This window comes from Flammeovirga yaeyamensis (assembly GCF_018736045.1).
In the GTDB taxonomy this organism is placed as follows: domain Bacteria; phylum Bacteroidota; class Bacteroidia; order Cytophagales; family Flammeovirgaceae; genus Flammeovirga; species Flammeovirga yaeyamensis.
Genome location: NZ_CP076132.1, coordinates 170,001 through 631,373 on the forward strand (window position 1 = coordinate 170,001; position 461,373 = coordinate 631,373).

The 461,373-nt window shown below is 34.7% G+C and carries 371 protein-coding genes, 14 tRNA genes, 2 rRNA genes, 1 other RNA gene, 2 pseudogenes and 1 riboswitch (2 of these 391 running past the window's edge); of the genes and pseudogenes, 218 read left to right on the top strand and 172 right to left on the bottom strand.

Annotated elements, in window-relative coordinates; all coding sequences use genetic code 11:
• From KMW28_RS00610 to KMW28_RS00625, 4 genes are all read left to right on the top strand, one after another.
• Positions 1 to 1,242 (top strand): 23S ribosomal RNA (locus tag KMW28_RS00610); it begins 1,637 nt to the left of the window's first position.
• A 68-nt stretch (positions 1,243 to 1,310) separates the two neighbouring features.
• Positions 1,311 to 1,422, top strand: a 5S ribosomal RNA gene (gene rrf / locus KMW28_RS00615).
• A 575-nt stretch (positions 1,423 to 1,997) separates the two neighbouring features.
• Complete coding sequence (locus KMW28_RS00620; RefSeq protein ID WP_066211040.1) at positions 1,998 to 3,386, top strand: alanine/glycine:cation symporter family protein; 1,389 nt, start codon at positions 1,998 to 2,000, stop codon at positions 3,384 to 3,386.
• A 90-nt stretch (positions 3,387 to 3,476) separates the two neighbouring features.
• Positions 3,477 to 3,917 carry a MarR family winged helix-turn-helix transcriptional regulator gene (locus KMW28_RS00625; RefSeq protein WP_169664908.1) on the top strand — a complete coding sequence of 147 codons (441 nt, stop codon included), beginning with the start codon at positions 3,477 to 3,479 and terminating at the stop codon, positions 3,915 to 3,917.
• Between the two features lie 33 nt (positions 3,918 to 3,950).
• Here KMW28_RS00625 and KMW28_RS00630 read toward each other — a convergent pair whose 3' ends face one another.
• On the bottom strand, positions 3,951 to 4,814 hold the full coding sequence (locus KMW28_RS00630) for a lysophospholipid acyltransferase family protein (RefSeq protein ID WP_169664907.1): 864 nt from the start codon (positions 4,812 to 4,814) through the stop codon (positions 3,951 to 3,953).
• 273 nt (positions 4,815 to 5,087) lie between these two features.
• Between KMW28_RS00630 and KMW28_RS00635 the strand changes: the two genes are divergently transcribed.
• From KMW28_RS00635 to KMW28_RS00660, 6 genes are all read left to right on the top strand, one after another.
• Positions 5,088 to 7,205, top strand: coding sequence for a beta-agarase (locus tag KMW28_RS00635; RefSeq protein WP_169664906.1), 2,118 nt, complete (start codon positions 5,088 to 5,090; stop codon positions 7,203 to 7,205).
• Between the two features lie 72 nt (positions 7,206 to 7,277).
• On the top strand, positions 7,278 to 8,105 hold the full coding sequence (locus KMW28_RS00640; protein WP_169664905.1) for a helix-turn-helix domain-containing protein: 828 nt from the start codon (positions 7,278 to 7,280) through the stop codon (positions 8,103 to 8,105).
• A gap of 30 nt (positions 8,106 to 8,135) precedes the next feature.
• Positions 8,136 to 9,299: an MFS transporter gene (locus tag KMW28_RS00645; RefSeq protein WP_169664904.1), complete on the top strand. Its 1,164-nt coding sequence runs from the start codon at positions 8,136 to 8,138 to the stop codon at positions 9,297 to 9,299.
• A gap of 264 nt (positions 9,300 to 9,563) precedes the next feature.
• Positions 9,564 to 11,975, top strand: a complete 2,412-nt coding sequence (locus KMW28_RS00650) for a TonB-dependent receptor (RefSeq protein WP_169664903.1) — start codon at positions 9,564 to 9,566, stop codon at positions 11,973 to 11,975.
• A 16-nt stretch (positions 11,976 to 11,991) separates the two neighbouring features.
• A complete protein-coding gene (locus KMW28_RS00655; RefSeq protein ID WP_066211027.1) occupies positions 11,992 to 13,218 on the top strand; it encodes a hypothetical protein in 1,227 nt (408 codons plus the stop codon).
• A 72-nt stretch (positions 13,219 to 13,290) separates the two neighbouring features.
• Positions 13,291 to 14,478, top strand: a complete 1,188-nt coding sequence (locus KMW28_RS00660; protein WP_169664902.1) for a PepSY-associated TM helix domain-containing protein — start codon at positions 13,291 to 13,293, stop codon at positions 14,476 to 14,478.
• A 104-nt stretch (positions 14,479 to 14,582) separates the two neighbouring features.
• Here KMW28_RS00660 and KMW28_RS00665 read toward each other — a convergent pair whose 3' ends face one another.
• The 4 genes from KMW28_RS00665 to KMW28_RS00680 are packed head-to-tail and all read right to left on the bottom strand — an operon-like array spanning position 14,583 to position 19,993.
• Positions 14,583 to 14,873, bottom strand: coding sequence for a DUF3817 domain-containing protein (locus KMW28_RS00665; protein WP_066211024.1), 291 nt, complete (start codon positions 14,871 to 14,873; stop codon positions 14,583 to 14,585).
• 17 nt (positions 14,874 to 14,890) lie between these two features.
• Positions 14,891 to 17,041 carry a 7TM diverse intracellular signaling domain-containing protein gene (locus tag KMW28_RS00670; protein WP_169664901.1) on the bottom strand — a complete coding sequence of 717 codons (2,151 nt, stop codon included), beginning with the start codon at positions 17,039 to 17,041 and terminating at the stop codon, positions 14,891 to 14,893.
• Between the two features lie 25 nt (positions 17,042 to 17,066).
• Entirely contained in the window at positions 17,067 to 19,298 is a 2,232-nt protein-coding gene (locus KMW28_RS00675; protein WP_169664900.1) for an NAD(P)-binding protein, read from the bottom strand.
• Positions 19,253 to 19,993, bottom strand: coding sequence for a transmembrane-type terpene cyclase (locus tag KMW28_RS00680; protein ID WP_215585774.1), 741 nt, complete (start codon positions 19,991 to 19,993; stop codon positions 19,253 to 19,255). The genes KMW28_RS00675 and KMW28_RS00680 overlap by 46 nt, the downstream gene beginning before the upstream one ends.
• Positions 19,994 to 20,254: 261 nt before the next feature.
• Between KMW28_RS00680 and KMW28_RS00685 the strand changes: the two genes are divergently transcribed.
• Positions 20,255 to 21,037, top strand: a complete 783-nt coding sequence (locus tag KMW28_RS00685) for a hypothetical protein (protein WP_169664899.1) — start codon at positions 20,255 to 20,257, stop codon at positions 21,035 to 21,037.
• Between the two features lie 119 nt (positions 21,038 to 21,156).
• On the opposite strand, the gene KMW28_RS00690 is transcribed toward KMW28_RS00685, so the two are convergent.
• Positions 21,157 to 23,727, bottom strand: a complete 2,571-nt coding sequence (locus tag KMW28_RS00690; RefSeq protein ID WP_169664898.1) for a M1 family metallopeptidase — start codon at positions 23,725 to 23,727, stop codon at positions 21,157 to 21,159.
• Between the two features lie 458 nt (positions 23,728 to 24,185).
• Here KMW28_RS00690 and hslV point away from each other — a divergent pair, with 458 nt between their 5' ends.
• The 6 genes from hslV to KMW28_RS00720 all read left to right on the top strand — a co-directional run bounded on the left by hslV (position 24,186) and on the right by KMW28_RS00720 (position 29,459).
• The gene (hslV, locus tag KMW28_RS00695; RefSeq protein ID WP_169664897.1) at positions 24,186 to 24,731 is read left to right on the top strand and encodes an ATP-dependent protease subunit HslV; all 546 of its coding nucleotides are present in this window, start codon (positions 24,186 to 24,188) and stop codon (positions 24,729 to 24,731) included.
• 270 nt (positions 24,732 to 25,001) lie between these two features.
• On the top strand, positions 25,002 to 25,883 hold the full coding sequence (locus KMW28_RS00700) for a 1-aminocyclopropane-1-carboxylate deaminase/D-cysteine desulfhydrase (RefSeq protein ID WP_244994477.1): 882 nt from the start codon (positions 25,002 to 25,004) through the stop codon (positions 25,881 to 25,883).
• Between the two features lie 189 nt (positions 25,884 to 26,072).
• The gene (locus tag KMW28_RS00705; RefSeq protein ID WP_066211008.1) at positions 26,073 to 26,459 is read left to right on the top strand and encodes a hypothetical protein; all 387 of its coding nucleotides are present in this window, start codon (positions 26,073 to 26,075) and stop codon (positions 26,457 to 26,459) included.
• 199 nt (positions 26,460 to 26,658) lie between these two features.
• Positions 26,659 to 27,582 carry a ribose-phosphate pyrophosphokinase gene (locus KMW28_RS00710; RefSeq protein WP_066211006.1) on the top strand — a complete coding sequence of 308 codons (924 nt, stop codon included), beginning with the start codon at positions 26,659 to 26,661 and terminating at the stop codon, positions 27,580 to 27,582.
• 300 nt (positions 27,583 to 27,882) lie between these two features.
• The gene (locus KMW28_RS00715; RefSeq protein WP_169664896.1) at positions 27,883 to 28,464 is read left to right on the top strand and encodes a 50S ribosomal protein L25/general stress protein Ctc; all 582 of its coding nucleotides are present in this window, start codon (positions 27,883 to 27,885) and stop codon (positions 28,462 to 28,464) included.
• Between the two features lie 173 nt (positions 28,465 to 28,637).
• A complete protein-coding gene (locus KMW28_RS00720; RefSeq protein WP_169664895.1) occupies positions 28,638 to 29,459 on the top strand; it encodes an alpha/beta fold hydrolase in 822 nt (273 codons plus the stop codon).
• 14 nt (positions 29,460 to 29,473) lie between these two features.
• Here the strand turns inward: KMW28_RS00720 and KMW28_RS00725 are convergent, their stop codons facing one another.
• From KMW28_RS00725 to KMW28_RS00735, 3 genes are all read right to left on the bottom strand, one after another.
• Positions 29,474 to 32,110 (bottom strand): DUF5916 domain-containing protein, encoded by a 2,637-nt coding sequence (locus KMW28_RS00725; RefSeq protein ID WP_169664894.1) that lies wholly within the window; start codon positions 32,108 to 32,110, stop codon positions 29,474 to 29,476.
• A 242-nt stretch (positions 32,111 to 32,352) separates the two neighbouring features.
• The gene (locus KMW28_RS00730) at positions 32,353 to 33,597 is read right to left on the bottom strand and encodes a nucleoside recognition domain-containing protein (RefSeq protein WP_066210999.1); all 1,245 of its coding nucleotides are present in this window, start codon (positions 33,595 to 33,597) and stop codon (positions 32,353 to 32,355) included.
• A gap of 91 nt (positions 33,598 to 33,688) precedes the next feature.
• Positions 33,689 to 34,027, bottom strand: a complete 339-nt coding sequence (locus KMW28_RS00735; protein ID WP_158297725.1) for a hypothetical protein — start codon at positions 34,025 to 34,027, stop codon at positions 33,689 to 33,691.
• A gap of 278 nt (positions 34,028 to 34,305) precedes the next feature.
• On the opposite strand from KMW28_RS00735, the gene KMW28_RS00740 reads away from it, so the two are divergent.
• From KMW28_RS00740 to KMW28_RS00750, 3 genes are all read left to right on the top strand, one after another.
• On the top strand, positions 34,306 to 36,942 hold the full coding sequence (locus tag KMW28_RS00740) for an OmpA family protein (RefSeq protein WP_169664893.1): 2,637 nt from the start codon (positions 34,306 to 34,308) through the stop codon (positions 36,940 to 36,942).
• A 532-nt stretch (positions 36,943 to 37,474) separates the two neighbouring features.
• The gene (locus KMW28_RS00745) at positions 37,475 to 38,131 is read left to right on the top strand and encodes a hypothetical protein (RefSeq protein ID WP_169664892.1); all 657 of its coding nucleotides are present in this window, start codon (positions 37,475 to 37,477) and stop codon (positions 38,129 to 38,131) included.
• 242 nt (positions 38,132 to 38,373) lie between these two features.
• The gene (locus KMW28_RS00750) at positions 38,374 to 38,595 is read left to right on the top strand and encodes a DUF2795 domain-containing protein (protein ID WP_044225643.1); all 222 of its coding nucleotides are present in this window, start codon (positions 38,374 to 38,376) and stop codon (positions 38,593 to 38,595) included.
• Positions 38,596 to 38,692: 97 nt separating this feature from the next.
• Here KMW28_RS00750 and KMW28_RS00755 read toward each other — a convergent pair whose 3' ends face one another.
• A complete protein-coding gene (locus KMW28_RS00755) occupies positions 38,693 to 39,355 on the bottom strand; it encodes a 2-C-methyl-D-erythritol 4-phosphate cytidylyltransferase (protein ID WP_066210991.1) in 663 nt (220 codons plus the stop codon).
• A 307-nt stretch (positions 39,356 to 39,662) separates the two neighbouring features.
• On the opposite strand from KMW28_RS00755, the gene KMW28_RS00760 reads away from it, so the two are divergent.
• A complete protein-coding gene (locus KMW28_RS00760) occupies positions 39,663 to 40,055 on the top strand; it encodes a response regulator transcription factor (RefSeq protein WP_169664891.1) in 393 nt (130 codons plus the stop codon).
• Positions 40,056 to 40,057: 2 nt separating this feature from the next.
• Here KMW28_RS00760 and gldD read toward each other — a convergent pair whose 3' ends face one another.
• The 6 genes from gldD to KMW28_RS00790 all read right to left on the bottom strand — a co-directional run bounded on the left by gldD (position 40,058) and on the right by KMW28_RS00790 (position 44,818).
• Positions 40,058 to 40,663 (bottom strand): gliding motility lipoprotein GldD, encoded by a 606-nt coding sequence (gldD, locus tag KMW28_RS00765; protein WP_169664890.1) that lies wholly within the window; start codon positions 40,661 to 40,663, stop codon positions 40,058 to 40,060.
• Positions 40,660 to 42,042: a gliding motility-associated protein GldE gene (gene gldE / locus KMW28_RS00770; RefSeq protein WP_169664889.1), complete on the bottom strand. Its 1,383-nt coding sequence runs from the start codon at positions 42,040 to 42,042 to the stop codon at positions 40,660 to 40,662. The genes gldD and gldE overlap by 4 nt, the downstream gene beginning before the upstream one ends.
• Before the next feature lie 22 nt (positions 42,043 to 42,064).
• Positions 42,065 to 42,505 (bottom strand): single-stranded DNA-binding protein, encoded by a 441-nt coding sequence (locus KMW28_RS00775; protein ID WP_169664888.1) that lies wholly within the window; start codon positions 42,503 to 42,505, stop codon positions 42,065 to 42,067.
• 88 nt (positions 42,506 to 42,593) lie between these two features.
• Entirely contained in the window at positions 42,594 to 43,649 is a 1,056-nt protein-coding gene (mutY, locus tag KMW28_RS00780) for an A/G-specific adenine glycosylase (RefSeq protein WP_169664887.1), read from the bottom strand.
• A 33-nt stretch (positions 43,650 to 43,682) separates the two neighbouring features.
• Positions 43,683 to 44,207, bottom strand: coding sequence for a DUF2062 domain-containing protein (locus tag KMW28_RS00785; protein ID WP_169664886.1), 525 nt, complete (start codon positions 44,205 to 44,207; stop codon positions 43,683 to 43,685).
• Positions 44,192 to 44,818: a rhomboid family intramembrane serine protease gene (locus tag KMW28_RS00790; RefSeq protein ID WP_066210971.1), complete on the bottom strand. Its 627-nt coding sequence runs from the start codon at positions 44,816 to 44,818 to the stop codon at positions 44,192 to 44,194. The genes KMW28_RS00785 and KMW28_RS00790 overlap by 16 nt, the downstream gene beginning before the upstream one ends.
• Before the next feature lie 733 nt (positions 44,819 to 45,551).
• Between KMW28_RS00790 and KMW28_RS00795 the strand changes: the two genes are divergently transcribed.
• The 6 genes from KMW28_RS00795 (at position 45,552) to KMW28_RS00820 (ending at position 50,484) form a co-directional block, all read left to right on the top strand.
• Positions 45,552 to 46,202 (top strand): hypothetical protein, encoded by a 651-nt coding sequence (locus tag KMW28_RS00795; RefSeq protein ID WP_169664885.1) that lies wholly within the window; start codon positions 45,552 to 45,554, stop codon positions 46,200 to 46,202.
• A gap of 232 nt (positions 46,203 to 46,434) precedes the next feature.
• Positions 46,435 to 47,022, top strand: a complete 588-nt coding sequence (locus tag KMW28_RS00800; protein ID WP_066210967.1) for a 30S ribosomal protein S16 — start codon at positions 46,435 to 46,437, stop codon at positions 47,020 to 47,022.
• Between the two features lie 262 nt (positions 47,023 to 47,284).
• Positions 47,285 to 48,424 (top strand): M48 family metallopeptidase, encoded by a 1,140-nt coding sequence (locus KMW28_RS00805; RefSeq protein WP_169664884.1) that lies wholly within the window; start codon positions 47,285 to 47,287, stop codon positions 48,422 to 48,424.
• 6 nt (positions 48,425 to 48,430) lie between these two features.
• A complete protein-coding gene (locus tag KMW28_RS00810) occupies positions 48,431 to 49,090 on the top strand; it encodes a TIGR00266 family protein (protein WP_066210962.1) in 660 nt (219 codons plus the stop codon).
• 2 nt (positions 49,091 to 49,092) lie between these two features.
• Positions 49,093 to 49,794: a TIGR00266 family protein gene (locus KMW28_RS00815; RefSeq protein WP_066210960.1), complete on the top strand. Its 702-nt coding sequence runs from the start codon at positions 49,093 to 49,095 to the stop codon at positions 49,792 to 49,794.
• Between the two features lie 3 nt (positions 49,795 to 49,797).
• Positions 49,798 to 50,484, top strand: coding sequence for a TIGR00266 family protein (locus KMW28_RS00820; protein WP_169664883.1), 687 nt, complete (start codon positions 49,798 to 49,800; stop codon positions 50,482 to 50,484).
• A gap of 98 nt (positions 50,485 to 50,582) precedes the next feature.
• Here the strand turns inward: KMW28_RS00820 and KMW28_RS00825 are convergent, their stop codons facing one another.
• On the bottom strand, positions 50,583 to 52,640 hold the full coding sequence (locus tag KMW28_RS00825) for a right-handed parallel beta-helix repeat-containing protein (RefSeq protein WP_169664882.1): 2,058 nt from the start codon (positions 52,638 to 52,640) through the stop codon (positions 50,583 to 50,585).
• 178 nt (positions 52,641 to 52,818) lie between these two features.
• Positions 52,819 to 54,024 carry an erythromycin esterase family protein gene (locus tag KMW28_RS00830; protein ID WP_169664881.1) on the bottom strand — a complete coding sequence of 402 codons (1,206 nt, stop codon included), beginning with the start codon at positions 54,022 to 54,024 and terminating at the stop codon, positions 52,819 to 52,821.
• 139 nt (positions 54,025 to 54,163) lie between these two features.
• Between KMW28_RS00830 and KMW28_RS00835 the strand changes: the two genes are divergently transcribed.
• A complete protein-coding gene (locus tag KMW28_RS00835) occupies positions 54,164 to 54,385 on the top strand; it encodes an XRE family transcriptional regulator (protein ID WP_183363944.1) in 222 nt (73 codons plus the stop codon).
• Positions 54,386 to 54,463: 78 nt separating this feature from the next.
• Here the strand turns inward: KMW28_RS00835 and KMW28_RS00840 are convergent, their stop codons facing one another.
• Positions 54,464 to 56,068, bottom strand: coding sequence for a fumarate hydratase (locus tag KMW28_RS00840; protein WP_169664880.1), 1,605 nt, complete (start codon positions 56,066 to 56,068; stop codon positions 54,464 to 54,466).
• Positions 56,069 to 56,560: 492 nt separating this feature from the next.
• On the opposite strand from KMW28_RS00840, the gene KMW28_RS00845 reads away from it, so the two are divergent.
• Both KMW28_RS00845 and KMW28_RS00850 read left to right on the top strand, forming a co-directional pair.
• Positions 56,561 to 58,366, top strand: a complete 1,806-nt coding sequence (locus tag KMW28_RS00845) for an acyl-CoA dehydrogenase family protein (protein ID WP_169664879.1) — start codon at positions 56,561 to 56,563, stop codon at positions 58,364 to 58,366.
• A gap of 213 nt (positions 58,367 to 58,579) precedes the next feature.
• Entirely contained in the window at positions 58,580 to 59,356 is a 777-nt protein-coding gene (locus KMW28_RS00850) for a cyclase family protein (protein ID WP_169664878.1), read from the top strand.
• On the opposite strand, the gene KMW28_RS00855 is transcribed toward KMW28_RS00850, so the two are convergent.
• Together KMW28_RS00855 and KMW28_RS00860 are read right to left on the bottom strand one after the other, a co-directional pair.
• Positions 59,357 to 60,763 (bottom strand): ATP-dependent DNA helicase, encoded by a 1,407-nt coding sequence (locus KMW28_RS00855; protein WP_169664877.1) that lies wholly within the window; start codon positions 60,761 to 60,763, stop codon positions 59,357 to 59,359.
• 19 nt (positions 60,764 to 60,782) lie between these two features.
• Positions 60,783 to 62,033, bottom strand: a complete 1,251-nt coding sequence (locus KMW28_RS00860) for an ABC transporter permease (protein WP_183363945.1) — start codon at positions 62,031 to 62,033, stop codon at positions 60,783 to 60,785.
• A gap of 186 nt (positions 62,034 to 62,219) precedes the next feature.
• Here KMW28_RS00860 and queA point away from each other — a divergent pair, with 186 nt between their 5' ends.
• From queA to KMW28_RS00880, 4 genes are all read left to right on the top strand, one after another.
• Positions 62,220 to 63,266, top strand: a complete 1,047-nt coding sequence (gene queA / locus KMW28_RS00865; protein WP_066210937.1) for a tRNA preQ1(34) S-adenosylmethionine ribosyltransferase-isomerase QueA — start codon at positions 62,220 to 62,222, stop codon at positions 63,264 to 63,266.
• Between the two features lie 229 nt (positions 63,267 to 63,495).
• Positions 63,496 to 63,837, top strand: a complete 342-nt coding sequence (locus tag KMW28_RS00870; RefSeq protein ID WP_066210935.1) for an STAS domain-containing protein — start codon at positions 63,496 to 63,498, stop codon at positions 63,835 to 63,837.
• Positions 63,838 to 63,845: 8 nt separating this feature from the next.
• Positions 63,846 to 64,253 (top strand): ATP-binding protein, encoded by a 408-nt coding sequence (locus KMW28_RS00875; protein ID WP_066210933.1) that lies wholly within the window; start codon positions 63,846 to 63,848, stop codon positions 64,251 to 64,253.
• 178 nt (positions 64,254 to 64,431) lie between these two features.
• Positions 64,432 to 65,682: a dihydroorotase gene (locus tag KMW28_RS00880; protein WP_169664876.1), complete on the top strand. Its 1,251-nt coding sequence runs from the start codon at positions 64,432 to 64,434 to the stop codon at positions 65,680 to 65,682.
• Between the two features lie 83 nt (positions 65,683 to 65,765).
• Here the strand turns inward: KMW28_RS00880 and KMW28_RS00885 are convergent, their stop codons facing one another.
• Both KMW28_RS00885 and KMW28_RS00890 read right to left on the bottom strand, forming a co-directional pair.
• A complete protein-coding gene (locus tag KMW28_RS00885; RefSeq protein ID WP_169664875.1) occupies positions 65,766 to 66,371 on the bottom strand; it encodes a hypothetical protein in 606 nt (201 codons plus the stop codon).
• Between the two features lie 297 nt (positions 66,372 to 66,668).
• Positions 66,669 to 69,467, bottom strand: coding sequence for an outer membrane beta-barrel protein (locus KMW28_RS00890; RefSeq protein ID WP_169664874.1), 2,799 nt, complete (start codon positions 69,465 to 69,467; stop codon positions 66,669 to 66,671).
• A gap of 232 nt (positions 69,468 to 69,699) precedes the next feature.
• Here KMW28_RS00890 and ggt point away from each other — a divergent pair, with 232 nt between their 5' ends.
• Positions 69,700 to 71,409, top strand: coding sequence for a gamma-glutamyltransferase (gene ggt / locus KMW28_RS00895; RefSeq protein ID WP_183363946.1), 1,710 nt, complete (start codon positions 69,700 to 69,702; stop codon positions 71,407 to 71,409).
• Positions 71,410 to 71,455: 46 nt separating this feature from the next.
• Here the strand turns inward: ggt and KMW28_RS00900 are convergent, their stop codons facing one another.
• Entirely contained in the window at positions 71,456 to 71,608 is a 153-nt protein-coding gene (locus KMW28_RS00900) for a hypothetical protein (RefSeq protein ID WP_158297722.1), read from the bottom strand.
• A 169-nt stretch (positions 71,609 to 71,777) separates the two neighbouring features.
• Between KMW28_RS00900 and KMW28_RS00905 the strand changes: the two genes are divergently transcribed.
• The 3 genes from KMW28_RS00905 to KMW28_RS00915 all read left to right on the top strand — a co-directional run bounded on the left by KMW28_RS00905 (position 71,778) and on the right by KMW28_RS00915 (position 74,131).
• Positions 71,778 to 72,641, top strand: a complete 864-nt coding sequence (locus KMW28_RS00905) for a helix-turn-helix domain-containing protein (protein WP_169664873.1) — start codon at positions 71,778 to 71,780, stop codon at positions 72,639 to 72,641.
• 105 nt (positions 72,642 to 72,746) lie between these two features.
• Complete coding sequence (locus KMW28_RS00910) at positions 72,747 to 73,601, top strand: nuclear transport factor 2 family protein (protein ID WP_169664872.1); 855 nt, start codon at positions 72,747 to 72,749, stop codon at positions 73,599 to 73,601.
• 176 nt (positions 73,602 to 73,777) lie between these two features.
• Complete coding sequence (locus tag KMW28_RS00915; protein ID WP_215585777.1) at positions 73,778 to 74,131, top strand: hypothetical protein; 354 nt, start codon at positions 73,778 to 73,780, stop codon at positions 74,129 to 74,131.
• A gap of 57 nt (positions 74,132 to 74,188) precedes the next feature.
• On the opposite strand, the gene KMW28_RS00920 is transcribed toward KMW28_RS00915, so the two are convergent.
• From KMW28_RS00920 to leuC, 4 genes are all read right to left on the bottom strand, one after another.
• On the bottom strand, positions 74,189 to 74,959 hold the full coding sequence (locus KMW28_RS00920; RefSeq protein WP_169664870.1) for a hypothetical protein: 771 nt from the start codon (positions 74,957 to 74,959) through the stop codon (positions 74,189 to 74,191).
• A 243-nt stretch (positions 74,960 to 75,202) separates the two neighbouring features.
• Positions 75,203 to 76,291, bottom strand: coding sequence for a 3-isopropylmalate dehydrogenase (leuB, locus tag KMW28_RS00925; RefSeq protein WP_169664869.1), 1,089 nt, complete (start codon positions 76,289 to 76,291; stop codon positions 75,203 to 75,205).
• 81 nt (positions 76,292 to 76,372) lie between these two features.
• Positions 76,373 to 76,969 (bottom strand): 3-isopropylmalate dehydratase small subunit, encoded by a 597-nt coding sequence (gene leuD / locus KMW28_RS00930; protein ID WP_066210915.1) that lies wholly within the window; start codon positions 76,967 to 76,969, stop codon positions 76,373 to 76,375.
• A 19-nt stretch (positions 76,970 to 76,988) separates the two neighbouring features.
• Entirely contained in the window at positions 76,989 to 78,389 is a 1,401-nt protein-coding gene (gene leuC / locus KMW28_RS00935; RefSeq protein ID WP_169664868.1) for a 3-isopropylmalate dehydratase large subunit, read from the bottom strand.
• Between the two features lie 363 nt (positions 78,390 to 78,752).
• Between leuC and dxs the strand changes: the two genes are divergently transcribed.
• From dxs to nhaC, 3 genes are all read left to right on the top strand, one after another.
• Positions 78,753 to 80,702, top strand: coding sequence for a 1-deoxy-D-xylulose-5-phosphate synthase (gene dxs / locus KMW28_RS00940; protein WP_169664867.1), 1,950 nt, complete (start codon positions 78,753 to 78,755; stop codon positions 80,700 to 80,702).
• A 93-nt stretch (positions 80,703 to 80,795) separates the two neighbouring features.
• Positions 80,796 to 82,592: a GAF domain-containing protein gene (locus KMW28_RS00945; RefSeq protein ID WP_169664866.1), complete on the top strand. Its 1,797-nt coding sequence runs from the start codon at positions 80,796 to 80,798 to the stop codon at positions 82,590 to 82,592.
• Between the two features lie 167 nt (positions 82,593 to 82,759).
• On the top strand, positions 82,760 to 84,226 hold the full coding sequence (gene nhaC / locus KMW28_RS00950) for a Na+/H+ antiporter NhaC (RefSeq protein WP_066210907.1): 1,467 nt from the start codon (positions 82,760 to 82,762) through the stop codon (positions 84,224 to 84,226).
• Positions 84,227 to 84,716: 490 nt separating this feature from the next.
• On the opposite strand, the gene KMW28_RS00955 is transcribed toward nhaC, so the two are convergent.
• Complete coding sequence (locus KMW28_RS00955; RefSeq protein WP_169664865.1) at positions 84,717 to 85,421, bottom strand: LytR/AlgR family response regulator transcription factor; 705 nt, start codon at positions 85,419 to 85,421, stop codon at positions 84,717 to 84,719.
• Entirely contained in the window at positions 85,414 to 86,484 is a 1,071-nt protein-coding gene (locus KMW28_RS00960; protein ID WP_169664864.1) for a sensor histidine kinase, read from the bottom strand. Before KMW28_RS00960 ends, KMW28_RS00955 begins: the two co-directional genes overlap by 8 nt.
• 240 nt (positions 86,485 to 86,724) lie before the next feature.
• On the opposite strand from KMW28_RS00960, the gene KMW28_RS00965 reads away from it, so the two are divergent.
• Positions 86,725 to 87,081, top strand: a complete 357-nt coding sequence (locus KMW28_RS00965) for a MotA/TolQ/ExbB proton channel family protein (protein WP_183363947.1) — start codon at positions 86,725 to 86,727, stop codon at positions 87,079 to 87,081.
• A gap of 387 nt (positions 87,082 to 87,468) precedes the next feature.
• Here KMW28_RS00965 and KMW28_RS00970 read toward each other — a convergent pair whose 3' ends face one another.
• A complete protein-coding gene (locus KMW28_RS00970) occupies positions 87,469 to 88,884 on the bottom strand; it encodes a methyltransferase RsmF C-terminal domain-like protein (protein ID WP_169664862.1) in 1,416 nt (471 codons plus the stop codon).
• 421 nt (positions 88,885 to 89,305) lie between these two features.
• On the opposite strand from KMW28_RS00970, the gene rpsO reads away from it, so the two are divergent.
• From rpsO to KMW28_RS00990, 4 genes are all read left to right on the top strand, one after another.
• Positions 89,306 to 89,578, top strand: a complete 273-nt coding sequence (gene rpsO, locus KMW28_RS00975) for a 30S ribosomal protein S15 (protein WP_169664861.1) — start codon at positions 89,306 to 89,308, stop codon at positions 89,576 to 89,578.
• A gap of 255 nt (positions 89,579 to 89,833) precedes the next feature.
• Positions 89,834 to 92,110: a polyribonucleotide nucleotidyltransferase gene (gene pnp / locus KMW28_RS00980; RefSeq protein WP_169664860.1), complete on the top strand. Its 2,277-nt coding sequence runs from the start codon at positions 89,834 to 89,836 to the stop codon at positions 92,108 to 92,110.
• Between the two features lie 213 nt (positions 92,111 to 92,323).
• Positions 92,324 to 93,187: a sigma-70 family RNA polymerase sigma factor gene (locus tag KMW28_RS00985; protein WP_044207596.1), complete on the top strand. Its 864-nt coding sequence runs from the start codon at positions 92,324 to 92,326 to the stop codon at positions 93,185 to 93,187.
• A gap of 567 nt (positions 93,188 to 93,754) precedes the next feature.
• The gene (locus KMW28_RS00990) at positions 93,755 to 97,141 is read left to right on the top strand and encodes an Ig-like domain-containing protein (protein WP_169664859.1); all 3,387 of its coding nucleotides are present in this window, start codon (positions 93,755 to 93,757) and stop codon (positions 97,139 to 97,141) included.
• 106 nt (positions 97,142 to 97,247) lie between these two features.
• Here KMW28_RS00990 and KMW28_RS00995 read toward each other — a convergent pair whose 3' ends face one another.
• Positions 97,248 to 97,856 carry a hypothetical protein gene (locus KMW28_RS00995; protein WP_169664858.1) on the bottom strand — a complete coding sequence of 203 codons (609 nt, stop codon included), beginning with the start codon at positions 97,854 to 97,856 and terminating at the stop codon, positions 97,248 to 97,250.
• Between the two features lie 247 nt (positions 97,857 to 98,103).
• Here KMW28_RS00995 and KMW28_RS01000 point away from each other — a divergent pair, with 247 nt between their 5' ends.
• Positions 98,104 to 99,141, top strand: coding sequence for a polysaccharide lyase family 7 protein (locus KMW28_RS01000; protein WP_169664857.1), 1,038 nt, complete (start codon positions 98,104 to 98,106; stop codon positions 99,139 to 99,141).
• A gap of 75 nt (positions 99,142 to 99,216) precedes the next feature.
• Here KMW28_RS01000 and KMW28_RS01005 read toward each other — a convergent pair whose 3' ends face one another.
• Positions 99,217 to 100,848 (bottom strand): tetratricopeptide repeat protein, encoded by a 1,632-nt coding sequence (locus tag KMW28_RS01005; RefSeq protein ID WP_169664856.1) that lies wholly within the window; start codon positions 100,846 to 100,848, stop codon positions 99,217 to 99,219.
• A 237-nt stretch (positions 100,849 to 101,085) separates the two neighbouring features.
• Here KMW28_RS01005 and KMW28_RS01010 point away from each other — a divergent pair, with 237 nt between their 5' ends.
• On the top strand, positions 101,086 to 103,299 hold the full coding sequence (locus KMW28_RS01010) for a S46 family peptidase (protein ID WP_169664912.1): 2,214 nt from the start codon (positions 101,086 to 101,088) through the stop codon (positions 103,297 to 103,299).
• A gap of 219 nt (positions 103,300 to 103,518) precedes the next feature.
• Positions 103,519 to 104,067 (top strand): DUF3124 domain-containing protein, encoded by a 549-nt coding sequence (locus KMW28_RS01015; RefSeq protein WP_169664855.1) that lies wholly within the window; start codon positions 103,519 to 103,521, stop codon positions 104,065 to 104,067.
• A gap of 64 nt (positions 104,068 to 104,131) precedes the next feature.
• Here the strand turns inward: KMW28_RS01015 and KMW28_RS01020 are convergent, their stop codons facing one another.
• Positions 104,132 to 104,674, bottom strand: coding sequence for a dihydrofolate reductase family protein (locus KMW28_RS01020; RefSeq protein ID WP_169664854.1), 543 nt, complete (start codon positions 104,672 to 104,674; stop codon positions 104,132 to 104,134).
• 87 nt (positions 104,675 to 104,761) lie between these two features.
• Positions 104,762 to 105,358, bottom strand: a complete 597-nt coding sequence (locus tag KMW28_RS01025) for a NifU family protein (RefSeq protein WP_066210876.1) — start codon at positions 105,356 to 105,358, stop codon at positions 104,762 to 104,764.
• 285 nt (positions 105,359 to 105,643) lie between these two features.
• On the opposite strand from KMW28_RS01025, the gene lipA reads away from it, so the two are divergent.
• The 4 genes from lipA (at position 105,644) to KMW28_RS01045 (ending at position 108,727) form a co-directional block, all read left to right on the top strand.
• The gene (lipA, locus tag KMW28_RS01030; protein ID WP_066210874.1) at positions 105,644 to 106,537 is read left to right on the top strand and encodes a lipoyl synthase; all 894 of its coding nucleotides are present in this window, start codon (positions 105,644 to 105,646) and stop codon (positions 106,535 to 106,537) included.
• Positions 106,538 to 106,614: 77 nt separating this feature from the next.
• Positions 106,615 to 106,845 carry a cytochrome b5 domain-containing protein gene (locus KMW28_RS01035; protein ID WP_169664853.1) on the top strand — a complete coding sequence of 77 codons (231 nt, stop codon included), beginning with the start codon at positions 106,615 to 106,617 and terminating at the stop codon, positions 106,843 to 106,845.
• Positions 106,846 to 106,848: 3 nt separating this feature from the next.
• Complete coding sequence (locus tag KMW28_RS01040; protein WP_169664852.1) at positions 106,849 to 107,754, top strand: DMT family transporter; 906 nt, start codon at positions 106,849 to 106,851, stop codon at positions 107,752 to 107,754.
• Positions 107,755 to 107,824: 70 nt separating this feature from the next.
• The gene (locus KMW28_RS01045) at positions 107,825 to 108,727 is read left to right on the top strand and encodes a DMT family transporter (RefSeq protein WP_169664851.1); all 903 of its coding nucleotides are present in this window, start codon (positions 107,825 to 107,827) and stop codon (positions 108,725 to 108,727) included.
• Between the two features lie 2 nt (positions 108,728 to 108,729).
• Here KMW28_RS01045 and KMW28_RS01050 read toward each other — a convergent pair whose 3' ends face one another.
• From KMW28_RS01050 to KMW28_RS01060, 3 genes are read right to left on the bottom strand one after another with little or no spacing between them, the layout of a single operon-like run.
• Positions 108,730 to 109,392, bottom strand: coding sequence for an ABC transporter ATP-binding protein (locus KMW28_RS01050; protein ID WP_169664850.1), 663 nt, complete (start codon positions 109,390 to 109,392; stop codon positions 108,730 to 108,732).
• 3 nt (positions 109,393 to 109,395) lie between these two features.
• A complete protein-coding gene (locus KMW28_RS01055) occupies positions 109,396 to 110,430 on the bottom strand; it encodes a DUF4465 domain-containing protein (protein ID WP_169664849.1) in 1,035 nt (344 codons plus the stop codon).
• Positions 110,430 to 110,888: a type I restriction enzyme HsdR N-terminal domain-containing protein gene (locus KMW28_RS01060; RefSeq protein WP_169664848.1), complete on the bottom strand. Its 459-nt coding sequence runs from the start codon at positions 110,886 to 110,888 to the stop codon at positions 110,430 to 110,432. The genes KMW28_RS01055 and KMW28_RS01060 overlap by 1 nt, the downstream gene beginning before the upstream one ends.
• A gap of 168 nt (positions 110,889 to 111,056) precedes the next feature.
• Here KMW28_RS01060 and KMW28_RS01065 point away from each other — a divergent pair, with 168 nt between their 5' ends.
• From KMW28_RS01065 to rimK, 13 genes are all read left to right on the top strand, one after another.
• Positions 111,057 to 111,587 carry a hypothetical protein gene (locus tag KMW28_RS01065; RefSeq protein WP_169664847.1) on the top strand — a complete coding sequence of 177 codons (531 nt, stop codon included), beginning with the start codon at positions 111,057 to 111,059 and terminating at the stop codon, positions 111,585 to 111,587.
• A 106-nt stretch (positions 111,588 to 111,693) separates the two neighbouring features.
• Positions 111,694 to 111,766 (top strand) — tRNA-Gln (locus tag KMW28_RS01070).
• Between the two features lie 33 nt (positions 111,767 to 111,799).
• Positions 111,800 to 111,872: transfer RNA gene (locus KMW28_RS01075), tRNA-Gln, on the top strand.
• 91 nt (positions 111,873 to 111,963) lie between these two features.
• Positions 111,964 to 112,683, top strand: coding sequence for a hypothetical protein (locus KMW28_RS01080; RefSeq protein ID WP_169664846.1), 720 nt, complete (start codon positions 111,964 to 111,966; stop codon positions 112,681 to 112,683).
• 293 nt (positions 112,684 to 112,976) lie between these two features.
• Complete coding sequence (locus KMW28_RS01085; protein ID WP_169664845.1) at positions 112,977 to 114,026, top strand: tetratricopeptide repeat protein; 1,050 nt, start codon at positions 112,977 to 112,979, stop codon at positions 114,024 to 114,026.
• 32 nt (positions 114,027 to 114,058) lie between these two features.
• Positions 114,059 to 115,606, top strand: a complete 1,548-nt coding sequence (locus tag KMW28_RS01090) for a YifB family Mg chelatase-like AAA ATPase (protein WP_066210861.1) — start codon at positions 114,059 to 114,061, stop codon at positions 115,604 to 115,606.
• Positions 115,607 to 115,693: 87 nt separating this feature from the next.
• On the top strand, positions 115,694 to 117,037 hold the full coding sequence (trkA, locus tag KMW28_RS01095) for a Trk system potassium transporter TrkA (RefSeq protein ID WP_066210859.1): 1,344 nt from the start codon (positions 115,694 to 115,696) through the stop codon (positions 117,035 to 117,037).
• Positions 117,038 to 117,053: 16 nt separating this feature from the next.
• The gene (locus KMW28_RS01100; protein ID WP_066210857.1) at positions 117,054 to 118,526 is read left to right on the top strand and encodes a TrkH family potassium uptake protein; all 1,473 of its coding nucleotides are present in this window, start codon (positions 117,054 to 117,056) and stop codon (positions 118,524 to 118,526) included.
• A gap of 39 nt (positions 118,527 to 118,565) precedes the next feature.
• Positions 118,566 to 119,201 carry a lipoprotein signal peptidase gene (locus KMW28_RS01105; protein ID WP_066210856.1) on the top strand — a complete coding sequence of 212 codons (636 nt, stop codon included), beginning with the start codon at positions 118,566 to 118,568 and terminating at the stop codon, positions 119,199 to 119,201.
• Positions 119,202 to 119,390: 189 nt separating this feature from the next.
• A complete protein-coding gene (locus KMW28_RS01110; protein ID WP_066210855.1) occupies positions 119,391 to 119,951 on the top strand; it encodes a YceI family protein in 561 nt (186 codons plus the stop codon).
• A gap of 197 nt (positions 119,952 to 120,148) precedes the next feature.
• Complete coding sequence (locus KMW28_RS01115) at positions 120,149 to 121,564, top strand: hypothetical protein (protein ID WP_169664844.1); 1,416 nt, start codon at positions 120,149 to 120,151, stop codon at positions 121,562 to 121,564.
• 516 nt (positions 121,565 to 122,080) lie between these two features.
• Positions 122,081 to 123,634 (top strand): hypothetical protein, encoded by a 1,554-nt coding sequence (locus KMW28_RS01120; RefSeq protein ID WP_169664843.1) that lies wholly within the window; start codon positions 122,081 to 122,083, stop codon positions 123,632 to 123,634.
• 396 nt (positions 123,635 to 124,030) lie between these two features.
• Entirely contained in the window at positions 124,031 to 125,407 is a 1,377-nt protein-coding gene (rimK, locus tag KMW28_RS01125; protein WP_169664842.1) for a 30S ribosomal protein S6--L-glutamate ligase, read from the top strand.
• Positions 125,408 to 125,443: 36 nt separating this feature from the next.
• On the opposite strand, the gene KMW28_RS01130 is transcribed toward rimK, so the two are convergent.
• Together KMW28_RS01130 and KMW28_RS01135 are read right to left on the bottom strand one after the other, a co-directional pair.
• The gene (locus KMW28_RS01130; RefSeq protein ID WP_169664841.1) at positions 125,444 to 126,145 is read right to left on the bottom strand and encodes a LytR/AlgR family response regulator transcription factor; all 702 of its coding nucleotides are present in this window, start codon (positions 126,143 to 126,145) and stop codon (positions 125,444 to 125,446) included.
• Between the two features lies 1 nt (position 126,146).
• The gene (locus KMW28_RS01135) at positions 126,147 to 126,737 is read right to left on the bottom strand and encodes a riboflavin synthase (RefSeq protein WP_066210848.1); all 591 of its coding nucleotides are present in this window, start codon (positions 126,735 to 126,737) and stop codon (positions 126,147 to 126,149) included.
• Positions 126,738 to 126,923: 186 nt separating this feature from the next.
• On the opposite strand from KMW28_RS01135, the gene mgtE reads away from it, so the two are divergent.
• Positions 126,924 to 128,321, top strand: a complete 1,398-nt coding sequence (mgtE, locus tag KMW28_RS01140) for a magnesium transporter (RefSeq protein WP_066210846.1) — start codon at positions 126,924 to 126,926, stop codon at positions 128,319 to 128,321.
• A gap of 2 nt (positions 128,322 to 128,323) precedes the next feature.
• Here the strand turns inward: mgtE and KMW28_RS01145 are convergent, their stop codons facing one another.
• Positions 128,324 to 128,926 (bottom strand): YceI family protein, encoded by a 603-nt coding sequence (locus KMW28_RS01145; RefSeq protein ID WP_066210844.1) that lies wholly within the window; start codon positions 128,924 to 128,926, stop codon positions 128,324 to 128,326.
• 398 nt (positions 128,927 to 129,324) lie between these two features.
• On the opposite strand from KMW28_RS01145, the gene nhaD reads away from it, so the two are divergent.
• The 3 genes from nhaD (at position 129,325) to KMW28_RS01160 (ending at position 132,409) form a co-directional block, all read left to right on the top strand.
• Positions 129,325 to 130,710: a sodium:proton antiporter NhaD gene (gene nhaD / locus KMW28_RS01150; protein ID WP_317171262.1), complete on the top strand. Its 1,386-nt coding sequence runs from the start codon at positions 129,325 to 129,327 to the stop codon at positions 130,708 to 130,710.
• Positions 130,711 to 131,104: 394 nt separating this feature from the next.
• Complete coding sequence (locus KMW28_RS01155) at positions 131,105 to 131,572, top strand: hypothetical protein (protein ID WP_158297719.1); 468 nt, start codon at positions 131,105 to 131,107, stop codon at positions 131,570 to 131,572.
• Between the two features lie 93 nt (positions 131,573 to 131,665).
• Positions 131,666 to 132,409 (top strand): GIN domain-containing protein, encoded by a 744-nt coding sequence (locus KMW28_RS01160; RefSeq protein WP_169664840.1) that lies wholly within the window; start codon positions 131,666 to 131,668, stop codon positions 132,407 to 132,409.
• Between the two features lie 120 nt (positions 132,410 to 132,529).
• Here the strand turns inward: KMW28_RS01160 and KMW28_RS01165 are convergent, their stop codons facing one another.
• From KMW28_RS01165 to KMW28_RS01175, 3 genes are all read right to left on the bottom strand, one after another.
• Positions 132,530 to 132,829 carry a hypothetical protein gene (locus KMW28_RS01165; protein ID WP_169664839.1) on the bottom strand — a complete coding sequence of 100 codons (300 nt, stop codon included), beginning with the start codon at positions 132,827 to 132,829 and terminating at the stop codon, positions 132,530 to 132,532.
• A 178-nt stretch (positions 132,830 to 133,007) separates the two neighbouring features.
• The gene (locus tag KMW28_RS01170) at positions 133,008 to 135,200 is read right to left on the bottom strand and encodes a B12-binding domain-containing radical SAM protein (protein WP_169664838.1); all 2,193 of its coding nucleotides are present in this window, start codon (positions 135,198 to 135,200) and stop codon (positions 133,008 to 133,010) included.
• A 178-nt stretch (positions 135,201 to 135,378) separates the two neighbouring features.
• The gene (locus tag KMW28_RS01175) at positions 135,379 to 135,762 is read right to left on the bottom strand and encodes a DUF4296 domain-containing protein (RefSeq protein ID WP_158297718.1); all 384 of its coding nucleotides are present in this window, start codon (positions 135,760 to 135,762) and stop codon (positions 135,379 to 135,381) included.
• A 154-nt stretch (positions 135,763 to 135,916) separates the two neighbouring features.
• On the opposite strand from KMW28_RS01175, the gene KMW28_RS01180 reads away from it, so the two are divergent.
• From KMW28_RS01180 to mrdA, 4 genes are read left to right on the top strand one after another with little or no spacing between them, the layout of a single operon-like run.
• The gene (locus KMW28_RS01180; protein WP_066210834.1) at positions 135,917 to 136,789 is read left to right on the top strand and encodes a DUF58 domain-containing protein; all 873 of its coding nucleotides are present in this window, start codon (positions 135,917 to 135,919) and stop codon (positions 136,787 to 136,789) included.
• A 26-nt stretch (positions 136,790 to 136,815) separates the two neighbouring features.
• Positions 136,816 to 137,766 (top strand): hypothetical protein, encoded by a 951-nt coding sequence (locus KMW28_RS01185; RefSeq protein WP_169664837.1) that lies wholly within the window; start codon positions 136,816 to 136,818, stop codon positions 137,764 to 137,766.
• A 20-nt stretch (positions 137,767 to 137,786) separates the two neighbouring features.
• Positions 137,787 to 138,821: a vWA domain-containing protein gene (locus KMW28_RS01190; RefSeq protein ID WP_066210830.1), complete on the top strand. Its 1,035-nt coding sequence runs from the start codon at positions 137,787 to 137,789 to the stop codon at positions 138,819 to 138,821.
• Between the two features lie 15 nt (positions 138,822 to 138,836).
• Positions 138,837 to 140,783 (top strand): penicillin-binding protein 2, encoded by a 1,947-nt coding sequence (mrdA, locus tag KMW28_RS01195; RefSeq protein ID WP_169664836.1) that lies wholly within the window; start codon positions 138,837 to 138,839, stop codon positions 140,781 to 140,783.
• Between the two features lie 461 nt (positions 140,784 to 141,244).
• Here mrdA and KMW28_RS01200 read toward each other — a convergent pair whose 3' ends face one another.
• Complete coding sequence (locus KMW28_RS01200) at positions 141,245 to 142,036, bottom strand: LytR/AlgR family response regulator transcription factor (protein WP_169664835.1); 792 nt, start codon at positions 142,034 to 142,036, stop codon at positions 141,245 to 141,247.
• Positions 142,029 to 143,159, bottom strand: a complete 1,131-nt coding sequence (locus tag KMW28_RS01205; RefSeq protein WP_169664834.1) for a sensor histidine kinase — start codon at positions 143,157 to 143,159, stop codon at positions 142,029 to 142,031. The genes KMW28_RS01200 and KMW28_RS01205 overlap by 8 nt, the downstream gene beginning before the upstream one ends.
• 309 nt (positions 143,160 to 143,468) lie before the next feature.
• Here KMW28_RS01205 and KMW28_RS01210 point away from each other — a divergent pair, with 309 nt between their 5' ends.
• The 5 genes from KMW28_RS01210 to KMW28_RS01230 all read left to right on the top strand — a co-directional run bounded on the left by KMW28_RS01210 (position 143,469) and on the right by KMW28_RS01230 (position 159,509).
• The gene (locus KMW28_RS01210) at positions 143,469 to 146,600 is read left to right on the top strand and encodes a SusC/RagA family TonB-linked outer membrane protein (RefSeq protein WP_169664833.1); all 3,132 of its coding nucleotides are present in this window, start codon (positions 143,469 to 143,471) and stop codon (positions 146,598 to 146,600) included.
• 85 nt (positions 146,601 to 146,685) lie between these two features.
• Positions 146,686 to 148,209 carry a SusD/RagB family nutrient-binding outer membrane lipoprotein gene (locus KMW28_RS01215; RefSeq protein ID WP_169664832.1) on the top strand — a complete coding sequence of 508 codons (1,524 nt, stop codon included), beginning with the start codon at positions 146,686 to 146,688 and terminating at the stop codon, positions 148,207 to 148,209.
• Positions 148,210 to 148,580: 371 nt separating this feature from the next.
• Complete coding sequence (locus KMW28_RS01220; RefSeq protein WP_169664831.1) at positions 148,581 to 152,660, top strand: hybrid sensor histidine kinase/response regulator transcription factor; 4,080 nt, start codon at positions 148,581 to 148,583, stop codon at positions 152,658 to 152,660.
• 236 nt (positions 152,661 to 152,896) lie between these two features.
• Complete coding sequence (locus KMW28_RS01225; RefSeq protein WP_169664830.1) at positions 152,897 to 158,539, top strand: Ig-like domain-containing protein; 5,643 nt, start codon at positions 152,897 to 152,899, stop codon at positions 158,537 to 158,539.
• Between the two features lie 397 nt (positions 158,540 to 158,936).
• A complete protein-coding gene (locus KMW28_RS01230; protein ID WP_169664829.1) occupies positions 158,937 to 159,509 on the top strand; it encodes a DUF4136 domain-containing protein in 573 nt (190 codons plus the stop codon).
• An 80-nt stretch (positions 159,510 to 159,589) separates the two neighbouring features.
• Here the strand turns inward: KMW28_RS01230 and KMW28_RS01235 are convergent, their stop codons facing one another.
• From KMW28_RS01235 to mutS, 4 genes are all read right to left on the bottom strand, one after another.
• Positions 159,590 to 161,410 (bottom strand): alkaline phosphatase, encoded by a 1,821-nt coding sequence (locus tag KMW28_RS01235; RefSeq protein ID WP_169664828.1) that lies wholly within the window; start codon positions 161,408 to 161,410, stop codon positions 159,590 to 159,592.
• Positions 161,411 to 161,743: 333 nt separating this feature from the next.
• Positions 161,744 to 162,715, bottom strand: coding sequence for a glycosyltransferase family 2 protein (locus KMW28_RS01240; protein ID WP_169664827.1), 972 nt, complete (start codon positions 162,713 to 162,715; stop codon positions 161,744 to 161,746).
• Positions 162,716 to 162,737: 22 nt separating this feature from the next.
• Positions 162,738 to 163,268, bottom strand: a complete 531-nt coding sequence (locus KMW28_RS01245) for a DUF4199 domain-containing protein (protein WP_066210812.1) — start codon at positions 163,266 to 163,268, stop codon at positions 162,738 to 162,740.
• A 44-nt stretch (positions 163,269 to 163,312) separates the two neighbouring features.
• Positions 163,313 to 165,928 (bottom strand): DNA mismatch repair protein MutS, encoded by a 2,616-nt coding sequence (gene mutS, locus KMW28_RS01250; protein ID WP_169664826.1) that lies wholly within the window; start codon positions 165,926 to 165,928, stop codon positions 163,313 to 163,315.
• Positions 165,929 to 166,471: 543 nt separating this feature from the next.
• Here mutS and KMW28_RS01255 point away from each other — a divergent pair.
• The 7 genes from KMW28_RS01255 (at position 166,472) to KMW28_RS01285 (ending at position 175,647) form a co-directional block, all read left to right on the top strand.
• The gene (locus KMW28_RS01255; protein WP_066210808.1) at positions 166,472 to 167,485 is read left to right on the top strand and encodes a DHH family phosphoesterase; all 1,014 of its coding nucleotides are present in this window, start codon (positions 166,472 to 166,474) and stop codon (positions 167,483 to 167,485) included.
• Between the two features lie 19 nt (positions 167,486 to 167,504).
• Entirely contained in the window at positions 167,505 to 168,416 is a 912-nt protein-coding gene (locus KMW28_RS01260) for an FKBP-type peptidyl-prolyl cis-trans isomerase (protein ID WP_066210806.1), read from the top strand.
• Positions 168,417 to 168,592: 176 nt separating this feature from the next.
• The gene (locus KMW28_RS01265; RefSeq protein WP_066210803.1) at positions 168,593 to 169,717 is read left to right on the top strand and encodes an FKBP-type peptidyl-prolyl cis-trans isomerase; all 1,125 of its coding nucleotides are present in this window, start codon (positions 168,593 to 168,595) and stop codon (positions 169,715 to 169,717) included.
• A gap of 26 nt (positions 169,718 to 169,743) precedes the next feature.
• Positions 169,744 to 170,298: an FKBP-type peptidyl-prolyl cis-trans isomerase gene (locus KMW28_RS01270; protein ID WP_169664825.1), complete on the top strand. Its 555-nt coding sequence runs from the start codon at positions 169,744 to 169,746 to the stop codon at positions 170,296 to 170,298.
• Between the two features lie 206 nt (positions 170,299 to 170,504).
• Entirely contained in the window at positions 170,505 to 173,888 is a 3,384-nt protein-coding gene (secA, locus tag KMW28_RS01275; RefSeq protein WP_169664824.1) for a preprotein translocase subunit SecA, read from the top strand.
• Between the two features lie 99 nt (positions 173,889 to 173,987).
• Complete coding sequence (locus KMW28_RS01280) at positions 173,988 to 174,569, top strand: hypothetical protein (RefSeq protein WP_169664823.1); 582 nt, start codon at positions 173,988 to 173,990, stop codon at positions 174,567 to 174,569.
• A 109-nt stretch (positions 174,570 to 174,678) separates the two neighbouring features.
• Complete coding sequence (locus KMW28_RS01285) at positions 174,679 to 175,647, top strand: quinone oxidoreductase family protein (protein WP_169664822.1); 969 nt, start codon at positions 174,679 to 174,681, stop codon at positions 175,645 to 175,647.
• Between the two features lie 77 nt (positions 175,648 to 175,724).
• Here the strand turns inward: KMW28_RS01285 and KMW28_RS01290 are convergent, their stop codons facing one another.
• The gene (locus tag KMW28_RS01290; RefSeq protein WP_240972856.1) at positions 175,725 to 176,603 is read right to left on the bottom strand and encodes an SDR family oxidoreductase; all 879 of its coding nucleotides are present in this window, start codon (positions 176,601 to 176,603) and stop codon (positions 175,725 to 175,727) included.
• 257 nt (positions 176,604 to 176,860) lie between these two features.
• Between KMW28_RS01290 and KMW28_RS01295 the strand changes: the two genes are divergently transcribed.
• The 6 genes from KMW28_RS01295 to KMW28_RS01320 all read left to right on the top strand — a co-directional run bounded on the left by KMW28_RS01295 (position 176,861) and on the right by KMW28_RS01320 (position 185,571).
• Positions 176,861 to 177,967, top strand: coding sequence for an efflux RND transporter periplasmic adaptor subunit (locus KMW28_RS01295; RefSeq protein WP_169664821.1), 1,107 nt, complete (start codon positions 176,861 to 176,863; stop codon positions 177,965 to 177,967).
• Positions 177,968 to 177,978: 11 nt separating this feature from the next.
• Entirely contained in the window at positions 177,979 to 181,134 is a 3,156-nt protein-coding gene (locus KMW28_RS01300; protein ID WP_169664820.1) for an efflux RND transporter permease subunit, read from the top strand.
• A complete protein-coding gene (locus tag KMW28_RS01305; protein ID WP_169664819.1) occupies positions 181,121 to 182,458 on the top strand; it encodes a TolC family protein in 1,338 nt (445 codons plus the stop codon). The genes KMW28_RS01300 and KMW28_RS01305 overlap by 14 nt, the downstream gene beginning before the upstream one ends.
• Before the next feature lie 101 nt (positions 182,459 to 182,559).
• The gene (locus KMW28_RS01310) at positions 182,560 to 183,612 is read left to right on the top strand and encodes a sensor histidine kinase (RefSeq protein WP_169664818.1); all 1,053 of its coding nucleotides are present in this window, start codon (positions 182,560 to 182,562) and stop codon (positions 183,610 to 183,612) included.
• A 2-nt stretch (positions 183,613 to 183,614) separates the two neighbouring features.
• Positions 183,615 to 184,385 carry a LytR/AlgR family response regulator transcription factor gene (locus tag KMW28_RS01315; RefSeq protein ID WP_169664817.1) on the top strand — a complete coding sequence of 257 codons (771 nt, stop codon included), beginning with the start codon at positions 183,615 to 183,617 and terminating at the stop codon, positions 184,383 to 184,385.
• Between the two features lie 85 nt (positions 184,386 to 184,470).
• Positions 184,471 to 185,571 carry a hypothetical protein gene (locus KMW28_RS01320; RefSeq protein ID WP_169664816.1) on the top strand — a complete coding sequence of 367 codons (1,101 nt, stop codon included), beginning with the start codon at positions 184,471 to 184,473 and terminating at the stop codon, positions 185,569 to 185,571.
• 73 nt (positions 185,572 to 185,644) lie between these two features.
• Here KMW28_RS01320 and KMW28_RS01325 read toward each other — a convergent pair whose 3' ends face one another.
• Positions 185,645 to 186,538: a hypothetical protein gene (locus KMW28_RS01325; RefSeq protein WP_169664815.1), complete on the bottom strand. Its 894-nt coding sequence runs from the start codon at positions 186,536 to 186,538 to the stop codon at positions 185,645 to 185,647.
• Between the two features lie 246 nt (positions 186,539 to 186,784).
• Here KMW28_RS01325 and ytxJ point away from each other — a divergent pair, with 246 nt between their 5' ends.
• On the top strand, positions 186,785 to 187,108 hold the full coding sequence (gene ytxJ, locus KMW28_RS01330) for a bacillithiol system redox-active protein YtxJ (protein ID WP_169664814.1): 324 nt from the start codon (positions 186,785 to 186,787) through the stop codon (positions 187,106 to 187,108).
• A 24-nt stretch (positions 187,109 to 187,132) separates the two neighbouring features.
• Positions 187,133 to 188,275, top strand: coding sequence for an N-acetyl-alpha-D-glucosaminyl L-malate synthase BshA (gene bshA / locus KMW28_RS01335; RefSeq protein WP_169664813.1), 1,143 nt, complete (start codon positions 187,133 to 187,135; stop codon positions 188,273 to 188,275).
• Positions 188,276 to 188,494: 219 nt separating this feature from the next.
• Here bshA and KMW28_RS01340 read toward each other — a convergent pair whose 3' ends face one another.
• The 3 genes from KMW28_RS01340 to KMW28_RS01350 all read right to left on the bottom strand — a co-directional run bounded on the left by KMW28_RS01340 (position 188,495) and on the right by KMW28_RS01350 (position 192,830).
• Positions 188,495 to 189,640, bottom strand: a complete 1,146-nt coding sequence (locus tag KMW28_RS01340) for a cysteine desulfurase family protein (RefSeq protein ID WP_169664812.1) — start codon at positions 189,638 to 189,640, stop codon at positions 188,495 to 188,497.
• A 175-nt stretch (positions 189,641 to 189,815) separates the two neighbouring features.
• Positions 189,816 to 191,231 (bottom strand): phosphoglucosamine mutase, encoded by a 1,416-nt coding sequence (gene glmM / locus KMW28_RS01345; RefSeq protein WP_066210779.1) that lies wholly within the window; start codon positions 191,229 to 191,231, stop codon positions 189,816 to 189,818.
• 138 nt (positions 191,232 to 191,369) lie between these two features.
• Positions 191,370 to 192,830 carry a ComEC/Rec2 family competence protein gene (locus KMW28_RS01350; RefSeq protein WP_169664811.1) on the bottom strand — a complete coding sequence of 487 codons (1,461 nt, stop codon included), beginning with the start codon at positions 192,828 to 192,830 and terminating at the stop codon, positions 191,370 to 191,372.
• A 268-nt stretch (positions 192,831 to 193,098) separates the two neighbouring features.
• Here KMW28_RS01350 and KMW28_RS01355 point away from each other — a divergent pair, with 268 nt between their 5' ends.
• The gene (locus KMW28_RS01355) at positions 193,099 to 193,926 is read left to right on the top strand and encodes a hypothetical protein (RefSeq protein ID WP_169664810.1); all 828 of its coding nucleotides are present in this window, start codon (positions 193,099 to 193,101) and stop codon (positions 193,924 to 193,926) included.
• 18 nt (positions 193,927 to 193,944) lie between these two features.
• On the top strand, positions 193,945 to 194,979 hold the full coding sequence (locus KMW28_RS01360; RefSeq protein WP_169664809.1) for a ferredoxin--NADP reductase: 1,035 nt from the start codon (positions 193,945 to 193,947) through the stop codon (positions 194,977 to 194,979).
• 705 nt (positions 194,980 to 195,684) lie between these two features.
• Here the strand turns inward: KMW28_RS01360 and KMW28_RS01365 are convergent.
• Positions 195,685 to 197,871 carry a bifunctional alpha,alpha-trehalose-phosphate synthase (UDP-forming)/trehalose-phosphatase gene (locus KMW28_RS01365; RefSeq protein ID WP_169664808.1) on the bottom strand — a complete coding sequence of 729 codons (2,187 nt, stop codon included), beginning with the start codon at positions 197,869 to 197,871 and terminating at the stop codon, positions 195,685 to 195,687.
• 27 nt (positions 197,872 to 197,898) lie between these two features.
• Positions 197,899 to 198,354, bottom strand: coding sequence for a hypothetical protein (locus tag KMW28_RS01370; protein ID WP_169664807.1), 456 nt, complete (start codon positions 198,352 to 198,354; stop codon positions 197,899 to 197,901).
• A 291-nt stretch (positions 198,355 to 198,645) separates the two neighbouring features.
• Here KMW28_RS01370 and KMW28_RS01375 point away from each other — a divergent pair, with 291 nt between their 5' ends.
• Positions 198,646 to 199,620, top strand: coding sequence for a FecR family protein (locus KMW28_RS01375; protein ID WP_169664806.1), 975 nt, complete (start codon positions 198,646 to 198,648; stop codon positions 199,618 to 199,620).
• A gap of 116 nt (positions 199,621 to 199,736) precedes the next feature.
• Here KMW28_RS01375 and rpsJ read toward each other — a convergent pair whose 3' ends face one another.
• From rpsJ to fusA (KMW28_RS01400), 5 genes are all read right to left on the bottom strand, one after another.
• Positions 199,737 to 200,042 (bottom strand): 30S ribosomal protein S10, encoded by a 306-nt coding sequence (gene rpsJ / locus KMW28_RS01380; RefSeq protein WP_044227810.1) that lies wholly within the window; start codon positions 200,040 to 200,042, stop codon positions 199,737 to 199,739.
• Positions 200,043 to 200,152: 110 nt separating this feature from the next.
• Positions 200,153 to 202,291: an elongation factor G gene (gene fusA, locus KMW28_RS01385; protein ID WP_169664805.1), complete on the bottom strand. Its 2,139-nt coding sequence runs from the start codon at positions 202,289 to 202,291 to the stop codon at positions 200,153 to 200,155.
• Between the two features lie 6 nt (positions 202,292 to 202,297).
• On the bottom strand, positions 202,298 to 202,780 hold the full coding sequence (gene rpsG / locus KMW28_RS01390; protein WP_169664804.1) for a 30S ribosomal protein S7: 483 nt from the start codon (positions 202,778 to 202,780) through the stop codon (positions 202,298 to 202,300).
• Positions 202,781 to 202,882: 102 nt separating this feature from the next.
• Positions 202,883 to 203,257: a 30S ribosomal protein S12 gene (rpsL, locus tag KMW28_RS01395; protein ID WP_044202330.1), complete on the bottom strand. Its 375-nt coding sequence runs from the start codon at positions 203,255 to 203,257 to the stop codon at positions 202,883 to 202,885.
• Positions 203,258 to 203,895: 638 nt separating this feature from the next.
• A complete protein-coding gene (fusA, locus tag KMW28_RS01400) occupies positions 203,896 to 206,034 on the bottom strand; it encodes an elongation factor G (protein WP_169664803.1) in 2,139 nt (712 codons plus the stop codon).
• Positions 206,035 to 206,336: 302 nt separating this feature from the next.
• Between fusA (KMW28_RS01400) and KMW28_RS01405 the strand changes: the two genes are divergently transcribed.
• Positions 206,337 to 207,095, top strand: coding sequence for a hypothetical protein (locus KMW28_RS01405; protein ID WP_066210760.1), 759 nt, complete (start codon positions 206,337 to 206,339; stop codon positions 207,093 to 207,095).
• Between the two features lie 318 nt (positions 207,096 to 207,413).
• The gene (locus tag KMW28_RS01410) at positions 207,414 to 208,571 is read left to right on the top strand and encodes a hypothetical protein (RefSeq protein WP_169664802.1); all 1,158 of its coding nucleotides are present in this window, start codon (positions 207,414 to 207,416) and stop codon (positions 208,569 to 208,571) included.
• Here the strand turns inward: KMW28_RS01410 and KMW28_RS01415 are convergent.
• The 8 genes from KMW28_RS01415 to KMW28_RS01450 form a co-directional block, all read right to left on the bottom strand.
• Positions 208,560 to 208,700 carry a hypothetical protein gene (locus KMW28_RS01415; protein WP_215585779.1) on the bottom strand — a complete coding sequence of 47 codons (141 nt, stop codon included), beginning with the start codon at positions 208,698 to 208,700 and terminating at the stop codon, positions 208,560 to 208,562. The two genes, KMW28_RS01410 and KMW28_RS01415, sit on opposite strands and share 12 nt — an antisense overlap.
• Before the next feature lie 123 nt (positions 208,701 to 208,823).
• Positions 208,824 to 209,756 carry a hypothetical protein gene (locus KMW28_RS01420; protein ID WP_066210758.1) on the bottom strand — a complete coding sequence of 311 codons (933 nt, stop codon included), beginning with the start codon at positions 209,754 to 209,756 and terminating at the stop codon, positions 208,824 to 208,826.
• 808 nt (positions 209,757 to 210,564) lie between these two features.
• Positions 210,565 to 211,944, bottom strand: coding sequence for a BatD family protein (locus tag KMW28_RS01425; RefSeq protein WP_169664800.1), 1,380 nt, complete (start codon positions 211,942 to 211,944; stop codon positions 210,565 to 210,567).
• Positions 211,938 to 213,695 (bottom strand): VWA domain-containing protein, encoded by a 1,758-nt coding sequence (locus KMW28_RS01430; RefSeq protein WP_169664799.1) that lies wholly within the window; start codon positions 213,693 to 213,695, stop codon positions 211,938 to 211,940. Before KMW28_RS01430 ends, KMW28_RS01425 begins: the two co-directional genes overlap by 7 nt.
• The gene (locus KMW28_RS01435) at positions 213,692 to 214,726 is read right to left on the bottom strand and encodes a VWA domain-containing protein (RefSeq protein ID WP_169664798.1); all 1,035 of its coding nucleotides are present in this window, start codon (positions 214,724 to 214,726) and stop codon (positions 213,692 to 213,694) included. The genes KMW28_RS01430 and KMW28_RS01435 overlap by 4 nt, the downstream gene beginning before the upstream one ends.
• Positions 214,674 to 215,165 (bottom strand): DUF4381 domain-containing protein, encoded by a 492-nt coding sequence (locus KMW28_RS01440; protein ID WP_169664797.1) that lies wholly within the window; start codon positions 215,163 to 215,165, stop codon positions 214,674 to 214,676. The genes KMW28_RS01435 and KMW28_RS01440 overlap by 53 nt, the downstream gene beginning before the upstream one ends.
• Before the next feature lies 1 nt (position 215,166).
• On the bottom strand, positions 215,167 to 216,102 hold the full coding sequence (locus tag KMW28_RS01445; protein WP_169664796.1) for a DUF58 domain-containing protein: 936 nt from the start codon (positions 216,100 to 216,102) through the stop codon (positions 215,167 to 215,169).
• A 12-nt stretch (positions 216,103 to 216,114) separates the two neighbouring features.
• Entirely contained in the window at positions 216,115 to 217,113 is a 999-nt protein-coding gene (locus KMW28_RS01450; RefSeq protein WP_221220789.1) for an AAA family ATPase, read from the bottom strand.
• Positions 217,114 to 217,580: 467 nt separating this feature from the next.
• On the opposite strand from KMW28_RS01450, the gene KMW28_RS01455 reads away from it, so the two are divergent.
• Complete coding sequence (locus KMW28_RS01455) at positions 217,581 to 219,056, top strand: SDR family oxidoreductase (protein WP_169664794.1); 1,476 nt, start codon at positions 217,581 to 217,583, stop codon at positions 219,054 to 219,056.
• 575 nt (positions 219,057 to 219,631) lie between these two features.
• The gene (locus tag KMW28_RS28565) at positions 219,632 to 219,766 is read left to right on the top strand and encodes a hypothetical protein (protein WP_260158740.1); all 135 of its coding nucleotides are present in this window, start codon (positions 219,632 to 219,634) and stop codon (positions 219,764 to 219,766) included.
• A gap of 112 nt (positions 219,767 to 219,878) precedes the next feature.
• On the opposite strand, the gene KMW28_RS01460 is transcribed toward KMW28_RS28565, so the two are convergent.
• Entirely contained in the window at positions 219,879 to 220,670 is a 792-nt protein-coding gene (locus tag KMW28_RS01460; RefSeq protein ID WP_169664793.1) for an ion transporter, read from the bottom strand.
• Between the two features lie 202 nt (positions 220,671 to 220,872).
• Between KMW28_RS01460 and KMW28_RS01465 the strand changes: the two genes are divergently transcribed.
• From KMW28_RS01465 to KMW28_RS01515, 11 genes are all read left to right on the top strand, one after another.
• Positions 220,873 to 221,199, top strand: coding sequence for a nucleotide pyrophosphohydrolase (locus KMW28_RS01465; protein WP_066210741.1), 327 nt, complete (start codon positions 220,873 to 220,875; stop codon positions 221,197 to 221,199).
• Between the two features lie 231 nt (positions 221,200 to 221,430).
• On the top strand, positions 221,431 to 222,927 hold the full coding sequence (locus tag KMW28_RS01470; RefSeq protein ID WP_169664792.1) for an arylsulfatase: 1,497 nt from the start codon (positions 221,431 to 221,433) through the stop codon (positions 222,925 to 222,927).
• Between the two features lie 83 nt (positions 222,928 to 223,010).
• The gene (locus KMW28_RS01475; RefSeq protein WP_169664791.1) at positions 223,011 to 224,465 is read left to right on the top strand and encodes a M48 family metalloprotease; all 1,455 of its coding nucleotides are present in this window, start codon (positions 223,011 to 223,013) and stop codon (positions 224,463 to 224,465) included.
• Between the two features lie 337 nt (positions 224,466 to 224,802).
• Positions 224,803 to 225,282 (top strand): hypothetical protein, encoded by a 480-nt coding sequence (locus tag KMW28_RS01480; protein WP_169664790.1) that lies wholly within the window; start codon positions 224,803 to 224,805, stop codon positions 225,280 to 225,282.
• A gap of 38 nt (positions 225,283 to 225,320) precedes the next feature.
• Entirely contained in the window at positions 225,321 to 225,914 is a 594-nt protein-coding gene (locus KMW28_RS01485; protein WP_183363949.1) for an HdeD family acid-resistance protein, read from the top strand.
• Positions 225,915 to 226,016: 102 nt separating this feature from the next.
• Positions 226,017 to 229,478: a sensor histidine kinase gene (locus KMW28_RS01490; protein ID WP_169664788.1), complete on the top strand. Its 3,462-nt coding sequence runs from the start codon at positions 226,017 to 226,019 to the stop codon at positions 229,476 to 229,478.
• 10 nt (positions 229,479 to 229,488) lie between these two features.
• Positions 229,489 to 232,128, top strand: coding sequence for a tetratricopeptide repeat protein (locus tag KMW28_RS01495; RefSeq protein WP_169664787.1), 2,640 nt, complete (start codon positions 229,489 to 229,491; stop codon positions 232,126 to 232,128).
• 1 nt (position 232,129) lies between these two features.
• Positions 232,130 to 234,778: a tetratricopeptide repeat protein gene (locus tag KMW28_RS01500; RefSeq protein WP_169664786.1), complete on the top strand. Its 2,649-nt coding sequence runs from the start codon at positions 232,130 to 232,132 to the stop codon at positions 234,776 to 234,778.
• Between the two features lie 12 nt (positions 234,779 to 234,790).
• Positions 234,791 to 235,450, top strand: coding sequence for a response regulator transcription factor (locus KMW28_RS01505; RefSeq protein ID WP_169664785.1), 660 nt, complete (start codon positions 234,791 to 234,793; stop codon positions 235,448 to 235,450).
• A gap of 75 nt (positions 235,451 to 235,525) precedes the next feature.
• Positions 235,526 to 235,855 (top strand): hypothetical protein, encoded by a 330-nt coding sequence (locus KMW28_RS01510; RefSeq protein WP_169664784.1) that lies wholly within the window; start codon positions 235,526 to 235,528, stop codon positions 235,853 to 235,855.
• 100 nt (positions 235,856 to 235,955) lie between these two features.
• The gene (locus KMW28_RS01515; protein ID WP_169664783.1) at positions 235,956 to 236,714 is read left to right on the top strand and encodes a hypothetical protein; all 759 of its coding nucleotides are present in this window, start codon (positions 235,956 to 235,958) and stop codon (positions 236,712 to 236,714) included.
• 60 nt (positions 236,715 to 236,774) lie between these two features.
• On the opposite strand, the gene KMW28_RS01520 is transcribed toward KMW28_RS01515, so the two are convergent.
• Positions 236,775 to 237,509, bottom strand: a complete 735-nt coding sequence (locus KMW28_RS01520; RefSeq protein ID WP_169664782.1) for a shikimate dehydrogenase family protein — start codon at positions 237,507 to 237,509, stop codon at positions 236,775 to 236,777.
• Between the two features lie 226 nt (positions 237,510 to 237,735).
• Between KMW28_RS01520 and KMW28_RS01525 the strand changes: the two genes are divergently transcribed.
• The 3 genes from KMW28_RS01525 to KMW28_RS01535 are packed head-to-tail and all read left to right on the top strand — an operon-like array spanning position 237,736 to position 239,275.
• Positions 237,736 to 237,990, top strand: a complete 255-nt coding sequence (locus KMW28_RS01525; protein ID WP_169664781.1) for a hypothetical protein — start codon at positions 237,736 to 237,738, stop codon at positions 237,988 to 237,990.
• Between the two features lie 18 nt (positions 237,991 to 238,008).
• On the top strand, positions 238,009 to 238,854 hold the full coding sequence (locus KMW28_RS01530; protein ID WP_183363952.1) for a sensor histidine kinase: 846 nt from the start codon (positions 238,009 to 238,011) through the stop codon (positions 238,852 to 238,854).
• 10 nt (positions 238,855 to 238,864) lie between these two features.
• Entirely contained in the window at positions 238,865 to 239,275 is a 411-nt protein-coding gene (locus tag KMW28_RS01535; protein WP_066210720.1) for a response regulator, read from the top strand.
• Positions 239,276 to 239,334: 59 nt separating this feature from the next.
• Here KMW28_RS01535 and prfA read toward each other — a convergent pair whose 3' ends face one another.
• From prfA to KMW28_RS01560, 5 genes are all read right to left on the bottom strand, one after another.
• Positions 239,335 to 240,408 carry a peptide chain release factor 1 gene (prfA, locus tag KMW28_RS01540; protein WP_066210718.1) on the bottom strand — a complete coding sequence of 358 codons (1,074 nt, stop codon included), beginning with the start codon at positions 240,406 to 240,408 and terminating at the stop codon, positions 239,335 to 239,337.
• Between the two features lie 119 nt (positions 240,409 to 240,527).
• Positions 240,528 to 241,403 carry a toxin-antitoxin system YwqK family antitoxin gene (locus tag KMW28_RS01545; RefSeq protein ID WP_169664779.1) on the bottom strand — a complete coding sequence of 292 codons (876 nt, stop codon included), beginning with the start codon at positions 241,401 to 241,403 and terminating at the stop codon, positions 240,528 to 240,530.
• A 12-nt stretch (positions 241,404 to 241,415) separates the two neighbouring features.
• Entirely contained in the window at positions 241,416 to 246,806 is a 5,391-nt protein-coding gene (locus KMW28_RS01550; RefSeq protein ID WP_169664778.1) for a hypothetical protein, read from the bottom strand.
• Positions 246,807 to 246,928: 122 nt separating this feature from the next.
• The gene (prmA, locus tag KMW28_RS01555) at positions 246,929 to 247,747 is read right to left on the bottom strand and encodes a 50S ribosomal protein L11 methyltransferase (RefSeq protein WP_169664777.1); all 819 of its coding nucleotides are present in this window, start codon (positions 247,745 to 247,747) and stop codon (positions 246,929 to 246,931) included.
• A 3-nt stretch (positions 247,748 to 247,750) separates the two neighbouring features.
• Positions 247,751 to 248,245 (bottom strand): dihydrofolate reductase, encoded by a 495-nt coding sequence (locus KMW28_RS01560; RefSeq protein WP_066210711.1) that lies wholly within the window; start codon positions 248,243 to 248,245, stop codon positions 247,751 to 247,753.
• A gap of 469 nt (positions 248,246 to 248,714) precedes the next feature.
• On the opposite strand from KMW28_RS01560, the gene KMW28_RS01565 reads away from it, so the two are divergent.
• Together KMW28_RS01565 and KMW28_RS01570 are read left to right on the top strand one after the other, a co-directional pair.
• The gene (locus tag KMW28_RS01565) at positions 248,715 to 249,536 is read left to right on the top strand and encodes a hypothetical protein (RefSeq protein ID WP_158297712.1); all 822 of its coding nucleotides are present in this window, start codon (positions 248,715 to 248,717) and stop codon (positions 249,534 to 249,536) included.
• A 113-nt stretch (positions 249,537 to 249,649) separates the two neighbouring features.
• Complete coding sequence (locus tag KMW28_RS01570; protein ID WP_066210708.1) at positions 249,650 to 250,276, top strand: carbonic anhydrase; 627 nt, start codon at positions 249,650 to 249,652, stop codon at positions 250,274 to 250,276.
• Positions 250,277 to 250,329: 53 nt separating this feature from the next.
• On the opposite strand, the gene KMW28_RS01575 is transcribed toward KMW28_RS01570, so the two are convergent.
• Genes KMW28_RS01575 through KMW28_RS01585 form a run of 3 tightly spaced genes read right to left on the bottom strand, consistent with a single transcriptional unit; the run spans position 250,330 to position 253,023 of the window.
• Positions 250,330 to 250,737, bottom strand: a complete 408-nt coding sequence (locus KMW28_RS01575) for a GNAT family N-acetyltransferase (RefSeq protein WP_169664776.1) — start codon at positions 250,735 to 250,737, stop codon at positions 250,330 to 250,332.
• 6 nt (positions 250,738 to 250,743) lie between these two features.
• Positions 250,744 to 252,528, bottom strand: coding sequence for a L,D-transpeptidase family protein (locus tag KMW28_RS01580; protein WP_169664775.1), 1,785 nt, complete (start codon positions 252,526 to 252,528; stop codon positions 250,744 to 250,746).
• Between the two features lie 18 nt (positions 252,529 to 252,546).
• Entirely contained in the window at positions 252,547 to 253,023 is a 477-nt protein-coding gene (locus tag KMW28_RS01585) for a MarR family winged helix-turn-helix transcriptional regulator (protein WP_169664774.1), read from the bottom strand.
• Positions 253,024 to 253,410: 387 nt separating this feature from the next.
• Here KMW28_RS01585 and KMW28_RS01590 point away from each other — a divergent pair, with 387 nt between their 5' ends.
• From KMW28_RS01590 to fmt, 5 genes are all read left to right on the top strand, one after another.
• Entirely contained in the window at positions 253,411 to 253,809 is a 399-nt protein-coding gene (locus tag KMW28_RS01590; protein ID WP_169664773.1) for an Hsp20/alpha crystallin family protein, read from the top strand.
• Positions 253,810 to 253,817: 8 nt separating this feature from the next.
• Entirely contained in the window at positions 253,818 to 254,222 is a 405-nt protein-coding gene (locus tag KMW28_RS01595) for an Hsp20/alpha crystallin family protein (RefSeq protein WP_169664772.1), read from the top strand.
• A gap of 234 nt (positions 254,223 to 254,456) precedes the next feature.
• Positions 254,457 to 256,235 carry an outer membrane protein assembly factor BamD gene (locus KMW28_RS01600; protein WP_169664771.1) on the top strand — a complete coding sequence of 593 codons (1,779 nt, stop codon included), beginning with the start codon at positions 254,457 to 254,459 and terminating at the stop codon, positions 256,233 to 256,235.
• A 103-nt stretch (positions 256,236 to 256,338) separates the two neighbouring features.
• The gene (locus KMW28_RS01605; RefSeq protein ID WP_169664770.1) at positions 256,339 to 257,055 is read left to right on the top strand and encodes a TrmH family RNA methyltransferase; all 717 of its coding nucleotides are present in this window, start codon (positions 256,339 to 256,341) and stop codon (positions 257,053 to 257,055) included.
• 7 nt (positions 257,056 to 257,062) lie between these two features.
• Positions 257,063 to 257,986 (top strand): methionyl-tRNA formyltransferase, encoded by a 924-nt coding sequence (gene fmt, locus KMW28_RS01610; RefSeq protein WP_169664769.1) that lies wholly within the window; start codon positions 257,063 to 257,065, stop codon positions 257,984 to 257,986.
• A gap of 79 nt (positions 257,987 to 258,065) precedes the next feature.
• Here fmt and KMW28_RS01615 read toward each other — a convergent pair whose 3' ends face one another.
• From KMW28_RS01615 to KMW28_RS01625, 3 genes are all read right to left on the bottom strand, one after another.
• Positions 258,066 to 259,085 (bottom strand): hypothetical protein, encoded by a 1,020-nt coding sequence (locus KMW28_RS01615; RefSeq protein ID WP_169664768.1) that lies wholly within the window; start codon positions 259,083 to 259,085, stop codon positions 258,066 to 258,068.
• 310 nt (positions 259,086 to 259,395) lie between these two features.
• The gene (locus KMW28_RS01620; RefSeq protein ID WP_066210692.1) at positions 259,396 to 259,965 is read right to left on the bottom strand and encodes a Pathogenesis-related transcriptional factor and ERF protein; all 570 of its coding nucleotides are present in this window, start codon (positions 259,963 to 259,965) and stop codon (positions 259,396 to 259,398) included.
• A 193-nt stretch (positions 259,966 to 260,158) separates the two neighbouring features.
• Positions 260,159 to 261,244 carry an Ldh family oxidoreductase gene (locus KMW28_RS01625; RefSeq protein WP_169664767.1) on the bottom strand — a complete coding sequence of 362 codons (1,086 nt, stop codon included), beginning with the start codon at positions 261,242 to 261,244 and terminating at the stop codon, positions 260,159 to 260,161.
• 330 nt (positions 261,245 to 261,574) lie between these two features.
• Between KMW28_RS01625 and KMW28_RS01630 the strand changes: the two genes are divergently transcribed.
• Positions 261,575 to 262,564, top strand: a complete 990-nt coding sequence (locus KMW28_RS01630; RefSeq protein ID WP_169664766.1) for a glycosyltransferase — start codon at positions 261,575 to 261,577, stop codon at positions 262,562 to 262,564.
• 62 nt (positions 262,565 to 262,626) lie between these two features.
• The gene (locus KMW28_RS01635; RefSeq protein WP_066210687.1) at positions 262,627 to 263,157 is read left to right on the top strand and encodes a D-glycero-alpha-D-manno-heptose-1,7-bisphosphate 7-phosphatase; all 531 of its coding nucleotides are present in this window, start codon (positions 262,627 to 262,629) and stop codon (positions 263,155 to 263,157) included.
• A gap of 204 nt (positions 263,158 to 263,361) precedes the next feature.
• Here the strand turns inward: KMW28_RS01635 and KMW28_RS01640 are convergent, their stop codons facing one another.
• Positions 263,362 to 263,844 (bottom strand): GAF domain-containing protein, encoded by a 483-nt coding sequence (locus KMW28_RS01640; RefSeq protein ID WP_169664765.1) that lies wholly within the window; start codon positions 263,842 to 263,844, stop codon positions 263,362 to 263,364.
• A gap of 373 nt (positions 263,845 to 264,217) precedes the next feature.
• Between KMW28_RS01640 and KMW28_RS01645 the strand changes: the two genes are divergently transcribed.
• The 6 genes from KMW28_RS01645 to KMW28_RS01670 all read left to right on the top strand — a co-directional run bounded on the left by KMW28_RS01645 (position 264,218) and on the right by KMW28_RS01670 (position 273,491).
• Positions 264,218 to 265,609 carry an SGNH/GDSL hydrolase family protein gene (locus KMW28_RS01645; protein WP_169664764.1) on the top strand — a complete coding sequence of 464 codons (1,392 nt, stop codon included), beginning with the start codon at positions 264,218 to 264,220 and terminating at the stop codon, positions 265,607 to 265,609.
• Positions 265,593 to 266,855 carry a GDSL-type esterase/lipase family protein gene (locus KMW28_RS01650; RefSeq protein WP_169664763.1) on the top strand — a complete coding sequence of 421 codons (1,263 nt, stop codon included), beginning with the start codon at positions 265,593 to 265,595 and terminating at the stop codon, positions 266,853 to 266,855. The genes KMW28_RS01645 and KMW28_RS01650 overlap by 17 nt, the downstream gene beginning before the upstream one ends.
• A 346-nt stretch (positions 266,856 to 267,201) precedes the next feature.
• Positions 267,202 to 268,464 (top strand): OmpP1/FadL family transporter, encoded by a 1,263-nt coding sequence (locus tag KMW28_RS01655; RefSeq protein ID WP_169664762.1) that lies wholly within the window; start codon positions 267,202 to 267,204, stop codon positions 268,462 to 268,464.
• A 27-nt stretch (positions 268,465 to 268,491) separates the two neighbouring features.
• The gene (locus KMW28_RS01660) at positions 268,492 to 270,294 is read left to right on the top strand and encodes an SGNH/GDSL hydrolase family protein (RefSeq protein WP_169664761.1); all 1,803 of its coding nucleotides are present in this window, start codon (positions 268,492 to 268,494) and stop codon (positions 270,292 to 270,294) included.
• 205 nt (positions 270,295 to 270,499) lie between these two features.
• Positions 270,500 to 272,299, top strand: a complete 1,800-nt coding sequence (locus KMW28_RS01665; protein ID WP_169664760.1) for a chloride channel protein — start codon at positions 270,500 to 270,502, stop codon at positions 272,297 to 272,299.
• Positions 272,300 to 272,360: 61 nt separating this feature from the next.
• Positions 272,361 to 273,491, top strand: coding sequence for a hypothetical protein (locus KMW28_RS01670; protein ID WP_169664719.1), 1,131 nt, complete (start codon positions 272,361 to 272,363; stop codon positions 273,489 to 273,491).
• Here the strand turns inward: KMW28_RS01670 and KMW28_RS01675 are convergent.
• On the bottom strand, positions 273,488 to 274,165 hold the full coding sequence (locus KMW28_RS01675) for an arylesterase (RefSeq protein ID WP_169664759.1): 678 nt from the start codon (positions 274,163 to 274,165) through the stop codon (positions 273,488 to 273,490). The two genes, KMW28_RS01670 and KMW28_RS01675, sit on opposite strands and share 4 nt — an antisense overlap.
• 258 nt (positions 274,166 to 274,423) lie before the next feature.
• Between KMW28_RS01675 and KMW28_RS01680 the strand changes: the two genes are divergently transcribed.
• The 23 genes from KMW28_RS01680 (at position 274,424) to KMW28_RS01790 (ending at position 298,283) form a co-directional block, all read left to right on the top strand.
• The gene (locus KMW28_RS01680) at positions 274,424 to 274,945 is read left to right on the top strand and encodes a DinB family protein (RefSeq protein WP_169664758.1); all 522 of its coding nucleotides are present in this window, start codon (positions 274,424 to 274,426) and stop codon (positions 274,943 to 274,945) included.
• A 15-nt stretch (positions 274,946 to 274,960) separates the two neighbouring features.
• Positions 274,961 to 275,698, top strand: coding sequence for an NRDE family protein (locus KMW28_RS01685; protein WP_260158767.1), 738 nt, complete (start codon positions 274,961 to 274,963; stop codon positions 275,696 to 275,698).
• A 115-nt stretch (positions 275,699 to 275,813) separates the two neighbouring features.
• Positions 275,814 to 276,698, top strand: coding sequence for an ATP-grasp domain-containing protein (locus KMW28_RS01690; protein ID WP_169664756.1), 885 nt, complete (start codon positions 275,814 to 275,816; stop codon positions 276,696 to 276,698).
• A gap of 32 nt (positions 276,699 to 276,730) precedes the next feature.
• Positions 276,731 to 277,822 carry a DNA replication/repair protein RecF gene (recF, locus tag KMW28_RS01695; RefSeq protein WP_169664755.1) on the top strand — a complete coding sequence of 364 codons (1,092 nt, stop codon included), beginning with the start codon at positions 276,731 to 276,733 and terminating at the stop codon, positions 277,820 to 277,822.
• Positions 277,815 to 278,156 carry a DUF721 domain-containing protein gene (locus tag KMW28_RS01700; protein ID WP_169664754.1) on the top strand — a complete coding sequence of 114 codons (342 nt, stop codon included), beginning with the start codon at positions 277,815 to 277,817 and terminating at the stop codon, positions 278,154 to 278,156. The genes recF and KMW28_RS01700 overlap by 8 nt, the downstream gene beginning before the upstream one ends.
• Before the next feature lie 2 nt (positions 278,157 to 278,158).
• Positions 278,159 to 279,244 (top strand): mannose-1-phosphate guanylyltransferase, encoded by a 1,086-nt coding sequence (locus tag KMW28_RS01705; RefSeq protein ID WP_240972854.1) that lies wholly within the window; start codon positions 278,159 to 278,161, stop codon positions 279,242 to 279,244.
• 144 nt (positions 279,245 to 279,388) lie between these two features.
• Positions 279,389 to 280,654 carry a nucleotide sugar dehydrogenase gene (locus KMW28_RS01710; protein WP_169664753.1) on the top strand — a complete coding sequence of 422 codons (1,266 nt, stop codon included), beginning with the start codon at positions 279,389 to 279,391 and terminating at the stop codon, positions 280,652 to 280,654.
• Positions 280,655 to 280,660: 6 nt separating this feature from the next.
• Positions 280,661 to 281,638: an SDR family oxidoreductase gene (locus tag KMW28_RS01715; RefSeq protein ID WP_169664752.1), complete on the top strand. Its 978-nt coding sequence runs from the start codon at positions 280,661 to 280,663 to the stop codon at positions 281,636 to 281,638.
• A 75-nt stretch (positions 281,639 to 281,713) separates the two neighbouring features.
• Positions 281,714 to 282,748 (top strand): hypothetical protein, encoded by a 1,035-nt coding sequence (locus KMW28_RS01720; RefSeq protein ID WP_169664751.1) that lies wholly within the window; start codon positions 281,714 to 281,716, stop codon positions 282,746 to 282,748.
• A gap of 78 nt (positions 282,749 to 282,826) precedes the next feature.
• Entirely contained in the window at positions 282,827 to 283,687 is an 861-nt protein-coding gene (gene rfbA, locus KMW28_RS01725; protein ID WP_169664750.1) for a glucose-1-phosphate thymidylyltransferase RfbA, read from the top strand.
• A 9-nt stretch (positions 283,688 to 283,696) separates the two neighbouring features.
• A complete protein-coding gene (rfbC, locus tag KMW28_RS01730) occupies positions 283,697 to 284,245 on the top strand; it encodes a dTDP-4-dehydrorhamnose 3,5-epimerase (protein ID WP_169664749.1) in 549 nt (182 codons plus the stop codon).
• Positions 284,245 to 285,099: a dTDP-4-dehydrorhamnose reductase gene (gene rfbD, locus KMW28_RS01735; protein WP_169664748.1), complete on the top strand. Its 855-nt coding sequence runs from the start codon at positions 284,245 to 284,247 to the stop codon at positions 285,097 to 285,099. Before rfbC ends, rfbD begins: the two co-directional genes overlap by 1 nt.
• A gap of 53 nt (positions 285,100 to 285,152) precedes the next feature.
• Complete coding sequence (rfbB, locus tag KMW28_RS01740) at positions 285,153 to 286,157, top strand: dTDP-glucose 4,6-dehydratase (protein WP_169664747.1); 1,005 nt, start codon at positions 285,153 to 285,155, stop codon at positions 286,155 to 286,157.
• A gap of 32 nt (positions 286,158 to 286,189) precedes the next feature.
• A complete protein-coding gene (locus tag KMW28_RS01745; protein WP_169664746.1) occupies positions 286,190 to 287,062 on the top strand; it encodes an N-acetylneuraminate synthase family protein in 873 nt (290 codons plus the stop codon).
• Positions 287,063 to 287,136: 74 nt separating this feature from the next.
• Positions 287,137 to 288,306, top strand: a complete 1,170-nt coding sequence (locus KMW28_RS01750; RefSeq protein WP_169664745.1) for an N-acylneuraminate cytidylyltransferase — start codon at positions 287,137 to 287,139, stop codon at positions 288,304 to 288,306.
• Positions 288,303 to 289,514, top strand: coding sequence for a polysaccharide pyruvyl transferase family protein (locus KMW28_RS01755; protein ID WP_169664744.1), 1,212 nt, complete (start codon positions 288,303 to 288,305; stop codon positions 289,512 to 289,514). Before KMW28_RS01750 ends, KMW28_RS01755 begins: the two co-directional genes overlap by 4 nt.
• A gap of 2 nt (positions 289,515 to 289,516) precedes the next feature.
• On the top strand, positions 289,517 to 290,953 hold the full coding sequence (locus tag KMW28_RS01760; protein ID WP_169664743.1) for a lipopolysaccharide biosynthesis protein: 1,437 nt from the start codon (positions 289,517 to 289,519) through the stop codon (positions 290,951 to 290,953).
• Complete coding sequence (locus tag KMW28_RS01765) at positions 290,950 to 292,317, top strand: hypothetical protein (RefSeq protein ID WP_169664742.1); 1,368 nt, start codon at positions 290,950 to 290,952, stop codon at positions 292,315 to 292,317. Before KMW28_RS01760 ends, KMW28_RS01765 begins: the two co-directional genes overlap by 4 nt.
• Positions 292,318 to 292,585: 268 nt before the next feature.
• Positions 292,586 to 293,512: an O-antigen ligase family protein gene (locus tag KMW28_RS01770; RefSeq protein WP_169664741.1), complete on the top strand. Its 927-nt coding sequence runs from the start codon at positions 292,586 to 292,588 to the stop codon at positions 293,510 to 293,512.
• Complete coding sequence (locus KMW28_RS01775) at positions 293,505 to 294,617, top strand: glycosyltransferase family 4 protein (RefSeq protein ID WP_169664740.1); 1,113 nt, start codon at positions 293,505 to 293,507, stop codon at positions 294,615 to 294,617. The genes KMW28_RS01770 and KMW28_RS01775 overlap by 8 nt, the downstream gene beginning before the upstream one ends.
• Entirely contained in the window at positions 294,589 to 295,806 is a 1,218-nt protein-coding gene (locus tag KMW28_RS01780; RefSeq protein ID WP_169664739.1) for an O-antigen ligase family protein, read from the top strand. The genes KMW28_RS01775 and KMW28_RS01780 overlap by 29 nt, the downstream gene beginning before the upstream one ends.
• The gene (locus tag KMW28_RS01785) at positions 295,769 to 296,866 is read left to right on the top strand and encodes a DUF1972 domain-containing protein (protein WP_169664738.1); all 1,098 of its coding nucleotides are present in this window, start codon (positions 295,769 to 295,771) and stop codon (positions 296,864 to 296,866) included. The genes KMW28_RS01780 and KMW28_RS01785 overlap by 38 nt, the downstream gene beginning before the upstream one ends.
• Before the next feature lie 34 nt (positions 296,867 to 296,900).
• Positions 296,901 to 298,283, top strand: a complete 1,383-nt coding sequence (locus KMW28_RS01790) for an undecaprenyl-phosphate glucose phosphotransferase (protein WP_169664737.1) — start codon at positions 296,901 to 296,903, stop codon at positions 298,281 to 298,283.
• Between the two features lie 77 nt (positions 298,284 to 298,360).
• Here the strand turns inward: KMW28_RS01790 and KMW28_RS01795 are convergent, their stop codons facing one another.
• Complete coding sequence (locus KMW28_RS01795; protein WP_169664736.1) at positions 298,361 to 298,606, bottom strand: F0F1 ATP synthase subunit epsilon; 246 nt, start codon at positions 298,604 to 298,606, stop codon at positions 298,361 to 298,363.
• A 101-nt stretch (positions 298,607 to 298,707) separates the two neighbouring features.
• Positions 298,708 to 300,222: a F0F1 ATP synthase subunit beta gene (gene atpD, locus KMW28_RS01800; protein WP_066210608.1), complete on the bottom strand. Its 1,515-nt coding sequence runs from the start codon at positions 300,220 to 300,222 to the stop codon at positions 298,708 to 298,710.
• A 489-nt stretch (positions 300,223 to 300,711) separates the two neighbouring features.
• Here atpD and KMW28_RS01805 point away from each other — a divergent pair, with 489 nt between their 5' ends.
• From KMW28_RS01805 to KMW28_RS01830, 6 genes are all read left to right on the top strand, one after another.
• On the top strand, positions 300,712 to 301,350 hold the full coding sequence (locus KMW28_RS01805) for a hypothetical protein (protein WP_215585781.1): 639 nt from the start codon (positions 300,712 to 300,714) through the stop codon (positions 301,348 to 301,350).
• 176 nt (positions 301,351 to 301,526) lie between these two features.
• Positions 301,527 to 302,189, top strand: a complete 663-nt coding sequence (locus KMW28_RS01810; RefSeq protein WP_084005891.1) for a carboxypeptidase-like regulatory domain-containing protein — start codon at positions 301,527 to 301,529, stop codon at positions 302,187 to 302,189.
• A 340-nt stretch (positions 302,190 to 302,529) separates the two neighbouring features.
• A complete protein-coding gene (locus KMW28_RS01815) occupies positions 302,530 to 303,555 on the top strand; it encodes a rod shape-determining protein (RefSeq protein ID WP_066210604.1) in 1,026 nt (341 codons plus the stop codon).
• Between the two features lie 263 nt (positions 303,556 to 303,818).
• On the top strand, positions 303,819 to 304,676 hold the full coding sequence (mreC, locus tag KMW28_RS01820) for a rod shape-determining protein MreC (RefSeq protein WP_066210602.1): 858 nt from the start codon (positions 303,819 to 303,821) through the stop codon (positions 304,674 to 304,676).
• A gap of 2 nt (positions 304,677 to 304,678) precedes the next feature.
• Positions 304,679 to 305,209, top strand: a complete 531-nt coding sequence (locus KMW28_RS01825; RefSeq protein ID WP_066210600.1) for a hypothetical protein — start codon at positions 304,679 to 304,681, stop codon at positions 305,207 to 305,209.
• Between the two features lie 18 nt (positions 305,210 to 305,227).
• Positions 305,228 to 306,043 (top strand): DUF2059 domain-containing protein, encoded by an 816-nt coding sequence (locus KMW28_RS01830; RefSeq protein ID WP_169664734.1) that lies wholly within the window; start codon positions 305,228 to 305,230, stop codon positions 306,041 to 306,043.
• Positions 306,044 to 306,125: 82 nt separating this feature from the next.
• On the opposite strand, the gene mnmA is transcribed toward KMW28_RS01830, so the two are convergent.
• Positions 306,126 to 307,331 carry a tRNA 2-thiouridine(34) synthase MnmA gene (gene mnmA, locus KMW28_RS01835; protein ID WP_169664733.1) on the bottom strand — a complete coding sequence of 402 codons (1,206 nt, stop codon included), beginning with the start codon at positions 307,329 to 307,331 and terminating at the stop codon, positions 306,126 to 306,128.
• A gap of 285 nt (positions 307,332 to 307,616) precedes the next feature.
• Between mnmA and KMW28_RS01840 the strand changes: the two genes are divergently transcribed.
• Both KMW28_RS01840 and KMW28_RS01845 read left to right on the top strand, forming a co-directional pair.
• Positions 307,617 to 307,698, top strand: a tRNA-Leu gene (locus tag KMW28_RS01840).
• Positions 307,699 to 307,913: 215 nt separating this feature from the next.
• Positions 307,914 to 310,307, top strand: a complete 2,394-nt coding sequence (locus KMW28_RS01845) for a GAF domain-containing protein (RefSeq protein WP_169664732.1) — start codon at positions 307,914 to 307,916, stop codon at positions 310,305 to 310,307.
• A gap of 75 nt (positions 310,308 to 310,382) precedes the next feature.
• On the opposite strand, the gene KMW28_RS01850 is transcribed toward KMW28_RS01845, so the two are convergent.
• Positions 310,383 to 312,434 (bottom strand): BatA domain-containing protein, encoded by a 2,052-nt coding sequence (locus tag KMW28_RS01850; RefSeq protein ID WP_169664731.1) that lies wholly within the window; start codon positions 312,432 to 312,434, stop codon positions 310,383 to 310,385.
• A 232-nt stretch (positions 312,435 to 312,666) separates the two neighbouring features.
• On the opposite strand from KMW28_RS01850, the gene KMW28_RS01855 reads away from it, so the two are divergent.
• Positions 312,667 to 313,272 carry an OmpH family outer membrane protein gene (locus KMW28_RS01855; protein ID WP_066210590.1) on the top strand — a complete coding sequence of 202 codons (606 nt, stop codon included), beginning with the start codon at positions 312,667 to 312,669 and terminating at the stop codon, positions 313,270 to 313,272.
• 156 nt (positions 313,273 to 313,428) lie between these two features.
• The gene (locus KMW28_RS01860; protein WP_169664730.1) at positions 313,429 to 313,968 is read left to right on the top strand and encodes a hypothetical protein; all 540 of its coding nucleotides are present in this window, start codon (positions 313,429 to 313,431) and stop codon (positions 313,966 to 313,968) included.
• 57 nt (positions 313,969 to 314,025) lie between these two features.
• On the opposite strand, the gene KMW28_RS01865 is transcribed toward KMW28_RS01860, so the two are convergent.
• From KMW28_RS01865 to KMW28_RS01880, 4 genes are all read right to left on the bottom strand, one after another.
• On the bottom strand, positions 314,026 to 314,388 hold the full coding sequence (locus KMW28_RS01865) for a DUF5684 domain-containing protein (RefSeq protein ID WP_169664729.1): 363 nt from the start codon (positions 314,386 to 314,388) through the stop codon (positions 314,026 to 314,028).
• A 58-nt stretch (positions 314,389 to 314,446) separates the two neighbouring features.
• On the bottom strand, positions 314,447 to 314,800 hold the full coding sequence (locus KMW28_RS01870; protein WP_066210586.1) for a DUF5684 domain-containing protein: 354 nt from the start codon (positions 314,798 to 314,800) through the stop codon (positions 314,447 to 314,449).
• Positions 314,801 to 315,052: 252 nt separating this feature from the next.
• Positions 315,053 to 317,908, bottom strand: a complete 2,856-nt coding sequence (uvrA, locus tag KMW28_RS01875) for an excinuclease ABC subunit UvrA (protein ID WP_205958199.1) — start codon at positions 317,906 to 317,908, stop codon at positions 315,053 to 315,055.
• A gap of 485 nt (positions 317,909 to 318,393) precedes the next feature.
• Positions 318,394 to 318,855 carry an N-acetyltransferase gene (locus tag KMW28_RS01880; protein ID WP_169664728.1) on the bottom strand — a complete coding sequence of 154 codons (462 nt, stop codon included), beginning with the start codon at positions 318,853 to 318,855 and terminating at the stop codon, positions 318,394 to 318,396.
• Between the two features lie 252 nt (positions 318,856 to 319,107).
• Here KMW28_RS01880 and pruA point away from each other — a divergent pair, with 252 nt between their 5' ends.
• A complete protein-coding gene (gene pruA / locus KMW28_RS01885) occupies positions 319,108 to 320,742 on the top strand; it encodes an L-glutamate gamma-semialdehyde dehydrogenase (RefSeq protein WP_066210580.1) in 1,635 nt (544 codons plus the stop codon).
• A 468-nt stretch (positions 320,743 to 321,210) separates the two neighbouring features.
• Complete coding sequence (locus tag KMW28_RS01890; protein ID WP_183363954.1) at positions 321,211 to 322,449, top strand: T9SS type A sorting domain-containing protein; 1,239 nt, start codon at positions 321,211 to 321,213, stop codon at positions 322,447 to 322,449.
• Between the two features lie 132 nt (positions 322,450 to 322,581).
• Here KMW28_RS01890 and KMW28_RS01895 read toward each other — a convergent pair whose 3' ends face one another.
• Genes KMW28_RS01895 through KMW28_RS01915 form a run of 5 tightly spaced genes read right to left on the bottom strand, consistent with a single transcriptional unit; the run spans position 322,582 to position 326,019 of the window.
• Positions 322,582 to 323,445 carry a 5-oxoprolinase subunit C family protein gene (locus KMW28_RS01895; RefSeq protein WP_169664726.1) on the bottom strand — a complete coding sequence of 288 codons (864 nt, stop codon included), beginning with the start codon at positions 323,443 to 323,445 and terminating at the stop codon, positions 322,582 to 322,584.
• On the bottom strand, positions 323,442 to 324,113 hold the full coding sequence (gene pxpB, locus KMW28_RS01900) for a 5-oxoprolinase subunit PxpB (RefSeq protein ID WP_169664725.1): 672 nt from the start codon (positions 324,111 to 324,113) through the stop codon (positions 323,442 to 323,444). The genes KMW28_RS01895 and pxpB overlap by 4 nt, the downstream gene beginning before the upstream one ends.
• A gap of 1 nt (position 324,114) precedes the next feature.
• A complete protein-coding gene (gene pxpA / locus KMW28_RS01905; RefSeq protein WP_215585783.1) occupies positions 324,115 to 324,906 on the bottom strand; it encodes a 5-oxoprolinase subunit PxpA in 792 nt (263 codons plus the stop codon).
• 36 nt (positions 324,907 to 324,942) lie between these two features.
• On the bottom strand, positions 324,943 to 325,473 hold the full coding sequence (locus KMW28_RS01910) for a DUF5004 domain-containing protein (protein ID WP_169664723.1): 531 nt from the start codon (positions 325,471 to 325,473) through the stop codon (positions 324,943 to 324,945).
• Between the two features lie 48 nt (positions 325,474 to 325,521).
• Complete coding sequence (locus tag KMW28_RS01915; protein ID WP_169664722.1) at positions 325,522 to 326,019, bottom strand: hypothetical protein; 498 nt, start codon at positions 326,017 to 326,019, stop codon at positions 325,522 to 325,524.
• Positions 326,020 to 326,506: 487 nt separating this feature from the next.
• On the opposite strand from KMW28_RS01915, the gene KMW28_RS01920 reads away from it, so the two are divergent.
• The 4 genes and pseudogenes from KMW28_RS01920 to KMW28_RS01935 all read left to right on the top strand — a co-directional run.
• A complete protein-coding gene (locus KMW28_RS01920; RefSeq protein ID WP_169664721.1) occupies positions 326,507 to 326,953 on the top strand; it encodes a hypothetical protein in 447 nt (148 codons plus the stop codon).
• Positions 326,954 to 327,050: 97 nt separating this feature from the next.
• The gene (locus tag KMW28_RS01925) at positions 327,051 to 328,082 is read left to right on the top strand and encodes a hypothetical protein (protein WP_169664720.1); all 1,032 of its coding nucleotides are present in this window, start codon (positions 327,051 to 327,053) and stop codon (positions 328,080 to 328,082) included.
• Between the two features lie 89 nt (positions 328,083 to 328,171).
• Positions 328,172 to 328,567, top strand: coding sequence for a transposase (locus KMW28_RS01930; protein ID WP_205958251.1), 396 nt, complete (start codon positions 328,172 to 328,174; stop codon positions 328,565 to 328,567).
• Between the two features lie 41 nt (positions 328,568 to 328,608).
• Positions 328,609 to 329,454, top strand: a pseudogene (locus KMW28_RS01935) (IS3 family transposase); the annotation flags it as partial.
• Positions 329,455 to 329,593: 139 nt separating this feature from the next.
• Here KMW28_RS01935 and KMW28_RS01940 read toward each other — a convergent pair.
• The 4 genes from KMW28_RS01940 to KMW28_RS01955 all read right to left on the bottom strand — a co-directional run bounded on the left by KMW28_RS01940 (position 329,594) and on the right by KMW28_RS01955 (position 333,735).
• The gene (locus KMW28_RS01940) at positions 329,594 to 330,304 is read right to left on the bottom strand and encodes a Bax inhibitor-1/YccA family protein (RefSeq protein ID WP_169667050.1); all 711 of its coding nucleotides are present in this window, start codon (positions 330,302 to 330,304) and stop codon (positions 329,594 to 329,596) included.
• Positions 330,305 to 330,349: 45 nt separating this feature from the next.
• Positions 330,350 to 331,033, bottom strand: coding sequence for a YggS family pyridoxal phosphate-dependent enzyme (locus tag KMW28_RS01945; RefSeq protein WP_169667048.1), 684 nt, complete (start codon positions 331,031 to 331,033; stop codon positions 330,350 to 330,352).
• Positions 331,034 to 331,036: 3 nt separating this feature from the next.
• Positions 331,037 to 331,597 carry a DUF4199 domain-containing protein gene (locus KMW28_RS01950; protein WP_169667046.1) on the bottom strand — a complete coding sequence of 187 codons (561 nt, stop codon included), beginning with the start codon at positions 331,595 to 331,597 and terminating at the stop codon, positions 331,037 to 331,039.
• A 98-nt stretch (positions 331,598 to 331,695) separates the two neighbouring features.
• The gene (locus KMW28_RS01955; RefSeq protein ID WP_169667044.1) at positions 331,696 to 333,735 is read right to left on the bottom strand and encodes a PP2C family protein-serine/threonine phosphatase; all 2,040 of its coding nucleotides are present in this window, start codon (positions 333,733 to 333,735) and stop codon (positions 331,696 to 331,698) included.
• A gap of 279 nt (positions 333,736 to 334,014) precedes the next feature.
• Here KMW28_RS01955 and KMW28_RS01960 point away from each other — a divergent pair, with 279 nt between their 5' ends.
• Positions 334,015 to 335,448 (top strand): BamA/TamA family outer membrane protein, encoded by a 1,434-nt coding sequence (locus tag KMW28_RS01960; protein ID WP_066210561.1) that lies wholly within the window; start codon positions 334,015 to 334,017, stop codon positions 335,446 to 335,448.
• Between the two features lie 4 nt (positions 335,449 to 335,452).
• Here KMW28_RS01960 and KMW28_RS01965 read toward each other — a convergent pair whose 3' ends face one another.
• The 3 genes from KMW28_RS01965 to KMW28_RS01975 form a co-directional block, all read right to left on the bottom strand.
• Positions 335,453 to 335,743: an ArsR/SmtB family transcription factor gene (locus tag KMW28_RS01965; RefSeq protein ID WP_066210559.1), complete on the bottom strand. Its 291-nt coding sequence runs from the start codon at positions 335,741 to 335,743 to the stop codon at positions 335,453 to 335,455.
• Between the two features lie 71 nt (positions 335,744 to 335,814).
• Positions 335,815 to 337,134, bottom strand: a complete 1,320-nt coding sequence (locus tag KMW28_RS01970; RefSeq protein ID WP_169667042.1) for a DUF2851 family protein — start codon at positions 337,132 to 337,134, stop codon at positions 335,815 to 335,817.
• Positions 337,135 to 337,263: 129 nt separating this feature from the next.
• Positions 337,264 to 337,674, bottom strand: coding sequence for a hypothetical protein (locus tag KMW28_RS01975; protein ID WP_169667040.1), 411 nt, complete (start codon positions 337,672 to 337,674; stop codon positions 337,264 to 337,266).
• A gap of 343 nt (positions 337,675 to 338,017) precedes the next feature.
• Between KMW28_RS01975 and KMW28_RS01980 the strand changes: the two genes are divergently transcribed.
• Both KMW28_RS01980 and KMW28_RS01985 read left to right on the top strand, forming a co-directional pair.
• A complete protein-coding gene (locus tag KMW28_RS01980) occupies positions 338,018 to 340,090 on the top strand; it encodes a S9 family peptidase (RefSeq protein ID WP_169667038.1) in 2,073 nt (690 codons plus the stop codon).
• A 645-nt stretch (positions 340,091 to 340,735) separates the two neighbouring features.
• Complete coding sequence (locus tag KMW28_RS01985) at positions 340,736 to 341,215, top strand: Dps family protein (protein WP_205958239.1); 480 nt, start codon at positions 340,736 to 340,738, stop codon at positions 341,213 to 341,215.
• Between the two features lie 161 nt (positions 341,216 to 341,376).
• Here the strand turns inward: KMW28_RS01985 and obgE are convergent, their stop codons facing one another.
• The 4 genes from obgE to KMW28_RS02005 form a co-directional block, all read right to left on the bottom strand.
• Positions 341,377 to 342,477: a GTPase ObgE gene (gene obgE / locus KMW28_RS01990; RefSeq protein ID WP_169667036.1), complete on the bottom strand. Its 1,101-nt coding sequence runs from the start codon at positions 342,475 to 342,477 to the stop codon at positions 341,377 to 341,379.
• Between the two features lie 202 nt (positions 342,478 to 342,679).
• Entirely contained in the window at positions 342,680 to 343,252 is a 573-nt protein-coding gene (locus KMW28_RS01995) for an adenylate kinase (protein ID WP_066210548.1), read from the bottom strand.
• A 189-nt stretch (positions 343,253 to 343,441) separates the two neighbouring features.
• Positions 343,442 to 343,978, bottom strand: coding sequence for an RNA polymerase sigma factor (locus KMW28_RS02000; protein WP_244994482.1), 537 nt, complete (start codon positions 343,976 to 343,978; stop codon positions 343,442 to 343,444).
• A gap of 111 nt (positions 343,979 to 344,089) precedes the next feature.
• On the bottom strand, positions 344,090 to 345,871 hold the full coding sequence (locus KMW28_RS02005; protein ID WP_066210545.1) for an ABC transporter ATP-binding protein: 1,782 nt from the start codon (positions 345,869 to 345,871) through the stop codon (positions 344,090 to 344,092).
• Between the two features lie 275 nt (positions 345,872 to 346,146).
• Here KMW28_RS02005 and KMW28_RS02010 point away from each other — a divergent pair, with 275 nt between their 5' ends.
• From KMW28_RS02010 to KMW28_RS02045, 8 genes are all read left to right on the top strand, one after another.
• A complete protein-coding gene (locus tag KMW28_RS02010; RefSeq protein WP_169667034.1) occupies positions 346,147 to 346,665 on the top strand; it encodes a MarR family winged helix-turn-helix transcriptional regulator in 519 nt (172 codons plus the stop codon).
• 66 nt (positions 346,666 to 346,731) lie between these two features.
• Positions 346,732 to 349,140 (top strand): 3-hydroxyacyl-CoA dehydrogenase/enoyl-CoA hydratase family protein, encoded by a 2,409-nt coding sequence (locus tag KMW28_RS02015; RefSeq protein ID WP_169667032.1) that lies wholly within the window; start codon positions 346,732 to 346,734, stop codon positions 349,138 to 349,140.
• 46 nt (positions 349,141 to 349,186) lie between these two features.
• Positions 349,187 to 350,365: an acetyl-CoA C-acyltransferase gene (locus tag KMW28_RS02020; RefSeq protein ID WP_169667030.1), complete on the top strand. Its 1,179-nt coding sequence runs from the start codon at positions 349,187 to 349,189 to the stop codon at positions 350,363 to 350,365.
• 86 nt (positions 350,366 to 350,451) lie between these two features.
• Positions 350,452 to 351,099, top strand: coding sequence for a DNA alkylation repair protein (locus tag KMW28_RS02025; RefSeq protein ID WP_169667028.1), 648 nt, complete (start codon positions 350,452 to 350,454; stop codon positions 351,097 to 351,099).
• Positions 351,100 to 351,210: 111 nt separating this feature from the next.
• A complete protein-coding gene (locus KMW28_RS02030) occupies positions 351,211 to 352,179 on the top strand; it encodes a DUF6452 family protein (RefSeq protein WP_066210534.1) in 969 nt (322 codons plus the stop codon).
• Entirely contained in the window at positions 352,160 to 352,984 is an 825-nt protein-coding gene (locus KMW28_RS02035; protein WP_260159618.1) for a DUF6048 family protein, read from the top strand. The genes KMW28_RS02030 and KMW28_RS02035 overlap by 20 nt, the downstream gene beginning before the upstream one ends.
• Positions 352,985 to 353,110: 126 nt before the next feature.
• Positions 353,111 to 353,833, top strand: a complete 723-nt coding sequence (locus KMW28_RS02040; protein ID WP_066210532.1) for an outer membrane beta-barrel protein — start codon at positions 353,111 to 353,113, stop codon at positions 353,831 to 353,833.
• Between the two features lie 4 nt (positions 353,834 to 353,837).
• A complete protein-coding gene (locus tag KMW28_RS02045; RefSeq protein ID WP_169667025.1) occupies positions 353,838 to 354,917 on the top strand; it encodes a PCMD domain-containing protein in 1,080 nt (359 codons plus the stop codon).
• 47 nt (positions 354,918 to 354,964) lie between these two features.
• Here the strand turns inward: KMW28_RS02045 and KMW28_RS02050 are convergent, their stop codons facing one another.
• Both KMW28_RS02050 and KMW28_RS02055 read right to left on the bottom strand, forming a co-directional pair.
• Positions 354,965 to 357,430, bottom strand: coding sequence for a DUF6089 family protein (locus KMW28_RS02050; RefSeq protein ID WP_169667023.1), 2,466 nt, complete (start codon positions 357,428 to 357,430; stop codon positions 354,965 to 354,967).
• Positions 357,431 to 357,496: 66 nt separating this feature from the next.
• Entirely contained in the window at positions 357,497 to 358,150 is a 654-nt protein-coding gene (locus KMW28_RS02055) for a Rossmann-fold NAD(P)-binding domain-containing protein (protein WP_066210526.1), read from the bottom strand.
• Between the two features lie 209 nt (positions 358,151 to 358,359).
• Here KMW28_RS02055 and KMW28_RS02060 point away from each other — a divergent pair, with 209 nt between their 5' ends.
• Genes KMW28_RS02060 through KMW28_RS02070 form a run of 3 tightly spaced genes read left to right on the top strand, consistent with a single transcriptional unit; the run spans position 358,360 to position 363,124 of the window.
• Positions 358,360 to 360,198, top strand: coding sequence for an ABC transporter ATP-binding protein (locus KMW28_RS02060; protein WP_066210524.1), 1,839 nt, complete (start codon positions 358,360 to 358,362; stop codon positions 360,196 to 360,198).
• Entirely contained in the window at positions 360,199 to 362,049 is a 1,851-nt protein-coding gene (locus KMW28_RS02065; protein ID WP_169667021.1) for a glycosyltransferase, read from the top strand.
• A 1-nt stretch (position 362,050) separates the two neighbouring features.
• Positions 362,051 to 363,124, top strand: coding sequence for a glycosyltransferase family 4 protein (locus tag KMW28_RS02070; protein ID WP_169667019.1), 1,074 nt, complete (start codon positions 362,051 to 362,053; stop codon positions 363,122 to 363,124).
• Here KMW28_RS02070 and KMW28_RS02075 read toward each other — a convergent pair.
• From KMW28_RS02075 to thiS, 15 genes are all read right to left on the bottom strand, one after another.
• Entirely contained in the window at positions 363,121 to 363,912 is a 792-nt protein-coding gene (locus tag KMW28_RS02075) for a DUF5672 family protein (RefSeq protein ID WP_169667017.1), read from the bottom strand. The two genes, KMW28_RS02070 and KMW28_RS02075, sit on opposite strands and share 4 nt — an antisense overlap.
• A 37-nt stretch (positions 363,913 to 363,949) precedes the next feature.
• Entirely contained in the window at positions 363,950 to 364,978 is a 1,029-nt protein-coding gene (locus KMW28_RS02080; protein ID WP_169667015.1) for a glycosyltransferase family protein, read from the bottom strand.
• 13 nt (positions 364,979 to 364,991) lie between these two features.
• A complete protein-coding gene (locus KMW28_RS02085; RefSeq protein WP_169667013.1) occupies positions 364,992 to 365,894 on the bottom strand; it encodes a glycosyltransferase family 17 protein in 903 nt (300 codons plus the stop codon).
• Between the two features lie 38 nt (positions 365,895 to 365,932).
• Positions 365,933 to 366,688: a DUF4422 domain-containing protein gene (locus KMW28_RS02090; RefSeq protein ID WP_169667011.1), complete on the bottom strand. Its 756-nt coding sequence runs from the start codon at positions 366,686 to 366,688 to the stop codon at positions 365,933 to 365,935.
• Positions 366,685 to 367,794, bottom strand: coding sequence for a UDP-galactopyranose mutase (gene glf, locus KMW28_RS02095; protein WP_169667009.1), 1,110 nt, complete (start codon positions 367,792 to 367,794; stop codon positions 366,685 to 366,687). Before glf ends, KMW28_RS02090 begins: the two co-directional genes overlap by 4 nt.
• Positions 367,784 to 368,527, bottom strand: a complete 744-nt coding sequence (locus KMW28_RS02100) for a polyprenol monophosphomannose synthase (RefSeq protein ID WP_169667007.1) — start codon at positions 368,525 to 368,527, stop codon at positions 367,784 to 367,786. The genes glf and KMW28_RS02100 overlap by 11 nt, the downstream gene beginning before the upstream one ends.
• A 73-nt stretch (positions 368,528 to 368,600) precedes the next feature.
• Entirely contained in the window at positions 368,601 to 369,461 is an 861-nt protein-coding gene (locus KMW28_RS02105) for a glycosyltransferase family protein (RefSeq protein WP_169667005.1), read from the bottom strand.
• Between the two features lie 42 nt (positions 369,462 to 369,503).
• Positions 369,504 to 370,574 (bottom strand): HesA/MoeB/ThiF family protein, encoded by a 1,071-nt coding sequence (gene moeB, locus KMW28_RS02110; RefSeq protein WP_169667003.1) that lies wholly within the window; start codon positions 370,572 to 370,574, stop codon positions 369,504 to 369,506.
• Positions 370,575 to 370,890: 316 nt separating this feature from the next.
• Positions 370,891 to 371,997 carry a 2-iminoacetate synthase ThiH gene (gene thiH / locus KMW28_RS02115; RefSeq protein ID WP_169667001.1) on the bottom strand — a complete coding sequence of 369 codons (1,107 nt, stop codon included), beginning with the start codon at positions 371,995 to 371,997 and terminating at the stop codon, positions 370,891 to 370,893.
• 204 nt (positions 371,998 to 372,201) lie between these two features.
• Positions 372,202 to 372,975: a thiazole synthase gene (locus tag KMW28_RS02120; protein ID WP_066210502.1), complete on the bottom strand. Its 774-nt coding sequence runs from the start codon at positions 372,973 to 372,975 to the stop codon at positions 372,202 to 372,204.
• A gap of 12 nt (positions 372,976 to 372,987) precedes the next feature.
• Positions 372,988 to 373,614: a thiamine phosphate synthase gene (locus KMW28_RS02125; RefSeq protein WP_169666999.1), complete on the bottom strand. Its 627-nt coding sequence runs from the start codon at positions 373,612 to 373,614 to the stop codon at positions 372,988 to 372,990.
• Complete coding sequence (locus KMW28_RS02130; RefSeq protein ID WP_169666997.1) at positions 373,607 to 374,374, bottom strand: hydroxymethylpyrimidine/phosphomethylpyrimidine kinase; 768 nt, start codon at positions 374,372 to 374,374, stop codon at positions 373,607 to 373,609. The genes KMW28_RS02125 and KMW28_RS02130 overlap by 8 nt, the downstream gene beginning before the upstream one ends.
• Complete coding sequence (locus KMW28_RS02135; protein WP_169666995.1) at positions 374,347 to 374,964, bottom strand: thiamine phosphate synthase; 618 nt, start codon at positions 374,962 to 374,964, stop codon at positions 374,347 to 374,349. The genes KMW28_RS02130 and KMW28_RS02135 overlap by 28 nt, the downstream gene beginning before the upstream one ends.
• An 8-nt stretch (positions 374,965 to 374,972) precedes the next feature.
• A complete protein-coding gene (gene thiC / locus KMW28_RS02140) occupies positions 374,973 to 376,817 on the bottom strand; it encodes a phosphomethylpyrimidine synthase ThiC (protein ID WP_169666993.1) in 1,845 nt (614 codons plus the stop codon).
• Between the two features lie 264 nt (positions 376,818 to 377,081).
• Positions 377,082 to 377,288: a sulfur carrier protein ThiS gene (gene thiS / locus KMW28_RS02145; RefSeq protein ID WP_169666991.1), complete on the bottom strand. Its 207-nt coding sequence runs from the start codon at positions 377,286 to 377,288 to the stop codon at positions 377,082 to 377,084.
• 101 nt (positions 377,289 to 377,389) lie between these two features.
• A riboswitch (TPP riboswitch) is annotated at positions 377,390 to 377,484 on the bottom strand.
• Positions 377,485 to 377,761: 277 nt separating this feature from the next.
• Here thiS and miaE point away from each other — a divergent pair.
• Both miaE and KMW28_RS02155 read left to right on the top strand, forming a co-directional pair.
• Positions 377,762 to 378,376, top strand: coding sequence for a tRNA-(ms[2]io[6]A)-hydroxylase (miaE, locus tag KMW28_RS02150; RefSeq protein ID WP_240973128.1), 615 nt, complete (start codon positions 377,762 to 377,764; stop codon positions 378,374 to 378,376).
• A 382-nt stretch (positions 378,377 to 378,758) separates the two neighbouring features.
• On the top strand, positions 378,759 to 380,180 hold the full coding sequence (locus KMW28_RS02155; protein ID WP_169666989.1) for a T9SS type A sorting domain-containing protein: 1,422 nt from the start codon (positions 378,759 to 378,761) through the stop codon (positions 380,178 to 380,180).
• A gap of 60 nt (positions 380,181 to 380,240) precedes the next feature.
• Here KMW28_RS02155 and KMW28_RS02160 read toward each other — a convergent pair whose 3' ends face one another.
• Complete coding sequence (locus tag KMW28_RS02160) at positions 380,241 to 381,515, bottom strand: MFS transporter (RefSeq protein WP_169666987.1); 1,275 nt, start codon at positions 381,513 to 381,515, stop codon at positions 380,241 to 380,243.
• A gap of 235 nt (positions 381,516 to 381,750) precedes the next feature.
• Here KMW28_RS02160 and KMW28_RS02165 point away from each other — a divergent pair, with 235 nt between their 5' ends.
• Positions 381,751 to 383,028, top strand: a complete 1,278-nt coding sequence (locus tag KMW28_RS02165) for an anthranilate synthase component I family protein (RefSeq protein ID WP_205958238.1) — start codon at positions 381,751 to 381,753, stop codon at positions 383,026 to 383,028.
• A 75-nt stretch (positions 383,029 to 383,103) separates the two neighbouring features.
• Here the strand turns inward: KMW28_RS02165 and KMW28_RS28680 are convergent, their stop codons facing one another.
• Positions 383,104 to 383,235 (bottom strand): hypothetical protein, encoded by a 132-nt coding sequence (locus KMW28_RS28680; protein WP_394369901.1) that lies wholly within the window; start codon positions 383,233 to 383,235, stop codon positions 383,104 to 383,106.
• Between KMW28_RS28680 and KMW28_RS28460 the strand changes: the two genes are divergently transcribed.
• The 4 genes from KMW28_RS28460 to KMW28_RS02185 all read left to right on the top strand — a co-directional run bounded on the left by KMW28_RS28460 (position 383,210) and on the right by KMW28_RS02185 (position 387,303).
• Complete coding sequence (locus KMW28_RS28460; protein ID WP_244994484.1) at positions 383,210 to 383,482, top strand: hypothetical protein; 273 nt, start codon at positions 383,210 to 383,212, stop codon at positions 383,480 to 383,482. The genes KMW28_RS28680 and KMW28_RS28460 overlap by 26 nt on opposite strands.
• 188 nt (positions 383,483 to 383,670) lie before the next feature.
• Positions 383,671 to 385,092: a T9SS type A sorting domain-containing protein gene (locus tag KMW28_RS02175; RefSeq protein WP_169666983.1), complete on the top strand. Its 1,422-nt coding sequence runs from the start codon at positions 383,671 to 383,673 to the stop codon at positions 385,090 to 385,092.
• A 145-nt stretch (positions 385,093 to 385,237) separates the two neighbouring features.
• Entirely contained in the window at positions 385,238 to 386,236 is a 999-nt protein-coding gene (locus tag KMW28_RS02180) for a hypothetical protein (protein ID WP_169666981.1), read from the top strand.
• On the top strand, positions 386,236 to 387,303 hold the full coding sequence (locus KMW28_RS02185; protein WP_169666979.1) for a hypothetical protein: 1,068 nt from the start codon (positions 386,236 to 386,238) through the stop codon (positions 387,301 to 387,303). Before KMW28_RS02180 ends, KMW28_RS02185 begins: the two co-directional genes overlap by 1 nt.
• Here KMW28_RS02185 and KMW28_RS02190 read toward each other — a convergent pair.
• Together KMW28_RS02190 and KMW28_RS02195 are read right to left on the bottom strand one after the other, a co-directional pair.
• A complete protein-coding gene (locus KMW28_RS02190) occupies positions 387,300 to 388,070 on the bottom strand; it encodes a sulfite exporter TauE/SafE family protein (protein ID WP_084005886.1) in 771 nt (256 codons plus the stop codon). The two genes, KMW28_RS02185 and KMW28_RS02190, sit on opposite strands and share 4 nt — an antisense overlap.
• Before the next feature lie 4 nt (positions 388,071 to 388,074).
• Positions 388,075 to 389,880 (bottom strand): SLC13 family permease, encoded by a 1,806-nt coding sequence (locus KMW28_RS02195; protein WP_169666977.1) that lies wholly within the window; start codon positions 389,878 to 389,880, stop codon positions 388,075 to 388,077.
• Between the two features lie 166 nt (positions 389,881 to 390,046).
• Here KMW28_RS02195 and KMW28_RS02200 point away from each other — a divergent pair, with 166 nt between their 5' ends.
• Together KMW28_RS02200 and KMW28_RS02205 are read left to right on the top strand one after the other, a co-directional pair.
• The gene (locus KMW28_RS02200) at positions 390,047 to 393,184 is read left to right on the top strand and encodes a PAS domain S-box protein (RefSeq protein WP_169666975.1); all 3,138 of its coding nucleotides are present in this window, start codon (positions 390,047 to 390,049) and stop codon (positions 393,182 to 393,184) included.
• 169 nt (positions 393,185 to 393,353) lie between these two features.
• Complete coding sequence (locus KMW28_RS02205; protein WP_169666973.1) at positions 393,354 to 394,388, top strand: threonine aldolase family protein; 1,035 nt, start codon at positions 393,354 to 393,356, stop codon at positions 394,386 to 394,388.
• A 139-nt stretch (positions 394,389 to 394,527) separates the two neighbouring features.
• Here the strand turns inward: KMW28_RS02205 and KMW28_RS02210 are convergent.
• Together KMW28_RS02210 and KMW28_RS02215 are read right to left on the bottom strand one after the other, a co-directional pair.
• A pseudogene (locus KMW28_RS02210) lies at positions 394,528 to 395,373 on the bottom strand (IS3 family transposase); the annotation flags it as partial.
• Between the two features lie 41 nt (positions 395,374 to 395,414).
• Entirely contained in the window at positions 395,415 to 395,810 is a 396-nt protein-coding gene (locus tag KMW28_RS02215; protein ID WP_205958251.1) for a transposase, read from the bottom strand.
• A 123-nt stretch (positions 395,811 to 395,933) separates the two neighbouring features.
• Between KMW28_RS02215 and KMW28_RS02220 the strand changes: the two genes are divergently transcribed.
• The 4 genes from KMW28_RS02220 to KMW28_RS02235 all read left to right on the top strand — a co-directional run bounded on the left by KMW28_RS02220 (position 395,934) and on the right by KMW28_RS02235 (position 402,236).
• On the top strand, positions 395,934 to 396,380 hold the full coding sequence (locus KMW28_RS02220) for a DUF4199 family protein (protein WP_066210463.1): 447 nt from the start codon (positions 395,934 to 395,936) through the stop codon (positions 396,378 to 396,380).
• A 184-nt stretch (positions 396,381 to 396,564) separates the two neighbouring features.
• A complete protein-coding gene (locus tag KMW28_RS02225; RefSeq protein ID WP_169665066.1) occupies positions 396,565 to 398,424 on the top strand; it encodes a T9SS type A sorting domain-containing protein in 1,860 nt (619 codons plus the stop codon).
• Between the two features lie 574 nt (positions 398,425 to 398,998).
• Positions 398,999 to 400,813, top strand: coding sequence for a T9SS type A sorting domain-containing protein (locus tag KMW28_RS02230; RefSeq protein WP_169665065.1), 1,815 nt, complete (start codon positions 398,999 to 399,001; stop codon positions 400,811 to 400,813).
• A 253-nt stretch (positions 400,814 to 401,066) separates the two neighbouring features.
• On the top strand, positions 401,067 to 402,236 hold the full coding sequence (locus KMW28_RS02235) for a T9SS type A sorting domain-containing protein (protein WP_169665064.1): 1,170 nt from the start codon (positions 401,067 to 401,069) through the stop codon (positions 402,234 to 402,236).
• Positions 402,237 to 402,328: 92 nt separating this feature from the next.
• Here the strand turns inward: KMW28_RS02235 and KMW28_RS02240 are convergent, their stop codons facing one another.
• Positions 402,329 to 404,644, bottom strand: coding sequence for a hypothetical protein (locus KMW28_RS02240; protein ID WP_169665063.1), 2,316 nt, complete (start codon positions 404,642 to 404,644; stop codon positions 402,329 to 402,331).
• Between the two features lie 528 nt (positions 404,645 to 405,172).
• Between KMW28_RS02240 and KMW28_RS02245 the strand changes: the two genes are divergently transcribed.
• The gene (locus KMW28_RS02245) at positions 405,173 to 407,218 is read left to right on the top strand and encodes an autotransporter outer membrane beta-barrel domain-containing protein (protein WP_169665062.1); all 2,046 of its coding nucleotides are present in this window, start codon (positions 405,173 to 405,175) and stop codon (positions 407,216 to 407,218) included.
• A gap of 82 nt (positions 407,219 to 407,300) precedes the next feature.
• On the opposite strand, the gene KMW28_RS02250 is transcribed toward KMW28_RS02245, so the two are convergent.
• The 6 genes from KMW28_RS02250 to yihA form a co-directional block, all read right to left on the bottom strand.
• Entirely contained in the window at positions 407,301 to 408,164 is an 864-nt protein-coding gene (locus tag KMW28_RS02250; protein ID WP_169665061.1) for a glycerophosphodiester phosphodiesterase family protein, read from the bottom strand.
• A gap of 60 nt (positions 408,165 to 408,224) precedes the next feature.
• Positions 408,225 to 408,618: RNase P RNA component class A (rnpB, locus tag KMW28_RS02255), an RNA gene on the bottom strand.
• A gap of 326 nt (positions 408,619 to 408,944) precedes the next feature.
• Positions 408,945 to 409,018 (bottom strand) — tRNA-Asn (locus KMW28_RS02260).
• A 13-nt stretch (positions 409,019 to 409,031) separates the two neighbouring features.
• Positions 409,032 to 409,105, bottom strand: a tRNA-Asn gene (locus tag KMW28_RS02265).
• A 23-nt stretch (positions 409,106 to 409,128) separates the two neighbouring features.
• A tRNA-Asn gene (locus tag KMW28_RS02270) sits at positions 409,129 to 409,202 on the bottom strand.
• A 149-nt stretch (positions 409,203 to 409,351) separates the two neighbouring features.
• A complete protein-coding gene (gene yihA / locus KMW28_RS02275) occupies positions 409,352 to 409,957 on the bottom strand; it encodes a ribosome biogenesis GTP-binding protein YihA/YsxC (protein WP_169665060.1) in 606 nt (201 codons plus the stop codon).
• A 263-nt stretch (positions 409,958 to 410,220) separates the two neighbouring features.
• On the opposite strand from yihA, the gene fabD reads away from it, so the two are divergent.
• Positions 410,221 to 411,090, top strand: coding sequence for an ACP S-malonyltransferase (gene fabD / locus KMW28_RS02280; protein WP_169665059.1), 870 nt, complete (start codon positions 410,221 to 410,223; stop codon positions 411,088 to 411,090).
• A 59-nt stretch (positions 411,091 to 411,149) separates the two neighbouring features.
• Here the strand turns inward: fabD and KMW28_RS02285 are convergent, their stop codons facing one another.
• The gene (locus KMW28_RS02285; RefSeq protein ID WP_158297703.1) at positions 411,150 to 411,542 is read right to left on the bottom strand and encodes a response regulator; all 393 of its coding nucleotides are present in this window, start codon (positions 411,540 to 411,542) and stop codon (positions 411,150 to 411,152) included.
• A 76-nt stretch (positions 411,543 to 411,618) separates the two neighbouring features.
• Between KMW28_RS02285 and KMW28_RS02290 the strand changes: the two genes are divergently transcribed.
• The 8 genes from KMW28_RS02290 to KMW28_RS02325 all read left to right on the top strand — a co-directional run bounded on the left by KMW28_RS02290 (position 411,619) and on the right by KMW28_RS02325 (position 422,143).
• Positions 411,619 to 412,566 (top strand): peptidylprolyl isomerase, encoded by a 948-nt coding sequence (locus KMW28_RS02290; protein ID WP_169665058.1) that lies wholly within the window; start codon positions 411,619 to 411,621, stop codon positions 412,564 to 412,566.
• Positions 412,567 to 412,853: 287 nt separating this feature from the next.
• Complete coding sequence (locus KMW28_RS02295; protein WP_066210445.1) at positions 412,854 to 413,498, top strand: TetR/AcrR family transcriptional regulator; 645 nt, start codon at positions 412,854 to 412,856, stop codon at positions 413,496 to 413,498.
• Positions 413,495 to 414,913 (top strand): TolC family protein, encoded by a 1,419-nt coding sequence (locus tag KMW28_RS02300; RefSeq protein WP_169665057.1) that lies wholly within the window; start codon positions 413,495 to 413,497, stop codon positions 414,911 to 414,913. The genes KMW28_RS02295 and KMW28_RS02300 overlap by 4 nt, the downstream gene beginning before the upstream one ends.
• A gap of 21 nt (positions 414,914 to 414,934) precedes the next feature.
• Entirely contained in the window at positions 414,935 to 416,095 is a 1,161-nt protein-coding gene (locus tag KMW28_RS02305) for an efflux RND transporter periplasmic adaptor subunit (RefSeq protein ID WP_169665056.1), read from the top strand.
• A gap of 14 nt (positions 416,096 to 416,109) precedes the next feature.
• On the top strand, positions 416,110 to 419,574 hold the full coding sequence (locus KMW28_RS02310) for an efflux RND transporter permease subunit (protein WP_169665055.1): 3,465 nt from the start codon (positions 416,110 to 416,112) through the stop codon (positions 419,572 to 419,574).
• Positions 419,575 to 419,860: 286 nt separating this feature from the next.
• Positions 419,861 to 421,033, top strand: coding sequence for a LamG domain-containing protein (locus tag KMW28_RS02315; protein WP_215585785.1), 1,173 nt, complete (start codon positions 419,861 to 419,863; stop codon positions 421,031 to 421,033).
• Positions 421,034 to 421,213: 180 nt separating this feature from the next.
• A complete protein-coding gene (locus KMW28_RS02320; RefSeq protein ID WP_169665053.1) occupies positions 421,214 to 421,738 on the top strand; it encodes a sigma-70 family RNA polymerase sigma factor in 525 nt (174 codons plus the stop codon).
• A 135-nt stretch (positions 421,739 to 421,873) separates the two neighbouring features.
• The gene (locus KMW28_RS02325) at positions 421,874 to 422,143 is read left to right on the top strand and encodes a hypothetical protein (protein ID WP_169665052.1); all 270 of its coding nucleotides are present in this window, start codon (positions 421,874 to 421,876) and stop codon (positions 422,141 to 422,143) included.
• 75 nt (positions 422,144 to 422,218) lie between these two features.
• On the opposite strand, the gene KMW28_RS02330 is transcribed toward KMW28_RS02325, so the two are convergent.
• The 3 genes from KMW28_RS02330 to udk form a co-directional block, all read right to left on the bottom strand.
• Positions 422,219 to 423,166, bottom strand: coding sequence for an NAD-dependent epimerase/dehydratase family protein (locus KMW28_RS02330; protein ID WP_169665051.1), 948 nt, complete (start codon positions 423,164 to 423,166; stop codon positions 422,219 to 422,221).
• 66 nt (positions 423,167 to 423,232) lie between these two features.
• Complete coding sequence (locus KMW28_RS02335; RefSeq protein ID WP_169665071.1) at positions 423,233 to 423,934, bottom strand: potassium channel family protein; 702 nt, start codon at positions 423,932 to 423,934, stop codon at positions 423,233 to 423,235.
• A gap of 40 nt (positions 423,935 to 423,974) precedes the next feature.
• A complete protein-coding gene (gene udk, locus KMW28_RS02340) occupies positions 423,975 to 424,589 on the bottom strand; it encodes a uridine kinase (RefSeq protein ID WP_169665050.1) in 615 nt (204 codons plus the stop codon).
• A gap of 375 nt (positions 424,590 to 424,964) precedes the next feature.
• On the opposite strand from udk, the gene KMW28_RS02345 reads away from it, so the two are divergent.
• On the top strand, positions 424,965 to 426,278 hold the full coding sequence (locus KMW28_RS02345; RefSeq protein WP_169665049.1) for a PDZ domain-containing protein: 1,314 nt from the start codon (positions 424,965 to 424,967) through the stop codon (positions 426,276 to 426,278).
• On the opposite strand, the gene KMW28_RS02350 is transcribed toward KMW28_RS02345, so the two are convergent.
• Entirely contained in the window at positions 426,275 to 427,057 is a 783-nt protein-coding gene (locus tag KMW28_RS02350) for a biotin--[acetyl-CoA-carboxylase] ligase (protein ID WP_169665048.1), read from the bottom strand. The genes KMW28_RS02345 and KMW28_RS02350 overlap by 4 nt on opposite strands.
• 166 nt (positions 427,058 to 427,223) lie before the next feature.
• Between KMW28_RS02350 and rsfS the strand changes: the two genes are divergently transcribed.
• The 4 genes from rsfS (at position 427,224) to KMW28_RS02370 (ending at position 431,653) form a co-directional block, all read left to right on the top strand.
• Positions 427,224 to 427,592 carry a ribosome silencing factor gene (gene rsfS / locus KMW28_RS02355; protein WP_169665047.1) on the top strand — a complete coding sequence of 123 codons (369 nt, stop codon included), beginning with the start codon at positions 427,224 to 427,226 and terminating at the stop codon, positions 427,590 to 427,592.
• A 33-nt stretch (positions 427,593 to 427,625) separates the two neighbouring features.
• Entirely contained in the window at positions 427,626 to 429,680 is a 2,055-nt protein-coding gene (gene ftsH, locus KMW28_RS02360) for an ATP-dependent zinc metalloprotease FtsH (protein ID WP_169665046.1), read from the top strand.
• A 154-nt stretch (positions 429,681 to 429,834) separates the two neighbouring features.
• Positions 429,835 to 431,052, top strand: a complete 1,218-nt coding sequence (locus KMW28_RS02365) for a DUF418 domain-containing protein (RefSeq protein ID WP_183363980.1) — start codon at positions 429,835 to 429,837, stop codon at positions 431,050 to 431,052.
• Between the two features lie 142 nt (positions 431,053 to 431,194).
• Positions 431,195 to 431,653, top strand: a complete 459-nt coding sequence (locus KMW28_RS02370) for a MarR family winged helix-turn-helix transcriptional regulator (protein WP_169665045.1) — start codon at positions 431,195 to 431,197, stop codon at positions 431,651 to 431,653.
• Between the two features lie 62 nt (positions 431,654 to 431,715).
• Here the strand turns inward: KMW28_RS02370 and KMW28_RS02375 are convergent, their stop codons facing one another.
• The 8 genes from KMW28_RS02375 to KMW28_RS02410 all read right to left on the bottom strand — a co-directional run bounded on the left by KMW28_RS02375 (position 431,716) and on the right by KMW28_RS02410 (position 432,940).
• The gene (locus KMW28_RS02375; protein WP_169665044.1) at positions 431,716 to 432,144 is read right to left on the bottom strand and encodes a T9SS type A sorting domain-containing protein; all 429 of its coding nucleotides are present in this window, start codon (positions 432,142 to 432,144) and stop codon (positions 431,716 to 431,718) included.
• A 116-nt stretch (positions 432,145 to 432,260) separates the two neighbouring features.
• Positions 432,261 to 432,336 (bottom strand) — tRNA-Lys (locus KMW28_RS02380).
• Positions 432,337 to 432,362: 26 nt separating this feature from the next.
• Positions 432,363 to 432,446 (bottom strand) — tRNA-Leu (locus tag KMW28_RS02385).
• A 7-nt stretch (positions 432,447 to 432,453) separates the two neighbouring features.
• Positions 432,454 to 432,526: transfer RNA gene (locus tag KMW28_RS02390), tRNA-Lys, on the bottom strand.
• Between the two features lie 31 nt (positions 432,527 to 432,557).
• Positions 432,558 to 432,630, bottom strand: a tRNA-Lys gene (locus tag KMW28_RS02395).
• Positions 432,631 to 432,661: 31 nt separating this feature from the next.
• Positions 432,662 to 432,734, bottom strand: a tRNA-Lys gene (locus KMW28_RS02400).
• A 29-nt stretch (positions 432,735 to 432,763) separates the two neighbouring features.
• Positions 432,764 to 432,836 (bottom strand) — tRNA-Lys (locus tag KMW28_RS02405).
• 31 nt (positions 432,837 to 432,867) lie between these two features.
• Positions 432,868 to 432,940 (bottom strand) — tRNA-Lys (locus KMW28_RS02410).
• A gap of 126 nt (positions 432,941 to 433,066) precedes the next feature.
• On the opposite strand from KMW28_RS02410, the gene KMW28_RS02415 reads away from it, so the two are divergent.
• The gene (locus KMW28_RS02415) at positions 433,067 to 433,795 is read left to right on the top strand and encodes an SH3 domain-containing protein (RefSeq protein WP_169665043.1); all 729 of its coding nucleotides are present in this window, start codon (positions 433,067 to 433,069) and stop codon (positions 433,793 to 433,795) included.
• A 157-nt stretch (positions 433,796 to 433,952) separates the two neighbouring features.
• Here the strand turns inward: KMW28_RS02415 and KMW28_RS02420 are convergent, their stop codons facing one another.
• The 9 genes from KMW28_RS02420 to KMW28_RS02460 form a co-directional block, all read right to left on the bottom strand.
• The gene (locus tag KMW28_RS02420; protein WP_169665042.1) at positions 433,953 to 435,896 is read right to left on the bottom strand and encodes a GAF domain-containing protein; all 1,944 of its coding nucleotides are present in this window, start codon (positions 435,894 to 435,896) and stop codon (positions 433,953 to 433,955) included.
• 231 nt (positions 435,897 to 436,127) lie between these two features.
• Entirely contained in the window at positions 436,128 to 437,486 is a 1,359-nt protein-coding gene (locus tag KMW28_RS02425; protein WP_169665041.1) for an MFS transporter, read from the bottom strand.
• A 219-nt stretch (positions 437,487 to 437,705) separates the two neighbouring features.
• Positions 437,706 to 437,909, bottom strand: a complete 204-nt coding sequence (locus KMW28_RS02430) for a hypothetical protein (RefSeq protein ID WP_066210406.1) — start codon at positions 437,907 to 437,909, stop codon at positions 437,706 to 437,708.
• A 210-nt stretch (positions 437,910 to 438,119) separates the two neighbouring features.
• Complete coding sequence (locus KMW28_RS02435; RefSeq protein WP_169665040.1) at positions 438,120 to 438,722, bottom strand: trimeric intracellular cation channel family protein; 603 nt, start codon at positions 438,720 to 438,722, stop codon at positions 438,120 to 438,122.
• An 11-nt stretch (positions 438,723 to 438,733) separates the two neighbouring features.
• Positions 438,734 to 439,777 (bottom strand): glycosyltransferase family 9 protein, encoded by a 1,044-nt coding sequence (locus KMW28_RS02440; RefSeq protein WP_169665039.1) that lies wholly within the window; start codon positions 439,775 to 439,777, stop codon positions 438,734 to 438,736.
• A 165-nt stretch (positions 439,778 to 439,942) separates the two neighbouring features.
• The gene (locus tag KMW28_RS02445) at positions 439,943 to 440,551 is read right to left on the bottom strand and encodes a DUF4254 domain-containing protein (RefSeq protein ID WP_169665038.1); all 609 of its coding nucleotides are present in this window, start codon (positions 440,549 to 440,551) and stop codon (positions 439,943 to 439,945) included.
• Positions 440,552 to 440,601: 50 nt separating this feature from the next.
• A complete protein-coding gene (gene rlmB / locus KMW28_RS02450) occupies positions 440,602 to 441,396 on the bottom strand; it encodes a 23S rRNA (guanosine(2251)-2'-O)-methyltransferase RlmB (RefSeq protein ID WP_169665037.1) in 795 nt (264 codons plus the stop codon).
• Between the two features lie 143 nt (positions 441,397 to 441,539).
• Positions 441,540 to 442,142, bottom strand: a complete 603-nt coding sequence (locus tag KMW28_RS02455) for a hypothetical protein (protein ID WP_169665036.1) — start codon at positions 442,140 to 442,142, stop codon at positions 441,540 to 441,542.
• Positions 442,143 to 442,244: 102 nt separating this feature from the next.
• Positions 442,245 to 443,477, bottom strand: a complete 1,233-nt coding sequence (locus KMW28_RS02460) for a M28 family metallopeptidase (protein ID WP_169665035.1) — start codon at positions 443,475 to 443,477, stop codon at positions 442,245 to 442,247.
• A 207-nt stretch (positions 443,478 to 443,684) separates the two neighbouring features.
• On the opposite strand from KMW28_RS02460, the gene KMW28_RS02465 reads away from it, so the two are divergent.
• Complete coding sequence (locus KMW28_RS02465; protein ID WP_169665034.1) at positions 443,685 to 444,824, top strand: acyl-CoA dehydrogenase family protein; 1,140 nt, start codon at positions 443,685 to 443,687, stop codon at positions 444,822 to 444,824.
• 153 nt (positions 444,825 to 444,977) lie between these two features.
• Here the strand turns inward: KMW28_RS02465 and KMW28_RS02470 are convergent, their stop codons facing one another.
• A complete protein-coding gene (locus tag KMW28_RS02470) occupies positions 444,978 to 445,175 on the bottom strand; it encodes a PspC domain-containing protein (protein ID WP_169665033.1) in 198 nt (65 codons plus the stop codon).
• 389 nt (positions 445,176 to 445,564) lie between these two features.
• Between KMW28_RS02470 and KMW28_RS02475 the strand changes: the two genes are divergently transcribed.
• Positions 445,565 to 445,990, top strand: coding sequence for a hypothetical protein (locus KMW28_RS02475; RefSeq protein ID WP_169665032.1), 426 nt, complete (start codon positions 445,565 to 445,567; stop codon positions 445,988 to 445,990).
• Positions 445,991 to 446,038: 48 nt separating this feature from the next.
• Positions 446,039 to 446,458 carry a hypothetical protein gene (locus KMW28_RS02480; protein WP_169665031.1) on the top strand — a complete coding sequence of 140 codons (420 nt, stop codon included), beginning with the start codon at positions 446,039 to 446,041 and terminating at the stop codon, positions 446,456 to 446,458.
• Between the two features lie 188 nt (positions 446,459 to 446,646).
• On the opposite strand, the gene KMW28_RS02485 is transcribed toward KMW28_RS02480, so the two are convergent.
• The 8 genes from KMW28_RS02485 to KMW28_RS02520 form a co-directional block, all read right to left on the bottom strand.
• Positions 446,647 to 447,597 (bottom strand): Rpn family recombination-promoting nuclease/putative transposase, encoded by a 951-nt coding sequence (locus KMW28_RS02485; protein WP_169665030.1) that lies wholly within the window; start codon positions 447,595 to 447,597, stop codon positions 446,647 to 446,649.
• A 193-nt stretch (positions 447,598 to 447,790) separates the two neighbouring features.
• Positions 447,791 to 447,875, bottom strand: a tRNA-Ser gene (locus tag KMW28_RS02490).
• A gap of 88 nt (positions 447,876 to 447,963) precedes the next feature.
• Positions 447,964 to 448,914, bottom strand: a complete 951-nt coding sequence (locus tag KMW28_RS02495) for a YihY/virulence factor BrkB family protein (RefSeq protein WP_169665029.1) — start codon at positions 448,912 to 448,914, stop codon at positions 447,964 to 447,966.
• A complete protein-coding gene (locus KMW28_RS02500) occupies positions 448,915 to 449,337 on the bottom strand; it encodes an acyl-CoA thioesterase (RefSeq protein WP_066210391.1) in 423 nt (140 codons plus the stop codon). It abuts the gene before it with no gap.
• A gap of 257 nt (positions 449,338 to 449,594) precedes the next feature.
• Positions 449,595 to 450,761, bottom strand: coding sequence for a molecular chaperone DnaJ (dnaJ, locus tag KMW28_RS02505; protein WP_169665028.1), 1,167 nt, complete (start codon positions 450,759 to 450,761; stop codon positions 449,595 to 449,597).
• 14 nt (positions 450,762 to 450,775) lie between these two features.
• Positions 450,776 to 451,378: a nucleotide exchange factor GrpE gene (locus KMW28_RS02510; protein WP_066210387.1), complete on the bottom strand. Its 603-nt coding sequence runs from the start codon at positions 451,376 to 451,378 to the stop codon at positions 450,776 to 450,778.
• Between the two features lie 258 nt (positions 451,379 to 451,636).
• Complete coding sequence (locus KMW28_RS02515) at positions 451,637 to 452,827, bottom strand: M20 metallopeptidase family protein (RefSeq protein WP_169665027.1); 1,191 nt, start codon at positions 452,825 to 452,827, stop codon at positions 451,637 to 451,639.
• A 124-nt stretch (positions 452,828 to 452,951) separates the two neighbouring features.
• Positions 452,952 to 454,328, bottom strand: coding sequence for an ABC transporter permease (locus KMW28_RS02520; protein ID WP_169665026.1), 1,377 nt, complete (start codon positions 454,326 to 454,328; stop codon positions 452,952 to 452,954).
• Between the two features lie 348 nt (positions 454,329 to 454,676).
• On the opposite strand from KMW28_RS02520, the gene KMW28_RS02525 reads away from it, so the two are divergent.
• From KMW28_RS02525 to gldB, 3 genes are all read left to right on the top strand, one after another.
• Complete coding sequence (locus tag KMW28_RS02525) at positions 454,677 to 457,307, top strand: WG repeat-containing protein (RefSeq protein WP_169665025.1); 2,631 nt, start codon at positions 454,677 to 454,679, stop codon at positions 457,305 to 457,307.
• Between the two features lie 400 nt (positions 457,308 to 457,707).
• Positions 457,708 to 459,171, top strand: a complete 1,464-nt coding sequence (locus KMW28_RS02530) for a sodium:proton antiporter (RefSeq protein ID WP_394369902.1) — start codon at positions 457,708 to 457,710, stop codon at positions 459,169 to 459,171.
• A 276-nt stretch (positions 459,172 to 459,447) separates the two neighbouring features.
• Positions 459,448 to 460,470, top strand: a complete 1,023-nt coding sequence (gldB, locus tag KMW28_RS02535; protein WP_169665023.1) for a gliding motility lipoprotein GldB — start codon at positions 459,448 to 459,450, stop codon at positions 460,468 to 460,470.
• Positions 460,471 to 460,852: 382 nt separating this feature from the next.
• On the opposite strand, the gene hpf is transcribed toward gldB, so the two are convergent.
• Complete coding sequence (gene hpf, locus KMW28_RS02540; protein ID WP_066210380.1) at positions 460,853 to 461,167, bottom strand: ribosome hibernation-promoting factor, HPF/YfiA family; 315 nt, start codon at positions 461,165 to 461,167, stop codon at positions 460,853 to 460,855.
• A gap of 191 nt (positions 461,168 to 461,358) precedes the next feature.
• Positions 461,359 to 461,373 carry the 3' portion of a tyrosine-type recombinase/integrase gene (locus KMW28_RS02545; RefSeq protein ID WP_169665022.1) on the bottom strand. The gene runs 879 nt beyond the window's last position, so 15 of the gene's 894 nt are visible here — the last part of the coding sequence; its start codon lies off the right edge, out of view; its stop codon occupies positions 461,359 to 461,361.

A 461,373-nucleotide genomic window follows, 5' to 3' on the forward strand; every position in this document is an offset into this window, starting at 1 on the left:
ACAGGTGGTCAGGGTGAGTAACCCGAGGCGCTCGAGTGATTCATGGCTAAGGAACTAGGCAAATTAGCCCCGTAACTTCGGGAGAAGGGGCGCCTACTTACTTTGTAAGAGGCCGCAGCGAAGAAGTCCAGGCGACTGTTTAACAAAAACACATGGCTATGCGAACTCGAAAGATTCAGTATATAGCCTGACACCTGCCCGGTGCTGGAAGGTTAAGAGGGGGAGTTAGAAGTAATTCGAAGCTCTGAATTGAAGCCCCAGTAAACGGCGGCCGTAACTATAACGGTCCTAAGGTAGCGAAATTCCTTGTCGGGTAAGTTCCGACCTGCACGAATGGTGCAACGATCTGGACGCTGTCTCGGCCATGAGCTCGGTGAAATTGAAGTAGCGGTGAAGATGCCGCTTACCCGCAACGGGACGAAAAGACCCCATGAACCTTTACTGCAACTTAACGTTGGCCGTTGGCCAGGAGTGTGTAGGATAGGCGGGAGACTGTGAAGGAGCGTCGCCAGGCGTTTTGGAGTCATTGTTGAAATACCGCCCTCTCCTGTTCGACGGTCTAACGGGTTTTGAACCCGGACATTGTTTGGTGGGTAGTTTGACTGGGGTGGTCGCCTCCAAAAGAGTAACGGAGGCTTTCCAAGGTTCCCTCACGACGGTCGGCAATCGTCGGAAGAGCGCAATGGCATAAGGGAGCCTGACTGCGAGAGAGACATCTCGACCAGGCACGAAAGTGGGACATAGTGATCCGGTGGTACCGCATGGAAGGGCCATCGCTCAAAGGATAAAAGGTACTCTGGGGATAACAGGCTGATCTCCCCCAAGAGCTCATATCGACGGGGAGGTTTGGCACCTCGATGTCGGCTCGTCACGTCCTGGGGCTGGAGAAGGTCCCAAGGGTTGGGCTGTTCGCCCATTAAAGTGGCACGCGAGCTGGGTTCAGAACGTCGTGAGACAGTTCGGTCTCTATCTGTTGCGGGCGTTGGAAATTTGAGAGGCTCTGACTTTAGTACGAGAGGACCGAGTTGGACACACCTCTGGCGTACCGGTTGTTCCGCCAGGAGCATCGCCGGGTACCTATGTGTGGAGCGGATAAGCGCTGAAAGCATCTAAGCGCGAAACCCACCTCGAGATGAGATTTCCTTATGAGGGTTGTTATAGATGATGACGTTGATAGGCTTCAAGTGTAAGTTCAGAGATGGATTAAGCTGAGAAGTACTAATCGCCCGAAAGCTTTTCTTCGGTTGGTGTCCCCTGATGGGGGCACTGACAAAGTTTTTACTGTTCACAGTCAATGATATCAAGACATTGATGGTGCCAATGACGTAGGTGTTCACCTCTTCCCATTCCGAACAGAGCAGTTAAGCCCTACAGTGCTGATGGTACTGGGTTAACCCCCGGGAGAGTAAGTCGGCGCCACATTCATTAAATATAGAAGGTTAGTTAACACGAGATGTTAGCTAACCTTTTTTTGTTTGTCCATATTTTGGCGTAAATCCCACCGCCACCCGCTTGAAATATCAGGATATTCCTGCGGGGTGTTGTTGTGATTTACACTCAAAATCTGAACAAACGGTTATGGATGGCCATATATTGAATAAGCAAGGAATTCTATCCAATGTAGATATATCTGCGAAAACCGATAGTTCCCGAGGGGCCAAGGCCGCCTCGCTGGAGACGGGGATGTAGATGGTATATCAAATATTACTAGGATTGACAATGCCCAAATAGTATAGGCCAATAGTTTGTGTAACGAGGGGCCAAGGCCACCTCTGGGAAGACAGAGAAATAAATATTGTTTCTACGAAAAACATCCCCAAAATCTTGGGTTATGTTATTGTAGTTGGGATCTTCCCTCTTCCCTCATAGCAACTACCTATTTTCTAATATCTTATAACATCATTAGCCTACATGATTGAATTTGATTAATTTAGATTTTTCAAATTAAAACAAGCTATATATTCAATAGCGATTATAATAATTGACTTTATCTTTTTATGGATTTATTTCAGCGTTTTTGTGCTGGTTTTAGTGCATTAGCATGGGGAACACCATTACTAGTGTTGCTACTTGGAGGAGGATTATTCTTCACTATTTATTCAAGGTTTTTACCATTTCGATATTTTAAACATGCTATTGATGTATTAAGAGGAAAATATGATGATCCCGATGCTGAAGGTGATATCGACCATTATGAAGCATTATCTGGAGCAATTGCAGCTACAGTAGGTATGGGGAATATAAGTGGAGTAGCAGTAGCTCTTGTAGCTGGAGGTCCAGGAGCATTATTCTGGATGTGGATAAGTGCATTATTAGGAATGGCAACAAAGTTTTTCACATGTACTCTTTCAGTAATGTACAGAGGTCATGATTCTCATGGGCATGCTGAGGGAGGACCAATGTATTTTATAGAAGAAGGACTTGGTAAGAAGTGGAAACCTCTTGCTGTATTTTTTGCCTTAGCTGGTTTATTTGGAGTAACACCAATGTTCCAAGCAAATCAATTGACAGAGGTTTTAAGAACAGTTGTTTTTGTAGAAGTAATTCCAGCGGAAGCTAATATACACTTGGTTAATTTCATTATTGGAATGGTCATTTTAGTATTGGTATCTATTGTAATTTTTGGAGGGATTGAAAGAATCGGTACTGTAGCGGGTAAATTAGTTCCTGTAATGGTTGTTATCTATGTAGTTGCAGTATTAACTATGATAGTGATGAATGTTGAAAAGTTACCAGGAATTATTGATGATATTTTTGAAGGAGCTTTCAATTTTCGATCTGTTGGTGGAGGTGCTTTAGGAGCTGTAATTATGATTGGAGCCAAAAGAGCAGCTTTTTCTAATGAGGCGGGTATTGGTACTGCCCCAATGATGCATGGAGCAGCAAAAACAGATGAGCCAGTTAGAGAAGGACTTGTTGCTATGATAGGACCATTCATTGATACGATAGTAGTTTGTACAATGACTGCTTTAGCTATTATGTCATCTGGAGTTTATGATCAAACAGCAAAGAAAGTAGATGGCGTTTTACTTACAACAGAAGCCTTTAAAGCTGCATTTCCAGTTGGTGGTGCTGGGGTTCTTTCAGTATGTGTATTATTTTTCGCACTAACTACATTGTTCTCATTTTCATATTATGGTACAAAATGTTTAGGGTATTTAATAGGAGCAGATAAAAAGCATTATTTTAATTATTTCTATGTGTGTATGATTGTAGTGGGAGCTATGATTAAATTAGAAGCAATCATTAATTTAATTGATGGAGTATATGCGACTATGGCGATACCTACAATGGTAGGTGCTTTATTACTTTCCCCTAAGGTAAGGCAAGCATCTATAGATTACTTCGAAAGAATGGATAAAATTGATTATAAAAGAAGATATTAATTCTCCAATCAAGATATATAATGAGACCATCCGAAACATTTGGATGGTCTTTTTTGTAAATTTGTTATCCGATTTAATTAAAGGTAAACCATGAATAAAGACGATCTTCTTAAATTGGAAAATCAATTGTGTTTTCCATTGTATGTTGCCTCGAGGTTAGTGACTAAAATATATCAACCATTTTTATCAGAATTGGAGATTACATATCCTCAATATTTGGTATTAATGACTTTATGGGAACAAGATCATTTAACCGTCAATCAGATCACACATAAATTATATCTTCAAACGAACACGGTGACTCCTTTGCTTCAAAGAATGGAAAAGCAAGGGTTAATATCAAAATCTAAATCGAAAGAAGATACAAGAAGTTATATAGTGAGTTTATCCGATAAAGGAAAAGAATTAAAAGAGCAAGCACATTGTATTCCAGAATCTTTGCTGAAGGAAAATACAATGGATCAGGAAGAATTACAGTTATTAAAGACTACTTTGGATAAACTGATCCATCACTTGGATGAAAAAAAATAGGTAATGTTTTCACACCACCTATTTGATATACATTTATGCTGAAAGCTTCCAACGATTATGACTCCATAACCATAAAGCAGGCTGCTTATTTATATTTTCTTCCAATGCTTTAGAGTACTTTTCAATTAATGAGAATTTCTCCGAGGATTTTGGTGACTCATCCAGAAGAACGAACTTAGTTTCATAAACACCTCTCTTAATTTTAGTACACTGAGGATAAACGACAGCATAATCACTCTTATGTGAAATCACATCTGCACCCGTTAAAAATGCTGTTTTCTTATGCATAAATTCAGTCCAATATTTAGATGCTTTTGGGTGAGCACTTGGACTCTGATCCCCAATAATTAAATTAAGCGTTAACTTATTTTCCTGCTGAAGTTTCATCAATGTCTTATATCCTTTTTGGGAAGGAACACACAAAACACCCATTCTACTGCGAATAAGCTGCATTAATTCATCAAAATATTTATTTGAAAGCGGTTGATAAAATGCAGTCACCTTATGTTGAAAGAAATTAGGGAAGAAAGCATTCCATTCCCAGTTTCCCATATGAGCAGAATACATCACAATACTTTTATTATTTTGATATAGCTGAGTAATCAGCTCTTCGTTTTCAATTTTAATACGTTTATTTACCGCTCTTTTTCCCATTGTTAACGTTTTGATACTCTCCACCATCATGTCGCAAAAGTGACGGTAAAAGCTTCTTTCAATACGTTTTATCTCTTTATCTGATTTCTCTGGAAAAGCAATCTTTAAATTGTTATTTACTACCCCTTTTCTATATCCAATTATATAATATACCAATACAAACATAACATCCGATAATAAATAAAGAATCGGAAGTGGTATTACAGATAATGTATAAAACGGAAAAAATTTTAAGTTTTTCATGTTGATTGAACAGTTTAGAATACTTCTTTTTAGGCTATAAAGCCGTTGAAGTAGTATTTGATTTAGATGAATGATTGATAGTTTTTCATGTTCATGACAATTAAGAACATAGATACCCCTATTCCGTTTACTATTTTTTACAAAAATTCACAATTGTATTTTATCTATGTACATTGTTAAGTGATGTAATAGATTAACTTATGGTTAAAATACATCCTACTTTACCTCCATTTTTTCTATTTATTACAGTGATCAAAACAACTAATATTAGCAATGAGAAAAAAAGCAAACAAACTTACTTGGCTTATAGGAGTGATATCTATTGGAACCCTATTTTTTTTAGCATTCAATCCGCCAAAATCAATTGATGAACACAGTTTGATAGACTTTTCATCTAACGAAATATCCAATCAAATTAAAGCAAAAGACGCCACATTCGAATTGAAGAATAATACTTTGATTGTAAGGAATGGGTTCTCTAAACAAGAATCAGGTGTAGTGATTTATGAATCAAATAATCACCCATGGAACTTGGAGGGAATGTACACTATTGAAGCCGAAGTGGAAAACTTGGGAGAAGAGTACATTCAAGTAGAAATGTTTGTAGGTGATAATGTAGATGAAAAAGGATTAATACGATGGTACTGTTCAGATTATGTTGATTTAGAACCAGGGGAATCAGGAAAAATTACTGTACCTCTTGCATGGTCTCCTTGGGTATTTGATCCTCAACCCCAACAATATCCTGGTATGAGAGGGATGTTTGGGATGTTAAAACGAGATGTGACCACCATCAAAGAAATAACATTTAACTCAAGATACTCTTATAAAGAAAATACCTTCGCAGTAAAAAAGTTGAGTGCTAAACAGCTATTAAAGAAACAAAAACCTGATAATGTTATTCCATTTGTAGATCAATACGGACAAAGTAAATACACCGATTGGAAAGGAAAAATACATTCAGATGGGGAGTTAAATCAAAGTATTACTAACGAAGAGAAAGATTATTTAGCACATAAAGAAGCTCCAAGTAGATCGAAGTTTGGTGGTCATATTGGAGATGAAAAATTTGAGGTAAAAGGTCATTTTTATACTAAAAAGCATAAAGGAAAGTGGTGGTTAGTCGATCCTGAAGGACATTTATTCTGGTCAAGTGGCTTAAACTGTGTAAATAATCATAGTATGTCTACAGGTATTACTGGGCGTGAAGAATTATTTTCTTACTTACCTAAAGGTGATGATCCATTGAAAAAGTTTTATAGTACATCAAAATGGAAGCCATTAGGATTCTATCAACAATTTGATGAGTATGAGACCTTCAATTTCTATCAAGCCAACTTATATCGAAAATACGGCGATCAATGGAAAAATAAGTTTGCAGAGTTGGCCAACAAAAGAATTAAATCATGGGGGATGAATACTATCGGTTTTGTATCAGATAAACAAACTATAGAGTCGCATAAAAACCCATATGTGGGTTCAGTTTGGATTAGAGATACACAAAAGATCGAAGGGTCGAATGGTTATTGGGGCAAATTTCACGATGTTTTTGCCAAAGATTTTAAATCAAAAGTAAAGGAATCTGTCGCCGATCAAAGTTTAGGAGCAAACGATCCTTGGTGTATTGGGTATTTTGTAGATAACGAAATGTCGTGGGGAAATATCGGATCCTTATCAATTGCTACTTTGAAGAGTCCGGAAAGTCAACCAGCGAAAAAAGAATTTATATCAGACTTAAAGCAGAAGTATAAAAAAATTGAGAAACTCAATAAGCAATGGGCAACAAACTATGCTTCTTGGAAAACACTTTCAAAAGATACCCATCCAAAGTTAGGAGATGGTGCCAATGAAGATGTATATGCTTTTTATCAAAAAATAGCGATTACTTATTTTAAAACAATTCATGATGAATTGGCTATTGTCGCTCCTAATCAATTGTATTTAGGTTGTCGATTTGCCTGGGGGAATAATGCGATTGTCATGAAATCGGCTGCTCAATATTGCGATATTCTAAGTTTCAATAAATACGAGTACAGTGTAAAGCATGTAAGTCTACCTGAAGATGTGGATATGCCAATTCTTATTGGTGAATTTCATTTTGGAGCAATCGATAGAGGAAGTTTCCACCCAGGGGTAAAAGTAGCAAAAGACCAAAATGATAGAGGAGAGAAATATATAAGTTACATTCAGTCTGCATTAAATCACCCGAATATTATTGGGGCCCATTGGTTTCAATATACCGATCAGCCATTAACAGGGAGAGGAGATGGAGAAAACTACAATGTAGGTTTGGTAGATGTCACCGACCAACCTTACCAAGAAGTTGTTGATAAGTTTCGGGAAATCAACTACCAACTGTATGATTACCGTTTGGGTAATGTGAATAACTAATATTTAGAATCAAATATTTATGGCAATCGATAAGTTTTCTATCTTGAGAAAGAATACTTATTGATTGCTTCAATGAAAAAATTTCATCTTAAAAATTTCTTAGATAAGCCTTCCGATACATTTCATATTGCTCGAACTACAATTGATAGTTCAGAGGATTTGAACTTACACTCTCATGATTATTACGAGTTTTTTTATATCTCAAATGGTCGGGGAGTGCATTTATTAAATGGAGAGGAAGAAAAACTGGAAACCGGAAGTTTTTGTTTTATTCGTGATCATGATACCCATACTTTTAAAAAAGTATCTAAAGAGGGATTAGTGATTACGAATATCGCCATACCGAAAGATATTATTCATCAGTATTCGGAAAGATATTTTGATGGAAAACTGGTGTATTGGACCACTAATGATATTCCATTTAAAGGAACATTTAACAAGGAAGCTTTAAAAGAATTGATTAACCGAGTAAATATTTTACTCGATAATCCTCGAACATCACTTTACCTAGATCTTTTTATGTTGCATCTTTTTGATATCCTTCAACAGAAGAATACGATCAATGATGAAATTCCGAATTGGCTGATTCAGGCCATAGAAAAGTTTAGAATGCCACATCAATTAAATAAAGGACAGGCAGCATTTTTAGATTTATGTCAGCGTTCTGCAGATCATGTGAACAGGGTGGTGAAAAAAAGCTATGGGATGACGTTATCAGAATTGATCAATAAAGAAAGAGTGCATTACTGTGCCAAGCAGTTATCGATGACTAACGCTTCTTTGAAAAATATTTATACTGCAGCGGGTTATCAAAATCATAGTTATTTCTTTAGAGTATTTAAAAGAGAATTTGGAGTGACACCTTTAAAGTATAGAGGTAATCAGCATAAAATTTTCTAAACAGAAGTATCCAATATTAAACTGATATAAATGAATAAGAAACTTCATGCATTCATCATGTATCTCACTGTTCCACTTGCAGCTGTTACAGTAGATATAGTAGTTACTTCACTTCCATCTATAAAAGAGGTATTAGGTGTTGATACGCATCTAGCACAGTATGTATTTACATTTGGCGTATTAGGCTTTGGTATTGGACAAATCTTCTCTGGTTTTGTAACTGATGCTTATAATCGGAAAACAGTGTTGATAAGTTCAATCTCTATGTTGATAACTTTATTAATTGGAGCTGTTTTAACGAACAATATTCATGTTTTAATCTTTTTGAGGTTTTTACAAGGTTTAGCTATATCATTTATTGCTGTTGCTTCACGGGCAGTGGTGAGAGATATTCACACCGATGAAGAATATAAAAACGCCGTTAATTATATCACCATAGGTTTTGCTTTAGCACTTACAGTTTCTCCAATGGTAGGTAGTTTAATTCTGACCATGTTTAGTTATAAAGCCGTTTTTGTTTTTCTGATCATCTATTCTACATTAATGCTAGTAATGATATTCTTTTCTAAAGAGACGAATAACAATAAGAAACCTTTAAATAAGAAGAATGCATTTCATGATTTAAAAATCTTGTTTCAAGATACGGTCTTTGTCAGAAGCTTAATTATGTGTGGTTGTTTTTATACCATTGTTCCCATATTTGATACTTTGGGGAGTTTTTATGTGACCGATATTTTTGATTATACACCTATCGAGTTTGGTTGGGCGGAAATTATATTAGCAGTAGCCTGGTTATTTGGGAATATTTTTAATCGATTTTTGTCAAAAATTGACCTACATAAGAAAACGATGACCTCTTTTATTATTGGCTTTACAGGATGTATCATCGGGTTTCTTTTCTTTCAATCTCAAGGAGAATCTGATATAGCCGTTATTGGTGTTATGTGCATCATCGTTTTTGTAGCTGCTATATTATTCCCTTTACATTTAGGTACAGCTTTAGTAAAGCATGGTCAAAGAGCAGGAATAGCCAATGCGATTATTTTTTCTGGCTGTTGGATGATCACCTCATTTATTTCAAACACTGCTACATTTTTAGATCCTCATACAGCATTATCAATATATTTCTTGATTGTATTTGTATTAGCTTTAGCTTTATCAAGTTATTTATTAGGAAAAAGAAAGCTTGGATAGGGCATCAAATAAATCAAGACTATACCTCTATACTAGAAAATAATGCTAGTGTAGAGGTATTTTTTTTATCAGTTTAGATACATCAAAAGGAGTTTTTTACACCTGATATTTTATTGTTAATTTTTTCATGTGAATAAATGTAAAGTCTTATTTATAATCCGTCTAAATTAATTACTTTTGATTGTTATTTATATTAAGTCTAAATAAACAATTTTGAGAATTAAACCTTACTACCAACTTACTTTATCCTTTCTATTATTATTAATGACAACAACTTTCAATTCTACTTATGCACAAGAAGGTAGATTTATTGAGGGGCAAGTCATGAATAAAGTATCGAAAGAAGAAGTTCCTTTTGCACTGATCCAATTGATTGGTGAAACAAAAGGTGTAGTAACTGATATTCAAGGAAAATTTAAACTAACAAATGTCCCTTCCAATGCTCAAGTAAAAATCTCTTGTACGGGCTATTTAGAACAAATAATTGATGTTCCCTCTAATCAAACGACTCCAATTAAAGTATTCTTGGAAGAAGATTTAGTGAGTTTAGATGAGGTTGTAGTAAAAGGAGAGACGAAAGCACAAGAAATAGAAAAATCTGGTTTTGCTGTGGCCTCTATCGATACAAAAGATTTGCAGATGCAGTCTTTGGAAATCAATGAGATTTTAGATCAAACAGCCGGTTTGAGAGTAAGAAGAGATGGTGGTTTAGGCTCGAGTACTCAAATCAATATCAATGGACTTTCTGGGAATGCGGTAAGAATATTTATCGATGGAATGCCAATGGAATCGTATGGTTCTTCTTATTCTATTAACAGTATTCCTGTTTCACTTATCGAGAGAATCGATGTATATAAAGGTGTTGTCCCTATCGAATTAGGCAATGATGCTTTAGGGGGTGCAATTAATATTATTACAAAAGATGCTACGAAACAAGGTCTTGAAGGATCATCATTAAATGTGGCATATTCTTATGGTTCATTCAATACACATAGAGCAGATATTAATGGATCTTTTAGAGATAAATCGGGAAAAACAGTAAGACTTTCTGCTTTCTATAATCACTCAGACAATGATTATGAAGTATGGTCTGACGATATCAAAATTAAAGATTATAGAGAGTTTTTACCGGATGGATCAAGAAATCCTGATTTCCTTTCAGTCATTAAAACAGGAGAAAGAGTAAAGCGTTTTAACGATGCTTACAGTTCTTATGGAGCAAAAATAGATGTAGGAGTAACCAATAAGAAATGGGCAGATCAACTGTTCTTTTCTGTCAATGCTTCAGAAGATTATAAAGAGAGTCAGCATGGTGCTAGAATGTTAACTCCTTATGGTGAACGTTACTCAAGAGGTTGGACAATTGCACCAAGTGTGAATTATCAGAAAAGAGATTTCTTGGTGAAAGGCTTAGACATTAACTCCAATGTTCAATATGCCATTTCTCAAAGAGCGACAGTCGATACCACTACGAATAGATACGATTGGTACGGCAATTTGATACCGCCAGTTGGTGGAGTAACGCCACTTCCAGGTGAAGGAAATAATTCTACATTAAATCAAGATCACAATAAGAATTTAATCGTTCGTCTATCGGGTGTCTATAGTTTTAACGATCAACATCAAATAGGATTTAACTACTCTTTCAATCAATATAATCGATCATCTGATGATCCAATGGCAGAAAGAGAGCGCCGTGATTTTAATACTGCTAACATTGTGAACAAACAGATCACAGGCTTCACTTATCAAAACTCACTATTTGATGATAAACTGAAAAGTTCAGTCTTTGTAAAACATTATTACAATCGATTAGAGCAAGAAAAAATTGAGTACACCAATAATGTTTTAGACACTGTTTATAATGTTCGTCCTGATGACAATTGGGGATATGGTGCAACAATGTCTTATGAAGTTTCTCCAAGAGTCAGAATTAACGCATCAGCAGAACAAGCAGTACGATTGGTAAATACCAATGAGGTTTTTGGTAATGCTTCTAGAGAGATTTACGAATCGACAGACCTTCAACCAGAAAAGAGTTTCAATGTAAACTTAGGTAGTCAGATAAAATTAGTTGACAACTCAACTCATGAATTGAGTATGAATACCAACTTCTTTTTCAGAGATACTTACGATAGAATTAGAAGTACAATTATCGAACAAAATGATCAAAGCTATACAATGTTCGAAAACATTGGGCATGTAGTTTCAAAAGGAGTGGAATTACAATTTGATTATAACCTTGGTGGAAAGTGGAATTTCATGGTCCAAGGATACTATCTCGATTCAAGATTTATGGAGGAATTCAACTCTGAGGGAGTTAGAAATATACATTATATGGCAAGAGAACCGAACATGCCTTATCTCACTTTTAATGCGGGTGCAGGTAGAAGTTTCAATTCTCTTTTTAATACAGGTGACAGACTTCAGGTGAACTGGAACTTTGCCTACATTCACGAATTTCATTTTGATTGGGACGTTATCGGAGATCAAAACAAACCTATCATTCCCACTCAAGCTTTACACGATATCAATGTATCGTATACTTTCTCCAATAAGAGAGCGACAGTTAGTTTAGACTGTAAAAATATCTTTGACCAAATGGCCTTTGATAATTTTGGAGTGCAAAAACCCGGTCGATCAATTTTTGGAAAACTGACTTACAGAATTAATTAAACCTATTGAGTTTCAAATGAACAAAATTAAGTACTTTTTATTAGGTGCAATTGCATCTACAATGATTGCTTGTAGTACTGAAGATACTACTCCTGAAAACAATGATAAAGAAACAATTAAAGCAGATCACGTAGTGGCTCGTTTTAATGATTCGGATACTGAAGTGTATATCTCATCACCAGAAAGTTTAGAGGAAGGAAGCCTTACTTTCTTAAATAACGGATATCACTTAAATCCTGTTCGTTCTGCACGTGTATTTACAGATGATTTGGGTTGGGTATATATGTTCGATTATGGTGGAGGCTACTTGAAAAAATTAGCTTATAAAAACGGTACATATAATCTAGTCAGAGAATTGGATATTGCTCCAGTAATGGGTGGTAATCCTCACGTTCGTCCTTGGAAAATTAATGAGCAAACAATATTGATCCACAATATTAATACTGCCGATATCGAAGATGAAGGAAACGGTATCACTAAAAAGGGTACTATGTATGTTACTCGTGTTCAAATTCCAGAGGTGGTGATTTCTGAAATTATGGAAACTTGGGATGTTCCTGTTACTGATTGGGATTTAAATGAAAAAGCATATGCATTTAGAGTGGATGCTCCAACAGTAATGAACGACAAGATCTACTATGGTGTAGGTCGTAGAGATATCGAGAATAATAGCTCTGAAGGTTTAACAGGTATGCATACTATTGTTTTGGATTACCCTTCTTTGGAGAATCCAAAATACATTAGATCTGAATTAGGTAATGGTAATACAAATGGTTACAGAGGTTTAAATATGGCTGAAATTGATGGCTATGTTTATCAAGCAAATGCGGTAACTAATGACTCTGATCATACTGTTTTAGTAAGATTGAAAGATGGGGCGTACGATACAGAATGGGTATTTGATGTATCAGCAGCTTATGGTCAACCGATCAGTACTAACAAATGGTATCACGTAGGAAATGGTATTATTTACATGTCAGTTGAGTTTGGTGTAGATTCAGATCAGTGGGGACTACTTCGTTTAGATATTAATGCTAAATCTGTAGAGAAATTAGATGTACCTAACGGTGATATGTTCGCTTACCAAACGGCAATTGTTAGAGATGGGAAGTTCTACATGGCAATTACTCCAACAGATACGAACATCACTCCTAAAGTATATATTATTGATGTTGCTTCTTCTGAGGTTTCAGAAGGTCTTTTATTGGATGAAGGTAATATTAGAATCGAAGGATTATTCTAATATAACAATATATGATATAGATAAAGGAACTACATTTGTGATGTAGTTCCTTTATTGTAAACTAAAATCGAAATGAAAAAAGGGTATTCTTTCAAACAACTTTGTGCAGACCTTCACCTTTGGTTAGGGGTAGCTACTAGTATTGTATTAGTGATCGTATGTTTTACTGGTACAGTATATACTTATGAGGCAGAAATTAAAGCTTACTATGACAGACATGTATCTTCTGTAGAAAACACAGAAGGTGATAAACAATCAGTAGATGAATTAATTCAAACACTTTCTTCGGAAAAGAAGGTATTTTCAATCAACATTCCTGCTGATGAAGAAAAAGCCTATGTGATAAACATGGCGACACCTGAACAAATTAAAGAAGCCCAAAACAGCAAAAAGAAAAGAAGAGGTATTGGTAAATACTATTATGTTGACCAATACAATGCGGATGTTTTAGGAACTCCCAACGAGAAAGTAAAAAAGGTAATGATGGGCTTTATGATGGTTCACCGTCATCTTGGCCTTGGTTGGGATATCGGTAGACCTATTGTAGGTTGGTCCACAATCATTTTTATCATTATTTCCTTAACGGGACTTGTATTATGGTTACCTAAAAAGGTAAAGCAATTGAAAGCAGGACTTACTTTCAAGAAGAATGCCGGTTGGAAAAGAATCAATTATGATTTACATAATGTTTTGGGTTTCTATAGCTTGATCATTCTTTTATTGATGGGGATTACTGGCCCCTTTTGGTCTTTTGATTGGTATAGAACAGGATTGAATAAAGCATTAACAGGAGAGGAAAAATTCTCTAGAGGTGAAAGACCAAAAGTAGATCCTGCGAGTGCGAAACAAACAAAATCGGTGACTTATCAAGAAATACTTGATAACGCGAATGCTTATTTAGACTACAAAGGAGATGTGAGTATGACTTTACCATCAAAAAAATCACCTTATGTAGCGATTAGAAAAACGAATAAAGCATCCTTCTTTAGTTTACAATACACTGATCAGGTGTATTACAATGCTCAAAATGGTGAATTGATCAAGGCGGAGTTATTTAAAGACAAGCCTCTAGGTAAACAACTGATGAGTTTGGTAAAGGCAATACACTTGGGATATGTATTCAATGGTTTTTCTAAACTATTGTACTTTATCTCATGTTTGATAGCTACGACACTACCTGTAACAGGCTTGATCATTTGGATCAATAAACTGAAGAAAAAGAAACAAAGGAAGAAGAAAAAAGCAGCTTTAGCTGTATAAGATATTGTTTTAGAATTATCCCAAACTTAAATCCTTTTAAAGGTGTAAAGGGCGATACCTCTCAAAGAAGTACCGCCCTTTATTTTTATCAATTAAACTATTGTTTAGTCGATATATTTTACGAAGATCTTTTTATCCGCCACAAAAGTTCCAAAAGGAAGGAGTGAAGCGATAAACGACCATATACTATTTTTAAAACCCCATTTTTTATCAAAATGAACTTGAAGCACCAAATAGATGTAGGCAATAAATAAAACGCCATGTGCCATGCCTACAATTTTATTCGGCATCCCCATGTCTGCCATATATTTAAGAGGCATACAAATAAATACGAGTAGTAGAAAAGAGATTCCTTCTAGGAAACCTACAATTCTTAAACCTTTGATTGATGTCATTCTGATATTTGTTTAGTTTAAATCTCAAACCCTACCACAGTAATATCGTCTACTTGACCATATCTAAAGTATGAAATCCATTCTTCTAAAACTTGCTCGATCTTCTTTCCTTGATCTTGCATAGACAAGTAACTTGTATCTCTAAGTAACTCTCTAAATCGTTTTGTCATGAATTTACGTTCTTCGACACCACCAATTTGATCTGCATAGCCATCGGAGAACATGTAGAATTTATCCCCAATATTAACATCAATTACTGTAGTTTCATAAGAGAAAAGATCTTTTCTTACCAAACCACCAATCGAAAGTTTACAGCCTTTAATAATTTCTATTTCTCCATTATGGCGGACGATAACCAATGGCCTTTTGGCACCAGAATAATAAATCTTTCTTTCACGAAGGTTTACTCTACATAACGACATGTCCATACCGTCTTTGTTCTGAGAATCGTTTTGCTTTAAAGCATTCTCAATACCTTCGTTCATGAATTTCAATACTTCAGCAGGATCAACTACTTTTCTGTGTTCGATGACATCACGAAGTAGTTCACTACCTAACATTGACATAAAACCTCCTGGAACACCATGACCGGTACAATCCACAGTAGCTAAAAAGAAGTCTTCTTTATTTTCTAAATGATATGCCCAATAGAAATCTCCACTAACAATATCCTTAGGTCTAAATAATACAAAATGATTTCTTAGAAACTTACTCAAATATTGGTCTGTAGGCATCATTGCTTCTTGAATACGCTGAGCATAATTAATACTCTGAGTGATGTTAGTATTCTTTAATTCAATGATTTTATTTTGTTCAAATACCGTTTCCATAGTAGAATGAAGTTCCTCGTTAGTGGTTGCTAATTCAGAGTTCATTTCCTCAAGTTCTATAGTTCTATCTTTTACCTTTTGCTCTAGTTCACGGTTCTTTTGTTCAATTAGTGCCTTCTTCTCCAATTCTTTTTTCGCAACGGCTCTTCTTGCTTCATTTATTCTTTCTCCTAAACCTAAAGAGAAAAGAGATAATTCAAGAACAACACCAATTTCTGTAATATTAGCAGAGCTAAATATCCATAGATGCGTAGGTAGAATTTCTAACATCTGAAGAATAGAAACTCCCATACTCGAGATATAAAAAATGCCGGCAATGAAAAAGTATTTTCCTGCAACTGATTTTTTAGATACTCGATATGCTAAAACAATAATTGTAGTATAAGCTAAACTAGCTGCAATAAAGTTATAGACAATAGATATTGTAGTGAAGTCCAATACATACAATACAAAAGAAAGTGTAGATCCTGCCTTTTGTATGTTTAATAGGGTATTTAACTTAGGATAATACTTATGAAGCTTAAGATAGGATTGTGCAAAAAAGACATAAAATATTAAAGCAAAAATGCCTGGAATATTTACTAATTGTTCTTGATAAGAAGCCGTAGGGAATACATTTTCTGATAAGAAACCTGATAATCCTAAACAGTAGATGGTAATAAAAATATTGTACCCTACATAAAATGCATATGTTTTATCCTTTACAATGATTAGTAAGAACAAATTGTAAAAAGTCATGATCAACATTGCCCCTAAAAATAGGTAATGCAACATCTCTTGTGGTGCATTTATTTTTTCAAAAGATTCACTTTTATACACCGTAAATGGAAGTGCAGTAAACTGAAAATATGCTCCATTAACGTAAGTACCTTTTATAAAGACTTGTTTTTTAGAGTTAGCAGGTAGGGAAAACTTACCAAAAGAAAAACAGCCTTCCTTATACTTTTTATCAGCATTATTTTCTAATATTCCACCTTTGTAAACATCATGATCTTCCGAATTTGGTATGTAGAATTCCAAATAATCAAATTCAGAACTACCCACATACACTTCCTGAGGGTAATCCAATTCGTTTTTTATAACGAATGAAAGCCATACAGAAAAATGATCATTAGGAATTTCTAATGAGGATATACTTAAAAATTGATCGTCCAATTGATGTCCTAAAACATCATCCATATCATATTCCTTATCAAAAGGAAGATAGGTCATTTGCTCCTCAATATTAATTGATGTAAAACTATCATCAATAATAATTTCAGGAGGTCCTGACTTTGCAAGTGAGAGATTGATAGAAATGCCTATCAATAAAAGATGAAATAAAAACAATAGCTTCATAGTTGGTCGTGCTGTAGTCTAAAAATTAATCTATTTCTAATTCCTTTTCCAAGGATCGAATAGTCCAATTGTCTGTAATGATTTCGATGTTGTCAGGTTGATCAGAAAGTGCCTTGGCCGTTAATAAGCCCGAAATCACAGCTCCTTCTACAAATCCGGCGTTCATGCCGTTCTGTATCCAATCTCCGGTAACATATAAGTTACTGAACCCTGTTTGGTTGGTCTTTAATCTGTATTTAGAACTATCTACTACAGATAAGACATATCTTTCGGAAGGATCAATATTCACTCTAGTGTAAATTGAGCTAATACGTTCTTCACCTTTTCCATTTTGAAGATCCACTAAAGCGTCCCAATCAAATTCTCCTTTTTCATTGTAGAGGTTAGGAATTAAGTGCTGTAGGTATTTATCAATATATTCCTTCAGGTTCTCCTTCACTCTTTCTTGCTCTTTTTCTGGAAAATCATGAACATTAAAAGGGGGGATATATTCAGCATCTTGGAAAACACCACAAGAATAAGCCACATATTTAGGATCGTACTCTTTTGGCCAATCTTCTTTATCAAGAACTTGATTCATGGCACAGAATGTATCTACAGGTTCTACATAAGTTGATTGTAACTTGTCCTCTTCAATACCCAATCCTTTGGCGTCCTTATTGAACCAATATTGATACGCCTGCGTTTGAACAGTTCTCATTTTCTGAAGCATAGTATACCAATCATCATTGGCATCAATTAATTCAGAAGCAACATGTGGAATAGTAGCTAACGAGAATCCAAAAATTACTTCATCAAAATCTTCGTCTTTATTTAAGATGATCGTATCTCGATCTTCCCAATCCGTCCAACTCGATTCTAAATTGATATTTCTATCCTGTAATTCTTTTGCTTCCTTATCATCAATTTGATCATACATTGGACGAGAAGGCCAACAATCCAATCCTTTTACATTTACTAAAGGATTATAGTTATCTTCTTTTAACGTGACTTGTTTACCGATAACCACCTTATCAATTGCCGAATTGTCTTCTGTTAATGTAATGTCTCTTACCGCATGGAAGAACTTAAACATATCGGGTTTCTTACGCACTAGGTCTTCGTAAATTGGACCAAATATCGTGTCTCCCATACCAGCATCCATTCTCCAAACAATATTTTCTTTACATGTAAAACCAAGTCTTAAGAAAATATTTAGAATGGTACCTGCTTCTACATTTGGTGTATGAGGATTGCCTTTTAAGAAAGCGAAAGGGCCATCGTACATCGCTCGAACGATTGGAGAACCCACAGTGTGTTCTTCCGATGCTCCATGTTTCTGTAACCAATCGCCATAATCAATATCGTTGATTACTTCAAAATCAAAATGAAGTTTACCATCTTGAACTGTCAGCACTTTATCTTTTAGCATACCAGTGAAAAGGGTAGTACCAAAATCAACAGCGAGCCAAGCTCTTCTAGCAGTATCATTTTCCTCAACTAGATCACCCAAAAGGTCCCAAATCCAGTTTTTAATTTTTCTCCAACTTTCTAGAACATCACTAACATCCTCATCGTTTTTCAGCTTCTCGGTCATTCTTTTAACGACTTTACTGAAAAGCGGCTGAATCCTAGCAATGATCTCATCGTCTAGAGCGTCCAATTCTTCTTCTAAGTGATGGAAGAAACGGTCTTTGATTTTTTGAACCTCAGCATCTGATTTTCCACCAAATAATTTGATAAAGAAATCAACAATCTTCTGAAGCCAACTTTTATTTTTGATGTGCGATAAATGATCTTCCAACCAACCCACAATGTGGTGAATGATAAAATCAGAAACCGCTTCTAAAATTTCTTCTACTGATGGAAGTTGCCCATCGCCCACTTTACCCGGTAAGGCAGGGAAGGGTACTTTCCAGTCTACCCATTTATTATTTACATTCTCTGTGAAAATGAAATAGTCTTGTTTTGAAAAAGCTTTTTCGAAAGTAGACATTGGAGCATCTTTCGGACGATCAAGATTTTTATAAACATCTTTGATCATTTTGAAAGCATTCTCATAGAATCCCATCCATAGATGTAGACCGTGTTCTTCGATTCTGTAACCAATTTCAGGATTTACACCACTTGCTCCTTTACCTCCAATTCTCCATCCTAATTGATAAACAGTAATGTCGTATTTTTCTTCCCAGTTCGGTTCTTGCATCAGTGTGTACACTGATGTCATAGCACTTAAGCCTCCACCGAGTACTGCAATTCTTCTTGGTTTGCTTCCCATGATTCTTCTTCTTTAACTGGTTTATATTGTTTGAATAGCACGATGTAGATCACATCGATTACGAAAGAAATAACTCCTAAATTGATTAAGAAAAGAGATTCTGGCCATTTAAATATCGACCCTAAAGTGATCACACCCGTACCGATACATTTTAGAATAGCCACTTTAAAGGATAAACCTTTACCTCTCATATTAGCATTAAAAACTAATTGATAGATATAGAGACCTGACATGATTACATTAATCATTAAAGCAGATGTTACTCCTAAAGGATTGTCATCACCTACTTTTCCAAAAGTGTAAACTGTAAAGAACCAGAAAATAAGTGCAATGATATACGTATATCTAAACCTCTTCTTTAAAACAGGAAGTGGCAATTGTTTATATCCATAAACAAGAATAGTAACGTTGATGAACACATCAAGAAAGAACCAAAAACGAACACCAATAATAAATGGCATACCTAATTCGGGTTCAAACATGAATCCCCAAATAAATTCCCAGACCCAATTGCCAGGACCAACCATTAATGGCATTTCATTGATTTTATACTTTCTTACACCTTTTATAATCAAGATGTATGCTGCAAACCAGCTAAGAAAACCAATAAAAAATAAAATGAGTTCGAATTGTGTGTACCCCAAAACGTTTACAGCATGGTGGTACCAGTCCGACATATAGTTAAAAAAATTCATAGCAACGAGAGCCCTAATTCTTGTAGTAAGTTAATAGTTGAGAAAATGTTCATTAAAAAATGAGTGTTCCGAAATATAAAGAATAAATCGTATTGAAATTATAATTTTCGCATTTAATATGTATTCCATTATAAAATAAGTAGTGTTTTAAGGTGGATATCAAACCATTATCAGAATAATCGTTTATTATTGTAACTACATATATTTTTTATTTTTAGTGATAACTATTTTTCATCATTTTCTCAACAGTCTACTAATACTATGAAAAGAGCCAGTTTATGGGGAGAGTGCGATGCTATACTTGCCGCTACTTCTTACCCTAAATCCGAAGTGACTAAACTTATTCCAAAAGAAATAGGTTTAAGCGAACAAACACTTACTCCAGAAGGAGAACACCCTATAGTTTTTATGTTCAATACTCAGAAGATCCATATTTTCTTCTCCTTCTTTACCATGAGGTATTACGAAATGATTCCTCTTGTACCCTATGTACATTTTAAGAACAACCCAACGGTCAATTATCAAATGTCGCCAATCTTATATGTGAACAGCTTTTTAATTGTTTTGGGTGGACAACTGATGTGGCATATCAACAAAGTGTTAGGGAAGTTTAAAGTTCCATTACCGATATCAGATTTTCCTAAAGTAAAACACTATAGCGAAAAGGTATTTAGAAAACATATTGAGGCAATAGAGATGAATGCTGAAGCGGATGGAGATACAGGAGTGATATCAGATTTTCCAAACGCAGAAAAGTTAAGCGAATTATGGCATACCAATGCTATTGTAAATAATGATACTACTTTTTGGACTGCTCAATATCAAGTGACAGATAAAGAGGTACAGCCTGCTAAAGTAGCTATAGATTTAAAAGATATCGATGGATTACCTTCAGAAAAGATGGAAATACCGTCTATAAAGAATACTATTTTAGGAGGATTAAGGTTAAAATTCGATTGGAAATTATGGTGGCCTAAAAAATACAATGCTACTTATTCAGCACCGAAAGAAGAAATTGTATCCGAAGAAGTACTAGTAGATTAATATCAAGAATATCCTCACTTTTGAAAAGTGAACATCTTCATTTAATCAAAAAAAAGAGTGAAAAGCAGGCCTAACCTCGCTTTTCACTCTTCCCTATTCACTCTTCACTCTTCACTTATTTAGTATCCTTGTTGAGAAAGCTCTTCAATCACTTCTTTATTGGTTTCGTTTTCCAACGCTTTACCCACTTTCTGACTGATTCCTTCTACTTCCATTAAAGGACTGACTGCTTGATAAGCGGCAATCTTAGTGCTTTTACTACTTCCTTTATTCGTAGCATATTTAAGGATAATATCAGCAGCTTTCATTTTCTCTTCATCTGTCTTGAGTTTGATCACATAGCCGGTCATCGAACGGAACATATACTGTCTGTATTGATCGTTCATTTCAGCTAATTTTTTATCAAACCAATCAAGCTTTTCAGGTACTTCCAAATCAGTATAAATGATGGAAAGAACGAAAACTAGGTTAGGGTTCTTCGCATCTTCATACTCTTTAGCTTTGGCTAAAATGCTAGGGCCTTCAATGCTTGCCGAGTGATAAAGTGATGTCGCAATTACTTCATAAGAACTATCGTTAAGGGCAATTTTTGCCGTTTTGATAAACTCATTATCCACCGTACTTAATGTATTAATAGCATTGGCTCTAACTGACGATTTTTTGTCTTTAATCGCCATCGTTCTAATCTCTTTTACAACTTCTGTAAGATCGCCTGTACCTTGGTAGTCATTAAATACATCAACGGCATGTTCTCTTATTCCCCAGAAGTCATCAGATAAATAAGGTTTGATATCTGCAATGATCGAAGGATCAGCAGTGATCGACTCACCTAATTTATCAATTGCTTCCACTCTATGCATTACTTGTTCAGCATATTTAGCTTGAACTTTATAAGCATTGGCTGTTTTTGAATGGTTGAACACACCTGGAATAATATGGTCAGGATCGAAAATAACAACTGCAGGGGCAGTATCGAAAGAGAATTGGAAAGTCTCTACATCTTTACTAACAGTGATGTTTCTGATTTCCTTTTTACCATCTTCCCAAATGAAGCTGACTTTCGTTGGAATCGTATAGATTGGAGTATATTTTGGATCTTGTTCCTGTCTAACAATCAGTTTTACAGTTCCGTTAGCAAAAGAGTCTTTGATAAAGAACGTTGGGTGACCAGCATTCATAAACCATTGGTTGAAGAACCAATTCAAATCTTGACCCGTTACTTCTTCGAATGCTAATCTAAGGTGTGCGAATTCAGCAGGTTTAAAAGCGTTATTTTTAAGATATAATGAAGCACCTTCAAAGAATGCATCATCACCAATAGTATGTCTTAGTAAATTAAGAATGTAACCACCTTTGGCGTAAGAGTGACTATCGAACATGTCTTCTTTGTTCTGATAGTAGTATCTAATTAACGGTTCTTGTTTAGATTCTGATTCATATAAATAGCTTTCTAATTCAGATTGAATGTTGTAGTCAGCCTCGTCTTTTCCTTGTTTGTACTCTCTCCAAAGGTACTCACTGTAATTGGCCCATGATTCGTTTAGTGGCAGGTTAGCCCATGATTCTGTAGTGACAAGATCACCAAACCAATGGTGGAAAAGTTCGTGAGCAATAATAAAGTCCCAATCCTGATCTAGTTTTTCTCTATCAGTTACCTGAACCGATTCCATAAAAGTAGAAGCAGATGTATTTTCCATTGCACCACTTACGAAATCTCGGATAATAATTTGAGAGTATTTATCCCATGGGAAAGGATAATCGAAACGTTTAGAAAAATATTCCATCATCTCAGGAGTGTTACCAAAGATGGTACGTGCATATTTTTCATATTCCGGTTCAACATAATAGCTCACTTCTTTACCTCTCCATTCGTCTTTAACAATGGCAAAATCACCCACGGCCATCATCGTTAAATAAACAGAGTGAGGTAATTCTTGTCTCCAATGATCTGTTCTAGTTCCATCAGCATTTTTTTGCTGACTAACCAGTTTACCATTTGAAAGCGATACATACTTGTCTTGAACAGTCATGTAAATATCCTGTTTCATCTTTACATTTGGATGATCGAACATTGGGAACCAACAAGAGTTCGCAGAAGTTTCTCCTTGCGTCCAAATTTGTTGAGGCTTACCAATTTCATCACCATGTGGGTTGATGAAGTATAGACCTTTGTCTTCTGTTATGGCCTCCGAACCAGAAGTCTCTCTTTCGTTAGGCTTTGCAGTATATTTGATATGGATATAGAAGATATCGTCTTTAGTATATTCTTTATCCAAAGCGATATGAATTTGAAGACTATCATATGAATAGTCTAAATCACCTAAACTTTTAGATTTTTGATCTACCAACTCCACCTTATGTAGGTCGAAGTTTTTAGCATCAAGAATTACATCTTTTTGAGAATAAAAATAAGGTTGTAAAGTAAGTACTGCATCTCCGTTAAGTCGTTGTTTTTCCCAATCGAAACTTACTTTTAATTGAGTGTGTAATAACCTAAAATCTTGATTGTACGCAGCATTATAAAGTCCTTTTTTAGCTACCCAAACTGGTTCTGTTGGTGTTTCCTCCACTTCCTCTATAGCTTCAGGAGGAGTGTCCACTAAATTAGGGTTTACTTCTGTTTGGTCTTGTTGGGCAACACTTTGTGTAGTTTTACACGATTGCATGAGGGCAGCTGAACTAAATAGCATTAGGATGGCCCTTTTTATATTTATTATCATCGAATTATGTAATAGAATTAATTCTAGGTATTTTTTTTCGTAATCAAATTTGAAAATACTCTAAATTATTGAGACTATTTAAAGTGAACATTGATTATCCTTGTTTTTTATAAAAGTATAATGAAAAATACACGGTTTTTATTGTTGAAAATGGAATTATCTGACAAATCGGGTCATTACTAATAAGGATAAAGTGATAAATGAGGGGCAATATCAAATAATCTGACAATTTGTCGATGTCTACCTTGGTGGGTCATTTATTGATAATACATAAAATCAAAATCTGGTTTGTAGTTTGAGAAAGGAAGCATTAAATTCAATAAGATAAATAGATACTTCAACTCAAAAACACCAATGATGAAAAGGATACATCGTTCTTTCTATCATTCAAATCATTTGAAAGAAATTAATAACATAAAAATATAAACATGGAAAAATTTAGATCAACCACCGTCCTTGCGATCAAAAAAGATGGTAAAGTGGCATTGGGTGCAGATGGACAAGCAACTTTCGGAAATACTGTAGCAAAAAGTAATGTTAAGAAAGTAAGAACGCTAATGGGCGGTAAAATCCTTTGTGGTTTTGCGGGTTCAACAGCAGACGCTTTTACTTTAATGGAGCGTTTCCAAGAGAAATTAAGTGCATACGGAGAAACGAATATGAAACGTGCTGCTATCGAATTAGCAAAAGATTGGAGAACGGACCGTTACCTTAGAAAATTAGAAGCAATGATGATCGTAGCAGACATCAACGATGTGTTGATTATCTCAGGTACAGGTGATGTTATCGAGCCTGACCACGATATCGCTGCAATTGGTTCTGGTAGTATGTATGCACAGTCAGCTGCTCTAGCACTTAAAAAACATGCTCCAGATTTATCTGCTGAAGAAATGGTAAGAGAAGGGTTGAGTATTGCTGCAGATATCTGTATTTATACGAACCACAATTTTGTGATTGAGTCGGTGAAGGAATAGTTTTAGTTAGGAATTGACGCTCGTTTTTAACTAATAGGTAATAACTAATAACTAAGGGGCAAAGGTATGCTATGTAGATAGCGTATCATAAGCACAGGAATATAGTTATTTAGGTAAGAGGTAAGAGGTAAATTCATAATTAAGGGGATTCCGTGCAAATTTTGAGTTTGTTTCTTCAAGGATGTTTTTACCACACACTACATGAAACACCTGCGTTAGAATTAGTAACTACGTTTTTCACTTTTCATTTTTAATTTTTCATTTAAAAAAGTGATAAAAGAAAACACTCCGATACAAGAAATTCAGAACCCCATTCTAGACCAGAATGGGGTTCGCCTTTTTATAAAGAGAGACGATTTAACTCATCCAGATGTATCGGGTAATAAGTGGAGGAAGTTAAAGTATAATCTGCTTCAGGCAAAAGAGGAGGGGTATTCTACTATACTTACTTTTGGTGGAGCCTATTCGAATCATATTCATGCCTTTGCGGCGGCAGGGAAATTATATGGATTGAAGATTATTGGGATGATAAGAGGAGAGGAGCATTTGCCTTTAAATCCAACATTAAGTTTTGCTGAAAGTCAGGGGATGAAGTTAGTGTATATGGATCGCACTTCATTTAAAAATTACAGAGATCATATACCAAGGTTGAAGGAAGAGTTGGGTGATTTTTATGTGGCACCTATGGGAGGATCAAATGCTTTAGCGTTAAAAGGTGTAGCAGAATTGGGTGAAGAGATCAATAATTCTAATCAACAATTTGATGTTGTATGTGCGGCAGGTGGAACAGGAGGTACATTGGCGGGATTAATTTCTTCTCTTGATGAAAATATGAGAGTTTTAGGATTCCCCGCACTAAAAGGAGGTGAATTTTTATATGATGATATTCGAGGCTTTATCAAAGAGTCGGGTTTGAAGGAAAATGTGGATTGGGAGTTAATTACTGATTATCATTTTGGAGGATATGCCAAGAAAAAGCCAGAACTGATTCAATTTATAGAGGAATTTCATCAAAAACATCACGTAGAGTTAGAGCGAATTTATACTGGTAAAATGCTTTATGGAGTGATGGATCTTATAGGTAAAGGATATTTTTCTAAAGGTGATCGAATACTATGTCTTCATTCTGGTGGATTACAGATTAATCGCTAAAAAAAAATGTCATCGGACGAGTGTTAAATCTTGATTTATAACCCTAAAAACTTGCTTTTTTGATATATTTAACATATTTTAAAGATATCGAAAATTAAATAAAACTTACACGTTGCGGAAAAATAAATTCAATCTGTAACAACCCAAATTACGTATATAAATATATTCCCAACCAAAAACAATACTACCATGAAACCTAAAGCTTTCTTCACTGCATTTCTGTTATTGATAGGTAGTGTATTATTTGCACAGACTGATGAGATAAAAAAATTAAACAGTGAAGAGTATTCGCCAGAAGAGTATTCCATTCTTGAAATGTTAGGCCCTGAATACACTGTAAATTTAGAAGCAACTATAAGTGAATTAGATTGGGGTTTAGGTGCTCAAATGGAAAACGAAGCCCTTAAAGATGAGGTCACCAAAGTTTCGGAAGTATATGTATATAGTGCTGAAGATTTCAGACTTGTACATTACCATAATGGAGACGTTCATAATGTTGATCTCGATCAAATTTCTAAAAAAGCAGATTTAATAATGTCTTCAGAAGGAACATATTATTATGTGCTAAGAGATTAAAAATGTACTATTATACTATCATAACTCTTTAATATTAAAGGTAATCTGACATAGATTACCTTTTTTATTTTAAAATCTCTAAATGAATGAAAGATTTATAGATGTTTATTTTAAATTTGTGACGTTAGAATACTTAGTGTCATTTTTATGACTTGCTAAGTGTCTTAATATAAGATAGTGTACCACAAAAAATATACTGATGTCTTCAGTTAAAATCTTCTCCGCATCCGGAACAGAATATCTAGCCAGTAAAATCGCTCACTCCTATGGTAAATCATTGGGTGACGTTGTTCTTCAACGATTTAGCGATGGCGAAATCTCAACTCACTTTAACGAATCTGTAAGAGGTTGTGATGTTTTCATCATTCAATCTACTTGTCCTCCTGCAGACAACCTACTTGAATTATTACTACTAATTGATGCAGCTAAAAGAGCTTCGGCTTCTACAGTAACGGTATTGTTACCTTACTTTGGTTACGCTCGTCAAGATAGAAAGGATAAGCCAAGAGTGGGTATTGGAGCAAAATTGATTGCTAATCTTTTAACTGCTTCAGGTGCAACTCGTGTGGTGACATGTGAACTTCACGCAGACCAAATTCAAGGATTCTTCGACATTCCAGTCGTTCACCTACAATCATCTCCTATTTTTGTTCCTTACATTGAAAGCCTAGGTTTAGAAAATCTTACTTTCGCTTCTCCAGACGTAGGAGGTGCTAAAAGAGCAAGATCTTATGCTAAACACTTCAAAGCTGATATCGTAATGTGTGATAAACACAGAGAGAGAGCTAACGAAGTAGCTTCTATGCAAGTAATTGGTGACGTAGAAGGTAAAGATGTAATTCTAATTGACGACCTTGTTGATACAGCAGGTACTTTATGTAACGCCGCTGAAATTATCATGGAAAGAGGCGCTAAATCTGTAAGAGCAATCTGTACACACGGTGTGCTTTCAGGTCCTGCTTATGATAGAGTAGCAGCATCTTGTCTTGAAGAATTGGTAGTAACGGATACTCTTCCTGTAGAAAACAGAGAGAAAATCAATATCCTTTCAGTTGCAGAGCTATTTGCTAAGGCAATTAGAAAAATCCAAGATCACGAATCAATTAGTTCTTTATTTATCTAAGCGATAAAATTTAGAACTTTTTTTATATCATTTTCTAAGATAAAAAAGGGGTAATTCTCTTTTTACATCAATTTTTAAAGCTATTTATCGACATAACTTGTTGGTAAATAGCTTTTTGTTGTTAATAATTTTCTTGTTTTCTTTTTATTAATGAGAATATAATTGTACCTTTGCACGCTGATTTTCCTGTAAAGGTCAATCTAAGTAACATGTTTTGGGATGGGGTCTAACTTTCGGGTAAAGGAGGATCAAGTACCAAAGCGTTTATAACATGTTTTACTTTATAATTAAAAAAAGACGATGAAAACTGTAGACATCATTGGTTACAAGCGTGAGGACTTGGGTAAGAAAGCCGCTAAAGATTTGAGAGCTGAAGGTATGGCTCCATGTGTAATTTACGGTGGCGAAGAGCCAATTCACTTTGCAGTACCAATGTACTTGTTCAAAGACATCATCTACACTCCAGAAGTATGTTTCGTAAACATCAACATTGAAGGTGTAGAGAAAAAAGCAATCTTACAAGATTACCAATTGCACCCAATTTCTGAAGTACTTCTTCACGTTGACTTCTTAGAATTGAACGATTCTAAAGAAATCAAAATGGAAGTTCCTGTGAAATTCGTAGGTTCTTCTCCAGGTTTATTAACTGGTGGTAAATTAGTTGCTAAACTTAGAAAAATCAAAGTTAAAGCACTTCCAGCTAACATGCCTGAGAACGTAGAAGTATCAATCGAAGGTTTAGAATTAGGTAAATCTGTACGTGTTGGTGCAATCGAAGCTAAGGATTACGAAATCCTTTACAACGACTCAGTTACAGTTGGTTCAATCGCTATTCCAAGAGCGCTTCGTTCAGCAATGGACGCAGCAGGCGACGCAGAATAGTCTTTGTCAACGTTATAATAAGAAAGAGGTATTCCTTAGGGATTACCTCTTTTTTTATGTCAAAAAAGAATTGACCTACAGTGGATTATCAATTATTTTTTGGTGAATAGATTTTATAAATATGGATTTTTTTATTAAAATGAAGGTTCATTCAATTATTATCTCATCGCTTCGTGGAAGGACATCAGTTTTATATCGAATTAGAAGAAGGAAAGGTAGAGTATCTAGAATTTGGGCAGGGTGATCAGCTACTCATTTGTATACATGGGTTTAGCGATAGTGCAGCTTTGTTCCGACACATTGCACCTGCTTGGATAGAATCACATACCGTTGTGTCTTTTTCTTTACCTTTTCATGGTGGAACTGAATGGATTCCTTCTCGATTTTCATCAAGGAACATCCATAAGATTATCATGTCTATTTTAGATAAATATCAACAAGAACGTTTTACATTGTTGGGATACAGTATGGGAGGGAAAATCAGCCTCTATTGTACACAAAAGTATTTTGCAGATAAGTTAGATCGTTTGATTTTATGTGCTTCCGATGGTCTAAAAACCCATATATTATACGATGTGTCGAAACTTCCAAGGTGGTTTGTAGAATCTATCAAGTTATTGATGCGTTTCCCTAAGTTGATGTTTCTTTTGGTGGGTTTTAGCTACAGACGAGGCTTGTTATCAAAGTTCTTGTATGACTTCTTCATGAATCATTTCGAAACAAAAGCACAAAGAAGACGCTTTTTTGGAGTCGCTACTTCCTCCCGGTTTATGAAACCTGATTTATCCATCGTATCAAAAATGATTAACGATAGAAAAATTCCAGTGGATATGTACTTCGGTGAAAGGGATGAAGTAATCATTCTTGACGGTGCCAAAGACTTCGCCAGCCAAATAGATAATGTGCGTTTTCATCAACTATCAAAAGGTCACTTATTAATTGATGAAGATTTGTGTGAGTTGATGAAAGAAGAGAAGTTGAAATTGAATAATTAATTCCAAAAAATTGCCTACTTCCTAAATCGATACGTCGCCTTCAACATAAACACATCATTGGATGGTGCACTGAAAACATTGTCTACGATTTCATTTAAAGAAAATTCCCTAAACGGTTCTTGCAAACCATTTCTTCCCTGAGACCAAACCGCAAAGAAAGTACAGCCAGGAATGTATTCCCATCTTAATACTAAGTTGGAGTTGAATTCGACAACATCGAAATCTGGTTTCCCAAAAGTATAATTTCCGCCTTGCGGATCTATTACTGTATACTCTTCTGAGTTTTGATTATACGAAATTTCATCTGGAGTAAACTGATGAAAACGATCTCCATAATTTTTTGCTTTTGGCTGTTCCACACGTTTAAAATCGTAGTAGTCGCCTCTTGAAGCAAAAGGTTGTGCATAATATTGTATAGATAAATTAGGTCGTAAAATAAGGTTCGCTCGAATAGTCACCCCTGTAGTATGTTGTTCAATTCTTGAGAGTATATAATTATTTCCACTTCCATTTTCTTCGGTAGTCACATACTGTAAATGATCTGAGTTATAGGAGAACCAAGGGTTTATGGACAATTCAATAGCATTTATTGGTCGGTAGTTCATACCAAACCAAGCATCAAAGTTTTGACCGGCATCGAATTGGGTAAAACCATATTCATTACCAAAGTAGAAAGATAATTTTTTACGATTATCACTACCTATATTCCACCATAATACTTCTCTATTCGGATTTAAGAATCCAGGCCCACCTCTTAACTTGAAGTTATCTAAACGTTGCCTTTGAATAGATCCACCAGTTTCAATTCTCCAGAAGTTTTGAAATTGAAGCTCAATACCTCCATGGAAACCTAAATAAGTGATGTTCCCACCGTAATCAAAATATAGATATTGTCTTAAGCTTGCCTCAATGTTTCTAAAAACACCTACGGGTTGTAGTGTCTGATAACTCACTCTAGACCATTGATCCATCAAGTCGGCATGATTCATAAACCCAACATCATTGATTTCAAATTTTGGAGAACGCCAAGTACCGCCTACTTCATATCGAACAGGAGAACCGCCTCCACGACCAAATTTTAGATAACCACCTGTTCCTGTTAAAGAAGTAGCTGTAGAATCGACATTGACCCAATCGGCGTCAGGACGTTGGAAAAAGTGACGAGCAGATCGTTGCGTATTGGTAATTGCTTCAGTAGAACCTTCTACATGACTCATCATCAAATTACCTTGGACATAGTAGGTTCTATCTTTCCACTGATGTAGAAAATCAATCCCACCAGAATAGGCATTGGTGTGTAAATAATCTAGGTGATCATCTTGAATATTTCTATTGGTTGAAGTGAAAGCAACTCCCACTACAGAGTTTCCTTGATTTATATCTTGAGTGGCTCTTCCAACTAAATAGCTGGTAAAAGGTTCCACCGTTTTCTTTGATTTTTCCCCGTTGGTATCTATTTCAGCAGAAGTTTTTGCTGTGAAATTTTGCATCACACCAAAAGCGAATCCTTTTTTATTTTTTCCTGTCAGCTTATAAGCACCAAGAATAGGCACTGATTTAGGCTGATCTAGATATTGTCCTTCTTCTGTGTCAGGGTAATAACTTGGAGATTTACCAATTCTTCTCGTGTATATCAAATTATCTCTTGAGAAGCTGCCGCCTGCCCTAGATCTTGTAGCAGCAAAAGACAAAGTATTTCTACCTTCAATAAAGAAGGGGCGACGTTCCTGAAGGAAAATTTCAAATGTTGATAAGTTGAGTTGGGAAGGGTCAGCTTCTACCTGACCAAAATCGGGGTTGACTGTAAAATCAAAAGTAATATCTGATGTGATTCCTATTTTACCATCCACACCAGCACTGATGCCATATTCTGATCCTGTCTTATAAGGGTTGCCCTCTTCTTTCGGACCTCTATCATTTCTTGCCAATACATAAGGAGCAATCTCTAATTGTTTTTGAGGCTTGATACCCACAAGACCTGTTAACTCTCCAAAATTATGAACCCATCCAGGAGCATCACGAGGAATGTATTGCCAATAGGAGCGTTCGTTGTTTCTAAAAAGCCTTCTAGTTACCTGTAAACCCCAAGTAAGGTGGTTGTTGTTTGTGAATCTTAGTTGAGAAAGAGGGATTTGCATTTCGGCATTCCATCCTTCTTTATCAATAGTTGTTTTTGCCCACCATATAGGGTCCCAACTTTGGTCCCAATTGTTACCATCAAGACTAATTGCTTCATCTCCGATAACGCCTGATACACTTACCGTAAACGAGAAGGCGTTAGTAAGATCGTGGTAGGAATCAATGTTAACTTCCACAAAGTCGCCTTCAAAACCATCTCTTCTTGACATCCTTTTCACAATACTGTCAGGTGCAGTATCAAATGCTCTGATGGCAAAATAGAGGTATTTATCGTCGTATATAACTTTAAAAGCAGTTTTTTGAGAAGGTGGAGCACCATCTATTGGTTGACGCTGTGTAAAGTCGGCAGCCCATTCGACTTCATCCCATGCGTCATCGTCAAAAACACCATCAATTGTAATGTTTTTATCGCCTCGAGGAGCCGTAGTATAATGTCTTTTCTCTTCTTTTGATTGTTGGCTAAATAGAATAAAAGGAGGTAAAAGTAAGAGTATAGTGAAGTAGAGTTTCAATGGAAAGTTTGATAAAATCAGTGTAGAAAGTAAGTGATTGATAACCCTTTGAAAGAGGTCATCGCAACAAAAATAATAGATTCAAATGTAAATTATGCTATAAAATCAAAAGAGGTTTCTTTAAATGTGTCCTTTAGTGAAAACATTTAATGAAACCTTATTGAGGAGCTTGTAAGAATGTCTATTACTTATTTAAACTAGAATAGAAGATTTTTTAAGTTAGACGTAACTTAAGCTACTTATTATAGTTTATCGTGAAAGAACAAATAGGCTAAAGCGATGGCTGAAATGATACCAGCGATATCTGCAATTAATCCACAAGTTACAGCATAACGAGTCTTTTTGATATTCACAGAACCAAAGTAGACTGCGATAATATAGAAAGTGGTATCTGTTGCTCCTTGCATCATTGAAGATAAAATACCTGCAAACGAATCTACTCCTTTATCTTTGATTATTTCTAACATTGCACCTCTTGCTCCACTACCACTTAAAGGTTTCATGAATGCTACAGGTAGGGCATCAACGAAAGCGGCATTTAATCCTAAAATGGTCTGAATGAAATATTTAATGGAATTGATGACCATATCCATGGCTCCTGATGCTCTAAACATTCCGATAGCTACTAAAATGGCTACTAAATATGGTATGATAGTCACTGCTGTTTTGAAACCTTCTTTTGCTCCCTCAATAAAAGCATCATAAGCATTGATCTTCTTATATGCAGCTAAACCAACAAATGAGGTGATAATAAAGAGTAAAATAAAATTACCTGCTACTGAAGAAACAGATTTTGTTTGCTCAGGATCGAGGTTGTAAAATAAAAGTATTGTTCCTGCCACTAAAAGAATTAGACCGCCTAAGTAAGCTATAATTACACGGTCGAATAGGTTAATTCTTTGATAGAGGGCAACTACTAATAATCCAATTATTGAAGAGATACTTGTAGCCAAAAGTATGGGAATAAAAACATCGGTTGGATTATCTGCACCAAATTGCGATCGGTACATCATTACTGTAATTGGAATTAAGGTTAAACCCGAGGTGTTTAGGACCAAGAACATAATCATAGGGTTAGATGCCGTATCTTTTTCGGTATTTAATTCCTGAAGCTCTTTCATGGCTTTTAGACCCAATGGAGTGGCAGCATTGTCTAATCCCAACATGTTGGCGGAGAAGTTCATCATCATAGAAGAAATGGCTGGATGATTTTTGGGAACTTCGGGGAATATTCTAGAGAAAAATGGCCCCACTAATTTAGCCATCACATTTACCGCTCCACCTTTTTCGCCTACATTCATTAAACCCATCCATAAGGCCAATGTGCCAGTAAGTCCAATAGATATATCAAAAGCAACTTTTGACATATCGAAGGTACTATCAATAATTAATTGGAAGGAGGAGGCATCCTTAAATACTATCCAATTAAAGATAGCGACAACGAATGCACATAGAATAAAAAATATCCAGATATAATTTAAAGCCATAATTTAAGTCTAAAAAGTTAGCCTAAATTACAATAAAAAAAAGTCACTGTAATATTAATTACAGCGACTTTTTGCGAATAATAAATTCTTTTTAGTTAGCTTCTTGTCTTTTGGACAAAAAGGAACCTATCAGGATGCCTAAAATTGGTAAAACAATGCCTATAATAGCATAATATTGTAATGCCCAAATTGAAATTTCGATCGTATCTGGGTTTTGAGCTAAACCTACAATCGGGCTAATGTAATAAGAAGCAGATGAAACAAGTGCCAATGCACCAAAACCAAAACCTATTACAATCGACAATTTTACAAATTTTGCTAAAGCGTTGATAGTTACATCCAGCTGAGATAAATTTGATCTCTTTTGGAAGATAGTTAGCAGTGACGGAATGAGAATGCCGGCTACTGCTAGTACTGTTAGTGTTCTCATACTCTATTCAATGTCTTTATGTGATAGTAGTGTAGAAAATAAACTACAATTTGTTGTTAATAAAAATATTAATGATTTAACTAAAACGATTAACGATTGTTTTATAAATTAACTTCATCAATATTTAAATATACTAAAAAAGATAATTATAGAACATTATTTTCTTAGTAAAGTACAATTATTGGATAAAATTTCTTTAAAAGTTAACAATAAAGCGTATCAACAACACTAAATTAACATAGATAATCGTAATTTAGTTTTATTATTAACTCATATTTATGATAATAAAAAATTTAATAAAGGCGACTTTTTTGTTCTTAATTTCGTCTGTAACCTTATTCGGACAGACACCTTTAGAACAAAAAGGTATTGCAGAAATTTTTGCTGGGGATATTGATGCTTCAATCATTACTTTCAGAAAATCTCTTATCGAAAACCCAAATTCTTGTCTTTCTCAATTTGCTTTAGCAAATCAGCTCTTCGAAAAAGTGTCTGATCAAAAATTGAAAGAGATGCATATTATTCGTTTCAAAAATATGGATGGGTATTTCTCTGATTTAAGAGAAGCATACAAATGGTCTTTATTGGCTGCGGAGAGTTATCAAAAGCTATCAGAACAAGATAAACTTATTATTAGACAATCACTTTCTGTAGCTGGAGATGAAGTAAATGGTTTTTTATCTTCAAGAATACAACAAACTGCTTATACCTATTTACAACAGGCACCTTATCGAAGACCTACCAATCAGTTATACAGAACAGAAGTGTATAACCGTATTATGGAAGGAGATACTTTAATTGCATTACGAGAAATTTTAATCAGACAATGCGGGGAATATTTAGATGATTATCCTAATTCTAAATATCTATCAAAAGTTAGAGACATAAGAAAAGGAGTATTAAAAGAATACCTCAGTAATGTATCGCTTAGACAATATGGTAATAGAAGTGGAGCGATGTACGAGCATTATTGTAAAGAAATTATCAGCCTATATACGAGTGAAGAGTTAAAGTTTGTCGTACCTACTTATTATGGAAAAGAGTATGGCTTTAATAAATCTTCTATGTATAAGTCGGATAATTATAAAAAGCTGAAAAAATTTGCTGAGTCCGAAGGAGTAAGTATCATAGAAGTACTTTGTTATCTTAATATTCATGATAAAGGATGTACACCGGAGTCGGAAGAACTTTATGATCGATTTATACAAAGTATGGCTCCAATGGATATTGCTTTAATTGCGGTAAAGAAAATGACTGAGAGACCGTTTAAAGCACACGATTTTGAAGCAGTAAGGAGTATATATAAAAAGTATCAGCCATTTTTTCCCGATAATCAACATTTCTTTACTCAAATACTTAAATCTTTAGAAGATACCAGTAACCCAAGAATTCTTAAGAATTTAGGCAACCATATTAATACAGTGGTAAGAGAGTATCAACCTGTTATTACCCTAGATGAGGAGTACTTATTCTTTGCAAGAAAAACAGCCAAGTCCGGGGAAGATGTTTACATGTCTAAAAAAGATTTTTATGGAAACTGGACGCAAGCACAAGAAATTGCAGAAGTAAACACCGAATCTCATGAGGTACCCATGGGTATAAGTGGAGATGGACAAACCTTACTTCTTTATGGTAACTATTCTAAGCTCAGAAAATATTCTTATGTAAGAGGAACGGAAAGTAGATTGGGAAAAGGAGATTTTTATTACTCTAAGAAACTGAAAGATGGCACTTGGGGGGCAGTTCAAGTTTTTGAGTATCCTATAAACACTCCTTATTACGAATCGGGTTTAAGTTTAAGTTTAGATGGTGATGTTGCCTTTTTTGCCTCTGATCGACCTGGAGCTGTTGGTGGATATAATCCTAATTATCCAGAAGAAGGGTTGTATTATCATGGTGCCGGAGAGTTTAATACAGATCTTTATGTTAGTGTAAAAAAAGAGGACGGAAGTTGGGACGAACCCATCAATTTAGGAGAAGTAATCAACACACCTTTTGCGGAAAAGAATCCTTATTTGCATCCAGATAAAGAAACACTTTACTTCTGTTCTGATGGACACCCCGGCTATGGAGGGTATGATATTTTTATGTCAAAAAGATTGAATCCAGATTCTTGGACCGAATGGAGTGAACCAGTAAACCTAGGTATTTCTATCAATGGAGTAGATGATGATGATTTTTACCTCACATCTGTTGGAGATAAAGCTTTAGTAGTTTCCCAAAAAGGAGATGTGAATTATGGCAGGGATGATATTTACGAATTAGAGTTGCCAAAGAATATGCGACCTAAGCCATTGTTATTCGCACATGGTAAAGTAGTGGATAATAATGGAGAAGGTTTAGATAGAGTAACCATTAAAATTAAGGATGATGATGGTGATATAGTGGTTACCAAAAAAACAGGAGATAATGGTGAGTTCCAATTGGCCTTGCCTCCAGATGCAAACTATTCCGTTTTTGTGGATGATGAAAATATGATTGGTAGTAGTATAGAGATTGATGTAAGGAAAGATCCTGATTTGAATCTAAAACTTCAAGAGATGAAGACAGTCAATTTAAATGATAAATCTACGGATGCATCTTTTGTAATGACCACCTTAAATTTTGATACCAACTCCTATAAAATTCGAAAAGAATCATTTTTTGATCTCGATCGTTTAGCGGCACTTATGCTAAGAAACGAATTATGGCTTTTAGTTATAGAAGGACATACTGATAATGTGGATACTAAGGAACATAATATTGAGTTGTCTAAAAACAGAGCCAATGCTGTAAAAACCTATCTAATGGAGAAAGGAGTACATGAATCTCGATTAGATGCTTATGGTTTTGGTGAAGAAAGACCTGTGATGTCAAATAGAACCAATGCAGGTAGACAAGAAAACCGTAGAGTTGTATTTTCGATATTAAGATAAAAAAAAGACGCCTTTAGAGGCGTCTTGTATGTAAGGGTGTAAATAGTAGCTCTGATATTTTTAAAGTAGAAAGTGGCAATGAGAAAATAGCTCCAATAGGGTGAACAAACAACAACATAGACTTACGTCTACATAATATTTTTTTATAGTAGAAAGTAGCTAAAACCAACAGTTATTTTCTCTTTTTGATATCTCAAATTTACATTCATTTAATAAAATTACCAAAATTAAAGTCTTAATATTTAAATATTTATTTACAATTATTTACTAATTCATTGATATTGAGTTTCATAAATTTAAATAAATGTAAATGATACGTGCAGAATGTTAGGCGAATTAATTTAAATGAACTATTTGGATAACTTCTAGAAAAAGTAAAACTGATTTAATTATTTTATTTAGTTACTGTCCACTTTTAATTTTTTATTTGTTATTTTACTGTTTAATTGGATTTTGATACTAATTCAAAAATCTGAACTTTTATTCGATTTTTTGTGAAATAAACCTTCACATACAATCTATATATATCATTATGCAAACTGCTATATATACTCTTTCTCTATTCTTATTTTTTTTCGTTGGTATTTTTAATGATGATGCTACTACGAGTCAATCTACAAGACCAACATTTACCGTTATTAAACAAGAAATCCCTAAATCTTGTCCATTAGGAGGTTTACATCTTATTGAAGGTATCGTGAGATCTGCAGATCCTAACGAATATGTTGATATCTATATCTATTTACAGAACTATGATGGTTCATGGACCAAACAGGTGTATAAACGTAAAGGAGGTGGTGTAGTAAAATTAGATGCTATGAGCTGCAATTTTACGGGTAACTTCTATGCAGTAGCAGATTATGCTAAAAATGCAGGTAAAAGAATGCCTAGTATTACACAAGTAAGCGAAAAGCATAATGCCAAAGGTAAAAACCCTAAGTTTAGAGTCACCGAAAAATATCCTTACAAACAATGTGAAGGAGAACAGGTAGGAACCTATTTTAAACAAGGAGAAGTATTTACACCTGCAGGTGAAAAAGTAGAAGTCACTATGTACCTTCAGAAACAAGATGGTTCTTGGAGGAAAAAGCACTACAGAAAAGTAGGTTCAGGATATATTCCTTTAGAAATTAAAGGATGTGATTTAAACGGTGTATATAAATCAAGAATCGTTTACGCTAATCAATAAAAATCTAATTTTTAGAAACCTTTTGACTACTTTTTGAGTATCAAGAATAATACTTTTAAAGTTGCTTAAGTTAAAAAATGAAATTAAATGAGAAAGTAATTGAATTAATTTCAGTTTTTAATTCATCCAAAAGTGATTCTTTATTGCGAAAATTAAAAAAAACAGTATTTTCGCAAAAAATAAAAAGTCGATTCATTCATCGATTGATTTCTTAAGTATAACAAAATTATAAATATAAAAATATGTACTGGACACTAGAATTAGCATCATACTTAGAAGATGCACCATGGCCTGCAACAAAAGACGAATTAATTGATTTTTCTGACCGTACGGGTGCACCTGTTGAAGTAATTGAGAACCTTCAAGAGTTGGAGGATGATGGTGAGCCATACGAAAGCATCGAGGAAATTTGGCCTGATTATCCTACAAAGGATGATTTCTTCTTTAACGAAGACGAATATTAATACATTATCCCATTATCGGATGTAAAAAAGGAGACTGTCTCATATTTGAATGAGGCAGTCTCCTTTTTCTGTTTTATTTATTTAGGAGCTTCTGTGATTAGCATAACACTTCTCCCAATTTCAAATCTTCTGGAGTGGTTACTTTGATATTCTCATAGTTACCATCAAATAGATGCATCTTATGCTGACTAAATTCTGCTACGCTTGCATCATCAGTAAAGACTTCTTGATATCCATTTTCGAAAGACGATAAAATCACATCACCTCTAAAAGTTTGAGGAGTCTGCACTAATTTAAAACTGCTTCTATCTTTGGCGAAGTTTCCTTCTTGATTCACTTCACGAATAGATTCTTTTAAATCAACTGTAGGAATTGCAGCACCATATTCCTCCGCACATGTATAGCTCTTTAAAATTACCTCTGTGCTTACTAAAGGTCTAACGCCATCATGAATAGCAATTAGGCAATCTGATGTAGAAATATATTGTAAAGCATTGTCTACAGATTGGTATCTACTATCGCCTCCAGTTACTACCTGATGAGGAGTAGTGAATTGATGTTTTTCGATTAACTCACTCCAAAAGTTAAGTTGATCTTTAGGAAGGGAAACAATAATCTGTATCGACGAATCTGCCTCATGAAACTTATTGATGGTATGCATTAAAATAGGTAAGCCCTTTAGTTCGATAAACTGTTTTGGTAACTCACTTCCCATTCTTAATCCTTTTCCACCGGCGACTATAATGCTATATTTTTTCATGATAATTATGTTTCTATGGTTGATATGATTTTCACCCAAGCTAATTAGGCTTTGCAAAAAAAGTTGTATTTACTTTTGAATAAAAAGAAACAAATAAAGAATACATAAATATATGTTCGTGTTATAATTATTATGTACTCTGATTTTTTTAATTTATATATTCAGACCGTTATCACTTGATGTATTGGTCTTTAAAATTGATATTTTTTACTCATTTTTAAACCTAAGTCAAAAGCTACTATACACTTTGATATATACCAAAGATATCATGTAAATCATGCCTAATTTTTCTATTTCGACTTAACCCATGAAAAAACACATCATTTATATTGTAGAGGATAATCCTACAGAAAGTATGTTACTGAAAATTGCATTGCAACAAATGAATCACCTCACTGTGGAGTATTTTTCAGAAGGACAAGCCTTGCTCAATCGCTTCAAAGAACAACCTGCAGATATTGTGGTATCTGATTTAATAATGCCTTCAATGAGTGGTCAGGAGGTACTGAAAAAGGTGAGAAAGCTAAAAAAATCGACCCTCATGATTGTGTTATCCTCTCAAGAACACATAGAGGTAGTGGCCCAATTGCAAGCGTTGGGTATCTTTAATTATATCGTAAAGGGAGATCATTGCCTTCATTATCTCAAAAGAACCTTAGAAGTGGCGTGCTTTCTTTTAGAAAAAGAATTTAGATTCTAAGTTTATTGCCACTCAAGTGTATTTAGCATGTGCATCATGTCTTCTTTCACATAATCGATCACAGGTGCCAAAGAATCGTTTTGAGTAGATGATGGAAAATACAATGCAGCTCTAAAAAAGTGTTCTGTAGAATCTGTGACAAAAAACTGAAACTGACTAGGTACATCACCTTCTATCTCGTACAATACAGCGGTATATCCTTTATTGGTTCTTGTGGTATATTCATCGATAGCGGTTGCTCTTACATTGTGTTTAAACGTAAGTACATTCGATGTATTGGTATACCCCACCAAAGAATCGTAATTGGCTAACTTTTTATACGAAATATCCACTGTAGCTTTGAATTCTGGATATTGTACTTCTATCCAATAAGGTTCCGACATGAAGGATTCATCAGGAACAATTTCTGCATTTTTTGCCACCTCGAAAGTATAGGGATATCCTTTAAAAGCTTTATCCTTAAATGCATCTTTCTGATAACTATGATCAGGCATTTCTAAACGGTGGTATCCTCTTGGTTTCGGAAGATATGCGGTTGAATCGGAAGATCCGCAACTAAAAAAGAGGGAAATGAAAAGTATTGGAAGTATGTATGTTAATTGTCTCATGAAGTAGTGTTTTCATCTTCGAACTCGGCTTGCAAACGTCTTACATGTTCTTCGTCGTTAAACTTGACATGTACAGTCTTGATACGTTTTTTATCCACAGCTCTAATCGTAAAGGTGATGTCTTTATAATTAATTTTCTTACCTGTTGAAGGCATTTCCTGAAGTAATTCAAGAATTAAGCCACCAATAGAATCACTTTCTCCTTTTACTTTATCAAAATAATCTGGAGGAAGCATGGCCAAGCGTTCAAAATCAATAAGTGATGTTTTACCATCTAGATTAAAACTCGCATCGGTACTGATATAGTCCTGAACCAAATCGCCATCGAATTCATCGTTAATATCACCAACGATTTCTTCAATAATATCTTCTAAAGTCACCAAGCCGGTAGTACCGCCATATTCATCAACAATAATGGCCATGTGTACTCTTCGTTCTTGGAAATCTCTGAGTAGTTCGTCAATTTTTTTAGATTCCGGAACGTAATAAATGTCTTTACGGACAATACGTTTCCATTCAAAATGTTCATTCTTGTCTAAGTAAGGAAGTAAATCCTTGATGTATAAAATACCCACTAAAGAGTCGATGGTATCGCTATATACCGGAAGACGTGAAAAGGAATTTTTGTTGATATGATCCATCAATTCATGAAAGTCGATATCTATATCGATGGCATTCATGTCTGTTCTGGAAATCATGATTTGTTTTACCGTCTTTGATCCAAAACGAACAATTCCTTTTAGCATTTCGCTGGCTTTATCATCTACTTGATCCGTAGCCAAAGAAACTGCTTGATCGAATTCGTTAACCGATACCTCCAGGTTGTAATTTCTTTTTGCTAAAGCTCTTTCCATTGTATTTCCCATGCTTGTCAGTAAAAGAGCAAAAGGATTAAATATTTTGATAGAAATCTGCCAGAAAGAAACCATGCTTTTTGCAAAGCTTATAGAGTTCTTGGTCGCATAAATTTTAGGAACAATTTCACCTATAAATACGACTAAAGCGGTAACGATAAAAGTGAGGGATATAAAAACTTCGGCACCATCGCGTGCAACATCTATGGCATCTGCAACGGTCCACGCAATAAATGTCGAGATCATAACAATAGCGACATTCACGAAGTTATTGCATATTAGTATAGTGGCTAATAAAATCTGAGGGACTTGCAATAGTTTGAATACTTTTTGTCCCACAGGGTCTTCACCCTCTCTACATTCCTTAATTTGCTCAGGGGTGAGGGAGAAAAAGGCTACTTCCGATCCAGAAATTAAGCCTGATAAAATAAGTAAAAGCACCACTACCAAAGCGGCTCCCCAAGGAATGTCCTGAAGGATTAACGATAGTAGTGGCATTACCGGGTGTGATAGATCACCTTCCATGTAAATTCTTTAAATTAAAATTTTAGAACGGAGGGTCGTCATTACTCACTTCAGATGCACCTACAGCTTGAGGTGTTTCCGAAACTGTTGCACCTTGTGGAGGAGCTGCCTCGTAAGGAGCACCTTGACCATCCTGTCTGCTATCTAACATTACCATATCTCTAGCTGTAATGTCAGTAGAATATCTTGTGACACCGTCTTTTTCGTAGCTACGTGTAGTTAGTCTACCCTCGATGTACACTTTACTTCCTTTTTTAAGATATTGTTCAGCAACACCTGCTAAACCATTCCATAGATTTACTCTATGCCATTCCGTTTGCGTCTGACGGTTACCGTCGCGATCTGTGTAGTTTTCAGATGTAGCAATAGATAGGGTAGCAACTTTGTTACCGCCTTCCAGGTTTCTTACTTCTGGGTCTGCGCCCAAGTTACCTACTAAGATGACTTTATTAACTCCAGCCATTGTTTTGTTTTGGTTGTTAATTAATTAGATATGAATCATTAAGTATCTAAAATGATCGAAAAGATTTTCTTCTCTGATTCTAAATTACTTAATAAATATTTTTTCTCAAATAATTCTCTAAAATGATTGGCTTTCCGACTGATTGAATTTCATCGATATCCATCCAACTATAGTGGTGCTGTTCAGATTGAGTCTCCAAAAGAGCTTGCAATTTTACATGAAAAAATTCAATAAATAATCTTCTATGTGATAACAAATGCTTAATCGGTTCGCTCGAGAAAAAAATATCGTTAGTATTTAGATCTAAACCTGTATTTTCAATAATAATGCCGTTCGATAATTTTTGATCTTTTTCTGATGATATGACCTGTGGGAAGTCAAAAAGACCTGCCCAAATGTCACCTTCTTGTCGTTTCTTCATCAAATACTTTCCATTCTGCTCAATCAAAAAGTATTTGATATACTGATTAGTGACCTTTGTTTTTTTCAATTTCACTGGTCTTTGATCAATATTTTGATGTAAACGACTTTCGCAAGATTGTACAAAAGGACATGTTTCGCAGTTCGGCTTCTTTGGCGTGCAATGCATCGCCCCAAACTCCATCAATGCCTGATTAAAAATATCGGGTTTATCCTCCGAAATCAATTGATTCGCTACTTCTGTAAAGACTTTCTGACCTTTACCTGAAGCAATATCCTCATCAATATCAAAAACTCGGGATAACACTCGGTAAACATTTCCATCGACCGTAGCTACCTTTTCTCTAAAGGCAAATGAAGCTATCGCGGCAGCAGTATAATTGCCGACACCTTTCAGTGTCAGTAAATCTTTATAATTATCTGGAAACTTACCATTCCATTCATCCATCACTTGGTTGGCAGCGACGTGCATATTTCTCCCTCGGGAATAATAGCCGAGTCCTTGCCATAAATGAAGAATCTTATCGATATCCGCTTCAGCGAAGTCTTTCACCGTAGGGAAATTTGCTACAAATTTTTCGTAATAAGGTAAGCCTTGTTGTACTCTTGTCTGTTGAAGGATGATCTCCGACAACCAAATTTTATAGGGATCTTGGGTATGACGCCAAGGTAAATCTCTTTTATTGCTTTCGTACCAATTGATTAAGCTGGAGGCAAAATCCATTTTATAGGTTTAATTTAAGGTGGAATTCTGATTCTATTCTGTAACTCTTTTCTCCTCCGAACTGTTCATGTTTTTCAACATTTTTCGGAAAGCAATTCTTAAAAGTCGTTGCATCGGAAGGGCAATAATAGCAGAAACAACAATCCAAACGGCTGCTCCTTGCAACATCAAAATGCCCATTTCTTTAATACCGTGTATAATTCCAATATCCAAAGCCTCTTGAATTTTCTCCAATGTAACGCCTTTTGCACTATTGCCAAAAAGTGAAGTTCCTGCCTTGATATAAGGAATAATCATAAACACCTGAATAGGCGATACCGCATAATTGGCAATCTGAATGGCAAACTGATTTAAGCGGAAAATGGATGCCGCCAAAATGCAGAGCCAAGTACAAATCCCCAACATAGGAGAAGAACCAATTAAAAGTCCCACCGTTACACTCCAAGCCAATAAATGAGGCGTCATTCCTTGTCGGAGTAACGTACGTAAAGGAATAAGTATGCGATGAGTGATGTGGTGCTTTATAGAAAGCCTAATTCTTTTTAGAAAGTGATCCATGTTTGGATTTGTTGGAAGAATCTGATAATTGAATTTGGTTCAAGCAAAATTGAAAATGCGATACCCCAAATTGCCCCAAATAAATGAGCAGAGTGATTGATATAGGTGTTGGGGTTGTTCGATTGATAATAAGAGTAGATCAAAAAGGCTGCTCCTAGAATAAATGATGGAAGGCACAAAACAAAGTACAAGCAAATATCTTGAACTGGAGCAAAGATGATCATAAAGAAAACCACAGAAGAAACAGCTCCGGAAGCACCTAATGATCTATAATTGATATCTCCTTTATGCTTTATATAAGATGGAATATCGGCAATGATAGCACCTCCAAAGTAAAGTGCCAAAAAGGCCAATTCACCGTACAGAACATTTCCAGTAAGAATCATACATATACGTTCAACACTTTCGCCAAAGAAATAGAGCGTTAGCATATTGAACAATAAGTGCATCCAGCTTGAATGAACAAATGCTGAAGAGATAAAACGGTACCACTGATTTTTTGATGCCACCAAATAAGGATCCATCAAAAGTTTGTAGCGGACACTATCATTCTGAAAAGCGTAGTAACTAATACCTACATTCAGGACAATTAATATTAAAGTGATTGACATGTATGATGTTTGTTGAATGTTCTATTTGAATATGCTGCAAGATAATAATCAATTGATAATATCGGATGAAGTTTAAGTTTTTATAAAGGTAGATGGTTTTGGGGAGTGAATATGTACTTTGAATAATTGTTGTGAGATGATTGCAAAATTTGCTTTAAATTGTAGTGAAGAATTTAAAAGATGGAATAACAGAATAACGACTATTTTTTTGATATTATGGAAAAACTAAAAATGAATAGGCTAAGGAAAGGAATTTCAATTTATAATATATTCGGTGGTGTGCTGTTTATTATTTTATTCGCTATTAGTTGTTTGCAATCTGATGGGAGTTGGAATTTGAAAAATAAAATTATTTTTTCTTATTCAGTTATATACTATTTAGCATTAATAATATTCGGTTTTTTATTCTTGAAAAATAGAAGTAATTATAAAATCTTATTCATTTTAAATTTATGTCAATTATTAGTTCTATCATCTTATGAACTAAAATATGCATCAACTAATGGTTTCGCATTTGTCATATATTTATCAGATACTTTTGATCTAAATTTCTATTTTAACTTATTCCCTGAATTTCATGTTATTCAAAACAATATTAAAAATGGAAGTTTTATAGGGATAAATATGACATGTCTTATAACACTTTATTGTCTACTATTATTTAGAAAGAGGTAATGTTGATTAACTTATTAGTCTGAATTAATAAACAATACACAAAATACATCCACAGCTTATGTTTATCGAAAAAATATATGAATTACCTCTAGAGCATAATTTAGGATACTTTTTAGTAGGTATCATTGAACCTGAGGTTATCGGGTTAAAGGGTGGTTTTATACATTATTCTCATTTAATGAATGTTTATGATACTTATAGTTCTACACCTTTTGAAAAAAACGCAAATGAGGATAAAAAATTAAAAGAATTAATGCCTCCATTTGTGATTTCCCGAAAACCTAAATCAAGAGGTAGAAACAAATGGAGAGAAATAGGGAAAAAAGAAATCTCTTTGGATAATTATAGGTTACCAGAATTTTACCAATCTAAAGAAATATTTTATCCTGATGTTAAAAGTCAAGAATGGTGGATGAAAGTTTCACGTGTTTTTATAAATGATAGCTCTAATTCCGATTATGAAAAAATAAAACATTTGGCCCCATGGGTTTATATCAATTTCCCTGGTCTTAGCACCGTTGTGACAATGTATTATTTGCAAAAAAATGGTGTTGATATTTTAGATTATTACGGAGATGGTATCTTAAATGATCCTCTCAATCATGATTTTAATGTAAGAATATATAATTGGGTAAAAAACTTGCCAGATTATTCAAAAGTTCCAGAAGAAATAAGATGGATAGAAAATGTGGATAACATCAAATATTAAGTATAATTCCTAACTCCTATCTCCTAATTCCTACCTATTAAAAAATATTACCACGACATAACCCTTTAAAATGAATCAAAAAAGCTTGTTCGTCGTTTTTATAATCGGTTTAGGTAGTAGAATTCAATAAGTTATACTATCTTTGCCGATCGAATCGGGAACGTGTTTCCCATATGTTTAACTGTGTAACAAAGGACTGCGTTCCTTTCCAACACACAAATGCTAAATTAAAATGGCAGTAAAAATTCGTTTGGCTCGTCGTGGCCGTAAGAGAAAGCCTATTTACAATGTAGTAGTAGCAGACTCAAGATCTCCTCGTGATGGTCGTTTTATTGAGAAGTTAGGTACTTTCAACCCTAACACTGAACCTGCAACTATCAACATTGACGCTGTAGCTGCAGCAGAATGGTTATTGAAAGGTGCTCAGCCTACTGACACTGCTCGTACTGTTCTTTCAAAAGCAGGTGCAATGTACAAGAAACACCTTCAAGTAGGTGTGAACAAAGGCGCTAAAACTCAAGAGGAAGCTGATAAACTTTTTGATGCATGGATGTCAGAGAGATCTTCTGCTTACGCTGCTGAGTTAGAAGCAAAGAAAGCTGCTGCTGAAGCTGCTGTTAAAGCAGAATTAGAAGCAGGTGTTGCTGCTCGTAAAGCTGCTGAAGAAGCTGAGAAAAAAGCTGAGGCTGAAGCTCTTGCTGCTGCCGCTGCTGCTCAAGCTGAAAAAGAAGCTGCTGAGGCTGCTGAAGCTTCAACTGAGGAATCAGGTGAAGAAGCTGCTGCTGAAGGCGAAGCTACTGAAGAAGAGTCTGCTGAGTAATTCCAGCACAAATCTTAAGTCGAAGGTAAATGCCCTCGTATTTACCCCGTAAACTAGGTTTACGTAATCTCCAAATCGAAAATATTTGCCCTACGCCTCCCAAGCGTAGGGCTTCTTTATGCCCAATTGTTTCTTGTAATATGGTTCGTGGGACGTTGCACTGCAACGTCGGTACATAGTAAAGCACAATCTTCTTTATTTATATCGTTGGGAATTATCAATTTTATCACATAACTTGAATGGGTAAATAATTACTTATTTAATGCCAACAATAACTAACAAGACTAATTCTACCTCTTACAAAGCCATCTTGATTCATCCTCAATTACCAACAGGAAGACAACAAGGAGACGTACGTTTTGGATCTCAGAAAGTGGATATCCAAGCAGGCGATTTCTATTATGCTATTCCTTTTGCTGAGTTAGAAATTGAAGCAGGTGGAGCCTCAGGCCAGTTTATCTTTTTCAAATCGAGAAAAGAGAAAGATATTTCCTTCTATACAAAGGACAAATCTATTCTTAAAGACGACTTCTTGATAAGTGATCCACGTTTTCGGGAACATATCAAGAAGACGAAGTTTGCACTGACTAATCTTTATAGGGGAGCAGCCTTGTTCCTTAGTATTTGTCTGATCATCATCACAAGTTTTTATCTATTTAAAGATAGTATCGTTAAAATGGCCGCTCGAAATGTCCCCATCTCCTGGGAAGAACAAATGGGAGATGAGCTTTTCGAATCCATCAAAAAGGAATATACATTTATCGAAAACGATTCTTTGATTGGGGTGTTGGGGAATGAACTTCAACCTTTAATAAATCAAGTAGAAGCAGAAGGATTCAATATCGAATTGTACTTAGTGGAAGATGCTTCTATAAATGCTTTTGCATTACCTGGAGGAAAGGTGATGATCAATTCAGGCTTGATAAAGAATGCCTCTTCTTGGGATGAAGTGGCAGGAGTGATGGCACATGAAATCTCTCATGTATCCTTAAGGCACCATGTTCGAGGAGCAATTGATAAAATTGGCTTTTTTAGTATCGTTTACTTGTTCTTAGGTGATGGTTCTGCTGTAATGGCCACCTTAGCCAATACTATGTTCGAATTACAGACTACGGCTTACTCAAGAACTTTAGAACAGGAAGCCGATAGTCAGGGCATCAATTACTTGCAGCAATGCAGAATCAATCCAGAAGGTATGATTCAATTTTTTGAAATGTTGGATGAGAAACACGAAATGACTCAAATCGATAGTTTGCTTCAGTTTGTGTCTACACATCCTTCTACTCCAGATAGAATTAATGATCTGAAAGAACAGATTGAAGATAAAAAAGAAAATAACTATATCTCTTTCCAATCGAATTACGACGATTTTAAAGAGGGTGTATTACTAACAACTAATTAGATTTTTATGAATTTAGATGTTAAAGGCAAACCTGCTTTTGCCCATGTTCATGTAACGATTGAACCCGGGGAGTCGTTTGTCGCAGAATCGGATGCGATGTCAAGTATGTCTGCTCAACTTGATATGACTGCCGAACTAAACGGAGGATTTTTTAACGCCGTACTTAAAAAAATCTTTGGTGGCGAAACACTTTTTGTCAACCGTTTTACCAACAACACTTCTGAGCCGCTTACTTTAACTATTACGCAACCGACACCTGGAGATATGGAGGTGAAGGAGCTAAATGGAGAAAGTTTCTGTTTACAGCAAGGCGCTTATATCGCTTCTACACCAGATGTGAAATTGGGTGTAAAATATGCCGGTATTGGTTCTTGGATAGGCGGTGAAGGTCTATTTAAATTGATGGTATCTGGACATGGAAAAGTCATTTTTGGTGCTTTCGGTGGTTTAATCGAAAGAGAAGTAAGTGGCGAATTTATTGTCGATACAAGTCACTTGGTCGGTTACGAGCCAGGTATGAAACTGAAGCCTCAATTGTCTGGTGGTATTTTCTCTTCTCTATTTGGAGGTGAGGGGTTAGTCACAAGAGTGGAAGGTTCAGGTAAGATTTTTATTCAGACAAGAAGTTTGTCTGGGATGACATCATGGGTAAATAGAAACTTATAATCATGGCAGAACTATTGAATACATCATTAAAGACAGAGATTCAGTTGGGGCCAGGGGCATCAGCTGTTAAAATAGATTTGGAGCCTGGACAACATTTTACTGCCGAGGCAGGAGCAATGATTGCCATGAGTCCATCCATTACAATGACAACCACTACACATAAGAAAAGTGGAGGTGGTATTATGAAAGGTCTAAAAAGAATGCTGTCGGGCGAAAGCTTTTTCTTAAATCACTATTCGGCAGGAAACGAGGGCGGTACTGTATGGTTAAGTGCGACCCTAGCAGGTGATATGATGACGCATGAGTTGAGCGGAGAAGGATTAGTCGTTCAAGCAGGTTCCTACGTGGCTTCATCACCAGATATCGAAGTAGATTTTAACTGGCAGGGCTTTAAAAGTTTCTTCTCAGGAGAAAGTGCTTTTTGGTTGAATTTAAATGGTCAGGGTACTGTCATTTTCAATTCTTATGGAGCGATTTATCCGATAGAAATCGATGGTGACTATATCGTAGATACAGGACATATCGTCGCTTTTGAAGAGACACTTGACTTTGAAGTAACTAAAGCTGGACAAAGCTGGGTGAGTTCATTCCTTGGTGGAGAAGGCTTGGTGTGTAAGTTTAAAGGAAAAGGAACTGTTTGGGTACAATCGCATAACCCAAGTTCATTCGGACAAATTTTAGGACCAACATTAAGACCAAGATAGATCATGCTTACAGAAGATAAAAAAGGATTAGATTTTAGATTTGACTGTAAACCTGATTTTGGTTTTATCACAGTCAATATCCCATCGGGAGAAAAAATAAAAGTAGAAGCGTCGGCCATGGCAACGATGGATACCAACATCGAAATGCATACGAAAATGAAAGGTGGATTCGGTAGGATTTTCTCTGGAGAATCGCTTTTCATTAATGAGTTTGAGGCAAAGAACGGTGCAGGAGATATTCAAATTGCTCCAGGTGCACCAGGCGATGTGGAACATGTGTATTTAGAGAATGAATCGATTTACCTTCAGAATTCTGCTTTTGTAGCTTCGGCAATGAGTGTTGAAGTAGAAACAAAATTCCAAGGGTTAACAAAAGGCTTCTTCTCTGGCGAAAGCTTGTTCTTGATAAAATGTTCGGGAACAGGAGATCTTTGGTTCAACTCTTATGGTGGAATCATAGAAATTGATGTAGAAGACGGCTATGTAGTCGACACAGGTCACATTGTAGCATTTACAGAAGGTTTGGATTATAATATCTCAAAAGTGGGAGGTTATAAATCACTTTTCTTCTCTGGCGAAGGCTTTGTTTGCCGTTTCTCTGGAAAGGGTAAAGTGTGGATTCAAACGAGAAAGATAGGTCCATTTACAAGTTGGGTACATCCGTATCGTCCGGTGAAGAGTAAGAGTTAATCGCTCATAAATTTAATGATACAAAAAATCCATCCGAGCAATCAGATGGATTTTTTTATAAGTAGTCCACATCAAAATATCATCAAAAGTCGATCAGGTTATTGTACCACTTTCTGATCATCTACTTTATCATTTTCTTGAATCAATTGAGACCAATCTCTCAAAGGTGCATTGGGAACAATTGCTCCGATAATATTTCCTTTGATAGGATTGCCAAAGAAGTCAGTTTTCACTTCCAGTCCTCCATAATAAATTCCTTTTTCCGTTTTATCTGATTTTAATTTTGGAATCGCTTCTCCTTGATATATCAAGTTATTGTTCTTTGGCACATAGTCTTTGGCCTCAGAACCATTTTCGTTTTCGAATTCAGGTAGACCGCCTAAGGCTTTTTCATCCCAATATCCGTCAGCCAATGCATTTTCAACAGCCGAGAATTTATCTTTACCATCGGCATTGTACAGTCGGTAGATATTGTTTCTCATGATCAATTCCATTTTGTCCAATTCTTTTTGATTCATCGGACGGATGTTGGCCATCACAGAACCATCAAATCCTTTGCCTGCTTTTGCTCCTTCTTTTGCTTCTTTTGAAATCATAAAATCAAAAGCAGCATCATATGCTTCCCCATCTTTCCAACGGTGCATTGACCAACCGCTGCTTGTTTTTTCTTCTAACCAGAATAAGTTGTTCATCATCACAAGCCCTTCATTAGAAGTGGAAATATTGAATACATTCGGGTTGGTATAAGGTTTATTTCCAGCAATCGTATTGATGATGGTGTTATTATAAATGTACGTCTGATAAGGTCCCAAATACTTTTTCTTATGATTATGACCATTCACCGTCACAATCGCTCCGGGCGTCCCTACTTTTCCCCAGAACTTTTGATGAGGATCCTTAATATTTCTCCAACCATCATTTATGCTGACATTAAATCGATACGAACAATTGTAGTTGAGTCCAAGTATCTCAATAAAACCACCCGCATTATAACGACTCAGGCAATGCTGAAGCACCACGTTTTTACAGTTAAAATCGATATGCGCACCACAAGAATCGGCAATTCCTTGAGCTCCTTCGAAGACATTGTGTTCGAACAAGAAGTTCTGTAATCCCCAAGTCCACATACCGCTACCGCGACCCCATTTACGTGTGTCATTTCTATTTCCCGACTCTGTAATTCGGCTATATTTTAAATGACTATTATTGCATCTGTTGAACTGCATTCCAGGACCGCCGGCCTGATACACCGTACAATGTTCAATACGTACATCATCCACATTATGCTTTAGAGAACCATCAATTTTACCGTTTCCTTTAAAGCGAATACCCATTTGACTCACATTTTTGACTGTGACATGCTGTACCGCTACATTACGAATCCCTTTTCCTTTTTGATGTACCTGACCAAAGACTCCCCATCCCCAACCAGCGTCGTCGTTCATATTCCATTGTCTACAAGCACGCGAAGTTTCCGCTTTATTTAATAGGTATACATCTTCGATATCCACATTATATACTAAGAAGTTCTCCATTAAACTATGCGTATGTGAATTATCGGATAGTATTCTGATGGCATAACGTTGGTTTAAACGTTTCTCGTTTTTATTGTACATGAAAGTGCCATTTTCAGGACCTCCATTTCCCGTCATTTTTAAATCTGATATCAATACATTGGAAGTATTCTGAACCCAAATACCTGCAGGGTAACCTTTAAAGTTGATGGTCGCTTTACCATCACCATAACTGCCAACATGAATGCGATTGATATTTTTTGATGAGGTATTCAGATTAATCAAATCAATACTACCAAAGTGTTCTTGATTTCCTTTTAAAAGAATCTGATCTCCAAAATTAACCTTTAGTTTAACTAGCTGAGCTAAACTTTTAATCGCTTTCTTTTTGCTTAAACCGTTGTTCTTATCATTACCGTCTTTAGCGTCTACATAGATGGTTCTTTTAAATTTAAAAGAAGGTTTGTATTTGATCTGATTGTTGGTAACAACATCAGCAAACTTAAAATTATTTGGAGTTAAGGGTACTTCGTTGCTAATGGGAACCGAATTGGCCTTTTCCATCGCACTTTCCAATTGAACTTGTCCCCAAACGGAAGTTGAGAGGAAGATCAGTAGGAACTTAAAAATCATTTCTTTCATCACATACTATTTTAATATTCGAGGGTAATTGACTTTTGAAAGTATTACCACTAAGAGCTTGATGCAAGCTATTGAATATCAGATAGAGATAGAGTTAAAGAAATGATTTAAAAGAGGTGGTAAATGTAAAACAGGGTGTATCTCAATGCAGAATCATGCATTTACCCTTGTTGTAGTATCATTTAACTAGGGCAGTACAAGGGAGTTGTTCTTCTATGTAGATGACTCCATCGTAGACTTCAGTCCATCTCATTCGATAAGGAGTATTCACTAATCCCTTCATAGAAAAATACTTTGCTTTACCTTTATATTCTGTAAAATCGGTAAATGATAATGTATATTTTGAGTCGGAAAGCCACTGTTCAAAAGAGTTTTTCGCAGGTTTTCTGATGTTGTAAGGTTCACTTTTAATTCTACCTGCTTGTCCTTTGTAACAAGTAAAACCTAGTGTGTACATCTCATTTCCTAGAGTTTTGTAGGTCATGAGACCAAGGGAACTGTGATGTTTTAAATGACTTTTTGCTGTATGCATACTGGCAGCCCAAACAATTATTTTCTCATTCGGAAAACGTTTTTGAGAGAGCCAAATTAAGTTATTGGCCATTTGAACATCACGGTATGTATAGGTGCTATTTTTAGAAAACTCCTTTTTGAAGTTGATCAACCAAGAATTCTCAGCATATCCGTTTAGGTTCTGTAATTCCTGCTTCATGAAATCATCTTTGCTATACTGTTGATCAATTGATTTTAGAGTAGTGAAAAAGAATGATCGATCTTCTTCCGTAGCTTTTGAGTCGTATTCATTCTTATACAACTCATCAAGAATATCAATAAATCGTTTCTTGTCTTCAATTTCAATGCTATTGTCTGATAAAAAACGATCAAAATCTTCTGAATAAACACCTTTTGGATGGGCATCATATCGACGAACGTCAACGCCGGTCATGTATAATGGTTGGTCTGAGGAATACGTGTCTTTTATATAATTGAAGGTCGACTGACACTCTTCGCATTTGGTCCAAATTTGGAATATTTTATCCTTGGCTGCTTCGAAATTTTGTGGATCTTCTTCGAAGTTTTTCTGCATACCATAGAAGTTACTTTCGAAGGCAATGATATTGAACCCAAGTTCTTCGTGAAGGTATTTCACTAAACGACTTTTCATTTTAAAGGTATTGGCATCTCCGTGGTCTTGTTCTCCAAGCATAACCACTTTAGCATCACCAATGGAGTTCTTGATTGCTTCTAGGTCGGAATAATCTTCCTGATCAAAATCAAATGATGTGATGGGGCTAGTGTTGTCGAGAACATAGTTTTTGATGTCTTTCTGACCAAACAATACATGTGCGATAAGTGCAAAGAGTAGAGTAAGTCTTAATGTCATGATAAAAATATTGAAGTGAATTTTAGTTTCTGTAGTTTAAGACACGAGATAATCTAAATTAGTTTGATTTAAAAGTGTTTTAGATGTGTTGAATTTTAATGAATTATGACTATTATAAATACATTAAAAAATGATAATCATGTTCGAAATAAAAAATGAAGAACAGTACGATATCTGTTCAAAAAAGATAGATCAATTTGTTGATTTAGTTGGTGATAATACAAATGAAAATGATCCAAATTATATTGAATTGATGCTATATACTGATGCTGTAGAAAAGTATGATAAGATCCATTATAGTTTTAATAAAAATAGTTTGACTGAAGAAATAGAGGTACTTAAATTAGAAAATGATAAATAAAAAATCCCTCATCACCGAAGTCATGAGGGATTAATTTTTTGAAATCTATGTAATCGCTAGTGCGGATTAATACAGATATTAAAGTTCAGCAAAGAAGTCGTTTCCTTTGTCGTCAACAATAATGAAGGCAGGGAAGTTTTCGATTTCGATCTTACGAACCGCTTCCATTCCTAACTCTTCGAAGTCAACCACTTCTACCGACTTAATGTTCTCTTTTGCTAAAATTGCAGCAGGACCACCGATCGATCCTAAGTAGAATCCACCGTGTTCGTTACAAGCATCTGTTACTTGTTGCGAACGGTTACCTTTTGCTAGCATAATCATAGAACCACGTTTTGCTTGGAATGGTCCAACATAAGGGTCCATTCTACCTGCAGTTGTTGGCCCGAATGATCCTGAAGGCATTCCTTCTGGAGTTTTTGCAGGACCAGCATAATATACTGGGTGGTTTTTGAAGTACTCAGGCATTTCCTCACCGTTGTCCAACATTTGCTTGATACGAGCGTGAGCAATGTCACGAGCCACGATCAACGTACCTTTCAAGTTCAAACGTGTCTTGATTGGGTATTTTGTCAATTCAGCCAATACTTCTTCCATAGGTCTGTCCAAATCGATATCGATAGGATCAGCCATTGCAGCAGACTCAGTAGGGATCAAACGACGTGGATTTCTTTCTAGTTCTTCTAACCAGATACCGTCTTCGTTGATTTTTGCTTTGATGTTTCTATCCGCAGAACAAGAAACGCCAATACCTACTGGACAAGATGCAGCGTGACGAGGCAAACGGATTACTTTTACATCGTGTGTAAAGTATTTACCACCGAATTGTGCACCGATCAAGCTTTCTTGACAGATCTTTTGGATTTTTTCTTCCCACTCCACATCACGGAAAGCCTGACCACCCATATTACCTTCAGTAGGTAGGTTGTCGTAATATCCAGCGGATGCTTTTTTCACTGTCGCCATGTTTGCTTCAGCAGAAGTACCACCCACTACAAATGCTAAGTGATAAGGAGGACAAGCTGCAGTACCAATTGACTTTAGTTTTTCTTTTACAAATGCCGTTAAGCTTTCGTCGTTTAATAAAGCCTTAGTTTGTTGGTACAAGAAAGTTTTGTTGGCAGATCCACCACCTTTTGCCATAAACAAGAACTCATAAGAGTTACCTTGCTCAGAGTAAATATCTATTTGTGCAGGAAGGTTAGTTCCTGTGTTTTTCTCCTCAGTCATAGTTAAAGGCACTACCTGAGAATAACGTAAGTTTCTTTCTTTGTATGTTTCGTAGATACCACGAGACAAATGCTCCGCATCGTTAGCACCTGTTATTACACTCTCACCTTTCTTACCCATTACGATAGCTGTACCCGTATCTTGGCAAGATGGTAATTGTCCTTCAGCTGCTACAGCTGCGTTCTCTAACAAAGTACGTGCAACAAAACGATCGTTGTCTGAAGCTTCAGGATCGTCCAAGATCTTAGCTACTTTCTCTAAATGGGCAGTTCTTAAGTAGAAAGAAACATCTGCCATTGCTTCTTGAGAAAGCATTTCCAATCCTTTAGGATCAACTTTTAAAAATTTACGACCGTCAACTTCGATTGTTGAAACATAATCTTTTGTTAGTAATCTATACTTTGTGTCATCTCCTTTTAAAGGAAATGGTTTTTGATAGAAAAATTCGCTCATGATTCTAATGTTATAATTCCTTGTGATAAACGCTTGTTTGTTTTTGTATAACTCGCATGTGTTCAAGCCCTACAAAAATACACAACGAGTTTCACAGCAATAGTGAGATAAGTCATAATTATAAAATAGATTTAAATGATTCTAATAATTAATAGAATCATTCTTATGTGATAATTGTTATTAAAGCACATTCAAAAAAAAATAAACGTTATTTCAACATTTTTTTCTCTTTTGTTATGCTTGCATAATATTTTTACATATATTTGAAAATAGATGTTATGCTTGCATACATTAATAAGTGAATGATCACTTCTATAAAGCAGTATGATATCGACATTTTGATGTCTTGACCAATAAATAACACAAACATAACCGTGTGAAACTTTGGACAAGGTCAAAATGGAAATAACTCTCAGTGAATATCTATTTTGACCTTCTAAAGGTTCAATCACCAAAGAAAAACAACACTATAAAAATTTACATTTTAGAATTATGAACACTGTAACCAATAAGAAAGCAATCAAAGGAGGAGAATTTCTGATTCGTGAATCTGAAGCGAATGAAATTTTTACTCCCGAGGAATTTTCTGAAGAACAGGTAATGATGGCGCAAGCCACTAAAGATTTTATCGATACTGAAATTACTCCCAACTCTAAGAAAATTGATGGGCACGATTGGGAATTGGTAGAAAACATTTTTAAGAAAGCAGGCGAATTAGGTCTTTTAGGTATTTCGGTACCAGAAGAAAAAGGAGGATTAGGCATGAGCTTTAATACTTCTATGTTAATCGCCGATGTTTTTGGAGAAGCAGGTTCATTCTCTACAACTTATGGAGCACATACAGGTATTGGTACATTACCAATCATGTATTATGGAAACGATGCTCAAAAAGACAAATACTTACCACTACTAGCTTCTGGAGAATGGGCAGCAGCCTATGCATTGACTGAACCTGATGCAGGATCAGATGCGAACTCCGGAAAAACGAAAGCAGTTTTATCAGACGATGGTTCACATTACCTATTGACAGGTCAAAAAATGTGGATTTCTAACGCAGGTTTTGCAGATCTATTTATCGTATTCGCAAAAATTGAAGACGATAAAAATCATACTGCATTCATCGTAGAGAAGTCGTTCGGTGGTATTACAATGAACGAAGAGGAAGAAAAATTAGGTATCAAAGGTTCTTCTACTCGTCAGGTATTCTTCACAGACTGTAAAGTACCTGTGGAAAATATGTTATCAGAAAGAGGTAATGGTTTTAAAATCGCTGTAAACATACTAAACATTGGTCGTGCAAAACTAGGTGCTGGTGTATTAGGTGGATGTCGTGCAGTAATTAATTATGCCACAACTTATGCTAAGGAGCGTAAGCAGTTCAAGCAGCCAATTGCCAATTTCGGTGCAATCAAGCAAAAACTAGCTCAGATGACGACAAAGACTTATGTGATTGAGTCGATGTGTTATAGAGCAGGTCAAAATATAGAAGACCATACCGAAGATTTATTAGTGGGCGGTATGGACGAAGCAAAAGCCAAATTAAAAGGAGTAGAGCAATTTGCCATAGAGTGTGCTATCCTCAAAGTATTTGGTTCTGAGGTACTGGATTTCGTAGTGGATGAAGGTGTTCAAGTATATGGAGGTATGGGATTCTCAGCAGAAGCTCCTGTGGAAAGAGCCTATAGAGATGCCCGTATTTCTAGAATTTATGAAGGTACAAACGAGATCAACAGAATGCTTCTTGTAGGTATGATGATCAAACGAGCTATGAAAGGCGAGTTGGACATTGTTTCTCCTGCTATGGATGTTGCAAAAGAGTTGACATCAGTGCCATCATTCGAAACAATTGATACGTCTATCTTATTTAATGTTGAAAAAGACATCTTAAAGCGTCTGAAAAAAGCAGCATTGATGGTAGCAGGTAGAGCAGTTCAAGTGTTCGAAGCGAAAATCAACGATCAACAAGAGATCTTGATGAATGTAGCGGATATGTTAATTCAAATCTACGCTGCAGAATCTACAATTCTTCGTACAGAGAAGATGGTAGAAGACAAAGGTGAGGAAGCTTGTAAGCAACAAATCAACATCGCAAAAGTATTCATTAGAGAAGCTGCTGAAGTAATCGCTACTGCTGGTAGAGAAGCAATCGGTGGTATCGCTACTGGAGACGAACAAAAAGTAATGTTGATGGGCTTGAAGCGTTTCACTAAGTACGATTTAGAAAACGTACACATGTTAAGACGTGAATTAGCTGACGCAGTTATTGAGAAAGAAGCTTATCCTTTCTTCATTATCTAATCAGCGTACACATAAAACTTTTTATCAATATTCGTATTGATGAAATAGGACGATTAAATACTTGGTTACATGATGAAAAAGCCAACTCGATTCGGGTTGGCTTTTTTATTGCAGCTATTTTCTTTCTGAGAAGGTCATAATCAGTGAATTATCAATTGATATTTCCTTTTGCGTATCTCATTTTAATATTTCTCGCTACAAATAAACTCAGTTATGAAAATTGTCGATCTCTCTAAACCAATTAAATTCAATAAAAAAGATCCATGGTTTATGCGTGTAAAAATCAAACATAAACCCCATAAAAAAGCCAAGTGGTTGATTCGCCTTTTAGGATTGCCTTTCAATTTATTTCCTAAAGGATTTGATGGATGGGCAGATGATACCATCGAAAAAATGGGTGTGCATTCTACTACGCATATCGACGCTCCTTGGCACTATTCTCCAACAGTAGCTGGTCAAAAAGCCAAAACAATTGATGAAGTTCCTTTGGATTGGTGCTATGGAGACGGTTTGGTGATAGACATGGAACACAAAGAAGATTTCGACCCAATTACAGTTGCTGATATCGAAACTTTTCTCTTAAAAAATCAATTGGAAATCAAAGAGGGAATGATTGTCTTGATCAAGACAGGTCGAGATAAATTTAATGGTACTGAAAATTTCCATAAGGTAGGCACAGGAATGAGTGCGGAAGCAACACACTACCTTATTGATAAAGGAATAAAAGTAATGGGTATCGATTCTTGGGGATGGGATTTACCTCTGCCTTATCAAATGCAGAAAGCAAAAGAGTCGGGGAATTCTGAATTGTTTTGGGAAGCACATTTAGTGGGACAGGAAAAAGAGTATTGTCATATGGAACAGTTGGTCAACTTAGGAGCTCTTCCTTATAACGGTTTTAAAGTGGCTGTTTTTCCATTGAAAATTGTGGGAGCATCGGCAGCACCCGCTCGAGTAGTGGCGATGATTGAGGAAGATAGGCCTTATTAATTAGAAAAACCTCTCCGGGTAGTTCATTAAAAACAACTCTGATTTTGCTCTGGTTAACGCTGTATATTGCCAACGAACAAAGTCGGAGTTGATCATATCGTCTCTTAAAAATCCGCAATCCACAAAAATAGCATCCCATTGTCCACCTTGTGCTTTATGGCAAGTGAGGGCATAAGAAAACTTCACTTGAAGTGCATTTAAGTAAGGATCTTCTCGGATCATTTTATTTCGTGCTTTCGGGTTTTCCACACTTTCGTACTCTTCTACTACTTGATGAAAAAGCGAACGATTCTCTTCTTGGTCCAACTGAGGAGTAAAGGAGTGAAGTGTATCTAAAATAATCTTTGCTTCCACTTGAGGATGGTTTTCATAATCCAACAATCTGAAACGGATATCACAGAATCGTAAACCATAACGCTCTTCAATTCCGCCTACTCTAGAAACCTCTATAAACTCTCCATTGGCAAGGAAACCGGCAGGGGAATCATCATCCAACCAGAAATAATTATTACGGACGATCATCAAATAATCGCCGGCATCTAGTTCGTCTTCCCTATAATGTATTTGCCTTCTGATGTACTGATTGTATTGAGTAGCTGCTCGGTTGGATCGTGTAATGATCACTGTATTTTCAGTCCCATATTTATTATAACCATACAATAATCCGTCTTCTAGCTTATCCGTTCCCATCTTAAAGATGTCTTTAAAAGCAGAAGTATTGAATTTTATTTGTTGATCTGTTTGAAGGCAATTTCTAAGCTGAGTAGCATTATATAAGATCCCCGATTCCGATGCCTGACGAACCACTTCTGTGAGTTCAAGCCCAATCAGATTTAAGTGATGTACATTTTGAAGATATATTTCGTCCAATGCAGGGCTGATTTCTTGCTTTACCGGTGGAAGCTGCGCAATATCTCCAATCAATATCAGTTTGTTGTTGGCTTTGAGATCCTGAAAAACATAATTGATTAAGGAAGTAAGCAGCCCTTCTCCACCTGGATAAGATTGGTCGTCAATCATCGACGCTTCATCCACAATGAAAATGGTATTGACAGCATTATTCTTCGTGCGTTCGAAGCTGGTCATTCCCGTATCCGGATCTTCCGATTGTTTATAAATGATACGGTGAATAGTGAACGCCTTTCTTTGTGCATAAGAAGACATCACCTTTGCAGCACGACCTGTGGGCGCTAACAAAAGGGGTTTATAACTATAAAAACGCAGAATATTTGATAAAGCCGTGATGACTGATGTTTTACCAGTACCGGCATATCCTTTAAGTACAAAAGTATTTTTCCTTCTGTTTTTTTCAAGAAGAAAAGGGTCCATCAATTCAAAAAGTTTCTTTTGTCCGTTGGTCGGCTCAAAGGGAAACTGTGCACTAATTCTTTCTGATGGGGTGATCATTGGGGATATTATTTCTATGTTATGAAGCTCGCATTGCTTCTACAGGATCCATTCTTGAAGCTGAAATAGCAGGAGCGATACCCGAAATTACACCAACAAGTGCAGAAATAAATAATCCGACAATTAAATTTTGAAAGTTTAATGAAATTTGGAAAGATTCAGTGGAGAATAGGGAGAGTCCGGAGACGAGAAATAATCCCATAATACCGCCGAAGAAACTAAGAAACATGGCTTCGCAAAGGAACTGCAAGAGGATAAAGTAATTTTTAGCCCCTAACGCTTTTTGAATACCTATTTGTGAGGTTCTTTCTTTTACAGATACAAACATGATGTTGGCAATACTAAAGCCACCCACCAAGATAGAAAACATACCGATAACACCACCAGCAAGCTTTAAAGCACCTGTTACTGAGCCGATAAATTCGACAATAGCGTCCGTTTTATTCAAAGCAAAGTTATCTTCTTCTTTTGGTCTAATACCTCTAAATCGTCGTAATAAACCTCTTAATTCACCTTGAATTTCCTCCATATTTTCATCTTCTTCAAAGCCTTTTACGATGAGCTGTGGAGAAATATAGTTTCCTTTAGATGCATACATTTTTACCAATGCACTGTAAGGAATCATAATCAAGTTGTCGTTAGAAGGAGTATTTAATAAACTTTCTCCTTGTTTCTCAAAAACACCAATGACTTTAAACTTTTGTCCTTGAGTTTTAATTGTTTTTCCAATAGCATCACCATGTCGGAACAATTGTTCTGCTACTCCATGACCAATAATGGCATTCTGAACACCATTCTGAGACTCACTAACTGTAAAGTAACGTCCTTGTTCGATGGTGGAAGTGTTGATTTTATTGTACTCGTAAGACGTTCCGAAAATGGTCCCATCTTCAAAGGTGTTGTTTCTATACTGGAAAGTTTTGCCTCTTTTATCTTCAAAAATAGCCACGTGCTTTACCCACTTGCCGTTTTCTTTAATAAACTGATATTCTTTTACGGTTGGACTTGGTCTTCTGTAATATTTCCACCAAGGGTAATTAGGTTCGTTGAAGGCAAAAGGCCATTTGCCCACATACATCACTTTATCTCCAAAAACCGATAGTGAAGATTGAATACTATTATTAAGAGCGTCTACTAGAGTGAAGATGGCGATGATGGCAAAAATACCAACAGTTACACCAAGAAGTGAGAGTATTGTTCTGAGTACATTTTCTTTTAAAGCATTCACTGCAAAGCGAAAACTTTCAAAAAACAGTCTTATGAAAAGCATAATTTCGAAAAAAATGGAAATTTTTTAGATAATATATCCTTTATCTATTGATTGATTGGAGATTATCTGATCTTTATTTGTTAAATTTACCGTCTTGATTTTCAAGGTACGCATTTTGTGTGTATTCAAGAAAAGTTAAGCGATATATCGTAAAATTAGATAGAATATAATACGTAATTTCATTCCATGAAGCTATCCCAATTTCAATTTGATCTGCCATCAGATCTGATTGCACAATATCCAGTAGAAAACAGAGATGAAGCTCGTTTGATGGTTCTTCATCGTAAAACAGGCGAAATCGAGCATAGATTGTTCAAAGACATCGTAGAGTATTTCGACGAAGGTGATTGTTTGGTAATGAACGATACTAAGGTTTTCCCAGCTCGTCTTTATGGAAATAAAGAGAAAACAGGTGCTAAAATCGAAGTATTCTTGTTACGTGAACTAAACAAAGAATCTCATCTTTGGGATGTGTTGGTTGATCCTGCTCGTAAAATCCGTGTAGGTAACAAACTTTATTTTGGTGATGGTAGCTTAGTTGCTGAAGTTATCGATAACACAACTTCAAGAGGCCGTACGATCCGTTTCTTAGTAGATGGTGAAGACGAGGAATTCTACAAAACTATCGAAGAACTAGGAGAGACTCCAATTCCTAAAGACTTACTTCGTGAAGCGGAGCCTTCAGACAGAGAGCGTTACCAAACGATCTTTGCTGAGAAGAAAGGTGCCGTTGCTGCTCCATCAGCTGGTTTACACTTTACTCCTCAAATTGCAAAGAGAATGGAGATCAAATCTGTAGAGATTACTCCTATTACTTTGCATGTTGGCTTAGGTGCTTTCAGAGATGTAGATGTAGAAGACCTTACAAAACACAAAATGGATTCTGAGCAATATAGCGTTGGTCAGGAAACAGTAGACGTAGTAAATAAGGCATTAACTGAAAAGAAAAATGTTTGTGCTGTAGGTACTACTGCTCTTCGTTCATTGGAGACATCAGTATCAGCATCAAATATGTTGAAAGCGAATGAGGGCTGGACAGATAAATTTATCTTCCCTCCATACGACTTCAAAATCGTTTCTTCTATGGTCACTGGTTTCCACAAGCCAAAATCAACTTTACTAATGATGGCTGCTGCTTTTGGCGGTTACGATTTAGTAATGAGAGCTTACGAAGAAGCAATCAAAGAAAAATATCGTTTCCTTAGCTATGGTGATGCCATGTTGATTCTTTAATCTTTATTGATTTTAGAAGTTTATCAACTAAAAAGCACATCTTTTATTTAAGTGATATAAATCTACTTTTTTTAAAAAAAAGAAGGTTTTCGAGCACTTTTTAAGGATAACAAGAAAATATAAGAAGCAAAGAGTACGTAATAAATGTCCTCTTTGTTTCTTTTATTTAGAAAATTTGTAAAAAAATAAGATTAAAGGGTAACCTTAATTTTATAAAACCGTATAAATAATGACCAAAGTAGACGTTAATGTTATACAAGAAAGTGACTTCACGTTAATTAGTGTGGTAGGTGAGCTTGATGCTAGCTCTTCTGTTGAGTTAGATACAAGGTTACAGCAATGCATTGATAATGGAGAAACGAAGCTACTAATAGACTGTGTAGGATTAACTTACATCTCCTCTGCGGGTATTGGCGTTTTTACATCAAGACTAGATGACGTTCAACTGAAAAACATTTCTATGGTATTGTTTAACGTTGCAGAGAATATTAAAAGCGTTTTTGAAATTTTAGGGGTAGACCAATTCTTAAACTTGGCCTCTAATAAAGAAGAAGCCATCCAAACACTTTAAAACAGGCAATGTTTACAAAAAAAGTCAATTGTGAAACAACCAATCTTCATACAATACGAGAGTTTATACTTTCGTCATTGGATGAATACAGCGTACCTCATGCACAGAGGGACATGATTGTTGTTGCCGTTGACGAAGTTTGTGCCAATAGAATGATTCATTCTAATAGCTGTGATCCATCAAAAGAAATTCAAGTTTCTGTATTTAATACTTCTGAAAATGAAGTGATTATTGAAATTAAAGATGGTGGCGATGCCTTCGATATTAAAACATATCACTCCCCTGAAATTACTGATGTTATTAAGCAGCACCGCAAAGGCGGTATGGGCTTAAGACTCGTAAAAAATATTATGGATGCTGTTCATGTTGTCCAAGATGGTAACTTTCAAGTCTGCCGTTTGGTGAAACAACTTTGAACAAATCTAAAAAGAAGAGATACTTTTATAAAGTGTCTCTTTTTTTATGTTTTAATTTTTTCTAAATCCGTTTTACACACTACATTTGTGAGGTTACTACTCAAACTAAGCTAATTTTTATCAAATGCTTATATAGAATGTAGCCAGTTTTAATTTCTGTATTTTGAGTAACAACATCATGAAAGAAATATTGCTCAACAAAGTTAGAGTATCAAATTCAGCTTCCCCGTTTCATCAAAAAGTCGTTAACATCCTCGTTAAAGACGGACAAATTTCTGATATATCCGAATCACCAATTACTGCATCTTCTGCAGAAGTCATCGAAGGCGACAACCTTTGGGTTTCTACAGGTTGGGTAGATATGCGTGCGACATTAAATGAGCCGGGTGATGAACACAAAGAAGACATTGCATCACTTTGTAAAGCAGCTGAATTCGGAGGTTTTACCGATGTTGCTACCCTTCCAAACACCAATCCGACCATTCAATCCAAAGAAAGTATTCACTTTGTAAAACAAATGAGTGCTTTTGCTCCAGTAAATATCCATCCGATGGGTGCCTTAACTAAAAATACAAAAGGCGAGGAGATGAACGAGTTGATCGATATGCATGAAGCAGGTGCAGTCGCTTTTACAGATGGTATTCATCATTCATGGCACCTAGGTGTGGTGAAAAGGGCGATTATGTACATGCAAAAGTTCGATGGCTTGTTGGTAGAAATGGCTAATGAGAAAACATTGGATATGGATGGACACATGAACGAAGGCGTACCAAGTACTTTGATGGGAACAAGAGGTATTCCTAACATCGCTGAGTGGTTGGGCATTCAGAAATTAATCTCATTATTGACGTATACAGGTGGTAGAATCCACTTCGCTAATATATCCGCTGCAGAGTCTGTCGACTTAATTCGTAAGGCGAAAGCAGATGGTCTTAATGTTACTTGTGATATTGCTGCACATCAGGTGGCAATGACAGATGAAGCATTAAGCGATTTTGATACGAACAAAAAAGTATGGCCTCCTTTCCGTGCTCAAAAAGATATTGATGCACTTTGGGAAGGTATCAAAGATGGAACAATCGATGCGATTGTATCATCTCATACTCCACATGATACAGAGTCAAAACGATTAGAATTTGATTTAGCTGATTTCGGTATCATTGGTTTAGAAACCGCTTTTGCTAATGTTGTTTCAAACAAACCAACAGATGTAGGTGTAGACTTAATCGTTGAAAAAATGACTTCAACTCCAAGAGAGATCTTAAAGTTAGCCTCACCAAAAATCGAAAAAGGAGAGAAAGCATGTCTTACGGTATTTGCTCCAGCTCAAGAATGGACATTTACAAAAGAGGACATTCAATCGAAATCTCTAAATTCACCATTCATTGGAAAAACATTTACAGGAAAAGCAGTTAGGACGATTAACTAAGCTTTTGTAACGTAATAAGTAATAACTAATAGGGAATAAGGATTTTTCATTACCTATTAGTTATTACTTATTAGTTAAACTTTCTATTGCCTCTTTCCTCGTCTCTGCTGCATCGATTCTTTATAAATAGTCATTTGTTTCTCTGTTAATACAGATGAAAGCATCATCATTTGTTGTTTTTGAACCTTTTGCATCGCCTCTCTCATTCCTTCTCGGTCACCTTCGAATTGTTCCCTAAGTTGAGTAAATGTCGCTTTTGAAGAAGCCGTAATGGCATCGTATTTTTCCTTTTGATCTGGAGTGAGTTTTAATTTTAGCTCTAAAATATATTGTTGCTGCTCTCTCATTTCCATCAATACAAAGGTTTTATATTGCTCGTATTTTTGATCATCAAGAAGGTCTTTTACTTTTTCAAGATGTTTTAACTTCAGCTTATCGCTTTCCTTTTTCATCTCATCGCGATCAACTTCACCTTCTTCTCTCGCAAGCATCATCATGGTCATTACATCCTCTTGAAACTTCATAAAAGCTTTATTGACTTTCTTCTTTTCGGTGTCATCAAATTGTAATTCTTCTACTAATTCTGATGGAAGTTCTTGTGGGCCTTTCATAAAAAAGCGAGGACCTCTTTGTCCATATACTGTGATGCTTAACATCAAGATCAGAAGTGTTGTGCTATATCTTTTCATATTATCTCTTGGTTATGTGCTGTCGCCCTTGGTGTTCGAGGGGTTGCACCACCTCGTTGTGGAAGATCATCACAATTAAACTTATTAAAACTTTTGGTATTAATAATCTAAATTAATTCAGGCCTGTCTTTTGATCATACAATCTCAATAATTGAAATTACCTATAACCTCTCTTTCCCCGCAATAAATTACGGGGCTTTTGATACTCTAACTTCAAAAACAACTTTCCCTCTTAGTTCCTTAGTTCTTAAGTTTCTTAGTTAAAACGAGCGTTAATTTAGCTACCTGCTACCTATTCTAAAACCTTCCTCCCGGAGGCGGCCCCATCCCTCTTCTCCTTTCATCCTTCGGATTCGTTTTCCCTTTCGGACGGTAAATAAATGACAACATAAAGTATCTAGGAACAATGTTGTAAGTGCTTGTCTGAATATAGTTTTCAGTCACAATACGGGTGATTCCTCTGTTTTGGTTTAGGATATCAGATACTGTGAAGCGTATTTCTCCCTGACGCTTTTGGAATAGTTTGTACGCTACAGCTGCATTCCATTTATAGATATTGTCTTGTATAAGGTTATCATCACCCGTATAAATATTACCAATGAATGAGGTATTCAATACCAATCTTTGGATGGGTTCAACGGTAAGACTTGCTCTTAAATTGTTGTGTAAATAATTACCGTTTAGGGTGGCATTCTGATCGTTATTGATCCAGTGATAAGTAAACTGAGTCGAGATATTAAAATCTACATTCTCACTGATGTTACTCGCGAACTTTACGCCTTGCCCTAAGCTTTTATCGAAAGTGTAAGAAGTGATATCGTTGGTAATACCTACATTTCTTGTGTATCCGCCTGTAGTCGTAAAAGCTACATTGGTTTTTAATGGATTGATGGGTGTTCCAAAAACCATAACTCCTCGAGCAGTTAAGTAACCATCTAAATTAATTGGTGCAGTATAAGAAGATCCTTTCTTTAAAGGCACATTATTGATTAAAGTATCACTCTCCGCGATAATCGTATAATTCGATATTTTATTATCCGTTTGTGTTGCCGATAAATTGACGAAGAACATCTGTTTTTTAGAAATATTGAAGTTTCTATAGTTCAATCTCAATACATGGTTTTCCTCTCCTTCCAAATAGGGATTACCAGTTGATACATTCAGAGGATCACTAAAATCAACCACCGTTTGAAGATTCGTTACAGACGGTAAACTGACGTTTTTCTGATAAGACAATCGCATTCGCTTCGTTCTCGCAAAGGTGTAATTGACATGCACGCTTGGTAATAAGTATCCAAATGTAGTTTCGGTATTGGATTGCTGTGGGTACTCACTCTCATTAAATAGGGTCGAGTACTGATATTTCAGATCAGTTGTAATATTAATTTTCCCTTTCTTGTACATCAATCCCGCTTCCGGACGATAAATGTTCTGATGGGAGGTAAATGTATTGGAAAGATCCTCTAAGAAAATTCCATCTTCAGCAGAAGGGTCCAACATATCGTAGGTCTTTCTATCTGATTTCTGTTGCTCCCAACTTTGGAAATAATTCAGCTTTAATTGAAGGTTTTTGGCTAATCTCTCGGTGAATATCAAATTGGCTGATGTTCTGAACTTTTCTGTATCACCTAATATTCTCTGAGCGGTAGAATCACTTTCTGCATTTTGCCCATAATAATTGATGTTGGTAAGTGCATTTTCAAACGTCTCGTCATTATGATAATACACTTTCCAATCCAAAGCGATGGTTCTGCCATTATCATTTAATTTATGACGTAATAGAAAACTATTATTGATATCAGCCGAATTGGTCGATGTAAAATTCGACTGCATCGAACTGTTTAAATCATCTCCACCTTTCAAAGAAGTATTGGATAAACTATAAGAATTAGCATCCCCATTTTCGAGTTTGATTACCGGACGAATACGAATGGTTGTTTTAGGGCTCGCTTCATAATCGAGTCGAATATTAAAATTATGGTTTTCTTTATGAGAATCCATATCCAACAATTCATCTACTATCTGATTGCTATTTTCGGAAACAATATACTCTGTAGTTGATGCCTGATCTGTTTCATTATTGATGACCTTATAGCTATAACTCGCATTCACATCCCATTTTTCTCCCCAAGAATCAATATAATTTGTTCCCAACATATGAGTTGTATTGACTCCATTGGAATTGGTCGACATATCCATTCCAGAATTTCCACCACCTTGTCGTCCTCTTCCTCTCCTCATTCTAGATGATCCCGAAGAAAGGTTATCCGACATAAATCCTTGCTGATTCACATTGTTTGTCATACCGATGAAAGAAAGTCGTTGTTCGCCTTTGAAAATATTGAGATTACCACCGGCACTATAACGTTCATCAGAACCATAACCTGCTTCAGCTTTTCCGAAATAAGCATACTTTGCATCCTTTTTCGTTACAAAGTTGATGGTCTTGCTTCTTTCTCCATCATCGAAACCAGTAAACTGTGCCTGATCGCTTTTCTCATCGATGATCTGAACATAGTCGATCATATCTGCAGGAAGATTGCTCATTGCAGTGCTTGGGTCGTTACCGAAAAACTCTTTACCATCCACAAGTACTTTGCTTACGGTTTCTCCCTCTGCAGTAATATTACCATCATTATCTTTATCAATACCCGGCATTTTTGTGACGAGATCGCCTGCTGTTGCATCTTCATGAGTTTTATAATTGCTCGATGAAATTTGTATGGTATCTTCTTTAATCACAATAGGAACATCGGCCACCACTTCGACCTCATTGAGTTCGGTAAACATAGGGGTTAATTCTAAATGAATTTGATGTCCATTTTCATCAGAAATTATCAGATCTTGTGATAGGTTATTATAGCCCAAGTACATGGCCTCAAGTGTATACTTTCCTTTCTTTTTGATGTTCATTTTAAAATTCCCATCTAAATCAGAAAGCACTTGATATTTGCTATCGGCATCTGTTACCGTGATGAGTGCATTCACTAAAGCTTCATGACTCCCTTTAGAGGATATTTTTCCACTTAGAGGGATGGTTTGAGCCCAAACGGAGGAGGAAATAATCAGAAAGAGAAGAATTATGGAAGTTTTCATTTGACAATTTTTTGGTCGTTTGCTCTATTAAAGCCTTTGATGTAGTACAAATGAAAACAATACCTGAATAGTATGTCAGTTAATTCAACGTAGGGCAGTTATTTTTCAACTAACGAATAAACAAAACCTGATTTTATAGATTGATGACTGTAAATTGTATATTTATCAACTGATTATTAGCATACATACTATCTGTGAAAATCAATAATAAACAAGTTAATCCAATTCAATAATGAAACAACTGAACAGAACAACATTACTCTCCCTGATTGGGATAATGATCTTTTCCATCTCAACCATCGCCCAAGATAGAATTACTGGAAAAACTTTCGCTACACGATCTGAGGTTTTAGCTCAAAATGGAATGGTGGCTACTTCTCATCCATTAGCCACTCAAGTGGGATTGGATATTTTAAAAAGTGGAGGGAATGCCATCGATGCAGCCATAGCAGCTAATGCTACATTGGGTTTAATGGAACCGACAGGATGTGGAATTGGTGGTGATATTTTCGCTATCGTTTGGGATGCGAAAACACAAAAGTTATATGCTTTAAATGGAAGTGGTCGATCGCCTAAAAAGCTTACGCTTGACTATTTCAAAAAGAATGGATATGAAAGTATTCCAGCTTTAGGTCCATTGCCGGTAAGTGTTCCTGGAACAGTAGATGGTTGGTTCGAACTACATAAAAAGTTTGGTTCTAAAGAAATGTCAGAGCTATTATCACCTGCTATTAATTATGCAGAAAGTGGTTTTCCTTTGACAGAGTTGATTGCTTGGTACATGCAAAAATCAATACCTAGATATATGGATAAAGGTTTTCCGAATATCAAGGATACTTATATCAATCAAAATAATGGGAAGTTACCGAATGAGGGAGAGATTTATAAAAATCCATATTTAGCCAATACCTACAAGAAAATTGCAGAAGGTGGACGAGATGCTTTTTATAAAGGTGATATCGCAAAGACCATTGGGAAGTTTATCAAAGAACAAGGAGGCTTTTTAAGTGAGAAAGATTTGGCAAATCATCATTCTGAATGGTTAGAACCTGTATCGGTAAATTATAGAGGTTATGATGTTTGGGAACTTCCTCCCAACGGACAAGGAATCGCTGCCCTTCAGATGCTACAAATTTTAGAAGGATATGATTTCTCGAATATTGAATTCGGATCTGCTGAACACCTTCATTTATTTACTGAAGCGAAGAAGTTAGCCTTTGAAGATAGAGCAAAATATTATGCAGATATGGATTTTTATGATGTTCCCGTCGAAGAATTATTATCTGATAAATATGCAGAGGAAAGAAGAAATTTGATAGGAGAAAAGGCGTCTACCTATAACGCAGGCCAAATTAGTGCAGGAGAAACTATTTATATGACGGTAGCCGATAAAGAAGGAAACATGATCTCTTTAATTCAGAGTAATTACAGAGGAATGGGATCGGGTATGGTGCCTCCAAAATTGGGTTTTATGTTACAGGATCGTGGCGAACTATTTTCTTTAAAAGAAGGGCAAGCAAATACTTATGAACCAGAAAAACGACCTTTCCATACCATTATTCCGGCCTTTATTACTAAAGATGGGCAACCTTATGTTTCCTTTGGGGTGATGGGAGGAGATTTCCAACCACAAGGTCATACGCAGATTGTTATGAATCTAATTGACTTCGGTATGAATTTACAAGAAGCAGGAGATGCACCACGATGGGATCATACTGGTGGAGCTTCGCCAATGGGAGAGGAGACCACAAATAAAGGTATGATCAGAATTGAATCGGGTATTCCATACGAGACTATTCGAGGATTAATGGATAGAGGACATAAAGTAGGATTCGTTCGTGGAGCCTATGGCGGGTATCAAGCCATTCTTTGGGATGCAGAAAATAAAGTTTACAAAGGGGCAAGTGAAAGTCGAAAAGATGGTCAAGCGGCCGGTTATTAAATAAAAAACGAGATAGATTCATAAAAATCTATCTCGTTTTTTTAGTTTAGAATAAATTGGAAAGCATTTTTTGTATTGTTATCCAATTGTCTAGAATTAGGTAATTAATTACTGAAGATACACCGATAATTACGGCATACTTTAATACCTCTTTACTTTTAGAAGTCTTTTGATCTGTAGGTAATAATAAATGGTTCATCGTTTTTTGTAGTTGTGTGGCTTGTTAGGTAAACAAGATTGTGAGCTATCATATATTTCATGATCAATTTAAGAATTTAAATAATGAATTTATATGGATTAAATTATGTTAACCAAAATGTAACTTTTGAAATATAAATCCGAAGGCTTTTGCCTTTTTTGAAGAATAGATGGAAAGTGAAATCAAAAAATACAAAATAAAAGAAACTCCTAACGGAGAGTTTGAGATCATTGATTTAGAGTATCTAATGAATAATAAATTCGATATGATAACTACTCCACACAGAGCAGGTTTTTATCATGTTTTATGGATTGAAGAAGGATATGGTACGCATTATATAGACTTTAAACCTATTAAAGTAGAAAAAAACTCTTTGATATTTATTGATTTAGAAAGTGTGAATCTATATGACAAGGAAGGTGACTACAAAGGAAAATCTTTGATATTTACGGATAACTTTTTTTGTCAATCGGTATTGGATTTTAAATACATCAAATCGTCGATCTTATTTAATGATCTATATGGTATAGCTAAAATTACACCCATACATTTCGAGGAAGAACTTAAAGCTATCTTTAATCAGATTACCGAAGAAAGTAAGTTTGGGCAAGATGAATCGCATCAAATGATACTTCAAAAGTTGGTGCATCTTTTTTTATTACAATCAGAAAGAGCATTAAGAAAACAAGGAGTGAAAGAATTAGCACCTAGTCCTTCATTAACTATCGTCAATAATTTTAGAGAGTTATTGGAGGAGTATTATAAAAAAGAGAAATCTGTAAAGTGGTACTCAAGTCAGTTAAACCTATCAGAAAAACAATTGCATAAAGCTACTAAAGAGATCTTAGGGAAGACCCCTAAAAACGCAATAGATAAACGCGTTGTATTAGAAGCAAAACGATTATTGTCACATACAATTCAGCCGGTAAAAGAAATTGCTTACGATTTAGGATACGATGAGCCTACAAACTTTGTAAAGTATTTTAAGCGACATACAGGTACAACACCTTTAGATTTTAGAGGTCAATTTTAAAAAGGAGTAAAAGTATCATTAAACGGAGGAATACTACCTTTATTAACCATCTTATTTCCATCACCTTTGTAGCGTACTAATTTTAACTGATATTTTAATCACGCTATGAAAAAGGTCTACAGTTTAACGCTAGCTTTATTCGCATTTATCTTATCAAATGCTCATTCTCAATCAAAAAACGCTAAACAGATGGAAATTTCTAACAAAGAAAAAGTAGTTGCTCTTTTAAAAAGCATCGAGACAGGTGATGCCTCAGCAATGGCATACGTTAACCCAGAAAAGTACATTCAGCACAATCAGTCAGTAGGTGATGGATTGGCTGGTTTTGGAGCAGTGCTTCAACAACTTCCTAAAGGGTCTGCGAAAGTCAATACAGTAAGAGTTTTCGAAGATGGAGATTTTGTAATTGCACACACGGATTATAATTTCTTTGGTCCTAAAATCGGTATTGATATTTTCCGATTTGAAAACGGATTAATTGTAGAACATTGGGATAACCTCCAAGAGAAAGTATCTGATAATGAGTTAGGTAGATCTCAGATAGATGGTCCAACAGAAGTAACTGATCTTGATAAAACTAAAGCCAATGAGAAGATGGTGAAAAAGTTTATCAACGATGTTTTATTTGGGAAACATCCAAAGAAAATCACAGATTATGTATCCACTGAAAAATACAACCAACATAACCCTGGAGTAAAAGATGGATTGGCTGGATTAGGTGAAGCAATAGAGTCACTAAACAAAGCAGGTATGCCAATGGTCTATCAAAAAAATCATAAAGTGTTTGCTGATGGAAACTTTGTGATTTCAGTATCAGAAGGAATATTTATGAAAGAACATGTTTCATTCTATGATATTTTCAGAGTGGAAAATGGTAAAATCGTTGAGCATTGGGATACTATCGAAAAAATTCTTCCAGATGCGGAGGCAAAAAATAACAATGGTAAATTCAATTTCTGAAAATTGAATCATCTAATCTTAATTTTAAAAACTTGCTTTGGAGTAAAATTACCATCCAAGGCAGGTTTTTACCTTTATAAAAAGTCTCATCAAAAGTAAATTTGTTGTGTTGTTATGAAATACTAAAAGAAAAAACTATGTTATTATTTGCCGTTCTCATTGTGATAATAGGAATAATGATCTACTTAAAAGAAGATCGTTGGATTGCTTATGGTCAGCTTCAAGATAAATATCATGTCACTCGAAATGGACACGAATATTATGTAGAGGAAGTGAAGTTTAAAAAATACAACGAGGCATTATCAAAATATTTTAAAGTTGTAGAGTCTATTACCCACTATGGAGAAACGATAGATTCGAGATATGATTTGTACGATTGGGGCTATTCAACTTTTCAATTTAAAGACACCTTAATTGATGTTCGTTACTTTAGAAGTACCCATAGTATTCGATTAATAAAGAGCTTAAAACCATTATCTATTGCAGAATATGAAAAAGATAAATTAGGTTACGAAATGGACATAAAATAAAAACCCTACCTAAATAATATAGGCAGGGTTAAGTTTGGGGTTATTAAAGAATCTAGTCTATTTTACAACCTTAATTGAAGTAGCCACACTTACTAAACTACCTTCCTCGTCTTTATAATTATGACGATTATTAGATAATTGATCGTAATCAATGCCTTGTTCTTCTAAAAGTTGTTTTAATGTAGTATTTGGTTCTACGTTAGTCACGTCCACTCTATTTACATCTTCTCCATCTTTTACATAGATATTCACGAATCTATTTTCGCCAATAACATATTGATCGAAATCGCTGTCGTTTGTAGATTCATTGGCATCATAAACATTTACATTTTGTTTTGATGCACCAACACCTATAGTAGTTAGGTTTTCATAAGCAATGATTGAAGGCTCTTCTTCAATGATCTCATGAACTACTTTAATGGATGTTTTCAATAATTTAATTTCACCATCCGTGTTTCTGTAAGTATGTTTTTTGTAATCGATATCCGATAAAGCTACAGGTTGACTCAACATTATATCGAAAAGGTTACCTCCTTCTTGTTGATTAGTAATATCAATTCTACTTCCATCTTTAAGATAGATATTGATAAATTCATTCTTACCGATTTCAAAAAGTTTTAGGTCTTCAATTTTTTCTGCATTTTCTACATTGAACACAGTAACAAATTGTTTAGTAGCGTTTAATCCTGCAGTGGTGATATTGTAGTAATGTTCTACAGCACCTTGTGTTGGTAAATTTGGATCCACTTCATCATTTGCAGAATTACATGAAGAAACGAAAGCTACGATTGAAAGTAGTAAAAATAGATTTGATAATTGTTTGATCATTTTTCCTTTAGTTTGAAATTTTAGATTTGATTTTTGTTTTCACTTATCTATTCAAACGGGGTTGATCAAAGCTTCTTTTACCTAATTTGGATCAAGTTGTTCCGAAAAAGTACAAAACTAATTTACCTTTCACTTTTTGTTTTTAGTTCAGCTAGTGTTTGTTGATTTGCTTACAAAAACAAAGGCCATCTCATAAAATGAGACAGCCTCTTAAGTTAATCAATTGGATTATGATAGTATTTTTTATACAGCAACTGATGCTAAAAGTTCAGCTAACTTTTCTCCTGTTTGCGCTGTATTCATACGCTTATCTTCAGGAGTTGTATCTGTTGCGATATCTAATGTTCTATATCCGTCTTTCAAGAATTGATCGACTGCACTAATAATGGCATCGCTTTCTTCTTTAAGACCAAATGAGATGTCTAATAATAAAGCACCTGATAAAACAGAAGCAATTGGGTTAGCAATTCCTTTACCTGCAATATCTGGAGCAGATCCATGGATTGGCTCGTATAATCCAATTTCAGCTCCTACTGAAGCAGATGGCAACATACCCATAGAACCAGCAATCTGAGAAGCTTCGTCTGTTAGGATATCACCAAACATGTTACCAGTAACAATTACGTCGAATTGTTTTGGATCACGGATCAACTGCATTGCTGCGTTATCAATGAACATGTGAGTTACTTCAACTTCTGGGTATTCAGAAGAAAGTTCTTGTACTGTTTCTCTCCATAAACGAGAAGATTCCAATACATTCGCTTTATCTACTGAACAAAGTTTCTTACGACGAGTCATTGCTGATTCAAAAGCTTGACGAGCAATTCTCTCTACTTCCATTTTAGAGTAACGAAGCGTATCGATGGCCTCAGTACCGTCTTCGTTTCTTTCACGAGGAGTACCAAAGTAGATACCTCCAGTTAATTCACGGAAGAAGATAATGTCAGAACCTTGTAAGATTTCTGGTTTGATTGATGATGTATACAATAACTCATCAAAAAGTTTAATTGGACGGATGTTAGAGAACAAACCTAATTCCTTACGGATCTTCAATAGACCTTGTTCAGGACGTACTTTTAAGTTAGGATTGTTGTCATACATTGGCATACCTACAGCACCTAAAAGTACTGCATCAGAAGCACGACAAGTATCGATTGTCTCTTGTGGACAAGGTTCGCCTGTGGCTTCAATGGCTGCGTGACCAATTAACGCTGGAGTGAATTCGAATGAATGTCCGAAACGCTCACCAATAATTTCCAATATATTTTGAGTGATGCCTGTTACTTCTAACCCGATACCGTCGCCGGCGATCACTGTGATTTTCTTGTTCATAGTACTGTTGAATTGTTTGTTGTTTATTTGAAGTAGTTCGTAGGGACGTTGTACTACAACGTCCGTACAAGTTATTTCAAATTATACATTAAAAGTATAAGCCCTATTGGATTCGTATTGTGCTATTTCCTCTTTCAGACTTAATAAATAGTCGATATCATCATAACCATTTATCAAGCACATTTTTTTATAGTCATCAATCTCGAAAGATTGTTTGTTATTTTCTTTTCCAGAGATCCAAGCAGTTTGAGACTCTAAGTCTACTTCTAAAGTAGTTGATGGATCAGCTTCGATATCAGTAAATAGTTCTGCAAGGAACTCTTCTGATACGATCAAAGGTAAAATACCATTGTTCAAAGAGTTGCCTCTAAAGATATCAGCGAAGAAGCTTGATACTACGATTTTAAAACCATAATCGCCAATAGCCCAAGCTGCGTGCTCACGAGAAGAACCACAACCAAAGTTTTTACCAGCAACAAGAATTTCACCTTTGTAAGTGTCTTGGTTCAAAACGAAATCAGCAATAGGCTGATCTTGCTTGTCGTATCTCCAATCTCTAAAAAGGTTATCACCAAATCCTTCTTTTGTTGTTGCTTTTAAGAAACGAGCAGGGATAATCTGATCAGTATCTACGTTCTCTATTTTTAAGGGAACACAAGTTGATTTTGTATATTTCATGGTAATTTTTTCTTTCGGATTAAACAGTAGCTAATTGCTCTCTAACATCAACAATATGTCCGTTAACAGCAGCAGCGGCAGCAGTTAATGGAGAAGCTAATAATGTTCTAGCTCCAGGACCTTGACGGCCTTCGAAGTTTCTGTTGGAAGTAGAGATACAGTACATACCTGCAGGTACTTTATCTTCGTTCATACCTAAACAAGCAGAACAACCTGGCTCTCTAAGTTCGAAACCAGCCTCTGCATAGATTTTATCCAAACCTTCAGCAATCGCTTGTTTTTCGACTTGTTTAGAACCTGGGACGATCCAAACATTTACGCCATCTGCTTTCTTTTTGCCTTTCACAAATTCAGCTACAGCTCTTAAATCTTCGATACGTGCGTTTGTACAGCTACCAATAAATACATAATCGATTGGTTTACCGATGATGGCTTCACCTTCTTTAAGACCCATATATTCTAGGGCTTTTTTATCAGATGCACTTTCTGGAGTTGGTACCGATTGGTCAACACCAACACCCATACCAGGGTTTGTACCATAAGTAACCATTGGAGCAATGTCTGCTGCATCATATACATGCTCAGCATCGAAAGTAGCACCATCGTCTGTTGGTAACGATTTCCAGTAAGCCACCGATTTGTCCCAAGCTTCACCTTTTGGAGAAAACTCACGACCTTCTAAGTAATCGAATGTAGTTTGGTCAGGAGCAATGATTCCTCCTCTCGCACCCATCTCGATACTCATATTACAAACTGTCATTCTACCTTCCATAGATAAACCTTGGATAGCAGAACCAGCAAATTCTACAAAATAACCTGTACCGCCTGAAGCAGACAGTTTAGAAATAACATATAAAACGATGTCTTTAGCCGTTATACCTTCTTGTAATTCGCCATCAACAACGATACGCATTGCCTTTGGTTTATTCTGAAGTGTACACTGTGAAGACATGACTTGTTCCACCTGTGATGTTCCGATTCCAAACGCAATAGAACCGAAGGCTCCATGTGTAGAAGTGTGTGAATCTCCACATACAATTGTTTTACCTGGCTGTGTTACTCCCAATTCTGGTCCGATAACGTGAACAATCCCTTGAAAAGGGTGTCCTAAGCCATAAAGTTTTACGCCAAACTCGTCGCAGTTCTTATGTAAAGTCTCTACTTGATGCCTTGAAAGGGCTTCTTTAATAGGAAGATGCTGATCTTTCGTAGGAACGTTATGATCTGCAGTACCCCAAGTTTGGTCTACTCTAGCGAGTTCGATACCTCTTGCACGGAGGCCGTTAAAAGCTTGAGGACTTGTTACTTCGTGGATAAAATGTGTGTCGATGTAAAGTACATCTGGGTAATTTTCTTTTCTTTGGACGACGTGACTATCCCACACTTTTTCGAAGAGTGTTCTTGGTTTGTTACTGCTCATATATTTTTTCCGTTTTATTCTAATTCCAACTATAAAAAATGAAATTCAGCTTGTTAGAACTGATATTCTATAAGTAATTGTTGTATTTTTTGACGATTTTAGAACTATTTAGGCCCTAATTGATAAACAAAGTGATCTTTGTGTTATTTTTGTCACTTACACTTAAACGAATCAATATGTAAAACAATTATTAATACATTTGAGTTTTCTTTACAGAAATTTGTTTAAGTTTAAGAATAGCTAAAGTGACAATTAACACCTTAGCGGCCTCAAATTTAGTTGACTGCGTAATTTTATAAAACTCGTTATACTATATAATTACGATTTCAGACTGATAAAAATTAGAAAATAAACGGTAAAGTTATGCTTATAGAACCAGGTGAACTTCTTGCGAAAATTAACGCACCTTCAGACTTGCGTAAGCTTCCATTAGAGAAGCTTTATCAAGTATGCGATGAATTGCGTGAGTTCATTATTGACAATGTTTCTATATATGGTGGACACTTCGGTGCAAGCTTAGGAGTTACTGAACTCTCTGTGGCTTTACATTATGTATATAACACACCCTATGATCGTATCGTTTGGGACGTTGGTCACCAAGCATACAACCACAAAATACTAACAGGAAGAAGAGATAATTTTCACACGAATCGTCAGTACGGAGGACTTGCTGGTTTTCCTAAACGTGACGAAAGTGAATACGATACTTTTGGTGTAGGTCACTCATCTACATCAATTAGTGCTGCTTTAGGTATGGCGATCGCATCAAAAGAAAAAGGCGAGCACGATAGAATGCATATTGCCGTGATTGGCGATGGTTCGATGACTGCAGGTATGGCTTTCGAAGCGATGAACCATGCAGGTGCATCAGATGCAAATATTCTGATTATACTTAATGATAACAGAATGGCCATCGATCCCAATCAGGGAGCTTTAAAAGATTATCTAACAGACATCACAACTTCCCCAATGTACAACAAGCTTAAAGATGAAGTTTGGAATATGTTGGGCAAGGTAAAAAAGATAGGACCACATGCTCGTCAAGCAGTTGCTTCAGCAGAAAATGCTTTAAAATCAGCATTATTGGAGCAAAGTAACTTGTTCGAAGCACTTGGTCTACGCTACTTTGGACCTGTGGATGGTCATGACATGAATCACTTGGTTCATGTATTAAATGATCTGAAAAATATTCCAGGACCAAAGATTCTTCATGCAGTTACAGTAAAAGGTAAAGGATATGCCTTAGCTGAAAAAGATCAAACTAAATGGCACGCACCAGGTAAGTTTGATAAACTGACGGGAGAAATTAAAAAGAAAACATTCTCTGCTCCTCAACCACCTAAATATCAAGTTGTCTTTGGTGAGACAATTTTAGAAATGGCAAAGGAGAACGAGAAAATTATGGGTATCACTCCTGCAATGCCTTCAGGTTCATCATTAAATATTATGATGAAAGCTATGCCTGATAGAGCCATTGATGTAGGCATCGCAGAACAACATGCCGTTACTTTCGCTGCAGGTTTAGCCGCAGAAGGAATGGTTGCTTTCTGTAATATATACTCATCATTTATGCAAAGAGCATATGATCAGGTTATTCATGATGTATGTATCCAAAACCTTCCGGTAATTTTCTGCTTGGACAGAGCAGGTTTTGCAGGAGCAGATGGAGCCACTCACCACGGTGCCTATGATATTGCTTTCATGAGATGTATTCCAAACTTAGTGGTGGCAGCACCAATGAACGAGGCGGAATTACGTTACATGATGAAAACGGCAGAACAACACAGAACATCACCATTCTGTATCCGCTATCCAAGAGGTCAAGGTGTAATGCCAGAATGGAGAGTACCTTTAGAAACTATCGAAGTGGGTAAAGGACGTACTGTTCATGAAGGCGAGGATGTAGCCATTCTTACTTTTGGTCACATTGGTAATTATGTCGTTCAGCTACGCGATCGTTTCCAATCGGAAGGATTAAATCCAGGTCATTACGATTTACGTTTTGCAAAACCACTAGATCACGACTTATTAAAAGAAGTTTTCGATAAGTACGATAAAATCATCACTGTAGAGGATGGCTGTTTACAAGGCGGTATCGGTTCTGCAGTTTTAGAATGGATGATGGACAATCAATACACGAATAAAAGAGTGGTTAGATTGGGTATTCCTGATACTATTATCGAGCATGGTGAGCAAATCGAATTACAAGCTGAAGCAGGTTTTGATCATGAAGGAATCTTCCAAGCGGTAGCGAATTTATCAGAGAAAGTACAAAATGCAGAAGTGATTTTAGAAAAAAATAAAATCATTTGAGGCATTAAGGCAATATTTTTGAAGTAAGGACTGTTTTAAAAGCATAGCTTTTAGCAGTCCTTATTTTTTTATAAGTTGATTTGATTTTGCACTATGATATTTCACAAGACCGTACGTTTCCGACTTTTACTCTTATTTGTAATCAATACAACATTGTTATTGGTTACCTTAGCCGTGGTCTATTTTGGAACAAGGTCGTTGATAGAAACCAATAGTTTAAATGAACAATTTAAAGCTTGTAATACCATTTATACTGAATCGGAAATTTATTACAAGAACTTTTTATTGGATGATTTAAACAGTGCTGAATTTTATAAAAACAGAAAAAGTACGAACACAACACGATCAGTCAACCTGCTTGACTCTGCTTTATTTACGGTAGAGGAGGTAAGAAAAAAGATGGACGATTTAAATGATGTACGTGCAAAAGAATTAGAATTTTTAAGAACTGACTTAGAGCAACTAAAATCACAACAAGACTTTTTAATGCGTAAATTTCTAGATCTTGGTTACAAAGATTGGGGAATGATTGGCAACATGAGAAGCAAGGCGCATAAAATTGAGAAGACTGAAATTAATTATGATCTAGGCTTATTATTAACGCTAAGAAGACATGAAAAAGATTTCCTTCTCAGAGGAGAACAGAAATATTTAAAACTGTTTGATGAGTCTGTTACTGAATTTGAAAAAAGCATTATCAAATTATATTTATCTCCTTCTACCAATCTTACAGAACAAGATATTCGTAATCTAAGAGCTGGACTTGCTGCCTATCAGTTTGGTATGCATAAAGTTGGAGACTTGTTTAAAGTGATAGGTAGATCGGGGAATGGGGGACTAATGAAATCAGTTTCCGACCTTCAGGAAAAAATAAATACAAGATTATTAAGTCTATCAGAAAATATTTCTTCTTCTAACGAGGTGTACCTTCAATGGATGTTAGGCTTGTTCTTAGTGATCTTCATTTTACAATCAATTATTCTTTCATGGTTTATTTTTGGATTTTCCACTATGGTATCCAAGAAATTCTCCTTCTTGAATAAGGTGACACAAAGATTAGTCAAAGGAGAATCAATCAACGATTTAAAAGAAGAGATTAAAAATGATCATGATGAGATTGCTGATATCTCTGAACTTCTGATAGATATTAATGATCAGTTTCAAGCCGCTCATGATTTCTCTAATAGGGTTGGTGAAGGTGAAGTTGATGTGACTTACACTAATAAATATACCGATAAACCCTTAGCACTTGATTTGATTAAGATGAGAAATCAATTCCAAAAAGTGCAAGAGTTAGAACACAAAAGGAATTGGGTAACAAACGGTATGGCTAAGTTTGCCCAACTACTTAGAGAGAAATTTGATGAAGAATCGGAGTGGTACGACAATCTATTAAGAAATACGATTTCTTATGTTGGAGCAAGTCAAGGTACTTTTATTCTTTTAAGAGATGATTTTAAAGGCGGACAAACTTTAGATCTAGTTGCTTTATATGCCTATGACAAAAAGCGATATGATGAAAAGCAATATAGTTTAGAAACAGGGTTATTAGGTCAGGTATATAAAGAAAAAGAAATGCTTTATATAGAAGATGTTCCTGAAGATTATGTGAATATCACTTCCGGAATGGGAGAATCTAGACCAAATGCATTAATTATACTTCCGTTAATCTATGCAGAAAAAATGTATGGTATTTTGGAGATCTCATCTTTCGATAAATTCGATAAATATCAAGTGAACTTTTTAGAGAATCTTTCTGAAATTATAGCGTCTAGTATTGCAGATATGAATACCTCAAGGGTTGTAATTCAGTTGAATGAGGAATTATCAAAACAAAAAGAAAGAGTAAGAGAGTTAGAGAATATTATTAATGAAAATGTAGAAAATTAAGATATTTTCAATCTACTCTAACATAATTTATATCATTAATACTTAAGGGATGCTATACGGTCATAATAAGAGATTGTATTTGCTTCCCTTTTTGTTAGTTTTACAATCGGCAAAATTAATTACGTGGATATGAATAGTAGCATTGCTACCTATTTTAACGAACAACTATGAATTTAACACACAGAAAACCATCATTTTTAGACTCCATCCTACCCATCATTTTCTTAGTAGTATTACTCGGACTTAATGTTACGGTCTTTAAGGATACAGGATTAGATGGTTCCAACCAAATTGCTTTACTTTTATCTACTGCAGTAGTAGGGGTGATTGCTTTCTTTAAACTAAAAATATCTTTCGATACATTATTGGATGGCGTGGTGAATAGTATTTCATCAGCAATGTCATCAATTTTGATCTTATTAATGATTGGAGCTTTGTCTGGAGCATGGCTATTTAGTGGGATCGTACCTACTATGGTATACTATGGCTTACAGATCTTAAATCCATCTATTTTCCTATTTGCAACAATTATTATTTGTGCAATTGTTTCGGTAGCCACAGGGTCTTCTTGGTCGACTATTGCAACAGTAGGTATTGCCTTACTAGGTATTGGAACAACACTAAACCTTCCTGAAGGTATTGTAGCAGGTGCAATTATTAGTGGAGCTTATTTTGGAGATAAAATGTCTCCCTTATCAGATACAACCAACTTGGCGCCGGCAGTAGCAGGAACAGATTTATTTACTCATATTAGATATATGGTATACACAACAGTTCCTTCTTTTGGTATTGCAGCAGTTATCTTTTTAATCATGGGCTTTACCTATGATACAAAGGTATCTCCAGAGAATGTAGAATCTGTATTGACAGCGTTAGAGCAATCATTTCATATCTCGCCAGTATTATTTATCGTACCGGCTGTAGTAGTGTTTATGATTATCAAGAAAGTTCCTGCATTACCGGCTTTATTTATTGGTGCTTTAGCAGGTGTAGTCATTGGTATATTATATCAGCCAAAAGCAGTTGAAATCATTTCAGCTAGTGCAGATGATTACTTAAATGTAGAAGGTTGGAAGTCTTTCTATTTCGTTGCTTTGAAGTCAATGTATGGAGGTTTCGAAATCGAATCTGAAAATATGGTGGTAACTAAGTTATTAAAATCAGGTGGTATGGCAGGGATGCTGAATACGATTTGGTTAATTATTACTGCTATGACTTTTGGTGGAGCAATGGAAGTATCAGGTATGTTGGAGAAGATTACATCAACAATTATCAGTAAAGTAACTTCTGAAACAGGTTTGTTTGCCTCAGTAGCAGGTACTTGTGTATTCTTTAATTTTACGGCTTCAGATCAATATTTATCGATTGTTGTTCCTGGTAAAATGTATGCAAAAGCTTTTAAAGAAAAAGGATTAGCCCCAGAAAATTTAAGTAGAACGTTAGAAGATACAGCTACTGTAACCTCTGTATTGGTTCCTTGGAATACTTGTGGTGTAGCACAGTCTACTGTTTTACAAGTTCCGACTGTAGCTTATCTTCCTTACTGTTTCTTTAATATTTTAAGTCCGTTAATGACATTACTTTTCGCAGCACTTAAAATTAGAATAAGCAGAATTGGAGAGGACAAAGAATAGTTCCTTGAACCTAAATTATATAAAAAAAACGAGTACTATCGGGCCAAGATAGTACTCGTTTTTTTTGTTTTAATTGATTTATTAACTCAAAAGTTTACATCTTAAAAATTGGATTTTTAACCCTTTTTTGCACTAAAAAGTGGTATTTTTTAAACAATTGTAAATAAAAATCAATACAAAGTGTTTGTATTAATAAACTTTTTATTACATTTACATCAGATAAGACATTAAAGATTAAAAAACATTAAACGTTTTTGATTGATAATGGGTTAATAAAATTAGGTTTAACAGGAAAGAGCTCGCTGCTTCAGCTAGCTTTTTTTGTTTTTATACACCTAATGAAATTAAAAGTGAAAAGTTAAAAATGAAAAACGTAGTTAGTTAGGGGGAAATTGTATTCCCTTTTTGTATTTAAAGACTATAGTGAATTTGATACACAGCCTGTTTACATTTCACGTTTTTCATTTTTCATTCTTAATTTTTCATTTCCTTAATTTCCTTTCTCAAACAGTTTTATCACCTCTTCTCTAAAGCTTTTACTTACAGGCAACATTTCCTGTTCTATTTCCACCAATTCACGGTTTAAGGCTGTTACATGGTTCATATTAACAATATAAGAACGATGTATTCGAATAAACTTTGATGGCAGCTTTTCTTCGATGTGTTTGATGGTATCTTTAGTTTTCCAGGTTTGTTGTTCTGTTCCGTGGATGATCAGATAGTCTGACTGACTCTCTATATAAGTAATTTGTTGATAATTAATCTTATAGTGCTTTCTATCGGAACGAATAAAGAGATAATCATTTTTGATTTGTTCTATTCCTTTATTGTGATTTTGTAATGAAGACTCAAACTTTTCGATAGCTGATTTAAATCGATCAATAGCCACTGGCTTTAATAGATAGTCCACCACATTTAGATCAAACCCTTCTACAGCATATTCTCTGTAGGCAGAAATGATAATCACTTTAGGAGGTTGTGCCAAAGATCTTAAGAAATTTAGTCCAGAGATTTCGGGCATTTCGATATCCAAAAAGAGTAAATCAATGTCGTTTTGCATGACCTCTGCAAAGCCTGCTTTTGCATCAGAAGCTTCTCCCACTACTTCATATCCATCTATTTGAGATAAGAAGTTTTTCACGATTCTTCTCGCGATAGGTTCATCATCTATGATTAATACTTTGTAGTTACTCATTATCAATTTTAATACTTAGTTGGATGTTATATTCTCTCTCGTTTTCATCAATGACTAATTGATGTTGATTCGGATAACAAAGTGCAAGCCTTTTTCGAAGGTTCTCTAGTCCTGTTCCTTTTTTATCACTTTTGATCTTATTTGCCGGCTTGCTATTACTCATCAAAAAGTAGAATGTACTGTTATCAATATATATTTTGATGTTAAGAAAGGCATTGTCTGTATTTGATTTTATCCCATGCTTAAAGGCATTCTCCACCATTGGGAAAAGTAGGAAGGGAATTATTTCGATAGTGTCCGAAAACTTATCCTCATCGAATTGATAGGATAAACGGTTGTCTAATCTTAGCTGTTCTAAAGCTATATATTCCTTTAATACCTTAATTTCTTTGTTTAAACTTACTTTCTCTTCTTTGGATTGATACACCAAATAGTCCAACAAACTACTTAATTGTAAAAGTATTTGAGGGAGATCATCTGATTTTTCAATGGCTAATCCGTAGATATTATTGAGGGTATTGAATAGAAAATGTGGATGAATCTGATCTTTTAGCGTATTTAATTCCAACTCCTTTAATTGGTAACCGATTTCGAGCTTATCTTTTTCAAGTTGATATATTTTCTGCTTCTTCTTCTGGTCCTCTCTTACTTGATATAAAAATGAGTACATGGCTGTGGTAAAAAGTTGCACAAACCACAAAACAGAGAAATCGTTGATGATAGGGTTCATGTTCTCATAGTTCAGATCAGTCAAAGCGATAAAGAACCCTATAATTAATACAATCTGAATATATGTACTGATAATAATGGAGTACATCAGATAGAGAATAAACTTCCCAATCCGCTTAGTGTAGAGGTATTTTTGAATTAATACCTTATTTAGATAGAAGGTGAATCCAATAGTAAATGGAAACCAAAAGGCACAAAATAAAAAGGTGTTGAAATAATCTTGATGGAAGTGCCCTAAAAATAGACAGGTAATTATAAACATAATCCCCCAATAAGTGATTTCAAAAGCCACTTTCTGATGTACAATACTTCCTATTAGTTTCTTATTGATCATATACAAATATCAAAAAATCTCATGGTAGAAATAGAGTTTGTCGACGAATCCCTCTTTTTTGATGGTGATCTTATCAATTTAGTCTGTAAATTAAAGAGATATTCTAATGGGCATCACTTATCTACCAAAAATGAGTAAATAAAGATGAAAACAGGCTCTATACCGATGAATAAAATTAGGAATGTACAGAGAATGTAAGTTTGTATTGTAATAATATATTCATCATTAAAGAAAACAGTTATGTTAGATTTATTTTATCAGGGAGGTTATGAATTTATGAGTACACTAACTATTGTAGGTGGATTCATGGTATTTTTTCTGGTCCTAACCATAATGAGAAGAGGAAAAGTTTCTCAAAAAAAATCAATGGTACTTATGAAAGAGTTTGGAACATTGGCTCTAGTAGTAGGTATTTTTGGTCAATTAATAGGTCTTTACAGCGCAATGATTGCTATTGAAGCAGCCGGAGGAGTCCCACTAGCATTATTAGCAGGAGGTATAAAAGTATCTATGATCACCACACTTTACGGTTTTCTCATCTTCTTGATCTCAAGAATTGCTGGTATCATTCTCCAGGCAACAGCAAAATCAGAATAACAACGAAAATCTCTATATAAAAACGCTTTGCTTTTTCTTATTAGACTTATTTAGAAGAGTACTTCATGATGTCTATAAGTTGAAGCAAAGCGTTTTTTTTAAATTAAAAATGAAGAATGAAAAATTAAAAACGTGATTAGTTCATCTGTTTTTGTACTATTTTTCTTTGGTAGATTTCAATGATATCAAAGGTGTTAATATTAATAGTTTATCTCTTAACAAAAAATATCCGCAGGAATGAATTTTGAGGTTTATGATACCCTATCCCCATAGAATAATCTCACCCTTAGTTTCTTCGTTCCTTAGTTCCTTAGTTAAAAACGAGCGTTAATTTTGCTACCTGCTACCTGCTACCTGCTACCTGCTACCTGCTACCTGCTACCTAACCTACACGTCTTTTCTAAGTCTCAATTCCGACGGATAATAGTTGTTCAATCGGTTCGGCAACGCCTTCACCCATCCTAATGCTAATCCTTTATAAGTGATGATCGCCCAACCTTTCTTCACACCGTCGATAGAACGGATAGACATCTCTTGTTTCTTTAAGAAATTGATAGCATCTCTGTATTCTACTTCTTGGCGAGGGATATTTTCGGCGACAATATTGGATACGGCAAGCTCATGGTCAGGAATCAATTCGTTGTTTTTCTTATTGAAACGTCCCATTTTGATCCCTTGGTGTCTTACTTTCTGACTTACAGTTAAGATCTTGAAATCTTGGACCATATGAGAAGGGATAGCAAACACTTCTTCTCTATCATCTTGATAAAACTCGTAATCTTTTCCGTTTTTAAGCCATTTTCTAAGGTCTTCAGATTCTCTCTTTCTGACCATGAAGATGGATTTTATTTTCTTTGGAGAGATGCTGAACTTTTGCGTTCTCGCTTCTTCACCTTTCTTTCTGAAGGCCGCTAAGAATAAACCTTCACCTTTTGTTTTATGGAAAATGAAACGGTAGCCAGTGGCTTTCTCTCCGTTTTTCTCTACTTCTATTTTTGTGATACCCCAAGCTGGGTCGAAATCAACTTCTAGAGGTTCGAATTCTCCTGTGTCGAGAATTTGCTCTAGGCGTTGCTCGTTTTCTTCTGGAGCAAAGGTACATGTACTATATATGTATAGTCCACCCATTTTCAATGCTCTTGGAATGTGGTTGACGATATCAATTTGTACGTTTGCACACGATTCTACCAATGAAGGCGACCAAAGATCAGCTGCTTTTGGATCTTTTCTGAACATCCCCTCACCAGAACAAGGAGCATCAGTCACAATCACATCAAAATATTCTCTTAATTGAGCGAAATTTTCGGCGTAGTTTCCTGTAACGATAGTGTTCGGGTTCCCCCAACGGACAAGGTTATCAATTAAAGGTAATGACCTCTTTCCAACGATTTCGTTAGAAACCAGCATACTTTTTTCCGTCAATAAAGAGTTGATTAGCGTACTTTTTCCTCCAGGTGCCGCACATAAATCCAACACTTTAATGTCTTTATCAAGTGGTGCATGTTGTGTAAGGGCTTTCCATAAAAACATAGAAGAAGCCTCTTGTACATAGTAAGCACCTGCAAAAATCAAAGGATCTTCAGCGAAAGAAGGACGCTTGGCAATATATCTTGCCTCATCGCACCAAGGCACAGGTGTTGTGTCTGAAAATTCGATTTCAGCAGGCTTAAATGGATTGACTCTGTAGGAAACGGGAACATCTCCATCAATTGCTTCTTTAAAAGATTCGAAATCTTCTGCAGAAAGTTGACCACTAAGTCTATCTGTAAATTTTTTAGGGAGATTTTCAGATCTATTTGCCATTCTTTATTATAATTTGATTGATCTATGCACTGAATTTTAGAAATAGTTATTCGAATTTGATAAGTATTTCTTTGAATTCGGTTTGCAAAGATAAAAATAAAGGAACATAACATTGATTATAGTAACATCAGTTAGCGTTTATTTTTACCTTCTTTTCGATCATTTGATGTACATTTTAAGAGTTGAACTCGAGTTCTAACCCATTCAGAATACGAATATTGTGTTTTTTCGTTAATGAATACAGATATGTTGAATATTATTCGCTTTTTATTGAAAAGTTATCTAGTTTTGCACCCTGAAAATTTTGTTTAACATTCGAAATACTACGAATTGAGTGTAAATGATTTCGACACGCGGTATCGCTGTCAAAAGAGATCATCATCGTGAAGTTCAAGTTTTTTCGCAAAACTAATTTGTGGTTATGGATTACTTAAGCCCTGAGTACAAGAAAGAAATCTTTGCTAAGTTCGGTAAAGACGGAAATGACACTGGTTCGCCAGAAGCTCAAATTGCTTTGTTTACTAAGCGTATCTCGCACTTAACTGAGCACTTAAAAGAAAACAAAAAGGATCACTCAACTCGTCGTGGTTTGATGAAACTTGTAGGTAAGCGTCGTTCTATGTTGGACTATGTTGCTAAAAAAGACATCAACCGTTACAGAGCGATCATCAAAGAGCTTGGTATCAGAAAGTAATTTTTTGGTACAAAAGTATCACTCAGGGGATTCCATTTTTTGGAATTCCCTTTTTGCGTATAAGATGCCACTTCATTTTTTGTTTATCATTTTTTTAAAATAAATGAGAAAAGGTGTGTAATCCGTAGAAAAAATGACTAAATTTTTGGGTTGGAAAAAGAAAGCTTTTACTAGCCGAATTTTGACAGCGGGTAGGACTCGATCCTTGAATACCTGCTTTATGATGAAGAAATAAAAAAACACAACACAATTACGATGTTTGAAAACGTGATTAAAAAAACAGTTGCCCTACCTGACGGTCGTGAGATCAGTTTAGAGACCGGCAGAATGGCAAGACAAGCAGATGGTTCTATTGTCTTGAGAATGGGAAACACAATGTTATTGGCAACTGTAGTTTCTAACCCAGACAAACGAGAAGGAGCAGACTTTTTGCCACTTTCAGTTGATTACCAAGAAAAATTTGCCTCTGCAGGTAAAATCCCAGGTGGTTTCTTGAAAAGAGAAGGTCGTTTAAGCGATAGAGAAATTTTGATCTCTCGTTTAGTTGACCGTGCAATTCGTCCATTATTCCCATCAGACTATTATCATGATACTCAAATCATGATTTCTATGATCTCTGCAGATCAAGAAGCTTTACCAGATGCATTAGTAGCATTTGCAGCATCTGCAGCATTATCGATCACAGATATTCCTTTTGATGGTCCTATCTCTGAGGTAAGAGTAATCAAAGACACCAACGGTGAATACATCGTAAACCCTACACCAGCACAAATGGAAGGATGTACACTAGATCTAATGATCGGTGCTACAGCTGAAAACATCACAATGGTGGAAGGTGAAATGCAAGAAGTGGGTGAAGACGAAATGATCGAAGCAATTAAAGTAGGTCATGAAGTCATCAAAACTCAATGTGCACTTCAAGTAGAATTAAGAGCAGCAGCAGGCGTTGAAGGATTCAGAGAATTCGAAGGCGACGTGGAAGACGAAGAATTGAAAGAAGAAGTTTTCACTGCTTTATATGATAAATTGTATGCAGTAGCAGCTCAAGGTATCAAAGGTAAATCTGAGCGTAAAGCCGCTTTCACTGAAGTGAAAAAAGCTTATTTAGAAGCTTTACCTGAAGGTGAAGAAACTGAAGAGAAGCTACCGCTAATCAAAAGATACATTGCTAAATGTGAGAAGAAAGCGTCTCGTGATTTAGTATTGAATACGAAAAACCGTTTAGACGGTCGTGATTTAGAAGAAGTAAGACCAATCGTTCCAGAAGTAGACGTTCTACCTTCGGCACACGGTTCTGCTTTATTTACTCGTGGTGAAACTCAATCATTAACAACAGTAACGCTTGGTACTAAAATGGACGAGCAAATGTTGGATAGTGCGATGACTTCAGGTACTAGTAAATTTATTCTTCACTACAACTTCCCTGGTTTCTCAACTGGTGAGGTAAGACCAAACAGAGGTCCTGGACGTAGAGAAGTAGGTCACGGTAACTTAGGTCACAGAGCCTTGGAAAGAGTTCTTCCTCCAGAAGACGAAAATCCATATACTATTCGTATCGTTTCTGATATTCTTGAATCAAACGGTTCGTCTTCAATGGCAACAGTTTGTGCTGGTTCATTAGCATTAATGGATGCAGGTGTGAATATCACAGGTACAGTTTCTGGTATCGCAATGGGTATGATTTCTGAAAATGATCCTGAAACAGGTAAGTTGAAGTATGCTATTCTTTCTGATATCTTAGGAGACGAAGATCACTTAGGTGATATGGACTTTAAAGTAACAGGTACTGAAAAAGGTATTACGGCTTGTCAAATGGATATTAAAGTTGACGGTCTTCCTTACGAAGTATTAAAACAAGCTTTAGAGCAAGCAAATAGAGGTAGAGCACACATTCGTGGCGTAATGGATGAGGTAATCAAAGAATCTAGAGCAGATCTTAAACCTCACGCTCCTCGTAGTGCTGTAATGATGATCCCTCAAGACTTAATCGGTGCTGTAATTGGACCAGGTGGTAAAGTGATCCAAGAGATCCAAAAAGACACTGGTGCTACTATCGTTATCGAAGAAGTGGAGAACCAAGGTAAAGTATCTTTCTTTGCTACTGATAAAGAAGCAATGGATGGTGCAATTGGTAGAGTAAAAGCTATCGTTGCTCAGCCAGAAGTTGGAGAGACTTACACTGGTAAAGTGAAATCTTTACAACCTTTCGGTGCGTTTATCGAGTTTATGCCAGGTAAAGAAGGTTTATTACATATCTCTGAAATTGCTTGGGAAAGAACAGATAGCGTTGAAGGTATCTTGAACGTAGGTGAGACAATTGATGTTAAACTATTAGAGGTCGATCCTAAGACAGGTAAATTCAAATTATCTCGTAAGGCACTTCTTCCAATGCCAGAAGGTTATACTCCTCCTCCTCCACGTGAGAGAAGAAGTTTTGATCGCGGTGGCGACCGAGGTGGTAGAAGAGATGATCGTCGTGGTGGTGACCGTGGCGGTAGAAGAGATGACCGTGGAGGTTACAATAGAAGATAATTAAACTATTGAAAGACAGTGCTGTAAAACCTCGCTTGATTTAGAAATATTGTGAGGTTTTACAAAACTTTTTATGTCTTTTTTTAGTCAATAATGTAGGATGTATAGAACTGCACGTTTTTTGCGGTTTTAACTTACTCAGTATAAATGTTTTGTCAGCATTAATTATTATATTATAGTTATTGCTGACAAAATTCTAATAATAAAGAACGGATGAGACAACTCAAGATCAGTAAACAGATCACGAACAGGGAGTCACAATCGCTGGACAAGTACTTACAAGAAATTGGTAAGGTTGACCTGCTAACACCTGATGAAGAAGTAACTCTTGCAAAACAAATTCGTGAGGGAGACCAAATTGCATTGGAAAAATTGACAAAAGCGAACTTACGTTTCGTAGTGTCAGTAGCCAAGCAATATCAAAATCAGGGACTTTCTTTAGGTGACTTGATTAACGAGGGTAACTTGGGTTTAATTAAAGCTGCCCAACGTTTCGACGAAACGCGTGGTTTTAAGTTTATCTCCTATGCTGTTTGGTGGATTAGACAATCTATTCTTCAAGCATTAGCAGAGCAGTCACGTATCGTACGTTTACCTCTTAACAGAGTAGGTTCTTTGAACAAGATTTCAAAAACTTTCTCTGAATTGGAACAACGTTATGAACGTGAGCCTTCTCCGGACGAATTAGCAGAAGTTTTAGATGTAACTACAAACGAAGTTGTAGATACAATGAAAATTTCTGGTCGTCACGTATCTATGGATGCTCCTTTCGTACAAGGCGAGGAAAACAACCTTTACGACGTACTTGAGAACGATATGGAGGAGAAGCCAGATACAGAGTTGATGAATGACTCTTTACGTAAAGAAGTACAACGTGCCCTTTCTACGCTAACAAAACGTGAGGCAGATGTAATTACTCTATACTTCGGATTAAACGGAGAGCATTCTATGACTTTAGAAGAAATTGGAGAGAAATTCAATTTAACACGTGAGCGTGTACGTCAGATCAAAGAAAAAGCGATTAGACGTCTTCGTCATACTTCAAGAAGTAAAGCATTGAAACCTTACTTAGGATAATATTCTATTTAAAGTTTCTACAAAAAATAAGAACAGCGCATCTTTAAAATGGAGATGTGCTGTTTTTTTATGCCCAAAAAACACCGATTTGATTCCTTCTTAAAATCTAGTTTTTAATAAAATAGAGAATTATCTAACAAATTGATTAGTAGTGGTTTGTGCTATTTGATTGTACAGTAATTTCGTTTACTGATCATTCATTGTATAGTTTTGATCGAGTGGTAATCTACTAAAAATACAGTATGTATTATGATATTTACAGTATCAATTATGTCATCATTGCATTTGATAATGAGCGATATAAGTGATGTGAAATGAATTGAATACTAGCTTTGAAAATTACTACACTTGAAATGAAAGATTTTACTTACAGCAAATTTAGGGGACTTTAGCTTCCACCACATCTTTATATGATGAGGTGAATGTTTTACGACAGTCCCATCTTATAATTTGGTTAATTTTTATCGAGTTATACGCCACAATAGGTTTCCCCAACCTTACTTTTTTAGGCATTTGAAAGATGAAAATTTCTCTTGCCTCCGAATTATTACTTATCAAAATTCTATTATGAAAAAACTTAGACTTTTTGTGATGGCAGCCATTTGCTGTGTCGCATTTAGTGCACATGCCCAATACGATTGGGATGGTGTGCCAATTCCAGCTGAACTTCCTGAAGGAATGGTATGGGAATTAGACCCTGTTTCTGATGGATTTAACTATCAATCGAACAGTTCCAACAGAGGAGAAGAATTTGATAGCCGATGGAATGAATTGTATATCAATGGCTTCTCAGGACCTTCTGCCACTTCTTATCACAAAGATCACTTTTGGACATCAGATGGTAATTTGGTCATTCATGCTGCAAAAGATAATCAGAATATTATCTATACAGGCTGTATTTCATCAAAAGCAGCCTTCAGTTATCCAATGTTTATGGAAGCTAGAGTGAAACAACCTAGTTGTATGTTAGCGGCAAACATCTGGATGATTAGTCAAGATGAAACAGAAGAATTGGATATGTTGGAATCGTATCCAAATGTTCAAGAAGATGGAGGTTGGTTAGATCAGAGAATTCACTTATCTCACCATACATTCATTAGAGATCCTTTCCAAGATTACCAACCACGTGATGAGCACGGAGTAAAAGGTACTTGGTACTGGGAAGAAGATAGAACTACATGGCACGACGACTGGTTGAGAATTGGTGTGTATTGGGTAAATCCTCATCATGTTGAATATTATATCAACGGTCGTTGGGTAAGAACAGTGAAGAGTCATGAACACTCTTACTTAGACGAAAAAGGAGAGTTACAAACAGTTTATACTGAATTTGATGCCTTAGATAAATTTGGATATACTGAAGGAACAGGTTTAAGTAAACCTCAGCATATCATTATCAATATGGAGCAACAAGATTGGTTGACAGAGTTGAATATTTGGCCAACAAATGAAGATTTAGATGATGCCAACGGAAGAAACTTCTATTTAATTGACTGGGTGAGATTATATAATGTCATTCCAGAAACAGGTGTAGTTCCTGTGGAAGAAGTGTCAATTTCTGAACAAGAAATTATCTTACAACCTGGGGAAACATTTGATCTTGATCATGTGATTTTACCTGCTAATGCCACTAAAAAAGCAGTTTCTTGGACGACAAGTAACCCAATGATTGCTACTGTTAATGGAGAAGGTGTTGTGAGAGCAATATCAAAAGGTATTGTGACTGCAGATGTAACGACTCAAGATGGTGGTTTCTTTGCTCGTTGTAAAGTAGAAGTAGTAGGAGATGCAGTTCCAAACCCTGTGCAAAGCATCGATATTGCAGAAACTTCTGTAACGTTAAATGTAGGACAGGATATCACTATTGATCCTATTTTCACTCCAGCAGATGCAACAGATCAAAGAGTACTTTGGGAGTCAGAAAATCCTTCAGTAGCCTTTGTAGGGGCAAACGGTTTAATTGCTCCTCTAAAAGCAGGTACCACTACAGTAACTGTAATTTCTCAAGATGGCGGACATTCTGACCATATTGAAGTAACAGTTTTAGAAGCAGAAATTGATACTGTTTATGTAACGGGAGTAAGTGTAACTCCAACTGTAGGAACAGTAACCGAAGGAGATGTATTAAGTTTGAGTGCGGTTGTTGCACCAGCTAATGCAACGTTTAAATCTGTTTCTTGGTCATCAAGTGATGAGGGCATTGCTACTGTTTCGCCTAATGGTACGGTAACGGGTGTGACTCAAGGTACAGTATCTATTACAGCTACTACTTCAGATGGAGGTTTTACTTCATCAGCAACCATCACTGTAGAAGAAAAAGTGTGTGTTCCAGAAACACCAACAGTAATTATAACATCATCAGAGACGTCTGCTAAAGTAGGAGAGTGTATTCAATTAACGACTCAGACAGTTGGAGAAACGTGTGATGGTACCACTTTAGATCAATCAGTAAATTATGTATCTAGTAATACTTCGGTAGCTACTGTAGATACAAATGGATCTGTTTGTTTTGTGGCAGAAGGAACAGCAACAATATCAATAACTAGTGTTGAAGGTGGAGATGCAGTAACAGTTCAAGTAACAGGTACTTCGGATACTGTGGTGACTCCTCCAAACCATAGTGTTATTGAAGCGGAAGATTTTGTAGCTACAGGTGGAGCTTATGGAGGATTTGAAATTTATTCTGTGAATGGGGTAACGGCCACTAATTACAATCAAACAGGTGATTGGGCAGAATATGTAGTTCAATTCGACGGTGAGTATGAACTAGAATTCTTTGTAGGAACAGCAGTATCAGGAGCAGCGATTAAAGTATATGTTGATGATGTTGAAGTAGGTACTTATAATGTACCCAACAACGGAAATTGGGATGGTTTTGAATCTGTGAAAGCAACAGATAACATCACTTTAACAGGTAACAATAAAATTAAATTAGAAGGTGCTGGTTCTAATGGTTGGGAATGGAATATGGATTATTTCACTTTAACACCAACAACATCAGGAGGAGCACCAGATCCAATTTATGTAACAGGAGTGTCTTTAGATCAGACAGCAATATCATTAATTGCTGGAAGTTCTGCTACTTTATCGGAAACAGTAGCACCAGCTAATGCAGATGATACATCAGTAATTTGGTATTCAGATAACGATGCAATCGCTACAGTATCAAATGGTGTGGTTACGGCAGTAAGTGCAGGTACTACTACGATAACAGTAGAAACTAATGATGGTAATTATACTGCAGTGGCACAAGTAACAGTAGCTCCTGTCACGGTTGAAGATCATGAAATAATTGTTGAAGCTGAATTATTTGATGCAACAGGTGGTACAACAAACGATGCTGCTTGGGGTGGACCAGGAAATGGAGTAAATGCTACAGCGAACAACATCAATTGGGTGAACTCAGGTGATTGGACAACTTACACTGTTAATGTTCCAGCAGATGGTATTTATTCTATTGAATACTTTATATCTACACCATCAGATAACGCACAAATTACTTTAGAAATAGATGGATTAACTACGGTGACAGATGTTCCAAACAATGGACAATGGGATGCTTACACAAGTTTAGACGGTGGTGCAATTGCCTTAACAGCAGGAACACATACACTAACAATTACAGCTTCAGGCTCCCACGCTTGGCAATGGAATTTAGATAAGGTAGTATTTACGACTTCATCTTCTGCTAGATTTGCTGAAGTAGTTGTACCAGAACAACCTGAAGTAACATTATATCCTGTGCCAGCTTCGGATGTTTTAAATATTGTAGGTTTACCACAAGGTGATTATACAGTAGCAATCTTCAATGTTTCTGGAGTTCCAGTATCTACACAGAATGTAAGTGCATCTTCTAAAACAGCGGTGAATGTTTCTAATTTGGGAACAGGAATCTACTTTATCAGAGTACTTGGTAATGGAATAGATATTAGAAAGAAAATTAGTGTTAGATAAATGATAATTTAATTTCAAATTATCGGTAACAAAAGAAGCCTCACTTGCATAAAGTGAGGCTTTTTAATTAAACTATAGTTTAATATTTATAAGAACCTTTAAGGTGCTAGAATAATCTAATAGATTTTATTTTTGAATTTTGTTTGAAGTCGGTTTTACTTAAAACATTAAGGTCATTTTCGATTTCAATCTTACCGGTGAAATCATTTTCATCTAACATAAATTGAGCTCTTTCACTTTTCGATTCAATCACATAGATACCACTAATGTAGGTGTACCAAATCTCATAGTCGGGGTATTGAGCGATAAATTCTTCTATAGTAGAATTCACTCCAATTCCTTTTGCTGTCTTGAATTTATCGGATTGAATTACTATTTCACTGATTTTATGATCCCATGCTTTTTTGTTGTAATCGTAACGAGGTGTAACCTGCATAACAACATCATCTCCGTAGAAAACATTATAATAAATTTGTGATTGTATGCCGTCCTCTGAGTGAATTTCTCTAGAGTCCTTATACAATTGGAATTGATCAAAGTTGACAGGTATTTCTCGACCTACTTTAAACTTACCGACAGAAACACCAGAAATTAAAAAATTCTCATCAACAGAAATGTTTTGTTCTTGGGGAGAGATCAACTCTTTTGCAGAATTTAATGGTTGAATTGCTTGAGCAATAAGAATTAATACATTTAAAATATTTACGATTACCATAGAAGTTTATGTTAGTGTTTTATGCCTCCAAAATATTCAATAATTATACCACAAAAAGTACTTTAAACCGTGATTATTGATAATCAATACGAAGGTAAATTTCGTGGTTTTTACAATGTTATATTAGTACACTTTTATAGAATTTTTTTGAAAAAGTATAAAAGTGAATAATCTTTTGTAAGTTATCAATTATATAAAATGAAATGAAACTCTCTATCAATTACTGAAATTAAATCAAACAAAAAAGATGACTAAATTAATCAACCTGTTTTTATTAGTAGGGTGCATTCTATTTATTGGGTGTTCATCAAATACTAAAAAAATAAATGATGAAGCTTCTGACATAAAAGAATACCCTAATGATGTCATTCCATTTATGTCGAATTGGAAAATACTATTGGGCGATGGAACCCGATCAGACGATCTTACGAAATTTGCAAAGAAAGACTTTTTCTATGTTCAAAATGATGGAAATACGGATTGGGTAGTTTATAAAACACCTAATTCCGGTATTACTTCAAAAACATCTAGTAATACAAGAACTGAATTAGGTGAAAAGAAAAGATGGTACCCTAAAGATGGCGGAAGACTAACAGGGACACTAAAAGTACAACACGTTTCTACATTAGGAGATGCAAGAGTAGCTGCTTCCTATTCGGTAGTTATTGGACAAATTCATAGTGATGAAGGACATGAAAATGAACCTTTAAAGATCTTCTATAAAAAGTTTCCTGGTCATCAGAAAGGATCTGTGTTTTGGAATTATGAGATTAACACAGAAGGTGATAATGGAAAAAGATGGGATTATTCTCAAGCAGTTTGGGGATATGATATGTCTGTTGTTGGACATCAAAAAGACCAATCTCCGGAAGAACCTAAAGAAGGAATTGCCTTGGGAGAGGAGTTTTCTTACGAAGTCAATGTCTATAAAGGAATAATGTATCTAACGTTTAAAAGCGAAGGACATCCGACTGTTCGCTTCACTAAAAATTTGCTATCATCAGAATTTGAGACTTATGATAAAATTCCTGATCAAATACATGAGTTATATGCTTCTATTGGTCGTGATGGCATAGAGAAGAACGAAGCTTATGCAGGAGAAAAGCAGATTTTCAAACAAGGAGCCTATAATCAGACAAACGGGAAAGATCCTAACGCAAATATTGTGTGGCATACAGGAGCGGACTCTTTTGGAGGAGATATACAGAAACAATATGCTAATGGAGCCTATGCTGAAGTGTGGTTTAGGGAAGCTAGCTTAGGTGAGGGGTATTTACCTCAATAAAAACCTAATGATATATAAAAAGGCCTCAAAAGTTTGATAAGAACTTTTGAGGCCTTTCTTTTTTGAGAAGAGAAATTATCTCGTATTAATATGATCAATACTCTTATAAATATCTCTTACAATATCGCTGTCCTTCATACCAATACCTTCGAATAAATTAATAGCTCTACGGTAGGTTTTTAAAGCAGCAGCCGATTTTTCTTCGCCCATATCTTTATATAAATCGCCTAGTTCTTTAATACACGTAGCGTGTTCTAAAGTTAGGGCACCATAATAGGCTTCTCGAACTTTAGAAACTTGAATCAATGCTTTTTCAGCCTTTTCTAAACTATCTTGACTCGAGTAAAGTGTGGCTAAACTGTATAAAGAATTGCCGTAATCGATATGTTGTTTACCTACACTTTTTTCTCTAGCAGTCATACCTTCTGTGATGGCTTTTTCAGCTTCTTCGAAACGTTTTGCTTCGATGTAGAAGAATGCTAAACTATCCAAGGCTTTACCATAAGTAGTATGTTCTTTACCTAAAGCAGATTCAGTATCGGCAATAATTTTTTTATAAGTTTCTTCAGCTTCCGGAGCATCTTTGATGTTCATTATTCTTGCTTTCGTAATTAAAGCAGCAATACCTTCCGGTGATTTTGTTTTTCCTTTCGCCTCATAGATAGCCAATGCTTTTTCAGTATTTGATAAAGCAACATCAATTTGTTTTTGATTGATTTCTAACTCAGCTAATTCTATATACGTAATTGCAGCCTCAAGGCTTTCTTCTCCATTTTTCTTTTTGATACCTTCAGATTTCATTTTGATAAAACCGTAAGCATCTTTTTCAGAATGAAGTTTCATATCTACATGCACCGCCAATCTTTCTACCTCAGAAAGGTATTTTTTATTGTCGATACCATAAGCTTCTCCAAGGTTCTTAGCATATTTTTTATAGGCCGTAATTGCCTCTGCATTTTTACCTGTTTTTTCTAGAAGAGTAGCTTCTTTTAGGTATAACCCAACATAAGACGATTTTGGAGCATTTATTTTTTCATATTCAGAAATTGCCATACTTAATTGTATAGAGGCTTCCTCTACATGCTTCAATCCCATAGAAATATCTGCTTGTTCCGATAAGATACTAGCGAATTCAGCAGTTCCTTTAAGATGTTTTTCAGCAATAGGGTTTAAAGTTCTATACATTCCGTCTGCCTCTTTGTACTTTCTTCCTTTTACATAAAGAAGTGCATTTTTATGCAAAGCAGAAGCATAGGCTTTAGAATCTTTTCCGGCTACTTTTTCTGTAGTTGCTACGCCTTTTTCATAATAAATACTTGCTTGAGCAAAATTTTTCATGTGTAGGCTATTATCTGCAATTCTAATTTGTGTTTCCGACATCTTTTCGGAAACAGAATTCCCAGATTTGTAGAGTAGCTTTTCTAAAGATTGAAAATAGATATTTGCATTACCAAGATCGTTCTGAGATTGATAAGACAACGCCAAGTATTCAATAGTATGAATATAATCGGGATGGGTATCCCCAACAGATTCTTTACCTTGAAGTCTAGCAGTTTGTAAGCTTTGAATAGCTTTGTTATAATTTTTCTTTTCGTACGCTAATTTCCCGGTATTGTAATTTGCAGTAAAATCCTGGGCAAAACTATTTTCAAAAAATAGAAAAAAAAGAAAAATACATGTAATGATAATCTTTATTGATCGGTTCATGACAGTTGTTGTATTTTTATTAACTAGGTGTAGAACATCTTACAAAAATTACGATAATGATAGTGAATTAGTTAATCTATCTTAAAGACGTCCATAATGATCATTTAATACTCATGCAAATCTTAGACCTAATGTGATTATTGATAAGTTTTTGGTAGAATTGCAGTTAGATTTAATAGAAATATTTACTAACCATACTAAACGATGAAGAAATTCATGCAATTAGCGCTTGTACTGATGATGTCTTTACAAGCTACAGCCTCTGATTTTGGGAAAAATAAGCCGCTAGACGAAGGAATGTGGCTTCCAATGTTTGTATCTAGATTGAACTATGTAGATATGAAAAAAGAGGGTTTAAAATTAACAGCTGAAGAGATTTATAGTGTCAATAACAGCTCTCTTAAAGATGCAATTGTTCATTTCGGTGGATTCTGTACAGGTGAAATTGTTTCTGATAAAGGAATGATTTTTACTAACCACCACTGTGGTTACGGCGGTATCCAATCGGTTTCTACTGTAGAAAATGATTACCTAACTAACGGTTTCTTTGCAAAATCTTTCGACGAAGAAAAGCCAATTGATGGTTTATTCGTTCGTTTCCTTCAAAGAATGGACGACGTTTCTGCTCAAGTAAATAAAGAACTTGATGGTCTTAAAGGTGCAGAAAGACAAAAGAAAGCAGCTGAGGTGATGAACCAAATTAAAGCTGAAAAAGAAAAAGAATTAAACAACGATAGCTACGAAGTATCTGTGAAGTCTTTCTTCGAAGGTAATGAGTTCTATATGTTCGTTTATGAGCGTTTTGACGATATCCGTTTGGTAGGTAACCCTCCAGAAGGTGTTGGTAAATTCGGTGGTGATACTGATAACTGGATGTGGCCAAGACACACTGGTGACTTCTCTGTTTTCCGTGTTTACGCAAGCAAAGACAATAAGCCAGCTAAATATTCTAAGGATAACGTACCTTATACTCCTAAACATCACTTACCTGTTTCTATTAACGGTGTAGCAAAAGACGATTTCGCAATGATTATGGGTTACCCAGGATCTACAGACCGTTACTTAACATCAGAAGGTGTAAAACAACAAATCGAAGTATTTAACCCTCTATTTGTTGAAATGCGTGATGCTATCCTTAAAACTTGGAGAAAGCACATGGATGCAGATCCAAAAGTAAGATTACAATATGCTTCTAAGTATGCTTCAACAGCCAACTATTGGAAGTACTTCATTGGTCAAACAAAAGGTTTGAAGCGTCAGCACGTAATCGAGAAAAAACAAGCTGAAGAAGCGAATTTCAACCAATGGATCGCTCAAGATGCAGCTCGTAAGACAGAGTACGGTCAAGTGACTGATATGTTGAAAGAAGGTTATGCTGGTAAAAGAGACGGTCGTGTAGCGATGGTATTGCTTACTCAAGGAGCTTTCAGAATGGAAGCAGTAATGCAAGCAAGAAGAACAGCAAGATTTGTAGCTGAAGCAACGAACGAAGAAACTTCTGCGGAGTCATTAAAAGCAGCTCAAGAGGCAGCTTTAGAAGCATCAAAAGGTTTCTTTAAGGATTATGACTATGCTTCTGATAAAGAATTAGCAGTAGTTCTTTTAAGAAAATACAAAGAAGTATTGGATCGTCCTGAAAATAAAAACTTACCAGTACCGGGTATCTATGAAGAAATCGAAAGAGAATTTGATGGTAGCTATGAAGCATATGTTGAAAAAGCATATTCAACTTCTATCTTCTCAGATAAAGCAAGAACTGAAGCGTTCATCAACAACCCAACAAAAGAAGCTTATGATGCTGACATGTTGAAAGAGTTACACGATGAGTTCTTCCAAGCGTACTTAACGGTAGCTAAAGGCGAGCAAGAAGCAGAGTTGAAAGTAGCAGATGGTAACAGATTATATGTGAAAGGGATCAGAGAAATGAACCCTAGTAAATCGTACTACCCTAATGCGAATTCTACTATGCGTTTAACTTACGGTCAAGTAAAAGACTACATCCCTGGTGATGCAATGTTCTATGCTTACTACACAACATCAAAAGGTCTATTGGAAAAAGAGGATCCTAAGAACCATGAGTTCATCCTTCCAAAAGAAATTAAAGACGGTGTAGTGAAGAAAGACTTCGGTCAATATGCTGATGCTAACGGTGAGTTAAGAATCGCATTCATCACAAACAACGATATTACAGGTGGTAACTCAGGTTCTCCAGTAATTAACGGTAAAGGTGAATTGATTGGTTTAGCGTTTGATGGTAACTGGGAAGCAATGTCAGGTGATATTTCTTTTGAGCCAGAATTACAACGTTGTATCAACGTAGACGTTCGTTATGTACTTTGGATTATGGACAAAGTATATGGTGCTAAGAACTTAATTGATGAGATGACAATCGTAGGAGGTAAGCCTGCAAAAGGTAAAGCTTACGAGACATTAATGCCTAAGAAGTATTAATCGGTCCCTCTGAAAAAATAGATAACGGTACTTTGGTTTCGACTGAAGTACCGTTTTTTTATGAAAGCAAAGTAAAACTGAAAGAGATTTTATAAATTGTGATAGATTTCTGATCACACAATCGAATTGATAAAGCAACTTGTTCTATCAATGGAAAAAATTCGAGCAGCAAATCTTATTTGGAATAGAATTCACATAATAGAAAAACTATATATATCCATGAAAAGGCTAACAGCAGTAACCCTTGCTTTAATATCACTTTGTTTTATTGGATGTCAGCAGCCACAACAACAAGAAAATAATAACTCAATAGAAGAAATACATTTAGAAACTTCTAGAAAGAGTTTACATTATATTGATAAAAAAGATACTCCAGAATTGGTAGGTAAGAAGTCGTTTTATGTGTCTTCTTATTCAAATCTGTACCATCAATCGGGTAAGAGTAAGATTTACTTTACGGTAGTGTTGAGTTTAAGAAACACAAGCCCAACAGAAAGTCTCTTCTTTACTAAAATAGATTATTACGATAGTGATGGGAATCTTTTAAAGAATTACTTAAAGAAAAACCTAGAGATTAAACCTTTGGGTTCTGCAGAATATATTGTAGAGTTTAGAGAAAAAGTAAGTGGAGCGGGAGCTAACTTTATTGTAGAATACGGAGCTCCACATGAGTTAAAGAATAAACCAATTATCGAGGCGATTAACCTAGGTTATATCGGGCAACATGGTTTTGCATTTACATCAAGTGCTCAGGAGATCATACAATAATTGCCTAGATTGATTTTAATAAAAAAGTCCAATTGAATTTAGAAGTTCAATTGGACTTTATTATTTATCCTCTATTTCTATAATAGGTATCCTGAGTAATTTGACCTAATAGAAGCTTTGATTCAACATGATCCCACATCATATATTTAGGTAAAGTTCCAAATAAAGGAACACCGCCACCTACTAAAATGGGCATTGTAGAAATAATCATTTCATCAATTAAGTCTTCTTTTAGGAAACTTTGTATCGTAGAACCACCATCAATGTATAGTTTATGGAAACCTTCAGAGTTTAAGTCGGCGACTAATTCCGAAAGTTCTCCATTTACAATAATAGCTTTATCTTGGAACTCTTCTGGAATTTCTTGTAGTGTATTCGATAATACAAATACAGGTTTAGGGTAAGGCCACTCACCACCAAAGTTACAAACCGTAGTAAAGGTATTTCTACCCATCACTAGAGCGTCAATTCTCTCCATGAGATCCATAAAACCAACATCTTCTTGGTCTGGATTGGGAACACAATTCAAGAAATCCAATTCTCCGTTTGGCCCAGAAATAAACCCATCCAAACTCTTAGCGATAAATACAATATTTCTATTTTCCATTGATTTGTTTTTAAAGAAAAATGCGATACCCTAATTTAATTAGAATATCGCATTTAAATAATGATCTATGTGATCAGTTATATTTTATTATACACCTTCTGCAACTACTTCTGTTACTTGAGGGACCATTTTCTTTAATAAGTTCTCGATACTCATCTTTAAAGTAAATGTTGATGATGGACATCCAGAACAAGCACCTTGAAGTAATACCTTCACAACGCCAGTTTCTTCATCGAAAGAGTGGAATTTGATAGCACCACCGTCAGTTTCTACTGCAGGAGCGATGTACTCATCAAGAACACCCTTGATTTTTTTCACTGCTTCAGAATCTGCTGTTTCTACAATAGTTTCTGAAACATCTTCGAAAATTGGCTTCTCCGCTTCAAAATACTGAGTTAAGAACTCTTTGAATTTAGGAATGATCTCCATCCAATCTGTCGAACCTTCTTTTTTAGTGATTGTAATGAAATTACTCATATAGAAAACTCTTTCTACTTCTTCAAAACCAAATAACTCTTTGGCCAATGGAGAAACAGATGCTTCTTCTATACTTGGAAAATCATAGCTTTCACCACCTTGTAACAACATAAAGCTCAACATGAACTTCATCGAGTTAGGGTTAGGGTTCGCTTCTGTATATATAGTTATATTTTGATGAGATCTATTTGTTGTTGAATTTTCCATTTTTATATGAATTTTATATTCGCAATCACAATATTTGGCAAAACAAACATATAGATGTTTTTAATCAAAAGAATTTGATAAATCAAACAGACTTTCTTTTAAAAATTAACACATAAATAGGGTGAATGTTATTATTAACATCTACAGATGAGTTGTTTGTCTAATAGATAACTAATATCACTATAAAAATGTTGCTTTTTGATATAGGATTTCATTATTGGAAAACAACTTTGTACTTTTGTGGTTGTGTCGATACAAATGGACACACAGAAAACGAAAAATTAAATGATAGAACTACCAGTAATCTCTTCGGAGAAGAAAGATAAACCTAAACGTAGACCAGATTGGTTACGTGTAAAGTTGCCAATTGGGAAGGAGTACGCTAATGTTCGTAAATTGGTAGACAAACATAAGTTGAATACTATTTGCCAAAGCGGTAACTGTCCTAACATGGGCGAATGCTGGGGTGAAGGTACAGCAACATTTATGATTCTTGGTAACATTTGTACACGTGGATGTTCTTTCTGTGCAGTTGCAACAGGCCGTCCAACAGAGTACGATGCTGAGGAGCCAAAACGTGTAGCGGACGCTATCCACAAAATGGAAGTAAAGCATGCGGTAATTACTTCGGTAAACCGTGATGAGCTTAAAGATAGAGGTGCAGAAATTTGGTATCAAACAGTGGTAGAAACAAAGAAACTTTGTCCAGAAACAACCATTGAAACCCTTATTCCTGACACAAGAAAAAATTGGGATGCTTTATACAGAATGATCGAGGGTGGTCAGGAAGTAATTTCACACAATATGGAAACAGTGAAAGAACTTTACAGAGCCGTTCGTCCTCAAGCGAAATACGATCGTTCATTAGAGCATATCAAAAGAATTGTAGATGAAGGTCGTCGTTCTAAAACAGGTATCATGCTTGGTTTAGGAGAAACAGACGAGCAAATCTTCAGAGCTATGGATGATTTAGCAGAGGTTGGTTTACACGTACTTACTTTAGGTCAGTACTTACAGCCTACTAAAATGCACCATGAGGTAATTGAATACATTCACCCTGATAAATTCGACTTCTTAAGAGAGGAAGGATTAAAAAGAGGGATCAAATATGTAGAATCAGGTCCATTGGTTCGTTCTTCGTACCATGCAGAACGTCACGTTAACGTTCCAATCAAATAATTTGATTCATAATTAAACATTTCGAATAGTGGCTTTGTTAATATTCAACTTTAATAAAGCCACTATTTTTTATGACTATGCAAAAGATAACCAAAAGCCAATTAGCACTCAGAAACGGACAAGACAAAGAAGAAATTTGGGTCGCTTTCGAGGGTAAAGTATACGATATGTCCAATTCTAGACTTTGGAGAGATGGGAAACATTATCAACATTGGGCAGGGCAAGACTTAACGCCTGAGATGAAAGATGCACCTCATACTGCTTTCGTATTCGATAAATTTGATCCAATTGGAGAATTGGAAGACTAATTAATGGCAAAGCTATCTAAACTTCAGGCACACTTATTTTTGGTAGGTGCTTCTATCATATATGGATGTAATTTTGTGGTCTCCAAGTTGGCGATGCCTGATTACATTACTCCCTTCGCTTTTATCTTCTTAAGAATTTTAGGAGGTGCGATACTATTCACCTTATTACACGCTTTTACAGTTAAAGAAAAAGTAACTGATAAAAGAGACTTCCTAAGGTTATTGTTGGCGGCATTGTTTGGTGCCAGTTTTAATCAGTTGATCTTTTACGAAGGATTAGCACAAACAAGTGCTATCAACGCTTCTGTGATTGTAGTATCCTCTCCGATAATAGTTTTAACCTTATCATCCATTTTCTTAAAAGAAAAAGTCACTCCTTTAAAAATTATTGGCATCTCACTTGGCTTTATTGGAGCAGTATTGATGATAGGATTGAATGGAATAGCTTTTCACTCAGGATCTGTCCAAGGAGATATTATGGTGCTCATTAATGCCTCTTTGTATAGCGTGTATCTCATTATCTCAAAACCACTTCTAGCAAAGTATCATCCGTTCACCGTAACAAAGTGGACTTTCGTGTTTGCCGTTCCATTTGTGACTGCAATGTCTTGGAATGATATTACGACTATGAATTGGGAAGGTATTCCATTACCTATTTGGGGAGCGATAAGTTATGCAATTGTATTTACCAGTTTCTTGGCGTATTTGTTTTATGCGATAGCGATGAAAGTGGTCAATGCCAGTACAGCAAGTTTTTATATCTACTTCCAGCCCATGGTGGCCACAGTAGTGGCGATCCTAGTATTTGATGAAACCATCAAAACGGTACAAGTTATCGCTGCCGCTTTGATATTTTCGGGAGTTTATTTAATTAGCATCAAGAAGAAACCTAAAGAAAAGATGAATTAACAAGCTTCATCAGATAATCTGAAACGATGAGGAGTTCATTTATTTGTTGATCTATCTATCCTATCAAACAATGGCAAAAAGTATAACCAAAGTTCAAGCTCACTTATTTTTAGTAGGCGCATCATTCGCTTATGGAGCCAATTATAATGTGGCTAAAATTGTTATGCCCGACTATGTGCAGCCCAAAGGGTTTATCTTAATGAGGGTGATTTTTGCTGCTGTTTTGTTTACGGTGATCCATAGAATTTTTATCAAAGAAAAAATTGAGAGTACACAAGATTATCGAAAGTTAGCTTTTGCCGCTTTCTTTGGTGCTTGTTTAAACATGATCACCTTCTTTGAAGGACTATCATTAACATCTCCAATTAATGCCTCTGTGATTATGGTTTCCTCACCTATTTTGGTATTGATCATGTCGGCGATCATACTTAAAGAAAAAGTGACAGCTAAAAAAGTGGTAGGTATTGTGCTTGGTTTAGCCGGAGCTTTGATATTGGTAGGAATGAATGGATTTGATTTTTCAAGCGGTACCGCACAAGGCGATATTTTGGTAATAGTTAACGCTTGTTCCTACGGCTACTATTTGATATTAATTAAGCCATTAGCCACGAAATATCATCCTTTTACTATTTTAAAGTGGGTATTTATCTTTGGAGTCCCAATGGTTTTCCCATTTGGAATTATGGATTTAGTAGAAGCACAATGGCATACCTTCACTCTAGAAGTAATAGGGGCAATTGCTTTTGTTCTAATTGGAGCAACTTGTATTACTTATCTATTTAATGCGATAAGTCTACAGGTACTGAATGCAAGTACCACAAGTTTTTATATCTATTTCCAGCCTTTAATTGCAGGAGCAATAGCTGTTTTTCTATTTGGAGAACAACCCCGTTGGGAACAACTCTATGCCACGATATTGATTTTTACAGGTGTAGCATTAGTTTCTAACTGGAAAACGAAGAGCAGTAACTGATATTAATTCACATCAATTTTACCGTCCCTTACTTTTAAAATTCTATCCGCTTTTTGTGCTAATTGAGGATCGTGAGTTACAATGACCAATGTGGTATGATGATTCTTATTTAACTCAAAAAGTAAGTTCTCTACATGCAAACTAGTTTCCTCATCGAGGTTACCGGTGGGTTCATCAGCAAAAAGAATCTTAGGAGTAGTAACAAAGGCTCTAGCAAGTGCCACCCTTTGTTGTTCTCCACCAGAAAGCTGATTAGGATAATGATGTTCACGACCGTCTAACCCCACTTCTTTCAGCATCTCTTTTGCTTTTGATTTGGCATCAGATTGTCCTTGAAGCTCCAAAGGTGTCATCACATTCTCAAGAGCCGTAAGCGAAGGTAAAAGTTGAAAATTCTGGAAAATAAATCCAATTTTCTGATTTCTGATATCCGCTTTATCATTTTCACTTAAAGTAGTAATGTCAATATCATCAATAATTACTTTACCTGAGGTAGGATTATCCAATCCGGCTGTTAAGCCAAGTAAAGTGGTTTTACCAGATCCAGAAGTACCTACAATAGCCACAGATTCCCCTTTTTTAACCTCAAAAGAAATGTCTTTGATGATCTCAAGGGTATCGTTTCCTTTTCCGAATGACTTGATTAAGTTTTCTACCTTAAGCATAGATTAGTTATTTATCTCGTTAATAATTTCTCCACCATCATTAAGTAAAATCAGATTGTCAATGTTAAATCGAGTAGGGTAAGTGATAACACCTGTAGAATCTACCTTAGAAGTATTAATCGTAAATTCTAATCCTTTGACCAACCCCAAAGTAATGAGTTCTTGATTTAACCAAGAATTTTGAACAGTTAATATATTACTCGATTTACTGACCAAAGGCGATGAAATGACAGTTTCTGTGGTGGTAGTATCGTCTAGAAGACCTCGAATTTCCAAATTGTAAAAATCACCATTAGCAAAGGAAACAATAGTTGTATCATCTTCTTCGTAGATATCAAAATCTCCTCGAGCAGTTTGAACAACCAAAGGATTATTAGCGACTTCTATAGACATAGGGCTGTATTCACCATCAAACATCATTTTTAGCTTGCCCGATTCTGGAGTTCTTGCTATACCATAATTATTTCGTGATGCTATAAGCTGGAAAACGCCATAATTGGCATAATTAACATTGGTAGAGTCTGTAATGTTTGAATAACCGAATTCAAGATAATCGATGGTATCTTTTGGAGATGTATTGCTAAAAGGAATATTTCCTGATGTAAACGTAGAAACCGTTCCAGCATTATCAACACCTGCCCAAAATGAATTTTCTGCCAAAGGAAGGTCCTCAAAAGAGGCGGCTCTTTCTACTACGTATAAAAGAACTTCTGCAGAGCCTTCGTACGAGTTATTAGCGGCTTCGAAGCGTGCTTTCCTAAAACCTTCTGTATCGTAAGAAATAGAGTCTGACCTTAAAGTGGTAGCTATTTGTTCATCATCAACAAGCCATTTGTAAGAGCTGCTTTCGCCTCCTTTCACTCTAGCTTCATATACAAACTTTTGATCTTTGAGTACAATCGATCGAGCAGTAGTAGGATTTACTCTAGGTGAAATTATAGCTACCTCAAGTCTTGGGTCCTTTATTTCTTCTACTCCACACGAGAAAAAAACAAAAGGTACAATAAGGAGGTTGATGTATATGGAAATTTTTTTCATTATTGATCTTTCTTGATATATGATGGAAGCGGAATTTCTTTAAGAAATTCATAACTCCCTTTTTCAAAGTTAATAGAACAAAAGAAATGTTGTAAACCATTGGTGATACAAATGTAAGGGGCTTTGATTTTACTATTGTATTGTGCCACTTGCTGAAAAGTATCGTTACTTAATTTTACAGTTGGAGCTTTGCATTCTACTAGTAAAAATGGAGCACCGCCTCTTTCATAAAAAAGTATATCCGAACGCTTTATTCTTTTGTTTACCGTCAATCCAGCTTCTATTCCTACCAGGTTTTTCGAAAATCCCATGGAAAGCAGCATTTGTAAAAACTGTTGTCTTACCCATTCTTCAGGAGTAAGTAGAAGCATTTTCTTTCTGATAGGGTCAAAAATAAAGGTTTTTCCGTTTTTTTCTTCCGTTCTAACTTCCGAAAGTGGTAAATTTAATTTTTGCATGTAGTGCAAGGATCATTTTTTATAAAGATCAGATGATTTTGTATTGAAAATCAAAAGACACCGAACTTCATTGAATCACCAAAAGTAATTTTTAACGAACTTAGGTGATCTTGTAAATTTAGAAAGAAATTGATGATAAATTAGAAATCTAAGCCATAAAGAAATTTTTTGAGTGAACATTCTACATATCGCCCTGAAGACCAATTCGACGATTCGAATATGCAGTCTCAAGTGAAGCCATCTCATTATTATTATTCGTATAGCTATTTATACAAATGGATTAATATTAAAGAAAATGAGGATAAAGTCTTTCATCTTGGAGAGGATCATTTTATAAAAATGACCACCATATTTTTCGAGCTCAATTTATCATCGACAAGAAGAAAATTCGAAAGAAGATATATTCAAAAATTATCCATAACAAGAAAGAAATTAATAATTCCTTTGCTCACAGGAGGTATTTTAGGACCAATTATTTTTCTAGCTTCTTTATCAGGAGTAGTCAATGCCTTTACCGGATTCTCCATTTTTTTGGCTTGTGCATTTCTTTTTTATTATGGATTTACGGGAAATTATCAAATTGAAGTTTCTCAGAAGAATGGAGTGCAAAATCAGTTTTTTGTGGATGCGAATGGTCCTGATTTACAGAAATTTATTAATCGATGTCAGGTAGATATCCTCCAAAGGAATCGATTTTGATTAACTTTATTTACAATTATTTGATGATTATTTTTGATTTTTGTTTGGTAGATAAGATTTTTTGATCTACTTTTGCATCGCATTTCGGGAAAACGCTCTCAGAAATTGTCCGATGGTGTAATTGGCAACACGTCTGATTTTGGTTCAGAAGAGTCCAGGTTCGAGACCTGGTCGGACAACACTAAAAACATTTGAGACATTTTCCGGAATATTGTCCGATGGTGTAATTGGCAACACGTCTGATTTTGGTTCAGAAGAGTCCAGGTTCGAGACCTGGTCGGACAACAAAAAGCTTTACAGATTTTCGCTGTAAAGCTTTTTTTTTGCTTGCTATTTTTATATTTGTATAATAGATAGAATAAAATTTATAACTAACATGTCAAAAAGATTAATCAAAATCATAATCACTCTTACGTTATCGTTCGCGGTAATGGGTGTTTATGCACAAGAAACTGCAGGTTCAGCCACTCAAACAAGTACTAAAACAAGTAGTCAAAAAGCTGCTTCAACTACTTCTACGAAAAAAGCTGTACCGGCCAAACCTAAAGGCCCGGCGGACGCAACGCTTAAATCAAAGTACGAATTCATGTCCAAACGAGGTGGACGTTGGAAAGAATATCGTATGATCAAACAAGATTGGTTAAATGCCTACTGGGCAGAAGTAGACGACACATTGTCTACGGCTTACACTGATGCTATCGAAGCACGTAAAGAAACGGCTCAAGCACATCAGGAAGTAAAAGAAATGGAAGCTAGACTTGGTGAGAAAGATCGTTTAATCGATCTTGGTGATTACATCACTTTAGCTGGTTTAGACATCGATAAATATACGGTGGTATATACTTCTTTTATTATTATCGCTATTTTGATTTTAGTTCTAGTATTTGGTTTAATCAAATTCAAATCGAACAATCAAATGGTAGTAGAAGTGAAAAAAGATTATGATACTATCGAAAAGGAATACGATGATTTCAGAACGAAGGCACAGGAGAGAGAGATGAAAGTGAGAAGAGAACTTGTGACGGAAAGAAATAAAGGAGAAGAGATGCAAAAAGAGCTTTCTTCACTTCGTAAAAGAGAAAATAAAATGCAATAGTATTTTAATTACAAAAAAAGCCCACTTCTTCCCCAAAGTGGGCTTTTTTTATTCTCAAAAATTAAAGAACTTAGAGTAATCAAAAGAAATTAAATCTGATATTGTGTAGAATATCTATTAATGTGATCAATTTTTAGTGATTTTATAATCTACTTCTTAACCTAAAAAAGAAGCGAATTAAAATAACCTACTACACAACATTTTTTCAGCATATTATATAAATGTTTAGATTCTCACTTTTTTGTGTATCCCTTTTTATCTTTTTGTGCGGTTGTAAACAAAAAGTAGAGGTAATGGAAGGCTTTGTAGATGCGAAAGCTGAAAAAGAAGCTTACTACGAAAAACAAATTAACTATTTACAAGACCTTATTCGTGATGATGAAAATAATCCGAATCTATATTACCTAAAGGCCAACGCTGAATATGAAATTAATCAATGGGCAGCTTCTTTAGAAGATATTTCTATGGCTACATCATTGGATTCGACTGTAGGAAGTTATTTTTTCCTTGCAGCAAAAAATCATTTTGCCTTTCAAAATTATGAAGATGTATTATTTAATCTTCAAAAAGCTTCTCAAAAATCGTTTAATCATCCTTTTTTGAATATTCTTAAGGCAAAGTCGTTTCTGAAGTTAAATGAAATGGATAGTGCGTTTCATACATTGATGGTTTCTGAGAAAGAAATACCGAATAGTACTCAATTAAAAAGGGCTTGGGGAGAATATTATTTTCTTATTGGCGATTCTAAAAAAGTAAAATCGATTAATGAAGAAATTCTAAGTATTAATCCTTTTGATACTTTGGCTTATGCCTACCTCATTAAAGATGCGATCAATAAAAACGAATTTGTTTTGGCAAAAGAAGTTTTGGATAGTGCTAAAAATAAAAATGTAAGTTCATTGCCTTTACTTACTTGCGAAGGTGAATTGTTGGTCATCGAAAAACGCTTAGATAGTGCAGAGGTAGTTTTTACAGAAGTCCTAAGAAAAGATCCCTCTCAGTGGGAGGCTTCTCGACATTTAGGTAAACTATTAAGAAAAAAAGGATTGACTTTAGAAGCAAAGAAAGTATTTTTAGAAGGCTTAAAGATCAAGCAGGATTGCAAAGAACTTTGGTATGAATTAGGATTGACTGAACAATACCTAATCAAAGACTATGGTGAGGCGAGAAGTAATTACGAAAAAGCATTAGAAATTGATCCTGCATATCTTGATGCTAGAAAAGCATTAAACAATTTAAGAGCGATTTTAAGAAGAATGTATGCACCACCTCCTGTAGAGGAAGCATCGTCTTCCGAAGAAGAAAACACAACAGAAGCCAACTCTTCTGAAGAAATAAATTAATTTAACCAAAACTGCTACGATTCTTAATAACTATGATTTCGAAAACGTATGGAAGCTCCGTATATGGAGTAGATGCCACTCTTATTGAAGTGGAAGTAAATGTACTCAATGGCAAAGGTCTTTTTGTTGTTGGATTACCCGACAGTGCTATCAAAGAAAGCGAACACCGAGTAGAAAGTGCTGTGAAACACTATGGATATGCCATTCCACGACAAAAAGTAGTGGTAAATCTAGCTCCTGCAGCAGCCAAAAAAGAAGGAGCAGCTTTCGATTTACCTATTGCACTATCTATCCTACAGTCCTCCGAACAAATTGGAGCAAGGAATTTAGAGGATTACATTATCCTTGGAGAACTTTCTTTAGACGGTGAATTACGTCCTATCAAAGGAGCTTTACCAATTGCTATTGAAGCAAGAAAACAAAAGAAGAAAGGATTTATTCTACCTAAAGAGAATGCTCAAGAAGCTGCAATTGTCAATAATTTAGATGTAATTGGTGTCAATAACCTATTAGAAGCCATTGAGTTTATACAGGGCGATAGAGAAATTGAACCTCTCAAAATAGATACTAGAGAGCTTTTTAATGATATGTTGGATGATTATGAACTAGATTTTTCTCAAGTTCAAGGTCAAGAAAACATGAAAAGGGCTTTAGAGATAGCTGCTGCCGGAGGTCATAATGTGATTATGATAGGCCCTCCTGGTGCAGGTAAAACCATGTTGGCAAAACGTTTGGCAACTATTCTGCCTTCATTGACTCTTCAAGAAGCATTAGAAACCACAAAAATACATTCTGTGGCAGGTAAACTAGGGGCTAACAATGGGCATCTTATTTCGACCCGTCCATTCAGGGCACCACATCATACAATTAGTGATGTAGCGTTAGTTGGTGGGGGCGGGGTACCACAGCCAGGGGAAATATCACTTTCTCACAACGGAGTACTGTTTCTAGACGAATTACCCGAATTCAAACGTACAGTACTTGAGGTGATGCGTCAACCTCTAGAAGAAAGAAAAGTAAGTATATCAAGAGCAAGAATGTCAGTCGATTTCCCTGCTAATTTTATGCTGATAGCCAGTATGAATCCATGCCCTTGCGGATATCACAATCATCCAGAGAAAGATTGTACCTGTCCTCCGGGAGCTGTTCAGAAATATTTGAATAAAATTAGCGGCCCTCTTTTAGATAGAATTGATCTGCATGTTGAGGTTACTCCAGTATCCTTTGATCAGATGACGTCTTTAAAAGAAGCGGAGTCAAGTGAGGCTATTAGACAGAGAGTTATAGACGCTAGAGAACTTCAAAAGGAGAGGTTCGAAAAAGAAGGATTAGCACTACATAGTAATGCAATGATGCCTTCGCAGGTTGTTAAGCGTATTTGTACATTAGATCCTTTAGGTAAAAACTTGCTAAAATCGGCTATGGATCGTTTAGGATTATCTGCCAGAGCTTACGATAGAATTTTAAAAGTTTCTCGAACAATAGCTGACCTTGCAGGAAGTGAATCAGTCAAGGCAGAGCACATTGCAGAGGCGATTCAGTTTAGAAGTTTGGACAGAGAATCGTGGGTTGAGGGTTAAAAATTATTACAACTATTCATAACTGCTTATATTTGCGGTAATATTCCTAATTTAGCAGGAAACAAGTTTCAATAAAGAAAAGTAGCTGTGAAAATCATTATTGCGGGAGCAGGTGATGTTGGGTTCCACTTGGGTAAACTACTGGCACACGAAGACCATGATATTACACTTATCGATACAGATGTTGATAGTCTAAATCATGCCGCCAACCATATTGATGTAGCCACTGTAAAAGGGTCGTCTACATCTTTCGCTGTCCTTGAGGAAGCTAATGTTGATAAATCTGACATGCTGATCGCTGTCACGTCTTCTGAGGAGACCAATCTAATAACGGCCATGATTGCCAAACGATTGGGTACAAAGAGAACAATTGCAAGAATCACAAATAGTGAGTACTTACACTCTCGTGATATGCTTGACATGAGAAGAATGGGTGTGGATGAAATGATTTCACCACAACTATTGGCCACAAAAGAGATTAAGCGTCTTTTAAAAGAGGCGGCTATTACAGATACTTTCGAATTCGAAAAAGGTTTATTGTCGTTAATTGGTATTACCATTGATGAGGAACAGCCTTTAGTAGGAAAAACGTTAGAAGAAACATCATATCTAAATAAAGATTTCAAGTTCTTAACGGTAGCAATTTTGAGAGATGATGAGACCATCATTCCAAGAGGAGATACTAAGTTTGAACTTGGAGATCACGTATATTATATCGCCAAGCCGGACGGTGTAGAAAGCGTACTTCAGCTAACAAAGAAAAAACTTCAGAAAAAAATTAAGCGATTAATTATTCTTGGAGGTAGTAAAGTAGGTTTTTATGCTGCTCGATCTTTAAGCTTTAAATACAATGTTGTTCTAATAGAGAAGGACAGAGATAAAGCTTTCCAGATGGCAGAAGAGTTACCGAATACTTTGGTCATTCACGGCGATGGTCGTAATGTAGATTTACTCGAGGAAGAAGGTATTGATAGTGCGGATGCATTTATTGCGGTAACAGGTGATTCTGAAACCAATATCATTACTTCTTTGGTAGCAAAGAAACATGGTGTTCAGAAAACAATTGCCCTTGTAGAGAATATGGACTATATCCACCTTTCTCAAAACATGGGTGTTGATACTTTGATTAATAAAAAGCTGATTGCAGCGAGTTTTATTTTCAGATATATCAGAAGGGGAGAGATCATTTCATTAACCAACGTACATGGTGTAGATGCTGAGGTTCTGGAATTTGTGGTCAATGAAAACTCACCTGTAACTAAAAATGTATTAAAGGATTTAGGATTCCCTAAATCAGCGATTATTGGAGGTGCGATTAGAAAAGGAAAAGCTTATATACCAAAAGGAGATTTCCAATTCGAACCTTACGATAGAGCAGTAGTACTTACTCGACCAGAGTGTATTGCTAAAGTTGAAGCTTTCTTCCGTTAAACCTATGATGACTAACATGCAACAACGAAAGGGACTGTTCAATAACTGGCTTATCTGTAGAATTCTAGGCATACTTATACTTTTAAACGGTGTATTTATGTTGTTCTGTCTACCTTTTGCTTTCTATTTTGGTGATGGCGATTGGTTAGCATTGGCCCAAGCAGGAGGTATTGCAATTGCTTCGGGTGGAGGGGCTGCTTTATATGCTAGAAAAGTAGGTTACTCTCAAGAATTCAGAAAAAAGGATGGGTACATTATTGTGACTTTTGGATGGGCGCTTATGGCTTTTTTCGGAAGTTTACCCTATTTATTTAGTGACATCAATGTCTCTTTTGCAGACGCTTATTTTGAAACGATATCAGGCTTCTCGACTACTGGAGCAAGTATTTTAACAGATATCGAAAGTGTAGGCAAAGGTATTTTATTTTGGAGATCATTAACCCAATGGATTGGAGGTATGGGTATTATCGTATTAGCGGTAGCCGTATTGCCTTTCTTAGGTATTGGAGGTATGCAGTTGTTTGTGGCTGAAGCACCAGGGATTACTCCAGATAAACTTCAACCTAGAATTAAAGAAACTGCTCGAAGATTGTGGTGGGTATATGCTGGTCTAACTGGTGTAGAAACTATTTTACTGATGACAGGAGGTATGAGTTTCTATAATGCCTTAAACCACGCGTTAACAACGATGGCTACAGGTGGTTTCTCCACATTTAATGATAGTGCAGCATCATTTTCTCCCTACATACAATACATTTTGATATTCTTTATGTTGTTGGCAGGAACGAACTTTACCTTAAACTACTTTCTGTTTAAGCGTATGTTCAAAGCCATATGGAAAAACGAAGAATATAAATATTACATCTATGTTATTGCTTTAGCCACTTTAGCAATTACGGTATCAATTGTAGTGACCACTGAATTAGGTGTTGAAAAATCATTTAGAGACGCACTCTTCCAAGTGATCTCTATTATTACAACAACAGGTTACGTATCGGCAGACTATACCGCTTGGACGCCACTAGCGACCATGATTGTTTTTGTGTTGATGTTCTGTGGTGGTATGGCAGGGTCTACAGCCGGTGGTGTAAAAATTGTAAGACACATCATCTTATTTAAAAACTCTTTTCTTGAATTAAAGAGACAATTACATCCTACTGCAATTATACCTGTACGATTTAATGGCAAAGCTATAAAAGGAAGCATTACCTTTAATGTACTAGCTTTTATCATGGCTTACTTTTTGATATTTGGATTAGGTATTTTAGTGATGTCGGCTATTGGGGTAGATTTAATGACTTCACTTGGTGCTGTGGCTACCTCATTAGGGAATATTGGACCGGGTATTGGAACAGTAGGACCTGTTGATAACTTTGCTCATTTGCCAGATCTTGCAAAATGGGTACTTTCGTTTCTAATGTTATTGGGAAGGTTAGAACTCTTTACTGTAATGATCATATTTACTCCATATTTCTGGAGTAGATTCTAAAATTTAAGCTAATTTTTTAATTCCTAAGGGAAAGGAATAATGGGAAACAATAAGAATAATTTATATAAAATTTATGGCGTAGCCATTTTGGTGATTGTATTGGACCAATTGAGTAAACTGTTGGTACATAATTACATGGAAATGGGTACCCTAGGAGAAATTAAAGTAATTGGTGATTGGTTTAGATTACACTATCTACTTAACCCAGGAATGGCTTTCGGAATGCAGTTTGGCAACGAATACGGTAAATTGATCTTGACAACCTTTAGAATTATAGCTTCAGGTGGTATTGTTTACGGTATTTATGTGTTAAACCAAAAAGGAGCACATTGGGGCTTCTTAGTTTGCGGAGCCATGATTCTAGGAGGAGCCATTGGTAATTCTATAGACTCTGTATTCTATGGTGTATTTATTGAAGGAAATATGATTCCAGGTTCATCAACACCGTGGTTTCATGGTCAAGTAATCGATATGTTATATTTCCCAATGGTAAGAGGAAGCTTTCCCGATTGGTTACCATTTTATGGAGGAGAACGCTTTCTGTTTTTTAGCCCAGTATTTAATATCGCCGACTCAGCCATCTTTTTAGGAGTGCTTTTCATCTTTATTTTCCAGAATAAATTCTCTGAATATGAGAAGAAAGAAAAGCAAGAAATAGCTACAGAAGAACAATAGTCATTGGGTTTTATTGACCTAAATCAACTTATACAAACAACAAATCTAATCCAAGTCATTGGTTAAGGTTTGTTGTTTTTTGTTTACCTTCAATAACAGATTTTGTGGTAAATAAAAGACTTTTCCATCCTACTTTTGAAATACATCCAGAGAGAAAAAGAATTATCTAACATCATAAAACTAATATCAATGAAAACTAAAATCATTTCTACCATTGTTTGTATCCTTGGGATTGTAGCTTCTTCTTATGCACAATCATCAAAAAATCTAGTATTGGGAGAAAGTAAAGTTGTTGCTTTAGGTACATCAAATACTCACGATTGGGAAGGTGATGTCAAAAAAATGTCTGGTGATGCTTCTATCACAATTGAAGACAATCAAATTAAATCTATTGAGTCGTTACAAGTAACGATGGAAGTAAACAGTATGGAGTCTGGTAAAGGATCTTTAGATAGCAACATGCACAAAACCATGAATGCTAAAAAGCACCCTAAGATGACTTACAAGTTAACTTCTGCTTCTGTTGATGCTAACGGAAAAGTAACTGCAAAAGGTCAGTTAACAATTAATGGAACAACAAAGGATATTACTTTAAACCCAGTAGCTTCATTAGCAGGAGACAAAGTGACATTCAAAGGTGAAACTACTTTTAATATGTCTGCTTACGGTGTTGAACCTCCTAGCTTAATGTTTGGTGCTATTAAAGTAGAAGATGAGGTAAAGATCGAAATGAACGTGGTCTTTAACTAATCGATAACCGTACTAATTAAGTACTGCTATAACCTGAATTCGAGATCATAAAATCCAATTGGATATGAATTTACTTCATTTAGATTTGCTCGATTCAGATAGAAACTAAAACGATATTGGAATATCCAGTCCAAACTAAATAAATCCTGAGTTGCTAGCTCAGGAGATAACTAATCTAATTAAATTATTTGCTAATTATGAACAACCAATACAAAGTATTGTCAGTGTTTGCTGTGCTTTTTTTCATGGCAATGAGTACTTCTTACGCTCAAAAAAATAGTGGAGTTTTCGATAGAGATATGCAATACATGCGTTACAATGACCAAAGAGGTATTGGCGTATTCGAAACTACAAAATCAGATACAGTAGGTTTTGATGGAATGAAAGTTAGAGTAGGTGCAGACTTCGCTCTTCAGATGCAAGGTTTATCTCACTCAAACAGTGGTGTAGTAGAATTGGCTAAAATTCACCCAGGTTTCAACTTACCTACAGCGAACTTAAACATTGACGCTCAATTAGCGGATGGTGTTAGAGTTCACTTACAAACTTACTTATCATCACGTCACCACAACGATGCATGGGTAATGGGTGGTTACTTACAAATTGATAACTTGAACTTCTTGAACCTTAATAGCCAAATGGCTGACGATATCATGGATATCATCACAGTGAAAGTAGGTCAAATGGAAATCAACTATGGTGACCAACATTTCAGAAGAATAAATAACGCTTACTCAATGGGTAACGCATTCTTCGGTAACACAATCATGGACCCATTCGCTACTGAAATGGCGATGGAAGTTTACGCTCAGAAAGACGGATGGATCGGTATGGCAGGTGTATCGAATGGTAAATTAAACCAAAACGTTACATCAACTGGTAACTGGTCAGTATATGGTAAATTCGGTTTCGACAAACAAGTTAACGAAGATTTAAGAGCTCGTTTAACTGGTTCAGTTTACCATAACTCAAACTTAGCAAATGCTAACTTGTATGCTGGCGATAGAGCTGGTTCAAGATTCTACTCTGTAATGGATGTACCAGGTCACTCAACTACAGCTTCTTATAAGAACGGTCGTGTTGATCCAGGATTCAACGGTCAAATCACTTCATTCATGATCAACCCATTCGTGAAGTTCAAAGGTTTAGAATTCTTCGGTACTTATGAAGTATCAAACGGTTCAGGTAAAAACGAATTCAACGAAAACGGTGATATCGAGTCAAGAAACTGGAACCAAATCAATGCTGAATTGATCTACAGATTTGGTAACACTGAGCAATTCTATGTTGGTGGTAAATACAACACAGCTTGGGGTACTAACAGAAACGAAGGTGGTGAGTACTTTGATGCAGAAGGTAATGGTGTAGGCGAATTCTGGTCAGTTGAAAACGCAAACTTACGTCAAAATAGACTTGAAGTAGCTGCAGGTTGGTTCATGACTAGAAACGTGATGATGAAAGCAGGTTATGTTCACCACACTTACAGCGGATATGATGTTTATGCTGATACACACAGAGCTGCTCCAGAAGGTGCGATCGGTGGATCAACAAACGCAATATATGAAGATGGTAAATTTAATGGCTTCATGTTAGAGGCAGCTATTAGTTTCTAATCTTTATCATTAACAACAAGAAAGGTACTCCATTTGGAGTACCTTTTTTTATGTTTAATATCTATTTAATCAGATGATTAATGTACATAGTGTTATTTTTGGAGGCATAAAAAAAGAACGCTAGATACAAAATACCTAGCGTTCTCCAAGCTCTCTCTTCAATCTATTCATCTGACTTCTATGCTGCTTAACATAGTAAAACTTTAGATGTATCGTTAATTAACCTTGAGGCATTAACTAACATCAATTTCTTCTTGATGACCTTACAAAAGTCATCATAATATCCTGTAAAATGAAGTTATTTATAGTTTTTAATGCTATTTGGTCAATATTAAACGTTCTTTAAGACAAAAAATCAAAAATAACTTAAAAAATTGTATCACTGTTACCTAAAAGAAACCGATTGCATATAATTCAACTGTAAATCACATCATTAACTAATTTTTCTAGGGATAATTATCAAATTATATTAACGTTTATTAAATTGCACTACAACTGACTCACCAAATTACTAGAATGAAACTACAGAACATTGCTTTATACTTTATTCTTTATGCTGCTTTCACTTCATGTATTGCTTTAGAAGATAGTTTTGATCCAAAGATTGAAACTATGGATATTAATGAAGAAAGCTTTTTTTTCTATAAAGATACGTTCAGGTTACAAGTTACTTTTTCAGATAACTTTCTTATCGAAGAAGCCACTGTATCTATTGGTAAGGTAGATAAAGATAATTCTGCTATAGCACAATTTTCCTATGATTCTACTTATACAGTAAATGCTAGGGCATTGGCTATTGATACCGCTTTATTTATTCCTGCACATGTTCCTATTGGAACATATTATTTATCGACAAGAAATGTTGATGGAGGAGGAAACGTTTTGGAAGATACTTCTTTCTTCCAAATAGGCACTGATACATTAGCCCCTCAAGTAAGTGGTGATATCACAGTGACATCGGCTGTACCTGGAAATGAAAACAATACAGTATTCTGTAGAGGAGAAAAAATTATATTAGGAGGATTCCTCACCGATAATATTTCATTATCAAAATTGACCCTTCAGTTTGCAGATACGTATCCTAAGATTTTTCCAATACAAGGCGATACTGTAGATATTGATGCAGTGGTACAGCGTAAATTATTTATCCCTAATGAAATTGCAAATGGGGATATTGATTTAACAGTAACATTGGAAGATGTTTTTGGAAACGTTACTACCTATATTAAGCCTATTACAATTAACTGTGATGATGTTGCACCTATTTTTGAATCTTACACGGCTACATCTCCAATTCCATCAGATAGAATTGTATTAATCTATCCTGGATCTGATTACGCTTTAAATTCTTTAGTTGTACAAGACGATGGAGGATTGGATTCAGTACAATTAGAAGTAATTAAAACGCCTATAGCAATAGAAGGTCAAACACCAACTCCTGTAGTATTGCATAGTGTAGAGTTACCTTTAAATGGTGCAAATTCTGTTGATTTGGTGTCTTTAAGTGAACTTGATTTTAGTTGGGGATTTGATCCGACAACATCAGAAACTGGAGAAACAATAACAGTGAGTGTAAAGGTGATTGATCAGGAACAAACTTGGGCTGAAGCATCATTATTTAGATATTCTATGGTGGCGAAAGAAGATTTACCACCATCAATTCTAGTCACTGACTTTATTTTTAATGGAGTAAAAGAGTACGTTCCTGAAGGAAGTACAAAAGAACTGAATGCAGACACAGAGAATGTTCGTATTCAATTGGATGGTAAAGTAGATGAAAATGTCGCTTTAGACTCATTGATAATTGATTTTGAAGATGTAGAGTTGGGAACTGAGGGTCAAGGTCAAAAATTGATTATCACTGACTTTACTAATTCAACTTACCCTGTAGATATTGGATCTATAGTAACTAATATGAATCTTCTTGTAAAATCTATTCCATTAGGAGAAGACTTATACGGTTATGCAAACAGTACATTTAATTTAAAAATTAGAGCTGTTGATGTTAGGGGTCAAGTAGATGAAGAAATATATACGTTTACTGTAGATTACGGTAAGTTTGCGATGTAGTAGAAAATTATTTCTACATAAAAAAAACCTAGGAAGGCTTCTTTCTAGGTTTTTTTTATACGATTCTATAACTTAATAAGCAGAAATAGGAACCAATTATTTTACTTTCATATAAATAGAAATGATTATGAATATAAATGAAATAATCCCTTAAGAATATTCAACGAAACAATTAACGTTAATCCCAAATTATATTATTATTAAAGATTGAATTTGATGATATATTTTTCATCAAAAATGACAACCTTTTCTTTTTCTATTTCGTTTTGATTTTCACTTTGGGACTATACTAAAAATGACTAGTACTCAATACTATTAACTTGAATAATAATTTTCATTGAACTCAAGTTATTACAAAATAAAACTCTTAGATATCACCCTTATTAATTTTAAAATATGATAAATAAAATCGTTGTTGGGAGCGAGGAGTGGTGTGCATTACCACAATTAGGAATCCCTACCATTAAAGCAAGAGTAGACTCTGGAGCAAAAACATCTGCTTTACATGCGGTAAACATTACTCCTTTTACTAAAGAAAACGAACAATGGGTCCGTTTTGAAGTGCACCCACTTCAAGCGAATGGAAAAACTACAGTTTCCTGTGAAGCAAAGGTGGTAGATAGAAGAAATGTAAAAAGTTCAAGTGGAAAAAGTGAAAAAAGATATGTAGTCAAATCGGTAATTTCTATAGCAGAAACAACTTGGGAAATTGAAGTGACACTTACCAATAGGGATTCTATGGGATATAGAATGTTATTGGGTAGACAAGCCATGTCTGGGAAACTTTTAGTAGACCCAGAAATGTCTTTTAATTTAGGCGAAATATCACCAAACTTGATAGAACAATATTATAAGACCCATGAAAAACAATCAACAGGTTTAAAGATAGGCCTTCTGGCAAGTAATCCTGATTTATATAGTAATAGAAGAATCATCGAAGCTGGACAGCAGCACGGTCATGAGATGGAGTTTATAAACATCAAGGATTGTTATATCAAATTGGATGGTAAAAAGCCAGAGATGCATTACCGTGGTGGAAAATTATTGAATGATTTTGACGCAGTGATTCCTAGAATTCGTCCATCGATCACTTTCTATGGATGTGCTTTAACTAGACATTTTGCTGCTATGGGGGTGTATACTTTAAACACAGCTTCAGCAATTACTCAGTCAAGAGATAAATTACATTCTCTTCAGATGTTGATCAATGATGGATTACCTATTCCAACAACAGGTTTTGCCAATTCTCCATTAGATACAGAAGATCTAATTGATATGGTGGGTGGAGCTCCTCTTATTGTGAAGCTTCTTGAGGGAACTCAAGGTAAAGGAGTTGTGCTTGCAGAAACGAAGAAAGCCGCAGAGAGTTTGATCAATGCCTTTAAGAGTTTAAAAGCGAATATTCTGGTGCAACAGTTCATCAAAGAATCGAATGGTAAGGATATTCGAATTTTTGTGGTGGATGGTAAAGTAGTCGAAAGTATGATGAGAACAGCTGCTCCAGGAGAATTCAGAGCGAATATTCATATGGGAGGTAGTGCTGCTAGAATAAAGATTACTGCCGAAGAAAAAAGGATCGCTATTCAAGCTGCAAAAACTTTAGGATTAAAAGTGGCAGGAGTGGATATTATTCGTGGCAGTAACGGTCCATTACTCTTGGAAGTCAATTCTTCTCCAGGTTTGGAAGGCATAGAAGGTGTTTCTGAAAAAGATATTGCAGGAGCAATGATCGAAGCCGTTGAAAAAGGTGTGAAGAAACAAAAGAATAAATAAAAAATGCTCCGAGCGGTGAAGTTCGGAGCATTTCTTTTATAAGAAGTTTAACTTCGACAAGAAGTTATTTTTATAACTATTTCCTATTGGAATCTCTTTCTGAGGCATCACAATTTGCATGTCCTCAATAGTGTCTACTTTCTCTAAATTGACAATATATGATCGATGTACTCTGATGAAGTTGTCCGGGAATTTCTTTTCCAAAGCCTTCATAGTTGAGTGCACAATATATTTTTTGTCAGAAGTATTAATCAACATATAATCTGATAATGCCTCCACAAAATAGATGTCGCACAAAGAAAGTTTGATGATTTTATTATCTGCTTTCACAAACAGGGTATCATCAGAACTTGTTTCCACCAATTTTTGATCGCCGTTTTCTATAGAATGCTTGGCTTTTTCAACCGCTTTAAGAAAACGAGGGTAAGTAATCGGCTTTATCAAGTAGTCGGTAAGATTGAATTCGAAAGCTTCTGCTCCAAAATCTCGTCTACCCGTAATTAATATCACCTGAGGTAACTTCTCTAAAGATTGTACCAATTCGATACCCGTCATTTGAGGCATCTCAATATCCAGGAAAATGATATCAATAGCAGTAGTATGAAGTGCTTCATAGGCAGAGACGGCATTGTCGAACTCTCCGGCAAGTTCTAACCCTTCGGAGCGTTTTACAAAGTCACGCACTACCATGCGAGATACCTCTTCATCATCGACTATAAGACACTTTAAACTGCTCATATTACAGATCTAGAGTTTTTAACTTCTGAATATATTTACCTAATATATCAAATTCTAAATTGATTTTTGTTCCTTTTTTGATTTTATGGAAGTTAGTATTCTCATAAGTATAAGGAATAATGGCAACGCTGAATTGTCCTTTAGCATCATCAACGACAGTTAAACTAGCACCATTTACACAAATAGAACCTTTTTCTACGGTGAAGTTCTTCGTAGAAGGGTCGTATTCAAAAGTAAATCTCCAGCTTCCTTGCTCGTCTTGAACATTGATACACTCGCCAATCTGATCGACGTGACCTTGGACAATATGACCATCAAAACGACCGTGAGAAGGCATACTTCTCTCTAAGTTGACAACATCGCCTACTTGCCAATCGCCTAAATTTGTTTTCTGAAGAGTTTCATGAATCGCTACTACTTGATGTTTTTGACCATCAATGTGCGTTACGGTAAGACAAACCCCATTGTGAGCTAAACTCTGATCAATTTTTAACTCATGAGAAATCGGTGATTCCACAGTAAAAATTGTATTCTCTTGGTCTTTTGTTATATCGGTAATCTTGCCTAAAGCTTCAATTATTCCTGTAAACATTTTAATTATTAAGGGTTTTGTGATTATTAAAATACAATTTAGTCAAAAATCGTCATAGATATTTTACTTTTAGGGATTATTCATCACTAATATTCTAGAACAGGATAATTTGATGATAAAATTTGATACTACCCTCTCATAAGTTCCTTTTCTCATCTTGATATGGAACTAAACCAAGGTTAAAAAATGACAGTTACTAACAGCGATCAAAGATATGAGATTGTAAAAAGCTTAATCGAACAGGAAGACTGGGAGGCTTTAAGCGAAGTGATTGAAAAATTACCTACTGTTGAAATCGTTGAAATCTTAGAAAAGATAGACGAGGAACATCAGTTGGTTGTGTTTTCTCTATTTTCGAAAAAAGAGAAAGCACAGATTTTTGGTGAATTACCTGCTGATGAACAGTATTACTTTTTCCAGCATTTAGATAAGCGAGATTTCTCTAAAATATTTCAGGATATGAGGTCGGACGAAAGGGCCGATTTTTATCAGGATTTATCTGTTGGAGAACAATCAGCATTATTGCCTTATTTGAATAAACAGGTAAGGAGTAATGTATTGGAATTAAGTGGCTATGAGGCCGATTCTGCTGGTGGTATTATGACCACTGATTTTGCAACGGTGCGAAATTGGATGACTGTCAGACAAGCGGTAGATAAGATCAAACTCGATTCTCCGGGTAAAAAAATGATTTACTACGTGTATGTAGTAGATAATGAAAAAACGCTTCTAGGCTTTGTTACATTAAAGGATTTAATCCTAGCGGAGTTGGATGATAAAATCGAAGACTTGGTGCATGTAGACTTTGTTGCTGCACAAGTAGACGATGATCGAGAGAATGTGGCCAAGATGATTGAGAAATATAATTTGGTCGCATTACCTATTATCAATATTGAAAGAAAGCTATTGGGTATTGTACGACATGATGACGCCATTGATGTCATCGTGCAAGAGCAAACCGAAGATATGGAACGACTCATGGGTATTCAGCCAAGTGCAGAAGCTGATGAGGATGAAGGCTATTTGGACTTATCCGTTTTTAAACACTTCAAGAAAAGGGTGGTGTGGTTAGTTTCTTTAGGTATTATGGGCATGATATCCGGTCTAATTTTGCATCACTTTGAAGAGGCATTGGACAAGATGGTGATATTGGCTCTTTATATGCCCATGTTAGCTGATACTGGAGGAAATGCAGGTTCTCAGGCATCAACGGTAGTTATTCGAGCACTTTCGTTAGGAGAAGTTCGATCCAAAGATTGGTGGCTTATCACTTTTAAGGAGATGAGAATATCTTTGCTATTAGCCATCTGTTTATCTACAGTCGCATGCATTAAGGTATTTGTATTGTCCTACGATGCAGTATTGCCAGGACATTTAACGCTAACGTATGTAGCATTTATAATATCATTGGCATTAGCCCTTCAAGTAGTGAGTTCAACGTTAATTGGAGCAGGTTTACCACTTATTGTAAGAAAATTTGGAGGAGACCCAGCGGTAGTGGCCAGTCCAGCCATCACAACTATTGTGGATGTTACTGGCCTTTTAATCTATTTTAGTTTAGCTACAGCCTTTTTATTGAACTGATTTTAGTTAGCAAATTCTTCTTTAGAAATATGTATGGTAAAATCGATGGATATTTTATCCTTCACTTTTACCATACCCATCATTTTTTGAGGGGGTTCAAGGTTATAATCCAAGATAGAAAACTCTCCTAGACCACTTAACTCGTATTTACCATCAGATAGTTTTTTAACCTCAGCCTTAAACTCTTGAGGGTTGCTCAATTCACCAATTGTTAGAATTAGATGTACATATGCTTTTTCTTTTTCAACTACATCACGTTCTAATCCTGTAAACTGAATATAAATGGATGAATTGTGTTTATAATCAAGTAATTCTCTGAATTCTTTAGTCATGAGTTTAATACCACAATCAAATTTTAGAATTTCTAAACTCATTTTTTTGTGGTTGATTACTTGAAAATGTTCGTTACTTCTTTCTAAGCAAAAATTAGAGGTCAATGAGGCGTCAGGAACGTAATCACAATCAAATGTACTGACGTTGGTTTTCCCTAGGATAGAAATTGGTGTGATGTCAAAGTTTATAGAATAACTTCCATCTTCGATTTCTGTTTGAGCTGTTACTTTAGTTGTGAGAATAATAAATAAGCATAGAATTATTCTCCTCATTTTTAGTTGATACATAAGTAGGATAATCTGAAGTCCTTATTGTAGTTGTTAAACCTTAATAAGCAAAAAAAGAGGCGATTATCCGAATTAGTTAAGAATCCTTTTGAAATTATCTTGATTTCATCTTTTAGTACTTTTCCCTTATTATTTTTTACTGCTTCAACAGGCTTAAAAAGTATCTAAATTGCAATAAAAGTGAATTGAACTGTATTATTGTAGCGATTCTTTGCATTCCTTAATAAATACCCTTTAAAATTAGTACTTGAACTTTACCTTAGCTAAATTTACAACAAGAACTATTGAAGCAAGAGACCTATATTTTCTTCATCTATGAAAGTTACATTTCTACAGATTTATCTTGTTTATTACTCTTGCTTGAGACCTAAAATATTTTTTTGATGATGTACTATTTGATGCTCGAAGTTTTTATTTTCGGGTATATCTTAATTGTTCTCGAACACAATATCCATATCAATAAAGCAGCAACTGCGTTAATTATGGGAGCTGGCCTCTGGGCATTGTATGCTATTGGTGCGGATGATATTCTACAACTTGGTTTTAGTGAGTCTTGGAAATTATGGCTCGATGGTGGTGGCGAAACTGGACATGAAGGAATTATTCATTTCATTGTTCATCACGAATTAACCGAACACCTTTCGGAAATTGCCTCTATTGTCTTCTTCTTAATGGGAGCCATGACAATTGTAGAAGTAATTGATGAATACCAAGGTTTCCGAATTATTACCAATAGGATAAAAGTGACTCAAAAATCGAAGTTATTGGTCATTATGTCCCTATTAACCTTCTTCCTTTCTGCAGCATTAGATAACCTTACCACTACAATCGTAATTGTAGCCGTCCTCAATAAACTGATAAAAGACGATGAGACGAGATGGTATTTTGCAAGTATGGTAGTGATCTCTGCCAATGCAGGCGGTGCTTGGTCACCAATTGGTGATGTTACCACTATCATGTTATGGATTGGAGGACAGATTACAGCATTAAAAATTATTGAAGAGATCTTTATGCCTTCATTGGTGGCCATGGTTCTTCCAATGATCGTTTTAGCATTCAAACTCAAAGGAGAAATTGATACTCCCGATATTCATGAAGATGAGAATACAGCTTTTATTAAATTAAGAGATAGAATTATTGTACTTGTAATGGGTATTGCAGCGTTATTGTTTGTGCCTGTTATTAAGTCTTACACTCACTTACCTCCATTTATAGGAATGTTGTTAGGTTTAGGTGTCATGTGGTTTATGACTGACTTCAAATTGCATAATAAAACAGCCCATGATAAGAGAAAGTTGAATGTAGGTCATATCTTGAAAAAGATTGATATGCCAACTGTATTGTTCTTAATGGGTATTCTATTAGCTGTAGGTGCATTGAGTAGTGCCGGACACTTAAATGTATTGGCCGGTTTTATGCAAGAACACTTCACTGATATTTACCTTCAGAATACATTAATTGGTATCTTATCTGCCATTGTTGATAACGTACCTATCGTCGCAGCATTTATGGGAATGTATCCAATTGCTGAAGCAGGTGCTACAGGAGAAATGACCAACTTTGTAGTAGATGGTAAATTCTGGGAAATGCTAGCGTATTGTTCAGGTACCGGTGGTAGTATTCTAATTATCGGATCTGCAGCAGGTGTTGCAGCAATGGGTATGGAACATATTTCATTTACTTGGTATTTAAAGAATATCGCTTGGATTGCCGCTTTAGGTTATCTAGGAGGGATATCTTTATTCTACTTAGAGATGTTATTCATGTAAAATATAAAGAGTTAATTTAATTGTAAGGTTGCTGTTTCTTTGGAAGTAGCAGCCTTATTTTTTTGTCTTACTCCTACCTCCTCACTCCTAATTCCTAACTTATTATTCTTGTTCAAATCAAAAAGTTATTCACACATCGTGTTGGTAACTTATTTTTTATTTAAAAATTTAAATTTTAATAAACATTCAAAAAAATAATGTTTAAATTTCATGTACCAAGACTTATTCACAAGAAAAACTGTCTATGAAACGATTGTTGATATTCCCTTTAATATGCTTAATTACAATAAGTTGTTCTACAAAAAAAGATACCAAGAAACATGAGAGTGTTGATAACTTTTCAGAAGGTATTTTTCCTAAAACTATAAGCCATAACATTGAAACCACATCCGGTATGGTATTCACACTTACGGAAGAAAAACTTAGTCACAGTGTGAGTAACATTTCGATTCAAGGAATTAACTTTCCGAATTCAATGGAAGTAATTTCTGTAAATGATACAGATCCCATCGAGCAGTTTAATGTGATGGATTTAAATAATGATGGATTTGAAGAAGTGTATATCACTCAACGTTCTGCTGGTTCGGGGGCTTATGCAAAAATTATTGGTATTGCCTCAATGCGGGACAATAGTTATGGAAGTATTTATGTACCTCCAATTTCTGATAATGATGACCTGTCGAATGGTTATATGGGTCATGATGAAATAGAATTTACAAAGAAGAACATTATCAGAACATATCCTGTTTATAAAGAATCTGATTCGAACGCGAACCCTACTGGAGGACAAAGAAAGGTTCAATATGAATTAATAACTGGAGAAGCAGGGTATATCTTAAACCCTTACGAGTTACAAATGTGATACTCAATATAGTTGTTGTATATTTGTGCTTTAAATAATCTAATTTATTAACCTTATATGAAAACTTGTTTTCTAAAAACAAGCTTATTTGTTATGCTTGTTATTTTCTCTTTTGCCTGTAAAAAAGAAAAAGGAGAGGGACCCATCATTTCGAAAGAATTATCGATAAGCACTTTTAAGAAAGTAAATAACTCTGTAGCTACTGAAATTCTTATTGAATACGGTACTGAACAATCTGTAACTGTGGATGCAGAACAAAATGTACTTAATGCTTTAAATACAGCAGTATCTGATTCTACTTGGAACATTAGTTTGAGAACAACGATAAGAGATTACACTTTAAAAGTAAAAATCGTTACTCCAGAAATCGATGCTTTTACAACTTCTGGAAGTACACCAGCAACGATTAGTGGACCACATTCTTCTAATGGAGATTTTGCAATAACAGCTTCAGGTTCTTCTACTATTGAGGTAGATGGTATGAATGCAATAGTTGGTGATATTACATTGGAAGCTTCTGGAAGTACGACCATGAATCTAAATGGATTTGATGCTCGTTCGTTAAGTACAAATACATCAGGAAGTGGTACATTTAATTTTAATGGAACGACCAACTTTTTTGCACTATTAACTTCTGGTTCTACTCGAGTTAATGCATTTGATATGACAAGTAGAGTGGCTGAAATTAACTCCATTGGAAGTACAAAAATCCAGTTAACTGCGACGGAAGAAATTAATGGAAGTTTATCTGGTTCATCAATTCTAGAATATAAAGGTGGAGCATCTGTAGCTGGCTTAACTGCCACTGAAGGAGCAGAAATCAGAAAAGTTGATTAATTGATAAAAACTTACATAAAAAAACAACCCAACCGAATGCACCTCGGTTGGGTTTGTTTTTATACCTAATAACGGAAATAATTGTTATTGGCATACTATATATTTATACACTAAACTTAATTATTTGTTCCACTTCATGTATGGATATTTAGCTGTCTCAGTCTGACGGATTGTTTTACCTGGATTAACTTCTTGAGCTTCGCCTAATGTATTAACACCTGCTTGATTTTGAACGTGATATGCTCCTTTACGCTTCTTAGCAGTCACATCTTCTTCATGCATAACAGCTAACTTTGTATCTTGTTGAGCTATTGTTGTTGTCTTATAACTTTTACGAATATTTTTTTGAGGATTATCTGCATTTGCTGTAACTGTAATACCTGCAATTAATAAAGCGATAGCAATGATCTTCTTTTTCATGATGTTGATTTTTAAAGGTTTATGTTGTTTCTAATTACAAATATATATACTTCAAAACCTTACATTACGTTACCCTATTTTACCTAATAGAAGTTAACGTATTAACATTTTCTGAACCAACATTATGCACTACTAATTTAGTCACTTTTTAGAGTGGTATTGATATTTTAAAGGGGTGTTAAAGGCGAATTAAAAGTAATCCTTTTTCTCTTAATTGTTTCCAAGCATCGCTTTCAAAGAGTTCTTCTCGATCAAACCCCGTTTCTTCTTCAAATGTATCACCTACTTTTTGGATAGAAGAAAACTCTCCTTCTTGATATATACTGAATTCCTCAATTTGCTGAGCAATGAATTCAGCCAATACATCAGAAGTTTCAATCACCATATCTTCTTTCTTATTGATAAAGATTAATTCTCCCCAACCTTCGTCTTCATCAATTTCTACCATTGGACTTTTACCTAGCCATAATAAGGAGTATTTAGGCAGTTCAATATCAGCTTTTATCGTTTCAGTTAAAGCTTCTTCTATCAGATCAGGAGCAAGAGTAGTAGAGGATACAGAGAAGTCGAACCAATTTTGCACGGGTAAGTCCAGCTCTAATCCATGCATAAAATTAAAGATAGAAGTTTTGAGTCCTTTACTGAATCGATCGTGTTTTGCTCCTGTTGGATCTTTGTGAGGTAAATCGTTCCAAGCAAACCCTTCGAATTCAAATTCTTCCTTTTCTACTTTATATTCTTCTGGGTTTAGACCAACTGGGGCGTGAGCGGTCATGGCAAATTGATGCCAAAAGCCTGAATGAAGACACTTTTGCGCAAACATCTGTCTCACTACTTCCAATGAGTCGATCGTTTCTTGTGTATTCTGAGTCGGGAATCCATACATTAAGTAAGCATGCACCATAATATTCGCATCACTAAATGCCTTGGTCACTTGTGCCGCTTGTTTGATAGTCACCCCTTTCTTCATCAGTTTTAGTAGACGATCGGAAGCGACTTCGATTCCTCCAGATACAGCAACACAACCTGATGCTGCTAGAAGTTTACACAAATCTGGAGTAAAAGTTTTTTCAAAGCGGATATTACCCCACCATGTAATTTTAGTTCCTCTTCGGATCAACTCAATGGCGATATCTCTTAAGGCTAGAGGAGGTGCGGCTTCATCTACAAAATGAAATCCAGTTTGCCCTGTCTCTTTGATGATCATTTCGATGCGATCCACAATTAAAGCGGCAGGAGCAGGGTCATAGCGACCAATATAATCAAGTGATATATCACAGAAAGTACATTTCTTCCAATAGCAACCATGGGCTACCGTTAATTTATTCCATCGGCCATCGTTCCAAAGACGATGCATAGGGTTGGCTACATCAATAACAGATAAGTATTGATCCAATGGTAAATCGCTATAGTCCGGAGTGCCCACTTCTGCATGAGTAATGACATCCTGCACTTTTTGATCGATGTATTTTACCTCTCCAACATCAGATAGTTTGAAGGTACGCTGAAGTTGTACTTCGTTTTTCTCTCCTTTAATGAATTTCAGAAGGTTGAATAAAGGACCTTCACCATCATCTAAAGTGATAAAATCAACATAATTGAAAACACGAGGATCTCTTAACGTTCTTAGTTCAGTATTGGGGTAACCTCCACCCATCGCTACTTTAATGTTTGGGTAGTTGTTTTTGATGTACTGTCCGCACTTTAAAGCACCATACAGGTTTCCAGGGAAAGGAACCGTAAAAGCAACAAACTCTGGGTCGAATAATTGTAGCTTTTCTTCAAAAATTTCGATTAACCACTGATCCAAAAGGTGAGGTTCACCTTCTATAGCTTCTTCAATAGGCGTAAAACTAGTGGCCGACATCGCAATTCTTTCGGCATAGCGTGAAAAGCCGAAATCTTCGGTGATGGTTTCAATAATAAAATCTCCTAGATCCTCTAGGTAAAGCGTACTTAGGTAGCGGGCTTTATCATTTATCCCCATGGAACCGAAAGTCCACTCTACATTATCGACATTATTAAATCGAGAGGCACGAGGTAGAAAATCATCCTGACAAATACTGTGTGCTAATGTATTGTCTTTATTTTGGAGAAATTGAATAACAGGCTCAATGGTTTCAAGATAATCGTCCTGAAGCATAAAGATTCTTTGAACGTTATCACTTGTCTCTTGAATCACCTCTTCTGCTTGATCAAAAATTTGAGTTAAACCATCGGCACTAAATATTTTTAATACCAGCTCCAACCCAAGATCAATTTGATGAGCATCGATGTTTTGCTCTCTCAAAAAGCCCTTAAGATAAGCCGTCGCCGGATAAGGCGTATTTAACTGCGTAAGCGGAGGTGTAACTAATAATGTTTTGATCATGCGATTATAAATTCCAAAAGAGTGGTCTTAAAATGAATAAGACTGATATTCAAACAACAAATTTAAGGGGATGATGTTGGAGTTGATAATTATAATTGTGAAAATTTATTTATAAAAAAGAGGCTATTCCATTTTTGTAATGAAATAACCTCTTTAATATATTTTTTGATAGCAAAAATTAAGGAGCAATTGCTTTTGCGTCTTTATCAGCACCTAATGATAATGCTTCTTTCTCTTGCTTAAGCGTTTCTACCACTGTTTTCTGAATTTCAGCAGCCTCATCAACTCTATGGTTTAAATAGAAGTTGTAGCTTTTGTTGAATACTGCAGAATCAACATTATTATTGGTGTAGATATCATCTTGTAAAGCAACGTAAGCATTCATCGCCTCATCTTTTGGAAGATGCTGTGTTGAAACTGTAGCTTCAGCTTTATAAAGATCGATTAATACTTTGACCATAACATCTTTAGATAAAAGGTCTGCAGGTGCTTGCGCCTTTTCTTTAGGTGCACAGCTCACGAGTATTAAACCTAATGCGAGTACTTTCAATATTCTTTTCATATGGCAAAAATATCGAATGACAACATAACTAAGAATCATATAATGTTAGTAGTATGTAAAAATGTGGTTAAATAGTGTTAAATGAGCCTCTAAGTTGTACACAAAGATCAGGTTGAAGTAAATTTGGTAACTGGGAAAGTCTAAATTTTAATGAATGAAAGAATTACTGAAAAAGTTAAGGAAGTACGAAATCCGTATTCGCAAGGCGATCAACTCGCACATGCAAGGGGATTTTCATTCTGTATTCAAAGGGTCCGGTCTGGAGTTCGATGATGTACGCCTTTATCAGTATGGAGACGATATTAGACATATCGACTGGAATGTGAGTGCAAAAGGACATGGTACTTTTGTAAAAACATTCAAAGAAGAAAAAGAACAAAACGTTTTCTTCGTAGTCGATGTGAGTGCATCTCAGGACATTGGTAAACCGAACAGGAAAAAAATAGATATATCAAAAGAAATTGCAAGTGTATTGGCTATGTCTGCCTTAAAAGAGGCAAGTTCTGTAGGCCTATTGTGTTTTTCTGATGATAAAGAACGCTATGTGAAACCCAATAAAGGGAACAAACATGCGTATCAATTGATAGGCGAGTTATTTCGTCTGAAGCCTAAATCGCCTAAAACGAATATCAATAGGGCATTGGGTCAAACATTATCCATGATTAAAAGGAAAAGCATCATTATTGTTATTTCCGATTTTGTGGATGAAAACTACGAACGTCACCTAAAAGCATTGTGTAGAAAGCACGACCTTGTGGTCATTCATGTAGGTGATGATCGAGAAACTACCTTCCCAAGAATTGGTATCGCCCCACTTTATGATAAAGAAGCTGGGAAAACAATTTGGGTAAATACTTCATCTCGTGAGTTTAGAAACAATTTGGATAAATTCTATGCTCAAAACAGGTTGGAGTTAAGTGACCTAGTCAGAAGGAACGGTGGAAACTATACTTTTATAAATGCACAAGAGGATTATGTACCTAAACTTGTTCAGTTATTTAAAGTAAGAAACAGCGGAAGAAAATAAACGAATCAAACGAGCATCAAATCGTGATGAAAAAATACTTAAGCTTATTTTTTACATTATTCTTGACTCAGTCTATTGTGGTGAATGCACAGTCTGAGGATCAAAATTTACCTTACGGTAGATTTTTCGGGGATAGTATTATGCTTGGAGAGGAAATAAAGTACTCATTAAGGTACGAACATCCTCCAGAGGAAGAGGTCTTATTTCCAGACTCAACCTATAATTTTGCTCCTTTTGAATTATTGAGCAAACAAAATTTCAATACAAGAACATTAGGTAATGTAAGTGTCGATTGTGTAGTGTACTCATTGGCTACTTACGAAATCGATTCGGTCTATGAATTGGGATTACCTGTAATGAAAAGAGCTGAGGGAACTACAGATTCCGTTTTTGCAACTCTTGATGGCATCTTCCTTAGAGAAATGATTCCAGTGGTATCAGACTCTACGAAAATTATTGCGGATGTCAACTTCCTTGATCTGGAGACTCAATTCAACACGCCTTTACTATTAATTATTCTAGGAAGTATTGTTGTGCTTGCTCTTTTATTCTTATTGATCTTTGGTAAACGCATCAAAGAAGGATGGAGAAAGAAAAAGGTACAGAAACAATACGATGCATTTAAATTATCATTTGATAAATACTTGCAGCAAGATATGGATAGTAAATTGACAGAAGACGCCGTAGCCGTTTGGAAAGCTTATTTGTCAAAAGCCATAAAAATAGATATTCAGCCTTTGACTTCAAAGGAAACAGGTAAAGCATTACATTCTGAAGAGTTAGAAAAACACCTTAAAGTATTAGATAGAGTGATCTATTCTGGACAAGGAGGAGAGGAAGCTAAACCTGTCATGAAGTACTTGGATGAAATTGCCACAAAAGGTTACGCACATGCGATGGTCAATGACCCTGTGAAACCTTTTGAAATTGAAATGAACGTAGTCGTTCAAGAAGAAACAACAGAAGATAAAGAGTAAAATTACTACAAGCAGTAATTATGTACGAAGATATATTGTCATTACATTGGTTTAAACCATCAACACTAGCCAATTTTGATTGGGAAAATTTTGATTATCTCTATTTCATTTTAGCGATTCCATTATTATTTCTATTGAGATGGTTGTTGCGTTATAGAGTACGTCAGAAATTAGATGTAGCCCTTCCAGAAGGAAGGCTTCAAGCAGATTGGAGTACCTTCCTAAGATTTTTACCTCCATTATTTTTAAGTCTTGGAATGGCGTTAATGATTATCGCGTTAGCAAGACCTCAGAAAACAAACGAACAGGTAGAACAGTGGTCGGAGGGTATCGATATCATGTTAATTCTTGATATTTCCCACTCGATGAAAATCGAAGACTTTGTTCCTAACCGAATGGAGGCAGCCAAAAAAGTAGCCACTAAATTCATCGATGGCAGGGTTCAAGATAGAATTGGTTTGGTCATCTTTTCAGGCGAAGCCATTTCTTATGCACCTTTGACGACCGATTATACCCTTCTAAAAGATCTGGTAACGGATATTGACTTCAACATGATCAAGAAGAATGGTACGGCAATCGGATTAGCATTGGGTGTAGCCATTAACCGAATGAGAGAGTCGACGGCAAAATCAAAAGTAGCTATTCTATTATCCGATGGTGAAAATACCGCAGGAAGTATCGACCCAAAAACCGCCGCTGAATTGGCATATGGTTATGGAGTAAAAGTATATACAATTGGTGTCGGTAAAGAAGGTAGAGTACCTTACGGAACTGATATGTTTGGTGTACCTAAGTATATCGAACAACATTTGGATGAAACGGCCTTGAGAGACATAGCAAGAATTGGTAAAGGAAAATATTTTAGAGCAACAAATAATAAAGCCTTAGCTAAGATCTTCGATCAAATTGATAAGTACGAGAAAGCGGAAATAAAAGAGACAAGATTTAAAGACACCAAAGATTATTATCATATTTATTTGATATATGGATTGATTTTTTTCCTAATTTGGTTGGCATTAAAGAGTACTTTCCTTACGAACGCACTAGAAGATTAATTCTCAAGAGATTAAATGGAGACAAGACGCTGGCATCTTATTTTTGGTTTTACCATGCTATTCATCTTATATGGTATTGTACTACTTAATATTCAGGTATTAAGTAGTGAGTATAAAACCATGTCTGAAGCGAACATTGTAGACCGTCAAGTAGAATACCCTCTTCGTGGTATGATTTACGATAGGAATGGTCAACTTTTAGCGTCGAATGCTGCTGTTTTTGATATTATGGTTACGCCAAAATATTTTAAACTGGCCGAAGAAGATTCAGCAATACTTGCAGGTATGTTGGATTATACCATTGAAGAATTGCGATTCAACATCAAAAAAGCTAGAGGATATTCTTGGTTTAAACCTTCTGTTTTAAAGAAGCAGATCAGTCAAATAGATTACGCTAGAATCCAAGATAAAATCATCCGTTTTAAAGGAATTTCCATTCAGGCAAGAACGATTCGTTCCTATCCTCATAAAAGTTTAGCCAATGCTTTAGGCTATGTAAAAGAAGTATCAAGATCCTATTTAGAAAAAGATACCACTAAGTATTATCAAAGTGGTGACCTTATAGGCATATCTGGCATAGAGAAATTTTACGAAAAGCAATTAAGAGGGCAACGTGGAGTAAGCTACGTGATGAAAAACGTAAAAGGAGTAGTAAAAGGTCCTTATGCTGATGGTAAATTAGATACTATTCCAAGAGTAGGTGCGACATTAACTTCATCCATAGATCTTGATTTACAGAAATATGGAGAGGATTTGATGGTGAACAAAAAAGGAGCAATTGTCGCTATTGATCCTAGCACAGGAGAGATTTTAGCCATGATTTCTGCACCTTCTTACGACCCGAATGAATTAACTGGAGAGGGTAAACGAGTTTCTAAAAACTACAGTAACCTTTCAAGAGATAAAAACAAGCCTTTATTCAATAGATCCATGCAATCGAGGTATCCTCCTGGGTCTACCTTTAAGACGGTAATGGCCATGATCGGCCTTCAGAGAGGAGTAGTTGATACCACCACTACATACTTTTCTTGTAACAAGCGACTTGTAGGGTGTCACGAACATGCTAGTCCATTAAATGTTCGTGGATCAATTGTCAACTCGTGTAACCCTTGGTATTACCAAGAAATCCGAAGGTTGATGGATGATGAAGGGAAAAGATACCAAACATCAGATCGTTTAAGAGAGACCTTGGATGAATGGAGAGACGAAGTAAAGGGCTACGGTCTAGGTGTCAAATTAGGTGTAGACATGCCTTATGAAAAAGGTGGTCTAGTGCCAAGCTCAAGACTATACGATAGAATTTACAAAGGCGGAGGATGGAAAATCAGTACTATTCATTCTATTAGTATTGGTCAGGGTGAAGTATTGTCAATGCCTATTCAGTTGGCCAACTTAGGTGCGATTATAGCGAATAGAGGACATTATTACACTCCACATATTATCAAAGATGTTGGAGGTGAAGGTCCGTTGGAACAATATAAGGAAAAGCATACGGTAAATGTTAAGCCAGAATATGTAGATCATATTGCTAGAGCCATGGCTGATGTGCCTAGAATTGGTACAGCAAGAAGAGCATTTAGTAACGATATTGTGATCTGTGGTAAAACAGGTACAGCACAAAACCCTCACGGTGAAGATCACTCGATTTTTATGGGATTTGCTCCGTTACATAACCCTAAAATCGCCATTGCAGTGTATGTTGAGAATGCGGGTTTTGGTGGTACATGGGCCGCTCCAATCGCCTCTCTAATGATGGAAAAGTACGTGAACGGAGAAGTGAAACGTGGCTACCTAGAGAAATACGTTTATAGCGGAGATTTAATTGCTAAAGAAGAAGCAAGAAAAGAACGTGAGCGTAAACTCAAAGAATTAAGAGAGAAAAATAAAGCGAGATATAAAGAGATTCAGGCGCGTAAGGCGAAACAGGATTCTGTGAAGGTGACGACTTCTGACTCGGAATAAGGGGGGAAATGAAAAATTAAAAGTGAAAAGTGAAAAACGTGGTTAGTTGTTTTAACGCTCGTTTTTTTATCGTGATATTAATTCATGAGTTTTTAATGCCCCTAAGAGTGATTTATAATGCACTTAAACCTACCTTAAAAAAAACTTTCTTGAAATCTTCTAGTTTAGATCCCTTTCATAAAAAAGAGGTCGGGAGACCTCTAACGTTTTTCAGGTACAAATGTCGCTAGCACTTAACATTTGTGCCAGCTTAACTTCTTCCCTTTTACCTTCTAAACACCCAAAGGAATAAATTCCTGGGCTTTCGATACGCTAAACATTTTAACGGGCATTCTAAGTTATTCCCTATTAGTTATTACTTAAAAAAAACGAGCGTTTTTTCGTACACATTATTGTAACTAACTACGTTTTTCATTTTTAACTTTTCATTTTTAATTTAAAAACGAGCGTTAACTTTGCCCCTAGCTTCCCGGCATAATCCCCTTACTATAAATCGTATCCTTCACTACTTGTTGATATAAACGACCAATAGGAAGCATTTTACCGCTTTTTAATTCTACTTGATTTCCCTCAATAGCATTTACTTTATTAAGCGAGATTGCGTAAGAGCGGTGTATTCTAATAAAATCGTTATCGGGTAGGGTTTCTAGAATTTTAGTGAGGGTATAATGAACTACCAATTCTTTTTCTTTGGTGTACACTCTTAGATAATCCTTTAGGCTTTCCATATATAGAATGTCGTCTAAAAGAATCTTGACCATTTTCTTTTCTACTTTAAGGAAAATGAAAGGAGGTTCATCAGATGTTTTTGGTGTAACCCTTGTTGGTTCAGGTGGAGCGGAAGAAGTGACCTCCGGTGTGCCTTTATGTGCATTTTCAGCCGCCGCTTTAGTATTGATTAACTGAGAAGCTTTATTGGCTGCTTTTAAGAATCGTTGGAAAGAGATAGGTTTTAAAAGATAATCGAGTGCAGAAATTTCGAAACCTTCTAAAGCATACTCACGGTAAGCAGTAGTTAAGATAATTTCTGGTTTTTTCTCTAAAGATTTTACAAAATCGATTCCCGTAAGCATCGGCATGTTGATATCTAAAAAGATAAGATCAACGCTATTATTCTGTAAGACGTTAAACGCATCAATAGCACTTTCGCAAGTGGCAATAATTTCAAATTCATCAAGACGTTGCAGATAATTTTCAATTACCTTAATTGCTAAAGGTTCATCGTCTACAATCATACATTTTATCTTACTCATCTCTTGGAATTTTAAGCGTTACGTTAAATTTATCATCACCATCTAGAATTTGAAGAGTATATCTATCATCATAAAGTAACCCTAATCTTCTTTTGGCATTGGATAGACCAAATCCACCTTTTTTAATAGTTTCATTAGAAGTTTCTGAAAGTACAAAAGGTAGTTGTATTTGATCGATACTTGGATTCTCTACTTCAAATGTGATAAAATCATCTGATATGATCAAATTTAAGTCAATCTTGATTTGATTGAGCTTATTCTTTACCCCATGTTTGAAAGTGTTCTCAATAAATGGTAAAAACAATAATTGAGGAACACGGACTTTTGTAGCATCACCCTCGATATTAAAGGAAATATCTAAACGTTTTCCAAATCTCAGCTTCTCTAAATCAAGATAATTTTTCATATGATAGAGTTCATCATCAAGATTTACGCGGGTTTCTTTTTGATAGAGCATGTAACTCATCAATTCGCTAAGCTTCATCACTGCATCTGGCGCCTCATCACTTTTGTCTAAAGTAAGAGAATAGATATTATTTAATGTATTAAAGAGAAAGTGGGGTTGAATCTGACTTTTTAAAAGACTCAACTCGGTCATCATATTCTGTTTTTCGAGCTCTCTGGTTTTTCTTTGGTTGGCGATCCAATTTCTTGTTAAAGCAATGGAAGTGGTAATTCCTAGTACATATAACTCTCCAGTGATAATAGCTACAACATGATTTACACTAAGAATTTCTGCTTGTGCACCCGCTTCGGGCCATACAGGTAATAGGAATTGTTGGGTAAGAAATACCTTTAAGTACATCATGGCTGTTAGAGACGCACCCAAATGTAGTAGATAGCCTACATACTTTTTAGTTGGGATGTACTTTGGTAGTAGATAATAGGCATGGTAATACGATAATGGAATGTGTATCGCAAAACCAATTAAGTTGGATTGAAAAGAATATGGATAGTCATCGTAATAACTTCCCCAACGTAAACCATTCAATACATAATAGCAAATCCAAAAAATGCTATGATGAATTAATGGTTTGTTTAGTTTTAAAGACATTGATAAAGGTAGATTTTCGAATAAATTCACCTGTCTATCGAATAACGTTTGTTTAGAATTTGCAGCCATTGTTTAACAGAATATTTTTAAACATTAGCTAAATAGAAGTTAAACGTATGATAAACAATTAAATTAGATTATTGCATTAAATCTAGGTTTTTATGACGTTCATATGGGGTTGAATGCTGTTTGTCCTAAAAATAATGCAGTATATCAATAGTTAACTACTGTTAATCTATTTTTTTAATTTTTCACAAGTGTTAGATATACATTTACGATATCAAGAAACTGCGAAGGAGTGTTTCCTTCGTTTTGTGGATCAAAAATAACAAATATTACTCTGATCTACACGTCTGTTCATCTAACCTTCAGTTCAATATGAAATTCAGACTACTAACACTTTTATCAAGTTTGCTCTTACTAGCAAATGTAACCCTCGCTCAAGATAAAATTATAGAGGGTGTAGTTACAGAATCGGGATCGTCCGACGGTTTACCTGGTGTAAACGTTTTACTTAAAGGTACATCTACTGGTACAACTACAGATTTTAACGGTAAATTTAGTTTATCGGTACAAGAGGGTGCTACTTTAGTATTCTCTTATGTAGGTTACGTTACACAGGAAGTACCTGTAGGTAATCAAAGCAACTTCAATATCTCTCTAGAAGTTGATGCAGAACAATTAGAGGAAGTAGTAGTTACTGCTTTCGGTATGGAAAGAGAGACAAAAGCATTAGGGTACTCTGTTCAAGAGGTAAAAGGAGATGATTTAGCTATCGCTAAAGAACCAAACGTAATTAACAACTTATCTGGTAAAGTTGCAGGTGTACAAATTACTAAAACTGCAGCTGGTGCGGGTGGATCTTCTCGTGTAGTTATTCGAGGTAACTCATCTTTAACTGGTTCTAACCAACCACTTTATATTATTGATGGTGTGCCAATCGATAACTCTTCATTCTACTCAGCTCAGGGTTCTTACTGGGACGGTGGTATCGACTATGGTGATGGTATCGGTGATATTAACGCTGACGATATCGAAACGTTATCAGTGTTAAAAGGTCCTGCTGCAGCTGCATTGTACGGTTCTAGAGCAGGTGGTGGTGTAATCGTTATCACTACTAAAACAGGTAAAGCAAAAGAAGGTATTAGCGTAGAATACAACGGTAACTTTACTTTTGAAAATCCATTAGTAATGCCATCATTCCAAAATGAATATGGTATCGGTACTTTCGGAAACATTCCTAATCCAGATGAAATTAGAAATCCAGAAGTTTCTGGTTCTAGCTGGGGTCCAAGAATGAACGGTCAGTCTTATGTAGACTGGACTGGAAACCAATCAACATACACTGCACAACCTGATAACGTAAATGACTTCTTCCAAACAGGTTCTACAATGACTAACTCAATTGCAGTATCTGGTGGTTCAGAAAATGCAGATTTCAGAATGTCATATGCTAACCTTCAAAACAGCGGTATCATTCCAACAAGTTCTTACGAAAGAAATAACTTAGGTTTGAGAGGTCGTTTAAGAAGCAAAAAATTCACTTTCGACACAAAAGTAAATTATGTAAATGTAAAGGGTAACAACAGACCTTATATGGCTGAAACAATGGAAAACCCAATGTTTACGTTTATCCAAATGCCAAGATCTATTCGTAATTCAGATCTTCAGAACAATTACTTAAGAGACGGTGAGCACTACAACTATACTGAATCTCCATTTGTATTTAACCCTTATTTCTCGATTAACAAATCGCCAAACTGGGATGAGAAAAACAGAGTAATTGCTTTAGGTTCAGTGAAATATGACCTTACTGAAAACTTAAGTTTCCAACTACGTCACACTGCAGATATTTGGCAGCACGAAAGATATAAGACAGCTCCAAAAGGACAAAATGTATATCACCCTCCAGGAAGATTGTCAAAAGACTTGTATAACGTACAAGAGCAAAACACAGACTTCTTAGTAAACTTCAAGAAGGATTTTGATAACGAATTATCATTCAATGTTTTAGCAGGTGGTAACTTATTAAAGCAAAGAGTAGTACACAATCAAACAATTGCGAATGCATTGTTAGAAAAAGATTGGTATAGCTTCAATAATGCTGATGGAGGTACTTCTACTACAGAGCACTTAACAGAGAAAGAAGTTCAATCATTATATGCTCAAATGAGTGTTGCTTACAAAAACATGTTATTTGTTGATGTAACAGCAAGAAACGACTGGTCTTCTGCATTACCAACTCACAAGAGTGGTTACTTCTACCCATCAATCACTGGTGCATTTGCATTCTCTGAGATGATGAACGTAGATGAGTCGATCTTCACATTTGGTAAAGTTAGAGCATCATATGCACAAGTGGGTTCAGATCCTAATCCTTACTCTCAAACATTAAATTACTCTGTAATTACTCAAGATGTAATTAATGGTCAGCCAGCAGGTTCTATTGGATCGATTAACAATAGAGGTGATGACAACTTTGTAGGTCTTGTAGATCCGAATATCGAGCCAGAGAAAACTACTTCAATCGAATTGGGTGCTGACTTGAAATTCTTAAATAACAGATTAGGAGTAGACATTACGTACTACAATGCAGTAACAAGTAATCAAGTAATTCCAGTATCACTTCCTTATACAGCAGGTGCACATTCAGTAGTAATCAACCAAGGTTCGATGAGAAACAAAGGTATTGAGGTTTTAGTAACTGCTGATGTATTCAAAAAACCTTCAGGATTTAACTGGAACATGGGTGTGAACTTCACTAAGAACAATAACACTTTAGAAGAATTGTACGAAGAGGAAGGTTTAACTCAGATCTTATTAAACAGATCTGCAAGAGGTGAAGCAAACATTTTTGCTGAAGTAGGTAAGCCTTACGGTGAAATCAAAGGAGCAAAATTAGTAAGAGGAGCAAATGGTTTACCTCAATTAGATGAGGATGGCAATATCATGTTAGATGCTGATGAGACAGGTAACGGAATGCTTTCATTAGGTAACATCACTCCAGACTACATGATTGGTTTCACTAACACATTTACTTATAAAAACATCATGTTAAACATAGTTGTTGATGCTAAAGTAGGTGGTGATATGTTCTCTTACTCTAACTTCTCTATGCACCAAAATGGTAACCACCAATTAACTGCAGAGCAAAGAAATGCAGGTGGTGTTAAAGTTGTAGATGCAAACGGTCAAGAACAATTAATGGATACACAAGAATATTACCGTCAAGTTGGTCAGAATAACGTAGCGGATGACTTTGTAACAGATGCTTCTTATGTGAAATTAAGAGAATTAAGCTTAGGTTATAACCTTCCAACTAGATGGACTGAGAAAGTATTCGTGAAACAAGCTTCATTATCATTCGTAGGTAGAAACTTAATGTTCTTCTACAATGGAATGGACGGTATCGATCCAGAATCGATTGTATCAAGAGGTATGTTAGGAATTGAGTATGCTGCACTTCCTTCGACAGCAAGCTACGGTTTCAACTTAAACCTTAAATTCTAATAGATTAATGTAGGATAGGTAAGGCAGTTAAAATGGCTGTCTTACCCACTTCAACATCATTTATCACAAGAAACATTAGAGAATTATGAATTTTAGCAAATCTCTTAAAAATATATTAGTAGCAGGATCTGTACTTATTGGTGCAGCGTCTTGTACTGACAACTTCGAAGAGTTAAACACTAACCCTAATAACCCTTCTAAGCCAACACCGGCACAAACATTTACTTTTGCTCAATTGGCAGTATCGGGTGTGGGTCACGAGACTTCTCGTTTAAACTCTTTGACTACAGGACAAATTGGTATGCACTACATCGGTGCTTGGGGCGACTCAAGAGTTTGGTTAACTGGTAGTGGTCCTGTTTGGGTAGGTGAATACTGGAACAAGTCTTACGTAAAGATCGTGGGTAACTTGGAAGTAGCCATTAAAGATGTAACAGCAGACGATGCGGATCCAGCAAAATTAGCAATGCTAGATGTATGGAAAGTATTTAATGCACACCGTATTACAGATATCTATGGACACGTTCCTTATTTCAACGCAGGAAAAGGTTATGCTGCAGCTGAGGCTGGTGAATCGTTGACGCAAGATATGTTGAAGCCTAAGTATGATGAGCAATCGGCAATCTATGCAGATATGATTGCAAAATTGGACAACGCTGTTCAAGTATTAGGTACTGCTGGTAATTCATTTGGTGAAGCTGATTTAGTATACGGTGGAGATCATTTGATGTGGCAAAAATTAGCTAACACTCTTCGTTTAAGATTAGCGACTCGTTTAGGTGATGATGCAAAAGTGACTCAATCACTTAACGCTCCATTGATCGAAACAAACGAAGAAATCGCATTGATTCCTTTCACAGGTGAGGGTGATATCTGGGGTCTAGCTTCTAACGGTGATGCTTTCTCATTCGATTGGGGTGGTGCATTCCCTTCTCAAGCAATTCTAAATGCAATGAACCAAAAAGATACTGATGTAACTAACGATGATCCTCGTTTACCAGTATTTTTTGTGAACTCTATAGAAGAAGAGGATGGAACAGTAACTGTTTATGATTGGTTTGAGCCTCAAACGATGCAAGGTGAGGATTTAACAACATCTAAGCACCCAGCTTTTGCTGCAAATAGAACTAATATTGGTGGTTATGATACTCCTGAAATGGTAGCGACTCCAATGGAAGTAGCTTTCTTAAGAGCAGAACATACCACTGATGCTGCAATGCAGTTACAATATTTCACTCAAGGTATCAACCTTTCTTTAGAGTATTATGGCTTAGGATCTGACGTTGAGACGGATTACCCTGCATTCTGGGCATCTGTAAAGTCTAACTTCGATGCGAATCCTAAAGCTGAAATTTTAAAGCAAAAGTGGATCGGTTTGATTGGTAACGGACCAGAAGCATATGCAGAAGTAAGAAGAAATTCAGATTTGTTCTTCGGAACGATCTTCGTTCCAGGCGTAGATTACAAGAAAACATCACAAGGTACTGATGGTGGTTTCGATGATTTCTACCAATGGAAAATCGAATACCCAGCATCTGAAGCAGCAACAAACTTAGAGAACATGCAAGCCGCTCAGAATATGCCACAAAATTTCTGGTGGACAAAGTAAGATCGAAAATTTTAAGTTGAATAATAATAACGGACAATGATGCACAAGCAGGAGTATATCTTACTCCTGCCTGTGTTTTTTATTTTATATCCTTTTGTTTTTACTAGACAATAAATGAACAAAGTGGGAATTTTACCCCAAAACATCAGTTGTTTACCCATATTGCAGTTGTTCAGTTGACACTTATTTTAATCTCACCATACTTCCTTGATAAACAAGTTGAAAATAGGTTTACGAACACCATCTAAAATAAGCGATGCAAACTTTTACTTATGATTACCAATTCCTTCATCTATATCAGTCGAAAAACGAATCTTCCAGTTATTTTACTGCTTTTTATTGTCCTCCTTTTTTTATCAATAAATAAGAGATTGCTTGCCAATTCTACCCATGAACTAAATTATCAGATTAAAAAAGTATCGGATATATCTCAATTGGATATTCGAGATGTATTTAAAGATTCAAAGGGCTTTCTATGGTTAGCGACCTCAGATGGATTGGTACGTTATAATGGTCTCGACAGTAAAGTATATAGAGTTAGCAAATCGGACAATGCTATAGGAAGTAATATGACCCGAAAAATTGCGGAGGATAAATGGGGGAATATTTGGGTATCCACTTTTGGTAAAGGCCTTTCAAAATTAGATATCAAAAAAGAAAGGTTTGTCAATTATACTATGGATAGTGAATCAGATTATAAGATTGAAACCAACGATATTTCTTCTTTTTTAATTGATGGACAAACGATTTGGATAGGCAATTGGGATAAATTGATCCGTATTCAGCTAGATGATCATCACGATAAAATTATTCATCAGTCATCTATTCTTTTATCAGAAATTGATTCTTCCCGACATCAAGTAGTCATTCAAAAAATATTTAAAGGAAAAGATAATCATATATGGTTAGGACTTAATTCGGGGTTGTTCAAGATGAAAAACAATCATCAAGATTTGCATCAGATTGATTACGATAAAACCCCCGGAAATGTCTCTGATATGACCTATTGTGATTCAACAATGATAACTTCTGGTGAGTTTATTTCTAGTGTAGTAAATCATTCTGGGGGATTTCGGTTAAGAGGTCTTACGGCGAATTCGGCACATACTATTGCATACAAAGATGGAATTTTATGGGTCGGAAATAGAAAAGGAGTATTTGCTTATAAAGTGCAAAAGTACCAATTTTTAACCCTCATCAAGCACTATAAAACGACAAGTAATAATGGGCGGTCTTATCACCCAGTTACTTCAATTATTTTAGATGATGAAAAAGTTTGGGTAGCTACAACTGGTGGTGGTGTATATTGTATTTCTCCTCCATCACAACTTTTTGAGCATTATCAACAAACAAATAAAAAGTCGTTATTTGATGATCATATTAAGGCCATTTTCGAAGATAGTAAGCAAAACCTCTGGATAGGAACAGAGGTAGGAGGTCTCAACTATTTGATCAATGAAAACAATTACAACTATGAAAACGGTTTTGGTCAGATTTCTATAAAAAACTATCCCGACGAAAATAATAGGGTATATGCCATTGCTGAACAACACCTTCCTCAATCAGAATTAAGAAAACGATTGCTGTGGTTAGGCACTACTTTTCCCACTTTTTTAATCGCCTTAGATCCAAATACGATGGAATTGTTGCCTCAATCTCCTTTTGCAAAAAAGCTGGGGTTTGTATTTGATATCGAAATACAAAATGATTCAATAATGTGGGTAGGGACTTATAATGAAGGATTATGGAGGATCAAAACTGATCAGAATGGAGAAATTCTAAGTGCTCAAAAATTTGATTCCAATCCTAAAAATGGAGGGTTAACCTCAGATATTATTAGAAGCATACTCATTGATAAAAACGGCAACTTATTAGTGGGCACAGACAAAGGATTGAATGTCATTTTCGCTGATGAATTAGAGAAACATCACCCGAAAGTATTCAATTATAAAGAGGGGAAAACAGTAGTCGACTTATCCAACGAATACCTATTAAAGATTTTTGAAGCGGAAGATGGGAAAATTTGGATGGGAACGATTGGAGGTGGTTTAATTTATTTTGATGAGATTAAGGACAAAAAAATAAGATTCAATTCGATTACATTAGAAGATGGGTTATCAAGTAATTCCATCAAATCGATCGAAGAAGATAGCGAAGGGAATTTATGGTTGAGTAGTAATCATGGTTTGATAAAATATCAACCACGTTCCAATCAATTTGTCAATTATGTTCAGTCGGACGGCTTACAAGCAAATGAATTTGAAGACTTGGTTAGTTTCACCAGAAAAGATGGTCAGATGCTTTTTGGAGGAGTAAATGGTTTGAATGCCTTTTATCCTGATCAAATAGTGTCAGATACTCGAAGACCACAAATCTATTTCTCGGAGCTTCAAATTCTAAATGAAACCATTGTACCCAATACTAAATATGAACATCAAGTGATCTTAGAGAATAGTATTGAGCATACCAAGGAAATTTACCTAAAGCACGATCAAAATAGCTTTAGTTTATCTTTTGAAGCCTTTCAATTCAATAATCATCATAAAGTAAAGTTTAGGTATTTCTTAGAAGGATTTGATGAGGAATGGACACCAACTCGAAACAATAGTCGACAAGCGAAATACACCAACATACCTTCGGGAACATACACTCTAAAGGTAAATGCGGCGAATAGCGAAGAGGCGTGGTCGGATCAAACAATTACATTAAAAATATACATTTCGAAACATCCTTTGTTAAGCAATGTGGCGATTGGTATTTATATCATCAGTTTCGTTTTGATATGCAGTTTGATATTTACCATCTATAATCGAATTAGAAAACAGAAAAAGGAAGTCTTTATTGCAGAGTTGGAAAAAAAGAACGCAGAAGATGCGGCACAATCTAAATTGAGGTTCTTTACCAATATATCTCATGAGTTTAGAACGCCTCTAACACTTATTACTATTCCTATAGACCGTCTAATTAATGGGGCACAATTGACAGAGGAAGACAAGAAACATCAATTGAAAATAATTAAATACAACGCCGATTTAATGTTGCGATTGGTGAATCAGATATTGGACTTTAGAAAATTAGAGCAAAATAAAATTCAACTCTCCATGCAATTGATGGATAGTATCCGTTTTGTGAAAAATATTTTTGATGGCTTTCAGCCTTTGGCCGAGAGTAAAGAAATTCAGTTATACTTTAAGGCAAATGTTGAGGAATTAATGATGTCGTTTGATCCAGATTGTTTGGAAAAGATTATCAATAATTTATTATCCAACGCTTTAAAGTTTACGCCTAAAAATGGTGAGGTGACTTTAGAAATGGAATCTTTGGAGAATAAGCTATCGATCAGAGTAACTGATAATGGAATAGGTATCGCGGAGGATGATCAGAAGCAATTGTTTAAAAGGTATTTTCAAAGGACCAATAAGAATATGCTATTCAGGGGCGGTACGGGTATTGGGCTGAATCTGATTAAAAACTTAGTAGATCTTCACAATGGGAGGATAGAAGTAGAAAGCAAGAAAGATGAAGGGACCACATTTAAAGTGCTATTACCAAAAATCAATGAAGGGACTTTAGATCTGGAGTTGAAGAAAGAGGAAGATACCGGTGATTTTTCATCCCCATTTTCTATAGAAAAAGTCCAAAATATACTGCAGCCGACACAGAAGAAATATACCTTTTTGATTGTAGAAGATAATGAAGAATTGAGAGAAGTGGTCGTATCATTATTTAGCGAATATCATCAGGTAATTGAAGCGGAGGATGGACAGCAGGGCTACGAAAAATGTATCATACATCAGCCTGATTTGGTCATTAGTGATGTGATGATGCCCAATATGAATGGTCTCGAAATGTTGCATACCATTAAAAATGATATCAAAGTATCCCATATTCCAATTGTATTATTAACGGCAAAAAGTACCAACGAGAACAAGGTAGAAGGATTGATAGAAGGAGCAGATGCTTATGTGTCCAAACCATTTGATCAAAATGTCTTGTATTCTATCGTATTTTCTATCCTCAAAAATAGAGAGCGTTTGATTGAAAAGTTTGATAAAGAAATCAAGATCAATCCTTCACTTATTTCCAAAACACCACCGGATGTAGAGTTTTTAGAAAAGGTACTTTCAATCATCGAAAATCACTTAGATAACACCGAGTTTAACGTAGATAAATTGTCAGTAGAATATGGACTTTCGAGAAATCATTTAAATAAAAAAATTAAAGCATTAACAGGGGAAACAGCCATTGCTTTTATAAGGAATGTCCGTTTAAAACATGCAGCAGAATTATTTAGAAATGGCAATACCAATATCTCAGAAGTCACTTGGCAAGTAGGCTATACAGATCTGGGTACATTTAGAAAAAGATTTAAGGAAAAGTTTGGAGTAAGTCCCTCTGAATTTGCACAAGAAGCGACAAGAAAAGAAAGCCCATTAAAAAAGGAAAACTAAAGCTAAACTATTGTAATTATATCAAAATGAGTCAAATATACACTTAAAGTGTAAATACCTACCTCATTGGTATCAAATACCTAGGCAGAAAAAACGCCTATCCTACTATGTTTGAGTGTGATGAAAAACGTTTGGATGATAAAATTTTTTTCAGCTATGGTACTACTCTTTTTTACATCCAAATCACTCATTTTTCATACAACTAATCGAAGTATTTTTATTTGAAATGAAGTGTTATGATGAAGATTAAAACGACTTTTTTGACAAGTGTTTTATCCTTCTCTCTGTTCTTCTTATCTATGGGAGTTTCGGCTCAAAACGTACAAGTGGATGTGAACCTAAATATGGTGCACTCTGTAGAAGGAATATCAGACTTTGGAAGAGATAGACACATTACTGTTCACTCAGCGGCAACAGAAAGAGATTGGGATGGACAGGAAGACAAACTTGACTATTTTATTAATGATCTTGATGTGTATTGGGGTAGAGATAATGGAGCAGCAAGCTGGAAATTTTCTGATACTCCACAAGACCCTAACCGACCTAACAAGCCAGACGTTTCTGCGATGATGCTGAAAGCAGAAGAGTTAAAAAATTGGCACGAAAGCAAACTCAATGCGAAACAATACGAAGGGAAAGGTTTCATGATTCAGGGAACAAATCCTCACCCAACATATCCAACACTAGATTGGAGCCCAAGAGGTAAAACTTGGCATGGTTGGCAATCATTAGAAATAGAAACTTCTGCAGAATGGGTGACGGAATATTTGGATCACTATTTTGCTAAATCACCTGGAGAAAAAGGCGAGCCACTACCACACTATTGGGAAGTAATTAACGAACCTGATATGGAAATGATGGTAGGTGGTAAAAGTTGGATCTATGCATCGAGCCAAGAAAAGCTTTGGGAATACCATAACCTTGTAGCAGAAGGAGTAAAAAACCGTTTAGGAGCTAAAGCACCTAAAATTGGTGGTATGACTTGGGGTATGCACGATTTCTATTGGAAAGATGGTATCAATAGAGTAGCCGATGACCAATATGAAAAATGGTTCTCTGACGATCTTATGCCGTACTTACAAGAAATGACGACCTCAACGGTAAACGATTACAGAACTGACGATTGGTACCAATGGGACGTGATGTGGCAAGGGTTTATTGATAACTGCGGTGACAACATGGACTTCTACGGTATTCATATTTACGATTGGTCAGTAGGCGAAAGAGGTAAAGGCGTGGTACGAACAGGAGGACATGTTGAAGCTATGTTGGATATGTTGGAATGGTACGATATCCAAAAATTCGGAAAGAAAAAAGACATCGTTTTATCGGAGTTTGGTGCTGTTTCGGGTTGGATCAATGATCAGGAAATGGAAAGAAAAGCGTGGGAAAATCTTCGTCCTTTCAATGGGATGTTCATGCAATTCTTAGAACGTCCTTCTCATGTGGTGTACTCAATGCCTTTTGCTCCGGTAAAAGCAGAGTGGGGTGATGTTAGAGATGCCAACGGTAATGTGACAACTAGATATGGTTCTGTTTTAATGGACAGAGTCGATAGAAATTGCGAAGCATATGATGCTTCTTGTGAATGGGTATGGTCAGATTTTGTGAAATGGTATGAACTATGGAGAGATGTGGATGGTACTCGTATTGATACAAAAGCCACAGATAGAGACATACAAGTAGATGCTTATGTGGAAAACAATAAAGTCTACCTTATTGTCAATAACCTGCAATTTGATGAAGCAACAGTAGATCTAAATATTTTTGATACACAAGCGTGCAAGGTTCAGTTTGTGGAGAAAAGATACATGCATTTTGATGAAAATATAGGAACGACAGGTGGTGTAGCATTAGACGAAACTAGATTAAACACCGCTCCAGGATCGTTGACAATTTCTGGTGGAGGTACAGTAATTTTAGTTTATCACTTTGATAAAAACGTGGTTCTTGATCAAACCTCTAAGGAAGAGAAATATATGAGTGTGGCACTAAATAATGAAACAACATCAATTGGTGGTTTATTATTTAGAAAAGAAGTACCGGGTCGTACACCAATGACGACAAACATTAATGGTGTGGTTGTGCCTGCAAGCGGAGAAGCTACATTGAGATTCTCAGGTAAATTCCCAGAAAATGCATTAGTACCAGCTTACATCACTGTAAACGGAAATAATTTAGATTATGATACCGATTGGAGAGGCGAATATGAAGATTCTCGAAACTTCTGGTTCGGTACAATGGAAGTGGATGTTCCAATAGAATATTTACAGGAAAACAATGAAGTGACTATAGAGATTCATGGGAATAAAGTGACTTATACAACGGTATCATTGCAAGTATATGATATGTCAACTGCTCCAGCTCGTTCATCGAACCCTACAAATTTGGTGGCATTGACGGACATCTCTATTACCAATACAGCATTTGATTTGATGAATGGTAAATCAGAAGCTTTGGAAGTAGCATTCACTCCAGAAAATGCAACAAATAAGAAAATTGTTTGGACTTCTTCAGATGCATCAAGTGTATCAGTTGATGAGTTTGGTAATGTAACAGCCCTTGCTGATGCTGGAGAGGTAACTATTACGGCCACATCAGAAGATGGATCATTTACAAAATCTATTGTTGTAACAGCTGTACCATATCAATCTACACCAATTACAGAAATTGCAATCGCACAAGGAGCAACTTTTGAAACTATGGTCAATATCACTACACCTTTAACGGTAAACGTATTGCCAGAAGCAGCTGCAAATTATGATGTGGTTTGGTCAAGTTCAGATGAGGATGTTGTGATGGTAGATCATGTAACAGGTAAAATTTCTGGTTTAGTCATCGGTCAAACTGCTACAATTATGGCCACTGTGGTGGATACTGAAAATGGAGGAACTGTATTTACTGACGAAGTGGAAGTTACTGTGATGATCAATGGTAATGAAACAGTGTATTGCTATGACTACGACGAGGCCTTAATAGGTAATGATGAATATATATTTAATGTTTCTGCAAATGCTTTATCAGGTAGAACTTTAAAAGCGGAATTGTTGAAAGGGATGAGTGTATTGGGTGATGCCGAAGTATCGATGACTAAAAATGGCGAACAATTTATGACTGTTACGCTTCAGTTAGATCAATTGGCTGAGATAGGCAATGATTATACTCTACGATTAACCTTGCTAGATGGAAGTTCGACATTATCTACTTGTGAAAGCATGTTGAGTGTAACTTCTCCAATTTTACCAACTTCTATTGTTGCAAAAGATTGGTTAAGAACGGTTCAAGTAGGAAAAACACTACCAATTGAAGCTAAAGTGACTCCTCAAGATGCATTTGATCAAACAGTCACTTGGGAAATTATTTCTGGTGCAGATATTATATCGATAGAAAATGGTATCATCACTGGATTGAAAGCAGGAACAGCCGAAGTGAAAGGCGTAGCAAATACAGATAATTCTGTAGAAACATCAGTGATTACAATAACTTGTCAGGATGCAGAAGTAATCGTAAGTCCAACAGAAATATTGTTAGCCAAAAGAACAGCAATATTCCCAAATAGTACATTACCAATTGAAATTATTGGTTTTGTTCCAGAATACACAAATGCACAAAAGGTAACTTGGTCAGCAAGTAATAGCTTAGTGAGTATTGATGAAAACGGACTTGTTGCAGCCGGAGCTGATGAAGGAACAGTGACAATTACAGCTACTTCTGTAGCGGATCCTTCGGTTTCTACTTCTTTGGATGTATCTGTAGGAAAAACGATTTACATAGAAGCAGAAGATTTTGATGAAAAATTTGGAGATGAATTAGGTATCTACGAGCCAACTCCAGGAGTGAAAGGTATTAACGCAGTAAAAACAGGAAACTATGTAGTGTATTTTGTTTACTTCCCTGCAGCAGGAGAATATACGGCTACCTTCTTTGCTGGAACAGCAGCAGCTGATGCAAAATTAGAGATGTATGTCAATAGTCAGTTGCAAGGAAGCACCGTAATTAACAATAACGGATGGGATAACTTTGAACCGTACGAGTTGGCTCAAAAAGTAAATATCACTTCCGCTGGAATACATGAAATTGGAGTTGTGGCATCAGGTTCGACTACTTATCAGTGGAATTTGGAACATTTCGAACTTCAATTCGGTGGTGACGTATCTTGTCAGGAATTGACATCAATTACTATGGACAATGATATGTCAATCACTGCTTGTCAAACAGTACAGTTATCGTTTACAAAAGTACCTGTAACAGCTTGTGATCCAACACAAGTTCAATGGTCGGTAGATGATGATGCAATTGCTACTGTTAGTGAAAGTGGAGAGCTTACGGGAGTAACTACAGGGTCAACGATCATTCGATTAACAACAGAATTGGGAGAAGAAACTATTCAGTTAACCGTTACAGAAGCACCTGCACCAACAGCGATCAATATTTTACCTGCAAACAGAATGGTATCCGAAGGAGGATCAATTCAGTTGGTGGCAGAAGTTTTACCATTAGGCGTATGTAATGCCAATGTAACTTGGAGTTCTTCTGATGAAAGCATTGCTACTGTGGATGCAAATGGCTTGGTTCAAACGAAAGATGGTTCGGCAGGGAAGTCTGTAGATATTACAGTAACTTCAGAAGCTGATAACTCGGTAATGGGTGTAGCTACAGTGTCAGTTGCAGCTCCAGCAGAGGAAATCGTAATAGAAGCCGAAGACTTCGATAGAACAGGAGGAACATTCGATGATGGCAACGTTCCATTTGGCGTAAATAGAGCCGAGGGGGTTGGCATCAATTGGGTAAATGCAGGAGACTATGTTGAATTTGATGTTCAGTTGGGAGCAGGTAATTACGAAGTGAAATACTTAATTTCAACACCATCAGACGATGCAGAGGTAACTATTACATTAAACGAACAATCTATTGTGACTCCAGTTCCAAACAACGGAGGTTGGGACGATTATCAAGAACTAAAAGCAGATGGTTCTATACAAATTGATACGGATGGAACCTATGTTTTAAGAATTGATGCCTCAGGTACACACGATTGGCAATGGAATATGGATAAAATTATCCTTCTAAAAACTGCCTTGGCAGCTCCTTGTGAAGTAACAAGTATCAGTATAGTAGAAGAAGATCAAAATCTATTTGTTGGTGATGACTTTAACGTAAATGTTACTTTAAATTACTCAGGTGGTTGTACAGGTCAAGTGATGTGGTCTTCTACAGATGAAAATGTAGTGACTGTCGATGCTAACGGTAAAGTAACTGCAGTAGGTATAGGTAATGCTGAAGTGATTGCTACAGCAGAAGCAGGCGATTTAACGGATAAAATTGCATTCACAGTCTATGAACGTGAAGAAGAAAACAAGGATATATTGGTTACAGGTATAACTTTATCTGATAATGCATTAGAGTTAATAGAAGGTGCAACACATCGATTATCGGTGACAATTGCACCAGAAAATGCAACGAATAAGAAGCATTCATGGACATCATCAGATGAAAATGTGGCAACAGTAGATGAGTTAGGTTTACTTACTGCCCAAGGAGTAGGAACAGCTACAATAACTGTCACTACAGAAGATGGAAGTTTCACCGCCACTGTTGATGTAACGGTAACAGCAGAAATCTTATCATCATTAGATGATTTGAAAAATAAAATCTCAGTATATCCAGTGCCTACCAATGATGTGGTTCAATTCAACAATCTAAAGAATGGTCGCTATGAGTTTATTCTAAGCGATATGAATGGTAAGGTATTGATCAGTAAAGTCATAAATTATCAATCAGGTGATAAGTTTGATGTTAGTCAATTACCATCAGGTATCTACTTGATGAACGTTCACGGAAGTGATATTCATGAGTATTTCAAAATTCAAATCAAATAATAAAAAAAGCATCGTTTATCTTAAAATGGTAAGCGATGCATTATTGTCTTTTTGTTTGATGTAGACTTAGATCTTATGGAAAGCAATTGAAAGGAAATCGACCACCTCAATATGTAATAGGATCAAACAATTAGGTGATATAAAAAAAATATTCCGGTAAGTTTTCTAAAATGGGAAATTTACCGGAATATTTTTATTTGCGACAACTAAATAAATAAGCATTTAGTTTTCTATAATTGTGTTAAGATTTAATATATGGTCTTAATCTTTACTAAACTGTAAATCTTTAATTTATCAAAAGAGTAAAATAATATTAAAGATCTCACTAGTATTTATAATCTTTATATTTGAAACTTGGATGAGTAATTTGATTTACTCGTCAAAAACAAAAAGGACTATGAAAAGCATAAAACACATTTGGCTAACTATCGCTGCGTTTATCGGTTTGGCGTTTTTAGTTACTTCATGTTCTTCCACTAAGATTACAACAGATTATAATCCTGGAACGAACTTCACACAATATAAAACATTCAGCTTATTGCCATGGCAAGGAAATTCTTCTTCGACTAAGGTAACAGCTTTTGATAGAGAAAGAGTTAAGAATGCTGTGATCACTAATATGCAAGGATTAGGATACACGTATTCTGAGCAAGATACCACTGCCGATCTACAAGTAGGTATGGTATTCACAACAAAAGAAAAGAAAAGCGTAACATCGTATAACGCAGGTTACGGTGGATGGTACGGCCCTTGGGGTATGGGTGCCACTCACTACTCAGAATACGATTATACTGAAGGAACTTTTGTAATTGATGTTTTTGATACTCAAGCGAAGAAACTTCTTTGGGAAGCAGCTGCTGTAAGTACTTTAACTGAAAAGCAAGAAAGCCCAACAGTAAGAGAAAGAAATATTAATCGATTTATAAAGAGCATCTTTAAAAAGTATCCAACGCAACCGGGTAGTAACTAAAAGAGTACTTGATATAAATGAAGAAGGCGATCACCGAATAGGGATCGCCTTTTTTTGGTTAATAAAGGAGAAATTTATTATTAATTCACAGAATGATATTTTCTAAATAACTTCATGATTCTTTCAAAAATCTCAGTGTTTTCGTAAGCACCAGCAAATTCTCTTGAGTGCGGACCATAAGCGAATACAGGTACCATTATACCAGTATGTTTTTGATGATAAAACTGACCTTCTACTTCGCCTGTCTCAAAATTACCATAAGGTAAAGACATACCACCTGTTTCATGGTCAGCTGTAATAATCACAAGTGTTTCACCATCTTGTTCAGCAAACTTAATGGCCTCTTCAATGGCTAAATCAAAATCTAATACTTCTTCTATAACTTCATTGGTTTTATTTCGGTGTCCAGCGTGGTCAATTCTAGGTGCTTCAATCATCACAAAGAATCCTTCACCATCCAATTGATCTAAATATTTCAAACCATTTTTAGTACTGAATGGCAAGAAATCACCACGTCCATAAACTTTAAATTCTACTTCTTTCCAGTCTACAAGAACACCTAAACGATCAGAGGTTGCATTTTCTACCGCTTGGTAGTTATCGTACACTTTAAAACCCTCTTTTTTGAAATCTTCTTCCAAATCAGGGAAGAAATCGTTAGTAGCTCCAATAAATAAATCGACTACACTGTAAGGAAGCTGTTGACTAATTTGTTTTTGTTGTCCTCTACTTTCTTGATGTGCATAAAAAGCAGATGGGGTTGCACCAGTGATAGGCTCAACAGTGATCACTCCCGAATTAATCCCCATAAGTTTAATTAATTCCGGTATGGTTGGTAGATCATTTCCTTCTAAATCTTTACTAAGTCGGCCATTTTTAGTTTTGGATCCAGTAGCCATTGCTGTACCACTTGCCGCCGAATCGGTTGTGAAATCATCTGCAGATCGTGTTTTAGAAAAACCAATTGATGTTAACTGAGTCATGGTTAATTCTCCACCGTTTGCCATTTGTCCAGCAGTCACTTGTGCCAATCCCATACCATCGCCGATCATCAAAATGATATTTTTGATGCGTTTTTCTTCTCCATCATTTTCAAAAGTCGGACGGTAAACTTCATGTGCATTTACACGAGTGTAAATATTAGTAGGCTTATTATCTAAATATTTTTTTAATCGAATAAGCTCATCTGTGCTAATGTAATCGCTATTAACATCAGCTATTAGTTTCCATACTTGAGTATTGTTAGGCGTATTCCATATACGTACTTCTTTCCCCAAGTCATGAGCCTGATCTACCGCTGCTTTTAGTGCTTCTTTTTCTCCAGGCTTTATTCCACCTTTACCATGCCAAGAACAGAAATCTCTAAAGTTTAAGCTGATGCTCGCCAAGCTACTCAATTCATTCTCCGAATAACCATCTACTTTGTTACCATCGATCTTAACATAGGATGGTATTTTGCTATAAATAGCTTCTGATGGTAACTGATTTGATAATACTATGGTTACAGCATTTTTATTTTTGTCAACATCAAATAGCTGGCTGTACTTCTTGATGGCTTTACCTAAAGCAAGAACGGTTTTATCAGCATTTGCACTAATATTGATCAAATAAATAAGGGGTTGATCGTTCTCATATACTTTACCTTGTCGAGCGAAAACTTCTTTTAACGGCTCAAAGTATAGATTCTCAATCGTTAATTTTTCATCAATTTCATTTTCATCTTTAGCGATATACAGCTGTCCATTTTTTAGATGAACATTCATTTCAATCGATCCGGATTCCTGACTCCAAGCCGTCCAGAAAGGTGCTTTTTGTTGGAAATCGTTGTGGGAATTTATCTTTTGTGCAAAAGTTGAGACATAAGTCATCAATACACACAAGGTGATGATTAGGTTTTTCATTTTAGTTAAGTTCTAAAGTTGATAAGAGCACAAACTCCTTTCAATGGTGTTTAGAAAAATAATGGCGTCACTATAGTTAATATCAATATTGGATAGTCCTTGTTAATTAATGCATTATTTAAACTTGATGGATAATTGATTTTGCGTATTGTCTACACACTTAATTAGTTAGTAACTGATGTAAAAGTAGTAGATAAGAAAGGGTGATCAAATAGTATACAATCGATGATGTGTTTTTGATGTGATAAATCTCCTACAAAAGAGCATAAAAAAATGCTCATCAAAGGATCAATTCCATCTGATGAGCATTATAAATAATTTATCTAGAGACGATTATTCAATTCTACTTTTAATATGATAATCATTTCGATTCGGTTGATTTAGAGAAACCATTTCAGCAATAAATCCAGTCATGAACATCTGTGTACCGATAATCACGGCGGTTAAAGCCAGATAGAACAAAGGCTGTTCGGTTACTTCTCTAGCTACTTTTAGATTATTTATAGATAAGTATACTTTCTCTGCCAATAACCATACTGCAGCAATTGCACCAGATAAAAAGGATAATGTTCCTAATAATCCAAAGAAATGCATTGGTGCTTTCTTAAAGCGGGATACAAAGGTAATCGACATCAAGTCTAAGAAACCATTGATAAAACGCTCCAAACCAAATTTAGTAGATCCGTACTGACGAGCACGGTGCTCGACTACTTTTTCTCCAATGTTACCAAAGCCATTCCATTTGGCAATGACAGGGATATAACGATGCATCTCACCATATACTTCTACCACCTTCACCACATCTAATCGGTAGGCTTTTAAACCACAGTTCATATCGTGTAGTTTAATTCCCGATAAAGCACGAGTGGCTGCATTGTAGATTTTGGTAGGAATAGTTTTAGTGATTGGATCATAGCGTTTCTTCTTCCAGCCGGAAACAATATCATATCCATCTTCAAGAATCATTCTTCTTAATTCAGGAATTTCATCAGGACTGTCTTGAAGATCGGCATCCATGGTAATCACCACTTCTCCAGAAACTTCTTGGAAACCCATCTGTAAAGCGGCGGATTTACCATAATTTCTTAAAAAGCGAATCCCTTTAATCCAATTATATTTCTCTTTTAATTCACATATGACTTCCCAGGAATTGTCAGTGCTTCCGTCATCCACCAAACACACTTCTCCCACTAAGCTTTCTTGTTTGAAAACTCTATCGATCCATTCAATAAGTTCAGGAAGAGATTCCGACTCATTTAGTAATGGAACAACAACAGAAACATCTATTTTTTTATCCGAAGACATATATCATTAATTATTTTAAATACTAAACTGCGTCAGGGTTTTCTTGTTTTAAGATGAAAGCAATCATCAAAGCAATAATACAAGACATGATAACAGAACTAATAATACCTGCTACTAATGCTAATGGAGTATTTACAAACATCTCAGTAATACTCATTGCCTGATCAATTTGATCATTGGTTAATTGAGGATTTTTTTCAAGTTCTAATCTCGCTTCTTCTAATACAGTTTGAATACCTGAATCATCGATAAAAGTGATGTAGACATAATTTAAAACAGAGGATATAAGAGAAGAGATTACCCCCATAAAAGCACCTGTTTTAAATGCTTGTCCAAAAGGTAAATATCCATTAGTCTCAGATTTATATTCCCTTACTGCCATAAACATAGCGGTAATCGTTACAACCATGCCTAGAGAGGAAAGAAGGCCATCTTGTGACTTATCCAATACCGTTAAAAAAATATAGTATACAAATGAGAATACACCTGCAATTGCACCATATTTCATGGCAACTGGAAACTTGTTTGGTTGTTCTGTTTCGTTCAAATTCATATCAAATAATAGTTTAATAGATTGTTTTTGACTAAAAAAATAATTTAAGATAAAAGCTTTTTTAGTTCATTCAACTTCATCATAGCATCCAAAGGAGTCATGGTATTGATATCCAATTGTTCCATTTCTTCCTTTAATTTTTTAGCTACAGGGTCCGAAGCTGTATCAAATATAGAAAGTTGATAATTCTCTTTCGGAACCTCTTTGATTTTTTCTTTATTTTTTTCCTTTCTTTTATCTTTTTCTAGGTGATCAAGAATTTCTTCAGATCTTCTCACCACATTATTCGGCATTCCGGCCAATTGAGCTACATGAATACCGAAACTGTGTTCACTTCCTCCTTCCTTCAGTTTTCTCAAGAAGATAATTTTCTTCTGATATTCTTTTACAGATACATTGAAGTTTTTGATACGAGGAAAATCTTCCGCCAATTCATTCAACTCATGGTAGTGAGTGGCAAACAACGTCTTCGCTCTTGCTTTTTGATGATTATGCAGATACTCTACAATTGCCCATGCAATAGACACACCGTCGTATGTACTTGTTCCACGACCAATTTCATCCATTAAGACCAAAGACCTATCAGATATATTGTTTAGAATACTCGCTGTCTCCGTCATTTCTACCATAAATGTAGATTCACCTTTCGATAAGTTATCTGAGGCACCTACTCTGGTAAATACTTTATCTACAATACCAATATTGGCTCCTTTTGCCGGAACAAACGATCCCATCTGTGCCATCAAAACAATTAAAGCTGTCTGACGAAGCAATGCGGATTTACCCGACATGTTAGGCCCGGTAATCACCATGATCTGTTGTTCTTGATTGTCCAAGAAGACATCGTTAGGAATATAAGGATCATCGGCGGATAATTGTCTTTCAATCACCGGGTGACGTCCTTCTTTAATATCCAACGCCTGATCGTCTGTAATATTCGGACGAACATATTGATATTCGATCGCATTAATAGCAAACGAAAGCAAGCAGTCGATTTTAGCTAAAGTGGAAGCCGTTTGCTTAATAGGAGTGATGTACTTATTGGCTGAGTGCACCAAATCCATAAAGATTTTATTCTCAATTACCGAAATCTGTGATTCCGCATTCAGAATTTTTTCTTCGTATTGTTTTAATTCCTCCGTAATGTATCGCTCTGCATTGACCAATGTCGATTTACGAATCCACTCTTGAGGTACTTTATCTCTATGCGTATTTCGAACTTCTAAATAGTAGCCGAATACTTTATTATAACCAATTTTTAAGGATGGAATTCCCGTACGCTCACTTTCTCTTTCCTGAATTTTCTGAAGGAAATCCTTGCCAGAATGAGAGATCATACGTAATTCATCCAAATCTTTATCTACCCCTTCTCGGATCATGTTTCCTTGAGCAGGGTTGATAGGAGGATTGTCTTGTAATTGTTGCTCGATACGTTCGACAAGCACATCACAAGTATTGATATGATCAGCAATCTCTTTAATTTCGGAAGCCTGACAAGTCGATAACAACTTTTTGATAGGTGCCGAATGTTGTAAAGCCTTTTTGATATAGACTAATTCTCTTGGATTGACTCTTCCAACCGCCACTTTTGATATCAAACGCTCAATATCATTTACTTGTCTTAAATGAGCTAAGACATCTTCTGCCGTGTCTTCATTTTCTACAAAGTAATCGACTACAGCTAAACGATGATCAATACTTTTCTTGTCTTTAAGAGGGAGTACTGTCCATTTTTTCATCAATCGTGCTCCCATAGGAGTCACACATCGATCTAGAATATCAATTAAAGGAATACCACCATCGTTCTGAGGGTAAATCAACTCCAAACTTCTTGCAGTAAACTTATCCAACCAAACATATTTATCTTCTTGAATCCTACTGATCTGATGAATATGTTCGATCTGATGATGTTCCGTCAGCTCTAAATAATTTAAAATCGCACCCGCAGCGATAATCGCAAGAGGAAGATTTTCAATACCAAATCCTTTTAAGTTTTTTGTCTTAAAATGACCAGTTAATTTCTCATAAGCATATTCAGAAGTGTACACCCAATCGTCCTGACGGAAAGTAGGGTAGGCATCACCAAAAAGTTCTTTATATTTTTCTTGATCGTTTCGGCAATACAAAACTTCCGAAGGAGCAAATCCTTGAAGTAGTTTATCAATATAATTTTGATCGCCTTGAGCAACGAAAAACTCACCAGTCGAAATATCAAGGAAAGAAATACCTAAATGATCTTTCACAATATGTACTGCACACAAATAGTTATTTTGTTTTACGTTCAGTACATTATCATTCATAGAAACACCAGGAGTTACTAACTCTGTAATACCTCTTTTAACAACACCTTTTGCTGTTTTAGGATCTTCTAATTGGTCTACAATAGCAACTCTTTGCCCTGCTTTTACCAATTTTGGTAGATAGGTATCTAAAGAATGATGCGGAAAACCTGCCAATGCCATTTCGGAAGCTGCTCCATTCGAACGCTTCGTTAAGACAATATCAAGAATTTTGCTAGCTGTGATGGCATCATCACCAAATGTCTCATAAAAATCACCTACACGAAACAGTAACATCGCTGTCGGATGCTTTGCCTTAATCGCATTAAACTGTTTCATCATTGGAGTTTCCTTCTTCGCTTTAGATTTCCCTTTCGCCAATGTGTTCCGTTAATTTAATTCACTTTTAGATCACCAACTGTTACTTCAGTTGGTACTCAATATACTTAAGTTGACAAATTTAGGTAATGAGTGATTAACTAACTAATCAAATACAAGCTTAGAAATCAGAATTAGGTAACTTTTGAAATAAAAAAAAGGGATATCACAAAGTGAAGTCCCTTTTTCGCACGATCTTAACTAATCTACTACCTAATCAATTTTTATTATCCTTTGTTTATTCGAACGATTGATTAATAAAAAGGTTGTAGAATTTCTTTTTTTTAACAAATTAGGTCTGTTTTTACCTTTTATTTCCAATTGTGAATTGAATTTAATTTAGATTTATTATTGCTTTAAAACCTTGAAGTTCTGTGGTTTAGTGTCAAAAAAAACTAAATAAAGTACATAAACAGGTTAGATAATTGATAATAAATTGATTAAGAGTACATTTTTTAAGACTTTTGTGTGCTAATTCATATGCACCAGTATGATTTATTTGACGATTTGATTGTTTATGGTAATCATGCTACGAGAAATTAATTTATGCATAATTTTAATACGCTTAAAGAATTCTTAGAAGAGCCAAGAAATGTGGTGATTATACCACATACTAAACCGGATGCCGACGCAATAGGGTCAGCTTTGGGTTTATCGTGGTATTTAAGAAAATTCGAGCATACAACAACTGTTCTTTCACCGAACGACTATCCTTCGTTTTTACATTGGATGCCTGGACATGAGGAAGTTGTTATTCATGATAAAGAAAACGCAGAGGCTTCAGAAGAAATAATTAATAATGCTGATGCCATTTTCTGTGTAGATTTTTCTGCCTTAAGTAGAATAGAAGATTTAGGTCCAATGGTTGAAAAGCAATTGAGCAATAAAACCATTGTCATGATCGACCATCATAGAGGAAAAGTAGAATTCGCCGACTATGAACTTTGGGATATTGATGCTGCCGCTGCTGCTCAGTTGATTTATGAGTTTATAGATTTAGACGAAGGAACAAATAAAATTGACCAACGTATCGCAGCATGTTTATATGCAGGTATTGTTACTGATACTGGGTCGTTTAAATATCCTAGTGTAAGCAGCCGTACATTAAGAATTGCAGCTGCACTTAAAGATACAGGATTAGACACAGCTCGTCTTTACAATCTAATCTATGATAATAATACAGAGACAAGATTACGTTTTCTTGGTCATGCATTAAAAGAAAATCTAACGTTTTGGCCAGAGTTAAATACTGGTTTCTTTACAGTTTCACAAGACGATAGAGATCACTTTAAATTGCAGTCAGGAGATACAGAGGGATTGGTGAACTATGCACTATCTGTCAACGGAATCAAAATCGCTGCTATTTTTAAAGAAAAAGACGAAAGAGATGGAATTAAAGTATCTCTTCGCTCAATTGGAGATTTTTCTGTTGCCGATTTGGCTGCCGAACATTTTAATGGAGGTGGACACAAAAACGCAGCAGGAGGCCGAGTGGACGGAATGACAATAGATGAGGCAGTAGTCTTGTTTAAGAAAGTTTTAGAAGAGAAACTGAAATAGATTTTTTATTGAACTAAATATGCAAATTACTAAAAAAATTGCAGTAGCTGCCCTTATGTTGGGAGCTGTTGCTTGTGCTAAGAAAACTCCTTCAGGGAAAGAGTTTAAAATTGTTGAAAGCGGAAATGGAGTGAAACCAATCGAAAACAATGTAGTAGAATTTAAATTCAGTATTTCTGATGATAAAGACTCAACATTATTCGAAAACTCTATGATGGGTAGAGGTGAGTACGAAATGTTCGTTCTTCCTCCAGATTCAGTTTTCAAAAAAGCAATTGCTGAAGGTCAACAAATTGATCCAATTATCGAGATGTTAACAATGGCTCACGAGGGTGATTCAACTCAAATGTCTATTGTTGCTAAAGATTTCTTTGGTAAAATGTTACCTCCATTCGTAAAAGACAGCTTAGACGTAGTAAAAGTTGGTCTTCGTATCTCAAGAGTATTTGATAACAGAGAGGACTATACTCAAGTAAAAGAGGCTGAAATGGAAGCAGCTGCTGAAGCACAAAAAGCTACAGACGATAAAGTAATCACTGATTTCTTAACTGAAAACAAAATTGAAGGTGTTCAGAAAACAGAATCAGGTTTATATTACATCATCACTAAAGAAGGTAAAGGTGAGAACCCTACAGCAGGTGATAATGTAAAAGTACACTACACAGGTACATTATTAGATGGTTCTAAATTCGATTCATCTGTAGATCGCGGGCAACCATTACCGTTTGTATTGGGTCAAGGTAGAGTAATCAAAGGTTGGGACGAAGGTATCGCTTTGTTAAACAAAGGGGCTAAAGCTACTTTGTATATCCCTTCTGGATTAGCTTACGGACCAAGAGCAATGGGTGCTCAAATTCCTGCCAATTCTGTTCTTAAATTTGACGTTGAGTTAGTTGACTTCACGAAAGCTGAAACTCCTGCTTCAAAATAATTTAAGGATTAAGATAAGTTTCTTAAATAGACTTATTTAATTATAACATATTTAAATACAGCAGATTTACCACTGTCAAGAGTGGTAAATTTGTTGTCATACAATAGGGTAGATTTGTATTCCTCTAATTTGAGGTGAAATGATTGAAATCTAATTTAATAAAACCTACTTATCTTATGAACAATACTTACAACAAGTTCTTTAAATTTATTGCATCTGCAGGCTTCTTATTAGCCTTATCAGGATGTCTTAAAAATGACATTGTCGATTACGTAGCTCAGGATACTCAAACCCTGGAAAACTACTTGAACGATAATGATATTGAGTATTTCAAAACTTCATCATTAGGTTCAGGTTACGGAGTATACATTACTCCTAACGCGGGAATCCTTTTCCCACCTGCTAAACCAGACGAAAGTGGTCATGATACACGTATTATTGAAACTACTCTAGACCTTAGAAGATTTGATCAATCGCTTATCGGTAACGAACAAGTTGATACTGATCCTGATAACTTGGTTACACAAGTTTTCTTAAAAGATTCTACATATACTTTTGCAATGCGTAGAGGTGCAATTTGCTTAGGCTACATGGATGCAGTAATTAATCTAAATGGTATTGAAGTACCAGAAAGAGTTTATATTCCATCTTATTTAGCATTTGGAGGTACGGCTTCTACAGGTATTGGATTAGAATTCAATGATATTGTTACAGCTGAGAATCTAAAAATTAAAGCTGTGAGAAATGTGTACACTCAAGCAGAACACGAAAAGCAATTGGCAATTACTTATGCAAAAGATTCTTTAGGGATTAATGTAGATGTATCAGATACTTTATTCACAAACAAATCTATTGTTGAAGAAGAATATGGTAAAGATGGTCAATTACTTGAGTTACCAGATTACATCGTTAAAAAGGTAGTAACAGAAGGATCAGGTGATGTGATTGCAGCAGGAGATACAGTTAATGTTCGTTACGAAGGTAAATTTATCGGTGTAACATCGCCTAATAGAGAAAATATCGTATTTGATTCTAATGAAGATGCTGATTCTCCATTAAATGTTGTAGTTTACGAAAGTAGTAAAGATGCTAATGATAGCAACGCTTCATCTCAAGTAATTAATGGTTGGTACAAAGCATTAAGAACAATGAAAAAAGGAGAAACTGCTATCTTTGTATTACCATCGCATACTGCGTATTGGGATACTGGTGATAACGCACAAACTTTTGATTTGTTCAAAAAAATCCGTCCTTTCAAAACGTTGGTTTTTGAAATCACTGTGGAAGCAGACGAAGATTAATAAAATCAGTCAATTTTTATAAAACTATGCAAATTCGCATTCCATATTTATTTTTAGTATTCGCTGCTTGTTTCAGCATCTTTTCTTGTACAACAAAAACGGAAGTACTTGAAGAAATAAACGAAGAAGCTGCCGAAGATTTTTTAATCAGACAATACATTGTTGCGGATAGTGTATTTGTTGCAGATAATGATAGCGAAGTAGATCAATACTTTAAGTTTGGTGTGTATATGACATCAACTGGTACGACTACTGGAGAGCCTATTAACCCGGATAGAAAAATCTCTTTTGGTGATTCTATTCACGTAACTTATACGGGTTGGGTAATGGGACCTGAAGCTGTTCCTTTTGATAGTAATGTTTTAACAGGTGTTCCTTTTGAAATAGTACTTGGAAAAACTTCTGTTATCGAAGGGTGGAATATTGCATTGTTTGAAATGCACGAGCATGAAAAAACGAAGGTAGTCATTCCTTCAACTTATGGATACGGTGTGGCCGGGAGTCCTCCAAGTATTCCAGGTAGATCATCATTAGTATTTACCATGCAAGTGGATAGTTTATGGAAAACAGACGAACAATAAAGTCTAAGAAATAAATGAAAAACCGAAGAAAACTCTGATTTTCTTCGGTTTTTTTTGCTTCATAGTAAAAAATGTGAATAATCATATATATCTTCTATCTAGTAACTATTGAAAATCGTTTAATTACATTAAATTTGTTGCGATTATCTAAGCACTAAAATAGGTAGTCAGTTCAATCGTTAAGATCATACAATTAAAATACATATATGTTAGATTCCATAACCAAATTATTTTCAAAGGTTTTTGGTACAAAATCAGAAAGGGACCTAAAGAAAATTACCCCTTATCTTGATAAAATTAATACTGAATATCAAAAGCTTCAAAATATTTCCGATGATGAGTTAAGAGCTAAGACTGCTTATTTCATCGATTATATTGAGCAAGGATTACAAGGTATCGACAAGCAAATTGGTGATTTAAAAGAGTCAGTTGAAAACGATCCAAAATTGGATTTGGCTTTCAAGGACAAAGCTTTTAAAGATATTGATAAGCTAAAGAAAGACCGAAATGAGAAATTAGAAGAAATTTTAATGGACCTTTTACCTCAAGCGTTTGCTGTAGTAAAAGAAACAGGTCGTAGATATACAGAAAATAAAGCAATAACTGTTACTGCATCGGATTATGACCGTGAAATGGCGGCAAAATACGAGAACGTAACCATCGATGGAGATAAAGCTACTTGGTCAAACAAGTGGTTGGCTGCAGGTAACGAAGTAGAATGGAACATGATCCACTACGATGTACAGTTATTGGGTGGTATTTTCCTTCACCAAGGTAAAGTAGGTGAAATGATGACGGGTGAAGGTAAAACACTCGTAGGTACATTGCCAGCTTACCTTAACGCATTGGCTAAGCGTGGTGTTCACGTTGTAACTGTGAACGACTACCTTGCAAAGCGTGACTCGGAATGGAATGCTCCTTTATTCCAATTCCATGGTTTATCGGTAGATTGTATCGATAAGCACCAACCAAACTCTGAATCAAGAAGAAAAGCATATCGTTCTGATATCACTTATGGTACAAACAACGAATTCGGTTTCGATTACCTACGTGATAACATGGCGAGAGATAAGGACGATCTAGTGCAAAGAGAGCATCACTTTGCCATGATTGATGAGGTCGACTCTGTTCTTATTGACGACGCTCGTACTCCTTTGATTATCTCAGGTCCTGTACCTAAAGGCGATCAACAAGAAGAGTTTGCTGAATTAAGACCTAAAGTTCAAACATTGGTAGATGAGCAACGTAAGCAGGCTCAAAAAATGTTGAACGAGGCAAAGAAATTGATCAAAGAAGGTGATAAGACTCAAGGTGGTTTACAATTACTAAGAGTACATAGATCACTTCCAAAATATAAACCTCTAATTAAATTCCTTGGTGAAGAAGGAATGAAGCAATTGCTTCAAAAAGTGGAAGGCGAATACATGCAAGACAATAACCGTCGTATGCCTGAAGCGGATGAGCCTTTGTTATTCGTGATTGAGGAAAAGAACAATAGTGTGGAGCTGACTGAAAAAGGTATCAAAACCGTAACAGGTCACAACTCTCCAGACTTCTTTATTTTACCTGACTTGGCAACAGGTATTGGTAAAATTGAAAATGATCCTGAGATGGAAGACGAAGCTAAAATTGAAGCAAAAGATGCTTTGATTGCGGACTTCGATACGAAATCTCAACGTATTCACTTAATGAAACAATTGCTTAAGGCTTATACTTTATTCGAAAAAGATGTAGACTACATCTTAGTAGACAATAAAGTGAAAATCGTCGATGAGCAAACAGGTCGTGTGATGGAAGGACGTCGTTATTCTGACGGTCTTCACCAGGCACTAGAAGCAAAAGAAAACGTAAAAATCGAAGATGCTACTCAGACGTATGCAACAGTAACGCTTCAAAACTACTTCCGCATGTACCATAAATTAACAGGTATGACGGGTACGGCAATTACTGAAGCAGGTGAATTCTGGGAAATCTACGAATTGGATGTAGTAACAGTTCCAACTCACCGTCCGATTGTTCGTGCGGATAGAGAGGATTTTGTTTACAAAACTGTTCGTGAGAAATTCAACGCTGTAGCTGAAGAAGTATTGAAGTTGGTAGAACAAGGACGTCCAGTGCTTGTGGGTACAACTTCAGTAGAAAACTCAGAGATCATGTCTCGTATGTTGAAGATGAGAGGTATTGAGCACCAAGTCTTAAACGCGAAACAACACGGTCGTGAAGCAGAGGTTGTAGCCAAAGCAGGTCAGTCAGGTGCAGTAACTATTGCAACCAACATGGCAGGTCGTGGTACGGATATTAAGTTACCTGTAGAAGTAAAAGAAGCAGGTGGTTTAGCAATTATCGGTACATCACGTCATGAATCACGTCGTGTAGACCGTCAGCTTAGAGGTCGTTCAGGTCGTCAAGGTGATCCAGGATCGTCTCAATTCTTCGTTTCATTGGAAGATAACTTGATGCGTTTGTTCGGTTCTGATCGTATTGCATCTGTAATGGATAGATTAGGTTTGGAAGAGGGTGAAGTAATTCAGCACTCAATGATTACTAAATCTATCGAAAGAGCACAAAGAAAAGTAGAGGAAAACAACTTTGCTATTCGTAAACGTCTACTAGAATATGATGACGTGATGAACTACCAAAGAGAGGTAATCTACCGTCGTCGTAGAAATGCTTTATTTGGAGATCGTCTTCAAGTAGATATCATGAACTCATTCTTTGATGTTTGTGTAAATATCTCAGAAACTCACGTAGGTAACTACGAAGGATTCAAGTTAGATGCTTTAAAAATTCTTGGTGTAACCACTCAGATTAGTGAAGAAGGATTCCAGGAACATAATGAAGAGTATTTAACTCAAGAATTATACAAAGAAGCATTAGAGCATTACAAGGCGAAAAATACATCGATTTGGGAGAAAGCAAAACCAATCTTCGAAAAAGTAAAAGAAGAAAGAGGTGGAGTAGTTGAAAACATCGTGATGCCATTTACGGATGGTAACAGAATGTTCCAAATCAATGTAAACCTTGAGAAAGCATTATCTTCTGACGGAGATGAGGTGAGTGCCGCTTTAGGTCAAAGTGCTACTTTAGCAGTAATCGACCACTTGTGGAAAGATCACTTACGTGAAATGGACGAGTTGAAACAACAAGTTCAAAACGCCGTTCACGAACAAAAAGATCCATTATTGATCTATAAATTTGAATCATTTGAGTTGTTCAAGTCATTCTTGGCAGAAGTAAACGACGAGATTATCTCGTTCTTATCAAAAGCTAGAATTCCTGTACAAGAGCAACCTCCTATGCCAGCGGCTCCTCAACAGCCAAGACGTCCTGAACCACAAGTGACAGCGTCGAAAGCAGAAGCAGGTTCGGCTTTAGGAAATGATCCAAAACCTCAACAAGGTGAGGGTGTTCCTCCACAAGCACCGAGAGGTCCTGTAGAGGTGGTGAAGCCTAGACACAGTGATAAAACATACCAAAGAAACGACCGTGTGACTGTAAAGTATCAAGACGGTACGGTAAAAGAAGGTGTGAAATACAAAACTGTTGAGGTGGATGTAGAAAAAGGAAACTGCGTGATTTTAGAATCATAGTCGTTCAAAAATATATATTCAGGAGTGGACTCTTAGGAGAATCCACTCCTGTTTTACATTCAAACTCCATAGAAAATAGAATATTATCTGATCATTATTATGAAGTTACTCTTACGATTTTTTTTAGTTGGTTTATTTTTAGGAGCAATAAGCTGTAAACCTTCTCAAACCACGACCACTTCTTCGGCAGATTTAATTGATACTGATTTTTCGAAATACATGCCAACCCCAGAAAAAGTGGAAGCTTCAAAACCTCAAGAAGTGGAAGAAACGGTAACGTCTACTACTTTGCCTACAGGTGATGTAAATGAAGAGGTCAATACTATTTTAGGAGATTTATCTTCAAGAGATTTAGGTGGTATTCCTATCTATAGAATATTAGTGTATTCGGGTAGAGATAGAGCTAGAGCAGAAGATGTAGTGTATAACCTTAAAGAAAGATTTGGCAACTACGAAGTTGACCTTACTTTCGAGCAACCGAACTATAAAGTGAAAGCAGGTTACTACTACGATAGATTAACAGCTCATGCTGAGCACACAAAAATAAAAAAGAAATATAGAACAGCTTTTCTTCTAAAGGAAAAAATGGATGTAAAAGATGTTCAATCTCGTATCGATAGAGCTGAAGCTAGAAAAGAAGCTGCAGAATTAGGCGAAGACGAGAAAGAAAGTAATGATTAATTGATCATCAAATAGTTGGTGGTTATACTATAGTTTAACTGAAGAAGGTCTTAATGATGTTCTTCAGTTATTTTTTTATCAAGACTTACACACTAATCATATAAACATTTTGAAAGCACTCACATTTTCATCATTCGGTTCACCTGATGTTCTAGAATACATCGATCTTCCAAAACCATCTATCAAAAAGGGAGAAGTTTTACTTAAAAATGAAGCGATAGGTTTAAACTATGCAGATGTTTACCGTAGAAAAGGAAACTATCATTTAAAGGGAAATCCACCCTATTTAGCAGGTTATGAAGGGGGAGGAACAGTAGTAGAATCAAAATCAGAACTTTATAAAGTAGGCGATAAATTAGCTTACGCTGATGTCCCTTTTGCAAATGCCGAATACATTGTGGTTCCAGAAACGCATGCTATTCCTTTACCCAAAGAAATTGATATTCAATTGGCAGCATCTGTACTTCTCCAAGGTTTGACGGCACATTACCTTTCAAAAGACAGTCATGATGTCCAAGAAGGAGAATATGTGTTGGTACATGCCGCCTCAGGAGGAGTGGGACAAATTCTTACGCAAATCTGTAAAGCAAAAGGTGGTATTGTCATTGGCTTAACAAGAAGTGCTGATAAGTTACAAACCATTATTGATTGTGATGCGGATCATGCAGTTCAGTTAGACGAAAACTGGAAAGCTAAAGTAATGGAGATTACGAATCAGAAAGGTGTAGATGTAGTTTTCGATAGCGTTGGAGTTACTTTAGAAGACAGTTTTGAAGTCACCAAAGAATGTGGTCATGTGGTTTTTTACGGGATGAGTGGAGGAGATCCAAAGCCAGTAGACCCGAGAATGTTGATGGATACAAGTAAAACTTTAACTGGGGGTGATTTATGGAGCTATTTGATCAATCAAGAAGAAAGGCTTCAAAGGTCTAAAGAATTGTTTGATATGATTTCCAATGGATCTGTCAAAATCAAAAAGCCAGTAGAATTTAGTTTATCTGATGGAAAAGCAGCTCACGAATTTCTTGAATCAGGAAAAAGTTCGAGTAAAGTGTTATTGATTCCAGATCAAGAATAAAAAATATCAAAAATAAATCCCCTTGAAAAATCATTTTTCAAGGGGATTTTATTTTCAGAAGCAGTGGCTTCTGCCATTTATTTCTTTTTATTGGATTGACGAATGGATGAGGCGATATCATCCCAAACAGGAGAAGGTATTGCATCTAAATGATTGAATTCTCCGGCTCCTTTTAACCACTCACCTCCATCAATAGTCACCACTTCTCCATTCATATACGCAGAGAAATCTGACATTAGATAGGCTGCTAAATTAGCAAGTTCTTGATGTTCACCCACACGGCCTACAGGTACTCTACCTGCTTCATCAAATTGTTCTCTGATATTTTCAGGGAACAATCTATCCCAAGCACCTTTTGTAGGGAATGGCCCTGGCGCAATAGCATTCGCACGAATACCGTACTTTGCCCACTCCACCGCTAATGACCTTGTTAGAGCTAAAACACCTGCTTTTGAACAAGCAGAAGGCACCACAAACCCTGATCCGGTAGAAGCATAAGTAGTGACTATATTCAGCATTACCCCCTTAATACCATTAGCGATCCAATGCTTACCAATCGCCAAAGTGAAATAATAGGTTCCTTTTAAAACGATATCAACAATGGTATCAAAAGCTTTGTGACTAAGGCGTTCTGTAGGACTGATAAAATTACCTGCAGCGTTATTTAATAAGCCATCAATCTGACCAAATTTATGTGAGGCTTCTTTGATGACATTTTCTATCTGATCATACTTTCTGACATCGCAAACCACATAAAATGGTCGTTTGCCTGTTAGTTCTTCCAATTCATCTGCGGCTGCTTTGAGCTTTTCTTCTTTACGACTGCAGATCGTTACGTTAGCGCCGAGTTCTAAAAAATATTTTGTCATGGACTTGCCCAATCCTGTTGCTCCACCAGTTACGATGTAGTTTTTTCCTTGGAGTGCATTGTCCCTTAACATAGGTTCGTTGTACATGTTGATTATTGGTTTGTAATCGAATAGGTATAGTAAGTTTTACCCAACTAATATAAAAAGGAATCATTTTGAATACCTAGAATTTACCTCAAAAAATGAGATTTTACTCAAAACTGTCTTTTTGATTCATCCTCAATATTCATGGTTCATCCCCCAATTTTCAGGCTTCGTCTACCTTTAATTTATATAGAGGGAGAGTTTGAGGATGTTTGTATCGTAATCAATCATCAAAAACATATCAGAAAATCTAATCGGAAATGAAGATCAAACATTTATACCTCATACTAAGTCCTGTGATTATCGCCACTGCATTTTTTGCAGTAAAAGCTTTACCAGAAAAGAAAGAAGAAGCACCCAACGAAGACAAAAGCGTCATTGCTGTCAATGTGGAGTATGCTGAACTTCAGACTTTACAAAACAATATAGAAGTAACCGGAAAACTGAAGGCAAAAGATAGATACGAAATCTATGCTGAAGTAGAAGGTCGCTTATTACCATCGGCTAAGAAATTTAGAGAAGGAAATTATTATAAAAAAGGTCAGGTTTTACTTCAAATCGATCAGCAAGAACGTTACATGACGTTGTTGGCTGACAAAAGTAATTTTATGACTGAGTTAACGGCTATTCTCCCTGATTTAAAAGAAGATTTTACAGAAAGTTACCCTACTTGGAATCAATACCTGAAAGAATTGGATATCAAAAAGCCTTTGAAAATTCTGCCTGAACCGAAGACGGAAAAAGAAAAATATTTCATTGCTGGTAACGGGATTTATAGCTCATACTATACCATCAAATCATCAGAAGAAAAATTAAGTAAATACACTATTTATGCACCGTTCAGCGGGGTAATATCAAAAAGTGATGTGGAAGCGGGAACTGCTGTAAGAGCAGGTCAGGAACTAGGAGAGATGGTTAATTTATCATCTTATGAGTTAGAAGTGACAGCTCCTTTGAAAAACATCGAACACTTCAAAAAAGGAAATAAAGTAAAGCTGTACTCTTCAGAATTAGATTCAGAATGGACGGGTACAGTGATCAGAATTGGAAATACTTTGGATGCGAATTCTCAGAGTGTGAAAGTCTATATCCAAACTTCTGGAAAAGATTTAAAAGAAGGAATGTTCTTAACGGCTCAAGTGAATAGCGCCGCTTATGAGAATGCGATGTTGATCCCAAGAAAATTGATATTCAATGACAATCATGTTTATGTAGTGAAGGACAATAAGTTGGAAGTGCAAGAAATCGAAGTGATGGAAACCTTTAAGTCGGATGCGATTGTAAAAGGAGTGCCAACGAAAACGGCGGTGTTGATGACCAACATTAAGAACCCTTACACAGGAATGAAAGTACAAGTATTGAACTAAGCTGAACGATCATGAAGAAATTAATATCCTATTTTATCAAATTTCCAGTGGCGGTCAACTTAGTGATGGCACTGACACTGGTACTGGGTTTTATGGCGGCTCGAAATATGACGAGTACGTTTATGCCCAACGCTCCTATGCGATTTATTTATGTAGATGTTGTTTACCCTGGATCATCTGCGGAAGAGATTGAGGAGGGAGTGATCCTGAAAATCGAAGAAGAATTAAAAGGATTGGAAGGGTTGGATCAGATCACTTCATACTCTCAGGAGAATGTAGGTAAGATTACGTTGGAGATGTTCAAAGGAACAGATATGGACGAAGCCCTTACTCGTGTGAAAAATGTTGTTGAAGGTATTTCTTCTTTCCCTTTGGATGTGGAGTCGGTAGTTTCATCTAAGCACGAAGATTCCAATTTCAGTTTCATGTTTGGGATTACAGGAGAGGGTGTTTCTCTAAAATCGTTGAAAGAAACGGCTAGAAAAGTCGAGAAAGATCTATTGGCGATGAAAGGGATTTCTAAAATTGAAATCTCAGGTTACCCAAGCGAAGAGATTGCTATTTTACTTCAGGAAGATGCCTTGGAAAGTTATAACATGACTTTCGAAGAGGTGGCCATGGCTGTTCAAGGAGCAAACTTGGACATGACAGGCGGTAGCATCAAAGATGGTGAAGAGGAGTTCTACATTAGAGCTAATAACAAAGGGTATTCATCAAAAGAGTTGGACCATATTATTATTCGTCAAACGGAAAATGGAGGTGTGATTCGTCTGAAAGATGTGGCAAAAGTAGTCGATCAATGGGAAGATGCTCCCGCTAGAGCCACACTAAATGGTAAAAGAGCGGTAACGGTTACTATCAATAATACTTTCAGTGAAGATATTCTTCAAACAGCAGATGTGCTTCACGATTATATCGAAACATTTAACGAACAAAACGAGGTATTACACATTGATGTCATCAGAGATCAATCTGATTTATTAGGTCAGCGTTTGGACTTACTAATTGATAACGGTGTGATGGGTATTGTCCTTGTATTGGTTGTTTTATCCTTGTTCCTAAACCCAAGAATCGCCTTTTGGGTAGCACTAGGAATACCATTTTCCATTTTCGGAATGTTTATTTTGATCTCCTTTACAGGGGTGACCATCAATATGATTTCTCTTTTTGCATTGATTGTAGTCCTAGGTATTCTGGTGGACGACGCAATTGTTGTGGCGGAGAATATCTATCAGCATTACGAAAAGGGAAAACCAGCGATCAGAGCAGCAATTGATGGTACCATGGAGGTATTACCCGCAGTGATCTCTGCTGTATTGACCACCATCGTAGCGTTCTCCACTTTCTTGTTCTTGGACGGTACAATGGGAGATTTCTTTAAAGACATGTCCTGGATCGTAGGATTGATATTATTCGTGTCGCTTATCGAATGTCTGATTGTACTACCTGCGCATTTAGCCTTCTCAAAAGCATTTAAAAAAGATGGGAAAACCGAGTCGAATATCATTATCAAAACGGTAGATAAATACTTATTCTTATTTAGGGATAAGGTATATAAACCCGTCTTAGCATTCGCTCTTAAGAATAAAGCCATCACGTTTAGTATCACTATAGCCCTGTTTATTTTCACAGTAGGAATGATGGCAAAAAAAGTCGTTCCTGCTACTTTCTTTCCTAACATTGAAGGAGATGATGTAACTATCACATTGGTGATGCCGAACGGTACACAGCAAGAAGTTACTGAAAAGGGAGTACAACAAATCGAAGCAGCCATTGATGTTGTCAACGATAAAATGAGACCTAATCAGCAAGGCGATAAGGATATTATCAAGATGGTAAATATGGTGTATATGGGATCGGGACATCAAGTACAGTTTAACCTTACTTTATTAGGAGCAGAAGTTCGTCAGGGTTCTACGGCAGATGTAAGTAACATGTTGTCGGAAGAAATTGGTAAAATTCCTGGAGCTGAATCCATCAGTTTTGCCTCATTCTCACCTTTCGGAGACCCTGTAGTAGTTTCTCTTAGAGGAGACGATTTGGAAGAGCTAGAAGTGGTGAAAAAGGAATTGAAACTCCGCATGGAAAAAATGCCTGAGTTGAGAAACGTAAAGGACAATAACCCTACAGGGAATAGAGAAATCCATATCTCATTAAAAGAAAAAGCCTATCAGTTAGGCTTAACGGAACAGCAAGTGATTTCACAGATTCGTCAGGGTTTCTTTGGGTACGAGATTCAGAGAATACAAAGAGGACAAGACGAAGTGAAGGTGTGGGTACGTTACGACATGGATAACAGAAACAGCTTTGGAGACCTAGAAAAGATGAAAATCAGAATGGGTAATGGAGTCGCTTATCCTTTCTCTGAAGTGGCCAACTTCGAAATAGAAGACGGTTACTCATCAATTAATCACATTGACTTTAACAGAGAAATGAAGTTAACGGCTCAACTGAAAAATCCAGATGATGCCCTTCCAGATATCCTCAATAAGATAAAAACAGAATTGTTACCGGATCTTCTTCATGATCATCAAACGGTGGAAGCTGATTTCGATGGCCAAAAGAGAGAGCAAGAGAAAGTTTCCAATTCTGCAGCCAAAGTGATTCCGATTGTGTTTATCCTGATGTTTACGATAGTGGTCTTCACTTTAAGATCATTCAGTCAAGCCTTTACAGTATTTGCTTTAGTGCCGCTGAGCTTCATTTGGGTAGTATTAGCACACTATATCCACGGATTTGCAATCAGTATGATGTCGTTTATGGGAATCATTGCTTTGCTCGGTGTGATGGTGAATGATGCCTTGGTATTGATTAATGCTTTCAACCTCAACTTAAAGGCAGGGATGAAATTCGATGAAGCGTTAATCGAAGCCTGTGTTTCTCGTTTCCGTCCGATTTTCTTAACCACTGTAACCACAGTTGCAGGTATGGGACCGATGGTATTAGAGAAAAGTTTACAAGCACAGTTCCTGATTCCAATGGTGATTACCATCTCCTACGGTATTGCAGGAGCGACACTCATTACATTGATTATTCTCCCAGTTTGTATCAAGATGTTCAACCAAATTAAGGTGAAGCTGAAAGAGTTGAACACGGGAGTGAAAGTAGAAAAAGAATCAGTAGAATCAGCAATCAAAGAATTGGCATACGACTATGAAGAAGCTTAATATTATTATCCTTAGTTTCTTGATGTTGGCAGGAAACACCTTTGCTCAGGAAAAAATGAGTATCAACGATGCCATTCAATTGGCTTTAACCAACAACCACAATTTAAAAGCAGTTGCTGTAAATAAAGAACAAGCTAATAATAATGCGACGGCCGGAATGGCGGGATTACTTCCTTCTGTTACCGCAAATGCCACTGCAGATTACAGCAATAACGATACAGAAATGGAGTTTATGAACACTGGAGCTCCTTCTGATTCCGATAATAGAATGGTCTTGGACAATGCTGCATCGACTACTTACGATGCCAATATTAGAATGGATTATGTGCTTTTTAACGGTAATGGTAATCGATTTACCTTGAACCAACTTCGTGAGAGTGCCACTTTGGAAGAGATTCGTTTTAAGCAAGAAGTAGAAACAACGGTGCTTCAAGTGGTAGAAGCATTTTATGATATCTCTCGTGAACAAGAGAATTTAAATATTTCCAAGGAGACAATTGTGACATCAAATAAACGATTGGAACGATTGAAAAACCGTTACCTATTGGGTCAATCGACAAAGTTGGAAGTATTAAATGCCGAGGTGGATTTGAATAGCGATAGCACTTCATATCTTCAAACTGAACAAGCTTATTACACGGCAATTAGAAAACTGAATGTAGTATTGGGAGGCGAGGTAAATGCACTTTACGAAGTAGATTCTGATTTCGATTTCATTCAAGGTTTATCTGCCGATGTGATTTTGGATAAGGCAATGACGGAGAACTTATCGCTTTTAGCACAACAGAAACAAGAAGAGATTACGGAATTGGATTTGAAGATCGCAAAAGCATCAAAAGTACCAACAGTATCTACTTATGCCTCTTACGGATACAATAGAATGAACAACGATGCAGGTCAGGTTTTATATAGCGAAAACCTGGGAATGCAAGCCGGAGTAACGATGTCTTTTAATGTGTTTAACGGACATCAACAGAAGAAAAAAGAACAGAATGCCAAGTTAAACGTAATCGCTCAACAAGAAACGACCATGCAGTTGACCAAAGAATTGCAAAGAGACGTAATGAATGCATGGTCGGATTACGATTACAAACAACGCATTGCCAATATGGAGGCGAAAAGTATGGAGCAGGCGGAAATGAACTTCAGACAGACCAAAGAACAATATGAGCTTGGTCAGGTAACAAGCATCGATTTCCGTACGGCACAAACCAACCTTCAAACCGCTAAGAATAGATTGAACGATGCTTTGTACAACGCCAAAGTGGCTGAGTATTCTATCCTTCAACTTTCGGGTGATCTACTAGATCAAATTAATGAATAGGATTTATTTTCTGTGAGAAAAATAGATTGATTGAATTTACACCAAAGTATATAGCACTTAGACAATTAGGCTCTAAGTGCTATTGCTTATATTTGATGTATATGAAAAAGAAAAAGAATTTAATGTGGCTCTTTTTCCTGCCACTAACTGTTTTTTGTATCATACTTATCCCAATGTCGACATTGGCGATTAGTGGCTATATATCTGAAAATAAAATCAGGCATTTTCTTACAGAGATGCTCCCTATGATTCTATTTTTCTCTACATTGGCAGTATTCACCTACTATTTTGTAATAGAAAAACTGAATAAAATCCTTCCTTGGAAGAAGAATTTAATACTGAGGGGATTGGTTGATTTTCTTTTGGTTATAGGTATGACTTCATTGATTATGTGGTTTATGCACTATGCTTTTGGTAGCGATACTTTTGTGCAACGTTTTATCGCTCTCAAAGAATTTGATGCACCCGTCGAGGGAATGTTTGCCCTTCCACTTATCGAAAACATATTATTTGTAGTAGCGATTGAAGCTATTGAGGTAATTAACGAAAGAAACGAATTAGAGCTGAACCTTGAAAGGATGGAGAAAGCTCAATTGCAAACGAAATATTCTGCTTTAAAGAATCAATTAGACAATCATTTTCTATTTAATAATTTGAGTGTTTTATCCTCTTTAATTTATGAGGATATCGAAAAGTCGGATCAATTTATTCAAGAATTTGCCAAAGTATATCGCTATGTACTTACTATTAGTGAGGACGTTCTAGTACCTGTCGAACAAGAACTTGATTTTATCGACGCTTATTTATTCCTCCTAAAGATTCGTTTTGAAGAAGGGTTGATCATCAAAAATGAATTGGATAACGATATTCCCGAAAAATTAATTCCACCATTGTCGCTTCAAGTATTGATTGAGAATGCGATTAAGCACAATCAAATATCAAAAAGAAACCCTTTAGAGATCCGTGTTTATCAGGAAAATGATCAGATAATAGTGTCGAATAATTATCAATTAAGAGATGCTAAAGAAATAGAATCCACTCATACAGGCCTCAAAAATCTGACAGAAAAGTATAAATTAATTTCTGATCTCACCCCACGTTTTGGCGTTAAAGAGGATCAATATATAGCAGAGTTACCACTTATAAATCAATAAATATGTATAAAGTTCTGATTGTAGAAGACGAGGCACCAAGTGCAAGAAAACTCAAATTGCTTTTAGGGAAATTGGAAGATGATTTTGAAGTAGTGGCCGCTATAGAATCTATTGAGGAATGTATCGAATTTTTTGAGTCGGGTGAAGAAGTACAGCTCATCTTTATGGATATTCATTTATCGGATGGCAACAGCTTTGAAATCTTTGAGCAGATGCAAGTGGATACACCCATTATTTTCACCACAGCATTTGATCAATACGCTATTAAAGCGTTTAAGCAAAACAGTGTAGATTACTTATTAAAACCCATCAGTTTTGCAGAATTAGAGGGAAGTATAGAGAAGTTTAAAAAGCAATATTCGACTAAACAGGAATCGAACAAAATCGATTATGATATGCTGGGGCAAATTGTTGCTCAACAGATGCATCAAGAATACAAAGAGCGATTTATGGTGAGTTATAGAGATGAACTTAGATCGATCAAAGTAGAAGATATCGCCTATATTTTTGCTGAAAGTAAAGCCGTTTTCATCCAAGTGAAAGATGGAAAAATGTATGATGTGAATTATACTATGGATCAGATTGAGCAAAAGATCAACCCTAAACAATTTTTTAGAGTCAATAGAAAGTACATAGTTCACATCAATGCTATTGATAATGTCACGTGGTATTCTAAGACAAAACTGAGAATATTTACTCAGCCAGAAACGCCCTCGGAGTTATTTGTACCTGCAGATAAGGTGAGTAAGTTTAAGGAGTGGTTGAATAAGTAACATCAAATTATAGATTCTTAATAATCTATTTTCAGAAGAGTCAGTATTTATTGGTATTTTGCTAGATAATATCAAAGACTCTGAGATGAACATTTTTCTGAATATAAAACAGCATTTTAATTACGATAAATTAGACAAGCAAGAATACAAAAGGTTGGTACGCGACATCATTATGTTGAATATCATCATTTTTAACCTTTTGTGGATGGTCTTTAACTCTCTCTTTGAAACAGAAATTGTTAGAGATGCTTTGTTTTATATTTTACCCTATCCTACGTTATTATATCAAGATTATGTATTCGAGAACTTCTATATAATAGAGATTACATTTATGTGTTTCTATTTGTTGGAGTTTTTATTTTCTTGGTGGGAAGCCACAAAATTAAAGACGTATGCGAAATGGTATTTCTACCCATTTATCCATTTCTACGACCTAATAGGTAGTTTTCCTGGAATGCACTTTTTCCGTTTACTTAGAATTTTCGCCATGCTGTTTAGATGGCATAGTCAGGAAGTAATCAACCTCGAAAATTTAAGTATTTACAGAACCATTCTTCACATTAAAGAAATTGTGGTAGAAGAAATTTCGGATGCGGTGGTGATTAATGTATTAGAAGGAGTAAAAGATGAAGTCAATACAGGGGAATACGGCAACAATAAATTTTTAAATGATGTCGTCAAGCCCTATCAAGATAATATTTCACGTCTTGCTTCCTCTAAAGTGATGAATGTGGTGAGAAAAGTGCACAAGGATAGAGAAGATGATCTTAAGCAATATGTGGATGTGCTCATAGAGGATGCTGTAAAGGAGAATCAAGAAATTAACGATATCAAATTGATTCCTGTGGTGGGAAACTACGCTGCAGGAAGACTAGAAGGAGCTATTTCTGATATTGTCAACACAGTAGTCAACGATATTCTGAAAGACTTATCATCTGCTAAAAATGAAGAAGTACTTAGAGAAGTGGTCTATCAAGTGATAGAAGGCGTTCTATTTACTAAAGATAAATCAGAGGATTCTCAACTTGTGGCAGAATTGACCAATAAAGTATTGGATGAGGTGATAGAACGAGTGGCTGTAAAACAATGGCAGGTGAGGGAGCAGATGTGGGAGAAGCAAAAGCAGGAAGAGATGGCGGAGAAACGAAAATTGAGAGAGAAAGGGTTACATAAGAATGTAGACTAAAAGAGTCCATTTATCTTGTATCATGAGTCAAGGTTTTTACTCTTGAACCCATGATACGTAATTTTTTATTGATCTATAAATAAGTCCCTTTTGGCTTTTCATTTTTAACTTCAGCCGACTTTAACTTTATCTCATATACCTTATATTCTCCAAGTTCATTTCTCAAAACGATTTCTTTGATGTACTTGTGTTTGGGTAATTTAATCACAAACATAGCTTCAGGGTATTCTGAAAAAACTCTTAAACTAGAGATGAATTCCTCTTTTTTATTTTGATTTACTTTTTTCAGCTTCTTAGAAATTTTTTTGATGGTTTTAAAAATCTCACTGTTATCATTTTTAACCTCCTTTTCCCAAGAGTTTTTGAAGAATAGTATCTGTTGATATTTATAAATTTCTAAGGAGGGGGAAAGTACAGAAGCTACCTCACTTTTATTTTTTGAAGTGAGTTTCCTTGCTAAAATATCAAATGATTGAAATTCTGGTTCATCAGACGAATTTTCTAAAGTGGTATCAATTATTTTAATGGAGGATAGTACTCCTTGGGTGTTTACTTCAAAGGAGTAGTTTGTATTTTCATAAATGAGCATTTCCCCATATTCACCCACATTTTTGTAGCTTGTAGGTTGCCCAACTTTAGCCAATAAGTCAGCTTTTTTCATTCCTAAATGAATACCTTTAAAGAAAGTACCCAAACTTGGATCAGTACCATAGACTTGTATCGACCAAATACTATTTTTATTCCAATTGGAATATTCAAAAATAGTGTAAGCTGATTGATCAGCCTTCAATAAGAAGATCTCTGCTACAAAACCATCTTCAAAATTGGTAACATCGTAAGGCTTTCCATATTCATTTTTTGTGGTGATTTTGTATTGCCCTAGTTTAAATCCGTTTAATTCGGATACCAACTCTTGTGCAAATAGAAATGAAGGAAGAAGTAAGAATAATAGTGTAGTTAGTTTCATACTAAGAGTAACATTAAATTGAAAAATAGTCTGAGATAAATTCAGTATCTCAAAACAAATAATTAGTAGAAGTTTAAGGTCATTAATTTGAAAATAAATTAGATAAACCCAAGAATTTGATGATTTAAAACAAAAATTGCAGATTAGCGGTTTTTATGGTGCATGATCAAATGTTGAATAGATATGATATTCTATAAAATTTTGAGTACATTGCGAATGTTGTTTAAACGAACTTTGAAAAGTACAATGAACTGGAAAACATTAAACGAGTTAGATCAATTGGATCAGATAGTAGAAGAGTCTCATCAACATAGAGTGATGATTTTAAAACATTCTACAAGATGCTCGATTAGTTCAATGGCATTGAATAGATTAGAAAGATCTTGGGAAGAAGACAATAACGTTACTCCTTACTATTTAGATCTTATTCAGTATAGACCTATTTCGAATACAATTGCAGAAAAATTTGGGGTAGAACATCAATCTCCTCAAGTAATTGTTTTAGAAAATGGTAAAGTAGTGTACACTGCTTCACACATGGGCATTTCTTACAACGAAGTTTTAGCCTAATTGCACCATTAAACGTATTAACCTGTGAAAATCGGCATTATTTGTTATCCTACCTATGGCGGTAGTGGGGTGATAGCAACAGAATTGGGAAAGTGTTTAGCATCTAAGCTAGGACACGAAGTTCATTTTATCACCTATGAACAACCCACACGATTAAACTTTTTTGATGAAAATATTTTTTATCACAAAGTCGATATCAGAACCTATCCGTTGTTTAAATACCCTCCTTATGAGCTTGCTTTAACAAGTAAGATGGTTGAGGTAGCACAAGCAGAAAAATTAGATGTTTTACATGCTCACTATGCGATTCCTCATGCCTCTGCAGCCTACACTGCCAAGCAGATTTTAGCGAAGAAAGGAATCAATATGCCTGTGGTAACTACTTTGCATGGTACTGATGTGACCTTGGTAGGTAAAGATGAAACGTTTGAACCTGTCGTTTCCTTTTCAATTGATGAATCGGATTGTGTAACTTCTGTTTCAGAAAGTCTAAAGGAAGAAACCTATGATATCTTTGATTTAACCACGGATATCAAGGTAGTTCCCAACTTTGTTGATTTAAGCAGATTTACCAAGCATAAAAAAGATCACTTCAAAACAGCTATTTGTCCTTCTGGAGAAAAGCTTTTGGTTCACGTATCCAACATGAGAGAGGTGAAAAGAGCAGGTGATGCCTTAGAAGTATTCAAGAGAGTTAGAGAGAAAATTCCTTGTAAACTTCTTATGGTAGGCGATGGTCCTGAAAGAGCTAAATTGGAAGAAAAATGTGCAGAACTTCGCACTTGTGCTGATGTCCGTTTCCTCGGAAAAATAGCCGAAGTAGAAGAAATCTTATCTGTTGCCGATTTATATTTGATGCCATCAGAAAAGGAATCATTTGGTCTAGCCGCTTTAGAAGCAATGGCTTGCCAAGTACCAGTCGTTTCATCCAATGCTGGAGGTATTCCTGAAGTAAACATCCATGGCTTAACAGGTATGATGTCTGAAGTCGGAGATGTAGATGATATGGCACAAAATGCACTTCACATTCTTGATGATAAAAACTTACCTTACTTCAAAGAAAACGCACTGAAGCAAGCACAACAATTCTCTATCGAGAAGGTGTGTCCGCTTTATGTAGACGTTTATGAAGAAGCAATCGAAAAAAGCAGGGTAGGTAGTAGGTAGCAAGTAGCAGTGATTTTTACTCTAAAAATAGATCATAAAAAAACGGTCAGTTAATTTAGTTAACTGACCGTTTTTATTTATAAATATAATTGGTAAAGTAATAGGTCTATTCTAACAAAGCCATTAGCTTAGTTCCTTAGTTCCTTAGTTCCTTAGTTCCTAAAAACGAGCGTAAACTCAGAAAACCTGCTACCTACTACCTGCTACTTACTACCTAATTTAGGCTTCTACAAGCCCCAAAATCTCTTTCAGCTTACCAACCACAGTATCAATCTCCGCTTTCTCATTGTATTTAGAGAAAGAGAAACGAACAGAAGTTCTATCTGATGCTCCGCCAATCCCAGCGATAACATGAGATCCCACTGATGCTCCAGAAGAACAAGCAGATCCGCCAGAAACAGAAACACCTTGTAAGTCTAAAGCGAACAATAGCATATTGTTTTTTGGAGAAGGAGGGAAGCTAACGTTCAATACTGTATATAAACTGTTATCAAGGTTAGCACTCATACCGTTAAATTCAACACCGTCGATATGTTCTTTTAAAAGATCGATCATGTGTTGCTTTACTTCTTTGATATGTGCAGTGTGTGCATCCATCTCTTCAGTAGCGATTTCTAATGCTTTGGCCAGACCAACAATACCCCAAACATTTTCAGTACCCGACCTTACTTCTCTTTCTTGTCCACCACCTTCGATAAGTGCAGGCATTTTAGTGCCTTTTTTGATGTACATAAAACCAGCACCTTTTGGTCCGTGGAATTTATGTGCAGCACCTGCTAAAGTATGAACATGAATTTCTTTTACGTCTACAGGGAAGTGACCAACACTTTGTACTGTATCCGAGTGGAAATAGGCTCCTGCTTCTTTACATAAATCGCCTACTCTTTTAATATCTAAGATATTACCGATTTCGTTGTTGCAGTGCATTAAAGTTACTAGTGTTTCTTCTCCTTTTTCAGAAAGAAGTTGTTCTAGTTGATCTAAATCTAAAACACCTTTATTGTCACAATCCAAGTAGATTAACTCGATATTATTTTCTTGTGCTAAGTGTTCAGTAATATGAAGCACCGCATGATGTTCTAGTTTAGAAGTGATAATTCTTTTAAGGCCATAAGCATGCACAAGACCTTTGATAGCGGCATTGTCAGTTTCTGTACCTCCAGAAGTGAAAATGATTTCAGAAGGAAGGGCATTGATGTTTTGAGCGATCATCTTTCTTGCTTTTTCTAATTCAGCTTTTGATGCTCTACCGTGTGCGTGTGTTGAAGAAGGATTACCAAAAACGGCATCCATAGACGAGATCATTGCCTCTTTTACTTGAGGGTCTAAGGCTGTGCTAGCAGCGCTATCTAAGTAAATGCTCATAGTGTGTTATAAAATGATTTGAATTGGTTGTGTGTAGTTGTAATCACAATCCTTTTCGGACTGCAAAGTTATTTAAAAAAACGGACAACCTATTCACGATTGCCCGTCTCTTTAAGTTATATTAGGATACTTTTGAAGTTAAATTAGTTTGATTATCAGTAATTTAACTCTTTTATTAAGCTTCTTCTTCTACTTCGTTATTCGATTGTAGAATTTCCTTGATATCCGAAATGATTTTCTGTGCTAAATGTTCAGCAGTTCTTTCAGTCTCAGATTCAGAATATATACGGATAATTGGTTCAGTGTTGGATTTTCTCAAGTGTACCCATTCTTTACCGAACTCAATTTTTACACCATCTAAAGTATTGACAGGTTGGTTAGCATAACGCTCTTGCATTTTCTCAAGAATCAAATCAACATCAATTTCTGGAGTTAATTCGATTTTATTTTTAGAGATATGGTAGCTAGGATATGAAGCACGAAGCATGTTCGCAGAACCTTCAAAAGTAGCTAACTTAGACAAGAACAATGCGATACCTACTAATGCATCTCTACCGTAATGAAGTTCAGGAAGAATCACACCTCCGTTACCTTCACCACCAATAATAGCATTGGTATCTTTCATCATTTTTACCACGTTTACCTCACCAACAGCAGCAGCAGTATATTCACCACCATGTTTTTCAGTAACATCTCTCAATGCTCTTGTAGAAGACATGTTAGAGACTGTATTACCTACTGTTTTGCCTAAAACGTAGTCAGCCACAGTTACTAAAGTATATTCCTCACCGTAAGGAGTACCATCTTCAGTGACTAAAGCTAAACGGTCTACATCTGGATCTACAATAATACCCAAGTGGTAGTTTCCGTTTTCTAGCGTTCTACATAACTCGCTGATGTGCTCAGGAAGCGGCTCAGGGTTATGAGGGAATCGACCATTTGGCTCACAGAATAATTCTTCTGTATGATCTACTCCTAAAGCATTCAAAAGTTTTGGAACAGCAATACCACCCGTTGAGTTTACGCAGTCGATGACAACTCGAAACTTTTTCGATTTAATCGCTTCTACATCCACTAGATCAAGTGCAAGAATTTTTTCGATATGTTTGTCAATATACGTATCGTCTTCTGTTACTGTACCCGTTTTTTTGTAGTCAACAAACTCGTAGTTACCCGCTTCAGCATCGTCAAGAATTTCTTTCATAGCGTCAGCAGAGATAAATTCACCTTTTGAATTTAATAGTTTTAGGGCATTCCAGTTGGCAGGGTTATGACTTGCCGTTAAGATAATACCGCCAGCAGCATTTTCCATTTCAACAGCAAGTTCAACAGTAGGTGTTGTAGATAAACCTAAATCAAGCACATCTACTCCCATTGCTTGTAAAGTTCCCGATACAATCTGAGATAGCCATCCGCCAGAAACACGAGCATCTCTACCCAAAACAACTTTGTTGTTGCTTCCTTCAGCGTTAGCAAGAATCCATTTTGCATAAGCGGCAGAAAAACGTGACGCATCTACTGGATTCAAAGAATCTTCAGCGGAACCACCAATAGTTCCTCGGATACCGGAAATTGATTTAATTAATGTCAAAGTCTCAAAAAATTTGATGAAGTCACAAAATTAAACTTATTAATGATATGATGAAGTAAATTAACAATCAAAATTGAAGTTAATGATCAGATTTTTAATCATAGTTTTGAGATAGAGAGATAATTGGACTTAAATTTTTCATGAATTATCAAATAGGAAAAAATGATAGGAGAGAAAACACAGGCCAAAGAACAGTCCTATTTTATTCCAAGTCCGGTCTTTTTGATAAAAACCGTAAGCAAAACAAATCAAACAAACGACTAATCCATACGCTAGGACAGAGGGTAATTGAATAGAAGAAATTTGAGGTAAACGATTAAATATTTCTAGCCACCATAGCAGGAGTTCAAAGAGTTGATCAAATAGTAGAGTGAGGTCGATAATTTGAGAAAACAATAAACAAAGCCCTCCAATATATACCATCACTGTAATAAGAATTCCAGATAAGATACCCGAGATCATTCCCCAAACCGCAAAGTAATGAAAGTGATGAACAACGATAGGAAAGGTGAATAAATTGGTCAAAATGCCCATCAAGAAAAGTGAAAATACAGTTTTGTATACCCAATTCCATTTATCGATCATCGACCAATAAGGGAATAAACACAAACTAAATACGGCTAAAAATGAGAGCTGGAAACTTAAGGAAAATAGTAAATAAGGGGATTGCAGTAATAGCACAAAAGAGGTGAAAGAGATAACGTTAATGGGGTTTATTTTATTTCTGACCTGTAATGAAATAGCACTGAGGTACAACATCAAAGAGGCTCTGTAGATAGAAGCACTTTCTTGAACGAACATACAGAAAATGAAGACACCAATACATGTAAGCACCCATCTAATAATATGGTATTTCTTGGGCAACCATCGAAACCAGAATAATAATGAGTGAAGTAGCACCACCAATATTCCAATATGCATTCCCGATAAAGCCAATAGGTGCATACTCCCACTTTTATAGAAAATATCTTTCGTAGAGGTGCTTAAATAACTTTTATTTCCACAAAAAAGAGCCATTGCAATACCTTTAGAGGAGGAACTGAAGGTATTTTGTACGAACCGTCTATATCTTGATGTCCAAGAATTCAGATCCTTTTGGGCATTTAAACAATATTGATCGGCTTTTAATTTATAAAATATCCCTCTAGCCCGGTGATAATTTTTGGGTTTTGATATGACTTCAAGACTGCCTTTTATATACACTTGATCATCGGTGTGTATCAAATAATCTTTGGGTAGGTAGAAATAGACTTTTGGAGAATAGAATTGATCTGAATGAAGTATTTCTCCTTCGACATAATGATTCTTTGATGACTTTACTTTCAAGACTTTTACTAAAAAAGTATCACTTTCTATAGCTACTTTTTGATGTTTATCACTGATAAATCCGATCAGAATAATATTACAAAAAAGAAAAGATAGCAGGAGTACAGGAGAGAAATACTTTCTGATATAAAAGAGCAGCAAAAATAGACTCCATAGTCCAATGCTTACTACACTCCAATTGTTGAGATGATTGGTAGTACATTGTTCAGCAATCAGAATACCGAGTATAAAAAAGATATTAATCCAAAAGAAAGGTGCTTGTCGAATCGTCATGTTTTGCAGTAAAATAGTTAGCGAAAGTAAATTACTAAAAACCTGACTGCGAAGAAAAAGAAATGATGGATTGTTCTGGATTTAAAAGAAAAAGCATTTGAAAAAAGGAGTATAATTGTATGAGAAAGCTAAATAGTTATCAAATTCAAAGATTTATCATTACTTTTTAACTAGATACATTGAGTTTTTTGATTAGATCTTAGAACTTTGAGGTGACGAAGAAGTACACTCTTAATTTTCCAAACAAACACCAATCTTCATATATCTGATGAAATTAAAATATTTATTCTGCGTTGTTTCACTATTTCTGATGTTGGGATCGTGTAATAAAAGTGAAAACCAAAATGAAGTCGAAAAAGACGATTCTATATTCGATGGATTTGAAGGATGGTTTGATGATGATACTGAAGAAACAGTAAAAAAAGAAGAGTTGTTACCCAAAAAAGTAGAAGCTCGTCCGGAGCCAACTCTCCAAAAAGCAACAACAAAAGTAGAACACAAAGAGTTATCCGAAGAAGAAAGCTTGACTGAAGAGGAAGTTGAGGCAGAAGAAGCATCTGTTGATGCTACTGAGGTTGATTTAACCGAAGAAGAAAAAAAAGTGAGTAACCTTAAAACCTACTCATTTGATAACATCGGTGTGATGTTTTCTTCGGAAAGAGATGTTACGTTTAACGAGGTGGAAATTGATAAAAAGTTAGTTGAAAAAGGTTTATTGTATCGTTATAAAACAACTTACTCATATTTTGATGTTTATGACATGGATAAATCCATAGAATGGAGTGGTGCAGGTGATTTTGCCGAATTTGGCCAAGGATTTTATGAAAGATCAAAATTGGTGAGTAACGGTAAATACACTGTTTTTGCAGGACGTAGAGCATATACTTTTGATGCAAAAGCAAGTTTAACTGACGATTATAATTACTCTAATATAAAAAAGTTGAAATCAGATATCGACATAGATGAAGATGATCTGGTAGATGTTAAAATAGTATTTTTTGGGAGAAAAAATCTTGGGTACAGAATAATTTATTCTGCCACGGATCCCTACATTAATTCACTAGAAAGGTCGGCAATATTATATGAACCTAAATAGTGAGAAAATTTAGTAAAAATGAACAAGTACACCCTTAAAGTAAAAGATGTTGTTAAAGAGACATCAGATGCTGTTACCATAAAATTAAAGCAACCATTATTCAAAAAAGTTCAGTTTTCAGCTGGACAGTTTATTTCGGTATATAACGATATTGATAGTAAGAAGACGATACGTTCTTACTCTGTATCATCAGCACCTCACTTAGATGCAACTTTGGATATCACCATTAAAAGAGTAGAAGGAGGTTTAGTATCCAATTATTTAAATGATACAGTAAAGGCAGGAGATAGTCTGGAAATCAGTGATGCAATGGGAACGTTCGTTTTGGAAGCTGATAATTCCAAAACTAGAAATATTTTTCTTTGGGCGGCAGGGTCAGGTATATCACCTTTGTTCTCCATGTTGAAAAGTATTCTATTCTTTGAGAAAAATTCTAATGTGTATCTTATTTATGGAAATAGAAATGAGGACAGCATCATTTTTAATGAACATTTGAATGAATTGAAATCAAAGTTTGAGGGACGACTGGAGATCATTCATGTATTGAGTCAGCCTTCTGCTGAATGGGGTGGATTTAAAGGAAGAATTGATGATGTAATGGCGGTAAATGTATTGAACCGTTTAACATTAGATAATTCGGAACATTTCCTTTGTGGTCCTGAAGGAATGATGACAAGTGTGGAAAGTGCTTTGAAAAGATTTAAAGTGCCAGCATCTAAAGTATATAAAGAAAGTTTTGTTCCTGTAGACAACGCAGAATCGGTAAATGTCGATCTAGGTGATGAAATGATTACGTTAGTTGTTGATGGAGAAGAACATCAAGTCGAAGCTAAAGCAGGAGTAAGCATTTTAGATGCAGGTTTGGATGCAGGACTAGATATACCTTATTCTTGTCAGAATGGTGTATGTACTGCATGTAAAGGCAAGTGTGTATCTGGAAAAGTAGAAATGGGAGACTCCGTAGCACTGTCTCAATCAGAGAAAAATGAAGGCTATGTCTTAACATGTATTAGCCATGCGGTATCTAAAGATGTTAAAATTGATTATAGTTAAACATTAAATTTATATTTATTTACTAATTTTTGTTATCTATTCTTGGAATAGTAAAATTTTAGTCGTTACTTTGAAACATCAAGGTTGAAGAAACAAAGAACCCTTCGCCTATTAGGCAAAGGGTTACTCCAACTCCTCTTCAATCTGTTCATTTCGCTAAACTTATATCTTATTATTTTTACTAACGTATTCACTAACACATACTAGTTATTAGAAATTTTAAGTAAAAATATTTTTTTCGTATCTATTTGTAAACAGTCTCTTCAGTCTATTCCTCTGACATTTAATTAACGACTGTACAAGCAATCACTCCTCTTTTCCTCTTCATCTATTCATCTGAATCTTTTAAGATTGCTTTCATATAGCTTAACGGCAGTACGCCATTAAGGTTATGGAATTCAATTTTAATTAACTTTATTTTCCTTTTTTTAGGAAATAAAGATCTATTCATCTGAAATATGCTTTTCTAATCTTGGAAAAGTGCAAAAGGGTGCGTCTATGGGGATGTGCCCTTTTATTTGAGATCAACCAATTTGATTATAACTATTCATAAATAAAGTATCGAAAATTATCAGTATCTACGGTTTTAAGATTTACTACTGATAAAAGGAATGAATAAAAAAACGGTCAGCTATCCAAGGATAACTGGCCGTTCCATTTTTCTATATTATTTAGATAAGCTTCTGAAGAAGCAATTGCTACTATCTACTTAATTTTAGTAAACTCGGTCAACAACTCCCTAACATCAGCAACTGTTTTCAAGTTGTATCTCGCCTCAGAAGCACTCATACCAACTTTAATAGTGTATGCTTTTTTAGGCATCGCACGGAAAGTGTCTTCATCAGTCACATCATCACCTATGGCAAGTACAATGTCATATTTATCTTCAGATAAGAATTTAAGTGCTGCCTTTCCTTTGTTAACATCTTGGTTTTTCACCTCTACTACTTTATTACCGTGCATTACTTGCAGGTTCATGTTCGAAATCAAGTAGTTTAAGTTACCTACTAACTCTCTCGCTCTTAAATCTCCAAAGTCAGCATCTGCTTTACGGTAATGCCAAGCCACAGAATAAGCTTTTTCTTCTACAAACGATCCAGGAGTACGGTCTACATAACGATCAAGAATTCCATTGATCTTGCCTTTCCAATCAGAATTTAAGTTGTCGATCATTTGGAATGGTTCGTCACCGCTTCTTAACCAAATACCGTGTTCTGCAATGATATCTACCTTAAAGTCGGTAAACCAAGTTTCTAATGTTTCTTTATCACGACCACTGATTATAACCACTCTGTTTTTAGGATCAGCAGTAAGATTAAACATGATGTCTCTTAATTCTTGATCAGGAGAAACAGATTGAGGATCTGCAGCAAATCCTTTAAGTGTTCCATCGTAGTCTAAGAAAATAATACGCTTTTGTCCATCTGTATATTTTTGGAGCATTTTAGCTCTTGACTTTTCTGATAGTAAACGCATATTCATTGCGGTTTGTCTTTCTATTATATTATCAAGTTGATTCATAAATATTTCTACCCAACGATGTACATTGTATCTTCTTACTTTCTTTTGCATTTCTTTCATTCTACTTCTTTGCTCTTCTTCAGGCATTGTCAAAGAAGTATAAAGTGCTTCTACAATCTGATTTTCATCATTAGGGTTAATCAGGATAGCTTCTGAAAGCTCTTTTGCAGCACCTGCCATCTCACTTAGAATAAGCACACCTTGTTGGTCTGTCTTACTTGCCACGAATTCCTTACAAACTAGGTTCATGCCGTCTCTTAGAGGTGTTACTAAGGCTACTGAAGAGGCTTTGTATAAAGCAGATAATCCTTCGAAGCTGAATGAACGGTAGAAGTAATGAATCGGAGACCAATTCATACGACTGTATTTACCGTTTACTTTACCTACGAGTGTATCAATTTCTTCTTTTAGATGCTGATATTGGTCCACCTTATCTCTTGATGGAACCACAAGCAAAATCAAAGAAACCTGACCTTGGTATTCCGGATATTTGGATAAAAATTTATCAAATGCGATCAAACGATGCTTAATACCTTTACTGTAATCCAGTCGGTCAATTGATAAAATCGATTTATTTTTACTTAGTAAATCGCCATAAGCTATTACTTTTTGTTTCGTTTTTTCAGAATCGGCTGCTGACTCGAATTTGTCGTAATCGATACCCATAGGGAAAGCATCAACAGAAACCAATCTATTTTTCACTTTAATGTGACCTAAAGAGCTATCGTAACCCACGATTCTATTGACAGAACTTAAAAAGTGTCGCATGTCGTCGTAAGTATGGAAACCGATAAGGTCAGCGCCTAATACACCTTCTAACGTTTCTTGTCTCCAAGGAAGTAAACGGAAGATCTCATAAGAAGGGAATGGGATATGTTGGAAGAAACCGATGGTTGCATTTGGAAGTGCTTCTCTTAACATGCCCGGTAATAAAAGAAGTTGGTAATCGTGTACCCAAATTTTATCTTCTGGCTCTGCTACTTCCAAAATAGCATCTCTAAATAATTCGTTTACATGAATATAAGACTCCCAAAGGTCCATTTCATAGGTCGCATACTCTGTAAAGTAATGGAATAATGGCCAAAGTGTCTTGTTAGAGTAACCTTCATAGAATTTATTAACGTCTTCGCTAGTAAGGAAGACTGGGGCCATATTGTCTTTTTTAAGTTCACTTGTAATATGGTCTTTTTCTGCCTGGTCGTGATCTGAGGTGCCAGGCCAGCCGATCCATAAATTTCCACCTTGCTTATAAGTAGTACTTAAGCCTGTGGCTAACCCTCCCGAACTTGGTTTGAATGTAATTCCTTTGTCTGCATTTCTGCTTACCGTAACTGGAAGTCTGTTAGAGACAATGATTGTTTTTTTCGACATTGTAATGTTAGTTAATTGTAGGAAACACTAAAGAATATATTGAAGCACACGTTCCCAATGAATGAATGTCCATAATAGAGTTGCACCAAGAATTCCTCCAAGGAACATTCCTATTAAAAGCATTCTCTGATTATGTTTTCTATCTCTGAGCTGGATTTCAACTTCAACTTCATCTGGAAGGTCAGAAATTAAGAGTAATTTATTCTCTCTTTGCAATATTTTTTCGTCATATTCCTGAAGTTCCCTATTTTTGTCTTCGATTATTTCTTGGTAACTGTTGAAGACATCTTTAACACTATCCTGAGAGTCTTTCAACTCTTGAAATAAATCACCTAACTGCTCATGGCTAAATACTTTCTTTTTTCTATTAAAAGGAAAGTAGATGTAAACCCATAATAATATGAGAATTATAGATATTGAACCGATCCACCACCAGATATATTGCTGTAGGTTTTGAATGAATTGATACCAAACATCGTTCATATAAAAGAAGTTGTTTTTATAACATTAGTATCTAACTAATATTTCTATTACTCAAGAGATAATAATCAGATACCATCAAAAAATAGTTAAGAGTAATTGTTCTAAATTTTTAGCACAATTTGCTCAAGAGATTATTTCTAATAAATATAGGGTTTATTAAGCATCAATTAAAAGAACTTATTTTTTTTTTGATATTTAGTAGGGTAAAACCCTTTTCAAATGTAATATTAATAAATGTTAATCTATTTTAACGGTTAATTATTACATTACACCCCATAAAATTAACGTGAAATGTCTGAAGAAGAAGAAAAAGACTTTATAGATAAAGCACTTCACGATTTAAATCATCCCAAGAATAAAAAATTTGAGAAGGAATTGTCACCCCTTCACAAAGCAATGGATGAAGTAGATAATATGAAGATTCCGGACGCTAAGAAATCAAAAAAAGAGTCTTGGAAGGATATTAAAGGAAAAATTAGAACTGAAGCACCTCAACAAGAAAAAAGAGGTGTGATAGAAGTATTTTTCAATCCGCAACAAATTAGAAAAGTGGCTGCGGTTGCTGCTGTCTTTGTAGGTATTTATGCCTTATGGTTTTTCATGAACGGAATTCAAACTATTTCTCCATCGGATGGAACACTTGAATATACCTTTCCTGATGGATCAGTGGCTTACTTGAAAAAAGGATCAACTATAGATTACCTTAAACACAGGTTTGATGGAAATATCTATCTGAATGGTCATGCACAATTTCATATCAAGCCTGCGGCAGAAGGAGGAGTTTCTTATGAAGTAAAAACAGATCGCTCTGTTATTTTTGCCAATACAGGATCATCGTTTGATATTCGTGATGATAATTTCCTGTATCACTTGACTAATTTAGGTGATGAACATTTGAATGTGACGTCTCCTCATCATCTTGATGAAAGAAATAGAACTATCGTTCAGAACGGACATTCATTAAAATCTACCTCAAAGAGAATTGGTAATACATTTGATTTAGGTACTTCTCATTCTTCTTGGCCTTCTGGACATTTTGTATACAATGAAGTTCCATTAAAAATGGTTATCAAAGACTTTGAGAATCAATTTGGGGTGATTGTCGAACATGAAATCGCTGAGATTGAAGATATGTTGTATACAGGTAGTTTTAAAGATGAAGATATCACAAAAGCAGTCGCTTCTTTATGTGAGAGTATAGATATGGACTTTATACTAGAGGGAGAAAAAGTGATATTGAAACAAATAGTTGAAGAAGATTTATAATTTAATAATCTCTATTTAAGTATTTCAGAAGTTATTTTTTTCGAAAGTATAGATAAAGAAAAAGCCTTGTGTTACCGAAGTAGCACAAGGCTTTTATATGTCTTAGACTATCAAACTTAGACTTTGATCTCTACATCAACACCTGATGGTAAATCAAGTTTCATCAATGCGTCTACTGTCTTTGGAGAAGACGAGAAGATATCGATCAAACGCTTGTAAGTACAAAGTTGGAATTGCTCACGTGATTTCTTGTTTACGTGTGGTGAACGAAGAACTGTGAATTTTTCCTTTTTAGTTGGCAATGGCACTGGACCTGCAACAACTGCGTCTGTTTTCTTAACAGCTTCAACGATCTTAGCAGCAGATTTGTCTACTAAATTGTGATCGTATGACTTAAGTTTGATTCTGATTTTTTGTGTCATATCTTTTTTTGATAAGGTTAGCCGTCCGCTAACGAGAATTTATAATATCATAAACCCTGAACCTACCGTTGTAGGTTCAGAAATTCATGATTATTGACATTTATCTAAAATTACTTCTTAGCATCAGCGATTACGTCCTCAGCAACGTTTCTTGGTACTTCTTTGTACTCAGAGAAAGTTAATGAAGCCGACGCACGACCTGAAGTAATTGTACGAAGGTCAGTTACATAACCGAATAACTCTGATAAAGGTACATCAGCTTTGATTACAACAGCACCGTTAGAGATCTCTTGTCCTTTCGGAAGACCACGACGTTTGTTGATATCACCGATAACCGCACCAGTGTATTCGTCTGGAGTAACTACAGATACGTCCATGATAGGCTCAAGGATGATTGGCTGACAAGATTTTGAAGCCGCTTTGAAACCTAATTTAGCTGCCAATTCGAATGATAAAGCATCTGAATCGACATCATGGTAAGAACCGTAGAATAAACGAACGCGCATTGCGTCGATTGGGTAACCTGCTAAAGCACCGCTGCCCATAGCTGCTTCGAAACCTTTTTGTACAGCAGGAATAAATTCTTTTGGAATTACACCACCTTTGATTTCGTCAACAAACTGAAGACCTGGCTTAACAACACCATCCTCATCTGGCTCAGCTGGACCAAGTTCGAATTGGATATCGGCGAATTTACCCTTACCACCTGTTTGCTTCTTGTAAGTCTCTCTGTGTTCAGTAGAACCTTTGATCGCCTCACGGTAAGCAACTTGAGGAGCACCTTCGTTGATTTCAACGTTGAATTCTCTCTTAAGACGGTCGATGATAATCTCCAAGTGAAGCTCACCCATACCTCTCAAGATAGTTTGACCAGTTTCGTGGTCAGTTTCAACTGTAAGCGTTGGATCCTCTTCTACTAGTTTAGCGATAGCCATACCCAATTTATCTACATCACCTTTTGTTTTAGGCTCAATAGCGATACCGATTACCGGCTCAGGGAATACCATTTCTTCTAGTACGATAGGAGCACCAAGCTCAACAAGTGTATCACCAGTTTTGATGTCTTTGAAACCTACACCCGCACAGATATCACCTGCCTCAACTTGAGGGATTGGATTTTGCTTATTCGAGTGCATTTGCATCAAACGAGAGATACGCTCTTTTTTACCAGTACGCATGTTCAATACATACGAACCAGCTTCAAGAGTACCAGAGTAAGCTCTTAAGAAGCAAAGACGACCTACGAATGGGTCAGTTGCGATCTTAAATGCTAACGCTGAGAATTTATCTGAAGCATCTGCCTTACGAGTCTCCTCTTCACCTGTTTCAGGGTTAGTACCTTTTGTATCAGGTAAGTCAAGTGGAGATGGTAAGTAAGAACAAACTGCGTCAAGAAGTGCTTGAACACCTTTATTTTTGAATGCAGAACCACACATTACTGGAGAGAATTCCATGTTCATAACAGCCTTACGAACTGCAGCACGAACTTCCTCAGCAGTAATTGAATCTGGGTCTTCGAAGAATTTCTCCATCAACTCCTCATTGTGAGTAGAAACCGCCTCGATAAGGTTTTCTCTCCACTCAGCAACTTCGTCTACCATATCAGCAGGGATGTCGATTACTTCGTAAGTAAATCCTTGGTCAGCCTCGTTCCAAACGATTGCTTCGTTTGTAATCAAGTCAACAACACCTCTGAAACCTTCTTCAGCACCGATTGGCAATTGTAAAGGAACTGGAGTTGCACCCAATTTCTCTTCAATTGTTTTTACTGCTTTCAAGAAGTCTGCACCAGCACGGTCCATTTTGTTGATGAAACAGATACGAGGTACCTTGTAGTCATCAGCTTGACGCCATACAGTTTCAGATTGAGGTTCTACACCAGATACGGCACAGAAAAGTGCTACAGCACCATCAAGAACACGAAGAGAACGCGCTACTTCTACTGTGAAGTCAACGTGACCAGGAGTGTCAATGATGTTTACTTTGTACTCTTCTGAAGCTGGAGTAGCCTTACCCTGTTCAGTAGGGTAGTTCCATGTAGTGGTTGTAGCAGCAGACGTAATAGTGATACCACGTTCTTGCTCTTGCTCCATCCAGTCCATAGTTGCAGCTCCGTCGTGTACCTCACCAATTTTGTGAGATTTACCTGTGTAATAAAGGATACGCTCTGTAGTCGTTGTTTTACCAGCATCAATGTGAGCCATGATACCGATGTTCCTTTGGTGCGAAAGATGGATCTTCTTAGCCACGGATTATTAGAATCTAAAGTGTGAAAATGCTTTATTTGCTTCTGCCATACGGTGAGTATCGTCTTTCTTCTTCACTGCAGCACCTTCTCCACGAGAAGCGGCAATGATTTCAGCAGCAAGACGCTCCATCATAGTACGCTCGTTACGCTTTCTAGACATAGTGATCATCCACTTCATACCTAGAGATTGCTTACGATCTGGACGTACTTCAACTGGCACTTGGAAAGTTGCACCACCAACACGGCGTGCTTTAACTTCTACTGTTGGCATTACGTTGGCAAGTCCTTTTTTGAATACTTCCAATGCATCAACAGTTTCGCCTTCTTTTGAAAGCTTTTTACCAACAAGTTCTAACGCATCGTAGAAAATGCTGTATGCAATACTTTTTTTGCCGTCAACCATTAAGTTGTTAACGAACTTTGTTACCATAGTATCACCGAATTTTGGATCTGGTAATACGTAGCGCTTTTTAGGTTTCGCCTTTCTCATTTCTCTAAAGAATAAATAATTTAAGAGATGTCCTTACTGACAAAGATGTCTTTACTTCAGGACTTGGACTTTAATAATTTTTTTTAAGTAAGTAGGTACCTATTACTTCTTAGGTTTTTTAGTACCGTACTTAGAACGACGTTGACCACGTCCTTCAACACCAGCTGTATCAAGAGCTCCACGAACGATGTGATATCTCACACCAGGAAGATCTTTAATACGACCACCACGAATCAAAACGATTGAGTGCTCTTGCAAGTTGTGTCCTTCACCTGGGATATAAGCATTGACTTCCTTACCGTTAGTCAAACGAACCCTTGCTACTTTACGCATCGCCGAGTTAGGCTTCTTAGGCGTAGTAGTGTAAACTCTTGTACATACTCCTCTACGTTGAGGGCATGAATCTAATGCAGGAGATTTAGATTTTAAAACAATCTTCTTTCTTCCTTTTCTAACAAGTTGTTGAATAGTAGGCATTTACTTAACTTTTTAATTTAAATGCGTCTAACGTTCGATACTATTAATTCTCGAATGCAAAAATTTTACAGTGGGCAAAGGTATTAATTTATTCTGTTTTTTCCATTCTTTTATATAAACTATTTGTTATGAGTTTGTTATCATCTATTAATTTGATTGTTAATAAAATGTAATTCACTGGTTTTAAGAGAGATTTATGAAGAGAAATAAGGTAAGAAGTAAAAAAGTAAGAGGGAAAGGCCTATTGGACTTTGTTGAAGTTAGGAGTTAGGAATGAGGAGTTAGGAATTACAATGTAGAAGTAACAATAGTATCCATGATTATGATTTATGTGTTTATGGCAGGTTATTTACATCCCCGTCTTCAACGAGGCGGCTTCAGCCCCTCGAATACTATCGGGTTTTGTTGAAGTTAGGAGTTAGGAATGAGGAGTTAGGAATTGCAATGTAGAAATAACAATAGCATCCATGACTTTGATTTATGTGTTTATGGCAGATTATTTACATCTCCGTCTTCAACGAGGCGGCTTTAGCCCCTCGAGCACAGTCACTGATGTTGAGAGACCATCTACATACATAAACAAAAGGCCTATGAGAATCTCCCATTGGCCTATGATATATTAAATTAATAACACGTGATTACTTTTTCGCATCTGCAATCACTTCCTGAGCGATATTATTAGGTACTTCTTTATATTCTGAGAAAGTAAGAGTAGCTGACGCTCTACCTGAAGTAATTGTACGAAGATCAGTAACATAACCGAATAATTCTGATAATGGAACGTCGGCTTTGATCACTACTGCTCCGTTGGACATTTCTTGTCCTTTTGGTAGTCCTCTTCTTTTGTTGATATCACCAATGACGGAACCTGTGTATTCATCTGGAGTGATGACAGATACATCCATGATTGGTTCTAAGATGATTGGTGTACAAGATTTAGCTGCTTCCTTGAAACCTAGTTTTGCCGCTAATTCGAAAGATAAAGCATCCGAATCGACATCATGATAAGATCCATAGAATAAACGAACACGTATTGCATCGATTGGATATCCGGCTAATGTACCATTTCCCATGGCTGCTTGGAAACCTTTCTGAACAGCTGGAATGAATTCTTTTGGAATGACACCACCTTTAATTTCATCCACAAACTGTAAACCAGGTTGTACAACGCCATTTTCATCGGGTTCAGCTGGACCTAATTCGAATTGGATATCGGCAAATTTACCTTTACCACCGGTTTGTTTTTTATAAGTTTCTCTATGTTCTGTAGACGATTTAATGGCTTCACGGTAAGCAACTTGAGGAGCACCTTCGTTGATTTCGACATTAAATTCACGTTTTAAACGGTCTACGATAATTTCTAAGTGAAGCTCTCCCATACCTTTCAAGATCGTCTGACCCGTTTCGTGGTTGGTTTCTACTGTTAAGGTAGGATCTTCTTCTACTAATTTCGCAATGGCTACCCCTAATTTATCGACGTCACCTTTTGTTTTAGGCTCGATGGCGATACCAATTACAGGTTCTGGGAAAACCATTTCTTCCAATACAATTGGGGCTCCTAGCTCAACTAAAGTATCACCCGTCTTGATATCTTTAAAACCTACGCCTGCACAAATATCGCCGGCTTCCACTTGAGGGATTGGGTTTTGTTTGTTGGAGTGCATTTGCATCAAACGGGAAATACGTTCTTTCTTACCAGTACGCATATTCAATACATATGAGCCCGCTTCAAGAGTACCAGAATAGGCACGTAAGAAACATAGTCGACCAACAAATGGATCGGTAGCAATTTTAAAGGCCAATGCAGCGAATTTATCAGATGCATCTGCTTTTCTAGTTTCTTGTTCTCCGGTTTCAGGGTTGGTACCAATCGTATCCGGTAAATCAAGTGGAGATGGTAAGTAAGAACAAACTGCGTCAAGAAGTGCTTGAACACCTTTATTCTTAAATGCAGAACCACACATTACAGGGGAAAACTCCATATTCATCACTGCTTTACGAACAGCGGCACGAACTTCATCGGGAGTAATCGAATCGGGATTATCGAAGAATTTTTCCATTAATTCCTCGTTGTGTGTAGATACAGCTTCGATTAGGTTTTCTCTCCATTCAGCTACTTCGTCAACCATGTCCGCAGGAGTTTCAATGACTTCATAGGTAAATCCTTGGTCAGCCTCATTCCAAACGATGGCTTCATTGGTGATTAAATCAACCACTCCTTTAAAGTTTTCTTCTGCACCAATTGGTAATTGTAATGGGACAGGAGTCGCTCCTAATTTATCTTCAATTGTTTTTACGGCTTTCAAAAAGTCAGCTCCCGCTCTATCCATTTTATTGATAAAACAGATTCTTGGCACTTTGTAATCATCGGCCTGACGCCATACCGTTTCCGATTGAGGTTCAACTCCAGATACTGCATCAAATAAGGCAACGGCTCCATCCAGTACACGAAGTGATCGAGCTACTTCTACGGTAAAGTCAACGTGACCGGGAGTATCGATAATATTTACTTTATATTCTTCGGAAGCTGGAGTGGGTTTCCCTTGTTCAGTGGGGTAATTCCAAGTCGTAGTAGTAGCAGCTGATGTAATGGTAATACCACGCTCTTGTTCTTGTTCCATCCAGTCCATGGTAGCGGCACCGTCGTGTACCTCTCCAATTTTATGCGATTTTCCTGTATAATAAAGAATACGTTCTGTTGTGGTAGTTTTTCCGGCATCAATATGTGCCATGATACCAATATTTCTTTGGTGCGAAAGACTAATTTTCTTTGCCACGATGATTAGATTTTAAGTTGGGTGAATTAAATTAAAGATGAACATCTGAAGTGGAAAATTTACTTCAAATGAAAATCAAGTGGTTGAATTGGTTCAGAATTTACTATTTAATATTCTTATAATCAATGAATAAGTTTTCAATTTGATATTAAATTCAATATCAAGTACTATTTACAGGCTTTTTGATATTTACCCATCTTGTTTGATGTTATCTCTATGTATTTAAGATTAGATGACGTTCATTGATAAATAATTAATAAAATTTTGCATTTTTGTGGTAATTGAAATTATCACTTAGCGATATGATTAAAATAACTAAAATACTACCTCTACTTACCTTTATCTTTCTATTTGGAGGACATACTTATGCTCAAGAAGCTAAAATTCAGAAAGCAGATGTGTATGTGACTGGAGGTTTAGAAATAATTTTTTCAGGAAATACTGGACTACAAATGGCAGGACAGGAAATCAATGGAGGTGTGCTTCGTTTTGCTCCTGTGTTTAACTGGCAATCACTTATAAATTTCGATTTTAGCCCAAGATTTGGTCTTTATACCGGTTTTGGAATTAGAAATGTCGGAATGATTTTCGACGTGCCTTCTGAATTTGTAGATTCTTCTGTTCAAGGACCAGTAAGAAAAAAAGTTAGAACTTATAACTTAGGTATTCCTGTAGGTTTTAAAGTTGGTAACCTTCATGGATTATTTTTCTATGGTGGGTATGAGTTTGAAATTCCTGTTCAGTACAAAGAAAAAACATTTGTTTCTGAGAGAAAGGACGATCGTTTTTCTGTTTGGTTTACTGATCGTGTCAATCTACAGCATTCATTAATGTTGGGTGTACAGTTTCCTTATGGAACTAACCTGAAGTTTAAATATTACCTGAATGATTACTTTAATTCTTCTTGGGGTAGAAATCAGGTGAATATGAAAGGAACGAATTTATCGTATAACCAAATTACAGGAAACGTTTTCTATGTTTCTCTAAATATCAATCTGTTTAGAAATACGAAATTCTACTTCTCTGAATATGAAAAGAAACATACTTTTCCTCAGAGCTAATTAGTAGAATAATAAAATATATGAGGTGATGATTTTTTCATCACCTTTTTTTATTGCCATTATTTTTTCTGCAAACGGTTTAGCATCATGATATTATCGGATTTTAATGAAGGTAACATAACAGTTATTGGTTACATGATTTTTGTTAACGTTCAAAATGAAACAATGTTACCTTTAACTGAGTTAGAGTAGGTGTGATCAGAATTTATTTTGATATTCTTGGTTGACTATCAATAATATTTAGTTGTTCTGTCTACTTATCAATTTATGTTGCTTTAAAAGGTAACAATGTTTCTAATTTTAATATTTACGAAGAAAATGAAAAAAATCTTACTATCATTTTTGATGTTATTTTCAGTAGCTACAATTTTTACATCATGTAGTGAACAAGAGGAGAATGTTATTGCTCCGGAAAAAGAAGGAAGAGTAATAACAGTTAGACCTGTAATCGAAGAGCAGATTACACCAATGAGAAATGCAGAAGAAGGGTTGGAGTACAATGGGTACACACTTAAAGTCACAGATGAGGTTACAGAAATTGTGAAAGAGAATGTATCCCTAAACGATGATATTAATGTACATAATGTCACTGGCGACTTTACTTTAGAACTCTATCACCAAAACAAAGATGTATTGGTTTCTGAAGTGTATTACTTAAACGGTAAAGCTGAAGGAGCAAACGTTGATGAGGTGGTTACTGTTCGTATGAAAAATACACAATTCTCTTATATCCTTGTTGATGGAGCTGAGGATGAAGTGAAAGGTGCTTCAATTGATGGATTCGAGTTTTTACCAGAAAGCGACGAAATGTATCCGAATTTCTATGCCTATATCCAAGGAGGTACTTCTCATAAAGTATTGATTAATACTGTAAGAGGGTATGCCGGTATTACTGTAGATGCAGTAGCTGATATTCAATATACTTACTCAGTAAACTTCTCTACAGATGGAAATATTATCATTGATCCTGGTTTTAATGGTGATCCTATTGAATTTGATCCTATTACAAATCCAATGAAACCTATCGTAGCTTTTGAAGATATTTTAGGAGCTGAAGACCTATCATTTGATTATTTTACTGGTGTGGTGACAGGTATATCATCAGAAAGAAGAGACGGTACACACCAAGTACATTTCTTTGGTGCTACTGGAATGGATAGAAAAGAGGTAATTCATTTATCTGATGTTAACCCATCTTTTGATGTTGAAACGAACTCAAAAGAATTACATATGTCTATTTATGTAAATGACTACTCCTCAAAATCAGTATCTTTATTTGCTGATGGAACAGTTAGAGATACTGTAGGTGATAAGTTATATAATTCTTGGTCTGAATTCGCTAATGCCAACCCAGATGTAACAATTACTACAACTTGGATCGAAGGAGTTAAAGTAAACTGTAACTTTATTGTAAGAATTGGGTGGTCTTCAAATAAAGAAAAAGTGAACTTCACATTGAATGGTCTAAGTTACTAATTCATGGTATTTTGATGATGAGAAAAAGGCTGCTTCCATTTGAAAGCAGCCTTTGTTATTTGGTTTATTAAGGAAATACAAGGCTACTTCCGAAGTGAGCAGCCTTGAATAATCAGTATCAATCGACATGAATGGAGGAGTCTTCTTCAACTAACTTTTTGAATTCAAAGTCATCCTCTATTTCATCTGATTTGCACCGATCACACGAAATTGATAATAAGGTTATTAAAATAGTTAATACAAAGAGGCGCATTATTCTATTACTATAGTGTCATCTACTTCTTCAAGATCTTCGAAAGCAAAGTTTAAACCTTCAAAAGTCTTTACTCTTGGCGTTAAAGATTTGTCGATGATTAGACCAAATCCTTTTGCTTTTCCAGGAGTAACCATTTGATTTGGATAATCTTCTGCTTTGAAGTCCCATCTTTTATTAACACCACCTTCTACTAGTTCGCCTTCTTCATCGATTTCTCTAATAGTTAAAGCAATTTTGATCTTAGCACCTGTTGTTAAAACACAGCTAGAAACATCAATCCAACCTGCTGACCCAGAGAAGAACATAGGAGCAGTTTTGTCAGTTACATTACCATCTGCATCATAGGCGTGAACATTTAAAATTGCTTGATAGAAACGAGGCATTTCTTGATCTTCAAACATAGCAGCAACAGTCATTCTACCGTTTTGAGGATTCATTTCAAAAGTTTCAAGAGTTGTTGTTGTATTCACATCTTTTACTTGAGGTGTTGCTTCATATGCCACAATAGGGTTACGAGAAGATCTTGCAACATTTAACACCTCAGAAATTGTGATGTTTGGGTCCAGTTCATTAATTCTATTCATGATCATGATATCTGCAGAACCACAATCATAGCTGTAAGAAGCACTAAACTCTCTAGCGTTACCAAAAGGAACATCTATTAGTTTTCCTCCCTCTGTGTCTGTTGGAGGTACAAATGCCCAAGGCTCTCCATCTTGTGTTTTACCATCAATAGTAAACATGATTTCAGATTGGTTAATCCAATCTACAGCAGCTGTTCTTGCATTAGATAGTGTAGGTGCACCTACTTTAACAGCTAGATCTACTGTTTCTAATTCAGGACCTACTTCAGGTTGTTCATCTTGATTTGTACATGAGAACATGAAAGATGCTAATAAAGCACCTAAAAATAAGGGTAAATTTTTCATTTTTAATGATTGAATTTAAAGTTGTTTTAGTAAATACAATAGAAAGATTTCTATCGTTTGTTTAGCTGAAACTATATAAGGTAAAGAATATAATTTCAAGGGTTTAGGTTTCGTGTGACCACTAAAGAAACGATGTTACTTTAGTCTTCGGGTAGGTGAATTTGCTAGAAAATTGTTTTCTACATAGTAATACTGATTAAAATTAAATAATTGATGTCTATCCGATAGAAGAAAAACAAAAGACACATTCGATGAATGTAGGATATCAAATACGATCCAATAGAAATTATCTTATTGTGATTGAAACACCGAATAGAAGGGTACTCATCGCTTACGACGAGTTGGGGTAAAGAATATGATTAGTTATCTATATTTTCAATTAGTTTTTGGATTTTTGAGTAAAGTTTTTAGTGTTATACGAAGGTCTTTTTTTGTATAACAATCTAAATGTCGCAATAAAATTTTAACGTTCTTAATTATTTTTGTTAATGAATGTTTTTGAGTATTAAGGGATAAAATGATCCTTTTTTATTATGTATGACAAGTTTTATTATTAGATATTTATTTTCTAATAAATTGATAATGTATTTATTAGAATATCATAATTTAAAATATAAATTGTGATATAAATTCGTCGAAAATAGTATATTCAGTTGGAAATGACTAGCGAGTAGATAATGTTATCTAAAAGTCTATTCTAAATGTTAAATTTTTATTTTTAAATGTAAGGGTTCTGTTTTTTCATAAAGTGAATGAAAAAAGTGTTTATAAAAAAGGTCCTTGCATTGCTACAAGAACCTTTTTTCCTTTACGGATTCAAATCATCCAATTCTTTTGTCTTTTTCTCCTTCCAACTTTTTTTCTTATCCGTTTTCAGTAAGATTTTTCTATCCCACTTTAGTTGTTTGATCAATCGACTTTTTAATTCATCCGATATGGACTCTTGTCCTTTTTTGTATTTTTCTTCCGATACCTCATCTATCAAATCACTTAATTGATGCGAAAGTAAAGCTTCGAATAATGTCTGCTTGTAATTACTCACACTCTGGTTGGGAAGTAAGTTGATCCAAATAGTAAATAATTGAAGGATCTCATTTATTTTCTTTTTCTTGATAGCGGATATCAAATGGCCGAAAGCGACCGATTCTTGATAACTGAAAGTGGATTTTTTCTTCTGAATGAAGGTACTCACTTTTTGATCTGGGCGGTAGCGATAAACCATCAATAAAATGATACATACCGCAAGAATTTCTTTCCACTGAACTGGTACGTAATCCTCCCAAGTTTTTTCTTCCACCGCTTCTTGAGGTTCTTGTACCTGATTCAACTTGTTTAAACTATCCTGAAGTGAAGCTAACATGCTTAAGTTAGGATTTTCAGCAATTGTGATTTTTCTGTCTTTAGAAGTGACAACTTTTGATTTTTTATTGTAGGGGTGATAGTACCTCACCTTAATACCTGGAATCTCAAAAGTTCCGGCCTCTTGAACTAAGTAAGTAATTACTTGTCTTTGAGTACCTGATATATACCCTTCGTTATTATTATAATTCGAGTTACTTGGTGCTTCAGGGTATACACCTGCCCACGATAAAGAATCAAATTCTCTCACGGGAATAAGTGGTCCCAATGTATTGCCTGCTGTAATCGTGATGGTTCTTTTCAGCACATCACCTACTTTTACTTTAGACAAATCTTTGTTCCAAGTATCCTTCAAACGAACATTAGTAGAAACCAACCACTCTTTGGGATCTTCGCCTAATGGAGGAGGGACTACTTTTATGGTCTTTTCTTTCGTCTTAAGAATTCTCTTTTTCCCTTTGTAATCGCCTGGATCGGGTGTTTCCACTTCTAAAGTTAGAGAAGGGAAAGTGTTGTCGCCCGCACTGAAAGGGAATACCCAATAGGTTTGCTGAACGCCTGCATATTTATATTTCCCAATTTGCATGGAGTTGGGGACGGCTCTGCCATCCTTTACCATCAAGGCATTGGGTAGTTGGAAATCCTCGAAATTGAGACCTTTTGTAAACCAAGTAGTGGTATAAATGGATAGCTGCACTTTAAATGGCTCTCCCACCATCACTTGTTTTTTATTTACCTTAGTGGTGGTAAACAAAGTGGCTCTTTCTTGTGCCCAAACCGATACTCCCAACAGTAGGCACATTGCTGTAAATATGTACTTTCTTACCATTTTTGATCAGTAGGTTTAGGTTTATTCTCGTTGGTTAAGTATTGGTATTTGAATTTCTTCTTCAAGAACGTACTCGGTTCCAATTTTACCTGACGAATCATACTTGCTTTGGATTGACTCTTTGATGCCGAAAACTGCATCTCTAAAAGCTCCTCCATGCTTGGATTTATTTCTTTCTCACCCATTTCTTGGATGGTTTCAGATTCTCCTTCTGCTTTACGATCCGAATTTTGAGCTGATTCTTGTTCTAGTTCACCTGCTTCGGGCTCATAGATTTTACCTTGCATGGCTTTGTCTTTTCCTAAACTGCTCTCTTCAGACATATTGATGTTGATCAATCGCAACTGTTCGTTAGCAATGACAAGGTTCTTTTGAGCAGGTTCCAAAGTGGGGTCAATATCCAAAGCCATTTGAAAGGCTTGTTGTGCCGCTTCCCAATTCCCCAATTTCGCTTGAGAAACACCAAGGTTATACATGTTATCTGCAGTGATATCTTCAGCATAAGCATCCGCGGCTTTTTCGTATTCTCCATTTTGAGCAAGTACATATGCTTTCTGAGAGTTATCATCAAACAATTCGGTGGCTTGTAAGGTGTCTCCTTTATCTAAGGCTTGTTGAGCTTGTTGATCTCGTGTCCAAAAGAAATCCTTTACAGTAAGATCATCTTTTGGTAATTGTTGTACTCCGTCACAACTTGTGAAGATGAAAATAAAAGGAAGGATGATCATCCAATTCCATTGTACTAGAAGTCCTTTTCTGAACCAGAATAAGGCAAGTACAGCCATAATATAGACCAGATAATAACCCGCATCTACCCAATCTTCCTCAGCTTTTTCACTGTCTTTGGTAAATACTAAAGACTCCTTGATTTCCTTCACATACAACTCAATATCAGTCTTGTCTAATGTGAAAGGAATAAGAGAAACATTCGGGATCGCCAATGTCTTTTGCAGCTGATTGGTATTTAAATTTACTGTAACTGCCTTGCCGTTCTTATCTCTAAGTAGCTTATTTCTATAAAGAGGAACATGAATTCCTTCCGGAGTGGCCAAAACCAACAGGTTGTATTTATCTTCTGAATCTGCACGTTTAGCCAAAGCTTGAGTAGCTTCTGCGTCCACATCGTCCGTAACTACCCAAACAAAACTTGGGGCGTCCGTTTTTTCTAAGATGTTATCAGATAGCTTTAAGGCTTCTTCTAGGCGACTCCCTTTTAAAGGCATGCTGTAAGGTGATAGAGCATCCAATGTTGATTGGAATGTTTTGAAATCTTTGGTTGGAGGCAATGCTTCATGAGCAGATCCAGCAAAGACAATCAAACCTGTATTTACGCCTTCATTCATTTCAAGATAGTCCTTGATTTTCATTTTGGCTCTTTCCAATCGGTTCGGACCAATATCGGTGGCCAACATCGAGCGTGATAAATCTAAAACAATAATGACTTTGGCTTCCGTCTGATTTCCCGGTTTGTCTACTCTTTTCCAAGTTGGTCCAGCAGCAGCAAAGACTGCAATAGCCATCGTAAAAATCATTAATAACTTAGGGAACCATGCACCTTTTTTATTGCCCTTAATCAGAAGGACTTTTAGCAATTGAGGATTCACTAACTTTTTCCAATGTTCTGCTTCTCTTACAGAAATCCATGTAATGATGAACAGTATCCCTACAGGAATTAATGCCCATAAATATTCCGGACGGAGAAAGTGAATATTGGTAGAGAACCCTTCGAAAAACTCATTTATTTCTTTCATGAAGCTCTACGGTTAAGTGATATAATCAATTGAACTATAATCGTGGTAAACTGAGTGAAGAACACTAATGCCAAACATCCTAAAATAGGGTAGTAAAATAACAATCGCGTCGGACGATAGCTTTCGTCTTCAAATTCGATAGGTTCTAGCTCATTCAGTTTATCGTATATCTGATTTAACTCCTCTAGATTACCGGCGAAGAAGTAATCACCGCCTGTATTCTTGGCAATCATCTTTAAAGTTTTATCATCCAATTCGTAAGCTGCAGATTTCTTTGTTCCGATACCGACAGTATAGATTTTAATAGAATCATCTGCCGCCATTTGGGATGCTGTAATAGGAACGATTTCACTTCCGCTATCCTGACCGTCAGTTAATAAAATCATTACTTTCTGATCGATGGAGTCGGCATCAAATACTTGGGTCGATAGGGCAATGGCATTACCAATAGTGGTTTTGTGGCCTGCCATACCAATTCCCGCTTCATTGATGGTATGATTAATAATTTCTAAATCAGGCGTAAAAGGCATTGCAAAGACATCACTACCGAAAAGCATCAGACCGATACGATCACCTTCTCTCTTTTCAATAAAATCGTGAAGTACACCTTGTACGGCTTGCCAGCGCGACATACGGTTGCCATTTTCATCCACCCAATCACGCGTTTCCATACTCATAGAGATATCGGCAGCGATCAGAAGATTTCTGGCTTCTTTTACTTTCTTGGCAGGTTCGCCAATATATTGTGGATTCGAAAGGGCGGTCACCACCAGGCACCAACAAATAAAGTTGACTAAGTATTGGAACCACTTTCTTTTTAAAACAGTCGCACTTTTTTGAGGCTTCAATTTCGTCGCCTCCGTCAATTCATCGAATTTAGGATAATACAATGCGTCCTTTTTCTGCTTATAGGCAGGGTACAACCACCACATTAAAATGGGGAGAGGCAGCAAGGCAAACATCCAAGGGTAGGCTAACTCATACATGACTCTTAATCCATTTTTTGGCAGACGTAGCCAAAGATTCAACATTATTTATTTGCTCGGTTTTCATGTATGGAGCATTGATCATCAGTTCTTCTTCCTGGGAATTGAACTTTGATTTAGAATGATCATTTAAAAACGATACCCATTCTGCTCCTTGCAAAGAAGCGACTTCAGTTCTTGAATAGGTCGTTAATGCCACTCTTTTTAATATCTGATTGATGTGATATACCTTGTCGTTGGAAGTTGTTTGCTGTGCAATCATCTCATCAATTTGTTGAATAGCGGTACGTCTATACGTGCTATTCAAATAATTAATGTACCATTTGACGATCATTACCAACACTACCAACCCCACTAATCCTGCTATTATCCACCAACCGATAGCGTTGGGTGTCATATCCACTTTTTCCGGAGGAATGAAATCCAATACCTGATTGGCCAATTGCGTAGAATCAGAAACGGTATTTATATCTTGAGCATTCATTTTAATGGTCTTTTAGGAGTGTTCTCACCTGAGCACTTGCTCGCTCGCTAGTGGTAAACGTAAGTAATGGAATACCATATTCGGCGAACTGATCTGTCAGCAACTCTTTATCATTTGCAAAAGATTTCGACTGACGGTCTCTTTCCTTTTTCATCAAATTACTAATAGACACCTGTTTTTCGCTGTTAGATAATGATAGGGTCGTCATAGGCAAATCCTTCTCCCATTCATCTTCCACATGGAAAACCATCACATCATTATGTCTTTTTAAATTGAAGATATGATGAAGGCTTTTATCAGAAATTCCTCTTAAATCAGAGATGATGATAATAAGGTAATCGTGATTCACACTCGAGCGGATTTTCTGAAAAACGCTTTCCAATAAAGCAGTTTTCGATTTTGGTGCTTCCTCCGCACTGAGTTTTTGATTATAGACTTCGACCGTTTTCAACATCTGAAGAATCGCAGTGGTACTACGTTGAGGACGAATTTGTTGATATTCCGTGTCGTTAAAAACAAACGCCCCTACACGGTCGCCCACTTCTACAGTTCTCCAAGCCCCCAAAGCACAAAGGTGTGCACTGATGGTCGATTTTAAGAATTGCTGTGTTCCGAAAAACATCGAAGAAGACTGATCTACCACCAATAAAACAGGACGTTCTCTTTCCTCAGAAAATACTTTTGTATGTGTTTTCTGAGTTCTGGCAGTCACTTTCCAATCGATATTTCTGATATCGTCTCCAGCGACATAAGCACGTACTTCTTTAAAGTCCAAACCACGACCACGCATTGCCGATTTGTGTCGACCCGCTAAAAGTGATTGAACTTTGTATTTGGGTAGAAAACTAAATCCAGACGCTTCGAACTGAAGACCATGTAACTCGTTTAGAGTCACATTTACCGGATTTAAATCTCCATTTTTATCGATCTTTTTCATCGTATTAAAGATTTAGGCAACAGCAACTTTACTCAACAATTCATCAATTATTTGTTCCTTAGAGATCCCCAAAGCATTTGCTTCGAAGCTACTCACAATTCTATGGCGGAACACGTCTTTAATGACTGTCTGAATATCCTCAGGTTTTACGAAATCCCTTCCGTTTAACCAAGCCTGAACTCTTGCTACTTTATCCAAAGCAATGGTAGCACGTGGAGAACATCCTACGTCGATCCACTTGTCTAAATCCTCACTGTACTTTTCTGGAGTACGAGTAGCATACACTAATGCTACAATATATTTTTCGATTGCCTCGGAAACATGTACTTCTTGCACCTCTTTACGCGCTTGGAAGATAATGTCCTTCGGTAATTTTTCTACTTCTTTCTTTACCTTCTCGGCAGTTAATTTTTCTTCTGAACGAACCAAACGTAATACCTCTAACTCTGCATCAATCGAAGGATAATTAACGATGACATGCATTAAGAAACGGTCCATTTGTGCTTCTGGAAGCGGGTAAGTACCTTCTTGCTCTATTGGGTTTTGAGTTGCCATCACAAAGAAAGGTGAAGGCAATTCATAGGTAGTACCTGCAACGGTCACCTGACGTTCCTGCATCGCTTCTAATAAAGCCGATTGTACTTTTGCCGGCGCACGGTTGATCTCATCTGCTAAAATCAAGTTATTGAAGATAGGTCCTTTTTGAAAGACAAAATTTTCTTCACCTTGATTTTGATAAATCTCGGTACCGGTAATATCTGAAGGTAAAAGGTCGGGCGTAAACTGAACTCTACTTAAACCCAAGTCCATATTCTTGGCAAGAGCATTAATTGCTCTTGTTTTTGCCAAACCAGGCAAACCTTCTAGCAATAAATTACCATCTGATATTAAACAAGAAATAATTCTATTGATTACTTGCTCCTGACCAATAATCGACTTGGCCATTAGCTCCTGTAGCTTTTGTATTGAGGTTAGTGCTGACACGGTAGTATAATTTATATTGTTTGACATTAAACAAAATAACGAAAAACTTATTTTGAGAGATGCTATTGTTAAGAATTATTTAGACCAATTGAAGTCTTTTCCCAACACCTCAAAGGTCTTGTTTTATAGCTATTGTTTAATGCGTAAAATACCATTTGATTTAAATTAGGTATTTCACCTACATGTATTGATATACTTAACATTTTGATGTGAAGTTGAAAAACAAAGAAAGATTGAACAGATAAGTATAAAGTTTGACTATTGAGGTAAATTATATCAATTGAATAGACTTTTAAGCTAAAATTGAAATAGATAGATTGTTAACTATTAAGTTAAGTACTTTACATTAAAAAGTGGATTTTTTTCATAAAAACTATCGATTTCATTCATATTTCAATAAAAGGTTGTCATTTCATAATCAAAGAATAACAAAGTAGAGTAGAACGATGTTATTTGTTTACCACTCTTCAAGACTTAACCCAATCATTTAAATTATGAAAATATTACTTACCGGCTCCACAGGATACATTGGCAGAAGATTACTACCGTTATTAGTTAAGCAAGGCCATCATGTAATTTGTTTGTGCAGGGATCCCAGAAGGTTCGATTATGAAGATTTTGATGATAGTTTCATGAAAAATGTTACTGTGGTAAAAGGAGATTTACTCGACGAATCATCATTACAAAACTTACCCTTAGATTTTGATGTCGCTTATTACTTGGTACACTCCATGAGTAATTCTTTTGATGATTTTGAAAAACTAGAGAAGAAATCGGCGACCAACTTTAAGAACTATGTTTCAAGGTCCGATTGTCAGCAAATGATTTATTTGGGTGGAATAGTAAATGCGAAAAAGTTATCAAGACATTTGGGTTCTAGACTGCAAGTGGAAGAGATATTAGGAAGTGGGAAAGTGCCACTAACTGTGTTGAGAGCAGCAATTATTATTGGGTCAGGTAGTGCATCATTTGAAATTATCAGAGACTTAGTAGAAAAATTACCTGTGATGATTGCTCCAAAGTGGTTGAAAACGAAATGTCAGCCGATTAGTATTCGAAATGTGATGGATTACCTTACAGGTGTAATTCTAAAAGAAGAAACCTACAACAGAGTATTTGATATTGGAGGCAAGTGTATTCTTAATTATAAAGAGATGTTACTTCGTTTCTCAAAAGTCAGAAAACTTAATAGAAAGATATTAGTGGTTCCCGTTTTTACACCCAACCTATCTTCTTATTGGTTGTATTTTGTGACTTCTACAACCTACACTCTTGCTAGAAGTTTGGTAGAAAGTATGGACAATGAAGTGGTTTGTCAGAATGGAAATATTCAAGAAATTGTACCAGTAAAACTATACAGTTATGAGGAAGCTTTAGAAATGGCTTTCCAAAGAATTGAACAAAATGCAGTAGTGTCGAGTTGGAAAGAATCGATTATTGGACCAATAAGAGAAGACTTTCTCGATTTAATTCAAGTACCTAAATATGGATGCCTAACCGATAAGCGTAAGTTTGAATTCGATCGTCCCGACGAAGAGGTATTGGATAACATATGGTCGATAGGCGGAGATCGTGGATGGTATTATGGTACTTGGCTGTGGAGAATTCGTGGGATCATGGACAAATTTGTTGGAGGTGTTGGTTTAAGAAGAGGAAGAAGAAGTCCAACGGAATTAAAAACAGGAGAAGCTTTAGATTTTTGGAGGGTAATACTTGCCGATCGAAAACACAAAAGATTATTACTGTTTGCCGAAATGAAACTGCCTGGAGAAGCATGGTTAGAATTTAAGATCAAGGAAAAGGATGGTAAAAAATGGTTAGAGCAAAAAGCTACATTTAGACCTTTAGGTATCTGGGGAAGAATGTATTGGTATGCTGTTTACCCTTTTCATGGGTTCGTTTTTCCTGGGATGGCTAAGAATATTATCTCCTACAAACAGAGGGATTTATATCCAAAAACGGCCTCCTGAAGAAAAATCAAAACATTAACAATTAATTAATATAAAAAATTCAGTAGAAGTGTATTGGTGGACACTTACAACATTGGTAAGGGTGATCGAAGTACACTTCTATTTTTATATACTGACTGAAGAGTATTAAACAGAATAAAATATAATAAAGTGTCGAATATGATATTAATAATATTTTGTTCATATAGCCTTTAATTGTATAAATGCCCTATAATAAACCGAAACTTATTCTCACCTTTGTCGTGTAATCAAATAGAAAACAAAACAAAAAATTAAAATTTAAAAGACATGAAAAATCAAAATAATATCATCACAGTAACAGCAACAGGTTTTCCAGTAATCGTGAAAACAAGCAAGTAATTAAAGTATAAACATTAAACATTTAAAGACATGAAAAATCAAAACAATATCATCACAGTAACAGCAACAGGTTACCCAGTGATCGTAAGAACAAATAAGTAATTAATACAATAAAATTTAAAATTTAGAAATTATGAAAACGAGACAAAACACAATCGTAACACATACAGCCACAGGCTTTCCAATTATTATTAAAACAAATAAATAACAAAATTATGAAAACAATTAAAGGACAAATTATCACGGCAACTGCCACAGGTTTCCCAGTTTTAATTCCTGTAAGTGAACTAAAAGAAACAAAGAAAACTGAAGTTAAAGAACTGAAAGGTAATGTAAAGCAATCTGCTTAAGCATTACTTTTAAGAAAGTAAGAAGGTCGAAAAAAGAAACCGACCATAAATAATATATGTGATGCCCATGAGGGCTTTTTTTATGCCCTAAACTTTTTAGAAAAAGTATATTTTAAAACACATTGCCACATTTCGGACAAGTACATCTTTCTTCTTTATTATTTTTAGAAACTTCTTCGATAAACCCAGTTCCAATAATACCAGTAGGTAAGGCAACTAACCCGATGCCCATAATAGCAACAAAACTTGCAATTACATTTCCAATTGGTGTAATAGGGTACATATCACCATACCCCACTGTAGTTAACGTTGCCACTGCCCACCAAATTGATTTAGTGATACTACTAAAGATGGCAGGTTGAGCTTCATGTTCAACGATAAAGATCAAACAAGCAGAAAATAATAAGAGAATAAAGGTCATAAATAGAGTAAGCAATAATTCTTCTCTTCTTGCTTTTACCACATTAATCAGGATTCCTAAAGCGTTGTTATATCGACCAAATTTGAAAAGTCTAAACAACCTGAATAATCTAAATATCCTAATAAATCGTAGATCTAGGTGTAATAAGAACAAATAGGAAGGAAGAATAGCGAGTAAATCAATGATTCCATAAAATGAGAAAATAAAAGCAAAAGGTGCCGCTAATTTTGATTTACTTGGATACTTATACTTTGCTGTAATTATTCTTGATATATACTCGAAAGTAAATATCAATACAGAGATTTTTTCGAATAGAATAAATTCTTTTTCGTATTGAACATATATCCAATCATGTGATTCTAATACGATGGAAATGATGTTTAATACAATTAACGACATGATAATTATGTCGAATATTTTACTGGTTTTGTTTGTACCATTGCTCTTTTCGATAATATCAAAAAGTCTTTGTCTAGCTGTCATGAAATTAGAAGTTCGTTGAGTTGATTAGTCGTATAGTATTACTATTGAATTAATCGTACCAATTTGATTTATCAAAAAAAGTATTTCAAAAATTATTCAAAAACGAATATACTTTCGATTTAGACCTTTTACTCTATTCCTTAATTTTGTTCATCAATACCCAAATTATTAAGTTTGGCAATCAATTAAATAAAAAGACATCATGACTTTAGAGGAAGTACAAAAAGTGGTAGACGAGTGGATTAATACTACTGGCGTTAGATATTTTAATGAGTTGACGAACACTGCTATTCTAATGGAAGAAGTAGGAGAAGTTGCTCGTATTATGGCAAGAAAATACGGAGAACAATCATTCAAAAAATCGGATGAGGATGTTGATCTAGCCGATGAAATGGCGGATGTAATGTTTGTTTTAGTGTGTTTAGCCAATCAAACGGGAATCGATTTAACGGAAGCATTGAAGAAAAACTTAGAAAAGAAGTCAATTCGTGATGCAGACAGACATAAAAACAACGAGAAATTAAAGTAAAGTTTAATTCCTTATTGTATAAAAAAACACCTTCCTCAGTATTTGATATTGAAGAAGGTGTTTTTTTATGGTCAATAATCAAGCACTTATATATGCCTAGGTAATTTACCTAAACTGTTCAATTAGGTTTTCTACTCACCTATAAGAGTCCTCCACCTTGCACCTTTGTAATGTGATCAATGATCATAGAAACAAAAAAAAGTTGCTCTCTAAAATTAAAAAGTAGAAACGATGAAACAGTTTATTTTATTAATTCTTGTTGCTTTATTCTCACAACAAATGATGGCTCAAAAGAAAAAGAAGTCATCCAATCAAAAGCCTAATATATTAGTCATTTTCGGTGATGATATTGGGATGTTTAATATCAGTGCTTATAACGATGGCATGATGGGATACAAAACACCAAATATCGATAGGATTGCCAATTCAGGAATTCGATTTACCGATAGTTATGCACAGAATAGTTGTACAGCCGGTCGTTCAGTTTTTGTTACAGGTCAAAGTGCAAAAAGAACAGGTCTTTCTAAAGTGGGTTTACCTGGCGATGATCTAGGAATACAAAAAGAAGATCCAACAATTGCAGAAATCCTTAAAGATATGGGTTATACAACGGGTCAGTTTGGTAAAAATCACTTAGGTGATAAAGACGAGTTCTTACCCACTAACCATGGATTCGATGAGTTCTTTGGTAACCTTTACCATTTAAATGCGGAAGAGGAACCAGAACATCCTGATTATCCAAAAGATCCAAAATTTAAAGAAAGATTTGGTCCAAGAGGTGTAATCCACTCTTATGCTGATGGTCGTATTTCTGATACAGGTCCTTTAACTAAAAAAAGAATGGAAACTGTAGATAGAGAATTCCTAGCAGCTTCTTTAGACTTTATCGACAATGCACATAATGATAACGAGCCATTCTTTGTGTGGTTTAACTCTACAAGAATGCACGTGGTCACTCATCTTACTGAAGAAGCCGACGGTAAAACAGGCCAAGGTATCTATGCGGATGGTATGGTAGAACATGATGGTCATGTTGGTCAGTTATTAGATAAATTAGATGAGTTGGGAATTACAGAAAACACTATTGTAGTGTATACTACTGATAATGGAGCAGAGGTATTGTCATGGCCTGATGGTGGTATGATTCCATTCCGTGGAGAGAAAAATACGACTTGGGAAGGTGGTTTCAGAGCGCCAATGATGGTGAGCTGGCCTGGAACAATTGCTCCTCAAGTATCAAATGAGATTATCTCTCTAGAAGACTGGATGCCAACATTAGTTGCTGCAGCGGGCGATTCTCAAATCAAAGAAAAATTATTAAAAGGTCATAAGGCAGGTGATATGACTTATAAAGTTCACCTAGACGGTTACAACTTTATGCCTTATTTCTTAGGAGAAGTAGATAAAGGACCAAGAGAAGATTTCTTCTACTTCACTGATGGAGGTGATTTATCCGCAGTAAGAATGGGAGATTGGAAGTTTATGTTCTCCATTCAAGAACATGAGGGATTGGATGTCTGGATTAGACCTTTCACAAAGTTAAGAGCTCCATTAATCATCAATCTGAGAAGAGATCCTTTCGAAAGAGCAATTGATGAGGCTGGATACATGGATTTCTGGATTGAACACATGTTCTTGATGTCACCAACTGTTGAAAGAGTAAAAGAATATATGGGTACTTTCAAAGAGTTCCCTCCAAGACAGGCAGCAGCTTCTTGGGTAGAATAATTTAATCAGAAGTATTCGCATACTACACTAAGGGGCGCTGTATATAGCGTCCCTTTCAAATTAGAATTAAACTCTCTTTTGCTATGAAACTAATTACTATACTTCTTCAGATCATTTTTATATTTCAAAGCTCCATTATTTACGCTCAAAGTATTGAGCTGGACAAAACCCTAGGACTAGAATATGCTAATCAGGTGATTCAAGAACAAGGGGTTTATCAAGATGAAAAGTTAACAGCATATGTTGATGGAGTTGGACAAAAGTTGGTCAATCAATTAGAGAAAAGACAATTTGATTATCAGTTTAGAATTGTTCCTCAAATAGAACCTAATGCTTTTGCTTTGCCAGGAGGGTATGTGTTTATCACAACAGGTCTTTTAAGTATTATCCGTACAGAAGATGAGTTAGCTGGAATTCTATCGCATGAAATTATTCATGCACATAACAGACATTCCATTGCTCAAATGAAGAAAGGTATTTTGCCTAAAATATTAGAATTACCTGGTGATATTATCAGCATTATCAGTAAAGATTTAGGAGCTATTTTTAATGCTCCAATCAAAACAACCAATGCTTTGTATATGGCTTCCTATGGTCGTAAAAAGGAAACCGAAGCAGATCTAGAAGGGATGGAGTTAGCAGTAAAAGCAGGGTATACACCAACAGCTTTAAAAGATATTCTTCACCGGATGACGACCTCAATAGAATTGGTTACCGGCGAACAAGAACAGCATAGTTACTTTAACGATCATCCTTACACTCCGAATCGAGAAAGTGATATTGAATTAAAGGCTTCTTTTATGCCATTGGTTAAACAGAATGACCAAAATGGACAGTATTTACATCAGGTTGATGGGGTCTTGTTTGGCAATAGTATTCATCAAGGAGTATTTAATAGGTATGAATTTTTGCATCCAGATTTACAATTCAAAGTCACGTTTCCTAAAGAATGGATGCTGACCAATACGGATGAATATTTTGGTGGATACAGTCAAAACTATAAAGAGGGAATCATTATCAATTTAGAGAAGGAAACAGATGTGACCCAAGCGGTTTTATCATTTACAGAAAAATTATCTGATAAAGAGAAAAGTTTGTTGGTTGAAAAAGTTGCTTTCGACCATGGTAATGATAAAGGTTTTAGAATGTCGTTTAGAGCAACATTAAAGAAACAGGAGAATTACGCCAATATTGGTTGGGTGAAGGTGAATGGGCAAGTATATAGAATAAGTAATTTTTCTGATTCTCCTACACTTAAAAATTTCAATAAAGTGATAGCATCATTTAAGAAAATGGGTGATGATGACTATGAAAAAATAAAGACAAAGAAAATCTCTATTGTGAAATCAAACAAAGGAGAAACCTTACAGAAACTTTGTAAGCGAAGTGGTAATATCTCTGATATACAATTGATAGAGGTGTTAAACGATAAAAAAGCAGATCAAAAGCTGGAAAAAGGAGAAAGTATCAAAATAGTGAAGAAGTATCCTTACACTTCAGAAAAAGAAATTAGACATGACATTAAAATTATGAAATAATTGATGTTGTGTGACTTATAATATTAGATGTGAACCGTATTACGTAGTTAAATGAAAATTGTGACACTTATAATTCTATTGCTAATGATGATCTTTTTTGGAGAGATATCATCAGCAGGAGAGGACAACACTGAATTTATTGAAGTATTTATTTATTAGGGTAAAGAAGTACAATTAGTACTACCTTAAAGAGGGGACATAATGTGTCCTCTTTTTTTATACCCCCCCTTAGGTAATTTACCTAATCTGTCTATTTAGGTAACCCTACAATATAAATGGAAGTCGATTAATGCACTTTTGTAATGTAATCAAAAGCTCTTTTAAATCAATTGCTATCATGGAAACTACAGAAAGAAAAACGCTCTCTTACCCATTAAGTTTAATGGAAGTGAAAAAAGAAATCTCTAACAGAATAGATGATTTTTTATTGGAAAATGAAATCACTATTGCTGATAAAATCAAAACACTGGAATCGGATAGTTTACAGGTTCTAGGTAAAGCGGCACTTCAAGAAGAACAAAACTTTGATGAAGTAAGCGAAAAAGTAGACGTCATCTTTAACAACATGAGATATAAGGTGATGGCGAAAATAATGAGTGATGGAGACCTTACAGAAGCTCAAAAGGAAATCAAATTACAAGAATCATTACTGGATATCTATCAGCTTCAAAATAGCGTAGAGGAAATGATTCTTAGAATATCTATTCAGTTGGAGGATATGAATAATGATACAAAATCATATTTACAAAAATCTACTGATGTAGGTAGAGAGTTTGTTTCGAATATTACGACACTTACCTCATCAATTTTCAAATAATAAAATCGTTTAATTAATCTCTCAAAAATCAAAAAATCATGGAAAATCAAATGAAAAACTCATTGCAAAAATCTTTAAAACATTGGTGGTTATTATTAGTATCTGGATTCTTATTAGTAGCAGCAGGTGTGTTTACTTTTACTTATCCGATTGAAAGTTATATCGCTTTATCGATTGTTTTCAGTATCACTTTTATTGTTACCGGACTATCTGATATTACTTTCTCCATTATCAACAGAAAGACAGTAAAAGGCTGGGGATGGTCAGTTTTCTGGGGACTGATTAATGTATTATTAGGTGCATTTTTGATCAAAAACCCGGCAATCTCAATGCAGACATTACCTATGTATGTTGGATTTACATTGATGATTAGAGCCATTGGAGCCATATCATTCTCACAAATACTCAAGAGTTTTGGACTCATCACTAGAGACCCATTATTCTATGTGGGAGTCGTTGGTTTAATTCTATCAATGATCTTAATATGGAATCCGGTTTGGGCAGGGTTTACCATTATATCATTAACTGGTGCGGTCTTCATCTTCTTAGGTGTTTATCAAATAGCAGTGTCGTTAAAGCTGAAACAAGCGAGAAAAATACTTAAAGAAAAAGTGGATTTAGAGATTGTTTAGTTTTTCATTCTAGGAAGGTATCGAAAGGTATCTTCCTTCTTTCATTTCATGAGAGAACACACTATATTCATCTTACTTTTCTATTATCCTCTTCATGTTACTATGCACCGACTGATTTTTTTATGTCAAACTTTCAAAATCGTAGTATTTCTTGTTGTTTTCACAACAAGATTTTTGTGTGCTCAGACGTTAAGCCCTTCCACGCCAATTGGAGAAAATGAATTGAAATCATGGACAGAAATTCAGGAAACACCCATCGACAGAGTGTTTACTATCCGACAAGATAAAGAAGGCTTTTTGTGGATTGGATCGGATAGAGGATTATTAAAGTTTGATGGAGGTCAGGTGAAAGTTTTCAACCTTAAAACTGACCCTATAATAGAGACAGAATCCATTGTTTTTATAGAATTTGATGTTAATGACCGTCTTTGGTTTGCCACCAAAAGGGGACTTTTTTATTTAAAGGACAACAAAGCTGTTCAGGTTTTTCATAAAGATGGAAGCAAGGTGAAAAGTATTTTCAGCATGTTTTCTGATGGAAACGGAGTGATTTGGTTTAGTAAACAAAGGAAAATCTATTCTATAGAAAACAATCAGATAAAAGAACACGATTATCCCATACCTGCTTTATTTCGCATCATGCCTGGAGAGGATGGACAAATCCTAGCTTTGCATACTTATTTAAATAATCAGGAATCAATTGTCTACCGTTGGGATCCAAAGACTAATAAGGCAACCAAAATAAGTAAACAGCCTATTCCAGTGATGGCTTTTACAGTAAAACAGTACCATGATAAACTGTTAATTGGAGGACAATGGGGGGAATTGTGCGAGTTCAATCCAATAAATAATAGATTGCATTATTGGGTGAGGAAGAACGATACTAAGACTTCTATAAGAAATATTCTTGTTCAGAGTGATGGTGCAATATGGGCAGGAGGTTTTGGTTTGCATAGAGTCTATAACAATAAAGTAAGCACACTTACTGAAGAAAATGGTTTATCGTATAATAAAGTTCGTTGTACTTTTATTGATAAAGACGGGAACTTGTGGGTAGGCGCAATGGCAGGTTTAAACTATTTATCGAATACTCCTTTTAAGCAAATTCCAAAATCAGCAACTAATAAAAATGCTACTTTTCATCGTCCATTGGTTATCAACAATCAAATTGTATTTGGCTCATTAAATCAAGGGATGTTTACCTACGATGGAGAAAATGTAGTAAAAATGTTTTCTGATCAGATTATTGGGGATAACATTCTGGAAACCTCAAAAGCATTAAATGGAAACCTATTGTTATCAACAAATTTGGGAGGTTTTGAAGTAAGTGTTGATAAACGATCCTTGACAGTGGTTAGAAAGATTTGTGATGGTAAAACCAAGGATCTCTTTCAATTATCAGATGGACGATTTATAATTAATACGCCTAAAGGATTTTACCTTTCAAAAGAGGATACTTGCACGAGCCTGAGGAAACCTTTTTTAGAAATTGAAGGATTTAATCGAACCTTAGGAAAAGATTGGATAAGCACCAATAAAGGAGTCTATTTGATAGAGTCGGATACATTAAGGTTATTTGATAAACACCCATCATTATCAAAATATATCACTAGTGTCGCACAAGGAGAAGATTCTACTTTATGGATAGGTACCTATGGTAGTGGATTACTTCATATTAAAAATGAAAATGATGTCATTCATTATGATACAAGAACAAATTTACCAGCAAATCAGGCGATGATGGTCGCTACATCTAAAGCTCAAGGAAATTGGTTCTTTGTTACACACAAGAAAGAGCAATATTTAAGAGAGATTCTTCCTATAACTATCAATGGGGAACAAACACTGCATCTAGGAAAAAAGTTTAAGTGGAATTTTGCCGATGATGCTTTCCATGAGGTGGGTTACGATCCGAAGTTTGTCAATTACAATGGTCAACTTTATTTATTAACCGAAGATAATCTGTATCTCTTTCAACCAAGAAAAGTAAATTACTCTCAACCCAAAGTATTGCTAAAGGAAGTGGTGGTGAACGGTGAAAAATCGGAACGTTTCCCTTCTACTATAGATGCAGATTTGGAACAGTTGGAGTTTCATTTATCCACATTGGATTTTACTCAGGAAGATCGCCTTACTTATGATTATATGATTGAAGGATACGATAAAAAGTGGATAAATATGCAGAACAGATCGATTGCCTATTATAACGATTTACCAGCGGGCAATTATATATTTAAAGCACGAATCAGAAATTCTGATAATACGTTTTCTTATTTATCAACTCCTTATTCTTTTCAAAAGCTGGAGTTTTGGTATAAAACCATATGGGCTAAACTGATTTATATATTGGTCATCTTCTTTATTGTTGTTGTCGTTTTTCAATGGCGATTAAAATTGTTAAAACGACAAAGGAGAAAGCTTCAGTTAAAAGTAGATGAAAGAACTCAGGAGCTTCAATACCTAAATGAAAATTTAGAAAACTTAGTGGAAGAGAGAACCAAAAAGATCTCTCTGTTAAATGAAGATCTAACTCAAAGTGAGGAACGTTTAAAATATGCATTGGAAGCTTCCAAGGATGGTATTTGGGATCAGAATCTAAAGGAGAAAACCTTAATGATTAGTGAGGCGTCTGCCCATCTTTTAGGTTATGAATTAAACGATTGTGATAAAGCGACAGGGATCCATCCTTTTATCCATCCTGATGATATTGAAGGTTGGTTGAACTACTATAATACGATTCAACATCAGATGGATAAGGATGAAATAGAAGACCAAGAATTTAGGTTTCATCATAAAGATGGCCGTTTGATATGGTTGTTGGTGAGAGGAAAGATTGTGGAAAGGGACGGTAGACATCAACCGCAGAGAATTGTAGGAACGTACATCGACATCACCGAAAAGAAAAAGAAAACACAAGAGATTTTAGAAGCGATTATAAGAACCGAAGACAACGAAAGGCAACGTATTTCTAAAGATATTCACGATGGATTACAGCAGACTTTAACGATTGCTTCATTGAACTTTCAATCTGTAAAAAAGAATTTGAAGGAAGTATCAAATAGTTTGTTGGAAAAGTTTGAAACGGGTTGGGAGTACCTTCAAAAATCAATTACTGAGAGTCGTTCTGTAGCTCATAGTTTAATGCCTAAGGCGATTGTTGACTTCGGGATCATATCGGCTTTTGATAGTTTAATTACCGAAGTTGATAAAAGTAGTGAGGAAATACAGTTTTCGTTTTTCCATAATTTCAAAAAGCATCAAATCGAAAATCATCAGATAGAAATTACACTTTATAGAATTCTTCAGGAAGGAATCAATAATATTTTTAAGTACTCTAAGGCAACAAAAGTGGATATTCAACTCAAGAATTATGAGGATATCTACATGTTAACTATTGAGGATAATGGGGTTGGGTTTGATGTATCTAAAGTGATGCAAGAGAATACAGGACTTGGTTTTAAAGGGATGAAAAATCGACTCGATGCTATTGATGGCTTCTTAGAAGTGGAAAGTAGGGAAGGCAGAGGAACGACATTATTAATCGAAATCAATAAGAACTTTTAATATGAAAAGGATGAACAAAAATATTTTCATAAGTATCTTCTTGATATTCAATTTTAGTTTTGCTTTCGGACAAAACAAGGCTGATTCTTTATGGAATATATGGTCTGATGTTAACCGAGAAGACACCACTCGTCTAGAGGCATTATTCGAACATAGTAGGGAAATTATTAAAAAGAATACAGATAGCGTATTCACTATATCAGATATTGGTTATCATTTTGCCAAAGAAAAAAAACTATTGAAATACCAATCTTCAGCCTTAGTTATAAGAGGGAAAGCTTTGTATAGAAAAGGACGATATACTGAAGCTGAAAATACATTTAATGAAGCTTTAATTTTAGGTAGAGAGGCCAAAGATAGTTTGTCGGTTTCAAGAGCAATATATGGCATTGGATCTACCTATTATGCCAGAGGAGAATACGATACCACATTAGAATATTATAAGAAAAGTTACGCTATCTCTTTATTGCTAAATGATAAAGTTCGTATGGCTGATGTGATGAACAATATTGGCATAATCAACCTGATCCAAAAAGACTATGAAGAAGCGGAGAAGAACCTAAAAAGATGTCACGAACTTTATACAGAAGCTGGTATTTTGAGAAGTGCACCACTAAATAACCTAGCAATATTAAAATCAAGAAAAGGAGATGTTGGAGCGGCGGTCGAACTACAATTTGAAGCATTAAAAATTAATGAGAAAAAGAAGAATGACTATTCTATTGCATACACCTATATGAATATTGCGAATACTTATTCTCAACTTAAAGACGATGAAAATTACCTGAAATATACTCAGAAAAGCTATGATATTAGAAAACGAATTGATGATAAAGCAGGGATGTTAAGGTGTTTATCTGGCTTTGGTATATTCTATAATAAAAAGAAAGAATATGATAAAGCCCTAGAATATTATAATGAAGCTTTATCGATTGCTTTAGAATTAGATCGTAAACTTTCCATCAGCAATATTCTTATTAATAAAGCACTGATAAAATTAAGAACCGATCAATTAGAAGGTGTTCTGGAGATGATCAATAATACCTTAGAGATCAATAAAAAATTGGATAACAAAAAAGGGATTGCAAACTGTTATTATAGTTATGGTATCTATTACAAGAAGAAAGGAAACTATGATAAAGGGCTCTATTATGTGAATAAAGCTATGACGCTAGCTGAAGGATTAGAAATTGAACAAACTAGAGATTTTTCAAAAGAGTTATATAAAATATATTCAAAACTAGGGCAAAATCAAAAGGCTTTAAAAAACTATGAAATTTATATTGAAACTAGAGATAGTGTATTAAATCTGGAAAGTCAACAAGATGTATTACATCAACAATATACTTATGAAAACGAAAAGAGGGCTTTATCAGATAGTCTGAATTACGCAAATAAGCAACTGATTCATCAAGAGAAATTAACCCAATCAAGAAATCAGAAAACAGCTTTAATTATCATATTGGCTTTGGTTACAATGTTTACTGTTTTTGCTGTCAATAGAGTTCGTTTTACCAGAAAACAAAAAAGAATCATTGAAGGGCAAGTTGTAGCATTGAATGAGTTGAATGATAATTTGGAAGAGAAAGTGATCGAACGATCAAAAAAAATTGCCGACAGAGAGGAACAGCTTAGATATGCATTGGAAGCTTCTAATGATGGTATTTGGGATTGGAATATAAAATCAAATCGTATGATATTCAGTCCTGCATTATTCACGATGCTGGGTTATGCACCTTATGAGTTTGAAGAGAAACGGGAGGAGATTCAACATCGTATCCATCCAGATGATCTAAAGAAAATAGATGCGGCCTCTTATCTTGATTTAATACTTCAAACCAAAGAGGGAAATATGGTGACAGAAGCCAGGTTAAAAAATAAATTCGGAAAGTATATTTGGGTACAGATCAAAGGTAAAGTTGTGTCTAGAGATGCTAGTGGAAATCCTGATAGAGTGGTTGGAACATTTACTGATATTACATCAATTAAACAAAAAGCACAGGATATTCTGAATGCTGTAATGACAACGGAGGATATAGAAAGAAATAGAATCTCCAAAGATATACATGATGGTTTACAGCAAACGCTAACGGTATCCTCATTGAATTTCCAAAAAGTAAAAAAGAGTATTAATGAGTTACCAACTGAAGTTATTGAAACTTTTGATATAGGTTATGATTACCTTCAAAAGTCCATTACAGAAAGTCGAAGTGTTGCTCACCACTTAATGCCAAAGGCAATTGTAGATTTTGGAATAATCAAAGCATTTGAAGACTTGATATACGAGGTAGATAAAAGTGCTGATACAATCGAATTTGAGTTCTTCCATAATTTTGGTGAGCAACAAATAAATAACCAGCAAGTAAAATTGACCTTATACCGTATTCTTCAAGAAGGTATCAACAATATATTTAAGTATTCTAAAGCGACAAAAGTAGACATCCAATTAAAAAATTATGAAGATATCTATATGCTGACTATTGAGGATAATGGAGTAGGATTTGATGCTCCAAAAGTATTGAAGGAAGAGTCGGGTATGGGATTTAAAGGAATGAAAAATCGATTGGATGCTATTGATGGATTTTTAGAAGTGGAAAGTAAAGAAGGAAGAGGAACGACAATTTTGGTAGAAATTAATAAGAACTTTTAGTATGAATTGGAAGAACAAATATTTCTTGATAAGTATTCTACTGCTGTTGATGTCAAATGTATCAATTTGCCAGACAGAGACGGATTCTTTGTGGGATGTTTGGACTGACCTAAAAGCAGAAGATACCACACGTTTAGAGGCTCTTCTTCAATTTGGAGGTGAAATGGCAAAAACAAATTCAGATAGTGTATTAATACTTTCTGAAATGGGATATCAATATGCTTTGGAAAATAATCTATTAAACTATCAAGCAAAAGCCTTAAACCTGAAGGCGAAAACATTGTATAGAAAAGGAGAGTATGATGACTCCGAAGAAATTTATAATCAAGCGATTATTCTAGGACGAAAAGCGGAGGATAGTTTATTGGTTGCCACATCTTTTCAAGGCATTGGAACGGTGTATTATGCTAGAGGAGAATATGAAACTTCGATTGATTATTATCAAAAAAGTTACGCGATATCTTCTATTTTAAATGATAATATTCTGATGGGTGATGTGATGAATAATATCGGAATCATTAATGTGATTCAGAAAGATTATGAAAGAGCAGAGAAGAGTCTAAAGAAATGCGATTCGTTATATATGGCTGCAGGTGACCAAAGAAGTGCTCCATTAACGAACCTTGCAGTATTAAAATTCAGAAAGGGCGACCTTATCCAATCAATGGAATTGTATCTCCAAGCAGTAAGAATAAACGAAAAAAATGGAGACGATTACTCTAACGCTTTTGCCTATTCTAATATCGCCAATATTTATTTTGATTTGAATGATTTTGAAAGGTATGAAGAGTACATTAATAAAAGTCTTGAAATTAGAAGAAAGCTAGGAGATAAAGCCGGTATTTTAAATAACACATTGAACTTGGGGTTAGGCTATTCCAATGAGGATCAATATGAAAAAGCATTACCAATTTTAGAAGAAAGTCTAGCTTTAGCCAAAGAGATTGATGATAAAAACTCGGAAGCTCATATCTTAGTTCATTTAGCTTTTCTTCAGGTGAAATTGAATGAAACTGAAAACACTTTGGCCACTATTAATGATGCTTTAAATATAAATAAGAAACTAGGAAACCAATTAGGAATAGCACTTTGTAATAAAGCTTACGGAAATTACTACAAAATAAAAGGGAATAATTCAAAAGCACTGATTTATTACAAAAAAGGATTGAAGATTGCTAAAGAGACAGATCTTGAGCAAACAAAAGATATTTCTGAAAAGATCTATGAAATATATAAAATGCAAAATAATAGTACTGAAGCGTTAAAGGCTTTTGAACTTTTTGTCACTTCAAAAGATAGCGTTCATAACCTCGAAACGCAAAAGGTAGTTTTGCATCAACAGTATAAGTATGAGAATGATAAAAGGGCTTTATCAGATAGTCTAAATTATGCAAGTCAGCAACAAATCCAACAGGAAAAACTAATTCAATCTAAAAATCAAAAGACCGCATTAATCATCATCTTAGCTTTAGTGACGATATTTACAATTTTTGCTATAAATAGAGTTCTATTAATAAGAAGTCAAAAGAAAATTATTGAAGGACAAGTTGTAGAACTGAATGAGCTGAACGAAAACTTAGAGGAAAAAGTCATCGAGCGATCACAAAAGATAGCCGATCGAGAGGAACAGCTAAGGTATGCATTGGAAGCTTCTAATGATGGTATTTGGGATTGGAAGGTGAAATCTGATCGTATGATATTCAGTCCTGCATTATACACTATGTTAGGTTATGTACCTTATGAGTTTGAAGAGACACGGGAAGAAATACAAAATCGTATTCATCTAGATGATCTTAAAAAAATAGAAGCTGATTCTTATTTGGATTTAATCCTTCAGAGCAAAGAGGGTAATTTGATTACAGAAGCCAGATTAAAAAATAAATTCGGAAAGTATATTTGGGTACAAATCAAAGGTAAAGTAGTTTCTAGGGATAATATCGGAAACCCTGATAGAGTGGTTGGCACCTTCACTGACATTACATCAATTAAACAAAAAGCACAGGATATTCTAAATGCGGTGATGACAACAGAGGACATAGAAAGAAATAGAATTTCCAAAGATATACATGATGGTTTACAGCAAACGCTAACAGTTTCTTCATTGAATTTTCAAAAAGTAAGAAAAAGCATTGATGATTTACCGGCTGAAGTAATAGAAACTTTTGGAATAGGTTATGATTACCTTCAAAAGTCGATTAACGAAAGTCGCCATGTAGCACATAATTTGATGCCTAAAGCCATTGTAGATTTTGGAATAATCAAAGCCTTTGAAGATTTGATATATGAGGTAGATAAAAGTACAGATAGCATCGAATTTGAGTTCTTCCATAATTTTGGTGAGCATCAAATAAATAACCAACAAGTAAGATTGACCTTATACCGTATTCTTCAAGAAGGTATCAACAATATATTTAAGTATTCTAAAGCGACAAAAGTAGACATTCAATTAAAAAACTATGAGGATATTTATATGCTGACTATTGAGGACAATGGCGTAGGTTTTGATGCAGAAAAAGTATTAAAAGAGGAAAGTGGTTTAGGGTTTAAAGGAATGAAAAATCGATTGGATGCAATTGGCGGCTTTTTAGAAATAGAGAGTAAAGAAGGTAGAGGAACTACTTTAGTAATAGAGATTAATAAAAATTTTTAATAGATATATAAAATGGGAAAGATTAAACTATTCTTGGTTGATGATCACAAAATGATTCGAGAAGGATTAAAAAATTTCTTATTAGATGAAAGTGATTTTGAGATTACTGGTGAGGCTGAAAATGGTAAAGAGTGTTTGGATCAATTGGAAAAAAATAGTGATATCGACATTCTATTAACCGATGTGAATATGCCTATCATGGACGGTTTGGAGTTGGTTCAAAATGTAAAGGATAAATATCCGAACATAAAGATTATGGCACTTACCATGTTAGGTGAAAGTCAACATATTAAAAAAATGTTAGGCGAAGGTGCTATGGGGTACTTATTGAAAAACTGTAGCGAACAAGAATTGATTAATGGTATTCGAATGGTGTATTCTGGAGGGACATATTACTCACCTGAAGTAACTAATGCAATAATTAATAACATTAGAAAGGTGAAACCTCAAAAGTCGAATGTGGCATTAGAAGTACCTTTATCAGAAAGAGAAACGGAAGTACTCCATCTAATTTTAAAGGAAAAGACCAATAAAGAAATTGCTGATGAACTATTTATTAGTGTTCGAACAGTTGATGCTCACAAAAGAAATTTATTAGACAAAACAGGTAGTAAAAACCTGGCAGGATTAATTCTATATGCAATAGACCGCGAATTATTTGACGATATTTAAAAAAATAGCAAAATAGGTAATTCTCTAATAGACGTCTTTTCAAAACCCATTAGTTTTGTTGAAAACCTAAATTGAATGAATTTATTAATTGGAAAAGACAACAGTCTAAATAATAAACTTATTGAACAGATATACTATTTAACACCAATAAAAAGAGTTGAATTAAACGATATTTTAGAGCAAAAAATCACTTCAAGAGGATACATCTTTGTTAACCTTTTGGATGTTGATCTACCTTCTTCTAAAGTATTAAGTATCATCAAAAATAAGTTTCCTAACGATTGTATAGTAGCAATGCACTGCTTTCAGGTAGATCATATGATCAACAACCTAATGGAAGAAGGGTACAATGCTTATATTTCAATTTTAGATTTTTCAGAAGACTTATCATCTATTTTACCCTAACTAAGTAAATTACCTATAAGTATCTATTGGGTAATCCTCTAAACTATTGGAGGTGGTTTTTCGAGAGATTTGTAACATCAAAAAGGTTAATCTCTCAATTATGAAAAATCTATTTATTATCGTTTTTACTTTCGTTTCATTCTCTGTTTTTTCACAAACAGATGAGGAAAAAGCACAAGCCAATAATCCTTTGGCTCAGATAACAGCATTTAATCTACAACAATATTATTCTCCTAATTTATCAGGAAATAGCGAGGCAACATCAAGTACTTATTGGTTAAGATTTGCCAAACCAACAGGAAGGGTATTATGGAGAGTATCATTACCTTTTAGTACTTACTCAAATCCAGAAACAGGAGTGAGTACATCAGGCTTAGGAGACTTTGATTTGTTTGCGGTTTATCTAGCAGTTTCTAAACCTACATTATCAGTGGGTATTGGACCATCTGTTTCTGCACCTACAGCAACACATGCAACTCTAGGGTCTGGAAAATGGACAGCAGGTGCAGCTGCGGTTGCCTTTGCAAGTCTTTCACCTCAATTTCAAGCAGGAGGACTAGCGATTTGGAGAACGGATGTTGGAGGAGATGATCTCCGAGAGGATGTCAACATTTTAGCGTTTCAACCTTTTGCATTTTGGCAAGTAGGAAGCGGTGTTTACTTTAGAAGTGCTCCTACGTGGAATTTTAATTTAGAAAAAGGAACCTATAATGTTCCATTAGGCATTGGTCTAGGGAAAGTCATCAAGATCAATAAAACAGTGTGTAATTTCTTTATTGAGCCACAGTATTCTGTTTTACATCATGGAGATAATCAACCATTATTTCAGTTGTATTCAGCTTTAAATATGCAGTTTTAAAAATAAAAAAAGAGTAAGCCGATCATTCGACTTACTCTTTTATATATCTTAAAAATTAGATTATTTATTCCAAATCACCCAAGAAGCTTCAGCTTGACCAATCAACATATCCAAACCGTTCATTCCGTGTCCACCTTTTTCGCGGCAGATCTTTAAAAATTCAGTTTCGGCAGGGTTGTACACTACATCAAAGAAATAATGTTTGTCTGAAGTAAACTCATAGGGCAAATCTGGAGCTACGCCCACTTTTGGATGCATTCCTAATGGAGTAGTATTGATTACTAAAGTATGAGCTGTATAGATTTCTTCAGTAACATCACTATAAGCAATGCTCTCATCAGATCTATTTCTTGATACCGATAAGAAAGGAATTTTTAAATCGTCTAAAACGGCTTTAATTGCTTTTGATGCACCGCCAGTACCTAAAACCAAAGCCTTAAACTGAGTGTGAGGTAAAAAGCTTTCTAAAGAATTTTTGAAGCCGATATAATCAGAATTATAACCTGTCAACGTACCGTCTTCTTCGAATTTAATCACATTCGCTGCTCCAATTTTACCTGCAGTTTCAGGATCTAATCGATCTAAGAAAGGTATTACTTGTTCTTTATAAGGAATGGTTACATTCAATCCATTTAGCTGATTTTCTGTTAAAAGATCAGTAAACTGTTTGATGTTTTCCAATTCGAATAATTCATACTGACACCCTTCTATACCTTCTTTTTCATATTTCTCAGTAAAATATTTTTTTGAGAAAGAGTGTTCGAGGGGATAACCAATTAGTCCGTAAGTTTTCATGTCTAGATAATTTTTAAGTCCGCAAGTTACAAACTCATCTAATATAATTAAGCAGATGAAGAATAATATTAATCCATGATTTATAGTTTTTTTCTTCTTTGACTGTGTTACATACTGTAGATAAATTATTAATTTATATTACACCGGAAATATTTATTTGCTTAATCTTAAATTATTACACTAAAAGTTTACAACCCAATCCATATCCTTAAACCCAAAAGGATGTTTGTCAAATCATGAACCTAATTTATGGTATTTAATGAATGAAAGTTTAGATATTTATCATTTAGTGGACCGTCTTTCTGTTGCTATTGTAGTTTTTAAATTAACTAATAGCAAACATCGAGATTTTGATATCGTTATGGCTAACGATGCCAATCTTGAGGTTTGTGGCGTGGACATGAAACAGTTTGTGGGAAAAGACTTGAGAGCTACCTTCCCTGGAATTTATGAGTTAGGATTTCCTGAAAAGTATTATTAATGTCTTCAGAAAAATGAGGTGATAGAAGTAGGAGAGTTTGAATTCTCTTATAAAGATCATGCTATGAGATCTTATATACTAAAAGCCACTCCTCTTAGTAGTGATCATGTGATGATTACCTATGAATATATCTCAGAGCTTAAAAAGGTTAAATCTGAACTCACTCAGAAAAATAAAGATTTAAAAGAGAAAAACAGTTCATTAGAGGAATTTGCATATATCGCATCACATGATTTGCAGCAACCTCTAAATACCATTAATGGTTTTGTCGGTATTTTCAAATCTAAGTATCTCGATCTTCTTGATGAAACAGGCTTAAAATGCTTAAACTATATAGAAGAAGCATCGAATAGATTGCGAAATATGATACTGGGAATTTTAGAACATTCTCGTCTTGGTACTAACATAGTTGTAACAACTGTTGACTTAAATGAAACATTAGACGACATCGTTAAAGATTTACAGGGCATCATAACAAAAAAAGAGGGTGAGGTAAGAATAGGAAATTTACCTAAGGTGGAAGGGTGTGCTATAGGTCTTAGATTACTCTTTCAAAATTTAATAGAAAACGGATTGAAATATCAAAAGGATAATAACAAACCAATTATCGATATTTCATTTGAGGAGAAGGAAGGTTCCTATTTATTTCATATAAAAGATAATGGTATAGGAATTCAAGAGGAACATAAAGACAAAATATTTCAGGTATTCCAAAGACTTCATACCGATGAAACTATCTATAAAGGAAGTGGTTTAGGCCTTGCAAACTGTCAGAAAATAGTACAGCTCTGTGGAGGGAAATTATGGGTAGAATCGGTTTATGGTGAAGGAAGTACATTCAGTTTTACACTACCAAAAAAATAAATATATAGCAATGCTCTTAAAAAATATACTTCTAATTGACGATAGTGAATCGATCAGCTTTTTTAATCAATTAATCATTGAACAGGCTAATATCACCGAAAAGTGTACAATGCTTTTAAGTGGAGAAAAAGGTTTAGAGTATCTTCAGGAATATGATAAAGAGAAATATCCTTTACCTGAAATTATTCTATTAGATATTAATATGCCCAGAATGAATGGTTGGGAGTTTATAGAAGAATTTGATCAATTAGATAAATCAATTACCGAAAACATCACTTTGTTTATGCTTACTACATCTACCAATAAAGATGATAAAGATAAAGCATTAACCTATTCCACCGTAAAAGGATATTTAACGAAACCTTTAACTGAAGAGCAGTTGAATCAAGTTTTAGAAGTAAGGTCGAAACAAAAAGTATAAAAGAAAAAGGTGATTGCAAATTTAATGCAATCACCTTTTTTATATCAAGAAATAAGTGATTAAGCTAAACCACTATTTTCCATTTTTTCTAAATTATCAGCAATACGTAATCTATCGATAAAGTCTTGAATCTCACCGTCCATAACGATTGGTAAGTTAAATACCGAGTGGTTAATACGGTGATCGGTAACACGACCTTGAGGATAGTTGTATGTTCTAATTTTGTCCGAACGAGCACCAGAACCTACCATTGATTTACGTTCCGCACCAATTTCCTCTTGTCTTTTCTTTTCTTCAATAGCATAAAGACGAGACTTTAATTCTTTTAGTGCTTTATCGTAGTTTTTCAATTTCGATTTCTCATCCTGACATTGTACAATAATACCTGTAGGAAGGTGAGTTAAACGAATCGCAGAGTAAGTGGTGTTTACCGACTGACCACCAGGACCAGAAGAACAGAATTCGTCACGACGGATATCCGACATGTTCAATTCGATTTCCACATCATCCATTTCTGGAAGTACAGCAACTGAAGCCACAGAAGTGTGAATACGTCCTTGAGATTCTGTAGCCGGAACACGTTGTACACGGTGTACACCTGCTTCGTATTTCAACATACCATAAGCATCTTCACCTTGTATGTTGGCTACAATTTTGTTGAAACCACCAGAAGTACCGTCTACAAAGTCGGTAATTGATAACTTCCATTTGTGTCTTTCACAAAAACGTTGGTACATACGAAGTAAGTCACCAGCAAAAATAGAAGCTTCATCTCCACCTGCACCAGCTCTAATTTCAAAGATGGCGTTTTTAGAATCGTTAGGATCTTTTGGAATTAAAAGCATCTTTAACTCTTCTTCGATAGTAGGAATACCGTCTTGAAGTTCGTCAAGCTCCATTTTTGCCATTTCGCGCAACTCTGGATCTTTCTCTTCTTCTAATATTTCTTTTGCCTCATCAATACCTTCAAGCATAGCTTTATACTCAAAATATTTATCGACAACTTTTTGTAAATCTTTATATTCTTTATTCAGTTTAGCATACAATTTCATATCAGAAACTGTCTCAGGCTTAACTAAATCTTCGCTTACTTGATCAAAGCGTAATTTTATTTTTTCGAGTTTATCTAACATCTCTCTACGTCTCTTCTAATTTTTCTACAAATGTAGTATTTTTTTGGGTATAGCATGTTGAGAATATATGATTTATAAATAATTATTCTCAAAAAATACGGGTCATTTCTTGGAAAAGTCTATTTATTCTTAATTAAGACCTTTCCTTTTTCATCCCATTCGTATTTTACTACAGGACCAGAGTAGCTTTTATCATACACTCTGTTTTTGTTTCTATGCCTAGTGATTTTCTTCTTTCGTTGCCTTCCTCTTTTATCTACAGCATCGTAATATTCTGTCCAATCACCGATTTTCATTCCATATTTATAGGAACCTACTTCCTTTTTTCTTCCACTTTCGTAAAAGGATTGATAGATGCCATTTTTCTCTTCAAATTGAATAGGAATAACTTCTTTGACTTTTGTTTGCTTTGAATCGTAATATTGAATTTTTGACTCTTTTGGAAATCCCATATAATAGAACTTCTTATCTTTTATTTCTTTGTCTTTACCGTACCATACCCAACGCCCAGTTAGTAGTCCTTTGTAGAATTGCCCCGTAGTCAACGTATCTTTATCTACAATTTTTACATAGGTACCGTGTAAAGGAAAACCGTATTCAGGTCTAGAAACAGTTTTCTTTTCAATTTTTTTCTCTTTAGGATTGTAGAAATACTTTACTGGAGCGTATTTACTAGGCTCTTCATATTCAGGAAGTATAAAGAAAAGTTCAAAAATGGTATTTCCTTTTGAATTCGTTCTTGTATAGGCTCTTTTGGTTTTAATGCCCCAAAAAACCTTTTTCTTTTTCTTCTTTTTTCTTTTAGCAACCTCTTGTTCATCGGGTGCACCAGGATTTAGTTCAATTGTTGGTGCATCTTCGCTTACGGAATCCATTTCAACGACCAAAGGTTTCTTCTTTGTTTTTTTTTCTTCATCATCTTGTCCAAAAGTATTTAAGGTAATACCCAAGATTAAGAAGCATAAAAAGAATATACGTTTATGTACTAACATCATACTTTATTAGGCTTAGAAGTCGTCCCCGTCATCTTCCTCATCATCCACAGGAATTTCATCCATACTTCCTCCTTCTTCCTCATCATCATTTCCTCCTTCATCATCAAGACCTTCAAATCCGTTACCGAAGTCTTCTTCTGGAATTTCAGGAGACATTTGTTTGTCTAATTCATCAGTATATCTAGATGGAGGCATTTGCCCATCTCTATAATTGGCATAGAATCTATCTAAGAAGGCCGATGTTTGATCTGGGGTAGACAAAGTTACACCCTTTTGTTTTTCTAAAAAGGCGTTGAATTCTTTATTTGAGCTAAATATACTCATTTCTTCGTTTTGAAGACGAATGTAATACCATGTTCCTGTAGGACCTTCTAAGAACATATTCACTACATCATCACTTTCTTCTCCTCCTTCATCTCTGTTCTCTTCTTTAGGGATTTCTATGAATCCACTAATATTGGTATTAATATATTCCCCAAAAGCAGAAAGCACTTTCATATTATCACTTGTAGAATAGAAAGCAGCATAATCGCTACTCCATTCCATTTCATTATCAAGAACAACAATGTAATTAGATAAAAGGTTAGTGATACTCTTTCCTTGCATATAACCTTTAATTTGAGAAGGTTCAAAAAGAGAGGTAATCTGATGATTTAATTCTCCTAACCCTTCAATATCGTAATCTTCAGGAATTACTCTTGTCGCATTTTCAGCATTCGATGCTAAAAAGTTTTTCATATTGGCTGATACAGTTGATGAAGGTTTTACTCCACCAATCGCGAAAGAAGCGTTTAATGTAGTTTCTGATAATCCATGATAAGCACTTCCGTCAACTCCAGCTTTCAATACATTTATTTTAGCCTTATCGTCTTTGGCAATGAATTCGAATTTACCTTTAAACTCTACTTTCTTTTCTTCTGGAGAATACGACATGAAATTACCCAAGAAAGGAGCAAGAACCTCATCCTCTTCCATTCCTTTGTAGTAATACTCAGGTTTGATATGATAAACACCCGTTTGAGAAGTACCATCGTTTGAATCGAAAGTTAAACGTCCTTCGATTTCGAATAGTTTTCTAATATTGTCTGCTCTGTAATCATCAGGTCTTTCAATAAAAGAGTTATTGATAGCGTAATTAAGATTATCGTAGTAAAGGCCAGTGATTAAAGGAAGATTTTCGTCAGAAGATTTTATGGTATTGTCTATGATGACATGAGCAATAGTATCTTCCTCACCATTGATATCGTCATTTCTAGATTCATAACTAAACCATTTGTTTTCGTCTCCCCCCATGGCAAGTCTAACATTACCATCTTTGAACCTTGCTGCACTTTTACTTTCAGTTAATCCAATCTTACCGTAGTATTCTAAGCCACCTAAGAACATTAGAGGATCGTCTACAGAAATCTTACCATAGGCTCTTGCTTCTAATGTATTTTCTTGAGCCGTATTGCTGTAGTATTCTTTTTCAACAACTCGATCAATTTTGATGATTTTTTCTTCACCCAAATTGTTTCTGTACAAGTAATCTCCAGAACCTTCTAATTTTTTACTTGATAAAAGTTTTACTGAGGCATTAAAAATTCTGTGTTTATCATCTAACTCAGAATATTTACCTAGAATCATGGTAGCGTTTTCTAGGTTTTCAATCTCAGCATTTTGTTTGATATGTACAGTTTGATTTGCAGAATCAAGAATCACTCTAATATTACTAATATCAATGTAATCTACATTGATGATGTTAAGTTTGTTATCCACCAAGTCGTAGTAGGCAGAATCACCTTTGATTAATAGTGAGTCTTGTTCAGGCTTCGTTGAAATAAACTTACCTTTCATGTTGTTCTCACTGTTCATCACAATGTTTTTATCTGCAACATTCCACTTCGCCTTATTAATTGATGTTTCAAATTGTACAAAAGGGAAAGTAAGAACAGATTTGGTATTGGAATTTTGTTCCGTTCGCAGATCGACAATATTTTTTTCAATGTTTCTTAAGACCATAACGTCGTTGCCTAACATAGAAGGTTCGCCATCTATACCGGAATGGATTAAGAACTTAGAGTGTCTACTAATATAAATATCCTTTTTAAAGTGAATATTGGCAGAACGGTTATAGGAATCAGTTGTTTCGATTTCACCTTTACCAAATACCTCTCTTGGAACTAAGGCTAGCTCACCACTAAACTTAATATCATCATTATAAATAGTAAAAGGTCTTGCATGAGTTCCTGTGAAAGCCATACTGTCACGATTTACGTACCAAGTCATGTCGTAGGTACTCATCGTTACTCTCGGGTGAACTTCCGATTCGATAACACCTGCAGTACCTGTCGTTGTTAGGGAATCAGAATAGAAAATGAAATCATCAGATTTGAATTCACTACCTAAGTAATGAAGTTCTCCTGCACCTCTAATACCACGGTGGTTTAAAGTAATTTTACCGTCAAAATCACCTTTTCCTTTTGTTGAATCTTTTGAGTTTAAGAACTTAGGGTTAAGGTAAACAGGCCACCCTCTTGGGTTCGACCATGGCTGATCGGCATCAGTTTCTCTTTCTAAAGTGAAAATACCCGATTGCTGATCCATGGTGACCTCATCTCTAAAAGTAGGGAAGATACCACCAGAGTTAAAAACACCATCAAAAGAAACATCAGAGTGTATTTTAGAGGCATCTACTGTAAAAGTATCTAATTCAAAAACGATACGTCTATCATAGGCGCCATTTAAAACAGTAGGTCTATCGTAGAAAATTCTACCACCCTTGCTGCTGTCAGATCTAGCATTAAAAGAAGGATAACCTGAGATATCAAGTAATCCGCTTTTATTAAATAATTTATTGATAAATAATGTACCACCAGTTTCCACTAGTGGGTTAGGAGATTCTATTTTCTTACCTGAAGCAGAATCTTCTACAATAAAATTAATGGAATCGACTTCCGAGAGTTTGATTAAGAAGCTATCATAATTGAATATGAATTTTCTACCTCTGAAAATATAAGTACCGGCAACGAACTTACCTCCAAAAACTATTTCTCTATTGCTATTGATTTGAACTCCATTACTATCGGGTTCTGCATAAACATTTAAAGAATCTGATATTGGGAAGTAAGGTACTTTCTTTACATCAAGGACAGTTGAATCGTCCATTGATAAACTTGCATTGGCCGTCTGATTATCTGGAAATAAACCTGCGATAGCGATATTATCAAAGTCTCTATCCAATAGCATTTCTTCTTGAGCCATTGATAGATTATCGAAATTCATTCTTGATGTTAAATGATATCTTCTTCTTTCACTTGCAGCAAAATAGTATCTATCATAGTAGCGGTAAGCCTTATCCGTAAGTTTAACAATATCACTATATGGATTGTATTGGATCAAACCTTCCAAAGACATCGCTTGCAAACTCTCTCTAAAAAGATCTTCATTAATACCTGTACCATTTAAAAGTTCAGAAATTCCAAAGCACTCTTTTCTGTGATTACGAGAGTAGGACACGAGCATAACCAAAGGGTGGAACTTTTTAAAACCTTGTATTCTATTGAAGAAACCAGTTTGAAAGAAATCGTCTGATTCTACAATTAGAGGAACTACTTTTTCACCTCCAGTAATACGGAACTCCAAAGAGTCTTCTTGAAGGTTCATGGTGATTGCATCAGCATGAACACCAACTTTTTGATTACTTAATTGAAATGGATTAAAGCGATAAACATCTGTAGTTTTTCTGAAATATACATTTTCTAGACTATCATTTAATGATAGACTCATGTTTACACTAGGGTGGGTGATTGAATCTCCGTTAGCATAATAAACCACTAGGTCTCCTGATTTAGAACGAATATTAGAATAGTCATCAGAAAAACGCCATGCTTTACTTGATGCAATAGTGAATACTGTTGAAGTATCATTTGCATAAGTTAAATGACTTGATGAACCTGAAATGGCTTTTGAGGCAACATGTCTTCCTTTTAACGCAAAACCACCTTCAAAATCAATATGATCATTTAAATTATTCCACTTATAGATGTTGTTATAACTAATAAATTGTGGATAAATAGCTTTTTCTGGAGATTGATTATAATGTCCACTTTTGTAGGTAAAAGCACCAATAGCGATTGTGTCCAATACAGAGGGGAAATACATCTCTGCGTGATCTGCTTCAATATGAGCATTACGGGTATCGAAAGAGAAATAAGGTAATTCTGTCCAAGCTGAATCTTTTGAGAAGCCTACATTTTCCCAGTACACACGCCCACCTCTACAAATCAAAGTATCTGATTGAAAGAGCAGAGTACCCACTGTTTTTTCAAGTAAAAGGGTATCATGCTTTGTAGTGATAATTAAATCTGCTTCAGTAATTTTCAACATAGGACCTTCCTCTTCGGCAAGGTCTTCTATAACTGGATCAAAATCTCTATTTTCAATCACATCCACCGGACAATCGCTTACATAATCTGTTCCGTTGGCATAACTATCTGCATTATTGGTATCTTCTCCATAATCAGAGATATTGCTATCATCTCCACCCCAAGAATCTTCCCAATCAGATGAGGATGCATCATCGCTATCCCAGCTGCTATCACCACTGTCCCAACTACTATCGTCGGAACTCCAATCAGAAGAAGAGTCGTTGTCATCCCAGCTGTACTCTTCACCAGAATCACTACTATCGTTATCATCCCAACTATATTCTCCATCACTTTGCTCAGTATTTGTATCAGAAGTTTCTTCTTCGGTAGTTTCTTGATTTTCCTCATCGGAACCAAACCAATCTTCTTTAGGAGTTTCCTCTTTAGGTATTTCTTCCACTTGTACCAACATATCTTCAGCAATAGCACCTGAAGCACTAAGTCTGTGTTCGAAAGTGAAATTACCTCCCTGTACTTTTATGTTGGTATACTTTGATTTTTCTAAATAGCCGTCTTTTAAGAAGACATGAGATTTTCGGAAGAAGTTTTGGGTAACCTTTGGAGAATAAGCCAATAAACTCGTGTCGGCAATCTCTAAAAATCGGGTGAACTGAGGGTTTAATCGTTGTCCAGAGTCAAGAAATGCAATAATACATTTGTAGTACTCTGCTGCTTGTCTTCTGTAATCAATTCTATTTTTATGAAGTCTTTTGGTGGATTTATATATCCATTGTTTTTGGGTGTCGTCGATCACATTGTTTTGCCAATGTGACTCAAAATCGTCGTACAAAGAATCGGTACCATATCTTACGCCTTTCTCAAAGTATAAATTGAGGTCGACTAAAAAGCTATCGTACTCTGCAAATAACCTAAAGTGTTGGTTTTTGTCTTCTTTTACCTTCTTTTTTTTGCCTTGACCAAAAGTGTCTTGAGCGGCAATCATGACGAAAGAAACAATAGAAAGAAAAAGTATATATCTGAATTTTGATATCATTTTTTGAATCAAAAGTAGGCTTCTGTTAGAAAATATAGGCTGTAAGTGAAGTGACTTCAGTTACAGCCTAAAGTATTGTACCTTTAAATTGCAAAAAATAATCCAAATTGCACTTACGTCCTTTAATTTTTAAAGACAGCACTAATCCAATTATCTTTTTCTAGATGAGAAGCATAGGTTAAACCAAATTCTGCAGCTCTTTCTTTAATTATTGGTAGGTCTTCTGAGTAGAAACCACTAAGTAATAAATGTCCACCATCTGTAATAAGACTTTGGTAAGTAGACATCTCTTCTAACAAGACATTTCTATTGATGTTCGCAAGGACAATTTCATATTTATCCAGCTTTTCCATCTCACTAACAGTACCTACTGTAACGCGAATATCAACATTGTTTAGTTTAGCATTTTCGAGTGCATTTTCACACGACCAATCTTCAATATCGCAAGCATCTACTTGTTTGGCTCCTAGGATTTTAGCCATTACAGCAAGTATGCCGGTACCACAACCTAAATCGGCTACATTTTTACCACTATGATCAATAGAAAGTTGGTTTCTAAGCATCAATGTAGTTGTTGCATGATGCCCCGTTCCAAAAGACATTTTTGGAGTGATAATGATTTCGTACTTGTACTTTGGATCTTTCTCATGGAAAGAAGCACGTATTTGTAAATCTTCAGAAATTTCTACTGGATTGTAATGACTTTCCCATAGCTTGTTCCAGTTTTGTTTTTCTTGTTCCTCAATGCTGTAAGTCATTTGATCATCAAAAAAACTCAACGCCTCATTTACTTCTTCTTCTTGGTATAATGTGCTTTCTATTGAAGCTTCAAAACCAGTTTCATTTTCTAAGAAAGCGTCGAAACCAACATTTCCTAGAATCGCTTGAAGAACCTCGCTCAATTCTTCCTCACATTTAACTTTGATGACCGTGTATTTCATTATTTAATTTCTGATATAATTGACAAATGAGTAGGCATATGGAGATTTTTCTCCTTTTGGGTATTCAAATCTAGATATTTCTGTGTATTCTTCGCAAGAAATTTCAGGAAAGAATGTATCTCCTGTAAATTGATCGTGAATTTCTGTAATGTACAGTTTATCAGCCAATTTAATAGCTTCTTGATAAAGCACACCACCACCAATAATAAAGACTTCATTTTCTCCTTTTTGGCGAGCGTATTCAATCGCTTCTTCCAACCCGGAAGATAAAACTCCACCTTCATAAGGCTGATATTCTTTATTTCTTGAGATGACAATATTTAACCTGTTGGGTAAGCATTTCCCGATAGACTCATGGGTTTTTCTGCCCATTATCACACAATGTCCTGAAGTAACTTTTTTAAAATATTTAAGGTCTGCGGGTATATGCCAAATAAGTTGATTGTCTTTCCCTATCACATTATTTGCTGCCTTAGCAACAATGATAGATATTTTCATGATTCTAATTTATTATTCTGTATAAGCGACAATGATTAATTAAATCTTGATTACGCTTTTGATTTTTGAAAAAATAGTATTCGTTACCCTACGATGTAGAATATAATTGTAATTGATTTTGTTTGAGTGAAAGTTTTTCAACAAAATCAGATTTTCACAATCTCCGATGAATTAAAGTTTATCATTTATAAGCCACTTAACGGTTTGATTTTTAATGCACTTTTAGTAAATGATAAATATAGCTAGAGTTTTCAAAAATCTAACTGTAAATCAATTTATCTTATGGAAGAAGTTCGACAAAAATAAGAGAAAGACTTGAATTTTTTATCAATTATATGAAAAGGTGACTTGTAGTAATCAATTATAGAATGTAAATTACTGTATAGCTCGAATTTGATACTCATTTAATTTAATTTCAAGTTCTTCTAAAGACCCTAAATCATCTGATAATACGTTAAACAAAACTCACTTGAAAAAGAAATTCTACAAAATAATACTCTTGTTTCTATTCGCATTACCATTCAATAGTTATGCTCAATTCCCTGTGGAAGAAGAAGATGAGTATTATGAAAAAGAATGGGCATTTGGTGTAATGATGAACACTTACGGTGGTTTCATTGGAGGTGTTTCTATTCGTCATGCCCGTAATTACTTTTATCGACATAAAATTGAACAATCCCTTGGTCAAGGTAGTGGAAAAACAAAGGTCTCAACTGGTACCGTTGGAAAAATCGAAAGAGAAGGGAAGTACCACTCTTTCAATTTAGAAATACTTAGTATCCGACATCCTAAGGAACAAAAAAGAGCTGCATCACCAACAGGAGATGGAGTGGTATATGGTAAAATGAATAGATTATATGCTATTCGACCAATGTTTGGTAAGGAGTGGATTTTATTTAAAAAAGCTAGAAAACAAGGTGTGCAGGTAAATGTTATTGGTTCTGCAGGTCCTTCAATTGGTGTGATCGTTCCTTACTTAGTGAAATACAACAAGGATGGAACCACTCAATCGGCTCAATTTGATCAAGATGATTACTTAACCAATTTTACCTCTATTTTAGGAACAGCTTCTTTTGGTGAAGCTTTATCTAAAGCGAGTGTTACTCCAGGTTTAGCGTTTAAAGCCTCTCTATCTTTCGAATTTGGAATGAGCAAAAGGAGTATTACTGGTATTGAAGCCGGTATTATTGGAGATGTCTATGCTAAAAAAGTGAAAATTATGGCAACAGATGATAATAGAAACTTCTATTCTGCTATGTTCTTAACTTTCTTCTTCGGTAGTAGAAAATAAAGTAATTCATTATTCATTAACTTTACTCTAGATTCCATCGTAAAATTATCTGATTGGAGTCTTAATTAAGATCCTTTTTAACTCAAACCATTAAATTAGAATTAGCGAAACTCATGAAAATCAACAAAGTCTTTGAAAATAACAAAGAATGGGTGAAGTCCCATTTAAATGTCGATGATAAGTATTTTGAAAACTTGGCGAAAGGTCAAAGCCCAGAAATTCTTTACATAGGATGCTCAGATAGTAGAGTAACTGCAGAAAGTATGATGGGGGCTAACCCAGGTGAAGTATTTGTTTTAAGAAATATTGCAAATACGGTATCCAATTTAGACTTATCTGCATTATCCGTAATTAATTATGCAGTCGACCATCTAAAAGTAAAACACATTGTAGTGTGTGGTCACTATAGTTGTGGAGGTGTAAAAGCGGCAATGACGGCAGCTGATTTAGGAACTTTAAATCCTTGGTTAAGAAACATAAGAGATGTGTATCGTCTGAATGCAGAAGAGTTAGATGCTATTACAGATGAGGATAAAAGATACGACCGTTTAGTAGAATTAAACGTAGTTGAAAATGCTATTAATACCATGAAAACTCCTGAAGTTCAAGCTGCAATGAAACGTGGTGAAATTGAGGTTCATGGTTGGGTATTTGATATTAAAACCGGAACTATTATTGACCTTAAAGTAGATTTCAAAAAAGTATTTGATAAGGTCGAAAATATTTATGATCTAGGTTAATTAATTTACCTAGTATATTAAAAAAGAGGTATTCTTCATCAGAATACCTCTTTTTAATGCTCATTACCTTCATAGATCCACATAGGAATCGTTTCACCTGCTTTTTGAAATCCGACTTTCTGATAAAATGCCTCAGCTTCTTTATCTGCTGTAAGCATTTGCATATGAAACCCTTTGTAAATCTGAAGTAACTTATCAACAATTTTTTTTCCAATCCCTTTTCCTTGATGATCCGGATGAACAAGAAGATGTGGGAAATACACCACCAAGTATCCATCTGATATTGCATTGCCAATTCCCACCAATTGATCATCTTCCCAAGCAGATATCAAAGAATGAGAATTTCTAAGTGCATTATGTAATTGCTCTGGCTTTTCTGCTGCACTCCATTTATTGGCTTTATAAAGTTTAATAATTTGATCTTCAGGAATATCTTTTGAATTTGAAATAGTGATTTCCATAATAAGTTAATACGGTTTTTTATCTAGCTGCTTTAAAACTCTTTTGTCTCTAGAGTATACATCCTCATAAAAATGAATAGATTCCTCAGGACCTAATATCGCCGTGAAATACATTAGATAAACGGTAGGCCTATGCATAATAATGACCCTTTTGAGTTCGCCTTCTTTTATGATTTCATTGATCTTTTTCTCCGTATACTTCTCGTCTTCTAAAAGAATCGAAGCTAATTTTACAGGTTGATATACTCGAATACAGCCATGACTAAATGCTCTAGTATTTCTACTAAACAGATATCTTGATGGCGTATCGTGTAAATAAATAGAATATTTATTTGGGAATATAAACTTGACGTGTCCCAAAGCATTTCCTGGTCCAGAACCTTGGACAATTGTATATGGAAAGTTGTTTGTCTTTATGGACTTCCAATCAACTGTAGTTGCATCGACGATCTTATTATAACGATCATACAATTTCATGTTATTCCTAGAAAGGTAATTGGCATCCTTTTTTAATTTAGGAAGCATTTCTTTAGAGGCAATACTGTAAGGAACCGTCCAAGTAGGGTTGATATCTATATAGCTTAATTTAGCTTTAAAAACAGGTGTTTGATGATAAGGCTTGCCAATAATCACCTTTGTTTGATAATACCAAGAGTTATTTTTATGTAGGTATAATTCGAAACTAGGGATGTTTACGAAGATAAAATTATCCTTCTCTTCATGATTAATCCAACGTGTTCTTTCTAAGTTGATCCTCAGCGTATTGATACGGTCATCAATAGATATGTTCAATGCTTTTTGAGTCGCTTTCCCTACCTGTCCATCTTGAACCAATCCATACATTTTTTGAAACTTGATGACAGAATTCTTTAAGTTTTCATCAAATACTCTGGAAAGTGTATCTAAATAAGACACCTTTACCCAAGAAGAATCATAGTAAGGGATGGGAGAATAAGGAATTACAGATCGAATTGTATCAATCTCTGGATTTATTGATGGAGAATTGACGACAGTTACACCTTCTGTTTGTGTTCTTAGAAGAGTATCTATTTTTAGAACGGTAGTGTCATACCTAAAAAGTGTATTTGTGGTTGCTAAACGTTTTCTTAAAAATGGGATTTCATCATTTTCATCTCCGATTTCTAAATTCTCCATTTTAGGAAGTTTATGCCAACCACCGTTTTCTTTAATTTTTCGGAATTCGAATAATGATTTTTTTAACCCAAGGTATAATTCGTTTTTTGGTTTAAGCTGCTCAATAGCTTCCTTGATAAGATGACCTTGTATTGGTTCCAAGAACAACTCCACTCGGTCGCCATCAAATTCTTTGGAGTCGTAGTTCCAAGTGGTTGATATAGATTCAGGTTGAACCTTTCCCCATATTAAGTGAGAAGATAATAAAACTCCAGCATCTGTAAGTAGAATATCTAATTGGGCCTGTTCTCTAGGTGATCTTGGGTTTTTATCAAGGAGCTCATTAATAATCTTCAAATGATAATGTTCTGGATTTAATCCATCATGATAAGCTTCTTGAATGCAATACAATAGATCGTTGATATTGCTAGTATCACTCCATATTTCCTGATAGTCTAACCTATTATACATTAATGGCATTAAACTATCAGAAAAAACGGTGAATTGAGGGTCTTCTTTAAGTGTGGTAAGTATATTTTTTATTTCATTTTGAACGGTGTTTTGAGCGTTAAGCTTATTAGAAGTTAAGCTTAACGCCAAAAGAAATAAAATGCTTAAAGAGTAGAGTCTAGAATAAGTAGAAAGTGGTTTGTTCATCAATTTAAAATTTTGATGTTATTCTTCAGTGATGATTTTATGATACCTATTAATGTTTTCTAAACATTTTTCAAGTGTTGTAACAGCTTGATTAATATCATCCATTTCAATACCTGAGGTAATCTCTAAAATAGCAGTTCCAGCAATTCCTAAAACTTGGTCTTTAAGGTCTCTAGCTCTTCTCGTTAAATAGACTAACTTAGATCTTTTGTCGGTTGGATTAGGAACTCTAGTCACTAGATTGTTTTTTTCCATATTGTCGATAAGACTGGTAATACTCGCCCTATTTTTCAATAAAAAGTTAGCAAATTCTTGCTGAGCTCTTCCATCTTTTTCCCAAAGCATTACAAGTACATCCCATTGCTCCCTTGAAATAGGTAAGCTTTCTTTCTCAAATGCTCTTCCTAAAGTGTAGTTTCCTAGTCTAGAAGTTTGTGCAATTATTTTAGTGAGGCGTCTTCTTTTTTCCACCTCTTCTCCCATAAGGTTACTCATAGCGATATTTTTAGAGTAGATTGATTTTTTATAAAGTAGCCAATAATTGAAATATAATATAGACTACAAAAAGGTATTCCCTTTTATGGTAAACTGATATGTTAAACAGCCAATTTACAATATTGTTTGTGTTTAACCAAAATAAGAAATTGATATTAATTAAAAGATGAAAAAATAAAATAGATGAATAATTGAGTTTAGTTCGAGGAGAAAATCAAAAAGCAGACATATTATTTAGTGTATTTGTACTACTTAAGACAAAATGACATTGTTTTATTGTTATTTTTGATTAGAGCAAGACAAAATGACATCTATTTTCAATTGGTACACTCATTGTCTAATTCGAATTGAATTTGAATTTAAAATACACTAAAAATATTTATAGAAATGAGCATCAATAATGTTTGTTATACTCCAAGAAATAAAAGGAGATTTGTAAATAATATGAATCAAGATTTACAAAAAAATATTCCAGTAAACATAATAGAAAATGATAAGGAATATATAGTGGAGTTCATTGTACCAAAGTATCAAAAAGAAAACTTTTCAATTGATATAGAGGATAAAGTACTATCGGTGAAATACACTTCAGCTAAAGATGAAGATACTAAAGAGGAAGTGAAATATATTTCAAATACATATCAAGTAGTTGATTTTGAAAAGAAATATAAATTACCAAAAGATGTAAATTATGAAGGATTTAGTGCTTCATTTAATGAAGGTATTTTATTAATTAATCTACCAAAATCAGAAGAAAAACAACCTATTAATATCGAAATAAAATAATAAAAGTCATGAGATATACAGTAAATAACCACCCAACATCATTATTTTCATCATTGTTTAACGATGTAGCCAATGTTCTTGATAATGTTAGTGTTCCTAACAATCAGGTACCCGTAAATATTTTAAAAACGGAAGAAGGATATACGCTAGAAATCTTTGTTCCGGGTATTAAGAAAGAGGAAGTAGCTTTGTCTGTAGACGATAATAAATTGAAAGTTGCTTACAAATACCAAGAGGATAAGGAAGTAAAATACCTTAAAAGAGAGTTTGTAAGAAAAGACTTCGAAAGAGTTTTTGATCTTCCAAATACTGTAGATGTAGAAGCGATTCAAGCGAATTTTGATCAAGGTGTTTTAACGATTTCACTTCCAAAAAGTGAAAAAGCAGCCAAGAAAACGATCGAAATTGTTTAGTTCTAGAAAATTTCAATAAAATTTTAGCCAACTTGATTATTCAAGTTGGCTTTTTTTATTAATCCATCCCGAATTCTGTAAATTGCAATTTGTAAATCTAAATACTAAGAATATTACGATTAATTGGTAATGCTTATATTTGGTTTGTACTTTTTGATAAAAGACGACATGTCTAAATATCAATAATTTGTACTTTTTTCAACGGTTAAAAAAATGACATTTTTGTCATCAACTATGAAGCGACTTTATACAGTTCTTTTTTGTCTAATTTTTTCATTTCAAGCATGGTCTCAAGATGGACCTGGAAAAACTGAAGCCGAACATTACGCTTATGCAAAGAAGTTAATAGATCAAAGGAATTATCAGCCAGGAAAAACAATCTTGGAGAAGATGATGACTATGAAAAATGCTTCATTACAGCCCTATGCTTTGATGTTAATGGCTCATGCTAATTATGAAGAAAAAAATTATACAGAAACAGTCAAAAACTTAGAGAAAATAGAAACTTCTTACCCAAATTGGGAGAACAAAGAAGAAGTAAACTATTTGAAAGGTTGTGCTTTGGTGAAATCTGGAAATTTAGATCAAGCATTGGTTTCTTTTAATAATGTAAAATCAGAAAAGTATCAGGATTACATTAAGACGTTCACTACACAAAAAGCGAGCGATTTAACTATTGACGAACTAAAGCCATTATCAGAAAAATATAACGATAACGAAATTCTAAAATTAGCCTTGCTTGAAAAACTTCAAGATCAACCAGAAGATCAAGTGGACAAAGCATTATTAGAACAATTGGCAACTGATTTAGGTATTTCTATCGAAAAGCATGTCATTAGAAAAACGCAACATAAAGATGTTTACAATATCGCTGTAGTTCTTCCTTTCTTTACTGAAACAACAGACGGTACTGCTTTAAGAGTTAAAAATGAATTTGTCTATAATATCTATCAAGGTATTTTGATAGCAAAGGACTATTTAGATAAAAGAGATATTCGCCTAAATATTCAAACATTTGATACCAAAAGAGATTCTGCACATGTAAGAGAAGTATTGAATCAAGAAGATTTTAAAAATATTGATTTGATTGTTGGGCCATTGTACGCCGATATGATTCCTGTTGTACAAAAGTTTTCTAGTGAGTCTGGAATTCCAATGGTCAATCCAATATCAAAAAATGATATGATTATTGAGGGGTACCCGAATTCTTTCCTTACATCTACAACATCAAAAACGATTGGTAAGTATTTAGGTACGAAACTTAGAAAAGACGAGTTAGCTAATTTAGAATTACTTCCAGAGGAAGATTCGATAAGAATAAAGGCAGACACGGTAGAAGCTTACGTTATTTTTGGTCATTCTACGAAAGAAAAGGAAATGGCCAAATCATTTAAAGAAGCGTATGAGAAAGAAGGTGGTAAGATTGCTGTTTTCCAAGAATACGATCCAGTAGATGGTTTTAATGTAGCTCAAGAACTTTTCGACCCTTTGGCTTTTGTCGATTTGGATTCTATTCAATATGTAAGAGATTCAACAGCTCATGTATTCATTTCAGTAACCAATGAAGTCGCAGCATTAAGTACAGTAAGTGCGTTGCTTTCTTTAGGTACTGTAGCCGATGTTTATGTACCAGAAGAGTGGCTGAAATTTAAACAATTAAGTTATGCTCAAATGGAATCTGCCGGAATTAATATTTTGTTCCCAAGTTGGTATAACGACGATACTTATAATGCTAAATTGTTTGTGAAAAAATATCATGAGCAATTTAATAATCAGCCTTCTGACTTTGTATTTAAAGGTTTTGAAACCATGTTTACTTTCGGTAATATCTTAAAGGAATATGGAAATGGTTTTGTGAATCCATTAAAACAAAATGAGAAATTAATGAAAGGGTATATGCAGGAAGCATTTAATTATTATGAGTCTCAAGACAATCAGTATATCCCGATTATTCAATTTATTGATGGTGATTTGAAAAATATGACACCACCTCAGTTTGAGCAGGATTATTAATTTTTGCTTATTAATAAGGATAAACAGATCCTCAGAAAAACTGTTTTATGAGTACATTTGCTTGTAAAACAGTTTTTTTGATATACAAATATCACACATCAGAATGCCTTACGTAGACGAGAGTTATGTGAAGTTCTATAACACCGAGTATTTTAAACAATATACAGAAGTGGAAGGACTGATCGATTACCTTAAAACTTTTGCAACCGAAGAACGATTAGAAAAAATTCAGGAGGTATTGCAAGGGAGAACAAATCACCTGACCGTTTTGTTGGAAGAAATTTATAAACCACAAAATGGGGCTGCAGTAATGCGTACATGTGATTGTTTTGGTATTCAACAGCTACATGTAATCGATGCTGAAGATAGATTTCAATTGTCTACAAGTGTGGCTAAGGGAGCTGCAAAGTGGGTAGATTTACATAAATATTCTTCGCTTAAATCTTCTGTTGAACATCTTAAGTCAAAAGGCTATAAATTAGTAGCGACATCTCCACATACGGATATGACTTTGGATGATTTGCCAGTAGATGAACCACTTGCTTTGATGTTTGGAAATGAGTTTGCGGGTCTAACAGATGAAGCGGTAGAAATGGCCGATTACAAAGTGAAAATCCCAATGCATGGTTTTGCAGAAAGTTTTAATATTTCTGTCTCAGCAGCTTTGGTTTTAAATCAGTTGAGTATTAAAATGCGCAAATCACCTGATATTGATTGGACCTTGAGGGATGATGAAAAAAAATTAATAGAAGGAGCATGGGTGTGTAAATCGCTCAAGTTTTTTGAAAATTTATTGAAGACCTATCCACCAAAAAAATAAATATATAATGGCTAAAGATCTTAGAATAGTATTTATGGGTACTCCAGATTTTGCTGTACCATCATTAAAAATACTAGTAGAAAACGGTTACAATGTAGTAGGAGTAATTACTGCGCCCGATAAACCTGCAGGAAGAGGTAGAAAACTACAATCTTCTCCAGTAAAAGCTTATGCAGAGGAAGCGGGTTTACATATTATGCAACCTACTAATTTAAAGGCGGAAGAGTTTCAGACTGAATTAAGAAATTTAGAGGTGGATCTTCAGGTTGTAGTAGCATTTAGAATGTTACCAGAATCTGTTTGGAGTATGCCTAAGATTGGTACGTTTAATTTGCATGGTTCATTATTACCTGATTATAGAGGTGCTGCACCTATCAACTGGGCGATTATTAATGGTGAAAAAGTAACTGGCGTAACTACTTTCTTCTTAAAACATGAGATTGATACAGGTGATGTTTTGTTCCAACAAGAAGAACCTATTCATGAAGAAGATACCGTAGGAGACGTTTACTACCGTTTGATGAACATTGGTGGTGATTTAGTGCTTAAAACGGTTCAAAAAATTGAAGCTGGCGATTATACTACAACTCCTCAGGTAATTAAGGGAGAACCAAAGCACGCACCTAAAATATTTAAGGAAACTTGTAAAGTAGATTTCTCTCAAGATACAGAAACTGTATATAACTTTATTCGTGGTTTATCTCCTTATCCAGCAGCTTGGACAGAGATACAAGGGAAAACTTATAAGTTATTTAAAGTGGGAAAAGTCTATTATGAATCCATTGAAGCAAACGAAGATGGATTTGCTACTGATAATAAAAAGTACTTCTACATTAAGACCAAAGATGGTTTTATAGAAGTAAAAGAATGGCAAATGCAAGGGAAGAAGAGAATGGCTATAGATGCGTTTTTACTAGGAACGAAGTTCTAAAAAAAATAGCACATACAATAAAAAAGAGGCATTATCTTATTAAATGGATAATGCCTCTTGTGTTTATATCAAATTGAGATTAAGATCTCAATAGTTTGATTACGGGATAAATAGCGAAAGCAGCTCCTCCTTTTACAAAAGAAATCACTTCGTCTTTCTTAGGTAATTCAACAGGTGATAGACGCACCACTTTATCTGTTGCTTCATCAAGAACTTCCACTGTTGCTTCTTTCGTTTCCTTAATCATTTCTGAAACAGTATCTACAGGGCTATCGATTACTTTTTTAGTAGTATCAAAAACTTTTTCTGAAGATTCTTTCACAAAACGGTAAGAGTCATCGATAATGTTATCCGCTTGTTCAGAATAGTGATCTACCGATTCATTAGATTTAGCATAAGCCTCTGAAGTAAACGATTTACTTTTCTCAATTGCGTTATTGATGAAGTCATTGGTAAATTCCAAAGATTTTTCAACAGCATCTTTCGTCATTTCAATAAGCTTGTTACTGTTTTCTTCTGCACTTTCTAAAGCAGCATCTGATAAGCTTTTAGCTTCTTCCATTAAGCGACCAGAAATTTCTTCGCCTTTATTAATGAATTGTACTGTTTTAGTATTTACAGTATCTAATGATTCTTTAGAGAAAGTATTAGCATCTTTTACTAAAGAATGAGAATACTCAGAAGTGTTTTCTAAAGTTTCAGCAAATTTCTCAGATCCTTTTTCAGCGGTCTCTTGTGCTTTTTGTTCCAATTCCTTAGCTGTTGATTTTACTGTCTCTGCAGCTTTGTCAACATTTTCATTCACCTTCTTAACAGCCTCAGTCGTTTCTTTTTGAACTTCTTTAGCGATTGTGTTTACTTTTTTAGTGGTGTCTTTTACAGTCGTAGTAACTGTTTTTTGAACTGACTTTGTCGTTTCTTTAACGCTTTTAGCGACTTGATCTACGTTAGGAATACTTGTTTGAGTACCTTCTGCTTTTGTTTGAGTTTTTCTAGCTCTCGAAGTAGGTTTCTTTTGAGCGGGCTTTCTCGTTCTCGGTGTAGTAGAACTTGTACCAGCAGAACTCGTACTAGTACTCTTTTTTCTTTGTTGTGCCATGGTAATTCTCTTTATAGGTTATTTTCTAATAGCAAATTTAAACATGAATGATCGTTTATTCATTATATATACGGATAAATATTTGAATTTGATGTATTTACAATAATTTTTTATCAATTACTGTCAAAAAATTAGATGAAATTTTATTTTTTTCAATCAAAAAATATTTGATAATGATATTCGATCTTCGTGAGGTTAATATCCATAGAGATAAAATATCACCTATAGAACTAAAAAAAGGTAGATAAAAAATGTTTTTACCTACCTAATTACTTGATATCAAGTTAATCTATTGTTCGTATCTCCTCGTTTATTTTGTAGGAGTAGTTTGTTTCTCTGATTCCTCGTCTACTTTATTTAAACTTTTTGTTCTTCCGAAAAGCTCTTGAGACTTATTGTTATATGCTTCCGCAGCAGCTTCAGCCGTAGGGAATAATCCTAAATCATAACGTTGTCCTTTAGAGTATAAAACTGCACGGAAAGTCTTTTTACTGACTTTAACCACACCTCTGTAACCTGTTTTGTTATGGTGGTGCTTTTGGTTTCTTCTAAGTTCAGCCATAGTTGCCCATTCTAAATTTTTCTCGCGGCAATCTAGTGCATTTCCATTCTTGATTCTTACGAATAATCTTTTTGCTGACTCTGGCTGATCAACAAATTTTTCAGCTACTAACTTATGTAAATAAATGGTGACATTTTGATATCCACCATTTGGCTTAGGGTAGTTTTTTTGAAAAAAAACATAGCCAGAAGCGTGCATTCTAAGGTTTTCTAATAAATTAAGTTGTTTGTAGTATTCGTTTGTGGTGATGAAATCGTACGCCGTACCCGACAATAAGACATGCTCATCAGCATTCTTTAGCTTAATCTTATAAAGCATTTTGATTTTGTTTTTAGATAGTAAGATGATGATACATCCAGCCCATATACACAAGCTGTGATGGTAAATTGATTGATAAGTTTTCTTTTAAAAACTAAATAAATACAGAAAGAAGTGAGTGGTGGTTTAGTAATTAACTATAGTGAATGTTAACCTAAGTTTGACTCCCCAAACTTAGGTTAATAGATAATGGTTATAGAGTTAAACTAAATTTCTTACCTACTTCTTCAAGGTCTTTTATAACTGGAGTTAACACAGGTATACCTTCTGTTCTTCTAGAATGTTCTATTTCTCTTTCAGGTGTACCAGGTATTAATACTCTTTCTTGTCCTTCTACTGTTTCAGCGGTTTTGAATCGTTGTATCCAGTTGTCCATATGAGATTTAAAGTCCTCTTTTGGTCTAAATGCATCCACACGCATTGCACCAAAGAAATGACCCAAACCTTCTCCAACAGGATCTTCGGGTAATGGTAGAAAGCTTACAAATGGAGGTGCCCAAGGTCCGTAACCTGCACCAGATAATACAGCAGATAAAATATCGACCATACTACCTAAACAAAATCCTTTGTGACTACTTCTTACTCTATCACTACCAAGAGGAAGTAAAGCACCACCACTTTTTAAAGCAGCAGCATCCGAAGATGGAGCACCATCTTTATCTTGCACCCAACCTATAGGGGCATCCTCTTGTTTACGCTGTAAGATTTCCAATTTACCATTTGCTGCAGTTGTAGTAGCAAAATCAGCAACAAAAGCAGGTTCTTCGCCTGCAGGAATTGCCATGGCAATTGGGTTGGTACCTAATAATCTTTCTTTAGAGAAAGTTGGAGATACTAATGGGGAAGCGTTTGTCATTGACAAGCCGATCATATCATGTTCTAGTGCCATCATTGCATGATAACCAGCAATACCATAGTGATTCGAATTTTTAACTGAAACCCAACCAGAGCCTACATTTTCTGATTTATCGATAGCAATTTGCATTGCTTTAGGAGCAACAACAAGTCCTAAACCTGCGTCTCCATCAATGGTGGCTGTACTTGGAGTTTCATGGATTACTTTGATGTTAGGAGTAGGGTTAATTCGCCCTGCTTCCCATAACCTTACATAACCAATTAATCTAGCCACACCATGAGAGTCGACTCCTCGTAAGTCGGCAGATAAAAGCACTTTGGCAGCTAACTCGGCATCTTCCTCTGGACAACCCATGGATAAGAACACACTTTTACTAAATGAAAAAAGCTTCTCGAACGATACTAAATTTATTGCTGTAGACATGTAAAGTATATTTTATTAAAGTAAACTGCTTATGATTTCTTTATTTTAAGAAAAAAATGAAGTAAGCATCAAATTAAAAATTGAAGATAAAAGATTTATTCGACTAATTAATCAAAGATGATTATCAAAGTATTGAAGAGGCTCTTTACTTAAGAATTATTGAAGAATTATTAAAACAAATCGTCTATGATAAATACACTTATTTCCATTTGTATCTGATAAAGAAATTATTCCTCTATCATTTACGACACAAATTTATCAACTTTATGATTTAGGTCAAACTGCAAAAAGTAAGCTGACTTCATATTTTAACAAACTGAAAAATTGTTCATGACAATAAAAGTAAATATTCTTTTAGCGGCACGTAACGAAGAGAAGTATTTAAAAAAATGCGTAGAAAGTCTAGTGCATCAAAAACTAGATGAGGATATTGTCGTGAAAATTTTAATTGGTAATGATCAGTCAGAGGATAATACTTTAAAAATTGCAGAAAATTTAAAGCATAGATATGAAGAAGTAGATTGTTATACAGTACCTAATCATAAAGACTATAAAGGTAAACTGAATGTATTACATTTTTTGTCTCAAAAAGTGGAAGGTCAGTATCTGTTATTTGCTGATGCGGATACAATTTATCCTAATAGTTGGGTGAATTTTATGCTAAAATCATTACAAAAATCCGATTTTGTTACAGGAGTGACAATTCCTAAACGAAATTCTTTTTTGGATAGATGGCAAAGATTGGAATGGATGCAGGCTCTTAAAAATCTTCAAATGCTATCTGTTTTTAATATTGGAGTAACAGCAATGGGAAATAATATGGGGATTTCTAAAGCAGCTTTTGATGCTATTGGTGGTTATAACAATATTAAAACAACAGCCGTAGAAGATTTTGTTCTTTTTAATAAGCACTTAAAATCAGGAGGGGACTTTATACAACTATTTCAGTATGAAGTGTTAGCAGAAACAGAAGGAGTAGACAGTATATTGTTATGGCTAAAACAAAGAAACCGATGGTTTCAAGGAGGAAAGAAAACTCACCCTCTTTTAATTTTTTTAAATTACATTAATATTTTAACGCTCCCTTTTTTAGTATTTTTTAGTTTGTTATGTCCTCAAATATGGTCAGTTACTGTTAGCATATTGCTTCTCAAGTTTTTAATGATGGTCATTTTTCAATACCAACTAAAAATAAAAATCGATTGGTGGATGTCGTTATTCTATGAACCAATCTACAGTTTTATGTATTTACGACTTTTTATCTATCGTTTTTCATCACCTGCTATCGATTGGAAGGGAAGACTTTATAAATCCGAATAAACTTCCCCCACATTAAAACTTATTCTTACCTTTGTCGCAATATCAATTACTTTAAAATATTCATGAAAAAGAATAAGTGTGTCTTTTTAGACAGAGATGGCGTTTTAAATAAAGACTATGTGGACTACGCTTACACCTTAGAAAAATTCGAAGTGTTGCCAGGCGTGCCAGAAGCACTTAATAAATTGAAGGATGCAGGCTTTAAGCTTGTGATTTTAACCAATCAATCCGGAATCGTAAAAGGAATTTACAAAAAAGAAGACGTTTACATTTGTCATAATGCATTGCAAGAAGCTTGTGATCATGCTATTGATGATATGTTTTATGCACCATTACACGAAAAGTGGTCAAATTCTTTGAGTAGAAAACCTGGTACTTTGATGTTCGAAAGAGCCATCTACAAGTACAATGCAGACATGGAAAACACTTGGATGATTGGTGATAAAGAAAGAGATTTAATTCCAGCAGAGAAAGTGGGTATTCAACACAGAATTCAAGTAGACAACCCATTGGTAGAAGGTTCTGTAGCTACTCATTACGCAAAAAACCTTTTGGAAGCAGTAGATAAGATTATTCTTGCTAATCAAGAGTAGATACACGAACAAATAGATAATAACCCATGATTGAAATCATGGGTTTTTTAATATATTGATTTTATTCAGACTTTAGTCTGAATAAAATTGTGGTACAACCTAATTTTGGTAAACACTTTAGTGTTTGCCAAAATCAACTTTTACCAACCCACGATTTTAATCGTGGGCCATGAAAATAGCTTTAGATTGTGAATACTTGTTACCCTAAAACAAAGTCACCAGATAATCACACAACTCCTCTAAATATTTTTTATCGGTATCATCAAAAGTTGATAATTGCTCACTGTCAATATCAAGAACTCCTAAAACCTCATTATCTTTAATTAAAGGAACAACGATTTCAGACCTAGAAGCAGAACTACAAGCAATGTGTCCAGGAAAAGCTTCAACGTCTTCCACCACAAAAGTTCTTTTTTCTTCCCATGCACTTCCACAAACTCCTTTACCTTTTTTGATTCTTGTACACGCTATAGGGCCTTGAAATGGACCTAAAATCAGTTCGTCTTCTTTCACCAAATAAAACCCTATCCATAGGTGTTTAAATGCAGTCGTTAAAACAGCACATGAATTGGATAAATTTGCTACTAGGTCAGTTTCAATCGAAGTGAGTCCTTTAATCTGTGGTATCAATGATTCGTATAATTGATCTTTCGATGTATCTGAAGGGATAAATAATTCTTCTGCCATGTTTAATTCTTGTTTAAATACTATTTTTATAAACCTGAATTTCCGAATAACAAAGGTACAAGGAATGTATAAAAAATGATATTATATAGTGTTTACGTAAGATATGATCAAAATTTAATATCAAATAAAGTACAAAGGTGGTTTAAATGTTTTATTTTTATTGATGTTGTTTCCTAAAACCTTGATGATCGAGCTAAGGTGAATACATTTTTTATTTAATAATAGCATTATTATCCTTCTTAATTATAAATGATTACTTAAGTCTAGAAGGGTAATCTATTTAATTGTTGACCTATATTCTATGAAAGTTACTCCGTTAAAAATACTTCAAATTCTAGTGTACATTGGCTTAATGATGAGTATAATCTTAATCATGTCCCCGAACCAAATCGAGGTATTTGGCTGGGAAGTGAAAATACCATCCACCAAAGATGTATTTCCAGAAAGTCTTTTAACAGCAAATGAGGATGAAAACGTTCAACCTGATGCGTTAGAAGAGGTAGAGGAAGATTCTTTAACAGTTGACCTAACTGAAATAAAAAAATCATCTACTTGGCAGCCAGTAGAGGAGAAGCCACTTGTAGTAAAAACACCAAAGGGAGCTGTGGCCATAGAATATCCAAATAATGAGAAAACCTATCTAGATTCTTTTTTTCAAGGGTTGAGTAGTATCTCTGAAGAAGGAAATCTAATTCGTGTATTGCATTATGGAGATTCTCAGTTAGAGGGGGATAGAATGACAGAGCGTTTAAGAAAAAATTTGCAACAACAATTTGGAGGCTGTGGAGTAGGTTTAGTTCCAATTATGGAGCTAAAAAATATGAGAACTACTTTAAGTCAAGATTATTCTAATAATTGGGATCAGTATTTATGTTTTGGTCCTAAAAAGTATAGAGGAAAGCATAATGATTATGGATTCTTTGGGAAATATTTTACATATGAAGGAACGGAAGCATCAATCAATTTTACAAAGGCTCCTTATTCTAAAAAACTGCATAAAGAGTTTGAAAACTTTAATGTCTATTTAAGAAATACAGTAGCTGATGTAGGCTTGGATTATGCTATGAACTCTGTGGAAGGTAAAACAGTAAATATTGAAGCTTCTTCCACACCTAAAATGATAAAACTACCGATATCTGGTGCTTTAGGAGAAGTTGATGTTCACTTTAAATCTGATGTTTCCCCTGAAGTGTATGGTGTTAGTTTTGATTGTAATTCAGGTATTGCAGTTGATAATATTCCAATGAGAGGGAGTTCTGGGACAGATTTTACCAAGATAAGAAAAGGTTTATTAGGTGATTTAGTTAAAGATCTGAATGTGAAGCTAGTCATTCTTCAGTTTGGTGTAAATGTTGTACCTCAAGAAGCAGAAAACTACTCATTTTATGAGCGTCTTTTAGTGAAACAAATTAATTACTTCAAAGAAGTAAATCCTGATATTAAATTATTAATAGTGGGTGTGTCGGACATGGCGAGAAAAAATGGACAAAAAATAGAATCTTATCCTAATATTGACGCTGTAAGAGCAGCGGAAAGAAGAGCAGCTAATAAAGCCGGAGCAGCGTATTGGGATTTATATTTAGCTATGGGAGGTCCTAATTCGATTGTTAAATGGGCGGATAAATCACCTGCTTGGGCAGGCCGAGATTATACTCACTTCACTAGAAAGGGAGCTAATTTTATAGGAGATATGCTTCACAATGAGTTAATGCGAGAGTATCAAAGGTATAAAAACAGAAATAAGGAGGATGTCACTTCAAAATAAAATAAGACCCTTCATAGGACTTCTAACTGTATTAATATTAGTAGCACATGCTACTCCAAAGTCAGGGAACAACAAAAATAGACCTTTTGTAGCCTATGATTTTATCCGTATGGATTTGAATCAACTTCAACCTTTCGGAGATACAATTTTATACCCTTTTTATAGAAAACTAAAAAATTTATCAGAACATAAAGAGGGGCATGTTAAGATCTTGCATTTAGGAGATTCACATATACAAGCTGATTTGTTTTCTGGTTGGGTTAGACAGCGGTTTTATGAAAATCCTCAATTTCAAATGTCTGGGAGAGGTTTTATTTTCCCTTTTAAAGCTGTGAAAACCAATAACCCTTACAATTATAAGGTAAGTAAAATTGGCGAATGGAAAGGACAAAGATGTTCGATTAGTTATCATAAAAGTAATTGGGGAGCAGCAGGTATTACCGCACATACTAATCAACAATTTGCTAAAATCAATGTCAATGTTAGTACAGATTCTATTTATTCATACAGTGGCAATCGAGTAGATGTGTACTATCCGGTAAACGATAAAACTCAATTTACTCCTGTGGTTCAGCCCTTATCAAATAATGCTCGCTTGCAAAGCGTAGAAAAGCATGATCAATATGTCTCTTTTAAGTTTGATAAAGCTATTAAAGAGTTTCGTCTGAGTTTTAGAAAAGAAAATAAGCATCAAACTCAGTTTTCTTTAAGAGGTTTTGATGTTGAAAATGATAAGATGAATGGTTTGACCTATAGTTCTGTTGGCGTAAATGGAGCAAAAGCGACTTCTTTTTTAAGGTGTAAAGAACTTAATAATGACCTAAAAGCTATTCAACCCGATTTAATTATTTTGTCATTAGGAACTAACGATGCCTTTGTTCCTCCATTTTATCCTACAGTTTTTTATCAAAAATATCTCTCGTTGATTGAAGAGATTCAAACAACCCTTCCAGAGGCAGCAATTCTCATTACCACACCGGGTGATAACTTGCGAAAATCAAGATATATCAATAAAGATAACGTTAAAGCTATTCAGGAATTATATAAAGTAGCTCAAGAAAGAAATCTTGCTGTATGGGACTTCTTTCAAGTAATGGGAGGCTTATCTTCCATCAATAAATGGAATGAAAAGTCGATGACCGCTGGAGATAAAGTACACCTGAATAGATCAGGTTATCAATACCAAGGAGAGCTCTTGTATAGAGCTATCATTTCAGACTATAATAAGTTTACAACATATCACTAAACGAAGAATATTTTTTGTATTTCATTTAGTCAATACACCTGAATAAACGTATACATATAATCGTCTTCAAATAATAAATGAATGAATATTCATTATTGAAAATTAGCGTAAATTCAAAGTAAACCATTGTAAAATATTAATAACAAATGTAAATATTTAAAGTTAAGTGTTGTTTTTACACAGAAAAAGTGGCTTATAATTTGCACATTGCGACCCTTGAAATTAATATTGTTTCAATTGTTATGTATGCATAACACTTTTTGTATCAATCTAATACTAAGAATAAGGTATATTCAAGATGTTTGACTTAAATCTTGAAATGAAATTCATCTAACTTAATATTTTAATGAAAATCAGAAATCTACTAATGGTTCTGGCAACAGTGTGTATCTCTTCTGCCACTTTTGCTAACGGCTTTCAAGTTCTACTACAAGGAACAAAAGCAGTGGGTCGAGGAAACGTACAGGTTGGTTTTAGACCAGACGGTTCAAGTTTATTTTTTAATCCTGGCGCATTGTCTTTCTTAGAATCAAGTACAGTGCAAGTTGGTTTTAACCCCGTTTTCTCCAACATCTCTTATAGACCAATCGATGGTTCTACAAAGCATGCATCAACTTCACCAATGGGAACGCCTTTCCAAGCTTATGGTGTATTTAGACCATCTGTAGAGTCACCTTGGGCTTTCGGTTTAGGTGTATTTACTCCATTTGGTTCAACAGTTACCTACGAAGATGGATGGACTGGTAGATATTCATTACAAGAAATTTCTCTTCAAGCAATTTATATTCAGCCAACGGTATCTTATAGAATCAATGATATGATTTCTGTAGGTGCAGGTATAGATGTGGTTTATGGTTCAGTATCTTTCAAGAAAGATGTTACAGCTTCAGGAGGAGATGTTGGATTTGATATGGAAGGAAATACTATTCAGTACACTTTTAACGCAGGTGTGTATATTAAACCAAGTGAAAAATTCTCTGTTGGTTTAAATTACCGTCATGGTGTGGATATGTCAGTGGAAAGAGGAGATGCTTTCTTCAATGTTCCTAACGCATACATCGGCCAACAATTATTTGGAGATAATTATACGGCAGGCCAACCATATAAAGCAGCATTTGATGCAACTTTACCACTACCTAATACTTACGCATTTGGTGTTGGATTCTATCCAAACGAAAAATTATCGATTGGTGTAGATGTGAGTTATGTAACTTGGAGTGTATACAAAGAACTAAAAGTAGAATTCCCTGATGGCGACTATGCTCCAATTGCATTTGATAGAAGCTGGGAAGATTCTTGGATTTTCAACTTAGGTGCGGATTACATGGTAACAGATGCCTTAACTGTGAGAGCAGGTGCATATTTAGATACTACTCCAGTACCTGACGGACACATGACTCCAGAATCACCAGATGCGCTTTCGATCGGTACTTCTGTAGGTCTTAGCTACATGTTCTCTGAAAAATTCGGTGTGGATGCTGCATTCTTGTTTACAAATAAGCAGCAAAGAGAAAATATTGTTCCTGAAGGAAAAGATACAGGTGGATTAAATGGTGTGTATAAAGCAACTGCTTACATCCCAAGTATTTCACTAAACTATAACTTCTAATCCATCACTCTATCAAAACTAAAAAAAATGATTTTTAATAAATATAGATCTTTAATCGCAGCTCTAGCTGTAGCATTTTTAGCATCTTGTACTTTGGAGGTGGATGACTTTCAACCTTCCTCTGGTGCAGATAAAGACGGAAAAGCTTTAAACTTTACGAGCTATGTTGCTTTAGGTAACTCTTTAACAGCAGGAGTAACTGATAACGCTTGGATGGCAAAATCTCAAGTGAATTCATATCCACAATTAATAGCTAATAAGTTACAGGAAGTTGGTTTAGGTGCTCAAGGTTTTAATCAGCCCTTGATCAGTCACTCTGGTGAAGAATATTTTGGTGCTCCATTTATCTTGACATCTCAAGGACCTTGTTTTTCATGTAAAACACCAAAAGTACCAACATCAAATATTTACCAAGAACATGCTAATGGTGGATTCCATAATATGGCTGTTTCTGGAATGAAGGCTGTTGAAGTTAACAATCCTGCATTAGCAGCAGGTCTTTATGGTTACTTTGCAAGTGCACCAGGACAATCGACAGTATTATCTGATGCATTAAGTTTAGATCCAACATTTTTCTCAATGTGGTTGGGAGCTAATGATGTATTAGGTTATGCGACAACAGGTGGTTCAATGGGACCTGGAGCTATTACTTCTCAATCTGATTATGAAGCAGCAGTTGGGATGGTATTGGATAGCATGGATGCGAGAGGAGCTAAAGGTGTATTATTAAATATTCCAGATATTACAAATGCAGCCTTGTTCCAAACTACTCCAAATACATTAGAAAAAATGCTTGTTGCAAATGGTATGGAATTAACGGATGAGTTTCTTGCTTTAGTAAATGGTTATTTAGCAAGTGCATTTGATCCCGTGATTAGAGCTCAGATTGAAGCAGGAAGATCAACTATTGTTTCATTATTGACGCCAATCCCTGCAGCAGGCAATGCAAATACAATTGCTATTGCTGTGAATACCGCTCCAAATTTAGGAAAAGATCCATCTGTGGCTGCAGATTTAGCTTATACTGTTGTTTATTTGGGAGCATATAATGAAGCTCTTGGAATGGGTGCTTCAATGGAACAGGCACATCAAGCAGGTTTAGCTTACGCCGCTTCTGCTGAAGGTCAAGCTAATATTGCACAATTAGTTGCTTTAGGTATTGATCAATCATGGGCGACTATGACTGGTACTGATGAAGAAGTTGATGAAATAATTGATAATGCTGTTACTTCTACTATAGCTCAATTAAAAGTTGCTGGGTATTATCCAGAGTTCACAGCAGAGTCAAATCAATTGCCAGTTTACGATGCTACTTCTCCAACAATGTTAAGAGTACCTGCGGAAGGGACTATATTCTCATTAGCTGCATTGACTAAAATTATTGCACTTGGTGAATTAATCTTGTCTGGGGGTGATTTAGACATCACTAAATTGAAAGATTATCTTCCAGTAAATGATGCAACTGCATCCCAGTTCGAATTTTTGGAAGCAGCTGATGTTAATGCTGTTAAATCAGCAATTGATGGCTATAATACTTACCTAAATGAGCAAGCTTCTGCAAGAGATTTAGCTTATGTTGATGTAAAATCAGTAATGGATGAAGCTGCCAGCGGTATTATCATTGACGGTGTAACATTCTCAACTGCTTATATCTCAGGTAACTTATTCTCCCTTGATGGTGCTCACTTAACTCAAAGAGGATATGCTGTAATTGCAAACTTTGTAATCGATGCTGTGAACAATAAGTATGGATCAAAAATACCTACTGTTCAACAAAACGATTACCCTGTAATTGAGGAGAGCACACCAGATGTTGCTCCTTCAAATTAATTTGAAAGTCTAAGATTTTAGAATCTAATAGAAATACAACCTATCTTTTGTCATTATGGCAAGAGATAGGTTTTTTTTTTGACTTCATTTATTACTTTTGCTAGATAGTTACTATCTCAATAGGGAAATGAACTACTATTCTTTTATTTTTAGTGAGTTAGATAACCGAATGCAATCCAACATTTTATTTCATCAAGATTTTTAGATGGCAAAAAACAAACTGATAGAGAAACTATTTAACTTAAGGAGAGTCCATCTTTCGGATAGGAACTTTATCCTTATTGTAAGTAGTATTGTGGGAATATGTTCAGGCATGGCGGCTGTTCTTTTAAAGAAGTCGGTGCATGAGATGCATCATATTCTAACCCATCAGAGTTTTGGTGAAAATTTTGGGATAATATTTTACCCAATGATTGGGTTGATTATTACGACTTTATTAGCGAAATCTCTTTATAAAGAAAGTAGCGTTGGTCACGCCATAACAGATATTCTTCATAATATTTTTAGAAACAACAGTAATATTGGGAAAAGTAAAATGTACTCCCGTATTGTTACTTCCATTTTTACTGTGGGTTTTGGTGGATCTGTAGGACTAGAGTCTCCTATTGTACTTACAGGTGGGGCCATAGGTTCAAATATTGGACGTAAACTATTAATGGATTATAAGACCAAAACCTTAATGATTGGTTGTGGTACGGCAGGGGTGATTTCTGCTATATTCAACGCACCTATTACAGGTCTTATTTTTAGTATTGAGGTAATTCTTACTGGAGTTTCTGTAGCGAACTTTGTTCCTTTATTGATCTCATCAGTAAGTGCAGCCATTATTTCATCACTTATTTTGGGTGAAGAAGTACTTTTCTCCTTTCAAATTGCTGAAGATTTTCAAGCACAGAATATTCCGTTTTTTATTCTCCTTGGTATAATTGCAGGGTTTGTCTCTATCTACTTTAACCAGACGCTCCATCAGATGGAGCATTTGATGGAGGAGAAATTCCCTAATCGTTATAAAAGAGCTTTAGTAGGTGGTTTATTATTATCTATCTTCATTTTCTTATTTCCTCCTATTTATGGTGAAGGTTATGAATCTATAAAAGCGTTATTAAATGGAGATGAGGGTAGCCTATTGCATAGAGCTGAGTTATTTGAGGGGATTATTCCAAATACCAAGGCTTGGTTATTCTTAGCCTATATCATTATGATATTATTTGCCAAGGTAATTGGTGCTTCACTTACCTTATCTTCTGGTGGTTCAGGTGGTACTTTTGGTCCCGCCTTGGTGATTGGGGGACTTACAGGTTTTTCATTTGCTCGCTTGGTGAACTTATTAGGTTTAGGTAATCTGCACGAATCTCATTTTATACTTGTGGGAATGAGTGGAGTAATGTGTGGGGTAGTTTATGCTCCTCTAACAGCCATATTTTTAATCGCTGAGATTACCGGAGGTTATACACTATTTGTACCTTTGATGTTGGTTTCTGCAATTGCTTATACAACAGTAAGTGTTGTCAATCCAGATGCGCCTCACGTTAGTGCATTAAAAGCTCGTGGAGACTATCTAAAAGGTGATAGAGATATGCAGGTTTTAGACCGTTTAAATATCAATAAACTAATTGAAACAAACTTTGTAACAGTGCCTGTTAAAGGACTTTTAAGTGATTTAGTAGATGCAATTAGTGTAAGTAAGCGATCGGTTTTCCCTGTAGTTAGTGAAAGAGGTAGATTAAAAGGAATCATTACTCTTGATCAAGTAAGAGAAATAATGTTTGATCAGGAACAACAGCAGAAGGTGAAAATAGAAAATGTAATGATGCAACCACCTGATATTGTTGATTATGGTGAAAGAATGACCTCTGTAATGAGAAAATTCGAAAAAGAAGATGCTTGGAATTTACCTGTAGTAGATGAAAAAGGTAAATATATAGGTATGGTTTCTAAATCTAGAATATTTAGTGTCTATAGAAAGCAACTTCAACGATTGAATAAAGAATGGGTGGGGAATTAATTTTCACCCTTATATATAAGATGTTTTTTGGAGGTAGTTTATTTGATGTAATTTTTTGTGTATGAACGAATTTGAGGCATTTTTAACGAAAAAAAGAATTGATTTTAAGGAGTTTAAAACTTCTGAACCTTCTCGTTATGAAGAGTGGGAATCGTTATTTATGCAAGTACATCCGAAGAGTTTTACACAGCAAAAGTTATTTTTGATAAATCAGATACGTCGAAGATATTGGTTGGCTGAAGCAGTAAAAGTGGTGGATGAAAAGCCTAAAGCTGCACCAAAAGCTGTTATCAAAAAGCCTGCATCAAAAGTTGTTGAGGCAACTGAAGAGTCAACAGAGGTTAAACCTAAACCAAAGCCTAAGTTTAGACCAAAAGTCAAGGTAAAACCAAAGGAAACGTCTGAGACAACTTCTGATGAAACGTTTTCATCAACTGAAGCTCCTAAAAAGAAAGTAGCCAGACCTGTTATCAAGAAAAAAGTGGAGGATGGAGAACAGGCTATTTCAAAACCAAAAGCTGCACGTCCTGTATTTAAGAAAAAGGTCGAAACATCTGAAACAGAAGATACTACTACACCAAAGAAAGCACGCCCGGTTATTAAGAAGAAGTCACCTTCAACTGAAACAGAAGAATCAACATCAGTGAGTGATTCTGTGGAAGAATCTGTAAAGCCAAAGAAGGCACGTCCAGTATTTAAGAAGAAGTCACCTTCAACTGAATCAGAAGAATCAACATCAGAGAGTGATTCTGTGGAAGAATCTGTAAAGCCAAAGAAGGCACGTCCAGTATTTAAAAAGAAATCATCAACTACTGAGGTTGAAAACGACACTCCTTCAGAAACACTTCCTAAAGCGGAAGAACAACCTAGTGCTCCCAAAAAAGTACGTCCTGTAATCAAAAAGAAAACATCAACATCGGAAACGGAGGAACCAAAAGCCACTGAAGAAAAAACAGCGACTGATTCACCTAAAAAAGTACGTCCAGTATTTAAGAAAAAGCCATCATCAGATGTAGAAGACAAACCGGCCACAGAAACTCAATCTGAGGAAGGAGTAAATACACCTAAAAAGGTAAGACCCGTATTTAAGAAAAAAGAAACACCTTCAACTGATAGTACCCAAGAAGCTAAGGATGAATCTGTTAAACCAAAAAGAGTTCGTCCAGTTTTTAAACCTAAAAAGAAGGATTAGAGAAGCGATTGTAACTCTGCAAATATATTTTTTGCTAGAATTTTAGCACCTTCTTCATTTGGGTGAATCCCATCTTCTTGATTTAATTCTTTTACTCCTGCAACATCTTTAAGTATAAAGGGCATTAGTTTTACGTTTTCTTTTTTAGCGATGCGAGGATATAAGGTTTCAAATGCCTTAGAATATTCATCACCCATATTTGGTGGGGGAAGAATGCCTGCTAATAATATTTTACAATCAGGATATTTTGATTTTACCTTTTGAATCGTATTTATCAAGTTATCTTCAGTGCTTTTTGGATCGATACCTCTTAATGCATCATTTCCACCTAAAGCTAAAACAAAAACATCTACTTGTTCCTGACCAATCACCCAATCTACTCTATTTAATCCACCGGCAGTGGTTTCTCCACTTAAGCCAGCATTAATACAGTTATATCCTAATGCTTTATCGTCAATCATTTTCTGAATTAAAGAAGGGTAGGCTTGTTCTTTTTCTAAACCATATCCTGCAGTTAAGCTATTACCAAAGAAAACGATATTCTTTTTATCAGATGTAGTCGTCTCTTTTACTGAGCTTTCCTGTACGTTCTCCTTTTTTTGCTGATTATTTTTTTCCTGACAAGAAGAAAAAAAGATGAAAAGGAAGAGTATCAACAATAATTTTAATTTCATTGGAATGTAATGGTTGATTTTGTTATCAAATATAACTTTCAATGGGATGTACCCCTACTATTTTTGTATTAATCTTATTTTTATCAACTTTTTTGTCAGTAACTCACTTTTTCTAACACTAAAACTATATATATGATGAATGAATTGACATCATATATAGAAAAAGATAATAAATGTTTTATTTTTAGATGATATTATCGGTAGCAATATTCTAAATATTTTATCTGAAATTGCTAATTTTTTCCTTACTATATATTTATGAACCATCAGGTAACACATTCAGCTATCGAGCTCTGTGCTCAACTTAATGATTTATTGACTCAAATATCAGATGATCAATTTTCGGCATCATTGCCTCTTTTTTCAGGAGCGTCTATTGGACAACACACAAGACATATTGTAGAGTTTTATCAGTGCTTACTTCAAAGTGTAACAAATAATAAAAATGTTTGTTATGAAGATAGAGAAAGAAGTATGCCTTTAGAAAGTGAACGTAGCTATGCGATTCAAGTATTGGAAGAATTGCAGCAAGGTTTAACTATAGTGGATGAATATCCGTCGTTTATCAAATTGGAAGTGAAAGATTTTGATGACGACTTAAATAATAAAGATTGGGTATCGGATTCTACAGTAGCAAGAGAAATGCATTACTGTAATGAACATACCGTTCATCACTTGGCAATAATTAAAGTAGGTTTAAATCATTATTTTCCTGATGTTAAATTGAAAGAAATCTTTGGGGTAGCCAAATCTACTTACGCTTACAGAAAGGGGAAATAAAGAATTTATCGATATATGTGTACGCTTACTTATATACCACTCTCACCGAAATCGTACCTTTTTACATCCAACAGGGATGAAATGAAAAGTAGGTCGACTGCTTTTGCTCCTTCCGTACACAAAAAAGAAGGGGTTTCTTTTCTTGCACCAATAGATGGACAAGCTTTAGGGACGTGGCTTGGTGCTAATGAGCATTCGAGGGTGGTTTGTTTGCTGAATGGAGCTTATACACCTCATACTCCGACACCGCCATACAAGCATTCTAGAGGTAAAGTGGTAATCGATGCGTTACTTTCAGAAAATATAGACGACTATTTATTGGATTATGATTTTACTAATGTAGAACCATTCACTTTAGTAATTATTGAAAACAAGATAAACAGAAAGATACATCAGTTTATATGGGATGGTAAAATCGGTACAAAAAATCAGCTTGATCCTGAACAACCACATATTTGGTCGTCTGTGACATTATATAATTCTATTCAAAGAGAAAGGAGAACACATCAATTTTTAAATTGGTTATCTTCTGAACAAAGAAGTAATCATGAAATATTAGAATTTCATGAAAATTTAGATAAAGATATTGAGCAAATTTCGGGTTTATCTATGCTTAGACCTCAGTTTTGTACGGTAAGTACCACACAGCTACTTGTAGATGAACAGAAGGTGGATATGTGTTATCACGACCGTATTTCTACTGAGAAGGACTTTGCCTCTTTGTCTCAAAAAGTATTAAATCATGAATCTTAAGCCCAATTTTAGATATCGCATATTTAAGTGGGAATTTTGGCCTTATTATATATTCTACATTCCTGTTTACTTTCTCTATTTCATTTTATCCATGATGTCGAGATCACTCAGCTTCATGACCTCAGTTAACCCAGGAATGAAATATGGTGGGTTTTTCGATTATTCTAAATATGATGTATTAAAGCAGATACCTCAAAAGTATGTCCCTAAAAGTGATTTTTATTTCGATACTCCTTCTGTTGATGAAGTGAAAGCTTCTATGAAATCTTTGGGTCTAGAATATCCTATCATTTTAAAACCCAATGAAGGAGAAAGAGGAAGCGGCGTAGAAAAAATTCAATCTGATATTGATTTAAAGGAATATTTAAAACCTCAGCCCAAGGAAATTATCTTACAAGAGTTTATCGATACAAATGATGAGTATGGGGTGATGTATGTACGTTATCCTGATCAGTTGAAAGGGAAAATTACATCCATTGTTTATAAAGGAGAACTTTATGTTGTTGGAGATGGAGTAAGTAATTTACTTCAACTCTTTGAAGGACATCAAAGAGCCTTTTTGTATTTAGATTTTTTGAAAGAAAAGTACGATGATCGTTTGCATGAAGTAGTTGATGATGGAGAGGTTTTCATGTTGTCAAAAATGGGAAATCATTCAAGAGGAGCTATTTTTAATGATGCGAACTACTTGATATCACAATTAGACACTAAAGTCTTTGATGAAATTTCTTCTCATATTGATGGCTTTTATTTTGGAAGGTATGATTTAAAAGCGAAAGACGAGCAAGCATTGATCAATGGTGATTTTAAAGTGATGGAGTTGAATGGTGTGAACTCTGAGCCTGCTCATATTTACGACCCTGAAAATTCTTTATTTGCTGCCTATAAAGATTTGTTTGCCCATTGGTGGAGAATCTATAAAATTGGTAAACAAAACAGAAAACAAGGACATTCTGATACCCCTTTTCCGGTTTTATTACAATCCTTAATGAATAGATAATTATCTTTGCATTCTATCAAAAAAGACGTTGAATGTTTATTGAGCGGTTGTACATAAAAGATTTTAAAAGCTATTCTGAACAAACAGTAGAATTAAAAGAAGGAGTAAACTGTATAGTGGGACCTAATGGAATAGGTAAAACCAATATGCTAGATGCCATTTACCTTCTTTCTATGACGAAAAGTGCTTTCAGTTATACTGAGCAACAAAATGTGCGTCATGGCGAGAAGACTTTTGCAATTTCTGGTAAGTTTATTCACCGAGATCAAGTGGATACTGTTATTTGTCAGTTTCAAAAGCCGAAGAAAAAATTTAGTGTCAACGGAAAAGACTACAAGAAGTTTAGCGATCATTTTGGGAAGTACCCTTGTGTATTAATAGCTCCTAATGATACTGATCTTTTGAGAGAAGGAAGCGAGATTCGTCGAAAGTATTTTGATAGTGTAATCTCCCAGTACGATAAGGTATATTTAAAAGCCCTTATTGATTATCAAAGAGCCTTATTGCAAAGAAATGAGCTTTTGAAGCTATTTGCAGAGAAAAGGCAAATGCCTAATCGCGATTGGGTAGCTCCTTATGATCATGCCTTACTTCAAAATGGGAAATTAATCAATCAAAAGAGACAAGAATTTGTTACTAAATTTCTTCCATTTTTTGAGGAATCCTATTCATTTTTATCTGAGGGAAGAGAGCAAGCCTCTATTCGCTATAAATCTGAATTTTCTAAAGACAATTTTGAGGAGATTTATCAAGAAGCTTGGGAGAAGGATGTAGTTTTACATAGGACCACAAAAGGAATTCATAAAGATGATTTTGAGTTTCAATTATCCGACTTGTCATTAAAGAAATATGGATCCCAAGGTCAGCAAAAATCATTTATTATCGCTTTAAAATTGGCACAACATTCTCTATTAAAAGGGACGTTGTCTAAAGTTCCAATTTTACTTTTAGATGATATTTTTGACAAATTGGACGATAATAGGATCAAAAAGTTGTTAGAGTTGATCAAAGAAAAGAAATTTGGACAAATAATTTTGACAGATGCACGACCTGAACGGTCTAAATCATTGATGGAGGAAATTAATACTGCATCTCATTTTATAGAAATAGAACATTTTGGCTGAAGAAAAGAAGACTGTATATCGATTTAGAAAAAGAAATCCTATTCCCAAGAAGCATGAGACTATTGGGATTGGAGAGGCGATGCAGAAATTTGTCAAAACTCTAAATAAAAGTAAGAGTTATAACCAATCTATGTTAAACAAGGTTTGGGATGAAGTAATGGGTCATACGATTGCTTCTAGAACTCAAGAACTAAGACTTAGAGGTAAAACCCTCTATATTAAATTAAATACTCCGGCCCTCAGAAATGAACTAAATATGGCCAGAGAACATGTTGTAAAAAGATTAAACCAAAGACTTGGGGCAGAAATACTGTCTGAAGTAAAATTCGTATAAATATGTCTGAAAATAAGCATAACTATGTTGTTATTATGGCCGGTGGAGTTGGAAGTAGATTCTGGCCATACAGTAGAGAAAGCCGTCCAAAGCAATTTCAAGATATCTTAGGTGTTGGGAAGACCATGATTCAAATGACAGCAGAGCGTTTTGAGCCTGTTTGTCCGAAAGAAAATATTTTTGTGGTGACTAGTCAAGCCTATAAAGACATTACATTGGAACAATTACCTTTTTTAAGTGAAGACCAGGTATTATGTGAGCCAATGAGAAGAAATACAGCACCATGTATTGCTTATGCGAGTTATAAGATTGGTTTAAAAGATCCACATGCAAATATTGTAGTTGCACCTGCCGATCATGTGATTTTGGATGTTCCTGAATTCCAATTGCGTGTTGAAAAAGCATTACATTATGCAGCATCAAATGATGTTTTGATTACTTTAGGTATCCGACCAAATAGACCTGATACTGGGTATGGCTATATTCAAGCATTAAATAATGAACGCTTGGAAGTACTTTATAAAGTAAAAACCTTCACTGAAAAGCCCAATGAAGAATTAGCAAGAGCATTTGTATTAAGTGGAGACTTTGTTTGGAATGCAGGAATCTTTGTTTGGAATGTCAAATCAATCAAACATGCCTTTAAAACATACTTGGACGATGTAGATCATTTATTCTCTTCAGTTGAAGACAAATTCTACACTTCAGAGGAAAGCCATGCTATAGATGAGATCTATCATCAGTGTAGAGATATCTCAATAGATTATGGTATAATGGAACATGCAGACAATGTGTATGTAATGCGTACAGATTTTGGTTGGTCTGATTTGGGTACATGGAAATCATTATATGAGCAAGCACCTAAAAACGAAGAAGAAAATGTATTGCAAGGTAATGTTATGGCCTACGAAACATTTAATTCAATTGTAAAAACACCGTCCGATCGACTTGTAGTAGTACAAGGATTGGAAAATTATATTGTTGCTGAATACGATAATGTTTTAATGATTTGTAATAAAGATCATGAGCAACGTGTAAAGCAGTTTCTAAAGAATGCTAAAGAACAAAAAGGAGAAAAGTATATATAAATTACCTTATTGTTTCTTTATGTAATAAATTAGAGTCAAAATTTTTTAATAACTGATTGGGGCTAGATTCTGTACAACTTTGTGCTGCTGTAAGTAAACAGAACTCTTGATATTGTTCCCATTTCATATTTACTATCTAAAATAATGAACAAAACTATTTGCGTTATAGGCTTAGGTTATGTTGGCTTGCCTTTAGCTGTTGAATTTGCAAAAAATAAAGTGAAAGTGATTGGTTTTGATATTAATCAACCAAGAATTGACGAATTGAATAATTGCAAAGATCATACACTTGAAGTAACCACTGATGAATTAGAGTCAGTTACCCAAGATATTACTTATACTTCTGATTTAGATGTGATCAAATCAGCAGATATTTATATTGTGACGGTACCAACTCCCATCGATGAATATAAAACACCTGATTTAACGCCATTAAAGAAGGCTAGTGAGACAGTAGGTAAGGTATTATCGTATGGTAATATTGTTGTTTATGAATCTACCGTTTACCCAGGTTGTACTGAAGAACAATGTGTTCCTGTTTTAGAAAAAGTGAGTGGTTTGAAATTTAACCAAGACTTTTATGCAGGCTATTCTCCAGAAAGAATTAACCCGGGTGATCACGTACACAGGGTGCACAATATTATGAAAGTTACTTCCGGTTCAACTCCTGAAATTGCAGAGGAAGTGGATCAGATGTATCAAGTAGTTGTGAAAGTAGGTACTCATAAGGCTTCATGCATTAAGGTCGCAGAAGCTGCAAAAGTAATTGAGAACTCACAAAGAGATTTAAATATTGCTTTTGTGAATGAATTGTCTAAAATATTCGATAAGGTAGGTATCGATACATTAGAAGTTTTAGAAGCAGCAGGAACCAAGTGGAATTTCCTTCCTTTCCGTCCAGGTTTGGTAGGTGGACACTGTATTGGTGTTGATCCATATTATTTAACATATAAATCAGAATCTTTAGGTTATCACCCAGAGGTAATTCTGGCAGGTCGTCGTATTAACGATGGTATGGGTGCACATGTTGCCAATAAAGTATTGCGTTTGATGATGGAAAAATCATCATCAATAGAAAAAGGAGCTAAAATTCTAATGTTGGGTATTACTTTCAAAGAAGATTGTCCAGATATTAGAAACTCCAGAGCAATTGATGTGATCCGTGAACTTCAGAGTTTCAACATGAATGTTGAAGTTTTTGATCCACATGCGGACAAGGATGAAGTCAAGGAAGAGTATGGCTTAGATTTGGTTGAGAAAGTAGGAGAGAATTATGTGGCAATTATTCATGCAGTATCTCATAAATCTTTCCAAGAAGAAATAGATTGGGATGCACTAACATCAAACAACCCTATTGTTTATGATGTGAAGAGTGTTCTAGATAGAAAATACGTTACAGACAGACTTTAATACAACATGCTTAAAGGGAGAAAAGTATTAGTTACAGGAGCAGCAGGCTTTATTGGATCCAACTTAGTCGATAAATTTTTAGCCCAAGATAATGAAGTCATTTGTTTGGATAATTTCTCAACAGGAAAAAGAGAAAATATCCAAGCATTTTTGGAGCATCCAAAATGTACTTTTATCGAAGGAGATATCAGAAATATAGAAGATTGCCAAAAAGCAGTAGAAGGAGTTGAGATTGTATTTCATCAGGCTGCTCTAGGTTCTGTTCCTCGTTCTATTAACGATCCAATCACAACAAATGCGGTAAATATATCTGGTTTCTTAAATATGCTAACAGCATCAAAAGATGCCAATGTAAAAAGATTTATTTATGCAGCTTCATCTTCCACTTATGGGGATCATCCAGGATTACCAAAAGAAGAAGATAAAATTGGAAAGCCACTTTCTCCTTATGCAGTAACAAAGTATGTGAATGAATTATATGCAGATGTATTTCATAAAACTTACGGAATAGATACTATTGGCTTGAGATATTTTAATGTCTTTGGTCGCCGTCAGGATCCTCATGGAGCCTATGCAGCTGTTATTCCAAAGTTTGTAATTGCTATGTTGAATGGAGAATCACCAACAATTAACGGAGAAGGTGATAACTCAAGAGACTTTACTTATATCGAGAATGTACTACATGCCAACGAACAGGCAGCAATTACAGATAATGAAAACGCCTTAAATGAAGTTTATAATGTAGCTTTCGGGGAAAGAACAGATCTGAAAGAATTATATTACTTGATTCAAGAGTATTTATCAGAATTCGATCCAAAAGTTAAAGAAATTGATCCTATTTTTGGTCCCCCAAGACAAGGTGATGTAAAGCACTCTTTAGCTTCTATTGAAAAAGGGAAGACTTTAATGGGCTATCAACCAAAGTATAATATTAAAGAGGGGTTAAAGGAAGCTACAATTTGGTATTACAATTATTTAAAGTAAAAATCAATAATCTATACTTTAATCGAAAGATTTCTAATTATATTTGCGGTTGTACTTTTAATAATATAATAATTGATGGAACATTCTAATAAAGATACAGGTAATCAATCATCAAAAAATAAAAATGATGAAATCGATTTAATTGAGTTATTTTCTATTATTGGGGATAAAATAAAGAGTGTTTTTAGTGGCGTATTTGGAGCCTTTATTTCCCTATTAGTATACTTATACAAGAAAATTTATACTTGGAAAATTGTAGTAGGTATTGTAGTAGTCATCGGAGGTATTACAGGTTATTTAATGAAAAATACGTCTCAATACTATTCTTCAAAAGCATCAATTAATTCTCCTTACTTAAAAGGGGTTGATTTTACCAATGAATTGAATGAATTGAATGCATTATGTAATGAAGATGGTTGGGAAAAACTATCCAAGCAATTAAATTTACCACTCAATATTGTAAGTAATATCTCAGAAATTTCAGCTATTGGTTATACAGACAAATACCTTAAAGGAAAGGTTTCAGAAGAAATATTAGATTCCTTACTAATGTATTCATTACAAAATGAAGAACGTTTTGATATTACGGTAAGTACAAAAACAAATGATTTTTCAAAAGAAGATATTCAAAAAGGGTTTGAATATTTCTTTGATAAAAATCGATATATCAATAAATATAAAAAAGTGTATCAATCAGGATTGAAAGATCGTGAACTTACCCTGATTGATCAAAAACAAAAGTTGAAAGAATTTAACGAAGCCTACAAAGAGGTAATTAAAAGTCAAGCAAAACTTACTTCCGAACAATCTTCTAACGTATTGAGGTTATCTTCCAAAAACGATGAAGGAATCATCAAAGAAAGTGGAGATAAATCCATGGAAACAATGTTGGAAGAAAGAAACTTATCTGAAAGCTTGGTAACTGTTAGAAAACAGCTTACGGTAGAAGGGAATGTTGAATTTGTTAACAGGTTTTCTGAATTAAATACAGTTTCATTATCAACAAAAGGGAAAACAGCCTTGGGAATGTTTATTGGTTTTGTATCTATTTTAGCATTTGTTATTCTTGTAGATTTAAATAGGTACTTGAAGAAAAAATCAGAACTTTAATTTATAAGTTTATAAGATTAAATTGAATGGTATGTGGGAGTATAAAAAAGTCTACATACCTTTTTTTATATTCGAATTATGAAAGGAATCATTTTAGCTGGAGGATCAGGAACTCGACTTCACCCTCTTACATTAGCAGTTAGTAAACAACTTATGCCCGTTTACAACAAACCAATGATTTATTATCCATTATCAACATTGATGTTGTCAGGGATAAGAGAAATATTGATTATTTCAACTCCAGAACATCTTCCATTATTTGAGAAGTTATTGGGAGATGGATCTCGTTTAGGTTGTACTTTTTCTTATTCAGTTCAGGAAAAGCCTGAAGGACTTGCTCAAGCGTTTATCATAGGTGAAGAATTTATTGGTAACGATAAAGTTTCCTTGATTTTGGGAGACAACATCTTTTATGGGTCTGGACTTTCGAAATTATTACAAGCTAATAATGATGTGGATGGAGGTTGTGTATATGCTTACCATGTAACAGATCCAGAAAGATATGGTGTCGTTGAGTTTGATGAAAATAATAAAGCAATTTCTATCGAAGAAAAACCTGAAGTTCCTAAATCTAACTATGCAGTTCCAGGTTTGTATTTTTATGATAATGAAGTAGTAGAAATAGCCAAGAATGTAAAACCAAGCCCTAGAGGTGAACTAGAAATCACAACAGTAAATGAAGAGTACCTTAAAAGAGGAAAACTTCAAGTTGGTATTATGAACAGAGGAACAGCTTGGTTGGATACTGGTACTTTCGCTTCTCTAATGCAAGCAGGAGAATATGTTAGAGTAATTGAAGAAAGGCAGGGCTTAAGTGTAGGTTGTATTGAGGAAGTTGCCTACAGAATGGGTTATATCAATAAAGAACAATTAGAAGAAATAGCAGCTCCATTAGTAAAAAGTGGTTATGGAAAATATATTTTAAACATTTTAAAATAATTGAGGGGAATGAAAATAACATCAACAAAATTAAAAGATTGCTACATTATCGAACCTCAAATTTTTGGGGATGAAAGAGGATATTTTTTTGAAAGCTTTCACTTAAAAAAATTTACTGAAACGACAGGATTAGCAGTTAATTTTGTTCAAGATAATCAGTCATCTTCAACTTATGGAGTAATCAGAGGTTTACATTATCAGATAGGTGTACATGCTCAAGCCAAATTAGTAAGAGTGTTATCAGGAAAAGTAATTGATGTTGCTGTTGATTTACGTCCAGATAGTGAAACTTATGGTCAATTTGAGGCAGTTGAACTTTCCGCTGAGAATAGACGTCAATTGTTTGTTCCTAGAGGATTTGCTCATGGCTTTTCTGTTTTATCAGAAAGTGCAGAATTTGCTTATAAATGTGATAATTATTATAACAAAGAATCAGAAGGAGGAATTAAATACAATGACCCAGAATTAAATATTGATTGGCAAATTCCACTTGGAAAAGAAATAATATCTGAAAAAGATCAAGTTTTACCTCTCTTATCTGATTTGAAAAAGAAATAATGAAACATATATTAGTAACGGGAGCCAACGGTCAGTTGGGATCTGAACTTCAATTTTTATCAAAAAATCATAATGATTTTAATTTCACTTTTGTTGATGTAGATGATTTGGATATCACTGATCAGAACAAAGTGATACAGTATTTTGCTCAAGGTAAATTTGATGTCTGTATTAATTGTGCTGCCTATACAGCAGTAGATAAAGCTGAGTCAGATCAAGAGTTAGCTTTTAAAGTGAATGTATGTGGGCCAGAAAATCTTGCAATTGCTTGTGATAAAAATAATACTACCTTATTTCATGTTTCTACTGATTTTGTTTTTGAAGGGGATAGTTCAACTGCATACAGTGAAAATATGCAAACAAGTCCACTAGGAGTATATGGTCATACAAAATTGAAAGGAGAACAAGTTATACAACAAGTTCTCAAGAAATATTATATTCTAAGAACAGCTTGGTTATACAGTAGTTATGGGAATAACTTTGTAAAAACAATGCTTCGATTAGGTCGTGAAAGAGGTGAATTAGGTGTAATAGTAGACCAAATTGGAACTCCAACGTACGCAAGAGATTTAGCAAAAGCAATTTTATTATTAATCAATGATAATCAAGAATGCTATGGTGTCTATCATTTTAGTAATGAGGGTGTGGCCAGTTGGTATGATTTTGCAAAAACTATTTTCATGATGAAAAATATTGAAGTAAACGTAAATCCAATACCAACTTCTGCTTATCCGACGCCTGCTAAAAGACCAAGTTTTAGTTTGTTAGATAAATCAAAAATCAAAACAACCTTTAATATAACTATTCCTTATTGGCAGGAAAGCTTATTGAATTGTCTTAAGTTGATAGATTAGGAATCAACTTTTATTTACCTTTGTGCAATTATTATAAACAAAAAAATTAATATATGTCTTCTATTCTTATCACCGGAGGTGCTGGATTTATAGGATCAAACTTTGTTCCTTATTTTTTAGAAAAATACGAGAACTACCATTTAATCAACTTAGATAAGTTGACTTATGCAGGTGATCTTTCGAATTTATCGGAAATAGAAGGACACTCAAGGTATACATTTGTTGAAGGAGATATTTGTGATAGAAATCTTATCGAATCATTATTTGAAAAATATGATATTAGAGGTGTAATTCACTTTGCTGCTGAATCTCATGTAGATAATTCTATTACAGGACCAGAAGCTTTCATTAAGACAAATGTTCACGGAACATTTGTCTTAATAGATGTTGCTAGAAAGTATTGGATGAATGGTCCTTTTAACTATAAGGAAGAATATAAAGACTGTAAGTTCCATCATATATCAACAGATGAGGTATATGGTACATTAGGAAAAATAGGTTTGTTTACAGAAGAAACACCATATGCTCCAAACTCTCCATATAGTGCATCTAAAGCATCTTCAGATATGATTGTTCGATCATATTTCCATACTTATGGTATGAATGTAGTCACTACTAACTGTTCTAATAATTATGGACCAAAACAGCACAAGGAAAAGCTAATTCCTACAATTATTAGAAAGGCTTTAGCCAAAGAACCTATTCCGATTTATGGGGATGGGAAAAATATCAGAGATTGGTTATATGTATTAGATCATTGTAAAGGTATAGATTTAGTGTATCACACTGGTGCTCTAGGTGAGACATATAATATAGGAGGAAGAAACGAAAGAGATAACCTTTACATTGTCGATAAGATTTGCAGTATTTTAGATAGTAAACAACCTTTAACCAATGGTAAATCCTATAAAGAGTTGATTACTTTTGTAAAAGATCGTCCAGGGCATGATAGAAGATATGCTATTGATGCATCAAAGTTGGAAGGTGATCTAGGTTGGAAAGCTGATGAAGATTTTGAGAGCGGTATTGTTAAAACAATTGAGTGGTATTTAATATAAAAGAATTTTCAATTTATATATTGTATAAAAACATGAATTATAAAAAACCAAAAGTTATATCAGAAATTGGATGTAACCATATGGGACAAATGGCAATCGCAAAAGAACTTATTGAATTATCAAAGTTATCAGGTGCCGATGTAGCAAAATTTCAAAAAAGAACAAATAAAGAACTCTTAACTGAAGAACAATATAATGCTCCTCACCCAAATCCAAGAAACTCTTACGGAGACACTTATGGTGCACATAGAGAATTCTTAGAGTTTACAAAAGAACAACATAAAGAACTTAAAGAATATTGTGATAAGGTAGGTATTGAATATTCTACTTCAGTATGGGATGTGACGTCTGCTAAAGAAATTGTAGAAGTTAACCCTACATTAATAAAAGTACCTTCAGCTTGTAATAATCACTTTGAAATGATGAAAATTTTAAGAGATGATTATACTGGAGAGGTTCATATCTCAACAGGTATGACAAAGAAAGATGAGATCGAAACAATTATTAGTTTCTTTGAGGTGACAGGTGCTGCTAAAGATAGATTGGTAGTATATAATTGTACTTCTGGTTATCCAGTTCCTTTTGAAGATGTTTGTTTATTAGAAATTAATAATTTAGTAGATAAGTATGCAGACAGAGTAAAAGAAATTGGTTTCTCTGGTCATCATTTAGGTATCGCTATTGATATGGCAGCTTATACTTTAGGTGCATCTTGGGTTGAAAGACACTTTACAAAAGACCGTACTTGGAAAGGGACAGATCACGCTGCATCACTTGAAGTTACAGGGTTAATGAAATTGTGTAGAGATTTAAAGGCAACTCATCAAGCTTTGAATTTTAAGAAAGAAGAGATTCTACCTATTGAACAAGTTCAAAGAGATAAGTTAAAATATAGAAAGTCTTAATTTTCAATAATTATACTTTGAAAAAACTCATAACACTATACTATAATGGTATAGTGTTACTTATATTTATATAAATGAAAAAAATTGCATTTATTCCTGTACGCGGAGGTAGTAAATCAATACCCAAAAAAAATATTAAGTCATTCTGTGGTAAACCATTGGTGTATTGGACAGCTTTAGCTGCACAAGAATCAAGTTCTATTGATGAGGTAATTATTGCTACAGATAGTGATGAAATAAAAGAAGTTGTAGAACAGTTTAACTTTTCTAAGTTGAAAGTTTATGGACGTTCTGAAAAGAATGCTCAAGATCAATCTTCAACAGAGAGTGTTATACTTGAGTATTTGGAGAAGAATAATGAGATAAAGGATACCGATCAATTTATTTTAATTCAGGCTACTTCTCCTTTTTTATCGTCATTAGATTTAACTAATGGAATAAATAAATTAAAAGAGTCAGGTAAGGATTCCTTATTAAGTTGTTCTCAAGTTAAGAGATTCTTTTGGTCTGGTGAAGGAGTTCCTTTAAACTACGACTATAATAATAGACCTCGAAGACAAGATTTTGATGGTACATATATTGAAAATGGAGCCTTCTATATCAATTCTGTTGGAAATATAAAGAAACACAAAAATAGGTTAAGTGGGAATATTTGTGTTTATGAAATGCCTGAATATACCATGACTGAGATTGATGAACCAGATGATTGGTTCATAGCGGAACACTTAATGAAAAAATACTCTTCTGATATTTTACAATCTATACCTCTGGAAAATAAAGAGGGGGTAAAACTATTTTTATCTGATGTTGATGGTGTATTAACTGATGCAGGAATGTATTACTCTGAATCAGGTGATGAGTTGAAAAAGTTCAATACGCATGACGGAATGGCTTTTCAATTATTAAGCGAACAAGGGATAAAAACAGGTATAGTTACCTCAGAGAATACAAAAATTGTAGAGAGGAGAGCTAAAAAAATGAAAATAGACTTCCTTTACCAAGGAAAGAAACATGGAGGTAAATTAAATTCAGCTAAAGAAATTTGTAAGGAGCTAGGTATTTCTTTACAAGAAGTCGCTTATATCGGTGACGATATCAATTGTTTTGAACTACTATCAAGTGTAGGTTTAGCTGCTTGTCCTTCTAATGCTACTGATAAAATTAAAAATATACCCAATATCATTCAACTTGAAAAAGCTGGAGGGGAAGGTGCTGTTAGAGAGTTTGTTAACAAGATAATATGAAAAAAATAATTTTAAGATTAAAGAACTTAATATTTAACCTGGGTTCTTTAGCTGTAATATTTCCAATTTTCTTAATGAAAGATTTTTTATCTTCAAAAAAACAATCTGTCAGCATCAACAAGATCACTTGGTTTGGAGCTTATGGAAATGGAAATTTAGGCGATGATTTAATTTTTTATTCGCTAAAAAGATTACTAAATAAGAATGATATTGAGATTAATCTCTCTATAAGGGATTTTGAAAAGGCTAAGAATTATGGGGTTCAACTATTTTCTAAAGGTGAGCAGTTTTTTGATTTTTGGTCTTATAAAAAAAGAATTAAAGAATGTGATGCAGTATTCTTAGGGGGAGGAGGTTTACTCGAATATTATTACCCAAGTAAACAAGCCTATAGAATGCTTTTAATTTATTTATGCCCGTTGATGTTGGCTAGAATTTATGGAAAACCATCTTACGTAGTGGGAATGGGTGTCAATTCAGATAAAATTCAAAATTCATTTTTTAGATTTATTTATCGTTCTATTTTGTCTTCATGTAAGTTAATTATTACAAGAGATGAAAAGTCGAAAAACGGTTTGATAGGAAACGGTGTTGAAACCAATATAATTGCATCTTTTGATCCGGTATTAAGCTTAGATTTACCATTGAGAGAACCTTTTGATTCTAATAAAAAAACAATTGGCTTTTTATTATGGCCTTATTTTTTATGGCCTCACTTCTATGAGAATGCAGAAAGTTTACCGGAATCAAAAAGGAAAAAGCACGAGAATTTTGTAGAGCAGTTACAGCAGTCAATAAAGACCTTATCGAAGGAATATAATATTAAGCTTCTGACATTTCATTTTAGCGATACTATTTTGTATAAAGAATTGGAAATGACTTTTGAAGAAAAAGCTTCTTTAGGAACTTTCTTAAAATCAATAGCACAAGTCGACTTAGTTGTTTCAATGAGGTATCATGGAATAATTACAAGTGTTCTCAATGAAATTCCTGTCATTTCGATTGATGTGCAACAAAAAATGGATGCTATTATGAGAAATTACGATTTATATAATTACAATATAAAGGTTGATGATTTTTCAAAAGATACTTTGTTAAGCAAAGTGAAACACATTGAAGACAATAATGTTGATACACTAAAGAAAATACAAGACAAAAACAAAGAGGTAAAACAAAATATAAGGAAGTCTTACTCTGAAATTCTCTAAATATGAGTGAAGTAAAATCTGTTGCTGGTATAACAGTTTCTAAGTCCTTAAATCAAATAGGAGCTTTAGTTTTTGTTATTTATTTAGTCAGAATACTTAGTGTTGATGAGTATTCGACATTACGACAGTTTCTATTTTTAGGAGAATTTTGTGCCTCTATTATAGTTTTTGGTTTTGCTGATACCTTATTTTATTTTGTAGGCAAATATTCAGAAAAGAGTAATAAATTTATAGTTACACTATTCGTTTATTTAGCAATTGCCTCTATCTTATTAATTGTTATATTAATCTCGATCAAGGGTTTAATTTCCTATGGTTTTGATAATCCGTTATTTTCAAAGTTTTTAATATACTATGTTATAAATATTTTTTATCTAATTTTCTTACATTTTGTAACTAGTGTATGTGTACTAAATAAAAAGGTAAATTTACTATTATCTTTCTCGTTGGTCATTTTTGTTTTGAGGATAATTTGCATACTATTCTTAAATTATATACAACAGGATATAGATGACTTGTTTAAGTATATATTATTGTTTCATTCTTTTATAGGATTATGCTTTTTTATTTTTAGTATATTAATTCTTCCTCATTTTGACAGTAAAAATATTTTATTGAAGAAGGACGAGCTGAAACATGTACTAGAATTTAATTTACCTATAGGTACTTCAATTTTTGCTAGAAGGGTATATAATGTATTAGATAAATTTATTATTAGTCTTACTTCAAAAGTAAGCGAGCTGGGAGTATATGTAAATGGTACTCTAGAAGTACCCTTCATTGAAAATATCACTGTATCAATTAATTCAGTTTATTTGAAAAAGTTCACTGTATATAAGAGTGAAAATAAAAATGAATTAATTATTAAGGAATGGAGAGAAATAAATGCTTTACTTTTTTCAATCTTTTTTCCTGTCTTTTTGGCTCTGTTGTATTATTCTCAAGATATTATTTTATTTGTTTTTACAGATAAGTTTATCGGAAGTGTTATAATATTTCAGATTTTAACACCTAAAGTTTTATTAAGAGCTTTCCCTATGAGTTGTTTATTGATTCCCATAGGAAAGCAAAATGTAATATTTATATCATCAATAATATCTATAATTGTAATATTTATTTTAGGTTTTTTAGGGAGTTATTTTTTAGGATACATTGGGATGTCTATTAGTGTTCTATTTTCATTATTCACCGTGTTTTTTTATCAATTATATGTGATTAAGAAAGGGTTTTCTATGAAAATAAGTGGATTAATAAATTTCTTACATTACTTGAAAGTAGTTTCCTTATCATTAATCAGTTTGATTCCTATTTTAATTATTGAAAATTATTTCGACTTATATTTCATCTTGTCAGGGTGTCTTTTCGTATTGATTTATTTCTTATTAGGTATCAAATTCAAAATTCTAGATATTAACAAGCTAAAAAAAGTAACAAAATGAAAAAGAACCTGTGTTTTATTTCAAATTTTTACAAAACATTTTTCTTTGAACAAATTTCTACAAAGTTGGAATCTAAAGGATATTCAATTTTTTGGATTTGTTTTAGTAAAAAGATGTATGATTATTTATCTCAAACTGTAGATTCAAATAAGATATTACTTCTTAATAAAGATTTAATTGATAAGAAAAATGCACCTATTGCAGATTATAAATTAAATGAATTAGTAAATGGAGATAGATTCTTAAGGTATCAGCAAGATTGGTCTTATGACTATCTTAGTAATATCCAAAAACCCATTTACGACTTTATAAAAGATAATAATTTAGATTTTATTTTTGGAGAGGCAACACATTCTTATGAGATATTAATTAATAGAATGGTTAATAGATCAAAGGAACTTAATTGTCGTTATTTACACCCTCAATCTGTTCGAATTCCTCATAGAAGGTTTTTCTTTTTAAATGATGAATTCCAATATGAAATTGAAGGTAGTGATAATATATTAAATTCTAATTGGCAAAGTGAGTATAAGGAAATAGAAGCTAAGGTACCTGGTAGGGTAAAGCAGGTCGATTTTTCAGTTAAAAAAGAACTTAGCATCAGTGGTCACCTACAAAGAGCTAAAAGGTTTTTTACCAAAGAGAATATTGAATATGATCACCCTAGTGTAATATCTAATGATGCATTGAGGTCACAACATGCAATACAAAATGAAAAAAACAAGTTTGGTTATAAATATATATCAACAGACAATATTTCTATCTTAGAGAATAAAAAATTTGTTTTCTTTACCCTTCATATGCAACCTGAAGCATCTGTAGATGTCGTTGGGAACTATTATGATAATCAGTTACACATGATTAAACAGGTATGGAAATTTATTCCATCTGATTGGTATATAGTTATTAAGGAGCATTCAAATGCAATAGGAAATAGGTCCAAAGATTTCTTTAAGGACTTTAAAAAACATCGAAATGCGATCTTATTGAACGAAACGGAGAGTTCACATGAAGTAATTAAAAAAGCTCAATGTATTTTTTCAATTTCTGGTACTGTTGCATATGAAGCCGCTTTAATGGGTGTGACATCTTTTACTTTTGCAAATATATTTTTCAATAGGTTAGAGAATTGTCATAAAATTAGCTTAGAAGATTTTAGGAATTATCCTAACATGGAAGCTTTATTAGAAGCTAAAAAGGATGATAATAAAAATAAGATGAACGTTAAAATCTTTTCTGAATTTATTTATAAAGTTAGTTTTAATGGAATTGTAGATGCTCCAATAAATTCGGAGGATTGGTTAAATGAAGAGAATTCGGAAATAGTAGCAAATAGTTTTGAGAAGTTTATCAAACAACAGTAATAAGAAATTTCAGATTTCTATAAATAAATTGTTAGTTTCTGTACTCACTTTTACAGTTTCTTTGAGTGGTATAGTTTTATTTAAAATTGGCTTTAATATTAGACCCGTACATTTATTTCTATTAATAGGAATTTTTAGTGTTAATTTTGCTGCCATACCATTAAATAGAAATTTTTTCAATAAGAAAATTTCTATTTACTTATTGTTATTTCTATTTATTTGTTTGTTATCAAGTTATAATTCTTATGATATCAAATTATCATTTAAAATGTTTATTGCAATAGTAGTAAATATTTTATTTTCATTAATTGTATATATAATTATTAAAAAAAATGAAAATATTAGCTCATTTATTTTTTTAGTTAAAACAAATTTAAATTTAACATGTTCAGTTATAATTTTTCAATTTATTTTATCTTCTATAGGTCTTTATGAACCAGAACAATATGGGAGTAATGGCTTTTTTAAATTAGGTAGACCAACTGCATTTTTTGGAGACCCTGGATGGGTTGCATATTGGTTAATAATTTTAAGTGGAATATTATTTGAGTTTATAAGATTAGGCTTTTTATCTAGAAATTCATTGTTTTATTCAACTACCTTACTTTTTTTCGCATTCATAATTAATCAATCTAGAGTGACTATTGCTTTTGTTGTTTTAAATATTATTCTGATTTTATATTACGACAAAAGGAGTATTAAATATCTTTTAGTCATTTCATTTATTTCATTATCAGTAATGTTACTAATGTTAGTGTACTTCGACTTTATTGAAATACCTGAAAACTTATATTATGATATTGTTGACTTATCAAAAAATCCACGATTATATGATGCAAAAAATATATTAACTCAATTTGAAAAATCATATAATTATATTTTAGGCAACGGGCTTGGTTCATTATCTAGATTAAAATTAATATACCCTTGGAGAAATTATACAAATGCTCACAATGTGGTTATTCTACAAGTAATTAACGATTTAGGTTTTTTAGGATTGATGATATTTATGTTATTTTTTATGGAGTTATTCAAAATTTTCAAGTCGAGATTTTGTAAAATACTCTTTATAGAAATCATAATTTTATTGAACTTTCATAATATATTTCCTTATTTCCAGTTGTTTTGGTTTTTGCTAATATTACTTTTGTGTATTGATAGAGTCTATTGTAAACAAATTAAAAATTATGAATAAAGTAATCATTATTGACCCAGTAGGAAGTAAGGCAGGTATGGATTATTATAATGAACACCTTTTAGAAAGTTTACAAAATCAAAAAATTAATACTTACTTATCATCAAATTATAAAAGTAATTTTGTTGAAAAAAATCTCATGATTTTTTCATCAAAGCATTATAATAAAAAAATTAATAAGATAATTAACCTAATAAAAGGTTATTTTATCACCTTATTCTTTATGAAGAAAAATAATATTGATAATTGTATTATACATATTTTTTCATCTGAAATTAAAGATTTTATTTTAGTTTTTATAATGAATTTATTTAATATAAAAATCAATCTTATAGCACATGATATATCAGGGTTTACTAAAAATGATAATAAATTTATAAAGACATATTTATATAAGATTGCATCTAATATTGTAGTTCATAATAATTTTTCGAAAGAAAAACTATTGAATATTTTGCCTTATATAGATAAAAAGTTACAGGTAATTAAACATGGAGCATTTACAGATATGTATAATGCGGAATTACATAGAGGAGATTCTTTTGAAACTTTGGGGCTAGACCCTACTAAAAAATATGTTCTTTTTTTTGGTCAAATAAAAAAAGTAAAAGGACTTGATATATTGATTAAATCATTTTCAAAAATTAATGATGAAAATATTCATCTTATTATAGCAGGTAAAGTTTGGTATGATGATTTTACAATTTATGACGATTTAATTTCAAAATATCAACTTAAAAAAAGAGTTCATAAAATTATTCGATTTGTTACTGACAATGAACGTGAGCTTCTGTTTAAAATTAGTAGTTTTGTTGTTTTACCTTACAGGGAAATTTATCAAAGTGGTGTATTACTCATGGCTATGAGTTTAAAGATACCAGTAATTGCATCTTCTTTAGTACCTAATAAAGAAGTAATTGAGAATAAGAAAAATGGATTTCTTTTTGATGAAGAAGATGATCTTTCTAAGATTATAATTAAAAATATTTATAAAGGTAATTTATTAAATGAAATTTCTGAGAATGCTTATCAGACGATGTTGAAAGAGTTTTCTTGGGCAGAAATTGGACAAAAACATGCAGATTATCTTAAAAGACAAAAATAGGATTGGTGAATTTTTAGTATTGCTATTATTTTTATCATTTTTTTTTGAAAATCATATTTTATCGAAATTCTATATTTTTGTTTTTATATATTTTATATATTTGAGTAGAAAGAGAAGGTTCAGATTAAATTTTTCTTATGATTTTTTAGTTATTTCCTTATTTGGTTGTTGGCAACTTTTTACTTTGTTCTGGAGCGATTCATATAAAGAAGTAGAAACAAAGATATTTTTTGTTTTTAATTTGTTGATATTTTCGCACATACGTATTAATAATTTTACAAAGCTAGAAAAGTATATAATAATTGTTGTAAACTTAATTAGCTTATGGTTATTGATATTTTCATTTCATACTTATTTGGAAATGAGAGATCCAAGTGTTTTTTTTTATCATGAATTATCTGAAGTAATTAATTTCAATGCAATTTATTTATCTTTAATTATAGCATCTTCTGTTATATTTTATGTTAGTAACCTGAAATACACCCATCACTTACTATATATTATTTTACCCACTATTATAATAATACTTTTGTCATCAAAAAACGTAATAGTTTTATATTTGATAATCTTATTTTATTTTTTAATAAAACAATTGTATTTAAAAAAAAGAATTGTTTTCACACTTTTATTTCTTTTAACTTGTCTTATTATAAATTCAAACTTTTTACAAAAAAGGTTCTTAAATTTAAAAAAAATTGATTATCACAAAGTCTTATTTGAAGATGATGTGAGAGATATGAAAGTCCCTGATATATCAATTAGATTATTTCAAATTAGAGTTACTGGTGAAATTTTAAAAGAGAATCCTAAAATATTTCTTTTTGGTACAGGAATAGGTTCTTCTAAGTTTAAGGAACTTATTCTTCAAAAGTATGATAAATATAAGTTGACACATTATAGAAAAACGAATACTTTCATTTCTATCCATAATCAATTCATTTATACACTTTTTGAGTTAGGTGTATTAGGATTATTCCTATTACTTTTTACATTTGCTTTTTTTATTCTAAAAGCTATTAAAACCAAAAATACTTTTTTGTTAGTTCTTATGATGATTTTTATGAGTTTATCATTAACAGAAATGGTATTAGAAAGGCAAAAAGGAATAATATGTTTTATATTCTTTATTTATATTAGTATCGTAAGAAATCATGAAAATAGCAATATTAGGTACAAGAGGAGTTCCTAACAATCATGGAGGGTTCGAACAATTTGCAGAATATTTGTCAAAATATTTAGTAGATAAAGGTCATGAGACATATGTGTATAACTCACATGATCACCCTTATCAAAATTCAGAGTGGAATGGGGTTAAAATTCTTCATAAATATGATCCAGAATTTAAAATTGGTACAGCAGGACAGTTTATATATGATTTTAATTGTGTAAAAGATGCTCGTAATAGAAACTTTGATATAATATTACAGTTGGGGTATACAAGTAGCTCTATTTGGGGGTGGTACCTTCCCAAAAAGTCAGTTATTATCACCAATATGGACGGATTAGAATGGAGGAGAAGTAAGTATTCTCCAAAAGTCCGTAGATTCTTAAAATACGCAGAAAAGTTAGCTATAAATACAAGTGATTATCTTGTATCAGACTCTGTAGGAATCCAGGAGTATATACATGAAAAATATCAAAAGAAATCAAAATATATTGCCTACGGAGCAAACTTATTTCAAAATCCAAATTCCATAATACTAAAAGAATATTCTGTTGAAGAATGTTGCTATAATATGCTAATAGCTAGATTAGAACCTGAAAATAGTATTGAAGTTATTTTGGATGGAGTTAATGATTCTAATTCAAAATATCCATTTTTGGTTGTAGGCAAGCATAATACTGTTTATGGAGAATATCTAAAAGATAAATATAAGAGCGATGAAAGAATTAAATTTTTAGGGGGTATTTATAATATTGATGCTCTAAACAATTTAAGATATTATTCCAATATTTATTTTCATGGTCATACAGTAGGAGGAACAAATCCCTCTTTATTAGAAGCTATGGCTTCAAATTCTTTGATTTGCGCCAATAATAATATTTTTAATAAAGCAATTTTAAAATCTGAAGCTCTATATTTTAATAATAGTAATGATGTTAAAGTGATCCTTGAAAATACAAATAAATCTGATTATCAGGATATTTTAGAAATTAATTGTAATAAAATAATTAATGAATTCGATTGGGATATTATTAATAAGCATTATCTAGACTATATGGAAGATTGTTTCAAAAAGGGAAAATAATTAATTAAATTTACGCCTTCAAGAATTTTATAGAATGACGGGCAAATCAAGATATTTACAACCTTTTAACTTCCTAGCAGATATACTTCTATTTAATATTGCTTTTATATCTGCTACATGGCTGAAGTTTAATATGCTAGAGCCTCCTCTTGAACAGGATGCTTACACTATGCTTTGGATATTTTCAAATCTAGCATGGGTTATCGTTGCTATTTCAATCAAACCACATACTTTTCACAGAACGCAACGTGTGGCTAAAGTTTTAAGAGGTTATGCTTATTCAATTGTTTGGCATGGAATGGCTATATCTACTTTCGTAGTAGGTATTAAGTTTGGAAGAGTTTCCAGAGAGTTTCTATTGAACTTGTATTTAATATGGACACCACTTTTATTCGTAACTAAAATTATTGGTATATACCTCATGCGTATGTATCGTCGTCAAGGTTTTAGTTATAAAAATGTAGTAGTTCTTGGGTATGGCCCACTTGCAATAGAAATAAGAAAGTTCTTTAGGGTTCACCCCGAATATGGTTTTAGATTTTTAGGTTTCTTTGATGATACATCAAAAGAAATGTATGTCGAAGGACAACTGAAAGATTTTAAAGCATTTGCATTAGAAAAGGATGTGAATGAAGTTTACTGCTGTATCCCATATATCAATTATGAGTTAATTCGAGAGTTAATTGATTGGGGAGAGAGTCATATGATCAAAGTGAAGTTGATTACAGATTTTAGAGGATTTGCTTCAAAAGGTATTACCCTTGATCGTTATGATGAAATACCTGTATTAGATGTTTCTCCAGTACCTTTAGATGATCAGCAAAACCAGTTTATTAAGCGTGGTTTTGATATAGCTTTTTCTTTTTCAGTAATTCTTCTTTTGATGTCTTGGTTAACTCCATTGATGGCATTAATAATAAAATTAGAATCTAAGGGACCTGTGTTCTTTAAACAGAAGAGAACCGGTAAAGATGGTAGGTCTTTCTGGTGTTATAAATTCAGGTCTATGGCCGTGAATTCAGATTCTGATGCCAAACAAGCAACAAAAGGGGATATGAGAGTTACTAAGGTAGGTTCATTTATTCGTAAAACGTCCATAGATGAACTTCCACAGTTTTTTAATGTATTTCTAGGTTCGATGTCCGTTGTTGGTCCTAGACCGCATATGCTGCGCCATACAGAAGAGTATAGTCAGAAAGTAGAGAAATTTATGGCAAGACATTTAGTTAAGCCAGGTATAACTGGATTGGCTCAGGCGAGAGGTTATAGAGGAGAAACAGAAAATGATCCATATGCTATGAAGGGACGTGTGAAACTTGATCGTTTTTATGTAAATAATTGGTCGATGTGGTTTGATGTTCAGATTATTTTAGATACAGTCTTGGGAATTATTAATGGTGATGAAAAGGCCTATTAATATTTCGAAAAATATATAAAACAAAACCCCAATGTTTTCAAAAAACATTGGGGTTTTGTTTTACTATTGGATTTGAACTACCCAACAACCGCCTCAGCCAAAATAACCAATTTGTTGTCAAGCATTTCTATTGTACCGCCATCGATCGAGAAAGTAGTTACTTCCGATCCTTTTGCGATTCTAACCTCACCCTTAGTTAAACTAGAGATGATGTTAGCGTGACGATCAAGCATTTCGAATTCACCGTTGATACCGGGAACTTTAACACCTGAAGCTTCACCTTCGAAATATTTTTTATCTGGAGTAAGTAATTCTACAAACATGATTCTTTAAATTAAGAATTAGTAATTGATACTTAATTAAAAAGGCGAGAATCCGAGCGTTGCCCAAGACTCTCGCCTTATATATTGACTTGAGAACTGGACTAAGCGTTCTTAGCAGCTTCTGCAAGCATTTTCTCTCCTTTTTCTGCAGCTTCCTCGATTTTACCTACGAACATGAAGGCAGCCTCTGGAAGGTGATCCCACTTACCATCTAAGATTTCGTTGAAACCTTTGATTGTATCTTTGATGTCTACGATTAGACCTGGGATACCTGAGAATTGTTCTGCTACGTGGAATGGCTGAGATAAGTAACGTTGCACACGACGAGCACGTGCTACTACTTGCTTATCTTCCTCAGAAAGTTCATCCATACCAAGGATCGCGATAATATCTTGAAGTTCCTTGTAACGTTGGATTGTTTCTTTTACACGTTGTGCAGTATTATAGTGCTCATCACCTAAGATTTCTGGGCTTAGGATACGTGAAGATGACTCTAGTGGATCTACACCAGGGAAGATACCTAATGAAGTAATCTTACGTGAAAGTACTGTTTGTGCATCCAAGTGTGCGAATGTTGTCGCTGGAGCAGGGTCAGTTAAGTCATCGGCAGGTACGTAAACCGCTTGTACCGATGTAATTGATCCTCTCTTAGTCGATGTAATACGCTCTTGCATAGCACCCATTTCTGTAGCAAGCGTTGGTTGGTAACCTACGGCTGAAGGCATACGACCTAGAAGGGCTGATACCTCTGAACCTGCTTGTGTGAAACGGAAGATATTATCAACGAAGAATAAGATATCACGTCCTTCTCCTTGTCCCTCACCGTCACGGAAGTATTCTGCGATAGTAAGACCAGAAAGAGCTACACGAGCACGAGCACCTGGAGGTTCGTTCATCTGACCGAATACCAATGTTGCTTGTGAAGTTTCTAATTCTTCTTTGTTTACTTTTGAAAGGTCCCATCCACCTTTCTCCATGTCCTCTTCGAATTCCTTACCGTATTTGATTACGCCAGATTCGATCATTTCACGAAGAAGGTCATTACCCTCACGAGTACGCTCACCAACACCAGCAAATACTGAGATACCTGAGTATACTTTTGCAATGTTGTTGATCAACTCCATGATCAATACAGTTTTACCTACACCGGCACCACCGAAAAGACCAATCTTACCACCTTTAGTATAAGGCTCTAATAAGTCGATTACTTTAATACCTGTGTATAAAACTTCTGTTGAAGTTGCTAACTGATCGAAAGCAGGAGCAGAACGGTGAATAGGTAAAGATGTTTTGCCGGATGGCTGATCCATACCGTCGATCGCTTCTCCAACTACGTTGAATAGACGACCTCTTACATCATTTCCTGTAGGCATCGCAATTGGTGCCCCTGTATCTTGACATTCAGCTCCACGCTGAAGTCCTTCTGTACCGTCCATCGCTACAGTACGAACGCGCTCTTCGCCAAGGTGTTGTTGAACTTCCAATACGATCTCTTGACCGTTGGATTTTTTCACTTTCAAAGCGTTATAGATCGCAGGTAACTTTGACCCTTCTGCTTCGAAGCTTACGTCAACTACTGGTCCAATGACTGAGGTAACCTTACCGATATTTGACATCTTGGAATTATATTATATATATCAATGAATTCAGACATAGAGACTCTGAAGTTAATAACCTCAAAGACTACATTTAAATGCAAAACTAAAATTCTAATAATTGTTTCCAAAGATTATTGACAAATTAAGAGCCGAATTTGTGTTTTAATTACAATTTTAACCTTATGAAGCGCTTTTTTAGGCCTTTTTTTAGAAAAAGTATTCTTAAAAAGAGGATTATTATCATTGATTATTGTTAAATAGTAGACTTTCTCATTAATTATCATGTATGTTTATTAGAAAATAAGCGTATCATATACTTTTTTAATTAATGGTCTATTTGATCTTACATCGAATTAGGCATGATTTTTTAGGTGTAAATAACAACTAACTTAAATGTTGTGTTGAAAGTGTAACCTATTTTATTTGTGTAAGCTACCAACACCTTGTAACTATCTGTGTAATATGAATCTTAGAATTTTAATTATCCTGCTAATTTCATTTAGCAGTTTGACAATTAAAGCAGGCAACGACCCTTTAAAAAAGCCCAAAGTTTGGGAAATGCTGAAAGAGTCTCCTCAAGACGAGGCGCTTTGGGCAGCGTACATGGGAAAATCATGGGTTTGTATGACCATACATGAGAAAGAACAAATCGATAAGTGGAAATCAGATATCGAGGCATCACGCCCTAAAATAAAAAATAATAATCCAGAAGTTCACGTAGCTTTAACTCCTCAATTACAAAAAGAAATTGATACTCAAGTTTTTGCTGAAGACGATGAATTTTGGGAAGATGAAGTTTTACAATCAGCAGTATCTCAACAAGAATCAGTTAAGATAGAAGCAGAACTTCAGGAACACTTTGAGGAATTAGAAAAAAAGATGGTTCAAACACCAAACTTAATTGAAATTCTATCAAGAGATTTAAGAAAAAACTTTATCTTAATAGAAGATGAATTTGATATGGAATTCGAAGCTTTAGGAAAAAGTTATGTGAGCTATTGGGACAAATATCCTAATGGTAAATATTCGCCAGAAAGATGGGTTTATGAAAAGAAAATGGAACTTAAGGCCTATAAGAAAGAAGAATTCGAAAGGCTCAAAGTTTCTATGATTGCATCAATTTCTTCTTCAAATTCATCTCATTAATCTAATTTTTTGTAAAAAAAGTACTTAAAATAAAGAAAAGCCTCAATACAACCTTTTTGGTATTGAGGCTTTCATTATATTTGAAAATAACATTTGTGAATTTATGATCACTGGAGTGAAATATTTTTGATGTTGTTTTGAAGTAGTGAACACTCCAAACTTTTTATTAACACAGAATGACTGAACTGTATAGTACACCAAAATATTATAAGTACCTTCTTATCTTTTCAATTTTTGCATTATTCACTTCTTTAGAAGTAAAAGCACAAGGAGAACAAAACTCAATACAATTTTCCGGTATTGTTGTAGAAGGAGATAGCTCTTATGGAGTTCCAGGAGCTCACGTCTATATCAAGCAAGCAGGAAAGGGTACTGTAACCAATCATGCAGGTTTCTTTACTATGCCTACCCAAGTAGGTGATACAGTGGTTGTATCATCAGTTGGTTTTGCAAAACAAGAAATTGTGATCCCTAAAAGAGACGATTTAGGATTCACTGTTTTGATTGAAATGAGGGAGGATGTAACAGAATTACCTCTTCTTGAAGTATTCCCTTATCCAACAAAAGAAATTTTCGAAGAAGCTTTTCTAGCCTTAGGAGAACAAAAAGATCAAAGGATAGAAAATATGGAGAAAAACCTGAGTCAAGAAAAACTGACCATGATGTCTAATGCTTTACCAATGGGAGCAACAGGCAACTATAAATACTATATGAATTACAGGGCGGATCAAATAGCCACCCAATATTTTATGGAAACAGCAAACCCTCTATTAAACCCATTTGCATGGGGCGATTTAATTAAATCGATTAAGAGAGGCGACTTTAAGAAAAAGGATTAAACTTTTCCTTCTATTGATATTATAATCTTAACTGATTAGTACTTCAATCCCACTGAAGAGAACTCTTTTTTCTATATATACTTGATAGAAATTGTATAAATTAATTTAGCATTACTTATTTCTTGATTTATGGAAAGAAATTTGTAGACTGATTTATACCATACTTTTTAAAAATAGCGTTAAACTCTTAGCTGATAAAGAGAAACGTACCTTTTATTTTTTTGTTTAATTGTTTGATGGTACCTAAATCAATCATGAAATAGAGAAATATAAATAACTCTTTAAGTATTTTACATGCGGTTTTTGCTAATATTTTTCGAATGAAAAAGAGTAAATTTTAATGGGCTTCTTTGATTTTTTTACTACCGACCTAGCTATTGATCTGGGTACTGCAAATACACTAATCCTCACAAAAGGCAAAATTGCCGTGGAGGAACCTTCCATCATCGCTTTGGATAGACAATCAGGTAAAGTGATTGCTCTAGGAGCGAAGGCTATGCAAATGCATGAAAAAACGCATGAGAATATAAAAACAATCCGTCCTCTAAAGGATGGTGTGATTGCCGATTTCCATGCAGCCGAGCAAATGATTCGTGGTCTTATTAAAATGTCTGATAATAAGAAGCGATTCTTTATGCCTTCTCATAGAATGGTTATTTGTATCCCATCAGGTATTACGGAAGTAGAAAAAAGAGCCGTTAGAGACTCAGCAGAACACGCAGGAGCAAAAGAAGTATATATGGTTCCAGAACCAATTGCCGCAGCTATTGGTATTGGTGTGAATATCGAGGAACCGATGGGAAGTATGGTGGTAGATATCGGGGGTGGCACAACAGAGATTGCTGTTATTGCTATGTCGGGTATTGTATGCGACCAATCTGTAAGAACTGCAGGCGATGTGTTCAATAGAGATATTTTGGACTACATGCGTCGTCAACATAATTTATTAATTGGTGAAAGATCTGCAGAAAAAATCAAATTCGAAGTAGGTGCCGCTTTAGCAGAACTTGATGATGCCCCAGAGGATTATGAAATCAGAGGGCGAGATTTACTTACAGGTATACCTAAAGTAATTAATGTTTCGTACGCAGAAGTAGCATTTGCCTTAGATAAATCTATATCTAAAATTGAAGAAGCAATTTTAAGAGCATTGGAAACAGCTCCTCCAGAATTATCAGCTGATATTTACGATAGAGGAATTCACTTAACAGGAGGCGGAGCATTGCTTCGAGGTCTTGATAAGAGAATATCATTAAAAACGAAATTACCTGTTCATGTACCGGAAGACCCATTAAGGGCAGTAGTTCTTGGTACTGGAGCAGTTTTAAAAGAGCTCAACCGTTATAAAGCCATTTTAATTACTTAGTAATTGTTGTCATCTGATTTTTCAGTTTGATGATTTATAAATGGAAAGTTTACTCCTTGTTGCAAGAGTTAATCATTTTACTCTCGAACAAGGAGTTTTTTTTGACGTTCTTAAATCTTTTAACTTAGGTTTGAATGAAAAAATAAAATTATCAAGCTTAGGTTTGTACTTATTTCATTAAATTTGTTCATTGAATGATTCGTTGAATCACCTCATTTTTTGAGAGTTTATTACCTTAATTTAGGTCGATTTTTAGTTACTCCATGAGTCAGTTATTTGCCATTATATTTAGATATAGAGTATTCCTTCTCTTTTTATTTTTGGAAATTGTCGCCGCAGGGTTAATCGTGAATAACAATAGTTATCAACGATCTATTGTGTTGTCGTCTTCCAATACGTTAGTAGGGGGTATCTATAATACCACTTCAAATGTTACTCAATACTTTAATCTAACTGAAGTAAACGAAGGGCTTTTGGATGAAAATGCTATTCTTAGAAAACAAATTGAACTCCTTCAAGTAGGAATAGCAAGCGATTCTGTAACAGATTCATCAAAAGAAAACATAACGAATTTATTCTATGGTATGTCTGATACCGTTGCTTATGATTTTATTCCTGCTAGGGTAATTAATAATTCCATGTACAGAATGGCTAATTATATTACGCTTAATAAAGGTCGTAAAGATGGTATCGAACCTGGAATGGGTATAATGACGCAAGCAGGAGTGGTAGGACAAGTTAAGACGGTATCCGATAATTTTGCTACCTGTTACTCTTTACTGCATAGGGAAATGAATGTTTCTGCTGAGCTAAAACGAACAGGTGACCTATGTACAGTTAAATGGGATACTCAAGATCCAACCACAGCATCAGCTAATTATTTACCATTACATCTTGATATTAATGTAGGAGATACTATCACCACATCAGGATTTAATACTGTTTATCCAGAAGGAGTGATGCTTGGTGTTGTATCTGAAGCAAGTCGAGTACCTTCAGAAAGATTTTGGTTAATAACTATAGATGTATCCGTTGATTTCTCTAAACTACATCATGTGTACGTATCTAAATCGTTGTTTAGAGCCGAAAAGGATTCATTAGAAAATATAGCAGAAGAATAGCAATGGGAAGAGAAATATGGTTAAAACAGGTAGGTGTATTTTTTATCTATCTATTCGCACAAGTTTTATTTTTTAGAAATCTCACATTTTTTGATGGAAATGTAATGATCTTCCCTTATGTGGCTTTCTTGGTTTTGTTACCTTTTGGTGCAGATAATATGAAGCTGCTCAATATTGCATTTGTCATGGGTTTTGTAATGGATATTTTTTATGATTCTATTGGTATTCATACAGCGGCCTGTGTTGGGATGGCATTTACAAGGTATCAAATAATTAAAGTAACGGCACCTAGTGGTGGTTATGATCTATCTGATGTTCCTTTGATAGGACAGATGGGATTTGGTACATTTATCACCTTTGTTATTCCTCAAGTATTAATACATCATATTTTACTTTTTAGTATTGAAGCAGCGGATTGGGGGTTTATGCCCAAGGCGTTATTCAGAGCTTTTCTGAGTAGCATTGCCACGATCTTCATTATTTTAGCTGTACAATATTTATTCTACAAAGGATTCTCAAGAAGAAGAATCTGATACACAATTAAACATATCATGAACATACTCCACTCAAGAAGGGTTATCTTTGGATTAATTGCTCTTCTATTCTGCACTCAATTCTCTTTTGCTCAAAGTTCTAAAGCTACAGTACAAGAATTATTCAAAGTATCTGGTATCGAAGGTCAGTTCGAAAGCGTAGATCAGTTGGTAGAGAATCAACTTCAGCAAAGTAAGGCCACAATGAGTCCTGAAGAACATGCTAAGCTTGAAAAAATATTGAAATCTTCTCTGAATGCTGAATTACTTACTAATTCATTCGAGGAATATTACTTGAAAAACTGTTCGGAAGAAAAGCTCAAAGCAGTTATCAAATTGTATGATAATCCTTTAGTGGAAAAAGCAAAACAAGGAGAGATTGCTTCAAAAGATCCAGCGAAGGAATCTGAAATGATGACATTCTTCCAAAATATGGGGACGAACCCACCTTCTCAAGAAAGAATAATGTTGATTGGAGCATTAAACGAAGAGTTAGGTACTACAGAAATGACAGCGAGCTTGATGAAAAGCATGATGTCAGCAATTTTCAAAGGAGCAAATTCTATGGCTCCTGAAAATGAGAAGCTTACTGATGAGCAAATGAAAGCACAAGCAAATCAAGCATTTCCTCCTATGGTGATGCAGCAGTTACAACAACAAATGATTGCTTACTCTTTTTATATGTATAAAGATTTATCTGATGAAGAACTAAAAGAATATACCAAAGTTTGGGCTTCAGAAGATGGAAAATATTTCACAGGAAATACAATAAAAGCACTATCCTATTCATTCGAAAAAGTAGGAGAAAGTATGGGGAAATCCATAGTGAAATAGAAAGAAAAAGCTCGTATTAAAAACCCTATTATTAATGACAGGGATTTTGATACGAGCTTTTTTGTATATGATTCTTAAGAATTTATCGATTGATCACTCCTGATCCAATCAATTCGTCCTCCGTGTACCAAGTGATAAACTGTCCGGCAGAAATTCCAGATTGCTTATTATCAAATACACAGTATAGACCATCTTCTTTTCTATAAAGTGTTACCTTTTCAAGAGGCTGACGGTATCTGATACGAGCCATGTATTCTCTTTGCTCACCCACTTCCATTTTCAAGTCTTCTCTAACCCAATGGATCTCATCATTTTCAACTTTTAAACCTTGACGATTTAAACCGGAATGTTGATCACCTTGTCCAGTATAAATAGTGTTTGTTTCAGTATCTGTGGCAATCACAAATAACGGAAGTGGAGTACCACCTACACCAAGGCCTTTTCTTTGACCAATAGTATAATAATGTGCTCCTTGATGTTCTCCCACCTTTTTGCCATAAGTAGGCTTGTATTGGTATGGAGAAGTCTCTAAAGCTAATTTTTCCTCTTCGGTAGATGCATTTTCTATAGCTGTTGTTCTCTCAGCATACATAGGATGATCCACTGCAATCTCCACAATATTACCTGTCTTAGGCATCAATTGTTGTTTTAGGAAATCAGGAAGTTTTACTTTACCAATGAAGCAAAGCCCTTGAGAATCCTTTTTGTTGGCTGTGATTAAATCTTGCTCAGCAGCGATTTCTCTTACCTGAGGCTTTGTCAGTTCTCCAATTGGGAACAAAGCTTTTGATAATTGCTCCTGACTTAATTGTGATAAGAAATAACTCTGATCTTTATTTCCATCTACACCCGCTAATAATCTAAAAACTTCTTTTCCGTTTTCATCAATAAAGCTGTCTTTTCTGCAATAATGACCCATAGCTACATAATCAGCTCCTAGGCTCATTGCGATATCCATAAAGACATCAAACTTTACTTCACGGTTACAAAGTACATCTGGGTTGGGTGTACGACCTGCTTCATATTCAGAGAACATGTAATCGACAATACGTTCTTTGTATTGCTCAGAAAGGTCAACACTTTGGAAAGGGATGTTTAGTTTATTTGCAACAAGTAGTGCATCGTTACTATCGTCAATCCACGGACATTCGCCTTGGATGGTTACACTACCGTCGTGCCAATTGATCATAAATAAACCAATGACATCATAGCCTTGCTCTTTTAGAAGGTGAGCGGCTACACTAGAGTCTACTCCGCCAGAGAGACCCACTACTACTCTTTTTGCCATAACTTTTACTGCTTACAGGGGGTTAAGGTCCCTTTTCACGTAAATCAAAATATTTTTTTCAGATTTCTGAAAAAAGTTTCACAAAGATAATAATATCTTTTTATGTTCTACACGTATTTTATTATCAATGACTTAACACTTCTGAATACGAAAAATAGTGCTTTAATGTAGAAGTGGTTAGGGAAATATTCACTTTTATTTAGTAGATATTTTCAAGAAGTACTTGCGTAGAATAATTTAATCGTGCATATTTGCATCGCTTTAAAACACAAAGGCACCACAAAAGCGGGTGTGGTGAAATTGGTAGACACGCTAGACTTAGGATCTAGTGCTTCACGGCGTGGGGGTTCGAGTCCCTCCACCCGCACTCGAAAGAGGTTGATAGAAATATCAACCTCTTTTTTTATGTCTATTTTTCTACAGCAACTGAAGGTTTCGATAAAGATAAAAAATAGGAATACTCCTGGTTGATGCTTCAAAATACCTGATCAATAAAAAAATACTTTTCTATTTTGTACGTTCTTTAATAACATGGTACTCGAATTGCAGGATGCAAATAGAAGAAAAGCCTTCTAGTAATTTATGGAAGAAAAATTATCGAACAACAAAGAGTCTGGAATAAGGTTAAAGGACCTCAGTATAAGAATCAAAGTTTTACTTAACCTACTATTGATTGCTGCACTATCGAGTATAGCTGTTGGCTTGCTTGGTTACTATTCTGCAAAAAAATCATTAGAAGAAGCTGTATTTCGTCAGTTGACCTCTGTGAGAGAGGTGAAACGTAGATCTTTAGAAAATTATATTGATAATTCTAAGAAACATATCAGTGTGTTGGCACAAAGTAGAATGGTGTCTGATGCTGTTTTAGAATTCTCCTCTGCGTTTGATATCATGGATTACTATTATACTCCAGGTAAAATCGTCAAAATGAGACGAACACTTAAGGAGTATTACCGATCTACAATTGATAGGAAATTAAGTGATCAAGAAAATTTCTCAAAACAACTGATCAACTCCGTTGATGAGGCCTCAGATAAGATGGTCATTCTTCAGCACCTTTACCTCACTCAGAATCAAAATCCCATTGGTAAGAAGGACTTATTAAATAGAGGTAATGATAGAACCGCCTATTCTGATATTCATGAGAGGTATCACTCATCATTTAGAAGATATTTAAAAGCAGAAGGATTTTCCGACCTTTTATTGGTAAGCGTTAATACTGGAGATGTGATTTATTCAGTCTCTAAAAATGCTGATTTTGGAACCAACTTAATGGATGGTGTTTTCAGACAATCAGCTTTAGGGCAAGCATTCACATTGGCTAGAAACTCGATCAGACCAAACATGGTGATACTATCCGATTTTGTGTCTTATGAAGGAGCCTATGGTAATTTACAATTATTCTTCGCTGCTCCAGTATATGATAATACAGGGGATGGACTAGAGAAAGTAGCTGTTTTGATAGGAACACTTCCGCTATCTGAAATCAATAACATAATGACTGATGATGGAGATTGGGCTGAAGAAGGTTTAGAAACAACGGGAGAGACATATCTAGTAGGTAAAGATCAGTTGATGAGAAGTGATGCTAGATTGTTTGTAGAGGAGTCGGATAAATTCAACCAACAATTATTGGATTTAAATGTACCTATTGAAGAAATCAATAGAATAAAATCCTTAAGAACAACGGTGCTTTCCAAGTCAGTAAATACAGCTCCTGTACAAGATGCTCTTAAAGGACATTCTGGAAATATAATCGCTCAAAATTATTTAGGAAAACAGGCCTTAAGTTCCTATTCATTATTAAATATCAGAGAACTGCCTTGGATTATTATTTCTGAAATAGAAGAAAAAGAAGCTTTCGCCTCCATAGATAAATTAAAATTAAATGTAGGCTTAGCAACAATTGTTATATTCATTATCGGTTTTATCGTTGCCAATGCTTATTCTACTAATTTCACAAGACCTGTGGATAAGTTGCAGAAAGCCATTTCGAGGTTGGCTAAAGGTGATGTTTCTTCTTCCATTCGTGTGCCATCAGGAGATGAAATTGGTAAGACGATTTATAACATGAATTTGTTGATTGAAAGAACCAAACAAACCTCGGATTTTGCGAAAAAAGTAGGTAAAGGGGATTTCGAAACAGACTTTGATACTTTCGGAAATAAAGATGTTTTAGGAAACTCATTAGTTAAAATGAGGGACCGTCTGAAAGAAGTATCAATTGAAGATCAAAGGAGACAATGGGTCAATGAAGGAATTTCTAAGTTTGCTGAAATTACAAGACAATATTTAGATAATGTAGACGGACTTTATGAAATTGTATTAAGAGAATTGGTCGACTATCTAAAGGCAAATCAAGGGATGATGTTCTTGGTTGAGGAGGATAATAAAACAACCGATAAATTCCTTCAATTGAAAGCTTGTTATGCATTTGACAGAAAGAAATTTTTGAACAAGCAAGTGAATTATGGTGAAGGCCTAGCAGGTAGATGTTGGCAAGAAAATGAATCTTTGTACATTGATGATATTCCTGAAGACTATTCTAAAATAGTTACGGGGTTAGGACTCGCTTCTCCAAAAAGCTTATTGTTGGTGCCTTTAAAGTTCAATGAAGAAGCGCTAGGCGTTATAGAATTGGCTTCATTTAATACAGTGGAACCGTACATGATCGAATTTGTGGAAAGAGTCTCCGAAAGTATTGCTTCGGCTATTACCTCTGCGAAACACAATACAAGAACGGCAAAACTGCTTGAGGAAGCACAAACTTTAACTCAGGAGTTAAGAATTCGTGAGGAAGAGATGCTTCAGAACACTGAAGAATTACAAGCAACTCAGGAGGAGATGGAGAGAAGACAGAAGGAGTTGGAAGAAGTAAGAAAAGCTCTTCAGAAAGAAATTGCCATGAAAGATGAACAGATTCTATTCTATAAATCACAAATACCAAGTGAAGAAGAAGAGGATGATGAAGAATAAAATGAAAGGGATGTTGATCAATTCAACATCCCTTTCATTTTATAAAACTTACTCTCACTAATTGGTTGAAATGAATTAAGGTTTTGTCTTCCAAAATCGAATTAAAGTCATTTCAATAAGCAAGAATAATAAGGCAGAATACAAGAAGTATTTCCATATCGGTTGAGCGATATTACTTTCGTTAAATACTTGAGTGAAACTATCTGCTTTAATATTTTCATAGATCTTGATGTTGGAATAAGATTCTAGGGTCTTCTCAAGATCAGAAGTGGTGTAACTGTTTAATTGTGATTCACCTTTTGCATAGTTAAAGGCAACATAACCAATTGAGGCGGTATCATTATCTGCTTTGACAATTTCGTAGCAGCCTGCCTCCATATCATCAGATGGTAATTTGAATGTGAGTACATCTGCATTTACTTTCTGACTTGGGATAATTTCGGTATCGCCATGTTTCAGTTTATAAATGACGCCTTTTTCTAATCCATCAAATCGAACTCTAAGGTTTTTCTCGTTGAATTTAAATGATAATTTATCGGATTGGGTTTTACTAAGTATTGCCATTCGGTACATCACAGGTACAAACAAGGCATGACGCCCAAAATTGCTGTATTCTGGCTGTAAAGGGGCAGATGCAAAGTAGTTACTCTGTAGGGCATTTTCTTGGATAGAGAGGAAACTCTGACTGTTCTTATAGCTCAATAAAGTTCTTACTCCTCTGCCTTGCCATTGGTAGAGCGGCTTCCCTTCAGGCATACTCATATTCTTTACCTTTTTCTCAAATACATTGGCAAAGAAAGGATCTCTTGAAGGAGGAACTTGCGTTCCAATCATCTCTGCACCGTCTTCAATTTTATTTTTACTGATAAGTGTTCCAAATGCTTTTGAATAACTATCGATATCTAAATTTTCTGAAGGGAAAACGGCAATATTCGTCCCATTTCTAATTCCATTTAAGATCACATTATTCAAAGACTCATTGATAACATCCACATGGTCCAATATCAATAAATCTGCACCGTTTGTGGCACTGTAATCAATAGTATTTGATTTAAAAGTGGTAGCGTTCAAGAAAGGCTCATTCTGATACACTGTGTTTAAGTACTGTTTAGGGTTATCAGAAATAATGGCAATATTGATATTAGGCGACACATTTAAAATGAAATAATGGTCATTATCAAAATCTACAGGGTAGTCAGAAATACTTACTCTGCATTGTTTATTACCAGGATCGCTGATCGCAAAAGCCATTTCTACTGTTTGTGTATCGGCAGCTTTAAGATTAATTGTAGTGTTTGATGATTGAACTTTATCAACAAATAGAGTCACTTCTCTATCTTCTACATCTGCATTTCCAAGATTGGATATTTGAACGTAAAGCTTATTGTTTTCTTTCTGCTTGATAAATGGTTTATCTAACCAAACAGAATCGATTCTTAAGTTTTCTAATTTATCAGCTGATAAAGGAATGAGGTGATAATTTGTTGCAGAATCAAATGCTAAGTTTTCTAATGCACCAATGGTTGATTTTTGAAAATCTGAAATCCAGAATACTTGTTTTCCTTCATCAATTTTTTCTCTATTGAAAGCATCTTGAGTGAAATTTTCGACTTCTTGAAGCGTCCTAGTGAAGTTGGAGTAGTTTAAACCAATAATTTCTTCTTCTGCTCTATCGTGATTCATAAAATAGCGTGAACCACCTGTAAAACGATTGTCTAGAATTTGATAATTGTAACCAACAGGAAAAACATTTGGTATATTTCTACCAATGTCTTTTGCGGCATCAAATAGTGTTTTGGCATTTCTCTCACTTTGCATACTGTAAGAGTTGTCAATGTAGATACTTACTTTACCTTTATCGTTTTTAAGTAAAGCATATCCGTTTTCTTTTGGAATATAAGGTCTTGCAAAAGCCAAAATTGCTATTAAGATAAAAAGCATTCGGGCAATCATTACCAATATTTTTTTCAAACGATCTTGAGCGTTCGACATCTCCTTTACGGTTTGTAAAAAAGCCACATTGGTAAACTTAACTTCCGATGAACGTTGGAAGTTAAATAAGTGAATTATCAAAGGCACTAACACTAAGGGAAGTGCATAAAGAAACGCGGGGTTTACGAAGTTCATAGAGTAATTTAGAGGTTTCTATGCTTAATAGCCTACTAATTTCATCATTTTTCTTAAAAAGTACCTATTAATATACAATGAAAGAATAGGACTTTTTACACTTTCAATGAATTAACTATATTTGTGCCGGTGAAAATCACAATAGGTGGATTAAAAAGGACTTTTTGTAGGGAATATCAACCTAGATTAACTCATCATCGAAAGCATCTTATTTATTAAAATAATACATACTGTGAAGAAATTATTATTAGCAGTTGGCATTATCGCAACTATGTTTGCATGTCAACAACCACAAGCTCAACAAACAGCTTCTACTGAGACAGTAGCCTCAGCAATGAAAATTGCTTACATCAACAACGACAGTCTTTCTACATACTACAAGTTCGGTGAGGACAAGTACAATGAATTGCAAAAGAAAATGGAGAAAGCACAGAAGAGCTTACAAACTCGTGCTGTGAAACTTCAAGGAGAAATGCAAAACTTTGAGAAAAGAGCTAGAGCTGGTTTGATGTCTCAAAACGATATTCGTCAGAAACAAGAGCAATTGGGATTAAAGCAACAAGAATTACAAGCAGCTCAACAATCACAAGCACAAGGTTTGCAAGCTGAAGAAATTGCTATTCAAACTGAAGTAAGAAAAAGAGTAAAAGAATTCTTGGATAACTATTCTGCTGATAAAAACTACAGTATTGTATTGGGTTATAGCGATGGTGTTACATCTACTGTAATCTGGTCTACTCCAAATGTAGAAGACATTACACAAGATGTTATCGACGGTTTGAATAAAATCTACGAGGACGAGCAAAACGCTCAATCTTCTGAAGAAAAAGGTAAATAATCAAATCATTTGATTTGTTAATATATGATCCGCAATACATTCGTGTGTTGCGGATTTTTTTTATTATACCGAAATTTGTGAAAAATGAACTTCAATAGTTTCAACTATTTTTGATTTTATGAGTTAAGTGGTTGAATCTGCAATTTGAAATTAGATATGAACAATAAGAAACCATCATTTTTCGAAGGGTTTAAAGAACCTTTTGATATGGTCAATAAATTAAGAATTTGTTTTTACGGATTGGCAAGTATTTCTGTACCTTTTGCCTTATTTTGGTATTTACAGAATTCTTCCGAAGTAGTAGAAATAGAACCTGTCATTGATCCTCTAGGTGAAATTATTATTGCAATATTAGCCGTTTTAATTATTGGAGTTTCAATGGTAGAGTACAAAAAGTACAATAGTAAGCTGAAAGAAATTAGAAAGGAACCGTCACTTCCTTTTCGATTGACACTTTTATTGAAGGCTCAGTTTTTTAAGTTTATTCCTTTATCTATTCCTCCGATTATCGTAGCAGTACTGTATAGGTTAACCTTAGAACCTTTGGTTTTTGGTCTTTATGTGGTTTCGATGATCTTATTTGCAATGAGTAATCCAAGTATTCATAATGTGATCTCAGATTTAAGGTTAAAGAAAGAGGATAAACAAAATATGATGAATAATGTTCCGTTTGATCAAACGGATATGAAGTTGTAAACTTCGTTTTAATATTCTTTAATAGGAGAGCAATAAGGTTAATTCTTATTGCTTTTTTTATGCATAAGTTCCTGCTGGTCCTAAATACTTTGATGACCTATTAAAAGCTAGATAAGGGACAAAAATAATTGGTAAACAATAGAGCCCTACACTGAATATAGTTCCTTTACCAAAGCTCTTTGCTAATAAGGTACTGATATAAATGTATATCAGTATATTGATGATGGGAATAAATAAAAAGAAAATGTACCACCAAGGTTTTCCTACAATCTTTAATAGTACAATTTCACCATATATAGGTATAAATGCAGCCCAACCTGGTTTACCAGCTTTTTCAAAAAGTGACCAAGTTGAAATTAATGTGATAATTAATGATAGGAAGAATAATAAAGGGAAGATGTTATTAAAATCAAAGTTCATATTTCAAAAGTTTTAAAGCCAATAAAGAAATTATCTTTATTGGCTTTTTTATTAATGATCATCCTGTTGGACCAACATATCTTGTATCATTATCAAATGCCATTAGCACTCCAAAAACGAAGGGTAGTAAAAGTAATCCAATAGTATAGATTATATCCTTTCCGTAACTAGTAGCAAAAAGGTGTGTGACATAAATAAATAAAATGATGTTCACCACAGGGATTAAAAATAATAGAACCCACCACCATGGTTTGCCTACGATTTCTAAAAGTACAATTGCATTATAGATTGGGATAATAGATGCCCAACCGGGTTTACCAGCTTTTTCAAAAAGTTTCCAATACGCAAGTATGGACAGAACGATTACTGCGATATAAATAATCGTTCCCATAATACCATATGAGTTTTCCATAGTAAGAGAGCTATAGTTAGTTAAATTGAAATTTAATATATCATACAATATAATAAAAAAGCACTTTGATCTTCGTGATCAAAGTGCTTTTTTTCCTGAGTTTATACTCAAGTAAGAAATGATAATTGAATTGGTTGGTATCTCAAATATAGAGTCAATATTTCGATAATACAAATAATTACCCTAATCATCCAAAAATTCGATAATATATTCGCCGTTTTGTTGATAAAAGCGAATAATCATTCATTTATCTTAAGAATTTTTCAATTCATCTCTAAGAAATTTGGCAGTGTAGCTTTTCTTGCTTTTTGCGACCTGTTCTGGAGTACCTTTCGCAATGATTTGTCCACCACCTTTTCCTCCTTCTGGACCAAGATCGATGATATAATCCGATACTTTAATCACATCAAGGTTATGTTCGATGACCAATACCGTATTTCCTTTTTCTACTAATTGCTGTAATACATTTAATAGATGTTGGATATCTTCGAAGTGAAGACCCGTTGTAGGTTCATCAAGAATGTAGAATGTTCTACCAGTATCTTTCTTTGATAACTCTGTCGCTAGTTTCACTCTTTGTGCTTCACCACCTGATAAGGTTGTGGCATGTTGGCCTAAAGTGATATATCCTAATCCCACTTCTTTTAATGCCGTCAACTTTCTAAGAATTTTTGGATAGGCCTCAAAGAATTCTACTGCTTGATTCACTGTCATGTTTAGAACATCGGAAATCGATTTTCCTTTATAACGAATCTCTAGTGTTTCTCTATTGTAACGTTTGCCCTTACAGTCTTCACAATCGACATAGACATCCGGAAGGAAATCCATTTCGATTAACTTTTTACCTGCACCTTGACAAGTTTCGCAACGACCTCCTTTTACATTAAAAGAGAATCGGCCAGGTTTATATCCTCTAATCTTCGATTCGGGTAGATTTGTGAACAAAGATCTAATTTCAGAGAACATATCAGTATAAGTGGCAGGGTTGGAACGAGGTGTTCTACCGATAGGTGATTGATCTACCTCAATGACTTTATCGATAAAGTTTAGTCCTTCTACCGACTCGTATTCTTTAGGATTCTTCTTCGACTTATAGATTTTCTGATTTAAAATTGGATATAATGTATCATGAATTAGTGTAGATTTACCCGATCCAGATACACCCGTAACACAAATCATTTTACCCAAAGGAAAATCGACAGAAACGTTTCTTAGGTTGTTACCATTTGCTCCTTTGAGGGAGATAACATTACCACTTCCTTTTCTTCTTTGCTTAGGAACTTCAATAGCCAATTTCTCGCTTAGGTAGTCGGCAGTGGTAGTATGTTGTTTTAGGAATGATGATGGTTCTCCTGCAGCAACGACATTACCGCCATGTAAGCCTGCTTTTGGACCAATATCCAAAATATAATCTGAGGCCAGCATCATGTCTTTATCGTGTTCTACCACAATTACGGAGTTACCTAAATCTCTAAGATCTTGTAAGGCTTTAATTAGCTTCACATTGTCTCTTTGATGTAAACCGATACTTGGTTCATCTAAAATATACAATACGCCGACAAGCTGAGTACCAATCTGAGTAGCCAAACGAATACGTTGGGCTTCACCACCAGAAAGTGTTTTTAAAGATCTATTTAACGTGAGGTAATCTAGACCTACGTCTATCAAAAAGCCGGTACGTTTGCGAAGTTCTTTTAAAACTTCTGCACCAATGGTCTTTTGCCTTTCAGTTAAATCAGGATCCACATTATTGATCCAATCACCAAAAGCCTTGATATCCATTTCTGCTAACTCAGCTATATTTTTACCTGCAATTTTAAAATGCAGTGATTCTTTCTTTAATCGTTGTCCATTACAAGTGGGACATTTTTTGATGATCGTAAATTCCTCCGCCCAGTTTTTCACTTTATCAGAACTACTATTGGCGTGGCGTTTTAAAAATGGAATTACCCCTTCAAACTGCGTAATCCATGCTTTATCGTATTTGGAATCTTTGGCACTCAGTACCTCAATTTCTTCGTCAGAGCCGTAAAGTACAACCTCAATGGCTTCATCACTTAGCTCATTTATTGGAGTAGTTAACGAAAAGCCTCTTTGCTTAAGGTGTTGTTCGATCATCTTAAAAATATAGATATCACGATATTCACCAAGAGGAACGATTCCGCCACTGAAAATACTTTTGCTATCGTCTGGAATGACTGCTTCTTTCGTAATTTCCTCAATTTCTCCCAAGCCATTACACGTTGGGCAGGCACCGTAAGGAGAGTTGAAGGAGAACATGTTAGGAGCAGGTTCATCGTAGGAAATTCCTGATTTTGGGTCCATCAAAAACTTAGAGAAATACTTCACTTGTTCTTTTTTAGGAGCATCAGGGAAGAAGCATACAATAATACCTTTTCCTTCCTTCATTGCTGTTTTTATAGACTGAGCAATTCGGAAACGATCTTTTTCTACCACTTTTACACGATCGATAACCACCTCAATATCGTGAGTTTTGTATCGATCGACCTGCATTTTGGGTACAAGATCTTGTATCTCACCATCGATTCTCACTTTACTGTAACCTTGCTTGCGCAGTTGAACAAAAAGTTCTCTATAATGACCTTTTCTACCTTTAATCACAGGAGCAAGTATCACCATTTTTTGTTCATCAAAATGACTCATCAGAAACTCAATAATTTGATCTTCTGACTGCTTGATCATTTTTTCACCAGTCACATAAGAGAATGCTTCACCTGTTCTAGCATAAAGTAGACGGAGAAAATCATAAATCTCTGTAGTAGTACCCACCGTCGAACGCGGATTTCTTGATGTAGTCTTTTGTTCAATTGAAATCACAGGACTCAATCCTTCGATTTTATCGACATCAGGACGCTCCATATTTCCGATAAAGGAACGGGCATAGGCAGAGAAACTTTCCATATAACGTCTCTGACCTTCAGCATATATAGTATCGAATGCTAAGGATGATTTCCCACTTCCAGAAACCCCAGTAATAACTACCAGCTTATTTCTTGGAAATGTAAGGTCAAAATTCTTTAGGTTATTTTCTCTCGCACCATAAATGGCGATTTCCTCTTCAACGTAGGCTTCTGATTGCTGCTTCAATGTGATAGAAATGATGATGAAACGACAGTGAACAAGCTATCAACACACTGATTGAAAATGTTGATAACTTTTAGAATATCTAAATTAGTGAAAATACAATGAATTAGGAATAGGAAGGGTGGGTTTCTTTTGAGGGGGTGGTTTTATCTCTTGGTTTTTTGATGTTTGAAATAATTTTAGGTAGTAGGTAGTAGGTGTGGTTCGTGTAACTAGTTAAAAGTGTTTTTTCGTATAACCCATTTTTCGAACACATTGGTAGAATTTGAGTGGTTTAATATGGGGAAAAAATGATATCAGATTTTGATTTGAGTTCATTAGCGAAATACCTTTCCTTAGTTCCTTAGTTCCTTAGTTCCTTAGTTCCTTAGTTAAAAAACGAGGTCAGGAGACCTCTAACGTTTATGGGCACAAATGTCGCTATCGCTTAACATTTGCGCCAGCATTACTTCTTCCCTCTTACTTCTTACTTAAAAACGAGCGTTAAATTAGCTCCCTGCTACCTGCTTTTTCATCTTAAACTCATCCAACCCTTCTCCAAATCCATCTTTAATCTTCTCATAGGTTTCGAAACCAAAGTAATTAAAGAGTTTTTCCATAAGTTGAGTGGTGTTGATGTAGATCGGTAGATTTTTCCCTTCTTTGATGATTCTGTTTTCCATTTCCCCATAAAAAGCTTTGGCGATAGTGATAAGGTTTGGTGCTCCTAAACTTCCACTTTCGAACATTACCCATGCGATGCCGTGTCTATCTTCTTTGGTGTAATGACCTCCACAGCCAATGATTTCCCCATTACTATTTTCTACTACTAAGTAATTTTCATCGGTATAATTGTCTAAGAAATCGATTAGATACTCCTCGTCGTTAACATCAAAATATTTGGGGCAGTTGGAATGAAATATTTTTAAGATATCGTTTTTGTCTTCTGATTGATAAGATCTGAATTGCATGGTTTAATATTGTAGGTGATTAAAATCAAAGAATAAAAATAACTAAATATAGGTCAGAAAAGAACATTTGATTGCCTCTTTAAGTCAATAAGGAATTAAATAATTTAAAATCATTAAGGATACTAGTCCATAATATTGCTTTTCATCTTCTTATTCATACTTTTGTAACACTATAAACAGAGATGTCGCTAACCACGGAATCTCAACATACTATACAAGTATTCACATATTTACATAATATAAATATTTACCATGGCAAAAGGATTTTTCAGCGTACCTAAAGCTGTTAACGAACCGATCAAGAGCTATGCACCGGGTACACCTGAGCGTGCAGAATTACAAGCGAAAATCGAAGAGATGTCATCTCAGAAAATTGACATCCCAATGTACATTGGATCTCAAGAAGTTAGAACAGACAATTTAGGTACTTGTGTATCTCCTCACGATCACCAAAATGTTGTAGGTGAATATCATAAAGGCGATAAAGACCATGTAACTCAAGCAATCAACGCTGCTTTAGGCGCTAGAGAGGCTTGGGCTGAGTTGTCTTGGGAACACCGTGCTTCTATTTTCTTGAAAGCTGCGGATTTATTAGCTGGACCATACAGAGCAAAAATTAATGCTGCAACAGTTATTGGTCAGTCAAAAACTGCTCACCAAGCAGAGATTGATTCAGCATGTGAATTAATCGACTTCTTAAGATTTAACGTTCAATTCATGACTGAGATCTATCAGGATCAACCTGAATCAGCTCCAGGCATGTGGAATAGATTAGAATACCGTCCGTTAGAAGGTTTCATCTTCGCATTGACTCCATTTAACTTCACGGCTATCGCAGGTAACTTACCAACTGCTCCTGCAATGATGGGTAACACTATCGTTTGGAAGCCATCACACGATCAGATTTACTCTGCAAACGTATTGATGGAAGTATTCAAAGAAGCTGGTGTACCTGACGGTGTAATCAACCTTGTTTATGTTTCTGGTCCAGACGCAGGTGATGTGATCTTCAATCACCCAGAATTTGCTGGTCTTCACTTTACAGGTTCAACGGGCGTATTCCAAGATCTTTGGGCTACTATCGGTAACAACATCGCAAAGTACAATACATACCCTCGTATCGTAGGTGAAACAGGTGGTAAAGACTTTATCTTGGCACACAAATCAGCTACTCCAAAAGGTTTAGCCACTGCAATTACTCGTGGTGCATTCGAATTCCAAGGTCAGAAATGTTCTGCAGCTTCTCGTGTATATGTTCCTAATAACATGTGGGATGAAGTGAAAGGTTACATTATCGACGATGCGAACGATATCAAAAACAACCACATGGGTACTCCACATGATTTCAAAAACTTCTTTACTGCGGTAATCAACGAGAAGTCATTTGATAAATGTGCAGGTTATATCGACAGAGCGAATGCTTCTGACATGTGTGAAATCATCGCTGGTGGTGGATACGACAAGTCAAAAGGTTATTTCGTTGAGCCAACAATCATCGTAACTAAGGATCCTAACTACGAATCTATGGTAGAAGAGATCTTTGGACCAATCGTTACTATCTACGTTTACGATGCAGAGTATTTCGATGAGGCTATGTACTTGGTAAACAATACTTCGACTTACGCATTAACAGGTGCTATCTTCGCTCAAGATCGTTACGCGATTGAGTTGGCAACTAGCAAATTGTCGAATGCAGCAGGTAACTTCTACATCAATGACAAGCCAACAGGTGCAGTAGTAGGTCAACAACCTTTCGGTGGTTCTAGAGCATCAGGTACTAACGACAAAGCTGGTTCAGCAATCAACTTAATGCGTTGGACTACTCCAAGAACGTTGAAAGAAACATTTGTTCCTCCAACAGATTACAAATACCCATTCATGGGATAAATTTAAAGTGAAGAGTGAATAGGGAAGAGTGAAAAGCGATTTCTTGTTTATTTGGAACTTTACTATAGATGAAGGTCTAGCTTTCTTTGGAAGGCTAGGCCTTTTTTTAATTAAAAATGAAAAGTGAAAAACGTGAGATGTCGGGTTGAATTTGAAAATTTAGATCATTTTAAATAATTTCTTAGATTTGATAAACCAATTTTTAAGAACTCTTACTCTTCAATAGAGAAAATACTATTTTGGCAGTAACAATGTTAAACCTATAAACTGCTGACTCTAGCAATTTTATTTTTTAGAATTTGGGGTAAGAATTCAATTTTTAAACTACAGAGACAATCTATTATTCATCATAAACTAAAACTAAGAACAAACATGTTAAGGTTAACTCTATCGTGTATTTTTGTATTGAGCTTTTTAAGTTCATCTTTTTCTCAAAACTTATTTAATAGTAAAAAAAACAACCGTTTTATGTCCATGCTAAGAAGTAATTGGACGAATAATTATCTATTAAATAATAGTTCATCAAGGCTGAATCAAACATATAAATACAAGCTAGATCAAACAGAATTTTTCATCTATGATGATTCAAAAGAGGAATGGACTAATGATTATGGATATGTTAGAATAGAAGGGCAGTATAAAAATAATCAACTCATAGGGCTAACAGGCTTTAGTAAAAATAATAAAGGTGAAATTGTTGTAGAGGATAATATAAAACTTGAATATTCTGATCATCTTTTGACTTCGCTAATATTTGAACCTGAATCAGGTAAATATCGTACTGAAGACAAGTTATTCTATGATGATAACTCATTATTGATAAAGGTTGAGAATACTTGGTATGATGGTGATTTAGAGGAGACATGGTTTGTAACTAAATATGAGTACAATGATTTCCAACAGTTAGTACAAATTGATTACATAGAAGGGGGATATAGTGATTTATTTCAAACTTTGAGGTATAATATCTTTTACAATGAGAAAGAACAGGTAATCAAAGTGGAGAAATCAATATTTGATAGTGAGAAGCATCAGGAATTTGAGAAAGAGGAAATTAAATATTTAGAATATAATGAAGTTGGAAGTTTAAATAAGGAAACAGTATATAGTAAACATTTCGATAATGACAGTTGGATGGAAAATATCTATACATTGTCGGAATATCTTTATGATGATAATGAATTAGTGGTGATGAATTATAGTTTTTTAGTATCAGGTAAAGTACTGAGTTCGAAGAAAGTGTATGAATTTGATTTTGATTATAAAAGATCCGAAACTTTACACTTCTTTAATTTAGATATATGGGATTCTTATAATGACAGAAATCTAGGACAATTGGAATATTTCGCTAAACAATATACATTCTATCGCTTTACAAATAACGAATTTATTCCTATTGAAAAAGAAATATACTCTTACTCTGAAATTAAAGATGATCAAGAAGAAGGAGGAATTACTTCAACAATCAACTCAATAGAAAAAGACCTAGTTATTTACCCTAACCCGACGTCTAATACCCTCTATTTTAAAAACAGTACATTAGGTAATACTTCTACACTTCAACTAATCAATACTAACGGAACTGTTTATTCTTTTGAGAATGTATATCAAGGTTTGGATATATCTAATTTACCTAAAGGAATATATGTTTATAAGCTAATCGATGGAAACAACAATTTTCAAAAAGGAAAGGTGATTATTGAATAGAATATCTCAGAGAGATATAGATGAAGGTCTTGCTTTCTTTGGAAGGTTAGGCCTTTTTTTGAATTAAAAATGTAAAGTGAAAAATGAAAAACGTGAAATGTTAAGCTAACGCTCGTGGAATTATACAATAGTTTAATTAGTGACGCTGAATTTTACTTTTCCTCCTGTATTCATCTGTGCTAAACTATCACAGGCTTTGCTGTTAAGGTTCAATATTCTAAGATAACCTCCGGTGGTGGGTGCATCGGCCATCATAATAATTAAATCTCCACCACTTGTTAACTGCACTGTGCCTTTGACCATTCCTGAGGAAATTATTTCCTTCTGATCTCCCAATTCTATTTTCTCACCTTCTAATCGATAACCTATTCTGTTGATATCTTTTGATATTGTGAATTCGCTGTTGATAACTTTTTGTTTTTGTTGATCGGTCAGCAAATTCCATTCAGGGCCAACAAAACATTCCAAAAGATTTTCTGATGATATATTTCTGGCTTTAATAACACTGTGTCTTGTGGGTAATTGCTCAGGGCATAGCAAGGTGATACGATCCCCTTTTTGAAGTGCTCTACCAAAGTATCCACCAAATTTAGCAGGTAGGTAAGTAGAGGCACTGTTATATATTTTAGGGATATCAAGTACTCCTTTGAAAGCAAGATAACCGTAGGTGCCTTTTTTAGAAAAACCTATTTTTAACTGATCTCCTGGGTTTAAAGTGATGATTTTTCCTTGGGAATTGATTTTATCATTCACTTTGAGTTCCATATCGGCACCATAAAAAGAGACAGAAAATGGAATGTGAGCCAATAAAGTAATGCCTTTCATACACATTTCTATCATGGGTGCATTGGGATCATTACCCAATATAGCATTGGCGATATTGGCAGAGGTCACGTCCATGAATCCACTTACAGGAATTCCTTGATCTTGTACTCCCCAACGACCATTGTCCTGAATTGTAGAGAGAAATCCACCATCAATTATTTCGAAACTCATACGTTATTCTGGTTTAGCTGTTGAAATGTGGATAAGTCGATGATTTCGAACTTTACTTTATCACCCATTTTTACTTTTGGTGGCTGGTTGACTTCAAATATGGATAAAGGAGTTTGACCAATAATTTGCCAGCCTCCAGGTGTAGCCTGTGGGTAAATTCCCGTTTGTTGATCGGCCAACCCAACGGCTCCTGCAGGAATTTTTAATCTTGGTGTAGATTTACGAGGAATAAATAAACGAGGGTCTAAGCCTCCTAAGTACATAAAGCCGGGCGAAAATCCTAACATGTAAACGGTATATAAATTTGAAGTATGTAATTCTATAATTTCATCAATGGATACATCAAGTTGTTGGCTTACCTCTTCTAAATCTAACCCTAAAGTAGTATCATAACATACAGGAATTTCTACTATACGTTGTAGTGGTTGATTTTCTTTTTTATGAATATCAATGGATTGAATAATTTCAGAAAGTGAAGAGAAGTTGATTAAATCATCATCAAATTGAATAGTAATTGAAGTGTAGGCAGGGATTAAAGAAGTGATACCCTCCAAATGCCTATTGGATAAATATTGATAATACGCCTTTACTTTTTGATGAACTTCTTCAGAAATGATGTTTTCAAACTGAATGATCAAAGCCCTTTCCCCAAATTGTTTGATCTCCATATTATAAAATCGATTGAATTTGAATGTTTTCCTCAGACAACTTTTGAAACACAAATTGAAGTTCTTCCAAAGCTTCAGGAGTGTCTCCGTGGAAACAGATACTGTCGACAGGCATTGAAATGAACTCATCATTTTCATCAATTACTCTTTTGTTTTTGACGATCTCTTCTACTTGTTGCCAAACATCTTCTTTATCATGTATTACGGCATGATTTTCTGATCTAGCAACCAATTTTCCATTAGCAGTATAGCGTCTATCCGCAAATCCTTCTCTTATAAAAGTGATGTTTTTCTCCTTACAAAGTGTTTCCAAAATACTATTAGGCATACCCATTAAAGCGAACTGTCCATTGTAATTTTCTATCAATTTGATAATGATTTGAGCTGTTGAGCTATCATTCATTGCTTTATTATACAATGCCCCGTGTGGTTTGATATAATTCACTTTTACATTTAGTTCAGTAGCAATTTTTATCAAATCCTCACATTGTTTGATGAGGGAGGAGAGTAATGTTTTTGCATCAATATCCATTACTTTTCTTCCGAAATTCTCTCTATTTGGATAGCTAGGATGTGCTCCGATATTTACATTGTTTTTTTGAGCAAGAAGTAGGGTAGACCTCATGCTTTGTGTATCACCTGAATGACCACCACAAGCGATATTACAAGAGGAAACATAGCGTAGAAGTTGTTCATCGTATGGAAAACCTTCTCCTAAATCGGCATTAAGATCAATTTTTTTCAATAGCGTAATAGTTGTGATTTGTGCAAAGTAAATAAAAAACCACTTCAATTTCTTGAAGTGGTTTCAAAATCAATGTATTATTGATTACTGTCTTTCTAATTTCATATGAGCATTAGCCTCTACTTTTTGTGTAAAGTAGCCATTGTTGATTTCTTGAACTTTATTACTAGTAACCTCTAATTCTGTTTCTGTAAGTTTATCAATAATCATTAACTCAGGTAATCCATCAGCACCTTGTATGATAATATTCTCCTCATCGTCAAAGTCCCAATTTTGAGTACCTAGAATAGCTTGGTTTAAGAGAGTAATAATTGTACTACCATCTTCATCTAAGGTCTTAATATCAGTTGTACCTTTTGTTTCTACTGTTTTGTCAGTTTTAAATTCCATTGTGATATTGATATTCTCATAAACCACAATTTGATCAGGAAGTTCTGTTACTTCATCACCGTCAATAAGGGATATTTTCTGAGTGCTTTCAACAGCTTTCAGGTTCCAAGTACCATAAATGAGGTGATTTTCTTTGAGAAGGTCACTTACAGTTTCATTTCCAGAACAAGAGAATAATCCTAAAGTAAGTGCAATTAAAACTGCAGTAGTCGCTTTTTTTAGCATGATTAGTTTAAATAAAATATAAAAAAATGATTGTTTAAAAAATAAGAATTAACGCTCTAACTCCATGATTACGATATGTTCAGTAGAAAGCTCACCAAAATCATTTTCCATAACATGTTTAGCTACTATTTTATTAGGAGTGAGTGATGTTATTTCCCAATACTCTTCGAAAAATCCACCTTCAATAGCAAAATAGAGTTCATCAAGACTTTCGTTTACTTCCCAATAATCTGTACGATTATGTTGAACACCTCTTGCTGTTAAAATTATGTTTCCTTCTTCATCATACTGTTCCGAATCAGCAGTTCCCTCAACGATTAAGATATTATTGTCGAGAAATTGATAGGTCACATTAATATTAACCGCTTTAGTTTTTGTAGTTTCAACTGTATATCCCCAATCGGTTGTTGATGTTCCATTTAGTGCAGTTAATTGCCAAGTGCCTTTGATAGGATCGAGTTCTTCCTCAGTTTTATCATTCTCTGTACATGAAAATAGACTAAGAGTTAGCAAAATGAAGATTGCTGTAGTTACTTTTTTTAGCATGATTAGTTTAAATAAAATATAAAAAATGATTTGTTTGCTTAAATAAATACCAGTTCAGTAAGAGATTTTAATAGTTGAAAAAAAAGTAAGTTCTTTCTATGAATTGGTCTTTGTTTGCGGTGCTAATATATGTAATAAAAATATAAATTATTAAAAAATAGGGTGATATTATTCTATTCATCAATATCCAGTTCTCACTTCAATATCAATAAATTTACCTGTAACATTGTATAGCGATATTATAAATTAAGGCGTATAGAAGTTAAAAGAATCAATAAAAATGATTGATTATCTTCCTTTTTTATCTAAAAACTAACATTGTGATTTTAAAGAAAATGAATATCCATTAATCGAATATGTTCTTTTGATTAAAGTTTTATATTAAAAAATCAACAATACATTACATGTATGATAATTCACTCTATTCACTAAAAAAGAATTATTTCTATCATATATATGTATTAATAGTACACCAAGCATATACATTATGAAACTATCTGTTCTTTCAGCCTTAACTATTTTGCTTTTTTCTCTAATTGGATGTACTACTAATGATGATTCAAATTTATCTATAGATGTTGCTTCTCAAGTACAAGGTCAGTATGTGATTAATAGTTTTCAATTTGACGGTGATGGCGAAGCCCAACAAATCAGTGACGATACTGATAATTACATTTCTTTAATTAGACAAGGTGATAGTTTAGTTTCTGTACGTCTCGTTATGGAAACTGAAATTGTTGATTTTTCATGGAACCTTCAAGAACAAAAAGTAGATAATATTGGTAGAGAATCGTCTACTTACGAATTTGAAGTTGAGCCTGGGACAAGTAGTTTGAATAATATGCATTTGTATATTACAGAGGACAGACAGTTAAAGGCTGTGTTTACTCCTGCACTTCATCCTAATATTAAAACACTTTATGCTGGTATGTAGTATTTTAAAAGGTTAACACTAATCGCGGAACGATTTTGTTATTTTAACGTATTTAGTTGATATATAAATAATTATAACAAATATACTTCAACTATAAATGTTACGTAATAAACTTATTTGGGTAGTATCAATACCCCTTTTAACCGTCATAAATTCTTATGCGGATAATATAACAACCACTGATATATCACAACAGGAAGAATACTATTTTGACCATGATATTAACCTAACATTGGACAATGTTTCTGGAAAGAAAGTCATTCATATGGGTAATCATTCGGTGGCAACAATAAATGAATTGAATAGTAAAGGGCTCCATCTGGAAATATTTGGGGATGCCACTTTTTCTGGGCAAAACCTTTCTGGAGAAAATAATTACATTGGCGTAACTGGTCGATTATCTTTAAAGCAAGATGTAGTACATGTAAATGGGAAGTCTGACTCATTGGTAGTACTTAAGGAGATATTAAGCCCAGAAGGGGGAAAGGTAGTATTTAAATTCGATGTTCAAAATCAACAAGTAGCTACAGGTTTTAGATATTCTCTTCCTAAAAATTTCAATAAGGAAAAAATTACCTTTTTTCCTGAGTTGAAAAATAGTAAGAAAGCATCCAATTTTAAAGATATTACTTTACCAGTAGAGATGGTTTTTCTGCGATATAATAAAAAAGAGAATGAACTAGAATGGCAAACCGCTACTGAAATAAATAATGATTACTTTAAAATAGAGTATTCCGACGATAGGTTACATTGGAACGAATTGAATAAAGTAAAAGGATATGGAAACACCAAAGTGAAGAAAAATTATAAATATGCTTTAGGCTTTGAGAAGCATCAATTCTATCGAGTGGTTCAGACCGATTTTAATAAAAATTGCTCCATATTTAATGTAGAAGTGCCCTTTCAAAATGATAAGGAGTTGTCCATAAAAGTGATCAATGGACAGGTAAGTGTTCAAGGAAATTATGAAAAGACGAATTTATCTGTTTTTGATCAAAAAGGGACTATAATTTTTAATGGTGTGATTCATCAAAAAGATAAAATAGATGTTCCAAAGCGGCAGTTTTTAATACTTCAAGTTCAAAGTGGAAAGGATGTGCTCACAAAGAAATTGATGATTCAATCATAAAAAAAAGGATCAACACTAACTCAGTGTTGATCCTTTTTTGATATTGATGTACAGTCCTAAAATAACGATACACTAAAACAATCGTTATCATGGAAGAAAATAAAAATCAGTTCATTAAACGTACCCAAAAGGATTATCCAATGTCCTTAAAGCTTCAAATTGTCTCGGAAGTTGAAAACGGTCAACTAGGTCTTAAAGCAGCTCAACGTAAATATGGTATTCAAGGGAATCAAACTGTAAAGATTTGGTTACAAAAATATGGTAACTTTGACTGGAACCATAAAGTAAGTGCCATGAAGAAAAAAACACCTGAACAAGAGTTATTAGAGCTTAAACTTGAGTTGGAAACAGCAAAAAAGAAAATCAAACGATTAGAGGCTGAAGCAGAAAAAGCTGACCATAAATCAATTATTTTCGATATGATGATTGATTTGGCTGAAAAGGAATATAAAATTGATATAAGAAAAAACTCTTCACCCAAGTAGTAGACCATTTCAGAGGTGAGTATTCTAAAGGTGTAGAATATTCAAGTCAATTACTTGGGAAAGACCGTCAAGTGTATTACCGCTCTATTAAGCGAAAAGAAAAAGATCTGAAAATTTCTGAGCAAGTAGTATCACTCGTAGAAAACGTTAGAATAAAGTTACCCAACAGTGGTCATAGAATGTTGTACACTCTACTGTACTCTGATTTGAAATCTCTGGGTGTAGGACGAGATAAATTGCTGCAGATTTTGAAAGCCAATCACTTAGATATAAAACCTAAGAGAGCATATCATGTAACAACAGACTCAGATCATAGATTCAAAACTTATCCAGATTTGGTTGATGGCTTAGAAATTACTAGGCCTGAACAAGTCATGGTAGCTGATATTACATATGTTGGCACAAGAGATAACCCTTGGTATTTAGCTTTAATTACGGATGCTTATTCTAAAAAAATTATGGGATATGACTTATCTAGGTCGTTAGATAAGCAAGGTGCAATTAGGGCATTAAAAATGGCAATAAAACAACGTGAGTATAAGGGGGAAAAGTTAATTCATCACTCAGATAGAGGTGTACAGTATTGCAGCAAAGCTTATCAGAAATTGCTTAGAAAAGCAAAAATTATAACGAGTATGACTGAGACTTATGATCCATATAAAAATGCTATTGCAGAACGCATCAACAGAACCATAAAGCATGATTTTAATCTGAGTAAATATGTTAATTATGAAATGGTCTTTGAAGCATACTTAAAAGAATGTATAAAAACTTATAACTTAGTGCGACCTCATATGTCATGCTATATGAAAACACCAATTCAAATGCATAAAACAAGAGGAAAAAGAAGAAGAACTTACCAAAAGGTAAAGGTAAAAGCAACATAACAAATTTTAGAAACCTTTAATGGTGGAAATATGTTAGGCAAAAAAAGACCCAATAACTTTTAAATTATTGAGTCTTATATTTAAAATAAATTTAGTAAAAACCTGTATCGTTATTTCAGGACTTTACATGAATCTTATGTTATCTTCTACTACCTCCAAAGAAACGAAGCAAGTATAAGAATAAGTTGATAAAATCTAAGTATAAGCTTAATGCACCAAGAATAGCCATTTTGTTAGCAGATTCTCCATCCATCATTGCATAGCTCATTTCTTTTAATTTTTGTGTATCGTAAGCAATTAAACCTACAAATATCAATACACCTACAATAGAAATGATCCAATATAATCCACTACTACCAATAAATATATTTACGATAGATGCGATGATGATACCAAATAGTCCCATAATTAGTAAACTACCCCAAGAACTAAGATCTTTTTTGGTAGTCATACCATAAACACTCATTCCTACAAATGTACCTGCAGTAATAAAGAATGTACTTACTATGGAATTAATATCATATATGTAGAAGATACTTGATAAAGTAGCTCCTGTTAATGCAGAGTATAAAATAAATAGAACTGTAGCCGTCGCAGACGACATTCTATTTATTGCTCCGCTAATTGCAAATACTAAACCTAATTGTGCGATAATTAATCCCCATCTAAATTGTGCCACCATTTGAACATATTCATAGGTATTGGCAATAAACATAGCTGTAAGGGCAGTAATCACAAGACCGATACTCATTCGACCATATACTTTGGTCATGAATGAACTCTGCGCACTAGATATTTCAACATCAGAATATCTTCGTGCTCCGAAATTTTGATAGTTTGTCTCTCTCATTTTTTTGTCATTTATGATATAAAAACGATTTGTAATATTCAAAGGTTACATTGTACCATAATTGCGGGCACCAAAAATGGCACTTCCCACTCTTATCATTGTACTTCCTTCTTCTACAGCAATTTGATAATCGCCACTCATTCCCATAGAAATTTCTGATAATGCTACATTATCAAGAGCATTGAAAGAGCTCTTTAACTCTTCGAAAAGTGATTTTAAAGAAGCAAACTCTTTTCTCACCTGATTTTGGTCAGATGTATTTGTTGCCATTCCCATCACTCCAATTACTCTCACGTTGGTCATCTCCTTAAATTCATCAGAAGATAAAAATGATGTCAATTCCTCTTTATCAAAACCGAACTTTGTTTCTTCCTCTGCTATGAATACTTGAAGTAACACATCGATAATACGCTCATTTTGGGTTGCACGTTTCTGTACTTCTTTTAAAAGTCGAGGACTATCAATTGAATGAATTAAAGAAACAAAAGGGGCGATATATTTTACCTTATTTCTCTGTAGGTGACCGATCATGTGCCACTGAATATCTTTTGGAAGTGTTTCACTCTTTTCGACAAGTTCTTGCACTTTATTTTCACCAAAGATACGTTGTCCAGCATCGTAAGCTTCTTGCAATAACTCATTAGGTTTGGTTTTACTAACCGCTACCAATTTACAGTCTGTACCGTCAAGCTTTTGGTTATATGATTTTATATTTTCTGCTATAGACATGATCTATTTTTGTTTTGTAATCAACATAAATAAGAAGGTTGCAAATACACCAAACATAAGCATACCAATTGCTTGATCTACTGCCAAAGTGTCAGCAGATAATTGACCTAATTTCTCTATTTGTGCATTATACTCAGTTTCACCTAATGTTTCTATTATTTGAGTTTTTCCTTCTACCATCATCATTTTCAATTCTGTTGCATGTCTTTCGATGATTTCTCGTCCCATTTTTTCGGTACTTAATATCACCTGAAGAAGAATGCCATAGATTGTAGAAGCAATTAGGTTTAAGGTCATACCAATAATTACCCCTTGTGGTCCTTGCATCCTTCCATTGTTCAGTTTAATTCTGAAATAGCTCATGGCTCCAGCAAAGGTTAAACCATAAATAGGGAAATAGATGTATTTCCATTTACCAAAGGCATTTAAATCTAAACCATAAAGTAATAAGGTATAACTGATGCATAAAAGAGATGCGATTACACCAAAAATAGCTCCTACACGGAATAACTCAGGCCTAATAAATTTTACAGTTTTTTCTGTAGTATTTGTTTGTTCTTTCATAATGATGATTTAATGCCCACAAAAATACAGCATACTTTATACAGTGTGGCAAAAAATAGGATAAAATTGGTTGGAATTATAATAGGTAAGCAGAGATTTTATAATCTGATTAATAATAGAGTAAAATCATCGTCCATGGCTTTTTTACCCATAAAGCCATAAATATCTTCTAAGATTTTATTGGCAATCTCTTTTAAAGGTAATTCGTGATATTCTTCGATGATTTTTTTCATATGCTCATATCCATACTCATCGATACCGTTTTTACTTCTAGCTTCAGTAATACCGTCGGTATATAAAATCATTAAATCGCCGTGATTGTATTTGATTTCATGGTTATGGATAAACTTGCTGTAAGAGTTGTTTCTTACAATACCAAGTCCTAAGCCTCTATTTTCTAAGAATTGAGCTTCTTGTTTTTCTGTGTCGTAATATAAAGTTGGACAGTGGCCTGCTCTTGCAAAATCCACTTTCATTTCGTCAGTATTTACATGCAGATAAGTCGCTGTAATGAAAGTATCTCTCTGAATACATCCCGTTAAAGCAGCATTGGCTTTTGTAAAGAATTCATCAGGTTTAATACTTTCTTCTCTAGCTAACGACTGATAAATGCCTTTCATTTGCGCCATATTAAAGGCTGCTTTAGGTCCTTTACCAGAAACATCGGCAATAATAAAACTCACTTCATGGTCATTGAGACGGTGCATATCGTAATAATCACCACCTACTACAATTGCAGGTTCCCAAGTCACATAAACTTCTATATTTTCGTTGATTTCTAAACTCTTCGGCATCAATGCTTCTTGCGTTTGTTTGGCAATTTGCATTGAGTTTTTGTATACCTCATTTTTTACTGCTTTTGAGAGTAAATCGAGGTTGAAAAGCGCAATTCCTGCTTGAGCCACATAAGTATTCACCGTAGACTGCATTACAGAATCGATGGAATTGTGTAGCCTTTTAACCAATATCAAAGAATCTCTTACCTGTTGATCTACAATAATTGGTATCGCTAGGATTGAACGGTAATTTCTATTGGCGTTCTCTTTTCTGAAATAAGGTTGATAGTTCAATTTAAGAGGTGCACCTCCATTATAAGGAGCGTTTCTTAGATCTGAAAGCACTTGTCTAACATCCTCCTCGTCAATACCCGTAACAACTTTTACTTCGTAGTCATTACTCATAATCCATCCAGCATCAGCTTGAATGCTTTTTAAAGAACTGTTGAGTAATACTCTATATACATCAGATTCTTTTTTCCCGTCTCTTACAGCTAAACTTAGATTTCTGAAACTAGAAATTTCTTGTTCTTTTTTCTCGAAAACACTTGATGTTGGTAAACTAAACAACATAAACAAGGTAGAAGAGGCTGCGTAAACAAATACAAAAATTAATAATGTTAGCGGGAATAAGTTCTTGACGATATCATCAGAGACTAAGGATTGCTCGTAGAAATAGAATTTTAAACTGGCAACAAAATAACTTAAAGCTAATATGATAAAGCCCAATTTAAATATTCCTTGAATTTTCTGCTGGAAATTTAAGTGAGGTACCCATCTTACATTCACTGATATCATTAAAATCCATAGCGTAAGGAAAATACTTGGGATTTTAAAATAGACATCGATGGTCCCAATTCTAAAGAAGTGAGCCACCATGGTAATACCTAAAAATATTTCGAACAAAAGCCACGTATAGTGCGTAAAGCGTGTCTGTTCAAACAAGATGAGCTTTTTCCAAGTTACAAAGGTACTGATCAGCAAAGTCATCAGTAAGGTAAACTCCACATGGAAAAATATGGCATATAGGACGGGTAGATTGTATTCTAAATCGTCTCTAAGCCACGTTAACAGAATATTTACTCCCATAGAGAGTAAGGTGGAGAGCAAAGCAACGACAAATATTTGCCAGAGCAGTCCTTGGAAATCCCTTTCTTTGGGTTGAAAAAAGATCCAAATATTAAAATAGGTGGTAATGATCCACACATTTAATATTAAACCTTTAACAAAAGAAGGGAAAGGAGCATGAGGAATTTGTTCATCCGTTAAATATTGTTCTTGTACGCCTATGAAAAGAAGTAGCACCCAACTGATAATACAGACAATGGTACTTATTCTTTTTACGCTATTGTAGCTGAACATTTCGGATATTTTTACAGCTCCTTTAATAATAAATTAAAATTTAATTTTGAAATTCAATCAAATGGTTCATCAAGACAATAAAAGAATATATATTGCATATCCGATTTTGTATTGGTGTAGCATTCGTTTAACAAATATAATCGACAAATTGTGCTTTTCTATAAATAAAGCAACAATCTTAGTCGAACATGTAAATGCTTGATTTTTTTAACAAGCCTTGTGAGAAATAAACAGAGAAATACATATAGATTTAAAATAAATAAACTCAGTTTTCTTTTTATGATCAATGCATTATTAATGTGTTGGTCGGTAGATACTTATGCCCAAAATGATTTACTATTGACTGGGCTAGATCAATATGAAGAAGATACTGTAGGTTATGTTAGAATTAATAAAATATCATTTATTGGTAATAAAAAAACACACCCAAAAATTATTACCAGAGAACTTGATATACGCGATGGGTCATTAGTGCCTAAAAAAGGGATAAAAGACTATATCACCACAGAAAGAAATAAAGTTTTCAACACTCAATTATTCGAATCTGTAGATGTTTTGGTCACACAACAAGGAAAAGATACCTTAAATGTGGACTTTATCATGGTAGAACGTTGGTATACTTGGCCTGTTCCTCTTATTGAGTTAGCAGATAGAAGTTTTAACGAATGGTGGAATAATAGAGATGCTGACCTGGGAAGAATTCAATATGGCCTCGATTTCAAGCAGAAAAACATGAGAGGACGTAATGAAACACTTCATCTATTAATCAAATTAGGGTTCTCAAGACAATTTACATTAGGATATTCCTTTCCTTATATTGATAAAAAACAAAAGACGAGTTTATCCTTCAGAACGAGCTACAAAGAGGAAACTACTGTAGCCTATAAAACTGAAGAGAATAAATTCGTGGAATACGAAAACGATACTGAAGTACAAAGACGTTCTTGGAATGGACAGGTAAACTTTGGTAAACGATACGGTTTTTACGATCATCATAACCTTAATTTTGGTTTCACTTACGATAAAGTAAATGATACTATTGCCGTATTAAATCCAGATTTCTTCCTTGATGGCCGAACAGAGTTGAGGTATTTCACTATGAAATATACCTACACTCGAGATAAAAGGGATATTACTAGCTATCCTCTGAACGGATACTACTTACAATTCGGATTAGAAAAAGTGGGTCTAGGCATTTTTGATGATCTTAATACTTTGAATCTTCAATGGTCAACTTGGAAATTTTGGAATATTAAACAAGCCAATCGATTCTATTACTCTATTGGATTTGCAGGTAAATTAGGGTTCCCTGAATTAGTGCCTTATAATCAAATGCGTGCTTTAGGATATGGAAATATGTTAGTGAGAGGATACGATAATTATGTTATTGAAGGTCAGAATGCAGGTGTTTTAAAGAATGAACTTCGATTAAGAGCATTCTCTACTTCATTGAGTTTTCAGAATATCATCCGATCAAAACATATAAAAAGAGTACCTATAGATGTTTTAGTGAAAGGTTACATTGATACAGGTTATGCTCGTTTCAATGGAGTAGATCCCACAAATGCTCGATTTACAAATACACCACTATTAGGTTATGGATTTGGTATCGACTTTGTCACTTTTTACAGTTCAGTGCTTAAGTTTGAATATTCATTTAATCGTCACGGAGACGGAGGAGGATTGTATTTCTATTATTCAGTAGACTTATAATCAATTAGCCCATATTGCACTCACAGTCCTCTAAACAAGACATGATGTTCAACACCGCCTTTTCTTTTAAAGAGTAGAAAATGTTCTTTCCTTCTCTTTGAGAAGATAAAATACCCTTCAATTTCATATTAGAAAGATGATGTGAAGTAAGTGATTGCTCACAGTTCAACTTTTCACAAATCTCACTTACAGACAATCGATTATTACAATCTAATAGTTCTAGTATTCTAAGTCTTACGGGATGGGCAATTGTTTTTAAAATAAAAGCTGCCTTTTCTGCCTTATCGTATTCCATATTTATTCTGATAATTAATAGAATACAAATATACGATTCATGAATAAATGATCATATGATAAAATCGTTTATTATGAATGTTTTTCAATTTCTTTCACTTTTAATGTGGTTTTCTGATTCAAAACATGATGTCCAATTCCACATTCCATGCATTTTTTATCTGCACAATAGTTATTATATAATTCTATAAACGCTTGAGAATCTAACGCTGACCGTATGTTTAGCCCAAGTTGTTTAAAAACTTTGGTGATCTTATTGTGTTCAGCGGTGATAGATTCTAATAAATCAATTGCTTTTTCTTTGTATTGATCGTTCCCTTTGTCGATTCCATAAGCAAATTGTAGAGGTACTATTACATTAATCAGTATAGAGTCTAAAGTCTTTTTTCCTATATGTTTCTCGTGTTTTGACTTTGATTCTACCCCAAACCGATAATGCGAATTCCAATAGGAGGAAGTTGGGATATCCATTAATCTATAAAATGAAACTTTATTTTGAACATGTAAAAAAGCAGAACATAAATGAGGTATTTCTGTCATGATTCTGCTTAATTGAGCAATTCTGATACTAGGGAAGTTAGCAGGCCGAAGTCTTAAAAAATTCCATTGATGTTGTTTCATCTCTTTATCTCCCAAATTGTATTTATGCTGAAGAAATCGAAACTCTTTGTACAATTTCTGCTCGTAAAGATCATTTGATGTGGATTGAAGAAAACCTGCTGCCCCAAAAAGAAGTGCTTCGTTGGTAATTGGTAAGTGAGCGTTTAATCGTAATAATTTGGCAGGGATAATATCAGATAATTGCTTTAGGGGTGTGTTGTTGACTTTCATTCCTAAATATTGAGCAAAGAAACTATAAGTGGTTTCTTCCCAATCTCTTTCTTTTTCATCAAGTAATGATAAAATAAACTGAGCTTTCCTTTCTATTCTATCCACTAACACTCTGTCCAACATCTGCATTCGCTTTATTCTAGGGACATCATCAATATTTTCTTTACATGAGATAGAATGATTAGTATGTAAAAGGTGTTCGTAATTGATTAAAATATTGGTCTTCAAAATTCCATTCAGAACTAAAGAAGGGATAGTAGTTTTATCTTGATGAAATACATCAACATCATTTTCATAGACTACATGAAGAATAACATTGTCATATTTCAAGTCATTTTCATGATGATGTTGATACCATTCAGAAGCCTTATGATGAATTTCGACATGACCATGCCATTCTATAGCGTTGATGACAATGACTGCATCCAAAAAATCGGGACCAGCATTATGGTTATGGTAACCGGGAAATTTAATGGTAATAGATTCACCTTGAGTGGTGTATATGTCAGATTGTTGGAAATATTTGTATTGCCATACAAAATGTAAAAAGTCTTCGCGCATGAGAATAGTTATTAGAATCGTACTTTCCGAAGATAGTTATCATTTTGAAGACCACAAAAAAGCCAAGAGAAAATTTCCCTTGGCCTTTTAAAACTGTTATGCTTATTTTTCTACTATATTATTTTTCGACTATTTATATTGTCTTGCATACACAAGAACTTTTCTTTGTAGTCTATCTATATCTTTTTGATCTACTGAGTGTAAACCTAATTCTAATGCCTTAAAGTAAGCGTCTCTAGCTTTTTCAGGTTGACCAACTCTAACGTAATAATCACCTAAAACTTCAACTGATTTACTATTTTCATTGATACTTAATGCATGATCAATCCAACCTTTAGCCATTTCTAAATCGGCGTTCCAGTTAATAGCCAACTCAGCAGCATTTGTATATGTTTCGTAATCTGATTTGTCTGCTCCTTTAATCATTTTTACCAACTTTGCTGAATTTTCCTCTGTAGGTAATTCCAAATCGTTTGTATTGGCAAAAGAAGCTAAACTTAATGATAATAAGAATGATAGAGTGATGATAAACTGTTTCATAATTGTATTTAGTATTTAAGTATTTTAAAAATTAATTTGACACACTATCTATTATTCCAAGTTGATGCCAAAAAAATATAACTAAAACTAAATCAGTTAGTTATGTGATAGAAATATTTTTTCAGCTCAAAAACACCGTTCGATTTCGAACGCTATTTCAACGGGTTGAACACATTGTTACTCATATCCGAACACTTTGTGTTTACATTCATTAATTGGGTTGCGTTTTGAAGTAAAAACTTCAGAATTAGTTTAATTATCATTAGATAATGTGATAATTCCTTTAAATATTTTAGAGTGGTTTCATCGAATAAGTTAATTTTGTTTCTCAAAACAGAAAAAGATGAAAAACAATATCACACCGCCTATTGCACGACGTGAACCAAAAGTGCTAGAGAAACACGGAGATAAACGTACTGACCCTTATTACTGGATGCGTGATAGAGAAAATCAAGAAGTAATTGATTACCTCAATGCAGAGAATAAGTATATAGACGATGTGATGTCTGAACATAAACAGTTCGAAGAAGATTTATTTCAGGAACTGAAAGGTCGTATCCAAGAAAAAGATGAAAGCGTTCCTTATAAAGCGAGAGATTACTTTTACTATGTGCGTTATATAGAAGGTGGAGAGTATCCTTTGTATTGCCGTAAGAAAGGCAACTTGGAAGCAGAGGAGGAAGTGATGTTGAACGCCAACGATCATGCAAAAGATCAAAGCTATTACAAGATCGGAGGAATGACTGTCGGTGAGGATCAAAATCTTTTGGCTTATTCTGAAGATGTAGTAGGTAGAAGAATCTATACTGTTCGATTTAAAAACATCGATACCAACGAAATTTTAGAAGATGTTTTAGAAGAAACCACAGGTGATGCCGTATGGGCTGCTGATGGAAAAACACTTTTCTATACCACTCAAGATAAAGAAACGCTTCGTCCAGATAAAGTTTGGAGACACACACTAGGTACTCCGCAATCTGATGATGTAGTTGTGTATGAAGAAAACGACGATACTTTCTGGATTGGTGTGAGGAGAACAAAGTCAAGAGAATATTTAGCGATTGAATCGGGTTCTACTTTAACCACAGAGACAAGAATTCTGAAAGCAGATAATCCTACAGGTGAATTCAAAGCGTTTCTTCCAAGAGAGAGAAAACACGAATACAGTATCTCTCATTTCAATGGTGCATTTTATGTAGTGACCAACTGGGAAGCAAAGAACTTCCGTTTAATGAAAGTTGCCGAAAATGTAGATACCACAAATAAAGAAAACTGGGAAGAGGTCATCGCTCATCGTGACGATACAATGATCGAAGGCTTGGACATCTTCAAAAACTTTTATGTTGTAGAGGAGAGAAGAGATGGCCTAGTACATATCAGAATTATTAAATGGGAAGATGGATCTGAGCATTATTTAGATTTTGGCGAAGAGACGTATTCTGCGTGGACAAGTGCTAACCCAGATTTTAATACTGATATCCTTCGTTACGGCTACAATTCTCTAACTACACCTTACTCTGAGTACGATTACAATATGATCGATCGCTCAAAAGTGCTTTTAAAGCAACAGAAAGTAGTTGGTAAATTCGATCCGAACGATTACGAAGCAAAACGTTTATATGCTACAGCCAAAGATGGTGTAAAAGTGCCGATCTCAGTAGTCTACAAAAAAGGATTTAAATTAAATGGTGAACATCCTTTATATATGACTGGCTATGGATCTTATGGTATTTCATATGATGTAGCCTTTTCACCATCAAGAATTAGTTTGATGGAAAGAGGGTATGCCTATGCTATTGCTCATATTCGAGGAGGTGAAGACTTAGGTCGTGCTTGGTACGAAGACGGCAAGCTTCTCAAAAAGAAAAACACATTTGATGATTTTATCGCTTGTTCTGAATATTTGATAGATCAGAAATATACATCAGCCGATAAATTTGTAGTCAATGGCGGATCAGCCGGAGGATTATTAATGGGGGCTGTAGTTAACGCTCGACCAGATTTATACAAATTAGTCATTGCAGACGTACCATTCGTTGATGTAGTGACCACAATGTTGGATGAATCTATTCCATTAACCACTGGAGAATATGATGAGTGGGGTAATCCAAACGATAAGGAGTATTATGATTACATGTTATCGTACTCACCATATGATCAAGTAGAGAAGAAAAGTTATCCACACTTATTGATTACTTCAGGTTTGCACGATTCTCAGGTTCAATATTGGGAACCTACAAAATGGGCGGCCAAACTAAGAATCGAAAACACTAGTGATAACTACATCTTCCTTAAAACAAATATGGATGCAGGTCACAGTGGAGCATCAGGTCGTTTTCAACGTTTCAAAGAAGTAGCATTTGAATATGCGACTATTTTTGCGATTGTGACGCCGGATCAGATGAAGCCTTTGTAAAATAGTTAGTTTAGATAGCTCATTGGGTACTTCCAGGTTGATTCATGACTAGCGCAAGTTTCCTAACTTGTGCCCGCGTAATGAGGAGCGAACTATCTGCAAAAAATATATCAAAAAGCCACATTATTACTATATGATGTGGCTTTTTTGTGTCTACATCACACATCATACATCTAACATCACATATTTATAACGCCTGGTTCGTGAAACGAGGGGTTGCACCACCTCGTTGGGGAAGATGGGTAAATGGAGAGATTTGAAAAAGAAGAGGAGATGAATAAGACGGTAATTATTAGATGGTTAAATTGAGGGGTTTCACCACCTCAATAATTGATAAAGTAGTCCACCCTTTAGTTTCTTAGTTCCTTAGTTATTACCGAGGTCGGGAGACCTCTAACGTTTTTAGGCACAAATGTCGCTAGCGCTTAACATTTGAGCCAGTATTACTTCTTCCCTCTTACTTCTTACTTAAAACGAGCGTTAAATTTGCTACCTGCTACCTGCTACCTGCTACCTCAATCTTCTTCCATTATCAAAAAAACAGATGTATAATCAAACCTTATATTGATATAAAAATTTATAATTTCCATCTATCAATTACTTTCCTCACCTTTGTAATGTTATCAATCAAAAACAAATACAAAAATGGAAACAATAAACATCAACGCAATCGGATTAGAAGTGACAACTGCAAGATCATTAGCAGGTTCATTAAATACATTATTAGCTAATTTTCAGTTGTACTATCAAAATTTAAGAGGTTTACACTGGAATATTCAAGGTAAAAATTTCTTTGAGTTACACGCTAAATTCGAAGAATTATATACAGGGGCAAATGATAGAGTCGACGAGATTGCCGAAAGAATTTTGACATTAGGAGAACAACCATTGCATACATTTTCTGATTACATCGAAGCATCGGAAATTAAGCAAGGAAAAAATATTGTAGACGATCAATCATCAGTAGAATTAGTGAGAAACAATCTAGCGATATTACTTAAGATTGAAAGACAGATTTTATCACAAGCAGGAGACGCAGAAGACGAAGGTACAGCTGCACTAATTTCGGAACTTATTAGTGAGCAAGAGAAAACCGTTTGGATGCTGAATGCTTGGTTAAACTAAAGTATAATTTGCTAGAATTTTCATCTCAAACTTTGGACACAGACTTAATTAACCCAAACTTATCAATCAAAGCCTCAACATTTAATTGTTGAGGTTTTTGTTTTTACAAAAAAAGGAGGCTTTGATATCAAAACCTCCTCTAAATATTTTTATGGTCAACCTTAGTCGTCCGCCTCATTTTCCAAATCAATATTATCTTGATATGGATTATAGTCGTTTAATGGTTGATCGTAATCTTCTTCTTCAAAATCTTCTTCCTCTTCTTCAACACCTTCATTGATAGCTTCCCAAAGCAGATCTTTTAATTCAGGAATACCTTTTTGAATTACTGATGAGATAAATACATAAGGAACTCCATCAGGTAATGTCTCTTTGATAAGATCTTCTAGCTCATCGTCCAGCATATCGCTTTTAGTAATTGCAAGAAGACGGTTTTTGTCCAATAACTCAGGGTTATACTTTGTCAATTCGTTGACTAAAATTTCGTAATCCTTAGCCACATCTTCACTGTCGGCAGGGACCATAAATAATAGTACCGAGTTTCTCTCGATATGACGTAAGAAACGAATACCTAAACCTTTTCCTTCTGCAGCTCCTTCGATAATACCAGGAATATCGGCCATGATAAACGATTTGTTATCGTGGTAAGGAATTACACCAAGGTTAGGAACCATGGTGGTGAATGGATAATCTGCAATTTCTGGTTTTGCAGCAGAAAGAACAGAAAGTAAAGTAGATTTACCTGCGTTAGGGAATCCTACCAAACCAACATCAGCAAGTACTTTAAGCTCAAGAATTACCCAAGCTTCCTCGCATTCCTCTCCAGGTTGAGCGTATCTAGGAGTTTGGTTGGTTGCCGTTTTGAAATTACGGTTACCCAAACCACCTTTACCACCTTTCATCAAGATTACTTCTTGACCAGGTTCTGTCAGCTCACAGATTTTTTCACCTGTTTCTGCATCTTTGGCAATTGTACCTAGAGGAACAGGAAGGATAATATCTTCACCATCAGCACCACTTTTACCTGTACCACTACCACTAACACCATTAAAACCGTGAATATGTTTACGGTATTTTAGGTGAAGTAATGTCCAGTGCTGCTTATCTGCTTTTAAGATGATATGACCACCACGACCACCATCTCCTCCATCAGGTCCACCTTTTGGAACGTGCTTTTCTCTACGGAAAGAAACCGCACCTGCTCCTCCTGCACCAGAGCGGACAAAGACTTTAACGTAATCTATAAAATTTGATGATGCCATATCTGTATCTTAATTACTTGATAAATAAGTGGTTGATAGTTATAAACTTGATGCTTAAATATCAGCCGAACCGCAAAGTTAGACAATGTATTTTTTTAAACTATACATTATTAACATCTTTTTAATACCCGGAGATTTTGAGCATAAAAAAAGCACGAGGACCAGCCTCATGCTTTTTGTCTCTATAATGTATAATTATAGACTATAAAGATTCAATTGCAGTACAAGCATTTTCGAAGATTTCTTCGATAGTACCTACACCGTTAATTGATTTGAATTTACCTTGACCTTCGTAGAAGTTCGCTACAGGAGCAGTTTTGTTATTGTACTCCTGTACACGGTTACGGATCAAATCTTCGTTTTGATCATCTGTACGACCAGAAGTCTCACCACGTTTTAAGATACGTTTTGTCAACTCTTCTTCATCCACCTCTAAAGCAACCATACCAGAAATAGCGATGTCATTGCTTGCCATTAATTGGTCTAAAGCTTCTGCTTGAGCTACAGTACGAGGGAAACCATCAAAGATAAAACCGTTACCAGTTTTAAATTCTTTGATCTTAGAGTCGATCATACCAATAACTACTTCATCAGGAACTAATTGACCTTGGTCCATCAATTCTTTTGCTTTTAGCCCAAGTGGAGTACCCGCTGCGATTTCACCACGAAGTAAATCACCAGTAGAAAGGTGAGTCAATTCGTACTTCGCTTTGATTTTATCACTTTGCGTACCTTTACCAGCACCCGGAGGGCCAAATAATACAAGATTGATCATTTTGTAAGTTTATTTTAGTATAAAATATTTCTTCATCTTAATTAAGAGAAATACCCTTAAACGGCAAAACTAAAAAAAATACCGAATTAATTGTAAGATAATGTTCTCTTAATTTAAAATTGATGTACTTGAAAAAGGTTTATTTAGAAAAATGGCAATGAATTGGATATAAATCGGTTGCAATACGAATTATATATTTATTTTAAGGTTTGATCTTAAAATGCTTAGGGCTTTACTCATTCTTTTTTCTATGGCCTTAATGCTTACATCTAATCTATCGCTTATTTCCGCATAGGTCAAACCTTCCATACGATTCATTAAAAAAACTTCTTTACTTTTATCTGGCAACTGATTAATGGTTTCTTCCAATGAATGTTGAAACTCATTCAATTCCATCTTAAATTCTGGATTGGTTTCTGTTTCTCCGTCTTTCTTATTTTGTTTTTGCTCGAATTGTAACACCACTTTATTATGCTTGATGTAATTCATCGCAAGATTATTCGCAATCGTATATAAGTAAGTTTTAGCTGTTTCTTTGATCACCTTTTCACGCGCTTCCCAAAATTTGATATACGCTTCCTGTGCGATATCTTCTGCCGCGTCGATATCGCCTAATTTGTAATAAATGAAACTTCGGATACTTTCGAAATACTGATCGAAAAGCAACTTTAAATCTTTTTCATTTATTTGGGCTTGATTGTTTTCTTGATAATTTATTGACGTCACTTTTAATTGTCATATGAATAGAGAAGTTCTTGAATTTTTTATTTTAAACCAATAAAATTTTTCAAGAGACTTACGCTAGAGGGTAAAAATACAAAAGTTATTGAATAATGTTTACAAATTATTCCCTTTAGATTGCTGTTCGAATAAGGTATTATAATGACCTTTTTTCTCAAGAAGTTCATTATGAGTACCTTCTTCAATAATTTTACCTTCATGAAGCACAATTATTTTATCAGCCAATTTTGCAGAAGAAACTCTGTGAGAGATGATTACAGAAGTTTTATTCTTCATTACCCTCTGTAAATTATTTAAAATTAGGTTTTCAGTTTTCGTATCTACCGCAGAAAGACTATCGTCTAATACTAAAATTTTAGGATTCCCTAAGATAGCTCTAGCAATCGTCGTTCTTTGTTTTTGACCACCAGATAACGTAATACCACGTTCGCCCACTAAAGTATCCAATCCTTTGTCCATCTGAACGATATTTTCATAAAGTCCAGCGTCTTTTGTAGCTTGAATGATATCTTCTTCTGTCGCATCTGTCTTAGCAAAAGAAATATTATTTCTTAAGCTATTAGAAAATAGGAAGACATCTTGTGGAGCCATATTAATCTGTGATCTGATATCTTGAAGGTTATATCCTTTAAGATCTTCTCCATCAATATAAATAGTACCTGATGAAGGATCGTAAAGACGAGAAATAAGGTTGGCTACAGTACTCTTACCAGATCCTGTAGTACCTAAAATCGCTAATGTTTTACCAGATTCAATCTCAAAAGATAATTCATCTAATGCTTTAATTCCAGAGTCAGGATAGACCAAAGAAACTTTATCGAATTTTAGATTACCTTTAATATCTTTCTTTTCTGAAGAGGTAGAAACTATATCTGGAGTTTCGTTTAAAAACTCATTAATTCTTTTCTGAGAGGCAGCTGCTCGTTGTACAATACTTGTTACCCATCCTAAAGAGGTGACAGGCCATGTAAGCAACGTTACATACATAATAAATTCGGCAATTACACCCGCAGTGATCGTACCTTTTTCTACTTCTATACCACCAACATATACCGTAAGGATAGTCGATAGACCGATGAGGAACAACATCAAAGGGTAGAACATCGAGTTCACTTTGGCTAACTCTAGTTGTCTGTTCTGGTATTCTGTAGCGTTTTCATCAAATTGTGAGAGCGATTCGTTTTCTCTTACAAAAGCTTTAATCACTCGAATTCCAGAAAAAGCTTCTTGTACAAAAGTCGACATCGAAGACAGCTGTTGCTGTATCAATTCAGACTTCTTATTGATGATATTATTGACGAAGTAAATACTGATCGATAAAAGAGGAAGAGGAAATAAAGCCCAGAAAGTAAGATGAACATTGATACTTAACATGATACCAATGGTCAGAATAAAGGAAATGATCATGTTGATTGAATACATGATAGCAGGTCCTAAATACATTCTCACTTTACTTACATCTTCAGAGATTCTTGCCATCAAATCGCCAGTATTGTTCTTTCTGTAGAAGCTCAAAGAGAGTTTTTGATAATGCTCGAAGATATCATTTTTCAAATCGTATTCTATCAAACGCGACATCACAATGATAGTCTGACGAACAAGAAATAAGAATACGCCTCTCATAAGGGCCATCAATACAATGATCCCTCCGTAAAGAAGTACCGTTTGAAAGAAATCATCTACAAAAACAGTATGTTCTGCTGATCCTTTCAATAGCTCTTGTGTCTTGAAAGTATCAATAACTAGATCAAGAGCGTAACGTACAACTTGTGCGGGTGCAATGGCAAAAATGTTTGATATGATCATGAAGATGATCCCAAGGGTCAGCCTAAAACCATATCGAATAATGTATTTATTTAAGAAAGCGAGTTCTTTCATGCTTCTTTAAGAAATCTTTTTTGAAAGATAATAGGGATAATTGTTGTCACAAAATATCGAAACACAAATGTAACCAAATAGTTTAAACATGAATGTAAAGAGAGGTTTGGATAAGGAAATTTTAAACTTAAAATCATGAAAATTTTATATCTGAAGGGTAAATTCTAAATAAGATTTAATATTTTATCTAAAAATGTTATGCTTGCATACCTTTTATTTCTATATTTGACAAACACACACACCAAACAATACATCACAAAAGTAAAAATGAAAGCATGGAGGGATTGCGCAGATCTGAAAAAAAGAAGCAGTCGGTCGACTTAAGTATCAAAGCCACTTGGTTAGGAATTTCGAAGATGTATAACCTATTAGGTGCACCTTATGATATTTCCCATTCTATAGGATTCGTATTGTTGAATATTGATCCGGTAGATGGAACGCCCGCGACTAAAATTGCTCCTTTGATGGGTATGGAAGCAAGGAGTTTGACCAGAATGCTTAAAAATTTCGAAGAAAAAGGTTTAATAGTTAGAATACCTGATAAACACGACAAACGTAAGGTGATTATCAAGTTGACTGATTACGGACAAGCCAAACGCGAAATGTCGAAACAGACGGTAAAGGTTTTTCAGAGAAGAGTAGAAGAGAAAGTTTCCTTAGACGAATTAGGCGTTTTTTTTCATGTGATGGATCAAATTAATGATGTCATTAAAGACCCTAAAAATCATATGTTTGATGAGATTAGAGACCGTTTAAAAGAATACGGTATCACAGAAGACAATCTCAACAAATAATATGATACTATCTATCTCGATTCAATTTTGAATACACATAAATAAACAACACAAATCGGTAAACCGATGAAGAAAAGAACTATCAGGAAAGTAGCAGTACTTGGCTCCGGAGTTATGGGGTCGCGTATCGCATGTCACTTTGCGAATGTAGGTGTCGAAGTTCTATTATTAGACATTGTACCTAGAGAATTATCAGAGGCTGAAGCAGCCAAAGGGCTTACTATGGAAAGCAAAGCTTTTCGTAATAAAATAGTAAACGATGCTCTTAAAACAGCTTTAAAATCAAAACCGGCTCCTGTATACAAAAAAGGAGTAGAAAGACTTATTACCACAGGTAACTTTACAGACGATATGTCTAAAATCGCATCGTGTGATTGGACCATTGAAGTAGTTGTGGAAAACTTGGATATCAAAAAGAAAGTATTCGAGGAAGTAGAAAAATACAGAAAGCCAGGTACACTGATCACATCAAATACTTCGGGTATCCCGATGAAATTTATGTGTGAAGGCAGAAGTGAAGATTTTGTGAAAAACTTCTGTGGCACTCACTTCTTTAACCCTCCGCGTTACCTAAGATTATTGGAAATCATTCCAGGCCCATCAACAGATCAAGACGTGGTCGATTTCTTGATGAACTATGGTGATGTTCAATTAGGTAAAGAAACTGTTTTATGTAAAGATACACCTGCATTTATTGCCAACCGTATTGGCGTTTACGCAATTATGTCGGGTATGCATACCATCCAAGAAATGGGATTATCTGTTGGCGAGGTAGACAAACTTACAGGTCCTATTATTGGTAGAGCAAAATCAGCAACATTCCGTACAAGTGATGTCGTTGGTTTGGATACTATGGTTAAAGTATCGAATAATTTGCATGCAGGTTTGCCAGAAGATGAATCAAAAGAACGTTTCGTATTACCTAAAATCGTTAGCGAATTGAACGATAGACAATGGTATGGCGATAAGACTAAGCAAGGTTATTACAAAAAGACAAAAGACGAGAAAGGTAAGAAAGTCATTCTTGAATTGAATCTTGAAACATTCGAATATCAACCAAAAACTAGAGCGAAGTTTAAAGCTTTAGAGGCAGTGAAAGATATCGATAACCTAAGAAAACGTCTTCCAATTCTTCTAAACTTTGAAGACAAAGCGGGAGATTTCTACCGTAAAACATTCTTTGATGTATTCCGTTACTGCTCGAACCGTATTCCAGAAATTGCGGATGAGTTATTCAGAATTGATGAAGCAGTAGCTGCAGGTTTTGCTTGGGAATTAGGTCCATTTGAAACATGGGATATTCTTGGAGTTAAAGGCACTGTAGAAAAAATGGAAGCAGCTGGAGAGAAGCCTGCTGCATGGGTGTACGAAATGCTTGAAGCAGGTCATACCTCTTTCTATAAAAATGAAGGTCGTCAGAGATATTATTACGATATCCCTACGAAATCATATAAAGTGGTTCCAGGTACTGAGTCTCTAGTGATGTTAGAAACACTAAGAGAAGAAAATGTAGTTTGGAGCAACCCAGGAGCAACATTATTCGATATCGGCGATGGCGTATTGAACTTAGAGTTCCATACTAAAATGAATGCCCTAGGACAAGAAAACTTGGAAGGTATCAATACAGCAATTTCTATCGCTGAAGATCAAGGATGGAAAGGTGTTGTGATTGGTAACGAATCTGCGAATTTCTCAGCAGGTGCTAACCTTGCCATGTTATTTATGTTTGCTTGTGATCAGGAATACGATGAAATCAACTTGATGATTGCTCAATTCCAGAAAACAATGATGAGAGCACGTTATTCTTCTGTACCTGTTGTTGCGGCCACATCTGGCTTGGCATTAGGTGGTGGATGTGAACTTTCGATGCATTGTGATGCTGTACAAGCACACGCCGAAACGTATATGGGTCTAGTAGAAGTAGGTGTTGGTTTAATTCCAGCCGGTGGAGGTACCAAAGAAATGGCACTTCGTGTATCGGATCACTTAAAATCGGGTGACCCAGAATACAACCGTCTTCAAGATGCATTTATGAGCATTGCGACTGCTAAAGTAGCGACTTCAGCAGAAGAGATGAGAGACATGGGCTTCATGAACGAAGCATCGAGAATAACGCTTAACCGTAAACGTGTGATTGCAGATGCTAAAACAAGAGTATTGGAGTTATCCGCTCTTGGTTATGCAGAGAAAAATCAGCGTAAAGATATTAAAGTACAAGGTCGTGGTGGCATGGCTTTATTCGAAGCAGGTATTGCTGGAATGGAGTATGCAAATTGGGCTTCAGAGCATGATGCAAAGATTGCTAGAAAGCTAAATTATGTAATTAATGGTGGCGATTTATCATCACCTACTTATGTGTCTGAGCAGTATTTACTGGATTTAGAGCGTGAGGCATTCTTAAGTTTATCGGGTGAAAAGAAAACATTGGAGCGTATCCAGAGTATTATTTTCAAGGGTAAACCTTTAAGAAACTAATTAATTCATCATCAAAAATTAACCACAGATCATTAATTAAAAGACAATGGAAGCTTATATCGTAGCAGGTTATAGAACAGCGATCGGCAAGGCGAAAAAAGGGGGATTTCGATTCACACGTCCTGACGATTTAGCAGCAGATGTTATCCAACATCTAGTCCAAAGTGTTCCCGCTTTGGATCCAACTAGAATCGACGACCTAATTGTAGGTTGTGCGATTCCTGAAGCAGAACAAGGTATGCAAATGGCGAGAATGATTTCGTTATTGGCATTTGCTCCAGATAATTTAAAAGTGCCAGGTGTTACAGTAAACCGTTACTGTGGTTCTGGTGTGGAAACAATTTCCATGGCGACTGCTAAAATTAGAGCAGGTATGGCTGATTGTATTATCGCAGGTGGTACAGAATCGATGTCGATGGTACCAATGATGGGATACAAAACTGGATTAAACTATAAGATAGCTACAGAAACACCTCAATACTACTTGAACATGGGATTGACGGCTGAGGAAGTAGCAAAAGAATACGGAATTGATCGTGATGAAGCAGATGAGTTTGCAGTAAAATCACACGAAAAAGCTTTGGCAGCGATCAAGGAAGGTAAATTTAAAGACGAAATCGTTCCAATTACTGTGAAAGAAACGTATTTGGAAGGAGATCGCAAAAAGACAAGAGAGTTTGTAGTAGATACAGATGAAGGACCTCGTCCATCAGATGTTTCTGGTTTAGGTAGATTAAAGCCTGCATTCAAACAAGGTGGTCAAGTAACTGCTGGTAACTCTTCTCAAACATCAGATGGTGCTGCTTTTGTGATGGTGATGTCAGAGCGTATGGTGAAAGAGTTAAAGTTAGAGCCAATCGCTAGAATGGTATCTTATGCATCGGCAGGGGTAGATCCAAGAATCATGGGTATTGGTCCTGTTGAAGCTATTCCAAGAGCTTTAGCACAAGCAGGTCTTAAAGCATCTGATATCGAGCAAGTAGAATTGAACGAAGCCTTTGCTGCTCAATCTCTTGCCGTAATCAAAAACATTGATATCGATCCGAACATCATAAATGTGAATGGTGGAGCGATTGCTTTAGGTCACCCACTAGGTTGTACTGGAGCCAAGTTATCCGTTCAATTATTTAACGAGATGCGTCGTCGTAATCAGAAATACGGAATGGTAACTGCCTGTGTAGGTGGAGGCCAAGGTGTAGCGGGTATCTATGAGTTATTGAAATAATATAGCCATAATATATAATTTGAAAGTTATAAAAAGAGCATTCTTCGGAGTGCTCTTTTTTATTTTATAAATGATATATTTATAGGATGAAGTTATCAGAGAAAACACAATCGATTTACGATCAAATTAATTCAGATAAGACCAAACTAGGTGATATCAAGAAGTTAGCGAAGGAGATAAAGAAAGACCATGAAATGGCGTTGGAGTTATGGACAATTCCGGAATTCTTTCCTCGTCAATTAGCTATTTTGATATTGGATAAGGCAAAATTGGATCAAGAGGTCATTAATCAGTTAGATAAGGACATACAAGAACAACACCCTCAAAAGGAAAAAACACAAATGATTGATTGGTTGATGGCGAATCAGTTAACCAAAAATAAAAAGTTGATTGGGTTGATGGAATCTTGGGAAGATAGTCCATCTGCATTGCAGAGAAGATTGTTCTGGTATTATCAAGCAAGATTGAGATGGACAGGAAAAACACCACCATCCAACTCTAAAGAGTTAATTGATAAGCTAGAAGCTGATATACTAAACGAACCTCCTGAGGTGCAATGGGCCATGAACTTTACAGCAGCATGGATTGGTATCTACGAAAAAGAATATAGAGATCGTTGTATTTCTATTGGAGAAAATATCGGATTATATAAAGAGGAGAAGGCTCCTAAAGGGTGTACTCCGAATTATTTACCAGAGTTTATCAGAATTGAAACGTCCAAAAGAGGACTATAAGTGTCATAAGAATACGAGACACTATCTTAATGTTTCTATCTTTTTGATTTTATCGAAAAGTTAACCTCAATAAATCCTTTTATATTGAGAAATGACTTTTAACTTTGTTCCATGAACTTTAAAAACAATTTGAAGAGGTATGTATTATCCTTTTTACCTCTATTTATTTTTTTAGTAACACCTTCTTGTAGAGATTGTGACGCCTTTTCTAATCCATCATCATATGCATTAGGGGCTTTTTATGATAAAAATAATCCGACAACAGCAGTAAATATTACTTTTGAGTCGATTAATGGTATTGGGGGAGCAAATATTCCTCAGTTATCAAATCAAAAGATTTTATTGCCGTTGAAAGTAACTGAGCGTCAGACTGGGTTTTCGTTTATAACTTCAGGGTTGGCGGATACAACTTATATTGATTATTCGACATCAGTAAAAGTGAATGGTCCTGATTGTGGTGCTTTTGAGCAGTTTACTGGTTTAGGAGTATCAAGAGATCCTTCTCAACCCGGTCAATCGTCGTATAGTGGAGTACAAGGAGCATTGTTCGATTCTGTTGTAGTGGTAAATAATACGGTATCGGCCGATACTATCAATGAAAATATTCAATTTTTAATTGATATATGCGATGCTGATATTAAAACAGCTAGTAGAAATTTGATTGTTACTTTTTATGATATAAAAACGAATAATCCGAGAGAGTTACAGTTTACCTCTATACATGTTAAAGGTAGAGATTCAGATCCTATTTACACTGATGCAGATAAGTTTAGTACAATTAATTTACCTTTAGAATCTGATACTACCACTGTATTTGAGTTTAGAATTGGTGAAGATGATAGTGACCCGAACACGATTACTCAGGAATTAAAAGTAAGATTTAATAATTCTACCGTAATAAATGATGATGAAACCGGATGTATTTTTACAAATGGTACAGGTTCGGTAACTTTGGTAAGTAATAATGTAGAAGGAGATAACTTTGTCTTTCCTATAGATTCTATTTTCCAAAGAATGGAAGTTGATAGAAAGACAGTAAACACTAATCCTGATTTCCCGAATGTTAAGTTATTTAATTAAAAATACATATTCATTTATTTTCATCTTGACGATGTGTTTATTCAATATCGAAGGATTTGCACAAACGTTAGATGATGATATTGATGCCGCGGATCAGGCAGCTGATTCTGCTTTAGTAGAGCAAGATACGACGGTTATCGATTGGCCTTTAAATAAGAAAGGTCAACCGAAAGGATCTGGTTACTTTGTTTTATCAGGTATCCGATTAGGAACAGATTTAAGACCACTTGTCACTTCATTAACAGATGAAGGAATGACTGCCTATACTTTTTATGGAGATGTTATGATTCGTAACATGTGGTATATTACTGCAGAATACGGTTATATGGATAGAACAAGAAGTAGTGTAGAAACTAATGTTTTTAACTATCAATCTGTAGGAAATTTTTATCGTTTTGGAATTGAATATAACCTAATGCGTCGTGCTTCTGTAGATAGTGGTTTGTCTATTGGTTTGAAATATGCGAATTCTAGATTCGATCAATCAGCAGATTACTACAGTACAGGAAATGGCTATTGGGATGAAGGGGCAACCTTAAAAAGTTTAACAGAGAAAAATGTGAATGTGGATTGGTTTGAGTTTGTAGTCAGTTTACGTTTAGCTTTATGGAAAGGCCTAACTGCCGACTTCGGTTTTGCCTACAATATCAAAAAAGACTTTCCTGATACTGCAATTACTAAAAATGATATCCCTGGTTGGTATTTCAATAAAGATGATCGTTCTAGACTTAATTTTCAATATCGATTATTATATAGAATACCTTTATTCCCAATTTATACTCAAGAAAGACCTAGAAGAAGATAGATATTTACTATCTTAAATTATATCTAATTGTATTAGGTTTTACTTCTCTTCAAAAACTATTTTGTAAAACCTGATCATCAGAGTTCGTTGAACTCGGATTTATACTTACTCTTTTTACAATCATTCATGAAAAAACTACTTTTTACAATCTTATTACTCTTTTTTGGAGGTTTCCTTTGGGCACAAGAAAGTTCGACTTCTGATGCAGACCCAAGGTTGTTAGATTTTAATGCTAATGAAAATAGAGGACAATGGTATACCTCTTTAACAGTTCAAGTGTCATCCAGTAATGCTACAGATGAAGACCAATTTATTAGGCAGTTACATTCACAAGACAATGGAAGTTTTGAAATAGGTACTCAAGGTGGTTATTTCATTAAAGACTTTTTTATGGTGGGGGTTGAATTTTCTTACAACCGTCAAGAAAAAGATGAAATCTATACTGCTAATAATATAAGAACTCATTTGAAATCAGTGGGTCAGGGATATTACATTGCACCATATATCAGAAATTATATTCCGTTATCAAAGAATAGAAGGTTTAGTATTTTTAATCAGACAGCTTTACAAGTTGGTTTTGGAACAAGTTTAAAACAAACAGAAGCTAATGAAGAAACTGATAAAGTAAAGACTGATCGAATTACATTAGGTATAGGTATTCAACCCGGTTTAGCCGCATTTATTACTGATGGTTTTGCTTTTGAAGCTTCAGTGGGTCTATTAGGATTAGAAATGGACCATAGTAAATCAGTTAAAAATTACACAGAAGAATCACAAAGAACTGATTTTGACTTAGACTTTAAAGTCAATTTATTACAAATTAAACTTGCTGTAGCTTATTATTTCTAGAGATATGAAAAAATTAAATTATTTGATGTTCACTACTATGGTAGTTGTGTTTACATCTTGTATAGATTGGGATTATTTTGGTTTACTAAATGAAAATCAAATTATCATCTTTTCTTTAGAAGATCAAACGGGTTCTCCTTCAGAAATAGACTCAGTAAATTCATTAATAATAGTTCCAGTAAATAAAACTGCTGATCGATCGAACTTAGCTCCAACTGAAATTAAACTATCTAGTTTGGCTACTATTAAACCCGGAGTTGGAGAGAAACAAGATTTTAGAGATACAGTAACTTATGTTGTAACGGCTGAAGATGGCTCAATTCAGAATTGGAAAGTAATCGCGGAAGCTCAAAATGATGAAATACCAAATGCTGATTATGAGGAATGGTATACTGTAGGTTCATATCAACAACCTGGTCCAGGGAGTGAGTCAACAGGTGCACAATATTGGGATACTCCTAATAGAGGATCAAATACTGGAGGTCAAATTTTAGTTAATCCAGCGGATGGACCTACTGGTCAATATATTCACATGGAAACTAAAATTACAGGTCTTCCCCCACTAATAGAAGTCTTATCGGCTGCGAGTGTTTTTTCTGGGAAATTTACTGATGGTAGTTTAGATCTTAATAACCCAAGAAAGAACATCAACTTTGGTAGAAATTTTGGAAGTAAGCCAATTTCATTTTCTGTGGATTATAAATATACCCCTGGAACTGATTATAGAGTAAATAGTCAACCTTCAACTGGAAATGACGAGTGTGATATTTATGTACTGCTTCAAGTTCGTAAAGATGATGGAACGAGATTGAGATTAGGAACAGCATGGCATAGAAGTGGTGAGACGGTGTCTGATTGGACAAATTTGAAACTGGATATTCACTATGGAGAATTACCCGAAAATGCACCTTCTTACACAGGTTTAAATCAATATGAAGATGAAGTTGAAACTGGTTTTGCAGATGCTTCAGAGTTTCCGACTCATATAATTATAGTATATTCTGCAAGTGCTTTAGGAGATGATTTTACAGGTGCAGCAGGTAGTATATTAGAAATAGATAATTTTGCTCTTCAATATGAATAAGATTAAAAAAGCCTATCATAAATGAAAAATGATAGGCTTTTTTAGCTTTATTTTTTCGGCGCCAACTTAATATTATACTTCATCGTTTTCACCGTTCTAAATTTAGAAAGATCAGGAATAGCATAATTCTTTTTCTCAAATCCATCTTCTTCGACAAAGAAGAAATAACGCTTATTCTTATCGATTTCTAATTTGTAATTTCCTTCATTATCGGATTTTACATATAAGTTTTGTTCTTCGTTAGGAGATATAATCACTAACTCTATATTTCTAAGCACTTCGCCCGTTTCTTTATTGGTTACTTTGCCATATAGTTTTACCTTTTTCTCTAAAGGTTCAATCACTAATGTCTGATCAATTTCGCCGACACCAAATATACCTACTGTAGATATTTCAGTTGCCTTCATACGTTTATAACCAAATGCTGATGGGAATATCTCGTAATTGGATTCGTTAGAAATATTAAATTCAAAGTAACCGTTATTATCTGTTCTTTTGGTCACTAAGGCTTTGGTCTCTTTATTTTTTAAGCTGACCATTATTTTAGCTAGAGGAGATTTGGTGTCTTTAGAAATGACTTTTCCTTTCAGTTTCATCTCTTCAACAACAAATAAGTTTTTATGGTCATCAGTTAGTAATCTGGAAACATTTATTTCTTTTACATTTAACTGATAAATATCGTTGCCACCTTTACCGCCTAATCTATTAGAAGTAAAATATCCAACTCTCTTTACTGTATTTAAGATCAAACCATAATCATCGTATTCAGAATTGATTGGTTCACCTAAGTTGGCGATATCAAATGGCTGCCCATCTTTCATAATACATTCATAAACATCTAAGCCACCCATTCCATCATGACCATCCGAAGCGAAATATAAAGTTCCATCTTGATGTATAAATGGACTAACTTCATCACCTTCACTATTAACCACTGGACCTGCATTGATGGGGTAGGTCCACTGACCTTTATATAAATAACTTATATAAATATCTGTACCACCATAGCCTCCATCCATATCAGATACAAAGTACATTAAGTTACCGTCTTTGCTAAAAGTAGGCTCGGAGATAGAGTAATGTTCGTTATTAAAAGGTAGTTCTTTACTTTCTTTCCATACGTTTTCACCTAAAATATCCATCAAAAATAGCTTGTGTTGAGCTACTTCTGTATTTGGTAAGTCAGCTGAATACATAGTTGCGATTACCTGCTCATCATTAATTTGAAAGGCAGAATGATGATGGAATTTGCTTAAGAAAGTAGTGTCAATGTTTACGGGACGTGTTTGCTCATTTCTGTATAAATCGTGCAAAGGCGCATAGTAAAGATTGTAATATGACTTTCTACTTCTCTTATTGAAATGTTTTCTATCGTTTCTATCTGTGGCATAAATGATTCCACCATAATAGAAGTTAGGAGACTTTTCAGAGCCTTCTGTATTGATAGCTAGATTTTGAATTGAATAGCGATCTTTGTACTTCGAAAATTCAGAATTATTTCTTGATGATGACTTTTTAGATCTTTTACTCCTACTCATCGACATAGGAATATAAGTTTCGTTGCTTTTATGCAGCCAAGATAAATCTTTAGGAGCCTTATTTTTTGATAATATATACTTTAGACGAAACGAAACAGTGCTATAACCATCATTTGTATTATTACTTCCTCTTTTGTCACCAGGGCTAAATCTTTGATCAGGAACTACCCTAGGTTGCCCCGTAAGTACTGCAACACTTTCTCTTGAGCGATCAGCCATTGCAGCTGCTACTTGATTATTCCCGAAATGAACATCACCAACATAAGATCTACTGACATCGTCCAAGTAATCTGTTGAGGTGAATCGAGCCATCCATTCAACGCCAAGATCTAGTCGTTCGTTGATTTTAAAATTAGCACCAATACCAAAAGGGATGGCCAATGCAGAAGTTCCGTAAAGTGGTCTTGTATTTTGTTTTCCTTGTCCTTCTGTGCCTAGTGGTCTTAAATCCACCCAAGTATTTCCATATTGCATGGTGGTCATACCTTCTGGAGTATGAAAAAGCAAAGTTGCTCCTGTTACTACATAGGGGGAAACCAAACGTCTTTGTGAAAAGTGACCTGTATGAGGGAGAATATCTATTTGAACCAAACCAGATAACTGAAATAGATCGTTTCTGAAATGTAAATTTCTATTGTATTCAAAAGAGCCTATTTCAGCTGTTTGTGCGTCATCGCCGTTGATTCGGGTCCAACTTGCTTCTGCACGAACGGAGAAACGATGAGTTAACCTTTTTTCCAAGGCTGTACCAAAGCTACCTCCTTTCATATTCCACTGAGTAGAAAATGGAGAACGGGAAGGAGTGAGGTCTCCAAAATAATTTCCCCATCCGCCAAAAATGGTCAAGGCCCAATGCTTATCCGTGGAGGGAGCAAAGTTTTTATTCACCTTATTTTGTGCTGACACAGAAAATGTAACTACAAGGGTAATTATAGAAGTAATTAGTAGTTTCAGACCGCTGTTGTAATAGTTCATAAAAAAATAGAAACTAAAAAGTGATAGTAGAAAGAAAGTTAAATAACAAACGATGAATATGTATGTCTACTGACCTAAAGATTGAAGTTGATCGGAAGTAAGAATATTGAGTTTTTTATTAGACTCCAAAGCTGTTTTAATCATACTTTTTGCAACTTTACTTCCATCAATTCCTTGATATTTTTTGGGTATAATAGGACGTAGTACTTTGTTAAGAATCTTACCTACATCCTCACCTAAACGATTTTCATCTCTTTCTCCAAGTAATAACGAAGGTTGGTAAATATTTAGTACATCAAAGTCTAACTTAATTAGATGATCTTGTACTTCACCTTTTACTTTATTGTAATAGACTTTTGAATTCTTATTACTACCCATTGCAGTAATCACATTAAATGAGTGTACATTTAGCTTTTTTGATAAATCAGCAAAGGCAAGAACATAATCGTGATCCACTTTATAAAAAGCCTCTTTTGACCCTGCTTTTTTCATAGTTGTTCCTAAACAACAGAAGGCATCATTAATCTCTTCTTTTATTTCTAATGTATCAATATTCTCCAAATGCGTGATCACCTCAGAAACTTTTGGGTGTGGTTTTCCTAAAGGACGTCTGGCAATAGAGATGATTTTAGAATAATTTTCATCATCAATGAGTTGTTCGATCAGCGATGTTCCAATCAAACCAGTTCCTCCGATAACAAGTGCAACTCGATGTTCCATATTATTATAAATGCTACTTTCAAAAATACAAAAATTATTGAATTGTATATAATCCCTTTTCATTTGTCACATATAAGGGGTAAATCTTACCTATTCATTCGAAATCACTCGAATTATAGTTTTATTATATGTAGTGGTGTTTAGGTTATCGATTCAATCCTTACCTTTGTGAAAGTTTAAAATCAAAGAAAAGAAAGCTCAAAGAGCATATGAAAATTTACCAACGATTAATCAAAATAACCGGTAATTTTAGCGGTTTTATGATTCCTTATATTGCTGTAACATTATTAATGAGTTTGTTCAGTTTGTTGAATTTTACTATGATGATTCCATTATTGGATATGCTATTTAATAGTGAGACTTCATTCGAAATTCCTGAAACACCATTAACACTAGACCAATTTCAATTTGATGTTACTTTCCTAAAAGATTATATGTATCAAGAGTTTGGTACTTTGATGTTGGAACATGGTAAGTTAAGTGCTTTGATGTTGATTTGTGGTTTTACAATTATCGCCTCTTTTGCTACTAACATATTTAGATATATAGAAAGACGAATGGCTGAAGCTTACAGAAGAAACGCTGTAGCGAACCTAAGAACAAAGATTTTTAAGAAAGTACTTTCTTTAGATATTGGATATTTAACGAACAATAGAAAAAGTGACATCATTGCACGTTCAACAACAGATGTTGGAGAAACAGAGGTAGCATTTGGTTCAATTGTTACTTTTATCAAAGATCCAGTAATGTTGATCTTTTTCTTTGGAACATTGGTTTACTTATCACCTAAGATGACTTTGTTCGTATTCATGATTTTACCATTATCAGGTATTTCAATTGGTTTAATCTCAAGAAAACTAAGATCAGTATCTCATAACCTTCAAGAAATCACTGGTAATTTACTTGGTGTTTTAGACGAGACAATTGTGGGTATGAGAGTAGTGAAAGGTTTTAATGCTGATAAATATGTATCAAAGTCTTTCGAGAAGAGTAACCAAGGTTACGTTCAGGAATACACAAAGTTTGCTTCAAAAAGAGAATTAGCTTCTCCACTTTCAGAAGCAATGGGCGTAATGTTCGTAGGTGTTTTACTTTATTTAGGAGGTACCATCGTACTTTCTGATGACCCGTCTTTATCGGCTTCTGAGTTCATGGCTTACTTGGTATTATTTACACAAGTATTGAACCCAGTAAAAGCAATTTCGGGTAACATCTCAAGTATTCAACGTGGTATTGCTGCTACAGAAAGAATTTTTGAATTATTGGATGCCGAGTCTAAAATTAAGGATAAAGAGAATCCTAAAACATTAAATACCTTTGATAAAGAAATTACTTTTGAAAATGTACGTTTTGCCTATGAAGATAATGATGTCTTAAAAGGAATCAACTTCAATTTAAAGAAAGGGCAAATGTTAGCGTTAGTGGGGCCATCAGGAGGTGGTAAATCTACGATCGCCGATCTAATTCCTCGTTTTTACGATCCAAGAGATGGAAAAGTATTGATCGATGGTCACGATATTAAAGACTATTCATTGAATAGTTTAAGAGAACATATGGGTATTGTTACTCAGGAATCAATCTTGTTCAACGATACTATCTACAATAACATTGCATTTGGTGCAGAAACAACTTTAGAAGAAGTAATTAAAGCAGCCAAAATTGCAAATGCTCACGAATTTATTGAGAAAACAGATAATGGTTATGAAACAATCATTGGAGATAGAGGTTCTAAATTATCTGGTGGTCAACGTCAGCGTTTAAGTATTGCGAGAGCAATATTGAAAAACCCTGAAATTCTAATTCTAGATGAAGCAACTTCTGCTTTAGATACAGAATCAGAAAAATTGGTGCAAGATGCTATACAGCATTTAATGAAAGGTAGAACTGTATTAGTAATTGCCCATAGATTGTCTACAATTCAAGAAGCAGATAATATTTTGGTGATCAAAGAAGGTAATGTCATTGAAGAAGGAACGCACATTGATTTGATGAGTAAAGAAGACGGTGTGTATAAAAAACTTCAAGAGATGCAGGAATATACGCAATAGATGAACGGCAAAATAACAAACATATCTGCGGTGATGATATTAAAGAATGCTGAAAATTCTTTGATCACCACCTTGAACTCTCTCGAATTATTTGAAGAAGTTGTCATTCTTGATAATGGATCAACTGATAAATCTTTAGAAATAGCCGCAATGTATAACAACGTTAAGGTATTTCATTCTGAATTTATTGGATTTGGGCCATTAAAAAATAAGGCTACTTCTTATGCTTCAAATGATTGGGTTTTTTCTATTGATTCTGATGAAGTACCTGATGAGCAATTGCTTAGTGAGATTAGGAATTTTGATCTAAATAAAACAGATACTGTTGGAGTTATTCATCGATCAAATGAATACTTAGGAAAAGTAATTTCAGGAACGGATTGGGGAAATGAATATGTCACTCGTCTTTACAATAGAAAAGTGACTCAGTTTACCAATGCGGAAGTTCATGAGACTATTGAAACAAAAGGTTTAAATAGATTTAATTTCAAAGGTGTTTTGTTACACGAATCTTATACTTCTGTTGATGAGATTATCACAAAGATGCAACTCTACACAGGCTTATATGCTAAACAAAATGCAGGTGAGAAAAAGGTCTCAGCAGCAATGATACCTGTTAAAGCTTTGTTTGCCTTTTTTAGAAGTTACTTCCTCAAGAGTGGATTTATGTTTGGTTGGAGAGGTTTTCTAATCTCTTCTTATATTGGTATTGATGTATTTTTTAAATACTTCAAGCTTTACGAACTGAATTATAAAAACAAATACTATTCGAATAAGAAACGAGTATTAGTCGATTTTGAACGTCTTAAATATCCAAATTGTGGTTTAGGACAGGTAAGTATTAATTTCTCTAATCAGCTTACACAAATAGAGGATGACTCTATTCAATGGGAATTCCTTTTGTCTTCTAAGGATAGGAAAAAGTTTATTCTAAATAAAAGCGGGATATTATTTAGAATACATGATCTGTTTACCAAAAATGGAGTAAAAGCAGTGGATGAAGATATTGACTTATTCCATCTTACACATCAAATAATCAATTATAAGGCAGATCACTCCAAAAAGAGTATTTATACTATTCATGATTTAAACTTTTTGGAAGAAAAAAGTGAGCAACAATCACAAGCTACTTTAAATAAAATACAATCAGCTATAGATCGTTCCGATGTGATAACGGTTATTTCTGAATTTACTAAAAATATTGTTAAAAAACATCTTGATATACCTATAGATAAACCTATTAAAGTGATCTATAATGGTGTGAAATCACCTATTTTACCTACAAGTAATCCACCTGCATTAGTAGATGATTCACTTTTTTTCTTCACAATAGGAACGGTGATGCCAAAGAAAAATTTCCATGTTTTGGTAAAAATGATGGCTCATCTAGATGAAAAGTACAAGCTTTATATTGCTGGTAATCCAGAAAAAACGAAGTATGTGCAGAAAATTGAAGAAATCATTAATCAAAATGGTTTGCAAGACAGAGTAAAACTTTTGGGACCTATTTCTGACGAAGAAAAATCATACTTATTCAAGAATTGTGAAGGGTTCTTTTTCCCTTCTTTATTGGAAGGTTTTGGTTTACCTATCATTGAATCTATGTATGCACAAAAGCCTACATTCTCTTCCAATAGAACTTCTCTTCCTGAAATAGGTAAAGACCATGTGTATTATTGGGACAATTTTGATCCATTAAACATGGCACAAGTGGTAATGGATGGATTAAAAGATTTTAATGACAATAAAGAAGAAAAGCAAAAAGAACTCTTAGACTACGCTTCTCAATTTACATGGGAAAAGAATGCTGAAAAGTATCACCAACTTTACAAAGAACTGTTAGAATTATAAGATGAAAAAAAAGGTACTGATTGATCTTGATAAACTTAAGATCCCTTATTGTGGCTTGGGTAATGTAGCCATCAATTTTGGGAACAAGCTATTTGATATTCAACAAGATGAATTCGAATGGGAAGTTTTAGTGTCAGAAACTCAGTCAGTAAGTCATTTAGATTATTCTAATTTTTCAATTCAAAAGCTATCCTTATTAAAAAAGAAAAACATTCGAGCATTTGATAAGTCGGCTGATTTGGTCCATGTTACCAATCAAATGATCAAATACTTTGTGTCTAAGGGAAAGAAAAACATAGTGACAATCCATGATTTGAACTATGTTTACGAAGAACCCGAAGAGATATATTCAAAGAAATTACAAAAGTTACAGCGTCATGTAGATAACGCAACATTGATTACTGTAATCTCTAATTTCACTAAAAAAGTAGTTGAAGAATACCTGACTATCCCGGAGGGAACTGAAATAATTGTAGTCCCTAATGGTGTAGAACCACCTCAAAAAGACAATGTAAGTAAACCTTCTAAGGTAAGTTCAGACCGTTTCTTCTTTACGATTGGTACAATCATGCCTAAGAAAAATTTTCACGTATTGGTGGAAATGATGAAATATATAGGAGATGATTATCATTTATATATCGGAGGTCAACTCTCCAAGCCTGAATATGTTGAAACTATTAATTCTTTGATAACCGAACATGGATTAGAGGATAGGGTAAAATTATTAGGAGAAGTAACTACAGAAGAAAAAAACTATTTGTATCATAATTGCTCTGGGTTTTTATTTCCTTCTTTATATGAAGGTTTCGGCTTACCAATAATTGAAGCAATGTATTGTGGTAAACCTGTTTTTAGTTCTAACCTAACAAGTTTACCAGAAGTAGGAGGTGATATGGCATGTTATTGGGAGAATTTTGCCCCTCAATATATGGCTAATATAGTAAATGAAGGCTTAGCTAAACATCTTCAAAATGAAGAAGCTAATTCCCAAAAATTAATTGATTATGCTTCTCAATTTACTTGGGAAAAGAATGCACAGGCCTATTTTGAATTATATCAAAAGCTACTGTCCTAGAAAGAATAACCTTCAGCTTCAATATAGGGTTTCCAAAGATCAAAATCGTCCTTCCACCAAGCGTGAATGCCCATAGGAAGTCTTTCATTATGATATTTAAATACTTCTTTTGCTCTTAATTCCATTCCGAAATCAAGTGCTTCATCTGGAGTTGGAACAGTAAAGTAAGGAAAAGATTTTGAAGAGTTCTTCCCAAAAAACATATCCTCATTTTTATTACTGTTTTTATAAACAGACCAATCATTTTTTCTTAATCGGAATAATGCATACCAACTACTATATCGATTGCCGTTAAAAGAAAAAAGTGTTTTCGTGAAAGATGAAGTTTCGTTTAATACCTTAAGGTGATCATCAATTTTTCTGAGTGAAAAACCTCCGTTACCTACATATTTAAACCAAATAGAATTTGAACCATCATTTTCTGGCCATGGAGCACCTACATATGAATAATTCCTATTACACCAATCGTCTAATTCATCTCTAAATATGAAGCAGTCTGTTTGATAAATAAGCATGAATTTATAGGCATCAAATGCACTGTAAAACTCCTCAGAAACCATCAGACGGTTATAGCCTTTAATATCTTGAAAGTAATTTTTATTGAAGTATTTTATATTAAAGTCTTCCTGACAAACTGATTGATAATATGAAATATCTAAACCTTTTGGAGCTATAAAAAAAATATCTCTTTGATGTAATACTTTCAATCCTTGTTGTAAAGAAATTTTTTCAAGATCAGTTAAGCTCTTTTTATAAATAGGGATGACTACAACGCAGTTATTATTCATGTTATTTAAGTAATTTCTTTATTAATAATTCATCAAATTATTGAAAAATCATTTTTAAAAAATTTTGATAAAGGTTTTGAGCCGTGGGTAAATATTGCTTTTCTTCAATCACCACTTCATTAAATATTTGCATTACCTTTTCTGGAGAAAACTGTTTGTAGACATCATAATTCTTCTTTGGTAATGATTTAGCATTGAATAAAAGTTTTTTACAAGAAGATTTATCGTGGTATAAATAACACTCATCTCCCAAAATATCCAGATGAGCATTGTCTTTTTTACTTTTAGAAGTAAGTACATTTTTTCCTAAAATATGGAATTCTGCAATGGCTAAACCAAATGTTTCACCTTCAGATCTAGCATGTAAATAGGCATCACAGGTATTGATAAATGTAGCCTTTTCCTCTAAGGTATAAATGGGATCTAAATGTATAACTCTAGGATGATCGAAGAACTTATTCGTGTTAGCAAACAAGATGTAAAGGTTTTCGTCTTCTTGAACAGCTTCCGTAATCGCCTCATGTACAAATGTGAGATCAAAAGTAGTTGCTCCTCCATATCTTCCAACGACAGTAGCGTCTTTAGGAATCCCTAATTTTTCTCTTAAGTCGGTATTTACTTCAGGCATATGAATGATATGCGGAACATATGAAGAACGGAACTTTCCTCTTTTACGGGCTAAATACTCTGAAATATAAAAGTAATCATCTCCGTAAGGTTTGTAATAATCGAATACTACATGAATAGCATTTCGATATCCATTATACAGTTCATGATCCTGTTTTCCAGCTCTTAAAAAATAGATACAATCAGGTTTAATCTCATCAATTATTGATTGTGCATCATCATGAGAACTATAGCCTGACATTCGGTCATCAAATTGAGTTTTAAATTTTTTGAAAACCTCATCATCATGTGTTTCATGCTTAGCATTATTTTCTAATGAATAAATGATATAAGATGTATTGCCTAATATTGTTTCATTAAAATAGGCATAATCATATATAGCGACTTCTGTACCTCGTCGACTAAAACCATTAACACTGAAAACTATTTTTTTTTGCATGAAATTCGATCAATTAGAATTGGTATTTTTTAGCTGAAAACTTTTTTGAGTTCTTGTATATATTTCTTCTAAATGTGAAAATATATTCTGATATATTACTAGGTTTGGGATCTGTTTTCGTTTGAAATAAATGAGGATAATCCTTATAGATATCAGCAAACATTGTCTCCTCAGGAGGGATACAATCGATCCATATTCCTTTTCTCATGAATAAATCCGTAGGGAATTTTAAGCAATGCTTGATATGCTTATGCGTGATAAAAGGCTTCTTATTAAACTCTTGGTGAGAGAAGCTTTTTAATTTATACACATACATTTCAATATCATTTCCGAAAACATAAGACATATGTGCCGATTTATCATTCTTAGGATCATACTCTATATGACCAAAATCAGATGATTTTCGGATCTGATCCAATGTTTTGTCGCTGTTCTTGATCTCTTTAAGATTAGAGACAAAAGTTAAATCAAAAATTGAGTTTGTTTTATAATTTAAGAAATAGTTATAATGTGGGATATCTATTTTCAATATTTTATCAAAACTCTTATTGCGATCTAACAATTTGATATCATAAAATTCATCAAGGTCGGCAATGAATATAGTATCTTCATCATTTGCTTCGGTAAGACCTCTCATAATTGCATTTCTATGAGTTGCCTCGTTTTCCCAAGCATCCGCAGAAGTTAATTCATTTTCTAGTTTGATATAGATAATCTTATCTAAGAATTGACTGTATCGATCTTTATTTTCTTCAAAACAAAAACCTTTTTCCTTTCCCACGAAACTTTGATTACACTCAACAATTACAAAATGATCAACGTGTTCATAGTATAACTTAAGCCTAATTTCAAGTAAATCAAGTTCATTGAATAACATGAAACAATCGTATATTTTTCTCTCTTGTGTAGTGTTCATTTGAGTAACCTGTTAAGAATAATATGTCGTTAAAAGTTTTAGTCTTCTATAAAAGCAATTTGGTAATGTTTCACTTTATAAACGTTGTGGTGAAAGTAAATATTTGTCAACCTTTCCGCTAAGAAGCCAATTGTTCTGTTTTGATATGATTCTTGACGAAATTGAATACGCTTTTCAATTTCAAAAATGATATCAAACATCCAAGTCATAAATTTCTCAAAAATCTCTGGCTTGGTGATAAACATATTGTAGATATAACAATGTGTTGGAATCTTATTTTCTATTTTTTCTAAAGTCGCCTTGTACTCAGGGTATTTACTCAATAGAACATCAATCATTATATTCCAATCTTCTTCATGATGACTACTCAGGTATTGAGATTTAATAGAAAGGTGTTTCCAATATTGTTTTCTAGGAAGAATTACATCGTACTTTTTTAAGTCAGATTTGATCTGATCTCCTAAATTCTCGTGATAAAAATTTAAGATATCATCTTTCTTAAAAGCATCAGCATTTCTGTATTTATCGTGAAATGGGTTTAATTTTCTGAAGTTAAAAAATCTTCTATAATGACAGATTCCAATAAAATCAGATTCTTGATAATTATAGTTTTTCCAAATCCAATACAAGCCTGTCAGCTCGTTTATATATCTGTTTTTTTCAGAAATATGATCTCCGGTGTTATCACCTAAAATATATAGTTCTTTATCGGAAATCTCTTTACCACAATGCAAAGGTTGAAAAGTAGCATTCTTAGCAAAAGGGTATTCTTTATGATGGATTACAAAAATCATAGGCCTAATTCTTTTTCAGCTCGTTTTAATGCAGAAGCAATCACTTGATGCATATCGTAATATTTGTATTCAGCCAAACGGCCACCAAATATCACATTATTTTCAGCTTCTGCTAGTTTTTTGTAGCGGTTATATAGTGAAGAATTTGTTTCGTCGTTAACAGGGTAATAAGGCTCTTTATCTTTGTCCCACTCTTGAGGATATTCTTTAGTTATTACCGTTTTATCTTGAGTGCCATACTCAAAATGTTTGTGTTCGATAATACGAGTGTATGGAACTTCTCTTTCAGTATAGTTTATTGCTGCTATACCTTGATGGTTCGCCTTGTCTAAAGTTTCCGACTCAAAGCGAAGACTTCTGTAATTCAAATAGCCCAATTGATAATCGAAGAACTCGTCGATCTTACCAGTATAGACCACTTTAGTACCCATTTCATCAAAAGATGATTTGTTCTCGAAGTAATCCGTATTCAATTGAACATCGATACCTTCTAATAAACCATCAATTAATTTATTATATCCACCAATAGGAATACCTTGATATTTATCGTTAAAGTAATTGTTATCGTAAGTATATCTTACCGGCAATCTTTTGATAATAAATGATGGAAGATCTTTAGCATTTCTTCCCCATTGTTTTTCGGTATATCCTTTGATTAAGCGTTCGTAAACATCATTTCCTACTAACGAAATAGCTTGTTCCTCTAAATTCTGAGGCTTTTTGATGTTTAACTCTGCTTTTTGTTCTTCAATTTTTTGTTTTGCTTCTTCTGGAGTTTGTGTTCCCCAAAATTGATAGAAAGTGTGCATGTTAAAAGGCAGGTTGTATAAAGTGCCTTTGTAGTTTGCCAGAGGAGAGTATCTAAAATGATTGAATTCTACAAACTGATTCACAAAATCCCATACTTCTTTACTGTTGGTATGGAAAATATGAGGTCCGTATTTATGAACATTAATGCCTTCAACATTTTCACAGTAGATGTTACCACCTTGGTGGTCTCTTTTATCAATAACAAGACATTTATGCCCTGCTTGATTCATTTTGTAGGCGAATACAGCTCCAAACAGACCTGAACCTACAATAACGTAATCATATTTAGTCTTCATATCGATGAAATTTTCGGAAGTAACTTCTAATTTTTAAGAAAATTACCCCAAAGAAAGCTTCTTTAAATATTTTAGTGGACATCTTTGATTCACCGCGAGTACGGTCTGTAAAGATGATCGGCACTTCTTGAATTTTGTATCCGTATTTCCAGGTTTTGAATTTCATTTCGATTTGGAAAGCATACCCTACGAAATGAATTTTATCGTTATTAAGGAGTGTTTTTAAGACTCTGTTAGTGTAGCATTTAAAACCTGCAGTGGTATCGTTAATTGGTAATCCAGTAATAAACTGAACATATTTACTAGCAAAGTAGGACATTAAAACTCTTCCCATAGGCCAGTTGACTACATTTACTCCCGATTTGTATCGAGAACCAACAGCCATATCGTTCCCCTCTTCTTTGCAAGCTTTGTAAAGTTTAGGTAGGTCGTTAGGGTTATGAGAGAAATCAGCATCCATTTCATAAACGTATTGATAATCTCTTTCCATTGCCCATTTGAAGCCATGAATATATGCAGTACCTAAACCATTTTTTTCGGTTCTTTCTTCCAAAAACAAACGGCCATCAAATTCTTGCATCAATTCTTTTACTTTTGCTCCTGTACCGTCAGGCGACCCATCGTCTACAATTAGCATGTCGAAGGGTGTATCGAGATTCATAACTGCTCTGATGATCAGTTCAATATTCTCGATCTCATTATATGTTGGTGTTATTACTAGATTTTCTTTCACGATGCAAAGATATGTTTTTGTTTGTTAGGATTAAAGAATGAAAAGTAGGTTGTCCTTAAATAAAGAGAATGAATTATATTTTAATATAATTTTTATACTCACCAATAATATATCCTCCTGTCAGTTTCATCACAAACTGTTTTACTTTCTCCTTAAGTGAATAGTTTTTGATACTAATATCTTGATCAAATTTCCAATTCTTTTTTTGAATTCTATTCTGCATCACTTTAGGGTGAGAGCCATCAAAAAGAGCTAAAGAATCGATTTCAGAATAATCGAACTCAGCACCTTCAATTGATGGTGTACCGTTGTTGTATAATGAACTGAAGTTACTTTGCTTAGCCATCATTTTCTCTGGAGGGCGTACCCAACCATAATGATAAATGAAAGCATTAATAGGTTTTACCCTTAACTTTTCGTTATCTCCTTTTCTGAATCCTTGTGCATCACGGTATGAATATATTTCAGGATTATTTTTAATCACACGAATTTCATGTCGATACCATTTAGTGGAAGAACCAATATAATCATACGATCCATAAAAGTGCTTGTATTTAAAAAGTAAGCCATCGACATTTTTATCGTCTTTGTATTTTAACATGGCTTCTTTTACCGTAGGGATAAAGTCTTCGTGTAGAGCTTCGTCTCCTTGAATATAGAAACACCAATCAGTGTCTTTAGAAATCTCTTTAAATGCTTTGTTAGTTTCGTCGGCTAAGACACTACCGCCTGTTTTTAAAGATTCGTCCCAAATTGTATCAATAATTCTGATTTTTGGGTCAATGTTCTCTATGAGTTCTCTTGTTCCATCATCACAGTTACCAACAGCAACAACAAATTCATCACAAAGTGGTAAAATTGATGTGATTGCTTCTAGAACAGGATAATCGTACTTAATGGCGTTTTTTATAAAACTAAAACCGGTTACTTTCATTTGCTACAGTCATTTACAGACCGTAAAGATATTAGCTTTTGATTATAATAACTCCATACCTCCTTTTAAACTGAAAATATTAGGAGAATTTAGGGCATTTTCTTTAAAGATATCGACTGCCATCATACTTCTTTTTCCAGATTGGCAATAAAAGACTACGTTTTTAGCTGTAGGAATTTCATCGATGCTATCCTCTAGGTCTGCTAGTGGAATGTGAATACCTCCAATATCATCAATTTCTCTTTCGTAGGTTTCTCTAACATCTACCAACACTGTTCCCTCTTCTGTGAGTAACTCCTCCAATTGTGAATAAGTGATTTCGATATCATCATCAGGGACCGCACAAAAATCAAAATTATAATCACCCAATGTGGATATGTTGGCAACTTTTGGGTTTTTCTTAAACCTGAGCGTTTGAAAACTCATATTTAAGCCATTTATCAACAAAAGTTCGCCACTTAAACACTTACCAACATTTGTGATTAGTTTTACGACTTCTGTTGCCTGCATTGTCCCCAATACACCCACCATCGCTCCAACTACTCCAATTTCATTACAGTTGGGTGCTTCTTCTGCAGAAGGAGGATTAGGAAAAATGCAGCGGTAAGTTGGCCCGTCTTGGTAATTAAATACAGAAAGTTGACCATCAAATCCTTGGATAGAAGCAGAAACTAAAGGCTTATTCTGAATCACACAAGCATCATTGATAAGATAACGAGAAGAGAAGTTGTCGGTTCCATCCACTACAATATCTGCTAAAGCGATAATCTCTAAGGCATTCTCTTTATTGAATTGCTTTAGAATTGTTGTCACTTTCACATGAGGGTTCATGGCATTTAACCTTTTCTGAATCACTTCAGCTTTCGGTTTTCCGACATCCTCTGTCGTAAACATAATTTGACGTTGAAGATTGGAAATCGATACTTCGTCATGATCCACCAAAATAATATGTCCAACGCCTGCAGCTGCTAAATATTGAGAGACTGGGCATCCCAAGCCACCTGCTCCAATAATTAAAATAGTAGCGTCTTTCAATTTTTGCTGTCCTTCTACACCTATTTCTTTTAAACGGATGTGTCTGTCGTATCTTTTGTATTCTTCTTTTGTCAACATATTTATATATATTACATGCTACTTCCATGTATCCGGTCTGTGTATCGAGGGGCCAAGGCCACCTCGTTGGAGACGGAGATGTAACGATATTCGTATTAGGTTTAAACTTGTCGATAAAGTAACTTTCCTTAGTTCCTTAGTTCCTTAGTTCCTTAGTTCCTTAGTTCCTTAGTTCCTTAGTTCCTAAGTTAAAACACGAGGTCGGGAGACCTCTAACGTTTTTAGGCACAAATGACGCTATCGCTTAACATTTGCGCCAGTTTTACTTCTTCCCTCTTACCTAAAACGAGCGTTAACTTTGCTACCTGCTACCTATCTACTGCAATGCCAAGTCCCAGTCTTTCCAGACTACTTCGTATCCCTGACTCTTCACCATCTCAGCAAACTCCTCTGCTGATCTTTCGTCAGAAATTTCGAATTGTTCTAATGATTCTGGCTCAACTACATATCCACCAGGATTGGTTTTTGATCCTGCACTTGCAGATGTAATTCCCAATTTTATGATGTTATCTCTGAAAATCGGATGCTCTCTGGTTGATAAAGATAATTCGACTTCTTCATCAAATAATCTGTAGGCACAGATAAGCTGAACTAATTCTCTATCGGTCATTTCCACTTTAGGTTCCAATCCACCAGAGAAAGGTCTCAATCTAGGGAAAGAGATAGAGTATTTTGTTTGCCAGTACGTTCTTTCTAAATAATCGAGGTGAGCGGCAGTGAAGAAAGAATCCGTTCTCCAATCTTCTAAACCAATTAAAACACCTAATCCAATTTTATGAATACCCGCTTTTCCTAATCGGTCAGGTGTATCCACTCTATAGTCAAAATTCGATTTTTTCCCCTTCGGGTGATGTTTTTTATAATCCTCTTTGTGGTAGGTCTCTTGATATACCAATACGGTATTCAAACCTGCTTCAATCAATTCCTCATATTCATCTTGATCCATAGGTTGAACTTCCATGGCGATATGAGAAAAGTAAGGTTTAACTAATTCAATAGCTTTTTTGATATACTGAACACCAACTGTTCTGTTGGCCTCACCGGTAACCAAAAGAATATGCTCAAAGCCCATTCCTCTGATGGCTTCTGCCTCACGAATGATTTCCTCGTCGGATAAAGTTCTTCTTCTCACTTTATTGTCCAAAGAGAAACCACAGTAAGTACATATATTCTGACACTCATTCGAAAGATACATCGGTGTGTACATCTGAATCGTATTACCGAATCTCTTCTTAGTGAGTTGATGACTCAATTGTGCCATTTGCTCAAGATACGGAGCAGCAGCAGGAGAGATCAATGCTTTGAAATCTTCCAAAGTTCTTTTCTCTTTTCCCAATGCTCTTTCTACATCATGAGCAGTTTTTGAGTAGATGCTAGCTTTAACATCGTCCCAATTATGCTGATAGAATAAATCTTGGTACATATTTTTATAACTAAGGAACTAAGAAACTAAGGAACTAAGGGAGTAGTTACCAAGATCTTGTTCTGTGAGAAACATTATAAGGTAAGAGGTAAAAGGTAAGAAGTAAGTGATACATCTACTTTCTAGCAAATTTAAATTTGTACCAAGTAATGAGGAGCGAACTATTAGCACCTGCTACCTACTACCTACTACCTACTACCTATTCTAAAGTTGATTTAAGAATCCCGTCAAAGGCGAACTTGCTTCGGCAGTCACCCTCGGCTGTGCCACTTGTGCTAAGTGTGCTGCACGACCTGCTTCTACTGCTTGACCAAATGCTTTACCCATTGCTACTGGATCACCTGCGACGGCAATTGCTGTGTTGACAAGCACTGCATCTGCACCCAATTCCATGGCATGTGCCGCGTGAGATGGAGCGCCGATACCTGCATCTACAACTACAGGAACATTACTTTGTTCTATGATGATTTCTAGGAAATCCAAAGTTTTTAAACCTTTGTTACTTCCGATTGGGGCACCTAAAGGCATCACTGCTGCACATCCTACATCTTCCAAGCGTTTACATAAAACTGGATCTGCATGGATATAAGGAAGTACCACAAAACCTTGTTTTACCATTTCTTCTGCCGCCTGTAGCGTTTCGATAGGGTCTGGCATCAAGTATTTTGGGTCGGGGTGGATTTCTAATTTTACCCAGTTAGTTCCTAGTGCTTCTCTAGCCAATTGTGCAGCGAATACTGCTTCTTTAGCTGTTCTAGCACCAGAAGTGTTAGGTAATAAATTAAACTGATCGTGTTTTAGATGAGCTAATACATCATCTTCTGGATTATCAACATCCACTCTTTTTAATGCAACAGTCACCAATTCTGATCCTGATGCTAAAAGTGATTGTTCCATCAACTCATTAGACATAAATTTACCTGTACCTGTAAATAGTCTAGAGTTGAATGTTTTATCTGCAATTACTAATTGATCCATTTTTCTAAAGTTTTACAATGCCAATTCTACTTCCAATTCAGAAACGACTTTTTCTGGTTGAGGTGCGTTTGCTATTAAACCAGAAACGGCTACACCATAAATACCTGTCGATAAAATGCTTTTAACATCTGCAGTTTCAATACCTCCAATGGCAATGATTGGTGTATCGATACCTCTGTTTTTACATTCATCTAATAAGCTTTGGTAACCATCAAGTCCTAAAATTGGGCTTAACTTCTTCTTTGTTTGTGTAAATCTAAAAGGACCAAGACCGATGTAGTCGACACCAAAATCATACAATCGCTGAATATCTTCGATCGTATTGGCAGTGCCTCCAACAATTTTATTTTCACCTAGAATTTCTCGAGCTGTTGCCGGAGAGATATCCTCTTTACCTACGTGAACACCATCAGCACCAATTGCTTTGGCTACTTCAGGTTTATCATTAATCAGTAAAACAGCGTTGTACTGATCTGTGATTTTTTTCGCCTCAATTCCTAAGGCTATATATTCTTCTTCGGTGACTTCCTTTGCTCTTAATTGTATCCATCGACAACCTGCCTCACACGCTTCTTTGATATGTTGAAGGTGGTTTTTGTCTTTTTTTTCTGTGGATATGTAGTGCAGTTTACTAATCATGTTGGACTAAAACGGTATGTTGTCCAAGGCGGCTAGGATCACTCTCTAAAAAGTTTTCGATGTAATCTTTACCTCTTCGACAAGCCTCTTCAATAGATTTACCATGTGCCAGATGTCCTGCTATCGCTGAAGATAACACACAACCTGAACCATGTTTTTCATATGCGTTAATGTCCTTTCCTTCAATCACTATCTCCTGACCTTTATACAACAGAATATCGTCGCCTTTATGGGTAGGGTGATGTCCACCTTTTAGCAAAACATGCGTTTTTTGACTTAACTCTTTTGCTTTTTCAAGAACATCGCCACCATTGGCTAAGATCTCCATTTCTTTCCAGTTTGGAGTAATCAAATCGATAGAGTTCAACACTTTATCTAACCATTTGATGGTGTTTTCATCATGAAAGTCGTAACCGGCACTTGCTCTCAATACAGGATCAAGTACTATTTTACAAGTGGGGAAGAAACCTTTTACTAAACCAATCCAATTGGACATCAAATGGAAATCTTCCACGATACCAATTTTCATTGCCGATAAAGGATATTTCTCAATCAACGGAAGTAATTGTGCGGTAACAACATCGGCGCTCATCCAGTTCATGCCAATAAAATCCTCTGCCGTTTGATAGGTAATTGCAGTAGTTACACCAAACCCTTGCACATCGTGTGCTTCAAAAGTTTTGATATCCGACAATACACCTGCTCCTCCAGAAGGATCAAAACCAGCAAGGCTTAAAGCGAAAGGTCTAAAGTTCTCCATGTTGTTAATAATTCAGTTGATTTTGAAAGTAATTTAGCGGATGAATCCTCCCATAGATATCCTAAAAGAGCAGCTCCATTAAAAGAGGTGCCGTCTAGCATTGGAATTGTCTGAGGAGATATGCCTCCTAAAGCGATCATTTGACGTGAAAACGAAGAGGTTTTCATTGTATTCAGAATGGCTTTGTTTGACTGATATCCTTTTTTAGAGATACTATCAAAGACAGGACTCAGAAAGAGGTAATCAAAAAGTTCTGGTATATAGACAATCTCTTCTGTTTGATGAACAGAAGAACTCAACCTTTTGCCCCTATTTTTCCAATAAATTAACTGATCTTCAGAAATCTTAATCCTTTCAGGTTCTCTAAAGTGAACACCGCCTAAATTAAACTCTTCCACCAAATCATGATGTTGATGTAAAGTGAGTTGAGGAAAGTAAGCAGTAGGAATCACCTCAAGCAACATTCTTATTTCTTTGATAGAAGCTTCAGGCTTTCGAATGTGAATCACATCGATGCCATGCTCTAACCAAAAACAGATTTGAGCGGCTTCATCATGAAAAAATGTGGGCTTTGTGATTCCTACTAGCATATTATTTTTTAGTGATAGATTTCACCACCTAATTCTTTAAATTCCTCAGACTTCTGTTTCAAGCCTTCTTCTTGCTCTTGCTTGGCAGCAAAGTCACGAACGTCTTGAGTGATCTTCATCGAACAGAAGTTTGGTCCACACATCGAGCAGAAGTGAGCTACTTTTGCACCTTCAGCAGGAAGTGTTTCGTCATGATATTCACGAGCAGTATCAGGATCCAACGATAAGTTGAATTGATCTTCCCAACGGAATTCAAAACGAGCTTTTGACATAGCGTTATCACGGTATTGAGCACCTGGGTGACCTTTTGCCAAGTCAGCCGCGTGTGCTGCAATTTTATAAGTGATTACACCTTCTTTTACGTCTGCTTTATTTGGTAAACCTAAGTGCTCTTTTGGTGTTACATAGCAAAGCATTGCAGTACCGTACCATCCAATTTGAGCAGCACCAATTGCAGAAGTAATGTGGTCATAACCTGGAGCGATATCCGTAGTTAATGGACCTAATGTATAGAAAGGAGCTTCGTAGCAGTCTTGCAACTGAGCATCCATGTTTTCTTTGATCATGTGCATTGGAACGTGACCAGGACCTTCAATGATCGTCTGAACGTCATGCTTCCAAGCAATTTTAGTCAACTCACCTAATGTTCTCAATTCTGAAAGTTGAGGCTCATCGTTTGCATCAGCAATTGAACCTGGACGAAGACCATCACCTAATGAGAAGGCTACGTCGTATGCTTTCATGATCTCACAAATCTCTTCGAAGTGAGTGTACAAGAAGTTTTCTTTGTGATGTGCTAAACACCATTTCGCCATGATTGAACCACCACGAGATACGATACCAGTCACACGTTTCGCTGTCATTGGAACGTAACGTAAAAGAACGCCTGCGTGGATTGTGAAGTAATCGACACCTTGCTCAGCTTGTTCGATCAATGTATCACGGAAAATCTCCCAAGTTAAGTCCTCAGCTTTACCATTTACTTTCTCTAATGCTTGGTAAATTGGCACTGTACCGATCGGCACTGGAGAGTTACGGATCACCCACTCACGAGTTTCGTGGATGTTTTTACCTGTTGAAAGGTCCATGATAGTATCAGCACCCCAACGGCAAGCCCAAACTGTTTTTTCTACTTCTTCTTCGATAGAAGATGTCACCGCTGAGTTACCAATGTTAGCGTTGATTTTCACCAAGAAGTTACGACCAATAATCATTGGCTCAGACTCTGGGTGGTTGATGTTGTTAGGAATTACGGCACGACCTGCAGCTACTTCATCACGAACAAACTCAGGAGTAATTTTACCTACTGGAGTGTTAGCACCAAAGCTATTACCTGGGTGTTGTGTACCGAATTTTCCTTCTTGCTCTTCGATTCTTTGATTCTCACGAATAGCGATATATTCCATTTCAGGAGTAATGATTCCCTTACGTGCATAGTGCATTTGAGAAACATTTTGTCCTTTTTTCGCTTTTAATGGCTTTTTGATATGCTCGAAACGTAAGTGATCCAATTCAGAATTTTCTAAACGTTCGATACCATACTCAGATGATAGTTTTGGTAATTCTTCTACATCTCCTCTGTCAAGGATCCAATCTTTACGTAGTTTGTTCAAACCTTTTCTTACATCAATTTCGATATCTGGATCTGTGAAAGGTCCTGATGTATCATAAACTGTGATAGAAGGGTTCTTTTCTACCTTATTTAAGAATTTGTGATTAGTGTCAGCTTGCTCGATTTCACGCATCGCTACTTTGATGTTGTGAATCTTACCATCTACATAGATCTTTTTCGATCCAGTGAAAGGCTCACGGCTGATGACGTCCTGACTAGGGATTTTGTCTTGCTTTTTCATTCTTTGTAAGTGTTTATTCGAGTGAAGAATTAAGAATTTAGTGATTTACTTGGTCGTTTTTTCGGGTGGGTTTCTTGCTCTTTAGATCTTGAAACTAGTATGCCCTTAGACCTTCGTGCCCATGATTGAAATCATGGGTTGATAGAGTGAAAAACGATCAAGACTAAAGCCTTGAAGTTTTTTGTGTTCCAACCGAATTAAACTTTAAGATAACTGATATTTCATCAGGTTGTTCTTAATTCTTCAAATTTATTTTTTATTCAATTAACCTCCTTGAGCAGGAGCAACTATGGTCACATGATCGTTTTCCGAAAGGGCATGGTTATCCCATAAATCCTTGGAAACGATTTCATCATTAATGGCTACGGCAACCGCGCCCTTTGCCACAGAAATATTCATGTGTTCTAATAACTGTGCAATAGAAAATGCACTCGGAAGTGTGATAGACTTATTGTTTACAGTGATATTCATTTCTTTTAAAAATTTGAAATGTAAGAGTCATCATGAGTAATGAATAACTCAAAATCAATACAACCAATAAACCTTAGGAGAGGATGCACGGAATTTGTGCATGAGTAGAAATGACTTTTCCCTTCGTCGGTACTAACCGCATCAGGTTCAAAGGGTATTTCTCAGTTCGATTCAACGAACACCCCTAAAGTGTATGATGCGACAAAATTAGTAAATAAAAATTAAAAGATCCCTTTAAATCATGTTATAAATTGATTTTTAGCAAGAAGTATAAATATTATACTTCAATTTAATAACGAAATGAAGGTTTTTAATGATTAATTAGAGTAAAATATATTTCCAGAATCATGAAAATCATAGTGGAAATATTCTTTATCATTATAAATAACTGATATTGGAACACATTATTTTTATTTAGTTTTTATTAATGTTTTACCTTTGCCACAACTTTAAACATCTAATTTTTTAACCTCATGCAAGAAGAGTTCAAAGGGCAAGGTCATATGTTACACCTAAAACTACCAACCGATCCAAGGTGGGTAGATATGGTTGCCAATAATAATATAGAAGATATCTTAGTCGATCATGCTTATTGTGAGCAAAAGGCCGCATCAGCTAGTATGTCGTTAATTGTGAATTATCCAGAGTTAGACGAGTTAGTAGATACCTTAACTCCAATTGTAGCCGAAGAATGGGAACATTTTGAAAGAGTATTACAACAACTTCGTAAACGAGGAATGTCTCTTGGTCGAATGAGAAAGGACGATTACGTAAACGGTATCATCAAGTTTGTAAAGAAAGGTGGATCTAGAACAGATCAATTGGTCGATAAACTATTAGTAAGTGCTTTAATTGAAGCAAGATCTTGTGAACGATTCAAATTGCTATGGAAAGGTTTAGATGATGAAGATCTAAAAGCTTTTTATTATGAACTAATGGTTTCTGAGGCAGGGCATTATGTGACTTTTATCGATTTAGCCAGAAAATATCAAGATAGAGATAAAGTAGATGAACGTTGGCAAGAGATCTTAAAAATGGAAGCTGAGTTGATGAAATCTTTAGGAGTGAGAGCGGATAGGATGCATTAGAAAGTGAATTTTATGAAAGCTTTATGTTAACATGAGGTAATAAAATAATTATATATTATCCTTGTATAATTATATATATTAGGTGCATTACAATTAATATTAAATTAAATTGTTTTAATTCGAACAAATAAATTATTGGATATGATATTATTTTTTTAATTGATTAATAATTTTGAAAAGGTTGTTTGTATTGATTGATATATAACAATGTGCAAAATGAATTATGTATTTTTAAATTAATATAACCAAATAATTGATAGTCAACTAATTAAGTTTGTTGTAACGAATTTCATTTAACAGCGTAACTAAACTAAATATTTAAAAAATAATAAAAATTGTAAAAATATTATTATTGCTATTTTAATTTAAACAAGCTGGTTACATGAAAACAAAATTACTATTTGTTGCTGTATTATTTGTGTTATTTGATAATGATGAGAGTTGGGCACAGCATCAAAATATCCAAACGGTTCAACCTGATTCAATCAGTACCATCAAAGGCGAAGAGTATATTTATTTACCAGGAGGTAATTATAAATTTATAAGAGTAGGCGAAAATCAAAATGTGGTTATTACTGGATCTTTAGATCTTGACCCCAATGCACACAGTGGAGTTATTTATCAATATGGCAATCCTGTAATTAGTGATTCAACTATTGAACAAATAAACTATGACTTCTCAACATCTAGTACAATAATACTAGAACATAATGGACATTTAGAAGTTTATGGAGGAATGCATCAAAATTTGAGTGGTAACTTAAATATGATTCTAAAAGATGATTCAGAAGTAATTTGTAACAGTCTTTTCAATATAAATCTTCAAAGAAGAACTACTGCTAATATTATGTCCTTTGGAACCAATGCACAAATTGTTACCATGGGAACCTCTGATTTGAAGTTAAGACCATTCCGCTTGACAGATGCAGTTAATGGAATGACACCAAGTCAGTTAGAGGCATTAATCGATATCAGTAAATTTTTATTTTCTCAATATGGTGATAGAGTCAGAAATAATTTTGATAGAGGAGTTGATATATATTTTGGTACACATGGACAAAACCCTCAATTTTATCATGAAAGTATTAATCCGATTGCTGGAGAAAACGGAAATCCAATTTCTAAAGTAGTATTAAAAGATTTATTAAGAGTTTTACTTCAGTCTAATATTGAACAAATTCATTTAGAGCAAAGAGGTTCAAGCACACCATTTTCAGTTTTCTTTGCTACTATGCAGCACGAATTTGCTCAGTTACCTGTTGAGTTGGTTAATTTCGAAGTTGTTAAAAATGGGGATGATAGTTTTGACGCCATTTGGAGTACAGCTACTGAAATAAATTCCGATTATTTTAAACTAGATTACTCCAATGATAAAATTCATTATTTTGAAATTGCAGGTCATATTCCTGCCAAAGGGAATTCTAATACTTTAGAAAAGTATAAGGTAGAAAATTTACCAATAAGTTCTAATAATGTTTATGTAAGACTAACCCAGTATGATTTTGATGGTTCTTTTCAATCTTGGACAAGTAAGGTTCATAGCAGTAATTTAGCTTTGAATTATAATAAATTATACCCAATTCCAACGAATGATAATTTACATGTTCAATTACAAAATGCCCATAAAGAAGGTGTTATTGTAGAACTGATAGAAGCTTCGACGGGGAAAGTGGTCTTCAAAAAGAAATATGGTGAAGTACAATCAATTGATATCAATACTTCTAGTTTTAATGATGGTGTTTATATTCTACATGCAAAATGTGGAGTTAGAAATAGACACGATGAAATATTAATATTTCACTAAAATAAAAAGGCTGATTTTGAATAACCAAAATCAGCCTTAACCTTTTAATCTATATACACTTTACTTTTTAAAAGTCTCTTTGATAAATAACCCACAGATTCCGGCCCCTATAAATGCAATTGGCATAATCCAAATAGCGGCTTGAAAAGCAGACTGTAATAATTCTGGAGTAGCGTTTTCTCCACCTCCAAAATAAGTCACTAACCATCCGAAAAGTGGTTGTCCGACTGCACCCATACCCATAAGAACCACAGCAGAAAGTCCATTGGCTGTTCCTAAAACATCATCATCGTTTGATTCTCCGATGACAGGATAACCTACTGTTTGTGCCGAAGTAATAAAGCCTAAAGCTAAGAAAACGATAAAGAAATAGGTAGATCCTGTAGATAGTGGATACATGATTAATAACATCACTATTAAGGATAAAATAGCGCCTCCTAACATTGCTTTCTTTCTAGATTGAATCTTATCTGAAACCCATCCACAGATAGGAGAACCGACCATTGTACCAATGAAGATCATACCGATAATACCAGTGTATGTTGCTTCAGAAAAATCGGGGTTGACAAATTTCAAATAGGTGGTTCCCCAGATGGCTCCTAATAAAAGTACAGCAAGGTTTAGTAAACCGATAAATAATCCTGCTAACCAGTTCTGAGGGTTTGATCCTGCTTTTTTCAATCCTTCCACTAAAGATAATCCCTCTGAAGATGTAGATGCTTCTTCTTCTTTTTGAGGGCTATCTTTTACAAATACACCAATACAAATTAATATTGCTAAACCTAAAAAGGCATTGATTAACATAGTAGTTTGTCCACCAAAATGCTCTAATAAAAGTAATAATGGAGTACCAGACACCCATCCGCCGAATACGGCAAAAGTGACTAACAGCCCCGATATTAAAGCTAATTTAGACGATGGGAACCATCTTGGGGCTAAACGGAAAGGAGCCATAAATGCGGCACAGTGTGTAATTCCAAGCACAAATCTAAACCCACTAGATACAGTCACATTACTCGAAAATGTAGTTCCAAACACACATAAAACGGCTATGGTAGCCATGGCAAGTACTACTTTTTTTACTGAAAATTTATCTAGTAAAACACCAATTGGAATTAATAAAAGTACAGTTCCATTTAAAAATGTTCCGGCAAAGCTACCAAATTCAGAAGCACTCGTTAAGGCTAAACGATCGATGAAATATTCTTTCATGGCTTCAGTACTGAATAATGTCATCTGAATGAAACTATAAAAGAAGAATGCTCCAGCTGAGAAAACGGCTAAATAGGCTCTTAATGAAGATGTTTTCTCTTGATTTACGGCAATTGTTGTCATGTTCAAAAAATTGGTTAATGATGCTATCAATATCAAAAAAATAGGAAAGGAACATTACCTCAAAATTGACCAATTTATGTACTGAATTATCTTTTTGAATTAGAATCAAATAGTATTTGATGAGTTGATCATCAGTATTATTATCAAAATAATTGAAACAAAAGTGTCGTTAACTAAACTATTGTGTAGTTTTGCAATTATAATGATAGAGCTTTTAGAAACATCAAACACAACGATGCATTTTCAACTTAAAAATTTAGAGTCTTTTCGCTTAAAGGCATGGTATTGGGGTAAATCAGAATCTCACTGTACTTACCTGTATGACCACAAAATTGCTTACCCAGAATCGGGGTTTAAGCACCTTTTGGCAGTAGGAGCAAAACATATTTGTCCTATGAAAGAAAGACACAGTTTTGATAGTGTTGAGATGTTTCATAGAGAACATAAATCGTGGCTATTTGGTCATTTTGGATATGATTTGAAAAATGAAGTGGAACTTCTTTGTTCCGATCACCCAGACGGAATAGAGTTGCCTAATGCTTTCTTTTATGTTCCTAAAACGGTTTTTGTATTTGATGAAAACGGAGTAGAAATTATTTCAGACGAAGATCAAAATAAGATTTATGATGAAATTATGTCTACTGAAGTTCCTGAAATGACAGATGGATGGGGCGGAAAAGTATCTCCAAAGATTTCAAAAGAAGTGTATTTGGATACTGTCAAGAAAATTCAAAATCATATTGTTGAAGGGGATGTATATGAAGTGAACATCTGCATGGAATTTCTTTCAAAAGAAGCAGACCTCGATCCATTTGATTTATATCTAAGACTTTCATCATTATCACCAGCTCCTTTTTCTGCATTTCATAGGGTGGAAGATAAATTTGTAATTAGTTCTTCACCTGAGCGTTTCATGAAAAAAGAGGGAAGAAGAATTGTTTCTCAACCTATCAAAGGAACGATAAAAAGGGGAGCTACAGAGGAAGAAGATGTCTTATTAAAAGAACAACTTCGTAATTCCGAAAAAGAGGTAGCAGAAAACATGATGATCGTTGACCTTGTACGTAACGATTTAGCAAGAACTTGTAAGGCAGGGACGATTAAAGTACCTGAGATTTTTGGTATCTATAGCTTCAAAACGGTGCATCAGATGATTTCAACTATTGAAGGAGAAATGAAAGATTTTCAACCTTTCTCGGAAGTCATTAAAAAAGCATTCCCTATGGGAAGTATGACAGGGGCACCTAAAGTGATGGCTATGGCTTTAATCGAAACCTACGAACGTACCAAACGAGGTGTATATTCTGGATCAATAGGTTATATCACTCCAGATGGAGATTTTGATTTTAACGTGGTGATCCGTTCCGCTTTTTATAATGCAGCATCAAAGTATATTTCTTTCCAGATCGGATCTGCAATTACTATTGATTCTGAAGCTGAAGAAGAATACGAAGAGTGTCTATTGAAAGCTAAAGGGATGTTATCCGCTTTGAATGCTGAGATTACTTTCTAATAAAAAGAATTGAAATAAAAATTATCCTCAACTTATTGAATCAACAAGCTGAGGATTTTTTATTGGAGTAATAAGTTAGAGATCGGATACTATCTCACTAAAAATAGTTCGCTTATTTAATGGCTGTATTTGCCTAAAATTATTTTTAGGCATCAATTTATGTAACATATCAATCTGCTCTTTGGAGGCTGTAATAGCATCTTTCACTACAAACCAATGTACCGTTTCTGTGCATATTATTAATAGATCATTTGATGAGGATATAGAGTTAACTGTAGATCTGTCAGAATGGGAAATCAAAAATAATGATGCAGAGCAATTTATTTTGTCAGGAAATTACAGTAATTCTACTCCTTGTGATCTCGAAAATAATCACTATTTGTGTTCTAATTATCAAAGGATAAAAAATGAAGGGGAATGCAATAAATTTAAGTTTAGCAAAACGATCAATTAGTATTATTCAAGAACCCATAAAAAGCAAAGAAAAAGCTTAGTTCATATTTTTTGTTAGTAAGTGATTGATATAAAGATTGTTAATAAATTAATTAAGATAATTTAAGGTTTTCTAAATTTGAGTGTATCTTTTAACTTAATCAACATTCTATATGGAAAAGTATAGACTGTTTTATTACACACAAACAAATGAAAAAATTACTTTGGAGTTTATTATTAACTCTATTAACGATTCAAACTTACGGTCAATCATCACCTAGTCTTAAGATTGTTCAACCAGATTCTGTAATCAATTATAATGGAGAACAGCACATCCACCTACCTGAAGGGTTTTATAAGTTTATTCGTGTAAAATCGAATACAAGAGTAATTATTGATGGGGATTTAGTATTAAGTGATCTCATAATAGGGTCAAAAGAGATGCTTGAATATGGAGATCCGATTATCTCTGATACAACAACTTTATCTGGATACCATCATATAGGAAATGGCTGTACTGTAATTTTAGAACCTAATGCACATTTAGAAATTCATGGTCGATTTCATGATTTAGCCACACAATTGAGTATTCTACTAAAGGAACACTCACAAATCATAGTGAACAATATTTTCACATTTAATTTGGAGAGTGCCAACCCTGATCACGTAATATCTTTTGGAAGTGGTTCTCAGATTATCGCAATGGGAAAGACCGATATTAATCTTAAACCAATTGAGTTGACGGACCATGTCAACCAACTTAATAAATATCAGTTAGCATTGTTGACTGATATTGGTCGATTTCTGATTGCAAATCCAATGGTAGATATTACCAATGATGATGATATAGATAGAGGTGTTCTACAGTTTATGCAGGCAAGACCAAACCCAAGGTTAGCCAACAATACATTATCAGTTTTACCTTCGGAAACAAGCGGTTATAGTATGCCCTTAACTGAGATCAGAGAATTGTTTAGAAAACTATTCCACACTTTTGATAATCAGGTAAGGTTCCTTCATATGGGGCCATGGACAAATTTCTCACATTTTTACTTTGAACTAGAACATGCTTATACCGACTTACCCGTAGAGTTATCAAATTTTAAGGTAGAACGAAATAGCGAACATACCTTTAATGCATCTTGGTCTACAGAGACAGAAATCAATGCAGATCATTTCACTTTAGAAGTATCATCAGATAATATTCATTATAAGTTATTAGAAGAGGATATTCCGGCATTTGGTAATAGTAATACACATCAAGAATATACAATAAATGACCTTCCGTTTTCTTCTAATCATGCCTATGTGCGTTTGACAGAAGTTGATTTTGACGGATTAAGTCAGTCATGGGTTCGTGAAATTCATGCTATTGAAAATGAGTTTAGTTATCAGCAGATCTACCCTGTTCCCGCGAATAATATCTTGCATGTATCGCTTAATAATTCGGAGATGAATGGAGTACAATTTGATCTTGTAGAGGCATCTACAGGAAAAATAGTATTTGATAAACAGTATAGAGAAGTACAAGAAGTAGATATTGATACTTCCAATTTAAAAGATGGCATTTATGTTCTAAATGCTCATGCTGGATCTAAAAATATTCATTCAGAGGTAGTGGTGCTACATTAAGTCAACTAATAGAAATGATTATAAAAGAGATGTTATTCGGTTTTATATCAAATAACATCTTTTTTTATTTATATTTAAATCTAAACTTCCGAAAAATACGTACACTATAAATGAATGTAAATATTATAGTGTCAAAGCAAACAATATGAAACTAAACATCGATAATCTTGAGCTAAAGGCTTCTATCTCTTGGTTTAAAGAAGACTGGGTGATGTATCTTTTAAAACTGGTTCCAACCTATTTTGTAATCCTAGTTTTCTTCACGGGTCTGATTCCTAATTTACTTTTAGATGAAAATCCTAAATGGGGGTATTATGTACTCTTGGCAACAGTCATAACTAATGTATCGATCACCATTGTTTCTCTTATAGTAATTGGAAGTACTAAAATAGAATGCGATGGGGTGACTTTAATAGTAAAGCATCCAAGAGGAAAAGAGATTAGTATTCCAACGAATACAATCGCACAGTTATATCTAGATTATCACAAAACAAAATCTCTAAATTCTAATACTCCTCAAGTAAATTTAGTACTAAGAACAAAAGACGATAATGATATTCCTCTTTTAGAAGACAGAACCATATCAGCCTATAGTGGCAGAAAATTAGAAAGTGCAATAGAAGATTTTTTAGGGATTGATGATTATTCTATTGATGGAGAATATCAGTTGCATGGACTTCAAAAGAAATCAATCGAACAAGTAAAATCATTTGATGAAACAGTTGCCATTGGTGATGTAATCGACATTAATGAAGAGTCTCATATTTTAGAAAAAAAGTATCAATTCGAATGGGATAACCAAAGAGTAGATCATTTATTATGGGCCAATAATGGTAAGGAAAAGAAAGTTTTTCAGAGAAAACACGAAAAGTATTATTTAGAGAAATCTATCAATCCAACTAAATTCTTTTTAAATGCTTTCTTCAAGGATAAAGTGATATGGGAGGATTTAAAATACGATTTCACCTATCAGAATAATTATTATACCATAGTAGAGGATTTAAAAGGACAATTTTTTCCAGATCATACTGTGGAAAACTTGGTGAGTATCCAACAGAAAACATATAAAAGCACTTATGAGTGGATCACAATAAGACAGTTTTCTGAAAATAATTTTGAAGTAAGTAAAGTAGAAATCGCATAATGAAGGTAGTTGAAACAAGAACAGGAGCAGCCATATTAACTTTTAAGGGAAAGTTAACAGAGCGATTGAAGAGTAAAATCAGAAAAAATACCAACCCAATGGGAATTAATTATCTGTTTTACTTTGTCGGAATAATTTTCTCGGCTTATTTTTTTACCCTTCATTGGATATTTGGATTAATCATTTTAGGTATAGTTACTTACTTGCTCTCTTTTACTGCAAGGAAAATAAATAGAGAAACCTATTTTAAGTTTATTCTTAACCATGGAGTCATCTATTTTATTTCAATGGATAAAGATTTAGACTATAGAGAGGCACATAATACTGATATTTTTGAGCAATTGTATATTCAAAAAAAACAAGAAAATACATATATCTTAAATCTAATCTTTGAGAAGAATGGTGTAAGACAACAATTAGATTTACTTGAATTTGATGAGAAGTATCTTCAGGAAATGATGGATGTAAAAGATTATGTACATGATTTTTATAATACTATTCCTGAAGAAGTAGAGGAGATAGAATTACCTGATAAAAATGCCAATTTTGTTCCCAAAAAGAAACGCTCTTTCTTTAAAGTCTTTGATCAAGATTTAGATGATATTAGAACTAAAGGTGTATTTACATTAAAAGGAGAGGATTATTTTGTCGATAAAACGTATCAAACAGAATGGGATAACGGTATGATTTCTTATTGTTTTTCTTTAGTTGGTGATACATCACTTTACTATCATCCATTGGTAAATAGAAAGTTTCTTTTTTTAGAATCTCCAGCAAATACTTCCTTAATAGAAGATTTTATTGATGAGGAAGAAGTGATGTTGGAAAAAGCAAGATTATTAAAATACAATGGAGGGCAGTATTACTTTGTAAGTAGACATCGAGGAGTGACTTCTTTGGATGGGAATTATTTATCTGATGATGTATATCAAATACTCTTTGAAAGTGAAAATGGAGAAAAAATATTGAGGTTTTATGATGATAAGGGAAAAGTGACTGTTACGTTAGGAACTATCATTCAAGAATCTCAGATCAATCAGATTTTACCTCAAATAGAGAATAACTAACTGTTTTCAACCCATAGGTCATATAATGTTTTAATCAGGAAAACAATCAACATCACATTAAAGAAGGTTTTTACTTTCTTAGGATCTACTTTCATGGCTAAGCCGGCACCAATCCATGAACCAATAAAGGCACCGACAAGTCCTATGATTCCATAGTCCCAAAGTACTTTTTGTTCTATGGCGAATGTAATTAATGCAGCTAAGGAAGAAATCATGGCTAAGCTTTTGGAAAAAGCAACGTTCACCATAGTGGGTACAGAAGCAAAGAAGGAGATGATAAAAAAGGAGATCACACTTGTGCCAGGTCCAAAAAATCCGCTATAAAAACCAAGAAGGATAGCTGTTGGATAAATAATTTTAGGTCGTAAGTGAGCTTTATTATTTTCTGTAGATTCCTTCTTTTTGTATCTGTCCATAGTAAATAGTACTATGATCATCACGAGGAGTAATATGAGCATGGAATGAGTAGAAAGAACATCACTCATTTCTGCTCCAAAAATGGCCATGCCAATACATAAAACAAAAGAAATCAATAACTCTTGATTTAGTTGTAGTAGTCCATTTTTATAATATCGCCATGTAGCGGTTACTGAAGCTGTAGTTAAAATTACTTTGTTGGTCCCTAATATATAATGTGTAGGTAATCCGAGGTAGATCAATAAAGGGATGGAAAACATACCGCCGCCTCCAGAGATTGCTGTAATTACAGAAGAAAATATACATCCCAAAAACCAAATAAGGTAATTGATATATTGGTCATCCATCATTGGATTATTGTAGTTGGTAATAAAATGAAATAAAGGTAATACAAACTACAGTATAAATTGCCATTAAAGGTAAACCAACTTTCATAAAATCTTTAGGCTTGTACCCGCCTGGACCATATACAATCCAATTGGTCTGATAACTAACAGGGGTTAAAAAGGCTGCAGAAGCTGCAAAAGCAATGGCCACAAAAAAAGGAGTGCTATGTACCTGAAGCATCTGACTTAAGGAATAAGCAATAGGGAAAGAAATTGAAATCGCCGCTACATTTGTAACAAATGAGGTGAGTAGAACAGTAAAAAGGAACAACCCAATAAGTACTCCATACACCCCAAAAGGAAGAAATATTTTTATAAATACATTACTGACAATATCACTTGCTCCGGATGATATAAAGGCCTCTCCAAGGGTAAGGGCAGAGGTAAGCAAAACCAGTAAATCCAGATCGAGTTCTTTATTTACTATGTTGAAATTCGTCGCTTTAATCATTAGAAGTCCAGAAAATGCAAATATTGCACCTACCAATAAAGGAATCACCCCTAAACCCACGGCAATAACAATAGTGAAAAGAAGCATAAAATACGACCATTTTGCTGCATTTGAAATGGGTGCTTTATTATTTTTTATTGTACTCAATACATAAAACTCTTTGTACATTTTAATGTTTGAGAAGAAAGTATCCCCAGCAGAAAGTAAAAGCATATCCCCCGATTGTAAATAGACATCGTCTAATTCTCCTGTAATTTTCTGACCATTTCTATGAATAGCGACAAGGTCAACATCATAGGTTTCTCTAAATTTAATTTTTGCAATTTTTTTACGAGTAAGAGCAGAGTTGGCAGGAATTACGGCTTCCACAATTTCTTCTTCTTCCTTCTTATTAGGTACAGCTAAACCAGCATCAGAATTTAGAATGACCATAATGTTTTCAGTTTGCCCCATAAACATTAATATATCTCTCTCTTCAAAAACAAAATCATCTGGTATCGGGGTAATCACTTCGCCTTCTCTATGAACCTCAATTAAATAAGCCCCATCGAAATTCTTCATTTTGGTATTTTGTACTTCCTTACCAATTAGCTTGGAGGCTCTACGAATTTGAAGCCCCATCAAGTATTCTGGTGCAATTGCTTTGGCATCATCAAAAACCTCTTTATTCTCCGGTAATAAGTTATACCCCAACGTGACCAAATAGATAATTCCGAAAAAAGTAACCAAAAGTCCTAAATAAAGGAAGTCGGAATAGGCTAAAGGAGGTAGTTTGTTCGTTTCTATAAAACCAACCAATACTAAGTTGGTAGAAGTACCAATAACAGTAATCATACCTCCAAGGATGGTACTAAAACTTAAAGGTATAAGGAGCTTAGATGGATGTGCTCCCATTTTTTTGCACCAATCATAAACATATGGCGTTAAGCCCGCTACAACAGGTGTATTATTGGTGAAAGAAGAAAACAGGGCAGAGAAAGTGATGATCTTAGCCATAAAGAGACGTGGCTTTTTAGAGTCGCCTACTAAGTAATTTAATATAAGTGAAACATTGAATGTATGATAAAGATGAGTAGTCACAATAACTAGCACAATGATTGTAGCTATTGAAGAGTTACTTAAAGAGTTTAAAACATCTTCTACATGAATGATCCCTGTAGCCAATAGAGCAACGACTCCTAAAAAGAAAATGGTAGAGGGTTTTTCCCATTCTTTTAGTAAGGCGATGATAACACTTATAACAGTAATCAACACGATCCACCTGTCGTATTCTTGAGGTAGTAACTGTATGTTCTTTTGAGCTAGTAGCAATGGGTTAGGCATAGGATAATGACAGTTATAACTTAAAAGGTATATAGTTTAGCGATAAGATTGGTTATACAAATAACATACTTATATTGTTATGAACTGATTTTTTTGACGAATAGTTGATCGCATAGTTTGAAATTTTAAATTGATCTAGGAAAAAATCCTATTTAATATATAAGAGATGAAAGTAAGTGCAGAATTTAGAGGAATTGCCACTATTGTGATTCTTAGTTTGTTATTACTAACGAGTTTCGTTTCTTTTTTGAGATCTTCACAGGCAGAAAAAAGAGATGTTTCAGAGATATTACTTAATCAGGAATACAAAATTGCCAATATTCCATTTCATGCTAAAGACTATTATCGTTCAGAGGATAGAAAGACACTTTTGCAGTTAAAGCAAGAGGCCGATAAAATTTATTCTCAAATTTTAGCTATGGAAAAAGGTATTTCTTCTAATTCTACTGAAAAGCAAAGTGTATTAGTACTTACCTCTTTGGGTGACGATCAACTTTCTCATGCATTAGAACTTTACAGAAAAAGATTTGAAGATTATTATACAAAAATTGATTTGATGTGGGATGCCAGTATTGAATCAAATTCATCTGTAGATCTTCAAGCAAAATCAAGAACAGGATCATTAAGTGGCAGGGCCAGAGCACTTGATGAAGAAGAAGGAAGTGATAAAATCGGGAAAGCTTTAGATTTCCTACAAAGAAGAAATTCATCATTACTATTACACAATAGAGAAACAAGATTTCAATTAGAAGAAAATATCCGTCAGACTCGTACAAAGAGTTTAATCTTTAACGGTTTGCTAGTTGTTTTTGGTGTTATTGTTTTGTTAACACAAGGAGCCTTTTTTAGAAATCAGATTCTTGTACATATTCGACTTCTTCGTAAAAACTTAGAGGAATTTACAGGGGAGAAAGAAAGTTCTGAAATCCCTGATATTCAAATTATCGAAAATAAAGTATTTGCCCTAGAAGACGATTTTAATAGAATTACTGAGATGATCGAATATCTTGGAGATAAAGATTATGAGGTAAACACAGAAGGTCTTAATTCTAGATTATCCGACTCTTTCTTAAGGGCTAGAAATACATTGGAGCAACTATCTAAGGAGGAATTTGTAAGTAAATGGATTACCGAAGGGTTAGCGAAAACTACAGAAACATTAAATGGACAACAATTTGATACCATCGAAGAAATGGCTTATGAGTTTGTTCGTTTTGTTACTCGACATTTAGGTGCACTTCAAGGAGGTGTTTTCTTAAAGATGAATGCAGAAGAAGAAAATATCGTGCATCAAGTAGCGAGTTATGCTTATGGTAAGAAACGTTTTCCTCAAAGAAAAATATCAGCCAACGAAGGACTTGTTGGTCAGGTCATGCTCGAAAAACAATACGTGTATGTAGAAGATTTACCTCAGCATTATACCGCTATTTCTTCTGGTTTGGGTGAGGCTCCGCCAAGATCTATTATTATTATTCCGGTGGTACATGGTAACGACGATGTATATGGTGCCGTAGAAATTGCCTCATATCATTCTCTATTACCACATGAACAAGAATATGCTAATGCAGCTTGTGAACGATTTGCTTCTGCCATTGCGGTATATATGATGAATGAAAATACCCGTAAGCTACTTAAGGAATCTATGGAGGTGAACGATTCTTTAAAGAACAAAGAAGAAACGTTGATCAAAAAAACAGATGAGATGCAGGAAGTGCAAGATCAGTTAAACACAAAACTGACTGAACTTTCTAAAGAATCTAATCTGAATAAAAATATACTGTCTGCCATTGGTAAGACGATGGCCATTATCGAATTTGATATGTCAGGTAAGATTCTTACGGCCAATGATATGTACCTTTCTGTAATGGGTTATAAGCAAGAAGAAATTATTGGTAAACATGAACGTATTTTGGTTTCTTCTGAAGAAGTGAATTCCATGCGATATAAATTATTATGGGATAGTTTATCAAATGGGTCATTTATTTCCGGAGAATACTGCCGTATGAGTAAGAAGGGAGTGGATGTTTGGATGAACGGTACATACAATCCAATATTTGGTTTAGATGGAAAACCTTACAAAATCATCAAATTTGCAGAGTTTACGACAGAACAAAAAGCAAAAGACCTTACCAATTCAGAACGGTTATCACATTTTGGACATTATTTCCCTGTTCTAGACTTGGATTTGGATGGAGTGATTAAAGCAGCTAATACCATATTTACAGATATCTTTGGGTATAAGAGGAAAGAATTCAGAAATACTCCAATTGTTGAATTCCTTGAGAATGCAAATGAAATAAGAGTCTTTAAAAGAGCATTAAGAGACGCAAAAGCGGGAGGAATGATTACTCAACAATTTGTGTTTTTAGATTCAGAAGGAAGATCTAAAATTTGTGATATTCAATTGGCTCCTTTAAAGAAACTAAACGGAGATGTTGATCGATTTACATTATTCATAAAAGATAGTACCTCTGAGGAATTTGTTAAGAAAGAATTAGAAACCCAAACGGAAACGCTTTCATTGTTAAGGAGTGAGATGGAAACACGTAATACGCTTATCGATGAAATGGCGATGGTTCTTGAGGTGAGTTTAGACGGTAGAGTACTTTCTGGAAATAATGTGGTTGAGAAGTGGACAGGACATAGTATAGAAAACCTTATCGGTCATCCTTTAGGAGATTTGGTAACAACATCTTATCAAACGGCTATTTCTGGATTACTTTCAGAACCAAATGAGGCTGGGGTGAGACAGAGAACTTTAGAGTTTAGAACTCCTAAGAAGAAAAAACTATGGGGCGATACAAGTGCTTCTGTTGTAATCAAAAATGAGGTGCCAATTAAGTTTATCTTTATCATATTTGATGTTACTGAAAGAATAGAAAAAGAAATGAATCTCAGTATTGAATTAGAGAAACAAAAAGCAAGAAATGCTTTAACTCGAATTCAAAGTAATTTCTCTGATTCTGGACAAAGCTTAATAGAAGAAATTTTTAATAATAAAGAGATAGATTTTGAAAATGACAATTGGTTAGACCAGTTGCCATGTTATGCAGCGATTGTAGATACTGGCTTTGATATTGTTAAAATGAATTCAGCACTCTCGGATATATCAGATAAAGTCGTTCGTATTTTTGATTTACCTGATTATTTATCAGACCTTCAAAAAGATCAAATTAAAGAGGCGATTAGTAAGGCTAAATTAATGGAGGGTCAAGTAAAATTAAAAGGAGTAAATCATACGATGATCATGGTGCCACTTTTCGATGACATCAAACATAAACTACTGGTTTTATTTGCTGAGTAGTCATTAATCCGAAAGAATTAAATAAATGATTTTAGAGTGATACATTGTATCACTATACCTAACAGTGCGAAAACCCTAACATTTATTGATGAATTAATTCAATCAAAAAGTATATTTGTGCGTTATTTATACTAAACAATTCAGGTTAACCATCGAATTAATTCAATCAATGAAAAAGACATTAGCAAGTGATAATTATGCGGGAACATCTCCTGAAATAATTGAGGCGATAGCAAAAGTAAGTAATGGACATCAAGGAGCCTATGGAGCAGACGATGCTACAAAAGAAGCTATCGAGATGTTCAAAAGACTTTTGAAAGAGGATATTGATGTTTTCTTTACTATGAATGGAACAGGAGCGAATGTTACTGCTTTAAGTTCTGTTTGTCCTTCTTATGGTGCTGTTATTACTTCTAGTGTAGCTCACATTAATGTTGATGAGTGTGGTGCTCCAGAAAAGTTTGGTGGTTTTAAAATCCTAACCATAGAGAAAGAAGACGGTAAAATATCACCTGAAGATATTTCTCCTTTTCTAGTGAATTTGGGAGAGCAACATTGGTCGCAACCCAAAGTAGTTTCCATTACACAAGCGACGGAGTATGGTACGGTCTACACATGTGAAGAAATTAAAGCAATCGCTGATTTTGCACATCAAAATAATCTTCTTTTACATGTTGATGGAGCAAGAATTAGTAATGCAGCCGTTTCTATAGGAGCAACATTTAAAGAAATGTTAGTGGATACTGGTGTTGATTTTATTTCATTCGGAGGAACAAAGAACGGATTAATGTTTGGTGAAGCAGTAATTTTCTTGAATACGTCTTTATCAGAAAATTACAAATACCTCAGAAAACAAGGAATGCAACTTTTATCAAAAATGCGTTTCATTTCTGCTCAATTTGTTGCTTTATTTGATGGAGATCTTTGGAAAAAGAATGCTGAACATGCGAATAAGATGGCGCAGTTGTTAGCAGAGGGGCTTCAAAAAGCAGAAGGGGCTAAGGTGACTCAAAAAGTACAAGCCAATGGCGTATTTGCTATTCTTGACCCTAAAGTAATTCCAATTTTACAAGAACAATCTCCTTTCTATGTTTGGAATGAACAGACGCATGAAGTACGCTTAATGTGTTCTTTTGATACGACAGAAGAAGAGATCAATCAGTTTATTACTACCTTGGAAAAATACCAAGTAGTAGAAGCATAGAAATATTTATTGTAAAGTCCTGAAATAACGATACAGGTTTTTACTAAATTTATTTTAAATATAAGACTCAATAATTTAAAAGTTATTGGGTCTTTTTTTCGCCTAACATATTTCCACCATTAAAGGTTTCTAAAATTTGTTATGTTGCTTTTACCTTTACCTTTTGGTAAGTTCTTCTTCTTTTTCCTCTTGTTTTATGCATTTGAATTGGTGTTTTCATATAGCATGACATATGAGGTCGCACTAAGTTATAAGTTTTTATACATTCTTTTAAGTATGCTTCAAAGACTATTTCATAATTAACATATTTACTCAGATTAAAATCATGCTTTATGGTTCTGTTGATGCGTTCTGCAATAGCATTTTTATATGGATCATAAGTCTCAGTCATACTCGTTATAATTTTTGCTTTTCTAAGCAATTTCTGATAAGCTTTGCTGCAATACTGTACACCTCTATCTGAGTGATGAATTAACTTTTCCCCCTTATACTCACGTTGTTTTATTGCCATTTTTAATGCCCTAATTGCACCTTGCTTATCTAACGACCTAGATAAGTCATATCCCATAATTTTTTTAGAATAAGCATCCGTAATTAAAGCTAAATACCAAGGGTTATCTCTTGTGCCAACATATGTAATATCAGCTACCATGACTTGTTCAGGCCTAGTAATTTCTAAGCCATCAACCAAATCTGGATAAGTTTTGAATCTATGATCTGAGTCTGTTGTTACATGATATGCTCTCTTAGGTTTTATATCTAAGTGATTGGCTTTCAAAATCTGCAGCAATTTATCTCGTCCTACACCCAGAGATTTCAAATCAGAGTACAGTAGAGTGTACAACATTCTATGACCACTGTTGGGTAACTTTATTCTAACGTTTTCTACGAGTGATACTACTTGCTCAGAAATTTTCAGATCTTTTTCTTTTCGCTTAATAGAGCGGTAATACACTTGACGGTCTTTCCCAAGTAATTGACTTGAATATTCTACACCTTTAGAATACTCACCTCTGAAATGGTCTACTACTTGGGTGAAGAGTTTTTTCTTATATCAATTTTATATTCCTTTTCAGCCAAATCAATCATCATATCGAAAATAATTGATTTATGGTCAGCTTTTTCTGCTTCAGCCTCTAATCGTTTGATTTTCTTTTTTGCTGTTTCCAACTCAAGTTTAAGCTCTAATAACTCTTGTTCAGGTGTTTTTTTCTTCATGGCACTTACTTTATGGTTCCAGTCAAAGTTACCATATTTTTGTAACCAAATCTTTACAGTTTGATTCCCTTGAATACCATATTTACGTTGAGCTGCTTTAAGACCTAGTTGACCGTTTTCAACTTCCGAGACAATTTGAAGCTTTAAGGACATTGGATAATCCTTTTGGGTACGTTTAATGAACTGATTTTTATTTTCTTCCATGATAACGATTGTTTTAGTGTATCGTTATTTTAGGACTGTACATATCACCTTAAAAAGGGCTTGGGGAATTAAACATCCTCAAGCCCTTTTTAGTTATGAAGGAGGACCCAAACTTTTAATACTATGTTTAAAATCGCATTGAAATATGGTAGCCTCATGTTTATCGGTTACCTTATTTTATTCTTCATCATGAAATTCCTCAATCTTTATCACATTGTGGAACTTAGAGTACTAAATTTTCTCATTCAATCAACAGGCATTTATTTCGCCTTAAAAGAATTACGACAGCAAGATCAATCCAATTACGGTTATCTCAATGCTTTTCTGGAGGGAATAATTGTAACAATGGCAGGTGCACTTCCATTCGCCATTTTCATGGTAACTTATCTCACCTCTGTAGAACCCGAATTTATGACCTATCTTCAACAATATGCCTTGAATGGAGCCTATTTAAATCCCATGACTGTCTTTATAGGTTTGGTCTTCGAAGCCGTCGGATCAGGTTTTTTAATCTCCTATGTCATAATGAGATACACCTTAATAAAGCAACCTTCTACAATAAAAAATTAATAAGTGTTAACCACAGTTTTTTTCGCAACTGTGGTTTATTTTTTGCGTTTTAAGCTTCTGAGTAAGCTAACAATCAGTTGATAAACCTAATAAATAAACTAATCTAAAGCTTACCTAAACTAATTTATAAACCTAACAATCTAACTCTATTCCAGCTGAGTTAGAAATTAATATTCAGACTTCTATGAAAAGTTTAATAAAATCTATGCTGCTATCAGTACTAATGTGTATTGGTGTAGTTCTACCTATGACTTCGTGGGCTCAATGCAGTGTGTTTAGTGGTTCTACTTATAATTTAAGAGGAGATTTAACTTTAAGTAATTGTAATGTGGATTTGGGTACAGATCTAGAGATTATATCTTATGTGAATAATAGTACTGATATGCACGCTTTTAATGTTGATGGAGAAGTTACTATTAATGTTAAAGAAAAACTACTTTTTGAAAGTGATTATACTGAGGAGTGTAAAAATGGAACTTGCATTGATGTACCTAATTCAGGGACTAACATTAATATAAATAACAATTCTAAGTTAATTGTCAAAGGAGATTTAGAAATAAGTGTTTTGACGAATATCAATATTGTAGGTAATGGTCAATTAATTGTATTAGGAGATTTAATAGTATCGAATAGATTTGCAGGACGTTCATTGATAAACTTAAACAATAATTCTAGAATTTATGTAAGAGGAGATGGTTATTATAATTATTCAAATGGTACAATTAACGGTGAAGTATTTACACAAGGGCAAGTGATAATAGAAAGAATTGATACAGTAGGACAATCTTCTTATCAATTAGCATTAGATTGGTTAAAAAAGAATACTGATTTAGGTATACTTAGATATTTAGTAGCCATTTTTATTCAAGGACAGTTTGAAGCTATTCAAGGAGAAAATAATAGTGATTTTAGAAATTCTATTAATAATAATTTAACAACAAACTTATTTGATTTATTATTAGATATATCTGACCCATTCACGGCTTCAAATATAAATATCAATGGAGAAACTCTAGATCAAACACAATTAATATTTAATTCAACTGAAGAACAAGAATTACTTGATCAAGCGAATTATATTTCTTCATCAGATTACTCTTGGATGAGAAAAGAAGTTGTTTTATCTAGTTCTTTTTTTGATGATATCAATAGTGACTTTGGATTTACTTCAGAGGAAACAGATGATATAAATGATGTTAGAAGTTTATTATCAACTTTATCTTGGTCATTTACTAATAATTTTAGTTACAAAGGAGGTAATCAAATAAGGCTATTAGATTTATTAATGAATGTAGTTGAAGGATCAAATGATATATCAGATGAAGATAGACAAAAATTGAAAGATTTATTTGCTGACCCGGATATGTCATTAACTGTATCCATCTTTGATAAAGGTAAAACCAAAAATTTTTATACAACAAATGGAATAAGTTACCCGGAATTTGATATTCAATTCAATCATCAAATAACAGACGACGACCTACCAGTTGAACTAATATCTTTCACAGCAGAGAAGATAAACAACGATGTAGAATTAAACTGGGCGACTGCATCAGAAAAAAATGCATCTCACTTTATTGTTCAAAAATCGTATGATAGATCAAATTGGTTAGAAATTGGAGAGGTAAAGGCATTTGGTAATTCAAACACAAGACACGATTATAAATATACCGATAACAACTCTTACAACGATGTGTATTACCGTTTAAAACAAGTTGATTTTGATGGTCAATCAGAGTTTTTTGGTCCTTTATTCGTTGCTTTTGGAAATGAAAGGAAATTCAATGTTGTATTGATGCCTAATAACACAACAATTGGTGACCAAGTAAAGGTAAGTATATCTGGAATAAATACTAATCAAGATGTTGCATATCAGTTGTTTGATACGAATGGTAGATTAATTCATTCTGATGTTATTCAATCCACAGGGAATACGAGTTTACTAGAAGAATTAGAATACCCTAATCAAATTGGAAAAGGAATGTACTACTTGATATTCCAAAATGGAAGCAGTATTGAAAGAAAGAAAATACTATTTAAGTAAGTAGAAACGTTAGCACATATTTAAACTGCTTCAGGATAATCTTAAGCTTATTGTTTATGAAACATCTTGGAGCAGTTTTCTTGTTTTAAAAAGTATATGTATCATCGTTAAATAAATGAATAAGTAATAAAAGTTGAAAAAAGTTATTAATCTGTCATCAAGAATTTTAATCTGATTTTAAACTATTTCGTTGAAAATTAGTTCTCAAAAGCTTTAAAGAAAAAGTTTGACTATTAGATGTTTATGGAACTAATTTAATTTTTTAATTATCAGAATTTTTTTTGATTATGATAAAAAAGACCAAAAACAGAGAATAAAAAGTTAATATTTAAATAATACTTTGTACTATTTAAATAAAATGTAACTTTGCAGTTATTAACACTGTTAAAAAAAACAACTACAAGGTCGTGTTAAAGTTATCTTTTCTAGGTAATTACAGCTTGAATTTTAAAAATGGAAAGGTTCTTGTTTTAAATGTAATTATTAGAACTTATTTGAACTTAAATACATCTACTATTAATTCACTCTTTATTCTTACTTAAGTCAGAATAAACTACTGCTAAACATCTATTCTATGAAAAATAAAAATTTCTACTATTTAGTAGCAGTATTTTTACTGCTTACTCGTTATGAATTGTATGCTCAATGTAATTCTGCATTCTTTGAAGCAGGGACACCAAGTATGACAAGTGATGTAACTATAACTTCAGAATGTCAACAATACGGTAATGCTTTAGAAGGAATTCTTACATCAAATGATGTTAATAGAACATTGACAATCGGTAATGGTACTGATGTTGTCGAAGTTGTTCTTGATTATCCAACTTTAACGCTTACTGGTGAAACAAACAATGGAGTATATATTAATGGTGTGACTCTGACAATAAAAAATAATGCTACTTTAATTGTACCAAATGATTTATTGCTTACTAATAGTTCATCTATTAATGTTGAGAATGGAGGAACCTTAATCATTGGAAACGATTTACTAACAGAAGGAGGTGAGTTAACTCCAGAAGAGTCAGTAGGAGTGACAATAAACGTAGCAGATGGAGGTGAAGTACATGTTGGCAATAATGCAGTATTAAATTATTCAGGTGGCTACTTAGGAACTTTACCAAACCCAAATATGTTCGTTTCAGGTTTAGTAACACAGTTTGATCCTGCAACAGCAGATACTTCTGGGCTGGAGTCATTACTTTCTTTAATTCAAGTAATAAACTTTTTTGCTGGTGGTGCATTAGATTGGTTAGAAGATATTGTTCAAAATTGGATAGATAGTTTGGAAAATGCAACAGGTGGTTTTGACATTACGTTACCTGGATCTAACCCAGGTTCACCTAACCCATTTGACACAGGAGTTGTTATTACTATTCCAACTACAGCCTCAGCATCTGACTTCTTTACGAATACATCTACAAGCGAAAATATTTTTACTACTAGTGAATTAGATCTATTAGATATAGAAAATGAAATTAGTTTAGCTAATAAAAAAATTCAGATTCAGAGCTCAATTTTAGATATATCTTTAGGGGAGATATCTCAAGATGAAACTAACATTTCAAGTTTATTAGCGTTAAAGAATGTATTATCACAAATGACTTGGAATTTACATGGATCTGTAGCTACAAGTATGACAGCATATCATAATAATATGGCTACTGAAGCACAGAAGACAGAATTGACTAATTATTTTGCTCAAGATATAAAAATCACTATTTCAGTAGTAGATAAAGATGCTGCTTCTGTAAATAGAGTAAGTATGATGATGACAGACCATCAGCAAGAAGTAACAATTATTCATTCAAATATTCCTGATGATTTGCCAGTAGAGTTAACATATTTCAATGCATCTATTGAAAATGAAGAAGTTCTTTTAAAATGGGAAACAGCAACAGAAATAAATGCATCTCATTTTGTCGTTCAACGTTCAACAGATAAAACAAATTGGGTATCGTTAGGAGAAGTTGAAGCAGCAGGTAATTCAAATGTTTCTATTTCATATGAATTTTCAGATATTTCGCCATTGACTCAAGCTTATTATAGATTACATCAATATGATTTTGATGGTCAAAATGAAATTTTTGGACCTGTTCAAGTAAACTTTAATGCAAACGCCTTATCTGGCTTTGATGTAGTTCTAATGCCAAATGCAATTTCTAACGGAGAAGATTTAAGAACAAGTCTAACGGGGTTAGTAGAAAACTCTTCAATTCTTGTTAAACTTTTTGATGGAAATGGTAGAGAATTATTTGTAAAAGAAATAGGAACTTCTTCAAATTCATTATTTAAAGAAATAGATGTACCTAATAATTTATCTACAGGAGTTTATTACATGGTTTTCCAAAACGGATCAGAAGTAAAAAGAAAACGATTGGTTATTAAATAATCAGTTAGCTATAAAGATATTAGAAGGTGATCTCGGAAGGGATCACCTTTTTTAGTGATAAAACACTTGTAATCATATATTTATTGAAGGATAATTTTGTATTCAATTCAGAATTATTGAAATTTAATAATATAAATTGAACTTTTCTTTACTCGTTATATCCCTATCCCCAACTAAATAGATCATACTAAGAACGAAGAATGTTCAATTCTAAACTTAATCTTTCTATTTCTAAACCATTGCTATATTAACTATGACAAAAACTACCTTTTACTCCTTTACAGCACTGTTTATTTTATTCATAAATAGTGATGGCTTTAGCCAATGTGAAACAGGTCAAACTACTGATTTTACTTTTAATGAATCGGGCGTAGTAGCATGTGAAACAACACCAGAAACATTTCATTTATTTTCTGCTACCGGTCAAGATATCACAATTACTCACCAAGACGGTGATAATGATCCTAACGATGGACCCGATTATATCATAAATACCGTTTCGCTTTTAAATGTTGCTGGCGAAGGGTTATTATCGTTGAGGCCAGGAGCTGGTGAATTTACAGAGGTGGATGGTAATAGTCTAGCAGATTATGCTGTGCATTGGATTATTAAATCAAATACTCATGTAATATTAGATGGCGATTTATTTTTACATTATGGATCTACAATTACTATTGAAGAAGATGCAACTTTAGAAATAACAGGTGATATATCATTAGCTTCAAGTCTATTATTTTGTGATGATTGTGTTAGCCTTGATGCCGCTACTAGAGCAGCAGCTGAAGAAAGTTATGCAAACACTTTAATACCAAGTATTACTATTAATAATTTAGGAAATTTATCCGTTGGAGGTGATAATGATTTACCGGTCGAGTTAATATCTTTTACGGGTGAAAAAATAGAAGATTATGTAGTACTTAATTGGTCAACTGCTACAGAAATTAATTCCTCACACTTTCTTATTGAGAGGTCTTCGGATAAAACATCATGGGAAGAAATAGGGTATCTAGAAACTTCAGGAAACAGTTCGGTAACTATAGAATATTCTTTTGTTGATGAAGATATTAATGAAATAAATTTTTATCGTTTAGTTCATGTTGATTTTGATCAAACAGAAACTGTTTATGGTCCGATTGAAATATCTGTCATATCTAAAACACTCAATGTTGCAATGTACCCTAACATAGTATCTAATGGTAGTTCATTTAAAGTTGCTTTGAATAATTTAAGTATTGGAAGTTCTATTGAAATGACAATTTATGACGTTAATGGGAAGTTTATTGATAATTCTTTATTGAATACTATTAATGTTAATAGCATTGTGATTTCACAAAAACTACCTGATAATTTGAGGAAGGGTTTGTATTTTCTAATTACGAAAAACGGATCTGAAATTAGTAGAACTAAGTTCATGATTGATTAATAGAAAAAATGTATATGCAAAAAAGGCTACCTAAAATGGTGGCCTTTTTCGTTTATATACTTTTGTAATCAAAATAATAGACTACATCGTATTTATAAAACTTGTTTTAAGATGGGACAGAAGAACTCATTATTAAAGTTGGGGTGATTGAACAGTGGAGTTAAATACATTAATGTCCAATCAAAATTATTGAAGAATATAAATACATTTTGTAAAGTTGGTATACTCAAAATAATAGTCCCATAATTATTTCCTTCAAATTGATTTTCACTAATTAATAAGGTTTCGAGTTTAGTTAAATTTGTTAAGGTTGAAGGTAATTCACCACTTAACTGATTTACCATAATGTTTATACTAACTAGTTCAGATAAATTACCTATTTCTTCAGGTAAATATCCAATTAAATTGGTATTGTATAGATCTATACTAGTTACTCTTCCTTCACTATTTGTACTTACACCAAACCAATTGTCCAAATCATTGTCCATTGACCATTGTTGTGATTCGGGGATTTCGAATACACCTTGTTCATTTTTTATCCACCAATTAGAACCACCAGCTGATTCATATAATTTATACAAAGCTAATTTATCTTTGTGAGAATCGGATAACATAGGTTTCTGATAACCCGCAACAAAGTTAACATCAAAACCATCCCCAGTTATAGATCCACTATCAACAATCTTAATCCAAGAGATTTGATTGACATCTTGAAGACCATCAACATAGCTTAAATGGAATTCGTTATTGGCAATGTAGGCATCTCCAACTTTCACCCAATCACCACTGTTTTCTAAGTCATCTTTATAGTATCTGCCATTATAGCTTTTATGAACAAATACTTCAGCTTTTTCACCATACGCTTTAAAAGCTTCTTCTTTATCTTCGTAAAAGGCTTTTTTACCCCATGAAGTTTCTACGACTTGAAGTGTAGCATCTATAGTTAATTCTAAAGGTTGAGGTAATTGCATGAGTACCATTCCACCTTCACCACCAAGTGAAACAAATTTATTAGCATTTTTTCTAAAGTCCGCTAAATCTGCATTGGCAGAATTTTTACGAGATTCCTTACTTACATTGTAATTATCATGAGACAAGTCTTTTACGTCATAATTAAAGTATTCAGGACGGTACAATTTAACTTCGGCATATTGGTATCCTTCTAAGTTGCCTCTATACCACTGATCATAATATTCTCCAACAATTTCTCTATTGTTATCATTGCTGATAGGATTGTCTGAGTTCACATCAAATGATTGGGTTGAAGCCATGTCTCCCCAATTGTGATATAATGTATTTTCAGTTGGATTACCGCTGTCATCTAATAATATCATTTTGATATCATTTTTAATTATTTCGCCATTTAAGGTTCTCAATTGCAGCTTATCAGAAAAGTGATGAGACGTGAACACCATATTATCGCCTGTTAGTGCAGCACCTGTTACACGGCCACCGATGAGATTGGATTCGTCACGTGCATTTAAACCACCGTAGATAGTACCTGCTTGAAAAGATACTTTGTTGTCTGACCAGTCCCAGTCCATATTATTTAAATAGATAGCAGTACCTCCTTGCCATTGACTGAAAGAGATGAGGCGTTGCCTTTCAAAACCATCTGTTTCGTCACTATTTTGTGTAAACAAGATGTCTCCACCTTGGAATTTGACAGTATTTGTTTGTTGAATGGTATTTTCTTCAAAATAGAACTCAGGTTCCACGAAATCTTCATCTTCAATACCTTCTACAGCGACTTCACTATCAAATTCAAATTTTACGACATGTGCCCAAACTTGTCCTGCATACCTTGTTCCGTTTAAAGAAGCATCTACATCATTCCAAATATCGGATCCGCCATTTTGTGCAGTTCCCCAATCAGCAACCACTTTATAGAAACCACTTTTACCTGCAAGAAATAAGTAGCCGTCTTTATCCACATCTACTTGAGTGATTTTACCTCTGAAGCGATATTTATTTACATTCCGTTTCATTTGATCTACTGAAACGTTAGGATCATACTTAAATAGGTGAATAACTTTTACTTTGTGTGTTTTGAGATCGACAAGGTAGATTTTTTTCTTTCTGCTAACAACTACTGTGAGGTAATCGTTTTCAGGACTCACACACATGTGCCCTCCTTGCGGAATGGTAAACGGTTGTCCATTTTCCTTGTAGAGTTTCATTTTTTTCAAGTAAGCTTCATCTTCCAAACCCTGAAAGTCATAGCTTACTTCATAGATTTCAGAACCAGCTGAAGAGGAGTTTAAAATATAAACTTGCTGATTAAAAGGCATTCTTAGTGATGAACTTTCAGTAGTCTCATCCAGGACTTCTTCGTAATGTTTGTTGCAGGAATAGAAAAGGACAGAAGAAATCAGAAGAATAATAATTCTAGAGAATAGTTTTTTCATTCGGTTAAATACGTTAGATAAGATTAAGTATCAATGATATTAGTAGTAAGCACATTTCTCGTTAGTTTAAGGATTGGGTAGAGATTGTTTGTGCTTAATAACAATGTGAAATCAAGTTAACTATTAAATGTGAACAATTGTAATTTAGGTGATAAAACTTTCACTATGGAGATCAAAAAGTAGTTTTTTATTCTAATATTACAATTTAAATGATTGATATTTAGGAGGGTACTACTTATAATTCTACTCATTTGATGATAAATTCTTTTATGTAAGTCTTTTGAGATTCTTTAAATTTTATCATCTCAAAAAAGTGTTTAAACCCAATAATAATGGTGATATATAAGATTAATCCATGTAAAATATCTTGATAGTGTTTTCGAATAAATCATCAAAATCAAACAAATAGAGAAAAATTGACACCCTCTGATTTTGGTCAGGAAACGATTCAATAATATGTGCGTTATGGGAAGTGAAACCTAAAAAAAATGTGACTCAATTTTTTTACACTCTTATACTTATTTAAAAATGAAACGTGCATACCTAATATTATTAACTCTTTTGTTGCCTATGGTGAGTTGGGCGACTGAATATTATACTGCCAACAGTAAAGGAGGTGGCAATTTTGCAGATGAAATTTGGACAACCTCTGCAGATGGATCAGGAAGTTTAGCAGACACTACTGGAATATTTAATACATCAAATAATTTTACAATTTTAAGTGGGCATTCTGTAAGTTGTCCATCTAAAGAATTAGACATAGGTGATTTGACAGTCAAAGGAACATTAACTGAGTTTATTGTTTCATTGAATGATATTAATATTCAAAATTTAGTAATAGAAGGAACCATTAATTTTGCAAGTTCACTTATTGACGGGAATTTTAATGTTGTCAACTATTTTGCTTTAGATGGATCAAACGTCATTTTTGCTAATAACTTGATGAATTATAATGTGAGTGGTTATTTTTACATAGGAACTACTTCAACTTTTAATTATAGTAATAGTGCTGAAAACAAAATTTCAGGTAATGGCCGATTTGATGAATATGTCAACCCGCTTGTAACGGTAATTAGTGATAAAGGAGTAGTGTATGCAAATGATCAAGTAGTATCCACAAATTTATCTGATTTCCCAACGGACTTCTTAAATGAGGAAGCAACGATTCAATTAAATAAAGATCATACCTTAACCATTGATCAAGCTATTGGAAGTGATTTATCTTTTTCTGCAGGTTTTACAACTTCGCCTGGTAATAATGGATCTATTACTTTTTCTACAAATGCATCTGGAACTTTTAAAACCGCAGATACTAATCCATTTAACGACATTGTTGTGAATACCAATACCAGTGTAACACTTGGAGGTGATTTTTATATGGGAGGAGAGTTGACATTGACGAATGGAGTTATAAATGGAGGAGGAAACCGATTTGTAATTAATTCTGGTGGTAGTATTAATAGTGCAACTTATTCAACAAGTTTAGGATCAATAGCATCTGGCGGATCTGATGCTTCTCATATTAACGGTCAAATGTCTATGACTTTTGCTACTACAGGTAATTATACTCTTTTGCCTGTGGGTGATGGAACCAATTTAAGAGAAGCAGGTGTTCAGAATTTAGCTGCTACTGCAGCACATACGCTTACGGTTACCTATAATAATACATCTCATGGTACTTCTACATTAGATCCTGGTTTAAATGAGGTAGAAGTGAGTAATGTCGAATATTGGGATATCAATGTTTCGGGTACTGACCAAACAGGTTTTACGGAAAACTTTAAAGTGGTCATTTCCTATAATTCATCCTCGTTAATAGATGAAACAAAATCTGGTACATTACATTTATTCCATTATAGTAGTGGGGATTCTCATTGGGATTCAGAAGCAGATGGTACACATGGTGACTTTACTATTCAGTCTAGTGGTGGTGGAAAAGGATTTATCTCTGCTCAAACGCTAACGTTTAGCCCATTTACTTTCGGAGGTGGTTCAGATCATGATTTATCTGTAGCCCTTAGTAATTTCTCTGCTTCTCCAAATAATAAGCAAGTAGATATCTCATGGTCCACTGCCACAGAAATTAATAACTCTCATTTTGATATAGAAAGATCGTCTGATCAAAAATCATGGGAAGTTATTGAAAGAGTTGATGCAAAAGGAGGTAATTCTAGTGTCAGTATTGACTATGAATTTACAGATGAGCGACCGTTACAAAATGCCTATTATAGATTGGTACAATATGATTTAGATGGTACATCAGAAACTTTTGGGCCAATTCAAGTGAGTCTTATATCTATGGCTAATGAGTTTAAAGCTGAATTACACCCTAATGTTTTTGATAGGAGTCAAGCAATTAAGCTAGCCCTTGAGGGTCTGACTAAAGGATCTGATATTTTGATTCAAGTATATGATCACCACGGAAATTTGGTGGTAGATCAAATTATTGAGCAAACATCAGAAGAAAATATATTACAAGAATTTAAAATTCCAGGGCACTTACCTGCTGGTATGTATCACCTTAACGTAAGTTCGGGAGTAAAGATATCTAGAAGCAAATTCGTGCTTCATTAAGAATTTAGGTAAGAGAAGTATATAACGAGTGAATTAATTGTCAAGCATCTTCACGGGTTTCCTGTGGAGATGCTTTTTTTATTTATTTTTTTGAATTTTCAGCTTCAATAGGAAGGTCTGTAGCAATAATATCAACACCTAAATCCCAAGCTGCTTGATATTCTTTTGCACGTTGTTTTTCATCTTTCACCTTATCAGAGGTATGGAAAGTTGCATTAATACAGAAGATACCTTTTTCATGCAATGTATCTAGAAGTGCTTTATCACATAATCTCACACCAGTAAAAGCAATCATACGATCGAAAGGAATACCTGATGCTTTCGCTTCTTCCCAATGTTGATTATTCATGATCGTTACACTAATCATCAATTCTGGAGCTAATTTGTGGACAAGTTTAGCATCTTCCCAATTGTAAGTGATGACAGCTGCATATTTTTCCACTTTTGCTTTACGGATAGCATCAACTATCATTTCGAAAGGAACACCTTTTTTAACATCAACAGTCAATACCGCATAACCTTTTGATGTCCATTTTAAGACCTTATCAAAACGATCAAATTTATATTTTGTCAAATTTCCGTCATCATCTTTTAGACGAATTTTTTGAAGTTCCTTCCAAGTATAATCTCTAACACTGCCTTCGCCCGTTGTGGTTCTCCCCAATGCATTGTCGTGCATTAGAAACATCACAGAGTCCTTACTCATCTCTACATCCAATTCGATCACTGGAGCATAGATATTTTTTACCAAATGTTTAAAAGTAGGAATACAGTTCTCTGGATATCCTGGATAAGGACCTCCTCTATGTGCACTTACCAATTGTTTTGGTTGTGCGTTATAATCCATAAACTGATAGAAATCTTCTACTGATTCGAAATTCAACTTTTGAGCATAAATAGTAGTACTACCCAAAAGGAAAGTGATGAGGATAATGAGATTTTTCATTGTGCAAATAGTTTTTGATGCTAAATGAATCGCAATTCTTCAACTTATAATTAGAAAAGAAAAATGCGTACGCCTATAAGCCGAGTTCTGTGTCGTTCATACTTTAAATACATAAAGCGATCCAACCTCTGTCATTTATCTAGACCTGCAATTACTCACAGGTTCCATCGACCTACCCACCTTATCTGATTGCTCTGTGAAGCGAGCAACTTCACTCCCGAAGGAAAATAAGGCCTATTTGGTCTTTCATCTCACAAGGTTTACCATGCCATTTGTGTCGCCACAAACGCGGTGAGCTCTTACCTCGCCGTTTCACCCTTACCCGAAGGCGGTTTACTTTCTGTTGCACTTTCTGTCACTTGTTACCAAGTGCCTTCCCGTTAGGAAGTGTGATGCTCTCTGATGCTCGGACTTTCCTCTTCAGTCTAGCTGAAGCGACAGAGCGGCGTACGCAAACACAAAAGTAAACATTATGCTTTAGGAAAGAAGGAATGTGGGAGAGAATTAAGAAATATTGTTTCTGTGAAAAGTTAGGAGATAGGAATTAGGAGGTAGGAGTTGGCAAAGTTAACGCTCGTTTTTAACTAAGAAACTAAGAAAATTAATTTGTTGAGATTATTAATGCAAATATAGATATCATTATTTCCCCGTCTCCAACGAGGTGGCCTTGGCCCCTCGAGGACTCTCGATGTATGACAAGCAACTTTGAAAGTAATAGTACAGCGTCTACCCGTAAGCCTAAAACACAAAAAAGCCTCAACAGAAATGTTGAGGCTTTTGCTCCTCTTCTTGGACTCGAACCAAGGACCCTCTGATTAACAGTCAGATGCTCTAACCAACTGAGCTAAAGAGGAATATATTTTGTAGCTCTCCTTCTTGGACTCGAACCAAGGACCCTCTGATTAACAGTCAGATGCTCTAACCAACTGAGCTAAAGGAGAATGAATTTGAAAATATATTTTTGCTCTCCTTCTTGGACTCGAACCAAGGACCCTCTGATTAACAGTCAGATGCTCTAACCAACTGAGCTAAAGGAGAAGATTTTTCAAATTCTGCTTAAAGGATCGTTTTCCTTTAAAGCGATGCAAAAGTAGTGTGTGAATTTGAATTTGCAAAATCATTTATAAAATAAATTGCAAACTAAATTAAATAATATTGAAAATCAGACTGAAAAAGATTTTGAGGAATTATTCTTTGACAAAGTAATCGTTGATTTCATCAATATATTGAAGGATTTCTTTACATCCTTCTCTAGTTTCTGAAGATGTAACGATCATTGGAGGAAATTCTTCCCAAGTCTCTTTTAACTTTCTTTTGTACAAAGCGATCAATTTTGATGCTTTACCCTGACCTAATTTATCGGCTTTAGTAAAGACAATACAGAAAGGAAGTCCTTTTTCGCCCATCCATTGCATAAAGTCTAGATCGTTTTTTAGAGGTTCATGACGGATATCCACCAAAACGAAAGTGTTCATTAAGTTTTCACGAGAGGCAATATACTTTTTTACCATACGCATAAACTTCTCTCTTTCAGTTTTACTTACTTGAGCGTAGCCATAACCTGGTAAATCGCATAGATACCATTCTTCATTAATCAAAAAGTGGTTGATTAATTGCGTTTTACCCGGTGTAGAAGAGGTTTTTGCCAACTTATTTTGTTTGGTCAAAGCATTAATCAAAGATGATTTACCTACGTTCGAACGTCCAATAAAAGCATATTCAGGACGGTCGGGAGCAGGACACTTCTCCACATCAGTATTACTTACAACAAAAACGGCTTCTTTAATTTTCATGATGATTCCTTAATTATTCAAATACAAAGGTAATGAAGTCCTACTAAAGAAAGTATAGTTTGATGTCGTTTAGAGACATAAGGATCGTTAATGTCTAAGAATCATTAAGAAATGTCTATTTGATAAAATATGATGATATCCATCAAAGCAATTGGTTTTTCATATCATATTCTTGGTTTATATGACAAATCTTTTTCTTACTCCTTACTTAATTAACTATCTTTGCGACCGGCAAAAAAACAACAACGTTATCAATATAAATTATGAAAGCATATGTTTTCCCTGGGCAGGGTGCTCAGTTTACTGGTATGGGTAAAGACCTTTATGATGCTAATCCTAAAGCAAAAGAACTTTTTGAAAAAGCCAACGAAATTTTAGGTTTCCGTATCACAGACGTAATGTTCGAAGGAACAGCAGACGAATTGAAGCAAACAAACGTAACTCAGCCTGCAGTATTCTTGCATTCTGTAGTGACTGCTTTATGTGCAGAAGAATTTACTCCAGATATGGTAGCTGGTCACTCTTTAGGTGAATTTTCAGCTTTAGTAGCTTGTGGTGCTTTAAATTTTGAAGATGCTTTAAGTTTAGTTGCTAAAAGAGCTGCAGCAATGCAAAAAGCTTGTGAAATGAACCCATCAACAATGGCTGCAATCTTAGGTCTTTCTGATGAAGATGTAGAGAAAGTATGCGAAAGTGTTGAAGGAGTAGTTGCAGCAAACTATAACTGCCCTGGTCAATTGGTAATCTCAGGTACTAAAGAAGGAATTGAAGCAGCTTGTGAAGCAGCAAAAGAAGCGGGAGCTAAACGTGCTTTACCTCTTCCTGTAGGTGGTGCATTCCACTCTCCTTTGATGGAGCCAGCAAGAGAGGAATTACAAAAGGCTATAGAAGATACTACTTTGAATACACCTAAGTGTCCTATTTATCAAAATGTAAATGCTCAACCTCAAACTGAACCAGAAGTAATTAAAGAAAATTTAATTGCTCAACTTACAGCTCCAGTACGTTGGACACAAACAGTACAAGCAATGATGGCGGATGGTGCGTCTGAATTTATTGAATGTGGTCCGGGTAAAGTATTATCAGGGTTGGTGAAAAAAGTAGATCGTAAGATGCCAGTATCTTCATTATAAGAAGTTACTTTGATAAAAAATAAATATAAATCCTTATCACTTTCATTAGTGATGAGGATTTATGCTATAGACACTTTATTCAAAATTCCTTTTAGGTGTTTTTTATAGATAGGAGTACTCAAAGCAAACTCAGCCCCCATACTAATTAATTTTTTTCTGGCTCCTTCTAAACTATAAGGTGTAGTGCCCACAATAACTACAGAATCTGCAGCTACACGGATACTATTTACGGTTTCTTGAAACTGTGAACTCAACGTCTCAGAGTTTAGAAATACAATTTTTGTATCACTTTCTAAGATTAATTGAGTTAGATTTGCACTGTCAGATACAACAGTGATGATCATGCCCTCATCGGCCAGCATTTTTTTTAAGTAATGTGCATTAATGATATTATCATCAACCACAATTGCTTTTTGAGTAGTTGGCTTATCGAGGCTGTTTGCTAACGCCATCGTCATATTATTTATTCTTGGTTTTGAAAAAATCTATCGCTTCAAATCAATAACGAAATAGAGAATGTTTTATTATATGAATATTGAAAAAAATACAAAGAAGAAATTAATTAATTATTTATTGATTATTAGTGGGTTAACACTATTTCTTGCCGGGTGTAAAAATGGAGGCGATGGAGACTGGGAACGCAACAAAAAAGTAGAGGTAGAACCTACTTCAGAAGACCTTGATTTTTTAGTGACCATAACCACAGATTATGGTGATATGAAAGCGGTTTTATTTAAAGACACACCACTTCATAGAGAAAATTTTGTCACTCTTGTAAAGCAGCATTATTACGATAGTTTACTTTTTCATAGAGTAATGAAAAACTTTATGATTCAAGGTGGAGATCCCGATTCTCGTTTTGCAGATGATGAAGAAGATTTAGGTAGAGGGGAGATAGGATACACTATCGATTCTGAAATAATGAAAACACATTACCATAGAAAGGGAGCGTTAGCTATGGCCAGAAAAGGTGATGATGTAAACCCAGAGAGGGCATCAAGCGGATGTCAGTTTTATATAGTAGATGGCCGTGGCTGGAATAAAGATGATTTAATTGATTCTAGAATCGATCATTTAAAACTGTACAAGTATTTTGAAATGATGATTCAAGAACCTGAGTATAAAAAAATTACAACCGCTTATCAAACAATGGGGAGTAATGGAGACCAACAAGGACAAAAGCGATTAATGAGAAAGTGTATTCCAATGGTGGAGAAGAAATATGAAGTATCGTTGATCAATCGTTTATCATCAAAACAGTTAGAAGCATATACTACTGTGGGAGGAGCACCGTTTTTAGACGAAAAATATACGGTTTTTGGTCAAGTGGTAGAAGGTTTAGAAGTAATTGATAAAATTGCAACACAAAAAGTAAATAGAAGAAATAGACCTTTGGAGAATATCAAAATGTCTATTACAATTGAAGAAGTACCCAAAACACAAACTAAAAACTATCTGAAACAGATGGGTTTATAATCACATATTCTCATACGATAAGATTAACCTAAACAAAAAAGTTCCCATAAGTGATTATCAATTCATTAATTTTTACGATACGATAAAAACATAAGATGAATTTTTCAGTTTATAGATTGAAAATTAAAAATTAAACCTTGGAAACTTTTTTATTATTTTTGGTTTCCATACATTTGCTCATGAAATAAAATGGACGCTAATTATTATGTTTCGATTGTTCATTTATTTTACAATAGTACATTTATTCATCTCAATAATTCACTAAAATTTAACTCATTTCAGACACAATGACCACTGATCAACTTAAAATCAGAATCATTGATGAAGCCAGAAAGCAGTTCAAGGCTTATGGTATAAAAAGAGTCACTATGTCGGGGATTTCTAACGAGTTGGGAATCTCAAAAAAAACATTGTACAACGTCTTTAAGGACAAAGAAGAAATGATAAGTTCTTCTATTGAACATCATATTACTGAGGATATAGAATATGTAGATAAGGTAACGGATGATCAATCTTTAGACGGCGTTTTTAAATTGGCTAGTATATTCTTTTTCTTTTTCACTAGAATAAAAGATATCAATCCTTTGACATTTATGGATTTAAAGAAATTTTATCCAGAAATGTATCGAAAGTTCGAATGTCATAAGAAGGGTTGTTTTTTTGATTCAATGGAAAAAATCATGAGCCAAGGAATTAAAGAAAAATTCTTTTTGGAAGATATCAATGTCCCACTCTTAGTTTCTATGAGAATGTGGCAATTAGAAACAGCATTGGATACAAGTGTGTACGATCATTCAAAATATAGTGTAGAAACTATACAGCTAGAAATGTTCAAGCACTTTATAAGGGGAATCGCTACGACAGAAGGAATACTACTATTAGATAAATATCTTAAAAATTTTATCAACGAATCTCAATCATCAAACATATGAAAACAACGGCCTTAAAATGGGTCACTGTACTAACTCTGTTCTTTAGTACATCTCAATTAATAGCACAAACAGACTCTAATCAGACAGGAGATATGATGGATCTCCAAGATTGTATTGATTATGCATTTGCCAATACTGGTACAATCAAAAATGCTGTTATCGAGCAAGGAATTTCTCAAGCAAAAGTAGGTGAAATTATCTCAATGGGTCTTCCTCAAATTGATATTGAAGGTCAGTTTATAGATAATTTAAAAATCCAGCAGGCATATTTACCAAATATCTTTGGTGATAATCCAAATCCAAATGAAGTTGTTCCTGTTGCTTTTGGTACTCAGTTTAATGGAAACATTCAAGCAGCTGCCTCACAGTTAATTTTTGATGGAACTTTCTTTATTGGTGTGAAAGCGGCGAAAGTATACAATGAACTTTCAGCTAAAGAATTGATTCGATCAAAAATTGATGTTGTAGAAGCGGTAACTCAAGCCTACTATTATGTTTTAGTTCAAGAAGAGTATCTTGAATTGATCAATAGAAATAAAGAAATCCTAGAGGATCTTTACAACGAAACCAAAGCGACATACGAAGCGGGTATGGTTGAAGAAATTGAGTTCAATAGAATTGAAGTAACATACAACAGTATCCTAATCCAACAAACACAATTAGAACAACTTCAGATTATTGCTAAAAAGTTATTGAAGTTTCAAATGGGTATGGATATCAACGCACCTCTTCAATTGGCTCAATCTTTAGAAGATTTTAGAGATTTTATTGTTACTCCAACAGATTTAGCAGAAGCATCAAGAAGAATTGAATATTCTATCATGATGACAAATATCAAATTAAATAACTTTGATATTAGAGCGACAAAAGCTGAATATTGGCCTAAACTATATGCGTTTGGAGCTTATGGTTTTAACGCAGGTGGTAATGTAATATCTGATTTTAATTCTAACTATGGTGATTTTGCAAATATTGGATTAAACCTAACTTTCAAAGTTTTTGATGGTTTCAACAGATCCAAAAGAATCGAGCAAAAGAAATTAAAAGGCCAACAGTTACAGAATACAAAAACTGATTTAGAACGTCAGATTTCTATCGAACAAGAACAATCTAGAATTACATACGAAACAAATCTTTCTACTTTGAACTTACAAGAGAAGAATATGAATGTAGCCGACAAGGTGTACACAAATACTCAAGTGAAGTTCAAAAACGGTGTAGGTTCCTCTTTAGAAATTACTACTTCTGCTCAAGATTATCAAACAGCAGCCAACAGTTTCTATACTTCTTTATATGATGTTTTGGTAGCAAAATTAGCCTTCGAAAAAGCGAATGGCCGTTTGTTAAACTACATCGAAAGCGAGGATAAATCTAAAGATGAAGAAACGTTGCAAAAACATAATAAAGGAAAATAATCACAAGAAATAGATATAATCATGTTATTGAATAAATATAAAAAAGGTATTGCTCTTATTTCACTTGCAGGTGTATTGGTTGCTTGTGGTGGTAATGAACTAGAAGACAAGAAAAAAGAGCTTCATCAAAAGCAAGATGCTTTGGTGAAACTTGAAAAAGAAATAAAGGATCTTGAAACAAAAATTGAAGAAATTGAAGGTCCAAAAGAAAGTAAAGTAGTACTTAAGCCTGTAACAGTGTTTAATGTAGAAGCTTACACTTTCCGTCACTTTGTAGATGTTCCTGGCGACGTAATCTCAAACAGAAACGTTGTGGTTGCTCCGGAAACTACAGGACGTATCGTTAGAAGATTTTTCGAAGAAGGTGCTTACGTTAGAAGAGGACAAAGATTAGCTAAACTGGATGTTGAAATTCTTCAAAAACAAATCGAAGAAGTAGAGAAGTCACTTGAGTTAGCTGATATCATGTACGAAAAGCAAAGTAAGCTTTGGGAGCAAAATATTGGTTCTGAAGTACAGTATTTACAAGCTAAGAATAATAAAGAATCTCTTGAAGCTAAATTGGCTAGTTTAAAGGAGCAAGAAGCTAAAGGTTATATCATTGCACCTATCTCTGGTAAAATCGATGAGGTTTACATGAAAGAAGGAGAAATGGCACCTGCTGGACAGCCTTACGCAAGAGTAGTAGATATCAATAATGTTGAAGTTGTAGCTGAGGTTTCTGAGAAATATAGCCGTGATGTTAAGAGAGGAGATGAGGTAAACGTGAAGTTCCCTATGCTTGATTTCGAAAAAGCGATGAAAGTAAATGTAGTTGGTCAGACTATTAATCAAACAAACAGAACGTTCAAAATCAGAATGAAATTGAATGAAAAAGGTTTGGATGTTAAACCAAATACAATGGCAGTAGTTACTATTAATGATTACTCTAAAGACAACGCTGTAGCTATTCCTTCTAACTTGGTTCAAAAAAATACTCAAGGGGAAACTTTCACTTACATTTTAACTAACGATGGAGCTAAGAAAAACATCGTGAAAAAAGTAGAAATCAAAACAGGTAAATCATACAAAGGTAAAACGATGATTACTGAAGGAATTACTGCAGGAATGGTAGTAATTGATAAAGGTTACTCAGAAGTAGTTGTAGGAGAGGAAGTTCGTGTTGTAGACTATAAAATCTAATCTAAATAATGGATATGGAGTCAAATTTTAATAAAAATAGTAACGATCAACAAGACGAAAAATCAAAAGAATTTGGTTTAAGTTCTTTGTCGATCAATAACAGTACGTCGATTTTTATCTTGACCATCATTATTGCTGCGTTTGGATTAGCTTCGTATGTCGGAATGCCAAAAGAGCAATTTCCTGAGATCAAGATACCAATGGTGTACATTAGAACAATGCACCCAGGTAACTCTCCTGTAGATATTGAATCTTTAATTACGAGACCTATCGAAAAGGAATTGAAATCAATGAAAGGAGTAAAGGAAATTATCTCCACTTCTGCTCAAGATTTCTCAGTAATTACGGTAGAGTTTAATGAAGATGTAGAAACATCAAAAGCTGTTCAGGATACAAAAGACGCTGTAGATAAAGCAAAAAGTGAATTACCAACAGATTTGGATCAAGATCCAGATGTTCAGGAAATGGACTTCTCTGAGATTCCAATTATGGTAATTAACCTTTCGGGTGATTTTGAAATTCAAAAACTGAAAGATTATGCAGAGGATCTACAAGATGATCTTGAAGAATTTCGTGAAGTATCTCGTGTGGATATTACAGGTTCCGTAGAAAGAGAGATTCAAATTAATGCAGATCTTTATTCTATGGACGCCATGCAAGTGGCCTTCTCAGATATTTCTGATGCGATTTCAAGAGAAAACGTTACCATGTCTGGTGGTGATGTGAAAATGGGTAATGGTTTCAGAAGAGCATTGCGTGTTGATGGTGAGTTTAAGCAAGTTGAGGAAATCAAAAATGTAATTGTAAAATCTGAAGATCAGAATACGATTTACCTTAAAGATATTGCAGATGTTGAAGATAGCTATGTGGAAAGAAAATCATATGCTCGTTTAGCAACATCTGATTTCTCTGATAAAGGAGCTTACCCTGTAGTATCATTAAAAGTAGTGAAAAGAGGTGGTGAAAACTTAATTGCTGCAACTGATAAAATCAATGAACTTTTAGAGCAAGCAAAATCGACTTACTTACCACCAAACTTGAATATTGTGATCACTGAGTCTCAATCTAAAGAGATGAAGAACTCATTAACTAACCTAGAAAACTCGATTATCTCGGGTATGATTCTGGTAGTTATGGTACTTCTTTTCTTTATGGGACTAAGAAACGCCTTGTTTGTTGGTGTGGCAATTCCAATGTCGATGTTCCTTTCATTTTTGATTTTGAGTGTAATGGGTGTAACCATCAACATGGTAGTATTATTCGCATTGATTCTCGCCTTAGGTATGCTGGTGGATAACGCTATTGTAGTTATCGAGAACATTTACCGACTGAGGGAACAAGGATTGTCGAGTAAGCAAGCGGCTAAACAAGGTACTGGTGAGGTAGCATTAGCCATTATCTCATCAACAGCAACAACATTAGCTGCATTCGTTCCTTTAGCTTTTTGGGGAGGTATTATGGGTGAGTTTATGAAATACTTACCGATTACTTTGATTACCGTATTGACATCCTCTCTATTTGTTGGTTTAGTGATCAACCCAGTGATCGCTTATCGTTATATGAAAGTGGATGATGCAGATGCATATAAAACGATCAATAAAACTAAGGTAACTGTTGGTTTAGTACTATTTGGATTAGCTATTCCTGGTTATTTTGTAGGAGAAACTTATTTACTAGGAAACCTTTTAATGATTGGTGCTTTCATCGCTTTAGTGGATGGTATCTTGTTAAAAAGGTTAGCCTACTTATTCCAAAATGTGATCCTTGCAAGATTAGAATCTGTCTATCTTAAAACACTAAACTACGCTCTAAAAGGAAAAAGACCATTCTTCATTCTTGGAGGTAATACAATCTTTTTAGTACTATCAGTAATGTGGTTTGGAGCTAGATTAGGTTCTGGTAACGTAGAAATAGAATTCTTCCCTGGATCTGATCCTAGATATGTCTACATGTATGTGGAGGCTCCTCAAGGTACAGATGTGGAAGAAACGAATAAAATTGCTTTAGATTTAGAAAAACGTCTCTATAAAGAATTAGTTCCTTATAAATCAATCATCGAATCTATTGTAAGTAATGTAGGTGAAAACACAAACGATCCTCAAGATGGAGCAGGTAATACTGTAACACCAAACAGAGCACGTATTGCAGTAGGTTTTGTTCCTTACGAAGAAAGAGGGGATTTAAGCTCTAAAGATGTGAAAGCACTTTGTGAGCAAATTGCTAAAGAAATCCCAGGAGTTGAAATCGTAACGGACAAAGATCAGAATGGACCTCCAACAGGTAAGCCTATCAATATCGAATTATCAGGTGATGAATATTTAGTATTGATCAATGAAGCCAACAAAATGAAGGCATTGATTGAGCAATCGGATATTGAAGGTGTAGATAAATTATCCATTGATATTTCTGTAAGTAAGCCGGAGTTATTAGTGAACATCGATAGAAACAAAGCCAGAAGATTTGGAGTTTCTACGGGTATGTTAGCCAATAACATGAGAATTGCGATTTACGGTCAAGAAGTATCTAAATTTAAAGATGGAGAGGATGATTATCCAATTCAATTGAGATTAAAAGATCAGTATAGATATGATCTATCTACTTTACAAGATCAAAGAATTACGTTTAGAGATAATAAAGGACAATTCCATCAAGTGCCAGTTTCTTCTGTAGCTGCTATGGATTATAGTACTACAGTTGGAGAAATCAAACGTAAAGATTTGGAAAGAGTAGTAACACTTAGTTCAAACATCACTGAAGGTTACAATGCTCAACAAGTAGTTGATAATGTGAAGACTTTATTGGCAGATTATAAAATGCCTTCTCAATACAAATATAAATTTACTGGTGAGCAAGAAGATCAAGCAGAATCAATGGCCTTCTTATTGAAAGCAATGATGATTGCCGTTTGTGCTATCTTCTTGATATTAGTATCACAGTTTAACTCATTTGTAAAACCGTTCATCATTATTATTTCTGTATTGTTCAGTTTAATTGGTGTATTACTTGGATTGATTTTAACGAATTCATCATTTGTAATTATCATGACCGGTATCGGTATCATTTCATTGGCAGGTATTGTAGTAAACAACGCCATTGTATTGATCGACTGTGCAGATCAACTAGAAGCTGCGAAGAAGGAAAAAATGGGTATAGACCCAGACGATCGTCTTCCATTCAAAGAATACATCGAATGTGTTCAGAGAGCAGGTTTCACTCGTTTACGTCCAGTATTGTTAACGGCAATTACAACCGTATTAGGTTTGATTCCTTTAGCTACTGGTATGAACATCGATTTTATCGGTTTGTTCGAAAGCTTTAATGCTGATATCTATTTTGGTGGACCTAACGCCGATACTTGGGGACCAATGGCATGGACCGTAATTTACGGTTTAACATTCGCTACTTTCCTTACTTTGGTGGTAGTACCAGTAATGTTAACGTTAACTGAAAGAATAGTGAACGTGATGCGTGGTAAATAAGATTAGAAATTAGTAGACCAGTAATTTAAAAACCTAACCAAATGAATTTTTGGTTAGGTTTTTTTATTCTGACATAGTAAAAAATATAAACATATAGATTTTTGTTTTGATTATTATTAGATAAAGCGTGTTACATAAAATATTATATCATAAGTATTTTGTAAGTCTAAATAAATTACTGTATTTGCCTTCGATTCAAAAAGATTATAACTACTTTTTTATATTAATCTTTTAAGTGAACATTTTTTATGCTATACAGACTAGCTTTAACTTTTTACTAAAAACAATGAAATTTCATTTTATTAAAATTATGACATTAGTGTCCCTAATGTCTTTGCTTTTTTCTTGCTCAGAAGAAACGTCTAATCCAAACCAAAAAGTATCATTTTCATTTGATGTTACTGACAGTTCGTCAAGAGATTCTTTGACACCAACTAAAGTAATTGTTTCTATAGAACAAGATGGTGATGAGATTAAAAACTTAACTTCATTAGAATTGTATAATTCTAATGGCTCTTACATTTCAGAAGAATTGGAATTGCCAGGGGGAGATTTTTCAGTGACTGAATTCCTTGTAACTGATGATAGTAACTCTATTATTTACTTAACTCCTAAAGTAGGTTCAGACTTTGAAAATTTTGTAACTACTCCTCTTCCACATCTATTTAATGTAGAGAGTGAAGAGTCTACTATTGTTGTACTAGATGTAATTGATGCTCAACTAGCTTCGTTGGAAGAGTTTGGTTATTCTTCGTTTACCTTCAACATAGTTGATTATTTTAAAGTAGGTTTACAGCTTTATTTGTCTTTTGACGGAGGAGTTGTTGCTGATTCTAGTACAAATAATCATGTTTTTACTTCTTATGGAGATGTACAGTTTTCAACAGATAAAGATGGTGTTGAAAACAATGCAATTTCTTTTGATGGAGTCGATGAATACATTTCAATGAGTAATTCATTAGTAAAAGACTATGAAAAATTCACATGTTCTGTTTGGTTAAAACCTGATAATTTTGATGTTGAATATGTCGGTTTCTTTAATCAAAGCCCTGACTATTATGTGAGTGAAGAAGAAAATAGAGATCAAGTTATAGGTTTCTTTACTAGAAGTAAGTATCATCCGACTTATGGAGGTTTTGGATGGACAATTAACTTCCAAGATTATTCTTGGCTTGATACAAGATTTGTTTATGACGATGAACCAAATAAGTGGGTACATTATGTGTCTACGTTTGATGGTGAAGTATGGGTAAATTATATTAATGGCTTTGAAGTTAGTCGACACGAAGTAGAATCAAATAAGTTGTTAGGTAATTCTTACCCATTAGAAATTGGTAGAACAAGAGCATTTCCTTCAACAGGTCTTTTAACTAAATATTATAAAGGCTCAATGGACGAATATAGAGTATATGATAGAGCATTATCAGAATACGAAGTATATCAACTTTATAAAAAATAAATAGAAAAGGCTGTCATTTTACTGACAGCCTTTTTAATTATAATCAGTTGATTATTTAAGAGTTATTACCCTTTTCAATTTCACCAATCAAAAAACTTTCTATTTATTGCGTCTTTCTGATAGTTTATTCGTCTATTTATTCAAGAAATAATTTTTCGTCGATTTAGAATACATAAAGACATGATGAATACACAACAAGTATGGAATACATTCAAAGGTGATTTGCACAGGTTTATCAAATTTAAAGTAAATGATACTTCTGTAGCGGATGATATTCTTAAGGATGTATTTATAAAGATCCATAGCAATCTAGATCATTTAAAAGATGAAAAAAAACTGAGTAGTTGGGTCTATCAATTGACTAGAAATACCATTATTGACTACTACAGAAAGAAGCAATTGCTTTTTAAAGATGTGGAAGGGATGGAAAATCAATTTTTCATAGAAGATAGTCCAGAAGACGAAAGATATTGCAAAGAATGTGTTCGTCCGTTTATTCTTGAACTTCCTGAAGATTATAAAGACGCTATTCTAAAAATTACTTACGAGAATATTTCTCAAAAAGAATATGCTGAGAAAAATGGTTTGGCTTATTCTACAGTGAAGTCGAGAGTACAACGTGGGCGCGATCAGTTAAAAAAATCTTTCGAGACATGTTGTGTTGATAATCAAGGAGATAATGAGTGTTGTTCGGATAGAAATTAATTTTTTTTTCTTTTTCCTGCGTCTTTTTTAAAAAAGCCCGTCTATTAGTGTGAAAATCATTTAATCATTAAGTGAAGTTGATCAGCAAAGCTTAGCACTTGAGTTTTAACTCGGGTTTAAAATCTATAAAAAGTCATGAAAGAATCTATCAAAGAATGTTGCGAAAAATATAATTGCACTTGCGAAAAAGACGCTCAAGAAAATTGTGTTTGTACTTGTGAGGAGTGTAAAGATGCAACTTGTACTTGTAAATGCGATAAAGATGGTAATTGTGTTTGCGAATGCGATTGTGAGGAATGCAAAGACGAAAACTGCTGTGGTGGTGAAACAAAATTTACGATCACAAACGAAGAAGTAAACGATGGAATTTTTAGTAACTGTTGTGATACATCAACTTGTTGCTAAGTTTTTTGATATAAGAAAAAAGGCTTTAGTCTCATTTTTATGAAACTAAAGCCTTTTTCAATTTATACAAAAGAGTTATACCAATTCTCCTTTATTTAGAAGGTTCTTTCTCGCTTCAATAACCAATTTTAAACCTTCTTTCAAAGGTGTAAGGTCACGACCAAGAATACCTTTCATTTTTTCAATATCAGGTTGTCTTCTTGTCATATCACCTTCTTTAAGCGGATCTAGGTATGCAATTTCTGATGAAGATCCTGTTGTCTCAATAATGATTTCCGCAAGTTCTTTGATACTTGTGATATGATCATTACCAACATTAATTACATCGTTAACCATCAATTCCTCTTCAAGCATTTTGATGGTAGAATCAACATTGTCTTTAATAAAGCAGAATGTTCTTGTTTGAGACCCATCACCGTAAATTGTAATAGGTTCATTTCTTAATGCCGCATCAATAAATTTAGACATTACAAAGTCTGTACTTTGTTTTGGTCCATACGTATTGAAGAAACGAAGAATGGTGTAATCTAAATCAAATTCTTGTTTGAATGACTTGCAGTAGGCCTCACCCACGTTTTTTACGATAGCATAAGGTAAACGTGAATTTAATGGAGTAGTATGTTCGTGTTGTGGTAAATGAACAGGTTCTCCATATACTTCTGATGATGAAGAGTAGAATACTCTTTTCACACCTGTATTTTTTGATAACCTCAAGACATTTTCAATACCTTGAATATCCTCTAATACCAATACAGGGTTGGCTAATGTTCTCTTTACACCAACAACTGCTGCATAATGAAATACATAGTCAAATTTATAGGAAGTCATGATCGCCGCTATTTCTTCATAGCGATTCACATCACACTTAATAAATTTACAGTTAGGATGATCCGGTACCTTCCAAGCTTCGCCTGTTAGGAAGTTATCAACGCAAACAACAAAGTTATTGGGGTTTTCTAATAAACGGTCAGCAATGGAACTTGGTACAAATCCAGCACCGCCGGTAATTAAAAATTTATTCATAAGTTTACCTATCTAGTGGGTCTATTAAATTAAAAAATCAGTAATGCATATTACGAAAGTACCAAATTAATTATTGATATCTATGAACTTTTGAATATCTACTTTTTTAGCAAGAATAACGAGTCTATCACCTTTCTGAATGGTAGAATTGACCTCTTTGGGATGTCGTATCAAATGATCTCTAAATTCTACGAAACCTAATGCATTTACTTCTTCATGAGTTCTTCTCAATGCAATAATTTCTGCATTAAAAGTTCCCTCTAGATCTAAATCATCAATAAACTTACCAATTGTTCTTTTCGGAGCTAAAACTTCTACAATTTCGTGTTCATCGGGAAGCTGCATGAAAGATTGTATCTCTGGATTGAGGATCATTTCAGCAGTCATCTTACCCACCTCATCTTCGGGGAGAAGAATTTCGGTCACGCCAAGTTTTTGTAAAATCACTTTTTGTTGTTCACTCATCGCACGGGCGATGATACGTTTTACCTTCATTTCGAGAAGTAAAACGGTGGTGAGTAATAGACCTTCTACATTTTCACCAATAGCCACTAAAACAGCATCCATTTCGGTAATAGATTGTGATTTGAGCGACTTCACGTCTGTAGAGTCTAGTGCAACGGCGTAAGCAACGTCGTCTTTAATTAAATCGACAAGTTCTAATTCTCTGTCGATGGCCATCACTTCGGCTCCCAATCCTGCAAGGTTTCTTGCAACAGAGGAACCGAACTGACCTAGGCCAATAATAGCATATTTTCCTTCGGGCATAGTTTCCTGTAATGAAAAATTCAATCAGAAAATTAAACCCTTAAATTTTTCCAAGCAAGAATGTTTTAACAACATCTAGCGCAACATCGAAATTTCTGTCATTTCTTACGATAATATCCACATTTTCTTTGTGTGGTTTGATATAATTCTCGTAAGCAGGCATCACGTGATTTTCATATCTGTACAAAACATCGTTGATATCGTACCCTCTTTCCACGTTATCTCTTTTGATTCTACGACTTAGTTTTAGGTGTGCTTTTGCCTCAATGAATAGTTTCAAATCGATAATTTCTAACACTCTTGGGTCGTGGAATACGAAGATACCTTCAAGGATAATCACTTTCTTTGGAACAAACTTGAGCATCTTTGGAGTAGCACTAGCATTATTGAAAGTATATTCTTGAATTTGTACCTCTTCACCATTTTTAAGTTTGGTGATATCTTGGTAGAATTTCTCTAGATCAATTGAGTAAGGAGTGTCAAAATTTTTAATCCCTTTTTTGTCCTCAGGTTGTTTGTCTTTATCAATGTAGTAGTTATCCTGAGAAACAGTACATACGTTTTCTTTTCCAATGAGCTTGGTAAGATTTTTAATGAAAGTAGTTTTTCCAGATCCACTTCCGCCGGTGATACCGACTATAAAGGCTTGTTCCATTTTCTTTTTTATGTGATTAAAGAGACAAAAATAAGCAATTGATATAATTTAATCATAACTCTTAAATATTCATTAAATAAATAATTAGAAATATTAAACCGTTGATTTTTAGTTGGGTAATTGATTTATACGAAGAATTGCATAAGTAAAAATACCTACTTTTGGGTATTGATGTGCTTTACTGTATCAGCTACTTTTGTTATACTATGATTTTTTTACCTCGACTAATGTTTTTCCACAAGTGGAAAAGTTACTTTTGTGTATCACGACTTACTTTAAAACAGATTATCAAAAAATAAAGGAGACCTTAAGGTTTCCTTTTTTGTTTAAGTCTTTATAAATCATTATATTATAGACAACACCACTAACATTACTATGAAAACCAACGTATCAAAAATGATGTTGTTGGGAATGCTATTTTTGATAATTTCACCAACCATACATCAAACCATTGCACAAGAGTCAAAAGCACATTTGAAAAACCTCGTTTTCGAAAATGAGAGAAGTAACTATGTGCAAATTCCATTTGAACTTATCAATAATTTGATGATCATTTCTGTTGTGATCAATCAATCAGACTCTTTAAAATTGATCCTTGACACAGGAGTGACCTATCCCATTATTAGTGATCCTAATGTTGTTAAGTCAATAGGCTTTGATCAAAGAAGGGTGAGAGAAATAGATATTAAAGGCTGGGGAACAAAAAAAGATATTATAGCTTATCATTCTTGGGGTAATACGGTTAATTTAGATGGTATTGTGGGATTAAACCAGGATATCATTTTTGCAAATCATGATATTTTGCTGCTATCAAAAAATCTGGGAATGCACGTGCATGGACTTATTGGTGCGACTATTTTCAATCATTTTATTGTGCATATTGATTATATCAAAAAGAAAATCACTTTGTATGATCAAGATTTTTACGCTAAAAAGAGAAGAAGTAAATTCCATAAAAGGTATGATAAGTTTCCATTGGAGGTCAATAAAAATAGAAGCTACATAGTATCAACAGCTAAAAAACAGGGAGAGGAAACCACTTATAAACTAAAGTTACTAGTTGATACTGGAGCAAGTCATGCTTTATCGATTTTAGAAAAAGAGAACTCGCCCATGCGTGCTTCTGTTCAAGCCATCCGGGATCATTTGGGAGTTGGAATAAACGGAGACCTTTATGGAAAAGTGAGTAAATTGGATCTTTGGAAGATAGGTGATTTTATTATTGAGGATCCCATTGCAAAATACCCAGACTTTGATGTCTCTCATCTAAATAAAATAGGAAAGGACAGACACGGGAGTATAGGTTCTGAGATTTTACGAAGATTCTCAGTAGTCATTGATTATAAAAATCAAGAAATATTACTAAGAAAAAATAGAGATTTTAAACAAACTTTTCAATACAATCTTCTTGGACTTGATTTTATAAAACCATTCCCTCAATTGCCTTATTATGAGGTCTCTCAAATAAGAGAAGCATCACCAGCTAGTAAAGCGGGAATAAAAAAGGGCGATCGTTTACTCAAAGTAAATGGCACCTCGGTAAGTGCTTTAACGATGGAAGAAGTAAGGAATTTATTTAGAGGTAAACATGGTCAAAAACTATCGCTTGGAATCGTAAGTAATTCAGGAGAAAGTAAGAAACTCACTCTCACATTAGAAGACCCTTTTAAATATGAAGCAAATGATTAATAAAGGTGTTTTATCTCTTTAAATCCATAGTGTTTTACTTCTTTATCATCCATCATAACAGATAAACAACCATTTTGATTTACCCCAATGATGTGTCCGTAAAACCTTCTAGGAACCTGATTTGGAATTCTTTCTTCAAAATATCCTTCTTCTTGATACCAAAACAAATGGTCGTAATATTCTCTTTTAAGAATTTCCAATTTATTGTTTTTAAGCTGATCATATCTAAAATCTAAACGTTCCAAAAGCGATTCAGTCACCGTTCTAAGATTAAAGATTCTATCGGTTAAGAGGAATAAAGAAGTGGCAGAAAAATTACCCGAAAAACCTGTCTGATTGATGTTTAGACCAATACCAATAACAGAGTGCGAAATATTCTTTCCGACAATATAATTCTCAATCAAAATACCTCCTACTTTCTTATTATTGATAATTAAATCGTTAGGCCATTTAATTTTTATGTCTTCCCCGTTTAATAGTTTCGAAAAAGTATCAAAAACTGCCAAAGAAACTGCTATATTTAAATTGAATTGTTCTTGTGCTTGGAGAAAGTTGGGGTGAAGCAGAAATGATAAAGTGATATTCTTATCAGATTCACATTCCCAAGTATTTCCTCTCTGTCCTCTTCCATTGGTTTGAGCAGAGGTAACTACAGTAGTTCCTTCAGCTAATTGATGTTGGGAAACTAGGGTATTTAGGTGGTCATTTGTAGAGTGACAACTAGGCACATATATGACACTTTTACCGATAATAGACGTATTGGCAGAAATTTTATACAACTATTTATTACTTTTGTTTAGAATTGACCTAATATGACAATTCTTATTATTTGAGTATTGATTTTGCAGTACAATTATACAAGAAAGAATATATAAATTACAAATCGACTTTTGTCGACCTAATAATTAAGAAAAAAATTTAAGGAAGTATCCTTAACAAGATAATATGGGTAAGAAGAACGTAAATGTAGAGGAGTTAGCACACATCGTTGCTAAAGGGATGCAAGAGAAAAAAGCTCAAAATATAGAAATATTAGATTTAAGAAAAGTAAAGAATGCCGTAACAGATTTCTTTGTAATTTGTACCGCATCTTCTGATACTCAATTAGACGCAGTAAAAGACAGTGTCGAAAAAGAAGTAAAAGATACTGTAGGAGAAAAACCTTGGGCTACTGAAGGTAAAGGCTCTGACGGTTGGGCTTTGCTTGACTATGTTACAGTAGTAGCACATGTTTTTCTACCAAAGAAAAGAGAGTTTTATGCTCTAGAAGAACTTTGGGGAGATGCTAAGGTATTTAAATTACCTACCGAATAAGAATTAATAAACACTTAAGATCATAGTTTTCGAATGGATCAAAAACAGAGGAACACGCCTAAAAACCCAATGCCAAAGGGAAACAACTATCAATTGTGGATTTTATTATCCTTAATTTTAGTGGTTTTAGGTTTGGCATACTTTAGTAACAAAAGTGGGGCTACCGAACCAACAAACATTAATGAATTCAAGACAATGCTGAAAGACGGCGACGTAGAAAAAGTCGTTGTTCTCAATGATAAATGGGCAGAAATCTACTTATCAAATGAAGCATTAAAGAAAAATAAATACAAAAAACTTCAACAGGAGAGAAGTCCTTTGAGTGTTGTAAAACGTGAGCCAAACTACCGTTTTATGATTACTTCAGGAACATCATTTGAAGAAAAAATTGATGAGCTTCAAAAAGATTTTCCAGAAAATAAGAAAGTACAGTTCTTAGTAGAAGAAAAAGAAAGCTTTACCACATGGTTTATGAGTTCTGGTTTCCTACTAGTTCTTTTATTCGGTTTCTGGTTCTTGATGAGAAGAATGGCTACTGGCGGTGCTGGTGGGCAAATTTTCAATATTGGTAAATCAAAAGCTCAAATGTTCGACGCCAACCACATGAAAGTAACTTTCAAAGATGTGGCAGGTTTAGATGAAGCAAAAGAAGAGGTAGAAGAAATCGTTGATTTCTTGAAAAACTCTAAGAAATATACAGACCTAGGTGGTAAAATTCCTAAAGGTGTTTTACTAGTAGGCCCTCCAGGTACAGGTAAAACATTATTGGCAAAAGCAGTAGCCGGAGAAGCAGGTGTACCTTTCTTCTCAATGTCAGGTTCTGACTTTGTGGAAATGTTTGTAGGTGTAGGTGCAGCACGTGTACGTGACCTATTCAAACAAGCTAAAGAAAAAGCGCCTTGTATTATCTTTATTGATGAGATTGATGCTATTGGTCGTTCAAGAGGTAAGGGTTCTATGCCAGGTTCTAATGATGAAAGAGAAAACACATTGAACTCACTTCTTGTGGAGATGGATGGTTTCGGTACAGACTCTGGAGTTATTATTCTTGCAGCTACCAACCGTCCAGATGTACTTGATAATGCTTTAATGCGTGCGGGTCGTTTTGACCGTCAAATCTCAGTAGATAAGCCAGATATTAACGGTAGAGAGCAAATCTTTAAAGTACACTTGAATCCAATCAAGGTATCAAAAGATGTGAACGCAAAAGAATTGGCTACTCAAACTCCAGGTTTTGCAGGTGCTGAGTTAGCGAACGTTTGTAACGAAGCTGCTTTAATTGCCGCAAGAAATGATAAGTCAGCTGTAGAAATGGATGATTTCATGGCTGCAATTGATAGAGTAATTGGTGGTTTAGAGAAGAAAAATAAAATCATCTCTAAAGAAGAAAAGAGAATTGTTGCTTATCACGAAGCAGGTCATGCTGTGACAGGTTGGTTCTTGGAACACGCAAACCCGTTAGTAAAAGTAAGTATCGTTCCTCGTGGTGTTGCAGCTTTAGGTTATGCACAATACCTTCCAAAAGAACAATACTTGAATACTACAGAAGAAATGATGGACGAAATCTGTATGACACTAGGTGGTCGTGCAGCAGAGGAAATCATCTTTGGTAGAATTTCAACTGGAGCATTGAGTGATTTGGAAAGAACAACTAAAATGGCTTACAGTATGGTGTCTATTTATGGTATGAACGAGGAGATCGGTCATTTATCATTCTACGATCCAAACCGTAGCGAATTTAGCTCTAGACCTTATTCTGAAGCTTTAGCTGAGAAGATTGACGAAGAAGTGAAAAAGTTAATCGAAGGTGCTTACCAAAGAACTCTTGAGCTATTAAGAGAACATGGTGATGCTCTAGAAAAATTAGCTCAACAACTTTTAGAAAAAGAAGTTTTATATCAATCTGACTTAGTAAAACTAATCGGTGAAAGACCATTTGATAAGAAAACGATTTATCAAGAGTTTACTGAGGAAGCAGAAGAGAAAAAAGCGGAAGTTGAGGCTACACAGGCTCAAGAAGAAGTAAAACCTTCTGAGGACAAAGATTCAGATACAGAACAAAAACCGGATACTACTGAAGAAGTATAAAGGAATTGTTTTTAAAATATAGAAAGGGCTACAGCAATGTAGTCCTTTTTTTTATTCGTAATTGTCGTTAAAAATCACTTTTTATCTTTAAATAAATAGCTTATTTGCAGTGGTGAAAACTAAACTTGCTAAACATTAATAACATCGAATTGAAATGAGTAAAGCTTTAAATCAAAGAATTGAGGTCATCGATGTCCTCAGAGGATATGCTGTGATGGCTATTATGTTAATTCATAATATCGAACATTTTAACTATTATCACTACCCCGATAAATCCATTAACCCAGATTGGCTGAATACACTAAATGCAGAAGTATTCCATTGGATGTTCTTCTTTTTTGGAGGTAAAACCTATTCCATTTTTGCCTTACTATTTGGGTTTACATTTTACCTGATGTATCAAAAGCAGAAAGACAAAGGAATTGATTTTGGACCAAGGTATTTATGGCGATTATTATTGCTTTTAGGCTTTGCTCAATTTAATGCCGCCTTTTTCCCTGGTGAAGTACTTTTACTTTATGCTGTATGTGGTGTTTCTCTATTTTTTATGAGAAACCTTTCCAATAAATCTCTTTTGTTTTTCGCCATATTCTTTTTGGCACAACCTTATGAAATTCTACATTTCATATATGCTCAATTTGTACCATCTTATGAAGTAGGAGGTCAATTGTATTCACCTTTATGGAAATCCAGCATGGATATAATTAAGAATGGAACTTTTTTAGAGACCATTAAAGGTAACCTTACTTATGGACAAGGATTTTCTTTCCTGTGGGCAGTTGAAAATGGCAGGGCTGAACAAACTATAGGTTTATTTACTTTAGGCTTCTGGATGGGAAAAAAAGGCTATTTTAAGAATGAATTTTTAACAGGATGGAAGAAAGTCTTAGTCATCTCTGTTGTGACCATGATTCCACTTTTATATTTAAAAGACATTTTCCTTACTAAACAAGAAGTCCTTCTAGTAAAACGTACTGTAGGGGTTATTTTTGATATGTGGTGGAAGTTGAGCTTCACTTTTATATGGATCTCATTAATTGTTTTACTATATCAATTTAAGCCTGTTCAGAAGACCACTAAAGTAGTGAAAACATATGGTCGAATGAGCTTGACCAATTACATCACTCAATCGATCTTTGGAGGAATTATCTATTTCGGTTTTGGTTTCCATTTAGCCGATACTTGTGGAGTGGCATTTAGTCTACTTATCGGATTTGTTTTCCTATTCTTCCAAATGCTTTTCTGTCACCTTTGGTTGAAAAAGAATAAACAAGGACCTTTTGAAATGTTATGGCATAAATGGACTTGGGCACCATCTATTTTTACCAAAGAAATTGATGAAAAACCTCATCTTGAAGAGAAAGCAGTATAGATTTTTTACATAGATTGGTTATTTGTATTAGCTATAAATAGTACAATTTGTTTAAACAAAATTTGATATTCTTGGTATTATTAGAAAAATATTATTTATTGCGAGTTAACATATTTTGTTTGAACAAATACTTCCTTTTGTCATGTCAATTGAAAAAGATATAAATCAGAAAAATTTTAAAGACGCTTTTCAGAAAGCCTACATTAATTTAATGTTTACCAATAATTGGATGCTTAATCAGACCAAATCTTGGTTTAAAGAACATGGCGTTACACATCAGCAGTATAATGTACTGAGGATATTAAGAGGTTCACATCCAAATTGTATGAACCCAGGAAGTATTAAGGATGTAATGATTGATAAAAGCCCAGATTTAACTCGTCTTATTGATCGATTGATAGAGAAAAAATATGTTCAAAGAGAAACGTGTGGAAGTAATCGACGAAAAGTAGACGTGATTATTACTCAGGAAGGATTAGATAAGTTGAAGCAACTTGATCCACTAGAGGAGGAGATGAAGAATATGTTTAATAACCTAACTGATGACGAAGCGGAGACTTTAAGTAATTTGTTAGATCGTCTGAGAGGTTCAGTGGCATAGATAATACAAATACATTGATGATAAAAAGCTTGCTATTCCAATTAAAGGGATGGCAAGCTTTTTTAGTAGGAATTAACCACCAATCTTTTAGTTACTCTTTGATTACCGTTAAGTACAGAAACAAAATACAGTCCCTCAGAAACTTCTACTTTTGGTTTATACTTTAACTGTACCTTAGAATTATCTACAGATATATCCATACGGTAAATCAAGTTTCCGATGGTATTATAGAGTAATACTTGTACAGGGAATGATCGATCGATACCATCTATTTCCATTGAGACATTTAGACCATTTTCTTCTGCTACAACAGGATTTGGTAGAATTACCAAACTTAGGGTTTGATAAGTAGTAATCGTATTTTCTTTTAAGGGAATTTTTCTTTCTGAAGCGGATGCTTCTATAGAGATAAAAAATCCTAAAATAATTAATAGGCTACTACTCAACACATATTTGTATGTTCTCAGTAGTTTACTTTTCTCATAAATCATAGTATTTTTTTAGTAAAGGTGTTCTATAGGCAGTTTAATTTGTGTTGTTTATAATATCCGAAAAAAAGTTGAGTTAATCAAGGCATAAAAAAAGCCAACACATTTCTGTATTGGCTTGGTGATCCCGCTGGGGCTCGAACCCAGGACCCTCTCCTTAAAAGGGAGATGCTCTACCAACTGAGCTACGGAATCTAATTTCTTCGGATAGTTAATCTTTGTGCTCACGATTGGATTCGAACCAACACGGGATTGCTCCCACCACCCCCTCAAGATGGCGTGTCTACCAATTTCACCACGTGAGCTTCCTTGTGATCCCGCTGGGGCTCGAACCCAGGACCCTCTCCTTAAAAGGGAGATGCTCTACCAACTGAGCTACGGAATCGTCGTTTTTTCAAACGAAGTTATTTTAAAAGTGATCCCGCTGGGGCTCGAACCCAGGACCCTCTCCTTAAAAGGGAGATGCTCTACCAACTGAGCTACGGAATCGTCGTTTTTTCAAACGAAGTTATTTTAAATGTGATCCCGCTGGGGCTCGAACCCAGGACCCTCTCCTTAAAAGGGAGATGCTCTACCAACTGAGCTACGGAATCGTCGTTTTTCAACGAAGTTATTTTAAAAGTGATCCCGCTGGGGCTCGAACCCAGGACCCTCTCCTTAAAAGGGAGATGCTCTACCAACTGAGCTACGGAATCGTCGTTTTTTCAAACGAAGTTATTTTAAAAGTGATCCCGCTGGGGCTCGAACCCAGGACCCTCTCCTTAAAAGGGAGATGCTCTACCAACTGAGCTACGGAATCATAATTTTTCTAAAAGATCGCAAGTAATTTTATAAAATTAAAACGACCTATTAAATTTGAAAAACTCGTTTGTCTTTCCTTTTTTGCGAGTGCAAATGTAGAATGATTTTCAACATCAAGCAAATAATGAGATTTATTTTATCCTTAATAAGTTTATATTTATTGACTTTCAGTCAATTAGGATTTGGATTTTCGGCCTTAGAAACGAAAATTTCCAAAGCAGATTCACTTTTTGAATCACAACAGTACATAGATGCTTATACTATTTACGAAGATATTTTGACAAATGATCAAGCGTATTCTTCAAGAATGTTGCTCCGAATGGCCTTTATTCAAGAGGGTCAAGACAATTATTCTACTGCTTTGTACTATTTAAATCTGCAATATCGCCTTACAGCCGACCGTCAGACGTTAAATAAAATGACAAAAATTGCAGAAGAAAATAATTTATTGGGATATCAATATTCCGATAAAGAATTTTTTGTTTCCTTGTTCAATAACATGCAAACACTTTTTGCAGCCGTTTTAATTACCTTGATAACGGTATGTTTGGTCTTAATGTTCATTAGAAGGAAACAAAGTTTGTCAATTACAACTTTAACTTTCTTTGTTGCAGTTTTTTCTATAATTGGCCTATGGGCTTTTAATGGAGGAATAGAAAGAGAGCAAGCGATTGTGAGAAATAACGGTGCATTATTGATGAACGAACCATCTGCCGGTGGTAAGAAGCTTGCAGAGATTGTTCAGGGTGAACGTTTGAAGATTGAGAGTGAAAATGATATCTGGTACAAAGTAATTCTTCCTAACGATGCCGAGGGCTATATCAGAAAAGGGAGAGTATTTGATGTCAAATAGAGTTTTGTGGTTCTAATGGTCGTAACTGTATAATTATAACCATACAGACTTCAATGCATAAATAAAAATGCCTGATACACTTTAATTGTATCAGGCATTTTATTTTACTCAATTTAGATATTGCTTGTTTAAGCAATATAGATTCTATTATTTCTTTTTAAGCTTTCGAAATAGAAATCAACCATCGTTCGCCATCTTCAAAGTATACTTTACGAACTTCAAGAGACATTTTATTTCTTTCTCCTAAGTTATTGAGAATATCATATTCTTCTTTTTGATGTAGATTCTGCCATTCTTCTGTTTCCGTGAAGCCAGGGATGATTTCTTTGATATCCATTTGCTTTAATTCATCAGCATTAAATCCAATGAACTCTTGCAAAGAAAGACTACCAAAATAGATTTGTCCGCTATCCTCAACAATCAGTAATCGACCCGCAGTAGAGTCAACAATTTCGTTAAGAAGCTTCTTGGTTGATTCTGTTTCTCTTCTTTCTCTTACCAATTGCTCCTGCGTAGCCTGAAGTTCCTCCATACTTTGCTTTATTTCCTCCTCATTGGTACGAAGCTCATCAGTTAGACGTTTACTGTCATTGTACAGCTTACTTACGTTAGAAGTGTTTTCTGAGGTCACTACAGAGGTCGCAATAGCTCCTCCAATCTCATTCAATAGCTGAAGTGCCTTTTTCTCTAAAGGTTTAAATGATGAAAGCTCCAGAATTACTTCTACAATGCCATGCGATTTAAATGGGAATATAGTAATAGAATTAGGAGAAGCATCACCCAAACCAGAACGAATATTGATGTATTGATCCGGAATTTCTGTAAGGTATATAGGCTCACCTTCTTGCCAAATTTCACCAATAAGTCCTTCACCTCTTCTGATCTTCAATCCTTCTTCCTCTTTGTAAGTATCGAAAGCATATAATGAAGTCAACTCTAAAAATTCATCTTGAGTGACAGGATCTTTTTTATGAATGTAGAAAGCTGCGTGTGTACAATTCATAAAACGGCTCAATTCTTTGACCAAAGCATGGCCTAATTCAAAAGAATTGCCACTATGAACACGTATAACTTTGTTTAGTCGAGCCAAACCTTCGTTTACCCATTCTCTTTCACTTCGTTCATCAGAGTTTAATTTAAGACGGTTTTTCGTCTCTACCAGTGATTGAATAAAAGGATCGGATTTATAACTTTCTTTATCTTGAGAGCTGAAGTCAACATCATAATTTCCTTTACTAAACTCCATCACATACATAGAAATGTCTTCCAATTTCTGACGCATACTCATTAGAGAACCACGCATTTTGGTCATTTCTTTAGTACCTCTTGTATTAAATTCAACATCAAGATTACCGGCCGCGATAAGGTTCCCTTTTTCGGATAATTCTTCTAGGGGTTTTATGATAAGGTTGTTAAGTAAGAGTGCATTGACAAATACAACAATACAAATCAGGATAATAGCAATCAGAATAAAACGAACCAATTGATATTCGATTTCTTCCGAATCATTCACATAGGCTTTTACTAAATCCTGATTGACTTTAAGCATAGCTCCAGAGTTTTTCTCCAGATACGTTAAGCTATTTCTTACAGTGATGTTTTCTTCTTCAAAACGACTCAAAAGCCCCACACTATCCGATAAGTAGAGGGCCATATCAATATCCATGTTAAAAGAATAATTTGATGTATTCAGAGGCTCTTCTAGTATGGTTCTAACATTATTTCTAAATGGTTTCCATACCTCTTCGATACGCTCAATATAATCGTCTACACGTTCGTTGGCAGGACGGATCTTCTTGCTTTCCATTTCAGGAACAGAGCCACCGTGTTTCATCACTAATAAAGATCCATCATATAAGTTTAAGGCATTTTCTAGATCATCTTTAGCCGATTGATCTCCAGTATTTACATAAATATTGGCCAACAAAACAATTCTTTGGGAAAGCATTGAATTACGAGCAGAGACATCTACTTCTAAACTCTCATTGGTGTAAAGCCCTACAAGAGTGAGGACAGTAAATAATACTGCTCCAATAAGAATACCTCCCACCCAAAAGATGAGTTGCTTGATAGAAAATTGCTTAAAGTATTTCTCGATCATTATATTTTATCCCTAAAAAAGGTAGGTCGTTTTAAAAAGTGAGTAGATCAACTAGAGAGATAACGTTTAAATTCCTCAAATTGATACTTTTGATTAGATATAAATAGGCGTAAAATGTGTGCCAAATTTGAAGTTATACTCTTTAATCCAAAAAAAGAGCATGACAGAAGGAAAACTAATTCCATCCAACATGCTCTTTTAAAAAAAGGTATATAGGTAAATCTGTTTGATTTATTCTTCTGTAGAAGGTTTCTTATCCGATACTAAACCTACGCAGAATGACCCAATAATGAGTAAAACACCTGCGAAAGTAAGTAGGCCTACTGTATTTCCATCAAAGAAACTTGTAGCGATTGAACCTCCGAAAAGACCAGCGAAAATTTGAGGACCTGCAATAGTTACATTAAAAATGCCCATGTACAATCCCATTTTTTCAGCCGGTAAGTTTTCTGCTAAAATACTGAAAGGCATTGCCAAGATAGCAGCCCATGCCATACCTACACCAATCATAGGAATAAGTAACATGTACTGATCGTGAATATAACTGATACTTACTAAACCAATACCACCACAGATTAAAGCACCTGAGTAAACTGCTTTTCTGTTTAAAGTTTTAATTAGGATTGGCATCGCAATAGAGAACAATGCAGCCGCTAAACTGTAAGCAGCGAACATAATACCTACCCAGTCACCCGCTTCGTTATAAGCTTTTGATGTGGTGTCTGTGGTATCCCAAATGTGTTGAGCGATAGCAGGAGTAGAGTACACCCACATAAAGTAAAGTGCTACCCAAGAACATAATTGTACTGCTGCTAATTGTATCATTACTTTAGGAGACCCTAATAGAGTATCAATAATATTAATATGTGTTTTGTCTCCATTTTGAGATTTAGCTTCTAGATCAACATTGTTATACTCTGCATATTCTTTTGGAGGATACTCTTTTGTTCTCATTGCTGTCCAAATCACCGTCAAGATTAACGTTGCTCCACCAATGTAGAATGACCAAACTGTTGAATCAGCTACTTTTTGACCTGCAGCAGTATCCGGTTCGTTAGAAACGCCCCATGCTGTTAGTATAAATGGTAATGCTGAACCAATTACAGCACCAGTGTTAATCAAGAATGATTGAACTGAATAACCTAAATCTCTTTGTTTATCGTTAACCATATCACCAACTAAAGCTCTAAAAGGCTGGAAAGTGATATTGAAAGAGGCATCCATAATTAATAGCATAATGGCACCAAAAATCATTGGAGGTAGAAATGCTACAAAAACTTCAGAATTCGGCATTAAGAACATCGCCAATGTTGCCATAATTGCACCACCCACAATGTAAGGAATTCTACGTCCAAGTCTGTTCCAAGTAAAGTCTGAAGCACCACCAATAATTGGTTGAATAATAATACCCGCAATAGGAGCCGCTAACCAGAAATAGCCCAAGTGATGCACATCTGCACCCAAAGCTTGTAAGATTCTACTCACGTTACCATTCTGTAAGGCAAATCCAAATTGTACACCAAGGAAACCAAAACTAAGGTTCCAAATTTGCCAAAAGGATAAATCGGGTTTAGGAGTTTTATTTGACATATAAGTTATCTTCGATTATTTAATTTCATACAAGAGGTAGAATCTTTTTTTCCTATCTCTAATGACAAATATAAAAATGTAAAAGAAACAATTATGATAACTTGGCGATTGATTTTGATGATTTTTGATAAAAAAATATTGCAATCGGTTGTAATTTTATAAACAAAAAAAGTCCCTACCTTTTAAAGATAGGGACCATCAAAATATTTTTTGAGAAGATTATGCTCCAGCCGCTTTTTGCTTGTTTTTACATTGGCTTGGATCTTTACCGCAGTAGCTACAAGATTTACCTTCTGGATTTAGAAATGGGCTTTGAGAAGCACAAGTACCTTCAAATTTTCCATCTTTCTTGAAAATCAGTTTAACTGACATCAAAATAAAGAATAGACCAAAAATGCCTACACCTAATAAGAAAGTTTCCATATGATTTATATAGTTATTTGTCTTTAGAAGACGGTGTAATTTTTTCTTTTGTTATCACAAATGTAATGAAATGTTTATGGGAAATGATGATAATTGACAGATAATCATCAGAACTTACTAACAAATTAACAAATGTTCATGTGTTTTTTTGTTCTTTAAGCTCCCAAAAGAGTATTTGATGTGACCATAGAAAGAACAAAACAAACTTAACTATTTCATCTTAGGCAAAGTAATATGATACTTAATGGCTAGAATTCGAATCGAAATGACGGAAAATACACTTGCCCAAGTAGTTATATTGTCCGCTAAACCTAAGTAGGAAAGGAGTACAAAAATAATCCCGCCCACTATACAAGCAGTGGCATAGATCTCTTCTCTAAAAATTAGAGGGACCTCATTGCATAAAGTATCTCTAATAACACCTCCAAGTACAGCTGTAAATGTTCCCATAATAACACAAATAGCAGGAGATATCCCCATAAGCGATGCTTTTTCTACACCAATAAAAGTGAAGACACCTAACCCCATTGTATCGAAAAGAAATAGGGTAGTACGTAACCTGGTCACTATTTTTTTAAACAATACAGTACATGCTACCGCTCCTGTAATGACTAAAAGGTAATTGGTATCCATCGTCCAGAAAACAGGAGTACTGCCTAAAATGGCATCACGAACGGTACCTCCGCCAACAGCAGTAACACTCGCGACAAACAGTGCACCGAAAATATCAAATTTCTTTTCCGATGCGGCTAAAGATCCAGAAATAGCAAAAACAAACGTTCCTACTAAATCAAGAAAATAGATGAGAGACATGGTATGAATCCTTATTTATTTAAAACTGTTGCCACTCTTTGATAGACCATCTCTGGAGTGACTTCCTCCAAACAAGCATAGTCCTCTCTAAGGCAAGGTTTATTACCAAAGACCGAACAAGGTCGGCAAGGTAGTTCCTGAGTGGATAACTCTACGATATTCGCTTTATCTTGACCGTAGCCAATAAATCCAGCATAATGATGGGTGGCTCCCCATACCGACACCGTAGGCGTTCCTCTTAAGGAAGCCATATGCATATTGGCGGAGTCCATACTGACCATCACATCGAGATGCTCGATAATATCCAACTCTTCTTTTAATTTAATTTTTCCAGCAAGGTTAATGCTACCAGGCACTTGCTCCACACATTTATCCAAAAGCTTTGATTCTTCTCCAGGTCCACCGAAAAAGATCACTTTTGCATTTTCTTTTTCTTGAAGCAATTTAGCCAAAGCGACTGCTTTCACTTCTCCCCAAGCTTTGCCTTTGTGTTGAGCAAAAGGGGCGATGCCAATCCAAGAATTATTTTTTCCGCCTAAAAGCTCTAACTCTGCCTGGTTTAAAGCATCTGAAACCTTTGGACTTAATTGATGTGGAAGTTCTACCGTTAAACCAATTTTTCTGAAGACATCTGCATATCTTTCAGGCATTGGCCTAAGCGGTTGCATCACTTTATCTTTTGGTCTAGTAAGCTGTTTTTTGCCCTTACGTCCTTTATCAATTCGAACAACCTTAGTACCTGATGTTTGGAAAAAAGCATCCAAAATAAAAGTTCTTAATACGGAATGTATATCAGCTACTGCTAAAAAAGGACCTTGTGCCTGAAGCGATTTGTATAGATTTCTAAGTCCTTTAAAGCCGTTATGTTCCCCGTTTAAATCAGCTCCAAAAAAGGTTAACCTAGGAATATTTTCGAAAAAAGGCTTTAGAAACGGACGAGAAACCATAACGATTTCGGTATCCGGATTCTGCTTTAAAACCTCTTTAAGCACTGGAACGGTCATAGCCACATCGCCCATTGCTGAAAATCGAAATGCTAGAATTTTTTTTGACATGAAATAAACAGAATGTTGATAAACTTTAGTAATTCTAAGGTTAGACCATTGAAAAGCATAACCCGTCATAAAAATAAAAAGTTGTTTCCAAATACAAAGAGTAATATGAAAACAACTTTTAAAATAATCCTTATTAGAGGATCTATATCATATGATAAGGGAGGATTATTTACCTTCCTTATAAAGTACAGGGTTTAACGAAGGATCGTTGTACATTTTCATTTGCTTGTACACCTTCATGTATTTTTTACCTGCTGCAATATCATTTACTAATTCTTCGATAGCAGTTGATAAATCAACTCTTTGCTCCAAAAGAATATCCAATTTAGCTTGACAAGCTTCTTTGTGCTCAGGAGTAGCGTTTTCACGGTTTACTTCCTCTTGCATATGATAAATTTTCAAAGCAAGAATAGATAAACGGTCAATAGCCCATGCAGGAGACTCAGTATTGATACTTGCTCCATCTACCGCTGCAACATCTTTATATTTTTCCAAGAACCAACTGTCGATATATTCTACAACATCTGTTCTTTCTTGGTTAGAAGCATCAATACGTCTTTTGATTTTCAACGCTTCATCTGGATTAATTTGAGGGTCACGGATGATGTCCTCTAAGTGCCATTGCACAGTATCGATCCAGTTTTTAAGATATAATAGGTGTTGGATATCTTCCTTATCAAATGGGTTTTCGATAGGAGTATCTACGTGGTCTTTTATATGATAAGTATCGATGCTTTGTGCAAAGATTTTATTACAATTTTCTGTAAACTGCATAGATGCTTTTGTTTGTTATCTATAAATTTTCACAAAGATAGAAAAATGCATTAAGCATTCATCATTCTTTGTCTATTCGCTTCAAAAATGATGATACCGGCTGCAACACCAACATTCAATGAACTCACTTTACCTGTCATTGGAATTTTAGCCAATTTATCAGAGATATGAATTAATTCGCTATTGATACCGTCTTCCTCAGAACCCATAATAATAGCTGTTGGTCCTTCCAAATCGATGTAGTACACATCTTTAGAACCTTTCTCAGTACAAGAAACTAACTGAAGTCCTGCTTCTTGAATCTCAATTACTGTTTGAGTTAAATTGTCAACTCTTGCTACAGGAATATGGTTTAAGGCACCTGCTGATGTTCTTACAGCATCACTACCAATTTGTGCAGAACCTTTCTTAGGGATCACAATTAAATCTACTCCGGCACATTCCGCCGTTCTAGCGATGGCACCAAAGTTTCTAACATCAGTTACTCTGTCTAAAACCAGAACTAAAGGAACTTTACCTTCTTCGTAAGCAGTAGCAATTACATTTTGAGGATCCACATAGTCGATGGCTGGAACGAAACCAATCACCCCTTGGTGGTTCTTAGAAGTAATACGTTGTAATTTTTCTTGAGGAACACGAGAAACCACGATACCTGCTTTGTTGGCCATTTTATGAATTGCCGCCACAGACTCGTTAGATGAATCTCTTTGAATAAATAATTTCTCGAATTGTTTTCCTGCTTCTAAGGCCTCGAAGATCGGCTGAATACCATACATGATATCTTCAGCATTTGTTTTTGGACGTGGTGATCTTCTAAAATGATTCTTTTTATTATTATCGTACATAATATTGTAATGAACTTGGAAATGAACCCAGCACATAACTCTAATTGCACTTGGTTCCACATGCAAAGGTAATGGAAGAATTTAACAACTGATTAGAATAGTTGTAAACTTCTCATAATCATTTTATAAAAGGAGTGTTTTTTTTAGTTTACTTCATCATGTTGCTCACAAACATCGAATTGTGACATATCTTCTCTACCATTTGCAGAAATTTCGTCGTAGTTGCTTTGAATATCTGTTACACGGAATAACTCATCGTAATAGTACTCCCAGATTTCGTTATTTTCTTTATCTAAAGAAGGGACTCCCCAATTGGTAGAAGTCATGATACTGTTTCTATACAGCTTACCGTGATACTCAAGTTTACCATTTCCTCTATGGTGATAACCTAATAGTGCATGACATAATTCATGAGATACTGTAGAAAGCATCGCAGCTTCATCTCCATTCATATATTTCTTCCAATTCTTAGAAGTTTTATTGATGTTGACATTACTAGTCATTGGGTTACCCTTACCATTAATGCCTGAATAAGATGTTGTATGGATGGTGACTTTTTTATTTTTAAAGAAGACATTTCTTTTTGATGCCTCTTGAATATATCGATCGACCATAGGCTTTAATTTTAAAGCGTCTTGATCTTTGTATTCCACATTAACTTCATCAGCGGGAACGTGTTCGTCTAGTAAAACACATGACTGGAGGGAAACAAATAGCAGGAGTATGAATAGTAAGCGATGTTGCATGAGAGATATATAAATTATTGTTCTTATATATCTATTAACTCAAGACCAGCACATTAGATCGCAATTGTTAATACTTGTTCGGTTAATACGTTTTAACACAATTTAAAGGTTGTCGCAAAAGTCAATTATAAGCTGATAAGCCCCTTTAAAGTTACTTAAAGGCAAGGGAGTCCGATCGTTGACATCGTGATAATGAGTCCATGATTTTCCCATTAAATAAAAGAAAAATGAAGGTACTCCTGCTTCGCTGAAGAAATAATGATCAGAGTTAGCTGCTTTTCCTCTAGATTGTATAGAAGACAGATAATTGGCCTCCTTATTTAACGAGTCGAGTAATTGATATTGTTCCGTATATACTTTTCCATTCACGGCCATCATGCCGTCTTCACCAGTGCCAAATAAATCTAGATTCACTAGAAATTTGATTTGATCCAGAGGAATAAGTGGATGTTCGACATAATATTTAGAACCAATTAAACCTACTTCTTCACCACCAAAAGCAATAAAAACAATGGATTTTTCTGGAGGATTTTGTTGGTAATGTTTAGCAATTTCTAAAAGCATTGCCACTCCAGAAGCATTATCATTTGCTCCGGGGAAGTAGGTCTTCTTGCCTATACCACCAAGATGATCATAATGTGCTGTGATGAAGATGTATTCTTCAGGAGATTTTGTTCCGTTAATCACTCCAATTACATTTTGCGACTTGTATTGTGGTTTCATCAACCCCAAAATATCTAAACTTAGTTCTTTATTCTCCTTTTTGATCTTCTCTTTTAGTACAAAAAATCTAGGTTGTGGCATTTGATATTGTGATATCCCAGAGGTTAGTTTTTTATCTACTAACACGATAGTAGCATTGGCTTCCATCATTTTAGGAAAAAGTAAACGACCCCAGCTCATTTTATTTTGCTCATGTTTTTGATCATAGACTAAAACGAGACCAGATAAATCTTTTTTCATAAACTCTTGTTGGGCTTCTTTATCAGAAAATATGTCCTCGTTGAGGAAATGGATTTTTCCTGTTGATTTTCCAGAACCACTGTCAGACGCAGGTATATAATCTTTTCCTAAAACTAGAGATGTGCCATCCACTTTTAAACTGACATTTTGTGGGAAGGTATTTACATCAAAAGAAAAATCTTGATAATAATTTTCATGATTTAAAGCACGAAGACCAAGTTTAGAAAATTGCATTTGAATAAAATGTGCCGCTTTCTGATCTCCATTTTTTACATAACCTCTACCGAACAATTGCTTGCTGCATAAATGCTGAATGTTTTTATTCACCTCATCCATATTTTGCCCATAACCACAGATTGTCGTTATAAACATTATGAATATCAATAAGTTTAATTTAATAGAAGCCATATCACTTAGATTAAAAAAATATGAAAAATACCACCCTATAAATTTAATTTTTAAAATCTTAATTCTTAATTTATTACTACCAAAAACGCAGAAATAATTAAATCATTGAAATAAATAATCAAGAATTAAAGGTCTCTGCCTTGATTTCACTTACTAACTATACCTAAACACATGATTCAAGATATTTTTGAAACACAAAAGATGATCGAAGATTCGGTCAGGAAATTTGGAGAAAAACACATTGCTCCCTTCAGAGAACAATGGGACGACGACGAACACTTCCCTAAAGAATTATTCCATCAAATGGGTGAATTAGGGCTCATGGGAGTGCTAGTTCCAGAAATGTATGGAGGCTCAGGATTAGGCTATCATGCTTATGTTTCTGCTATTGCCGAATTGGCTTACTTCGATCCGGGTATTGCATTGTCCATGGCAGCACACAATTCATTATGTACTAATCACATTTTGATGTTTGGAGACGATGCCCAAAAGCAAATGTGGTTACCTAAATTGGCAACCGGAGAATGGATCGGTGCATGGGGACTCACAGAACCCAACACAGGATCTGATGCTGGTAACATGATGACTGTCGCTGAAGATAAAGGCGATTATTGGTTATTGAATGGAGCCAAAAACTTTATCACTCATGGTAAAAGTGGAGATATTGCTGTGGTGATGGCAAGAACCGGTGATAAAGGTGATAAGCATGCGATGACTGCATTTGTAGTAGAACGAGGTACCGCAGGTTTTGAAGCCGGTCGTAAAGAAAAGAAATTGGGTATGCGTTCTTCAGAAACGACCGAAATGATATTTACCGATTGTAAAGTACCTAAGCAAAATGTACTTGGCAGGGTAGGAGAAGGCTTTGTACAGGCTCTGAAAATTTTGGATGGTGGTAGAATTTCTATTGCTGCATTGGGATATGGCATAGCTAAAGGTGCTTTAAAATGTTCGATTGAATATGCACAAGAAAGAGAACAATTCGGAAAGCCTATTGCTCATTTTCAGGGAATCTCTTTCAAGTTGGCGGATATGGCTACAGAAGTGGAGGCGGCTTATTTATTGATCAAAGAAGCGATTGAAAAGAAAAATCGTGGAGAGGATATCAATAAGGCTTCAGCAATGGCAAAGTACTATGCATCTGAAGTGGCTGTTCGTACTTCAAACGAGGCAGTACAAATTTTTGGAGGATATGGTTTTACCAAAGACTATCCTGTCGAAAAATATTACCGAGATAGTAAACTTTGTACTATTGGAGAAGGAACATCAGAAATACAGAAGTTAGTTATAAGTCGATGTCTTTTTAAATAAGAAAAGTGATTAAATACAAAAAGGTTGTTTTATAATCAAATGGTTTAACGTACTGACGTTGCATTGCAACGTCTTGTTGACCACATTATAAAACAACCTTTTTTATATAATTAGGGTAGAGATTTTTAACTACCCTTTTTTCTATGCAATTCTTTAGAATTCTAATTCATCTTTTGGCATCACTAAGGCAGCGACTACATAAATTAGAATTGGAGATCCGACACCAACTACAGTTGCAATTGCAAATCCTAATCTTGGTAATACAGGGTCGATGTTAAAGTAGTTTGCAATACCACCACATACACCTGCTACGACGGAATTTCTTGTTGATTTTACGAGTTTTCTTGACATGTTATTAAAATTTATTCTAGTAATTTGACACTTATGTAAATATACGTGAATTTGACTGAAAAGGATGCATTTTTATAGCTTATCTTACTAAGAATTCAATAGTTTTTACTTTCATATGGTTAACATCAAATACATTAATTTTTAGGATTTAAAGAGGGTGGTTTTGCTTTTCAAACGGAATAATCAAATATGCTTAATATTCTTTAAAAATTAACTATTAACACTGTATACTTAGCAATGATTGTTAAGATTATTGGGAGATGTTTTTATAGCATGATATTTTTATATCAATATAAATTCCAAAAGGGTAATCTATTCAATACAACTATTCAATATGTTCATCATATTTTTTGGAATTTAAAAACTAAAATTGATCTAAAATAAAGTAAATGAGAAAGTTCGGCCGTCAATCGAATATTAAAAAACAGCCAATTCCAAAAGTATATTATGTGGGTTTTGCTTTTATAACGATAGTGTTCATTTATGCTTCAGTCAAAAAATATTTCATTTCAAAAGAAATAAATGAGTGTGGAATTATCACTAAAGCTAAAGTGAGTAATTACAGGGTGAGAAAAACGAAAGTAGCCTATTATTATAATTACCAAGATGAGTCGCTTACTAATTATTCAGGGAAAGAGACAAGATTAAAAAAGATACCAAATCTTGAAAAAGGAGGACACATTTACATAGTTTATCCATGTTCTGATCCATCAAAAAGTACTTTCCTTGAAATTGATAATTCATTCAGATTAGCATCAGATTCTCTATTGGTAAGAGCGTATGCTAAAGAGCATAATTTGAGGATGCTTGAGTAAATGAAGTTGGAGATACAAACTAGTTAGCTAAAGGATTTAATAATTAAAATGAGTAAAAAAAAGAGAAAAAAGAAGGAAGCACCTGATTTTAGTGAAACGTATACTTTAGCAGGTATTATTGTAATCTTAGTTACAGGAGTATTAATACACGAACATTACAAATTAAAGGCAGTAGAAGAATGCGGTGTAATAACAATTGCTCATGTGAAAAAAAAAGGATACAATAAGGGGGTCAAATATTATTATTACTATTATGATCATAATAATAATAAACATGAATCTAGTAAGCGTGGTTGTTCTAAAGAAAAAACCAAACCTAAAGTCGGTGGAAAAATATATATCATGTATCCATGTAATGATCCTTCTTGGAGTGCATTTGTACCTATAGGAAAGAAATGCAGCTTAGCATCAGATTCTCTGTTGGTAAGAGCGTATGCTAAAGAGCATAATTTACACTTACTTGAATAATCTTTATTCAATCAATTTAGATATAATAATAAGTATAGAAGGGTTGGTAAAGAAAAACACAAGACCATCACATTATTAATTGATTTATTATGATGGGGATACTGAGCCAATTGGAGGATCTATCTTCAGTTGAGAAAAGAAATCACCCCATATAATTTCAGTATCGAGTATCCACAAAGAGTAAGACATTATTGAATATTTTTTACCTCTTCAACAGTCAATCCTGTAGTCTCAGCTATTTGTTCAATCGTAAGATTGAGTTTAAGTAGGTTTTTAGCTGTCTCGATAGCCTTTCTTTTTTCACCAATTTCGATACCTTCTTCTTTTCCAATCTCAATCCCCTCTTCTTTTCCAATTTCAATCCCTTCTTCTCTTCCGATTTCAATCCCCTCTTCTCTACCTATTTCGATCCCCTCTTCTTTGGCAGTATCTAAAGAGTTATGCAAATCGCGATAGTATTTTAAAGAATCTTCATAGTTTAAAAGTTCAGATCTAGTCATTTTTGCGATAGCGGCTGTTTCAAAGAATGCATCAAAAATTTTACCTTTTAGTTCAGGAGGTCGTTTATCAAGAGAGGCTAAATTTTTAATTACGTAGAGCCATTTATCAAACTTTGTTTCTAATTCAGATAATTTTTTATTGAAATTCGGCATAGCCAAATACGTAAATGTAAGCTTGTCATAGAATATTTTTTGTGTATCTATATCAGTCAGCTTTACATCGTATCGGTATTTGTTTTTTCCTTTATCATCTTCAAAAATAAAATCAAGAATTGCGACAGTATAAACGGCTTTTAATTCATAATTCCACTCGGAACCTTTTTTAGCTTGTTCTTGGATGGGGAAAGTTGAATAATACAATGCCCTGTCTTTAAAGAAATTTTGTTTGGTTTTTTGAAGCTCGACTATAAACTTTTCACCTCTTTCATTTTCGCAGTATAAGTCAAAAATCGCTTTTCTATCGACTTCACCACTACCTAAATGTTCATTCTTAAGATAAGTCATCGACTTAATCTCTCCTTCTTGTTCACGAAGTAGTTCATTTAAGAAGTCCATTAAAATAGCTTTACTTGGTTCTTGTCCAAAAAGACGTTTAAAACCAAAGTCGGTAAAAGGATTGATGTACTTTTCTTGCGTCATTTTTCTTTATTTTATACAAATGTACGAAAATACCCTACATATTTATAAAGTTAAGAATCAGTGCTATAATTCCTACTTTCATTCATTTTAGTATGTTAAAAGCTTTATTTGATAACTAGATTACTAGAATTGAATTTATGAGATATAGCAAAAACAAAAAAGGCTTCAGAAAATTCTGAAGCCTTATTAGTTGCAGAGAGTGAGGGATTCGAACCCCCGGTACCTCGCGGTACAATGGTTTTCAAGACCACCGCATTCGACCACTCTGCCAACTCTCTGTATCTTTTGACGTGTGCAAATATGCACGGTTGATTTTAATTTTCCAAAGACTTAATCCATAAAAAATACAAATAAAATTAAATTATTTTATCTGAATTCTTCTGGAGGATTGGCTTCCGACCATAATTGTGCTTCCTCTATAGTTGTATTGATCTGGAAACCAATAAGTAAGATCATGGCGATGGTGAAAACCCAACCCATCATTCCCATAAAGGCACCCAAGGAACCGTAAAGGATATCGTAAGAATTAAAGGTGTCTAAATATATTCCAAATAGGAGGGAGACCAAAATGGACAAGGTGGTCGCCACAATAGATCCAGGAGTGAAGATCTTTTTCTTCAGCTGATCACTTGGAGCGTACCTAAAAATCATCACAATATTGAAGAAGAACATCAATACCACAATAAGGAATCGAAGGATTAGTAAACTATAAATAGTAAACTGGTTATTGAGGAAACCGTGTTCATGTAAATATTCTAAGGAATGCTTTCCCCAAATAAGCAGTAATGAGGAAGCACATAAAGTAAGCAGAAATAAGAGAGTAAGGTTTAAAGCCGTCATAAACTGCATCGGATAGCTTCTCTTATCTTCTAGATGATAACAACTATTGAAAGCATTCATAAGTGTTCTCATACCCGTAGTAGCCACATATGTTGCACCAATAAAACCAAACGATAGAAATCCACCTCTCGACCTGCCCTTTAAATCTTGTATTGGTCCTTCAATGGCCTGATACACGTAATGAGGCAAAATCTCTTCTCTAAAAATCTGAAGAATGCTATCGAATTGATCGAATGGTATATATGAAATTAGGGTGTAGAAGAAAATGATAAATGGAAGCATGGCCAAACTAAAGCTAAAACCAATGGCTTGTCCCCTTTGCAATAAATCATTTTGATCTACTCTATGAATCAAAGCTTTACCAAAAGTATAAAAAGAGACTTCAGTGTGAGGTACTCTAGAAGAATTTAATTTTTCTTTTAGCTTTTGATAACGATCGTGATTTCGGATCTTATTATGTAATTTATTTTTACTCACTTAAGCTTCTGTTGGTTCAACAAAAAACGGTGCAATGAGCTCCAAAAACTTTTGTGGAGCACGGCACGGTCTGTAAGTATCTTTACTCATAAAGGCTAGTTTTGTCCAACCCGTATGTAACAACTCATTGTCTTGGTTGTATATCTCGTATTCAAATTGAAGTTTTACTTTCGGCAACTCCAATAATTTAGTGCGAATAGTGATTAAATCATCATATTTCGCAGGCTTTATATATTTCGAGAAGTTTTCTAATACAGGGAGCATCACTCCATCTTCCTCCATCTCCTTATAGGTCATGCCTAAAGAACGAATAGATTCCGTTCTTCCGATCTCGAAAAACTTCGCATAATGACCATAATAAACAAATCCCATTTGATCTGTATCTGCATAACAGATCCTTAATTGTGTTTCGTGAGTGAACATCTTTCAGCTTTTATTATCATCCTTTGATGAATGAAAAAATAAATTTCAACAAACAAAGGCTTGTAATCCACAAAGATACAATATTTTGATTGAGAGGCTTAAAAGTACACTTATGATTAACGCTATTTAATGATAAACAACAGTAATAAATATGATTTATAATTCCATTGTCAAAGGGATAGGAATAAAAAAAGCATTACCCAAAAGAAATGAGTAATGCTTATATAGTTATCAGAATATCTGATATTGATTTCTAATTATTGAGCAAAGAAGTCTTTCATTCTTGAGAAGAAGCTCTTACGCTTTTCTTCTTTGTGCTCGTGAGAAGGATTAAAGTTCTTCGATTCTTTTAATTTCTTCAGAAGTTCTTTTTCCTCAGAAGTTAATTTCACTGGAGTAAATACTGATACATGAATCAGTTGATCACCTACTCCATAACCGTTGATATCTCTAATACCTTTACCTCTTAGTCTTAATACTTTACCACTTTGTGTACCAGCATCAATTGGAACTTTAACACTACCGGTTAAAGTAGGAACTTCTACTGTTGTACCAAGAGCTGCATCAGCAAAGCTAAGATGTAATTCGAAATGGATATTTTCTCCATCTCTATGAAGGTGTTCATCTTCGATGGCTTCAATCACAATCAAAAGATCTCCAGCAACTCCGCCACCTTTAGGCATGTTACCTTTTCCTCTCATAGAAAGTTGCATTCCATCATCTACCCCTGGAGGGATATTGATAGATACTTCCTCTTCAGTATATACTCTACCTTCACCTCCACAGCTATCACACTTGTGTTTGATGATTTTTCCTTCACCATTACATGTAGGACAAGTAGAATTAGATACCATTTGACCCAACATGGTGTTGACTACTTTTTGTACCTGACCAGAACCGTGGCAAGTATTACAAGTGGTCATTTCTGTACCGTTTTTCGCACCAGTACCGTTACATGCTTCACAAGAAGTATAGCGCTTAATGCGGACTTTCTTTTCCACACCTTGAGCCATCTCTTGAAGAGTCATTTTAAGCTTGATTCTTAAGTTAGACCCTTTACGTTGACGTCTTCCGCCACCGCCGCCGCCGAAGAAGTCGCCGAATGGGCTTCCTCCACCACCGCCGAAGATATCACCGAAGTGGCTAAATATGTCTTCCATATTCATACCACCTCCACCGCCGCCGAATCCGCCAGATCCGTCGAAAGCTTGGTGACCAAAGCGATCGTATTGTGCTCTTTTTTGGTCGTCACTTAAAATCTCGTAAGCCTCTGCAGCTTCTTTGAATTTTTCTTCTGCTTCAGTATCCCCAGGGTTTTTATCTGGGTGATATTTAATGGCTACTTTACGGTAAGCCTTTTTAATTTCTCCTCCTGAAGCATCTTTAGAAACGCCGAGTACTTCGTAAAAATCTCTTTTAGACATCGTTGTGTGTTTTCTTATTGTCCTACAACTACTTTCGCGTAGCGGATCACTTTATCGTTTAGGATGTAGCCATTTTCTACCACATCAACGATTTTATCTTTAAATTCTTCTGTTGGTGCTGGAATTTGAGTGATTGCATCATGGTAGTCAGTATTCAACTCTTTACCAGTAGCATCTTCCATTTGCTTTAATCCTTGACCTTCTAGTGTTTTCAACATTTTATCTTTGATCATCACTACACCATCAAGTACTTGTTTTACTTCCTCATTATCTGATTTTGTATTGGCAATTGCTCTTTCGAAATCATCAATAGTAGGAATAATAGCGTTCATCACTTTCTCACTACCCGTTTTTTGCAACGTTAATTTCTCTTGAGAAGTACGTCTACGGAAGTTGTCGAACTCAGAGTAAAGACGAAGATATTTGTCTTTCATTTCTGCTAGTTCTTGTGATAATTTGTCTACCTCAGAAAGTTCTTCAGAAGCTTCCTCAGCTGCTTCTTCTTTAGTTTCTTCAGTTGTATTTTCAGAAGCAGTATCCTCAGTAGTTTCTTGAGACTCCTCAGTTACTTGCTCTTCTTTATTTTCAATATTGTCTTGTTCTTTATTTTCTGCCATTTTCGTAATTATTTCTTGGTTGAAATACACAATCCGTTTTTATCAACAATATTGCCAACTAACATTCTGGGTCATTTTGTCGGCATTTTACTGACAAAGGTGAGATTCTAAGGAGTTATCTTTTTCGAATTGTAAAATTCAACTGAAAAATTGTCATAAAAAAATACCTTGATGAAGTTTAACAACGTCAAGGTATTATCTGATTATTTATTGTTGAATCCTTTCGTAGGGACGTTGCACTGCAACGTCCGTACACTATTATGCATTCAATTCTGATAACGCCAACCAAGCCATCAAACCAACACCAATTTGCAAGGCATCTTCGTCGATATCAAAAGTTGGAGTATGTACAGAAGAAACAATGCCTTTTTCCTCGTTTCTAGTACCCAAACGGTAGAAACAAGCATCCATTTCTTGAGAGTAGTAAGAGAAGTCTTCAGCAGCTAACCAAATGTCTAGATCAACTACATTTTCTTCACCTAAATACTCGATGGCAGCGGCTTTATTACGTCTAGTTAATTCGGGTTCGTTCACCAAGAAAGGATATCCTTTTTGGATGTCCATTTCTACAGAACCGCCCATACCTTCTGCTATGCCTTCAGCAATTTTAGTAATTCTTTCGTGTGCTTCCATTCTCCATTCTTCGTTCATGGTACGGAAAGTACCTTGCACTTTTACTTCGTTAGGAATCACGTTGGTAGCACCAATTGCTCTTACATCTCCAAAAGATAAAACTGATGGGATTTTTGGAGCAGCGTATCTACTCACAATCTGTTGTAATGCCACAATAATATGCGATGTGATTACCACAGGATCTATATTTTTTTCTGGCATTGCACCGTGTCCACCTTTACCTTTTACGGTAAAGTAGATCTCGTCGGCACTGGCCATATACATTCCTTCTCTAAAACCTACTTTACCACAATCGATAAATGGCATAACGTGTTGACCAATAATCTTTGTAGGTTCTGGGTTTTGTAAAGCACCATCTTTGATCATCAAAGAAGCACCTCCAGGTAGTTTTTCTTCACCCGGTTGGAATATCAATTTAATAGTTCCCTCGAACTGATCTTTGATGGAGTTAAGAATTCTTGCAGCACCTAATAATGATGTTGTATGTACATCATGACCACAAGCGTGCATTACTCCTTCATTTTTCGATTTGTAAGGAACATCGTTGGCTTCAGTAATTGGAAGTGCATCCATATCACCTCTTAAGGCAATCACTTTTTTGTCTGGATTCTTTCCTTTGATCAAACCAACTACACCAGTTTTAGCCACACCTTCTTGTACTTCAATGCCATAACTTTTTAGTTTTTCCACCACAAATTTAGCGGTCTCAAATTCTTGATAAGAAAGTTCTGGATTGGCGTGAAGATGATGTCTGTTGGCTACAATCTCTTCTAAGTTTTCTTGAACTAATGCTTTTATTTGATCTTTTAGACTCATGTCAAACGATGTGGTATATTGATAAATCCTTAATTAATGTAAATGGTAATTAGGGAATTGATATAAATTTTGATACAAATTTAATGAATTAATAATAACGGAGTGTTAATTCAAGTTTGTTATTCTATCTCCTTGTATTTTTTGCAGCATTTCTCGCCGGAATTACCGAGGCGAGTAATGTAATTGTAGTGACGGTGATACAGATGATAAGAAAATCTTGCCATCTCGTTTCTACGGGATAAGCATCAAGAATACCGTTGTTGGCACCGGTGCTAATCCATTTAAATTTCTCTTGAATAAAGCAGAATGTGTAACCTGAAATCAACCCAAAAATAGCTCCTGATACCGCCACTAAGCTACCTTCAAAAACAAAGATTTTACGGATCATTCCATTCGTCGCTCCCATAGACTTTAAGACATTCATATCGTCATTCTTTTCTATAGAAAGCATTGCTAACGCAAAGAATACGTTAAATGAGGCAATACCTAGAATAAGGGCAAAAGTCCCATACGTAAAGAACTTTTCAATTTTTAATGCTCTTAAAACTTGTGACTGTTGTTCCGGTCGAGTTTTAATGGTGAATTTATCACCAATTCTGTCAATTAGTAATTTCTTTACGTGGTGGGCATTGTACCCGTCCGCTACTTTTATTTCTAGCCCTGTTCTTAAATTTCCATAGTTCAATAATGAGTTAGCAAATTTAATAGGAACGATCACAGTAGATTGATCAAACTGAGGTTCGGCCACAAAGACACCTCCAGCTTGTATGATTTTTTTATTGAATGCTTTGGCAGGGTCTAAAGAAGATTTTCCTTTTCTTTTCGGATACCAGAATTGGAGGGGATACATACTGTCTCTAAGCCTCAACCCGAGTTCTTGATATACTCCCGAACCGACCAATGCGTATTGATTGTCGTTATTAAAAAGAGTATTGGTGCCTAATACAACAGTAGTATCAATTTGTGTTTGAATTGCAAAATTATCGCTTACACCTTTCATGTTGACGACTTTCTGCTTGTTGTTGTATAAAATTAGGACTTTATCTTCAATCACTTCAGTAATTGCTTCTACTCCCTCAATTTCTTCAATTTTATTTCTTAATGTCCACTCGTAAGGAAAAGATTTACCAACAGTGGCTTCAATTTTTAGTTCGGGATTGTGTCGATTAAACATTCCTGTCAGCGTTCTTTCCATACCGTTAAATAGGGAAAGCACAATCACCAAAGCGGCAGTACCGAAGCCAACACCTACCATAGCAATGTTAGATAAGGTCTGAATAAAGTTTTGACGAATAAACAGTTCCGCCATACCTTTATAGGTTTTACGAATTCTTTTTGGAGAGAAAGTAAACAAGACACCAATAGCCTTCCCAAGAAAGATCACAAGCCCAAAAGACATTTGCAACACTAAAGTCAACAACATCAAAGGTATATTCTTGATGTTTCTTTGTGAAAGGAAATACCTTTTAGATATAAAAAATGGAAGTCTAAACTTTGACATCAACACAATTAATTTCCACTTCCTGTATTTTAGGAAGTTTTAGAGTTCAAATTACCACAAAGTTAAGCTAAGAGATGAAATCTCAACACAATTATTGAATTACTTCTATTAAACTTTTTAAAAAACTAGACTTTACCTATAAGATGAAGGTTATTTTATGCTATATATTTTATCAGATAGGAGTGATTTTTAGAAATTAAAGATATTACGTTTTACTTTTGCGAATGAAAACGAGGGGAGAAATGATCATTGTAGAACGGTTATCCTGATCATGTTAGTCATCTGATTTAGATATATTCAGATGAAAAACAAGTAACCGACAACAATTGAAATAGATTGTATTTCACTATGCATAAAAAAATACTTACAATATTATTAATTTTTCTTTCAGGACAATTGTTCGCTCAAAATGCTAGAAGCTTTTGGAAGTTGTCTAATAAAGGAGAATACGAGAAAATCTATAAAAAGCTTATCAAAGAAAATGGGGAGTTGGACGAAAGTGCCTCTTTAAATTATGTTTGGGGACTTTATTATATTCAAAATAAAGAGGTCTATAATTTAGATACTGCTTATAAATTCCTACAAACGGCAGATACTTTATGGAGAAATGCGAACGACGATTTAAAAGAAGAGTTCATCAAACAATATGTGAATAACGACTCTATTAAAACATGGATTACCTATGTCGAAGCTACTGCCTATAAGCAAGCGAATAGCCAAAATACGGAAGAAGCGTTTGTAACCTATGTTCAGAAATATCCTCATTCTTTAATCTTGCCTCAAGCTATTCATAAAAGAGATAGTCTGGGATTTGAAAATGCTAAAAGAACGCATACTTACGAGTCGTATGAACTGTTTTTAAGAAGTTACCCTGATGCCAAGCAAGCTGCTGTTGCTTTGGAACGATACGAAAAGCTAGTTTTCCAGCACAAGACCAAAGATGCCAACGAGAAATCTTTACGCTTGTTCTTGATGGAACATCCAAACTCTCCTTATAAAGAGGAGGTAGAAAGGGATTTGTATTGGATACTCACTAAAAATAAATCAAAAGTAGCTTACGAGTATTTTATCCGTGATTTTCCCTCATCTAAACTGGCAAGTTCAGCTATTTTTCAATTGTTTTTGATGTCTGATGATAAGAAATCAGTACTTGAGACTTATGCAGATTGGGGACAAAATGATTACTACAGCAAGCTTTTACAAGATAAAGACTATACTAAAATCCCCGTAGCGATTGATAGTAATGTTGGATTTATCAATACCTATGGTGCTCTAAAAATTTCTGCAAAATACAAAGAAGCTGATGCGACTTATAATTGTCATGGTACCAATGAATTATTTCTGTTGTTATCAGATTCTACAGGAAAAAGAGGACTTATTGACCGCTTTGAGAAGGTGATGATCCCTTTTCAATACGATCAAGTAGAATTTATTTCAAAAGGAATTTATACGGTGACATCAAATAACAAGGTAGGACTTTACTGTTTAGGAGAAGGCGAGTGGGTGCCACCTACTTACGATCAGATTATTCAGTTAAGCAGAAGATTGTATGGTGTTCGTATAAAAAATAGATGGGGTATAATATCTTCAGACGGTACACTTAAATTTCCAATAGAAGCAGGTCAGCTGATCCAATTATCAGAAAATAGAATGTTGGTAATGGAGAAGGGCCGTTGGGCAATGTACAGTGAAGACGATGTGTTTGAAGGGAAAATAAAGAGTACATCAGAAGATTTTGTCTATAATAGTTATAAGATTATAGACGATTCTTGGTTTCTCTTAAAACAATATCAAAAGTGGAGTTTATATACGCCTAACGGAGAAAAGTATTCTGATGCTTACGATGAAGTTAAAGATGTGAAAAAACACAACTTTTGGTGGGTAAGAAACGATAGTATATATGCAATGTTAAATTATCAGAATCAAATAGTGGTTGATAGTTTAAATTACCCATATGAATATGAAAAAGGTTTTATTTCTAAGGATAGTGCCGAATGGAAATCGTACAATTGGGTAGGAGATAGCTTGTTTAGAACCACTGCTGATACCATGTATTTCAATGGAAATACTGCAGATATTGTTTACGAGGTAAATAAGGAGACTTTTGTTCGATTTACTACTGGAACTGTTTGTGCTCTCGATAAATACAATGAGTGGAATGTGACTTATGTTCCACAAGATTCGGTTGAAGTTCCATTTATTGTGGCAAAATCTAAGAAAAATGGAAAATACGCATTGCTTAATGAAAAAGGACATCAGGTGATGACTCCGCAGTTTTCTTCGATGAGGATTGTAGAAAATGCAGTGGTAGCCAAATATGGCAACTTGATGTATCTCTATAATTTAGAAGGAAAAAGAATACTCAGTCAAGGTTTCGATGCAATTGAAGGTGATGGAAATGAGCTGAGTTTACGACTTAAAAAGAAGTTTGGATATTATAATACTCGAAACCAACATCAAATAGCACCTATGTTTGATGAGGCCATTGTCGCGACTACTTTAAGAAAGAAAGGGGTGGCTTTATGGCTAGGTCAAAAAGGAGGAAAGAAAGGACTGTTTGATATCAACAATGTAAAAAAAGCTTCTTTCTATTATGATGATATGCAGTTGCTACAATTAGATTCCTCAAAAGTATTTGTATTAGAGGATGAACAGTGGAAGTTGTTGGATGTATCGAAAAATGATATTCAGATGACTTGCGAGAAATATCAGATTATAGAAAAGGATAAAGATTCTTTTTGGTTGAAATATAAAAAAGGAGATAAATACGGGGCGTATCACTCTTTATATGGTGATATCATTTATCCGGAGTTTGAGGAGATAGATAATATAGGTACGTTAAAAGCACCAATATTTAAGGTTCAGCAATACATTAATCAAGCTCGCTTACATATTGTCATGTACATTAACACTAAAGGAGAGGTGATTTTTACCTCAATGTTGAACGAAGAGGGATATAATAAAATTAAGTGTCAATAAAGTGATATTAGAGATATGTAAACAAGATGCTGATAAAATGTGAAATAATTTAAAATGTAAGATAGGGTCTTATTAATTTCTCAAAAAAATATGTTAATAGTCAGTAAATTTATAAGCAAAAAAAAATATGCTGAATTTTATCATTGTTTTATGAGAGTAATATTTCCTAAATAGCGTTAAGAAACCGGGAGCCAATATTTATATGGGTTTTCGGGTACATCAATTAAATGTCAGTACTATAAGTGTGTGTATGATTTTCAATGAGGGCGGAAAATTAACGAACAATTAAATTAGTACAAACTAACATTCAAATAGGTCTCTTGGACTAATTACACCAAGAGAATAGGTAGTTAAGAATTAAGTTAAGATTATGAAAAAGAAAATATTACTTCTTTTTGTTATGCTCGGTTTAGGGTTGACAGTAGGAGTGTCACCTGTGTTTGCATCTGGAGGTGGACATCCGGAAGCTGCTCCATGGTCGGTAATCCCTTTTGCGGCTTTATTGATTATGATCGCAACAGGTCCTTTATTTTACGAAAAGTTTTGGCATCACAATTATCCAAAAGTTGCCGTTGGACTAGCTGCTATTGTAGTTGGTTATTACATTTTTGGATTGCACAATACACATGGTCCTATTCATGCTTTCTTTGAATATTTCCAATTTATTGCACTTTTATCTGGTTTGTATATCGCCTCAGGCGGTATTATGATTAATGTAGATAGAAAAGGAACACCACTAGCTAATACAATATTACTGGTATTCGGTGCTGTTATTTCTAACATTATCGGTACAACAGGTGCATCTATGTTATTGATTCGTCCGTTTATGCGTCTGAATCAAGAAAGAATCCAACCTTATCATGTAGTATTCTTTATCTTTATTGTAAGTAACGTAGGTGGTGCTTTAACTCCTATTGGTGATCCTCCATTGTTTTTAGGTTTCCTTAAAGGAGTGCCGTTTGAGTGGACTTTGATTCACTCAGTACCAATGTGGGCATTTACAATTGCAATGTTGGCGGTAGTTTTCTTCTTCTTCGATAGACGTTTTGTCAACAAAAAGAACTTGCTTTTTGATGAAGAAACAGAGAAAACATACTCAAATAAAATCACGATTACTGGTGCTAAGAACTTCGCTTGGTTAGCAGTTTTAGTAGCAGCAGTATTCTTCGATCCATCAAAAATCTCTTGGTTACCAGGTATTCTTCAAACACACGAAGGAATGTCAATTGGTTTCTTAAGTGATTTACAACACCATGAAGGAGCAACATTATTCTCATTCATCAGAGAAATTATTATGCTTTCAGTAGCATATTTATCCTATAAATTTGCTGATCAAAAAGCGATTAAAGGTAATGAATTCAACTTCGAACCAATTAGAGAAGTAGCATTTATCTTTATCGGTATTTTCGGTACAATGATGCCAGCCTTAGAATTAGTCGGTGGATTTGCAGCATCTGATGCAGGAGCACCTCTAATTACACACAATACACTGTATTGGGCAACAGGTTCATTATCTGGAATTCTTGATAACGCGCCAACATACTTGAACTTCTTAACCGCTGCAATGGCTTCTAAAGGAGCAGACATTAACAGTGCACAGCAAGTATTAGACTTTACGAATGGTATCGTCAATGGAGCACCGAATCATGAAGCACAATTAGAGTTATTAGCGATTTCTGTTGCAGCAGTATTCTTCGGAGCGATGACTTATATTGGTAACGGTCCAAACTTTATGGTGAAATCAATTGCAGAGCAATCAGGCGTTGAGATGCCATCATTCTTTGGATACATTTTAAGATACTCTTTACCAATCTTATTTAGTATCTTAATTGTAGTTTGGTTAGTATTCTTTGCTTTTGTGTAAGCGAGTTTAAAATATTCAAAAAAAACCTCTTGTATTCCATGCAAGAGGTTTTTTTGTATAACTTTTGATTATAGATTTTTAAAGGGTTTATTTTAGAAACAAGCTCTTCTAAGCCCATGATTGAAATCATGGGTTAATAAAGGTTGAATATATATCTACTGAAGTCGATATAAATTTGAGTTTTAACCTAATTTTGACAATACTTTAGTGTTGTCAAAATCAATTTATCACCAACCCATGATTTCAATCGTGGGTGTTAGCACTTTGAGAATAAAAATGTACAAATATACTTACCTACTTATTTTACTTTTTACATTATCATTCTATAGTTGTAGCACTGATAATGAAGAAACGATTCCAGATGTTTCATCTATTGAAGTGAATGTAGAAGTACGTCACCTTGAAGACGAACTATTCGCTTTAGAAACTAGAGATCAGATCGTGAAATATCTAGTGGAAAATCCAGAAATTGAGCAAAAGTATTTCCTTCAAGCAAGATTGTATCCTACAAGAGAAGTATTAGTAGAAGCATTATACGACTTCTTATCCAAGCCAGAAAACGATACGTTAAGAATGGATGCTAAAAACGTTTATGGCGATTTTGAAAAGGAAAGAAAGCAATTAGAAGATGCTTTTAAGTATATAAAGTATTACTATCCAGAATTTAAGGTTCCTAAGGTATATACAAGTGTATCAGGATTTGGAAATTGGGGTTTTGGTGGAGATGTTCTTGATTTCGGAGACATGATTGTGTTAGGTATTGATTACTTCACGGGACCAACTGCCACTTTTACTGTCCCAGAAACGCCAGGGTACATTTTAAAGCGTTATACACCAGAGTATATTGTTCCTTTTACTGTACAGATATTATCAAATCGTTTTAATCAGGTAAATGATAGAGATAGAACGGTTTTAGCTCAGATGATTGCCTGGGGTAAAGCTTACGAGTTCGTGGATAGAGCAATGCCGTACCTACCTGATACCATAAAGGCAGGGTATAGTAAAAGGGAGCTATACGAAGTTCAATATAATGAAGGATATATATGGAGTCATTTCGTAGAAAACGAGTTGTTGTACAAGTCAGAACGAATGACAGTAAAAAGATATGTAGATGATCGACCTACGACATCAGAGATTTCTGGCGATAGTCCCGGTAGATTAGGTCGATGGTTAGGTTGGCAAATTGTAGAAAGTTATTTAAGGAATAACAAGGAGCAAGATTTCGTCTCTTTGATGAAGGAAAAAGATGCTCGAAAAATTCTGCAAAAGTCTAAGTATAAGCCAAATAATCGTAAATAAATTTAATACTTTCTGTTGAAAGCTAAACAAATATTAGACTATATTAAATCCTCTTAAAGGATAGTGAGAACTCCAGTATTTATGGTTAATATTGGTCATCAAAATTGATCTCCAAACAAGGTTATAGCCTGAGTTCGTAGAACTTAGGCAGATAAGAATTTATTCAGTACTCAGGATATTATAATGTATAATAACCGATACTGTAAAGGTATTATTTATATCCTCGTTTACTGAGCCTCCCATCTTGATATTCGAGATGTGGAGGTTTTTGTTTTCCAACCTTTCAAAGGTTTGCAAAAAGAAAGAGGTTGCTTCAATTTTTTTGAAACAACCTCTTCGGCATCTTTTTACAACTTTAAGGATTTATGCGTTTTTATCAGGACTAAGCGCCTGATTTGTCTAATATTTTCTCTTTATATTTCTTTACTTGACGTCTTAAAGACTCTGTTGCTTCATCAGTAGCAGCTTCGAAAGATACGCCATGTTTTTTAGCAACAAGTGTATCACCTGGAATGCGAAGCTTAATTTCCACAACTTTATTGTCTCGACTATTGTCACTATTTTTTTGTACTCTTAGGAATACTTCCCCGTCTACGAATCGATCGTAAAAAGTCTCCAATTTGTCTACTTTTTGTTGAATAAAATCGATTAACTTTTGGTCTGCTGTGAAATGTATTGATTGGATGTCGAGTTTCATATTCTTACAGTTTAAAATGTGTTGTGAAAAATTTTATTTATAAACCAAAAGATGCCTTCATTACCTTAAAAACGCAATTTATTGATAATAAATACCTTGTCCTTAAAGTGAATTATCGTCCGTTTATTAATATTTAATATAACGGTTTTCATTCACATTAGTTGTATTTTTTCAAGATATTTTGATCAGATTTAAGACTTTTTTTG

Excerpts from the sequence above, each read along its gene's own strand:
- KMW28_RS01650 (WP_169664763.1), top strand. The coding sequence starts at position 265,593 with ATGTCACTTCAAAATAAAATAAGACCCTTCATAGGACTTCTAACTGTA.
- KMW28_RS01025 (WP_066210876.1), bottom strand. The coding sequence starts at position 105,358 with ATGGAAAATTCAACAACAAATAGATCTCATCAAAATATAACTATATAT.
- KMW28_RS00970 (WP_169664862.1), bottom strand. The coding sequence starts at position 88,884 with ATGGCAAATAGATCTGAAAATCTCCCTAAAAAATTTACAGATAGACTT.
- KMW28_RS01010 (WP_169664912.1), top strand. The coding sequence starts at position 101,086 with ATGATGTCTTTACAAGCTACAGCCTCTGATTTTGGGAAAAATAAGCCG.
- lipA (WP_066210874.1), top strand. The coding sequence starts at position 105,644 with ATGATAGAACTACCAGTAATCTCTTCGGAGAAGAAAGATAAACCTAAA.
- KMW28_RS01165 (WP_169664839.1), bottom strand. The coding sequence starts at position 132,829 with ATGAAAAAGAAGATCATTGCTATCGCTTTATTAATTGCAGGTATTACA.
- KMW28_RS01440 (WP_169664797.1), bottom strand. The coding sequence starts at position 215,165 with ATGAATGCTCAAGATATAAATACCGTTTCTGATTCTACGCAATTGGCC.
- KMW28_RS01640 (WP_169664765.1), bottom strand. The coding sequence starts at position 263,844 with ATGGCAGAAGAATTATTTATCCCTTCAGATACATCGAAAGATCAATTA.
- KMW28_RS01305 (WP_169664819.1), top strand. The coding sequence starts at position 181,121 with ATGAAGAAGCTTAATATTATTATCCTTAGTTTCTTGATGTTGGCAGGA.
- KMW28_RS00815 (WP_066210960.1), top strand. The coding sequence starts at position 49,093 with ATGGCAGAACTATTGAATACATCATTAAAGACAGAGATTCAGTTGGGG.
- mutY (WP_169664887.1), bottom strand. The coding sequence starts at position 43,649 with ATGGATTTTGCCTCCAGCTTAATCAATTGGTACGAAAGCAATAAAAGA.
- KMW28_RS01200 (WP_169664835.1), bottom strand. The coding sequence starts at position 142,036 with ATGAGTAAGATAAAATGTATGATTGTAGACGATGAACCTTTAGCAATT.
- KMW28_RS01360 (WP_169664809.1), top strand. The coding sequence starts at position 193,945 with ATGAACAAGTACACCCTTAAAGTAAAAGATGTTGTTAAAGAGACATCA.
- KMW28_RS01810 (WP_084005891.1), top strand. The coding sequence starts at position 301,527 with ATGACTGAACTGTATAGTACACCAAAATATTATAAGTACCTTCTTATC.
- KMW28_RS01785 (WP_169664738.1), top strand. The coding sequence starts at position 295,769 with ATGAAAATAGCAATATTAGGTACAAGAGGAGTTCCTAACAATCATGGA.
- KMW28_RS01005 (WP_169664856.1), bottom strand. The coding sequence starts at position 100,848 with ATGAACCGATCAATAAAGATTATCATTACATGTATTTTTCTTTTTTTT.
- miaE (WP_240973128.1), top strand. The coding sequence starts at position 377,762 with ATGCAAGAAGAGTTCAAAGGGCAAGGTCATATGTTACACCTAAAACTA.
- KMW28_RS02020 (WP_169667030.1), top strand. The coding sequence starts at position 349,187 with ATGGAAGCTTATATCGTAGCAGGTTATAGAACAGCGATCGGCAAGGCG.
- KMW28_RS01690 (WP_169664756.1), top strand. The coding sequence starts at position 275,814 with ATGACCTCAGTTAACCCAGGAATGAAATATGGTGGGTTTTTCGATTAT.
- KMW28_RS01590 (WP_169664773.1), top strand. The coding sequence starts at position 253,411 with ATGAGCATCAATAATGTTTGTTATACTCCAAGAAATAAAAGGAGATTT.
- KMW28_RS01600 (WP_169664771.1), top strand. The coding sequence starts at position 254,457 with ATGAAGCGACTTTATACAGTTCTTTTTTGTCTAATTTTTTCATTTCAA.
- KMW28_RS01135 (WP_066210848.1), bottom strand. The coding sequence starts at position 126,737 with ATGTTTACAGGAATAATTGAAGCTTTAGGCAAGATTACCGATATAACA.
- KMW28_RS00665 (WP_066211024.1), bottom strand. The coding sequence starts at position 14,873 with ATGACATCAATCAAAGGTTTAAGAATTGTAGGTTTCCTAGAAGGAATC.
- KMW28_RS00805 (WP_169664884.1), top strand. The coding sequence starts at position 47,285 with ATGCCAACAATAACTAACAAGACTAATTCTACCTCTTACAAAGCCATC.
- KMW28_RS01575 (WP_169664776.1), bottom strand. The coding sequence starts at position 250,737 with ATGGAAATCACTATTTCAAATTCAAAAGATATTCCTGAAGATCAAATT.
- KMW28_RS00820 (WP_169664883.1), top strand. The coding sequence starts at position 49,798 with ATGCTTACAGAAGATAAAAAAGGATTAGATTTTAGATTTGACTGTAAA.
- KMW28_RS01970 (WP_169667042.1), bottom strand. The coding sequence starts at position 337,134 with ATGCGCGAAGACTTTTTACATTTTGTATGGCAATACAAATATTTCCAA.
- KMW28_RS02185 (WP_169666979.1), top strand. The coding sequence starts at position 386,236 with ATGAAGGTAGTTGAAACAAGAACAGGAGCAGCCATATTAACTTTTAAG.
- KMW28_RS01265 (WP_066210803.1), top strand. The coding sequence starts at position 168,593 with ATGAACAATACTTACAACAAGTTCTTTAAATTTATTGCATCTGCAGGC.
- KMW28_RS00655 (WP_066211027.1), top strand. The coding sequence starts at position 11,992 with ATGAACAAAATTAAGTACTTTTTATTAGGTGCAATTGCATCTACAATG.
- queA (WP_066210937.1), top strand. The coding sequence starts at position 62,220 with ATGAAGCTATCCCAATTTCAATTTGATCTGCCATCAGATCTGATTGCA.
- KMW28_RS01160 (WP_169664840.1), top strand. The coding sequence starts at position 131,666 with ATGCTTGTTATTTTCTCTTTTGCCTGTAAAAAAGAAAAAGGAGAGGGA.
- KMW28_RS01080 (WP_169664846.1), top strand. The coding sequence starts at position 111,964 with ATGTCAAAAAGATTAATCAAAATCATAATCACTCTTACGTTATCGTTC.
- KMW28_RS02425 (WP_169665041.1), bottom strand. The coding sequence starts at position 437,486 with ATGTCAAATAAAACTCCTAAACCCGATTTATCCTTTTGGCAAATTTGG.
- KMW28_RS02460 (WP_169665035.1), bottom strand. The coding sequence starts at position 443,477 with ATGTTTATAACGACAATCTGTGGTTATGGGCAAAATATGGATGAGGTG.
- KMW28_RS00945 (WP_169664866.1), top strand. The coding sequence starts at position 80,796 with ATGATATTTCACAAGACCGTACGTTTCCGACTTTTACTCTTATTTGTA.
- KMW28_RS01370 (WP_169664807.1), bottom strand. The coding sequence starts at position 198,354 with ATGAACGATGTTTGGTATCAATTCATTCAAAACCTACAGCAATATATC.
- KMW28_RS01865 (WP_169664729.1), bottom strand. The coding sequence starts at position 314,388 with ATGAACTTTGATTTTAATAACATCTTCCCTTTATTATTCTTCCTATCA.
- rfbD (WP_169664748.1), top strand. The coding sequence starts at position 284,245 with ATGAAACATATATTAGTAACGGGAGCCAACGGTCAGTTGGGATCTGAA.
- KMW28_RS01060 (WP_169664848.1), bottom strand. The coding sequence starts at position 110,888 with ATGCAAAAATTAAATTTACCACTTTCGGAAGTTAGAACGGAAGAAAAA.
- KMW28_RS02105 (WP_169667005.1), bottom strand. The coding sequence starts at position 369,461 with ATGAAAGTAACCGGTTTTAGTTTTATAAAAAACGCCATTAAGTACGAT.
- KMW28_RS02445 (WP_169665038.1), bottom strand. The coding sequence starts at position 440,551 with ATGCAGTTTACAGAAAATTGTAATAAAATCTTTGCACAAAGCATCGAT.
- KMW28_RS01870 (WP_066210586.1), bottom strand. The coding sequence starts at position 314,800 with ATGGAAAACTCATATGGTATTATGGGAACGATTATTTATATCGCAGTA.
- KMW28_RS02290 (WP_169665058.1), top strand. The coding sequence starts at position 411,619 with ATGAATATTGAAAAAAATACAAAGAAGAAATTAATTAATTATTTATTG.
- KMW28_RS01615 (WP_169664768.1), bottom strand. The coding sequence starts at position 259,085 with ATGGCACAACAAAGAAAAAAGAGTACTAGTACGAGTTCTGCTGGTACA.
- dxs (WP_169664867.1), top strand. The coding sequence starts at position 78,753 with ATGCTTATAGAACCAGGTGAACTTCTTGCGAAAATTAACGCACCTTCA.
- KMW28_RS02245 (WP_169665062.1), top strand. The coding sequence starts at position 405,173 with ATGAAACGTGCATACCTAATATTATTAACTCTTTTGTTGCCTATGGTG.
- KMW28_RS01465 (WP_066210741.1), top strand. The coding sequence starts at position 220,873 with ATGACTTTAGAGGAAGTACAAAAAGTGGTAGACGAGTGGATTAATACT.
- atpD (WP_066210608.1), bottom strand. The coding sequence starts at position 300,222 with ATGTCAAATATCGGTAAGGTTACCTCAGTCATTGGACCAGTAGTTGAC.
- KMW28_RS02370 (WP_169665045.1), top strand. The coding sequence starts at position 431,195 with ATGTCAATTGAAAAAGATATAAATCAGAAAAATTTTAAAGACGCTTTT.
- KMW28_RS02015 (WP_169667032.1), top strand. The coding sequence starts at position 346,732 with ATGAAGAAAAGAACTATCAGGAAAGTAGCAGTACTTGGCTCCGGAGTT.
- KMW28_RS01105 (WP_066210856.1), top strand. The coding sequence starts at position 118,566 with ATGGGAAACAATAAGAATAATTTATATAAAATTTATGGCGTAGCCATT.
- KMW28_RS02190 (WP_084005886.1), bottom strand. The coding sequence starts at position 388,070 with ATGATGGATGACCAATATATCAATTACCTTATTTGGTTTTTGGGATGT.
- KMW28_RS01300 (WP_169664820.1), top strand. The coding sequence starts at position 177,979 with ATGAAGAAATTAATATCCTATTTTATCAAATTTCCAGTGGCGGTCAAC.
- KMW28_RS00745 (WP_169664892.1), top strand. The coding sequence starts at position 37,475 with ATGCAAACTGCTATATATACTCTTTCTCTATTCTTATTTTTTTTCGTT.
- ftsH (WP_169665046.1), top strand. The coding sequence starts at position 427,626 with ATGGATCAAAAACAGAGGAACACGCCTAAAAACCCAATGCCAAAGGGA.
- KMW28_RS01535 (WP_066210720.1), top strand. The coding sequence starts at position 238,865 with ATGCTCTTAAAAAATATACTTCTAATTGACGATAGTGAATCGATCAGC.
- KMW28_RS01340 (WP_169664812.1), bottom strand. The coding sequence starts at position 189,640 with ATGAGCATTTACTTAGATAGCGCTGCTAGCACAGCCTTAGACCCTCAA.
- KMW28_RS02295 (WP_066210445.1), top strand. The coding sequence starts at position 412,854 with ATGACCACTGATCAACTTAAAATCAGAATCATTGATGAAGCCAGAAAG.
- KMW28_RS02485 (WP_169665030.1), bottom strand. The coding sequence starts at position 447,597 with ATGACGCAAGAAAAGTACATCAATCCTTTTACCGACTTTGGTTTTAAA.
- KMW28_RS00775 (WP_169664888.1), bottom strand. The coding sequence starts at position 42,505 with ATGGCTGGAGTTAATAAAGTCATCTTAGTAGGTAACTTGGGCGCAGAC.
- KMW28_RS01940 (WP_169667050.1), bottom strand. The coding sequence starts at position 330,304 with ATGAGAGAGACAAACTATCAAAATTTCGGAGCACGAAGATATTCTGAT.
- KMW28_RS00640 (WP_169664905.1), top strand. The coding sequence starts at position 7,278 with ATGAAAAAATTTCATCTTAAAAATTTCTTAGATAAGCCTTCCGATACA.
- KMW28_RS01670 (WP_169664719.1), top strand. The coding sequence starts at position 272,361 with ATGAACGAATTTGAGGCATTTTTAACGAAAAAAAGAATTGATTTTAAG.
- mnmA (WP_169664733.1), bottom strand. The coding sequence starts at position 307,331 with ATGGCAAAAAGAGTAGTAGTGGGTCTCTCTGGCGGAGTAGACTCTAGT.
- leuD (WP_066210915.1), bottom strand. The coding sequence starts at position 76,969 with ATGAAATATACAAAATCAACTTGTGTTCCCTTAAAAATAGAGAACGTA.
- hpf (WP_066210380.1), bottom strand. The coding sequence starts at position 461,167 with ATGAAACTCGACATCCAATCAATACATTTCACAGCAGACCAAAAGTTA.
- KMW28_RS01365 (WP_169664808.1), bottom strand. The coding sequence starts at position 197,871 with ATGTCGAAAAAAACAATCATTGTCTCTAACAGACTTCCAGTTACGGTA.
- KMW28_RS02035 (WP_260159618.1), top strand. The coding sequence starts at position 352,160 with ATGTTAAGTTATTTAATTAAAAATACATATTCATTTATTTTCATCTTG.
- KMW28_RS02250 (WP_169665061.1), bottom strand. The coding sequence starts at position 408,164 with ATGAAAAATCTCATTATCCTCATCACTTTCCTTTTGGGTAGTACTACT.
- prmA (WP_169664777.1), bottom strand. The coding sequence starts at position 247,747 with ATGAAATACACGGTCATCAAAGTTAAATGTGAGGAAGAATTGAGCGAG.
- KMW28_RS01505 (WP_169664785.1), top strand. The coding sequence starts at position 234,791 with ATGGGAAAGATTAAACTATTCTTGGTTGATGATCACAAAATGATTCGA.
- KMW28_RS00825 (WP_169664882.1), bottom strand. The coding sequence starts at position 52,640 with ATGAAAGAAATGATTTTTAAGTTCCTACTGATCTTCCTCTCAACTTCC.
- KMW28_RS00645 (WP_169664904.1), top strand. The coding sequence starts at position 8,136 with ATGAATAAGAAACTTCATGCATTCATCATGTATCTCACTGTTCCACTT.
- KMW28_RS01245 (WP_066210812.1), bottom strand. The coding sequence starts at position 163,268 with ATGAATTTGAACGAAACAGAACAACCAAACAAGTTTCCAGTTGCCATG.
- KMW28_RS01825 (WP_066210600.1), top strand. The coding sequence starts at position 304,679 with ATGGGAAGAGAAATATGGTTAAAACAGGTAGGTGTATTTTTTATCTAT.
- KMW28_RS02090 (WP_169667011.1), bottom strand. The coding sequence starts at position 366,688 with ATGATTTTTGTAATCCATCATAAAGAATACCCTTTTGCTAAGAATGCT.
- KMW28_RS01645 (WP_169664764.1), top strand. The coding sequence starts at position 264,218 with ATGTCCCCGAACCAAATCGAGGTATTTGGCTGGGAAGTGAAAATACCA.
- KMW28_RS02205 (WP_169666973.1), top strand. The coding sequence starts at position 393,354 with ATGAAAAAGACATTAGCAAGTGATAATTATGCGGGAACATCTCCTGAA.
- KMW28_RS00625 (WP_169664908.1), top strand. The coding sequence starts at position 3,477 with ATGAATAAAGACGATCTTCTTAAATTGGAAAATCAATTGTGTTTTCCA.
- KMW28_RS01605 (WP_169664770.1), top strand. The coding sequence starts at position 256,339 with ATGCCTTACGTAGACGAGAGTTATGTGAAGTTCTATAACACCGAGTAT.
- KMW28_RS00635 (WP_169664906.1), top strand. The coding sequence starts at position 5,088 with ATGAGAAAAAAAGCAAACAAACTTACTTGGCTTATAGGAGTGATATCT.
- KMW28_RS02070 (WP_169667019.1), top strand. The coding sequence starts at position 362,051 with ATGAAAAAAAAGGTACTGATTGATCTTGATAAACTTAAGATCCCTTAT.
- KMW28_RS00855 (WP_169664877.1), bottom strand. The coding sequence starts at position 60,763 with ATGATCACCCCATCAGAAAGAATTAGTGCACAGTTTCCCTTTGAGCCG.
- KMW28_RS01595 (WP_169664772.1), top strand. The coding sequence starts at position 253,818 with ATGAGATATACAGTAAATAACCACCCAACATCATTATTTTCATCATTG.
- KMW28_RS00955 (WP_169664865.1), bottom strand. The coding sequence starts at position 85,421 with ATGAGTAACTACAAAGTATTAATCATAGATGATGAACCTATCGCGAGA.
- KMW28_RS01790 (WP_169664737.1), top strand. The coding sequence starts at position 296,901 with ATGACGGGCAAATCAAGATATTTACAACCTTTTAACTTCCTAGCAGAT.
- KMW28_RS00915 (WP_215585777.1), top strand. The coding sequence starts at position 73,778 with ATGATCTACTTAAAAGAAGATCGTTGGATTGCTTATGGTCAGCTTCAA.
- KMW28_RS01215 (WP_169664832.1), top strand. The coding sequence starts at position 146,686 with ATGAATTTTAGCAAATCTCTTAAAAATATATTAGTAGCAGGATCTGTA.
- rpsO (WP_169664861.1), top strand. The coding sequence starts at position 89,306 with ATGGATTACTTAAGCCCTGAGTACAAGAAAGAAATCTTTGCTAAGTTC.
- KMW28_RS00670 (WP_169664901.1), bottom strand. The coding sequence starts at position 17,041 with ATGAAGCTATTGTTTTTATTTCATCTTTTATTGATAGGCATTTCTATC.
- KMW28_RS00750 (WP_044225643.1), top strand. The coding sequence starts at position 38,374 with ATGTACTGGACACTAGAATTAGCATCATACTTAGAAGATGCACCATGG.
- KMW28_RS02240 (WP_169665063.1), bottom strand. The coding sequence starts at position 404,644 with ATGAAAAAACTATTCTCTAGAATTATTATTCTTCTGATTTCTTCTGTC.
- KMW28_RS02530 (WP_394369902.1), top strand. The coding sequence starts at position 457,708 with ATGCTCGGTTTAGGGTTGACAGTAGGAGTGTCACCTGTGTTTGCATCT.
- KMW28_RS01965 (WP_066210559.1), bottom strand. The coding sequence starts at position 335,743 with ATGGAATACGATAAGGCAGAAAAGGCAGCTTTTATTTTAAAAACAATT.
- KMW28_RS01145 (WP_066210844.1), bottom strand. The coding sequence starts at position 128,926 with ATGAGGAGAATAATTCTATGCTTATTTATTATTCTCACAACTAAAGTA.
- yihA (WP_169665060.1), bottom strand. The coding sequence starts at position 409,957 with ATGAAAATTAAAGAAGCCGTTTTTGTTGTAAGTAATACTGATGTGGAG.
- KMW28_RS02130 (WP_169666997.1), bottom strand. The coding sequence starts at position 374,374 with ATGGAGAACTTTAGACCTTTCGCTTTAAGCCTTGCTGGTTTTGATCCT.
- KMW28_RS00740 (WP_169664893.1), top strand. The coding sequence starts at position 34,306 with ATGATAATAAAAAATTTAATAAAGGCGACTTTTTTGTTCTTAATTTCG.
- KMW28_RS02365 (WP_183363980.1), top strand. The coding sequence starts at position 429,835 with ATGAGTAAAGCTTTAAATCAAAGAATTGAGGTCATCGATGTCCTCAGA.
- KMW28_RS02500 (WP_066210391.1), bottom strand. The coding sequence starts at position 449,337 with ATGTTCACTCACGAAACACAATTAAGGATCTGTTATGCAGATACAGAT.
- KMW28_RS02215 (WP_205958251.1), bottom strand. The coding sequence starts at position 395,810 with ATGGAAGAAAATAAAAATCAGTTCATTAAACGTACCCAAAAGGATTAT.
- KMW28_RS01100 (WP_066210857.1), top strand. The coding sequence starts at position 117,054 with ATGCAACAACGAAAGGGACTGTTCAATAACTGGCTTATCTGTAGAATT.
- KMW28_RS00790 (WP_066210971.1), bottom strand. The coding sequence starts at position 44,818 with ATGTCAATCACTTTAATATTAATTGTCCTGAATGTAGGTATTAGTTAC.
- KMW28_RS00620 (WP_066211040.1), top strand. The coding sequence starts at position 1,998 with ATGGATTTATTTCAGCGTTTTTGTGCTGGTTTTAGTGCATTAGCATGG.
- rpsJ (WP_044227810.1), bottom strand. The coding sequence starts at position 200,042 with ATGACACAAAAAATCAGAATCAAACTTAAGTCATACGATCACAATTTA.
- KMW28_RS00885 (WP_169664875.1), bottom strand. The coding sequence starts at position 66,371 with ATGAAAAGATATAGCACAACACTTCTGATCTTGATGTTAAGCATCACA.
- KMW28_RS01665 (WP_169664760.1), top strand. The coding sequence starts at position 270,500 with ATGGCAAAAAACAAACTGATAGAGAAACTATTTAACTTAAGGAGAGTC.
- KMW28_RS02165 (WP_205958238.1), top strand. The coding sequence starts at position 381,751 with ATGCATTTTCAACTTAAAAATTTAGAGTCTTTTCGCTTAAAGGCATGG.
- KMW28_RS01895 (WP_169664726.1), bottom strand. The coding sequence starts at position 323,445 with ATGAGTTTCGAAATAATTGATGGTGGATTTCTCTCTACAATTCAGGAC.
- KMW28_RS02065 (WP_169667021.1), top strand. The coding sequence starts at position 360,199 with ATGAACGGCAAAATAACAAACATATCTGCGGTGATGATATTAAAGAAT.
- KMW28_RS00755 (WP_066210991.1), bottom strand. The coding sequence starts at position 39,355 with ATGAAAAAATATAGCATTATAGTCGCCGGTGGAAAAGGATTAAGAATG.
- KMW28_RS01500 (WP_169664786.1), top strand. The coding sequence starts at position 232,130 with ATGAATTGGAAGAACAAATATTTCTTGATAAGTATTCTACTGCTGTTG.
- KMW28_RS01225 (WP_169664830.1), top strand. The coding sequence starts at position 152,897 with ATGATGAAGATTAAAACGACTTTTTTGACAAGTGTTTTATCCTTCTCT.
- KMW28_RS00985 (WP_044207596.1), top strand. The coding sequence starts at position 92,324 with ATGAGACAACTCAAGATCAGTAAACAGATCACGAACAGGGAGTCACAA.
- KMW28_RS02155 (WP_169666989.1), top strand. The coding sequence starts at position 378,759 with ATGAAAACAAAATTACTATTTGTTGCTGTATTATTTGTGTTATTTGAT.
- KMW28_RS02335 (WP_169665071.1), bottom strand. The coding sequence starts at position 423,934 with ATGCCCGAAGGAAAATATGCTATTATTGGCCTAGGTCAGTTCGGTTCC.
- KMW28_RS02225 (WP_169665066.1), top strand. The coding sequence starts at position 396,565 with ATGAAAAGTTTAATAAAATCTATGCTGCTATCAGTACTAATGTGTATT.
- moeB (WP_169667003.1), bottom strand. The coding sequence starts at position 370,574 with ATGTTGACAAAAGAAGAATACAAAAGATACGACAGACACATCCGTTTA.
- KMW28_RS02005 (WP_066210545.1), bottom strand. The coding sequence starts at position 345,871 with ATGAAAGAACTCGCTTTCTTAAATAAATACATTATTCGATATGGTTTT.
- rimK (WP_169664842.1), top strand. The coding sequence starts at position 124,031 with ATGATAAATAAAATCGTTGTTGGGAGCGAGGAGTGGTGTGCATTACCA.
- KMW28_RS01655 (WP_169664762.1), top strand. The coding sequence starts at position 267,202 with ATGAAAATCAGAAATCTACTAATGGTTCTGGCAACAGTGTGTATCTCT.
- KMW28_RS02160 (WP_169666987.1), bottom strand. The coding sequence starts at position 381,515 with ATGACAACAATTGCCGTAAATCAAGAGAAAACATCTTCATTAAGAGCC.
- KMW28_RS01260 (WP_066210806.1), top strand. The coding sequence starts at position 167,505 with ATGCAAATTACTAAAAAAATTGCAGTAGCTGCCCTTATGTTGGGAGCT.
- KMW28_RS00660 (WP_169664902.1), top strand. The coding sequence starts at position 13,291 with ATGAAAAAAGGGTATTCTTTCAAACAACTTTGTGCAGACCTTCACCTT.
- KMW28_RS02375 (WP_169665044.1), bottom strand. The coding sequence starts at position 432,144 with ATGATTTATGAGAAAAGTAAACTACTGAGAACATACAAATATGTGTTG.
- KMW28_RS01780 (WP_169664739.1), top strand. The coding sequence starts at position 294,589 with ATGCAGATTATCTTAAAAGACAAAAATAGGATTGGTGAATTTTTAGTA.
- KMW28_RS02050 (WP_169667023.1), bottom strand. The coding sequence starts at position 357,430 with ATGAACTATTACAACAGCGGTCTGAAACTACTAATTACTTCTATAATT.
- KMW28_RS01755 (WP_169664744.1), top strand. The coding sequence starts at position 288,303 with ATGAAAAAAATAATTTTAAGATTAAAGAACTTAATATTTAACCTGGGT.
- KMW28_RS02305 (WP_169665056.1), top strand. The coding sequence starts at position 414,935 with ATGTTATTGAATAAATATAAAAAAGGTATTGCTCTTATTTCACTTGCA.
- KMW28_RS00630 (WP_169664907.1), bottom strand. The coding sequence starts at position 4,814 with ATGAAAAACTTAAAATTTTTTCCGTTTTATACATTATCTGTAATACCA.
- KMW28_RS02345 (WP_169665049.1), top strand. The coding sequence starts at position 424,965 with ATGAAAACCAACGTATCAAAAATGATGTTGTTGGGAATGCTATTTTTG.
- KMW28_RS01325 (WP_169664815.1), bottom strand. The coding sequence starts at position 186,538 with ATGAAACTAACTACACTATTATTCTTACTTCTTCCTTCATTTCTATTT.
- KMW28_RS02055 (WP_066210526.1), bottom strand. The coding sequence starts at position 358,150 with ATGGAACATCGAGTTGCACTTGTTATCGGAGGAACTGGTTTGATTGGA.
- KMW28_RS00715 (WP_169664896.1), top strand. The coding sequence starts at position 27,883 with ATGAAAACTGTAGACATCATTGGTTACAAGCGTGAGGACTTGGGTAAG.
- KMW28_RS02010 (WP_169667034.1), top strand. The coding sequence starts at position 346,147 with ATGGAGGGATTGCGCAGATCTGAAAAAAAGAAGCAGTCGGTCGACTTA.
- KMW28_RS01210 (WP_169664833.1), top strand. The coding sequence starts at position 143,469 with ATGAAATTCAGACTACTAACACTTTTATCAAGTTTGCTCTTACTAGCA.
- gldB (WP_169665023.1), top strand. The coding sequence starts at position 459,448 with ATGTACAAATATACTTACCTACTTATTTTACTTTTTACATTATCATTC.
- KMW28_RS01280 (WP_169664823.1), top strand. The coding sequence starts at position 173,988 with ATGAAGTTACTCTTACGATTTTTTTTAGTTGGTTTATTTTTAGGAGCA.
- pxpB (WP_169664725.1), bottom strand. The coding sequence starts at position 324,113 with ATGGAGATCAAACAATTTGGGGAAAGGGCTTTGATCATTCAGTTTGAA.
- KMW28_RS01585 (WP_169664774.1), bottom strand. The coding sequence starts at position 253,023 with ATGAGTAACCTTATGGGAGAAGAGGTGGAAAAAAGAAGACGCCTCACT.
- KMW28_RS00900 (WP_158297722.1), bottom strand. The coding sequence starts at position 71,608 with ATGAACCATTTATTATTACCTACAGATCAAAAGACTTCTAAAAGTAAA.
- gldD (WP_169664890.1), bottom strand. The coding sequence starts at position 40,663 with ATGAGACAATTAACATACATACTTCCAATACTTTTCATTTCCCTCTTT.
- KMW28_RS01485 (WP_183363949.1), top strand. The coding sequence starts at position 225,321 with ATGGAAAATCAAATGAAAAACTCATTGCAAAAATCTTTAAAACATTGG.
- KMW28_RS01115 (WP_169664844.1), top strand. The coding sequence starts at position 120,149 with ATGAACAACCAATACAAAGTATTGTCAGTGTTTGCTGTGCTTTTTTTC.
- rfbC (WP_169664749.1), top strand. The coding sequence starts at position 283,697 with ATGAAAATAACATCAACAAAATTAAAAGATTGCTACATTATCGAACCT.
- KMW28_RS01815 (WP_066210604.1), top strand. The coding sequence starts at position 302,530 with ATGGGCTTCTTTGATTTTTTTACTACCGACCTAGCTATTGATCTGGGT.
- KMW28_RS02440 (WP_169665039.1), bottom strand. The coding sequence starts at position 439,777 with ATGTCAAAAAAAATTCTAGCATTTCGATTTTCAGCAATGGGCGATGTG.
- KMW28_RS01020 (WP_169664854.1), bottom strand. The coding sequence starts at position 104,674 with ATGGAAAATAGAAATATTGTATTTATCGCTAAGAGTTTGGATGGGTTT.
- KMW28_RS01295 (WP_169664821.1), top strand. The coding sequence starts at position 176,861 with ATGAAGATCAAACATTTATACCTCATACTAAGTCCTGTGATTATCGCC.
- KMW28_RS02040 (WP_066210532.1), top strand. The coding sequence starts at position 353,111 with ATGAAAAAACTACTTTTTACAATCTTATTACTCTTTTTTGGAGGTTTC.
- rpsG (WP_169664804.1), bottom strand. The coding sequence starts at position 202,780 with ATGAGAAAGGCGAAACCTAAAAAGCGCTACGTATTACCAGATCCAAAA.
- mrdA (WP_169664836.1), top strand. The coding sequence starts at position 138,837 with ATGGAGACAAGACGCTGGCATCTTATTTTTGGTTTTACCATGCTATTC.
- KMW28_RS01915 (WP_169664722.1), bottom strand. The coding sequence starts at position 326,019 with ATGCTAAAAAAAGTAACTACAGCAATCTTCATTTTGCTAACTCTTAGT.
- KMW28_RS01630 (WP_169664766.1), top strand. The coding sequence starts at position 261,575 with ATGACAATAAAAGTAAATATTCTTTTAGCGGCACGTAACGAAGAGAAG.
- KMW28_RS01470 (WP_169664792.1), top strand. The coding sequence starts at position 221,431 with ATGAAACAGTTTATTTTATTAATTCTTGTTGCTTTATTCTCACAACAA.
- KMW28_RS02200 (WP_169666975.1), top strand. The coding sequence starts at position 390,047 with ATGAAAGTAAGTGCAGAATTTAGAGGAATTGCCACTATTGTGATTCTT.
- KMW28_RS01085 (WP_169664845.1), top strand. The coding sequence starts at position 112,977 with ATGGAAGGCTTTGTAGATGCGAAAGCTGAAAAAGAAGCTTACTACGAA.
- KMW28_RS02315 (WP_215585785.1), top strand. The coding sequence starts at position 419,861 with ATGAAATTTCATTTTATTAAAATTATGACATTAGTGTCCCTAATGTCT.
- KMW28_RS00735 (WP_158297725.1), bottom strand. The coding sequence starts at position 34,027 with ATGAGAACACTAACAGTACTAGCAGTAGCCGGCATTCTCATTCCGTCA.
- KMW28_RS02510 (WP_066210387.1), bottom strand. The coding sequence starts at position 451,378 with ATGGCAGAAAATAAAGAACAAGACAATATTGAAAATAAAGAAGAGCAA.
- KMW28_RS00910 (WP_169664872.1), top strand. The coding sequence starts at position 72,747 with ATGAAAAAGGTCTACAGTTTAACGCTAGCTTTATTCGCATTTATCTTA.
- KMW28_RS02135 (WP_169666995.1), bottom strand. The coding sequence starts at position 374,964 with ATGCTAGTAGGAATCACAAAGCCCACATTTTTTCATGATGAAGCCGCT.
- KMW28_RS02175 (WP_169666983.1), top strand. The coding sequence starts at position 383,671 with ATGAAAAAATTACTTTGGAGTTTATTATTAACTCTATTAACGATTCAA.
- KMW28_RS01770 (WP_169664741.1), top strand. The coding sequence starts at position 292,586 with ATGTTTATTGCAATAGTAGTAAATATTTTATTTTCATTAATTGTATAT.
- KMW28_RS02285 (WP_158297703.1), bottom strand. The coding sequence starts at position 411,542 with ATGGCGTTAGCAAACAGCCTCGATAAGCCAACTACTCAAAAAGCAATT.
- KMW28_RS00840 (WP_169664880.1), bottom strand. The coding sequence starts at position 56,068 with ATGAGCGAATTTTTCTATCAAAAACCATTTCCTTTAAAAGGAGATGAC.
- KMW28_RS01090 (WP_066210861.1), top strand. The coding sequence starts at position 114,059 with ATGATTTCGAAAACGTATGGAAGCTCCGTATATGGAGTAGATGCCACT.
- KMW28_RS02045 (WP_169667025.1), top strand. The coding sequence starts at position 353,838 with ATGAAAAAATTAAATTATTTGATGTTCACTACTATGGTAGTTGTGTTT.
- KMW28_RS01760 (WP_169664743.1), top strand. The coding sequence starts at position 289,517 with ATGAGTGAAGTAAAATCTGTTGCTGGTATAACAGTTTCTAAGTCCTTA.
- KMW28_RS00730 (WP_066210999.1), bottom strand. The coding sequence starts at position 33,597 with ATGGCTTTAAATTATATCTGGATATTTTTTATTCTATGTGCATTCGTT.
- KMW28_RS01945 (WP_169667048.1), bottom strand. The coding sequence starts at position 331,033 with ATGTCTATAGCAGAAAATATAAAATCATATAACCAAAAGCTTGACGGT.
- KMW28_RS01190 (WP_066210830.1), top strand. The coding sequence starts at position 137,787 with ATGTACGAAGATATATTGTCATTACATTGGTTTAAACCATCAACACTA.
- leuB (WP_169664869.1), bottom strand. The coding sequence starts at position 76,291 with ATGAACAAGAAAATCACAGTGATCGCCGGCGACGGTATCGGGTTAGAA.
- KMW28_RS01375 (WP_169664806.1), top strand. The coding sequence starts at position 198,646 with ATGTCTGAAGAAGAAGAAAAAGACTTTATAGATAAAGCACTTCACGAT.
- KMW28_RS01320 (WP_169664816.1), top strand. The coding sequence starts at position 184,471 with ATGAACATTTTTCTGAATATAAAACAGCATTTTAATTACGATAAATTA.
- KMW28_RS02525 (WP_169665025.1), top strand. The coding sequence starts at position 454,677 with ATGCATAAAAAAATACTTACAATATTATTAATTTTTCTTTCAGGACAA.
- KMW28_RS01685 (WP_260158767.1), top strand. The coding sequence starts at position 274,961 with ATGTGTACGCTTACTTATATACCACTCTCACCGAAATCGTACCTTTTT.
- KMW28_RS02235 (WP_169665064.1), top strand. The coding sequence starts at position 401,067 with ATGACAAAAACTACCTTTTACTCCTTTACAGCACTGTTTATTTTATTC.
- KMW28_RS00830 (WP_169664881.1), bottom strand. The coding sequence starts at position 54,024 with ATGACATTAAGACTTACTCTACTCTTTGCACTTATCGCACATGTATTG.
- KMW28_RS01355 (WP_169664810.1), top strand. The coding sequence starts at position 193,099 with ATGAAATTAAAATATTTATTCTGCGTTGTTTCACTATTTCTGATGTTG.
- udk (WP_169665050.1), bottom strand. The coding sequence starts at position 424,589 with ATGGAACAAGCCTTTATAGTCGGTATCACCGGCGGAAGTGGATCTGGA.
- KMW28_RS02195 (WP_169666977.1), bottom strand. The coding sequence starts at position 389,880 with ATGCCTAACCCATTGCTACTAGCTCAAAAGAACATACAGTTACTACCT.
- KMW28_RS01925 (WP_169664720.1), top strand. The coding sequence starts at position 327,051 with ATGTTACGTAATAAACTTATTTGGGTAGTATCAATACCCCTTTTAACC.
- KMW28_RS01350 (WP_169664811.1), bottom strand. The coding sequence starts at position 192,830 with ATGACGATTCGACAAGCACCTTTCTTTTGGATTAATATCTTTTTTATA.
- KMW28_RS00800 (WP_066210967.1), top strand. The coding sequence starts at position 46,435 with ATGGCAGTAAAAATTCGTTTGGCTCGTCGTGGCCGTAAGAGAAAGCCT.
- KMW28_RS00875 (WP_066210933.1), top strand. The coding sequence starts at position 63,846 with ATGTTTACAAAAAAAGTCAATTGTGAAACAACCAATCTTCATACAATA.
- KMW28_RS01960 (WP_066210561.1), top strand. The coding sequence starts at position 334,015 with ATGATCAATGCATTATTAATGTGTTGGTCGGTAGATACTTATGCCCAA.
- KMW28_RS28565 (WP_260158740.1), top strand. The coding sequence starts at position 219,632 with ATGAAAACAATTAAAGGACAAATTATCACGGCAACTGCCACAGGTTTC.
- rpsL (WP_044202330.1), bottom strand. The coding sequence starts at position 203,257 with ATGCCTACTATTCAACAACTTGTTAGAAAAGGAAGAAAGAAGATTGTT.
- KMW28_RS02475 (WP_169665032.1), top strand. The coding sequence starts at position 445,565 with ATGAGAAAGTTCGGCCGTCAATCGAATATTAAAAAACAGCCAATTCCA.
- KMW28_RS01950 (WP_169667046.1), bottom strand. The coding sequence starts at position 331,597 with ATGAAAGAACAAACAAATACTACAGAAAAAACTGTAAAATTTATTAGG.
- KMW28_RS01120 (WP_169664843.1), top strand. The coding sequence starts at position 122,081 with ATGAAACTACAGAACATTGCTTTATACTTTATTCTTTATGCTGCTTTC.
- KMW28_RS00810 (WP_066210962.1), top strand. The coding sequence starts at position 48,431 with ATGAATTTAGATGTTAAAGGCAAACCTGCTTTTGCCCATGTTCATGTA.
- KMW28_RS02415 (WP_169665043.1), top strand. The coding sequence starts at position 433,067 with ATGAGATTTATTTTATCCTTAATAAGTTTATATTTATTGACTTTCAGT.
- KMW28_RS00705 (WP_066211008.1), top strand. The coding sequence starts at position 26,073 with ATGAAACCTAAAGCTTTCTTCACTGCATTTCTGTTATTGATAGGTAGT.
- KMW28_RS01850 (WP_169664731.1), bottom strand. The coding sequence starts at position 312,434 with ATGAACTTCGTAAACCCCGCGTTTCTTTATGCACTTCCCTTAGTGTTA.
- KMW28_RS02430 (WP_066210406.1), bottom strand. The coding sequence starts at position 437,909 with ATGGAAACTTTCTTATTAGGTGTAGGCATTTTTGGTCTATTCTTTATT.
- KMW28_RS00650 (WP_169664903.1), top strand. The coding sequence starts at position 9,564 with ATGACAACAACTTTCAATTCTACTTATGCACAAGAAGGTAGATTTATT.
- KMW28_RS01515 (WP_169664783.1), top strand. The coding sequence starts at position 235,956 with ATGAAAAATCTATTTATTATCGTTTTTACTTTCGTTTCATTCTCTGTT.
- KMW28_RS02085 (WP_169667013.1), bottom strand. The coding sequence starts at position 365,894 with ATGAACACTACACAAGAGAGAAAAATATACGATTGTTTCATGTTATTC.
- KMW28_RS01995 (WP_066210548.1), bottom strand. The coding sequence starts at position 343,252 with ATGATCAATCTTGTATTATTTGGCCCTCCGGGTGCTGGTAAAGGTACG.
- KMW28_RS01205 (WP_169664834.1), bottom strand. The coding sequence starts at position 143,159 with ATGGCTGCAAATTCTAAACAAACGTTATTCGATAGACAGGTGAATTTA.
- KMW28_RS00710 (WP_066211006.1), top strand. The coding sequence starts at position 26,659 with ATGTCTTCAGTTAAAATCTTCTCCGCATCCGGAACAGAATATCTAGCC.
- KMW28_RS01420 (WP_066210758.1), bottom strand. The coding sequence starts at position 209,756 with ATGAAAAATTTACCCTTATTTTTAGGTGCTTTATTAGCATCTTTCATG.
- KMW28_RS01415 (WP_215585779.1), bottom strand. The coding sequence starts at position 208,700 with ATGTCGATTGATACTGATTATTCAAGGCTGCTCACTTCGGAAGTAGCC.
- recF (WP_169664755.1), top strand. The coding sequence starts at position 276,731 with ATGTTTATTGAGCGGTTGTACATAAAAGATTTTAAAAGCTATTCTGAA.
- KMW28_RS01155 (WP_158297719.1), top strand. The coding sequence starts at position 131,105 with ATGGTATTCACACTTACGGAAGAAAAACTTAGTCACAGTGTGAGTAAC.
- KMW28_RS00850 (WP_169664878.1), top strand. The coding sequence starts at position 58,580 with ATGAAAATTGTCGATCTCTCTAAACCAATTAAATTCAATAAAAAAGAT.
- rlmB (WP_169665037.1), bottom strand. The coding sequence starts at position 441,396 with ATGTACGATAATAATAAAAAGAATCATTTTAGAAGATCACCACGTCCA.
- KMW28_RS02120 (WP_066210502.1), bottom strand. The coding sequence starts at position 372,975 with ATGGATCAATTAGTAATTGCAGATAAAACATTCAACTCTAGACTATTT.
- KMW28_RS02230 (WP_169665065.1), top strand. The coding sequence starts at position 398,999 with ATGAAAAATAAAAATTTCTACTATTTAGTAGCAGTATTTTTACTGCTT.
- KMW28_RS01830 (WP_169664734.1), top strand. The coding sequence starts at position 305,228 with ATGAACATACTCCACTCAAGAAGGGTTATCTTTGGATTAATTGCTCTT.
- KMW28_RS00675 (WP_169664900.1), bottom strand. The coding sequence starts at position 19,298 with ATGGGAAGCAAACCAAGAAGAATTGCAGTACTCGGTGGAGGCTTAAGT.
- KMW28_RS01635 (WP_066210687.1), top strand. The coding sequence starts at position 262,627 with ATGAAAAAGAATAAGTGTGTCTTTTTAGACAGAGATGGCGTTTTAAAT.
- ggt (WP_183363946.1), top strand. The coding sequence starts at position 69,700 with ATGAAACAACTGAACAGAACAACATTACTCTCCCTGATTGGGATAATG.
- KMW28_RS01480 (WP_169664790.1), top strand. The coding sequence starts at position 224,803 with ATGGAAACTACAGAAAGAAAAACGCTCTCTTACCCATTAAGTTTAATG.
- nhaD (WP_317171262.1), top strand. The coding sequence starts at position 129,325 with ATGATGTACTATTTGATGCTCGAAGTTTTTATTTTCGGGTATATCTTA.
- KMW28_RS00685 (WP_169664899.1), top strand. The coding sequence starts at position 20,255 with ATGAAAAGAGCCAGTTTATGGGGAGAGTGCGATGCTATACTTGCCGCT.
- thiS (WP_169666991.1), bottom strand. The coding sequence starts at position 377,288 with ATGAATATCACTGTAAACAATAAGTCTATCACACTTCCGAGTGCATTT.
- gldE (WP_169664889.1), bottom strand. The coding sequence starts at position 42,042 with ATGGAAGGTGATCTATCACACCCGGTAATGCCACTACTATCGTTAATC.
- KMW28_RS01110 (WP_066210855.1), top strand. The coding sequence starts at position 119,391 with ATGAAAACTAAAATCATTTCTACCATTGTTTGTATCCTTGGGATTGTA.
- hslV (WP_169664897.1), top strand. The coding sequence starts at position 24,186 with ATGGAAAAATTTAGATCAACCACCGTCCTTGCGATCAAAAAAGATGGT.
- KMW28_RS01560 (WP_066210711.1), bottom strand. The coding sequence starts at position 248,245 with ATGAAAATATCTATCATTGTTGCTAAGGCAGCAAATAATGTGATAGGG.
- KMW28_RS01315 (WP_169664817.1), top strand. The coding sequence starts at position 183,615 with ATGTATAAAGTTCTGATTGTAGAAGACGAGGCACCAAGTGCAAGAAAA.
- glf (WP_169667009.1), bottom strand. The coding sequence starts at position 367,794 with ATGAAGACTAAATATGATTACGTTATTGTAGGTTCAGGTCTGTTTGGA.
- KMW28_RS01180 (WP_066210834.1), top strand. The coding sequence starts at position 135,917 with ATGAAAGAATTACTGAAAAAGTTAAGGAAGTACGAAATCCGTATTCGC.
- KMW28_RS02075 (WP_169667017.1), bottom strand. The coding sequence starts at position 363,912 with ATGAATAATAACTGCGTTGTAGTCATCCCTATTTATAAAAAGAGCTTA.
- rfbA (WP_169664750.1), top strand. The coding sequence starts at position 282,827 with ATGAAAGGAATCATTTTAGCTGGAGGATCAGGAACTCGACTTCACCCT.
- KMW28_RS02080 (WP_169667015.1), bottom strand. The coding sequence starts at position 364,978 with ATGCAAAAAAAAATAGTTTTCAGTGTTAATGGTTTTAGTCGACGAGGT.
- KMW28_RS01035 (WP_169664853.1), top strand. The coding sequence starts at position 106,615 with ATGCAAAAGATAACCAAAAGCCAATTAGCACTCAGAAACGGACAAGAC.
- KMW28_RS01845 (WP_169664732.1), top strand. The coding sequence starts at position 307,914 with ATGGAAGAAAAATTATCGAACAACAAAGAGTCTGGAATAAGGTTAAAG.
- KMW28_RS01015 (WP_169664855.1), top strand. The coding sequence starts at position 103,519 with ATGAAAAGGCTAACAGCAGTAACCCTTGCTTTAATATCACTTTGTTTT.
- KMW28_RS01675 (WP_169664759.1), bottom strand. The coding sequence starts at position 274,165 with ATGAAATTAAAATTATTGTTGATACTCTTCCTTTTCATCTTTTTTTCT.
- KMW28_RS02025 (WP_169667028.1), top strand. The coding sequence starts at position 350,452 with ATGAAGTTATCAGAGAAAACACAATCGATTTACGATCAAATTAATTCA.
- KMW28_RS01745 (WP_169664746.1), top strand. The coding sequence starts at position 286,190 with ATGAATTATAAAAAACCAAAAGTTATATCAGAAATTGGATGTAACCAT.
- KMW28_RS02420 (WP_169665042.1), bottom strand. The coding sequence starts at position 435,896 with ATGATCGAGAAATACTTTAAGCAATTTTCTATCAAGCAACTCATCTTT.
- KMW28_RS01475 (WP_169664791.1), top strand. The coding sequence starts at position 223,011 with ATGAAACTAATTACTATACTTCTTCAGATCATTTTTATATTTCAAAGC.
- KMW28_RS00690 (WP_169664898.1), bottom strand. The coding sequence starts at position 23,727 with ATGCTATTTAGTTCAGCTGCCCTCATGCAATCGTGTAAAACTACACAA.
- KMW28_RS01490 (WP_169664788.1), top strand. The coding sequence starts at position 226,017 with ATGCACCGACTGATTTTTTTATGTCAAACTTTCAAAATCGTAGTATTT.
- dnaJ (WP_169665028.1), bottom strand. The coding sequence starts at position 450,761 with ATGTCTAAAAGAGATTTTTACGAAGTACTCGGCGTTTCTAAAGATGCT.
- KMW28_RS01545 (WP_169664779.1), bottom strand. The coding sequence starts at position 241,403 with ATGATGTTAGTACATAAACGTATATTCTTTTTATGCTTCTTAATCTTG.
- KMW28_RS01235 (WP_169664828.1), bottom strand. The coding sequence starts at position 161,410 with ATGAAAAACCTAATCATCACCTTGTGTGTATTGATGACTTATGTCTCA.
- KMW28_RS01435 (WP_169664798.1), bottom strand. The coding sequence starts at position 214,726 with ATGTTGAATCTTTGGCTACGTCTGCCAAAAAATGGATTAAGAGTCATG.
- KMW28_RS02125 (WP_169666999.1), bottom strand. The coding sequence starts at position 373,614 with ATGATTAGTAAACTGCACTACATATCCACAGAAAAAAAAGACAAAAAC.
- KMW28_RS01620 (WP_066210692.1), bottom strand. The coding sequence starts at position 259,965 with ATGCTTTATAAGATTAAGCTAAAGAATGCTGATGAGCATGTCTTATTG.
- KMW28_RS02470 (WP_169665033.1), bottom strand. The coding sequence starts at position 445,175 with ATGTCAAGAAAACTCGTAAAATCAACAAGAAATTCCGTCGTAGCAGGT.
- KMW28_RS01000 (WP_169664857.1), top strand. The coding sequence starts at position 98,104 with ATGACTAAATTAATCAACCTGTTTTTATTAGTAGGGTGCATTCTATTT.
- KMW28_RS01230 (WP_169664829.1), top strand. The coding sequence starts at position 158,937 with ATGAAAAGCATAAAACACATTTGGCTAACTATCGCTGCGTTTATCGGT.
- KMW28_RS00795 (WP_169664885.1), top strand. The coding sequence starts at position 45,552 with ATGTTTATCGAAAAAATATATGAATTACCTCTAGAGCATAATTTAGGA.
- prfA (WP_066210718.1), bottom strand. The coding sequence starts at position 240,408 with ATGTTAGATAAACTCGAAAAAATAAAATTACGCTTTGATCAAGTAAGC.
- KMW28_RS00835 (WP_183363944.1), top strand. The coding sequence starts at position 54,164 with ATGTTCGAAATAAAAAATGAAGAACAGTACGATATCTGTTCAAAAAAG.
- KMW28_RS02435 (WP_169665040.1), bottom strand. The coding sequence starts at position 438,722 with ATGTCTCTCATCTATTTTCTTGATTTAGTAGGAACGTTTGTTTTTGCT.
- KMW28_RS01130 (WP_169664841.1), bottom strand. The coding sequence starts at position 126,145 with ATGAGCAGTTTAAAGTGTCTTATAGTCGATGATGAAGAGGTATCTCGC.
- rfbB (WP_169664747.1), top strand. The coding sequence starts at position 285,153 with ATGTCTTCTATTCTTATCACCGGAGGTGCTGGATTTATAGGATCAAAC.
- KMW28_RS02030 (WP_066210534.1), top strand. The coding sequence starts at position 351,211 with ATGAACTTTAAAAACAATTTGAAGAGGTATGTATTATCCTTTTTACCT.
- KMW28_RS02515 (WP_169665027.1), bottom strand. The coding sequence starts at position 452,827 with ATGAGTCTAAAAGATCAAATAAAAGCATTAGTTCAAGAAAACTTAGAA.
- KMW28_RS01185 (WP_169664837.1), top strand. The coding sequence starts at position 136,816 with ATGAAAAAATACTTAAGCTTATTTTTTACATTATTCTTGACTCAGTCT.
- ytxJ (WP_169664814.1), top strand. The coding sequence starts at position 186,785 with ATGAACTGGAAAACATTAAACGAGTTAGATCAATTGGATCAGATAGTA.
- KMW28_RS01445 (WP_169664796.1), bottom strand. The coding sequence starts at position 216,102 with ATGAAAAAGATCGATAAAAATGGAGATTTAAATCCGGTAAATGTGACT.
- fmt (WP_169664769.1), top strand. The coding sequence starts at position 257,063 with ATGGCTAAAGATCTTAGAATAGTATTTATGGGTACTCCAGATTTTGCT.
- leuC (WP_169664868.1), bottom strand. The coding sequence starts at position 78,389 with ATGAGCAGTAACAAACCAAGAACACTCTTCGAAAAAGTGTGGGATAGT.
- KMW28_RS01495 (WP_169664787.1), top strand. The coding sequence starts at position 229,489 with ATGAACAAAAATATTTTCATAAGTATCTTCTTGATATTCAATTTTAGT.
- KMW28_RS01450 (WP_221220789.1), bottom strand. The coding sequence starts at position 217,113 with ATGTCAAACAATATAAATTATACTACCGTGTCAGCACTAACCTCAATA.
- KMW28_RS01975 (WP_169667040.1), bottom strand. The coding sequence starts at position 337,674 with ATGAAACAGTTTATCATCACTCTATCATTCTTATTATCATTAAGTTTA.
- KMW28_RS00890 (WP_169664874.1), bottom strand. The coding sequence starts at position 69,467 with ATGAAAACTTCCATAATTCTTCTCTTTCTGATTATTTCCTCCTCCGTT.
- KMW28_RS01460 (WP_169664793.1), bottom strand. The coding sequence starts at position 220,670 with ATGACAGCTAGACAAAGACTTTTTGATATTATCGAAAAGAGCAATGGT.
- KMW28_RS01170 (WP_169664838.1), bottom strand. The coding sequence starts at position 135,200 with ATGATCAAAACATTATTAGTTACACCTCCGCTTACGCAGTTAAATACG.
- KMW28_RS01955 (WP_169667044.1), bottom strand. The coding sequence starts at position 333,735 with ATGTTCAGCTACAATAGCGTAAAAAGAATAAGTACCATTGTCTGTATT.
- KMW28_RS01680 (WP_169664758.1), top strand. The coding sequence starts at position 274,424 with ATGAACCATCAGGTAACACATTCAGCTATCGAGCTCTGTGCTCAACTT.
- KMW28_RS00680 (WP_215585774.1), bottom strand. The coding sequence starts at position 19,993 with ATGAATTTTTTTAACTATATGTCGGACTGGTACCACCATGCTGTAAAC.
- KMW28_RS01890 (WP_183363954.1), top strand. The coding sequence starts at position 321,211 with ATGTCCATGCTAAGAAGTAATTGGACGAATAATTATCTATTAAATAAT.
- KMW28_RS02180 (WP_169666981.1), top strand. The coding sequence starts at position 385,238 with ATGAAACTAAACATCGATAATCTTGAGCTAAAGGCTTCTATCTCTTGG.
- KMW28_RS00965 (WP_183363947.1), top strand. The coding sequence starts at position 86,725 with ATGTTAGATTTATTTTATCAGGGAGGTTATGAATTTATGAGTACACTA.
- KMW28_RS01715 (WP_169664752.1), top strand. The coding sequence starts at position 280,661 with ATGCTTAAAGGGAGAAAAGTATTAGTTACAGGAGCAGCAGGCTTTATT.
- KMW28_RS02480 (WP_169665031.1), top strand. The coding sequence starts at position 446,039 with ATGAGTAAAAAAAAGAGAAAAAAGAAGGAAGCACCTGATTTTAGTGAA.
- KMW28_RS01240 (WP_169664827.1), bottom strand. The coding sequence starts at position 162,715 with ATGTCTTCGGATAAAAAAATAGATGTTTCTGTTGTTGTTCCATTACTA.
- KMW28_RS01410 (WP_169664802.1), top strand. The coding sequence starts at position 207,414 with ATGAAAAAAATCTTACTATCATTTTTGATGTTATTTTCAGTAGCTACA.
- KMW28_RS01660 (WP_169664761.1), top strand. The coding sequence starts at position 268,492 with ATGATTTTTAATAAATATAGATCTTTAATCGCAGCTCTAGCTGTAGCA.
- KMW28_RS02330 (WP_169665051.1), bottom strand. The coding sequence starts at position 423,166 with ATGAATAAATTTTTAATTACCGGCGGTGCTGGATTTGTACCAAGTTCC.
- thiH (WP_169667001.1), bottom strand. The coding sequence starts at position 371,997 with ATGTACCAAGATTTATTCTATCAGCATAATTGGGACGATGTTAAAGCT.
- KMW28_RS01710 (WP_169664753.1), top strand. The coding sequence starts at position 279,389 with ATGAACAAAACTATTTGCGTTATAGGCTTAGGTTATGTTGGCTTGCCT.
- KMW28_RS00880 (WP_169664876.1), top strand. The coding sequence starts at position 64,432 with ATGAAAGAAATATTGCTCAACAAAGTTAGAGTATCAAATTCAGCTTCC.
- KMW28_RS01455 (WP_169664794.1), top strand. The coding sequence starts at position 217,581 with ATGAAAATATTACTTACCGGCTCCACAGGATACATTGGCAGAAGATTA.
- KMW28_RS01910 (WP_169664723.1), bottom strand. The coding sequence starts at position 325,473 with ATGCTAAAAAAAGCGACTACTGCAGTTTTAATTGCACTTACTTTAGGA.
- KMW28_RS00785 (WP_169664886.1), bottom strand. The coding sequence starts at position 44,207 with ATGGATCACTTTCTAAAAAGAATTAGGCTTTCTATAAAGCACCACATC.
- KMW28_RS01255 (WP_066210808.1), top strand. The coding sequence starts at position 166,472 with ATGCATAATTTTAATACGCTTAAAGAATTCTTAGAAGAGCCAAGAAAT.
- KMW28_RS02300 (WP_169665057.1), top strand. The coding sequence starts at position 413,495 with ATGAAAACAACGGCCTTAAAATGGGTCACTGTACTAACTCTGTTCTTT.
- KMW28_RS01510 (WP_169664784.1), top strand. The coding sequence starts at position 235,526 with ATGAATTTATTAATTGGAAAAGACAACAGTCTAAATAATAAACTTATT.
- thiC (WP_169666993.1), bottom strand. The coding sequence starts at position 376,817 with ATGAAAAAGCAAGACAAAATCCCTAGTCAGGACGTCATCAGCCGTGAG.
- KMW28_RS00920 (WP_169664870.1), bottom strand. The coding sequence starts at position 74,959 with ATGATCAAACAATTATCAAATCTATTTTTACTACTTTCAATCGTAGCT.
- KMW28_RS01050 (WP_169664850.1), bottom strand. The coding sequence starts at position 109,392 with ATGCTTAAGGTAGAAAACTTAATCAAGTCATTCGGAAAAGGAAACGAT.
- KMW28_RS01775 (WP_169664740.1), top strand. The coding sequence starts at position 293,505 with ATGAATAAAGTAATCATTATTGACCCAGTAGGAAGTAAGGCAGGTATG.
- KMW28_RS00905 (WP_169664873.1), top strand. The coding sequence starts at position 71,778 with ATGGAAAGTGAAATCAAAAAATACAAAATAAAAGAAACTCCTAACGGA.
- fabD (WP_169665059.1), top strand. The coding sequence starts at position 410,221 with ATGAAAGCATATGTTTTCCCTGGGCAGGGTGCTCAGTTTACTGGTATG.
- KMW28_RS01930 (WP_205958251.1), top strand. The coding sequence starts at position 328,172 with ATGGAAGAAAATAAAAATCAGTTCATTAAACGTACCCAAAAGGATTAT.
- secA (WP_169664824.1), top strand. The coding sequence starts at position 170,505 with ATGTTAGATTCCATAACCAAATTATTTTCAAAGGTTTTTGGTACAAAA.
- KMW28_RS01625 (WP_169664767.1), bottom strand. The coding sequence starts at position 261,244 with ATGTCTACAGCAATAAATTTAGTATCGTTCGAGAAGCTTTTTTCATTT.
- KMW28_RS02325 (WP_169665052.1), top strand. The coding sequence starts at position 421,874 with ATGAAAGAATCTATCAAAGAATGTTGCGAAAAATATAATTGCACTTGC.
- KMW28_RS01765 (WP_169664742.1), top strand. The coding sequence starts at position 290,950 with ATGAAAAAGAACCTGTGTTTTATTTCAAATTTTTACAAAACATTTTTC.
- KMW28_RS01580 (WP_169664775.1), bottom strand. The coding sequence starts at position 252,528 with ATGAACAAACCACTTTCTACTTATTCTAGACTCTACTCTTTAAGCATT.
- KMW28_RS01045 (WP_169664851.1), top strand. The coding sequence starts at position 107,825 with ATGGCAAAAAGTATAACCAAAGTTCAAGCTCACTTATTTTTAGTAGGC.
- KMW28_RS02465 (WP_169665034.1), top strand. The coding sequence starts at position 443,685 with ATGATTCAAGATATTTTTGAAACACAAAAGATGATCGAAGATTCGGTC.
- obgE (WP_169667036.1), bottom strand. The coding sequence starts at position 342,477 with ATGGCATCATCAAATTTTATAGATTACGTTAAAGTCTTTGTCCGCTCT.
- KMW28_RS01920 (WP_169664721.1), top strand. The coding sequence starts at position 326,507 with ATGAAACTATCTGTTCTTTCAGCCTTAACTATTTTGCTTTTTTCTCTA.
- KMW28_RS00990 (WP_169664859.1), top strand. The coding sequence starts at position 93,755 with ATGAAAAAACTTAGACTTTTTGTGATGGCAGCCATTTGCTGTGTCGCA.
- KMW28_RS00845 (WP_169664879.1), top strand. The coding sequence starts at position 56,561 with ATGAACACTGTAACCAATAAGAAAGCAATCAAAGGAGGAGAATTTCTG.
- KMW28_RS00760 (WP_169664891.1), top strand. The coding sequence starts at position 39,663 with ATGAAAAAACACATCATTTATATTGTAGAGGATAATCCTACAGAAAGT.
- KMW28_RS01055 (WP_169664849.1), bottom strand. The coding sequence starts at position 110,430 with ATGAAAAAAATTTCCATATACATCAACCTCCTTATTGTACCTTTTGTT.
- mreC (WP_066210602.1), top strand. The coding sequence starts at position 303,819 with ATGAGTCAGTTATTTGCCATTATATTTAGATATAGAGTATTCCTTCTC.
- KMW28_RS01310 (WP_169664818.1), top strand. The coding sequence starts at position 182,560 with ATGAAAAAGAAAAAGAATTTAATGTGGCTCTTTTTCCTGCCACTAACT.
- KMW28_RS01880 (WP_169664728.1), bottom strand. The coding sequence starts at position 318,855 with ATGCAATTCAGATCTTATCAATCAGAAGACAAAAACGATATCTTAAAA.
- mgtE (WP_066210846.1), top strand. The coding sequence starts at position 126,924 with ATGACAGTTACTAACAGCGATCAAAGATATGAGATTGTAAAAAGCTTA.
- KMW28_RS01980 (WP_169667038.1), top strand. The coding sequence starts at position 338,018 with ATGAAAAACAATATCACACCGCCTATTGCACGACGTGAACCAAAAGTG.
- KMW28_RS02455 (WP_169665036.1), bottom strand. The coding sequence starts at position 442,142 with ATGCAACATCGCTTACTATTCATACTCCTGCTATTTGTTTCCCTCCAG.
- KMW28_RS02060 (WP_066210524.1), top strand. The coding sequence starts at position 358,360 with ATGAAAATTTACCAACGATTAATCAAAATAACCGGTAATTTTAGCGGT.
- KMW28_RS01270 (WP_169664825.1), top strand. The coding sequence starts at position 169,744 with ATGCAAATTCGCATTCCATATTTATTTTTAGTATTCGCTGCTTGTTTC.
- KMW28_RS01720 (WP_169664751.1), top strand. The coding sequence starts at position 281,714 with ATGGAACATTCTAATAAAGATACAGGTAATCAATCATCAAAAAATAAA.
- KMW28_RS02320 (WP_169665053.1), top strand. The coding sequence starts at position 421,214 with ATGATGAATACACAACAAGTATGGAATACATTCAAAGGTGATTTGCAC.
- KMW28_RS01405 (WP_066210760.1), top strand. The coding sequence starts at position 206,337 with ATGATTAAAATAACTAAAATACTACCTCTACTTACCTTTATCTTTCTA.
- KMW28_RS00870 (WP_066210935.1), top strand. The coding sequence starts at position 63,496 with ATGACCAAAGTAGACGTTAATGTTATACAAGAAAGTGACTTCACGTTA.
- KMW28_RS01175 (WP_158297718.1), bottom strand. The coding sequence starts at position 135,762 with ATGAAAAGAATATTGAAAGTACTCGCATTAGGTTTAATACTCGTGAGC.
- KMW28_RS01040 (WP_169664852.1), top strand. The coding sequence starts at position 106,849 with ATGGCAAAGCTATCTAAACTTCAGGCACACTTATTTTTGGTAGGTGCT.
- KMW28_RS00860 (WP_183363945.1), bottom strand. The coding sequence starts at position 62,033 with ATGCTTTTCATAAGACTGTTTTTTGAAAGTTTTCGCTTTGCAGTGAAT.
- KMW28_RS01985 (WP_205958239.1), top strand. The coding sequence starts at position 340,736 with ATGGAAACAATAAACATCAACGCAATCGGATTAGAAGTGACAACTGCA.
- KMW28_RS01290 (WP_240972856.1), bottom strand. The coding sequence starts at position 176,603 with ATGTACAACGAACCTATGTTAAGGGACAATGCACTCCAAGGAAAAAAC.
- KMW28_RS01750 (WP_169664745.1), top strand. The coding sequence starts at position 287,137 with ATGAAAAAAATTGCATTTATTCCTGTACGCGGAGGTAGTAAATCAATA.
- pruA (WP_066210580.1), top strand. The coding sequence starts at position 319,108 with ATGGCAAAAGGATTTTTCAGCGTACCTAAAGCTGTTAACGAACCGATC.
- KMW28_RS02310 (WP_169665055.1), top strand. The coding sequence starts at position 416,110 with ATGGAGTCAAATTTTAATAAAAATAGTAACGATCAACAAGACGAAAAA.
- KMW28_RS01570 (WP_066210708.1), top strand. The coding sequence starts at position 249,650 with ATGAAAATCAACAAAGTCTTTGAAAATAACAAAGAATGGGTGAAGTCC.
- KMW28_RS01550 (WP_169664778.1), bottom strand. The coding sequence starts at position 246,806 with ATGATATCAAAATTCAGATATATACTTTTTCTTTCTATTGTTTCTTTC.
- KMW28_RS01795 (WP_169664736.1), bottom strand. The coding sequence starts at position 298,606 with ATGTTTGTAGAATTACTTACTCCAGATAAAAAATATTTCGAAGGTGAA.
- nhaC (WP_066210907.1), top strand. The coding sequence starts at position 82,760 with ATGAATTTAACACACAGAAAACCATCATTTTTAGACTCCATCCTACCC.
- rsfS (WP_169665047.1), top strand. The coding sequence starts at position 427,224 with ATGGGTAAGAAGAACGTAAATGTAGAGGAGTTAGCACACATCGTTGCT.
- pnp (WP_169664860.1), top strand. The coding sequence starts at position 89,834 with ATGTTTGAAAACGTGATTAAAAAAACAGTTGCCCTACCTGACGGTCGT.
- KMW28_RS00960 (WP_169664864.1), bottom strand. The coding sequence starts at position 86,484 with ATGATCAATAAGAAACTAATAGGAAGTATTGTACATCAGAAAGTGGCT.
- KMW28_RS02220 (WP_066210463.1), top strand. The coding sequence starts at position 395,934 with ATGTTTAAAATCGCATTGAAATATGGTAGCCTCATGTTTATCGGTTAC.
- KMW28_RS01425 (WP_169664800.1), bottom strand. The coding sequence starts at position 211,944 with ATGGTAAGAAAGTACATATTTACAGCAATGTGCCTACTGTTGGGAGTA.
- KMW28_RS01860 (WP_169664730.1), top strand. The coding sequence starts at position 313,429 with ATGAACAATAAGAAACCATCATTTTTCGAAGGGTTTAAAGAACCTTTT.
- KMW28_RS01430 (WP_169664799.1), bottom strand. The coding sequence starts at position 213,695 with ATGAAAGAAATAAATGAGTTTTTCGAAGGGTTCTCTACCAATATTCAC.
- KMW28_RS00995 (WP_169664858.1), bottom strand. The coding sequence starts at position 97,856 with ATGGTAATCGTAAATATTTTAAATGTATTAATTCTTATTGCTCAAGCA.
- KMW28_RS01705 (WP_240972854.1), top strand. The coding sequence starts at position 278,159 with ATGTCTGAAAATAAGCATAACTATGTTGTTATTATGGCCGGTGGAGTT.
- KMW28_RS02520 (WP_169665026.1), bottom strand. The coding sequence starts at position 454,328 with ATGTCAAAGTTTAGACTTCCATTTTTTATATCTAAAAGGTATTTCCTT.
- KMW28_RS01520 (WP_169664782.1), bottom strand. The coding sequence starts at position 237,509 with ATGAAAACTTACGGACTAATTGGTTATCCCCTCGAACACTCTTTCTCA.